This window comes from Pseudomonas sp. P8_241, assembly GCF_034008315.1.
GTDB lineage: Bacteria > Pseudomonadota > Gammaproteobacteria > Pseudomonadales > Pseudomonadaceae > Aquipseudomonas.
Genome location: NZ_CP125377.1, coordinates 1 through 461373, shown reverse-complemented (window position 1 = coordinate 461373; position 461373 = coordinate 1). Strand labels below are relative to the sequence as shown.

403 protein-coding genes, 4 tRNA genes, 4 rRNA genes and 6 pseudogenes (1 of these 417 only partly in view) are annotated in these 461373 nt (G+C 58.5%); 209 read left to right on the top strand and 208 right to left on the bottom strand.

Annotation, left to right across the window (positions count from 1 at the left end):
* Both gabP and QMK58_RS02080 read right to left on the bottom strand, forming a co-directional pair.
* Positions 1-138, bottom strand: partial view of a GABA permease gene (gabP, locus tag QMK58_RS02085; protein WP_053153109.1) — the 5' portion only. Its footprint begins 1254 nt before the window's first position; the window shows 138 of its 1392 coding nt (coding positions 1-138); the start codon lies at positions 136-138; its stop codon lies off the left edge, out of view.
* Positions 139-365: 227 nt separating this feature from the next.
* Positions 366-596, bottom strand: a complete 231-nt coding sequence (locus QMK58_RS02080; protein ID WP_156322293.1) for a hypothetical protein — start codon at positions 594-596, stop codon at positions 366-368.
* Between the two features lie 107 nt (positions 597-703).
* Between QMK58_RS02080 and QMK58_RS02075 the strand changes: the two genes are divergently transcribed.
* The 9 genes from QMK58_RS02075 to QMK58_RS02035 all read left to right on the top strand — a co-directional run bounded on the left by QMK58_RS02075 (position 704) and on the right by QMK58_RS02035 (position 9414).
* Positions 704-1477 carry an ABC transporter ATP-binding protein gene (locus QMK58_RS02075; protein ID WP_320395799.1) on the top strand — a complete coding sequence of 258 codons (774 nt, stop codon included), beginning with the start codon at positions 704-706 and terminating at the stop codon, positions 1475-1477.
* A gap of 13 nt (positions 1478-1490) precedes the next feature.
* Positions 1491-2240, top strand: a complete 750-nt coding sequence (locus QMK58_RS02070) for an ABC transporter substrate-binding protein (RefSeq protein ID WP_053153106.1) — start codon at positions 1491-1493, stop codon at positions 2238-2240.
* Between the two features lie 77 nt (positions 2241-2317).
* Complete coding sequence (locus QMK58_RS02065; RefSeq protein WP_053153103.1) at positions 2318-3013, top strand: ABC transporter permease; 696 nt, start codon at positions 2318-2320, stop codon at positions 3011-3013.
* Positions 3010-3699 (top strand): ABC transporter permease, encoded by a 690-nt coding sequence (locus QMK58_RS02060; RefSeq protein ID WP_053153100.1) that lies wholly within the window; start codon positions 3010-3012, stop codon positions 3697-3699. The genes QMK58_RS02065 and QMK58_RS02060 overlap by 4 nt, the downstream gene beginning before the upstream one ends.
* The gene (locus QMK58_RS02055) at positions 3680-4909 is read left to right on the top strand and encodes a methyltransferase (protein ID WP_320395798.1); all 1230 of its coding nucleotides are present in this window, start codon (positions 3680-3682) and stop codon (positions 4907-4909) included. Before QMK58_RS02060 ends, QMK58_RS02055 begins: the two co-directional genes overlap by 20 nt.
* A 431-nt stretch (positions 4910-5340) precedes the next feature.
* Positions 5341-5416, top strand: a tRNA-Thr gene (locus QMK58_RS02050).
* Between the two features lie 707 nt (positions 5417-6123).
* The gene (locus tag QMK58_RS02045) at positions 6124-6996 is read left to right on the top strand and encodes a TauD/TfdA dioxygenase family protein (RefSeq protein WP_218187245.1); all 873 of its coding nucleotides are present in this window, start codon (positions 6124-6126) and stop codon (positions 6994-6996) included.
* 106 nt (positions 6997-7102) lie between these two features.
* Positions 7103-7582 (top strand): 2,4'-dihydroxyacetophenone dioxygenase family protein, encoded by a 480-nt coding sequence (locus tag QMK58_RS02040; protein WP_053153094.1) that lies wholly within the window; start codon positions 7103-7105, stop codon positions 7580-7582.
* A gap of 182 nt (positions 7583-7764) precedes the next feature.
* A complete protein-coding gene (locus QMK58_RS02035) occupies positions 7765-9414 on the top strand; it encodes a 3-(methylthio)propionyl-CoA ligase (protein ID WP_320395797.1) in 1650 nt (549 codons plus the stop codon).
* A 106-nt stretch (positions 9415-9520) separates the two neighbouring features.
* Here QMK58_RS02035 and QMK58_RS02030 read toward each other — a convergent pair whose 3' ends face one another.
* On the bottom strand, positions 9521-10594 hold the full coding sequence (locus tag QMK58_RS02030) for an alpha/beta hydrolase (protein WP_082344396.1): 1074 nt from the start codon (positions 10592-10594) through the stop codon (positions 9521-9523).
* A gap of 360 nt (positions 10595-10954) precedes the next feature.
* Here QMK58_RS02030 and QMK58_RS02025 point away from each other — a divergent pair, with 360 nt between their 5' ends.
* The gene (locus QMK58_RS02025; RefSeq protein ID WP_053153088.1) at positions 10955-11998 is read left to right on the top strand and encodes an AraC family transcriptional regulator; all 1044 of its coding nucleotides are present in this window, start codon (positions 10955-10957) and stop codon (positions 11996-11998) included.
* A 302-nt stretch (positions 11999-12300) separates the two neighbouring features.
* Here the strand turns inward: QMK58_RS02025 and QMK58_RS02020 are convergent.
* The 3 genes and pseudogenes from QMK58_RS02020 to QMK58_RS02015 form a co-directional block, all read right to left on the bottom strand.
* Positions 12301-12510 (bottom strand): annotated as a pseudogene (locus QMK58_RS02020) (putative sulfate exporter family transporter); the annotation flags it as partial.
* Between the two features lie 234 nt (positions 12511-12744).
* A pseudogene (locus QMK58_RS28830) lies at positions 12745-12842 on the bottom strand (DsbA family oxidoreductase); the annotation flags it as partial.
* A complete protein-coding gene (locus QMK58_RS02015; protein ID WP_053153084.1) occupies positions 12839-14173 on the bottom strand; it encodes an MFS transporter in 1335 nt (444 codons plus the stop codon). The pseudogene QMK58_RS28830 and the gene QMK58_RS02015, both read right to left, overlap by 4 nt.
* A gap of 255 nt (positions 14174-14428) precedes the next feature.
* Between QMK58_RS02015 and QMK58_RS02010 the strand changes: the two genes are divergently transcribed.
* A complete protein-coding gene (locus QMK58_RS02010; protein WP_320395796.1) occupies positions 14429-15460 on the top strand; it encodes an AraC family transcriptional regulator in 1032 nt (343 codons plus the stop codon).
* A gap of 713 nt (positions 15461-16173) precedes the next feature.
* On the opposite strand, the gene QMK58_RS02005 is transcribed toward QMK58_RS02010, so the two are convergent.
* The 4 genes from QMK58_RS02005 to QMK58_RS01990 form a co-directional block, all read right to left on the bottom strand.
* Positions 16174-16884, bottom strand: coding sequence for an SDR family NAD(P)-dependent oxidoreductase (locus QMK58_RS02005; protein WP_053153079.1), 711 nt, complete (start codon positions 16882-16884; stop codon positions 16174-16176).
* Between the two features lie 90 nt (positions 16885-16974).
* Entirely contained in the window at positions 16975-17196 is a 222-nt protein-coding gene (locus tag QMK58_RS02000; protein ID WP_053153078.1) for a tautomerase family protein, read from the bottom strand.
* Between the two features lie 432 nt (positions 17197-17628).
* A protein-coding gene (locus tag QMK58_RS01995) for an IS3 family transposase (protein WP_172681848.1) occupies positions 17629-18851 on the bottom strand; the annotation gives its coding sequence in 2 pieces (ribosomal slippage) (positions 17629-18500 and positions 18500-18851; 1224 coding nt in all).
* Positions 18852-18984: 133 nt separating this feature from the next.
* Positions 18985-20271 carry an OprD family porin gene (locus QMK58_RS01990; protein WP_053153011.1) on the bottom strand — a complete coding sequence of 429 codons (1287 nt, stop codon included), beginning with the start codon at positions 20269-20271 and terminating at the stop codon, positions 18985-18987.
* Between the two features lie 448 nt (positions 20272-20719).
* On the opposite strand from QMK58_RS01990, the gene QMK58_RS01985 reads away from it, so the two are divergent.
* Positions 20720-22813, top strand: coding sequence for a TonB-dependent receptor (locus QMK58_RS01985; RefSeq protein ID WP_053153243.1), 2094 nt, complete (start codon positions 20720-20722; stop codon positions 22811-22813).
* A gap of 177 nt (positions 22814-22990) precedes the next feature.
* On the opposite strand, the gene QMK58_RS01980 is transcribed toward QMK58_RS01985, so the two are convergent.
* The 3 genes from QMK58_RS01980 to QMK58_RS01970 form a co-directional block, all read right to left on the bottom strand.
* The gene (locus QMK58_RS01980) at positions 22991-23203 is read right to left on the bottom strand and encodes a hypothetical protein (RefSeq protein ID WP_053153013.1); all 213 of its coding nucleotides are present in this window, start codon (positions 23201-23203) and stop codon (positions 22991-22993) included.
* 245 nt (positions 23204-23448) lie between these two features.
* Positions 23449-24555, bottom strand: a complete 1107-nt coding sequence (gene aguA / locus QMK58_RS01975; RefSeq protein ID WP_053153016.1) for an agmatine deiminase — start codon at positions 24553-24555, stop codon at positions 23449-23451.
* A gap of 278 nt (positions 24556-24833) precedes the next feature.
* On the bottom strand, positions 24834-27746 hold the full coding sequence (locus QMK58_RS01970; RefSeq protein WP_053153021.1) for an aminotransferase: 2913 nt from the start codon (positions 27744-27746) through the stop codon (positions 24834-24836).
* A gap of 174 nt (positions 27747-27920) precedes the next feature.
* Between QMK58_RS01970 and QMK58_RS01965 the strand changes: the two genes are divergently transcribed.
* The 3 genes from QMK58_RS01965 to QMK58_RS01955 are packed head-to-tail and all read left to right on the top strand — an operon-like array spanning position 27921 to position 31616.
* Positions 27921-29729 carry a sensor histidine kinase gene (locus tag QMK58_RS01965; protein WP_053153023.1) on the top strand — a complete coding sequence of 603 codons (1809 nt, stop codon included), beginning with the start codon at positions 27921-27923 and terminating at the stop codon, positions 29727-29729.
* On the top strand, positions 29726-31120 hold the full coding sequence (locus QMK58_RS01960) for a sigma-54-dependent transcriptional regulator (protein ID WP_053153025.1): 1395 nt from the start codon (positions 29726-29728) through the stop codon (positions 31118-31120). Before QMK58_RS01965 ends, QMK58_RS01960 begins: the two co-directional genes overlap by 4 nt.
* Positions 31121-31160: 40 nt before the next feature.
* Positions 31161-31616 carry a YiiD C-terminal domain-containing protein gene (locus QMK58_RS01955; protein ID WP_053153028.1) on the top strand — a complete coding sequence of 152 codons (456 nt, stop codon included), beginning with the start codon at positions 31161-31163 and terminating at the stop codon, positions 31614-31616.
* A gap of 67 nt (positions 31617-31683) precedes the next feature.
* Here QMK58_RS01955 and cysQ read toward each other — a convergent pair whose 3' ends face one another.
* On the bottom strand, positions 31684-32511 hold the full coding sequence (gene cysQ, locus QMK58_RS01950) for a 3'(2'),5'-bisphosphate nucleotidase CysQ (RefSeq protein ID WP_053153030.1): 828 nt from the start codon (positions 32509-32511) through the stop codon (positions 31684-31686).
* A complete protein-coding gene (gene nudE, locus QMK58_RS01945) occupies positions 32511-33074 on the bottom strand; it encodes an ADP compounds hydrolase NudE (protein ID WP_053153032.1) in 564 nt (187 codons plus the stop codon). The genes cysQ and nudE overlap by 1 nt, the downstream gene beginning before the upstream one ends.
* A gap of 88 nt (positions 33075-33162) precedes the next feature.
* Here nudE and yrfG point away from each other — a divergent pair, with 88 nt between their 5' ends.
* Positions 33163-33825, top strand: a complete 663-nt coding sequence (yrfG, locus tag QMK58_RS01940) for a GMP/IMP nucleotidase (RefSeq protein WP_053153035.1) — start codon at positions 33163-33165, stop codon at positions 33823-33825.
* A 126-nt stretch (positions 33826-33951) separates the two neighbouring features.
* Here the strand turns inward: yrfG and lysM are convergent, their stop codons facing one another.
* On the bottom strand, positions 33952-34401 hold the full coding sequence (gene lysM, locus QMK58_RS01935; protein WP_053153038.1) for a peptidoglycan-binding protein LysM: 450 nt from the start codon (positions 34399-34401) through the stop codon (positions 33952-33954).
* A gap of 138 nt (positions 34402-34539) precedes the next feature.
* On the opposite strand from lysM, the gene QMK58_RS01930 reads away from it, so the two are divergent.
* From QMK58_RS01930 to QMK58_RS01915, 4 genes are all read left to right on the top strand, one after another.
* Entirely contained in the window at positions 34540-35427 is an 888-nt protein-coding gene (locus QMK58_RS01930) for a LysR family transcriptional regulator (RefSeq protein WP_053153040.1), read from the top strand.
* A gap of 92 nt (positions 35428-35519) precedes the next feature.
* Positions 35520-36359 (top strand): formate dehydrogenase accessory sulfurtransferase FdhD, encoded by an 840-nt coding sequence (gene fdhD, locus QMK58_RS01925; RefSeq protein ID WP_053153043.1) that lies wholly within the window; start codon positions 35520-35522, stop codon positions 36357-36359.
* The gene (locus tag QMK58_RS01920; RefSeq protein ID WP_053153046.1) at positions 36356-38704 is read left to right on the top strand and encodes an FdhF/YdeP family oxidoreductase; all 2349 of its coding nucleotides are present in this window, start codon (positions 36356-36358) and stop codon (positions 38702-38704) included. The genes fdhD and QMK58_RS01920 overlap by 4 nt, the downstream gene beginning before the upstream one ends.
* Positions 38705-39007: 303 nt before the next feature.
* The gene (locus QMK58_RS01915) at positions 39008-39502 is read left to right on the top strand and encodes a glycine zipper domain-containing protein (protein ID WP_053153051.1); all 495 of its coding nucleotides are present in this window, start codon (positions 39008-39010) and stop codon (positions 39500-39502) included.
* Positions 39503-39568: 66 nt separating this feature from the next.
* Here the strand turns inward: QMK58_RS01915 and QMK58_RS01910 are convergent, their stop codons facing one another.
* The 3 genes from QMK58_RS01910 to QMK58_RS01900 all read right to left on the bottom strand — a co-directional run bounded on the left by QMK58_RS01910 (position 39569) and on the right by QMK58_RS01900 (position 43426).
* On the bottom strand, positions 39569-39988 hold the full coding sequence (locus QMK58_RS01910) for an acyl-CoA thioesterase (protein WP_053153053.1): 420 nt from the start codon (positions 39986-39988) through the stop codon (positions 39569-39571).
* A 171-nt stretch (positions 39989-40159) separates the two neighbouring features.
* Positions 40160-41386 (bottom strand): 3-hydroxyacyl-CoA dehydrogenase, encoded by a 1227-nt coding sequence (locus QMK58_RS01905; RefSeq protein WP_053153056.1) that lies wholly within the window; start codon positions 41384-41386, stop codon positions 40160-40162.
* Positions 41387-41476: 90 nt separating this feature from the next.
* The gene (locus QMK58_RS01900; protein WP_053153058.1) at positions 41477-43426 is read right to left on the bottom strand and encodes an ATP-dependent DNA helicase RecQ; all 1950 of its coding nucleotides are present in this window, start codon (positions 43424-43426) and stop codon (positions 41477-41479) included.
* Positions 43427-43816: 390 nt separating this feature from the next.
* On the opposite strand from QMK58_RS01900, the gene QMK58_RS01895 reads away from it, so the two are divergent.
* The 3 genes from QMK58_RS01895 (at position 43817) to QMK58_RS01885 (ending at position 46021) form a co-directional block, all read left to right on the top strand.
* Complete coding sequence (locus QMK58_RS01895) at positions 43817-44107, top strand: hypothetical protein (protein WP_053153062.1); 291 nt, start codon at positions 43817-43819, stop codon at positions 44105-44107.
* Positions 44108-44306: 199 nt separating this feature from the next.
* The gene (locus QMK58_RS01890) at positions 44307-44660 is read left to right on the top strand and encodes a DUF1493 family protein (RefSeq protein ID WP_053153065.1); all 354 of its coding nucleotides are present in this window, start codon (positions 44307-44309) and stop codon (positions 44658-44660) included.
* Positions 44661-44798: 138 nt separating this feature from the next.
* Positions 44799-46021 (top strand): IS3 family transposase gene (locus QMK58_RS01885; protein ID WP_172681848.1). Its coding sequence is split into 2 segments (ribosomal slippage): positions 44799-45150 and positions 45150-46021, totalling 1224 coding nucleotides; the frame shifts between segments, so codons are not numbered across the junction.
* 50 nt (positions 46022-46071) lie between these two features.
* On the opposite strand, the gene QMK58_RS01880 is transcribed toward QMK58_RS01885, so the two are convergent.
* The 3 genes from QMK58_RS01880 to QMK58_RS01870 all read right to left on the bottom strand — a co-directional run bounded on the left by QMK58_RS01880 (position 46072) and on the right by QMK58_RS01870 (position 49411).
* Positions 46072-47613, bottom strand: a complete 1542-nt coding sequence (locus tag QMK58_RS01880; protein ID WP_053160733.1) for a phosphoenolpyruvate carboxykinase — start codon at positions 47611-47613, stop codon at positions 46072-46074.
* Positions 47614-47793: 180 nt separating this feature from the next.
* Entirely contained in the window at positions 47794-48696 is a 903-nt protein-coding gene (gene hslO / locus QMK58_RS01875) for an Hsp33 family molecular chaperone HslO (protein WP_053160732.1), read from the bottom strand.
* 307 nt (positions 48697-49003) lie between these two features.
* A complete protein-coding gene (locus QMK58_RS01870) occupies positions 49004-49411 on the bottom strand; it encodes an RNA-binding S4 domain-containing protein (protein ID WP_053160731.1) in 408 nt (135 codons plus the stop codon).
* 235 nt (positions 49412-49646) lie between these two features.
* Here QMK58_RS01870 and QMK58_RS01865 point away from each other — a divergent pair, with 235 nt between their 5' ends.
* Together QMK58_RS01865 and rimK are read left to right on the top strand one after the other, a co-directional pair.
* On the top strand, positions 49647-50108 hold the full coding sequence (locus QMK58_RS01865; protein ID WP_172681841.1) for an ATP-dependent zinc protease: 462 nt from the start codon (positions 49647-49649) through the stop codon (positions 50106-50108).
* Positions 50105-51010: a 30S ribosomal protein S6--L-glutamate ligase gene (rimK, locus tag QMK58_RS01860; protein ID WP_053160729.1), complete on the top strand. Its 906-nt coding sequence runs from the start codon at positions 50105-50107 to the stop codon at positions 51008-51010. Before QMK58_RS01865 ends, rimK begins: the two co-directional genes overlap by 4 nt.
* A gap of 85 nt (positions 51011-51095) precedes the next feature.
* Here rimK and QMK58_RS01855 read toward each other — a convergent pair whose 3' ends face one another.
* Positions 51096-52409 carry an ATP-binding protein gene (locus tag QMK58_RS01855; protein WP_053160728.1) on the bottom strand — a complete coding sequence of 438 codons (1314 nt, stop codon included), beginning with the start codon at positions 52407-52409 and terminating at the stop codon, positions 51096-51098.
* 115 nt (positions 52410-52524) lie between these two features.
* Positions 52525-53265 carry a two-component system response regulator OmpR gene (gene ompR / locus QMK58_RS01850; protein WP_020795794.1) on the bottom strand — a complete coding sequence of 247 codons (741 nt, stop codon included), beginning with the start codon at positions 53263-53265 and terminating at the stop codon, positions 52525-52527.
* A 361-nt stretch (positions 53266-53626) separates the two neighbouring features.
* Here ompR and QMK58_RS01845 point away from each other — a divergent pair, with 361 nt between their 5' ends.
* The 8 genes from QMK58_RS01845 to QMK58_RS01810 all read left to right on the top strand — a co-directional run bounded on the left by QMK58_RS01845 (position 53627) and on the right by QMK58_RS01810 (position 62460).
* A complete protein-coding gene (locus QMK58_RS01845; RefSeq protein WP_053160727.1) occupies positions 53627-55951 on the top strand; it encodes a Tex family protein in 2325 nt (774 codons plus the stop codon).
* Positions 55951-56334 carry a PaaI family thioesterase gene (locus QMK58_RS01840; protein ID WP_053160726.1) on the top strand — a complete coding sequence of 128 codons (384 nt, stop codon included), beginning with the start codon at positions 55951-55953 and terminating at the stop codon, positions 56332-56334. Before QMK58_RS01845 ends, QMK58_RS01840 begins: the two co-directional genes overlap by 1 nt.
* Before the next feature lie 257 nt (positions 56335-56591).
* Positions 56592-58175 (top strand): glutamate--cysteine ligase, encoded by a 1584-nt coding sequence (gene gshA / locus QMK58_RS01835; RefSeq protein WP_053160724.1) that lies wholly within the window; start codon positions 56592-56594, stop codon positions 58173-58175.
* A 237-nt stretch (positions 58176-58412) separates the two neighbouring features.
* The gene (gene tauA, locus QMK58_RS01830) at positions 58413-59390 is read left to right on the top strand and encodes a taurine ABC transporter substrate-binding protein (RefSeq protein WP_053160723.1); all 978 of its coding nucleotides are present in this window, start codon (positions 58413-58415) and stop codon (positions 59388-59390) included.
* Positions 59391-59406: 16 nt separating this feature from the next.
* Positions 59407-60201, top strand: coding sequence for a taurine ABC transporter ATP-binding subunit (gene tauB / locus QMK58_RS01825; protein ID WP_053160722.1), 795 nt, complete (start codon positions 59407-59409; stop codon positions 60199-60201).
* Positions 60198-61034: a taurine ABC transporter permease TauC gene (gene tauC, locus QMK58_RS01820; RefSeq protein ID WP_053160721.1), complete on the top strand. Its 837-nt coding sequence runs from the start codon at positions 60198-60200 to the stop codon at positions 61032-61034. The genes tauB and tauC overlap by 4 nt, the downstream gene beginning before the upstream one ends.
* Before the next feature lie 133 nt (positions 61035-61167).
* Positions 61168-62004, top strand: coding sequence for a taurine dioxygenase (gene tauD / locus QMK58_RS01815; RefSeq protein WP_320395795.1), 837 nt, complete (start codon positions 61168-61170; stop codon positions 62002-62004).
* A 195-nt stretch (positions 62005-62199) separates the two neighbouring features.
* Positions 62200-62460 (top strand): hypothetical protein, encoded by a 261-nt coding sequence (locus QMK58_RS01810; protein ID WP_053160719.1) that lies wholly within the window; start codon positions 62200-62202, stop codon positions 62458-62460.
* Between the two features lie 24 nt (positions 62461-62484).
* On the opposite strand, the gene betT is transcribed toward QMK58_RS01810, so the two are convergent.
* Together betT and epsC are read right to left on the bottom strand one after the other, a co-directional pair.
* Entirely contained in the window at positions 62485-64446 is a 1962-nt protein-coding gene (betT, locus tag QMK58_RS01805) for a choline transporter BetT (protein ID WP_172681840.1), read from the bottom strand.
* Between the two features lie 321 nt (positions 64447-64767).
* Positions 64768-65694, bottom strand: coding sequence for a serine O-acetyltransferase EpsC (epsC, locus tag QMK58_RS01800; protein WP_053160717.1), 927 nt, complete (start codon positions 65692-65694; stop codon positions 64768-64770).
* A gap of 190 nt (positions 65695-65884) precedes the next feature.
* Between epsC and QMK58_RS01795 the strand changes: the two genes are divergently transcribed.
* From QMK58_RS01795 to QMK58_RS01740, 12 genes are all read left to right on the top strand, one after another.
* Positions 65885-66877: a D-cysteine desulfhydrase gene (locus QMK58_RS01795; protein WP_053160716.1), complete on the top strand. Its 993-nt coding sequence runs from the start codon at positions 65885-65887 to the stop codon at positions 66875-66877.
* 286 nt (positions 66878-67163) lie between these two features.
* A complete protein-coding gene (tcyJ, locus tag QMK58_RS01790; protein WP_053160715.1) occupies positions 67164-67964 on the top strand; it encodes a cystine ABC transporter substrate-binding protein in 801 nt (266 codons plus the stop codon).
* Positions 67964-68629, top strand: a complete 666-nt coding sequence (tcyL, locus tag QMK58_RS01785) for a cystine ABC transporter permease (RefSeq protein ID WP_053160714.1) — start codon at positions 67964-67966, stop codon at positions 68627-68629. Before tcyJ ends, tcyL begins: the two co-directional genes overlap by 1 nt.
* A gap of 4 nt (positions 68630-68633) precedes the next feature.
* Positions 68634-69389 (top strand): L-cystine ABC transporter ATP-binding protein TcyN, encoded by a 756-nt coding sequence (gene tcyN, locus QMK58_RS01780; RefSeq protein ID WP_053160713.1) that lies wholly within the window; start codon positions 68634-68636, stop codon positions 69387-69389.
* 483 nt (positions 69390-69872) lie between these two features.
* Positions 69873-70637, top strand: a complete 765-nt coding sequence (locus QMK58_RS01775) for a hypothetical protein (protein WP_053160712.1) — start codon at positions 69873-69875, stop codon at positions 70635-70637.
* Positions 70638-70932: 295 nt separating this feature from the next.
* A complete protein-coding gene (locus QMK58_RS01770) occupies positions 70933-72165 on the top strand; it encodes an SfnB family sulfur acquisition oxidoreductase (RefSeq protein WP_053160711.1) in 1233 nt (410 codons plus the stop codon).
* A 23-nt stretch (positions 72166-72188) separates the two neighbouring features.
* Positions 72189-73382 carry an SfnB family sulfur acquisition oxidoreductase gene (locus tag QMK58_RS01765; RefSeq protein WP_053160710.1) on the top strand — a complete coding sequence of 398 codons (1194 nt, stop codon included), beginning with the start codon at positions 72189-72191 and terminating at the stop codon, positions 73380-73382.
* Entirely contained in the window at positions 73382-74734 is a 1353-nt protein-coding gene (locus QMK58_RS01760) for an LLM class flavin-dependent oxidoreductase (protein ID WP_053160709.1), read from the top strand. The genes QMK58_RS01765 and QMK58_RS01760 overlap by 1 nt, the downstream gene beginning before the upstream one ends.
* A 128-nt stretch (positions 74735-74862) precedes the next feature.
* Positions 74863-75672 (top strand): MetQ/NlpA family ABC transporter substrate-binding protein, encoded by an 810-nt coding sequence (locus tag QMK58_RS01755; RefSeq protein ID WP_053160708.1) that lies wholly within the window; start codon positions 74863-74865, stop codon positions 75670-75672.
* A gap of 2 nt (positions 75673-75674) precedes the next feature.
* Positions 75675-76796: a methionine ABC transporter ATP-binding protein gene (locus QMK58_RS01750; RefSeq protein ID WP_320395794.1), complete on the top strand. Its 1122-nt coding sequence runs from the start codon at positions 75675-75677 to the stop codon at positions 76794-76796.
* On the top strand, positions 76786-77430 hold the full coding sequence (locus QMK58_RS01745; RefSeq protein ID WP_053160706.1) for a methionine ABC transporter permease: 645 nt from the start codon (positions 76786-76788) through the stop codon (positions 77428-77430). The genes QMK58_RS01750 and QMK58_RS01745 overlap by 11 nt, the downstream gene beginning before the upstream one ends.
* Positions 77431-77595: 165 nt before the next feature.
* A complete protein-coding gene (locus QMK58_RS01740) occupies positions 77596-78225 on the top strand; it encodes a class I SAM-dependent methyltransferase (RefSeq protein ID WP_053160705.1) in 630 nt (209 codons plus the stop codon).
* Between the two features lie 144 nt (positions 78226-78369).
* On the opposite strand, the gene QMK58_RS01735 is transcribed toward QMK58_RS01740, so the two are convergent.
* Genes QMK58_RS01735 through QMK58_RS01725 form a run of 3 tightly spaced genes read right to left on the bottom strand, consistent with a single transcriptional unit; the run spans position 78370 to position 83581 of the window.
* The gene (locus tag QMK58_RS01735; protein ID WP_053160704.1) at positions 78370-81420 is read right to left on the bottom strand and encodes an efflux RND transporter permease subunit; all 3051 of its coding nucleotides are present in this window, start codon (positions 81418-81420) and stop codon (positions 78370-78372) included.
* Complete coding sequence (locus tag QMK58_RS01730; protein WP_053160703.1) at positions 81417-82481, bottom strand: efflux RND transporter periplasmic adaptor subunit; 1065 nt, start codon at positions 82479-82481, stop codon at positions 81417-81419. The genes QMK58_RS01735 and QMK58_RS01730 overlap by 4 nt, the downstream gene beginning before the upstream one ends.
* Positions 82478-83581: an efflux RND transporter periplasmic adaptor subunit gene (locus tag QMK58_RS01725; RefSeq protein ID WP_320395793.1), complete on the bottom strand. Its 1104-nt coding sequence runs from the start codon at positions 83579-83581 to the stop codon at positions 82478-82480. Before QMK58_RS01725 ends, QMK58_RS01730 begins: the two co-directional genes overlap by 4 nt.
* Positions 83582-83760: 179 nt before the next feature.
* On the opposite strand from QMK58_RS01725, the gene QMK58_RS01720 reads away from it, so the two are divergent.
* Positions 83761-84957: an AAA family ATPase gene (locus QMK58_RS01720; protein WP_053160701.1), complete on the top strand. Its 1197-nt coding sequence runs from the start codon at positions 83761-83763 to the stop codon at positions 84955-84957.
* Between the two features lie 346 nt (positions 84958-85303).
* On the opposite strand, the gene QMK58_RS01715 is transcribed toward QMK58_RS01720, so the two are convergent.
* From QMK58_RS01715 to QMK58_RS01680, 8 genes are all read right to left on the bottom strand, one after another.
* Entirely contained in the window at positions 85304-86086 is a 783-nt protein-coding gene (locus QMK58_RS01715) for a MetQ/NlpA family ABC transporter substrate-binding protein (RefSeq protein ID WP_053160700.1), read from the bottom strand.
* A 254-nt stretch (positions 86087-86340) separates the two neighbouring features.
* Positions 86341-87270 carry a sigma 54-interacting transcriptional regulator gene (locus QMK58_RS01710; protein WP_053160699.1) on the bottom strand — a complete coding sequence of 310 codons (930 nt, stop codon included), beginning with the start codon at positions 87268-87270 and terminating at the stop codon, positions 86341-86343.
* A gap of 57 nt (positions 87271-87327) precedes the next feature.
* Positions 87328-87909 (bottom strand): alpha/beta hydrolase, encoded by a 582-nt coding sequence (locus QMK58_RS01705; RefSeq protein WP_095058195.1) that lies wholly within the window; start codon positions 87907-87909, stop codon positions 87328-87330.
* 273 nt (positions 87910-88182) lie between these two features.
* Positions 88183-88584, bottom strand: coding sequence for an ExbD/TolR family protein (locus QMK58_RS01700; protein WP_034148436.1), 402 nt, complete (start codon positions 88582-88584; stop codon positions 88183-88185).
* A gap of 1 nt (position 88585) precedes the next feature.
* Entirely contained in the window at positions 88586-89311 is a 726-nt protein-coding gene (locus QMK58_RS01695) for a MotA/TolQ/ExbB proton channel family protein (protein ID WP_053160697.1), read from the bottom strand.
* 44 nt (positions 89312-89355) lie between these two features.
* Entirely contained in the window at positions 89356-90165 is an 810-nt protein-coding gene (locus QMK58_RS01690) for an energy transducer TonB (protein WP_053160696.1), read from the bottom strand.
* 260 nt (positions 90166-90425) lie between these two features.
* Entirely contained in the window at positions 90426-92786 is a 2361-nt protein-coding gene (locus QMK58_RS01685; RefSeq protein WP_053160695.1) for a TonB-dependent receptor, read from the bottom strand.
* Positions 92787-92924: 138 nt separating this feature from the next.
* Positions 92925-93845, bottom strand: coding sequence for a TauD/TfdA dioxygenase family protein (locus QMK58_RS01680; RefSeq protein ID WP_053160694.1), 921 nt, complete (start codon positions 93843-93845; stop codon positions 92925-92927).
* 182 nt (positions 93846-94027) lie between these two features.
* Between QMK58_RS01680 and QMK58_RS01675 the strand changes: the two genes are divergently transcribed.
* Positions 94028-94948: a LysR family transcriptional regulator gene (locus QMK58_RS01675; protein ID WP_053160693.1), complete on the top strand. Its 921-nt coding sequence runs from the start codon at positions 94028-94030 to the stop codon at positions 94946-94948.
* A gap of 78 nt (positions 94949-95026) precedes the next feature.
* Here QMK58_RS01675 and QMK58_RS01670 read toward each other — a convergent pair whose 3' ends face one another.
* On the bottom strand, positions 95027-96040 hold the full coding sequence (locus QMK58_RS01670; protein WP_320395792.1) for an ABC transporter substrate-binding protein: 1014 nt from the start codon (positions 96038-96040) through the stop codon (positions 95027-95029).
* Positions 96041-96412: 372 nt separating this feature from the next.
* Between QMK58_RS01670 and QMK58_RS01665 the strand changes: the two genes are divergently transcribed.
* Genes QMK58_RS01665 through QMK58_RS01655 form a run of 3 tightly spaced genes read left to right on the top strand, consistent with a single transcriptional unit; the run spans position 96413 to position 100449 of the window.
* Positions 96413-98011, top strand: coding sequence for an ABC transporter permease (locus tag QMK58_RS01665; RefSeq protein ID WP_053160691.1), 1599 nt, complete (start codon positions 96413-96415; stop codon positions 98009-98011).
* Positions 98008-98823 carry an ABC transporter ATP-binding protein gene (locus tag QMK58_RS01660; RefSeq protein WP_053160690.1) on the top strand — a complete coding sequence of 272 codons (816 nt, stop codon included), beginning with the start codon at positions 98008-98010 and terminating at the stop codon, positions 98821-98823. The genes QMK58_RS01665 and QMK58_RS01660 overlap by 4 nt, the downstream gene beginning before the upstream one ends.
* A 15-nt stretch (positions 98824-98838) precedes the next feature.
* Positions 98839-100449, top strand: a complete 1611-nt coding sequence (locus QMK58_RS01655; RefSeq protein ID WP_053160689.1) for an arylsulfatase — start codon at positions 98839-98841, stop codon at positions 100447-100449.
* Positions 100450-100566: 117 nt separating this feature from the next.
* Here QMK58_RS01655 and QMK58_RS01650 read toward each other — a convergent pair whose 3' ends face one another.
* Complete coding sequence (locus QMK58_RS01650) at positions 100567-101640, bottom strand: fatty acid desaturase (RefSeq protein WP_053160688.1); 1074 nt, start codon at positions 101638-101640, stop codon at positions 100567-100569.
* Positions 101641-101740: 100 nt separating this feature from the next.
* Between QMK58_RS01650 and QMK58_RS01645 the strand changes: the two genes are divergently transcribed.
* The gene (locus tag QMK58_RS01645; RefSeq protein ID WP_053160687.1) at positions 101741-102745 is read left to right on the top strand and encodes an AraC family transcriptional regulator; all 1005 of its coding nucleotides are present in this window, start codon (positions 101741-101743) and stop codon (positions 102743-102745) included.
* 139 nt (positions 102746-102884) lie between these two features.
* Here the strand turns inward: QMK58_RS01645 and QMK58_RS01640 are convergent, their stop codons facing one another.
* Complete coding sequence (locus QMK58_RS01640; RefSeq protein WP_053160686.1) at positions 102885-103571, bottom strand: Crp/Fnr family transcriptional regulator; 687 nt, start codon at positions 103569-103571, stop codon at positions 102885-102887.
* Positions 103572-103654: 83 nt separating this feature from the next.
* Here QMK58_RS01640 and QMK58_RS01635 point away from each other — a divergent pair, with 83 nt between their 5' ends.
* Entirely contained in the window at positions 103655-104179 is a 525-nt protein-coding gene (locus QMK58_RS01635; RefSeq protein ID WP_053160685.1) for a DUF962 domain-containing protein, read from the top strand.
* 106 nt (positions 104180-104285) lie between these two features.
* On the opposite strand, the gene QMK58_RS01630 is transcribed toward QMK58_RS01635, so the two are convergent.
* The 6 genes from QMK58_RS01630 to dibA all read right to left on the bottom strand — a co-directional run bounded on the left by QMK58_RS01630 (position 104286) and on the right by dibA (position 110517).
* Complete coding sequence (locus tag QMK58_RS01630; protein ID WP_053160684.1) at positions 104286-105275, bottom strand: sulfate/molybdate ABC transporter ATP-binding protein; 990 nt, start codon at positions 105273-105275, stop codon at positions 104286-104288.
* Positions 105276-105278: 3 nt separating this feature from the next.
* Entirely contained in the window at positions 105279-106148 is an 870-nt protein-coding gene (gene cysW, locus QMK58_RS01625) for a sulfate ABC transporter permease subunit CysW (RefSeq protein WP_053160683.1), read from the bottom strand.
* Between the two features lie 13 nt (positions 106149-106161).
* A complete protein-coding gene (gene cysT, locus QMK58_RS01620; RefSeq protein WP_053160682.1) occupies positions 106162-106980 on the bottom strand; it encodes a sulfate ABC transporter permease subunit CysT in 819 nt (272 codons plus the stop codon).
* Positions 106981-107049: 69 nt separating this feature from the next.
* Positions 107050-108063, bottom strand: coding sequence for a sulfate ABC transporter substrate-binding protein (locus QMK58_RS01615; protein ID WP_053160681.1), 1014 nt, complete (start codon positions 108061-108063; stop codon positions 107050-107052).
* Positions 108064-108136: 73 nt separating this feature from the next.
* Positions 108137-108319 carry a sulfur starvation response protein OscA gene (gene oscA / locus QMK58_RS01610; protein ID WP_016965985.1) on the bottom strand — a complete coding sequence of 61 codons (183 nt, stop codon included), beginning with the start codon at positions 108317-108319 and terminating at the stop codon, positions 108137-108139.
* A 278-nt stretch (positions 108320-108597) separates the two neighbouring features.
* Positions 108598-110517, bottom strand: coding sequence for a phosphodiesterase DibA (gene dibA / locus QMK58_RS01605; RefSeq protein WP_320395791.1), 1920 nt, complete (start codon positions 110515-110517; stop codon positions 108598-108600).
* 147 nt (positions 110518-110664) lie between these two features.
* Between dibA and desA the strand changes: the two genes are divergently transcribed.
* Positions 110665-111849 (top strand): delta-9 fatty acid desaturase DesA, encoded by a 1185-nt coding sequence (gene desA, locus QMK58_RS01600; protein WP_053160679.1) that lies wholly within the window; start codon positions 110665-110667, stop codon positions 111847-111849.
* Between the two features lie 112 nt (positions 111850-111961).
* On the opposite strand, the gene QMK58_RS01595 is transcribed toward desA, so the two are convergent.
* The 3 genes from QMK58_RS01595 to gabD all read right to left on the bottom strand — a co-directional run bounded on the left by QMK58_RS01595 (position 111962) and on the right by gabD (position 116223).
* Positions 111962-113182 carry a response regulator gene (locus QMK58_RS01595; RefSeq protein WP_053160678.1) on the bottom strand — a complete coding sequence of 407 codons (1221 nt, stop codon included), beginning with the start codon at positions 113180-113182 and terminating at the stop codon, positions 111962-111964.
* Between the two features lie 136 nt (positions 113183-113318).
* Positions 113319-114596 carry a 4-aminobutyrate--2-oxoglutarate transaminase gene (gene gabT, locus QMK58_RS01590; protein ID WP_053160677.1) on the bottom strand — a complete coding sequence of 426 codons (1278 nt, stop codon included), beginning with the start codon at positions 114594-114596 and terminating at the stop codon, positions 113319-113321.
* Between the two features lie 184 nt (positions 114597-114780).
* Positions 114781-116223, bottom strand: a complete 1443-nt coding sequence (gene gabD, locus QMK58_RS01585; protein WP_053160676.1) for an NADP-dependent succinate-semialdehyde dehydrogenase — start codon at positions 116221-116223, stop codon at positions 114781-114783.
* Positions 116224-116572: 349 nt separating this feature from the next.
* On the opposite strand from gabD, the gene QMK58_RS01580 reads away from it, so the two are divergent.
* Positions 116573-116649: transfer RNA gene (locus tag QMK58_RS01580), tRNA-Arg, on the top strand.
* Between the two features lie 81 nt (positions 116650-116730).
* Here the strand turns inward: QMK58_RS01580 and QMK58_RS01575 are convergent.
* Both QMK58_RS01575 and QMK58_RS01570 read right to left on the bottom strand, forming a co-directional pair.
* A complete protein-coding gene (locus QMK58_RS01575) occupies positions 116731-117000 on the bottom strand; it encodes a hypothetical protein (RefSeq protein ID WP_256220697.1) in 270 nt (89 codons plus the stop codon).
* 35 nt (positions 117001-117035) lie between these two features.
* Positions 117036-117599 carry a YbhB/YbcL family Raf kinase inhibitor-like protein gene (locus QMK58_RS01570; RefSeq protein WP_320395790.1) on the bottom strand — a complete coding sequence of 188 codons (564 nt, stop codon included), beginning with the start codon at positions 117597-117599 and terminating at the stop codon, positions 117036-117038.
* A 139-nt stretch (positions 117600-117738) separates the two neighbouring features.
* Between QMK58_RS01570 and QMK58_RS01565 the strand changes: the two are divergent.
* Positions 117739-118070: pseudogene (locus QMK58_RS01565) on the top strand (Rieske 2Fe-2S domain-containing protein); the annotation flags it as partial.
* A gap of 177 nt (positions 118071-118247) precedes the next feature.
* On the opposite strand, the gene QMK58_RS01560 reads toward QMK58_RS01565, so the two are convergent.
* The 10 genes from QMK58_RS01560 to QMK58_RS01515 form a co-directional block, all read right to left on the bottom strand.
* The gene (locus tag QMK58_RS01560; RefSeq protein WP_320395789.1) at positions 118248-119753 is read right to left on the bottom strand and encodes a YdgA family protein; all 1506 of its coding nucleotides are present in this window, start codon (positions 119751-119753) and stop codon (positions 118248-118250) included.
* A 252-nt stretch (positions 119754-120005) separates the two neighbouring features.
* Positions 120006-120641, bottom strand: a complete 636-nt coding sequence (locus QMK58_RS01555) for a hypothetical protein (protein WP_053160672.1) — start codon at positions 120639-120641, stop codon at positions 120006-120008.
* Positions 120642-120734: 93 nt separating this feature from the next.
* Complete coding sequence (locus tag QMK58_RS01550) at positions 120735-122183, bottom strand: efflux transporter outer membrane subunit (protein WP_320395788.1); 1449 nt, start codon at positions 122181-122183, stop codon at positions 120735-120737.
* Positions 122180-123067 (bottom strand): HlyD family secretion protein, encoded by an 888-nt coding sequence (locus QMK58_RS01545; protein WP_053160670.1) that lies wholly within the window; start codon positions 123065-123067, stop codon positions 122180-122182. The genes QMK58_RS01550 and QMK58_RS01545 overlap by 4 nt, the downstream gene beginning before the upstream one ends.
* Positions 123064-123273 carry a DUF1656 domain-containing protein gene (locus QMK58_RS01540; RefSeq protein ID WP_053160669.1) on the bottom strand — a complete coding sequence of 70 codons (210 nt, stop codon included), beginning with the start codon at positions 123271-123273 and terminating at the stop codon, positions 123064-123066. Before QMK58_RS01540 ends, QMK58_RS01545 begins: the two co-directional genes overlap by 4 nt.
* Positions 123270-125342: an FUSC family protein gene (locus tag QMK58_RS01535; RefSeq protein WP_053160668.1), complete on the bottom strand. Its 2073-nt coding sequence runs from the start codon at positions 125340-125342 to the stop codon at positions 123270-123272. The genes QMK58_RS01540 and QMK58_RS01535 overlap by 4 nt, the downstream gene beginning before the upstream one ends.
* Positions 125339-125767 (bottom strand): MarR family winged helix-turn-helix transcriptional regulator, encoded by a 429-nt coding sequence (locus QMK58_RS01530; RefSeq protein ID WP_053160667.1) that lies wholly within the window; start codon positions 125765-125767, stop codon positions 125339-125341. Before QMK58_RS01530 ends, QMK58_RS01535 begins: the two co-directional genes overlap by 4 nt.
* A 127-nt stretch (positions 125768-125894) precedes the next feature.
* A complete protein-coding gene (locus QMK58_RS01525) occupies positions 125895-126140 on the bottom strand; it encodes a type II toxin-antitoxin system prevent-host-death family antitoxin (protein WP_053160666.1) in 246 nt (81 codons plus the stop codon).
* 74 nt (positions 126141-126214) lie between these two features.
* Positions 126215-126460: a DUF2789 domain-containing protein gene (locus QMK58_RS01520; RefSeq protein ID WP_053160665.1), complete on the bottom strand. Its 246-nt coding sequence runs from the start codon at positions 126458-126460 to the stop codon at positions 126215-126217.
* A gap of 130 nt (positions 126461-126590) precedes the next feature.
* Entirely contained in the window at positions 126591-127052 is a 462-nt protein-coding gene (locus tag QMK58_RS01515) for an aminoacyl-tRNA deacylase (RefSeq protein ID WP_053160664.1), read from the bottom strand.
* A 200-nt stretch (positions 127053-127252) separates the two neighbouring features.
* Between QMK58_RS01515 and QMK58_RS01510 the strand changes: the two genes are divergently transcribed.
* Together QMK58_RS01510 and QMK58_RS01505 are read left to right on the top strand one after the other, a co-directional pair.
* Complete coding sequence (locus QMK58_RS01510) at positions 127253-127798, top strand: NfeD family protein (protein WP_053160663.1); 546 nt, start codon at positions 127253-127255, stop codon at positions 127796-127798.
* 2 nt (positions 127799-127800) lie between these two features.
* Positions 127801-128559: a slipin family protein gene (locus QMK58_RS01505; protein ID WP_053160662.1), complete on the top strand. Its 759-nt coding sequence runs from the start codon at positions 127801-127803 to the stop codon at positions 128557-128559.
* 7 nt (positions 128560-128566) lie between these two features.
* On the opposite strand, the gene QMK58_RS01500 is transcribed toward QMK58_RS01505, so the two are convergent.
* The 17 genes from QMK58_RS01500 to bcsQ all read right to left on the bottom strand — a co-directional run bounded on the left by QMK58_RS01500 (position 128567) and on the right by bcsQ (position 152727).
* On the bottom strand, positions 128567-130105 hold the full coding sequence (locus QMK58_RS01500) for an efflux transporter outer membrane subunit (RefSeq protein WP_053160661.1): 1539 nt from the start codon (positions 130103-130105) through the stop codon (positions 128567-128569).
* Entirely contained in the window at positions 130102-131172 is a 1071-nt protein-coding gene (locus tag QMK58_RS01495) for an HlyD family secretion protein (protein WP_320395787.1), read from the bottom strand. The genes QMK58_RS01500 and QMK58_RS01495 overlap by 4 nt, the downstream gene beginning before the upstream one ends.
* A gap of 26 nt (positions 131173-131198) precedes the next feature.
* The gene (locus QMK58_RS01490; RefSeq protein ID WP_320395786.1) at positions 131199-132731 is read right to left on the bottom strand and encodes an MFS transporter; all 1533 of its coding nucleotides are present in this window, start codon (positions 132729-132731) and stop codon (positions 131199-131201) included.
* 217 nt (positions 132732-132948) lie between these two features.
* Positions 132949-133869, bottom strand: a complete 921-nt coding sequence (locus QMK58_RS01485) for a LysR family transcriptional regulator (protein ID WP_053160658.1) — start codon at positions 133867-133869, stop codon at positions 132949-132951.
* 153 nt (positions 133870-134022) lie between these two features.
* Complete coding sequence (locus QMK58_RS01480; RefSeq protein ID WP_053160657.1) at positions 134023-134889, bottom strand: ABC transporter permease; 867 nt, start codon at positions 134887-134889, stop codon at positions 134023-134025.
* A gap of 21 nt (positions 134890-134910) precedes the next feature.
* Positions 134911-135771, bottom strand: a complete 861-nt coding sequence (locus QMK58_RS01475; RefSeq protein WP_053160656.1) for an ABC transporter ATP-binding protein — start codon at positions 135769-135771, stop codon at positions 134911-134913.
* Positions 135772-135776: 5 nt separating this feature from the next.
* Entirely contained in the window at positions 135777-136802 is a 1026-nt protein-coding gene (locus tag QMK58_RS01470; RefSeq protein ID WP_053160655.1) for an ABC transporter substrate-binding protein, read from the bottom strand.
* An 18-nt stretch (positions 136803-136820) separates the two neighbouring features.
* Positions 136821-137708: a TauD/TfdA dioxygenase family protein gene (locus QMK58_RS01465; RefSeq protein ID WP_053160654.1), complete on the bottom strand. Its 888-nt coding sequence runs from the start codon at positions 137706-137708 to the stop codon at positions 136821-136823.
* Positions 137709-137926: 218 nt separating this feature from the next.
* Positions 137927-139069, bottom strand: coding sequence for an alginate O-acetyltransferase AlgX-related protein (locus tag QMK58_RS01460; RefSeq protein ID WP_320395785.1), 1143 nt, complete (start codon positions 139067-139069; stop codon positions 137927-137929).
* Between the two features lie 11 nt (positions 139070-139080).
* On the bottom strand, positions 139081-140496 hold the full coding sequence (locus QMK58_RS01455) for an MBOAT family O-acyltransferase (RefSeq protein WP_053160653.1): 1416 nt from the start codon (positions 140494-140496) through the stop codon (positions 139081-139083).
* 18 nt (positions 140497-140514) lie between these two features.
* Entirely contained in the window at positions 140515-141183 is a 669-nt protein-coding gene (locus QMK58_RS01450; RefSeq protein WP_320395784.1) for a cell division protein FtsQ, read from the bottom strand.
* Entirely contained in the window at positions 141180-141803 is a 624-nt protein-coding gene (locus tag QMK58_RS01445; protein WP_320396511.1) for an SGNH/GDSL hydrolase family protein, read from the bottom strand. Before QMK58_RS01445 ends, QMK58_RS01450 begins: the two co-directional genes overlap by 4 nt.
* Positions 141804-141857: 54 nt before the next feature.
* Positions 141858-145874 carry a cellulose biosynthesis protein BcsC gene (locus QMK58_RS01440; protein ID WP_053160651.1) on the bottom strand — a complete coding sequence of 1339 codons (4017 nt, stop codon included), beginning with the start codon at positions 145872-145874 and terminating at the stop codon, positions 141858-141860.
* A complete protein-coding gene (bcsZ, locus tag QMK58_RS01435) occupies positions 145850-147088 on the bottom strand; it encodes a cellulose synthase complex periplasmic endoglucanase BcsZ (RefSeq protein ID WP_320395783.1) in 1239 nt (412 codons plus the stop codon). Before bcsZ ends, QMK58_RS01440 begins: the two co-directional genes overlap by 25 nt.
* A gap of 13 nt (positions 147089-147101) precedes the next feature.
* A complete protein-coding gene (gene bcsB / locus QMK58_RS01430; RefSeq protein WP_053160650.1) occupies positions 147102-149369 on the bottom strand; it encodes a cellulose biosynthesis cyclic di-GMP-binding regulatory protein BcsB in 2268 nt (755 codons plus the stop codon).
* Positions 149369-151591 carry a UDP-forming cellulose synthase catalytic subunit gene (gene bcsA, locus QMK58_RS01425; protein ID WP_053160649.1) on the bottom strand — a complete coding sequence of 741 codons (2223 nt, stop codon included), beginning with the start codon at positions 151589-151591 and terminating at the stop codon, positions 149369-149371. Before bcsA ends, bcsB begins: the two co-directional genes overlap by 1 nt.
* On the bottom strand, positions 151588-152727 hold the full coding sequence (gene bcsQ / locus QMK58_RS01420) for a cellulose biosynthesis protein BcsQ (RefSeq protein ID WP_053160648.1): 1140 nt from the start codon (positions 152725-152727) through the stop codon (positions 151588-151590). The genes bcsA and bcsQ overlap by 4 nt, the downstream gene beginning before the upstream one ends.
* Positions 152728-153292: 565 nt before the next feature.
* On the opposite strand from bcsQ, the gene QMK58_RS01415 reads away from it, so the two are divergent.
* A complete protein-coding gene (locus tag QMK58_RS01415) occupies positions 153293-153631 on the top strand; it encodes a tryptophan synthase subunit beta (RefSeq protein WP_320395781.1) in 339 nt (112 codons plus the stop codon).
* A 121-nt stretch (positions 153632-153752) separates the two neighbouring features.
* Here QMK58_RS01415 and lapD read toward each other — a convergent pair whose 3' ends face one another.
* The gene (gene lapD / locus QMK58_RS01410; RefSeq protein WP_053160646.1) at positions 153753-155699 is read right to left on the bottom strand and encodes a cyclic di-GMP receptor LapD; all 1947 of its coding nucleotides are present in this window, start codon (positions 155697-155699) and stop codon (positions 153753-153755) included.
* 416 nt (positions 155700-156115) lie between these two features.
* Here lapD and QMK58_RS01405 point away from each other — a divergent pair, with 416 nt between their 5' ends.
* Positions 156116-156826 (top strand): GntR family transcriptional regulator, encoded by a 711-nt coding sequence (locus QMK58_RS01405; RefSeq protein ID WP_053160645.1) that lies wholly within the window; start codon positions 156116-156118, stop codon positions 156824-156826.
* Between the two features lie 298 nt (positions 156827-157124).
* Here QMK58_RS01405 and rrf (QMK58_RS01400) read toward each other — a convergent pair.
* The 8 genes from rrf (QMK58_RS01400) to QMK58_RS01365 all read right to left on the bottom strand — a co-directional run bounded on the left by rrf (QMK58_RS01400) (position 157125) and on the right by QMK58_RS01365 (position 165557).
* Positions 157125-157240: ribosomal RNA gene (gene rrf, locus QMK58_RS01400) — 5S ribosomal RNA — on the bottom strand.
* A 108-nt stretch (positions 157241-157348) separates the two neighbouring features.
* Positions 157349-157464: ribosomal RNA gene (gene rrf, locus QMK58_RS01395) — 5S ribosomal RNA — on the bottom strand.
* A 151-nt stretch (positions 157465-157615) separates the two neighbouring features.
* A 23S ribosomal RNA gene (locus tag QMK58_RS01390) occupies positions 157616-160507 on the bottom strand.
* Between the two features lie 248 nt (positions 160508-160755).
* Positions 160756-160831: transfer RNA gene (locus tag QMK58_RS01385), tRNA-Ala, on the bottom strand.
* A gap of 30 nt (positions 160832-160861) precedes the next feature.
* A tRNA-Ile gene (locus QMK58_RS01380) sits at positions 160862-160938 on the bottom strand.
* An 81-nt stretch (positions 160939-161019) separates the two neighbouring features.
* Positions 161020-162556 (bottom strand): 16S ribosomal RNA (locus tag QMK58_RS01375).
* Together the 16S, 23S and 5S rRNA genes with 2 tRNA genes alongside form the textbook arrangement of a ribosomal RNA operon.
* A gap of 585 nt (positions 162557-163141) precedes the next feature.
* Positions 163142-164362, bottom strand: coding sequence for a CaiB/BaiF CoA transferase family protein (locus tag QMK58_RS01370; RefSeq protein WP_053152997.1), 1221 nt, complete (start codon positions 164360-164362; stop codon positions 163142-163144).
* Between the two features lie 13 nt (positions 164363-164375).
* Entirely contained in the window at positions 164376-165557 is a 1182-nt protein-coding gene (locus tag QMK58_RS01365) for an acyl-CoA dehydrogenase (RefSeq protein WP_053152994.1), read from the bottom strand.
* Positions 165558-165714: 157 nt separating this feature from the next.
* On the opposite strand from QMK58_RS01365, the gene QMK58_RS01360 reads away from it, so the two are divergent.
* From QMK58_RS01360 to QMK58_RS01315, 10 genes are all read left to right on the top strand, one after another.
* Complete coding sequence (locus QMK58_RS01360) at positions 165715-166614, top strand: LysR family transcriptional regulator (protein WP_053152990.1); 900 nt, start codon at positions 165715-165717, stop codon at positions 166612-166614.
* A 435-nt stretch (positions 166615-167049) separates the two neighbouring features.
* Positions 167050-168171 carry a Re/Si-specific NAD(P)(+) transhydrogenase subunit alpha gene (locus QMK58_RS01355; RefSeq protein WP_053152988.1) on the top strand — a complete coding sequence of 374 codons (1122 nt, stop codon included), beginning with the start codon at positions 167050-167052 and terminating at the stop codon, positions 168169-168171.
* Between the two features lie 11 nt (positions 168172-168182).
* Positions 168183-168533, top strand: a complete 351-nt coding sequence (locus QMK58_RS01350) for an NAD(P) transhydrogenase subunit alpha (protein WP_053152987.1) — start codon at positions 168183-168185, stop codon at positions 168531-168533.
* The gene (locus QMK58_RS01345; protein ID WP_053152985.1) at positions 168530-169963 is read left to right on the top strand and encodes an NAD(P)(+) transhydrogenase (Re/Si-specific) subunit beta; all 1434 of its coding nucleotides are present in this window, start codon (positions 168530-168532) and stop codon (positions 169961-169963) included. Before QMK58_RS01350 ends, QMK58_RS01345 begins: the two co-directional genes overlap by 4 nt.
* A 214-nt stretch (positions 169964-170177) precedes the next feature.
* Positions 170178-171671: an acetyl-CoA hydrolase/transferase family protein gene (locus QMK58_RS01340; protein ID WP_053152980.1), complete on the top strand. Its 1494-nt coding sequence runs from the start codon at positions 170178-170180 to the stop codon at positions 171669-171671.
* A gap of 319 nt (positions 171672-171990) precedes the next feature.
* Positions 171991-172206, top strand: coding sequence for a DUF1127 domain-containing protein (locus QMK58_RS01335; RefSeq protein ID WP_007902752.1), 216 nt, complete (start codon positions 171991-171993; stop codon positions 172204-172206).
* A 326-nt stretch (positions 172207-172532) separates the two neighbouring features.
* On the top strand, positions 172533-172850 hold the full coding sequence (locus QMK58_RS01330) for a DUF2388 domain-containing protein (protein WP_053152968.1): 318 nt from the start codon (positions 172533-172535) through the stop codon (positions 172848-172850).
* A 106-nt stretch (positions 172851-172956) separates the two neighbouring features.
* Entirely contained in the window at positions 172957-173271 is a 315-nt protein-coding gene (locus QMK58_RS01325; protein ID WP_053152965.1) for a DUF2388 domain-containing protein, read from the top strand.
* Between the two features lie 28 nt (positions 173272-173299).
* A complete protein-coding gene (locus tag QMK58_RS01320; protein WP_053152961.1) occupies positions 173300-173620 on the top strand; it encodes a DUF2388 domain-containing protein in 321 nt (106 codons plus the stop codon).
* 20 nt (positions 173621-173640) lie between these two features.
* Complete coding sequence (locus QMK58_RS01315; RefSeq protein WP_371259743.1) at positions 173641-175578, top strand: DUF4105 domain-containing protein; 1938 nt, start codon at positions 173641-173643, stop codon at positions 175576-175578.
* 99 nt (positions 175579-175677) lie between these two features.
* On the opposite strand, the gene trpA is transcribed toward QMK58_RS01315, so the two are convergent.
* Complete coding sequence (gene trpA, locus QMK58_RS01310) at positions 175678-176490, bottom strand: tryptophan synthase subunit alpha (RefSeq protein ID WP_053152954.1); 813 nt, start codon at positions 176488-176490, stop codon at positions 175678-175680.
* A complete protein-coding gene (gene trpB, locus QMK58_RS01305; RefSeq protein ID WP_218431420.1) occupies positions 176490-177710 on the bottom strand; it encodes a tryptophan synthase subunit beta in 1221 nt (406 codons plus the stop codon). The genes trpA and trpB overlap by 1 nt, the downstream gene beginning before the upstream one ends.
* Positions 177711-177822: 112 nt before the next feature.
* Between trpB and QMK58_RS01300 the strand changes: the two genes are divergently transcribed.
* Positions 177823-178716 carry a LysR family transcriptional regulator gene (locus QMK58_RS01300; RefSeq protein WP_053152948.1) on the top strand — a complete coding sequence of 298 codons (894 nt, stop codon included), beginning with the start codon at positions 177823-177825 and terminating at the stop codon, positions 178714-178716.
* Here the strand turns inward: QMK58_RS01300 and QMK58_RS01295 are convergent.
* On the bottom strand, positions 178713-179036 hold the full coding sequence (locus QMK58_RS01295) for a DUF883 family protein (protein WP_053152946.1): 324 nt from the start codon (positions 179034-179036) through the stop codon (positions 178713-178715). The two genes, QMK58_RS01300 and QMK58_RS01295, sit on opposite strands and share 4 nt — an antisense overlap.
* A gap of 157 nt (positions 179037-179193) precedes the next feature.
* Between QMK58_RS01295 and QMK58_RS01290 the strand changes: the two genes are divergently transcribed.
* Together QMK58_RS01290 and QMK58_RS01285 are read left to right on the top strand one after the other, a co-directional pair.
* Entirely contained in the window at positions 179194-179409 is a 216-nt protein-coding gene (locus tag QMK58_RS01290) for a dodecin (RefSeq protein WP_053152943.1), read from the top strand.
* A gap of 123 nt (positions 179410-179532) precedes the next feature.
* Positions 179533-179754: a DUF1161 domain-containing protein gene (locus tag QMK58_RS01285; protein ID WP_053153009.1), complete on the top strand. Its 222-nt coding sequence runs from the start codon at positions 179533-179535 to the stop codon at positions 179752-179754.
* 61 nt (positions 179755-179815) lie between these two features.
* Here QMK58_RS01285 and QMK58_RS01280 read toward each other — a convergent pair whose 3' ends face one another.
* Complete coding sequence (locus QMK58_RS01280; protein ID WP_053152940.1) at positions 179816-180817, bottom strand: LLM class flavin-dependent oxidoreductase; 1002 nt, start codon at positions 180815-180817, stop codon at positions 179816-179818.
* Positions 180818-181055: 238 nt separating this feature from the next.
* Between QMK58_RS01280 and QMK58_RS01275 the strand changes: the two genes are divergently transcribed.
* The gene (locus QMK58_RS01275) at positions 181056-181487 is read left to right on the top strand and encodes an OsmC family protein (RefSeq protein ID WP_053152938.1); all 432 of its coding nucleotides are present in this window, start codon (positions 181056-181058) and stop codon (positions 181485-181487) included.
* A gap of 135 nt (positions 181488-181622) precedes the next feature.
* The gene (locus QMK58_RS01270) at positions 181623-181856 is read left to right on the top strand and encodes a DUF1161 domain-containing protein (RefSeq protein WP_053152935.1); all 234 of its coding nucleotides are present in this window, start codon (positions 181623-181625) and stop codon (positions 181854-181856) included.
* 4 nt (positions 181857-181860) lie between these two features.
* Here the strand turns inward: QMK58_RS01270 and QMK58_RS01265 are convergent, their stop codons facing one another.
* Together QMK58_RS01265 and QMK58_RS01260 are read right to left on the bottom strand one after the other, a co-directional pair.
* Positions 181861-182283, bottom strand: a complete 423-nt coding sequence (locus tag QMK58_RS01265) for a hypothetical protein (RefSeq protein WP_053152930.1) — start codon at positions 182281-182283, stop codon at positions 181861-181863.
* Positions 182284-182323: 40 nt separating this feature from the next.
* Positions 182324-182746: a hypothetical protein gene (locus tag QMK58_RS01260; protein WP_053152927.1), complete on the bottom strand. Its 423-nt coding sequence runs from the start codon at positions 182744-182746 to the stop codon at positions 182324-182326.
* Positions 182747-182805: 59 nt separating this feature from the next.
* Between QMK58_RS01260 and QMK58_RS01255 the strand changes: the two genes are divergently transcribed.
* Positions 182806-183909 (top strand): aminopeptidase, encoded by a 1104-nt coding sequence (locus QMK58_RS01255; RefSeq protein WP_053152924.1) that lies wholly within the window; start codon positions 182806-182808, stop codon positions 183907-183909.
* Here the strand turns inward: QMK58_RS01255 and QMK58_RS01250 are convergent.
* From QMK58_RS01250 to QMK58_RS01230, 5 genes are all read right to left on the bottom strand, one after another.
* The gene (locus tag QMK58_RS01250) at positions 183891-185120 is read right to left on the bottom strand and encodes a nucleoside recognition domain-containing protein (protein ID WP_053152921.1); all 1230 of its coding nucleotides are present in this window, start codon (positions 185118-185120) and stop codon (positions 183891-183893) included. The genes QMK58_RS01255 and QMK58_RS01250 overlap by 19 nt on opposite strands.
* A gap of 190 nt (positions 185121-185310) precedes the next feature.
* A complete protein-coding gene (gene gltP / locus QMK58_RS01245) occupies positions 185311-186642 on the bottom strand; it encodes a glutamate/aspartate:proton symporter GltP (protein WP_053152918.1) in 1332 nt (443 codons plus the stop codon).
* Between the two features lie 702 nt (positions 186643-187344).
* On the bottom strand, positions 187345-187809 hold the full coding sequence (locus QMK58_RS01240) for an inhibitor of vertebrate lysozyme family protein (protein ID WP_053152914.1): 465 nt from the start codon (positions 187807-187809) through the stop codon (positions 187345-187347).
* Position 187810: 1 nt separating this feature from the next.
* Entirely contained in the window at positions 187811-187975 is a 165-nt protein-coding gene (locus QMK58_RS01235; RefSeq protein ID WP_003170804.1) for a DUF1328 domain-containing protein, read from the bottom strand.
* 72 nt (positions 187976-188047) lie between these two features.
* On the bottom strand, positions 188048-188335 hold the full coding sequence (locus QMK58_RS01230; RefSeq protein ID WP_053152912.1) for a hypothetical protein: 288 nt from the start codon (positions 188333-188335) through the stop codon (positions 188048-188050).
* Positions 188336-188775: 440 nt separating this feature from the next.
* On the opposite strand from QMK58_RS01230, the gene algB reads away from it, so the two are divergent.
* On the top strand, positions 188776-190122 hold the full coding sequence (gene algB / locus QMK58_RS01225) for a sigma-54-dependent response regulator transcription factor AlgB (RefSeq protein WP_053152909.1): 1347 nt from the start codon (positions 188776-188778) through the stop codon (positions 190120-190122).
* A gap of 10 nt (positions 190123-190132) precedes the next feature.
* The gene (locus tag QMK58_RS01220; RefSeq protein ID WP_053152906.1) at positions 190133-191920 is read left to right on the top strand and encodes a KinB sensor domain-containing domain; all 1788 of its coding nucleotides are present in this window, start codon (positions 190133-190135) and stop codon (positions 191918-191920) included.
* A gap of 7 nt (positions 191921-191927) precedes the next feature.
* On the opposite strand, the gene QMK58_RS01215 is transcribed toward QMK58_RS01220, so the two are convergent.
* From QMK58_RS01215 to QMK58_RS01185, 7 genes are all read right to left on the bottom strand, one after another.
* On the bottom strand, positions 191928-193541 hold the full coding sequence (locus QMK58_RS01215) for an EAL domain-containing protein (protein WP_053152903.1): 1614 nt from the start codon (positions 193539-193541) through the stop codon (positions 191928-191930).
* A gap of 76 nt (positions 193542-193617) precedes the next feature.
* Complete coding sequence (locus QMK58_RS01210; RefSeq protein WP_053152900.1) at positions 193618-194397, bottom strand: N-acetylmuramoyl-L-alanine amidase; 780 nt, start codon at positions 194395-194397, stop codon at positions 193618-193620.
* A gap of 104 nt (positions 194398-194501) precedes the next feature.
* Entirely contained in the window at positions 194502-196421 is a 1920-nt protein-coding gene (locus QMK58_RS01205) for a GGDEF domain-containing protein (RefSeq protein WP_053152897.1), read from the bottom strand.
* Positions 196418-197296, bottom strand: coding sequence for an endonuclease/exonuclease/phosphatase family protein (locus QMK58_RS01200; RefSeq protein WP_053152894.1), 879 nt, complete (start codon positions 197294-197296; stop codon positions 196418-196420). Before QMK58_RS01200 ends, QMK58_RS01205 begins: the two co-directional genes overlap by 4 nt.
* Positions 197297-197310: 14 nt before the next feature.
* A complete protein-coding gene (locus tag QMK58_RS01195; RefSeq protein WP_053152891.1) occupies positions 197311-197952 on the bottom strand; it encodes a thiol:disulfide interchange protein DsbA/DsbL in 642 nt (213 codons plus the stop codon).
* A 199-nt stretch (positions 197953-198151) separates the two neighbouring features.
* A complete protein-coding gene (locus QMK58_RS01190) occupies positions 198152-198781 on the bottom strand; it encodes a c-type cytochrome (protein ID WP_053152889.1) in 630 nt (209 codons plus the stop codon).
* Between the two features lie 46 nt (positions 198782-198827).
* Entirely contained in the window at positions 198828-199118 is a 291-nt protein-coding gene (locus QMK58_RS01185) for a c-type cytochrome (protein ID WP_053152886.1), read from the bottom strand.
* Positions 199119-199309: 191 nt separating this feature from the next.
* On the opposite strand from QMK58_RS01185, the gene yihA reads away from it, so the two are divergent.
* A complete protein-coding gene (yihA, locus tag QMK58_RS01180; protein WP_053152883.1) occupies positions 199310-199954 on the top strand; it encodes a ribosome biogenesis GTP-binding protein YihA/YsxC in 645 nt (214 codons plus the stop codon).
* Positions 199955-200377: 423 nt separating this feature from the next.
* Here yihA and polA read toward each other — a convergent pair whose 3' ends face one another.
* Positions 200378-203185 (bottom strand): DNA polymerase I, encoded by a 2808-nt coding sequence (gene polA, locus QMK58_RS01175; RefSeq protein WP_053152880.1) that lies wholly within the window; start codon positions 203183-203185, stop codon positions 200378-200380.
* A gap of 74 nt (positions 203186-203259) precedes the next feature.
* Here polA and QMK58_RS01170 point away from each other — a divergent pair, with 74 nt between their 5' ends.
* Together QMK58_RS01170 and QMK58_RS01165 are read left to right on the top strand one after the other, a co-directional pair.
* Positions 203260-203550, top strand: coding sequence for a DUF2782 domain-containing protein (locus tag QMK58_RS01170; protein ID WP_053152877.1), 291 nt, complete (start codon positions 203260-203262; stop codon positions 203548-203550).
* 57 nt (positions 203551-203607) lie between these two features.
* The gene (locus tag QMK58_RS01165) at positions 203608-204558 is read left to right on the top strand and encodes a homoserine kinase (RefSeq protein ID WP_053152875.1); all 951 of its coding nucleotides are present in this window, start codon (positions 203608-203610) and stop codon (positions 204556-204558) included.
* 170 nt (positions 204559-204728) lie between these two features.
* Here the strand turns inward: QMK58_RS01165 and QMK58_RS01160 are convergent, their stop codons facing one another.
* Positions 204729-205649, bottom strand: a complete 921-nt coding sequence (locus tag QMK58_RS01160) for a zinc ABC transporter substrate-binding protein (RefSeq protein WP_053153006.1) — start codon at positions 205647-205649, stop codon at positions 204729-204731.
* A gap of 66 nt (positions 205650-205715) precedes the next feature.
* On the opposite strand from QMK58_RS01160, the gene zur reads away from it, so the two are divergent.
* The 4 genes from zur to QMK58_RS01140 are packed head-to-tail and all read left to right on the top strand — an operon-like array spanning position 205716 to position 208518.
* Positions 205716-206198, top strand: a complete 483-nt coding sequence (zur, locus tag QMK58_RS01155) for a zinc uptake transcriptional repressor Zur (protein WP_053152872.1) — start codon at positions 205716-205718, stop codon at positions 206196-206198.
* A complete protein-coding gene (znuC, locus tag QMK58_RS01150; protein WP_053152870.1) occupies positions 206198-206983 on the top strand; it encodes a zinc ABC transporter ATP-binding protein ZnuC in 786 nt (261 codons plus the stop codon). Before zur ends, znuC begins: the two co-directional genes overlap by 1 nt.
* Positions 206976-207764 carry a zinc ABC transporter permease subunit ZnuB gene (gene znuB, locus QMK58_RS01145; protein WP_053152867.1) on the top strand — a complete coding sequence of 263 codons (789 nt, stop codon included), beginning with the start codon at positions 206976-206978 and terminating at the stop codon, positions 207762-207764. Before znuC ends, znuB begins: the two co-directional genes overlap by 8 nt.
* Positions 207765-207801: 37 nt before the next feature.
* The gene (locus QMK58_RS01140; RefSeq protein WP_053152864.1) at positions 207802-208518 is read left to right on the top strand and encodes a PA5502 family lipoprotein; all 717 of its coding nucleotides are present in this window, start codon (positions 207802-207804) and stop codon (positions 208516-208518) included.
* A gap of 61 nt (positions 208519-208579) precedes the next feature.
* On the opposite strand, the gene katE is transcribed toward QMK58_RS01140, so the two are convergent.
* Complete coding sequence (gene katE / locus QMK58_RS01135) at positions 208580-210718, bottom strand: catalase HPII (protein WP_053152861.1); 2139 nt, start codon at positions 210716-210718, stop codon at positions 208580-208582.
* A 210-nt stretch (positions 210719-210928) separates the two neighbouring features.
* Between katE and QMK58_RS01130 the strand changes: the two genes are divergently transcribed.
* From QMK58_RS01130 to QMK58_RS01120, 3 genes are all read left to right on the top strand, one after another.
* Entirely contained in the window at positions 210929-211936 is a 1008-nt protein-coding gene (locus QMK58_RS01130; protein WP_320395780.1) for a methionine ABC transporter ATP-binding protein, read from the top strand.
* Positions 211936-212610, top strand: a complete 675-nt coding sequence (locus QMK58_RS01125; RefSeq protein ID WP_053152855.1) for a methionine ABC transporter permease — start codon at positions 211936-211938, stop codon at positions 212608-212610. The genes QMK58_RS01130 and QMK58_RS01125 overlap by 1 nt, the downstream gene beginning before the upstream one ends.
* Before the next feature lie 62 nt (positions 212611-212672).
* The gene (locus tag QMK58_RS01120; RefSeq protein WP_053152854.1) at positions 212673-213443 is read left to right on the top strand and encodes a MetQ/NlpA family ABC transporter substrate-binding protein; all 771 of its coding nucleotides are present in this window, start codon (positions 212673-212675) and stop codon (positions 213441-213443) included.
* Positions 213444-213584: 141 nt separating this feature from the next.
* Here the strand turns inward: QMK58_RS01120 and QMK58_RS01115 are convergent, their stop codons facing one another.
* Genes QMK58_RS01115 through QMK58_RS01095 form a run of 5 tightly spaced genes read right to left on the bottom strand, consistent with a single transcriptional unit; the run spans position 213585 to position 217487 of the window.
* Positions 213585-214220, bottom strand: coding sequence for an SCO family protein (locus QMK58_RS01115; RefSeq protein ID WP_053152851.1), 636 nt, complete (start codon positions 214218-214220; stop codon positions 213585-213587).
* On the bottom strand, positions 214217-215116 hold the full coding sequence (gene cyoE / locus QMK58_RS01110; RefSeq protein WP_320395779.1) for a heme o synthase: 900 nt from the start codon (positions 215114-215116) through the stop codon (positions 214217-214219). The genes QMK58_RS01115 and cyoE overlap by 4 nt, the downstream gene beginning before the upstream one ends.
* Positions 215104-216177, bottom strand: coding sequence for a COX15/CtaA family protein (locus tag QMK58_RS01105; protein ID WP_053152845.1), 1074 nt, complete (start codon positions 216175-216177; stop codon positions 215104-215106). The genes cyoE and QMK58_RS01105 overlap by 13 nt, the downstream gene beginning before the upstream one ends.
* Before the next feature lie 10 nt (positions 216178-216187).
* Positions 216188-216781 (bottom strand): hypothetical protein, encoded by a 594-nt coding sequence (locus tag QMK58_RS01100; RefSeq protein ID WP_053153003.1) that lies wholly within the window; start codon positions 216779-216781, stop codon positions 216188-216190.
* A complete protein-coding gene (locus QMK58_RS01095; RefSeq protein WP_053152842.1) occupies positions 216747-217487 on the bottom strand; it encodes an SURF1 family protein in 741 nt (246 codons plus the stop codon). Before QMK58_RS01095 ends, QMK58_RS01100 begins: the two co-directional genes overlap by 35 nt.
* Before the next feature lie 72 nt (positions 217488-217559).
* On the opposite strand from QMK58_RS01095, the gene QMK58_RS01090 reads away from it, so the two are divergent.
* The gene (locus QMK58_RS01090) at positions 217560-217763 is read left to right on the top strand and encodes a twin transmembrane helix small protein (protein WP_053152840.1); all 204 of its coding nucleotides are present in this window, start codon (positions 217560-217562) and stop codon (positions 217761-217763) included.
* A 5-nt stretch (positions 217764-217768) separates the two neighbouring features.
* Here QMK58_RS01090 and QMK58_RS01085 read toward each other — a convergent pair whose 3' ends face one another.
* From QMK58_RS01085 to coxB, 4 genes are all read right to left on the bottom strand, one after another.
* Positions 217769-218656, bottom strand: coding sequence for a cytochrome c oxidase subunit 3 (locus tag QMK58_RS01085; protein ID WP_053152837.1), 888 nt, complete (start codon positions 218654-218656; stop codon positions 217769-217771).
* Between the two features lie 25 nt (positions 218657-218681).
* Positions 218682-219233, bottom strand: a complete 552-nt coding sequence (locus QMK58_RS01080) for a cytochrome c oxidase assembly protein (RefSeq protein WP_053152834.1) — start codon at positions 219231-219233, stop codon at positions 218682-218684.
* A gap of 138 nt (positions 219234-219371) precedes the next feature.
* On the bottom strand, positions 219372-220958 hold the full coding sequence (gene ctaD / locus QMK58_RS01070; RefSeq protein WP_010465663.1) for a cytochrome c oxidase subunit I: 1587 nt from the start codon (positions 220956-220958) through the stop codon (positions 219372-219374).
* An 82-nt stretch (positions 220959-221040) separates the two neighbouring features.
* Entirely contained in the window at positions 221041-222168 is a 1128-nt protein-coding gene (gene coxB, locus QMK58_RS01065; protein WP_053152831.1) for a cytochrome c oxidase subunit II, read from the bottom strand.
* Between the two features lie 369 nt (positions 222169-222537).
* On the opposite strand from coxB, the gene QMK58_RS01060 reads away from it, so the two are divergent.
* Positions 222538-223188, top strand: coding sequence for a hypothetical protein (locus QMK58_RS01060; RefSeq protein ID WP_053152828.1), 651 nt, complete (start codon positions 222538-222540; stop codon positions 223186-223188).
* A 119-nt stretch (positions 223189-223307) separates the two neighbouring features.
* Here the strand turns inward: QMK58_RS01060 and QMK58_RS01055 are convergent, their stop codons facing one another.
* The 3 genes from QMK58_RS01055 to QMK58_RS01045 form a co-directional block, all read right to left on the bottom strand.
* The gene (locus QMK58_RS01055; RefSeq protein WP_053152825.1) at positions 223308-224834 is read right to left on the bottom strand and encodes a SulP family inorganic anion transporter; all 1527 of its coding nucleotides are present in this window, start codon (positions 224832-224834) and stop codon (positions 223308-223310) included.
* Between the two features lie 90 nt (positions 224835-224924).
* A complete protein-coding gene (locus QMK58_RS01050; protein WP_053152822.1) occupies positions 224925-225656 on the bottom strand; it encodes a carbonic anhydrase in 732 nt (243 codons plus the stop codon).
* A 244-nt stretch (positions 225657-225900) separates the two neighbouring features.
* Positions 225901-226959 (bottom strand): PA0069 family radical SAM protein, encoded by a 1059-nt coding sequence (locus tag QMK58_RS01045; protein WP_053152999.1) that lies wholly within the window; start codon positions 226957-226959, stop codon positions 225901-225903.
* Positions 226960-227160: 201 nt separating this feature from the next.
* On the opposite strand from QMK58_RS01045, the gene QMK58_RS01040 reads away from it, so the two are divergent.
* Positions 227161-227466, top strand: a complete 306-nt coding sequence (locus tag QMK58_RS01040; protein ID WP_320395778.1) for a hypothetical protein — start codon at positions 227161-227163, stop codon at positions 227464-227466.
* A 63-nt stretch (positions 227467-227529) separates the two neighbouring features.
* Here QMK58_RS01040 and QMK58_RS01035 read toward each other — a convergent pair whose 3' ends face one another.
* Positions 227530-227811, bottom strand: coding sequence for a YheV family putative zinc ribbon protein (locus QMK58_RS01035; protein ID WP_320395777.1), 282 nt, complete (start codon positions 227809-227811; stop codon positions 227530-227532).
* Complete coding sequence (prlC, locus tag QMK58_RS01030) at positions 227808-229859, bottom strand: oligopeptidase A (RefSeq protein WP_320395776.1); 2052 nt, start codon at positions 229857-229859, stop codon at positions 227808-227810. Before prlC ends, QMK58_RS01035 begins: the two co-directional genes overlap by 4 nt.
* A gap of 88 nt (positions 229860-229947) precedes the next feature.
* Here prlC and QMK58_RS01025 point away from each other — a divergent pair, with 88 nt between their 5' ends.
* Both QMK58_RS01025 and QMK58_RS01020 read left to right on the top strand, forming a co-directional pair.
* Complete coding sequence (locus tag QMK58_RS01025) at positions 229948-230493, top strand: gamma carbonic anhydrase family protein (RefSeq protein ID WP_053152809.1); 546 nt, start codon at positions 229948-229950, stop codon at positions 230491-230493.
* 28 nt (positions 230494-230521) lie between these two features.
* Complete coding sequence (locus tag QMK58_RS01020) at positions 230522-231172, top strand: HAD family hydrolase (protein WP_053152806.1); 651 nt, start codon at positions 230522-230524, stop codon at positions 231170-231172.
* Positions 231173-231278: 106 nt separating this feature from the next.
* Here the strand turns inward: QMK58_RS01020 and QMK58_RS01015 are convergent, their stop codons facing one another.
* The 9 genes from QMK58_RS01015 to QMK58_RS00975 form a co-directional block, all read right to left on the bottom strand.
* Positions 231279-231908: an ABC-type transport auxiliary lipoprotein family protein gene (locus QMK58_RS01015; protein ID WP_053152803.1), complete on the bottom strand. Its 630-nt coding sequence runs from the start codon at positions 231906-231908 to the stop codon at positions 231279-231281.
* Positions 231905-232843 (bottom strand): MlaD family protein, encoded by a 939-nt coding sequence (locus tag QMK58_RS01010; RefSeq protein WP_053152800.1) that lies wholly within the window; start codon positions 232841-232843, stop codon positions 231905-231907. Before QMK58_RS01010 ends, QMK58_RS01015 begins: the two co-directional genes overlap by 4 nt.
* Before the next feature lies 1 nt (position 232844).
* On the bottom strand, positions 232845-233648 hold the full coding sequence (locus QMK58_RS01005; protein ID WP_053152797.1) for an ABC transporter ATP-binding protein: 804 nt from the start codon (positions 233646-233648) through the stop codon (positions 232845-232847).
* Entirely contained in the window at positions 233645-234793 is a 1149-nt protein-coding gene (locus QMK58_RS01000) for an ABC transporter permease (RefSeq protein ID WP_053152794.1), read from the bottom strand. Before QMK58_RS01000 ends, QMK58_RS01005 begins: the two co-directional genes overlap by 4 nt.
* Positions 234794-234847: 54 nt before the next feature.
* Positions 234848-235876 carry a DUF5924 family protein gene (locus QMK58_RS00995; RefSeq protein ID WP_053152791.1) on the bottom strand — a complete coding sequence of 343 codons (1029 nt, stop codon included), beginning with the start codon at positions 235874-235876 and terminating at the stop codon, positions 234848-234850.
* 105 nt (positions 235877-235981) lie between these two features.
* On the bottom strand, positions 235982-237358 hold the full coding sequence (locus tag QMK58_RS00990) for a M16 family metallopeptidase (RefSeq protein ID WP_320395775.1): 1377 nt from the start codon (positions 237356-237358) through the stop codon (positions 235982-235984).
* Between the two features lie 56 nt (positions 237359-237414).
* On the bottom strand, positions 237415-239073 hold the full coding sequence (locus tag QMK58_RS00985) for a Na/Pi cotransporter family protein (protein ID WP_053152786.1): 1659 nt from the start codon (positions 239071-239073) through the stop codon (positions 237415-237417).
* 288 nt (positions 239074-239361) lie between these two features.
* Positions 239362-240129 carry a TerC family protein gene (locus tag QMK58_RS00980; protein WP_053164117.1) on the bottom strand — a complete coding sequence of 256 codons (768 nt, stop codon included), beginning with the start codon at positions 240127-240129 and terminating at the stop codon, positions 239362-239364.
* An 85-nt stretch (positions 240130-240214) separates the two neighbouring features.
* Positions 240215-241522 (bottom strand): CitMHS family transporter, encoded by a 1308-nt coding sequence (locus QMK58_RS00975; RefSeq protein WP_053164115.1) that lies wholly within the window; start codon positions 241520-241522, stop codon positions 240215-240217.
* Positions 241523-241848: 326 nt separating this feature from the next.
* Here QMK58_RS00975 and QMK58_RS00970 point away from each other — a divergent pair, with 326 nt between their 5' ends.
* Positions 241849-242250: a GFA family protein gene (locus tag QMK58_RS00970; protein WP_053164114.1), complete on the top strand. Its 402-nt coding sequence runs from the start codon at positions 241849-241851 to the stop codon at positions 242248-242250.
* On the opposite strand, the gene QMK58_RS00965 is transcribed toward QMK58_RS00970, so the two are convergent.
* Positions 242251-242577: a DOPA 4,5-dioxygenase family protein gene (locus tag QMK58_RS00965; RefSeq protein WP_320395774.1), complete on the bottom strand. Its 327-nt coding sequence runs from the start codon at positions 242575-242577 to the stop codon at positions 242251-242253.
* Positions 242578-242660: 83 nt separating this feature from the next.
* Here QMK58_RS00965 and QMK58_RS00960 point away from each other — a divergent pair, with 83 nt between their 5' ends.
* The gene (locus QMK58_RS00960; RefSeq protein WP_053164110.1) at positions 242661-243326 is read left to right on the top strand and encodes an NAD(P)-dependent oxidoreductase; all 666 of its coding nucleotides are present in this window, start codon (positions 242661-242663) and stop codon (positions 243324-243326) included.
* Positions 243327-243359: 33 nt separating this feature from the next.
* On the opposite strand, the gene QMK58_RS00955 is transcribed toward QMK58_RS00960, so the two are convergent.
* The gene (locus QMK58_RS00955; RefSeq protein ID WP_053164108.1) at positions 243360-244310 is read right to left on the bottom strand and encodes a choline sulfate utilization transcriptional regulator; all 951 of its coding nucleotides are present in this window, start codon (positions 244308-244310) and stop codon (positions 243360-243362) included.
* Between the two features lie 114 nt (positions 244311-244424).
* On the opposite strand from QMK58_RS00955, the gene betC reads away from it, so the two are divergent.
* The 3 genes from betC (at position 244425) to QMK58_RS00940 (ending at position 248595) form a co-directional block, all read left to right on the top strand.
* A complete protein-coding gene (gene betC / locus QMK58_RS00950; protein ID WP_320395773.1) occupies positions 244425-245939 on the top strand; it encodes a choline-sulfatase in 1515 nt (504 codons plus the stop codon).
* 16 nt (positions 245940-245955) lie between these two features.
* Positions 245956-246876: a choline ABC transporter substrate-binding protein gene (gene choX, locus QMK58_RS00945; protein ID WP_053164104.1), complete on the top strand. Its 921-nt coding sequence runs from the start codon at positions 245956-245958 to the stop codon at positions 246874-246876.
* Positions 246877-247026: 150 nt separating this feature from the next.
* On the top strand, positions 247027-248595 hold the full coding sequence (locus QMK58_RS00940; protein ID WP_053164102.1) for a SulP family inorganic anion transporter: 1569 nt from the start codon (positions 247027-247029) through the stop codon (positions 248593-248595).
* Positions 248596-248676: 81 nt separating this feature from the next.
* Here the strand turns inward: QMK58_RS00940 and aroE are convergent, their stop codons facing one another.
* Positions 248677-249498: a shikimate dehydrogenase gene (aroE, locus tag QMK58_RS00935; RefSeq protein WP_053164100.1), complete on the bottom strand. Its 822-nt coding sequence runs from the start codon at positions 249496-249498 to the stop codon at positions 248677-248679.
* An 80-nt stretch (positions 249499-249578) separates the two neighbouring features.
* Positions 249579-250493: an oxygen-dependent coproporphyrinogen oxidase gene (gene hemF / locus QMK58_RS00930; RefSeq protein WP_053164098.1), complete on the bottom strand. Its 915-nt coding sequence runs from the start codon at positions 250491-250493 to the stop codon at positions 249579-249581.
* Between the two features lie 163 nt (positions 250494-250656).
* On the opposite strand from hemF, the gene QMK58_RS00925 reads away from it, so the two are divergent.
* Positions 250657-251634, top strand: a complete 978-nt coding sequence (locus tag QMK58_RS00925) for an NADPH:quinone reductase (protein WP_053164097.1) — start codon at positions 250657-250659, stop codon at positions 251632-251634.
* Between the two features lie 97 nt (positions 251635-251731).
* On the opposite strand, the gene QMK58_RS00920 is transcribed toward QMK58_RS00925, so the two are convergent.
* The 3 genes and pseudogenes from QMK58_RS00920 to QMK58_RS00910 all read right to left on the bottom strand — a co-directional run.
* Positions 251732-252289: an L-threonylcarbamoyladenylate synthase gene (locus QMK58_RS00920; RefSeq protein ID WP_053164096.1), complete on the bottom strand. Its 558-nt coding sequence runs from the start codon at positions 252287-252289 to the stop codon at positions 251732-251734.
* Positions 252290-252343: 54 nt separating this feature from the next.
* Positions 252344-253450: a DNA-processing protein DprA gene (dprA, locus tag QMK58_RS00915; RefSeq protein WP_320395772.1), complete on the bottom strand. Its 1107-nt coding sequence runs from the start codon at positions 253448-253450 to the stop codon at positions 252344-252346.
* Positions 253451-253531: 81 nt separating this feature from the next.
* Positions 253532-254278 (bottom strand): annotated as a pseudogene (locus tag QMK58_RS00910) (peptidoglycan-binding protein); the annotation flags it as partial.
* A gap of 263 nt (positions 254279-254541) precedes the next feature.
* Between QMK58_RS00910 and def the strand changes: the two are divergent.
* The 5 genes from def to QMK58_RS00885 all read left to right on the top strand — a co-directional run bounded on the left by def (position 254542) and on the right by QMK58_RS00885 (position 259215).
* Complete coding sequence (def, locus tag QMK58_RS00905; protein WP_320395770.1) at positions 254542-255048, top strand: peptide deformylase; 507 nt, start codon at positions 254542-254544, stop codon at positions 255046-255048.
* Positions 255049-255117: 69 nt separating this feature from the next.
* The gene (gene fmt / locus QMK58_RS00900; protein WP_053164088.1) at positions 255118-256077 is read left to right on the top strand and encodes a methionyl-tRNA formyltransferase; all 960 of its coding nucleotides are present in this window, start codon (positions 255118-255120) and stop codon (positions 256075-256077) included.
* On the top strand, positions 256074-257384 hold the full coding sequence (gene rsmB / locus QMK58_RS00895; protein WP_320395769.1) for a 16S rRNA (cytosine(967)-C(5))-methyltransferase RsmB: 1311 nt from the start codon (positions 256074-256076) through the stop codon (positions 257382-257384). Before fmt ends, rsmB begins: the two co-directional genes overlap by 4 nt.
* 22 nt (positions 257385-257406) lie before the next feature.
* Positions 257407-258783: a Trk system potassium transporter TrkA gene (trkA, locus tag QMK58_RS00890; RefSeq protein WP_053164084.1), complete on the top strand. Its 1377-nt coding sequence runs from the start codon at positions 257407-257409 to the stop codon at positions 258781-258783.
* A 117-nt stretch (positions 258784-258900) separates the two neighbouring features.
* Positions 258901-259215 carry a tetratricopeptide repeat protein gene (locus tag QMK58_RS00885; RefSeq protein ID WP_053164082.1) on the top strand — a complete coding sequence of 105 codons (315 nt, stop codon included), beginning with the start codon at positions 258901-258903 and terminating at the stop codon, positions 259213-259215.
* Here the strand turns inward: QMK58_RS00885 and QMK58_RS00880 are convergent, their stop codons facing one another.
* The 3 genes from QMK58_RS00880 to tag form a co-directional block, all read right to left on the bottom strand.
* Positions 259216-259455 carry a PilZ domain-containing protein gene (locus QMK58_RS00880; protein ID WP_053164080.1) on the bottom strand — a complete coding sequence of 80 codons (240 nt, stop codon included), beginning with the start codon at positions 259453-259455 and terminating at the stop codon, positions 259216-259218.
* Positions 259456-259526: 71 nt separating this feature from the next.
* On the bottom strand, positions 259527-260414 hold the full coding sequence (locus tag QMK58_RS00875) for a lysophospholipid acyltransferase (RefSeq protein ID WP_053164079.1): 888 nt from the start codon (positions 260412-260414) through the stop codon (positions 259527-259529).
* 40 nt (positions 260415-260454) lie between these two features.
* A complete protein-coding gene (tag, locus tag QMK58_RS00870) occupies positions 260455-261012 on the bottom strand; it encodes a DNA-3-methyladenine glycosylase I (RefSeq protein WP_053164076.1) in 558 nt (185 codons plus the stop codon).
* A gap of 81 nt (positions 261013-261093) precedes the next feature.
* Here tag and glyQ point away from each other — a divergent pair, with 81 nt between their 5' ends.
* The 4 genes from glyQ (at position 261094) to QMK58_RS00850 (ending at position 265505) form a co-directional block, all read left to right on the top strand.
* Positions 261094-262047 (top strand): glycine--tRNA ligase subunit alpha, encoded by a 954-nt coding sequence (glyQ, locus tag QMK58_RS00865; RefSeq protein WP_008155694.1) that lies wholly within the window; start codon positions 261094-261096, stop codon positions 262045-262047.
* Entirely contained in the window at positions 262044-264098 is a 2055-nt protein-coding gene (gene glyS / locus QMK58_RS00860; RefSeq protein ID WP_053164074.1) for a glycine--tRNA ligase subunit beta, read from the top strand. Before glyQ ends, glyS begins: the two co-directional genes overlap by 4 nt.
* 4 nt (positions 264099-264102) lie before the next feature.
* Positions 264103-264642 carry a D-glycero-beta-D-manno-heptose 1,7-bisphosphate 7-phosphatase gene (gmhB, locus tag QMK58_RS00855; RefSeq protein WP_172681868.1) on the top strand — a complete coding sequence of 180 codons (540 nt, stop codon included), beginning with the start codon at positions 264103-264105 and terminating at the stop codon, positions 264640-264642.
* Positions 264643-264725: 83 nt separating this feature from the next.
* The gene (locus tag QMK58_RS00850) at positions 264726-265505 is read left to right on the top strand and encodes a lysophospholipid acyltransferase family protein (RefSeq protein WP_053164071.1); all 780 of its coding nucleotides are present in this window, start codon (positions 264726-264728) and stop codon (positions 265503-265505) included.
* Positions 265506-265796: 291 nt separating this feature from the next.
* On the opposite strand, the gene QMK58_RS00845 is transcribed toward QMK58_RS00850, so the two are convergent.
* The 5 genes from QMK58_RS00845 to dnaA all read right to left on the bottom strand — a co-directional run bounded on the left by QMK58_RS00845 (position 265797) and on the right by dnaA (position 273340).
* Positions 265797-267019 (bottom strand): IS3 family transposase gene (locus tag QMK58_RS00845; RefSeq protein ID WP_172681774.1). Its coding sequence is split into 2 segments (ribosomal slippage): positions 265797-266668 and positions 266668-267019, totalling 1224 coding nucleotides; the frame shifts between segments, so codons are not numbered across the junction.
* A 110-nt stretch (positions 267020-267129) separates the two neighbouring features.
* The gene (gyrB, locus tag QMK58_RS00840; RefSeq protein WP_007948108.1) at positions 267130-269547 is read right to left on the bottom strand and encodes a DNA topoisomerase (ATP-hydrolyzing) subunit B; all 2418 of its coding nucleotides are present in this window, start codon (positions 269545-269547) and stop codon (positions 267130-267132) included.
* Between the two features lie 5 nt (positions 269548-269552).
* Positions 269553-270656: a DNA replication/repair protein RecF gene (gene recF / locus QMK58_RS00835; RefSeq protein ID WP_053164069.1), complete on the bottom strand. Its 1104-nt coding sequence runs from the start codon at positions 270654-270656 to the stop codon at positions 269553-269555.
* Between the two features lie 20 nt (positions 270657-270676).
* A complete protein-coding gene (gene dnaN, locus QMK58_RS00830; RefSeq protein ID WP_053164067.1) occupies positions 270677-271780 on the bottom strand; it encodes a DNA polymerase III subunit beta in 1104 nt (367 codons plus the stop codon).
* Between the two features lie 36 nt (positions 271781-271816).
* Entirely contained in the window at positions 271817-273340 is a 1524-nt protein-coding gene (dnaA, locus tag QMK58_RS00825) for a chromosomal replication initiator protein DnaA (RefSeq protein WP_053164066.1), read from the bottom strand.
* A 566-nt stretch (positions 273341-273906) separates the two neighbouring features.
* Here dnaA and rpmH point away from each other — a divergent pair.
* The 23 genes from rpmH (at position 273907) to QMK58_RS00710 (ending at position 296586) form a co-directional block, all read left to right on the top strand.
* A complete protein-coding gene (gene rpmH / locus QMK58_RS00820) occupies positions 273907-274041 on the top strand; it encodes a 50S ribosomal protein L34 (protein ID WP_003213577.1) in 135 nt (44 codons plus the stop codon).
* Positions 274042-274057: 16 nt separating this feature from the next.
* Positions 274058-274459, top strand: a complete 402-nt coding sequence (rnpA, locus tag QMK58_RS00815; protein ID WP_053164129.1) for a ribonuclease P protein component — start codon at positions 274058-274060, stop codon at positions 274457-274459.
* Positions 274452-274697, top strand: coding sequence for a membrane protein insertion efficiency factor YidD (yidD, locus tag QMK58_RS00810; RefSeq protein ID WP_010207715.1), 246 nt, complete (start codon positions 274452-274454; stop codon positions 274695-274697). The genes rnpA and yidD overlap by 8 nt, the downstream gene beginning before the upstream one ends.
* 2 nt (positions 274698-274699) lie before the next feature.
* Complete coding sequence (yidC, locus tag QMK58_RS00805; RefSeq protein ID WP_053164063.1) at positions 274700-276379, top strand: membrane protein insertase YidC; 1680 nt, start codon at positions 274700-274702, stop codon at positions 276377-276379.
* 79 nt (positions 276380-276458) lie between these two features.
* Positions 276459-277829, top strand: coding sequence for a tRNA uridine-5-carboxymethylaminomethyl(34) synthesis GTPase MnmE (gene mnmE / locus QMK58_RS00800; protein WP_320395768.1), 1371 nt, complete (start codon positions 276459-276461; stop codon positions 277827-277829).
* 552 nt (positions 277830-278381) lie between these two features.
* Positions 278382-280280 carry a tRNA uridine-5-carboxymethylaminomethyl(34) synthesis enzyme MnmG gene (gene mnmG / locus QMK58_RS00795; protein ID WP_320395767.1) on the top strand — a complete coding sequence of 633 codons (1899 nt, stop codon included), beginning with the start codon at positions 278382-278384 and terminating at the stop codon, positions 280278-280280.
* Entirely contained in the window at positions 280277-280921 is a 645-nt protein-coding gene (rsmG, locus tag QMK58_RS00790) for a 16S rRNA (guanine(527)-N(7))-methyltransferase RsmG (RefSeq protein ID WP_053164058.1), read from the top strand. The genes mnmG and rsmG overlap by 4 nt, the downstream gene beginning before the upstream one ends.
* An 18-nt stretch (positions 280922-280939) precedes the next feature.
* Positions 280940-281737 carry a ParA family protein gene (locus QMK58_RS00785; protein ID WP_053164056.1) on the top strand — a complete coding sequence of 266 codons (798 nt, stop codon included), beginning with the start codon at positions 280940-280942 and terminating at the stop codon, positions 281735-281737.
* Positions 281738-281746: 9 nt separating this feature from the next.
* On the top strand, positions 281747-282619 hold the full coding sequence (locus QMK58_RS00780) for a ParB/RepB/Spo0J family partition protein (RefSeq protein ID WP_320395766.1): 873 nt from the start codon (positions 281747-281749) through the stop codon (positions 282617-282619).
* 148 nt (positions 282620-282767) lie between these two features.
* Positions 282768-283175 carry a F0F1 ATP synthase subunit I gene (locus QMK58_RS00775; RefSeq protein WP_008045685.1) on the top strand — a complete coding sequence of 136 codons (408 nt, stop codon included), beginning with the start codon at positions 282768-282770 and terminating at the stop codon, positions 283173-283175.
* A 16-nt stretch (positions 283176-283191) separates the two neighbouring features.
* Positions 283192-284061 (top strand): F0F1 ATP synthase subunit A, encoded by an 870-nt coding sequence (gene atpB, locus QMK58_RS00770; protein WP_053164051.1) that lies wholly within the window; start codon positions 283192-283194, stop codon positions 284059-284061.
* A gap of 124 nt (positions 284062-284185) precedes the next feature.
* Positions 284186-284443 (top strand): F0F1 ATP synthase subunit C, encoded by a 258-nt coding sequence (gene atpE, locus QMK58_RS00765; RefSeq protein WP_003097235.1) that lies wholly within the window; start codon positions 284186-284188, stop codon positions 284441-284443.
* 58 nt (positions 284444-284501) lie between these two features.
* Positions 284502-284972, top strand: coding sequence for a F0F1 ATP synthase subunit B (locus QMK58_RS00760; protein ID WP_008045681.1), 471 nt, complete (start codon positions 284502-284504; stop codon positions 284970-284972).
* Positions 284973-284984: 12 nt separating this feature from the next.
* Positions 284985-285521 (top strand): F0F1 ATP synthase subunit delta, encoded by a 537-nt coding sequence (locus QMK58_RS00755; RefSeq protein WP_008045680.1) that lies wholly within the window; start codon positions 284985-284987, stop codon positions 285519-285521.
* A 21-nt stretch (positions 285522-285542) separates the two neighbouring features.
* Positions 285543-287087 (top strand): F0F1 ATP synthase subunit alpha, encoded by a 1545-nt coding sequence (gene atpA / locus QMK58_RS00750; RefSeq protein WP_030132553.1) that lies wholly within the window; start codon positions 285543-285545, stop codon positions 287085-287087.
* A gap of 50 nt (positions 287088-287137) precedes the next feature.
* Positions 287138-287998, top strand: a complete 861-nt coding sequence (atpG, locus tag QMK58_RS00745; RefSeq protein ID WP_008045673.1) for a F0F1 ATP synthase subunit gamma — start codon at positions 287138-287140, stop codon at positions 287996-287998.
* 27 nt (positions 287999-288025) lie between these two features.
* Positions 288026-289405, top strand: coding sequence for a F0F1 ATP synthase subunit beta (gene atpD / locus QMK58_RS00740; RefSeq protein WP_008045671.1), 1380 nt, complete (start codon positions 288026-288028; stop codon positions 289403-289405).
* A gap of 45 nt (positions 289406-289450) precedes the next feature.
* A complete protein-coding gene (locus tag QMK58_RS00735; RefSeq protein ID WP_007969909.1) occupies positions 289451-289876 on the top strand; it encodes a F0F1 ATP synthase subunit epsilon in 426 nt (141 codons plus the stop codon).
* Positions 289877-289987: 111 nt separating this feature from the next.
* The gene (glmU, locus tag QMK58_RS00730) at positions 289988-291355 is read left to right on the top strand and encodes a bifunctional UDP-N-acetylglucosamine diphosphorylase/glucosamine-1-phosphate N-acetyltransferase GlmU (RefSeq protein ID WP_320395765.1); all 1368 of its coding nucleotides are present in this window, start codon (positions 289988-289990) and stop codon (positions 291353-291355) included.
* Between the two features lie 201 nt (positions 291356-291556).
* Positions 291557-292333 carry a DeoR/GlpR family DNA-binding transcription regulator gene (locus QMK58_RS00725; RefSeq protein ID WP_053164047.1) on the top strand — a complete coding sequence of 259 codons (777 nt, stop codon included), beginning with the start codon at positions 291557-291559 and terminating at the stop codon, positions 292331-292333.
* Between the two features lies 1 nt (position 292334).
* Positions 292335-294167, top strand: coding sequence for a glutamine--fructose-6-phosphate transaminase (isomerizing) (gene glmS, locus QMK58_RS00720; RefSeq protein ID WP_053164045.1), 1833 nt, complete (start codon positions 292335-292337; stop codon positions 294165-294167).
* Between the two features lie 293 nt (positions 294168-294460).
* On the top strand, positions 294461-295318 hold the full coding sequence (locus QMK58_RS00715) for a TnsA endonuclease N-terminal domain-containing protein (RefSeq protein WP_320395764.1): 858 nt from the start codon (positions 294461-294463) through the stop codon (positions 295316-295318).
* 117 nt (positions 295319-295435) lie between these two features.
* Positions 295436-296586 (top strand): IS3 family transposase gene (locus tag QMK58_RS00710; protein WP_320394926.1). Its coding sequence is split into 2 segments (ribosomal slippage): positions 295436-295670 and positions 295670-296586, totalling 1152 coding nucleotides; the frame shifts between segments, so codons are not numbered across the junction.
* A 15-nt stretch (positions 296587-296601) separates the two neighbouring features.
* Here QMK58_RS00710 and QMK58_RS00705 read toward each other — a convergent pair.
* Complete coding sequence (locus QMK58_RS00705; RefSeq protein ID WP_320395763.1) at positions 296602-297615, bottom strand: AAA family ATPase; 1014 nt, start codon at positions 297613-297615, stop codon at positions 296602-296604.
* 206 nt (positions 297616-297821) lie between these two features.
* On the opposite strand from QMK58_RS00705, the gene QMK58_RS00700 reads away from it, so the two are divergent.
* Positions 297822-300620, top strand: a complete 2799-nt coding sequence (locus QMK58_RS00700; protein WP_320395762.1) for a tetratricopeptide repeat protein — start codon at positions 297822-297824, stop codon at positions 300618-300620.
* 650 nt (positions 300621-301270) lie between these two features.
* On the opposite strand, the gene QMK58_RS00695 is transcribed toward QMK58_RS00700, so the two are convergent.
* Positions 301271-302404 (bottom strand): IS630 family transposase, encoded by a 1134-nt coding sequence (locus tag QMK58_RS00695; RefSeq protein ID WP_320395761.1) that lies wholly within the window; start codon positions 302402-302404, stop codon positions 301271-301273.
* A gap of 223 nt (positions 302405-302627) precedes the next feature.
* On the opposite strand from QMK58_RS00695, the gene QMK58_RS00690 reads away from it, so the two are divergent.
* Both QMK58_RS00690 and QMK58_RS00685 read left to right on the top strand, forming a co-directional pair.
* The gene (locus tag QMK58_RS00690; RefSeq protein ID WP_320395760.1) at positions 302628-303482 is read left to right on the top strand and encodes a hypothetical protein; all 855 of its coding nucleotides are present in this window, start codon (positions 302628-302630) and stop codon (positions 303480-303482) included.
* Between the two features lie 567 nt (positions 303483-304049).
* On the top strand, positions 304050-304937 hold the full coding sequence (locus QMK58_RS00685; RefSeq protein ID WP_320395759.1) for a reverse transcriptase family protein: 888 nt from the start codon (positions 304050-304052) through the stop codon (positions 304935-304937).
* Between the two features lie 772 nt (positions 304938-305709).
* On the opposite strand, the gene QMK58_RS00680 is transcribed toward QMK58_RS00685, so the two are convergent.
* The gene (locus QMK58_RS00680) at positions 305710-306627 is read right to left on the bottom strand and encodes a helix-turn-helix transcriptional regulator (RefSeq protein WP_320395758.1); all 918 of its coding nucleotides are present in this window, start codon (positions 306625-306627) and stop codon (positions 305710-305712) included.
* 561 nt (positions 306628-307188) lie between these two features.
* Between QMK58_RS00680 and QMK58_RS00675 the strand changes: the two genes are divergently transcribed.
* Positions 307189-307545 (top strand): 4-fold beta flower protein, encoded by a 357-nt coding sequence (locus QMK58_RS00675; RefSeq protein WP_320395757.1) that lies wholly within the window; start codon positions 307189-307191, stop codon positions 307543-307545.
* 400 nt (positions 307546-307945) lie between these two features.
* On the opposite strand, the gene QMK58_RS00670 is transcribed toward QMK58_RS00675, so the two are convergent.
* The 4 genes from QMK58_RS00670 to QMK58_RS00655 are packed head-to-tail and all read right to left on the bottom strand — an operon-like array spanning position 307946 to position 312759.
* Positions 307946-308983 carry a DUF2955 domain-containing protein gene (locus tag QMK58_RS00670; RefSeq protein WP_053164043.1) on the bottom strand — a complete coding sequence of 346 codons (1038 nt, stop codon included), beginning with the start codon at positions 308981-308983 and terminating at the stop codon, positions 307946-307948.
* Entirely contained in the window at positions 308973-310091 is a 1119-nt protein-coding gene (locus QMK58_RS00665) for an HlyD family secretion protein (protein WP_053164041.1), read from the bottom strand. The genes QMK58_RS00670 and QMK58_RS00665 overlap by 11 nt, the downstream gene beginning before the upstream one ends.
* The gene (locus QMK58_RS00660) at positions 310088-311596 is read right to left on the bottom strand and encodes an efflux transporter outer membrane subunit (protein ID WP_053164038.1); all 1509 of its coding nucleotides are present in this window, start codon (positions 311594-311596) and stop codon (positions 310088-310090) included. Before QMK58_RS00660 ends, QMK58_RS00665 begins: the two co-directional genes overlap by 4 nt.
* A gap of 14 nt (positions 311597-311610) precedes the next feature.
* On the bottom strand, positions 311611-312759 hold the full coding sequence (locus QMK58_RS00655; RefSeq protein ID WP_053164036.1) for an AI-2E family transporter: 1149 nt from the start codon (positions 312757-312759) through the stop codon (positions 311611-311613).
* A 552-nt stretch (positions 312760-313311) separates the two neighbouring features.
* Here QMK58_RS00655 and QMK58_RS00650 point away from each other — a divergent pair.
* The 5 genes from QMK58_RS00650 (at position 313312) to QMK58_RS00630 (ending at position 320488) form a co-directional block, all read left to right on the top strand.
* Entirely contained in the window at positions 313312-314214 is a 903-nt protein-coding gene (locus tag QMK58_RS00650; RefSeq protein WP_053164034.1) for a LysR family transcriptional regulator, read from the top strand.
* Positions 314215-314330: 116 nt separating this feature from the next.
* Positions 314331-314957, top strand: coding sequence for a glutathione S-transferase family protein (locus QMK58_RS00645; protein ID WP_053164032.1), 627 nt, complete (start codon positions 314331-314333; stop codon positions 314955-314957).
* 76 nt (positions 314958-315033) lie between these two features.
* Positions 315034-317064: a pyridoxamine 5'-phosphate oxidase family protein gene (locus QMK58_RS00640; protein ID WP_320395756.1), complete on the top strand. Its 2031-nt coding sequence runs from the start codon at positions 315034-315036 to the stop codon at positions 317062-317064.
* Positions 317065-317175: 111 nt separating this feature from the next.
* Positions 317176-318372, top strand: a complete 1197-nt coding sequence (locus QMK58_RS00635) for a DUF3142 domain-containing protein (RefSeq protein WP_053164027.1) — start codon at positions 317176-317178, stop codon at positions 318370-318372.
* Positions 318359-320488: a hypothetical protein gene (locus tag QMK58_RS00630; protein WP_320395755.1), complete on the top strand. Its 2130-nt coding sequence runs from the start codon at positions 318359-318361 to the stop codon at positions 320486-320488. The genes QMK58_RS00635 and QMK58_RS00630 overlap by 14 nt, the downstream gene beginning before the upstream one ends.
* Before the next feature lie 3 nt (positions 320489-320491).
* On the opposite strand, the gene QMK58_RS00625 is transcribed toward QMK58_RS00630, so the two are convergent.
* Complete coding sequence (locus QMK58_RS00625) at positions 320492-321118, bottom strand: LysE family translocator (RefSeq protein ID WP_053164022.1); 627 nt, start codon at positions 321116-321118, stop codon at positions 320492-320494.
* Between the two features lie 145 nt (positions 321119-321263).
* Between QMK58_RS00625 and QMK58_RS00620 the strand changes: the two genes are divergently transcribed.
* The gene (locus tag QMK58_RS00620) at positions 321264-321737 is read left to right on the top strand and encodes an Lrp/AsnC family transcriptional regulator (RefSeq protein ID WP_320395754.1); all 474 of its coding nucleotides are present in this window, start codon (positions 321264-321266) and stop codon (positions 321735-321737) included.
* A 57-nt stretch (positions 321738-321794) separates the two neighbouring features.
* On the opposite strand, the gene lpdA is transcribed toward QMK58_RS00620, so the two are convergent.
* Complete coding sequence (gene lpdA, locus QMK58_RS00615) at positions 321795-323195, bottom strand: dihydrolipoyl dehydrogenase (RefSeq protein ID WP_320395753.1); 1401 nt, start codon at positions 323193-323195, stop codon at positions 321795-321797.
* Between the two features lie 213 nt (positions 323196-323408).
* On the opposite strand from lpdA, the gene QMK58_RS00610 reads away from it, so the two are divergent.
* The 5 genes from QMK58_RS00610 to cfaB all read left to right on the top strand — a co-directional run bounded on the left by QMK58_RS00610 (position 323409) and on the right by cfaB (position 330765).
* Positions 323409-325364 carry a protease modulator HflK gene (locus QMK58_RS00610; protein ID WP_320396572.1) on the top strand — a complete coding sequence of 652 codons (1956 nt, stop codon included), beginning with the start codon at positions 323409-323411 and terminating at the stop codon, positions 325362-325364.
* Positions 325361-326395, top strand: coding sequence for a protease modulator HflC (gene hflC, locus QMK58_RS00605; protein ID WP_053164018.1), 1035 nt, complete (start codon positions 325361-325363; stop codon positions 326393-326395). The genes QMK58_RS00610 and hflC overlap by 4 nt, the downstream gene beginning before the upstream one ends.
* Positions 326392-327450, top strand: coding sequence for a protease modulator HflK (locus tag QMK58_RS00600; RefSeq protein WP_320395752.1), 1059 nt, complete (start codon positions 326392-326394; stop codon positions 327448-327450). Before hflC ends, QMK58_RS00600 begins: the two co-directional genes overlap by 4 nt.
* Complete coding sequence (locus QMK58_RS00595; protein WP_320395751.1) at positions 327447-329357, top strand: heavy metal translocating P-type ATPase; 1911 nt, start codon at positions 327447-327449, stop codon at positions 329355-329357. The genes QMK58_RS00600 and QMK58_RS00595 overlap by 4 nt, the downstream gene beginning before the upstream one ends.
* Positions 329358-329580: 223 nt before the next feature.
* Positions 329581-330765 carry a C17 cyclopropane fatty acid synthase CfaB gene (gene cfaB, locus QMK58_RS00590; protein ID WP_053164012.1) on the top strand — a complete coding sequence of 395 codons (1185 nt, stop codon included), beginning with the start codon at positions 329581-329583 and terminating at the stop codon, positions 330763-330765.
* On the opposite strand, the gene cls is transcribed toward cfaB, so the two are convergent.
* A complete protein-coding gene (cls, locus tag QMK58_RS00585) occupies positions 330762-332201 on the bottom strand; it encodes a cardiolipin synthase (RefSeq protein WP_053164011.1) in 1440 nt (479 codons plus the stop codon). The genes cfaB and cls overlap by 4 nt on opposite strands.
* A gap of 134 nt (positions 332202-332335) precedes the next feature.
* Here cls and QMK58_RS00580 point away from each other — a divergent pair, with 134 nt between their 5' ends.
* The gene (locus tag QMK58_RS00580; protein WP_053164009.1) at positions 332336-332857 is read left to right on the top strand and encodes a DUF3617 domain-containing protein; all 522 of its coding nucleotides are present in this window, start codon (positions 332336-332338) and stop codon (positions 332855-332857) included.
* Between the two features lie 3 nt (positions 332858-332860).
* Here the strand turns inward: QMK58_RS00580 and folE2 are convergent, their stop codons facing one another.
* Complete coding sequence (gene folE2, locus QMK58_RS00575; protein ID WP_320395750.1) at positions 332861-333763, bottom strand: GTP cyclohydrolase FolE2; 903 nt, start codon at positions 333761-333763, stop codon at positions 332861-332863.
* 90 nt (positions 333764-333853) lie between these two features.
* Here folE2 and zigA point away from each other — a divergent pair, with 90 nt between their 5' ends.
* Positions 333854-335059: a zinc metallochaperone GTPase ZigA gene (zigA, locus tag QMK58_RS00570; protein ID WP_053164006.1), complete on the top strand. Its 1206-nt coding sequence runs from the start codon at positions 333854-333856 to the stop codon at positions 335057-335059.
* On the opposite strand, the gene QMK58_RS00565 is transcribed toward zigA, so the two are convergent.
* Positions 335060-335428, bottom strand: coding sequence for a hypothetical protein (locus QMK58_RS00565; protein WP_053164005.1), 369 nt, complete (start codon positions 335426-335428; stop codon positions 335060-335062).
* Positions 335429-335455: 27 nt separating this feature from the next.
* Between QMK58_RS00565 and QMK58_RS00560 the strand changes: the two genes are divergently transcribed.
* Complete coding sequence (locus QMK58_RS00560; protein WP_053164002.1) at positions 335456-336427, top strand: CobW family GTP-binding protein; 972 nt, start codon at positions 335456-335458, stop codon at positions 336425-336427.
* 4 nt (positions 336428-336431) lie between these two features.
* Here QMK58_RS00560 and QMK58_RS00555 read toward each other — a convergent pair whose 3' ends face one another.
* On the bottom strand, positions 336432-336845 hold the full coding sequence (locus QMK58_RS00555; protein ID WP_053164000.1) for a DUF3301 domain-containing protein: 414 nt from the start codon (positions 336843-336845) through the stop codon (positions 336432-336434).
* A 119-nt stretch (positions 336846-336964) separates the two neighbouring features.
* Here QMK58_RS00555 and pdxY point away from each other — a divergent pair, with 119 nt between their 5' ends.
* Complete coding sequence (pdxY, locus tag QMK58_RS00550) at positions 336965-337837, top strand: pyridoxal kinase PdxY (RefSeq protein WP_320395749.1); 873 nt, start codon at positions 336965-336967, stop codon at positions 337835-337837.
* 69 nt (positions 337838-337906) lie between these two features.
* On the opposite strand, the gene QMK58_RS00545 is transcribed toward pdxY, so the two are convergent.
* Complete coding sequence (locus QMK58_RS00545; protein WP_007971685.1) at positions 337907-338389, bottom strand: acyl-CoA thioesterase; 483 nt, start codon at positions 338387-338389, stop codon at positions 337907-337909.
* A gap of 287 nt (positions 338390-338676) precedes the next feature.
* Between QMK58_RS00545 and QMK58_RS00540 the strand changes: the two genes are divergently transcribed.
* Entirely contained in the window at positions 338677-340440 is a 1764-nt protein-coding gene (locus tag QMK58_RS00540) for a cation:proton antiporter (RefSeq protein ID WP_053163995.1), read from the top strand.
* Positions 340441-340458: 18 nt separating this feature from the next.
* Here QMK58_RS00540 and QMK58_RS00535 read toward each other — a convergent pair whose 3' ends face one another.
* The 3 genes from QMK58_RS00535 to uvrD all read right to left on the bottom strand — a co-directional run bounded on the left by QMK58_RS00535 (position 340459) and on the right by uvrD (position 344359).
* Complete coding sequence (locus QMK58_RS00535; RefSeq protein ID WP_053163993.1) at positions 340459-340866, bottom strand: SMI1/KNR4 family protein; 408 nt, start codon at positions 340864-340866, stop codon at positions 340459-340461.
* A gap of 139 nt (positions 340867-341005) precedes the next feature.
* Positions 341006-341887, bottom strand: a complete 882-nt coding sequence (locus tag QMK58_RS00530) for a Tim44 domain-containing protein (RefSeq protein WP_053163991.1) — start codon at positions 341885-341887, stop codon at positions 341006-341008.
* Positions 341888-342175: 288 nt separating this feature from the next.
* Positions 342176-344359 carry a DNA helicase II gene (gene uvrD, locus QMK58_RS00525; protein ID WP_053163989.1) on the bottom strand — a complete coding sequence of 728 codons (2184 nt, stop codon included), beginning with the start codon at positions 344357-344359 and terminating at the stop codon, positions 342176-342178.
* A gap of 259 nt (positions 344360-344618) precedes the next feature.
* Between uvrD and QMK58_RS00520 the strand changes: the two genes are divergently transcribed.
* The 3 genes from QMK58_RS00520 to QMK58_RS00510 all read left to right on the top strand — a co-directional run bounded on the left by QMK58_RS00520 (position 344619) and on the right by QMK58_RS00510 (position 348876).
* Positions 344619-347492: an EAL domain-containing protein gene (locus QMK58_RS00520; RefSeq protein ID WP_320395748.1), complete on the top strand. Its 2874-nt coding sequence runs from the start codon at positions 344619-344621 to the stop codon at positions 347490-347492.
* Between the two features lie 134 nt (positions 347493-347626).
* Positions 347627-348493: a transcriptional regulator HexR gene (hexR, locus tag QMK58_RS00515; protein ID WP_007954250.1), complete on the top strand. Its 867-nt coding sequence runs from the start codon at positions 347627-347629 to the stop codon at positions 348491-348493.
* A gap of 176 nt (positions 348494-348669) precedes the next feature.
* Positions 348670-348876 carry a PA3496 family putative envelope integrity protein gene (locus tag QMK58_RS00510; RefSeq protein ID WP_082344574.1) on the top strand — a complete coding sequence of 69 codons (207 nt, stop codon included), beginning with the start codon at positions 348670-348672 and terminating at the stop codon, positions 348874-348876.
* Here the strand turns inward: QMK58_RS00510 and QMK58_RS00505 are convergent.
* A complete protein-coding gene (locus QMK58_RS00505; protein WP_053163985.1) occupies positions 348818-349780 on the bottom strand; it encodes a LysR family transcriptional regulator in 963 nt (320 codons plus the stop codon). The genes QMK58_RS00510 and QMK58_RS00505 overlap by 59 nt on opposite strands.
* A gap of 190 nt (positions 349781-349970) precedes the next feature.
* Here QMK58_RS00505 and QMK58_RS00500 point away from each other — a divergent pair, with 190 nt between their 5' ends.
* Positions 349971-351386, top strand: a complete 1416-nt coding sequence (locus QMK58_RS00500; protein ID WP_008045577.1) for an acetyl-CoA carboxylase biotin carboxylase subunit — start codon at positions 349971-349973, stop codon at positions 351384-351386.
* 11 nt (positions 351387-351397) lie between these two features.
* On the top strand, positions 351398-353206 hold the full coding sequence (oadA, locus tag QMK58_RS00495) for a sodium-extruding oxaloacetate decarboxylase subunit alpha (protein WP_053163983.1): 1809 nt from the start codon (positions 351398-351400) through the stop codon (positions 353204-353206).
* 84 nt (positions 353207-353290) lie between these two features.
* Here the strand turns inward: oadA and QMK58_RS00490 are convergent, their stop codons facing one another.
* The 4 genes from QMK58_RS00490 to QMK58_RS00475 all read right to left on the bottom strand — a co-directional run bounded on the left by QMK58_RS00490 (position 353291) and on the right by QMK58_RS00475 (position 357426).
* On the bottom strand, positions 353291-355447 hold the full coding sequence (locus QMK58_RS00490; RefSeq protein WP_320395747.1) for an autotransporter domain-containing protein: 2157 nt from the start codon (positions 355445-355447) through the stop codon (positions 353291-353293).
* A 211-nt stretch (positions 355448-355658) separates the two neighbouring features.
* The gene (locus QMK58_RS00485; protein WP_053163979.1) at positions 355659-356330 is read right to left on the bottom strand and encodes a GNAT family N-acetyltransferase; all 672 of its coding nucleotides are present in this window, start codon (positions 356328-356330) and stop codon (positions 355659-355661) included.
* Between the two features lie 17 nt (positions 356331-356347).
* Positions 356348-356794, bottom strand: a complete 447-nt coding sequence (locus QMK58_RS00480; RefSeq protein WP_320395746.1) for a GNAT family N-acetyltransferase — start codon at positions 356792-356794, stop codon at positions 356348-356350.
* A gap of 2 nt (positions 356795-356796) precedes the next feature.
* Complete coding sequence (locus QMK58_RS00475) at positions 356797-357426, bottom strand: FMN-binding negative transcriptional regulator (RefSeq protein WP_053163975.1); 630 nt, start codon at positions 357424-357426, stop codon at positions 356797-356799.
* A gap of 90 nt (positions 357427-357516) precedes the next feature.
* On the opposite strand from QMK58_RS00475, the gene QMK58_RS00470 reads away from it, so the two are divergent.
* Complete coding sequence (locus tag QMK58_RS00470; RefSeq protein ID WP_053163973.1) at positions 357517-359067, top strand: PLP-dependent aminotransferase family protein; 1551 nt, start codon at positions 357517-357519, stop codon at positions 359065-359067.
* Positions 359068-359087: 20 nt separating this feature from the next.
* Here the strand turns inward: QMK58_RS00470 and QMK58_RS00465 are convergent, their stop codons facing one another.
* From QMK58_RS00465 to QMK58_RS00455, 3 genes and pseudogenes are all read right to left on the bottom strand, one after another.
* Positions 359088-363566 (bottom strand): dermonecrotic toxin domain-containing protein, encoded by a 4479-nt coding sequence (locus QMK58_RS00465; protein WP_320395745.1) that lies wholly within the window; start codon positions 363564-363566, stop codon positions 359088-359090.
* Positions 363567-363735: 169 nt separating this feature from the next.
* Positions 363736-364767 (bottom strand): histone deacetylase family protein, encoded by a 1032-nt coding sequence (locus QMK58_RS00460; RefSeq protein WP_053163969.1) that lies wholly within the window; start codon positions 364765-364767, stop codon positions 363736-363738.
* Positions 364768-365168: 401 nt separating this feature from the next.
* Positions 365169-365401 (bottom strand): annotated as a pseudogene (locus tag QMK58_RS00455) (hypothetical protein); the annotation flags it as partial.
* 663 nt (positions 365402-366064) lie between these two features.
* On the opposite strand from QMK58_RS00455, the gene QMK58_RS00450 reads away from it, so the two are divergent.
* From QMK58_RS00450 to QMK58_RS00390, 13 genes are all read left to right on the top strand, one after another.
* On the top strand, positions 366065-367375 hold the full coding sequence (locus QMK58_RS00450) for a nucleotide sugar dehydrogenase (RefSeq protein ID WP_053163967.1): 1311 nt from the start codon (positions 366065-366067) through the stop codon (positions 367373-367375).
* 89 nt (positions 367376-367464) lie between these two features.
* The gene (locus tag QMK58_RS00445; RefSeq protein ID WP_053163964.1) at positions 367465-368946 is read left to right on the top strand and encodes a glycosyltransferase family 2 protein; all 1482 of its coding nucleotides are present in this window, start codon (positions 367465-367467) and stop codon (positions 368944-368946) included.
* A 63-nt stretch (positions 368947-369009) separates the two neighbouring features.
* Entirely contained in the window at positions 369010-370185 is a 1176-nt protein-coding gene (locus tag QMK58_RS00440) for a PilZ domain-containing protein (RefSeq protein WP_305729003.1), read from the top strand.
* A complete protein-coding gene (locus QMK58_RS00435; RefSeq protein ID WP_320395744.1) occupies positions 370182-371567 on the top strand; it encodes an alginate biosynthesis protein AlgK in 1386 nt (461 codons plus the stop codon). The genes QMK58_RS00440 and QMK58_RS00435 overlap by 4 nt, the downstream gene beginning before the upstream one ends.
* Entirely contained in the window at positions 371564-372997 is a 1434-nt protein-coding gene (locus QMK58_RS00430) for an alginate export family protein (protein WP_218274097.1), read from the top strand. Before QMK58_RS00435 ends, QMK58_RS00430 begins: the two co-directional genes overlap by 4 nt.
* Positions 372998-373033: 36 nt before the next feature.
* Entirely contained in the window at positions 373034-374593 is a 1560-nt protein-coding gene (gene algG, locus QMK58_RS00425; RefSeq protein ID WP_320395743.1) for a mannuronan 5-epimerase AlgG, read from the top strand.
* A gap of 11 nt (positions 374594-374604) precedes the next feature.
* A complete protein-coding gene (locus QMK58_RS00420) occupies positions 374605-376017 on the top strand; it encodes an alginate O-acetyltransferase (RefSeq protein ID WP_053163959.1) in 1413 nt (470 codons plus the stop codon).
* A gap of 72 nt (positions 376018-376089) precedes the next feature.
* Entirely contained in the window at positions 376090-377574 is a 1485-nt protein-coding gene (locus tag QMK58_RS00415; protein WP_053164121.1) for an MBOAT family O-acyltransferase, read from the top strand.
* 12 nt (positions 377575-377586) lie between these two features.
* Positions 377587-378762, top strand: coding sequence for an alginate O-acetyltransferase (locus QMK58_RS00410; protein WP_320395742.1), 1176 nt, complete (start codon positions 377587-377589; stop codon positions 378760-378762).
* 10 nt (positions 378763-378772) lie between these two features.
* Positions 378773-379420, top strand: a complete 648-nt coding sequence (locus QMK58_RS00405; RefSeq protein WP_053163955.1) for an alginate O-acetyltransferase AlgF — start codon at positions 378773-378775, stop codon at positions 379418-379420.
* Between the two features lie 9 nt (positions 379421-379429).
* A complete protein-coding gene (locus tag QMK58_RS00400) occupies positions 379430-380536 on the top strand; it encodes a mannuronate-specific alginate lyase (RefSeq protein ID WP_053163952.1) in 1107 nt (368 codons plus the stop codon).
* 94 nt (positions 380537-380630) lie between these two features.
* On the top strand, positions 380631-382088 hold the full coding sequence (locus tag QMK58_RS00395) for a mannose-1-phosphate guanylyltransferase/mannose-6-phosphate isomerase (RefSeq protein ID WP_053163951.1): 1458 nt from the start codon (positions 380631-380633) through the stop codon (positions 382086-382088).
* A 588-nt stretch (positions 382089-382676) separates the two neighbouring features.
* Positions 382677-383498 carry a MinD/ParA family protein gene (locus QMK58_RS00390; RefSeq protein WP_053163949.1) on the top strand — a complete coding sequence of 274 codons (822 nt, stop codon included), beginning with the start codon at positions 382677-382679 and terminating at the stop codon, positions 383496-383498.
* 167 nt (positions 383499-383665) lie between these two features.
* Here QMK58_RS00390 and QMK58_RS00385 read toward each other — a convergent pair whose 3' ends face one another.
* The 3 genes from QMK58_RS00385 to aspA form a co-directional block, all read right to left on the bottom strand.
* Positions 383666-384664 (bottom strand): AraC family transcriptional regulator, encoded by a 999-nt coding sequence (locus QMK58_RS00385; RefSeq protein WP_053163948.1) that lies wholly within the window; start codon positions 384662-384664, stop codon positions 383666-383668.
* Between the two features lie 182 nt (positions 384665-384846).
* Positions 384847-385851, bottom strand: a complete 1005-nt coding sequence (locus tag QMK58_RS00380) for an asparaginase (protein ID WP_053163945.1) — start codon at positions 385849-385851, stop codon at positions 384847-384849.
* 187 nt (positions 385852-386038) lie between these two features.
* Entirely contained in the window at positions 386039-387463 is a 1425-nt protein-coding gene (gene aspA, locus QMK58_RS00375) for an aspartate ammonia-lyase (RefSeq protein ID WP_053163943.1), read from the bottom strand.
* Positions 387464-387643: 180 nt separating this feature from the next.
* On the opposite strand from aspA, the gene QMK58_RS00370 reads away from it, so the two are divergent.
* Entirely contained in the window at positions 387644-388555 is a 912-nt protein-coding gene (locus tag QMK58_RS00370) for a LysR substrate-binding domain-containing protein (RefSeq protein ID WP_053163941.1), read from the top strand.
* 65 nt (positions 388556-388620) lie between these two features.
* Here the strand turns inward: QMK58_RS00370 and QMK58_RS00365 are convergent, their stop codons facing one another.
* Positions 388621-389073, bottom strand: coding sequence for a reprolysin-like metallopeptidase (locus QMK58_RS00365; protein WP_320395741.1), 453 nt, complete (start codon positions 389071-389073; stop codon positions 388621-388623).
* 521 nt (positions 389074-389594) lie between these two features.
* Here QMK58_RS00365 and purE point away from each other — a divergent pair.
* The 4 genes from purE (at position 389595) to QMK58_RS00345 (ending at position 392159) form a co-directional block, all read left to right on the top strand.
* Positions 389595-390086, top strand: a complete 492-nt coding sequence (gene purE / locus QMK58_RS00360) for a 5-(carboxyamino)imidazole ribonucleotide mutase (RefSeq protein WP_007971731.1) — start codon at positions 389595-389597, stop codon at positions 390084-390086.
* Between the two features lie 11 nt (positions 390087-390097).
* On the top strand, positions 390098-391180 hold the full coding sequence (locus QMK58_RS00355) for a 5-(carboxyamino)imidazole ribonucleotide synthase (protein WP_053163938.1): 1083 nt from the start codon (positions 390098-390100) through the stop codon (positions 391178-391180).
* A 113-nt stretch (positions 391181-391293) separates the two neighbouring features.
* A complete protein-coding gene (locus QMK58_RS00350) occupies positions 391294-391539 on the top strand; it encodes a GlsB/YeaQ/YmgE family stress response membrane protein (RefSeq protein ID WP_053163936.1) in 246 nt (81 codons plus the stop codon).
* 83 nt (positions 391540-391622) lie between these two features.
* Entirely contained in the window at positions 391623-392159 is a 537-nt protein-coding gene (locus QMK58_RS00345) for a DUF3299 domain-containing protein (protein WP_053163935.1), read from the top strand.
* A gap of 75 nt (positions 392160-392234) precedes the next feature.
* Here the strand turns inward: QMK58_RS00345 and QMK58_RS00340 are convergent, their stop codons facing one another.
* Together QMK58_RS00340 and QMK58_RS00335 are read right to left on the bottom strand one after the other, a co-directional pair.
* A complete protein-coding gene (locus QMK58_RS00340; RefSeq protein WP_053163933.1) occupies positions 392235-393134 on the bottom strand; it encodes a D-hexose-6-phosphate mutarotase in 900 nt (299 codons plus the stop codon).
* 70 nt (positions 393135-393204) lie between these two features.
* Positions 393205-393609 (bottom strand): acyl-CoA thioesterase, encoded by a 405-nt coding sequence (locus QMK58_RS00335; RefSeq protein ID WP_053164119.1) that lies wholly within the window; start codon positions 393607-393609, stop codon positions 393205-393207.
* A 373-nt stretch (positions 393610-393982) separates the two neighbouring features.
* Between QMK58_RS00335 and QMK58_RS00330 the strand changes: the two genes are divergently transcribed.
* From QMK58_RS00330 to QMK58_RS00295, 8 genes are all read left to right on the top strand, one after another.
* Positions 393983-395281: an MFS transporter gene (locus tag QMK58_RS00330; protein ID WP_053163931.1), complete on the top strand. Its 1299-nt coding sequence runs from the start codon at positions 393983-393985 to the stop codon at positions 395279-395281.
* A gap of 236 nt (positions 395282-395517) precedes the next feature.
* The gene (locus tag QMK58_RS00325) at positions 395518-396519 is read left to right on the top strand and encodes a phosphate ABC transporter substrate-binding protein PstS family protein (RefSeq protein ID WP_053163929.1); all 1002 of its coding nucleotides are present in this window, start codon (positions 395518-395520) and stop codon (positions 396517-396519) included.
* Positions 396520-396985: 466 nt separating this feature from the next.
* On the top strand, positions 396986-399019 hold the full coding sequence (locus QMK58_RS00320) for an ABC transporter permease subunit (RefSeq protein WP_172681869.1): 2034 nt from the start codon (positions 396986-396988) through the stop codon (positions 399017-399019).
* Positions 399020-399035: 16 nt separating this feature from the next.
* Positions 399036-400706 (top strand): phosphate ABC transporter permease PstA, encoded by a 1671-nt coding sequence (pstA, locus tag QMK58_RS00315; protein ID WP_053163925.1) that lies wholly within the window; start codon positions 399036-399038, stop codon positions 400704-400706.
* A gap of 164 nt (positions 400707-400870) precedes the next feature.
* Positions 400871-401704, top strand: a complete 834-nt coding sequence (gene pstB / locus QMK58_RS00310) for a phosphate ABC transporter ATP-binding protein PstB (protein ID WP_053163923.1) — start codon at positions 400871-400873, stop codon at positions 401702-401704.
* 110 nt (positions 401705-401814) lie between these two features.
* The gene (gene phoU, locus QMK58_RS00305; RefSeq protein ID WP_053163921.1) at positions 401815-402576 is read left to right on the top strand and encodes a phosphate signaling complex protein PhoU; all 762 of its coding nucleotides are present in this window, start codon (positions 401815-401817) and stop codon (positions 402574-402576) included.
* Between the two features lie 168 nt (positions 402577-402744).
* The gene (locus QMK58_RS00300; protein ID WP_320395740.1) at positions 402745-403647 is read left to right on the top strand and encodes a response regulator; all 903 of its coding nucleotides are present in this window, start codon (positions 402745-402747) and stop codon (positions 403645-403647) included.
* 176 nt (positions 403648-403823) lie between these two features.
* A complete protein-coding gene (locus tag QMK58_RS00295; RefSeq protein WP_320395739.1) occupies positions 403824-404744 on the top strand; it encodes a peptidoglycan DD-metalloendopeptidase family protein in 921 nt (306 codons plus the stop codon).
* Positions 404745-404813: 69 nt separating this feature from the next.
* Here QMK58_RS00295 and QMK58_RS00290 read toward each other — a convergent pair whose 3' ends face one another.
* The 3 genes from QMK58_RS00290 to phoB all read right to left on the bottom strand — a co-directional run bounded on the left by QMK58_RS00290 (position 404814) and on the right by phoB (position 408330).
* Entirely contained in the window at positions 404814-406154 is a 1341-nt protein-coding gene (locus QMK58_RS00290) for a hemolysin family protein (RefSeq protein ID WP_053163915.1), read from the bottom strand.
* A 124-nt stretch (positions 406155-406278) separates the two neighbouring features.
* Positions 406279-407565 (bottom strand): phosphate regulon sensor histidine kinase PhoR, encoded by a 1287-nt coding sequence (gene phoR / locus QMK58_RS00285; RefSeq protein ID WP_320396571.1) that lies wholly within the window; start codon positions 407563-407565, stop codon positions 406279-406281.
* 75 nt (positions 407566-407640) lie between these two features.
* Positions 407641-408330, bottom strand: coding sequence for a phosphate regulon transcriptional regulator PhoB (phoB, locus tag QMK58_RS00280; RefSeq protein ID WP_003229608.1), 690 nt, complete (start codon positions 408328-408330; stop codon positions 407641-407643).
* A gap of 152 nt (positions 408331-408482) precedes the next feature.
* On the opposite strand from phoB, the gene QMK58_RS00275 reads away from it, so the two are divergent.
* On the top strand, positions 408483-408866 hold the full coding sequence (locus QMK58_RS00275; protein WP_053163911.1) for a hypothetical protein: 384 nt from the start codon (positions 408483-408485) through the stop codon (positions 408864-408866).
* A 58-nt stretch (positions 408867-408924) separates the two neighbouring features.
* On the opposite strand, the gene ubiA is transcribed toward QMK58_RS00275, so the two are convergent.
* Together ubiA and QMK58_RS00265 are read right to left on the bottom strand one after the other, a co-directional pair.
* Positions 408925-409815, bottom strand: a complete 891-nt coding sequence (gene ubiA / locus QMK58_RS00270) for a 4-hydroxybenzoate octaprenyltransferase (protein WP_053163908.1) — start codon at positions 409813-409815, stop codon at positions 408925-408927.
* Positions 409815-410378, bottom strand: a complete 564-nt coding sequence (locus tag QMK58_RS00265; protein WP_320395738.1) for a chorismate--pyruvate lyase family protein — start codon at positions 410376-410378, stop codon at positions 409815-409817. Before QMK58_RS00265 ends, ubiA begins: the two co-directional genes overlap by 1 nt.
* Positions 410379-410578: 200 nt before the next feature.
* On the opposite strand from QMK58_RS00265, the gene QMK58_RS00260 reads away from it, so the two are divergent.
* The 5 genes from QMK58_RS00260 (at position 410579) to QMK58_RS00240 (ending at position 413558) form a co-directional block, all read left to right on the top strand.
* On the top strand, positions 410579-410746 hold the full coding sequence (locus QMK58_RS00260) for a rubredoxin (RefSeq protein WP_003437744.1): 168 nt from the start codon (positions 410579-410581) through the stop codon (positions 410744-410746).
* Positions 410747-410766: 20 nt separating this feature from the next.
* A complete protein-coding gene (locus QMK58_RS00255) occupies positions 410767-411915 on the top strand; it encodes an NAD(P)/FAD-dependent oxidoreductase (RefSeq protein ID WP_320395737.1) in 1149 nt (382 codons plus the stop codon).
* 194 nt (positions 411916-412109) lie between these two features.
* Positions 412110-412385, top strand: a complete 276-nt coding sequence (locus QMK58_RS00250) for an HU family DNA-binding protein (protein WP_003195589.1) — start codon at positions 412110-412112, stop codon at positions 412383-412385.
* Between the two features lie 247 nt (positions 412386-412632).
* Positions 412633-412995: a DUF6124 family protein gene (locus QMK58_RS00245; protein ID WP_320395736.1), complete on the top strand. Its 363-nt coding sequence runs from the start codon at positions 412633-412635 to the stop codon at positions 412993-412995.
* Between the two features lie 191 nt (positions 412996-413186).
* On the top strand, positions 413187-413558 hold the full coding sequence (locus tag QMK58_RS00240; protein ID WP_053163904.1) for a hypothetical protein: 372 nt from the start codon (positions 413187-413189) through the stop codon (positions 413556-413558).
* A 153-nt stretch (positions 413559-413711) separates the two neighbouring features.
* Here QMK58_RS00240 and QMK58_RS00235 read toward each other — a convergent pair whose 3' ends face one another.
* From QMK58_RS00235 to exbB, 6 genes are all read right to left on the bottom strand, one after another.
* Positions 413712-415112 carry an aminoacyl-tRNA deacylase and HDOD domain-containing protein gene (locus QMK58_RS00235; RefSeq protein WP_320395735.1) on the bottom strand — a complete coding sequence of 467 codons (1401 nt, stop codon included), beginning with the start codon at positions 415110-415112 and terminating at the stop codon, positions 413712-413714.
* A gap of 78 nt (positions 415113-415190) precedes the next feature.
* Positions 415191-417266, bottom strand: coding sequence for an ATP-dependent DNA helicase RecG (gene recG / locus QMK58_RS00230; protein ID WP_053163902.1), 2076 nt, complete (start codon positions 417264-417266; stop codon positions 415191-415193).
* Positions 417267-417275: 9 nt separating this feature from the next.
* A complete protein-coding gene (locus QMK58_RS00225; RefSeq protein ID WP_053163901.1) occupies positions 417276-418205 on the bottom strand; it encodes a hydrogen peroxide-inducible genes activator in 930 nt (309 codons plus the stop codon).
* A gap of 201 nt (positions 418206-418406) precedes the next feature.
* Positions 418407-419156 (bottom strand): energy transducer TonB, encoded by a 750-nt coding sequence (locus QMK58_RS00220; RefSeq protein ID WP_320395734.1) that lies wholly within the window; start codon positions 419154-419156, stop codon positions 418407-418409.
* On the bottom strand, positions 419153-419581 hold the full coding sequence (gene exbD, locus QMK58_RS00215; RefSeq protein WP_053163897.1) for a TonB system transport protein ExbD: 429 nt from the start codon (positions 419579-419581) through the stop codon (positions 419153-419155). The genes QMK58_RS00220 and exbD overlap by 4 nt, the downstream gene beginning before the upstream one ends.
* A 6-nt stretch (positions 419582-419587) precedes the next feature.
* Positions 419588-420553 carry a tonB-system energizer ExbB gene (gene exbB / locus QMK58_RS00210; protein ID WP_053163895.1) on the bottom strand — a complete coding sequence of 322 codons (966 nt, stop codon included), beginning with the start codon at positions 420551-420553 and terminating at the stop codon, positions 419588-419590.
* Positions 420554-420743: 190 nt separating this feature from the next.
* Here exbB and QMK58_RS00205 point away from each other — a divergent pair, with 190 nt between their 5' ends.
* A complete protein-coding gene (locus tag QMK58_RS00205; RefSeq protein ID WP_320395733.1) occupies positions 420744-421601 on the top strand; it encodes an SDR family oxidoreductase in 858 nt (285 codons plus the stop codon).
* Positions 421602-421732: 131 nt separating this feature from the next.
* Here the strand turns inward: QMK58_RS00205 and QMK58_RS00200 are convergent, their stop codons facing one another.
* From QMK58_RS00200 to QMK58_RS00175, 6 genes are all read right to left on the bottom strand, one after another.
* Positions 421733-422473 carry a hypothetical protein gene (locus tag QMK58_RS00200; protein WP_320395732.1) on the bottom strand — a complete coding sequence of 247 codons (741 nt, stop codon included), beginning with the start codon at positions 422471-422473 and terminating at the stop codon, positions 421733-421735.
* A gap of 67 nt (positions 422474-422540) precedes the next feature.
* The gene (locus tag QMK58_RS00195; RefSeq protein ID WP_003229509.1) at positions 422541-422921 is read right to left on the bottom strand and encodes a RidA family protein; all 381 of its coding nucleotides are present in this window, start codon (positions 422919-422921) and stop codon (positions 422541-422543) included.
* Positions 422922-422947: 26 nt separating this feature from the next.
* A complete protein-coding gene (gene spoT, locus QMK58_RS00190) occupies positions 422948-425053 on the bottom strand; it encodes a bifunctional GTP diphosphokinase/guanosine-3',5'-bis pyrophosphate 3'-pyrophosphohydrolase (protein WP_053163889.1) in 2106 nt (701 codons plus the stop codon).
* Positions 425054-425110: 57 nt separating this feature from the next.
* Positions 425111-425374 carry a DNA-directed RNA polymerase subunit omega gene (gene rpoZ, locus QMK58_RS00185; RefSeq protein ID WP_003177259.1) on the bottom strand — a complete coding sequence of 88 codons (264 nt, stop codon included), beginning with the start codon at positions 425372-425374 and terminating at the stop codon, positions 425111-425113.
* A 167-nt stretch (positions 425375-425541) separates the two neighbouring features.
* On the bottom strand, positions 425542-426162 hold the full coding sequence (gene gmk, locus QMK58_RS00180) for a guanylate kinase (RefSeq protein ID WP_053163887.1): 621 nt from the start codon (positions 426160-426162) through the stop codon (positions 425542-425544).
* A gap of 13 nt (positions 426163-426175) precedes the next feature.
* Positions 426176-427039 carry a YicC/YloC family endoribonuclease gene (locus tag QMK58_RS00175; RefSeq protein WP_053163885.1) on the bottom strand — a complete coding sequence of 288 codons (864 nt, stop codon included), beginning with the start codon at positions 427037-427039 and terminating at the stop codon, positions 426176-426178.
* A 267-nt stretch (positions 427040-427306) separates the two neighbouring features.
* Here QMK58_RS00175 and rph point away from each other — a divergent pair, with 267 nt between their 5' ends.
* Both rph and QMK58_RS00165 read left to right on the top strand, forming a co-directional pair.
* Complete coding sequence (gene rph / locus QMK58_RS00170) at positions 427307-428029, top strand: ribonuclease PH (RefSeq protein WP_047535109.1); 723 nt, start codon at positions 427307-427309, stop codon at positions 428027-428029.
* A 28-nt stretch (positions 428030-428057) separates the two neighbouring features.
* A complete protein-coding gene (locus QMK58_RS00165; protein ID WP_053163883.1) occupies positions 428058-428426 on the top strand; it encodes a DUF4870 domain-containing protein in 369 nt (122 codons plus the stop codon).
* 91 nt (positions 428427-428517) lie between these two features.
* Here QMK58_RS00165 and QMK58_RS00160 read toward each other — a convergent pair whose 3' ends face one another.
* Entirely contained in the window at positions 428518-429297 is a 780-nt protein-coding gene (locus QMK58_RS00160) for an exodeoxyribonuclease III (RefSeq protein ID WP_053163881.1), read from the bottom strand.
* An 82-nt stretch (positions 429298-429379) separates the two neighbouring features.
* Between QMK58_RS00160 and pyrE the strand changes: the two genes are divergently transcribed.
* Positions 429380-430024: an orotate phosphoribosyltransferase gene (gene pyrE / locus QMK58_RS00155; RefSeq protein WP_011336558.1), complete on the top strand. Its 645-nt coding sequence runs from the start codon at positions 429380-429382 to the stop codon at positions 430022-430024.
* A 72-nt stretch (positions 430025-430096) separates the two neighbouring features.
* On the opposite strand, the gene QMK58_RS00150 is transcribed toward pyrE, so the two are convergent.
* The 5 genes and pseudogenes from QMK58_RS00150 to coaBC form a co-directional block, all read right to left on the bottom strand.
* Positions 430097-430300, bottom strand: a complete 204-nt coding sequence (locus tag QMK58_RS00150) for a hypothetical protein (RefSeq protein ID WP_053163879.1) — start codon at positions 430298-430300, stop codon at positions 430097-430099.
* A 202-nt stretch (positions 430301-430502) separates the two neighbouring features.
* Positions 430503-431408 (bottom strand): acetylglutamate kinase, encoded by a 906-nt coding sequence (gene argB, locus QMK58_RS00145; protein ID WP_053163877.1) that lies wholly within the window; start codon positions 431406-431408, stop codon positions 430503-430505.
* Between the two features lie 17 nt (positions 431409-431425).
* A pseudogene (locus QMK58_RS00140) lies at positions 431426-432802 on the bottom strand (phosphomannomutase/phosphoglucomutase); the annotation flags it as partial.
* Between the two features lie 285 nt (positions 432803-433087).
* Positions 433088-433543 carry a dUTP diphosphatase gene (gene dut, locus QMK58_RS00135; RefSeq protein ID WP_053163874.1) on the bottom strand — a complete coding sequence of 152 codons (456 nt, stop codon included), beginning with the start codon at positions 433541-433543 and terminating at the stop codon, positions 433088-433090.
* A 5-nt stretch (positions 433544-433548) separates the two neighbouring features.
* Positions 433549-434757 (bottom strand): bifunctional phosphopantothenoylcysteine decarboxylase/phosphopantothenate--cysteine ligase CoaBC, encoded by a 1209-nt coding sequence (gene coaBC, locus QMK58_RS00130; protein ID WP_053163872.1) that lies wholly within the window; start codon positions 434755-434757, stop codon positions 433549-433551.
* 134 nt (positions 434758-434891) lie between these two features.
* Here coaBC and radC point away from each other — a divergent pair, with 134 nt between their 5' ends.
* Positions 434892-435566 (top strand): RadC family protein, encoded by a 675-nt coding sequence (radC, locus tag QMK58_RS00125; protein ID WP_320395731.1) that lies wholly within the window; start codon positions 434892-434894, stop codon positions 435564-435566.
* A 126-nt stretch (positions 435567-435692) separates the two neighbouring features.
* Here the strand turns inward: radC and QMK58_RS00120 are convergent, their stop codons facing one another.
* Positions 435693-437279 carry an ABC transporter substrate-binding protein gene (locus tag QMK58_RS00120; protein WP_053163868.1) on the bottom strand — a complete coding sequence of 529 codons (1587 nt, stop codon included), beginning with the start codon at positions 437277-437279 and terminating at the stop codon, positions 435693-435695.
* A gap of 445 nt (positions 437280-437724) precedes the next feature.
* Between QMK58_RS00120 and rpmB the strand changes: the two genes are divergently transcribed.
* Both rpmB and rpmG read left to right on the top strand, forming a co-directional pair.
* The gene (gene rpmB, locus QMK58_RS00115) at positions 437725-437958 is read left to right on the top strand and encodes a 50S ribosomal protein L28 (protein WP_007894701.1); all 234 of its coding nucleotides are present in this window, start codon (positions 437725-437727) and stop codon (positions 437956-437958) included.
* 11 nt (positions 437959-437969) lie between these two features.
* Positions 437970-438125, top strand: coding sequence for a 50S ribosomal protein L33 (rpmG, locus tag QMK58_RS00110; RefSeq protein ID WP_007894709.1), 156 nt, complete (start codon positions 437970-437972; stop codon positions 438123-438125).
* Between the two features lie 86 nt (positions 438126-438211).
* Here rpmG and QMK58_RS00105 read toward each other — a convergent pair whose 3' ends face one another.
* On the bottom strand, positions 438212-438574 hold the full coding sequence (locus tag QMK58_RS00105; protein WP_053163864.1) for a cupin domain-containing protein: 363 nt from the start codon (positions 438572-438574) through the stop codon (positions 438212-438214).
* 236 nt (positions 438575-438810) lie between these two features.
* On the opposite strand from QMK58_RS00105, the gene QMK58_RS00100 reads away from it, so the two are divergent.
* Together QMK58_RS00100 and QMK58_RS00095 are read left to right on the top strand one after the other, a co-directional pair.
* Positions 438811-440304, top strand: a complete 1494-nt coding sequence (locus tag QMK58_RS00100) for an aldehyde dehydrogenase (RefSeq protein WP_320395730.1) — start codon at positions 438811-438813, stop codon at positions 440302-440304.
* A 195-nt stretch (positions 440305-440499) separates the two neighbouring features.
* Positions 440500-441642: an MFS transporter gene (locus tag QMK58_RS00095; RefSeq protein ID WP_053163860.1), complete on the top strand. Its 1143-nt coding sequence runs from the start codon at positions 440500-440502 to the stop codon at positions 441640-441642.
* Between the two features lie 55 nt (positions 441643-441697).
* On the opposite strand, the gene QMK58_RS00090 is transcribed toward QMK58_RS00095, so the two are convergent.
* Entirely contained in the window at positions 441698-443266 is a 1569-nt protein-coding gene (locus QMK58_RS00090) for a phospholipase D family protein (RefSeq protein WP_156322398.1), read from the bottom strand.
* Positions 443267-443539: 273 nt separating this feature from the next.
* Here QMK58_RS00090 and QMK58_RS00085 point away from each other — a divergent pair, with 273 nt between their 5' ends.
* From QMK58_RS00085 to QMK58_RS00070, 4 genes are all read left to right on the top strand, one after another.
* Positions 443540-444190, top strand: a complete 651-nt coding sequence (locus QMK58_RS00085; protein ID WP_053163857.1) for a DUF1120 domain-containing protein — start codon at positions 443540-443542, stop codon at positions 444188-444190.
* A 76-nt stretch (positions 444191-444266) separates the two neighbouring features.
* Positions 444267-444974 carry a fimbria/pilus chaperone family protein gene (locus QMK58_RS00080; RefSeq protein WP_053163854.1) on the top strand — a complete coding sequence of 236 codons (708 nt, stop codon included), beginning with the start codon at positions 444267-444269 and terminating at the stop codon, positions 444972-444974.
* Between the two features lie 35 nt (positions 444975-445009).
* Positions 445010-447415 carry a fimbria/pilus outer membrane usher protein gene (locus QMK58_RS00075; RefSeq protein ID WP_320395729.1) on the top strand — a complete coding sequence of 802 codons (2406 nt, stop codon included), beginning with the start codon at positions 445010-445012 and terminating at the stop codon, positions 447413-447415.
* A 294-nt stretch (positions 447416-447709) separates the two neighbouring features.
* Entirely contained in the window at positions 447710-447958 is a 249-nt protein-coding gene (locus QMK58_RS00070) for a hypothetical protein (RefSeq protein WP_156322397.1), read from the top strand.
* Here QMK58_RS00070 and QMK58_RS00065 read toward each other — a convergent pair.
* Positions 447955-449376, bottom strand: a complete 1422-nt coding sequence (locus QMK58_RS00065) for a PLP-dependent aminotransferase family protein (RefSeq protein ID WP_320395728.1) — start codon at positions 449374-449376, stop codon at positions 447955-447957. The two genes, QMK58_RS00070 and QMK58_RS00065, sit on opposite strands and share 4 nt — an antisense overlap.
* Positions 449377-449555: 179 nt before the next feature.
* Between QMK58_RS00065 and QMK58_RS00060 the strand changes: the two genes are divergently transcribed.
* Positions 449556-449801, top strand: coding sequence for a DUF1127 domain-containing protein (locus QMK58_RS00060; RefSeq protein WP_053163846.1), 246 nt, complete (start codon positions 449556-449558; stop codon positions 449799-449801).
* A gap of 32 nt (positions 449802-449833) precedes the next feature.
* Here QMK58_RS00060 and QMK58_RS00055 read toward each other — a convergent pair whose 3' ends face one another.
* Positions 449834-451147: an NAD(P)/FAD-dependent oxidoreductase gene (locus tag QMK58_RS00055; protein WP_053163843.1), complete on the bottom strand. Its 1314-nt coding sequence runs from the start codon at positions 451145-451147 to the stop codon at positions 449834-449836.
* Positions 451148-451294: 147 nt separating this feature from the next.
* On the opposite strand from QMK58_RS00055, the gene QMK58_RS00050 reads away from it, so the two are divergent.
* Entirely contained in the window at positions 451295-451648 is a 354-nt protein-coding gene (locus QMK58_RS00050; RefSeq protein ID WP_053163813.1) for a YkgJ family cysteine cluster protein, read from the top strand.
* 79 nt (positions 451649-451727) lie between these two features.
* On the opposite strand, the gene QMK58_RS00045 is transcribed toward QMK58_RS00050, so the two are convergent.
* Complete coding sequence (locus QMK58_RS00045; protein WP_007975155.1) at positions 451728-452216, bottom strand: Lrp/AsnC ligand binding domain-containing protein; 489 nt, start codon at positions 452214-452216, stop codon at positions 451728-451730.
* 157 nt (positions 452217-452373) lie between these two features.
* Here QMK58_RS00045 and dadA point away from each other — a divergent pair, with 157 nt between their 5' ends.
* From dadA to QMK58_RS00015, 6 genes are all read left to right on the top strand, one after another.
* Positions 452374-453678: a D-amino acid dehydrogenase gene (dadA, locus tag QMK58_RS00040; protein ID WP_320395727.1), complete on the top strand. Its 1305-nt coding sequence runs from the start codon at positions 452374-452376 to the stop codon at positions 453676-453678.
* Positions 453650-454003 carry a RidA family protein gene (locus QMK58_RS00035; RefSeq protein ID WP_053163811.1) on the top strand — a complete coding sequence of 118 codons (354 nt, stop codon included), beginning with the start codon at positions 453650-453652 and terminating at the stop codon, positions 454001-454003. Before dadA ends, QMK58_RS00035 begins: the two co-directional genes overlap by 29 nt.
* A gap of 86 nt (positions 454004-454089) precedes the next feature.
* Positions 454090-455163, top strand: a complete 1074-nt coding sequence (gene alr, locus QMK58_RS00030; protein WP_320395726.1) for an alanine racemase — start codon at positions 454090-454092, stop codon at positions 455161-455163.
* A gap of 126 nt (positions 455164-455289) precedes the next feature.
* On the top strand, positions 455290-455838 hold the full coding sequence (locus QMK58_RS00025) for a cupin domain-containing protein (RefSeq protein WP_053163807.1): 549 nt from the start codon (positions 455290-455292) through the stop codon (positions 455836-455838).
* A 181-nt stretch (positions 455839-456019) separates the two neighbouring features.
* Entirely contained in the window at positions 456020-456433 is a 414-nt protein-coding gene (locus QMK58_RS00020; RefSeq protein WP_053163805.1) for a c-type cytochrome, read from the top strand.
* A 270-nt stretch (positions 456434-456703) separates the two neighbouring features.
* Positions 456704-458629: an acetyl-CoA hydrolase/transferase C-terminal domain-containing protein gene (locus QMK58_RS00015; RefSeq protein WP_320395725.1), complete on the top strand. Its 1926-nt coding sequence runs from the start codon at positions 456704-456706 to the stop codon at positions 458627-458629.
* A 104-nt stretch (positions 458630-458733) separates the two neighbouring features.
* Here QMK58_RS00015 and QMK58_RS00010 read toward each other — a convergent pair whose 3' ends face one another.
* Positions 458734-459306 (bottom strand): xanthine phosphoribosyltransferase, encoded by a 573-nt coding sequence (locus QMK58_RS00010; RefSeq protein WP_008022089.1) that lies wholly within the window; start codon positions 459304-459306, stop codon positions 458734-458736.
* Positions 459307-459363: 57 nt separating this feature from the next.
* On the bottom strand, positions 459364-461373 hold the full coding sequence (rep, locus tag QMK58_RS00005; RefSeq protein ID WP_053163799.1) for a DNA helicase Rep: 2010 nt from the start codon (positions 461371-461373) through the stop codon (positions 459364-459366).

The following is a 461373-nucleotide window of genomic DNA, read 5'->3' as shown; positions in this document are numbered from 1 at the left end:
AGCCGGACCGGCAGCAGCGATGGCGTGACCCGAGCCGACGAACAGGCCGGCGCCGATAACGCCGGCAATCGACAGCATGGTCACGTGGCGCGGTTTGAGCCCCTGTTCGAGGCCATTAGAGCTTTGGGTACTGCTCATTAAAACTACCTTTGTAAGGAGAAGCGAATGCATGCATCCCGTTTAGTGATCCTTCTCGTAAAAAGAAACCAACGGGGCGTTCCGGATTCTGCACGCAATAATTGCGCCAAAATATTTCAAATCCTTCTAACCCGGCGATTACAACCAGACCGGACAGTCATCGCAAGCCATTGAATTTAATGGCACTTCGCCAGAACGTTACCCTGCGACTCACTTTGTGTGGTGAATCAGCGCACCGGAAACACACCTGAAAATGGCTTCGCGCACATTAAAAGTGCACAAGCGGTGCATTTGGCCGGATAGCGCTTCCAACACCCTGTCAAAGCTGGCAACATCGCGCCTTTTTTTGCGGCAGCCACCGCGCTTTTTATCGACAGACAAGGTTCAAACGGCTGTTCGGTTGTTAATGGGGCGACAGTCTGCTGCGCCGATGCGACAACCTGCCACACACCAGCCATTTACCGTCCTTAGTGCTGTTGGCTGCCATTGAAACGCTATGCTAGGTTGGCCGCCTCGCCAGGAAGGCCGCCAAACAGCAGGAGCGCAACATATATGAGGAACGCACATGGCTGAGGCCACGCCCGCGCTTGAAATCCGCAACTTGCACAAACGCTACGGTTCGCTGGAGGTGCTCAAAGGCATCTCGCTGACCGCCCGCGACGGCGACGTGATCTCGATCCTGGGTTCTTCCGGTTCCGGCAAGTCCACGTTCCTGCGTTGCATCAACCTGCTGGAAAACCCGCATCAGGGCCAGATCCTGGTGGCCGGCGAAGAACTCAAGCTCAAAGCCGCGAAAAACGGCGAACTGGTTGCCGCTGACGGCAAGCAGATCAATCGCCTGCGCAGCGAAATCGGTTTTGTGTTTCAAAACTTTAACCTGTGGCCGCACATGAGCGTGCTCGACAACATCATCGAGGCGCCGCGCCGCGTGCTTGGCCAGAGCAAGGCCGAAGCCATCGAAGTCGCCGAAGCCCTGCTGGCCAAGGTCGGCATCGCCGACAAGCGCCACGCCTACCCGGCGCAATTGTCCGGTGGCCAGCAGCAACGCGCGGCCATCGCCCGCACGCTGGCCATGCAGCCCAAGGTCATCCTGTTCGACGAGCCCACCTCCGCGCTTGACCCGGAAATGGTCCAGGAAGTACTTAATGTCATCCGCGCACTGGCCGAGGAAGGCCGCACCATGTTGCTCGTGACCCACGAAATGGGCTTCGCCCGTCAGGTCTCCAGCGAAGTGGTGTTCCTTCACCAAGGCCTGGTAGAAGAGCAAGGACCGCCACAGCAGGTGTTTGAAAACCCGCTTTCGGCGCGCTGCAAACAATTCATGTCCAGCAACCGCTAACGGAGCTACCCGCATGCAGAACTACAAAAAGGTCTTCCTGGCTGCCGCCGTCACCCTGGCCTTCAGCGCCGGGGCCATGGCTGAAACGCTGAAGATGGGCATCGAAGCGGCCTACCCGCCGTTCAACAACAAGGATGCCAGCGGCAACGTCGTCGGCTTCGACAAGGAAATCGGCGACGCCCTGTGCGCCAAGATGAAAGTCGAGTGCACCGTCGTCACCTCCGACTGGGATGGCATCATCCCGGCCCTGAACGCCAAGAAGTTCGACTTCCTGATCTCCTCGATGTCGATCACCGACGAGCGCAAGCAAGCGGTGGACTTCACCGACCCGTACTACTCCAACAAGCTGCAATTCATCGCGCCGAAAAACGTCGACTTCAAAACCGATAAAGCAGCGCTCAAAGGCAAGATCATCGGTGCCCAGCGCGCGACCCTGGCCGGTACCTTCCTTGAAGACACCTATGGTAACGACATCACCATCAAGCTGTACGACACCCAGGAAAACGCCTACCTCGACCTGACTTCCGGTCGTCTGGACGGCATCCTGGCTGACAAGTACGTCAACTACGAGTGGCTGAAAAGCGACGCCGGCCGTTCCTACGAATTCAAGGGCGATCCCGTGGAAGAAAGCGACAAGATCGGTATTGCTGTACGTAAAGGCGACCCGATCCGCGCCAAACTCAACGATGCGCTGAAAGAAATCGTCGCTGACGGCACCTACAAGAAGATCAACGACAAGTACTTCCCGTTCAGCATCTATTGATCCTGACTGCCTGATCGGCGCCGTCCTTTGACGGCGCCGGTTCTCGGCATCGCCCGCCGCGATTTGAAAAGAAATCCATGATTATCGACCTCTACGGATTCGGCCCGGCGCTCGCCGCTGGCGCGCTGATGACTGTGAAACTGGCACTCTCGGCCCTGTGCCTGGGGCTGGTGCTCGGTCTGCTCGGCGCCTTGGCCAAGACTTCCCCGTACAAGCCGCTGCAATGGCTTGGCGGTACTTATTCGACCCTGGTGCGCGGCATCCCGGAATTGCTCTGGGTGCTGTTGATCTACTTCGGCACGGTCAACCTGATGCGTGCCCTGGGCGAGTTCTTCGGCAACCCCGACCTGGAACTCAATGCCTTCGCCGCCGGTGTGATTGCACTGGGCCTGTGCTTCGGCGCCTACGCCACGGAAGTGTTTCGCGGTGCGATCCTCGCCATTCCCAAAGGCCATCGTGAAGCCGGCGTAGCCCTGGGCCTGTCGAAATTTCGCATCTTCACCAAACTGATCATGCCGCAGATGTGGCGCATCGCCCTGCCCGGCCTGGGCAACCTGTTCATGATCCTGATGAAAGACACCGCACTGGTATCGGTGATCGGCCTGGAAGAAATCATGCGTCACGCACAAATCGGCGTGACCGTCTCCAAACAACCGTTCACCTTCTATATGGTGGCCGCGTTCATGTACCTGGGCCTGACGGTTCTCGCCATGACCGGCATGCACTTCCTGGAAAAACGTGCCGCTCGCGGCTTCGCGAGGAGCACCCAATGAACTGGGAAGTCATCATCAAGTGGCTGCCGAAGCTGGCCCAGGGCGCAACCCTGACCCTGGAGCTGGTGGCCATCGCCGTGATCGCCGGTTTGCTGCTGGCGATTCCACTGGGCATCGCCCGCTCGTCGCGTCTGTGGTGGGTGCGGGCATTTCCCTACGGCTACATCTTCTTTTTCCGTGGCACGCCGTTGCTGGTTCAGCTGTTCCTGGTCTACTACGGCCTGGCGCAGTTCGATGCGGTCCGTAACAGCTCGATGTGGCCGTACCTGCGTGATCCGTTCTGGTGCGCCACGGCGACCATGACGTTGCACACTGCGGCCTATATCGCCGAGATCCTGCGCGGCGCCATTCAGGCGATTCCACCGGGCGAGATCGAAGCAGCCCGAGCATTGGGTATGTCCAAACCCAAGGCGCTGTTCTACATCATCCTGCCACGCGCCGCGCGCATCGGCCTGCCGGCCTACAGCAACGAAGTGATCCTGATGCTCAAGGCCAGCGCCCTGGCCAGTACCGTGACGTTGCTGGAGCTGACCGGCATGGCTCGCACCATCATTGCCCGGACCTACCTGCCGGTGGAGATCTTCTTCGCCGCGGGCATGTTCTACCTGGTGATGGCTTATGTGCTGGTACGCGGCTTCAAGTTGCTGGAGCGCTGGTTGCGCGTCGATGCCTGCCAGGGGCGTTGATTCCCGCGTGTTGACGGGCGAGCACCTACTCGCCCGTTTCACCGCGCTGGATGCTTTTCTCACCGAGCATCAAGCGCTGTGGAAGCCACGACCGTTCACATATCTGAACCTTCCCTGGGAAGCCTCCTACCCGGAATTGGCCGCTTGGCTTCGCGGTCGTTCGCTGGACGAAGCGGAAAGCGCCCACAACCATCCAGACCTTCTGAACGCACCAGAACCTTTCGCTTCGCTGGCAGCGATGTCCGTTGCGTTGAGCGCTGTGGATAAATTGCCTGCCCATACGCTTGAAGCCGCAGGCCATCGATTGAACGTCGACGTACCGGGGCGTAAATGGCAGCAGATCGAGGCGTTTGCCAGTCGGTTGCAGTTTTCGAATACGCCCAGGCATTGGCTGGATTGGTGCTCAGGCAAAGGGTATCTGGGCCGACGCCTGCTGCAACCGGGCCAACAACTGACGTGCCTGGAATACGACCCGGCACTGGTCGCCAGCGGTCAGGCGCTGAGTCAACGCCATCACCTGCATGCGTTGCACGTCGAGCAAGATGTACTCGCCACCGACGCGGCTTCGCTTTTACAGGCCGAACACACGCCCGTCGCCCTGCACGCCTGCGGTGACTTGCACGTGCGCCTGATCCAGCTCGCCAGCGCCGCAGGCTGCAAACAACTCGCCATCGCCCCGTGCTGCTACAACCGGACCACCCTGCCGGAATATTCACCGGTTTCTCTTATCGCCCAAGGCTCCCACCTCCAGCTGTCGCTTGATGATCTGGCGTTGCCAATGAGTGAAACGGTCACCGCCGGTGCCCGAGTCAGACGTCAGCGCGACACCTCAATGGCCCGACGCCTGGGCTTCGACCTGCTACAACGGCAACTGCGCGGTATTGACGAGTACCTGCCAACCCCCTCCCTGCCGACAGCCTGGCTGGAAAAACCCCTCTCCGAGTACTGCCATCATCTGGCCGCACTCAAAGAGTTATCCACAATTGGTCCGCAGGATTGGACAGCGCTCGAAGCGGCAGGCTGGCAACGACTGGCGCAAGTGCGCAACCTCGAGTTGCTGCGCGGACTTTTCCGACGTCCGCTGGAGCTTTGGCTCGTCCTCGACCGGGCACTTTTCCTTGAAGAGAAGGGATACACCGTTCGCCTCGGCACCTTCTGCGAAACCCCGCTCACGCCGCGTAATTTCCTGCTTTTGGCTGAGCGCGCTTAACTGCACGGAGCCTGTGGATAACTCTGTTGATTAAATTATCGTGGATCCAATAATCAAGCGTGTTTCAAGAGTGAAACGAACCTGTTCAATATTCGTACACCTGCATAAAAAATCGAAAAAACAGGCATTTGCGGACCAATGAGAACAACTCCACAAATTTTCGAATCGGGCAGCGAAACATCACCTTGCATTGTGCATAAGCATTCAATGAAAAGGACATAAACGCCGAAATCTGGACATTTACGGCAGAGAATCCATCCGTGGATGTTGAGTGAATTTTCAACAAAAGTGTCCCGTTGCAAAAGACTCCGTCACGTCGCACGACCACCACAACGCACGACTGAAAAACCTCACCAAAGCTCCACGTAAAAATAGTCAGAATTCAGGGGTTTACATAACCTTCCCAATCGCTATAATCGTCGCCCAGACACGCCGGTATAGCTCAGATGGTAGAGCAACTGACTTGTAATCAGTAGGTCCCGGGTTCGATTCCTGGTGCCGGCACCATATACAGAAAGGCCCGCAGCGATGCGGGCCTTTTTTGTTTCTTCCTCGGGCTAGCACCGGGCTAGCATCAAATAAAAACACCCCATCTTTTTACCACTCAATCCACTGTCTCGGTGACTGAGCTAGCACGGGCAATTGCGTCTTTTTTTTGTCGGAACAGTGGCTCGACGGGCTTGAACGTTCACACCTTGAATCGCCCCGGATTCTCCAGACACCTTGCAAGCTCATTGCGTAATGCTTTTCAAACTCTACCGGCGACAGCTGATTGTTGAAACCATGCTTTAAGGCAAAGAGGTGTCTACGAAACCCGGGGCGATTCAGCCATCTTGCGTGGATTTTCAACGCCATCGATGCTCCTCACGATATGCACTCCTCCGCCCATCTCTAGAAATTCTGTCCCAGCAGGCAAAACTACGCCGGAGCGTGGACATTAATCAGCTGAGTCCGTGGCCCCGACGCGCCGTCCCAATATGCTAAAAAACTGTCCCGCCGCGCCCATAGTCTCGTGCCCGAGATCTCTACTATAGGACCAGTACCTCTGCCATCAGTAGGGGCCTGCTACCTATACCGGATGCACATCTTGCGCATCGCCGTACAAGCACGGATTGGAGACAACAATGACAAAAATCGCCGACATCCAAAACAGCCCTTCACCAGCATCGCCCTCCGCACCGGCCCTTATCCGGTCGTCGGTGCGACAGCATTCGATCAAGGTAGAGCTTTGCACACCCGCCATCGGCGCAGAGCTCAGCAACGTCAACCTTGTCGACGCTGCCCAGGACCCCGAACTGATCGCGGAAATCAGGGCCCTGTGGCTCAAGCACAAAGTGTTGTTCTTTCGCGACCAGAACATCACTCCAATGGAGCAACAGCACTTCGCCGCACAATTCAGCGAACTGGAAGCCCATCCCCTGGCGCCGAGCCATCCGGAGGCGGACAAGCTGCTGATGCTGTACCGCAATCTCGATCCGAGCAAACCCAAGAGCTATGTGGAAAAGGCTAGTCGCGAAAACCTCTGGCATGCCGATGTCACCTACAAGCAGGCGCCGCCCCGCGGCGCGGTATTGCGCTGCGAACTGGGTCCGGAGACCGGCGGCGATACGCTGTTTTCCAACATGGTGATGGCCTACGAAAAGCTGCCCGAAAGCATCAAGCAACGAATCGATGGCTTGTATGCCAAGCACGGTGCCGAGCAGACCTTTGGCGCCCAGTTGCCACGCGAAGAGCGTCACGCGATGGCTCTGAAGACCCCCGGCGCCGAGCATCCGGTAGTGCTTGTGCATCCCGAGACAGGCGAGAAGGTGCTGTTCGTCAATTCCGCATTCACCACCCATTTCTCGAACTTCTTCAACTTCGAGGACATCCGCTACGGCCAGGACTTTATGCCCCAGGCTCATCACCTGATGAATTACCTGATCTCCCAGGCCGCCATCCCGGAATACCAGGTTCGCCTGAAGTGGCGCACCAACACCGTTGCCATGTGGGACAACCTGCAAGTCCAGCACTACGCCGTGGCTGACTACGGCAACGCGCCACGGAAGATGCTGCGCGCAACTCTTGCGGGAACCCCGCTGACCTGACCCTGACTGCCACACAGACAGCCCGGGCACCCGACCATCCGTGATGGTCGGACGATCCCGGCCGCCGAAAAATTCCCGATCAAAACAACAATCAACGGAGATACCTATGCTCTACGAACACGTCGACACCGCAGTCATCGATGGCGAATCCCTGCCCTGGATTCCGTTTACCCCTTATGCCGATAACGTCCTGCTCAAGTACTTCAAGCTCGACCCGATCCGTGGCGAATGGATCGTCATGATGAAGGCGCCGCTGGACATGCAACTGCCCAAGCACCACCACACCGGCACGGTCATGGTCTACACGATCGAAGGTCAGTGGAAATACAAGGAGCATGACTGGATCGCCGGCCCCGGCAGCATCGTCTATGAGACGGCCGCGTCGACTCACACACCTGAAGTCGTCAGCACGGGAAGCGCGGACGGGTATTCGCTCATGCTGGTTCAAGTGACGGGCGATCTCGCGTTCCTGGACGGCAACGACAACATCGTCGCGCTGGAAAACTGGAAGACCGGGTTGCAACGCTATCTAGCTTATTGCGAGCAGCATAACATCGCGCCGAAAGACCTGACGGCATTCAACTGACCCGGATTTCACGGGAAAAACCGGCGCCTCTGGTTCAAGGGGCGACCGGGCCAGTTACCGGTTAGCAATCATTCAGGGGAGGGAAACAGGCTGTGTCGGGTCGCGGTCTTGACGCGAAATCTGACCCGGGCCTGGCCGCCTGCTCGCTCCCCCGATCACAGACAAGCGAACGGAGCGATGCCATGAAAGGCCTGATGATGCAAAAGCAGCTTTTGATTTCCTCACTCATTGAACATGCCGACCGCCATCACGGTGATACGCAGATCGTATCCCGTCGCGTGGAGGGCGATATCCATCGCTACACCTTCCGTGACTGCCACCATCGCGCGCGCCAGTTGGCCAGCGCACTCACCCGCCTGGGCGTCAAGCCTTCCGAGCGGATCGGCACACTGGCATGGAATGGCTATCGACACCTGGAGTTGTACTACGGCGTTGCCGGCATGGGTGCCATTGTGCATACCATCAACCCTCGCCTGCATGAAGACCAGGTCGCCTACATCGCCAATCACGCCGAAGACCAGTACATCTTCTTCGACTTGACCTTCTTGCCACTGATCAAGGCCATCGCCGGGCGCTGCAATGGGGTCAAGGCGTTCATCGCCATGACTGATCAGGCGCACATGCCCGAGGATGCCGGCATCGACAACTTGCTTTGCTATGAAGACCTCCTTCAACAGGGATCCCCTGACTTCGCCTGGCCGGTTTTCGACGAGGATGCCGCCAGTACGCTCTGCTACACCTCCGGCACCACGGGCAACCCTAAAGGGGTTTTGTACAGTCATCGCTCGTCGGTGCTGCACACCTATGCCGCCGCGCTCCCTGACGCCCTGAATTGTTCGGCACACGACGTGATCCTGCCCGTTGTGCCGATGTTCCATATCAACGCCTGGGGACTTCCCTACATCGCGTGCATGGTCGGGGCAAAACTTGTATTTCCCGGACCGGCCCTGGATGGAGCATCGCTGTTCGAACTGCTCGAAGCCGAGCAGGTGACACTGTCCGCGGGTGTCCCTACCGTGTGGCAAGGCCTGCTTGGTCATCTGGAAAAAACCGGGCGGCAATTCTCCAGCATGAAACGCAGCATCATCGGTGGCGCGACCTGCCCCCCGTCCATGCTGCACACCTTTCAGCAAACCTACGGCGTAGCGGTATTGCACGTCTGGGGGATGACGGAGCTTAGCCCTATTGGAACCGTCGGCGCCCTGAAGGCCAGGCACCTCGAAATGTCTCCGGCAGAGCGTTATGCCGTGCAATCCAAGCAAGGCCGGGCGGTGTTTGGCGTCGACATGAAGATCGTTGACGCGGACGGCCTGGAGCTGCCTTGGGACGGCGCGACCTCGGGTGACCTGATGGTGCGTGGCCCCTGGGTGGTACGCGACTATTTCAGAAATGAAAGCGACTGTTCGCCGCTGCTCGAACACGCCGGCCAGACCTGGTTCCCCACCGGCGATGTGGCGACCATCGATGGTGATGGCTTCATGCAGATCACCGATCGCAGCAAGGACGTGATCAAGTCGGGTGGGGAGTGGATCGGCTCGATCGATCTGGAGAATATTGCCCTGAGCCATCCCTCAGTCGCCCAGGCGGCCTGCATCGCCGCGAAACACGCGAAGTGGGATGAACGGCCCTTGCTGATCATCGTCAGGAAAGCGCAGGCAGCCCTGACCCGGGAAGATCTGCTGGCCTTTTATGACGGCAAGATTGCCAAGTGGTGGGCGCCGGATGATGTGGTCTTCGTCGACGCGATTCCACTGGGGGCTACGGGCAAGGTGTTGAAGAACCGCCTGCGCGAGCAGTTCGGCGATCATCTGCTGGTCAAGGCTGCCACCTGAGTAACAAGGAATAAATCCAGCCCTGTTCATGTGCAAAGGCAGGGCGGACGTTACGGCAGATACCGGTAGCGTTCGCCCTGCCTTTGCATTACCGCTATCAAGGGGTTTAGCCAGCCGGTGGCTTAGAGGCCGGGTCGCCGGACATCAACTGCTCGAGAAACTCCAGCAGTAATTCGTTGACCTGAGCCGGGCTTTCCTCGGCGGCGCTATGGCCTACACCGGGTAGCAGCACCTTTTTGCGCAGAGCGGGTAGGTAGGCGTCCATCTGGTCGTAGAGGCTGCGGATCTCCACCGGCTCCAGGGAAGGGTCGGCAGCACCACCGATGAACAGGCTTGGCTGGCTGACCTTCGCGCCGTCGAGAAACGCGGTAATTTCCCAGTTGCGGTCGCGACAGCGATAGTAGTTCAGGGCACCGGTAAACCCCGTGCGCGTGTACTCGGCGACGTAGTAGTCGAGCGACCGCGGGCTCAGCCAGCACGGGAACGCTCCCTTCGGCTCGGTAAAGGCGTTGAGAATCGGCTCACCGGCCTCGACAAACAGACGCCAGCGTTTGGCTCCCACGGCGCTGCCGGAGATCGAGTAGAAGACGCTGCTCAAGGTCTTGCGCGGATCAGCGGCCAGCTCGCGATCCGGCTTGGTGAGCTGCTGGAAATACAGGTGGTGGTAGACCCGGCCTTTCGCCATGGCCTGCAAGCCCACGGTTGGCTTGACCTTGCCCCGCGGTGGTACCGGGGTATTGAGCATCACCAGGCCACTGAACAGATCCGGGCGCAACATGGCGGCCGCCTGGGCCACCCAGGCGCCCAGGTCGTGGCCGATGATCACCGCAGAGGTTTCGCCCAGGGCCGCCATCAAACCCACCATGTCGCCGACGGACTGGCTCATGTCATAGGCTTCGATGGCATCGGGGCGGTCCGATTGCCCGAACCCGCGTTGATCGGGCACCACAACCCGATAGCCAGCCTCGGCCAATGCCACGATCTGGCGCCGCCACATGTACCAGAGGTAGGGGAAGCCGTGCAGCAGGATGACAAGCGGGCCATGGCCCTCGTCGATGTAGTGCATGCGGATGCCGTTGACGTCGGCAAAGCAGTGGTTGAATGCATCAGGATCGTCGGCATCCACCTGCTCCATTGCAGCGAGCGGCTGACCGATACACATTGAAGTTCGCGTATCCATTATCTACCTCCATCTTATTAGTTGTGGGCTTGAAGGTAGCTCTGAGAGGGCGCCCTGCACTGAGCTTAGCAGGACACAATATTGTGAAATTGGGCCAGAACGAAAGACTATAGAGCTGCTTCTGCCGCCGCCATTCTTGGCTCGCCAGTAGTGTCCCAATATGCAAAGAAATTATCCCGCCATGCCCATAACGCCGCGCTCGTGTTCTCTACAATGGGACCGCACTTCCTGCTCTGCAATACGCCAGACCAAGGTTGAAGATCGCTAGCGCCATCAGTAATTCCACAAGCGCCGTCTTCCCGCGCAATACACCTTCGATGAAAAAAGAAACGCCGCCATCGGCCGAGGGAGATCGTATACATGCCCAAGCTTGTTCGCGCTGCCGTCTTGACCAAATACCTGGAAGTTACCCAAGACCTGGGATTCAACCCGCGTAACGTGCTGGCAGTTGCCGGCCTGAACAAGGCTCAGCTGCAAGCCCCTGAATACCGCATTCCCATCGATGCCGCCGTACGTCTGCTGGAAGATTCGGCCGCCGCCAGCGATTGCCAGACCTTCGGCCTGCGCATGGCCGAGTCACGCCAGCTTTCGGACCTCGGTGTAGTCAGCCTGCTGCTCAGCCAACAGCGCACCCTGCGCGACGCCTTGCAGGTGATGGCGCGCTACCGTCATCTGATGAACGATTCCCTGGGAGTCTTCGTTGAAGAGGCCGGCAGGATGGTGATCATTCGTGCAGTGATGGTCACCGAGACACTGCTGCCCAATCGCCAAGCCACGGAGCTGGTCATTGGCGTGCTGTTCCGCTTGTGCTCGACACTGCTCGGCTCGAAGTGGCGCCCCTACAGCGTCAACTTCATGCACCAGCCGCCAGACAGCCTGCACGTGCATCAGCGCCTTTTCGGCTGCAATCTGGAATTCGGCAGCGAGTTCAACGGCATCGTTTGCTCCGAAGCCAGTCTCGATATGTTCAATCCCAATGCCGACCCGTCCATGGCCCGTTATGCCCAAGACTACGTCGATTCGTTGCAGGGCGATGAAAGCACCTCAATGCTGTTCGAGGTGCGCAAGGCCATTTACCTGTTGTTGCCCATGGGGCGCGCCACCCTGGAGCAGATCGCCCTGTCACAGGGCATGAACGTGCGCACCTTTCAACGCCGTCTGCAGGACGACGGCTGTGCGTTCAACGACCTGATCAATGACGTGCGCCGCGACCTGGCGCTGCGTTATCTGGAGAACCCGAACAACTCGATGAGCCGCATCGCCGACATGTTCGGCTTCTCCATGGCCAGCTCCTTTACCCGCTGGTTCATCAACCAGTTCGGCATGCCTCCGGCGGCGTGGCGCAGCGCGCAGAAACAGTCCGGTCTCTGCGCAGAGAGTGCCGCAGCCCCTAAATCCTTCTGAGTACAGGGCAAAAAAGGGGTTTCGCGCAATTGCGGGAAACTCAGAAACAACAGCGCCGATTTGACTGATGATGTTCGTGCGAGCAAACACAACTGACAAATCGGCGCTCTAGTGCGTGATATGAGTATTGCGAATTCTTTTTCAAGTAGATCAAGCGCGTCTTTCCCGACCTTCGTGATAAAAAATGGCGACTGCTGGTACAGTCGCCGCGAAAAACCGATGTTTGTGGCACTGGTGGTGAGCTTCACCGTAACGAGGAGCCAGCCCAGAGAGCCCTGCCATAAACCTGGTGAAGCCTGTTTTCAGAGGCCCCAGTGCAGCAACAGCAGTACCAGCACGACCAGAAACACCGTCTCTCCCACCATCAGCAGGATCGGCTTGATGCCAACCGCTGCGAGCTCTTTGAGCCGGGTCTTCATGCCCAGGGCACTGATGGAAATCACCAGGCACCAGCGCGACAGTTCGTTGACCGATCCCTGCACCACCGGAGCGATCCAGCCGGTGCTGTTGATGATCTCGACCGGGTGGTTATTGACTTTGAGTTGGGTGGAAATGAACAGATAGCCGCTCTTTGTATGTCCCCCCGGTCGGCGGGCTTTTGTCAGCAGGTGCAGGAATGAGCCGGGCATGCCAGTTACCGCTCGCGATCACTTTCGCGCAGTGCTTCGCTCATGGAAGCCAGCAGCGCATAGGGGGGTCGTGAACCCACCACCGTCCTCTGCCGGCCGAACTGCACACTCGGCACGTCGAATCTGTACCTGCGAGTATTCCAGTTGGCGCTCGCCGATCAGGTACCAGGGCAAAAGAAATCGAAAAACACATCAATACGTAAACGACGACTCACAACCTCACCTCTAACCCGGCTTCACTGACAGGGTCAGGCACGCTCTGGCCCTGAAGCCGGGCGATATCTCTGTGGTAATGACACTTGGCATAAAAGAACACCACCGCCGCCGCGAGGCTGACCAGCGGCACCAGTTGAAACGCGGCATGCAAACCGATGAGGTCGGACACCCGACCGGTGATGAACGGCCCCGGTGCCAACCCCAGCAGGTTGTTGGCCAGGGTCAGCGTGGCGAAGGCCGTGCCGTGCACCGAGTAATGGGTCAGGTTGGCAACCATCGCCCCGGCAGGACCGGTGGTACCCGTGGCAATCAACATGCCCAGGCAGATAAGCAACAGCTGCAATGGCCCCGCCTGCAACGCAAAAGCGGCCGACAACAACAGGCAGCTGCCCAGGCAAAAGCCGATGGCCAGACTGACCTTGCGCTCCGGTGAGTGGCGACACAGGCGATCGCTGAGCATGCCGCACAGAATCATCCCCACACCGCTGCACAACACGATGAGCGCCGCCATGCCGCCGGCCTTGTCTGTGGGCATGTCGTAGTAGCGGTTGAGGTAGCTGGGAATCCACACCATCACCGTACCGCCGACGAATAGCTGCAAACCGCTACCCACGTACGTGGCGATCACCGAATGGCTGGACCACAAAGTGCGCAGCGGACGCTTGACCGCGGCAGCCGTCTTGTTCGCAATCTGCGCGGCACGTTGGGGCGCAATGCGTGCTTCCTTGACGATCAACGGATAGAGCACCGCCAGCACCAGGCCAAACAGAGCCATGCCGGCGAACGACCAGCGCCAGCCCAGCTTGGCCGCGATAGCACCGCCCAACGCCATGCCCAGCACAGCGCCAAACAAACCACCGGCCATGAAAGCACTGGCCAAGGTGGCGCGCATATGTTTGGGGAACACCGAGATCACCACGGCGATGCCGACGCTGCCATAAGCCGCCTCACCGACACCAACCATAAAGCGCGCGATGAACATCTGCTGGTAGTCCTGCGCCACCGCGCAGCCCAGGGTCGCCAGGCTCCAGAGCAGCGCCATCAACGCCAGGCTCTTGACCCGGCCGAAGCGGTCGGCCATCAACGACAGAGGGAACGTCAGCAGGCCAACCATCAGGGCAACGACGCCGCTGAGCAGACCGAGCTGGCCGTCGCTCAACGCCCACTCGCTCTTGAGCAGCGGGAACACCGCGTTGAGCACTTGGCGTGACATGTAATCGGAAATCAACAGGCCGAACGTCAGCGCGAAGACAATCCAGGCATATTTCCGCGCAACGCCGACTCCACCGTAGTCGTCATCGTCGGCCGCGTCGATTGGGTGAAAGGCCATACAGCCTCCTCAATGTGGTTGTTTTATTATTGTTATCGAGCGTGTAGCCGCTACGGCTTACGAAAGAGACTTCAATGCCCACACGCGTGAGCATCCCCATGACCAAGGGCCGTGCTGTTGAACCGCAGTAGGTTCTAGCGCGTATCCATTACCTTCCGCTCTCTATTTTCGGAAGCCTGAAGGTAGCTCTGACAGGGCATCCTGCACTAAGCTTCGCAGGACTCAATCTTGCGAAATTGGGACACGAGGGAAATCATGTATACCCTGACGCGGAGTGCCAGCCTTACCAACTATGAACAGGTTTGCCGTTCAGAGGGGCTCGATCCTTTTCGTATGCTGCGGATGGCCAAGCTGCCGGCCAGTGCCCTCGACGATCCGAGTATCATGATCAGTAGCGATTCGGTCGGCTGGCTGCTGGAGGAGTCAGCCCGATTGTCCGGTCAGGAAGCCTTCGGTCTGCTGCTCGCCGAAAAGAGACACCTTTCCAACTTTGGCATGCTGGCGCTGCTTATCCGCGAAGAGCCAACACTGCGCGCCGCCTTGCAGTCTTGCTTTCGCTATACGCGTCTGCATAACGCCGGTGTGCAATTGTGGCTTGAGGACGTGGGCGATCTGACCCTGCTGCATGTGGGGGTGAACATGCAGGGCCATCATGGCGTCTGGCGCCAAGCGATAGAACAAGCAACCGGAATTATCCTGCGCACGTTGTGCATTCTGAGCGGCTATACCTTCCGACCGGTAAGGGTCAGTTTTACTCACGCCCCCCCCTCCAGCCTAGAAGTACACCACCGTGTGTTGGGAACCGCGATCGAGTTCTCTCAGGAGTTCAACGCCATCGTTTGCCGCGGGGTCGATTTAAATATGGCCATACCTGAGGCGGACCCCGCGCTGCATCGCGAAGTGAAGCGATCGCTGGACATGCAGTTGGCTAACCTGCGCGACGAGCCGACGCAGCGGGTGCGTCAGATCGTCAAGATGCTGCTGCCAAGCGGACTGTGTTCTGTCGATGCGGTTTCCCAACATCTTGGCATGCATCGACGCACCCTTAACCGCCACCTGGCAACTGAAGGTGAGAGTGTCACAACGATCATCAACGCTGTACGGGCTGAACTCGCCGAAGAGTATTTGGCCAACAGCAGACGCCGATTTTACGAGGTGGCCGAACTGCTTGGCTTTTCCACGGCCGGTGATTTTTCACGCTGGTTCCGCAGCCAGTTTGGCAAGACACCTTCGAATTGGGTTGCTTCCTATCGAGAGAGCAAGGCGCTCCCGAGCCCCGCAGCCTGAAAAAATAGAAGGAGAGATTCAAGGGCGACTGACAAGCCTGTTGGCCGACCAACCTGGCTGAAACTGTCATTTCTTCGACGCGGCCATTATCGGCGACAAGTCCTGCATAAGTGAAACGCCCCAGAACCCAGAGACGCTTCTGAGCATCTCCTTTAGGTCGGCAGTTGCCGTTCATGATGACCAAATATGTTAGGTGTCGCCACAGCGCATAGTTAGGACTTCAATCCCGTATCCAGTCTTTAGAGACGAAAAGAGCGACCATCTGCCCTACGCATGCAGAAAGCCAGCAGTAAGGTGAGCAGTCATGCAGTGCACTATCAGCGAGATCGTCCGCCGCGCTGGCATATCGAAGGCAGCGATCATTAAGGCGCGCAATGAGAGACGCCTTCCCGAGTCACTGTTCACCATGAACGAGCTCGGTATCACCTGTGCCGCGGTTGCTGATTTGGCGGAGCGGGTACTACGGCGAACCATTGGTTAGAGGATCAGTAGCACGATGGCGTATGCCTAGATGCTGCTGACCATACGTCACCTCGACGTACTTTCTTTTTTAGGGGTACGCGAAGGGGTATGTCGTTGCTTTCAACTTGGTACTTACCAGTGTTTATGCGGCCTGAAGGAACATGTTCGACTCCTGGTGCCGCACCATACAAAACAAAGCCCCTGCAGAAACGCCGGGGCTTTGTTGTTTCTATCGTTCGGAAAACCTTCTTTTAGTGCCCCGCGCTCTGCCCCCCATCGACATGCAGAATCTCGCCAGTGACAAACCTGGCGCCATCCAGATACACCACCGCCTGCGCAATATCGTCGACTTCGCCCATGCGCCCCATCGGGTGCAAATTACCCAATGCTTCATGCGTCTCTTCACCGTGCATCGGGGTCTTGATGATGCCTGGGGAAACCGCGTTCACCCGAATCCCGCGCTTGGCATATTCGATGGCCAGGGATCGGGTCGCCGCGTTCAAGCCACCCTTGGTCAATGATGCCAACACCGACGGCACTCCATCGATGGCGTGATCGACCAGACTGGTGGTGATGTTGACGATATGGCCGCTGCCCTGCTTTTCCATCTCGGCGATGGCGAGTTGAGTGATGTAGAAGAAGCCGTTGAGGTTCACCGACAGCACGTTGGCGTAGTCTTGCGCCGTGTACTCGGTAAACGGTTTGGCGATGAAAATTCCGGCGTTGTTGACCAGGGTATCAATGCGACCGAAACGGGAAATCGCTTCACGGATGACGCGCTGGGCGGTGGCCGGCTCGCCGATGTCCCCGGCCACGGTGAGAATGTCGGGATCGCTGGAGGGTTTGATGGAGCGTGAAGTGGCGACGATGCGGTAACCCAACTCACGGAATGCTTTGACCATACCGTCGCCTAAACCCTGGGATGCGCCGGTGATGACGATGACTTTTTTCGAAAAGCTCACGATGAATACCTCAGACGATAATTGTGAATAAAACGTGACGCATCAGGCTTCGGCCGGAGGCTCGCCCTGTACTTCAACTTCTGCTCGACGTCATGACTTCTCACCGGCCTCAGCCAACTGTTTTCGATAACGGGTAGTGGTCATCCCGGCGTAACCCCAGTTATCGGTGTCGACTTCCTCGATGACGATGTGGGTCAACTCAGGGCGTTTGTTGAGCACGCGTTCCAGGGTTTCAGTGATTTCGGCAATCACCTGAGCCTTCTGCTCAGGGGTAACGCCATCGCGGGTAATGCGTACGCTTACGAAAGGCATGAGGGCAACTCCAGTGACCTTCCCGTCAGGATGATAGGGAGGCGTTGGAGCTGAATGTATGAGGTAGGCTGGAGTGGATAAAGGTGGGAACGGGAACTTCATTCATTACGTGGCGTAATGAATGAAGAAGAAAGCAACAAGAGCCTCCATCGAGTGACCTGCCGACTTTCTCAATAGCGGCGATGTGTTGAAAAGGGAATTGCCGTCTTAGCTAAATAGCTTGAAGGTCACGTGTCTTGGGCATGCTGGAACAGCAAATCCGTGTGTAGACATGAGACGTTAACGTGTCGCAATTTTTCATTTTTTGCCACACGTCTTCCGAACATGTCGCCGCGGACGACACGTTCGAAAGACGTGTTACCAAAATCGGGTTTCGGCGACATAAGCAAATCAACTGTCTAGTCCTGAAATAGGTTTACACCTGTTTCAGTCTCAAAACGCCCGATGCACCGCATCGGGCGTTTTGTATTTCAAGGCCAGATGTGGCCGCTCCGCGTTGTAGATCAGCACCGATTCATCAACCATTCTCACCGCGTCGGCCAGGTTCTTGGGGCGATGCAGCAAAAACTCCGTCTTCAAAATCCCGTTTATTCGCTCCGCCATCGCGTTCTGATAGCAGTCATAGCCATCGGTCATCGAACAAATGACCCCGTGCTTGGTGTGAAAACGCTGATAAAGGTCGGAGCAATACTGCGCCCCACGGTCTGAGTGATGAACCAGCGGCTGCTTGGTTTTCCTTCCTCCTACAGCCTTCTTCAGCGCTTTGAGCACCGACTCTGTATGCAAGCTCTCATGCACATGATGTCCCACTATTTTACGCGAGTAGGCGTCGGTGATCAGGCTCAGATAAGCAACGCTCTCCTGGGTAGGCAGATAGGTTATATCCGCAACCCAAACTTGCTCAGGAGCACAGGCAATGATTTGCTGCGGGCCTGCCTTGAGTAGGTTTGGATGGCGGCGAAATCGATGATGGCTGTGGGTGGTCTTGTGGTATGCCCGCTTGCGAGGGACCAATTCTCGCGCTTCTCGCAGGATGCTGAACAGGCGATCGCGCCCCACCCGCAGACTCGTTTCTGCTTCGGCCTGCAGCATATAATGCAGCTTGCGTGTTCCCAGCCTTGGCTGGCGCCGCCGCTTTTCCAAGACGAAATCCACGACCTTTTGATCGTCGCTAGCCTTCGCATCAAACGCTCGGTTGCGCTTGTAGTAAGCCTGACGTGAAATGCCCATGAACAGGCAAGCCCTGCTGATACTCAGGTCTTTGACTTGCCCTTGCGCGAGGACTTGCCGGGTCGCTTTTTTACGATGGATACACCGTAGTCGTTCTTCAAGACGTTTACGACAGCCTCGAAAAACTGAGCCTTTTGATTGCTCAGTTCAAGCTGTTCTTCAAGCTCTTTGATCCGCTGCTCGGGTGACAGCGGTACCGTGGACTCGGCCATGGAACTCTTCCTCAGCACTCGAATAGACGCGCCTTGGCTCCAATCCTGCCGACCATGCTTGCGTAACCACACCAACACCGTTGACCGACCCTGGATGCCATAGCGCCGTTGAGCCTCTTTATAACTCAACTCGCCCTTTTCGACCTGATCGACCACCGACAATTTAAAAGCCAGCGTGTAATCGCGCTGACTGCGCCTTTTCCCCGAATCCATTGCTCCCTCCTGAAAATAGGTCAGAAGGTGTAAACCTTATTCAGGACGGGACAAACAGCACAAAAAAGCCCCGAACCAGTCGGGGCTTCTTCTTTCTCAGCCCTTTATCAGGCCGGGATACCGAACGGGATCATCAGAAAATGTTGATCGGGTAATCCACAAACACACGCACTTCATTGCCACTCACGTTGTACTCGCTCGACTTCTGCGACACGCGCAGAACCGAGCTGCGCAGTTTCACGCTGAGGTCTTTGGCCGGACCGCTTTGCACGACGTACTTGATCTGGTTGAAGATCTCGCGCTCGGTGCCGCCTTCGCTGGTGGAAGTGGTGATGTTGTCACCACGCACGTAGGCGAAGTTGTAGCTCAGGCCAGGGACACCGAAGGTGGTGAAGTCGAGGCCGTAGCCCAGCTGCCAGCTGCGTTCGTCTTCGGCGTTGAAGTCGGACCAGTAGGAGTTGGCCAGGTAAATGGTGTTGCCACCGTCGCCGATGCGTCCCTGGTCTTTCTGGTAGCCACCGTAGGCGTAGCCCAGGTTGCTGTCGCCCGTGCTGCGCTGGTGCGCGAGGGTGAAGGAGTGCGCGCCGGTAACGAAGGTGGCGGCCAGGCTCCAGATCTTGTTGTCGTCGCCGGTAATGCCGTTGTCGCGAACGTAGGAGTCTTCCAGCTTGGTGCGGTAGCCGTTGAAGTCCAGGTTCAAGGACTGATCCTTGTCGACCGGGATCACGTAGTTGGCGTTGATGTATTGCTTCTTCAGCACGTCTTCGACGTCGGAAGCGTACAGCGCGCCTTTGAATTGCTCAGTGAACTGATAGCTGCCGCCCAAGACGTTGATCGACTTCAACCCACCGCTGTCACGGCCTTCAGCGCTTTTGCGCGATTGGGCAGTGAAGCGACCGGCGTTCAGCTCAAGGCCTTTGATCTCCCTGGAGGTGATCAGGGTGCCGGTGTAGCTTTCCGGCAGCAGGCGCGAGTTGTCGTAATTCAACACCGGCAATGCCGGCATTTGGTCGCCGTAGGTCAGGGTGGTGCTGGACAGGCGGAATTTGACCGCTGCGCCACCCTTGGACAGGTCATCGGCCGGTTCTCCGCTGGCGCCCTTTTTGAAAAAATCGATGCCTTGGGCGCCGCTACGATCTTCGCTGCGCTCCAGGTTCAATGCATACAATCCAAAAGCATCCACACCGACACCGACGGTGCCTTGGGTGAAGCCGGAAGAGAAGGTGCCGATGGCCGCCTGGCCCCACTCGGACTTATCCGGATTGCCGTCTTTGTAGTCACGATTCATGTAGGCATTGCGCAGCAGCACTTTGAGGCTGCTGTCTTCAACGAAACCCTTGGACTCGACCTGGTCGTTAGCCATGGCCGGTGTTGCACTCAAAATCCCCAGAGCGATCAGGCTGATTCGCTTGTTCAACATGGTGTTCTTTTCCTTGTTTGCGGTTGAAACGCGCTGTGTCGAACGACGGAAACGGCGCTATCGCGCTCTTTTTTCGTGACGAAAACAAAAAGGCCCGCCCACGATTTCTCGCGGCGGGCCTTTTTATTGTTTTGAATCGTGGCGGTCGGCCACAGGCGTTGGGCGGGATCGTAGCCGCCCCTCTGACTATGTGTCAATTTCAGGAATCGTCGATAAACAGGCAAAAAACGTCCAGGAAAGACAGTTAGGCGGCAGGAATATTCAATTGACGTAGAACGAAAGGCACGAGTTTTCCTCTCGGTCAGGTGACTCAATACCCGAACGTATCAATCACGACATACTTTGCAACAATCAATCTCTCGAACCTTCAAGAACAATTAACGGAAGCAAATAACAAGCATTACCATTCGCACCCTTGAATTTCCAACCTTCTCGGATGCACTTCGCAATGCCTGCCCCCTTTCGTCTTACGCCCATGACCCTTGGGCTTTCTGCCTTCCTGTCTGCCGGTTTTTCCTACGCAACAACGACCACCTTGCCTGCTACCTCGATCAGCGCCGAAGCGGAAGCGGACGATCCGCGCGTCACCCAAACCAGTACGGCGACCCGCACCAATACGCCGGTGCGCTATGTGCCTCAAGCCATCGATTCGATCAAAACCTCGAACGTCTCGGACTACGGCACCAACGATCTGGGCACGGCACTCAGTGGCATCCCTAACGTCAGCAGCGGCGCCGACACGCGCTTCGACAGCTTGCGCATCCGCGGCTTCGATGCCAGCAACGACTTCTATCTCGATGGCATCCGCGACGACAGCCAATACGTGCGCGACTTGCACAACATTGAACGCATCGATGTTCTAAAAGGCCCCGCTGCTGTGTTGTATGGTCGTGGCAGCCAGGGTGGCATCGTCAACCGGGTCAGCAAGTTGCCGGAGTTCGGTCGCCGCTCGACGATCGAAGCCCAGGGCGGCAGCGAAGATCTGCGCAGCCTGTACGCCGACCTGAGTACCGATCCATCCGAGAACATCAGCCTGCGCCTGAACATGGGCAACATGGACGAAAACAGCTTCCGCGATGGCGTGAGTGGCAATCGCCAGTTGTTCGCACCATCGATGAGCTGGCAGCTGACACCCGACCTCAACTGGCTGGTGCAGTACGAATACAGCCGCTACAACCGAACGCCGGACCGTGGGATCCCCGGTGTAAACGGTCGCCCGGCAGACGTAGGACGCGATACGACCTACGGCGGCGAGCACGATTTCATCGATGACAAGGCACAATCCCTACGCTCAAAACTCACCTATGAGTTGAACGATAACTGGCAGCTGCGCCAGACCCTGGGTGTATTCAAGCTCAATAGCGATTTCGACAACACCTATCTGACCGGCTACATTCCGGCCACCCACCAGGTCACGCGCCAGCACTGGCAGCAGGACTTGTCCACCCGCAACGTCTACAACAACGTTGAACTGGAGGGTGGTTTCGATACCTTTGGCCTGGAACATCGCCTGCTCACCGGCATCGAAATCGGCAGCCAACGCCGCGATCCGCTTTTGTACACCGCTGCCACCACAGGCCCGGGGAGTTCACCGGTGCCGCCGCTGGATCTTTACAACCCCAATCGCGACTTGCGTCATACCGGGCGCATGCAGGTGTCGAGCAACTCCCACACTGAAGTCGAAAGCCGCGCCGTTTACGTGCAGGATCAGTTGCACCTGAGCGATCAATGGCAATTGCTCGCCGGCCTGCGCTACGACACCTTCGATATTGAGTCGACCAACAAGCTGCGCGACATATCCGAAGACCGCGACAGCCACAGCACCAGCCCACGTGTAGGACTGGTCTGGACGCCGTTACCGAATCATTCCTTTTACGCTTCCTGGTCCAAGACGTTCTCACCGGTTGGCGGTGGCTTGATCGGCATCACCCCAGGCGCCGCCGGCAATGCCAATGACCTGAGCCCCGAGCTGACCAAGCAGAAAGAAATCGGCGTGAAGAGTGACTGGCTCGATGATCGCTTGAGCACGACACTGGCGATCTACGAACTGGAGCTCTACAACCGCCGCACCAGCGACCCGAACAATCCAACCATTACCCTGCTCTCCGGCCTGCAACGCTCCCGCGGGATCGAGCTGACCGCCGCTGGCAAGATTAGCGGCAACTGGTACGTGCGCGGCGGTGTGGGTATCCAGGACGCAACCATCGAGGAAGATAACAACGGCCTGGAAGGCAAGCGCATCAACAATGTGGCCAAGCACAACGGCAGCCTGTTCCTGACCTGGAAACCGGAAATGGGTTGGTACGCCGAAACCGGTTTGACGCTGGTCGGCGATCGCTATGCCGACAACCTCAACACCACCGTGCTGCCGGGTTACGGTCGTTGGGATGCCTTGGCCGGTTTCCGTGAGAAAGATTGGGATTTGCGCGCGGCGCTGAACAACATCAGCGACAAAACGTACTACTCGTCGGCGACCAGTGCATTTCAGATCCAGCCGGGGGCACCGCGTAGCCTGGTGGTGACGGGCACCTACAGCTTCTGACCACAACACAAAACCTGTAGGAGCTGGCTTGCCAGCGAAAGCGGTGGGTCAATAACGTAGAAGTCGTTTGACACGACGCCTTCGCTGGCAAGCCAGCTCCTACGGGACTATTCAAGAAAAAAAAGCGCTGCCATCCGAGGCAGCGCTTTTTGTTTTTTCAATCCGTTGTTGTGCTTCTTATCCTTCCATCACATCCCACAACGCATCCAGTTCCGCCTCGCTGAAAAAATCTGCGGGGTAGCGCTCGATCATTGTCCGGCGCGGATCAGTTTCACTGATCGAACGCGTTCCATTGGACTTTAACCAGTGCGCCAGAACCTGGAGCGATTCGCTGTTTATCACCAGGGGATGCAACGACTTGTCGCTCATTGCATTTACTTCGGCGTTCATTTCAGCGCTCTCTCCCGATTTGTGAGCGGCTAACTTATCCAAGGTTTATGACAGAACATCGAAGTTCTCCCCCTCCCCAAGTTGCAACCGTACAGATACAAGAGCTGTGCCAAAGTTTCTGAGTTGTGGACAAGCGGATACAAAAAAACCCGCAGTCCATGGGGGCTGCGGGTTCTGGGCAACGGAACAAGGCGAAAGGCCAGCTTGAGCAATAAGGTAATCAACTCAGGCTGTTACGGCCTCACTCACTCCATGTGCGGAGCCGGTTGCTGCTGGGTAAGGCAGTGAATGTTGCCGCCACCCAGTAACAGTTCACGACCCGGCACCATCACCACTTCGTGTTGCGGGAACAGATTCTGCAAAATCTCTTTCGCCGGACCGTCCTGAGGGTCATCAAAACTCGGGGCGATGATGCCGCCGTTGACGATCAGGAAGTTCACGTAGGAACCCGCCAGACGAACAGTAGGATTGCGTTCCTGAGTGCCGTCGACCGGATCCACCCCGGCACACTCTTCTTCGGTCGCGAACAGCGGCCCCGGAATCGGCATTTTGTGCACGGTGAATGGGCGACCTTTAGCGTCCGTGCTGCTTTGCAGCACTTTCATTGCAGCCTGGCAGCGTGGATAGTTCGGATCCTGGGGGTCGTCAGTCCAGGCCAGCAACACTTCACCCGGACGCACGTAGCAGCAGAAGTTATCCACATGGCCGTCGGTTTCATCGTTGAACAAACCGTCCGGCAACCAGATGATTTTATCCACAGCCAGATTTGCGCTGAGTACCGCTTCGATTTCTGCGCGGCTCATGTGTGGATTGCGATTGCGGTTGAGCAGGCATTCTTCGGTGGTGATCAGCGTGCCTTCGCCATCGACGTGAATCGAGCCGCCTTCGAGTACAAAGCCTTCGGTGCGATAGCGCTGGCTGCGCTCGATTTCAAGAATTTTGCCGCCGACCTGCGAGTCCCGGTTCCACGGTGAATACAGACCGCCGTCGAAACCACCCCACGCGTTGAAATCCCAGTTCACACCACGGACTTCGCCACTGTTATTGATAACGAAGGTCGGGCCGGAGTCGCGGACCCAGGCGTCGTCACTGGACATTTCCACCACGCGGATATTCGGTACGTCGAGACGTGCACGAGCGTTTTCGTACTGGCCGGCGGAAACCGCGACAGTCACAGGCTCGAAACGGGCGATGGCCTTGGCCACTGCCGCGTGGGCGGCTTGCGCCGGCTTGCCGCCCAGGCGCCAGTTGTCCGGCCGCTCTGGCCAAATCATCCAGGCCTGGGTTTGCGGTGCCCACTCGGCGGGCATGTAGAAGCCGTCGGCGCGAGGGGAGCTGTTCAAAGTGGTCATGGCTCAGGACTCCAGAGTGACATTGATACCTGACAAAAAATGGAAGCGCATTGGGGCACGCCGTGGACTGTGGCGACTTTATATCCGATAAATATCGGCTTTTAAAGCGTTACCTATCAGAATTAGCTCATGGCATGCATTTAAAGCCGATAACAATCGGATTAACACCCCCCATCCCTGTAGGAGCGAGCTTGCTCGCGATGAGGCCATGTCAGTCACAGATTTGTCGACTGAAAAACCGCCATCGCGAGCAAGCTCGCTCCTAAAGAGAGGGGTGTTTACAACCCCTCTTCAAGCACCTTCGACAGCATGTCCACAAAGAAATCCACGCTCTGGCGTGAGGTGACCATCGGCGGTTTGATCTTCAACACGTTCAGGAAATCACCCGTCGGCTGCATGAAAATCCCGAGCTCACGCAGACGATCACACAGCGCCGTGGTTTCTTGAGTGGCCGGCTCCAGGGTTTCGCGGTTGCGGATCAACTCCACACCCAGATAAAAACCGGACCCGTGCACCGCACCAACCAACGGATGAATATCGATCAGCGCTTCAAGACGCTGCTTGAAATGCCCGCCGACAATTTGCGCGTTCTCCCAAAGCTTTTCCTCTTCCATCACATCCAGCACCGCCATGCCGATCTGGCAACTGACCGGACTGCCCCCTGCGGACGAGAAGAAATAACCTTCGGCCTCCAATGCTTCGGCGATTTCCCGGCGGGTGATCACCGCACCCAACGGTTGACCATTGCCCATGCCCTTGGCCATGGTGATGATGTCCGGCACCACGCCCTGCTCTTCGAAGCCCCAGAAGAAATGGCCCATGCGCCCGTAACCGACCTGGACTTCGTCGGCGATGCACACGCCACCTTGCGCGCGCACCATTGCATAAACCTGTTTCAGATAGCCCGATGGCAGCGAAATACCGCCAGCGTTGCCATACACCGGCTCGCAGATGAAGCCGGCCAGTTGGCGTTTCTGCTCCGCGATTTTCGTCAGGTTGTGTTCGACGCTGCGTACGTAGTCAGGTGCACTGTCCGGACCGCGGAACTCGCCGCGATAGGTGTTTGGTGCGATCACTGGATGCACCCAGTCCGGTCGGCTGCTCAAGGCCTTGGGGTTGTCGGCAATCGAGGTCGACACCGCGTCCGCACCCACCGTCCAGCCGTGATAGGCCTCCAGCACGCTGATCATGTCGCGGCCACCGCTGTAGGCCCACGCCAGACGAATCGCCAGATCGTTTGCCTCGCTGCCGCTGTTGACCAGGAACACTCGATCCATGCCGTCCGGTGACAGTTTCAGCAAACGCTCGGAGAACTCGGCAACCGCTGCGTAGTTGAAGCGCGAGTTGGTGTTGAGCAGCGACCACTGACGGCTGGCGACCGCCGCCATGCGCGGATGGCCATGACCCAACACAGCAACGTTGTTGAGCATGTCGAGGTAGGAGCGGCCCTGCATGTCGATCAAATGGTTGCGCCAGCCGCGCTCGATGCGCGGCGGGTCGACGTAGTAATGTTTTTGCGTGCGGGCGAAGCTGGCATCACGCCGCGCCAGCAAAGTCTGTGCGTCGAGTTCTGCTTCGGCATCACACGCCAGCCCCAGCAGCGTAGCCGGTGACGGGCACAAGGCCTGCCAGGCAGCCGCGCGCGATGGCGTACAGAACAGCGGCGCAGTGATCGACGAGCCTCGGCACAACTGCACAATCAACGGTCCGCTGACCGATCCCAGCACCTGGCCTTTGACCAGGGCTGCGCCGCTGTGCAGCGAAGGCGTGACGCCCCACAACCGCACGCTCAGTTGCGGGCCATCCAGTTGCAGCACGCCGGCCGAGGGTTGATGCACCACGCCAGCAAACGGCGACTCGACCACTGTGCCATGGGGGACGCGTAATTCGACGTGCAACGGGAAGGTATCTGGCTCTGTGGCGCTGTCCGCTTGGGTGCGGGACAAGCGGTACTGTCCATAGCGACTGGCCGCCAGACCATGAGCGGCAAGCGCTTCATCCAGCAAACGCTGATCGATGCCTTGCTGCTCCCAGTTGCCGGCCTCGAAATGCGGGCTCAATACGCCCAGGTCGATCAAGGCAAACGCACGCCCCACCAGGCTCGGCAACAGCGGCGCGAAATTTTCGCCGCCGATGGCTGGCAGTGTATGACCAACCGCCGAGAGGATTGCCGCTTCCATCAACGCCAGCGGAACCGACGTAGCCACGCGGAAAATTTCCCACTCGTGGATCAGATTGTCGCGACTATAGGTGTTGCCCGGATCGATGCTGACTTGCTGCTCACCACTGAGCACCAGCACCGCCGCGCGCGCAACGATCAGCGGCCAGAGCGCCAGCAGCTCTTCGTGTTGAAGCGGGTTGATTGCGTGATAGGCCTGGATCGCCGGCAAAATGCAGAAAGGATCGCCTTCACCGTGGTGCAGCAGGGCGGCACAGGTCACCGACAAATCGGTGATCCGCCAAGTGCGCACCAGATCGCCAAAGTCGATCACGCCTTGCAATTGCCAGTGGCGCTGCGCATCACGCTGCCACACCACGTTGTCATCGGTGATGTCCATGTGGATGGCTTGCACCGGCAGCTTGTCCTCCAGTGGCTGCAAATGACGCTCCGCTTGTTCGGAGGCCTCGACAATCAGCCGACGCTGGGTTTCATCCGTGATGACAGGCAGCAGATGCGCGATCAAGGCATGAGCATGACGAGCATCCCACTGCAGCGTTCGCACCAGGCCTGGGTGATCGAAGTCCGCCAGCGCCAGGTCCATTTCGCCACAAAGGCGACCGTAACCCGCCACCACGGCAGGGTTGAAACGCTTGAGGCTCGTCAGAGGCTGCCCTTCGATGTACTCCAGCAAGCGCACATGGACTGCCTGGCCGCCAACTTCCAGGGAAAGCAGGTCTGCGCCATTTTTTGCCGCGATCACGCCCGGTACATGCACATCGGGATGCGCTCCCAGGTGCCTGAGCCCGGCATGCTGGGCTTGAAGCTCCAGTACCGAATAGTCGCCACGGCAAATTTTCAGGACGAAACGCCCCCGGTCGCTGTCAACGCGGAAGTTCAGGTCCTGCTGGCTACCCAGAGCCTGCAACTTTGCGCTAAACCCGTAATGTTCCTCCAGCAGCTCAAGCGCCTGTTCCGCAGTTACTTGCGGGCTGGGCAAACTGGCGCGATGAATCAACGTGGCGAGCGGCATACAACGACCCCTGAAATTTTATTAGGCGCTTATATCGCCACTGCTCAGGGCGATACGCAACCCCCCACGGTCGGGTCTGAGCGTTTGCGAGGGCGCGAAAGTGCCTTTTTCTTGCGCAGACGGTGACCGCAAGCCTAGGCATAATGCGCCTGTACCCACAGGCGCTCGATGCTCATGACTCCGACCCTTCCCCCCAGACCTCGTTGGCGCAGCCTGGCCCTGCTGGCACTGTGCCTGGCACCGCTGCTCTGGCCGTTGCAGCATCTGGCGGAGCGCTACTACCGCAGCGAATTGGCCAGTCAGAACCGTCAGACCCTCGACCTCTACGTCGCCAACCTGCTGGGCACTCTGCATCGCTATGAAGTATTGCCGCAGATTCTCGGCGACCTGCCGGCCCTGCGCGCCGTGCTCGGTGCACCGGACGATGGCGTCACCCAAGGCAACGCCAACCGCCTGTTGAAGAACATCAGCGCCCAGACCGGTGCCGAAGTCATGTACCTGATGGACGCCACCGGCAAAACCCTGGCCGCTTCCAATTGGGACAAACACGACAGCTTCGTCGGGCGCAATTTTTCCTTTCGGCCCTATTTCAGCGAAGCCATGGCCGGGCGGCTCGGGCGGTTTTTCGGCTTGGGCACCACCTCCGCCAAGCGCGGTTATTTCTTCGCGGCGGGCGTGCGCGACGGCGAGAAAATCGTCGGTGTGCTGGTGGTCAAGGTTGATCTTGACCACACCGAGAGCCTGTGGGGTAAAACCCCTGAGCAATTGCTGCTGACAGACCATAACGGTGTGGTCATTCTGACGTCGCGACCGGAGTGGCGATTCCGCTCCACGCGCCCGTTGAACGAAGCAGAAAGCACCGCCATCACCGCGATCCAGCCTTATCCGACCCGCGATCCACAGCCATTGAAACTCAATCCCAACGCTTGGCTGACTCAGAGCCAACCCATTGCCGAAACCGGCTGGAACGTCAGCATCCTTGCCCCGCGCACCCTGATCGATCGGCCGGTACGCACCGTGGTGGCTGTCGGCGGTGCTGCACTGCTGGTGGTCATGCTGCTACTCGGCCTGATGATGCAGCGTCGTCGCCATTACCTCGAACGCATTGCCTTCGAAGCCAAGGCCCGTCGCGAACTGGAAGGCCGGGTCGCCGAGCGCACGAGTGATCTGGAAGGCCTCAACCGGCGCCTGAAACAGGAAGTGCTGGAGCGCGAACAGGCCCAGCAGGAATTGGTGCGCGCCCAGGATGATCTGGTGCAAGCCGGCAAGCTGTCGGCGCTGGGAACGATGTCGGCGAGCATCAGTCACGAACTCAATCAGCCACTGGCCGCCATCCGCAGTTACGCAGAAAACGCCGAAGTGCTGCTCGACCATCAGCGCACCGATGACGCTCGCGGCAACCTCAAGCTGATCAGCGAATTGACCGGCCGAATGGCCTCGATCATTGCCCATTTACGTGCCTTCGCCCGGCGCGATCGTCACGCCCCTGAAAGCGTCGCCCTGCAACCGGCGCTGGATGATGCACTGGCCTTGCTGGCCAAGCGTCGACGCAGCATGGACGTTGAATTGATCCGCGATTTACCCGCCGCCACCTTATGGGTCGAGGCCGGGGAAACCCGCCTGCGTCAGGTCCTGGGCAACCTGCTGGCCAACGCTCTGGATGCCCTGACCGAAAAAGGCCCGCCACGCAAACTCTGGTTGAGTGCCCAATCCACAGCCGATGGCGTCAACCTGTACATTCGCGACAACGGCCCCGGCTTTTGCATGGAAGCCCTTGGCCGCGCCAGCGAACCCTTCTACACCACCAAGACCCGCACCCAGGGGCTTGGATTGGGTCTGGCGATTTGCGAGACGCTAATGCGCGCCTTCGGCGGTGAACTGTCATTCGCCAACCACAAGGAAGGCGGCGCACTGATTACCCTGAAGCTACGCGCAGGCGCACCGGGTGTGAGCCTGCAACCTTCCGAGGACCGAAGTGCATGACCATCGACAATCGCTTCCAGGTCGTGTTGATCGACGACGATCCCCACCTGCGCCAAGCGTTGAGCCAGACACTCGATCTGGCCGGTTTGAAAATTCTGCCGCTGGCCGAAGCCAAGGGCCTGGCCGGGCAAATCGAACGCGATTGGCCGGGTGTAGTGGTCAGCGACATCCGCATGCCCGGCATGGACGGTCTCGAACTGCTGAGCGAACTTCATGCCCAGGACCCAGAACTGCCGGTATTGCTGATCACCGGTCACGGCGACGTGCCGCTGGCGGTGCAGGCCATGCGTGCCGGGGCCTATGACTTTCTGGAAAAACCCTTCGCCAGCGACGCCCTGCTCGACAGCGTGCGCCGCGCCCTGGCCCTGCGCCGTCTGGTGCTGGATAACCGGAGCCTGCGCTTGGCACTGAGCGACCGAAATGAGCTGAGCACGCGCCTGGTCGGACAATCGACCTCAATGTTGCGCCTGCGCGAGCAGATCGGCGCGTTGGCGGCGACCAGAGCAGATGTCCTGATTCTCGGCGAAACAGGGGCCGGAAAAGAAGTCGTCGCCCGAGCGTTGCACGATCTGTCGAACCGACGCAATGGCCCCTTCGTGGCGATCAACGCCGGAGCGCTGGCCGAGTCAGTGGTCGAAAGCGAGCTGTTCGGCCATGAACCGGGCGCTTTCACCGGCGCGCAAAAGCGCCGTATCGGCAAGTTCGAATTCGCCAACGGCGGCACGCTGTTTCTCGACGAAATCGAAAGCATGAGCCTGGATGTGCAGGTGAAATTGCTGCGTTTGCTGCAAGAACGCGTGGTCGAGCGACTGGGCGGCAATCAGCTGATCCCGCTCGACATCCGCATCATCGCCGCCACCAAGGAAGACCTGCGCCAGGCTGCCGACCAGGGTCGCTTTCGTGCCGACTTGTATTACCGCCTGAACGTGGCACCGTTGCGTATTCCACCGCTGCGTGAGCGTGGGGAAGATGCATTGGTGATGTTCCAGCATTTTGCCGATGAGGCCAGCGCCCGCCACGGCTTGCCGCCACACGAACTGCAACCGGGTCAGCGCGCCTTGCTGCTGCGACACACCTGGCCCGGCAATGTTCGCGAACTGCAAAACGCCGCCGAACGCTTTGCCTTGGGACTGGAACTGGCGCTGGACAACAATGAAGCGCAAACCGGCAACGGCACGACGGCAGAAGTCGTCAGCGGCGGATTGAGTGAGCAGGTGGAAAACTTTGAAAAAACCCTGATTGCCGCTGAACTGGCGCGCTCGCACAGCTCGGTACGCAGCGTCGCCGAAGCCCTCGGTATTCCACGCAAGACCTTGCACGACAAACTGCGCAAGCACGGGCTGAGTTTCGCCGACAGTGGCGCAAGCCCCCAACCTGACGATCTCGATTGAGTTTGCGTCCAGCCATCCACTTCAAACAAAAGGTCCCCGAATGAGCCGCGACATTCGTCAACTGGAATCGGTCCTTCACCACGATATTCCCCTCACCCGGGACATGGGACTTACGGTGCTCGACTGGCATGCACAGCAATTGCGCCTGCACTTGCCACTGGAAGCCAACGTCAATCACAAGAGCACCATGTTCGGCGGCAGTCTGTATTGCGGCGCGGTACTGGCCGGCTGGGGCTGGTTGCACCTGCGTCTGAAAGAAGAAGGTATCACCGACGGGCACATCGTGATTCAGGAAGGTCAGATCAGCTATCCGCTACCGGTGACGGGCGATGCCAACGCCATTTGCGAGGCCCCGGATCCGGTGATCTGGAAAAAGTTTTTGACCACGTTCCAGCGATATGGCCGGGCGCGGTTGACGCTCAATACACGGGTGGTGAATGAGGGCAGTGATGAGGTGGCGGTGAGGTTTGTCGGGCAGTACGTGTTGCACCGTTAAGCGCCACTACCTCTGTAGGAGCCGGCTTGCTGGCGAATGACACACCGCTTCGCCGGCAAGCCAGCTCCTACAGGATCGCGAGCGCCAGCAACTGCTCCCGCCAGGCCGCCTTCGCCGGCAGGGCCAGGAAGAATTCATTCAATAGCGACTCCCGCGCCGGATAGCAAAACGGCTTGCCGCTCAGATCCAGCACTTCCCCGCCCGCGCCTTCCAGCACACCTTGTGCGGCAGCGGTATCCCACTGCGAAGTCGGTGCCAGGCGTGGATAGCAATCCGCCGCGCCTTCGGCCAACAGGCAGAATTTCAGCGAGCTGCCGATATTCGCCAATTGCAATTCGCCAAGGCTGGCGCTCAACCCGGCCAGCAAACGCTCCTGCTCCGGGCTGGAATGTCGACGGCTGGCCACCACAGTGAACGCTTCACCAGGCGCTAAAACATCACGCACCTGAATCGCCACTGGCGTGCCACCCTTGTCGCCACGCCAGGCACCGAGCCCAGCGCCGCCGACATAAAATCGACCGTTGGTCGGCATCGATACCACACCAAAGACCACGCGACCGTTTTCAATCAGGGCAATGTTGACGGTGAACTCTTCGCTGCCGCTGATGAACTCCTTGGTGCCATCCAGCGGATCCACCAGCCACCAGCGCTGCCATCCGGAGCGAACGCTTTGGGGAATGTTGGCGTCCTCTTCGGACAACACCGGGATATTCGGGTCAAGGGCGGTCAGACCCGCCAGAATCAGATGATGCGCCGCCAGATCCGCAGCCGTGACCGGAGAATCATCCGACTTGGCGGTGACAGCTGTGTCTGTGCGCCAGAACGGCAGGATCGCATCGCCTGCCTGCAAGGCCAGTTCGATCACCGGCGCCATCAATGGATGAGGGAAATCCATCACAGAAATGCTCCGCGCTGAGTCAACAGATCACGGGCCAGGTACAGGGCCGCCAAGGCGCGGCCTTCAGTAAATTGTGGATTCTGCGCCAGCGCCGACAACTCGCGCAGGTTGACCTTGCTCACGCCCATTGGCTCGGGCTCATCACCCTCCAGGCGCTCTTCGTAGAGGTCGGTTGCCAATACCACTTGAATTTTTTGGCTCATGTACCCGGGGGACAGTGACAACTCGGTCAAATGTTCAAGTTGCCGCGCGCCAAAGCCTGCCTCTTCCTTGAGCTCACGCTCAGCCGCCGCCAATACGTCTTCGCCCGGCTCGATCAAGCCCTTGGGCAACGACATTTCATATTCATCCGTGCCGCCGCAATATTCCTCGACCAATACCGCATGCTCGGCGTCCAGCATCGCCACGATCATGACTGCGCCGTACCCGGCGCCCTTGCCGACCAATCGCTCATACGTGCGTTCCACGCCGTTGGAAAAGCGCAGCTTCAGCTCTTCCACACAGAACAATCGACTGGTGGCGACAATTTCGCGGGCGAGTATGGTGGGTTTCTGGCGCATGCAAAGCTCCTTGGCGTGAACGCGCTACTATAACGCGGCTTTCCCGATTGTTTACGCCAGAAATCTTTCTATCGCCCGAGACGTTGCCATGCCTTCACTACCCTGGTCCGACATCGACACCGTTCTGCTGGACATGGACGGCACCTTGCTGGACCTGCACTTCGACAACCATTTCTGGCTGGAACACCTGCCCCAGCGCTACGCCCAATTGCACGGCGTCAGCCGAGCCATGGCCGAGCTGGAATTGCAGCCGCTGTTCGAACGCAATGCCGGCCAGTTGCAGTGGTACTGCCTGGACTTCTGGAGCGCCGAGCTGAAACTGCCGGTGCGCGAACTGAAACAGGAAACCGCCCATCTGATCGCCCTGCGCCCGGATGCGGACACTTTTCTGGCAGCGATCAAACAAGCCGGCAAGCGTGTGGTGCTGATTACCAACGCCCACCGTGATTCGTTGTCGTTGAAGCTGGAAAGGGTCGAGCTGGCGCCGTACTTCGAACGCCTGATCAGTTCCCATGATTACGGTTTCCCCAAGGAAAACCCGCAGTTTTGGGATGCCTTGCAAGCCGACATCGATTTCGACCCGGCACGCAGCCTGTTTATCGATGACACCTTGCCTATTCTGCGCAGTGCGCGGGATTTTGGTGTGGTGCATTTGCTGGCTGTGCGTGAGCCGGATAGCCGTAAGGGGCCGAAGGATACCGCCGAGTTTGCGGCGGTTGAGGATTATCGGGATTTGATTGCAGGGCTGTAGATCGAGTTGACTGCATCGCGGGCAAGCCACGCTCCCACAGGATGAGCGTTGTTCGCAACTTCGTGAACGACTCGTAACCTGCAGGAGCGTGGCTTGCCCGCGAAGGCCATCACGTGGTTTTAAACTTTATTCGGGAATTCGCAACGACTGCCCCGGATAGATCTTGTTCACATCCTTGAGCATCGGCTTGTTGGCTTCAAAGATCTTGTTGTACAGGTTCGCATTGCCATACACGCGCAGGGAAATCGCGCTGAGGGTATCGCCCTTCTCGACCACCACAAACTTCGCGGCCACGACCACCGGGCCCGTAACGGTGATCTGATCGTCGACACCACTGACACCGGCTACGTTGCCCAGGGCCAGGAGGATTTTTTCCTTCTCTTCCTGCGTTGCCGCTTCGCCTGTGGCAATGACTTTGTCGCCCTCGACCTTCACCTGAACCTTGGAGGTGTCGATACCGGTCAAGGCACTCTGTACATGCTTGGTCAACGCCTCGCTATTGGCTTCGGCTTTATCCGGGGTCAGCGCATCGAGAATCTTTTCACCGGCTTCTTTTAGAAAACTGAATAGGCTCATTGTTTGCTCTCCATGGGATTAAGTTGTCCAGACGCAAAAGACTAGACCACGGTTATCCCTTGCGAATTCAACCCGACCAATGACGCCGCTTCCCGCCAGGCGATAGAATTCGCGCCTTCCCAGCGCCCTGGAGCGAAGATGGACATCAAACAGCTGAAATTCCTCATCGCGCTCGACGAAACCCGCCATTTCGGCCAGGCCGCCGCGCGTTGCCACATTACCCAGCCGACGCTGTCCATGCGCTTGCGCAGCCTGGAAGAAGAACTCGATCTGTCGCTGGTCAACCGCGGTCAACGCTTCGAAGGATTCACCGCACCGGGCGAGCGGGTGCTGGCTTGGGCTCGCACGGTACTGGCAGCCTATGACGGCTTGTACGCCGAGGCGGCGGCCTGTCGCGGCAATCTGGTTGGCACCTTGCGACTGGGCGTGGTGCCGTTGTCGAGCTTCGACCCGCTGCCGCTGTTGCAACGCTTGCACGCCGAGCACCCGAACCTGCGCTTCGAACTGTCCGCACTGAGTTCCGAGCAGATCCTCGAACAATTGGCGAACAATCGTCTGGACCTGGGTGTGTCTTACCTGGAACGCCTGAACGCCGAACATTTCGACTCACTGTCCTTCAGCGAAACCCGCATGGGGCTGCTGTACGACCAGCGTTTCTTCACCTTTGGCCCCGCACCGCTGAGTTGGGAATCGTTGATCGAGTTACCGCTGGGCATGCTCACCAGTGGCATGCACTTTCGTCAGTCCATTGATCACAACTTCCATAGCCGCGGACTCAGCCCACAGCCCTTGCTGCAGACCGATGCCGTGCATCAACTGTTACAAGCTGTGCACGGCGGCCTGTGTTGCGCCGTGATGCCGCTGGAGGGCGGCCTTGAGGGTCTGACCGAACATCTGCGATTGCAACCGATCGAAAACGCCCAGACTCTCGGCCGACTCGGACTGATCATGCGTCGCAGTGCGCCACGCTCGGCACTGGCGGAAGCCTGTTTTGCGATCTATCAGCAATCGCTGACAGGCTCTTGATCGAGCGCATCTATCGGCGGATCAGTAATAGCGATTAGACGCGACATGTTGTCACGCCTAGTCTTAAAGCTGATCAACCCGTCGGTGATGCCATGAATACCAAGCGCCCTGCCTGCGCGGCGCCTGACCTCGAAACGCCCGCGCCCGCCGCAAGCCAGACCTACAGTTACAGCGATCTTGAATACTCGGAATCGGCCAGCACCGCGCTGGCAGAGGAAGTGGCGCTGGCAATTGCCTATAACGGCATCAGCCAGGCAGTCATGCTGGTGACACCCACAGACCTGGAAGACTTCATCGTCGGCTTCAGCCTGGGCAGCGGCATCATCGAGCACGCCACAGACATTTATGACCTGCAACTGAGCGGCTCGGGGTCGGCGCAGTACGCGCAAGTGACCATTGCCAATCGTGCCTTCTGGAACCTCAAGCAACAGCGTCGGCAACTGGCCGGCACCAGCGGTTGCGGGTTGTGCGGCGTGGAGGCGGTCGAGCAGGCATTGCCGGATCTGAAAGTTTTGCCCGGTGCGCCGCTGCCACCCGCCGAATGGCTCGACGGCCTGCGCCAGCGCATTGGTGCGTTCCAGCCGTTGGGCCAGCATTGCGGTGCCGTGCATGCGGCGGTGTTCATGAATGATCAGGGTGAATTGCTGCTGGGCCGTGAAGACATCGGTCGACACAACGCCCTCGACAAATTGATCGGCGGTCTGATCAGGCAAAAAATCCCGACCGCTGGTGGACTGGCGATCGTCACCAGCCGTTGCAGTCTCGAACTGATCCAGAAGGTCCTGCGCGCCGGCATCCAGACCCTGGTCAGCCTGTCGGCACCCACTGGCCTTGCCGTGCAATGGGCTCGGCGCCACAACCTCAATCTCGTCCACCTGCCGCAAAAGAATGCGCCGCGGGTCTACAGCCCTGCGATGGAGAACCAAGCGTGAGTCAACACCGTCAAGCCGACCAGAAACCCGTCCCTCGTTACAAGCCCTACAGAGGTCCAGCCGGGGGTTGGGGCGCACTGATCAGCGTGGCCCAGGCCTGGTTGACCAGCGACAACGCGCTGAAAAATCTGCGCATTATGCTCAAGACCAACCAGAACGGTGGCTTCGACTGCCCAGGTTGCGCCTGGGGCGATTCGCCGGAAAAGGGCATGGTGATGTTCTGCGAGAACGGCGCCAAAGCGGTGAACTGGGAAGCGACCAAACGCCGTGTCGATGGCAAGTTCTTCGCTAAGCACAGCGTCACCTCGTTGCTGGAGCAGAGCGACTACTGGCTCGAATATCAAGGTCGCCTGACCGAGCCGATGCGCTACGACGCAGAAACCGACCGCTATAAGCCGATCAGTTGGGACGATGCGTTCGCCCTGATTGCCAAGCATCTGAAGGGTTTGTCGAGCCCGAATCAGGCCGAGTTCTATACCTCGGGCCGCGCCAGCAACGAAGCGGCTTTTTTGTACCAGCTGTTCGTGCGCGCCTACGGCACCAACAACTTCCCTGACTGCTCGAACATGTGTCATGAGGCCAGTGGCGTGGCGTTGGCGCAGAGCGTTGGCGTCGGCAAAGGCACCGTGACCTTCGACGACTTCGAACACGCCGATGCGATTTTCGTCTGGGGCCAGAACCCCGGCACCAACCACCCGCGAATGCTCGAACCGCTGCGTGAAGCAGTCAAGCGCGGTGCTCAAGTGGTGTGCATCAACCCGCTCAAGGAGCGTGGACTTGAGCGTTTCCAGCATCCGCAGCACCCGATCGAAATGCTCACCAACGGCGACAAACCGACCAACACCGCGTTCTTCCGCCCGGCGCTCGGTGGCGACATGGCGATCATGCGCGGCATGGCAAAATTCCTTCTACTGTGGGAGCGCGACGCGCAAAGGACTGGCGCCCCGGCAGTGTTCGATCACGACTTTCTCAATGAACACAGCGTTAACGTGCTGGACTATCTGGCGACCATCGACGATACCCCGTGGGACCAGATCATCGAGCAGTCCGGCCTGACCCTCGAGGAAATCGAGCAGGCGGCGCGGATGTATGCCAAGGGCAAGAACGTCATCATGTGCTGGGCCATGGGCATCACCCAGCATCGTCACTCGGTGGCGACCATCCAGGAAATCGCCAATCTGATGATGCTGCGCGGCAACATCGGACGACCGGGTGCCGGCCTGTGTCCGGTGCGAGGCCACAGCAACGTGCAGGGTGACCGGACCATGGGCATCAATGAGCGTCCGCCGGTCGCGTTTCTCGATGCACTGGAACGACGCTTCCAGTTCAAAGTGCCGCGCGATAACGGTCACAACGTGGTTGAGGCGATCCACGCCATGGCCGAAGGTCGGGCGAAAGTGTTCATTGCCCTGGGCGGCAACTTCGCCCAGGCCACACCGGATAGCCGGCGTACCTTCCGAGCCCTGCAGAACTGCGACCTGACCGTGCAGATCAGCACCAAGCTCAACCGCAGCCATTTGACCCATGGCAAGGATGCGCTGATCCTTCCGTGCCTGGGCCGCACTGATATCGACATCCAGACTGGAGGCCCGCAAGCGGTGACCGTTGAGGATTCGTTCAGCATGGTCCACGCCTCTAACGGCCAGTTGCAGCCGCTGTCGAATCAGATGCGCTCGGAACCGGCAATCCTGGCCGGCATCGCCGCTGCGACGCTGGGTAGCCACCCGGTGGACTGGAACTGGCTGGTGGCCGACTACCGCCGCATCCGCGACCTGATCGCCGACACCCTTCCCAACTTCAATGACTTCAATGAGAAGATCAAGAACCCGGGCGGTTTTTACCTCGGTAACAGTGCCGGTGAACGCAAGTGGAATACCGCATCGGGGCGGGCCAATTTCAAGCCAAACGTCCTGCCCCGGGATCTGGTCCACGAACGCACCCGCGCCACCGGTGTGTTGCCGGACCTGATCATGCAATCGATGCGCTCCCACGATCAGTACAACACCACGATCTATGGCCTCAACGATCGTTATCGCGGCGTAAAGGGTCAGCGTGACGTGCTGTTCGTCAACGAAGCCGACATCATTCGCCTGGGCTTTAAGCCAGGTCAAAAGGCCGACATTGTGTCGATCTGGGATGATGGCGAGGAGCGTCGGGTGAAAGGCTTCACACTGCTGGCGTTCGACATCCCGGCCGGGCAAGCGGCGGCGTACTATCCGGAAGTGAATCCACTGGTGCCGCTGGAGAGCACCGGGGATGGCAGCCATACGCCGACGTCGAAGTTTGTGGCGATCCGTTTGGAAGCAGCGAGCGAGACCGGGTTGATCATGGCCAGGTCTGCTTGATGCAATATCAAAAGATCGCAGCCTGCGGCAGCTCCTGCACCGATCTTTGTAGGAGCTGCCGCAGGCTGCGATCATTTGACTTCAATGACCCACTCAACAGCATTCCTTACGCCCACAAAAAAGGCCGTTTTCAATGAAAACGGCCTTTGCGAATAAGTAAAAGACCGACGAAAAATCGTTAAGTTCCGCCCAAAAAACAGTAACTTGCACAATTGTATACAAGTCGTGTTATTCGTCGGATTTCGATTGTCACACCCATTCCAGAGCCTCAGGATCGCGCCGTCATCCCCTTGAGGTTCCTCCATGAAGTTCTCCTCGATTCTCTTGTTGTCCCTTGGCTTGGTCAGTGGCATTGCCTCTGCTGGCGGCACCACCGAAGCAGGTGTGGGCGGCGCATTGGGCGGGGTTCTGGGCTCGGTCGTCGGTCAATCCATCGGCGGTAATACCGGTTCCACTATCGGCGCGGCCTTGGGCGGTGCGGGTGGTAGCGCAGTCGGCGCAGACAAACGCAGCCGTGGCGAAGCCGCCATTGGTGGTGCGTTGGGCGCAGCAGGCGGCAACGTGGTCGGCCGCAGCGTGGGCGGCACCACTGGCAGCCTGATCGGCTCCGCAGCAGGCGGTGGCGCCGGTGGCGCGCTGGGTAACTACATGGGCAACAAGAGCGATGACGACGACGATGATGATCGTCATTCCCATCGCGGCCATGATGATCGTCGCTACTACCGTGATGGTCACCCGGGTCGCGGCCATGCCTACGGCCATCGCAAGCATCACAAGTACTACCGCCATCGTCGCTGAGACCCGAAGGGTTTCGCTGACAGGTGAAAAAATCGCAGCCCAAGGGCTGCGATTTTTTTTCGGTGTTTAAACCACCAACCGCTCCAGCGCACTGCGCAACCCGATCGGAATCGTCACAGGCTGATTCGATGCCCGGTCGACAAACACATGTACGAAGCGCCCTGCCGCGCAGGCCTCGTCTGCCCCTTGCTTGAACACCGCCAGCTCATACTGCACCGAACTGTTACCCAATTTCGCGACCCGCAAACCGATCTCGATCCGATCCGGGAATGCGATGGAAGAAAAGTAATCGCAGGCCGAACTCACTACGAACCCCACCACCTCGCCATCGTGGATATCCAGGCCACCGACCTCGATCAGGTAGGTGTTCACCGCTGTGTCGAAGAAGCCGTAGTAGGTGACATTGTTGACGTGGCCATAGGCGTCGTTGTCATGCCAGCGCGTGGTGATGGGCTGAAAGTGCGGGTAGTCGGTGCGTTGTGGCATCAGCGTTGATTCCTGGAATTGGATAGCCAGTCTAAGTCGAAAAACCGATTTGAACTCATCGCGAGCAAGCTCGCACATTGAATCCTGGTCATACACAAATTCTGCGGGCAACCTGGATCAACCGTGGGAGCCAGCCTGCCGGCGAAGACGCCCGCACGGGCGCCACATCAATCACTTGTCAGCAAACCCCTTACCCTGCGCCGCCAACTCTCCAATCAACCGCGCCGGATTCCAGTGATCGCCCTGGCGAGTCTCCAGCGCCAGCAAGCGTTGATGAATATCCGCCAACCCTTGCTGATCCGCCCAGGCCATCGGCCCGCCCTTGTCTGCCGGGAAACCGTATCCGTTGAGGTAAACCAGGTCGATGTCGTGAGACGACTGCGCGATGCCTTCCTGAAGGATCTTCGCCCCTTCGTTGACCAGTGCCAGCAAGCAGCGCTCCAGAATCTCTTCCTGGCTGATCTCGCGACGCTGGAACCCCAGCCCCTCGCTGACTTCCAGCACCAACGCGTCGACCAGAGGATCATGTTCAGCCTGACGACTGCCCGGCTCATAGTGGTAATAGCCGTTGCCGCTCTTCTGGCCAAAACGCTCCAACTCACACAGCCGGTTATCCACCTGAACCTCAGGCGCATCCTGACCGATACCGGACAGCTGTCGGGCGCGCCATTGCAGATCAACACCGACCACGTCGAACATACGGAACGGGCCCATGGCGAAACCGAAACCCTGCAGCGCCGCATCGACCTGGTAAGGATAAGCCCCCTCCAGCAGCATTTTGCGCGCTTCCAGCACATAGGTATTGAGCATGCGGTTGCCGATGAAACCGTCGCAGTTGCCCGACACCACACTGACCTTGCCCATGCGTTTGCCCAGTGCCAACGCAGCGTCGATGACCGCCGGTGCAGTCTGGGCGCCACGGACGATTTCCAGCAGTTTCATGATGTGTGCCGGGCTGAAGAAGTGCAGACCCAGGACTTGCTGCGGCCGGCGAGTCACCGCCGCAATGGCATCGATGTCCAGCGCCGAGGTGTTGCTGGCCAGAATCGCTTCGGACTTGAGCAGGCCATCCAGTTCGCGGAAGATTTGTTGCTTGAGTTCAAGGTTTTCGTACACCGCCTCGATGACCAGGTCGACATCGCGAATGGCCGCGTAATCCGGCGCAGCACTGACCCTGGCGATACGAGCGTCTGCTTCAGCCTGATCGATACGCTCCTGCCGCACACTGTGGGCGTAGGTGTCTGCCACGGTAACCAACGCCTGCTCCAGCATCTGCGGATTGTTATCAACCCACTGCACCGCCACCCCGGCATTGGCCAGGCACATGACAATGCCTCGGCCCATGGTGCCCGCGCCAATCACGGCTGCGCGCTGAATATTCGTCGGAGTCTGGCTCATATTGTGTTCTCTTGTTGGCGATCCAAAGACAGCCCCCACCATAGTCAGCCACAACGTTTTTTTGAAATTTATTCCTGTGATGAGCAACATTCAGCGGATGGATGTGGCCTCCTGCAGATGCCGCTCGGCCCACGCCCGCACCTCGGCATACGGATAATCCTCCAACGCCGCAAACCCCGGAATCGCCCGCGCCTTGAGCTTGGTGAACAACGGCACGCTGATCCCGCACAAGAATCGCGTCGTGCGCTCAGCCGAGGGCGCGCTGCCCGTATGCTGCTCGTGCCTGTGGATAAAATTGCCACACAGCGCCTCGAAGTTTTTATCCACAAGCGCCGGCAACGCCGGTGGTGCCGGTAACCGCGCCACTTGCCCGTGACACACCGAACAATGCCCGCATTGCTGCGGTGCATTTTCGTCACCGAAGTATTCAGCCAGGCGATAACCCAGGCAGCGCTCGGTAGCGAACAGATCCAGCATCGCGTGAATCCGTGCGATCTCGGTGTGTTCGTGTCGTCTGAAGTAAGCGTGCAGCTCTTCGCTCAACGCGGCGCTGTCGAAATTGCTTTGCAGCAGGCTGTAGACCTCCGTCATCTGCTTGCTTTCCAGCTCGACCCAACCCTTCTCCTGAAAATAATCCAGCGCCTTGACCACTCGATTGCGCTCGGCTTGATGCTGCTCGTACAGGGCATCGAAATTCACCGTGGCCCAGGTTCGGGCACGGCTGGAGGTCTGGATAATGGCTGCGACGAAATCCCTGCGCTCACCCTCAAAACGCGCCAGCAAGGCATCGGGCTCCAGCAAGTACTTGAATCGGTATTCGGCATAGTAGGCGTAGCGCGGGGCGATGATTCCCCGCAGCTCCAGTTGAACCAGCAAGGTCTTGAGCGGGAGCTGACGGATGTTGCTCTGGTCCGCCAGCGGCCCCAGCAAAAACTCCCATTGCCCTTCCGGAGCGCAGGCTTGCAATTCGTCGAGCACATGACGGATGCCATCCAGCTCAGGCGTATCGCCGTAGACAAAGTTTTCCAGCACGTTGAGGCTGTCGCGGTTGGCCAGTACCAGGCACTCGGACGGCTGGCCATCACGCCCCGCACGGCCGATTTCCTGGCTGTAGTTTTCGATGGATTTGGGCAGGTCGAAATGCACCACATTGCGGATATCGCTTTTGTCGATGCCCATGCCGAATGCAATGGTGGCGACGATGCAATTGGACTGCCCGCCCATGAAGCGTTTCTGGATAACGTCGCGCTGATCGTGAGGTAAACCGGCGTGATAAGCCTGCGCTTCAATGCCATTACGGTTCAGGTGTTCGGCAATGTGCTCGGCGGTTTTCTGCAGGGTGACGTAGACGATACTGGGTTGGCCGTGGCGCTCACCCATCCACTCGACGAGACGCCGACGCTTGTCCTGACCACGCACGGGCTCCACCAGTAGATTCAGGTTGGGGCGATAGAAACCCGTGGTCACTACATCGGCGGCGGCGATGGCGAATTTCGACTGCATGTCTGCAATCACTTTGGGCGTCGCCGTGGCCGTCAACAGCAGCACCTGCGCAATGTTGAACTGCCGTTGATAGTCAGGAAGCTTGAGGTAGTCCGGGCGAAAGTTGTGGCCCCATTCCGAGATGCAATGCGCCTCGTCCACCACCAGCAGCGAGATCGGCACCTGCTGCAAAAAATTTCGGAAACGCTCGTTCTTCAGACGCTCGACCGAGATCATCAGAATCTTCAATTCACCGGACTTGGCGCGGGCCATCACATCGATTGCATCATCGCGACTCTGGGCCGAATCGATGCTGCCCGCGGCGATGCCGTGGCGTTGCAGGAACGCCAACTGATCCTGCATCAATGCCAGCAACGGCGAAACCACCAGCGTCAGGTGCGGCAGCAGCACGGCCGATAATTGATAGCAAAGGGACTTGCCGGAACCGGTGGGAAAAATAGCCGCCGCCGAGCGCCCCGCCAGTACCGCGCTGACCGCAGCCTCCTGCCCAGGCCGAAACTGTGGATAACCGAAAACCTGTTCCAGGGTGTTGTGCATAAGCTGTCACTCCGTTGACCGCTGCGATGAGCAAAGCCTAGCCGGCGATCGCAGCGAGTCGAGAAAAGGTCGGGGGCAAAACGATACGCGATGATACAGCGGATGGCTTGGAAGACTTGAGGGATGTAGTGACCGTCAGATAGCTATCGCTAGCAGGCTAGCGATGGGACCAGCACAGTCAACACAACACCCGAAATTGCCTACAACGTCTTAGGCACCTTCAACCACCCCGTAGTCTCTTTCCTCAAAACCCGATAAACCCCCTACAAAGCCTGTCGATCTCCGCCGTCTTGTCCCTCAACACCACGCCCTCCTATAGTTTCCGGCGCGGCTGAAACAGTGTCTCGGCCTGCCGGGCACACTTGCCGATTACGCACAGGACCCACCTCGATGAACAACCCCGATCCACTGACTGATCGATTCCGACCACTCAAATCCCGCTACAGCGAAACCCCGGTGCTGGTCATCGACACCGAGGCCGATCCCTACGAGATCCTCGACGCTGCCCGCCAACGCATCCGCGCCGCCAGCGATCTGCTCGAAACGCTTTACTGTCTGTGCTTCAAACAGGCCGACGCCAGCGACATCCCCAAGATCGTCAGCGCGCTCTACCTGCTGACCCAGGACGGCAACGACCTGCTCGACATCGCCCGGCAACGCCTGCCAAAACTCACCGTCTGAAGAAACACCATCCCCCTCCTTGTAGGAGCGAGCCTGATCGCGAAGAAGAAACGCGGTGCACTGTGGATAAGCCAATCAGCAACGCATGCTCAACTGGAAAAACATATGAACGAAGTTTCGCGGGATGAACGCCGGTTCCGCTCCTTCCCCTCTAGTGCGACGACCAATAAAATCCGCCCAAGCCCACAGGACATCCCGCATGAACCTCGACCCCAATCTCCCTGACGACCCCGCTCTCCATCAGCTCATCCAGCTACTGCACGAAGAACTCGGCTTCCCCGAACGCAAAGCCATCAGCCTCAGCACCTCAATCAACTTTGACCTCGGTTGCAACGGCGCCGATGCACAACATTTGATCGAAACCCTGGAGGACCACTTCGCCATCGACTTCGTGGATTTCGACAGTTATCGCTATTTCCAGCCTGAGGGCTTTGACGTGAATCTAAAGCGTCAAGCCAAGGGGCGCGGTGAGAAGGTGCCATTGACCCTCGGCATGCTCTACCAGGCCATCAAGGCCCAATGCTGGGAAACGGATGTGCTGGCAGGCCTGTAACACTGCGATGCAGTCACACTTGCCCGCGAAAACTGAATTTTGCGCACAAAAAAGCCGCCCCGAGGGGCGGCTTTTTCGTTAGCTCTGTCCCGTCCTGAATAAGGTTTACACCTTCTGACCTATTTTCAGGAGGGAGCAATGGATTCGGGGAAAAGGCGCAGTCAGCGCGATTACACGCTGGCTTTTAAATTGTCGGTGGTCGATCAGGTCGAAAAGGGCGAGTTGAGTTATAAAGAGGCTCAACGGCGCTATGGCATCCAGGGTCGGTCAACGGTGTTGGTGTGGTTACGCAAGCATGGTCGGCAGGATTGGAGCCAAGGCGCGTCTATTCGAGTGCTGAGGAAGAGTTCCATGGCCGAGTCCACGGTACCGCTGTCACCCGAGCAGCGGATCAAAGAGCTTGAAGAACAGCTTGAACTGAGCAATCAAAAGGCTCAGTTTTTCGAGGCTGTCGTAAACGTCTTGAAGAACGACTACGGTGTATCCATCGTAAAAAAGCGACCCGGCAAGTCCTCGCGCAAGGGCAAGTCAAAGACCTGAGTATCAGCAGGGCTTGCCTGTTCATGGGCATTTCACGTCAGGCTTACTACAAGCGCAACCGAGCGTTTGATGCGAAGGCTAGCGACGATCAAAAGGTCGTGGATTTCGTCTTGGAAAAGCGGCGGCGCCAGCCAAGGCTGGGAACACGCAAGCTGCATTATATGCTGCAGGCCGAAGCAGAAACGAGTCTGCGGGTGGGGCGCGATCGCCTGTTCAGCATCCTGCGAGAAGCGCGAGAATTGGTCCCTCGCAAGCGGGCATACCACAAGACCACCCACAGCCATCATCGATTTCGCCGCCATCCAAACCTACTCAAGGCAGGCCCGCAGCAAATCATTGCCTGTGCTCCTGAGCAAGTTTGGGTTGCGGATATAACCTATCTGCCTACCCAGGAGAGCGTTGCTTATCTGAGCCTGATCACCGACGCCTACTCGCGTAAAATAGTGGGACATCATGTGCATGAGAGCTTGCATACAGAGTCGGTGCTCAAAGCGCTGAAGAAGGCTGTAGGAGGAAGGAAAACCAAGCAGCCGCTGGTTCATCACTCAGACCGTGGGGCGCAGTATTGCTCCGACCTTTATCAGCGTTTTCACACCAAGCACGGGGTCATTTGTTCGATGACCGATGGCTATGACTGCTATCAGAACGCGATGGCGGAGCGAATAAACGGGATTTTGAAGACGGAGTTTTTGCTGCATCGCCCCAAGAACCTGGCCGACGCGGTGAGAATGGTTGATGAATCGGTGCTGATCTACAACGCGGAGCGGCCACATCTGGCCTTGAAATACAAAACGCCCGATGCGGTGCATCGGGCGTTTTGAGACTGAAACAGGTGTAAACCTATTTCAGGACTAGACACTCAAACCAACACTTACAAATTAGGACCCGCAGCCTTGATCGCGTCGCTCACTTCGAACTTCTTGAAGTTCTCGATGAACAGGCCGGCCAGTGCTTTGGCGGCTTCGTCGTAGGCGGCTTTGTCTTCCCAAGTGTTGCGTGGGTTCAGCAGGCCAGTCTCAACGCCCGGTACGGCCACTGGCACGTCGAGGTTGATGGTGTCCAGGTGCTCGGTCTCTGCACCGATCAGCGCGCCGCTCTGGATCGCTGCGATCACCGCACGGGTGGTCGGGATGTTGAAGCGCTTGCCGACGCCGTAGCCGCCACCGGTCCAGCCGGTGTTGACCAGGTAGACCTTGGAGCCGAAACCGCGGATGCGCTTGATCAGCAGCTCAGCGTATTCGCCAGCCGGACGCGGGAAGAACGGTGCGCCGAAGCAGGTGGAGAAAGTCGACTTGATGCCGCTGCCCGAACCCATTTCAGTCGAGCCCACCAGTGCGGTGTAGCCGGACAGGAAGTGGTAAGCCGCTTGCTCTTCGTTGAGGATCGACACTGGCGGCAGAACGCCGGTCAGGTCGCAGGTCAGGAAGATCACAGCGTTAGGCTCGCCACCGAGGTTCTTCTCGGAACGCTTGGCAACGTTTTCCAGCGGGTAGGCGGCACGGCTGTTCTGGGTCAGGCTGACATCAGCGTAGTCGGCGTGCTTGGCGTCATCGATAACGACGTTTTCCAGGACCGCGCCGTGCTTGATGGCTTTCCAGATAACCGGTTCGTTCTTCTCGGACAGGTCGATGCACTTGGCATAGCAACCGCCTTCGATGTTGAACACCACGCCTTCGCCCCAGCCGTGTTCGTCGTCACCGATCAGGTAACGGCTTTCGTCGGCGGACAGGGTGGTTTTGCCGGTGCCGGACAGACCGAAGAACAGGGTCACGTCGCCTTCTTCGCCAATGTTGGCGGCGCAGTGCATCGGCAGCACGTCAGCGGCAGGCAACAGGAAGTTCTGCACCGAGAACATGGCTTTCTTCATTTCACCGGCGTAACGCATGCCGGCAATCAGCACTTTCTTCTGTGCGAAGTTGAGGATCACGCAACCGTCGGAGTTGGTGCCGTCACGCTCAGGCACGCACTCGAAGTTGGCTACGTTGAGCACTTGCCATTCTTCGCGACCGGCCGGGTTGTACTGGGCCGGGTTGATGAACAGGCAACGACCGAACAGGTTCTGCCAGGCAGTCTGGGTGGTCATTTTAACGGCCAGGTAGTGATCTTCAGCCGCGCCTACATGCACGTGGGAAACAAAGTGCTCTTGCGCGTTGTTGAACGCCTCGACGCGAGCCCACAGGGCATCGAACTTGTCGGCCGGGAACTTGCGGTTGATCGGGCCCCAGGCGATGGCAGCCTGGGTGCTAGGCTCTTCAACGATGAAACGGTCGACTGGCGAACGGCCGGTACGGTGACCGGTACGAACAACCAGTGCGCCGGTATCGGCAAGCTCGCCTTCACCGCGGTTGAGAGCTTCTTTAACCAGATCATCAACACTCAGATCGGTGTACACGGCATTGTTGGCTTGCGTCATGAGGTTCCCCGTCGGCCAGTGGCCGAGTGCTCCAAACGTTTTTGTAGTAGAAAGTCGTGCACTACTACCGCGAAAAAAGTGGGCCGGATTATGCCAGAAAAGGCCAAAAAGAGTAGACCCCTCCTGTCGTTACGGCGCTAATCCGGCACTTGCCAGTGAATTTACCTGCGCTGAAACGTTTTAGTGACGGGTATCTGACGGCGTCTCGATGCCCGCGCCGGCGAACAATTGAGTGACATCGGCGGCATCAAACAAGTAGCGCTGGTTGCAAAACTGGCAATCGATCTCGATGTTGCCACCGTGTTCGACCACCAGTTGCTGCGCGTCTTCCATACCCAAACTGACCAGTGCATTGGCCGAACGTTCGCGCGAGCAGCTGCAGCGGAAACGTAATTTCTGCACGTCAAACATACGCACCTGCTCGTCATGGTAGAGACGATGAAGCACAGTTTCGTTATCCAGGCTCAGTAGCTCATCGGCGTTCAGCGTACCGGCAAGTGTGGTGATGTGCTGCCAGCTGGCAGCGCGCTCTTCTTCGTCTTTCAAGCGGTCGGCCGGCAGTTGTTGCAGCAACAAGCCACGGGCACGACGGCCATCGGCATAGAGCCAGAAACGCGTGCCGACTTGTTGCGACATGACGAAATAGTTGGTGAAGCATTCGGACAGTGTGGCGCCGTCAAGGTCGACGATGCCCTGGTAGCGCTGGCCCTGTTTCGGGTCGATGGTCAGCGCCAGAACGCCGTCGGGCATCAAGTCGGCCAGGGTCGCATCCGGTGCGATGCGATCCGCTTCATAACGGGCCAGGCCACGGATGTCGCGCTCGCTGGAGCACTCGATCATCAGCAGTGGAATCGGTCCCTCGGAGCGGGCCTGCAAAATCAGCAAGCCATCGAATTTCATCGCGCCGACCAGCAATGAAGCGGCCGCCATCAGCTCGCCGAGCAATTGCGCAACCGGCTGCGGGTAGGCGTGTTTGGCCAGGACTTCGGCGTAGCTGAGCTCCAACGAGACCAGCTCGCCACGGGTGTCGCTGTCATCGAAGATGAAGCGCTGGGTGAAGTCGTTATCCGCTTGGTCGGTCATAGGTCTGGGTATCTGAATTGATGAAAAAGGTTACGGGAAAAAGGAAATTTGCCTGCGCTACCGCTTGGGTGCGCGATGTTCAGCCATGAAAGGCATTTTATGAACAATCCGGGGCGGATCCAAGCAAGGCGGATCGCGCGCCGGATCTGGGCAACGTCCTGCGCTGACACTGCTGGCAATGTGGTTATGGCCTACAGGTCAGAGGCTGTGTGATTTTTTCGACGAGCGGCGACGGCTTAGTACAACGCGCCGCTGGCGACCTACCGGATATGGATGCGCAACCGACCAATTGCAAGTGCGGCGACATTTAGTCGTCGTTGCTATTACCGCGGAACTTGAACAAATCCCGCCGCTGCTTCTTGCTCGGCTTGCCATCGGTGCTCACGCCCAAAGCGCCGGCCTTGCGTTGAGCCGCCGCATTTTCGCGCTTGGCGATGCTGGCTTCAGTCTCCGCGTACAAGGTCTGCGCCTCTGGCGCGCCACGTCGCACGATCGACAGCGCCTGAACCACCACTGTGCGCTCCTCGAAACCAGTGCGAATCACAAACTCATCGCCGATACGCGGCTCTTTGCCCGGCTTGCAGCGCTCGCCCCGGCAATGCACCTTGCCGCTTTCAATCGCGGCCTTGGCCAAGGCTCGGGTTTTGTAGAAGCGCGCAGCCCACAGCCATTTATCGAGACGGACTTTGTCGTCCTCTTCGTTTTTTTGTGCCATGGAATTTCCTCACACTGAAATATTGGTGAACTGTACTACCGTTTCTCTCGTGCCAAGAATTTCGTCGTCGCGAACTACAATGCTGACATTTCATCACCTCCCCCGCGAGACTGGAAAAACGGGCCGTAGATATCTATCGCCTTTTACCCATTATTCTGCGTGAATACCGCGAATTCGGCCGTCTGCGGCCACCGTGGTTTCTACCGGTTGAGCAATATTGAAGACATTTGACCATTTGACCGTTGTCGGTCTGCGCGAGTGGGTGGCGCTCCCTGATTTGGGAGTCGCCGGCCTTCGGGCAAAAATCGACACCGGCGCCAGCACCTCCAGCCTGCACGCCACCGATATCGAGACGTTCGAGCGAGACGGTGAGCAATGGGTGCGCTTTACGGCGCATCTGGGCACAGTAGTGCAACTGCGTCACCGCCGCTGCGAAGCGCCGCTGGTGACGATGAAAACCATTAAAAGCTCGAACGGTCATGCGCAGGTGCGATACGTGATCAGCACTACTCTGGCCATGGGTGACCGGGTCTGGAGAGTCCAGTTCACACTGGCTTGCCGCAAGTCCATGCGTTATCGCCTGTTACTGGGTTCCAAAGCCTTGATCGACGGCCAGTTGGTAGTCAATCCGGGCATTAAGTATGTACAAGACAAGCCGGTGTTCCCGGTATCTACCTCCTCCACAGGTGTTGCATGAAGATCGCTGTGCTGTCGCGGAACCCGCGTCTGTATTCCACCCGCCGCCTGGTTGAAGCCGGTACCGAACGCGGCCATGAGATGGTGGTGGTCGATACCCTGCGCGCCTATATGAACATCGCCAGCCACAAGCCGCAGATCCACTACCGTGGCAAACCGCTTGAAGGTTTTGACGCGGTCATCCCGCGTATTGGCGCATCGGTCACGTTCTATGGCTGCGCGGTGTTGCGCCAGTTTGAGATGATGGGGGTGTTTCCGCTCAACGAATCAGTCGCCATCGCCCGTTCTCGGGACAAACTGCGCTCGCTGCAATTGTTGTCGCGTCGGGGCATCGGATTGCCGGTCACCGGGTTCGCCCACTCTCCCGACGACATTCCTGACCTGATTGAAATGGTCAACGGTGCGCCATTGGTGATCAAGGTGCTGGAAGGCACCCAGGGCATCGGCGTGGTGCTGTGCGAAACCGCTACGGCGGCGGAATCAGTGATCGAGGCGTTCATGGGCCTCAAGCAGAACATCATGGTTCAGGAATACATCAAGGAAGCGGGTGGTGCCGATATTCGCTGCTTTGTGGTCGGCGACAAGGTCATTGCGGCAATGAAGCGCCAGGCCAAGCCGGGCGAGTTCCGCTCCAACCTGCATCGTGGTGGCAGTGCGAGCCTGATCAAGATCACGCCGGAAGAACGCATGACCGCATTGCGCGCCGCAAAGGTCATGGGTTTGTCGGTAGCCGGTGTGGATATTCTTCGGTCCAACCACGGGCCACTGGTGATGGAGGTGAACTCGTCACCGGGACTGGAGGGGATCGAAACTACCACCGGGAAGAACGTGGCCGGCATTATCATCGAGCATCTGGAAAAGAATGGCGGGCCGAACATGACCCGGACCAAGGGTAAGGGATAAAGCAAAAGATCGCAGCCTGCGGCAGCTCCTACAGAGCAACGTGTACCCCTGTAGGAGCTGCCGCAGGCTGCGATCTTTTCAGTCGTTAAACCGCATCCCGCGGCAACATCAAACCCAACGGCAACCGCACCCTCGCTTCCAGCCCGCCGCCCGAACGATTGCGCAACTCAACATTGCCACCATGCATCGAAGCGATCCGCTTCACGATCGCCAGACCCAACCCGGTGCCTTTTCCACCCCGGGCACGGTCGCCTCGGGTGAAGGGGTTGAAGATCGCCTCCAGCTCCGACGGATCAATCCCGGCACCTCGGTCCATGACGCTCAGCACCACGTAAGGTGCGGCGGTATCACCTGAAACGTACGCCGCCACTTCGACACCGCTGCCTGCATGATGCAGCGCATTGCCGATCAGGTTGTTAAGCAGTCGCTTCATCGACACCCGACGCAGCGGAAACGGCTGGATCGGCTCCAGGCGCAAACGCACTTTTTCTTCGTTCTGGTTGTACGGCGCGGCGACTTCGCGGACCAGATCGCTCAAATCGACCTCTTCCACCGTCTCATCGCGCCCGTCACGAATGAACGCCAGGAACTGGTCGAGAATCGCATCCATGTCTTCGATGTCACGCACCATGTCATCCGTCAGGTCGGTGCGATCACCCATCAGTTCGAGAGACAGACGCAGACGAGTCAACGGCGTGCGCAAGTCGTGGGACACACCGGCCAGCATCAGTTCACGCTCCCGACCCGCTTGCTCGACGTCTTCGGCCATCTGGTTGAAGGCGCGATAGACCTCGGTCATTTCACTCGGTGTATCACTGATCGGCAGGCGCACGCTGCGACCCTGGCCGAGTTGCCGGGCGGCATACACCAGGCGTTTCAGGGGTTGATTGAGTTGACTGACGAAGATCCAGGCCGAAGCAGTGGAGAGCAGACCGATAGCAAGGAACCAGCCAAGCACGTTCCAGATTTTCTGGCCGCGCAACGGATGCGGGTACAACGGCACTTTCAACCAGCCTTCACCCAGGCTCGGAGCACGAACCCACAGCGCCGGGGGAGAATGCATGCGCAGTCGCACTTCGGTGTCCGGCCCCAACTCGGTCTGCATCTGCCGCTGGTAGATCTCACTATACGGCCAATGTTGCTCGCCTTCCGGGACGCCGGCACCCACTACCCGAATCAAGGGCGCGCTATCAGCAATCTTGGCGCGACTCTCTTCATCGGCCGCCCAGTAGGCGCGCAGCACCAGAGCGACGCCGTGGCTGTATTGACGGTCAACCAGCACGTCTTCGTTCATCAGCAGATAAACCAGCGTCAGAGCCTTGGAGAAAAGCACGACGATCAGCACCAGCCAGAGGGTGCGAGAGAAGAAACTTTGTGGAAACCAAACCGGGGTCTTCATGGGGAACCGTTACGCACTTGCAGGAGAGAGCGATGCTCGCACATTGCGGATCGCGAGTCTGCGGGCAAGGCCAACGCCCCGTCCCGCACGACTCGCTCCTACAACAAATTGCCAATCATTTGGTGGCGGCGCCATCCGGAACGAACACGTAGCCCACACCCCAGACAGTCTGAATGTAGCGAGGCTTGGAAGGATCGGGCTCGATCATCCGGCGCAGACGGGAAATCTGTACGTCGATGGAGCGCTCCAGGGCATCCCATTCGCGGCCACGGGCCAGGTTCATCAGCTTGTCGCGGGTCAGTGGCTGACGGGCGTTCATCACCAGTGCCTTGAGTACCGCAAACTCGCCAGTGGTAAGCATGTGTACTTCTTCACCGCGCTTGAGTTCGCGGGTGGCCAGGGACAGTTCATAGTCACCAAAGGTCACGCTTTCGTCTTCGCTGCCCGGCGCGCCTGGCACCGGAGCCGACTGTCGACGCAGGACGGCTTTTACGCGCGCCATCAATTCATCGGGGTTGAACGGCTTGGCCAGGTAGTCGTCGGCGCCCAGTTCGAGGCCCTTGATGCGGCTCAGCTCATCGCCCTTGGCAGTCAGCATGATGATCGGAATCTGATTGTTTGCGCCGCGCAGACGGCGGCAGGCGGTCAGGCCGTCTTCGCCGGGCAGCATCAGGTCGAGGACGACCAGGTTGAACACTTCGCGTGCCAGCAGGCGGTCCATTTGCTCGGTGTTCGGTACGGCGCGGGCGCGATAGCCCTTGCTGACGAAAAAACGTTCCAGCAGGCTGCTGAGGCCCGGATCGTCGTCAACAATAAGAATTTTTTCGCCTTCAGCAATGTTTGCAGTGCTGCTCATTGGATGCTCCTTTGATCTCGGCGCGCATTATGGCGTAGCTGCCGTTGTGCGCACCGTGTGCATTGTTAGCAGATTTTTCCTCGAGCGCCAGAAAACCGGCCTTTGCACCTGCACACCACGATGGCCCCGAATGCCTTAACGCTGGTTATAATGCGCGGCCTTTTGTGTCAGGCAACGTCTGATCGTTACGCCAGGTAGCCGCTTTTTATTTTCACGGTGCCGGCAGTAATTATTCGATTTCACGGGTCAACGGGATACCTTTTGATCCAGGTAGCGGCGCAGGCCAGGCCGCTCAACCAGACTCGCCGAGGCCCTATCTGTGCGCCTGCGAGCCTGCTTTCACAATTTTTCAGGTGGTTTTATGGACAGCATCAACAGCCGCATTGCCGAGGAACTCGGTGTACGCCCACAACAGGTCGAAGCGGCCGTCGCGCTACTCGATGAAGGCTCTACCGTCCCCTTCATCGCCCGTTACCGGAAAGAAGTGACCGGCAGCCTCGACGATACGCAATTGCGTCATCTGGAAGAGCGCCTGCGCTACCTGCGAGAACTCGACGAACGGCGCATCAGCATCCTTGCCAGCATCGAAGAGCAAGGCAAGCTGACCCCGCAACTCGAACGCGACATCAAGCTCGCCGACACCAAGACCCGCCTCGAAGACTTATACCTGCCTTACAAGCAAAAGCGCCGCACCAAGGGCCAGATCGCTCTGGAAGCCGGCCTTGGCGACTTGGCTGACGGCCTGTTCAACGACCCGACCCTGAGTCCGGAAACCGAAGCCACACGCTTCATCGACGCTGACAAAGGCGTAGCCGATGTGAAGGCAGCCCTCGAAGGCGCCAAATACATCCTGATGGAACGCTTTGCCGAAAACGCCAGCCTGCTGGAAAAGCTGCGCAGCTACCTCAAGCAGGAAGCCACCCTCAGCGCTCGCGTGATTGCCGGCAAGGAAGAGGAAGGCGCCAAGTTCCGCGACTACTTCGAACACGACGAACCACTCAAAAGCATGCCATCGCACCGCGCCCTGGCGATTTTCCGGGGCCGCAACGAGGGCATCCTCAGCTCCGCACTGAAAGTCGGCGATGAGCTGCCGGGCAGCATGCATCCGTGCGAAGGCATGATCGGCCAGCAATTCGGCATCCAGAACCAGAACCGCGCCGCCGACAAATGGCTGGGCGAAGTGGTGCGCTGGACCTGGAAGGTCAAGCTCTACACCCATCTGGAAACCGACCTGCTGGGCGAACTGCGCGACGGCGCGGAAACCGAAGCGATCAACGTGTTCGCCCACAACCTGCACGACCTGCTGCTGTCGGCCCCGGCCGGCCCGCGTGCCACGTTGGGTCTCGACCCTGGTCTGCGCACTGGCTGCAAGGTGGCAGTGGTCGATTCCACCGGCAAGCTGCTGGATCACGCCACGGTTTACCCGCACGTGCCGCACAACAAGTGGGACCAGACTCTCGCGATTCTCGCCGCCCTGTGCGCCAAGCACTCGGTAGACCTGATCGCCATCGGCAATGGTACCGCCAGCCGTGAGACCGACAAGCTCGCGGCCGAGCTGATCAAAAAATACCCAGCCATGAAGATGACCAAGGTCATGGTGTCCGAGGCTGGCGCATCGGTTTACTCGGCCTCGGAACTGGCGTCCAAGGAATTCCCGGACCTGGACGTGTCGATCCGTGGCGCCGTGTCGATTGCCCGTCGCCTGCAAGATCCATTGGCAGAACTGGTAAAAATCGATCCGAAATCCATCGGTGTCGGCCAGTACCAGCACGACGTGTCGCAGCTGAAACTGGCGCGCGGCCTGGATGCCGTGGTCGAGGACTGCGTGAACGCCGTCGGCGTCGACGTGAACACCGCTTCCGTAGCGCTGCTGGCTCGGATCTCCGGCCTCAACGCAACGCTGGCGCAGAACATCGTCAGCCACCGCGACGAGCACGGCGCCTTCAAAACCCGCGCGGCGCTGAAGAAAGTCGCACGTCTGGGCGAGAAAACCTTCGAACAGGCCGCAGGTTTCTTGCGCGTAATGAACGGCGAAAACCCGCTCGATTCCTCGGCAGTTCACCCGGAAGCCTATCCGCTGGTGCAGCGCATTGCCGCTGAAACCGACCGTGATATCCGCTCGTTGATCGGCGATGCCTCGTTCCTCAAGCGTCTGGATCCGAAGAAGTACACCGACGAAACCTTCGGTTTGCCAACGGTCACCGACATCCTGCAAGAACTGGAAAAACCAGGCCGCGACCCGCGCCCTGAGTTCAAGACTGCCGAGTTCCAGGAAGGCGTCGAAGACCTCAAGGACCTGCAACTGGGGATGATTCTCGAAGGTGTGGTGACCAACGTGACCAACTTCGGAGCCTTCGTCGATATCGGCGTACATCAGGACGGTTTGGTACACATCTCTGCGCTTTCGGAGAAGTTCATCAAGGATCCACGTGAAGCGGTGAAGGCCGGTGACGTGGTGAAGGTGAAGGTCATGGAAATCGACATTCCGCGTAAACGCGTGGGCCTGTCGATGCGTATGAGCGACACTCCTGGCGAAAAAATCGATGGCGCTCGAGGCGCACGTCCGGGATCGGCACCACGCCAATCCCAGAACACTGCTCCACGCAAAGAAACCGCGTCAGCGGCACCGAGCAACAATGCCATGGCTTCGCTGTTCGCCAACGCCAAGCAGTTGAAGAAACGTTGATGGACATCCCCGCCGGTTACACCGAAAGCGCTTTTTTCAAGCTGCTGGGCTGTCGCTTGCACAGCCTGGAAACCGGGGTGGCGCAAGTCGCCCTGGTGCTGGAACCGGAGCTGCGCAATCGCGCCGGCAAACTGCACGGCGGGGCCTTGTTCAGCCTGGTGGACATTGCCATGGGGCTGGCCTGTTCCAGCACCCACGGCTTTGACCAGCAGAGCGCGACCATCGAGTGCAAGATCAACTACATCCGCGCCATCTCAGACGGCGAGGTGATGTGCACGGCCCGGGTGATCCACCCGGGGCGCCGCACATTGGTGGTCGAGGCCGATGTGATGCAGGGCGACAAACTGGTCGCGAAAGCACAAGGCACGTTCGCTGCCCTGTAGCTAGATGTTGTCGATTTGAGTTAATTTCGGCGCTAAGAAACCTGTAGGAGCGAGCATGCTCGCGATGAAGGTCACCGATGACCAGGGCTGCCAGGATGTCAGCGGCGCCCCTGCCTTCTTCGCGAGCATGCTCGCTCCTACAGGGGTCACGGCTGTTCGATGCAAAAACCAGGCGAAAACGCCAGTTTTAACTTCACCCTTGTAGACCGTCTTGCCCACCCCCATATTGGGGCGACTGACGCGTGAAGGAATCCAACTTGAGCGAACTTCTCAACCGCCGCCTGGCCCTGCTTGGCGAGCGAGCTAACCTCTCTCTGCTCGAACAGTGCCTTCACGGCATCGAACGTGAATGCCTGCGCGTGACCGGCGAAGGTCGCCTGGCGCAAACGCCGCACCCGGAAGAATTGGGTTCCGCGCTGACCAATGAACAGATCACCACCGACTATTCCGAGTCGCTGCTGGAGTTCATTACCCCGGCCCTGCCTGATCCTGCCGATACCCTGGCGAGCCTGGACAGCATTCACCGTTTTGCCTACAGCAAGCTCGGCAACGAGTACCTGTGGAGCCCCTCGATGCCGTGCCCGTTGCCGGCCGAGGAAGACATCCCGATCGCCTATTACGGCACGTCCAATATCGGGCAGCTCAAGTACGTGTACCGCAAGGGTCTGGCCCTGCGTTACGGCAAAACCATGCAATGCATTGCCGGGATTCACTACAACTTTTCCCTGCCGGAAAAACTCTGGCCGCTGCTCAAGCAGGCCGAAGGTTTTGTTGGCACCGACCGCGACTTTCAGTCGTCGTCCTATATCGCGTTGATCCGCAACTTCCGCCGCTACAGCTGGCTGCTCATGTATCTGTTCGGTGCTTCACCCGCGCTGGACGCCGGCTTCCTGCGCGGTCGTTCGCACCAGCTGGAGCAGTTGGACCCACACACCTTGTACCTGCCGTACGCCACTAGCCTGCGCATGAGCGACCTGGGTTACCAAAGCAACGCCCAGGCCGGTCTGACACCGTGCTACAACGACCTGTCGAGCTACACCGACAGCCTGCGCAAAGCGGTCGCCACGCCCTATGCGCCCTATGTCGAGATCGGCACGCATCAGGACGGCGAGTGGGTTCAGCTCAACACCAACATCCTGCAGATCGAAAACGAGTACTACTCCAACATCCGCCCGAAACGCGTGACCTACACCGGTGAGCGACCGATTCAGGCACTGGTGGCCCGTGGCATCCAGTACGTCGAAGTACGCTGTCTGGACATCAACCCGTTCCTGCCGATGGGCATCGACCTTACCGAGTCGCGCTTCCTCGATGCGTTCCTGCTGTATTGCGCGCTGAACGACAGCCCGTTGCTGACCAACACCAGTTGCGGCAACGCGACGTCGAACTTCCTCAGCGTGGTCAAGGAAGGGCGTCGGCCGGGCCTGCAACTGCATCGTGACGGGCAACCGGTCGACCTGAAAGAGTGGGCTGGCCAGTTGTTGGAAAACATTGCACCACTGGCCGCCCTGCTTGATCAGAGCCATGGCGGCGATGCCCACAGCAAGGCGCTGGACGCTCAGATGGCCAAGGTCCAGGACCCGTCCCTGACACCGTCGGCCCAGGTATTGGCGTCGATGGCCGAACACAAGGAAAGTTTTGCCCAGTTCTCCCTGCGCCAGAGCCAGGCCCATGCGGAGTTCTTCCGCAGCGAGCCGCTGCCGACTGAAGAACAGGCGAAGTTTGAGGAGCGGGCGCGTTCGTCGCTGGCTGAGCAGGTTGAGCTGGAACAGAACGAAGTCGGCGATTTCGATGTGTTTGTCGGGGCGTACCAGGCGAGCATTCTGGCGATCAGTAACTAACCTCAAGCGCAACGCAAACTTGTAGGAGCTGGCTTGTCGGGTCGCCGCATCGCAGCGAAGGCGGTGTTTCTGTCACACCGCGTTGCCTGGTTCGCCAGCAAGCCGGCTCCTACAAAGAACCACCCTAAACATCTCTCACTCATAAGCTAATTCGAAAAAGTTATTTATTTTCGAATTCTTATATCATTTAGTCTCTTTCTCACGCCGACACTCGGTCGCCTGACAAGGAGCTTTCTGATGAAACTGACTTTCCCTCTTCGCTTACTGGCGGCCGCGTCTTTGGCTACCGCGAGTTTCTTTGCCCAGGCAGCCGACGTCACCGTCGCCTACCAGACCACCGTGGACCCAGCTAAAGTCGCCCAGGCAGACGGCAGCTACGAAAAAGCCACCAACGCCAACATCAACTGGCGCAAATTCGACAACGGTGCCGACATCATTGCCGCCATCGCCTCCGGTGATGTGCAGATCGGCTACCTCGGTTCCAGCCCCCTGACCGCCGCCATTACCCGCAAAGTGCCGGTGGAAACCTTCCTCATCGCCACCCAGATCGGCGCCGCAGAAGCCCTGGTCGCCCGGGACGGCTCCGGGATCAAGACCCCGCAAGACCTGATCGGCAAGAAAATCGCCGTGCCATTCGTTTCCACCGGCCACTACAGCCTGCTGGCCGCGCTGAAACACTGGAACATCGATCCATCGAAAGTGACCGTCCTCAACCTCGCCCCGCCCGCGATCATTGCTGCCTGGAAACGCGGCGACATCGACGCCACTTACGTGTGGGACCCAGCGCTGGGTGTCGCCAAGGAAAACGGCAAAGTGCTGATCACCTCCGGCGAACTGGCCAAGTTCGGCGCACCGACCTTCGATGCCTGGATCGTGCGCAAAGACTTCGCCGAGAAGCATCCGGAAATTGTCACCGCGTTCGCCAAAGTGACACTCGATGCCTACGCCAACTATCGCAAAGACCCACAAGCCTGGCTCGCCAATCAAAGCAACGTCGACAAGCTTGTAAAACTGTCCGGCGCCAAGGCCAGTGATATTCCACTGCTGCTGCAAGGCAACGTCTACCCGCTGGCGGCTGATCAGGTGATCACCCTCGGCGCACCGACCACCAAAGCCATCACCGACACCGCTGCGTTCCTCAAGGAGCAAGGCAAGGTCGAGGCGGTGCTACCGGACTACGCGCCGTACGTCAGCGCCAAGTTCATCACTAATTGATCGGGAGTTAACTGCGATGGCCTTGCTACAGCTGGAGCGTATCAGCGCACAGTACCCCGGCAGCCCGGAACCGGTGCTGGCGGATATTTCCCTGAGTCTGGGCCCCCAGCAATTGCTGGTCGCCCTCGGCCCGTCCGGCAGTGGCAAGACTTCGTTGTTGAACCTGATTGCCGGCTTCGTCGAGCCCAGCGCCGGGCGCATTACCCTCGATGGCGTGCCGGTCAAAGGCCCGAGCGCCGAACGCGGTGTGGTGTTCCAGGACGATGCGCTGCTGCCTTGGCAGGACGTGCTGGCCAACGTCGGCTTTGGTCTGGAACTGGCCGGCATCGCCCGGGACAAACGCGAAATCCGCGCCCGGGAAATGCTCGCGCTGGTGGACCTCTCCGGGTTTGAGAGCCGCCGGATCTGGCAACTCTCTGGGGGTCAGAAGCAACGCGTCGGCCTGGCCCGTGCCCTTGCCGCCGACCCGCGTGTGTTGCTGATGGATGAGCCCTTCGGCGCCCTCGACGCCTTCACCCGTGAACAGATGCAAGAGCTGTTATTGCAGGTCTGGCGGCGTACGGCCAAACCGGTGTTCCTGATTACCCACGACATTGAAGAAGCGGTATTCCTCGCCACCGACCTGATTCTGCTGGCGCCAAACCCCGGGCAAATCGTCGAGCGCCTGAGCCTGGATTTCGGTCACCGTTATGCCGCTGGCGAGTCGGCCCGCTCGATCAAATCTGATCCACGCTTTATCGAAACCCGCGAACACGTACTCGCCAAAGTGTTCTCCCAACGCAGTGCCGCCCAGCGGCAGGAGCGCGCATGAGCAGCTACGAAATTCCCGCCACGACGCAGATCAAACCCGGCGCGAACGTCAGTCCGATCCACCGCAGCCTGAGCACTCGCTGGATCAGCGTGCTGACGCTGGGCGTACTCGTTTTCATCTGGTGGGCTGTAACGGCGAGCGGTTTGATCGAACCGCTGTTCTTGCCGCCACCGTCCACCGTGCTGCAAAAAGGCTGGCTGCTCGCCACCTCGGGCTACATGGATTCAACCTTGTGGCAGCACCTCGGAGCGAGTCTGAGCCGTATCGGCCTGGGCCTCGGCTTTGCGATTCTCACTGCCGTGCCGGTGGGCATCGCCATCGGCGCCAACCGTATCGCCCGAGGTGTGCTCGATCCGCTGATCGAGTTCTACCGGCCGATTCCGCCACTGGCTTATCTGCCTCTGATCGTGATCTGGTGCGGCATCGGTGAGTTGTCGAAAGTGCTCTTGATCTATCTGGCGATCTTCGCCCCGATTGCTATCGCCACCGCCACCGGCGTGCGTACCGTCGACCCTGCCAAACTGCGGGCCGCGCAGTCGCTGGGAGCAACCCGGACGCAGTTGATTCGCCATGTGATTTTGCCGAGTGCCTTGCCGGACATTCTGACCGGGGTGCGCATCGGTCTGGGTGTGGGCTGGTCGACGCTGGTCGCTGCTGAACTGATTGCCGCCACCAGCGGCTTGGGTTTCATGGTGCAGTCAGCCGCGCAATTTCTGGTCACCGATGTGGTGGTGCTGGGGATTCTGGTGATCGCATTGATCGCCTTCGCGATGGAGATGGGCCTGCGCGCCCTGCAACGCAAACTGGTGCCGTGGCACGGCCAGGCCCACTGAATAATTGAACAACCCTGTAGGAGCAAGCCTGCTCGCGATTGCTGATTGCCAGACAACGGTGCTTTGACTGATGCAACGCTATCGCGAGCAGGCTCGCTCCTACCGTTGGTAAACCGGATTGAAGAGAATCATCATGAGCCAGTTGTCCATCACCCCTTTGAGTTCTGCCCTCGGCGCGCAAATCAGCGGCGTCGACATCAGCCAGCCACTGAACCTGGAGCAGCGCGACACCATAGAACAGGCACTGCTCAAGCATCAGGTGCTGTTCTTCCGCAACCAGCCGATTACACCGCAGCAACAGGCGCGATTCGCCACCAATTTCGGCGACCTGCACATTCACCCGATCTACCCGAACGTACCCGAGCAACCCGAAGTGCTGATCCTCGACACTGCCGTCACCGACGTGCGCGATAACGCGATCTGGCACACCGACGTCACCTTCCTGCCGACCCCGGCCATGGGTGCAGTACTCAGCGCCAAGCTGCTGCCAGAGTATGGTGGCGACACATTGTGGGCCAGCGGTATTGCAGCCTATGAAGCCTTGTCGGCACCCTTGAAAAACTTGCTCGAAGGCCTGACCGCCACCCACGATTTCACCCGCTCCTTCCCGCTGGAGCGCTATGGCAACACGCCCGAAGCGCTGGCCCAGTGGGAAGAAGCTCGGCGCAAGAATCCGCCGCTGTCGCATCCGGTGATCCGTACGCATCCGGTCAGCGGACGCCGCTCGTTGTTCATCAATGAAGGCTTTACCTCGAAAATCAACGAGCTGTCGGAAACCGAGAGCGAAGCAGTTCTGAAATTCCTGTTCGCCCATTCAACGCGGCCTGAATTCACCATTCGCTGGCGCTGGCAGCAGGACGACATTGCGTTCTGGGACAACCGCGTGACCCAACATTACGCAGTGGACGACTACCGCCCGGCACGACGGGTGATGCAGCGGGCGACGGTATTGGGGGATGTACCGTTTTAAGATCAAAAGATCGCAGCCTGCGGCAGCTCCTACACGGAACTGATGTACACCCGTAGGAGCTGCCGCAGGCTGCGATTTTTTTTCAGCGACTGACTTTCGCTTCAGTCCGACTTCACACTTGCACAACCACACTCGACAGGAACAAAGTCGCTAAAGCATCAAAGCGGCGATTCCTATCGCAAGGTTGGAGCAAGCATGCACACGACAATCATCATCACCTTCGGCCTGGTTCTGCTCGCGATGATGCTGTTCATCGGCGAGAAACTCGGCTTCAGCCGTCAGACCCTGACCTACGGTTTTGTCGTGCTGTGGTTGGCGATGACGGTTATCAATGGCGCTATCGGCGTGGTGACGACCGGCCAGTCGCTAAGCACGGAACTGGGGATCGGCACGATGGTGTTCAGCATCCCGGTGGCGGCCTTGGTGTTGTTCATGGTGCTGAGCGCCGAGACCTGACCGGCCTCGGCGCCTTGCCCTCAGTCAACGCACCAGATGCAGAAATTGCATGTGCCGCTCGTACTGATCGAGGATGTCGTTGATGATCTGCTCCTTGGTGTAGCCGACCAGATCGTAGTCCTGACTGCCCTCGCTCAAATGCACTTCGGCGCGGTAATAGCGACGGTTGTTGAGCTGCTTGGAACCCATGCCACCCCGAGCGAAAGACGGTGTGAAGTAACCACGCATCTGAACCTGATACACGAAGGGATGCTGGTCGCCATGGCCGATTTCCAGGCTGACGCTGTCATTGGCCGGGTCCGGGTGCGTAACCACGTGCAGGCCCTTTTCCCTGAACACGGCGGACACCTCTTCAATCGCCGGTCGCACGGTCGTGTCGAGGAAGCGATAAACCTCATCGCGCGACGGAAAATGCACCGCCTGACTCAAGCGCTGACGCCAGCCACCCTTGCCACGCCGAGAACCCGAGACCGGCGCCAGCGAGTGCATCTGCGCAATCTGCTTCTGCGACTCCAGATAAAACGCCTTGTGCAGCCCCCACATCATCAGCAGCAAGATCAGCGAGAACGGCAACGACGTCAGGACCACCGCCGACTTCAGCGCATCGATGCTGCCGGAGAACAACAGCGCACTGGTGACCAGCGCGGTCATCGCGCCCCAGAACACCCGCAGCCATTTCGGCCCGTCTTCATCGGGATTGCCGCCCTTGGCGGAAAGTGTCGATAACACCACGGTGCCGGAATCAGCGGAGGTGACGAAGAACACAAAGCTGATGAACACCGTGACCGCGATCACGGTTTTACTCCACGGGTAGGTTTCCAACAGCAAGTACAGCGTCATCGACGGGTTGTCGATGGCCGACATGCCCAATGCGCTCATGCCGTGATTGAGTACCTGGTCGATGGCGCTGTTGCCGAAGATCGACATCCACGCCAGGGTGAAACCAAGCGGGATCAGCAGCACGCCGAAGACGAATTCGCGGATGGTCCGGCCACGGGAAATCCGTGCGATGAACAGGCCCACGAACGGAGACCATGCGATCCACCAGGCCCAATAAAACACCGTCCAGCCACCCAGCCAGTCGCTGGGTTTGTCGTAGGCGTAGAGGTCGAAGCTCTTCATCGGCAAAGCGCCGAGGTAGTCGCCAACGTTCTGGATCAGTGTGTTGAGCAAATGCTGCGTGGGGCCTGCGAACAGCACGAACAGCAGCAGCGCACAGGCCAGCAGCATGTTGATGTCGGACATCACCCGCACGCCTTTGTCGACGCCGGACACGGCAACAATGATCGCCGCGCCCATCATCAGCGTGATCAGGCCGACCTGAATCCACTGGGTGTGAGCGATGCCGAACAGGTAGTCCAGCCCGGAATTGAGGTGCAGCACGCCAAACCCCATATCGGCCCCGAGGCCGAACACCGTGGCGATGATGCCGAAGCCGTCCACCGCATAACCGATAGGGCCGTTGATGCGTTTGCCGATCAGCGGATACAGCGCCGAACGCAGGGCCAGCGGCAGGTTGTGCCGGTAAGCGAAGTACGCGAGCGCCATGCCAACGAAGGCGAACACGCCCCAGCCATGCAGACCCCAATGCAGAAACAGAATCTGCATCGCCTGGCGCGCTGCATCCGCGGTGCCCGCCTCACCCTGAGGCGGCTGGAGCATGTGGGTCAGGGGTTCGGACACGCAAAAGAAGAACAGCGTGATACTGATCCCGGCGGCGAACAACATGCCTGCCCAAGACAGGTAACTGAACTCGGGCTCGTCGTGGTCGGCACCGAGTTTTATCTTGCCGTAGCCCGATAACGCGGTGACCACCACGAAGACCAGATACAGGGTCATCGCCAACATGTAGTACCAGCCGACCGTATTGGCCGCCCAGTTTTGCGCCGCCAGTAACCACGCTCCGGCCTGCTCGGGCATGGCGATGACAACGATACCAAACAACAGAATGAAGCTGGCCGAGAAGTAGAAAACCGGCGGATTCATGCGGACCAGGCCGCTGGCGGGAGTGGACGATGCACTCATGAACGGTGCACCTCGCAGGGGTAAAACGTGGCTGTAGAAATCGGACTCAGCAAAGGCAAGCCTCCTGTTGTGAGCGGGCGGCGAACCACCGGTTTAACTTGAATGAACGTTCAAGTTAAACATACATAGGGGGCTAAGGACTAATCGCAGGGCTCGGCGGTTCTGGTTTTAGGTGTTCTGTAGGAGCTGCCGCAGGCTGCGATCTTCTGATTTTGGTTGGTGGCGCGCCTGGAAAAGATCGCAGCCTCGTTGCACTCGACAGCTCCTACAGCTGTTACATCCTTACTTCTGCGCCCCATCATCATGCTGCAGATTAGCCTGGGTCAGGTTGCTGCCCGCCGGCACGCTGCGGGTCAGCCAGACGTTGCCGCCGATGGTAGAACCCTGGCCGATAGTGATCCGTCCCAAAATCGTCGCCCCGGCATAAATCACCACGTCATCCTCCACGATCGGATGCCGCGCCTGCCCCTTCTGCAACTGACCGTCTTCGTCCGCCGGAAAGCGCTTGGCGCCCAAAGTCACCGCCTGATAAATCCGCACGCGCTCGCCGATGATCGCGGTTTCGCCGATCACTACACCTGTGCCGTGGTCAATGAAGAAACTGCGGCCGATCTGCGCGCCGGGGTGAATGTCGATACCGGTGGCAGAGTGGGCGATTTCCGCGCTGATCCGCGCCAGCAGCGGCAACCCGGCCCGATACAAATGGTGAGCCAGTCGATGATGAATCACCGCCAGAATGCCCGGGTAACACAACAACACTTCATCGACGCTGCGTGCTGCCGGGTCACCGTGATAGGCCGCGAGTACGTCGGTGTCCAGCAGACTGCGCAACCCAGGCAACGCGAGGGCGAAGTCCTGAATGATCTGGATGGTTTTGGCTTCGACTTCAGTCTCGGCCTGGGCACTGTGGCGAGCGGCGTAGCGCAGTTCGAGCCGCGCCTGAGCCAGCAATGCATTTAATGCGACATCCAGCGTATGGCCGACATAGAAATCTTCACTTTCCTCACGCAAGTCCACCGGACCCAGACGCATCGGGAACAACGCACCACACAAGGCTTCGAGAATCTCCGCCATGGCCGCCCGAGAGGGCAACTCACGGCCACCCTGTTCGCCGCTGGCCCGGCCGTTTTGTGTACGCCACTGTTCACGTGCCGTGCGCAACTCGCTGACGATGGTCTGCAATTGCCAATGGCTTGATCGCTCACTCACGGTAAAGACTCCTTACGGGCGGCCGGACTGTCGGGCCGCACTGACGGCGCCTACTTTACGGCAAGGGTCGTGAGGCAAATTAAGAACCAATTGTGCTGTGGTCAGTTCGTTTGGCTATAAGAGATTGACGGTTGCCCCAGCAAAACACCGTGCCTATAGTCCTGAGATCTTTCACCGCCAGTACGGACCCATGATCAAACAACAGCTCGCTCGTTTTAATCGCCTCGACCTGCTCGGTCAGCCCACGGCCCTGGAAAAACTCGAACGCCTGTCGACGTGGCTGGACCGCGACGTATATGTCAAACGCGATGACCTGACGCCACTGGCACTGGGTGGCAACAAGCTGCGCAAACTCGAATACCTGGCCGCCGATGCGCTCGCTCAAGGTGCCGATACGTTGATCACCGCGGGCGCGCTGCAATCCAATCACGTACGCCAGACTGCTGCGATCGCGGCCAAGCTGGGTCTCGGCTGCGTGGCCTTGCTGGAAAACCCGCTGGGCACCGATGACAGTAACTACACCGGCAATGGCAACCGACTGCTGCTCGACCTGTTCGATGCCAAGGTCGAGCTGGTGGAAAACCTCGACAACGCTGACGAGCAACTTCAGGCGCTCGCCGGGCGCCTGCACAGCAACGGCAAAAAACCCTATCTGGTGCCGATCGGCGGTTCCAATGCCTTGGGTGCGCTGGGATATGTCCGCGCAGGGCTGGAATTGGCTGAGCAGATCAAAGACACCGGCCTGACTTTCTCCGCAGTAGTCCTGGCCTCAGGTAGCGCTGGAACCCACAGCGGTCTGGCATTGGCCTTGAGCGAAGCTCTGCCGGATTTGCCAGTAATCGGTGTGACGGTTTCGCGCAGCGAGGAAGACCAGCTGCCGAAGGTACAAGGCCTGGCCGAGCGCACCGCCGAACTGCTGGGCGTGAACCTGCCGGCGGCTTTTAAAGTCGAGTTATGGGACGAATACTTCGGCCCGCGCTATGGCGAGCCGAACGCCGGGACACTGGCAGCAGTGAAGCTGCTGGCAAGCCAGGAAGGCTTGCTGCTCGACCCGGTCTACACTGGCAAGGCCATGGCCGGGTTGCTTGATGGGATCGGGCGTCAGCGTTTCGACAAAGGCCCGATTATTTTCCTGCACACCGGCGGGGCGCCGGCGTTGTTTGCCTATAAGGATTTTCTGTAACCACTTCAAAAGGTCGCAGCCTTCGGCAGCTTCCACAGGTGCACGCCGATCCATGTAGGAGCTGCCGCAGGCTGCGATCTTTTTTATAAAACGTATATTCAATTAAAGAATAATAAAAATAATATCCATTATTTTCAATTCTAAAGGCGTCATCTTATAGTCACGCCGCAGGCGAATTTGCAGCGAGACGCATAAGCTGCTTTAAGGCAGGATATCGCAGTCGTCCAAATCCCGAATTTGCCAACTTTCCTAAAGCGTCTTCCATAAGAAAACACAGGGGCTTGTCATGAATTTTTCCGCACTACGTCGAAATCTGCTGGTGGGTTCGCTGGGCCTGGCACTGAGCGCCGGCCTGATTGGCCAGGCGGTTGCCGGTGAGCAACTGCAACAAATCAAGGACAAAGGCGTGATCAACGTCGGCCTTGAAGGCACTTATCCACCGTTCAGTTTCGTTGATGCCGACGGCAAACTGACCGGCTTCGAAGTCGAGTTCTCCGAAGCACTGGCTAAAGAATTGGGCGTGAAAGTCAAACTGCAACCAACCAAATGGGACGGCATCCTCGCGGCGCTGGAATCCAAGCGTCTGGACGCAGTGATCAATCAGGTAACCATCTCCGAAGAGCGCAAGAAGAAGTACGACTTCTCCGAGCCTTACACCGTATCCGGGATTCAGGCACTGGTGCTGACCAAGAAAGCCACCGAGCTGAACATCAAGAGTGCCGCGGATCTGGCTGGCAAAAAAGTCGGCGTAGGCCTGGGCACCAACTACGAGCAGTGGGTGAAAGAGAATGTTCCGACTGCTGACATCCGCACCTACGAAGACGATCCAACCAAGTTCCAGGACCTGCGTGTCGGCCGCATCGACGCCATCCTGATCGACCGCCTGGCCGCGCTGGAATACGCCAAGAAAGCCAAGGACACCACCGCCGCCGGTGAAGCGTTCTCCCGCCAGGAAGCCGGCATTGCCCTGCGCAAAGGCGAGCCTGAATTGTTGGCTGCGGTGAACAAGGCGATCGACAAGCTGCGCGCCGATGGCACTCTGAAAAAGCTTTCGGAAAAATACTTCAACGCTGACGTCACTCAATAATGGAAGAAGCTTTTCAACTCGCACTGGACTCCGCGCCCTTTTTGCTCAAGGGCGCGTACTACACGGTGATTCTGAGCCTGGGCGGGATGTTCTTCGGCCTGGTGATGGGGTTCGGCCTGGCGCTGATGCGTCTGTCGCGTTTCAAGCTGGTGAGCTGGATTGCCCGCATCTACGTGTCGTTCTTTCGCGGCACGCCGTTGCTGGTGCAATTGTTCGTGATCTATTACGGCTTGCCGCAGTTAGGCCTGGAACTCGATCCGCTGCCGGCGGCACTGATCGGCTTCTCGCTGAACATGGCCGCGTACGCCTGTGAAATCCTGCGTGCCGCGATCAGCTCCATCGAGCGCGGCCAATGGGAAGCGGCTGCCAGTATCGGCATGACCCGCGCGCAGACCTTACGCCGGGCCATCCTGCCGCAAGCCATGCGCACTGCATTGCCACCGCTGGGCAACAGCTTCATTTCGCTGGTCAAAGACACCGCGCTGGCCGCCACCATCCAGGTGCCGGAACTGTTCCGCCAGGCGCAACTGATCACCGCTCGTACCTTCGAAATCTTCACCATGTATCTTGCCGCCGCCCTGATCTACTGGGTTCTCGCAACCGCGCTGTCGCACCTGCAGAACCAGTTGGAAGCGCGGGTCAATCGGCACGACCAGGAGTCCTGACCCAATGATTGTCGTGGAAAAACTGACAAAGCAGTTCAAGGGTCAAGTCGTGCTCAACGGCATCGATCTTGAGGTAAAGGCAGGTGAGGTAGTAGCGATCATCGGCCCTAGCGGTTCGGGCAAAACCACTTTCCTGCGCTGCCTGAATTTTCTGGAGGAACCTACCAGCGGCCGGATCAAGGTCGGCGATATCGAGATCGATACCAGCCGCCCCCTGAACCAGCAGCAGAGCCTGGTGCGACGTTTGCGCCAGCATGTGGGTTTCGTGTTTCAGAACTTCAACCTGTTCCCCCATCGCACCGCCCTGGAAAACGTTATCGAAGGTCCGATCATCGTCAAGAAGATCGCGCGCGTCGATGCCATTGCCTTGGGTAAAAAGCTGCTGGCCAAAGTTGGCCTCGCGGGCAAGGAGGACGCTTACCCGCGTCGTCTCTCCGGCGGTCAGCAACAGCGCGTGGCGATTGCCCGAGCGCTGGCGATGGAGCCGGAAGTGATCCTGTTTGATGAACCGACCTCCGCGCTCGATCCTGAGCTGGTGGGCGAAGTGTTGGCGACCATCCGCGGCCTGGCCGAAGAGAATCGCACTATGGTGATCGTCACCCACGAAATGGGCTTCGCTCGGGATGTGGCCAATCGCGTGGTGTTTTTCGATAAAGGCGTGATCGTTGAGCAAGGCGAAGCGAAGGCGCTGTTTGCCAATCCGAAAGAAGAACGGACAAAACAGTTCCTCAGCAAGTTCCTAAATAACGCTCACAACTAACACCCTGCGCAACACCGGACAACTTCCACGGATGGAAGTTACATCCACACCCCGCGACCCTCTTCAAACCCAAAATAAATACAGGCGAACGCTAGACAACTTTTTGTCAGCGCAAGCGGTACATATTTATATTTAAACAACAATTTGATTATGCTATTGGCCGCTGCGTGGCTATTTCCTACAGGGGCGGGGCGTTGCGATGAAAAACCCGAATCCTACTGGTTTTAGCGGGCATATTCGACACAGACCCAAGGTTTATTAACCTTTCAGCGTAGGAACTTTCTGAATAACCACCCTCTCCCGCCTTAACTAATAATTCCCATTGACACTTATTCCAGCACGCTCTTATCTAGACTCCTGCCGCGACACTCACAACGCTTAATCATTATTCCAACTCAAAGTAATGACATGTTTTGCTGTTCGACATTTGCGTTTTTTGTTTTTCCAGAAACGGACTTCGTTGCAAGACTTCAAGGAGACTCCATGAAAAGCACCTCGAACAAACCCGGGCCCGTGGCCCCGACCCTGGCGCAATCTCACAAGACCGGTATCAACATCACCGGCGCGGCGCATCTGCTGATCGACGTGGCGCCCTACCCCGGCATGGACGAAGGGGATCTGATCGAACTGTTCTGGGACAACTGCTACGTAGCCTCCAAAGCCCTGACACCCGGCGATATCGGGCAATCGGTGCAGCTACGGGTTCCGGAAAGCTTCGTCACCAACGGTACTTCGCGCATTCACTACCGGATCATGCGGGTCGGCCAAGCGCCCACGGTATCTGCCAGCAGGCAAGTGCAGATCAAACTCGACTGCCCTGGCGGCCAACCCTCCCTGCTATGCGGCGATGAAAATCAAGGCCTCGCACCGATCAGCATTCCCGAGGCGATTCGCCGTCAGGGGATCAACGCCAATCAGATCAACCGCGGTGTTCCACTGACCATTGAGCCGTACCTGAACATGGCCATCGATGACGAAATCACCTTGCGCTGGGGTGATGCGCGCATGGACCTGCCAAGGCTCAAGGCGAGTGATGTGGGCCAGCCCATTCAGGTCTGGGTGCCGCCGGCCATCATTCTCGAAGCTGGCGAAGACCTGCGCCTGGAAGTGACGTATTGCATCCTCGACCGGGTGGGCAACAACTCTCGCTGGGCGCCGGCCCGTTTGTTGAAGATTGGTTGTGCCAATCCTTGTCTGAAAGTCTTTCCGAAAAAAGTGCTCAAGGCTGCCGAACTCCGCAAGCGATGAGTCTTGGCCTGGAATCAAAGGATCGCAGCCTGCGGCAGCTCCCGCGCGCATCGTCGTCAACCCTGTAGGAGCTGCCGCAGGCTGCGATCTTTTGACCTTCTATACATATTCCTAAAAGTTAGTTTCTAAATTTTTTATACAAGTTTAGGGTATATACACCGGACCACCGGACATCCTTGTTTTCATGCGCGGCCACAAGCGGCGCTTTCATAAGATGTGAGGTAGGTATGGTCCAGAACACAATCACCCCAGTGCAGAACGCCAGGGCATTGCGTGCAGCCAAGGAGCAGCACTGATGTCCAGTCTGGCAGATGCAATCGTCCAGAGTGACCTGGACATCGCCCCGTTGTTGTTGCCCGCGCAAGTGCTGCGCAACGATGCCCAAGCCATCAAGGCTGCCCACGAACTGGCGCAAGTCGCCCGCCTGCAAGCCGCCAAACGTGACCAACAGCGCAAGCTGCCATGGTCTGAAATCGAACAGTTCACCCGCAGCGGCCTGGGCAGCATTTCCATTCCCCGTGAGTACGGCGGCCCGCAGGTTTCGTTCGTCACCCTGGCCGAGGTGTTCGCGATCATTTCCGCAGCAGACCCGGCGCTTGGGCAGATCCCGCAAAATCAGTTCGGGATTCTTAATCTGGTGCTCGGTAGCGCCACCGAAGCGCAGAAACAACTGCTGTTCAAAAGTGTGCTCGACGGCTGGCGCATCGGCAATGCCGGGCCTGAGCGCAGCACCAAAAACACTCTGGACCTGAAAGCGCGTATCACCGCTGACGACGTCCTCAATGGCCAGAAGTTCTATTCCACCGGCGCACTGTTCGCCCATTGGGTCGCGGTCAAAGCATTGAACGAGGACGGCAGACAAGTGCTGGCGTTCATCCAACGCGGTACACCGGGTTTGCGCATCGTTGATGACTGGTCGGGCTTCGGTCAACGCACCACCGCCAGCGGTACGATTTTGCTCAACAACGTAAAGGTCGATCCTGAGCTGGTGGTGGATAACTGGCGGATCAACGAAACACCCAATATCCAGGGTGCAGTCTCGCAGTTGATCCAGGCCGCCATCGATGCCGGCATCGCCCGGGGTGCTATCGACGATGCCATCGACTTTGTGAAAAAACGCGCCCGGCCGTGGATCGACGCCAAGGTCGAACGAGCCAGCGATGACCTCTACGTGATCGCCGACATCGGCAAACTGAAAATCGAACTGCACGCCGCCGAAGCGCTGTTGCGCAAGGCCGGGCAGGTGCTCGATCAGGTTAGCGCCGCGCCCTTCACCGCCGAGTCCGCCGCCCGCGCCTCGATTGCCGTGGCCGAAGCCAAAGTGCTGACCACCGAAATCTCGTTGCAGGCCAGCGAAAAACTCTTCGAACTGGCCGGCAGCCACGCAACCCTCGCCGAATTCAACCTCGACCGTCACTGGCGCAATGCCCGGGTGCACACGCTGCACGACCCGGTGCGCTGGAAGTATTACGCCGTCGGCGCGTACCGCCTGAACGGCACCTTGCCGGCCCGTCATTCCTGGATCTGACGACCAGACATCTGGAGAAGCACATGACAAGTTCTCACCACGTCGCGGTCATCACCAGCGATGAGCAAGCCCTGATTGTCGCCAGCGATCTGGCCGAAGACTTCAAACGCGACAGCGCCCTGCGCGACCGTGAACGCCGTTTGCCCCACGCGGAGCTGGAGGTATTTTCCCGCTCGGGCCTGTGGGGTATCAGCGTGCCGAAAGAATACGGCGGCGCAGGTGTTTCCAACGTTACGCTGGCCAAAGTAATCGCCCTGATCGCACAGGCCGACGGCTCGCTTGGACAGATACCGCAAAACCACTTTTACGCACTGGAAGTGCTGCGCGTGAACGGTAACCACGAGCAGAAACAACGTTTGTACTCGCAGGTTCTGGCCGGCCAGCGCTTCGGCAATGCCTTGGCCGAACTCGGCACCAAAACCGCCCACGACCGCACAACCAGCCTGACCCCCGACGGCATCGGCTATCGCATCAGCGGTCGCAAGTTCTACGCCACGGGCGCGATTTACGCCCAGCGAATTCCGACATCCGTGGTAGATGAAAACGGCGTGCAGCAACTGGCGTTCGTGCCGCGTAACAGCAAAGGCCTTACCGTGATTGATGACTGGAGCGGCTTCGGCCAGCGCACCACCGGCAGCGGTTCGGTGGTGTTCGAAGACGTCTATGTCGCTGCCGAAGACGTCATTCCCTTTCAAAGCGCTTTCGAGCGTCCGACGCCGGTCGGACCGTTGGCGCAGATTCTCCACGCCGCCATCGACACCGGCATCGCCCGCGCCGCTTACGAAGATGCGTTGCATTTCGTGCGCACCAAGACCCGTCCATGGATCGACGCCACCCATGAAAAAGCCTCCGACGATCCGCTGACCCTAAAGAGCTTCGGCCACTTGAGCATCCGCCTGCACGCCGCCGAAGCACTACTGGAACGCGCGGGTGAGTTCCTCGACAAAGCCCAACTCGAGACCACCGCCGACACGGTCGCAGCCGCCTCGATTGCCGTCGCAGAAGTTCGCGCCATCAGCACCGAAATATCTCTCGCCGCCGCCAGTACATTGTTTGAACTTGCAGGCAGTCAGGCGACGCTACGCGAGCACGGACTGGACCGGCACTGGCGCAACGCTCGGGTGCATACCCTGCACGACCCGGTGCGCTGGAAGTATCACGCCGTCGGCAACTACTACCTCAACGATGAAAACCCGCCACTGCGGGGGACCATCTGATGACCCGCAAGAAGATCCTGCTCAACGCGTTCAACATGAACTGCATCGGGCACATCAACCACGGTTTGTGGACGCACCCAAGAGACACATCGACCCGGTATAAAACCATCGAGTACTGGACCGAACTGGCGCAATTGCTCGAGCGCGGCCTGTTCGACGGCTTGTTCATTGCCGACATCGTCGGCGTCTACGACGTTTACCAGAACTCGGTGGATGTACCGCTCAAAGAATCGATCCAGTTGCCCGTCAATGACCCGCTGCTGCTGGTTTCGGCGATGGCGGCGGTGACCAGAAACCTCGGTTTCGGCCTGACCGCCAACCTCACCTACGAACCGCCCTATCTGTTCGCTCGGCGCATGTCGACGCTGGACCATTTGAGTCGCGGCCGTGTGGGCTGGAACATCGTCACCGGCTACCTCGACAGCGCCGCCAAGGCCATGGGCCTGAGCGAACAGGTCGAGCACGACCGTCGATATGACCAGGCGGACGAATACCTGCAAGTGCTCTACAAACTCTGGGAAGGCAGTTGGGAAAACGGCGCGGTGCTCAACGACCCGCAGCAGCGGATCTACGCGCAGCCAGAAAAGGTGCACAAGGTCGAGCACAAAGGCGAGTTCTATCAGGTCGAGGGTTATCACCTCTGCGAACCGTCACCGCAACGCACCCCGGTGTTGTTTCAAGCGGGCAGTTCGGATCGCGGACTGCAGTTCGCCGGGCGACATGCCGAGTGCGTGTTCATCAGCGGCCAGACCAAAGCATCGACCAAGGTTCAAGTGGACAACGTCCGCGCCAGCGCCATCGAAGCGGGGCGCAACCCAGAAGACATCAAGGTGTTCATGGGCCTGAACGTGATCGTTGACGAAACCGAAGAGCGGGCCTGGGCCAAGCACGCCGAATACTTGAGCTACGCCAGTGCCGAAGCCGGCGTGGCGCATTTTTCGGCCTCCACCGGGATCGATTTCTCCGAGTACGCCATCGACGAACCGATCCAGTACGTGAAGAGCAACGCCATTCAGTCCGCTACCAAACACCTGCAAAACAACGACTGGACCCGACGAAAACTGCTGGAGCAACACGCCCTCGGTGGTCGCTACATCACCGTGGTGGGTTCGCCCGGGCAGGTGGCAGATGAACTGGAATCCTGGATCGCCGAGACGGGGTTGGATGGCTTCAACCTGACGCGGATTGTCACGCCGGAAAGCTATGTGGATTTCATTGAGCTGGTGATTCCTGAGCTGCAACGGCGCGGGTCGTACAAGACCGCTTATGACGATGGCAGCTTGCGGCAAAAGCTGTTTCACGAAGGGGCGCATTTGCCTGAGCAACACACCGGTTCGGCGTTTCGCCGTTAAAAGAATCGCCGGCAAGCCAGCGCCTACAGGGTTTTGTGAACGCCATAAATCCACTGTAGGAGCTGGCTTGCCAGCGATGAGGCCCGACCAAGCACCACAAACCTTATGCACTGACTGGATATATCATCATGAAAAAGAACTACTTCTCTCACCCAGTCAAAGCACTGGCCCTGGCCCTCGGCCTCTTCAGCTCGGTGACCTTCGCCGCCGACGCGCCATTGAAAATCGGCACCACCGCGGCTTTCGCCATTCCTCTGGAAGCCGCCGTCGAGGAAGCCAACAAACAAGGCCTGAAAGTCGAACTGGTGGAGTTCAGCGACTGGATCGCACCGAACGTCAGCCTGGCCTCAGGCGATATCGACGTGAACTACTTCCAGCACATCCCCTTCCTGGAAAACGCCAAGGCTGCCGCAGGTTTTGACCTGGTGCCGTTCGCGCCCGGGATCATCAACAACGTCGGCCTCTACTCGAAGAAATACAAAAGCTTCGACGAGCTGCCAGAAGGCGCCAGCGTCGCCATCGCCAACGACCCGATCAACAGCGGTCGCGGTTTGCAGTTGCTGGCCAAGGCGGGGCTGATCACGCTTAAACCCGGCGTCGGATACAAAGCCACCGAAGAAGACATCATCGCCAACCCGAAGAAAATCAAAATCCTCCAGGTCGAAGCCGTGCAACTGGTGCGTGCTTACGACGACGCCGATCTGGTCCAGGGTTACCCGGCCTACATTCGCCTATCGAAGACCTTCGATGCCGGTTCCGCGCTGCTGTTCGACGGTCTTGATCACAAGGAATACGTGATCCAGTTCGTGATCCAGCCCAAAAGCAAAACCGATCCGCGCCTGATCAAGTTCGTCGACATCTACCAGCACTCGCCGGCCGTACGCGCAGCACTGGATAAGGCTCACGGCAAACTGTATCAAGCCGGCTGGGAAAGCTGAGCATGACCGCCGCGATCCAACGGCGACTGGAGATTCCAGAGCCTGCAAGCGCTGCACAAACGGAGCTGCATCCCGAACTCAATCGTGCCCATGTGCGCTTCATCAATCTGGGTAAAACCTACAGCGGCCAGCAAGGTCCGGTGGCCGCGTTGCACGGTATCGACCTGGCGATTCAGCGCGGTGAAGTGTTCGGCATCATCGGCCGCAGCGGTGCTGGCAAATCGTCGCTGATTCGCACCATCAATCGTCTGGAACAACCGAGCAGCGGTCGGGTACTGATCGATCAGGTCGACATCGGCGAGTTCGACGAAAACCGCTTGGTGGCCCTGCGTCGGCGTATCGGCATGATCTTTCAGCACTTCAATTTGATGTCCGCCAAGACGGTTTGGCAGAACGTCGAGTTGCCGCTCAAAGTCGCAGGAGTACCCAAGGAACAGCGCGAGAAAAAGGTTCGTGAGTTGCTGGAACTGGTGGGCCTGCAATCCAGGCACAAGGCTTACCCGGCGCAGCTGTCCGGTGGGCAGAAACAGCGTGTCGGTATCGCCCGTGCACTGGTGCATGATCCGGATATTTTGCTGTGCGACGAAGCAACCTCTGCACTGGACCCTGAGACCACTCAATCGATCCTCGGCCTGCTGCGCGAGATCAACCAGCGCCTTGGCCTGACCATCGTTTTGATCACCCACGAGATGGCGGTGATCCGCGATATCTGTGATCGCGTCGTGGTGCTGGAACACGGGCGAATCGTCGAGCAAGGGCCGGTGTGGGAGGTGTTCGGCAATCCGCAACATGAGGTCAGTAAGACGCTACTCGCGCCGTTACAACACACCCTGCCTGAAGAGCTGCAAAACCGTTTGCACTCGCAGCCGAAAACCTGCGATGCCGCCGTGGTCCTTCGCTTGCAATTCACCGGCAACCAACGCGACGAGCCAGACCTGGCCGCGCTGTTCAGTGCACTCGGTGGTCGCGTGCGTTTGCTGCAAGGGGGTGTGGAACGGATTCAGGGGCATGCGATTGGACAACTGTTATTAGCGGTGACCGGCTCGCCACTCGACGCCGAAGAATTGCGTCAGCGCGCCAGTGATTGGGCGCAAAACGTGGAGGTATTGGGTTATGTGGTTTGATCGTTTGTTGCAAGGTTTCATCGACACCTTCCTGATGGTCGGCGTGTCGTCGTTGATTGCGCTGTTGGCGGGCATTCCGCTGGCGGTGATCCTCGTCACCAGCGCCAAGGGTGGTATTTACGAAGCGCCAGCGCTGAACCGGGCCTTGGGTGCATTCGTGAACCTGTTTCGCTCGATTCCGTTTCTGATTTTGATGGTGGCGCTGATTCCGTTCACACGGTTGATCGTCGGCACCACTTACGGCGTATGGGCGGCTGTGGTCCCACTGACCATTGCGGCCACACCCTTCTTTGCGCGCATTGCTGAAGTGAGTTTACGAGAGGTCGATCACGGGTTGGTCGAAGCGGCGCAGGCGATGGGTTGCCGGCGTTGGCACATCGTTTGGCACGTGTTGCTGCCCGAGGCACTGCCGGGGATTGTTGGTGGGTTCACCATCACGCTGGTGACAATGATCAATTCGTCGGCCATGGCCGGGGCGATTGGTGCCGGTGGACTGGGGGATATTGCCTATCGGTACGGCTATCAGCGGTTTGATAGCCAGATCATGTTGACGGTGATTGTATTGCTGGTGGTGTTGGTGGCGGCGATTCAGTTGGGTGGGGATCGGTTGGCGCGGGGGTTGAACAAGCGGTAGGTGAAGAGCAAAAGATCGCAGCCTTCGGCAGCTCCTACAGGGATTGGCAGTGATCCGACGTTAGGGCTGCGATCATGGCTTGTGTAGGAGCTGCCGCAGGCTGCGATCTTTCAAAGCGCGAAAGCGCTTATAGTCAACACATCTCCTTTTCCTGCGCAGCCGACCATGAAGCAAACACCCGACGACCTCGAACAGATCACCTCCACCACTCTGGGTCATTACAACGCGGTCGCCGAAGATTTCCGTGAAGGCACCCGCGATCACGACGTCAGCCAGAACATCGCTGCCCTGTTGCGACACCTTCAGGGCGAGGCGCCTTTCGACATTCTCGATTTTGGCTGCGGACCCGGGCGCGATTTGCAAACCTTTACGCGCATGGGTCACCGCGCAGTCGGCCTCGACGGTTCGGAAAAGCTCGCGCAGATGGCCCGTGAGGACAGTGGTTGCGAGGTCTGGCAACAGGATTTTCTGAAGCTCGATCTGCCGGCCGAGCGTTTCGACGGGATTTTTGCCAATGCGGTGTTGTTTCACATTCCGCGTCAGGAGTTACCTCGGGTGTTGAAGCAATTGCGCGGGGCGTTGAAACCGGGTGGGGTGTTGTTCAGTTCCAATCCCCGGGGCGAAAACCAGGAAGGCTGGAACGGGCCGCGTTATGGGTCGTATCACGACCTGACGGCCTGGCAGCAGTTGCTGACCGAGGCGGGGTTTGTGGAGTTGGAGCATTACTACCGGCCAGCGGGGCTGCCGCGAGCGCAGCAGCCTTGGTTGGCGAGTGTCTGGCGGCGCGCTGACTAATGCACAAATCAAAAGATCGCAACCTTCGGCAGCTCCTACAGTAGGTGGGTGTAGGAGCTGCCGAAGGCTGCGATCTTTTGTTTTTATTGCCAGAACAATCTCGCTCCCACAGGGTTCAGCAAAATTCCTGTGGGAGCGCACTTTTTACTGCACCTCTTTCTGCGGTTCGCGAATCTTGTACCAGGCCACATACAGCGCCGGCAAAAACAACAGCGTCAGCAAGGTGGCGATGACGATCCCGCCGATCATCGCGTAGGCCATCGGCCCCCAGAACACTTCCCGGGCAATCGGGATCATCCCCAGGCTCGCTGCCGCAGCGGTCAGCAGGATCGGCCGACGCCGGTGCTCGGTGGCCTGTACCACCGCATCCCACGGCGTATACCCATTCTTCTCGTACTCGTCGATCTGGGTCACCAGGATCACCGAGTTGCGGATGATGATACCGATCAGCGCCAGAATCCCGAGGATCGCCACGAAGCCCATCGGCGTGCCGGTCGGCACCAGCGCGATCACCACGCCGATCAACCCCAGCGGCGCGACACTCGCCACCAGGAACAGCTTCTGCACGCTGTGCAACTGGATCATCAGGAACGTTGCCATCATGAACAACATCAGCGGCACGACCTTGGCAATCGGCCCTTGGGCCTTGCCGCTTTCCTCCACCGTACCACCCGTGGCGACCTTGTAGCCCGCCGGCAATTTTTCGGCGAACGCATCTATCGACGGCTTGAGGATTTTCACCAGGTCGGTCGGCTGGATCTCGTCGCGTATCGCCGCCTTGATGGTGATGGTCGGCAAGCGATCACGTCGCCATACCAGCGGCTGCTCCAGTTCGTAGCGCACTGTGGCAAACGCCAGCAACGGAATCGACGTGCCGCTTGGCGTGACGATCTGCAGGTTCTGCAGGGTTTGCGGAGTGCCGCGTTCGGAATCCACCGCACGACCGACCACGTTGATCAGGTAGATGTCGTCATCGACCTGGGTCACCGGCTGACCACTGACGATGCCGTTCATCAAGTTGGCCACGTCCTCGGAGGACAACCCCAACTGCCGCGCCTTGTCTTGTGCGATGTCGATGCGCAGGACTTTGCCCGGTTCATTCCAGTCGTAGATGATTTCGCCAATGTGCGGGTTCTTGTCGAGCTCGGTGGCCAGGTCTATGGCATGTCGGCGCACCTGATCGATGTCCTTGCCGCTGACCCGGTACTGGATCGGACGCCCAACCGGCGGGCCCATTTCCAGTGCCTGAACGTAGCTGCCGATGCCGACGAAGTCTTTGCGCAGGCGATCACGCAGCTTCTGCATCATGGCCTCGCGGGACTCGCCTTTGCTGACGATCACCAACTGCGCGTAGAAAGGGTTTTGCAGTTGTTGGTCCAGAGGCAGATAGAAACGAATGGCGCCCTGGCCGATGTAGGTGCTCCAGCGCACGATGTCCGGATCGCCTTTGAGGGTCGCTTCCAGCAGATCGACGGCGCGCCGGGTTTCGTCCATGGAGGCGTTTTGCGGCAGGTTCAGGTCCACCAGGATTTCCGGACGGTCCGAGGACGGGAAGAACTGGTTCTGTACAAAACGCATGCTGAACAGCGCCAACGCGAACAACAGCACGGTAATGCCGATGGCCCACCAGCGATTGCGCATGCACCACAGCAGCCCGCCATTGAAGGCCTTGCCGATGCGCCCGGGTTCACCGTCGTGGGCTTTGACCTTGGTGCTGAGGATGTGCACGCCGATGACCGGCGCAAACAACACCGCCACCACCCACGACACCAGCATCGCACAGGCGATTACCGCAAACAGTGTGTAGGTGTACTCACCCGCCGAGCTGGCGTTCAGGCCAATCGGCACGAAACCCGCCACCGTCACCAGCGTACCGGTAAGCATCGGGAATGCCGTGGAGGTGTAGGCAAACGTAGCCGCCTGCTCTTTGGTCTCGCCCAGTTCCAGACGCGTGACCATCATTTCCACGGTGATCATTGCATCGTCCACCAGCAAGCCGAGGGCGATGATCAATGCACCGAGGGAGATCCGCTGCATGGTGATGCCGCTGTATTCCATGAATACAAACACCATCGCCAGCACCAACGGAATCGAACATGCCACCACCAGCCCGGCGCGCACGCCAAGGCTGACGAAGCTGACCAGCAGCACGATCACCACCGCTTCGAACAGTGCACTGGTAAAGCCGCCAACGGCTTCCTCCACCACCACGGCCTGATCGGAGACGTTGTAAATGCCCACGCCCACTGGCAGGTCGGCAGTCAACTGTTCGATACGGGCGTGCAGTGCCTTGCCGAATGCCTGGACGTTGCCGCCCTTCTGCATGGCAATCGCCAGACCGATGGCCGGTTTGCCATTGAAACGGAATTCCGGCGAAGCGGGATCGACGTAACCGCGACTGATTTCGGCGATGTCGGCCAGACGATAGTAGCGGTCGTTGAGCTTGAGGTTGACCTCCGCCAGGTCTTTCTCCGAAGCGAACTTCCCTGTAGTGCGCACCGAAATCCGCTCAGGCCCGGCCTCGATAACCCCCGCCGGGGTCACGGCGTTCTGCGTTTGCAGGCTCTGCACGACCTGAAGCTGATCGATGCCCAGCGCCGCGAGTTTGCGTGTGGAGAAGTTCAGGTACAGCACTTCGTCCTGCTGGCCGACCATCTCGATCTTGCCCAGCCCCGGCACGCCGCGAATCTCCATGCGCGCCTGTTCAACATAGTCGCGCAACTGACGCAGGGTCAGACCGTCGGCGGTGAAAGCATAGATCGAACCGAACACGTCACCGAACTCGTCGTTGAACCCGGGGCCTTGCATGCCTTGGGGAAACTGGCCACGAATGTCGTTGATCTTCTTGCGCACCTGATACCAGATTTCCGGGATGTCCTTGGCACTGGTGGTGTCGCGCAGGTACACATACACCGTCGATTCGCCGGGGCGCGTGTAGCTTTTTACGTAATCGAGCGAGTCGAGCTCTTCGAGCTTTTTCTCGATACGGTCGGTGATCTGCTTGAGGGTTTCCTCCTGTGTCGCCCCCGGCCATTTACTCTGGATCACCATGGTCTTGATGGTGAACGAAGGATCTTCCTCACGCCCCAGGTTGAAATACGAGAACACACCCATCAGCAACGCGACGAACATCAGATACCAGATGAACGACTGATGCTTGAGAGCCCATTCGGAGAGGTTGAAAGGCCCTTTCATTGACTGTCCTCGTCGATTTTAACTGCCTGCCCTGGTTTGAGGCTGTTTACACCGGCACTGACCACCCGCTCGCCATTCTTCACACCACCCGCCAGCACCACGGTGCTGGCGGTACGGCTGATCACGGTGACATCCCGGGGGGAAACGGTTTTGTTCTGTGCATCGATCACCCAGATGCGCGGTTTGCCATCGACCTCCTGCAACGCGGTCAAGGGAAGCTCAATGCGCGGCTTGATCGCCGAGCTCAAGGTGACGCTGATCGCAGTACCCAGGCGGAAACCTTCTGGCGTTTCAGCCAAAGTCAGGCGCGCACGCCGGGTGCGTGTGGCGCTTTGCGCCTGGGGTTCGATTTCGCGAATGGTCGCGGTGGTGTTGATGCTCGGGTTGAGTTGCGTAGCGACCAGAAACACCACATCGCTGGGCAGTTGATCAACCAGCGTATCGGGCAGATCGATCACCGCTTCCTTGATGTCCGGTTGTGCCAGGGTCACCACTTGCTGCCCGGCCGACACGACTTGCCCGGCTTCAGCGCTCCAGGCCGTGACTACGGCTTTATGGTCGGCACGCAGCTCGGTGTAGCTCAGTTGGTCCTTGCTCTGGTCGACGGCTGCACGGGCCTGGTCGAGGGACGCCTGGGTGGTTTTAAGGTTAGTCAGCGCATCATCCAGCTGCGCCTGTGCGCCCACCCCACGATCAAACAGGGTTTGCTGGCGCATGGCGCTGGCCTTGGCATTGATCAGTTGCGCCTGGATTTTCGCCAGATCGCCCTGGGCCGAACGCAGTTGGTTCTGCTGATCGGATGGATCGAGCGTGGCGAGCAATGTGCCCTTCTCGACCTCGGTGCCGACATCGACGTTACGGCTGGCGATTCGCCCGCCTACGCGAAACCCGGTATTACTTTCGTAGCGCGCCTGAATGCTGCCGGCGAAGCGCCCCAGATCCTCTTCGTTCAAAGCCTTGATCTTGATCGACAGCACCGGCCGCACAGGCTCCGGCGGTGGCGTACTTTCGGAACAGGCGCTCAGCAGCAGCCCGATGGACAACGCCCATATCGGCTTCATGGCTTGGCCTCCCAACTCAGATCCTTGTAAGTATTTTCGGCAATCTCGACTTCCATGCCTGGGTGCAACAGCTGCCCGCCGGCGACGATGACTTTTTCCCCACCCTTCAATCCGCCGCTGATGATGACCTTGCCGGTCAGGTAACGGCCGACCGTGACCGAGTGCAACTGCGCCTGGCCCTTGTCGTCGATAATCCAGACGGCAGGTTCACTGATGTTCTTGGTCAGCGCCGACCACGGCAACTCGACAACAGACTTGCCCGAGCCCCTGGCCGTGGCGCTGACCACCGAGCCCAATTGCATGCCTTCGGGCAATTTATCGAGGCCGACCTTGACCTGCACAGTACCGGACTGCGCCGACACGGCGGGGGTGACTTCACGCACGGTGCCAGTGGTTTTGATGGCCGGGTTATCGAGCAGACTGATGACAATGGTCTGATCTTTCGGCTTTTCGGCCAGCAGTGATTCATAGACGTTGAACACCGCATCCCGGTCGCCGTCCGTGGCCAGGCTGAAGATCGGCATGGTCGCCTGCACCACCTGACCTACTTCGGCCTGACGTTCGGTAATGACACCCGGTGCATCGGCAATCAGCGCCGTGTAGCTCAGCTGGTCCTTGGCGTTGGCCAACTGCGCTTGGGCCGCGCTCAACGCGCTCTGACTGCTGCGCAAGGCGGCCTGGGCCGAGTCGTATTCGCTCTGGCTGGTGTAGCCCTTGGGCAGGAGTTTCTGCTGACGCACGAACGCCGCCGCATTCTGTTTGACCCGCGCCTGCTCGGCGACGACTTGCGCCTGCGCCGAATCGACACTGGTCTGCAAATCCTTGGGGTCAAGCCGGGCCAGCACTTGTTTGGCCGTTACCCGATCGCCGACATCGACCGAACGCTGGATGATCTTGCCGCCCACGCGAAACGACAGTTCAGTCTGGACACGCGCCTGCACGTCACCGGTGAGGGTGACCGAGGCGGCAAAATCCTCCTGCTTGACGACTTGCACGAACACCCGTGGGAGGTATTCCTGAACCGGTTTTTTCTCTTCGCAAGCCGTCAGCAGGGTGACGACACTCAAGGCCATTACTACTTTTAATCCGGGAACCACCATGCAAACTCCTTGGCCTTTTTCAAATACAACACGACAGAGAGCTTAGAACAGAGTTGGAACCTTGCACGATGGTCTTATGAAGAAAAAATTCGAAGCGGGTTCGGTCGAAAAGGCTTGCAATAGACGCGTTGGCGTACCCGACAATGGCGCACTTGTTTGATATCGCTTCAGGAATCCTCATGCTCCAGACGCTCGCCGTGGCCAACTATCGCTCGATCAACAAACTGGTGATCCCGTTGGGCCGGCTGAACCTGATCACCGGCCCCAACGGCAGCGGCAAGTCCAACCTTTACCGCGCCCTGCGACTGTTGGCGGAAACCGCCCAGGGCGGAGTGGTCAACGCCCTGGCTCGCGAAGGCGGTCTGGATTCGACGTTCTGGGCGGGGCCGGAAACTCTCACTCGGCGCATGCGTAATGGCGAAGTGCCGATCGAGGCCACGGTGCGCCACGGGGTCAAACGCCTGCGCCTGGGGTTTGCCGGCGACGACTTCGGCTACTCGATCAGCCTGGGCCTGCCCGATTCCAATGGGCATTTCATGCTGCCCGGCAATCACGCTCCCATACCCTCACGCTTCAGCCTCGACCCGCAGATCAAGCGCGAATGTCTGTGGGCCGGGCCGTTCTATCGCCCGGCCAGTCTGCTGGTGGATCGCGAGGGCCCGATGATCCGCGCCCGCGCCAGTCGCAGTTGGGATGTGCTGGCGCAGCACACGCCGACTTTCGACAGTCTGTTCGATCAGATCGGCAGCCTGCGGACTTCGCCGCAGGTGTTGGAAATTCGCGAATTCATCCGCCGCTGGCGTTTTTACGATCACTTTCGCAGCGATGCCGATGCGCCCGCTCGGCAACCTCAATTAGGCACGCGCACACCGGTGTTGCATCACGACGGGCGCGATCTGGCGGCGGCCTTGCAGACGATCATCGAAATCGGCGATCCCGAGGCGTTGTGGGCGGCAATCAGTGACGCGTTTCCTGGCGCCAGGCTGAACATCGAACCGCTGCGCGGCGGACGCTTCGCCATCGAGTTTTTTCAGGAGGGGTTATTGCGCCCGTTGTCGGCGGCAGAGTTGTCGGACGGGACGTTGCGCTATCTGCTGTTGGTCGCGGCATTACTGACGCCGCGTCCGCCAACACTGATGGTGCTGAACGAACCGGAAACCAGTCTGCATCCAGATCTGCTGCCGGCGTTGGCGCGCTTGATCATCCGCGCATCGCAGCACTGCCAGGTGTGGGTGGTCTCACATGCCCGACGATTGATTTCAGCGTTGCAGGAGGATCCGCAATGCAATTGCATCGTGCTGGAGAAAAATCTCGGGCAGACCGGGATCGTCGGCCAGCGGATGCTGGATGAACCCGCCTGGCATTGGCCAGACTGAACGGCCAGTGATTTGCCGGGACGACGCAAGACGACTATTTTCCCCTACACCGCAGGAAGGATCTTTTTTTCGAAATACCCCTCCAAGGACGGCCCCCCTTTGGGCAGCCTCCCCAGGCCAGGCAATCACAAGGATGAGAAAATGGCAGACGCAAAAGTGCCGCAACGGCTGGATCCGCAGGACGTTGTGAAATTACTGATGGCGTTGCGCAGGGCGTTGGAGGCCAGGGTGGCTTGAAGGCTTTTGATGTCGCCCCAGTTCACAACCAAATCAAACGCCCATAAAAAAACGCCGACGCTGGATCAGCCGTCGGCGTTTGAAACCTTGAAGGGTTTTGCTTCGCGAATCAGAACGCCGGCAGTACCGCGCCGCTGTACTTCTTCTCGATGAAGGCTTTCACTTCTGGACTGGTCAAAGCCTTGGCCAGTTTCTGAATGGCAACGCTGTCCTTGTTGTCCGGACGGGCCACCAGGTAGTTCACGTAAGGCGAATCGGCACCTTCAATGATCAGCGCATCTTTGGCCGGGTTCAGGCCCGCTTCCAGCGCGTAGTTGGTGTTGATCATGTCCAGGTCGACCTGATCCAGCACACGCGGGAGCATGGCCGATTCGAGTTCCTTGAACTTGAAGTTATGTGGGTTCTTGGCAATGTCTTTGGGCGTCGACACAGCGTTTTTCGGGTCTTTCAACTCGATCAGGCCAGCCTTCTGCAACAGGATCAGGGCACGGCCGCTGTTGCTGCCTTCGTTAGGGATGGCGATGGTTGCGCCGTCTTTCAGCTCCGCCAGGGATTTGACTTTCTTCGAGTAGCCACCGAACGGTTCGACGTGAACACCGATGACGGTTTCAAGATGGGTGCCTTTGCCTTCGTTGAAGCTTTTCAGGTACGGCAGGGTCTGGAAGTAGTTGGCGTCCAGACGCTTCTGATCGACCTGCACGTTCGGCTGAACGTAGTCGGTGAATACTTTGATTTCCAGGTCCACGCCTTCTTTGGCGAGGGTTGGCTTGATCAGTTCGAGAATCTCGGCGTGTGGTACCGGGGTTGCGGCAACCACCAGTTTCTCGCCCGCCAGGGCCAGGCCCGAGGTCAGGGCAGCCGCCAGTGCGGTGAACAACAGAACCTTTTTCATGCAGTGTCCTTATCGGAAATCACAGTCGCTTGTGGCGACGGCTTGAAGATGAGAGTGCCAGTGAAGTGCTATCGCTGGCGTGAGGCGGACAATACCGGGATTTTTTATTCCCGAACAATAACGTTTATTAAGCTTCATATTCCATTTTGTTCATAAAACTCTAACTCGCACATCTTCCTTTGTAGGAGCCGGCTTGCTGGCGATGGCGTCCGTTCAGAAAAACCGCGTCGCCGCGATCGCGAGCAAGCTTGCTCCTACGAAAGCCCGGTGTTTTTGAGTAACTGTTTCAAGGCTGCCTGGTCAGCGACAGAGCCATTGTCGAGAATCTGCCGGATCTGACTCTCGATCTGCTCCAGAGAAATCGAGAGCTCCGGCAAATTCAAATGCTCCGGCAAAATCTCATCCCCGGTGCTTACCAGCAGCGCAAAGTGAATGATGTTTTCCAGCTCTCGGGTATTACCCGGCCAGCTATGGCGTTCCAGCACGATCTGCGCCGCCTCACTGATCAGCGGCACCGGCAAGTCCAGGCGCTGGCTGTAGATGCCGAGGAAATATTCGGCCAGGGACAGGATGTCGCCCGTACGTTCGCGCAGCGCCGGCAGTTCGAGTTGGCCTTCGCTGAGGTAATGAAAAAGCCGCTCGTGGAATTTTCCAGCCGCAACAGCCTTGGCCAGATCGATGCTGGTGGCCGCAACCAGACGCACGTCCACCGGGCTCGGCTGAGGGGCACCGACGCGCATGACTTCATGATTTTCCAGGGCGGCGAGCAATTTGATCTGGATCGGCAGCGGCAGGTCGCCGATTTCGTCCAGGTACAGCGTGCCGCCATTGGCCGAGCCGAACCAGCCGGCGCGGCTGCTCGCTGATCCGCTAAAGCTGCCCGCGGCGTAGCCAAACAATTCGGCGTCGGCGTAAGTCGGACTGATGGCGCCGCAATTGACCGACACAAACAAGCCGCCACGATCGCTGGCGCGATGGATATGCCGCGCCAGCAACTCCTTGCCCGAACCGGTCTCACCACGGATGAGCACCGAGATTGAACGCGGCGCCAGTTGCTCCAGGTCTTCGCGCAGCTGCCGGGAACGCGGATCGACGAACACCAGCGCCTTGGCGCGAATGCTCAGGGGACTTTTTTCTGCATCGGGAAAGGTCAGCAAGGGCTGACCGAAGGTTTCAAAACTCATGGCAGACTCCCGCCCAAAACCGCCGGGAGACGGGGGCGATTTAATGAAAAATAAGACTCAAGCGCGGCGCAGAGCGTGATGTTCCATGCGGTTTTGCAGGCGGTACAGATAGGCAAACCCCTGCTCCCAACGCTGGTGACCGGACTTGACGTTGATGTGCCCCGCTCCGGCCAGAATCCCCGCCTCGGCGCCCCAGTTGCGTGCCAGTTCCAGCGCTCGAGGCGCACTGACGGCGCTGTCGTTGTCGGAGCTGACGACCTGGCTAGGGAAAGGTAAAAGATCCGTCGGAATCGGCGCAAAATTGCGCAAGGCCGGCGCACAGGCCGGACGCTCGACATCCGCGGGCGCGACCAGCAGAGCACCGCGCACCTGACGCAGAAATTGCACCGGTGCCGTTGCAGCCCAATGGGCGACAGTGATGCAACCCAGGCTGTGGGCGATCAGGATCACCGGCGTGCTGTCGGCGGCAATCGCCTCGGCCAGTGCCGCGACCCAGTCTTCGCGTCGCGGCGTCAACCAGTCGGCCTGCTCCACCCGTGCACTGTTCGGCAGGCTGTTCTGCCAATGGCTTTGCCAATGATCGTCTGGCGATCCTTGCCAGCCCGGCACAATCAGGTAGCGAATTGATTCGTTGCGCATGGGGGAGCTCTCCGGCTGCGTGTCTGTTCCCGATCGAGTATAGGGAGGAGAGTTATATTCGTTAAGGAATAAGAAGCTATTTATTAAGATCTTAAAGGAATATTAGATTGATGATTTGTAGGAGCTGGCTTGCTAGCGAATGCGGTAGGTCAGGCAGCAATTTACCCGCTGGAAGGACGCCAACGCCGGCAAGCCAGCGCCTACAGAGTTTGCCGGACATAAAAAAAGGGCCGCACCCTGCCAAGGAGACGGCCCCGCAAAAGCAAAAATCTGTTAACGCGCGGTAATCACCGACAGCTTGGTAATCCCTGCCCGCTCGATCGACGCCATGGCCCGTGCCACTTCGCCGTAGTTCACCCCGTCATCGGCCTGCAATTGCACCCGCACTTCCGGGTCCTTGGCCTTGGCCGCCTGCAGGTTAAATTCCAGCAAATCCGGCTGGATTTCATCCTTGTTGATAAACAGCTTGCCGGCGCCATCAATGCTCACCACCAGCGGGTCTTTCTGTTCCACCGGCGCCACGGCCTCGGTCTTGGGCAGGTTGATCGGTATCGCGTTGGTCAGCAGCGGCGCGGTGACGATGAACACCACCAGCAGCACCAGCATCACATCCACCAGTGGCGTCACGTTGATCTCGCTCAGAACCTCATCACTGTCTTGCGTGGAGAAGGCCATATCAGGACGCCTCCTTCACTTTCTGCGCGCCGCCCTGGGCCGAAACCCTGTGCGCCGTCGGATGAATCAACACGCGGAACGAACTCTTCTGCGCCAGGCTGTAGAAGTCATGGGCGAAGTCATCGAGGTCCGCCGCCGTCAGTTTCAAACGACGTAAAAAGTAGTTGTAAACCAGCACTGCCGGCACGGCGACGGCGATCCCTACGCCCGTGGCAACCAGCGCCGCTCCGATAGGTCCGGCCACGGTTTCCAGGCTTGCAGAGCCAGCTGCACTGATGCCTTTCAACGCTTCCATGATTCCCCACACCGTGCCGAACAAACCAATGAACGGTGAGGTGCTGCCAATACTCGCGACCACCGCCAGCCCGGTCTCCAGAGACCGACGTTCACGCACGATCTGCTGACGCAAGGCCCGCTCCAGACGGTCCTGATGATTGATCGCCTGGCTTAAATCCGCTGCCTGTGGCGTCTCACCGACCTGGATCGCCGCATAACCGGCCTGTGCCACACGCGCCGCAGCGCCGGGTTGGGTTTCGCTCAACTCGGCGGCCGAATCGAGACTCGATGCCGCCCAGAACTGTTTATGAAACTTGCGATCCTGCGCCTTGAGGCGGCCGAACTGCACACCCTTGAGCAAGGCCAGGCCCCAGGTCGCGACGGAAAAAACCACCAGCAGCCAGATCACCGCGCTTTCGATGGATTCAAGTGGAGATGCCAATAACGTCATGGTGTAGTCCTCGTGTAAACGTTTCGCGCGAATTTGGTTTCGGTTTAATGAATCTTGAAGTCGATGGGCACGCTGACCCATCCATCCTGTGCGACATCACCCTGCTTGGCTGGCACGAAACTCCAGCGTTTCACCGCGCTCAAGGCGGCTTCGTCGAGGGCTTCGCGGCCGCTGCTTTTCTGAATCTGGATCTCGCCTGGCTTACCGCTGGCCAGTACATGCACCCGCAGCAACACCGTACCTTCCCAACCGCGACGCTGGGCCAGCGACGGATACTCCGGCGCTGGATTTTTCAAGTAACCCGCGCTCGCTGACGCCGGTGTCACGGGTGCCGGTGCAGGTGGAGCCGGTGGTGCCGGGGCCGCAACGGGTGCTGCCGGTTGCGGCGGCGCCGGTGGTTGTTCTGCGACTTTCGGGACCGGTTTTGCGACCGGTTTGGCAACAGGTTTCGGCTTGGGCACGGGTTTGGGTGGTGGCGGTTTTACAGCCAGTTCGTCCTCCACGGGAGGGGGTGGCTCCACAACTGGCTGGACCGGTTGCGGCGGCGGTGGCTCGACCACGGGCGGCGCCGGACGCGAGAACTCGATGGTCATCGGCGGGATTTCCGGCGGCACGATCGGCAACGCCGGGGTCGGCTGCTGGTTGACCCAATAGATCACCGCGCCATGCACCAGCAGCGCCAGCACCCCCAGCAGGATCGTTTCCCGACGGTTCAAGATTCCTTGGGGCGTGCGTTGCAAACGCAACTGACCCAAGGGCACACGGTGCGGCCGGCCGAGGTCGACCAAATCGCCACCGTGCGCCGGGCGCCACAACACGTCATGTGCGCTGGCGGCGGTCTGAACATTGCCCATTGCTTAAACTCCCTGCGGTCTCTTGGCGAATAACCGAAACGTCGTACTGAACATCCCCCGACGACGTCTGGGTGGAAGAAATCATTGACTGGAACACTTAGCTCATAAAGTAATGTTTGTTGTTATGCTTAGATCGATAACGAATATGCAAAACATCACCTCACCGCCAGAGCCCGCCGTTCAAGGGCTGTGGCCCGAAGGCGAAATACCGATGCCTTACAGGCATGAAAAGTATTCATCCAAGGCATCGTTTTTCGCCGTCAGAAGTCGTAACGACCGGTCACACCTAACGTCCGTGGTGTGCCGAGCAGGCCTTCGTAACCTCCATTGGCAGCCGTCCACAGCGTCGTGTAGTAGGTTTTGTCGAAGGCGTTTTTCAACCACAGCGACACGTCCCACTGCCCCTGCTTGAAGTCACCGCGAAGACCCGTGGACAGGTTGACCACGGCATAACTCGGTATCTGCCCATAGTCGGAATCCTCCACCGTGCCAACCGCTTTGGAACGGAAGGCGTAACTGCCGGTGACGTACTCCTCGAAGCCGTTGCTCAGGTTCCATTTGTATTCGCCGTTGGCGTTGCCGATCCATTTCGACGCGCCCACCACTTGATGTCCGGTGAGGTCACAAGACGCTGGAGCGCCCGGTGCCAGGCTGACTTCCGGCGGGCATGGCGCGTCCTTGTAGGAGAGGTAGCTGACATCGTTGTACGAACCGTTGATGTTCAACGTCAGGCCACGCAACGGAATCAGGGTGCTTTCGAACTCCACACCGCGAGAACGCACGGAGCCGGCGTTGGTCAGGTATTGCACGCGGTTGGCTTCGTCGTAGGCGTTGGTCTGGTAGCCGTTGACCTGGGTCCAGAACACGTTGGCGTTGAGTTGCAGGCGACGGTCCCAGAGCGTGCTCTTGAAACCGAGCTCGGCGTTGTTCGCCCGCTCAGTGCCGATCAGCAACGAGTCAGCACCCGCCACCGGCGCCGTGCCCACGGCCAGGTTGACCCCACCGGATTTCTCGCCGTGGGACAACGTGGCGTAGGTCAGCAGGTCGTCGGTAAGGCGATAGCTGAGGTTCAACAAACCCGAAGGGCTGGAACTGTATTGATTCAGATCGCCGGAATCGTAAGCGCCGGCACGACCGCGCCTGGCTGTGGCCGCCGCACCGGTGACTGCCGTGCCACCGACCGGCGCATCGCGCGTGACCCAGGCATTTTTCTCTTCATAAGTGCCGCGTATCCCAGCGGTGAAATCAAGACGTTCGGTCAGGTGCCAGGTACCTTGGGCGAACAGCGCAAAGCTATCGGTTTTGATATGTCCGTCGCCGACACTGTTGATATTGTTGAGCGCACCGTTGGGTGTGCCGCTCCAGATGTCCGCTTGCGGTCCGTAATAGGTGAAGGATTTGTTGTCCAGGTCGGAGCCGAAGTAATAGGCGCCCACCACATAATCGAAGAATCCGCCCGTGGGCGATGCCAGGCGAAACTCCTGGGAATACTGCTTATCCTCCACCGAAACACCGGCGTTGTAGAAGGCGGAAACGTCCAGGCCATCATCGTTGCGCGGGGTGAAATTCCACCAGCGATAGGAGCTGACGGATGTCAGGGTGAAGTCGCTCGGCAGTGCCCAGTTGGCCTCGACCGACGTGCCGCCCTGATGCACGGTGACGTGCTGTTCGTTGTTCAGGTTGACCTTGCGGTGCGTACCGTCGACCAGCGTCGCACCCGCCGCATTTGCCCGGGCCTGATACAGGTTGGTGCCATTGATGGTCGGGCCGGTGTTGTACAACACCCGAGTACCGGCGCTGGAATCTTCCTCGTTGTAGTCACCGATCCAGCGCAGGTTGAACGACTCGTTGGGTTTGAACAACAACTGTCCACGAAAGCCTTCGCGCGAGCCTCCGTTCAAATCATGGCCGTCGAATTCGTTCTTGATGTCGCCGTCGCTGCGGGTGCGATAAGCAGAAAAACGCCCCGCCAGTTCGTCATTCAGCGGCCCGGAAATCGTGCCCTTGGTCTGGAAATAGCCATCCTCACCCACCGAGGTTTCGATGCTGCGTTCAGGGGTGAACGTCGGCGCGCGGGTGCTGATGTTGATCACGCCGGCTGTGGTGTTCTTGCCGAACAGCGTGCCTTGCGGACCGCGCAGCACTTCGAGCTGTTCGATGTCCATCAGATCGAACACCGCCATGCCCGGCCGGCCGAGGTATACGTTGTCGATGTACAGGCCGACACTGCCTTCCAGGCCATCGCTGGCCGGGTTGTTGCCCAGCCCGCGGATCGAGACGCTGGACTGACGCGCATGCATGTAGGCGACGTTGACGCTGGGCACCAGTTGCTGCAAATCCTGGATGCGATAGACCCGCTGGGCTTCCAGGTTCTGGCCGCTGACCACGCTCATTGGCGTTGGTACATCCTGCGAGCTTTCCTCACGGCGGCGAGTGGTGACCGTCACGGTTTCCAGTTGTGCGCTGTCAGCCGTGGCGGATTTTTTCGGGGTGGTTTCAGGGGTGGTGCTGTCGGCTGCGTAGCCTTGGGTCCAACTGGCGCTGCCAGCCAGCAACAGTGCGAGTGGCAGGCGTTTGAGCCGTTGGGGTGACGAGGTTGAAGCGAAGTGCAACGGACTCATAAGGCGCGGTTCCCGATCAAAAGAAATTCTGTATTGCTTGCCAGGCCGCCATCGCCAGCAGGCTGGGTGGCTCCCACATTGTTTTTGTGTACGCCACAAATCCCCTGTGGGAGCCAGCCTGCTGGCGATAGCGTCAGCTCAGACGCCGCCGATATCCGGCCCTTTCACGGTCTGGCTGATCTGCCCATTCACACCCACCGGCACCTCGCCCTTGAGCGTCACGCGGCGCACGATGCGATCCTGGGTTGCGTAGTCATCCACCGCGTAATGCTGGGTGGAGCGGTTGTCCCAGATCGCCACATCACCGGCCTGCCAGCGCCAGCGCACGATGTTTTCCTGGCGGATCACATGGCTTTGCAGCAAGCCAAACAGGTGCGCCGAATCAGCCTGGGAATAACCCTTGATGCGTTTGACGAAATGCCCGAGCAACAGGCTCTTCTCACCACTGATCGGGTGCACGCGGACCACCGGATGCTCGGTCTCGTAGACGGTCGAGGTGAAGATCTTGCGATAGCGCTCCAGCTTCTCGGCCGAGACGTCTGGCTTGCCGCCCGCGTAGTCGTATTCGTTGCTGTGTACGGCGACCAGTTTGTCGGCCAACTCACGCAGCTCCGCCGACAACCCGTCATAGGCGGTAGCGGTGTTGGCCCACAGGGTGTCGCCGCCGAAAGCAGGGGCGACCACCGAGCGCAGGATCGACGCTTTCGGGTAGGCCTCGACGAAGGTCACGTCGGTGTGCCAGGAGCTGGCGCGCTGGCCCTCAGCGCCGTCCAGCTCGAGCAGAAAACGCGTGCCTTCGCGAACCGGTACGGTCGGGTGCGCCACCGGTTCGCCGAGCAGGTGGGCGAACGCCTCCTGGCGCTGATCGTCGAGCTGGGTCTGCTCACGGAAGAAGATCACTTTGTATTGCAGCAGCGCCTGTTGAATGGCTTCGACAGTCGCGGCATCCAGTTCGCCCGAAAGGTGTACGCCACGAATCTCGGCGCCGATCCGGCCGGCCACCGGATGGATTTCAAGCGCTTGAACGGCGGGTTTTACAGCGAAAGCGGCATTGCTCATGGGTAGACCCTCATCGGACTGCTTGCGGTTGACCGACCGCGAAACACTGCTCTATCCATATTCTATTTAGATCTAATAGATATCTGAATGCTTCGTTGACGGAATAAGAGGTTGCATTTAAAACCTCAGTCATCGCTCGTCGCAAATGCCTTCGAACTATTTTTAGGATGCCGGAAAAGCATATGGATCTTCGCCAGTTGCGTTACTTCATCGCCCTCGACGAACACCGCAGTTTTGTTCGTGCTGCTGAGGCCATGGGCATTACTCAGCCCGCTTTCAGCCGCAGTATCCAGGGACTTGAGCACGAGTTCGGCTGCGTCCTGGTGGATCGCGGCAACAAGGATTTGAGACCGACACCCGAAGGCTTGATGGTGCTGCAACACGCCCGCAGCCTGGTGCAAGGCGCAGCGTTGCTCAGTGCTGAAGTGACACAAATGACCAAGCTCGATGCCGGCGAATTGCGCTTCGGCTGCGGCCCGGCGCCGGCAGTGAAACTGGTACCGGATGCCGTGGCGCAGTTCATCAATGCGCACCCCAAAGTGCGCACGTGTTTCGAGGTGGATAACTGGGAAAAACTCAGCCGTGCACTGAGCCGCGAGGAGATCGAGTTCTTCATCGCCGACATCCGCCATTTCGAGTCCGATCCGAACTTCCAGACCCAGGCACTGACGCCCAAACGCGGGGTGTTTTTCTGCCGACCCGGACATCCACTGCTGGCCAAGGAAAGCCTGTCGACCAACGACATGTTCGACTATCCGCTGGCGACTACGATGATTCCTCCGGGCATTCGCAAACTGCTGGCGAACCTCAGCGGACGGGTGGATTTCTCCCCGAGCATTCAGACCGAACATTTTCCGGCGCTGGTGAAAATCGTGCTGCAATCGAACGCGATTGGCGTGGGTACGCAGGAGGCGTTTGTCGAAGACAGCGCTCAGGGTTCGCTGGTGTTGCTGCACTGGCGCAATCTGCCGCAGAACATCGAGAGCATGAATGCGCGCTGCGGGATTGTCAGTCGCTCCGGGTTCCGGCTATCGCCGGCGGCGCGGGCGATGATCGAGACGTTGGTGGCGGTGGACAGGCAACAGATGGCTGTTGCTGTTTGAAGATCAAGAGATCGCAGCCTTCGGCAGCTCCTACACTAATCGATGTAGGAGCTGCCGATGGCTGCGATCTTTTAAGATTCAGAGCTTGGCAGCAGCCAACTCCGGCGCCACCCAATCGCTCACCTTGAACGGCTTGCGAATCAACTTCTGCTGCGAAGCCATGTCCACCGCATCCTGCAACTTGCCAAGGAACACCGGATCAAGCGTCGACTGGAACACCTCGCTCAGTTTCTGATCCTTCAAGTCCTGGGAAAGAATGATCGGTGGATAACTCGCCAATCCCGACACCAGTTGAATGTAGGCATCCTTGTTGCCGTCCTGGGTCAACCACTCCACGGCTTGCTGTTGGGCCTTGAGCAATTTTGCCACCACTTGCGGATGCGCATCGACAAATGCCCCGGTGCCGACCAGCACTGCCTGCACGCTACCGGCGCCACCAAGATCCTTGGTGTTCAATGGCAGTTCCGCCAGGCCTTTGGCTTGCAGCGCCGTCAGGCCCGAACCACTCCAGGATGCGTCGATCTGTTTCGCTGCAAGCGCCGCGACGGCCGCGTTGAAATCCAGGTTAATGACTTTTACATCCCTCTCGCTCAAGCCCTGGCTGGCCAGCGCCGCATCAAACGACAACTGGCTGGCGGTGCCGCGAAAAATCGCCACACGTTTGCCCTTGAGGTCCTGCAAGGTCTTGATCCCTGATCCCGGCACCACGCCCAGATAGTGCTTCACGTCCCGCGCAGTCGCACTGAGCAAACGCGTGTCCAGACCATTGGACTTGCCGATGATGGCCGCCAGATCACCGAGGTACGCCAGATCGACCTGATCGTTGGCAAACGCCTCGTTGATCACCGGTCCCGCACCCTTGAAGAAGCTCCACTGAATCTTGATGCCCTGTTCGGCGAAGGCTTTTTCGAAGATCTGTTGATCACGCAAAACGTCCACTACCCCGCCGCCACTGTGCTGGGTGCCGGCGCTGAGGTCCGGCACGGCGATGCGGATTTCCTTGAGCTCTTCGGCGCTGGCGGTGAAGGCCAGTAAACCCGCCAGGGCCGGTGCGGCGAAGACGCTGATGACGCGCTTGAAAGGAAAGTTCATGGGTGTAGCTCCTTGGGGCAACGGGCGTTGAGGAGCTGAAACTAGGCTGATTCTTCATCAGCACTTAAATACTATAAATTCACATTTTTATATCTTTTCGATCTAAATCAACCGCTGCGGGGCTCTGACGCTCGCATGCAAAAACAGCATCGAAAATATTCATCGAAGGCATTGGATGCGAGTGTAACGGCAGGCTTTAAATGGATTCGCTTATCTCCAAATAGCATTGATTTTATTTTTTATATAACCACCGAGCAATTCGAAATCTCCAAGATCGCAGCCTTCGGCAGCTCCCACAGAGGGGTGTCGATAGCTGTAGGAGCTGCCGAAGGCTGCGATCTTTTGATCTTCACCCGACAACGGAGGTCACCCATGGCCCGTGTTTCCCTTCTCAGCCTGCCGCTGGCCGCGCCGTCACTTGCGAACAGGCAACGCTGGCCAAGCCTGGGCCAACGTTTGCTGCCGTGGTTGTTGCCCACTGCCCTTTTCGCCCTCTGGTGGCTCGCCAGCCGCAATCATTGGATGAGCGAGCAGATCCTGCCCGCGCCGTCACTGGTCTGGAGCAGCGCGGTCGAGTTATCGCAAGGTGAGTTATTGAGCCATTTGGGGATCAGCCTGCAACGCCTGTTCTTGGGGCTCCTGGCCGGAATCAGCGCAGGTGCTGCATTGGGTGCGGCGCTGGGTTTCAGCCCTCGATTGGAGCGCTTGGTGTTCCCGACTTTCGCCGGGTTGGCGCAAGTCCCGACCCTGGCGTGGATTCCATTGTTCATGGTGTTTTTCGGCATCGGCGAAGTACTGAAACTGGTGGTGCTGATCAAGGCCATCGTGGTGCCGGTGACCTTGCACACGCTGGTCGGTGTGCGGGATGCGCAACCGAAACTGCGCGAAGCCGCCGCCGTGTTGCGCTTGCCGTCGCGACTGCTGATCCGGCGACTGGTACTGCCTGCGGCCCTGCCGGCATTCATGGCCGGTGTGCGACTTGCGTTGGCGGCGGGCTGGACGTCGTTGCTCGCCGTGGAACTGCTCGCCTCCAGTGAAGGCATCGGCTACCTGATGGTCTGGGCGCGACAGCTATTCATGCTCGACATCGTCTTCGTGTGCATCGTAGTGATCGGTGTGATCGGCGTGGCGATGGACCGCGGCATCGGTCTGCTGGACAGGAAACTGGTGCACTGGCCGCACCCAGCCACTGCCGAGATCCGTCGCGGTCCGCGTTATCAAGGCTGGCAACGCTTGCAACCGTGGCTGCTGCCGCTGGTGCTGTTGGCATTGTGGCAATTGACCTCGGATCGGCAGTGGGTTGATGCAAATATTCTGGTCAGCCCGCTGGCGGTCCTGCAAACCACCTGGAACGGTCTACTCGACGGCACGCTGATAGGTGGCATGGCCCTCAGTCTGGGTCGGACTCTTGGCGGGTTGCTGCTCGGTGGCGGGCTCGGCTTTGCCTTTGGACTGCTGCTGGGACTGTCGCGCACCAGTGAGCGTGTGCTTGGCCCGACCCTCGCCGCCATTCGCCAGATTGCGATTTTCGCCTGGGTGCCGTTACTCACCGCGTGGTTCGGTCTTGGCGAATTGGCCAAGTGGGTGTTCGTCGCCCTCGCCGCTTTTTTCCCGCTGTTTATCGCCACTCAACGCAGCGTCGCCAACCTCTCACCCCAACTCAACGAAGCCGCTCAGGTGCTGCGCCTGAACCTGCGCCAACGCCTGCGCCGACTGGTATTGCCAGGCGCCGCGCCGGGGATTTTCGCAGGGCTCAGGCTGAGCCTGATCTACGCCTGGCTCGGCACGATCGGCGCCGAATATTTCATGCCGTCCAACGGCGGCATCGGCAGCCAGATGATCGGCGCCCAACAACTGCTGCGCATGGACCTGATCATGGCCGGCATGTTGCTGGTAGGCCTTACCGGCGCCCTGCTCAACCTCATTGGCCAACGCCTGGAAATCCGCGTCACCCGCTGGAGACACGCATGAACGCACCGATTGTCAGCTTCAATCACGTGGGCAAAACCTTCGACGTCGACGGCTTCACACTTGAGGCCATTCGCGAATTCAACCTGGACATTGCCGAGGGCGAGTTTGTCGCCATCGTCGGCTCCAGCGGTTGCGGCAAATCCACTTTGCTGCGGCTGTTGGTGGGCCTCGATACGCAGTTTCGCGGGCAGATCACCGTGGACGGAAAAGCCGTCAGCGGCATCGGCGGCGAACGCGGCATCGTCTTTCAGGAGCACCGGTTGTTTCCGTGGCTGAGCGTGGCCGACAACATCGGCCTGGGCCTGGTCAACGAACCGTTGAGCGCCGCGCAAAAGAAAAAGCGCATCGATGACTTCATCGAACTGGTGGGCCTGAGCGACTTCACCCGCGCCTATCCGCACCAGCTCTCCGGCGGCATGGCGCAACGCGTGGCGATTGCTCGCGGCCTGGTGGCCAGCCCCCGGATTCTGCTGCTCGATGAGCCATTCGGCGCTCTCGACGCCCTCACTCGCCAGCAGATGCAGGACGAACTGCTGGCGATCCGCACACGGGCAAAAATCACCACCATCCTGGTGACCCACGATGTCGAGGAAGCGATTTTCCTGGCCGACCGCGTGGTGGTGATGGAGCCGCGTCCGGGCCGGATCAAGCAAGTGGTCGACATCGCCCTGCCCCATCCGCGTCAGCGCAGCAGTTTCGACTTCCATCAACTGCGCGAAGAACTGCTGCACGAACTCACCAGCGACGATCACTACCAACCGCCCATCCCGGTGCAGATCCGCGATCTGCCGCTGTCTTTCATTGCCTACTGAAAAAGGAAATTTTTGATGCCACAACGTCCCAACTTTCTGGTGATTCTGGCCGATGACCTGGGCTTTTCCGATCTCGGTGCATTCGGCGGTGAGATCAACACACCGAACCTCGATGCCCTGGCCAATAACGGCCTGCGTTTGACAGATTTTCACACCGCGCCAACCTGCTCGCCGACCCGTTCGATGCTGCTGACCGGCACCGATCATCACATCGCTGGCATCGGCACCATGGCCGAAGCGCTGACCCCGGACCTGATCGGCAAACCGGGCTACGAAGGGCACCTGAACGACCGCGTCGTTGCCCTGCCCGAGCTGTTGCGCGAGGCCGGTTACCAGACCCTGATGAGCGGTAAATGGCACTTGGGCCTGACCGCAGAACTGGCACCCCACGCCCGGGGTTTCGAGCGCTCTTTTTCACTGCTGCCCGGCGCCGCCAACCATTACGGCTTCGAGCCGACCTACGATGAAACGACGCCGAGACTACTCAAATCCACCCCGGCGCTGTACATCGAAGACGACCAATTCATCGATGAACTGCCAAAGGATTTCTATTCCTCCGACGCCTTCGGCGACAAGCTGCTGCAATACCTCAAGGAGCGCGATCAGACTCGGCCGTTCTTCGCCTACCTGCCATTTTCCGCACCGCACTGGCCATTGCAGGCGCCGGCTGATGTGGTGGAAAAATACCGCGGGCGTTATGACGCTGGCCCTGAAGTACTGCGACTGGAGCGCTTGGAAAAGCTCAAGCAACTAGGGCTGATCGAGGCCGATGTCGAGCCGCATCCGTTGATCCAGTTGACTGCACAATGGGATGCCCTGAGCGATGAGCAACGGCAGATTTCTGCGCGGGCCATGGAGGTTTACGCCGCAATGGTCGAGCGCATGGACTGGAATATCGGGCGCGTCGTCGATTACTTGCGCCAGCAAGGACAACTGGACAACACCTTCATTCTGTTCATGTCCGATAACGGTGCTGAAGGGGCATTGCTGGAGGCTTTCCCGAAATTCGGCCCGCAATTACTGACCTATCTCAACCAGCATTACGACAACAGCCTGGACAACATCGGCCGCGCCAATTCCTACGTCTGGTATGGCCCGAACTGGGCGCAGGTGGCAACCGCACCATCGCGGCTGTTCAAGGCGTTCACCACCGAAGGCGGGATTCGCGTACCGGCGCTGGTGCACTATCCGCAGTTGCCGCTCAAAGGCCAGATCAGCCATGGGTTTGGCACGGTAATGGACATCACGCCGACCATTCTGGATCTTGCCGGCGTGCGCCATCCGGGCAAGCAATGGCATGGCAAACCCGTGGCGGAGGTTCGCGGTAAATCGTGGCTGGGGTTCCTGTCGGGCGAGACCGCGCAAGTGCATGACGAGCACACCGTGACGGGATGGGAGTTGTTCGGACGGAGGGCGATTCGCCAGGGGCAGTGGAAGGCAGTTTACATTCCAGGGCCAGTAGGACCGGCGACCTGGCAGTTGTATGACCTGGGCAGTGATCCGGGGGAAATTCATGACCTGGCATCGAGTCAGCCGGAAAAGCTCAATGCCTTGATCGGGCATTGGCAGCAGTACGTGGATGAGACCGGAGTGATCCTGAGCGAGTCGCCGTTTCAGCCGGATTGATTCAGCCTGATCTACCGCCATCGCCGGCAAGCCAACTCCTACAGTGATTGATGTGATACGACGATCGCATTCACACCGATAAACCCTGTAGGAGCTGGCTTGCCAGCGATGAGGCCATCAAGCGCGCGCACTCTCCACAGTCTGCCCCTGTACTTCTTCCTTGCGCTCAAACCGGTTGGCCCGCGCAAACGTCCCGAAATCATTAAATCGCACACCCATTTCGCGCATCACCTTGTGCGCCACCGGCACCGTCATCTGGCGGATGTAGAACGGCTCCTTCACCACAAAGTGATGGATACCATGGCTGCTGCCGAAGTTGAAGCAGAACGCCTGCAACGGCCACAGCCATGGGGCATTAAGCACTTGGCACTGCTGCATCACGTTGCCCGACTCGATATCACCGTAGTAGTGCATGTTCGAGCTGATGAAGTGCAGGCAGAACGTGCGCAACACGTTCGGGCCGATGATCACCACTGCCGCGATGTCGATCACCTGCATGACTGACAGCGTGGTCGCCGACCATTCGATTGGCGCGCCCATCAGATGCGCGATGCCGTTCGCGGCGTGGAAGCCGAGAAAAACGTACCACGCGCCCCAATGCACCAGCGCCAGCGGCGCGTAGACCTTCAACGTGCGGTAGATGATGCTGTACTTTTGCGCCCATGTTTTTGCGCGAAGCATGCGGATGAACGACGACATCATGTTGTCGCCGACCATCAACAAACGGGCGATTCCCCAAGGCTCGCCGTTGGTGATCGCCCGCTCTTCCATGTCGGTTTCCGTGCCGGAAACCTTGTGGTGATTAAGGTGCAGATGACGGCGAACCCAAGGATTGATCGTGCTCGGGCGCGCCAGCCACACCAGCCCCATCATCAGGTTGTGCGGCACTTTCTGTTTGCGAAAGTACATACTGTGAATCAGGTCGTGCTCCAGTTCATGGGTCAACGACGCAAAAAACGCGTTCAGCAACAGGCACGCCCACCAGGCCATGTGCCCGGTGATGTAGAGCGCCGCCGAACCGATCATGCCGGTCAGCGCGAAGGCCAGAATGCCCGCGCCGAGCGCGTCCTGATGCTTGAGAATCGGGTAACGCTGGCGCAGTTCGACGCCTCTGGCCAGCACCACTTCGCGAATATGTGCTGATCGTTGGGCTGCATTCAGTCGCTGGGGACTTGCAGAAGTACCGTCCATGCTTCCATCCTCTGGTTATTGATGGTTGCATCCTGCCTTGCGAAGCCTCGCAACGCGGTAGCCGAGAACGCCAACCTGTTGACCGGAAGCGCCAATCAGCATGACTGAACCGACCTCCCTCGCCAGCTGGACCCGTGCCTTGCGCAAGCAACTCGACGCGCTTGGCCTCGACAGCACCAGCCTGTGCCGGCAATCAGGGCTCGACCCGCAGTTGATGGACGACCCGAACGCACGTTACCCGTTGTCCGGTACCACGCGCCTGTGGGAGTTGGCAGTGCAGGTCAGCGGCGATCCGGCGATTGGATTGCGCGTTTCCCGCTTTGTCAGCCCCACCACCTTTCATGCGTTGGGTTATGCGCTGGTAGCCAGCGGCAGCCTGCGGGAGGTGTTCGAGCGGATCGTGCGCTATCACCAGGTGGTCAGCGATGCCCTGGAGCTGGAGCTGACCCGTGCCGAGGATTGCTACCATTTCAGCTTGAAAATACCGGTCGGCAATCCGCCTCCGGCCTTCGAAGCCATCGATGCGTTCATGGCGATTTACGTGCGCACTTGCCGCAATCGCCTCGGGCGTGACTACGCGCCACTGGCGACGTATCTGCGCCGCCCGGAGCCGCCAGACGCCCAACAATGGCACAAGGTTTTCCGATCTCCGGTGCATTTCGGCGCCGACGAAGATCGACTGGAATTCGCCTTCGCCGACTTCGAAAGCCACCTCGATGACGCAAATCCCGAACTGGCCGAGCACAACGAAACCGTACTCAAGCGCACTCTGGCGCAACTCAAGCCGCTGACGTGGGAACGCAAGGTCCGCGACGCCATTGAAGAACAACTGCCCGAAGGCGAGCCCAGCGCCGAACACATCGCCAAAGCCCTGCACCTGAGCCTGCGCAGCCTGCAACGGCACCTCGCCGACGAAGGATGCCGATTCGATACGTTGCTCAACGAAAGCCGCGAAAACCTCGCGCTGCTGCACCTGCGCGACCCGCAGGTATCGCTGAGCGAGATCAGTTATCTGCTCGGGTTTGCCGACACCAGCAGTTTCAGCCGCGCATTCAAGCGTTGGACGGGGATGACACCGGGTCAGTTTCGGGATGGGTTGCGCTGATTGATCCGGATGATGATTCACCCAGATCAACTGTAAGAGCGAGCCTGCTCGCGATAGCGGACTGTCAGTCTATATACCTGGAGACTGACACACCGTCATCGCGAGCAGGCTCGCTCCTTCAAGGGATATGTGTCGAATTTCAGATTGTGGCCAACACCCGCAATCGCTCGGCATCGAGGATTTCGATTTCACCGTAACTCAGCCCGATGATCCCCTGGCCCTGCAACTCCTTGAGGATCTGATTGGTGGTCTGGCGTGACAGCGACAACATGGCGGCAAGCTGCTCCTGGGGCAGTTGCAGGACGCGGCGCGGTGGGGCGGTCTCGCCATAGCCTTCGGCGATCATCAGCAAGCGGTGCGCCAGCCGTGCCGGGGCCGGCAACAGGCTCAGTTGTTCGAGGTTGATGAAGGTCATGCGCAATTTCTGGCTCATCAGCAACGCCAGTTGGCGCCAGTGCTGCGGATGCTCATCAAGCAGCGCCAGCAACGTGTTTTGGGGGATGTGCAGCAGCGTGCACTGGCCCACGCCGTACGCATCGTGGGTGCGGGGCTGACCGTCGAACAGGCAGATTTCGCCGAACCAGTGCGGCGGCTCCACCAGGCTCAGCAACGCCTCTTTGCCCTGCTCGCTCACGGCACCCACGCGCACTGCGCCTTCCAGCACCGCGTACAGGCCGCAGGGTGGATCGCCGCGTTTGAACAGCCGCTGGCCCGGTGACAAGCGCCGAAGCCTGGCCACCGACAGCAGACTATCCTGTAGGGAGTCAGGCAAATGGCTGAACCACTGACCGCTCATCAGGCGTGGACGCCAGACCTGCATATCCATGAAAACTCCTAGAGATTGTCGCCTGGCTGACAGAGCGGGAAGTGGCCACGGGGCATGATCAGTCACCCTACAGGAGAACAATAATGAAAAACCTCGTCGACCACCTCAGTCAATACGCCGCCTACCACCGTGACCCGCGCAACATCGCCTCGCACTTTATCGGCATCCCGCTGATCGTGGTGGCTGTCGCGGTGTTGTTGTCCCGGCCGGAGTGGTCACTGGGTGGCGTGTGGATTTCGCCAGCCGTGCTCGTGTCGTTGGCGTCAGCGTGGTTTTACCTGCGTCTGGAGTTGCGTCTTGGGGTGCTGATGACGGTGTTGCTCGGGCTGTCCGTGTGGGCAGGTCATTTGCTGGCACAGCAAAGCACGCTGGTCTGGTTGAGCAGCGGCGTGGCGATGTTCGTCATCGGTTGGGCGATCCAGTTTGTCGGCCATCACTACGAAGGGCGCAAACCGGCATTTGTCGATGACGTGACCGGGTTGATTGTCGGGCCGTTGTTCGTGGTGGCGGAGCTGGCGTTCATGCTGGGGATGCGGCATGAGCTCAAAGAGCAGATCGAGGCGCGGGCAGGCGGTGTTCGGGTCAATCGCAAAAAAACGGCGGCCTGAACGGATCTGTAGGAGCCGGCTTGCCGGCGATAGCGGTGCATCTAACACACCGCGTTGTCATTGATCGCTGGCAAGCCAGCTCCTACAGGGTTTCCTTCGACCAGAGTCAGATGTTGGCGACTTTCTGCCAGACCTTCGGCTTGAAGAACAATGTCTCGCCCTTCGCCAAACCCACCAGGCTGTCGTGATCCTTGACCACTTCGGCTTCGATCAGGTCATTCTGCCCTTCGACCTTCAGCGTCACCCGCGTCGTCGCGCCCAGCGGACGAATATCGCGCACTTCGGCCGCGTGGTGATCCTCTAGTTCATGCCGTGACAACGACACTTCATGCGGACGGAACAGCACGTGATTATCGCCCCCCAGGTGCAGGCGATTGGAGTCGCCGAGGAAGTGGTAAACGAAATCGCTCGCCGGATTTTCGTAGACGTCGCCCGGTGAACCGATCTGCTCGATCACACCCTTGTTCATCACCACGATGCGGTCGGCCACTTCCATGGCTTCTTCCTGGTCGTGGGTCACAAACACCGACGTCAGGTTGATGTCCTCGTGCAAGCGCGCCAACCAGCGGCGCAGCTCTTTGCGGACCTTGGCGTCGAGGGCGCCAAACGGCTCGTCGAGCAACAGCACTTTTGGCTCTACGGCCAAAGCACGGGCCAGGGCAATCCGCTGACGCTGACCACCGGAGAGTTGTTCCGGGTAGCGGTCCGACAGCCAGTCCAACTGCACCATGTTCAACAGCTCGTGGACTTTGGTGGCGATCTGGCTTTCGCTCGGGCGCTGGTTTTTCGGTTTCATGCGCAGGCCGAACGCGACGTTGTCGAACACCGTCATGTGGCGGAACAGGGCGTAGTGCTGGAACACGAAACCGACGTTGCGATCACGCACGTCGTGGCCGGAGACGTCTTCGCCGTGGAACACGATGTTGCCCTGGTCTGGAGTCTCCAGGCCGGCGATGATCCGCAGCAGCGTGGTTTTGCCGCAGCCCGACGGACCGAGCAACGCGACAAGCTCGCCGCTCTGAATGTCCAGACTGATGTTGTCCAGCGCCTTGAACGCGTTGAAATTCTTGCTGACGTTACGCACTTCGATCGACATGAATTATTCCTCCGCGGCGCTGGCGCGCAGGCGGTTAATACGGTTTTCGCTCCACTGCTTGAGCAGCAGGATGAAGAGCGCCAGGATCAGCAACAGGCTCGCCACGGCGAACGCGGCCACGTGGTTGTATTCGTTGTAGAGGATCTCGACGTGCAGCGGCAAGGTGTTGGTCACCCCGCGAATGTGCCCGGAAACCACCGACACTGCACCGAACTCACCCATCGCCCGCGCGGTACACAGCACCACGCCGTAGATCAGGCCCCATTTGATGTTGGGGACGGTGACGTGCCAGAACATCTGCCAGCCATTGGCGCCGAGCAAGCGTGCGGCCTCCTCTTCCTGGGTGCCTTGTTCCTGCATCAGCGGGATCAGCTCCCGCGCCACGAACGGTACGGTGACGAAGATCGTCGCCAACACGATGCCCGGCAAAGCGAAGACGATCTGGATGTCGTGGTCCTGCAACCAGGGGCCGAATAAACCCTGTGCGCCGAACATCAGCACGTAGACCAGACCGGCAATCACCGGTGACACCGAGAACGGCAAGTCGATCAGTGTTACCAGCATGCTCTTGCCGCGGAACGAGTACTTGCTCACGCACCACGCAGCGCTGACACCGAACACCAGGTTCAGCGGCACCGAAATCAGCACGGCAATCACCGTGAGTTTCAGTGCCGACAGCGCGTCCGGCTCAAAAATCGCGGAGAAGAACGCACCGAGGCCGAGCTTCAAGCCTTGGGACACCACGATGAACAGGGGCAGCAACAGGAAAAGCGCAAAAATCAGCCAGCCAAGACCGATCAGGATTCGCCGCGACGTCGCACTGCCACGACGGGCAGCGTTCGAGGAAGCGGCAGCAATAGACGATTGGGACATGGGTGCCGCCTCCTTATGGGGTTTCGATGCGACGCTGCAGCAAGTTGATCAGCAGCAGCAGAATGAAGGAAACCACCAGCATCAGTACACCAATGGAGGTAGCGCCGGTGTAATCGTATTGGTCGAGTTTGACCATGATCAGCAGCGGCAGGATCTCGGTTTTCATCGGCATATTGCCGGCGATGAAAATCACCGAACCGTACTCGCCGACCCCGCGGGCAAAGGCCAGGGCGAACCCTGTCAGCCACGCCGGAAGCAGCGCCGGAACCAGGATATGGCGGAAAACCTGCAACGGCTTCGCACCCAGGCACGCCGCCGCTTCTTCCACTTCACGAGGAATATCGGCCAATACTGGCTGTACGGTACGTACCACGAATGGAAGTGTCACGAAAGTGAGGGCAAGGGTGATGCCCAGAGGGGTGTAGGCGATCTTGAAACCCAGATCCGCTGCAAACTGACCGACCAGGCCGGTAGGGGTATACAACGCCGTCAGTGCAATACCGGCCACCGCCGTGGGCAATGCGAACGGCAAGTCGATCATTGCATCGATAACTTTTCGTCCAGGGAAGGTATAGCGCACTAATACCCAGGCCAGCAGTGTTCCGATGATGCCGTTGATGATCGCGGCATAGAGCGCGGTGCCGAAGCTCAGTTTCAATGCTGCCAGCACCCGTGGTGCCGAAATGATTGCCCAGAACTGATCCCAGGTGAGTTGAGCGGCATGCACGAACATCGCCGCCAGTGGTATGAGCACAATCAGGCTGAGGTACACCAAGGTGTAGCCCAGCGTCAGCCCGAAGCCGGGTATGACGGGGGAGATACGACGCGACATAAAAGTCCTTGGTTGAGAACGCACAAAGCCTCGAATCGAAATTCGAGGCTCGTTGATGGCTATTTAAGATTACTGTGCCTGATAGATCTGGTCGAATACGCCACCGTCATTAAAGAATTTCGGCTGCGCGGTTTTCCACCCGCCGAAGTCTTTGTCGATGCTCACCAGCTCCAGTTTCGGGAACTGCTGGGCGTACTTGGCAGCGACATCCTTGTCGCGTGGACGATAGAAGTTTTTCGCCGCGATTTCCTGGCCGGCCGGGCTGTACAGGTGTTTGAGGTACGCCTCGGCGATCTCGGTGTTGCCTTTTTTCTCGGCGTTTTTGTCCACCAATGCCACTGGCGGCTCGGCGAGGATCGACAGCGAAGGCACGACGATGTCGAATTTGTCGGCACCGCCATCCTCTTTCAAAGCCAGGAACGCTTCGTTTTCCCAGGCCAGCAACACGTCACCCTGACCGTTGTTGACGAAGGTGATGGTCGAACCGCGCGCGCCGGTGTCCAGCACTGGCACGTGTTTGAACAGAGTTTGCACATACGCCTTGGCCTTGGCTTCGTCACCACCATTGGCTTTCAGGCCGTAGGCCCATGCCGCGAGGAAGTTCCAGCGAGCACCGCCGGAGGTTTTCGGGTTTGGCGTGATCACCGACACATCATTCTTGACCAGATCCCCCCAGTCCTTGATGCCTTTAGGATTGCCCTTGCGCACCAGGAAGACGATGGTCGAGGTGTACGGCGTGCTCGCTTCGGGCAAGCGTTTCTGCCAATCCGCCGGCAACGTTTTACCGAGTTTGGCGATTTCGTCGATGTCACCCGCCAAGGCCAGGGTCACCACGTCGGCGCGCAGGCCGTCGATCACCGCCCGACCCTGCTTGCCCGAACCGCCGTGCGATTGCTGGATCTTCACGGTGTCACCAGCGTGATCCTTCTGCCAGGACTTGATGAACTCGGCGTTGTACTCCTGATACAGCTCACGGGTCGGGTCATACGACACGTTGAGCAGTTCGTAGTCCTTGGCAACTGCGGAACCGGCAAAAAGGGCGCTGGCCAGGGCGGCCAAGGCGAAATGGCGAATCGACGACATGGTGAAAGCTCCTGGAATTCTGTTGGTGATGGCTTTTTTTATGGATATCTGGAACCGCGATGCCTGATCTGCCTCACCCCGGTTTGTGGCCCGGCTGCTGCAAACGGAATTTTTCTTTGCGCTCGATCTGCACCACCTGGGCGTTGTGCACGGTGATTTCCACGGCGCCAAAGCGCAGGTCGCGCAGGGCACTCTGGATTTCACGCAGGATGGTGGCTTCGTCTTGACCGTCGACACTACGCAGGGATGCGCTCATGGGGCTGCTCCTTCAACTGAGAGGTTGCCTGGCAGTGGCGGCACTGCTTGCGGCGTGAAACCAATAGTAGAGAGGCGCGGATATTCTTAAAAAGACTATTTAAGAATGTTTATATAACCAGAAGAGATTAACTGAAGGGACAAGGGCTTGAGGCCAATCGCCCGCTTTCAGCCATACCCAAAACCTGTAGAAGGCGGCTTGCCGGCGATGCGGCCATCAAACCTTGCATTCGCATTCAAGGCCGCTATCGCTGGCAAGCCAGCCCCTACAGGGATTGCTCAGCGAATCTCGGGAGACCGAGCCCAATCCAGCTGCACGGCTGGCACTGGCCGCCCAAACCAGTAACCCTGCCCCAGATCGCAATCGTGTTCGAGCAAGAAAGCTGCCTGCTCGACCTGCTCGATCCCCTCCGCATGCACCTGCATGCCCATACTCTGGGCGAGGGCGATGATGATCCGCGCAATGGCCGCGTCATCCTCATCCCATGGCAATCCGGCCACGAAGCCTTGGTCGATTTTCAGCTTTTGCACCGGTAAGCGCTTGAGCCGCAACAGCGACGAATAACCAGTACCGAAATCGTCGATGGCCAGGCGCACACCCAATTCGCGCAGTCGATGCATCTGCTCCAGCGCGACCTCCGGGTCCTCCATCACGGCGCTTTCAGTGACTTCCAGTTCCAGATATGAGGGTTCCAGCCCGGTTTCGCGCAACACCTGCGCCACCTGCTGATACAGCTCACGACGAGCGAACAAGCGCGAAGAAACGTTGACCGCCACAAACGACAACGCCACCCCGTCCAGCTGCCACAGACACATCTGACGACACGCCTGCCCCATGACCCAGGCATCGATTTCGGCGATCAATCCGGTTCGCTCGGCAACCGGGATGAATTCAGCTGGAGACACCAGCCCCCGCTGCGGGTGCTGCCAGCGCACCAGCGCCTCGACCCCGACAAGGCGACTGGTCTTGAGGTCGTGAACCGGCTGGTAGTACACCCGCAACTCTTGCTGGTCGAGCGCACGGCGCAGCTCGAAGGCAATCTCGACACGATGCTGGGCGTGAGCCGTCAGCTCTTCGGTGTACAGGGCGTAGCCGTTGCGACCGGCGTTCTTGGCCTTGAACAAGGCCGAATCGGCGTTGCGCAGCAATTGTTCGGCACCCTGCGCATCGCTGGGGAACAGACTGATGCCAATGCTGGTGTTGATAAACAGCTGATGACCGTCGATAGAGAACGGCTCCTTGAGGCCATCGATGATCCGCTGAGCCAATGCGGCGGCCTGCACCAATTGCGGACAACTTTCGGCCAGCACGGCGAACTCATCACCTCCCAGCCGCGCCAGGGTGACCCCTGGCCCAAACATGGCGCTCAGCCGCTCGGCGACCGCCTTGAGCAACTGATCGCCGATGGTGTGCCCCAGGCTGTCGTTGATCATCTTGAAATGATCCAGATCGACCATCAGCAATGCGCAGCCGCGCTTGTTGATCTGCGCCGAGGCCAGGGCCTGTTCGGCACGATCGGTGAACAGCAGGCGGTTCGGCAAGTCGGTCAGTGGGTCGTGGTGCGCCAGGTGCATCAATTCGTGTTCGGACTTCTTGATCGCACTGATGTCGGAAAAAACCGCCACATAATGGCTGGGGCGACCGTCGTCGTCGTGAATCAAACGAATCGTCTGCCATTGCGGGTAAATCTCTCCGCTTTTGCGCCGGTTCCAGATTTCCCCGCTCCACTCCCCGAGGCTGTCGAGTGTGGAAAACATTGCCTGATAGAAATCGGGCGGATGCCGCCCCGATTTGAACAGACTGGGCCTTTTATTGAGTACGTCCTCGCGCTGATAACCGGTGATGTCCATGAATGCGCGATTCACGTGGACGATCAGGCCCTCGGTGTTGGTAACCAGCACCCCTTCACAGGTGCAATCGAACACCGCAGCGGCCTGGCGCAGACGCTCACGATCGGCTTTACGCTCACGCAACCTCGCGCCGATCCCCAGACAGTGAAACAGTCGAGCTCGAGCGATAAAGATCAACCCGGCACTCAACAGCACCAAAACATAACCGTTGATCAGTTGCCAGCGCAGTCGCTCGTCGGAACTATCGAAGAAACTGCTCAATAACCAGTCGCCAATCACCAGCCAGACAACCGAAAACAAGAGGTAAAGCAGCGCTGCCCGCAAGGCATCGCGATAGGTAGCAGACATCAGGCGATCCATGTCCCTGCAAAAAGGTGGGCATTGTAGTTTAAAGACACATCCAGGCACTCTTATCTGAAAGGCCGACTGGTTTTCTGTGTGAGCTTAGTGATAATGCAACGGCTGTTTTTTTATTTATCGAGGGCCCTATAGCCTATGTGGTACGAAGGTTTTCTTGGCTTGTCGCCCTGGTCGCTGGTGGCAGTCACCTTGCTGATGACCCACGTCACGATCATTGCCGTCACGGTTTATCTGCATCGTTACTCAGCCCATCGCTCGCTTGAGTTGAATGCCGGCCTGAAGCACTTTTTCCGTTTCTGGCTGTGGCTGACCACGGCGCAGAACACCCGCGAGTGGACGGCCATCCACCGCAAGCATCACGCCAAATGCGAAACCGTCGATGATCCGCACAGCCCGGTCATCAAGGGCTTGTCCACGGTACTGCGCAAAGGCGCCGAGCTGTACCGCGCCGAAGCGGAAAACCCCGAGACCCTGCGCATCTACGGCAAGAACTGCCCCGAGGACTGGATCGAGCGCAACCTCTACAGTCGCTTCCCGCTGCTGGGCATTGCCATTATGGGCGCTATCGACCTGCTGCTGTTCGGCACCATCGGCATCACCATCTGGGCCATCCAGATGATGTGGATTCCGGTCTGGGCCGCTGGCGTGGTCAATGGCCTGGGCCATGCCATCGGCTATCGCAACTTCGAATGCCGCGATGCGGCGACCAACCTAGTGCCGTGGGGCATCCTGATCGGCGGTGAAGAACTGCATAACAACCATCACACCTACCCTAACTCGGCAAAACTGTCGGTGAAAAAGTGGGAATTCGATCTGGGCTGGGCCTGGATTCAAGTGTTCAGCTTCCTGCGCCTGGCCAAGGTTCAGCGGGTTGCGCCGATCGCCCACCGTGTCGAAGGCAAGGGCAATCTGGACATGGACACCGCGATGGCGATCCTCAACAACCGCTTTCAGATCATGGCCCAGTACCGCAAATTGGTGATCGGCCCGCTGGTCAAGCAAGAACTGGAGAAGGTCGATCACTCGGTCCGCCACCAGTTCCACCGCGCCAAACGCCTGCTTTCGCGAGAAACCAGCTTGCTGGATGACAAACACCACGTGCGCATTCAGAACATGCTCGAGCACAGCCAGGCATTAAAGGTAATTTACGAGAAACGCTTGGCCTTGCAGCAGATCTGGGTCAAGACCAGCTCAAATGGTCACGACATGCTGGCCGCCATCAAGGACTGGATCCATGAGGCAGAAGCCAGCGGGATTCAATCCCTGCGCGACTTCGCCGATCAGTTGAAGACCTACTCCCTGCGCCCTGCTGCGGCCTGAGCCAAAAAACCTGTAGGAGCGAGCCTGCTCGCGAAACGGGCGTGTCAGTCGAAATCAGTATCGACTGACACGCCTGTTTCGCTGGCAAGCCCGCTCCTACAGGAGGTTTGCTTCAGGACTGTCTTTTGCGCAGGCGCATCAGTTCCGGCAAACCGATCTTGAGCAACCGCGCCGTCCGGCTCTTCGCCAGTTCCTCAATGCCCTCATGCTCTGTCAGACGCGCCATCTGCGCCGCCATGTTCATCACCAGCGCTTCTCGAGAATAAACCCCGCCACCGAGCTGATAGGCCGCTGCAATCAGCTCGCGCAACTCCAGCGGCAACCGCCAGCGCGTGCGCAGCGCCGAGCCATAGGCCGCGCCGAATCTGGTCAGCGACTCGCCCACTTCCTCCAGCTCATCCAACTCACCACCGGCCTGTTTCCATTCCTGCAAACAACGAAGCAACGCCAGATCGCCAAGACGGTGCAGCATGCCGGCGCAGTAGCAGCGCTCCTGATCCAGATCGAGCAAGCGCGCCAGGGTCCGCGCAAATTCGGCCGTGTGTAACGACAGCTCCCAGTAACGCTCGGCGTAGTCCGCCAGACAGGGATCGCTAAGCCGTGCGCTTCGCTTGAGCGCCAGCCCGAGGATCAGGTTCATGCTTTGCCCGGTGCCCAAGCGATGTAGCGCCTGGGACAAGGTTTGCACCGCTGCGCCATGATGCTGGGCCGCACTATTGGCAGCAGCAATCAACACAGCCGTGACCTGCGGATCGGTACGAATTTCGTCTTCCAGCACTTTCAGATCGAGGCCGCCGGGGTGGAGGCTGCGCTTCACCGCTACCTGCACGTCCGTCATCAGAGGCGCACCTTCAGCCAGCTCACGGCGTCGCTCTAGAAACACAGGCAAGGTCATCCCCGGTGCGAGAGCCGGCACTTCACAGGAGACTTCTTCGCCAGCATTGAGCAGTAACCCCTGCAACCGATGGGTCAGGCTTTCCATATTCAGGGGTTTGGTCAGGTACGCGGCCGGCGCCAGCGGCAGGGCTTCACGCACACTGGCGCTATCGTTGCGACTACTCATCAGCATGAACGGCAACGGAGGATTGCGTTTGCGCTGACGAACACTGCGCAGGACATTCAGGCCATCGACACCCGGCAGCTCCCAGTCGGCGATCACCAGGTCATACGGATTGGCCGCCAACAGTGCCAAGGCTTGCTGACCGTCACCGCACAAATCCAGCCGTGCATCGCAACGAACGCTCAACAGCACTTCCTTGAGCAGATCCCGGGACCAAGGGTCAGCCTCGGCAATCAATACGCGTGGAACGGCGGGTAAAATAACCGTTGTCATACAGCTCTCCCTGGCAATGCAGGAACCTTAGCCAATGCAGGCCCTTCGATACAGTGTTAATGCGCATGAGGGGTTTCAAGGAGCGTAAAAAAACCCGCCGAAGCGGGTTTTTTGTGAACCGGGTCACACTTGGTGATCAGAGCTCAGAGAAGCACTCTTCAATGATCGCCAGACCTTTATCCAGCTGCTCGTCCGGCGAAGTCAGCGGTACCAGCACACGCAGAACGTTGCCGTAGGTGCCGCAGGACAGCAGGATCAGACCCTTGTCGCGCGCCTTGGCCACAACCGATGCCACAGCGGCAGCGTTCGGCTTGTGGCTGTCGCCGTTTTCGAACAGTTCGACTGCGATCATCGCGCCCAGGGCACGGACTTCACCGATCACCGGGTATTTAGCCTGGATGGCCTTCAGGCCAGTCACCAGACGCTCGCCGACAGCCTTGCAGCGGTCCAGCAGGTGCTCTTCTTCGAACACTTCCATCACGGCCAGGGCCGCGGCGCAAGCGATTGGGCTACCGGCATAAGTGCCGCCCAGGCCGCCTGGAGCGATGGCGTCCATGTATTCGGCCTTACCGCACACACCGGCCAGCGGGAAGCCGCCAGCGATGGATTTGGCGAAGGTGGTCAGGTCGGCAGCAACGCCCATCTGTTCCATGGCGAAGAAAGTACCGGTACGGCCAGCGCCCGTCTGTACTTCGTCGGCGATCAGCAGGATGCCGTGCTGGTCGCACAGTGCACGCAGACGCTTCATGAATTCTTTAGGCGCGACGTAGAAACCACCTTCGCCCTGAACTGGCTCGATGATGATTGCAGCGATGTCACGTGGCTCTGCATCGTTCTTGAAGACGCGCTCGATGGACGCGATCGAATCGTCGATGCTCACACCGTGCAGTTCGTTCGGGTACAGCGCCCGGAACACGCCGCCTGGCATCAGACCCATGCCGGCCGAGTAAGGCACGACTTTACCGGTCAGACCCAGAGTCATCATGGTGCGACCGTGGTAAGCGCCGGTGAACGCGATCACGCCGGCACGGCCAGTGGCGGCACGGGCGATTTTCACGGCGTTTTCTACGGCTTCGGAACCGGTGGTGACCAGCAGGGTTTTCTTCTCGAAATCACCTGGGACCTTGGCGTTGATTTTTTCGCACACTTCAACGTACGGCTCGTAAGCCAGCACCTGGAAGCAGGTGTGGGTCAGCTTGTTCAGCTGCTCGGTCACGGCGGCGATGATTTTCGGGTGCACGTGGCCAGTGTTCAGCACAGCGATACCGCCGGCGAAGTCGATGAACTCACGACCTTCAACGTCGGTCACGGTCGCGTTCTTGGCGGACTCGGCGAAGATCGGGTGAATCTGGCCAACACCACGTGGAACAGCAGCGGTACGGCGGGCCATCAAAGAAGCGTTAGTCTTGCTCATAAAGTCCTCATTCGCCGCTCATCGGGCGGCGTGGTTCAAGGAAAATGCGGCGGGGAGTCAACGGCGGCAGCATGCGATGATCGACTGCCACAGCGTTCCCGGCCGCAGATAAAATTCCGTTTGAAGCGGCGCAAAGGGTCAGCGCTCTCGTGCCCTTTGCGCTTGAAGCAATGCCTTGCCGAGCTTAGATGCCCAGGCAGAGGTATTTGATTTCCAGGTAATCTTCGATGCCGTACTTGGAGCCTTCACGGCCCAGGCCCGAAGCCTTGATGCCGCCGAACGGCGCGACTTCGTTGGAGATCAGCCCGGTGTTGACGCCAACCATGCCGTATTCCAGGGCTTCAGCCACACGGAACACACGACCCAGGTCGCGGGCATAGAAGTACGAGGCCAGACCGAATTCGGTGTCGTTGGACATCGCGATCACATCGGCTTCGTCTTTGAAGCGGAACAGTGGAGCCAGCGGACCGAAAGTTTCTTCCTTGGCCACCGCCGCATTGTTCGGCACGTTGGTCAGGATGGTCGGCTCGAAGAAGTTGCCTTCGATGGACTTGCCGCCGGACAGCACGGTGGCGCCTTTGGAGACGGCGTCAGCGATATGCTCTTGCACCTTGGCCACAGCTTTTTCATCGATCAGCGGACCGGTGGTGGTGCCGTCTTCCAGACCGTTGCCGATCTTGAGTTTGGCCACAGCCACTTTCAGCTTCTCGGCGAATGCGTCGTAGACCGAATCCTGAATATACAGGCGGTTGGCGCAGACGCAGGTCTGACCGTTGTTGCGATATTTGGAAATGATCGCGCCTTCGACGGCCTTATCCAGATCCGCATCGTCGAACACGATGAACGGCGCGTTGCCACCCAGTTCCAGGGACACTTTCTTGATGTCCTTGGCGCATTCCGACATCAGCTGACGACCGATTTCGGTCGAACCGGTAAAGGACAGCTTGCGCACGATCGGATTGCTGGTCAGCTCGCTGCCGATGTCGCCGGCGCTGCCGGAAACCACGCTGAACACGCCAGCCGGGATGCCGGCACGCTGGGCCAGTTCGGCCAGGGCGAAGGCGGAGAAAGGAGTTTGCGAAGCAGGCTTGAGCACCATGGTGCAACCGGCGGCCAGGGCCGGACCGGCTTTACGGGTGATCATTGCAGCCGGGAAGTTCCACGGGGTGATGGCAGCGGTCACGCCGATTGGCTGCTTGATCACGATCAGGCGCTTGTCTGGCTGGTGGCCCGGAATCACGTCACCGTAGATGCGCTTGGCTTCTTCGGCGAACCATTCAATGAAGGAAGCGGCATAGACGATTTCGCCCTTGGCTTCGGCCAATGGCTTGCCTTGTTCCATGGTCATCAGGCGAGCCAGGTCGTCCTGATTCTCGATGATCAGTTCGAACCAGCGACGCAGCTTGTTCGCGCGATCCTTGGCGGTCAGTGCACGCCAGGCCGGCAGCGCTTTGTCAGCGGCTTCGATTGCACGGCGGGTTTCGGCAGCGCCCATTTTCGGTACGGTGCCCAGAATTTCGCCCGTTGCAGGGTTGTTGACCTTGATCGTCTGACCGTTGTCCGCATCGACCCACGCGCCATCGATGAAGGCTTGCTGGCGGAACAACTGGGTGTCTTTAAGCTGCATGTCGGCTTTCCTTAACAGCACCGTAACAATACGGAGCGAATTATGATTGTAGAAAGGCGCCTCAATAGGCTGCCGTCAGGGAAATCATTCACCGGGCTGAAGCACATAAATAGCGCACTGATTCAACTCGTGCGGTTCAGCACCCAGACAAGAGCGTTTGAAATCTCAAACGAATCCTAGGATCAAAGGGGGTAAAGGACAATAGGCTGTTCGAAAAAAAGAACGAAAACGTCGTTTTAGCCTCATTTTTCTGATCAGCGTAGCAAACGCCTGCGACAGCATCGAAAAACGCAGGCGATTCAGCAGCATGGACGCCCGCAGCGCATATGAGTATCATGGCGCCCGCATCGCACCAGTAGCTCAGCTGGATAGAGTACTGCCCTCCGAAGGCAGGGGTCGTGGGTTCGAATCCCGCCTGGTGCACCATACGCTGCAACGAGAAAGCCTCAGGCCTGATGGGTCTGGGGCTTTTTTGTGGCCCACAAAAAAACCGCCGAAGCGGTTTTTTCATTCTGTCGTCCAGTCAAACTCGTCGTAATCACCATCGTCTTCGTCGTCCTCAAAGACTTCCTCTTCCAGGTCGTCGTCTTCAACAACATCTTCTTCCGGCTGATTCAGCAGAAAATCCTTGCGACTCTCGGTAATGGCTCGCCGCAGTTCTTCGCCCTTTTGCGGGCAGTTGAGCATTTGGGCGATGCGGTCGATTTTTTTTGCCACGGCATCCTCCAACGCATCGGCTATGGCCCGATAGTGCGCGTTTTCGGGCTGCAATGCCAAATCGCCGAGCGGGGTCAGATCGTTCTGAATATTCTTCAGCGGTGGTAACGGCGCACCACGCTGCTGTTTTTCAGCACGTGGCCTTTGATTTTTTCCAGAAATTGCGCGCGGGTCAGGCCGGCAGGCAAGGCGTCCGGGGCCAGGTCCAGGGCGTAGAGCTGGATAATGTAGTGGTGGGCGCTGTCGCCGACTGGCGGGCAAGGGCCGATGTAACCGGTGGTGCCTTTGCTGTTGGTGCCGCCCACGCCTTCAAGCGCTGATTTGGCACCGACGCCGGAGGCAATCTGGTGAGTGCCTGCCTTGATGCCGTAATGCACCCAGTGATCGACGCCCTGGCCTTTCTGACCGTCAGGGTCGTGCATGACGATGGCATAGCTAAGGGTGCCTGCGGGGCCGGGGTTCCAGCTCAGCGCCGGGGAAACGTTATGCCCGCCGCAGCCCGGCGCATCGCTGGCGGCGGCCGAGGTGAACAAACGGTCATCCGAGACACCCGGTATGTTCAGGGTGAATCGCTCTTGAGCGGCATTGGCCGGAAATTGCACGCAAAAGGCGACTGCCACGGCCGCGAGCCAAGGGTTCAAAGAGGTCAATCGGGTCATACCGGAGCACCTTGTGCGTGTGGGGCCGTGGTCGGCGTGCAAACTATAGCCGGACCGTTCGCGCCGTGGCAGTGGCTTTTGGATGAACCTCGCAATCTGCGCCAAACTCATAATGGAAAGGTTTGTTTGGAGAGCGATCATGACTCTGTATCGCGTTGCAGACTTCGCCGATGTGCCCGAAAACCGTGGCCTGGAAGTACAGGTGGGAGACAGGAAAATCCTTCTGCTACGGGCAGGTGACCAATTGCGTGCCTATCAGGGTGAATGTCCGCATGCCGGGCGCCGTTGGCCGAAGGCGCAGTTTGCGATGGGCGCTTGGCCTGTCCGTGGCACAAGGCCCGGTTTCGGATCGAGGATGGGGGACTCTGTGAGCCACCCGCGGGCGCCGCTGCGTTGCGGGAGAAAGGCTTCGCAGGCCGGATTTTCCTGATCGATCGGGAAGCGCGCGCTGGTTACGACCGTACGGTGTTGCGACCCCTTCAACCCGCCCTTCATTGGCCTGCCTGGAAAGGATGGCGTGGTGACCGCGGCGATTGCCTGTGAGCAGGACCAGGCGCTGGCGATGCTCGCCGAAAGGATGAAACAGCCGCTATCGCTGGATGAGGCGTGGCGGCTGATTCGAGACCTTCCCTAGAGCAGGTGCGGTTTTTACTGGATTTGCCCAGCACCCGCGAACTTGCTCATCAGGAAGCTGGCGAACTCTTCAACGGTCATTTTCTGGCCGTTGAAATCCACCTGGTTGTTGGCGTAATGCAGCTTGGTGACGATGTCATTACCGTCCAGTTTCGCCAATTGCGAACCCACCGCCATGCCGCTGAACATGTCCGCCGTGGCAGTCGCCTGATCGGCAATCAGCTTTGCGTCGGTCTGGCCGTCGATTTGCGATTGCACAGTGAGCACATCTACCAGCATCGGCTTGGATACTTTCAGATTGAAATCCAGCAGCGCGATCAACTGCCTGACCAACTGCTCTGTCGGCAGATCAATGGCTTGAGGTTTGGTCAAATCAAGCACGAGGCTGGCGCGGCTTTCACCGTTGGCGGTATTGATCGACAGGTTTTCCAGGGCAACCTGTGGACCGGCCGCGAGGAGTTTTTCCAGGCTGGATTTGAGCAGCGCCTCTTCAGCCTCGCTCAGCTTCAGTTCCGGTGCCGGCAACCCGGCCGCTGTCGCTTCCGCAGCCGCTCGTTCGTACGGCTGCAGCCTGGTCTGGTAAACCTGCATCAACGACATGGTTGCCGGGATGTCGAGGTTCTTCAGGCTCATCGCCAATGCCGCAGAACCGATGGTCTTACCGTTCAGGGAGACTTCGGCCACCTTGTAATCGGCCCGCCCGGAAGCGCTGGTCCCCGATTCTTCGGTGAGGTTTTTCATTTCGAATTTCTTGAAGTCCAGCACTGACTGTTTTACGCCAAACGTCGACTTGCCGCTGGCCAGTTCCAGGACGTTCTCGCCGCTGTAGAACCCGTAGGTGCTTTTGGTCAGGTTGCTGGCCAAAGTCAGGCCGTTCAACTCGACCTGCACCGGCGCCTGATCTTCGGAAACGGTGATCACTTTCAGGCTGTCCATGTAGCCGTCAGCCTTGACCTTCTTTGCTTGGGCACTGGCTGAGACATCCATATTCAGGCCGGAGAACTTCATGCTCGATTTGTCATCCAGCGCCATTTCCAGCGGCTGCAATTCGAGAGTGCCGTTGGTGGAATTGTCGTAACCGATATTGACCACACCGGTCAGCGGCGATTTGTCTTTGGCGGCGGCGAACCACTTCTCGGTCAGCGGGGTTTTTTCCAGTTCGTAGTGACTGGTCGCCATGACTGGCAGCCATTTCAGCGATATCAATCGCGAGAACGGCAGCGGGCCGTGCTCGATATGATCGACGAACAGCAACTCGATCGGCGCTTCGCCGAACATTTCACCTTCGCCCTTCACTCGGTAGTGCGCGGTACTGCTGAATACATGACGTTCCAGCGAGACCAGCTCCAGCGACGCAGTGCCGTTGGACCCAACCATGGCCGCTTGCAGTTCCTTGTTGGCATCGCCAATGGAGGTGTTCAACACACCTTCGATTTTGGTGCCGGTGAACCAGGCTCCGCCTGCGCTGATGGCGCCAATGGCAACAACAATTCCCAGAAGCACGCCTGCTGATTTATTCATGTATGACCCGTTCAATGTCCGTTGTTGAAAATGTCGTCTTCCCTGAACCCTAGACGGGTTGCGGCTCGACTGCGCAAAAAGTGGAATGCAGATTAGCACCAGGCGCGCTGGGCGACCCAATGATTAAAGGTTAAAGAGTGTCTTGGAATTTGGGGGGAACGTAGGGTCAGGAAAGATCGCAGCCTTCGGCAGCTCCTACGGAATTTTCGTCATTTCATGTAGGAGCTGCCGAAGGCTGCGATCTTGATGCGATCAGGAGTATTGGACTTCGATCTCATCGAGTTGATGATCGAAAGATTTCAGCCGCGCGGTCCAAGTATAAACCAGCACCTCGAAATCGCGATTGATCACCGCCCCACCCGTCACTTCGCCGCGCGGGTCGCAGAAATCCAGTTGATAGCGCTCACGAGCCATGGCCGTGGCGACATCGGCCAGTTCCCGGGCGTTACTGAGCCAGTGTCGGCCGTCGTCGTCGATTTGTTTGTCCAGTTCAAGGCACTGCTTTTTCAGGGTTTCGAGGCTTTTTTCCAGCGGTGTGCCAGTCAGTTCACCCATGACTTCCTGAAACGTGCGCCCCGGCTGCCAGTAGCTGCCCCAGAAATAGCGATCGAATACCGTTTCGACACGGCGCAGCGCAACCTTGGTGTCCCAGATCAACACCAGAGTCTTGCCTTGTTCGAGTTGTCTTTTTTTAATGCGTTGCGTCTGGACGGATGCCCAGGCCACCACTGCGACGGACATTACGGCAATCAGTGCGACGGCGCTGTCGAGGAACGCCAGCGCCTTGTCAATCTGCTGGGCCAGCATGATGCCGTAGAAATACGTGGCCGAGAGCAGCACCAGCGCCACGACGGCGCACCAGAAGCCGAGAGCATAAGGGTTTTTCATTATTGGTTTCCCCATGACCTGCGCGAGCCTTGTGTGAAGCAAGGGCGCTTTGCACGGGGCGCCCTTCCAACATTTCAAAGCATAGCAACGGCCTCAGGGTTTGCTGGCGTTAGATGCTTGCGTTCGTCCGCTTTCCCATCCGCCACCCAAGGCGAGGAACAAATCGATCTGACTCATGGCGACCTGGGTGTTCGCAGTGGCCAACTGCGCTCGCACATCAGTGTAGGTGCGGGTGGCCTGCAGGTCGGCCAAAAACGATGCGCGGCCAGCCTGGAAGAAGCGGTGCGTCTGATCGGCGGCCAATTTTGCCGATTGTTCGGCGTCTGCCAGCGCATCGCGCCGCTGAAGTAACGCGGAGTACTGAGCCAGACCGGTTTGAGTCTCGCGAATGGCGTTAAGCACCACGCCGTCGAAATGCGCCAGCGTTGCCTGGGTCACCGCCTCGGCTTCGCGGATTTTTGCCCGGGCGCCGTTCGTCGGCACAGTCCAGGTCAGCGACGGTCCAAAACCCCAGCGGTTGGTGGACGGCTCGCCCAGATTATCCAGGATACCGACGGTACCGATGGTCGCGCCGATGCTGATGTCCGGATACAACTGGCCGGTGGCGACGCCGATGGTGGCGGTTGCCGCAGCCAATCGCCGCTCGGCTTGCCGTACGTCAGGACGACGCTTGAGCAACGCGGCGCCATCGCCCACTGGCACCAATTGGGCGATTTTCGGCAGTTCGGCGCAATTCGCGGTGCCGGCTGGCAGTTGATCCAGCGGTTTGGCCAGCAACATCGACAAACGGAACAGACCCGCCTGGCGCGCCGCTTCATAGCGCGGCATGTCAGCGCGCAAGGATTTGAATTGGGTTTGCGAACGGGTGACCTGGGTTTCGTCCCCTCGCCCGGCATCGCGCAGTCGCTGGATCAGCGTAGTGCTTTGCGATTGCAGATCAAGAGAGTGCTGAGCAATTTCCCGCTCTTCATTGGCCGCACACACTTGGGTGTAGGCGCGGACCACGTCGGCCACCAAGGTGATGCGTGCCGTATCAGCGGCGGCCTGGGTCGCATCGGCATTGGCCTTGGCCGCCTCGATGCCACGCTGCAGCGTACCGAACAGATCAAACTGATACGAGGCACTGATGCCGATGTCACCGATGTTGGCCACCGGCACTTTTTCCGGCAGCAGGAACGCTTCGCCAGATTCCTGCAAACGCTGGGCGCCCATCTTCACGCCGCCACTCCAGCCACCCGCAGCCTCAGCCTGATCGACCTGAGCGCGAGCCCGCAACAGACTGGCCGCCGCCACGCGCAAATCGGTGTTGGAGGCCATGGCCTGCTGCACTAACTGGTCGAGTCGCGGGTCCTGATACAAGCGCCACCAATCGCTGGGGACGGGTGCCGACACCACCGTTTTAGCGTCGTGCGCCAGGTTGCCCTGCAAGTCTTCGCGGTGGACGGCGGCCGCTTCGGGCAAGTGATAATCCGGCCCGACCACCTGGCACGCCGACAGCAGCAGGCCTAAGCCTGCAACCGCTAAACCCGAGGCCTTGCTCATTGCTCAGGCTCCCGATTTTTGTCGTCGATAATCGAGACCGTCGCGGTGCGTCCGGCGATCATGCGAAAATCCGCCGGCACGTCATCGAAGGCGATCCGCACGGGAATTCGCTGCGCGAGGCGCACCCAGCTGAACGCCGGGTTGACGTTGGGCAGCAGGTTGTTGCCACTGGTGCGGTCGCGGTCTTCGATACCAGCGACGATACTTTCCACATGGCCGCGCAGGCGTGCGTTGTCGCCGATCACCCGAATGTCGACGCTCTGGCCGACATGGATGCCGTTCAGTTTGGTTTCTTCGAAATAGCCGTCGATGTGAAACGAGTTGCTGTCGACGACCGACAACACCGGCCGCCCGGCGCTGACAAACTCCTGGGCACGCGGGGCGCGGTCGTTGACGTAGCCGTCCACCGGGCTGCGGATTACCGAGCGATCAAGGTTGAGCTGCGCGCTGTCCACCGCCACCTGGGCTTCCATCAGCGCAACCTGTGCACGAGCCACGCGAGACTGGCTCTCCTCAAGCTGTTCGCCCGGCACCAGGTTGCCCAGACCCTTGTTACGCTTGGCTTCGCGCTGAGCTTGGGCCAGGGTTTCTTCACGGTCAGCGACCGCCGCTTTCGCCTGGCGCAGGGCCAGTTTGAAACGGTCCGGATCGATGCTGAACAGCACCTGGCCACGTTTGACCATCTGGTTGTCACGCACATCCACTTGCTGGATCAGCCCGGAGACATCCGGCGCGATCTGCACGATGTCGGCACGGATGTGCCCGTCACGGGTCCATGGCGCGAACATGTAATACATGACCATGCGCCAGACCACGACAACGGCGAAGCTTACGATCAACAGGGTCAACACCACACGACCCAAGGTTAAAAACGGTTTTTTCATGTCATCAGGTATCGACTGAGTGAATCCACGGCGCCCAGCAGCACGGCGTAGAGAGCCACGTTGAACAATGCCCGGTGCCAGACCAGACGGTAAAAGTGCAGGCGCGTCAGCACCCCGTGCACCAACAGGTAAATCACGTACGTAATGCCCATCAGCACCAGCAGCGTGGGCAGGAACACCCCGCTGATATCCAGATCACCGATCATAAAGGCGCTCCATCGATGCCATGGGGAAGCGGTTCTTCGACTTCGGCGGCGCCGACAAACTCAACGCCCGGCAGCAATGCCAGACGCAGGCCGCTCAAGGCGTGCAGCAAGTGCCTACGGGTTTCATCATCACCGGCACCGTTGAGGGCGCGGCGAGTGCGATCGAGGGTCATGAGCAACGGGCTCGGTGCCTGCAACCGTTCGCCAGCCTTGAGGCACGCCTTGAAATACTCGCCGACCTCGGCCACCACCTGACGCAACAACATTTGTGGCGTGCCGCAAACGCGTGGCAAATAGGCCAGCAAGTCCAGCAGGTTCAGCGCCACCCGTACTTCGCGCAGGGCGATGCCGGTGTCCTGGCCCGTCATGGCCAGACGCGGCAGATGCTGCATCAACCGGTCGAGCATCTGCACACCCAACTGGCGGTGTTCGGCCAGCGTGGCCGGCTCCGCAAGGCTGACGATGTCGCGCCAGCTGAAACGGGTCAGGCGCTTGGCGGCATATTCGGCACCAAACGGCCGGGCGATCAGAGTCCAGATGAACGCGAACAACAAGCCCATGGGGCCGGCGAGGTTGGAGTTGGCGAAGCTGAGGAAGTCCGCGTCGTAGGCGCCCTGAATACTGATGAAGGACGAGGTGTTGACCAACGTCAGCAGCATCCCCAGGTAAAACTGCGGCTTGACCGTCAGCGTGCCCACACAGATGAAGGGTACGGCGAAGGCCAGCACCAGCATCGGAAAATCATGCAAGTTGGGCAGGACCAGAAACAGATAAAGGCTGGCGAACACCACCGACATCGCCGTCCAGAAAAAAAACCGGTAGATCTGCGGAGCCGGGTCGTCCATCGAGGCGAAGAAGCTGCACGCCACCGCGGCCAGAATCACCGCGCTGCCACCATCGGTCCAGCCGAGCAGAATCCACAACACCGAAGCGACAATGATCGCGGTGACGGTGGAAGCGGCGGAGTAGAACATCAGGCCGCGATCCAGAAACGGTGTCAGCCGACCCAGGCGCCAGTGCCGATAGACCGCGCGCCAGTTGTCCTGGCTCTCGCACTGAATGGCGTATTGCAGGCTTCGGCAGTCCTGCCACAAATCGATCCATTCGCCGAGGCGGTAGATGGCGTTGGAAAACAGCAGTTGCTTGCGATCATCCAGCGCTTGCGGCTCGGGCTGCAGGGCATCGAGCTGGTCTTTCAGCGCACGCCAGCGGTCGAGATCCGCATCTTTATGGTCGAGCCATTCAGTGGCCGCCGCCAGCAACGGCGAGAACTTATCCACAAGCTCGGGAGTGCGTCGTTCCAGCGCATACAATGCGTCGTCGAGGGCATCGATCACCGGCAGCAAGTGAATCATTCGTCCGCGCAACTCCTTGGTGTTGCGCACGGTTTGCGGAAGCGAGCCCTCGTGGGACAACTGTCCGATCATCAGTTCCAGGCTGTTGAAGTTCGCGACCATCGACATGCGCAGCGCACTGACTTCATCAGGCTTCACGTCGCGGTTGAGAAATCGCAGGCTGTAGTTCGATGCATCGGCGAACCATTTGCTCACCGAATCATTGAACACCGGCGCCAGACGACGGGGCCAGAACATTGCGCCCATCACGGCTGCCACGGCGATGCCGAGGAAAATTTCTTCAGTCCGCGCTTCCGCCACATCCCACACCGCCAAGGGGTTATTCACCACCGGCAAGGCAATCAGCGGCAAGGTGTAACCGGCCAGCATCAAGGCGTAGTTGTTGGCGGTACGCAAATGCAGCGACAGAAACAGCAATGTCCCTGTCCATAGCGCAATCACCACCACCAGAATGTAAGGACTCTGGACGAACATCGGCACGAACAAAACCGCCGCTGCAGCGCCGACAAAGGTACCAATTGCACGGTACAACGCCTTTGACGTGGTGGGGCCGAGGAACGGGTTGGAAACGATGTACACCGTGGCCATCGCCCAATAAGGACGCGGCATTTGCATGAGCAGCGCGATGTACAGCGCAATCATCGAGGCGGCGAAGGTGCGTACACCATAGAACCAGTCCCGCGCCGGGGGCATGCCAGAGAAAAATCCGTTCAAGGGTTGCCCACCGATGGCGGCGTGGCCGCTTCAAATGCTCTCAATACCCGCAGCGTAGCTTCCAGATCACTTGGGTCAATGCCGTCCAGGACCACATGGCGCAAGCGCACCAGCTCGATTTCAACCGTTTGAACCAGCTCGCGACCGGTTTCAGTCAGGCTCAGGCATTTGGCACGCCGATCCTGCGCATCTTCGGTGCGGCAAACGTAGCCGCCATGGCACAGTTGATCGAGCAGGCGCACCAGTGACGGACTCTCCATTCCCGCCGCGTGAGCCACCGTCACCTGACGCACGCCCTCGCCCAGCCGACCGATCATCAGCAACGGTACGGCGCAAGCTTCGGAGATTCCATGGTTGGCCAGCGTGGTCTGGCAGATTTTGCGCCAATGCCTGGCGGCCACCACCATGGAACTGCTGATGTTCATCTGGAGAATGTCGAGGGGATCGGACACGAGGGAAAACACACACTGTTAGTTTGCTAACTATCAATATGGCATTGGAGGGGATTTATCGTCAAGTTTTGAAACAAATTTGAGCGCCGCATCTGGATGCCTATAGGTCATCCAGTGACACTGGAATCGGTGTCTCGTCACGACGAGAACGAACGATCTCCGCCAACTCCAAATCATCAAGGCGCTCCATCATGGCCTCAAAAACATCGGCTGGAACCATGTAACCCATGACGCGATTGTGATTGAGCACCGCAACCGGTCCCCCATGGGCACCATTCAAAACAGCCGATGGGTTTTTCTTCAACTCCGAGACGCTAACGGCCATATCGGCCAATACACTCTGCATAATTAAGACCTCAAATAAGGTCTTAATTCCGGTCTATTACCAGTGATCGAGCAAACCGCCATCCATCAGAAAAATTAAACCCCGCGCCCCTTCCTCAACAGCACATCCAACTGATCCACCACCTCCGCCCAATCCGCATCATCCAGAATCTCGGCTCGCAGCAAATCCGCCTGGCTCTTGTTCCAGAAGAACGCATCCGCAAGATGCAAATCAGGCTTGAGCGGTGAATGGGTGGCGATGAATTTGTCGATGCTCTCGGCGTCGTCGGCCAGGCCGAGTTGTTTGAACAGGGATGGGAGGCTGTGTGTTGGGTTTTCCATGTTGGACTCCTGTGGTCAATTTTGCGAGCGCTGCGCGGTCATCGCGAGCAGGCTCGCTCCTACAGGGAAAATGTGACTCTCTGTAGGCGCGAGCCTGCTCGCGGACGCAATGCCATGAACATCGCCAAACTCAATGACTCAACTCCCGCACTTCAGCATGCGGCACCATTTTCAAAAAGTCCGGCATGTTCATGTGCAGCAGATTGGTGTGATTACCCGCCTCCAGATAGATGTCTTTTTGCCGGGTCAGCAACGGATCGATCACCACATCCAGCCCATAGGCCTCACCCAGCGCCGGCACGGCGCCGCGTTCGCAATCGTCGAACAGGTGCGGCAGATTGCTTTCCCGGGAGACCTGCCATTCGCCGCTGCTGCGGACCTTGCTCAGGTCCAGGTGACGGCTGGCGGGCAGCACCGCCATCAGGTAATGACCATGGTGGTCATCGAGGATGACCGACTTGGCCACCCGTTCCGCCGGAATACCCGCGACCCGCGCCGTTTCCAGGCTGCTGGCCGAATGCGGGTGAGTGACGATGTCATATTCGCATTGCGCCTTTTCCAGGCTGCGTTGCACGGTTCTTGCCATACGCATGATGCACCTCGGTGCCCGCCACAGTTTCTGGCGGACGATGGTTTAACACTTTTTACCGTACTGAAAGTCTAGGCCCGCTGGCCGGTGGCAGCGGGAAATCCGCTCATCGGACGCCGCTATCATTTGAGCAAAATTCATACAAGCCCCGGCTCAACTAAACTGTATTCATAGTCACCTCCACGACTCTCCCGGAGGGTCAAGTGAACACGCGTTGTTGTACCGTTGCGCTGCTGTTGGCGTTGGCGTTGGCGTTGAGCGGATCGACGTTCGCCGCAGACACGGTTGTCTTGCTGGCTCCCAACCCGGTCGGGATCTGGCTGATCACCTTCGGCATCGCTTTTCTGATTGCCGAAGCCGCCCTGCCCAATTACGGCGTGATCGGCTTGGGCGGGATCGTGATGTTCGTGATCGGCGCGGTGATTCTGACCAACACCGACGTGCCTGTGCCGTTGATGATCGGCTTGGCATTGCTCAGCGCTTTGCTGCTTGTTTTTCTGGTGATACACGCCCTGAAAACCCGACCGCGGCACACGGTCAGCGGTGATGCCGGGCTGGTCGGCAGCGAAACGCCGGTCACATCAGTGCAAGTCGGCAACGCCTGTGGCGGCTGGGTGCACCTGCAAGGAGAACAATGGCAAGTGCTCAGCACAACACCGCTGCAACCCGGTCAACGGGTGCGGGTGGTGGCGCGCCAGGGCCTGCTGCTGCAAGTGGCCGCGGCTGACGCGGCGCCGGGCGGAGAATAGACATGGGTGTGCAACTGGGTATGGTCGCGCTGCTGTTATTGCTGATCGCATTGGCGGGATCGACGTTCCGTATCCTGCGCGAGTATGAGCGCGGGGTGGTGTTCCAGCTTGGGCGTTTCTGGCAGGTCAAGGGACCCGGCCTGATCCTGCTGATTCCAGTGGTCCAGCAAATGGTCCGGGTCGATTTGCGCACCGTGGTGCTGGACGTGCCGTCGCAAGACGTGATCACCCGCGACAACGTGTCGGTCAAGGTCAATGCAGTGCTGTACTTTCGCGTGCTCGATCCGCAGAAAGCGATCATTCAGGTCGAGGATTTCTTCGCCGCCACCAGCCAACTGGCGCAGACCACGTTGCGAGCGGTGCTCGGCAAGCACGAACTCGACGAACTGCTCGCCGAGCGCGAGCGCTTGAACCTGGATATCCAGCAAGTGCTCGACGCTCAGACCGATGCGTGGGGCATCAAGGTCGCCAACGTCGAAATCAAGCACGTCGACCTCAACGAATCGATGATCCGCGCCATCGCCAAACAGGCCGAAGCCGAACGGGAACGACGGGCCAAGGTGATCCACGCCGAGGGCGAACTGCAAGCCTCGGAAAAACTCATGCAGGCGGCAGAAATGCTCGGGCGCCAGCCGGGGGCCATGCAGTTGCGCTACATGCAGACCCTCAATTCGATTGCCGGCGACAAGAGTTCGACCATCGTCTTTCCCCTGCCGATTGAATTGCTCAAGGGCATGGCGGATTTGTCGTCGAAACCTTGAATGGTTTTCAGCGTTGCGCCGTCAGCGGATAGACCGATTGCCACCCGCCGCCCAACGCCTTGTACAACCCGACCGCGGCCAACGACACGCCGGTCGAACTCTCAACCCACTGCTCCTGCGTGGCCAGCAAGGCGCCTTGCACGGTCAGTACAGTGACGAAATCCACCACACCCTCAACGTATTGCTGTTGTGCGGTTTGCAAGGCGATACGGTTCTGGCGCACCGCTTCAGCGAGGCTGTCGCGACGCAGCTGACTGGCGTTGTAGCTCGTCAGTTGATCGTCGATTTCATGCCAGGCGCGCAATACGGTTTGCTGGTATGCGATGGCCGCTTCTTGCTGCTGCGCTTCGCGCAAATCAAGCACACCGCGCAAGCGTCCGCCGTCGAACAGCGGCAGGCTGAATTGCGGGCCGATGCCGAATGAGCGCGAACCCCAGGAGCCGAAATCGCTCAGCTGCATGGCTTGTGAGCCGATGTTCCCCGACAAGGTGATGCGCGGGTAAAAATCACCTTTGGCCACGCCGATGCTCGCAGTGGCGGCATGCAGACGCGCTTGGGCCTGACGAATGTCCGGACGACGTTCGGCCAGTTGCGACGGCAGGCCAATGGCGACCTGACGCGGCGTTTGCGGCACCGGCGCGTCTGTGGATAACTCTGCCGCCAGCGCTTGGGGCGGCTCACCCATCAACAGGCTCAAGGCGTTGATCAGTTGCGATTGGCGTTGCTCCAGCGCCGGCAGGCGCGCTTCGATGGCTGCGACTTGTGCAGCGGCTTCGGCGACGTCCAGATCGGTGGCGACACCATCGGCCAGGCGCAGCTGCGAAAGCTTCAGGCTGTGGCGAGCGACGTCGAGGTTCTGTTCGGTCACGAGCCGGGTGTTTTGCACGCCGCGCAGCTGAATGTAGTCCTGGGCGGTCTCGGCCAGCACCGACAACAGCACCCCGCGCCGGTCGTTCTCCGCGACTTCCAGGGTGGCGTCGGCGGCTTCGGTTTCGCGGCGTACCCGACCCCAGAAATCCAGCTCCCAGGAAGCTGAAAAACCGCCATCCCACAGGTTGAACGCGGAATCGCCGTTATGGCCGGACGGATCGTTCAGCCCTTCGCCACTGTTGCGTTTGCGTGCGTAACTGCCGCTGGCGGCGGTATTGGGATAACGGTTGGCGGTGTTCACCTGGCGCACGGCGCGGCTTTGCTGCAAGCGGCTGCTGGCCAGCTTCAGGTCGAGGTTGTCGGTCAATGCGCGCTGGCTAAGGTCCGAGAGTTTGGGATCGTTGAACACCTCCCACCAGCGCTCGCCCAAGGACTCGGCGATGGCTTGGCTGGGTCCGCTTCTGGCGGGCTTGGACCATTCGGAAATTTTCGGCGCATCAGGTTTCTGGAAATCCGGGCCGACGGTGCAGGCGCTGAGACTGATGGCGAGCAAGGCACCCAGGACTGGTCGCGCCTGATGACCCCTTCGCGAGCAAGCCCGCTCCCACAGGTGAATGCGGTCAACGGTAGGAGCGAGCCTGCTCGCGATGACGTCAGCACGATCAACGTAGCTCATCGCTGCGTCACCTCGCGCGCAGACGTCACCGAGCTGACGGTATCGATACTCGCCTCAACCGACATCCCCACCCGCAAGCGTTCAGCCAATGGCTGCCCCGGTTCCAGCACGATCTTCACCGGAATCCGCTGCACCACCTTGGTGAAGTTGCCGGTGGCGTTATCCGGTTTAACCGCAGCGAAGGTAACCCCGGTGGCCGGCGCAATGCTCTCGACCCGACCACTGAGCGCCGCGCCCCCGAGACTGTCGACGCGCACTTGCACCTGCTGCCCTGGCTGCACGTCGGTCAGTTGAGTCTCCTGAAAGTTGGCCATCACATAAGCCTGAGCCAACGGCACCACTGCGAGGATCTTGCTCCCCGGCACGACATAAGCGCCGACCCGCACCGCACGCTCACCGACCATGCCATCCTGAGGCGCAACGATCCGTGTGTAAGACAATTCATAGCTGGCCATTTCCAGTGCTGCTTGCGCCCGCTTCAATCCGCCTTCGGCAGCATCGCGTTGAGCGGCGAGGATCTCCACCTGTTTGCGCTCCGCCGCGAGCACGGCCGTGGCATTCGCCAGCCGAGCGCTGGCCTGGTCGATGCGCGTGCGCGCTTGCTGAGCGTTTTGCACCGTACCGGCACCCACGCCGGCCAAGTGGTTGTAGCGGTTCAGTTCATGCTCGGCGAATGCCATCTCGGCCTTGGCCGAAACCACCGACGATTGCGCTTGAGCAATCACCGAAGACTGCCGCTCAAGGGTCGCCTTGGCGTTTTGCAGTTGCGCCCGAGCGACCAGGGTTTCAGCGTCGGCAGCCTGGGCAGCGGCGCGCAGATCCCGGTCATCGATCAACGCCAGCAACTGCCCGGCCTTGACCTGCTGGTTGTCTTCGACCAGCACCTGCCTGATGAACCCGGCCACCCGCGGCACCACCAGGGTGTAGTCAGCCGAAACAAAGGCGTCATTGGTACTCTGCTGCGTGCGTTTACCGAACAGGTCAGGCACTGCCAGATAAAACAGCACACCGACGGCCAACGCGGCAGCCACTGCCACGGCGATTTTTTGCTTTGCTTGAGTCTTCATAAAAACCTTCAGTTTCCGTGGAGCAATCAGGTCGGCGCGCGTGGCGGATAAGTCCGCGTCGGCAGCCAGAAAATCAGCAGGATCAGCGTCACCGCAATGCCGGCCATGCACAGATAAAGATCCGAAGCCGTCAGCACCACCGCTTGTTCATGTATGCGATGGGCGAGGCCAGGGGCGTTGTCGTCGTTCAGGGGAGAATTGCCGAGACGGTCAACGAGCATCGTCGAATGGAAGTGCAGCCTCGACGTGGTCAGCACCTCAATCACGCCTGTGGCGATCACCGCCGACAGGCCTTTGACGGTATTGAACCAGGCCGAGGCGAACGGTCCCTCCATCGGGTTGATGCTGCCGGTGGACAACATCAGCAGCGGTAGCACTGCCATCGGTTGACCGAAGATTTGCAACCATTGCAGCACATAGAAATCGTCGCGAATCCACGCCGATGTCAACTGCGAACCACCGATGCAGGACAGCGCCAGCATGCTCAAGCCGATACCCAGCACCCAGCGACAATCGACCCAGCGAAAATTGCACAACGCCGCCACCAACGGCAGCGCAATCAATTGCGGCAGCGCCGCCAGTAGCATGATCGGCGCGGTCTGCACCGGGCGATAACCCTGGACCTGCGCCAGGTAACTGGACGGAATAATGATCACCGCCAGCAGCACTACCAGTACGCCGGCCAGGGTCAGCAAGGCGAACGACAGGTTACGGATGCCGAGCATCTGCATCTTGAAAAACGGAATCGGCTGCGACCATTCATTGATCAAGAACAGCACCAGCAACAACAGTCCGCCACTGAGCAACACGCAGATCAAATCGGACTCGAACCAGTCCAGTCGATTGCCCTGCAAAATGCCGATCACCAGCATGCAAATCGCTGGAAACCCCAGCAGCAGTCCGCGCCAGTTGAATTGCTTGAAACGCTCCAGCCGCAAAGGGTCCTGCGGCAGCCCATACGCCACGGCAACCATTGCAATCAGGCACGGTGCGATGATTTGCCAGAAGGTCCACTGCCACCCGACATACTCGGTCCACAACCCGGCCAATGGCGTTCCAAGGCCCGGACCGAACGTGGCGGTCAGGGCATAACCGGCCAGGCCATACAACTTCACGTTGGCCGGTAGAAAGCGCAGGGCGACGGTCATCAACATCGGCGGCAAAGCGCCGCCAGCCAGGCCTTGCAAGGTGCGCATCAGTAGCAGGCTTTCGTAATTCGGCGCAAACGGACACAGCACGCCCAAGAGGGTGAACAGGCTGATGGCGCACAAGGTGAACCGACGCAGCGAGAACGTCACCGCGCACCACGGCGCGAAGGCCATGGCGGCCACCGAAGTCGCGGTGTAACTGGCAACCAGCCAGGTGCCTTCGTCGTAGCCAATGGCCAACGCGCCGCGAATATCGGCCAGGGCGACTTTGGTCACCATCTCGTTCAGACCCGACACCAGCACCGCCAGCAACACGCCCACCAGGCCAATGATGATGCGCGGGCCGAAGACTTGCGCCGAGGGCGCCGAGCGGGTCGCGATGACTGGCGTCGGGACCGTGAGGGAAGTCATTACTGCGAGCTCCGGAAGGAAAGTACCGGAAGCATTTTAGGAAGGGTGATGCCTGACGAAAATCAACTTCTCGGCAGCTTATAAATGCACCAGACGCAACAATACAAACCCTGTAGGAGCAAGCTTGCTCGCGATGGCGCCAAGCCAGTCGATGAAGATGTGCCTGCGCAGCCCTCATCGCGAGCAGGCTCGCTCCTACAGGGATTTGGGCAGGATTTCAAACGGGTTGCGCGGCGAGCCACGTCTCATCGCAACACGCCTTGACCGTTTCGCGCATCCACCGATGGGCCGGGTCCTTGTCGAAACGTGGGTGCCAGGCCTGGGTCAGCATCAAGGTCGGCAACGGGATCGGCAGGTCAAAGGAGCGCAGCTTCAATCCCAGCCGTCGCACGCTCAACAATGCTTCCTTGGGTACCGGCAGAATCAGGTCCGAATCGGGCAACGCGAACATTGCCGCATGGAAACTCGGCGCAATCACTGCCACCCGACGCTCCAACCCCAGTGCATTGAGTGCGGTATCGATCGGCCCTCGCGCGATACCGCGTCGGGACATGCTGATATGAGAAAATCCGGCATACCGTTCTGCAGTGATTTCTTCATCAAACAGCGGATGATCCTCACGCACCAGGCCAACAAAGTGCGTGGAAAACAAATTCTGCACTTTCACTTCCGGCGTCAGCGGCCGGGTGTTGCTGATGCTCAAATCGATGCGCCCCTCACGCAGCGCCTCATCGTCGCCATCACCCTCAGGCACAAAACGCAACTCACAGTGCGGCGCCTGCCGGTCGAGGGTATCGAACAACTTACCGCCGTAAACGCCGACAAAAAAGTCGTTGGCCCGAATACTGAACCGCCGCCGCAATGAGCCCAACTCCACCGCATCGGCCGAACGAAACAGCAACGCCGCCTGCTCCACCACACTGCGCACCTGCTCGCGCAACTCCAGCGCCTTGGGCGTCGGCACCAGGCCTCGCCCGGCACGTACCAGGATCGGGTCGCCGATGGCTTCGCGAATGCGTGTCAATGTCCGGCTCATCGCCGCCGGGCTGAGGTTCATCCGCCGCGCAGCGCCCACGACACTGCCCTCGTCGAGCAAGGCGTCGAGGGCGATTAGCAGGTTCATGTCTGGCAACTGCATCGCGAGCACTCATGACTGATCAGGGTTGATTCACACGCAATGCTAGCAGATCAAAAGATCGCAGCCTTCGGCAGCTCCTACAGATGTACGCAGATCCATGTAGGAGCTGCCGACGGTTGCGATCTTTTCCCAACCCGACACAAAATCAACGGATCACCGCACCATCCCCCACCGCTTCACCGTTACCCGCTCCAACGAATCAAACACCAGGTTCTCCACCAGCAACCCGATCAGGATCACTACCGCCAACCCGGCAAACACCTTGTCGGTGTACAGCTCATTGCGATTCTGAAAGATGTACCACCCCAACCCGCCCTTGCCGCTCGTCGCACCAAACACCAGCTCGGCCGCGATCAAGGTACGCCAGGCAAACGCCCAACCGATTTTCAGGCCGGCGAGGATCGACGGCAGTGCTGCCGGAATCAGGATGAACAGCACAAAACGCATGCCCTTGAGACCGTAGTTACGCCCGGCCATACGCAGGGTTTCCGAGACGCCGAGGAAGCCGGCGTAGGTGTTCAGCGCCAAGGCCCAAAGCACCGAATGCACCAGCACGAAAATCAGGCTGTTCTGCCCCAGCCCAAACCACAGCAGCGCCAGCGGCAGCAGCGCAATGGCCGGCAACGGGTTGAACATCGAGGTCAGGGTACTGAGCAGGTCTCGTCCGAATTGAGTCGACACCGCCAGCGTGGTCAGGCCAAACGCCAGAACGATGCCGATCAGGTAACCCTTGAGCAACACCACTAATGAAATCCAGACTTTGCCGAGCAATTCACCGCTGAGCATACCCTCGTATAAAGCGTGAGAAGTCTGCAAAAAACTTGGCAACAGCAGGTCATTGTTCTGATAGCGGGCAACGGCTTCCCAAAGCACCGCCAGCAAAATCAGGATCAGGCTTTTACGCAGCCAGCCTTGTTGCCACAGGCGCTGGCCAAGCGGCAGTTCGCGCTCCAGCGGCACGCTGGTCAGCGGCTGCAACAGCGTTTCGAATTCTTCACGCGGGGATGATAAATGGCTCATCGGGCCCTCCTCTCAACTGGCTCAATAAGCGATACGGATGTCGGCAAAATCCAGCTCGTGCTCGGTTTGCGGCGACTGGTTTTCATCGAACAGCAACCGATGGATGCGCCGCGCCGACTCCTGAAACGCCACACCGCCCAGGCTGTGCAAATCGTATTGATGGCTGTGGACCTCCGCCCTCACCCGGCCCGGATGCGGCGACAGCAACAGGATGCGGTTGCCCACCACCAACGCCTCCTCGATGGAGTGCGTGACGAACAACAGCGTGAAGCGCACCTCCTCCCAGAGCAGCAGCAACTCTTCCTGCATCTTGCGTCGGGTCAGGGCATCCAGGGCCGCGAAGGGCTCGTCCATCAACAGGATTTTCGGCTGCATCGCCAGCGCCCGGGCAATGGCGACCCGGGCCTTCATGCCACCGGACAAGGTGTGCGGATAGGCATCGGCAAACGCCGCCAGTCCGACCTTTTCCAGATAGTGCAGCGCCCGTTCTTCGGCGTCCTTGCGTTTGAGGGTTTTCGATGCCAGCAGCGGGAACATCACGTTCTGCTTTACGGTTTTCCACGGCGGCAGTTGGTCGAACTCCTGGAACACCACGATCCGGTCCGGTCCCGGCGCATCGACGCGCTGGCCTTGCAGACGGATCTCGCCTTCCACTGGCTGAATGAAGCCTGCGGCGGCCTTGAGCAACGTCGACTTGCCACAACCGGACGGGCCCAGAAGGACAAAGCGGTCCGCCGGATCGATCTCGAAACTGACTTGATGCGTCGCCCGCACCACGCGCTGCGGCGTGCGGTATTCCAGGCTGACATTATCGACCGACAGCAGCGCTTGGGCTGCCGCGATCGGTTTGCTGACCGTGTGGCCTTGCAAAGGGGCGTTCATTTCAGTCAGCTCCCTTGCAGCGGTTTGGCGTCCTGGAAGAAGTAATCCTTCCATGAGTCCGGCTTGTTTTTGATCGCGCCGACGCGGTACAGGAACTCGGCCAAAGGGTAAGTATTTTTCGGCGTGACGCTGAATTCGAACTGCGGGTTGTCGATGATTTTCAGCAGCTCGGCGCGATCGATTTTGGCCTTGGTGACGCGAATGTAAGTGTCGGCCGCGGCGCCTTTGTCGTTCTGCGCAAATTGCGCCGCTTCTGTCAGCGCATCGATAAACGCCTTGTAGGTTTTCGGGTTCTCATCACGGAATTTTTCGGTGGCGAACAGTACCGTCGGCGAGTTCGGGCCGAGCAGGTCATAGGTGTTCAGCACCACATGTACGTTGGAATTGGCCAGCTCCTGATCCTGGAACGGCGGGTTGGAGAAATGCCCGCTCAGCTCTGTGCCGCCGGCCACCAGCGCGGCTGTCGCGTCGGGGTGCGGAACCGCGATGGTGTACTTGTCGAGACGGTTGAACTCCTTGTCGCCCCACTGCTTGGCAGCCGCGTACTGCAGGAAGCGCGACTGCACCGAAACGCCGACCGCCGGTACCGCGATGCGGTCCTTCTCGGTGAAGTCGGCGATGGTTTTGACCTTGGGATTATTGCTCACCAGGTAGTACGGGAAGTTGCCGAGGGAAGCCACGGCTTTGACGTTCTGTTTGCCGTGGGTACGATCCCAGATAGTCAGCAACGGGCCGACACCGGCGCCGGCAATATCGATCGAGCCCGACAGCAACGCATCGTTGACCGCTGCACCGCCCGAGAGCTGGGTCCAGTCGACCTTGATGTCGATACCTTCCTGCTTGCCGTACTTCTCGATCAGGTTTTGATCGCGTACCACATTGAGGAGCAAGTAAACGATGCCGAACTGTTCGGCAATGCGGATTTCACCCTCGGCGTGGGCCACGGTCGGCGCCACCAGGCTGCCGGCGATCAGGCTGAACCCCAGGCCGATTGCGGCGGCCAGCGGTGCGAATGGAAGACGTTTGGACATGATCAGATCTCCGACAAATCAGAAAGGCGCGTCGCCCTGGATGGTGGTGCGATACAGCTTGCGGCGCAGATGGCTGGGGCATCCGGCGGCGAGGTGGATCAGCGAACGGTTGTCCCAGAACACTAGGTCGTGGGGCTGCCACTGATGTCGGTAGATGTTTTGCGGCAACACGCTGTGGGCATAGAGCTCGGTCAGCAGTTGCTGACTCTCGTCTTCCGGCAAGCCAACGATGCGGGTGGTGAACCCTTCGCTGACGAACAATGCCTTGCGGCCGTTTTCCGGGTGGGTGCGCACGACCGGATGGACGACTTCAGCGACCTGGGCGAGTTGCTCCGGCGTCAGGGTCGGGCGCCAGTTGCCTTCGAATTTGGTCTCGCTGTAACGCGCCGTGTAGGAGTGCGCCGCCGAGCGCCCTTGCACCGCTTTGCGCAACGCGAGCGGCAGGCTGTCCCAGGCTTTGTGCATGTCGGCGAACAATGTGTCGCCGCCTTCTGACGGCAGCTCCTGGGCATGCAGCATCGAGCCCAGGCTTGGCAGTTCTTTATAGGAGAGATCGGAGTGCCAGAACTTCCCGGCATCGCCGAGGCCGATGTTTTGGCCGTTTTCGACGATGTTGGAAACGATGAGGATTTGCGGGTGGTTGACCAACAAAAACTGCTTGAGCACATGGATCTGCAACACGCCAAACCGGCGGCTGAAATCAATGTGTTGCTCAGGAGTGATGCGCTGGTCGCGGAACACCACCACGTGATGATCCAGGTGCGCGCGGTGAATGCTGGCGAAATCCTGATCATTGATCGGACGGGACAAATCGAGACCGATGATCTCGGCGCCTACCGCTCCGTCAAACGGGCGGATGTCGAAAAACTGTGGCGCGATACTTGGCGAAGCTGAAGCTGAAGACATAAATCACTCCCACGCACGGCACGCTCAAAGGCGCGCGCGTCGATCAGAAACTCACGGATGTCCCGTGTTGGTTCGTGTCGTGCGGCGCGCCGATTGGTCGGCAGGTACGCAGGGGATTAACTTTATAGGTATAAGAAACTTAATTTAAATACCGTTAACGAATAACGATATTGCATTTTCACTGCGTCCTTGACGACTGCCATTGCCCAGGTAATCCGCTATCCGGCCCAGTCAATTGCTTCGCTGTAAGGCGTCTGCAAATCCCGCTCCGGGATTTCCCAGATAATCAGCTTGGGTGGCGTTTGTTTGAATGCCGGGTTGTTGAAATAACCATTGGCACCACCAGAGAATTCGCCACCGTCCTTTGCAAAATTGCCGATCGGTGCACCCAGGGCCTGTTGCACAAAGCCGACGAAGTTGGAGTTGCGCGAGAATGAAGTGCCGATCAGCGCCACGTTCGGCAAGTTGTCGTCACCGAACAGGTCATCAAGGTTATCGTCGCCACCTTGGACTTGGGCAGTCTTTTCGCTTGTCTGGGTGGCGACCACGATTTCCGGCGTCGGTTGCCAGCTCACTGGCAGCCATTCGAGGCCAGCCAGGCGAACCAGATCGCCAGGGCGGCGCGCCGGCGCCTGCACCTTCACTTCAAATTCTTTATGCGGCGTGGCGCTGATGCCCATCAGTTGAACCTGCTTAGCGACAGCGTTGGCAGCCGCCGCCGATCCGGTTTCGCTCCAGTGAGTATCGGTGCGCAGGTAGGCCTCGGCACCCAAAGGCTGCAACGTCGGCGCCAGGTCTATGGCGGCGATACCCGCCTGGTTCAAGCCTTCTACCCATGCCTGGGCACGCGCCTGTAACTGCGTCGGGCGACGCAGATCACACAGTTGCGCGCTGGCGATTCGACTCTTGTCCGGTACCACCGCCACCAGCAGCGCAATACCGCGTTTGGCCAATCGTTGCTGGACATCACGTACGACATCGGCCTTGGTCACTGCATTGGCCTGGGCGTGGCGGTTGATGCGCATCTCGTCAGTCAGGAACAACCAGTGCTCACAACCGGAGCGTACCCGCGGACCGGTATCGTGCAGCAACAGCCAGCTGCCGCCACGCTCAAGGTTCGCAGCCAGCTCCGGCACCACGGCCTTCGACAGTTGCTTGGCGATCTTGTGGGTCACCTCGCCGTGCAGCACGTCGTCCATCGTCAGCTTTGGCGGCAGCATCTCGACCTTGCCACTGAGCAACAGCCACGCGCAGGAAGCAAAGCCAACCGCCAGGAACGTGACAAATGCAACGCCCGCCATCTTGCTGATGCGGGCATTGAATTCGCTTGGAGGAACCGGGACGTGGGATGAAGAGGACATGTGCGCGGCCATCAGAACTGGAAGTACAGGAAGGGTACGGCTTCACGACTCGCGATCAACGCGAACGAGAGCAGAAAACCCGCCACCGGCCACAAGGCCGCCATTGGTGCATAGAACCCATAGCCGCCAAACCGCTGCTCATAACGGCCGTGCAACAGCGGCGCAACGATGCACACCACTGCGAGCAAGGCCGCAAGACCATGCACCGGACGCAGGGTCACCGCCAGCGCATCGCCCAGGGCGAAGCCGTGCAGACCGAACTGGCCGGCGTACATGGACAACGCCGTATGGAAGTCAGGGGCACGGAACAAGGTCCAGGCAAGGAACACAAACAATAGCGTCAGAGTGTGCGACAACAAGGGCGGAATGCCTGGCAGGTTGGAGCGCGACCATAAGCGATCGAGGCACAACGCGATGCCATGGGCCGAGCCCCACAACAGGTAGTTCCAGCTATCGCCGCCATGCCACAAACCGGCAATGGCCATGGTCAGGAACAAGTTGCGATAGGTCTTCCAGGCGCCGTTGCGATTACCGCCCAGAGCGATGTACAGGTAATCGCGCAGCCAACTCGACAGCGACAGATGCCAGCGCCGCCAGAAGTCCTGAATGCTGCTGGCCAGGTACGGGCGGTTGAAGTTTTCCGGGAAGTGAAAACCCAGCATCAGGCCCAGGCCGATCGCCATCGCGCTGTAGCCGGCAAAGTCGAAAAACAGCTGCAGCGAATAGGCCAGACAGCCGATCCACGCATCGACAAAGGACGGATTTTCCAGATGAAAAGCGACGTCCACCAGTGGCGACAGAGTGTCCGCCACCAGCACCTTCATGCACATGCCGATCATGAAGCGCCGGGCACCCAGTGAAAAGTTCTGCCAACTGAAATAGCGTTGCGTCAGTTCACGGCGCACCCAGTCATAACGAATGATCGGACCTGCAATCGAGTGCCCGAACATCGAAATGTACGTCGCATAATTGATGAAGTTGCGCTCCACCGGCACCGTATGCCGGTGGACATCCACCAGGTATGAGATCGCCTGCAACACGATGAACGAAAGCCCTGCCGGTAGCGCCACCCGCTGCCACTCCAGCGGCATGGCGCCGTAGTAGGTGATCAGCTCGCTCCAGGTTCCGGCCAGGATGTTGGCGTACTTGTACCAACACAGCACAGCCGTGTTGAAGACGATCAATGCGATCAACAGCCGCACCCGGCCCTTTGAACCGTCCCGGGCACGGTCCACCAGCAGACCACCGACCCAAGCGACGATGGTCAACACCACGTGCAGAGTCAGGAACAGCGGACTCAGCCAGCCATAGAACAGCCAACTGCCGATCAGCAGGATGACGTTACGCCAGGCGGGTTTGCCCAGGGCATACACCAACAGGAACGCAGGCAGAAACAGCGTCAGGAACTCGAGTGAGGCGAAGACCATGGCGGCGGCAGAATCCGATCAGTGAGACAAAGTGTCCGTGGCGTTCAAAAGACGCGGCCCGGTGGACGAAGGCACCAGCAGCACGCTGTAACGCTCGCCCGCCTTGAGCTCGCCCAAATCCAGCGGATTACCGACGTTGGCGTTTGCACACACCAGTTGCACCGACAGGGTTACCGGGTTGATCGACCGACGCTGCAGACTGTCGACAGGCACCGCCTTGAACAGGTCGGCAGTACGCCCGGCAGGGCGCAGGCTGGCATCGGGGCACCCGGCGTCGACGTTGAAGAACGCCAGCGACGCCTTCAGGCCGTTGAAGTCGTCCGGCTGCTCGCGCACCGCGACTTGCCGGATGCCATTACCGTCTGGAATCGCGACCACCGTGGCGAATTCCCCGGGTTCGATTTTCAGGTCCATGGCCAGTTTTTGTGCACCACTGACCAAAGTACCCTTGACCGGACTGCTCGCCTGCACCGGGAAAAACAGCGACACCGGTTGCGCCGCTTCCAGGCGCATCGGCGGCTGACCCGCCTGAGCAATCACGTCCAATGGCGCGGTGCTGGCGTTGACGAAGCGAATGAACGCTGCGTCTTCGCTGGGACCGGTGGGATACAACGCAACTTCTGCACTGGCAAGGGTGCTGATCACCAACACCGGGAGGGCGATTAGCGCTGCGGACAACTTGGTCATTTTTTGGCGTCCTTGACGGCAGGTGCTTCGAGCAATGCCTTGCTGATGTCCTGGCTCCAGGTTTTGTAACCGGGCGCGGTCAAATGCTGTCCGTCGACCGTGGCCCATTGGCCTGGCTTGGAGAACTGCAACGAGTCGATATAGCTGCAGGGTGCAACGTTGCTGGCGAGAAACTTGGACGTCATTTCGACGCGGGCAAACGTCTTGCCGTATTTGCCGCCTTCGGTTCCCCAGTTCGGTCCGACCCAGACACAGCGGGTCCCGTTGGCCGAAATCTCCTTGGTCAGCGCGGTGGTCTGCTGCCATAGCCAGGCTTTGGGAAACGCGGGTTTGGTGTAGCTGGCCATGGTGTCGCCCATGACAATCAGAACCAGGTCCGGCTTGTCGCTGGCCAGCAACTGGCTGATCGGCAAGGTTGCGGCTTTGCCTCCCAGCACAATGGTCTTTTCGCTGTCGCGGCGCTCGGCACCACCACAGGTGCCCGGCGTGGCTTTGAGCCAGTCGCCAGCATTGGCGCCACAAATCCCCAGGGTATGCACTTTCGCGCCCTGTGCTACCAGGTTGTCATGCAGGCTGGAAATCAGATAGTCAGGCGTCGCCAGGTGGCTGTCGCCAATCATCAGGATAGTCATGCCCGCTAAAATCGATGCTGCCACGATAGAAACTCCTGCTACTCAATTCGAATAAGGGGAACGGTATGGACTGACCGGCATCGCCATGCGGCCGGTGAAGTCTTCGAACATGTACCGCAGGTACAAGCCGCCGGTCCACTGCTTGTAATCCTGGGCGTTATCCAGCCCCAGGCTGCCACCGAAAAAGACATTGTCGCCAAAACGGTATTCTGCGGCTGCATTGAGGTTGTAGCCGATGCCGGTTTTGTTCTGCGACGAAAAGTGGGTCGGCACACTGGTACCCGCCGCGGCATAAATCTGCGAGGCCTGCTCAAGTACCGCCTGCATGTCGCTGTCGTTCGGGAAATACGGTGAGGAGTCCTGCTCGATATGTTGCAGGCCTACCGCACCTTTTATCGAGTAGCTCAGGCGATCGGTCCGTTGCGACCAGCCGACAGGCACGCCGATGGAGAAGAAGTTCTGCGGGCTGAAGTAGCCGCCATTGCCATAGGTGAAATTGTTCTGGTTCTTGTCGTAGCTGATGCCTGTGAGGTTCAGCCCCAGCGTCAGTTGATGGCTATCGTCGTTAAGCAAGTACCAGTACACCCCGCTACCGGCTTCCACTCGGCTGTTGGATTCGACGTTGTTGCCCACCAGCTTGTGCGCACCACCATAACCGTATGCGCCGTAGTCGCCATTGTCGAAACTCAGCTGCAGGCGACCGCCATTGGCCGTGACGCCGCCCCACTTCAAGCCACTGCGGTCATCGCGGGTACCGGCAAAGGAGGTCAGGCTATCGTTGACCGGACGACGGGAAAGACTCAGGCCATAGCGAAAATCACTGTCTTCGCTGAAGGAGCGATCGATACTGATGCCGCCAATCGCGGTGCTGTACAGAAAGCCCACGGGGCTGGTGCCCAGGTCGGCCTTGAGGCCCAGTGAAGGGTTCTCGTAGGCAACCGCGAAGCCAACGCCACTGTCTTTCTGGCTTCCAACGGATCCGTCGATGCTGGCGTCGAACGCGTCCAATTGATCGGCCGTCGGACCGGTTGCGAGCAAACCTTGAAGTTCGCCAACCTTCGAATCACTGAAACCGCCAAACCGCGTCTGGGCAGAATCGCTCATTCCACCCGCATTCAACCACACCGGCGTGATACGCAAGGCAACGCGGTCATCACCCACCGGCAGGCTTATTTCCAACGGCGTTTCGACGTCAGTGATCTTGCTCAGTCCAGACTCACTGTCGTTGCTGCGGATGGTCGCACCCTGCGTGATTTGCGGGCTGCGTTCCTGGTTGATCTGATTGAGGGCGCTCTGCATCGACTGTCGCGCCTCGGCTTGAGGGTCCAGGGTTTTGGTTGAGGCCATACGAGGGGTTGCGTCGACACTGCCACGAGTCGGTTGTGGCATATAGGCTTCAGCGTCATCGTTCATCGCCAGCGTATTGGCAGCAGGCAGTCGCGTGGAAGGGACAGGTTCTTCGCTCGCGGTCGCAATCTGCACCTGAGCCGGTGCAGGAATCTGCGACAGTGTAGCCTCAGACAGTCGCGACTGGCTGCGTTGACCGCTTTTGCCCACGAATGGGTTGGCGGCAACGGTGCCGGCAAAAGGATTGGCATCTTCCTTGGCCGGTCCCTGCAATGCCAGCGCGCGCGCGTAAAGTTCAGCCGCTTTGGCGCTCTTGCCCTGGGTGCGATAAATGCCTGCGGCGGTCGCAAGAATCTGTGCATCGTTCGGCGCCAGCTCCAGTGCCTTTTCCGTGGCTTTCTCGGCCCCTCGAGCGTCACCGGACTTGCTCAAGGCCTGGGCCATGCCTATCTGCAATTGAGGATCATCCGGCGCTTTGTCGAGCAACGGTCGATAAAGCTCGATGGCTTTTTGGGCGTTGTTGTTGGCCAGGTACATACGCGCCAGCGAGCTGACTGCCAACGGGTCATTTGGACGCTGGGCCAAGGCAGGTGCAAGGGTATCGTAGGCGGCGACAAGGTCGCCCTTCTCACGCAGCAAATCGGCCTGGCGTATGGCGTACAAATACAGCAATTCGTCGTAGCTACGCTGATCGGCGGGCGACAATGGCTGGCTCTGCAACTCATGGAGCAACTGGTTGACCTGCATATCGTCACCGGTTTTGAGCAGCACACCGGCATAGGCCAAACGCAGTGCCGGCGAAGGAGTACTGCTCTGCGCGATAGCATTGCGCAGCATCGACAGCGCATGCTCGGTTTCGCCAGCATCCACATACGCTGATGCCAGCAGGCCCATGGACTCAGGTTTGCCATTGGCCGCCAGTTCGGCGCGGCGCAGCAAGGTGATGGCTTGAGTACGATTTCCCTGTTTGGCCAAGGTCGAAGCCTGGCTTGTCAGCGATTGCACCTGAACCTGCGCAGCCAGTTGCTGCATCGCTGTAGTGCGCTGGCTCAGCGGAATACGATCCAGGGTACTTTGTGCCGCCGTCCAATCACCCAACTGGCTCGACAACAGGGCGCTGGCGTACAAGGCGTCGATACGTTGCGGATCGGCCTTGAGCAGTTCTGCCATAGTTTGCCGGGCCTTGTCCGGGGTCTTGGCTTGGGCGTAATAACGCGCCAGATCGTAACGGATCCATACATTTTTCGGGTCATTGCGAACAGCTTCTTGCTGGGCGGCAATCGCGCCTTTCAAATCACCGCTGCTTTCGGCATTTTTTGCCTGACCCACGGCGACAGCTGCACGCATCGGACGCAAATCACCAAGCCGTTGCTGCTGGGCCGGGTCCAACCCCTCAATCATCTTCAAGCCCTGGCTGGCCTGACCGTTTTGGGCCATCACTGTGATCAGTCCCAGCAGTGCGCCCGGGTTGTCATTGTCCAGTGTCAGTGCCCGGCGATAGCTCGCCTCGGCATTGTCCAGCTGGCTCAGTTCTGCCTGGACATCGCCCAGGGCAACGTAGCCCTCAACCTGACGCGGTTTGCTGGCGATCGCTTGCTGCAGGAAGCTGCGAGCCTTTTGCAAATCATGATTGGCCTTGGCCCTCTCGGCCTGCCCAAGCAGATCCCAGTAGCGATTGCTCTCCAGCGCCGACTGCCAGCGCGGATTGCCGCCACGGGCAGCAGCGCGGGTGAACAACTCATTGGCATCACCGAAACGGCCCTGACGCTGGCGCACGACGCCAAGGCCACCCAAGGCATCTGCGTCCTGGGACTGCTCTTTAAGGCGTGCGAGAAATGCCTGTTCGGCGATCGCGAGCTGATTGTCCTGCAAGGCTTTGAAACCACGCACCAAGAACGGACTCTGTTGTGCCGCCACGGCAGCAGCGCCACGGCTGTTCATTTGTGTACGGACTTCATCATCGTCCGGATTTGCCTTGAGATAGGCCTCGAACAATGGAATTTCAGCAGGCCGTGGCGAGCCCAGCCATGTCAGGCCTTCACGCCAGCTTTCGGTGGCCTCGCCTCCCAGTTCCGGCAGGGTCGACAATTGCCCGAGGCGCCGAATACCTTCGACCCGCGTGGTTTCATTGCGAATCAACAATTTGGCCAATGCCAATTTGACCTTGGCGTTGTCCGGGTTCTGTTGCAGCAAACGCTCCAGGCCCTGGCGCGCTTCACTCCAGCCGCCTGACGTGTAACCAAGGTAGCTGTAGAACTCCAGTCCAAGCTCACCTTGCGGTGGTTTGTCAGCAAAAATTTGTCGATAAATTGGTATTGCCTTATCCAGGTCACCCGCAGTGGCCAGCAACCGCGCCTGTTCCAGTTCATCGCCTTTTTCGCCGGCCTGCATGGCGATGGCTTGCTCGAGCAGCAAGGTCTGTGGCTCACCCGGATGGGACTGCCTGAGCTTGTCCAGATACTGATTCGCCCCTTCGATACGCTTGGCTTTGAGCTCAAGCAGACCCAGACCATAGAGCGCATCGGCTTGCTGTGGATCGATCAACAGCAGCTTTTTCCAGACTTCGGTCGCCCGGGCCTGGTTGTCTTGTGCCTGCCAGAACTGCCCCTGCTGCAGCAGCGCCTTGCCTGCGTCGTTGAGCGCGGCATGACTGCTGCTGTGAATCAGGGCGGCAAGTATCCCGAAGGCTACGGCGTGACGGCGCGCTGGCATTTCATCTCCCAGATCGGTTGCAACTTCCCGTGTTCGAGGAAGTGATAGCGATTGTCCATAAAGCCCAGCGAAAACAGGCTGAGTACAAAAAAGTAATAGGGTGGTTGAGCGGCCTTTACCGCTTCAGGCGTCAGGCTCTGTGCCATGAGTTGTTGCACGCGCAGAGCCTGCTGTTGTTGCAAAGATGCGTTCCCCAAGGCTTTGAAATACGGCAGCAGCGCGGCCGAAAATCCGAAAGGCCCGACACCGCTTCGCACCCCGCTTTGCGCTTGGACTTTCTCCGGCGGAACGCCATCGACTGCCGTGGCTTGCGCCATGCCACCGAGACTGTCGAGCAAGGGTTTGCGGAACCTGTCGCCAACGGGCATCAGGCCCACCCACAGGTAAGTGCGAATTGCATCATAACTGCCCAACTCACCTTTCACCGGGTCGACGATAAACTCGCCACTTTTAACACCGGTGGCGCGATAGCTTACCCAGTCGGCAACGTATCCCTTCGCGCTCACCGCTTTGATCAGGGTCACGGTGTTTTTGGTGATTTGCGCCCAGGGACCTTTGGGGTCAAATTCGGCAAAGCGGCGCAGAATCGGCACAGGCATGTAGCTGGGGTTAAGTTGCCACTGGTTGGGCGCTTCCAGGTTTGGCTTGATGAAACCGACCTTGCCCGGCATCAGCATTTTGCCCAACCACGGCAAATCGGCAACCTCTTGGGTCGCGACGTTGTGCAAGATCTGCCGCGCAGCCAGGGTGTAGGCGTCGACGTGCCACAAGCGTCCGGCTTCAAGCAAAGCGTAAGCAAACCACAGATCGGCGTCAGAGGCCGAGTTACTGTCCAGCAAACGCCAGCTTCCATTCTCGTCCAGTCCCCAGAACCACCCTGGCAGGTTCGTCTTGATATCCCCGCCGGCAAGGTTGTCCTGGCTCCAGCGCCACAATTTGTCGAACGTCACACGGTCATTGGCCACCAGCGCAAAGAACATCGCGTAAGACTGGCCTTCCGATGAGCTATGCCGTTGCGGTGTGCTGGCATCCAATACCCGACCATCGGGCTGCACGAAATGTTCGACGAAAGTTTGCCACAGCGGCCATGTCTCCTGACTGCAATTGCTCTCGGCACGCGCTGTTACAGGCAACAGCCAGGCCATCAGCAATGCCGACAGACTGAGCCATCGCGCACAACGCTCCAGAGTTTGCATGGCAGAGAATGGCTTCATCAACTGCACGGCCTCAAGACCCATTAAGACGACGTTTGGCGCGCGAACGCAGCGACAGATAAGCCAGGCAACTGAGCAGCAATACACCAACCCCTGTTAGCAACATCGTCAAAAGCACATGACGCGACAGCATCCACTGCAGATATTTGATCGGGCTCAGGCTGCCAACGTAATACTGCTCGTCCGCCACCAATGGTTCGATGGTTTTGCCGCGAACCACCACCAGGCTGCCCTGGATCGACTGGGAGTAATCCTCGCCACCGATCAAGGCGTTGGTCGCGTCCGCCAGCCCTGCGGGCTTGCCACTGGCAATCACTACCACGCTGCGGCCACTTTTGAGTGGCGATTCGAAGCCGGTCAGGTAGGTGCTGGGCTGACCACCGGAAAATGCCAGGGCCAAACGCGCCTTGCGTTGATTGGCTTCTGGATCGGGACTGAACCAGTCACGCACGCGCATCGGCAGGTCAGATAGATGGAAACTTTGCTGGCCGTCATTACCGGCAGCAGGCAACTGATCGGCCCACTGGGTCAGCAACGGTTGGTTGGCGCCAGACGCAAGTACCAGCAAATCCTTGTCAGCGGCAGCCTGGATTTGCGCCGCCTGAATTACCAGCACCGCAGTGGCCGGGTAACCGGTGGACTGGCCGAAACGGCCGAGCACGGTCAGGTAGGCATCCAGCTCGGGAGCACCCGCGTTATCCGGGAGCACCACGGCAGTTTCCGACAGATCCGCCAGGCGCGTGAACGGAAAGCCCGCATCCTTGAAGACGCCAAGGTTCGGCATGGCCATGAAGTGATCATAGCCACTCAGGTCGAGTGTCGACTCCGGATCGACGCTGCCGCGCATGTTGTCGATAATGATGTCGCCGCACTCGCCCTGTTTGATGTAATCGAACATGTAGCGCAGTTGCAGACGCGATTGCAGGGCGACCGAATTCAATGGCAGGCGCACGCGGATTTCGCGATCCAGTGTGTCGTTGAGTTTCAGGGCGGAGAGCACACCGCTGTCGAGCTTGTCCTGGGACAACAGGTTCTGCGACTGGATCAAACCATCGTTGAAGCTGACGATAAATGACGAGTTGGTCGATTTCTCTTGCGGCGTATAACGGTATTTGAGGTGCAGCGGTGCACCTTCATCACGCCAGGTAAACAGGTCTGGCGCAAAGTTCAGCGGTACCGTGATGTCGCCCGGGTTGTAGCCCGATACGTTGAATTGTTTGGCCGGCAGCAGCTCGCCAAGTTTGACCGGACGATCGCCAGGCAACCAGTTCGGAGCATCATAAGGCTTGCGCGGTTGCACCTGGTCGAGACGATCGATCACGACGCTACTGCCCGACAGTGCCTGGCTACCGAGCACCAGCGCCGTGGCCGCCTGCTTGAGTTCGGCACCATCACGTCCGATGATCACCAACAACTTGCCATTGGCGTCATTGGGGTTGGTCATCACGGTCAGCGTGGGGCCCTTGGCTTCAGGCAGGCTCAAGCCACCAACCTGCAGCGCGCCAGGACCGCTGAGCAGCACCACCGCATTGCCATGGGCCGGTATCTGGTTAAAGCGCGAGGAAAATGTCGCTCCGCGATAACTGGCCTGGGCGCCGAACCAGGATGACAACGCGCCGGCCGCCTCCAGGGTGGTGTTATCCGGTGTGCCGGCAAACACGAACGGCAGGTTCAGTGCCCGGGCATCGCGGCGGTCGAAGAACGGCAGCGGCATGATTGACAAGTCGTTCGGCAAAGCCAGCGGCGACACCTCGATACTCAGCTCGGTTGCGTTGCTGATCTTCGCCCACAGGCTGGAATGCTGCGGGTCTTCACAGCCCATGGTGTAATGACCGACGAATTGCAGACTCAGGCGGTTGAACTCGGTGATCAGGTGCGCCGGGATATCGACCACCTGCTTCTGCAATTGCCCGGCATTTTCCTTGGGCAACGGCAGGCTTGCGGCCACTTCATCGTTGACCATGACGTTGATCTGCGACAGATCCGCCAGCAGCGACGGCGAATAGGTGTACTGCAACGTCAGCTTGGCGCCCGTGACAATCGAATCGGCGCGCACATCGAAGTTGACGCTGTCGGTAGACTCCACCCCGCGCAGGCTCATTGGATAGTTCCGACCCAATTGCTTGAGCGTCATGCTGTAACCGGTGGCACCCGGTGCCACGTCCGCCGGCTCCGTTTCGGCGTAGACCGCAGTGCCACCACCCAAAGCCAGCAAGGCGCACGCCAGGCGTGCCAGTGCGCGGTCGCGCAGATTAGCGAAAGCGAAAGACTTCGAGTTCATCACTTGTCCAAAACGTTTTCTAGGGAAGGTGGGGTGGCGCGGCGGCGACGTAACAGACGCCGTGTTTCCATGACCGTGGCTTTGAAGAGTTCGTAGATGCCACGCAGGCCAATGCCGCTGACATCACGCAAGGCAGCCAGTGGCGTATCGACTTGACCGCCGCCCCAGGTCGCGGCCCAGGTGTCGGCGCGGGAAAAGGTCAGGCGTATCAACTCACTTTGCTGACGCAGGGTCAGCCCGTCGAATTGCGCTCCCAGAAGGCCATCGCGACTGAAAACGACGACCGCCGGGAACACACTCAATTGTTGATTGCGGAACAGCGAGATTTTCACCCGTTCGCCCTGAGGTACAAGGTCGCCCCCCTGCAATCGGAAGCCCAGGCCTTTTTGCGAGAAGTCCTGGGTCACGCCTTCGACCGTGGTGCCATCGGCACGGGTCAGACGCATCGGCAGAGCCGCTGCCACGCGCGGCTCGGAGCGCACCTGACGTGTTTCACTGGCCACCGCCACGGAGGCGCTGGTGATGATGAGGTTGTAGACGGTCCACGCCAGGTTGATCAGGATGGTGGTGGTGGCGCCCTCGGCGCCTTCCATCAGCCGGACCACTCCGTAGATCAGACCCGCAGCATTCAGGATCAGCAGCACGATGTAAGGACGAGCCAGCTTCCACTCGAAATACTTTTCTTCGATGACTCCCCCCTTGTCGGTGACATTGAAGCCACCAAACTTGGGATTGACCAGCGCCATCAGTACCGGCCCCATGATGTACCAGGCCAGAACCGTCTCGTAGACCTCGTTCCAGAACGAATGCCGGAAACGTCCTTGAATGCTGGAGTTGGTCAAACTCGCGTGGAGAATGTGCGGCAGTACATAGGCCGTGATCATCAACGCCGAGGCATGAAATATCTGCGCATCGAAAAACAGAAAGGCCAGGGGCGCCGTGAGAAACGCAAGGCGCGGCAAACCGTAGAAAAAGTGCAGCATCGCGTTCAGGTAACACAGACGCTGACCGAGATTCAGGCCTTTGCCGAACAGTGGATTGTCGGTGCGGAAAATCTGCGCCATGCCTCGTGCCCAGCGAATCCGCTGGCTGATGTGCCGCGACAGGCTTTCCGTCGCCAGCCCGGCCGCCTGAGGAATGGCAAGATAGGCGGTGTTGTAACCGGCGCGGTTGAGCTTGAGCGCAGTGTGAGCATCTTCGGTCACGGTTTCGACGGCCACACCACCGATTTCCAGCAACGGCGCTCGTCGAATGACCGCGCAGGAGCCGCAGAAGAACGTGGCGTTCCACAAGTCATTGCCATCTTGCACCAACCCGTAGAACAACTCGCCCTCGTTCGGTACGGAGCGGAAGGTATTGAGGTTCTTCTCGAAAGGGTCCGGGGAGAAGAAAAAGTGCGGCGTTTGCAGCATCGCCAGCTTCGGGTCCTTGATGAACCAGCCGACACAAACTTGCAGGAAAGAGCGTGTCGGTACGTGATCGGCATCGAAAATGGTCACGAACTCGCCACTGGTAACTTTTAGCGCTTCGTTCAGGTTGCCCGCCTTGGCGTGACGGTTGTTGTCACGAACGATGTAGCCCACGCCGATCTGCTCGCAGAAGTCGCGGAAATCTTCGCGGCGTCCGTCATCGAGCACATGCACACGCAGCTTGTCCCTAGGCCAGTCGATGGCTTGGGCGGCGAAGATCGTGACTTTCACGATATCGAGGGTTTCATTGTAGGAAGGGATGAACACATCGACCGTTGGCCACTCGCTCGGCGGAGCGCTCATCAACACCGGTTTGCGGCGCAAGGGCCACGCGGTTTGCAGGTACCCGAACACCAGCACGATCATCGCGTACAGCTCGGCCAGAACCAGCCCGTAACCGAACAGCATGTCGACCCATCCCTCAAATCCGAGGGTGGAGGTGAGCCGCCAGTACAGATAACGCAGTGAAGCGGTCAGAGACAGCCCGATGAGTATCAGCACCGTCAGGCGGCCTGGAACTTTGCGCAGCAGCAGAGCAGCAATAAAGCAGCCAAGGGCGAAAATGCACTGCGAGTACAAGTCGAACGGGACTGTGATGATAAACAACGCCAGCAGGCCGCACAGCAATGTGACGCCGATGGTCATCACCCGACGCAACGACCCGGGCATTTTGTCCAGGCGATCGGAAACCGCCTGAGCGAAGCGCTGAGACGGGGTCAGGGGTGACGTTTCTGGTGTCGAAGGGTTGATCACGAGGCGTATGACTCTGCAACATCCATGGATTTCAACTGCGCCTTGAGTGTGTCAATCAACATCATCATGTCCTGGCAGGCCTTGGACGATTCGGCCTCCAGCAGAGGATTGTGACCGTATGCCAGCGCTTCGCCAACGGCATGATCCAGTGCAACTACACCTAGCAGATTCGAACCCAGCCGACGCTTGAGCACTTCATGCATATCGCGGCAGAACATGCGAGAGCCGTCGAACTGGTTAATCACGTAATTGCACTTCGGCGCCTGCCCAACGGACATGTGCTCGGTCAGAATCCGCTCCACCTGCTCAAGCGTGACGAAACACGCCGCATCGGCAGTCGCGACAACGAGTACCTGGTCGGCCACCATCAGGGCTTGATCCAGGTAGGCAGTGCGACCAGGGGGAGTGTCGAGAATCACCACATCGTTTTCGCCCAGGTCCATCTTCGCCAATTGACCGGCCAGCCAGTAACGATCGTTTGCCAGATAGCGCTCCAGCGTCCTACGCTCCGCTTCAGTCACCACGCCATAAGGCAATACCAGCGCACCTGCAGAACCGGTCAATAGCAGTGAATTCCAGTTTTCACCATTAAGGCTTGCGCTGCCCAGGCCCGCTACATCCGGCTGAGCCCCCAAGTGATGTTGCAAAGCGTTTTGTGGATCAAGATCAATGGCCAGTGTCTTTGCGCCTTCCAGCCGCAAAGCGGTGGCCAATGCCGAAGACAGCGTTGTCTTGCCGACACCTCCTTTGGCCGATATCACCGCAATGACATGGGCCGGTGACTTGGCTGGACGAACTTGAGGTAAAACCTGGCGCAGCGCCTCTTCGTTACGCGCCTGCGCCTCAGCCTGACGCGCCAATGCCACTTCAGCCAACAAGTGGCGAAGTGGGGTCTCAGACGGCGAAACATCCCGAGCCGGCATACGGGTCTCGTTAGCGAGCTTTGATTTGATCAACGGAGCTTCATTGATGTTTTTCTGCGGTTGAACGCTTTCAACGACGACGGCCGCCTGCGGCATCGGTGCCAGCGCGAGAGGCTTTTCCTTGTAATCGAATTGACTTCCGAACTCGAGATAACTGTCCGCACTTGCTCCGAACCTGTTGAATAGATTCGATATATCGTCTGTTCGATTCATAATGGATTACCCGAGTCGCTGGCACATAAAGAGCATGTAGCTCGTGAATTCAATAATGCGAGCCATCAAAATGATATCGCCAATATTTTGATGGCCGCAAGTGTAATATCGGATCGCGATTAAAAAAAATCTTTTTATCGCCATGTTTTTGACGGAAAAACAGCATTATTTATTTGGCGCGCTATCTGAACGTCGAACCCTGATCGCACCACAAGCGCCGGTCTACGCGGCCTGAACGACGGCGCGGTATTATCCTGCATACCATTCAGAGGCGCACATGATTTTCGGCGAATGGCGCCCATCTAGATGGATGGTCTCGATAGAATGCATAAAATGTTAAAGCAATTAACGGACCAGTTGAACTAATTTATATAGGGCATTAATGACAAGCTGAATATAAATCTTTCAAATCAAGATCTTAGTTACAAGCATGAAGTTACTTCAACGGCAAAGAGCAAAGAGCGAATTCAGTTAAGAATTTGACACTGCTCGGGCATCCCTTTACTGGCGCGGCATTGTCTATGCTGCTGTCACATGGTGCCGGCTTACTTATGAGGGATTCGCAATGTTTTACGTGCAACGCGATGCAGAAGGACAACTGGTCCGTGTGGAAGCACAAGCCTACCCCGAGGCCACGGAAACACTGCCTGCGGAACATCCGGAGCTCAAGGATTGGTTAGTCAACAAAAAACTGGCTTCCAACCTCAAACGACTCAGACAAAGCGATCCGGAAATGATCCGGGTGCTCGACGACTTGATTCAGGCGCTGACAGACAAAGGCGTGATCCGTGTCACCGACCTGCCGATTGCCGCGCAAGCCAAGCTCATGGACCGTACTCAGGCCCGTGAAGCACTGGGTGGTTTGAGCCATTTGATTGATGAGGATGAAAGCGGATTGATCTGATCACTTTTCAGTGACTGTTCCAGCCACATCGCGAGCTGGACCGCCTCGAGATAACCATTCAAATCCCGAGTGGGAGCTAGCCTGCTGGCGATAGCTGCTCTGACAACCCGGTTCGGAAACCTTACTGCCAAGGCTTGGGCTCACCGAACAACTGCCCCTGTGCCCCATACATGCCCATCTCGCGAATGACCGACAACTCACCTTGTGTCTCAACCCGTTCGGCAATCAGCGGCAAATCGATGCTGTGTGCCGCCCGCTGGATTGCCTCGATGAACAGGCGCTTGTCAGTCTCCAGATCAATCGCCCGTATGTAACTGCCGTCGATCTTCAGATAGGCCAGCCCCAGCCGCGCCAGATTACCGATCATGCTGAAGCGGCCACCAAAATGTTGCAGACTCAATGAGAAGCCTAGTTCGCGCAGGCGTCGAGTCAGTTGCTCCAGCACTGCTTGTTCGGGCAATTGCTCTTCGCCGATTTCCAGGGTCAGGCGCGGACCGAGATTGGAATGCGCGCGCAAAAGTTCGAAGACTTTGTTTTGCGCCTGGGGGTCGGTCAGGGTCGCCGAAGACAGGTTCAGCGCCAGCGACTGGTCATGCTCATCCATTTGCTCCAGCACCCGCTCGAGCATCATTTGATCGAGCCGTACGGTCCAGCCGAAGCGCTCCAGCCATGGCAGGAAACGCCCGGCGGGAATGGTCTGGCCCTGATCGTCGAGCAGCCGCGACAACACTTTATAATGCAGCACCAGTTGAGTGTCCTGGGCGGCCACCACCGGTTGGAAATAAAGCTGGAAACGCCGCTGAGTCAGCGCCTGATCGAGCAGCCGGTGCCAGGCATGGTGATCATCACCGACGCTGGCCGAAAGGTTGTGCTCCAGGCATGCCCAGTTCTGTTCTCCCTGGCTTTCTGCCTGGGCCAGAGCCTGATCACCGAGGTTGAGCACGGCCTGCGGTGAATCACCATGAGCAAACGGCGCCAGGCCAATCGACGCAACAGCCGGCACATCCGTCGCACCCGTGGAGTGAAGGCTGGCCAGGGCACTGTCGAGCTGTTGTGCCAGATGCAACGCCTCCTCGCGCACCAACCCCGGCGCCAGCACGGCAAATTCGCCACCCCGAATACGCGTCACCAGGTTCTGGGTTTCCGGGTATTTGGCGCACTCGCGAGACAGTTGCTCGCCCACCGCCTTGAGCACTTCATCGGTGCGCTGGCCACCGAGGCGCTGATTGAGACCTGCCAGATCCTTGACTCGCAACAGCAGCAGATAACCCGAGCTGGCCTGTTCCGGATTACTCACCCTCGCATTCAACTGCATCTCGAAGTAACGTCGGTTGGCCAACCCGGTCAATGTGTCCTGATAGGACTCGGCCCGCAGCTTTTCACTGCGCTCGGCCTGCTCCTGAAACAGCGCCTTGAGCTTCTCGACCATTTGGTTCATGGCCTGCACCACCCGACGCAGTTCGGGGGTTCGCGGCAGTTCCGGCAGGCTGAGAAACTCCCGTCGGGCGATGGCGTGGGATTGCTTGACCATGTAATCGAGCGGCCTCAACTGCCGGCGCAGCAAGAGCGCGCCAAGCCCGGCGCTGACTGCTCCGCAGAGCAACAACCACCCCAGGCTGCCCAATGCGCTTTGCCACAATTTGCCGACGGCGAACATCGGGTGACTGACCACCTCGACACGCGCCGCCTGCTCCCAACCACGACTGACGATTGCATCGCCACCGGCAGGCTCCAGGCCGATCAGCTCGACGAACCAGTCCGGCACATGAGTGACCGCTGGAATGCCACTGCGCTCGACTAAAGGCTGATCGGTTTTCAAATCGACGACGCGAATGCTCGCGTAGTAACCGCTGTCGAAGATCGAACTCACCAGCAACTCGACCATCGCCGGATCGTCGATATTCGGAGTCAGCGATAGCGCCAATGCCGTTGCCGCATCCTGAGCGTGGGAGCGCAACTGGTTGACGTACTGAGTGCGCGAGCTCTCCAGGCTGACCATGAAGCTGCCGGTGAAAGCGACAACCAGGAACAGACAGATAGCAATCAACAGCTGTTTGAACAAAGACATCTGAGCACATGCTCCTAGTGAGTCGTCTCGACCGGGAAATCTTCGGCCGGCGTTTTTCAACACATCCTGTCAGCGCGACAAGCGCTTGGTACCACCGACCTTCTTGTTGCCTTACCAAGCCGAGAAGACGCAGGCTGAGGTACTTGGCTATAGCGTAGTCTTCACAATCGCCGGCGCCCTTCGGCTGATCAGGGAAAAATCCGGGGATCGCTAAACGCGCCGCCAATACGAGGCATTCAGGATAGGTAGGAGGGTGCTCTTGAAGAGTGAAGATAAACCCAAGAGACAATGGCACGATGAGATCATCGGGGCACGCTAAACTGTAAATAAGGCATTCGATTGCCCGATTGACAAGGTGCCAGGCAGTCACTAATGTCTTTTGGATCCAAAATATCTGCCAATCAGAGTGCGTTGTAGTGACAAAAAAGCCCAATCCTCTCAGCAGTATCCAGGTCAATGGGCCGATTCCCTCGCATCTGGCACGCGCAGTGATCGAACAAACCCTGCGCTCGGCCATACTCGACGGACGCATTCCCTGTGGTACCGCCCTTCGCCAGCAGGATCTGGCCGACCTGTTCGGCGTCAGCCGCATGCCTGTTCGCGAAGCCTTGCGCCAACTCGAAGCACAAGCTCTGCTCAACGTGATCGCTCATAAAGGTGCTGTTGTCGCGCCATTGGTCCAGGGCGACGCCGTGGAGACGTACGCGTTGCGAATTCTGCTGGAATCGCAAGCCTTGCGCCTCTCAGTGCCGCTGCTTGAGGAAGAGGATGTTGAACAGGCTCGTCGATACATCGAAGCCCTGGAGTCCGAGCACGACTTCACGGAGATCGGGCGACTCAACCGGCTCTTTCACATGACGCTTTACTGCCGGACACCCAATCGCCGACTGTTGAAACTGGTCGAAGACGGTCTGAATGAAGAGGAGCGTTTCTTGCGGTTCAATCTGGAGTCCATGGGGTTGGGCAAACTGTCAGAGGACGATCACCGAGCGCTGTTGCAGGCCGCGCAAGACCGGGATGTCGACCGCTCGGTGAATTTGCTTGAGCATCACCTGAATCGGGCGGTGGAGGTCATCACACGCTACCTCAACAGCCCGGAAGTTGTGGCCAGAAACACTCCAAAGTGATCCTCAGTACAGTGGAACAAACTTTGTTCTCATAATGCCTATCGGCGTAACGGCGCCTTGCCAAACCTGGGCAGTAGGGTCGCCTAACAATTCGATGCGCGCCACTTGTTGGCTTGCGTGTGGGATGGTGGCATTTGCCGCTGCGACAATTAGCAATTCGTTCTCATTGGTACTCGCCCATACGCAAAAGCCAGCCCCTGGACTCAGGCGCTGGCTTTTTTACATCTGCCGCTTTTTTCTAGTCCCGGAAATGACAAAACCCCTGTCTGCGTTAGCAGACAGGGGTTTTGGAAATCAATCTTGACGATGACCTACTCTCACATGGGGAAACCCCACACTACCATCGGCGATGCATCGTTTCACTGCTGAGTTCGGGATGGGATCAGGTGGTTCCAATGCTCTATGGTCGTCAAGAAATTCTGTGTGCGAGTCCGTCGTTGACGACGTGCCAGCGAATTCTTGATGTTTCTACTTTAAAGACAAAACCCCAACTGCTTTCGCAATTGGGGTTTCGGAATTTAATCTTGACGATGACCTACTCTCACATGGGGAAACCCCACACTACCATCGGCGATGCATCGTTTCACTGCTGAGTTCGGGATGGGATCAGGTGGTTCCAATGCTCTATGGTCGTCAAGAAATTCGGGTACCGAATCGTGGCCAGTCGGCCGCGCTTCAGCAAATTGGGGATGTGATAGCTTGGTGTTTTGTGAGTATTTCGAACTTTCGGTTCATTGCGTCTTCACACACCGCAATCTGGCCTTTCGACTCAAATTGCTTGGGTGTTATATGGTCAAGCCTCACGGGCAATTAGTATTGGTTAGCTCAACGCCTCACAGCGCTTACACACCCAACCTATCAACGTCGTAGTCTTCGACGGCCCTTCAGGGGACTCAAGGTCCCAGTGAGATCTCATCTTGAGGCTAGTTTCCCGCTTAGATGCTTTCAGCGGTTATCTATTCCGAACATAGCTACCCGGCAATGCCACTGGCGTGACAACCGGAACACCAGAGGTTCGTCCACTCCGGTCCTCTCGTACTAGGAGCAGCCCCTCTCAAATCTCAAACGTCCACGGCAGATAGGGACCGAACTGTCTCACGACGTTCTAAACCCAGCTCGCGTACCACTTTAAATGGCGAACAGCCATACCCTTGGGACCGGCTTCAGCCCCAGGATGTGATGAGCCGACATCGAGGTGCCAAACACCGCCGTCGATATGAACTCTTGGGCGGTATCAGCCTGTTATCCCCGGAGTACCTTTTATCCGTTGAGCGATGGCCCTTCCATACAGAACCACCGGATCACTAAGACCTACTTTCGTACCTGCTCGACGTGTCTGTCTCGCAGTCAAGCGCGCTTTTGCCTTTATACTCTACGACCGATTTCCGACCGGTCTGAGCGCACCTTCGTACTCCTCCGTTACTCTTTAGGAGGAGACCGCCCCAGTCAAACTACCCACCATACACTGTCCTCGATCCGGATAACGGACCTGAGTTAGAACCTCAAAGTTGCCAGGGTGGTATTTCAAGGTTGGCTCCACGCGAACTGGCGTCCACGCTTCAAAGCCTCCCACCTATCCTACACAAGCAAATTCAAAGTCCAGTGCAAAGCTATAGTAAAGGTTCACGGGGTCTTTCCGTCTAGCCGCGGATACACTGCATCTTCACAGCGATTTCAATTTCACTGAGTCTCGGGTGGAGACAGCGCCGCCATCGTTACGCCATTCGTGCAGGTCGGAACTTACCCGACAAGGAATTTCGCTACCTTAGGACCGTTATAGTTACGGCCGCCGTTTACCGGGGCTTCGATCAAGAGCTTCGCGTTAGCTAACCCCATCAATTAACCTTCCGGCACCGGGCAGGCGTCACACCCTATACGTCCACTTTCGTGTTTGCAGAGTGCTGTGTTTTTAATAAACAGTCGCAGCGGCCTGGTATCTTCGACCGGCGTGGGCTTACGCAGTAAATGCTTCACCCTCACCGGCGCACCTTCTCCCGAAGTTACGGTGCCATTTTGCCTAGTTCCTTCACCCGAGTTCTCTCAAGCGCCTTGGTATTCTCTACCCAACCACCTGTGTCGGTTTGGGGTACGGTTCCTGGTTACCTGAAGCTTAGAAGCTTTTCTTGGAAGCATGGCATCAACCACTTCGTGTTCTAAAAGAACACTCGTCATCAGCTCTCGGCCTTAGAATCCCGGATTTACCTAAGATTCCAGCCTACCACCTTAAACTTGGACAACCAACGCCAAGCTGGCCTAGCCTTCTCCGTCCCTCCATCGCAATAACCAGAAGTACAGGAATATTAACCTGTTTTCCATCGACTACGCTTTTCAGCCTCGCCTTAGGGACCGACTAACCCTGCGTCGATTAACGTTGCGCAGGAAACCTTGGTCTTTCGGCGTGGGTGTTTTTCACACCCATTGTCGTTACTCATGTCAGCATTCGCACTTCTGATACCTCCAGCAAGCTTCTCAACTCACCTTCACAGGCTTACAGAACGCTCCTCTACCGCATCACCTAAGTGATACCCGTAGCTTCGGTGTATGGTTTGAGCCCCGTTACATCTTCCGCGCAGGCCGACTCGACTAGTGAGCTATTACGCTTTCTTTAAAGGGTGGCTGCTTCTAAGCCAACCTCCTAGCTGTCTAAGCCTTCCCACATCGTTTCCCACTTAACCATAACTTTGGGACCTTAGCTGACGGTCTGGGTTGTTTCCCTTTTCACGACGGACGTTAGCACCCGCCGTGTGTCTCCCATGCTCGGCACTTGTAGGTATTCGGAGTTTGCATCGGTTTGGTAAGTCGGGATGACCCCCTAGCCGAAACAGTGCTCTACCCCCTACAGTGATACATGAGGCGCTACCTAAATAGCTTTCGAGGAGAACCAGCTATCTCCGAGCTTGATTAGCCTTTCACTCCGATCCACAGGTCATCCGCTAACTTTTCAACGGTAGTCGGTTCGGTCCTCCAGTTAGTGTTACCCAACCTTCAACCTGCCCATGGATAGATCGCCCGGTTTCGGGTCTATTCCCAGCGACTAGACGCCCTATTAAGACTCGCTTTCGCTACGCCTCCCCTATTCGGTTAAGCTCGCCACTGAAAATAAGTCGCTGACCCATTATACAAAAGGTACGCAGTCACCCAACAAAGTGGGCTCCCACTGCTTGTACGCATACGGTTTCAGGATCTATTTCACTCCCCTCTCCGGGGTTCTTTTCGCCTTTCCCTCACGGTACTAGTTCACTATCGGTCAGTCAGTAGTATTTAGCCTTGGAGGATGGTCCCCCCATATTCAGACAAAGTTTCTCGTGCTCCGTCCTACTCGATTTCATGACCAAGAGATTTTCGCGTACAGGGCTATCACCCACTATGGCCGCACTTTCCAGAGCGTTCCGCTAATCTCAAAGCCACTTAAGGGCTGGTCCCCGTTCGCTCGCCACTACTAAGGGAATCTCGGTTGATTTCTTTTCCTCAGGGTACTTAGATGTTTCAGTTCCCCTGGTTCGCCTCTTGCACCTATGTATTCAGTACAAGATAACCATCTTATGATGGCTGGGTTCCCCCATTCAGACATCTCCGGATCAAAGTCTGTTTGCCGACTCCCCGAAGCTTTTCGCAGGCTACCACGTCTTTCATCGCCTCTGACTGCCAAGGCATCCACCGTATGCGCTTCTTCACTTGACCATATAACCCCAAGCAATCTGGTTATACTGTGAAGACGACATTCGCCGAAAATTCGAATTTCTCAACTAAGAGAACTCACAAATTTTACCTTAGCCTGATCCGTTACCAGTGAAAGTAACGTTCAGTCTATCTTTCTATCACATACCCAAATTTTTAAAGAACGAACTAGTCAAAGACTAGAAATCAACATTCACCATCGAACCGATGGAATGCTCATTTCTAAGCTTTACACAATCAGAAGCAGTTAGTGGTGGAGCCAAACGGGATCGAACCGTTGACCTCCTGCGTGCAAGGCAGGCGCTCTCCCAGCTGAGCTATGGCCCCGTATTTCTACAGGCGTTTCCCACACAAAATTGGTGGGTCTGGGCAGATTCGAACTGCCGACCTCACCCTTATCAGGGGTGCGCTCTAACCAACTGAGCTACAGACCCAATTTCGGGCTGCTTCTTTTCGTCTTCTTCAATGAATCAAGCAATTCGTGTGGGAGCTTATGGAGCAGCTGAGTCGTCGATTAAGGAGGTGATCCAGCCGCAGGTTCCCCTACGGCTACCTTGTTACGACTTCACCCCAGTCATGAATCACACCGTGGTAACCGTCCTCCCGAAGGTTAGACTAGCTACTTCTGGTGCAACCCACTCCCATGGTGTGACGGGCGGTGTGTACAAGGCCCGGGAACGTATTCACCGCGACATTCTGATTCGCGATTACTAGCGATTCCGACTTCACGCAGTCGAGTTGCAGACTGCGATCCGGACTACGATCGGTTTTGTGGGATTAGCTCCACCTCGCGGCTTGGCAACCCTCTGTACCGACCATTGTAGCACGTGTGTAGCCCAGGCCGTAAGGGCCATGATGACTTGACGTCATCCCCACCTTCCTCCGGTTTGTCACCGGCAGTCTCCTTAGAGTGCCCACCATAACGTGCTGGTAACTAAGGACAAGGGTTGCGCTCGTTACGGGACTTAACCCAACATCTCACGACACGAGCTGACGACAGCCATGCAGCACCTGTCTCAATGTTCCCGAAGGCACCAATCCATCTCTGGAAAGTTCATTGGATGTCAAGGCCTGGTAAGGTTCTTCGCGTTGCTTCGAATTAAACCACATGCTCCACCGCTTGTGCGGGCCCCCGTCAATTCATTTGAGTTTTAACCTTGCGGCCGTACTCCCCAGGCGGTCAACTTAATGCGTTAGCTGCGCCACTAAGAGCTCAAGGCTCCCAACGGCTAGTTGACATCGTTTACGGCGTGGACTACCAGGGTATCTAATCCTGTTTGCTCCCCACGCTTTCGCACCTCAGTGTCAGTATCAGTCCAGGTGGTCGCCTTCGCCACTGGTGTTCCTTCCTATATCTACGCATTTCACCGCTACACAGGAAATTCCACCACCCTCTACCATACTCTAGCTTGTCAGTTTTGAATGCAGTTCCCAGGTTGAGCCCGGGGCTTTCACATCCAACTTAACAAACCACCTACGCGCGCTTTACGCCCAGTAATTCCGATTAACGCTTGCACCCTCTGTATTACCGCGGCTGCTGGCACAGAGTTAGCCGGTGCTTATTCTGTCGGTAACGTCAAAACACTAACGTATTAGGTTAATGCCCTTCCTCCCAACTTAAAGTGCTTTACAATCCGAAGACCTTCTTCACACACGCGGCATGGCTGGATCAGGCTTTCGCCCATTGTCCAATATTCCCCACTGCTGCCTCCCGTAGGAGTCTGGACCGTGTCTCAGTTCCAGTGTGACTGATCATCCTCTCAGACCAGTTACGGATCGTCGCCTTGGTGAGCCATTACCTCACCAACTAGCTAATCCGACCTAGGCTCATCTGATAGCGCAAGGCCCGAAGGTCCCCTGCTTTCTCCCGTAGGACGTATGCGGTATTAGCGTTCCTTTCGAAACGTTGTCCCCCACTACCAGGCAGATTCCTAGGCATTACTCACCCGTCCGCCGCTGAATTCAGGAGCAAGCTCCTGTCATCCGCTCGACTTGCATGTGTTAGGCCTGCCGCCAGCGTTCAATCTGAGCCATGATCAAACTCTTCAGTTCAAACATCTTTGGGTTTTGAGAAAACCCTAAACTTGGCTCAGCAATCGTTGGTTACATCTTTGATTTCTCGCGGAGTAACTTGTGATGCTGATAATCTGTTGACTAGCAGTCTGACTCCACAAGCACCCACACGAATTGCTTGATTCAGTTGTTAAAGAGCGGTTGGTTAAGATCTTTCGTCTCAACCGAGGCGCGCATTCTACAGCAGCCTCATTTGCTGTCAAGTGGTATTTTTCAGAAGTTTTCAAGGATTTCCTTAACAACTTCAACCACTTGCGCTTCAGATCTCTCGTCAGCGGGAGGCGAATTCTACAGCGTTACACGCTGCTGTCAACACCTCTTTTTCAACTTCTTTCTGGCTTCGATGACCTGAAGCAACCCGCTGCCGAAAACTGCGTAACTCTTTGTTTTCCAAGGAGTTTTCCGTTTCGACTGCGCCGGAAGTGGGGCGAATTATAGACATCTGAAATCTGCCGTCAAGCACTGATTGTGCTTTTCTATCAATAACTTGCAGAAAGGGCTGAAACCGCCTGATTCCCCCCCTATATAGAGGTGCAAACACACGCCTCTATATAGAAGGCGCAATCAAAGTACGCCGGACGCCTTGAAAGCAGACACTGCCGAAGCGTCCATACCCAGCACCCGCTGTAAAACCTCCAGCGTATGCTCACCCAGTAAAGGCGGAGCATTGCGGTACTCCACCGGCGTCTCGGACAGACGAATCGGACTCGCTACCTGGGGCACCATTCCGGCCAGCGTATGCGGCAGTTCGATTGCCAAGCCACGCGCCTTGACCTGAGGATCGGCAAACATCTGTGCCAGATCGTTGATAGGCCCGCACGGAACACCAGCCTGCTCCAGCTGCGCCACCCATTGCGCGGTGGTCTTGAACACTGTCGCCTGACGTATCAGCGGAATCAGCACCGCCCGGTTCGCCACCCGCAATTTATTGGTAGCAAAGCGCGGGTCATCTGCCCACTGCGGCTGCCCAGCCACTTCCGCAAACTTGCGGAACTGTCCGTCATTACCCACGGTAAGAATGAAATTGCCGTCCGCGGTAGGAAAATCCTGATACGGCACGATGTTCGGATGAGCATTACCCAAACGTTTTGGAGCATTACCTGTGGTCAGATAGTTCATCGCCTGGTTGGCCAGGCATGCCACCTGGACGTCGAGCAATGCCATATCAATATGCTGACCACCACCGTCGTGATCCCGATGCGCAAGCGCTGCCAGGATCGCGACTGTCGAGTAGAGCCCAGTCAGAATGTCCGTCAACGCGACGCCCACCTTCACCGGCCCCTCACCCTCTTCGCCTTCAGGTCGCCCAGTCAGACTCATGAGCCCGCCCAGCCCTTGGATCATGAAGTCATAGCCAGCGCGCTTGGCATACGGCCCTGTCTGACCAAACCCGGTAATCGAGCAATAGATGAGATCCGGATTGATTGCCTTCAGCGTCTCATAGTCCAGACCATAAGCCGCCAGACCTCCGACTTTGAAGTTCTCGATCAGGATGTCCGACTTCGCAGCCAGCTCACGAACCAGCTTCTGCCCTTCCGGACGCGTGAAGTCGATGGTGACCGATTGCTTGTTGCGATTGGCCGACAGGTAGTAGGCGGCCTCGCTGGTGTTCTCGCCATAGGCATCTTTAAGAAACGGAGGCCCCCAGGCACGCGTGTCGTCACCGTTGCCCGGGCGCTCGACCTTGATCACTTCAGCGCCAAGGTCGGCCAGGATCTGCCCGGCCCAAGGCCCTGCCAGCACCCGCGATAAATCCAGAACCCGTAGATGCGATAGCGCGCCCATGGACGTTCTCCTCTTAATAGAACGCCTGGATGCCGGTTTGTGCACGACCGAGGATCAGCGCATGGACGTCGTGCGTACCTTCATAGGTGTTCACCACTTCCAGGTTGACCAGATGGCGAGCGACGCCGAACTCATCGGAAATACCGTTGCCACCCAGCATGTCGCGAGCCATGCGGGCGATGTCCAGGGACTTGCCGCAAGAGTTGCGTTTCATCATAGAAGTGATTTCGACCGCCGCCGTGCCTTCATCCTTCATACGCCCCAGACGCAGGCAACCTTGCAGTGCCATGGTGATCTCAGTCTGCATGTCGGCCAGTTTTTTCTGAATCAACTGAGTGGCGGCCAGTGGGCGACCGAACTGTTGACGATCCAGGGTGTACTGACGAGCGGTGTGCCAGCAGAACTCGGCGGCGCCCAATGCACCCCAGGAGATGCCGTAGCGCGCAGAATTGAGGCAGGTAAAAGGACCTTTCAGGCCACGGACATCCGGGAAGATGTTCTCTTCTGGAACAAACACGTTATCCATGACGATCTCACCGGTGATCGACGCCCGCAGCCCGACCTTGCCGTGAATCGCCGGAGCGCTCAGGCCTTTCCAGCCCTTTTCCAGTACGAAGCCACGAATATCACCAGCATCGTCCTTGCCCCAGACCACGAACACATCGGCGATCGGGCTGTTGGTGATCCACATTTTGCTGCCGGTCAGGCTGTAGCCGCCTTCGACTTTGCGTGCACGAGTAATCATCGCGCCCGGGTCGGAGCCGTGGTTAGGCTCGGTCAGACCGAAGCAACCGATCCATTCGCCCGATGCCAGTTTTGGCAAGTATTTCTGCTTCTGCGCTTCGGTACCGAATTCATTGATCGGGACCATCACCAGCGAGGACTGCACGCTCATCATCGAGCGATAACCGGAGTCGATGCGCTCGACTTCCCGGGCGATCAGCCCGTAGCTGACATAGTTCAGGCCGCTGCCGCCATACTGCTCAGGGATGGTTGCGCCCAAAAGGCCGACTTCGCCCATCTCGCGGAAGATCGCCGGATCGGTCTTCTCATGGCGGAAAGCTTCAAGAACGCGTGGCGCGAGACTCTGCTGAGCGAATTGCGCAGCGGTGTCGCGAATCATGCGCTCTTCTTCGGTGAGCTGTTGATCCAGCAGCAGGGGATCGATCCAGTTGAAGCTAGCTTTACCGGCCATGAGTGTGTCCTCTCGAAACAGGTCAAATAACGTGGACTGATCCTAGGCCGGGTTCGCCGTCTCGGCAAACGAGGAATTCGCATACTGTTGTGCTAATTTCTCACTCCGAAACGTCGCAAAAGAGCCTTCATGCGATGTATTAGTGAGGTCTAAGTACATGCGCAGGAAGATACCTAGTACCACCGCCCTTATAAGCTTCGAAGCAGCCGCGCGCCATGAAAGCTTTACCAAGGCAGCCCAGGAGCTTTCGCTCACACAAGGGGCGATTTGCCGACAAATCGCTAGTCTTGAGGAGTTCCTCAGTGTGGAACTATTCCGACGTTCCCGGCGCGGAGTAAAGCTGACGGAGGCGGGTCTTTCCTACAGCCGTCGGGTTGCCACCCAACTGGATGCCGTTGAACGAGATACGTTGTCCGTTATGGGTCAGCAAGGTGCCAACGTGATTGAGCTGGCCGTGGTTCCGACTTTCGGCACTCAATGGTTGCTGCCGCGTCTCAAGGACTTCCAGCAAAAACATCCTGAAGTGACAGTCAACCTGACCAACCGCACGCGCCCATTTCTGTTTGCTGACACCGACTTCGACGCGGCGATCTACTTCGGTGACGCAGACTGGTCGGGTACCGAATCCCACAGACTGATGGGTGAAAATCCCATGCCCGTGTGCAGCCCAAACTTACTGGGGGCACAGACCGTTCTGACGCCCAGCGAAATCGCCGAGATGGCGCTCCTGCAACAAACCACGCGCCCTTACGCCTGGCGCCAATGGTTCGACTCCCAGCACCTGAACGTTCCTCGCGACATGACAGGTCCGCGCTATGAACTATTCTCCATGCTCGCTCAAGCGGCTATGCACGACATGGGTATAGCCTTGATCCCGCCTTTCCTGATTCAACGCGAACTGGCCGAGAAACGCCTGGTGATTGCCAATCCCCAAGCCCTCTCCAGCATCAAGGCTTACTACCTGATGATTCCGGAGCGAAAAGTCGAATCCGCGTCCTTAAGGGCTTTTCGTGACTGGCTTGTAAATCAGGCGCACAGCTACAGCCTAGAAGGATAAAGGCTTACAACCAATAGCTGACCCCGTAGTCAGATATTAAAAAGCCCTACAGATATACGTAATTGTCGCGTATCGGCAAACTGTACTGAACAGTCGAACAATCGCCCCGCAAGCACCAGTTCACGCGGCTTTGCGCCACTATTTCGCGACGATGCCGCATCATTCATATGGCCGATGTGCAAATTATTGATTTTCCCTCAAAATCCTTACAAAGCACGGCACACAAGGGATTGAGCTGGTTGGTTGCGACATTCGGTCACGGGGTGACTTGTAGTTAATTTTCCGTCACCCGTCATAATCCCTTGAAGGGCACAAAGTTCGCCTGCAAAATGCCGCGCCCCGCCCTGATTTGGTGGGATCGTGCTGATCGGCCGCCCCAGCCGCACCATCCGTAGTGCATGGGTTTACTCAATAAGATCACGCAGGAGATTTGACGTGCACATTGGTGTTCCTCTCGAGACCCAGACCGGTGAAACACGGGTTGCTGCAACCCCCGAAACCATCAAGAAGCTGATCGGCCAGGGCCATAAGGTCACTGTACAAAGCGGCGCCGGCATTAATGCCAGCGTTGTCGACAGTGCCTATGAAGCGGCAGGCGCAAGCATTGGCAGCGCCAATGATGCGTTTGGTGCAGAGCTGATTTTGAAGGTGGTCGCTCCCAGCGACAGCGAGCTGGCGCTGATAAAAAGCGGCACCATTGTGGTGGGTATGCTCAATCCGTTCAGCAATGAAACCATCGCCAAGATGGCCGAATGCGGTATCACCGCGTTTGCCCTGGAGGCCGCGCCGCGTACCTCCCGTGCCCAGAGCCTGGACGTGCTGTCCTCGCAAGCCAACATCGCCGGTTATAAAGCCGTGTTGCTGGCTGCTCACCACTATCCGCGCTTCATGCCAATGCTGATGACCGCTGCGGGCACCGTGAAAGCGGCGCGCGTGCTGATTCTCGGTGCCGGTGTTGCCGGCTTGCAGGCGATCGCCACGGCGAAACGCCTGGGCGCAGTGATCGAAGCGTCTGACGTGCGTCCTGCGGTTAAAGAGCAGATCGAATCCCTCGGCGCCAAGTTTGTCGACGTGCCGTACGAGACCGATGAAGAGCGTGAATGCGCGGTCGGTGTCGGCGGTTACGCACGCCCTATGCCAGCCAGCTGGATGCAGCGCCAGGCCGCCGCCGTGCACGAGCGCGCCAAGCAGGCCGACATCGTCATCACCACCGCCCTGATTCCGGGTCGCAAGGCACCTACGCTGTTGAGCGCGGAAACCGTGGCGCAGATGAAGCCCGGCTCGGTGGTCATTGACCTCGCGGCAGCCCAGGGCGGCAATTGCCCACTCACCGTGGCCGATCAGGTGGTCGTCGAAAATGGCGTGACCATTGTCGGCCCGACCAACCTGGCCGGCTCGGTGGCGGCTGACGCTTCGGCGCTGTATGCCCGCAACCTGCTGGACTTCATGAAACTGTTGTTCGATAAAGACGGACAACTGGTGATCAACCTCGAAGACGACATCGTCGCCGCGTGCCTGATGTGCCGCGACGGCCAGATCGTGCGCAAGAACGGCTGAGGATAAAAACAATGGAAGACATGCTGATCTCTCACGGTATCTACAACCTGATCATCTTCGTGCTGGCCATCTATGTCGGCTACCACGTGGTCTGGAACGTGACACCTGCACTGCACACCCCGCTGATGGCCGTCACCAACGCCATTTCGGCCATCGTCATCGTCGGCGCCATGCTGGCCGCCGCACTCACGGTGACACCACTGGGCAAGACCATGGGCACCCTGGCTGTAGCCCTGGCCGCCGTCAACGTGTTCGGTGGCTTCCTGGTGACCCGGCGCATGCTGGAAATGTTCAAGAAGAAAGCGGCCAAAGCTCCGGCTGCCAAGGCCGAAGCAGTCAAGGCTGAGGTGCAGCAAGCATGAGCATGAACCTGGTTACTTCGCTGTATTTGATCGCCTCGGTCTGCTTCATCCAGGCGCTCAAGGGCCTTTCGCATCCCACCACGTCGCGACGTGGCAATCTGTTCGGCATGCTCGGCATGGGCCTGGCGATCCTCACCACGGTCGGCTTGATCTATAAGCTAGGTGCCGAGCTGGCCCAGGACGGTATCGTCTACGTGATCGTCGGCCTGCTGATCGGCGGCACTGCTGGTTCGATCATGGCCAAACGCGTTGAAATGACCAAGATGCCGGAACTGGTCGCCTTCATGCACAGCATGATCGGCCTGGCGGCGGTGTTCATCGCCATTGCCGCAGTGGTTGAACCGCAGTCCCTGGGCATTGTCCAGCAACTGGGTGACGCGATTCCGGCGGGCAACCGTCTGGAGCTGTTCCTTGGCGCCGCCATCGGTGCAATCACCTTCTCCGGTTCGGTGATCGCCTTCGGCAAACTGTCGGGCAAGTACAAGTTCCGCCTCTTCCAGGGCGCACCGGTACAGTTCGTTGGCCAACACAAACTGAACTTGCTGCTGGGCGTGGCCACACTGGCGCTGGGCATCACCTTCATGCTGACCGGCGACCTCAACGCCTTTGCCCTGATGCTGGCCCTGGCCTTCGTCATGGGCGTGCTGATCATCATCCCGATCGGTGGCGCCGACATGCCAGTGGTGGTGTCGATGCTCAACAGCTACTCCGGCTGGGCCGCCGCGGGCATCGGCTTCTCGCTGAACAACTCGATGCTGATCATCGCCGGCTCCCTGGTGGGCTCAAGCGGTGCGATCCTCTCGTACATCATGTGCAAGGCGATGAACCGCTCCTTCTTCAACGTACTGCTCGGCGGTTTCGGCAATACAGCTGATGCCGGTCCTGCAGGCGCCCAGGAAGCCCGTCCGGTGAAATCCGGCTCGGCTGACGACGCGACCTTCCTGCTGACCAACGCCGACACCGTGATCATCGTTCCAGGCTACGGCCTGGCGGTAGCACGGGCGCAGCACGCACTGAAGGAACTGACCGAGAAGCTGACCCATCGCGGCGTGACCGTGAAGTACGCGATCCACCCGGTGGCCGGCCGTATGCCGGGCCACATGAACGTGTTGCTGGCCGAGGCCGAAGTGCCTTACGACCAGGTGTTCGAGATGGAAGACATCAACTCCGAGTTCGGTCAGGCTGACGTGGTGCTGGTATTGGGCGCCAACGACGTGGTCAACCCGGCCGCCAAGAACGATCCGAAGTCGCCAATTGCCGGCATGCCGATTCTCGAAGCGTTCAAGGCCAAGACCATCATCGTCAACAAACGCTCGATGGCCAGCGGTTATGCCGGTCTGGACAACGAACTGTTCTACCTGGACAAGACCATGATGGTCTTTGGTGATGCCAAGAAAGTCATCGAAGATATGGTCAAAGCCGTCGAGTAATCCTTTGCGGCATACAAAACGCCCCGACCTGTCGGGGCGTTTTTGTTTGCGCAAATCGTCGGACAAAACTACGCTTTTGTTACCAATCCGGTAATGGTGTTTTGCTCAAAAGGCCCGGAATAGACGCCTCTTTTGCGACCTTGGTAGCGGGACAGTGGCTAGCGAAATTCACTAGACTGCGCATCCTGCTACCCGTTGCCCGAGATAATAATCCATGTACCGTGATCGTATTCGCCTGCCTTCGTTGTTGGACAAAGTGATGGGCGCTGCCGAAGCCGCCGCTTTGATTGAAGACGGCATGACCGTCGGCATGAGCGGTTTCACCCGCGCCGGAGAAGCCAAGGCCGTGCCGCAGGCACTGGCCGAACGCGCCAAGGTCACACCGCTCAAGATCAGCCTGATGACCGGCGCGAGCCTGGGCAACGACCTCGACAAGCAACTCACCGAAGCCGGTGTGCTGTCGCGGCGCATGCCGTTCCAGGTCGACAGCACCCTGCGCAAGGCGATCAATGCTGGCGAGGTCATGTTCATCGATCAGCATCTGTCGGAAACCGTGGAGCAACTGCGCAACCAGCAATTGAAACGGCCGGACATCGCCGTGATCGAAGCGGTGGCGATCACCGAACTAGGGCACATTGTGCCGACGACTTCGGTGGGCAACTCGGCCAGCTTCGCGATTTTCGCCAAGCACGTCATCGTCGAAATCAACATGGCGCACAACCCGAATCTTGAAGGCCTGCACGACATCTATATCCCGACCTATCGCCCGACCCGCACGCCTATCCCGCTGGTCAAGGTCGACGATCGTATCGGCAGCAGCGCCATCCCGATCCCACCGGAAAAGATCGTCGCCATTGTCATCACCAATCAACCGGACTCGTCGTCCACCGTGTTGCCACCCGACGCCGAGACCCAGGCTATTGCCGACCATTTGATCGACTTCTTCAAACAGGAAGTAGCAGCCGGGCGCATGACCAACAAACTCGGCCCGCTGCAAGCAGGTATCGGTACGATCGCCAACTCGGTGATGTGTGGCCTGATCGATTCGCCGTTCGAAGACCTGACGATGTATTCCGAAGTGCTTCAGGACTCGACCTTCGACCTCATCGACGCAGGCAAGCTGAGCTTTGCTTCAGGCAGTTCAATCACTTTGTCGAGCCGCCGCAATGCTGACGTGTTCGGCAATCTGGAGCGCTACAAGGACAAACTGGTCTTGCGCCCGCAGGAGATTTCCAACCACCCGGAAGTGGTGCGCCGCCTCGGAATTATCGGCGTGAACACGGCACTGGAGTTCGACATCTACGGCAACGTCAACTCCACGCATGTTTGCGGTACGCGAATGATGAACGGCATCGGCGGTTCGGGCGATTTCGCGCGCAATGCGCACTTGTCCGTATTCGTGACAAAGTCGATCGCCAAGGGCGGTGCGATCTCAAGCGTAGTGCCGATGGTCAGCCACGTCGACCACACCGAACATGATGTGGACATCCTCGTCACCGAAATTGGCCTGGCGGATTTGCGGGGGTTGGCACCTCGGGAACGGGCACGCATCATCATCGATAAATGTGTACATCCAGACTATCGCCAGGCGCTGAATGACTACTACACAGCCGCTTGCGCGCTCGGCGGGCACACCCCGCACATCCTTCGAGATGCATTGAGCTGGCATATTAATCTGGAAGAAACCGGGCAAATGCTGAAGAAGTAATTGATACAGATTACGGCTGACGCAAACACAGTTTCGTCAGCCTGCTACTGCCAGCTTAATTTCTTGGAAAAACTGTACTGCTGTACTGGTCGTTTCCTACCGAAAACACCTACACCTTTCGACTAAAAAGCTAAATATGCACCGAATTAGAGCATATAGGTACAGTTGCCTCAATTTTGACCAGTACACCCCCTATAAACAGTTAACTGAGCTCTCACAATACAGATGAACTGTATCTACAGCGTCTTGGCAAAGAAGAGGAACATGGGCACCAGTCAAACCACTACCTGATCCCGCCACAAGCGGAAGGATGTCAACCATGGAACGTACACTCAGTTCCGAACTGTTCTTCGAAGACACTGCTGCAAAAACCCAGGCTTCCATGCCTCTGCGCGTTATCGCCAACCTGATGCTGTGGCAGCGCCGCATCTCCAGCCGCCATCAACTGGCCCGTCTGGATTCGCGTCTGCTGGCTGACGCCGGGATTAGCGAAGCACAACGCTACGAAGAGCTGAGCAAGCCGTTCTGGCGCTAAGTTAGCGTCGCTGGCTATGACTTGAAGAGTCCAGCGCCAGCAACCCGAATTGAACACACAAGACCCGTCGTGGGAAACCACGACGGGTCTTGTCGTTTAAAGACTTAAAAAAACAAGACTGGTACAGTTTCAATATATCCTCAGAGACACCGATACAGTACAACTGTAAACTTCTGCGGTCATGGCGTATTGCAGTGTTTTTGCAAGCAGGCTATTCGAACCGTCAAATACAGGCCTAATATCCAACCAGAACGTGGTAATCAAAGTCAGGCGCCAAATCGCCAGGCGTTACCACCTCTCAATCGAGCTTCCAAAGGAGTAACACCATGTCCCGTCTACGTCTGCTCAGCGCTGCAGCCCTGCTTGCCGTGGCTGCCAATTCCCACGCCACCAGTTTTATCGTTACCACCGACGCAGTCGTTGGGGCACTTAAGTCCAGTTCCGATGCGACGTCGAATGTCTCGTCTTCGTTCAAGGATGACAAGATTGTGCTCGCCGCTCGCGATGATGCTGCCAGTTTCGTCGCCAGCGAAGGCTCTATCCGTGGGGTAAAGCTCGAAAGCGCGCTCGACCACATCCGCCACCAGGCACCTGACCTGAACGCGACTGACGCACAGCTTGCGCAAGCCATCCTGACGATCTAAGCAAAGTTTGAAACGGGGGCACGCAAGTCGTGTCCCATTGTTTCGACGCTGGCTCTAAAATGGGCCTTGCGCTAGGCTTTTGGCTCATTTGCAACTGTCGAGCCTCATGCGCTTTCTTTCAAAACTGCTGTTCGTTCCTGCGTTTCTGCCCCTTGGCTATAGCGGTGCGACCCAAGCCTACGACGCTTTCAACCTGTCTACCCAAGGCACGGTCGCCAGCGGTTACGCCACGAGCCTGGTGACCTCCGCCCCCTTCGACCATAAACTGCTCGCCGCCCGGGTTGATGCTGCGGCATTCGTCGCCAGTGACGGTCGATTCAGAGGCGCACAACTGGAATCGGCCCTGCTTTATCTTCGCCGGACCCAGCCAAAACTTCATGCTGGCGACCTTGAACTGGCACAGGCAATACTCGTCCAATAGTTATTCTTGTTTTATCTGGAGTCGTTCCATGCGTAACCCGCTCATTGCTGCCGCCTTAGGCCTGTTCCTGTTGACCGACGTGGCCCAGGCACAAACCCTGGTCGCCACCAGCAACATTCTCATTCGCGCTACCCAGCGCACACTTGATTTCACTTCCGATACCACCACGTCCATTCGCGATTCAAAGATCGTCCGCGAAGCCCAGGACGATGCCGCCAGCTTCGTCGCCAGCAATGGCGATATTCGTGGCGCACACCTGGAATCCGCATTTGATTTGTTGCGCACCCGTGTACCAGAAGCGCGCGACGCCAGTGATCAGGATCTCGCCGAAGCCATCCTCGCACTGTGAAGGGCCCAGTCGCCTGGCTGATGGCCGGGGCCCTGTTGCTGCTCGGCAACACGGCCCACGCAGGCCTTCAACTACAGCTCAAGACCGAAGGTCTGACACCCGCGCAACAGCAGGCCAGCCAAGCCTTGCTCGATGAAGCCATGCAGGCGCTACCGCCGCGCTTCATCGAGCAATTGGACCGGCGCATAGACGTGGGCTGGACAGATAAAATGCCCAACAACGCCTACGGTCAGGCGTCGCTGGTGTCAGAGCTGGATCTGAATCGCAACCTGCTGGCCAGCCTCACGGACGGCAGCGCTGCTATCAAAAAAACCTACCGCCCCCACGGCACCGTGCGCCGCGAAATGCTGGCCACCGTCCTGCATGAGCTGACCCATATTTACGATCGCTCGCGCCTGTGGCCGGATGCGGAGCGAAAACTGATTCAACGCTGCACCCAACGCAGTAACAGCTCAGGGCTGATCGGTATTCCGGATCAATGCCGAGGCCAGTCTGATCGGCGCTTTACTCTCAGTGACGATCCGCGCCTGCTCGATCTCGCCGGGTGGCAACAATACGTTGGTCGTCGTGGCGAACGCGAACAGCACAACCGGCAGATTGCCCGCAGCCCGGACATTTACGAGACGAGCAGTGCGAAGGAGTTCGTCGCGGTCAACATGGAGTATTTCCTCCTCGACCCGAGCTATGCCTGCCGCCGCCCCGCGCTGTATCGCTACTACAAAGAGCATTTCGGCTGGGCACCCGCCGCCAGGAACGCTTGTGGGGATAGCTTCGCCTTTCTCAATGCGGGTAATGACTTCGCCAAAACGCCGCTGGGTCACGTCGATCCAGAACGGGTCTACGCCGTCGACTATCTGTTGGCCGAAGCCAATCAGAACTGGGTCAGCCGCTGGGGCCACAGCATGTTGCGCCTGGTGATCTGCGCACCGGGTCGTCCACGCGGCCCGGATTGTCGCCTGGATCTGGATCAGCATCTGGTGCTGTCTTACCGCGCTTTCGTCGGTGACGTTCAACTGTCGAGTTGGGACGGACTTGTGGGCAAATACCCATCGCGCCTGTTTGTCTTGCCCCTGGCCCAGGTCATCGACGAATACACCAAGACCGAACTGCGCAGCCTCGCCTCGGTGCCGCTGAACCTGTCCCGTCGCGAGATCGACGGCGTGGTGGAACGTGCCGCCGAAATGCACTGGAGCTACGACGGCAACTACTTCTTCCTGTCAAACAACTGCGCGGTTGAAGAGCTTAAATTACTGCGTGGCGGAACCAACAATGCGCAATTGGTCGCCCTCGACAACATCATGCCCAACGGCCTGCTGGAAGTGCTGAAAGGCCGAGGACTGGCGGACACCAGCGTGCTGGACGATCCCCGGGAAGCCTTGCGCCTGGGCTACCGTTTCGACTCCTTCCGTGATCGTTATCAAGCCATGTTCGACGTACTGAAGAAACATTTGCCGATCAAGCAGGATACCGTCGAAGAATGGCTGGATTTGAAAGCTCAAGAACGCCGGCAATGGTTCGACCAGGCTGACTTGCGCACCAGCGCAGCCTTGCTGCTACTGGAGCAGGCGAGCTTTCGGCGCCAGTTGCTGCTGGCCCAGGACGAAGTGAAACAGCGTTACCTGGGTGCTCGTGAACTCAAGAACGGCGGAATGGATAAGGCCAACGAGACGCTCAGGCAGATTCTCGACAGCAGTGGTTTCCTCAGTCGCCCAGCGGAGCTGCTGGGCACGGGGGGTTATGGATTGCCGCAGCCAACCGAGTCACAGCACCTGGAAGCGGAAACCAGCCTGCGCCAGAAAAAACTCCAGGCGCTGTCCGGCGATCTCGACAAAGAGGTGAGGGCGCTGCTCGAACCGAGCCGAGCCGCCGAGATGGCCGCCAACGAAGCCAACGTGAAACAGATCGGCGAGCATCTGCGCAAGTTGCATAAGGCTTCAGGCGGTTTGGAGTTGCCTTGAAGGCTTAAAAGCAAAGATCGCAGCCTGCGGCAGCTCCTACAGATGAATTGTGGTCTGTAGGAGCTGCCGCAGGCTGCGATCTTTTGATGCACGTTACTTTCAGCTGATGCGGGCCTTGCGCACGCCTTCGGCCAACGCCGAGCACAGGCTCAGCACGCCATCCACCGCTTGTTCCGGCGATGTGGCATTGGCGATGTGATCGATCAACGCCGAACCCACCACAACACCGTCGGCCAGACGCGCAATGGCCGCGGCCTGTTCAGGAGTGCGGATACCGAAACCGATACTGATCGGCAGATCGGTATGACGGCGCAGGCGAGCGACGGCCTCTTCGACATGCTCCAACGTGGCGGCACCAGCACCGGTCACACCGGCCACCGATACGTAATAGACAAACCCGGAGCTGCCGTTGAGAACGGTCGGCAGACGCACATCATCAGTCGTCGGTGTGGTCAGTCGGATGAAGTCCAGGCCCGCAGCTTGCGCCGGGTCACACAGCTCGCCGTTATGCTCTGGCGGCAGATCGACCACGATCAGGCCGTCCACACCGGCTTCTTTGGCTTCGGCGATGAAACGCGGCACGCCGTACATGTGGATCGGGTTGAAGTAGCCCATCAGTACCAGCGGCGTCTCGGCATTGCCTTCACGGAACTCGCGTACCATTTGCAGGGTTTTGGCCAGGTTCTGCTTGGCGCCCAGCGCACGGATGTTGGCCAACTGGATGGCCGGGCCATCCGCCATCGGATCGGTAAAGGGCATGCCCAGCTCGATCACGTCGGCACCAGCCGCCGGCAAGCCTTTGAGGATCGCCAGGGACGTGTCGTAGCTCGGGTCGCCAGCAGTGACGAAGGTCACCAAGGCGGCGCGGTTCTGTTCCTTGAGTTCGGCAAAACGCGTTTGCAGGCGGCTCATCAGTGTTTCTCCTGCTTGGATTGTTCCATATGGTGCATCACGGTTTGCATGTCTTTGTCGCCACGGCCGGACAGGTTGACCACCATCAGGTGATCCTTTGGCAGGGAAGGCGCGCGCTTGAACACTTCAGCCAGGGCATGAGCACTTTCCAGGGCAGGAATGATCCCTTCCAGGCGGCAGCACTGGTGGAACGCAGCTAGAGCTTCATCGTCGGTCACCGAGGTGTACTGAACGCGGCCAATGTCATGCAACCAGGCGTGTTCCGGGCCGATGCCTGGGTAGTCCAGGCCAGCAGAAATCGAGTGGGCGTCGATGATCTGTCCGTCATCGTCTTGCAGCAGGAAGGTACGGTTACCGTGCAGCACGCCCGGTACGCCGCCGTTCAGACTGGCCGCATGTTTGCCGGTTTCGATACCGTAGCCGGCCGCTTCAACGCCGATGATTTCGACGCTCTTGTCGTCAAGGAACGGGTGAAACAGGCCCATGGCGTTGGAACCACCGCCGATGCACGCCACCAGACTGTCTGGCAGACGACCTTCCTGGGCTTGCAGCTGCTCGCGGGTTTCCTTGCCGATCACGGCCTGGAAGTCGCGAACCATCGCTGGATAAGGGTGCGGTCCGGCCACAGTACCGATCAGGTAGAACGTGCTATCGACGTTGGTTACCCAGTCACGCAACGCTTCGTTCATCGCATCTTTCAAGGTACCGGTGCCCGCCACGACCGGGATCACTTCCGCGCCCAGCAGCTTCATGCGGAATACGTTGGCCTGCTGACGCTCAATGTCAGTGGTGCCCATGTAGATCACGCAATCCAGACCGAAACGCGCAGCGACGGTGGCAGTGGCCACACCGTGCATGCCGGCGCCGGTCTCGGCGATGATGCGTTTTTTACCCATGCGCCGTGCCAGCAGGATCTGGCCGATGCAGTTGTTGATCTTGTGCGCGCCGGTGTGGTTCAGCTCTTCACGCTTGAGGTAGATCTTCGCGCCGCCGCAGAACTCGGTCAGGCGCTCAGCGAAATAGAGCGGGCTTGGACGACCCACGTAGTCGCGCTGGAAGTAGGCCAGTTCTTCCTTGAAGGCAGGATCTTCCTTGGCCAACTCGTATTCGCGGGCCAGGTCGAGGATCAGCGGCATCAGGGTTTCAGCGACGTAACGGCCGCCGAACGCGCCAAACAGGCCGTTGGCGTCGGGGCCGTTGCGCAGATTAGTCTGGGTCATGGGGCGCTCCAGTTGAATGCGTGAAGTGATAATGGGCTTCACTCTACCCCTGACGTCTCCGACTGAAAACCGATAAGATCGCTGCAACCTGTCAGGAAAACTCACAGATAGCATGAGCCATGATCTCCCACCGTTGAACGCCCTGCGCGCCTTCGAAGCCACTGCCCGCTTGAACAGTGTCAGTCAGGCTGCTGAACAGCTGCACGTGACCCATGGTGCAGTCAGCCGTCAGCTGAAAGTGCTCGAAGAGCACTTGGGGGTGAGTCTCTTCGTCAAGGAAGGTCGCGGCCTGAAACTCACAGATGCCGGTATGCGCCTTCGCGACGCAAGCGCCGAAGCGTTCGAACGCTTGCGCACCGTCTGCGCTGAGCTCACGCAAAGTACTGCCGATGCACCTTTCGTGCTCGGCTGTTCAGGCAGCCTGCTGGCGCGCTGGTTTATTCCGCGACTGGGACGGCTCAATGCGGATTTGCCGGACCTTCGCTTACACCTGTCTGCCGGAGAGGGCGATCTTGACCCGAGACGGCCGGGGCTGGATGCACTGCTTGTATTCGCCGAGCCGCCGTGGCCAGCCGACATGCAGGTTTTTGAACTGGCCAGCGAACGCATCGGCCCGGTCATGAGCCCGCGCTTTGCCGGTTTTGAGCGACTCAAAAACTCGCCGACAGAAGCGCTGCTTGGCGAACCATTGTTGCACACCACATCACGCCCACAAGCCTGGCCTAGCTGGGCGCAGCAGCGTGACCTGGATGCCAGGACGTTGACCTATGGTCAGGGTTTCGAGCATTTGTATTATTTGCTGGAGGCCGCTGTCGCCGGGCTGGGTGTGGCGATTGCGCCCGAACCCTTAGTGGCCGAGGACTTGAAGGCGGGTCGCCTGGTTGCACCCTGGGGTTTCAGCGAAACCTGCGCGCAACTGGCGTTGTGGTTGCCCAAGCGCGCCGCAGACGGACGCGCCCGGCAACTGGCGCAGTGGCTCAAGCATGAGCTGAGCCGAGCGGATTAGTCACGCTTGCACAACAGATAAGCGGCCAAAAGGCCTAATGCCCCCACTGCGACACCTGCGGTGGTCCAGGGATGTTCCTGGGCGTAATCGCGGGTGGCGATTCCGGTTTCACGGGTTTTCACCTTGACCTCTTCGTAGGCATCGGAGAGCAGATGACGCGAATGTTTCAACGCATTTTCGGCGTTGCTTTTAAGGGTTTTCAGGGTTCTACGCGACTCGTCCGAGGTGTCGTCCTTAAGGCTTTCCAAAGACTTGAGCAGACTCTCGATCTCCGCTTCCATGCTTTGCAATGAGGCTTTACGTAAAGAAGTGTTGGCCATGGTGGCTCTCCTGCATTGGTGATGAGTGGCGTGTGTTGGTTGGGACTTCAGGTTAGTGAGAAAGTGCAGTAAATCTGAACTTTCACTGCGAATGCGCCGACAGAAGTAATAGGAAAAATCACTGCTAGGCTGTAATTCACACCCCAAGGAGAAAGCCATGACTGATCATCACACCTACAAGAAAGTCGAGCTGGTCGGCTCGTCCACCACCAGCATTGAAGATGCGATCAACAATGCGCTGGCTGAAGCCAGTAAAAGCATCAAGTACCTGGAATGGTTTGAAGTGACCGAAACCCGAGGGCACATCAAGGACGGCAAAGCCGCGCACTTTCAGGTAACCCTCAAGGTTGGGTTCCGAATTGCCAGCAGCTGACTTTCGTCTAGTCTTCTGAACTTGCGCGCTGGCCGAATGCCACAAGGAATGGCAAAGCGCTATATAAGCGCGTCTGGCTGACCGCTGGATAACCCTTTTGATTTGACCAGGGGAATGCAACCGATGAAGAAGTTCATGTTGGCGGTAGGTTTATTGAGCCTTGCGGGTTCAGCGTTTGCGGACGGCAAGCCGTGCGAAGAACTGAAAGCCGAAATTGCAGCGAAACTCGATGCCAAAGGCGTTTCCGGCTATTCACTGGAAATCGTCGACAAAGGTACCCGTGCCGATGGAAAAGTTGTCGGCACCTGCGAGAAGGGTGCCAAAGTCATCGTTTACAAGAAGTAGTCTGAATCCTTCCTAAAAGCCGACGTGATGACGTCGGCTTTTTTGTAACCATGTCTTCGGATCAACCCTTCATGACTTGCGCCAGCAGTTCGTAGGAATGCACGCGATCGGCATGTTCATACAAGTCGCAAGTAAAAATCAGCTCATCTGCCTGGGTCTGCTCAATGAGCACGTCCAGTTTGGCGCGAATTTTCTGCGGGCTGCCAACCATGGCCAAACCGAGGAAATCGCGCACGGCTTCCCGTTCATGGGGTAGCCACAGGCCATCCATGGTTTCTACGGGTGGACGTTGAACCAGGCTCTGGCCACGCATGAGCGCGAGAATACGCTGATACACAGTAGTCGCCAGGTAGTCGGCCTGCTCATCGGTGTCGGCTGCTACCAGAGGCACACCGAGCATCACGTAGGGTTTATCCAATACGGCCGAAGGTTTGAAGTGATTGCGATAGACGCGAATCGCTTCGTGCATGTAGCGGGGCGCGAAATGGGAGGCGAACGCATAGGGCAATCCTCGCTCACCCGCCAGTTGTGCACTGAACAGGCTTGAGCCCAACAGCCAGATCGGCACATTAGTCCCGGTTCCCGGCATCGCGATGATTCGTTGGTCCGCAGTTCGCGGACCGAGGTAGCGGACCAGTTCTGCTACGTCTTCGGGGAAGTCGTCGGCGCTGCCGGAGCGTTCACGGCGCAAGGCGCGCGCGGTCAGCTGATCGGAGCCTGGAGCACGACCAAGGCCCAGATCGATGCGGCCAGGGTAAAGGCTTTCCAGGGTGCCGAATTGTTCGGCAATGACCAACGGAGCATGGTTGGGCAGCATCACGCCACCCGAACCGACGCGAATGGTCGACGTGCCGCCAGCCAGGTAGCCGAGCAGCACCGACGTAGCGGAACTGGCGATGCCATCCATGTTGTGGTGCTCGGCTACCCAGAAGCGGTTGTAGCCGAACTTCTCGACATGTTGCGCCAGGTCCAGCGAGTTGCGCAGTGACTGGGCAGGGCTGCCGTTCTCGCGCACCGGCACCAGATCGAGGGTCGAAAACTTGATATCGGACAGTCGTTTCATAAACCTGCTTCTCCAATTGAGGGCGCAGGTTTTTATGCGAGCAAAAACCTGCCGAATCCAAAGGCGTGTTTCATGCAATGTGGGCATATACCCGAGATTCAATAGCCGGGTAACAAATCCTGTAAAAAAAGCGTCCCGATCGGACAGGGTGAACTTTGCGCCTCGGTCTATCCTCACAACCCTGGCAATCGAAAACCACAACGGCGCGACGCTTCGCGCCGATCTTGAGGAGACAGGCATGGCTATCACAAAGAAAGCATCGGCTCATTGGGAAGGTGATCTGAAAACCGGCATCGGTTCGATTTCCACTGAAACCGGAGTGCTCAGAGATGCACCTTATGGCTTCAAGGCGCGTTTCGAAGGCGGCAAAGGCACCAATCCGGAAGAGTTGATCGGCGCGGCCCACGCGGGCTGTTTCTCCATGGCGTTTTCAATGATTCTGGGCGAGGCCGGCCTGAAAGCCGACAGCATCGACACCCACGCTGAAGTCACTCTGGATCAGGTAGAGGGCGGTTTTGCGATCACGGCTGTAAAACTCATCCTCAAAGCGAAAATTCCCGGCGCTACCCAGGCGCAGTTCGAAGAACTGAGCAACAAGGCGAAGGAAGGCTGTCCGGTGTCCAAAGTGCTGAATGCGAAAATCAGCCTGGATGCCACGCTGGTCGGCTAATACGCTTTTGAATCGCAGCCTCCGGGCTGCGATCTTTTTGCCCTGAAACAAAACCTCACTGGCAAAACTGTGGTCGAATAAATGACAGCAGCCAAAACGCATGACCGTGCGTGCTGCCTCAAAGGAGCTTCAACCATGAAACGTTTTGCCTTGGCGGTTATCTGTTGTGCGCTGGCCACATCGGCTCTCGCAGCACCGAAACCCTGTGAAGAACTCAAGGCCGAGATCGAAGCCAAGATCCAGGCCCGTGGGGTAACGTCTTACACACTCGAAATCGTCGCCAACGACGAAGTACACGATCAAAACATGGTCGTGGGGTCGTGTGAAAACGGCACCAAGAAAATCATCTACCAGAAGAACGACCGCTGACATTTCACATCAGGCAGTAGGATTCCCGATCTTCAGCGACGATCTCCCGCTTGGCGTTATACAGCCGGGCGCCAGGAGTGAAGGCGATTGAGCGGCCTTCAAGCACGTAACGCTGACCGGCTTCGAAATGATCGTATCTGATGGTCAGGTAGCACAGCCGTTCCGAAGGGCCGCTCATCGTGCTCATGCCCCCGCCGCCGGGCACTTCAAAGTCGAAGCGCACGACCAGTTCATGGCTACCAGGCAGGACTTCGAAATAACGCCCGTCGCGCAGTCTCTGTTTATCCAGGCGTTCAGCCATCAGTAACTTGTCGTTAGGGAAGGGCGTAGAGAACTCCACCCAAGCCATCTGCGGATTGGGTGTCGGCATTGGGCTTTGGCAGCCGGCGACCATACTGGCGGCGAGTAACAGCATCAACCTGCGCATGATGGTTGTCTCAAGGGATATGCATCCAGCATAACCCTGATCAGGTGCGTTGGCAGCCGGCTGGCGTACCGTGACCAATCACTTTTCGCTGTTGATCATAGAGCTTTGCCCAAGGCCTGAAACCGATATTTCCCGCTTGTAGTTGATAGCGCTCACCAGCGTTGAATTCCTTGAACTTCACGTTCAGCTGGCAATCACGCCACAGCGGCTCGGCGTCAGGGCCGATGTTGGTGGGCTGCACGGCGAACTGGTAACGAACGGTCAACTCATGGCTGCCGGGTTGAACCTCGAAGTAGCGCTTGTCCTCAGTGGCTTTGTCATCGACCTCCAGTGCCTGCAAAGCTGTATCTTCTTGTTGTGATTCCAGATCGACCCACGCTTGCGAGGGATCGTGGTGCGGTAGTCCGAATCCAGCACAGCCTGCCAGCATCAGCAGGCTTCCCGTCAGCATCAACATGCGCATAGCGGAGCTCCAGTCAGGCGGGATAGTCTTGCGGGCAGACTCTCCATGGAAATTTTATTTTGATCAGGCCGCTTCGAAGCCTTGGGTTACTTGATCGCGTTTTTCGCGTTTTGTTTCCGGCTGTGATGTTTTTGTTACTCAACGGTTGCGCCAGCGTTAGCTATTACAGCCAGTTGGTCAGTGGTCAATTGCAATTGCTGCGGGCCAGGGAACCCGTTTCCGAAGTGATTGCCGATCCGGCTCAAGATCAAAAACTGCGCGCTCACCTGGCCCAATCGCAAAAGGCCCGGACGTTCGCCAGCCAGCAGCTGCATCTGCCGGATAACCAGAGCTATCGCCTGTACGCCGACATTGGCCGGCCGTTCGTGGTCTGGAATGTATTCGTCACGCCGGAGTTCTCCCTGACCCCGCAAAACCATTGTTTTCCCATCGCGGGGTGCGTGGCTTATCGCGGTTATTACAGCCAGAGTGCGGCTCGCGGCGAAGCAGCCCTGCAACGACTTCAAGGTATGGATGTGTGGATTGGCGGCGTCGAGGCCTATTCGACGCTCGGTTGGTTCAACGATCCGATCATGAATTCGATGATGAGTTGGGGCGACGAGCGGCTGGCAACGCTGATTTTTCACGAGCTGGCGCATCAGCGTATTTATGTGAAGGACGACACCGAGTTCAACGAGTCATTTGCCACTTTTGTCGAGCAAGAGGGCACTCGCCAGTGGCGCGCCTCTCGCAACCTGCCACCGGACAACGATGCACAGGCCCGCCAGCGCGACCAGTTCATTCAACTGGTCCTGGATACCCGTACACGACTGGAGAAACTGTACGCACTGCCGTTGCCCGCCGAACAAATGCGTCAGCGCAAGGCGACGGAGTTTGAGCGGTTGCGCGGTGAGTATCGACAAATGCGCGACCGTCAGTGGGCAGGAGACAAACGTTACGACGCCTGGATCAATGCCCCAATGAACAACGCCAGGCTACTGCCGTTTGGTCTTTATGACCAATGGGTGCCTGCGTTCGGCGCGCTGTTCCGTCAGGCCGACGGTGATTGGCAGAACTTCTACGCCGCCGTGGAAAAGCTTGGCGCGGTGCCGCTCAACGAGCGCAAAGCAGCACTCAAGGCGCTGTCGGGATCAGCAGGCGCCAATCAACCGAAGAACCAGTAGCAAACACCAATTGCACCCAGTACCCCTGCCAACTCCGCCAGCAACGCACAACCGACGGCATGACGCGCCCGCTGGATGCCCACGGCGCCGAAATACACGGCCAGGACATAGAACGTGGTTTCGGTGCTGCCCTGTACGGTTGCCGCCACCAACGCCGGAAAACTGTCCACGCCCGAGGTCTTCATGGTTTCAATCAGCATCGCCCGGGCGGCGCTGCCGGAGAAGGGTTTGACCATGGCGGTTGGTAGCGCATCGACGAATCTCGTATCCCAACCTGCCCATTCCACCAGATGACGAATTCCGTCCAGGCCAAAATCCAGTGCCCCGGACGCACGCAGCACGCCCACCGCACACAACATCGCCACCAGGTACGGCAGCAGATTCTTCGCAACGTCGAAGCCTTCTTTGGCGCCTTCGACGAAGGCCTCGTAGACCTTGACCTTGCGCAGCGCACCAATCAGCAAAAACAGCATGATCAGACCGAACAGCGTCAGGTTGCCGAGGATCGATGACAGACCGGCCAGCGCAGTGGCAGACATCGTGCCCAGAAGTGCCATGAACCCACCGAGGATGAGGGCACCGGGAATCATATAGGCCAGCACTACCGGGTCCCAGATTCGCAGACGCTGCATGAAGGCCACGGACAAAAAGCCGACGATGGTCGAGCAACTGGTGGCCAGCAAAATAGGCAGGAACACCAGCGTCGGGTCCGGCGCGCCTTGTTGCGCGCGGTACATGAAGATGGTCACCGGCAATAGCGTCAGAGAGGACGCGTTAAGCACAAGAAACAGGATTTGCGCGTTACTGGCGATGGTGGCGCTGGGATTGAGTTCCTGCAGCGCCTTCATGGCCTTGAGGCCAATCGGCGTGGCCGCATTGTCCAGGCCCAGGCCATTGGCGGCGAAGTTCAGGGTAATCAGGCCGATGGCCGGGTGACCGGGCGGGACTTCTGGCATCAGGCGCAAAAACAGCGGGCCGAGTGCCTTGGCCAGCCACTCGACGATCCCGGCTTTCTCGGCGATCCGTAGAAAACCGAGCCAGAGGGTGAGGGTGCCGAACAGCAGCACCATCACTTCGACCGACAGCTTGGCCATGGCAAAAATGCTCTCCACCATTGCCGCAAAGATCCCGGCGTTTCCACCGATCAGCCACTGAACCAGCGCCGATATTGCGGCTACAACGAAGAAACCAAGCCACAGGCCATTAAGCATCAGTCAAATCCCCCAAAAGATGCGCGAATGATAGCGGGGTGGCCAGAAACGACAAACCCCGGATTTCTCCGGGGTTTGTCTATGCGCTACACATCTGTAGGAGCCGGCTCGCTGGCGATTGCTGCACCGCGGTGTATCTGTCACACCGCGTTATCGTTCATCGCCAGCAAGCCGGCTCCAACGGAGGGTGTCAGCTCTTGGAAACTTCACCAACCGGCAGTTTTTCCTTGCTGCGCCAGTGCGGCAGGGAGTTCCAGTAGCGCTGGCCCTTTGCATCGTCATACATGCCTTCCCAGCGCGAGATAACCAGTACTGCCAGAGCATTGCCGATCACGTTCAGTGCGGTACGCGCCATGTCCATGATGCGGTCGACACCGGCGATGAATGCCAGGCCTTCCAGCGGGATACCGACACTGCCCAGCGTTGCCAGCAGCACTACGAAGGATACGCCCGGTACACCGGCGATGCCTTTGGAGGTGACCATCAGAGTCAGGACCAGCAACAGTTGCTGGCCGATCGACAGGTCGATGCCGTACAACTGAGCGATAAAGATCGCCGCGATGCTCTGGTACAGGGTCGAACCGTCGAGGTTGAACGAGTAACCGGTCGGGACCACAAAGCTGCAGATGGCTTTCGGTGCGCCATAGGCTTCCATTTTCTCGATCACACGTGGCAGCACGGTCTCGGAGGAGGCGGTGGAGTAGGCCAGTACCAGCTCATCCTTGAAGATGCGCATCAGCTTGAGCACCGAGAAGCCGAACAGGCGTGCGATCAGGCCCAACACCACGAAGGCGAAGAAGGCGATGGCGACGTAAACCAGGATTACCAGTTTGGCCAGCGGCAGCAGGGAAGCGAAACCGAAGTTGGCCACGGTCACCGCGATCAGTGCGAATACGCCGATCGGCGCGTAGTTCATGATCATGTGAGTGACCTTGAACATGCTTTCCGAAACGCCCTGGAACATGGTGACCAGCGGATCGCGCAGCTCTGGCTTGAGGCTCGACAAACCGAGGCCAAACAGCACGGAGAAGAAGATGATCGGCAGCATCTCGCCGCGTGCCATGGCCGCGATGATATTGGACGGGATCAGGTTGAGGATGGTTTCGATGAACGCGTGTTCATGCTGGACCTCCGCCGCCGTCGCCTGGTACTTGGAGATATCCACAGTACCCAGGGTGCTCATGTCGATACCGGCACCTGGATGGAACAGGTTGGCCAGCAGCAGGCCGACGACGATGGCAATGGTGGTGACGACTTCAAAGTAGATGATGGTTTTCAGACCGATGCTACCGAGCTTCTTCGCATCACCCACACCGGCAATACCGACGATCAGCGACGAGATCACGATCGGGATCACAATCATCTTGATCAGACGGATAAAGATATCGCCTGCCGGTTGCAGGATGTTGCTGATCCACCAGGCTTTTTCGGCACTGAAATGGTTGAGCAGCGCACCGATTGCAATCCCCAATACCAGACCGATGAGGATCTGCCAGGCGAGGCTAAGCTTTGCCTTCTTCATATCTTTACCCTTACTTCAGTTTGACTCGGACAGACGCATGGACCTCGAACGCTTGTGGCGAATCGGCCAGTGCATCTGCCCCCGTATAAGGAGCCCCGGAGCGCTTGTTAATGGCTCTCTGGCAGGCGAAAAAAGGCGCAACTATTCCGATGCAAGGAAGCGACGTCTAATGCCGTAAACGCCTACCCCATGCCGAATCGGCATGAGGTTTTTTTACTGAAAGCGACGTCGCAATCGGTTCGAATACGACATTTCGGCAGGCATAAGTGCCGTGAACCGGTCATCACAGAGCAGATAGGTTGTTTTTTGAGCAGTGTATGTGCGTGGTTTTTTCGGCAAAATCCCACGTGAAGACAAGAAAAATCACGGCAAAATAACGCTTATTTTTCTCGATATACGGTCACAGAAATCACTTCGCAAAACACGAAAGCGTTCGCAGTTGACCGGAGGAGAGGAAAAACGAGGGGAAGAATGTCTCAGGTGGATGTTCAAGCAAGCCCTTCGCAAGTCCGTCGATCCTTGATTGACCGGCGAACTTGCGACGCAGCTTTTCCTGACCCGGCCCTCACGCAGGTACTCCCTGTACCCGTAGGTCACTCCGCCCCTGACGCAGGCAGAACGTCCCGACCCCTTGGTCATGCGTCCACCTTCCTCAGGTGGCGCAATAAGAAAGCGGCGGCATGGCCCCTTTCGTGATCAATTTCAGTACCACTTTGGATCTTTTTTCAGCTGTTCCATCAACAAGTCCTGCATGCCTTGGTCCGGCTCGCCGAGAAAGCGGTAGCTGGCGTGCCGTGTCGGCGACTTGTCAGCCGGCAATCCAGCCGGCACCTCAACCAACATCGCATAGGCGTCCTTTTTGTCGAAGTCGACAGCGACAATCAAGCGTTGGTTAAGGCACGTCGTTTGCGACTCGCACAGCGGCCCTACTAGGTACTTTTTGCCATCCTCTTCAACAGCATTCATCTGGTCGGCATCGCCGGACAGGTTCATCACCCATTCCGGCAGGCGTTCTTCCTTCTTCACAACGCCTTGCCAGGTTTCACGGTATTGCGGGTCTGCATTCAACAGCTCATTAACCCGTATCTGGCCGTCGTTGGCCGCTATCGCCATGGCACTACCGCCCAACAGCAGGGCGGCTGCCAGTGTTTTGAACAAGCCGCTCATATCAGCCTCGACCGCGGCGGCCAAAGAAGAAGGAAGCAATGAACATCACCAGGAACACGACAAACAGAATCTTGGCGATACCCGTGGCGGTGCCCGCGATACCACCGAAGCCCAATACGGCAGCGACAATGGCAATGATCAGGAATGTGATTGCCCAGCTCAACATGGTGATTCTCCTTACGCTTCTATTTAAAGGTGTTGCGTTTCCCCGGCGCAGCGAACGCGACAGGTATGTTGCCTAGAACACCCAACGCTCTTGAGGGCGCATTTCATCCACAGGCTGGGCCTGGTCGACGTCCATCATTCGCATTGGGCTACTGTCGGCCTGACTGCTGCTGACAGCGCTGAAATGGGTTTGGGTCGGGTGTTGAAACGTTGTCAGCGCCGCATCCTGCTGCTGGCTCTGCTCCCAGCGCACAAACTGTTGACCGGCGATCAACGTGATCAATAGCGCCAAAACAGCAAACAAGCCTTGCTGGACATACAGCGGCGAAAGGCGCAAGACGGCGGCACGTTGACGGTTCATCCTGAAGCTCCTCCCAATCAAGTCGGGATTCTATGGCGGGCGTTTGTTCTTGAATGCCCTGGTTAATCAGACAGTTGCAGCCTGCATGCCAGCTTCTTTCTTCAAATAAATACCTTATAAATCAACATGTTATGAAATTATCAAAAACGATTTCAGGCGCATCCTGCACGATGGCGCCCGTAGGGTCGTGCGAATTGCACGATCAATCACAACGAAGTCGTAATTTTTTTGGAATTGCGGGAGGGGCGCAGATGTCAGAAATTCACGCAGGGCGTTGTCTGAAACCGGGCTTCTATTAAAAGACCCGAAAAATCAGCTCACAAACTGATCAGTAAGATGAGCGCTACCCTGCCATGGCAGGAATAGCTCAGAATCAACCATGCAACTTGCCCGATTTTTCCGGGACTAAATTCAGATCATTCATTAAGGAGCGTAGGAAAATGGAATCTGCCACTGAGCATCAAGGCCGCATTCTGCTGGTGGACGACGAATCCGCCATCCTGCGAACGTTCCGATATTGCCTTGAAGACGAAGGCTACAGCGTCGCCACCGCCACCAGCGCTGCGCAGGCGGAAACGCTGTTGCAGCGTCAGGTTTTCGATTTGTGTTTTCTCGATTTACGCCTTGGCGAAGACAATGGCCTCGACGTGCTGGCGCAAATGCGCATTCAAGCACCCTGGATGCGAGTCGTGATTGTCACGGCTCACTCGGCCGTCGACACGGCAGTGGACGCCATCCAGGCCGGCGCCGCCGACTATCTGGTCAAGCCGTGCAGCCCGGATCAGTTGCGGCTCGCCACCGCCAAACAACTGGAAGTGCGGCAACTGTCAGCGCGCCTGGAAGCGCTGGAAGGCGAAATACGCAAACCCAAGGACGGACTGGACTCCCACAGTCCGGCAATGAAAGTCGTCCTCGAAACCGCCCGGCAGGTCGCCACCACTGACGCCAATATCTTGATTCTGGGTGAATCCGGTACCGGTAAAGGCGAGCTGTCCCAAGCCATTCACGGCTGGAGCAAGCGGGCGAAAAAATCCTGTGTCACCATCAACTGCCCGTCCCTGACGGCCGAACTCATGGAAAGCGAGCTGTTCGGCCATAGTCGTGGTGCATTCACCGGGGCCAGCGAAAGTACCTTGGGTCGAGTCAATCAAGCTGACGGCGGAACGCTGTTTCTTGATGAGATCGGCGATTTTCCCCTGACATTGCAGCCAAAGTTGCTGCGTTTCATCCAGGACAAGGAATATGAACGCGTCGGTGACCCGGTGACCCGGCGGGCCGATGTGCGCATTCTTGCGGCCACCAACCTCAACCTTGAGGACATGGTACGTGACGGCCGTTTTCGCGAAGACCTCCTGTATCGCCTGAACGTCATCACCCTGCACCTGCCGCCGCTGCGCGAACGCCGCGAAGACATTCTCAACCTGGCGGACCGATTCCTGGCGCGGTTCGTCAAAGAGTATGCACGTCCGGCCCGGGCCTTCAGTGAGGAGGCGCGGGAAGCGCTGCTGAGTTACCGCTGGCCCGGCAATATCCGCGAGCTGCGCAACGTCATCGAACGGGCAAGCATCATCTGCCCGCAAGAACGTGTCGAGATCAGCCACCTGGGCATGGCCGAAACCCCGGTCAACAACGCGCCACGCATCGGTGCGGCGCTCAGCCTGGACGAGTTGGAAAAAGCTCACATCGGCGCAGTCCTTGCCACCGCCGATACACTGGATCAAGCCGCCAAGACCCTGGGAATCGATGCTTCGACGCTGTACCGCAAACGCAAACAGTACAATTTGTGAGCCGTAGCCAATGAAGCTGGCGATGAAATTGAGGACTCGGCTCTTCCTGAGTATTTCCGCACTGATTACCGTAGCGCTACTTGGCCTGTTACTGGGGCTGGTCAGCGTGATGCAGATGGCTGGCAGTCAGGAAGCCGTGATCCGCAATAATTTCGCCACCCTGGATCTGGGCCTCAAACTACGTCAGACACTTGGCGACCAACTGATCATCATGCTCAGCGAGAAACCTGACTCCCTCGCCTTTGAGACCTCAAAGCAGCAATATTTCCGATTGCTTGAACAAGGCATTGCCCAAGAGCCACAAGAGGGTAATGAATATGGGTTCAGAAAAGCCAAAGCGGATTACCTGAACTTCATTCAGGCGTATGAACAGTCGCCGGACACCACGAACATCCTCAGTAGTCACGATGATCTCACCAACAAATTCAATGCGCTGCGCAATGGCCTGATCACCGAACATAAACGCGCCCTGGACAACATCAACAACACTGAACGCCAAGCGCGTGAACGTGCGCTTCTGATTGCCGGGTTGCTCGGGCTGGTGGGGCTGGCGGTGTTGATCATCGGTTTCGTGACAGCCCATGCCATCGCTCGGCGTTTTGGTGAGCCGATCGAAGCCTTGGCCCAGGCGGCGGATAACATTGGTCAGGGGAATTTCGATGTCACGTTGCCGATCTCTTCGGCGGTGGAACTGAATCAACTGACCCGACGTTTCGGGATCATGGCCGAAGCGTTGCGCGACCATCAGGCCACCAACGTAGACGAACTGCTGGCGGGCCAGCAGCGTTTGCAAGCGGTACTCGACAGCATCGACGACGGATTGTTGATGATCGACCGCCAAGGCCGCCTGGAACACCTCAACCCGGTAGCCCAGCGTCAGCTCGGCAGAGATTCCGACCGATTGGGGCAGGGATTGGGTGCGGCGCTGGAACGCCCTGAGCTTGATGAGCAACTGCAACTGGTCTTGCGGGGCGGCACACTGGAGCGGGCGCCTGAAGATTTGAACATCGAGGTCGACGGTGAGACGCGCGTGCTGACCTACAGCCTGACCCCCGTCAGCCATACCCAGGGCCATATTCTCGGTGCGGTGATGGTGCTGCACGACGTGACTGAGCAGCGTGCATTTGAACGGGTGCGGAGCGAATTCGTATTGCGGGCATCCCATGAGTTGCGAACACCCGTCACCGGTATGCACATGGCTTTCGGTCTGTTTCGCGAGCGTGCGCGCTTTGATCCGGATTCCCGGGAGGCCGATCTGTTGGACACGGTCAACGAAGAGATGCAGCGATTGATGCAGCTGATCAATGACCTGCTGAACTTCTCCCGCTACCAGAACGGTTTGCAGAAACTCAGCCTCGCACCCTGCTCCATTGAGGATCTGCTGGAGCAGGCTCAAACACGCTTTGCCGAATCGGCCAGCGAAAAGGAAATCGACCTGCTGGTGGAGGTACAGGGACCTTTGCCTCGATTGCAGGCCGACGAGCCGCAGTTGAATAGGGTACTCGATAACCTGATCGATAACGCACTGCGCCATACAGGATCAGGTGGGCGCATTCGTCTACAGGCCCGGCGTCATGGAGATCGCGTGATCATCAGCGTCGAAGACAATGGCGAAGGTATCGCCTATGGCCAGCAAGGACGGATCTTCGAACCGTTCGTACAGGTCGGGCGCAAGAAGGGCGGTGCCGGGCTCGGTCTGGCCCTTTGCAAGGAGATCGTGCAACTGCATGGCGGGCGGATGGGCGTTTACTCACGGCCGGGGCAGGGAACGCAGTTTTATTTGGCGCTGACCGTCTAGAGCGTCGCTACGCTTCATCATCTAGCCGCCGCCCGTTGCGTCGGCGCCCTCGGGTGATCAACTCAATGAACTGTACCGCGCTCAGGGCATGGGCAAATAGCCAACCCTGACCGAACTTCACGCCCTCGCTGCTGAGCAATGCGGCTTGGGATTCATGCTCGATGCCCTCGGCAATCACCTTCAGGTGCAGTGACTGGGCCATGTGAATGATGTGCGGAGCCACGCCGCTGCTGGCGGCGTCATGGCCCAGGGCATCGATAAAGGCCTTATCGATTTTCAGACAATCCACCGGCAGCGTTTGCAGGTAGGCGAGGCTGCAATAGCCGGTGCCAAAATCATCGATCAACACCTGATGTCCGACATCTCGCAAGGCTTGCAGGTTTTCTCGGGCCACCACCACATCGATCAAACCACGCTCGGTGACTTCAAAGGCAATCTGCCGGGCCGCCACCCGATGCAACGTCAGCAAACGCTCCATGACCTGGCCGATCCGCGGGACCATCACGTCACACGCCGCAAGATTGACCGAGATATACAGCTGCGGATTGGCGCGCAGCAACTGCCCAAGCTGCTCAAGCAAGCGTTGCAGGACGAAGTCGGTCATCTGTCGAATCTGCCCGGTGTTCTCGGCCATTGGAATGAACAGATCGGGACTGGTCAGCGTACCGTCCGGCCTGCGCCAACGCAGCAGGGCTTCAGCGCCGACACAGTTACGGCTGTCGAGGTCGAAAATCGGTTGATACAGCACTTGCAACTCGCCTCGCCGAATCGCACCTGTGAGCTCCGCATCCAGCGACTGGCGCTGACGCACCAGCAGAAATACCAGACATCCCACACATATGCCCAAGGCCAGGCTGGCCGGCAGTAGCCACAACCAGACCGCGGGCACGTGCATGCCTGTACGTGGAGTGATCAGTACCAACTGGTATTCCGGGTTATCGGTCGGCATGCGGTAGATCAGGCGCGTTTGGGTAATTTGCAAGGCATCGCGATTTTTCGGCGGCCAGGCTTCGGTCGGCGGCCAGGCCTGAGAAACACCCAGCACTGGAATTGCCCGTGTGCCATGGTCGAGCACCACCAGCAGACTGCTATCCGGCGACAGATCGACCATATCGGTCAAATGCCCACGCGAGGTCGCAACGCGGAAATTGCCGCGCCCGAGCATTAGCGCGGCACGGTTTTCATCAGGTTCGGTGGTGGTGTTGAGCCAATAACTGTAGGTGGGGCCTTTGATGTCTGGCGGTCGAATCAGCGACAACCCTTCCTGGCGCGGTCGATTGGAGCAAACACGCGAAGCGTCCATGTAAACCGCTTCGTACACGAAACGATAATTGAAACTGACCGCCTGCAAGGTCGCGATCATTTCATCATCGCAACCTCGTAACGGCTGGGCTTCAAGGTCGTCGAGGCTTTCACGCAGTTGCCCGAAAAGCTGTTCCAGGCGAGCGAGAAAGCGTTCGCCCTGAGCGTTCATTTCCTGGCTTTCATTTTGCTCGACCTGATGCAGGGCAACCAACAGGCTGCCCGTCATCAGAAGCGTTGAACTCAAGACAGCCGCCAGCAACCCCAGAAACCAGGGGCGATAGAACCAACTTCGAAAGGTTTCTCGAGCAGCAGGCATTGGGAAATATCCGACGAATTACCAATGAGTTATAGCTGCTGATTGGGAAAGCGCCCGCACCGTCGGGCGGTCGTCATTATTTTGTCTGGTTTAACACCATCAAAAGCGCTGCCGTTTGCGCATCCGGTGTGCCGTCGAAACGGGTAGGGCGAAAACGCATCTGGAACGCTGCAATCACGTGGCGAGTGGCGACGTCCAGCTCACCGGTTTGTGGTGTGGAATAGCCAAATCGGGCCAATTGAGACTGATACCAGCTGATGCTCGGCAACTGTGCGGCGAACTGCAGTTGTTGACGCGCCACTGCCTGTTCGTTGGGCCAGATGCCGATGCCCTCGGCAGCCAGACGTTTCCAGGGAAACAGCGGCCCGGGGTCCAGTTTACGCAGCGGTGCGATGTCACTGTGGCCAATGATGTAGCGAGGGTTGATGGTGTAGCGTTGGCTGATGTCCTTGAGCAGTACGATCAAGGACTGAATCTGATCTTCGCTATACGGATACCAGAGGCGCCCGGTTGGAGTGTCCTTGAAGCCCGGGTTGACGATCTCGATGCCAATGGAACTAGAGTTCAGCCAGGTTCGACCGTCCCACTCACTTTCCCCGGCATGCCAGGCACGCTGGCTCTCGTCTATCAATTTATAAATTGTGGCGCCCTTGTCATCACCGATCAGGTAATGACTGCTGACCTCGCCATGGGTCAACAATTGCAGCGAACGTTCCATTGAGGCATTGGTGTAGTGCACCACCACGAACTGGATCCGGCTGTCGTAGTTGGAAGAAGCGTGACCGGTGTCGAACCGTGGCCCGCTGGCACAGCCGGCCAGCAGGATCAGAGACACAATGAGGGCAAGATATTTCATGGCAAGAGGTAATACGCACGGGACTATAATGCAACAGTGTAACGTACTGCCTCGAGACGCGTTCGCCATTGGTGGCGAATTAAATAAAATGGAACAAATGAACATCAGCCCGCTTCAACGCGATTGCGGCCCGCATTTTTTGCTCGGTATAACGCCTTGTCAGCCCGTTTCAGCACCTGATCGCTATGCTCGCCGACGCGGAATGCTGTCATGCCGATAGAAACCGTGACGGTCACCGGCTCACCCTTGAAGTGAAACGGACAGGCCTCGATGGAAGCACGTAGGCTTTCCAGCCGCGTCAGACCGGCTGCGGGTACCGTGGACGGCATCAACAGGACAAACTCTTCACCGCCGAACCGGGCGATGAAATCCGTACCCCGCAGACGCTTGCGCAATACGCTGGCAATAATTTTCAAAACCTTGTCGCCAGCCAGGTGCCCATAGTTGTCGTTGATGTGCTTGAAATGGTCGAGGTCAAGCATGGCCAGCAACAGCGTATTGCCATGTTGCTGCCACTCTTTGACTTCGTGGTCCAGCCGCTCGCTCCAGGCCGCTCGATTGGGCAGGCCGGTCAACGGGTCAATCAAGGCTTTCTGACGCTGCTCTTCAAGGTGCTCGCGATAGCCCAGGGCTTCCTGCTCCATATGGGCGACACGTTCCGCCAGGCTGTGCAGGCGCGCAGCGACTTCCTGCTCTCGTTCATCACGTTTTTTCTGGTGCTCGTCCATGGTGCCGAGCAGGCCTTCGAGATGGTTTTCCAGCACGTGCTTGAGATCGTCCAGATCTGCCGCTTCTTGCATGCTGCTCTGCAAACCGTCGACCTGTTCGCGAATTTGCGTGTCCATCGCGCGCGCTGCCGAACGGTTGTCGGCGTGGCCGGCGCTGGCCGCTTGCAGATTGCTCTGGAAAGACTCAAGGCGCTCGTTGAGTCGCTGTAAATACGCCTCGAACTCATGCTGACCACTGTCGTTAATGGCCAACATCAACGTAGCGAAATCGTCGAGAATGGGTAGCAACTCGTACCAGTTCAAACCATTTTTCAGACGATTGCGCATGGACTCGGCTTGGGGCCGATGGCGTTCCGGTAACGTCAGGTCATCAAGCAGACCAAGGAGCGTGTCTTCAATATGCCTGGCTACCGAACTGTATGAAGGCTCGGGGGAGTCTGGCAGCGCATAAAGAATGTCGTGCCGGGATGAATCCGCTTCGACAGCAGAGATCTGCGCCGTAGCAGTCGCTGACAGGGGCAAGTCCTGCGAGATCAGTTCATCAGGATTGATCATCGATTCTGCCGCTGGTGAAACAATCTCGGTTATCGGTAGCTCTGAAGGCTCAAAATCTTCGCGGTTCTCAACGTCTGGAACGTCTACAGGCTGGAGCGCACCCTCGACCAAAGGTATTTGCGAAGCCGGCGAGTCAATCGTCTCTACCGTAGCCACCTTGGCATCGGCGATGACCGCAGCAGGTATTCCAGGGTCCTGCGCAGCCGCCTCTTCCGCATCTCGATGGCCAAAGAGTCGTTGCAACAAACCCGGCCGCTCAGGCTCTGTCGGCGCCTCAAGCTGGCTCAGTGCCTTGCCCTGCAACCCGCTCAACTCACTGAGCAGTAATGGGATCTCTCGCGCTTGGCTAACCCGGGCATCCAGTTGTTTGGCGAAATTCTTGAGCGGTCGACTCACTTCCCGTGGCAACGGCAATGTTTGTAACTGAGTGACCAGTGCGGTCAGGGCCGCGCTGGTCTGGTTGATCCGGGTTTCGCGTCGCTGCTCAGAGTCGAGCACGGCCTTCTCCAGACGCGGAATCAGAGCAGCCAGGCCCGCATCCATGTCATCGGTGCGCACCACTTCGCGCATTTCCTTCATGCACTGGTCCACAGCGCGATCGGTACCCTCCGCCGCCAAGGTGCTGCGCACCAGCCCGCGACGCAGCAAGTCGAGTCGCGCGTCCCAGCGATGTTCGAGTTTTTCCTGTTGTTCGATGCTTTTGAGGTATTTCTCTTTCCAGCGCTGTACGTCGTCGCTCATTCAGGGCTTCCGCGAAGGGCAGGACTCAACGCGGGCAATGCATCGGCCGTGAGCGAACCCGGCAGACGAATCTCTACCGCGACCGGCAGGTGATCGGAAATGGGCTGGGCCAGTACCTCGACCTTTTCAAGGGTCAGGGTCGGACTCAGGAGGATATGGTCCAGGCAGCGCTGGGGGCGCCAGCTGGGGAACGTCGCTTCCAGTTGCGGGGCGAGCAGGCCGAGATCGCGCAATGGAGAGCTTTGCAACAGATCACTGGCATGTGTATTCATGTCCCCCATCAGCACCTGGTGCTTATAGCCACCAATGAGCTCGCGGATATAAGCCAACTGCAAACTGCGTGTGCGTGCACCGAGCGCGAGGTGCATCATGACCACCACGAGCGCTTCCGGACCTTCACCGAAGCGCACCAGGATCGCTCCACGGCCTTTTGGCCCCGGTAACGGATGGTCTTCGATGGCCCACGGGCGCAAGCGACTGAGCACGCCATTGCTGTGCTGGCCTAGACGACCGAGATTTCGATTGAGTTGCTGATACCAGTAGGGAAAAGCGCCGAGCTGGGCCAGGTGTTCGACCTGATTGACGTAGCCTGAACGCAGGCTGCCGCCATCGGCTTCCTGCAAGGCCACCAGATCGAAGTCACCGAGCAGATTGCCGATCTTTTGCAGATTGCCGGCCCGACCGGTATGGGGCAGCAGATGTTGCCAGCCCCGCGTCAGGTAATGCCGGTAGCGCTCGGTACTGATGCCGACCTGAATATTGAAACTGAGCAGGCGCAAACGACTGTCTGCGGGCAGGCCCGTCGACTCCAGATGGTGCTCGTTGACCTGCGGATCATGCAGGCCAACGATGCGTTCAGTGCCCCAGCGGCGCATGGGAAGTGATGCCCTTAGTTGGCGGCAGCCTTGTTAGCCGCTCGCTCTTTGTCGACCAGTTTATCGGCCAGTTGCAAGGCTTGTTCGGCACCGCCGGCAGAGCCTACGTCGAAGCGATACTTACCGTTGACGATAATGGTAGGCACGCCGGAAATTTCATATTTCTTGGCAAGTTCCTTGGCTTTGTTGACCTGGCCCTTGATGGCGAAGGAGTCAAAGGTGGCCAGAAACTTTTCCTTGTCTACGCCCTGAGTGGCCAGGAAGTCCGCCATGTCATTCTTGTCAGTCAGTTTTTTGTGTTCTTTCTGAATGGCTTCGAAGACAGCCGCGTGCACCTTGTGCTCGACGCCCATGGCTTCAAGGGTCAGAAACATTTGGCCGTGGGCGTCCCATGGGCCGCCGAACATGGCTGGAATGCGAACGAAGTTCACATCAGAAGGCAGTTTTTCGACCCAGGGATTGATCACCGGCTCGAACGCGTAGCAGTGCGGGCAACCGTACCAGAACAATTCCACCACTTCGATCTTGCCAGGCACGGCAACCGGAACCGGATTGCTCAGTTCGACATAAGGCGCAGCGGGGGCTTCGGCGGCCTGGGCAGTCATGCCGAACAGGCTGGCAGCGGCAAAAACGGCGCTGATGATCAGATTACGCATGCTTCACTCCTGGACAATTTTATCGCCTCGCGCGACCTGTTTTCAGACAGGTCATGGCGGGCTTGAGTTCTGTAGTGTAACGGCAGCGGCCACAAAAAAGGGCGGCCAAAGCCACCCTTTTTATACTTGCCGCAACGGATTAATCGAGCGTTAACGTTGCAAGAGATAATGCAACCGCGTCACGCCCGATTCGCCGGTCTTAGTGCAAGCCCTGGATATAGCTGGACACTGCAGCGATATCTTCGTCGCTCAGGCGCTTGGCGATGGTCTGCATGGTTTTTGCGTCGCCATCGTTGGTACGCCCGCCTTCTTCCTTGCGGAAATCGGTCAGTTGCTTGGCGACGTATTGAGCGTGCTGGCCACCCAGGTGCGGGAAGCCGGCCGCAGCGTTACCTGTGCCGTTTGGCGAGTGGCAGCCGGTGCAGGACGGGAGGCCCTTGGCCATGTCACCACCACGGAACAATGCTTCGCCTCGTGCCACAATTTTCGGGTCCGCGGCACCGACGCTGCCTTTCTGGCTGGCGAAGTAAGCGGCGATGTCCGCCAGATCCTGATCGCTCAGGTTGGTCAGCAGACCGGTCATTTCCAGAACGGTGCGCTTGCCCGACTTGATGTCGTGCAGCTGCTTGGTCAGGTAACGCTCACCCTGGCCCGCCAGTTTTGGAAAGTTTGGCGCCATGCTGTTGCCATCCGGTCCGTGGCAAGCGCCACATACGGCGGCTTTTGCCTGGCCTGCGGTGGCGTCACCGGGTTTTACTGGCTCACCTGCAGCATTGGCAATGCCGGAGATCCCCACGGTCAACAGCAGACTCACGATCAATTTGTTCATCAGCTAATCCAACTACGGCTAAGGGTTAAAGAGTTATGGACCGGGCTTACTCGCTCATCCAGTGGATGATGGCTTGGTAATCCTCGGCACTGCAGTCCATGCACAAACCACGCGGCGGCATCGCCTTGAAACCCTGGGTCACGTGTTGCACCAGCGTCTCCATACCTTTCGCCAACCTCGGCGTCCAAGCTTCCTGATCGCCTTTTTGCGGCGCCATGGGGAGTTGGCCGGAATGACAGGCACCACAAACACGGTTGTACACAGCTTCCGGATCCTGTGTAGCCTGAGCGCCGTAAAGCGGCATCAAGACACCGGCAGCTAGCAGCCATTTCGTCATAAAACGACCTTTTCAGGGTTGAGAGCGTGCTGCGTTCTAATGCGCAATCAAGGTCTGTCGCTCTCGTGAACTTCATCCTACGCTGGGACAAAGCGCACACAAAATCTGCGGCATTATATACTGGCGTCACTGAAACGGAAGCGACACTGCTTGCCGCACCCATTCCTGGCGCCGCCCACATCGGAAATCTCATGCAACTCAAGAATCCCATCCTCGGTCTGTGCCAACAGTCCACCTTCATGCTCAGCGCCGCCAAAGTCGACCAATGTCCGGATGACGAGGGCTTCGAAGTCGCCTTCGCCGGGCGTTCCAACGCCGGCAAGTCGAGTGCACTGAACACCCTGACCCATGCCAGCCTGGCGCGGACCTCGAAAACCCCAGGTCGCACGCAACTGTTGAACTTCTTCAAGCTAGACGATGAACGCCGTCTGGTCGACCTGCCGGGCTACGGTTATGCAAAAGTACCGATCCCGCTCAAGCAACACTGGCAGCGTCACCTGGAAGCCTACCTCGGTGGCCGCGAGAGTTTGAAGGGGTTGATCCTGATGATGGACATCCGCCATCCGATGACCGATTTCGACTTGCTGATGCTCGACTGGGCCGTTGCTGCGGGCATGCCAATGCATATTTTGCTGACCAAAGCGGACAAGCTGACTTATGGCGCCGCCAAGAACACACTGCTCAAAGTCCAGGCTGAAATTCGCAAGGGCTGGGGCGATCTCGTGACCATTCAGCTTTTTTCGGCCCCGAAACGCATGGGCCTGGAAGACGCCTACACTGTATTGGCAGGGTGGATGGAATTGGCGGACAAGGGCGCCGAAACACAAGCCCAGTAAACGTAGGAAACTGCCTGAACCGCGCTCAGGCAGTTTCCTGCGGGCAAAAAAAACCCCGGGCTTCTTATGGGGAGGGGGAAGTTCCGGGGTTCAAGTTCTAGACCGCTAGGGCGGGGTCCAGATATCTGCCAACACTTAACACAACATAGGAGCATCGAAGGGCTTCACCAGCCATTCAGTAACTCTGAGTGCCTGAATCGACAATTAGTTCAGATTATTTTTAATTCGCTTTGGAATAATCCCAAGAACGTTTCGAACTAAACAGCCCTCGCCCCCTCTGCCGCGGCATTTCGCCGCACACAAACGATGATCTCTCTGTAGGAGCGAGCTTGCTCGCGATGGAGTGTCATCCAAGTCAATGTGGCTGATACACCTTCACGAGCAGGCTCGCTCCTACAGGGGGTCGTGGCCTTTTCAGACGGGTTAGTGAGCCTCATCCCAGTTATTTCCGACACCGACTTCCACCAAAAGCGGAACATCCAGCTTCGCCGCTTCACTCATGTGCACGCGAATTTCTTCGCGGACCTGATCGACTAGATCCTCACGCACTTCCAGCACAAGTTCATCGTGCACCTGCAGGATGACTTTGGCGTCCAGGCCCGAGACCGTCAGCCAGTTATCCACCGCAACCATGGCTTTCTTGATGATGTCTGCGGCGGTACCTTGCATTGGCGCGTTGATAGCGGTGCGCTCGGCAGCGGCGCGTTCCTGCGGCTTGTTGGAGTTGATGTCCGGCAGGTACAGCCGGCGCCCAAAGAAGGTTTCCACGAAACCCTGCTCAGCTGCCTGCGCGCGGGTGCGATCCATGTACTGGCGCACGCCGGGATAACGGGCGAAATACGTATCGATGTAAGCCTTGGCGGTTTTGGTATCAACGCCAATGTCCTTGCCGAGCTTTTGCGCACCCATGCCGTAGATCAGGCCGAAGTTGATCGCCTTGGCGCTACGACGCTGGTCGGACGTCACGTTCGCCAGGTCTTCGACCTTGAAGACTTCGGCGGCGGTGGCGGTGTGCACGTCCAGATTGTGGCGGAAGGCGTTCATCAACCCTTCATCCCTGGACAGGTGCGCCATGATCCGCAATTCGATCTGCGAATAGTCCGCTGCCAGCAATTTGTAACCGGTCGGTGCCACGAAAGCTTGACGAATACGACGCCCTTCCGCGGTGCGCACCGGAATGTTTTGCAGGTTCGGATCGCTGGAAGACAACCGCCCGGTAGACGCCACCGCCTGATGGTACGACGTGTGAATCCGCCCGGTACGCGGGTTGATCTGCTCCGGCAAACGGTCGGTGTAAGTGCTCTTCAGCTTGCTCATGGAACGGTATTCCATCAGCACCTTGGGCAGCCGATAGTCGTCCTCGGCCAGTTTGGCCAACACCTCTTCGGCGGTGGACGGCTGGCCCTTGGCGGTTTTCTTCAGCACCGGCAGACCCAGTTTTTCGTAGAGAATCACGCCCAATTGCTTGGGTGATCCAAGGTTGAACTCTTCACCGGCAATCTCGAAGGCTTCACGCTCCAGCGCGACCATCTTGTCCCCCAGCTCGATGCTCTGAATGCCAAGCAGCGCGGCATCAACGAAAGCGCCCTGGCGCTCGATGCGCGCCAGTACCGGCACCAATGGGATTTCGATGTCGGTCAGCACCCTGGCGAGGCTCGGGATCGCAGTGAGTTTTTCGAACAGCGTCTGATGCAGACGCAAGGTGATGTCCGCGTCCTCGGCGGCATAAGGGCCTGCCTGCTCCAGGGCAATCTGATCGAACGTCAGCTGTTTTGCGCCTTTGCCGGCGATGTCCTGAAAACTCACGGTAGTGTGGTCCAGGTATTTCAGCGCCAGGCTGTCCATGTCATGGCGCGTGGCCGTTGAGTTGAGCACGTACGATTCGAGCATGGTGTCGAAAGCGATGCCGCGCACGGTGATGCCGTTGGCTTGATCACCGCCGATGGCGCAGTTGGCCAGGATGTTCATGTCGAACTTGGCGTGCTGGCCGACCTTGAGCTTGTTCGGGTCTTCCAGAATCGGCTTGAGGGCGCGCAGCACGGTGTCGCGATCCAGCTGCTGGGGCACGCCGATGTAGGAGTGGGTCAGCGGGATGTAGGCCGCTTCGTTGGCCTGCACGGCGAAAGACAATCCCACCAGTTGCGCCTGCTGCGCGTCGATGCCGGTGGTTTCGGTGTCAAAGGCGAACAGCTTGGCGTTGTTCAGCTTTTCCAGCCAGACATCGAAACGCGCTTGATCGATAATGGTTTCATAAGCGGCTTCAGCAGCGGCGGCCGATGCCTGGACCTCGGGCTCGCTGAACAGATCGGCGGCCGGCGCAGGCTCGGCAGCTGCACTCAGCTCCAGGCGTTTGGCGTCACGATCAAGGTCGTTCAGCCAGCTCTTGAACTCCAGCAGGGTGTACAACTCGTAGAGTTTCACCGGATCTTCAGGACCCATTTTCAGGTCATCGAGACCAACGTCCAACGGCACGTCGACCTTGATGGTCGCCAGCCGATAGGAAAGGAAAGCCATTTCCTTGTGCTCTTCGAGCTTGGCCGGCAGGGTCTTGGCGCCGCGAATCGGCAGGGTCGGCACGATGTCGAGCTGTGCATAGAGCTCGGTGAGGCCGCCATTCACACCAACCAAAAGGCCCGAAGCGGTCTTCGGGCCGATACCTGGAACACCCGGAATGTTGTCGGAAGAATCGCCCATGAGCGCCAGATAATCGATAATCTGCTCCGGAGCGACGCCGAATTTCTCCTTCACGCCCTCCACGTCCATGCTGCTACCGGTCATGGTATTGACCAAGGTAATGTGGCCGTCGACCAGTTGCGCCATGTCCTTGTCGCCGGTGGAGATGATTACCGGGCGATCGGCGGCCGCGCTGCTGCGGGCCAGGGTACCGATCACGTCATCGGCCTCGACGCCTTCGACGCACAGCAACGGGAACCCGAGGGCGGTCACGCTCTGGTGCAGCGGCTCGATCTGCACGCGCATGTCGTCGGGCATACTCGGACGGTTGGCCTTGTATTCGGCGTACATGTCATCGCGAAAAGTCCCACCCTTGGCGTCGAACACCACGGCGAACGGACTATCCGGATATTGCTTGCGCAGGCTCTTGAGCATGTTCAACACGCCCTTGACCGCGCCGGTCGGCAGGCCTTTGGAAGTGGTCAGCGGTGGCAGCGCGTGAAAAGCGCGGTACAGGTAAGAAGAACCGTCCACCAGGACGAGGGGGGCTTGGCTCATGAGCAGGATCAACCTTTTCGGCGGGTCCGGCGCTAGAATAGCGGGACCGTTGACGACAAAGGGACAAGGTTATCATGCGCACACTAAATCGCCTGTTGCTGGCTGGCTTGTTTGCAATCACACCACTGGCCGTCATGGCGGCGGACGATGCGCCATCGGCGGAACCGGAAGTCACGATCCGCACGGAAGGGGACAAGGTCATTCAGGAGTATCGCCAAAATGGTTTTCTGTATGCGATCAAGGTCACTCCGAAGGGCGCACCACCGTATTTCCTGGTGCGCTCCGACGGGACGGATGCAAACTTTATCCGCTCGGATCAGCCAGATATGCTGATTCCCGCGTGGAAAATCTTTGAGTGGAAGTAGTTTCTTAATTTCAATCGGCGCTGGCCCAACAGCGGCGCCCGTACTGGCAGTTTAAACATGTCTGTGTTCACCCCCCTGGCTCGGCCCGAGCTGGAAGCTTTTCTCGCCCCTTATGGCCTCGGCCGCCTGCTTGATTTCCAGGGGATTGCCGCGGGTAGCGAAAACACCAATTTCTTTATCAGCCTGGAGCAGGGCGAATTTGTCCTGACCCTGGTCGAGCGCGGCCCGGTCCAGGAGATGCCATTCTTCATCGAACTGCTCGACGTCCTGCATGAAGCCGATCTGCCGGTGCCTTACGCCATCCGCACCACCGACGGCGTGGCCTTGCGCGAACTGGCCGGCAAGCCTGCACTGTTGCAACCGCGCCTGGCCGGCAAGCACATCAAACAAGCCAACGCGCAACATTGTGCACAAGTGGGCGAGTTGCTCGGCCACCTGCACCTGGCGACCCAGAAGAACATGATCAAGCGCAAAACCGATCGTGGCCTGGACTGGATGCTCGAGGAGGGCACAGAGTTTCTGTCGCACGTTAATGCCGAGCAAAAAGATCTGCTGCAAAGGGCGCTGGATGAGATCGCGCACCAGAAAGAGAAAATTCTGGCACTGCCACGCGCCAACATCCATGCCGACCTGTTCCGCGACAACGCGATGTTCGAAGGCACGCACCTGACCGGGTTGATCGATTTCTACAACGCCTGTTCGGGCCCGATGCTCTACGACGTGGCGATTGCCTTGAACGACTGGTGTTCGGACGACGACGGTTTGATCGACGGACCGCGAGCGCGGGCCTTGTTGGGCGCTTATGCTGCGCTGCGTCCGTTCACTGCTGCCGAAGCCGAACTGTGGCCGACCATGTTGCGGGTAGCGTGTGTGCGATTCTGGTTGTCGCGCTTGATCGCGGCGGAGTCGTTTGCCGGGCAGGACGTGCTGATTCACGATCCGATGGAGTTCCAGCTGCGGCTGGCGCAGCGGCAGATGGTCAATACCCCGTTGCCTTTCGCACTCTAAAAGCAAAAGATCGAAGCGTTCGGCAGCTCCAGAGATATGCGTAACTCTGTAGCTGCCGGCTTGCTGGCGATGGTCGTTAACGATAACGCGCTTGGCATGGTTAAACACGGTGCCCTTGAGTCCATCGCCAGCAAGCCGGCTCCTACAAGGGGCTGCAATCTTTTTATGGGTTACAACGACTCCAGGCACCCCGCCAAATCATTCCCCAACTTCTCCAGCACCTGCTCATACCCCTGAGCGGTCGCTGGCGTGTACCCGCCCAATGCATCCAGCTCCGCCAGTTTCACTGGGAGTCCTGCCACCAGGGTTTCCGCCAAACGTGGGCGCAACGGTGGCTCGCTGAATACGCAAGTTTTGCCGACGTCCTGCAGTCGTGTGCGCATCGCCGCCACGTGCTGCGCACCGGGTTGTACTTCCGCAGCGACACTGAATACACCAGCGTGCTTGAGGCCATAGGCGTCTTCGAAGTAGTCGAAGGCTTCGTGGAACACGAAGTAGGGTTTGCCCTCAATGCCGGCCAGACGCGTCTTCAGCCGAAGGTCGAGCGCATCGAGACGCTCATCGAACGCCTTGAGGTTGCTCTGATAGCGCGTGGCATTGGCTGGATCGGCAACGCTGAGGTCGGCAGCCATTTTACCGGCGATAACCCGGGCGTTGACCGGAGACAGCCACAAGTGCGCGTCCAGGCTGCCTGGACGATGATCGTGGTCATGTTCGTCGGCTTCTTCGGCGTGGGAGTGATTATCTTCGGCGAAATGTCGAAGTTTCAGCCCCGGAAGGTCCTGTACGGCAACGCTCGGCAGCGTACGGCCATTGAGTACGCGAGGCAGGAAACCTTCCATGTCCGGGCCAATCCAGTACAACAGATCCACCGATTGCACCTTCCGTACGTCGGAAGGGCGCAAGGCATAGTTATGCGGGGAAGCGCCCGGGGGCAGTAGGACTTCAGGAATGGCCACGCCATCCTGTACGGCAGCGGCGATCAGCTGGAGCGGCTTGATGCTGGTGAGGACCTTGACCTCGGCTTGCGCCGGACCGATCAGCAGAAAACTTGCGATAAATGCGACAAAGATAGAAAAAAGTCGGGACACGATGACCACTCGAAGAGGCGAGAACGGGTAACATAATAACGTCTCTCACAAACCTCGTCGCCGCTCATGCCTAAAACACCGATTGCCAGCCGCCCCCACGACCACTCTCATTGCGTTCACAGCGCTTTGTCCGAGGCCGATGCCCTGTGCGCGCGCCAAGGCCTGCGCCTGACCGCGCTGCGTCGGCGGGTGCTGGAACTGGTGTGGCAAAGCCATAAGCCATTGGGCGCGTACGACATACTCGCGGTACTCAGCGAACAGGACGGCCGCCGCGCCGCGCCGCCAACCGTGTACCGCGCGCTGGATTTCCTGCTGGAAAACGGCCTGGTCCACCGTATCGCTTCGCTCAACGCCTTTATCGGTTGCAATCACCCGGGGCATGCTCACCAGGGCCAGTTCCTGATTTGCCGTGAATGCCACGCCGCCATCGAGCTCGAACAGCTATCCATCAGCGACGCGATCATCACCAGCGCCAAAGATGTCGGGTTTGTCGTCGAAGGCCAGACCGTCGAAGTGGTCGGTCTCTGCTCGGGTTGCCAGGGGGCTTGATGAGCAACGCGCTGATTCGCCTGGAGCAGGTTACCGTCAGGTTCGCCGGACAGCCCGTGCTGGATAACATCGAACTGAGCGTCGAACCAGGGCAAATCGTCACCCTGATCGGCCCGAACGGCGCCGGCAAGACCACGCTGGTGCGCGCGGTGCTCGGGTTGTTGAAACCCGACAGCGGCAGCGTTTGGCGCAAGCCGAAATTGCGCGTTGGCTACATGCCGCAGAAACTTCACGTCGACCCCACGTTGCCGCTGTCGGTGCTGCGCTTTTTGCGTCTGGTGCCGGGCGTGGACCGTGCGATGGCGTTGGCAGCGCTCAAGGAAGTCGGCGCTGAGCAAGTCATCGACAGCCCGGTGCAAAGCGTTTCCGGTGGTGAGATGCAGCGCGTGCTACTGGCCCGCGCCTTGTTGCGTGAACCGGAATTGCTGGTGCTCGATGAACCGGTGCAAGGCGTCGACGTGGCTGGCCAGGCCGAACTCTATAGCTTGATCACCCGTCTGCGTGACCGTCACGGTTGCGGCGTGCTGATGGTTTCTCACGATCTGCACCTGGTGATGAGCACCACCGACCAAGTGGTCTGCCTGAATCGCCACGTCTGCTGCTCCGGCCATCCCGAGCAAGTCTCAGGCGATCCGGCTTTCGTCGAGCTTTTCGGAAAAAACGCACAAAGCCTGGCGATTTATCACCACCATCACGACCACGCCCACGATCTGCACGGCTCTGTGGTCAAGGCGCCCGCATCGGGCCAACCCCATGTTCACGGAGATAGCTGCAAGCATGGCTGATTTTCTGCTCTACGCCCTGCTTGCAGGCCTGGCCCTGGCCGTCGTTGCAGGCCCGCTGGGGTCTTTCGTGGTCTGGCGGCGCATGGCCTATTTCGGCGACACCCTGTCCCATGCGGCATTGCTGGGTGTGGCGCTGGGCTTTCTGCTGGATGTCAGCCCGACCGTTGCCGTGACCGTAGGCTGCCTGCTGTTGGCGGTGCTGCTGGTAACCTTGCAACAGCGCCAGCCACTGGCGTCCGACACGCTTTTAGGAATTCTCGCACCCAGCACGCTCTCTCTGGGGCTGGTGGTACTAAGCTTCATGCACGAAGTGCGGATCGACCTGATGGCCTATCTGTTCGGCGACCTGCTGGCGATCAGCCCGACCGACCTGGCCTGGATCCTCGGCGGCAGCGCGGCGGTGCTGGCGTTACTGGTAACGTTGTGGCGACCGTTGCTGGCGATCACCGTGCATGAGGAGCTGGCCAGGGTTGAAGGGTTGCCGGTAGCGGGGCTGCGCATGGCGCTGATGTTGCTGATCGCCGTAGTGATTGCCGTGGCGATGAAAATCGTCGGCGTGTTACTGATCACTTCGTTGCTGATCATCCCGGCGGCGGCGGCACAACGTCACGCCCGCTCACCGGAACAGATGGCACTGGGCGCGAGTCTGCTGGGCATACTCGCTGTGTGTGGCGGGCTGGCGCTATCCTGGTTCAAGGACACACCGGCCGGACCGTCGATTGTGGTGGCGGCCGCCGCGCTATTTCTGCTGAGTTTTGTTCTGCCCCGCCGAGGGGTGTAGACTTGCTCGTTTTTTGCGCAAATAGAGAGTCGCAGGAATGAAGTCGTTCGCCTCCCGTTATCTGCTCCTTGTCGCATTTTCTGTGCTGCTGGGAGCCTGTCAAAGCACGCCCCCGGCAGCCACCCAGGCCTCCGATGCGCGGGCCACGGCCATCGCGCAACTCGAACAAAGCCTGGCCAGCAACGAGTTGGCCACCGCCGAAGATCAATTGGCTGCCTTGCAGGCCGAATCGCCAAACGATCAATCCCTTGAGCAGTACCAGCGGCAACTGGCTGAAGCCTATCTGTTGCGCAGCCAGATCGTGCTGCAAAAGGGTGATGTCAATGCAGCCGCCACCGCGCTGGCTCGTGCTCGCGCCTTGATGCCCAAAGCGCCGGCGCTGACCGGTGGGGTAAACGGCCCTATTGCTGAAGCTCGCAAGGCTGAACTGGAAAAAGCCGAAGCCGCCCTGAAAGCCGCTGAAGCAATGCCAAAAGCCAAAGTCATCGATCCAACCGCTGAAAGCACCACGGTTGCACTGAACATCAACGATATTGCCAAACTGCGTCGCCAAATGGATGCGATCGCCGCCGATGTGGTGAATTATCAGTGTGATGTGAGCATTCAGGCGCCGCGTACTGACGACTATCCATGGCTGTCGACCTTGCTGACCAAGCGCGTGACGAAGCTCGATCCGGAATTTGATCTGAAGCTTGAGCGGCAGATTTTGCGTAGCGTGCCGGCGCAGATGGTTTTGAGTCCGCGCAAACCGTAAAAGAAAAGATCGCCTGCGGCAGCTCCTGCGTAGGAGCTGCCGCAGGCTGCGATCTTTTGCCTCAGGCCGGAATCGCTTTGGCCTTCGCCTCCCGATCCCATACCCGATGCTGCCCGATTGCGGCAAAAAACGCCTGGGCCAACTTCGCATCGGTGCCGACGATCAATCCCGCATCAGCCTCCAGTTTCAACACGTCCAGTAACTGCTTCGCTTCGCCGTGCAAGGCAATGGCCTTGAGGTGTTTGTAGGCTTCGAGCACGTAGTGCAGCGCCACGCCATCCGTACTCAACGCCTTGATCGACGCCGCGCCTCCAGGCACGAACACCGCATCGAACGCTACCGAAGGCAAACCTTCCATGGACGCATCCACGGGCAACGCTTTGCCATCGACTGTCGTCACCGGTGCAGACGTTGGCCCAAGCAGTTTGGAATGAGCGCCCTCGGCTTCCAGCGCTTTCTTCATCGCATCAATGGCCGCGCCATCGACACCATTGGCCGCCAAAATCGCGACCTTGCGGGTCTTGATGTTCTCCGGCAGCAGGTTTACCTGACTCAGGGCGGGAGAGTGATCCAGTGAGATTTTTGGTACCTCGACCGTTCCCGCCGTCGGCGCTGGCAATCCCAGGTTCTGCGCCACACGTTTGGCCAGTTCCAGATCAATGTTGGCCAGAATCTCATTCACTTCCCGTGCACGAATGGTTTCCCGCTCGACTTTCCCTAATTCAAAGCTGTAGGCCGAGATGATGTGCTCCTGCTCATGCTTGCTCATGCTGTGGAAAAACAGGCGAGCCTGGGAGAAATGATCACTGAACGACTCGCTGCGCTGGCGAATCTTGTTCGCGTCGATGCGCTCCGGATAGCTCTCGAAACCGCCGTCCTGAGCTGCTGGCGGGGCTTCCTTCGGCCAGCCGCCGTCGATGGAGTTCGGCTCATAGGAAGCGCGCCCCTTGTCGATGGTGGTGCGGTGTTGCGCGTCCCGCTGTCCGTTGTGGAATGGCGCAACCGGACGATTGATCGGGATTTCGTGAAAATTCGGCCCACCGAGTCGGCTGATTTGCGTATCGGTGTAGGAAAACAACCGGCCTTGCAGTAAGGGGTCGTTGGAGAAATCAATCCCCGGCACAATATGCCCAGGGCAGAAGGCGACCTGTTCGGTTTCGGCGAAGAAGTTGTCCGGGTTGCGGTTTAGAACCATTTTGCCCAGGGGGGTAATCGGTACGATTTCTTCAGGAATGAGTTTGGTCGGGTCGAGAATGTCGAAATCGAAGGCGTGCTCGTTTTCCTCCTCCACCACCTGAACGCCCAATTCCCACTCAGGATAATCACCGGTCTCAATCGATTCCCAGAGATCACGACGATGATAGTCGGTGTCCTTGCCCGCAAGCTTTTGCGCTTCGTCCCACACCAATGAACAAGTGCCAGCCGTAGGGCGCCAATGGAATTTGACGAAGCGTGATTTGCCTTCGGCATTGATCAGGCGAAAGGTGTGTACACCGAAGCCCTGCATGCTACGCAGGCTTTTCGGGATCGCCCGGTCAGACATTGCCCACATCACCATGTGTGCCGACTCCGGCACCAGGGAAACAAAGTCCCAGAAGGTGTCGTGGGCCGAGCCACCGGTGGGCATTTCGTTGTGAGGCTCAGGTTTTACCGCGTGCACGAAGTCGGGAAACTTGATCGCATCCTGGATAAAGAACACCGGCATGTTGTTGCCGACCAGATCGAAATTGCCTTCATCGGTGAAGAATTTAACGGCGAACCCTCTTACGTCCCGAACAGTATCGCCGGAGCCTCGAGGACCTTGCACTGTGGAAAAGCGCACGAACACCGGTGTTTTCTTCGACGGATCCTGTAGGAAACCGGCTTTGGTCAGCACCGAATGGTTTTCGTAACTCTGGAAAAAACCATGGGCACCCGTACCGCGAGCGTGAACGATGCGCTCGGGAATGCGTTCATGGTCAAAATGCGTGATCTTTTCACGCATGATGAAATCTTCCAGCAGTGACGGCCCGCGCGCTCCGGCCTTCAGGGTGTTCTGGTTGTCCGCCACTTTCACGCCCTGGTTGGTGCGCAAGGCTTGCGCGGTGGCGTCGGAGCGGAAACTTTCCAGGCTATCCAACTTGGTGTTGGTGTTATTGCGGTCCGGGGTATCGGTCCCGGCCATTGCGCTCTTGGTGACGGCAGGCTTCTTGGTACTCATCAGGCTTGAACTCCTCGGGCGGATTGCAGTGACCTAAGTAGTGACTGACGGGTGTCTTTAGCCGTTCCTTTTTTCTGACCTTTGATCGCGTTATTGCCAAATGACAGGACAAATGCGAAATAAATGCTAAGAACCTCTATACGGACAGGCTAAAATGCGCGCCCGGCTATCCGCTGATCCTTTTCTAACGCGCCCCACAAGGTTCGCTACGTGATCGAGTTTCAAAACGTCCACAAAACCTACCGCGTCGCCGGTAAGGAAATTCCCGCCCTGCATCCGACCAGTCTGACGATTGAGAACGGGCAGGTTTACGGCTTGATCGGTCATTCCGGCGCAGGAAAAAGTACCCTGCTGCGTCTGATCAATCGCCTGGAAAACGCCAGCGGCGGCAAGATCATCGTCGACGGTGAAGAAGTCACCGCCCTCGACGCCAACGGCCTGCGCCGCTTCCGTCAGCAGGTCGGGATGATTTTCCAGCACTTCAACCTGCTGGCTTCCAAGACTGTTGCCGACAACGTGGCGCTGCCGCTGACCCTGGCCGGCGAACTGTCGCGCAGCGAGATCGACTTGCGCGTGGCCGAATTGCTGGCGCGGGTCGGTTTGTCCGATCACGCCAAAAAATACCCGGCGCAACTGTCCGGTGGGCAAAAACAGCGTGTGGGCATTGCCCGTGCCTTGGCGACCAAGCCGAAAATCCTGCTGTGCGATGAAGCCACCAGCGCCCTCGACCCGCAAACAACGGCATCGGTCCTGCAATTGCTGGCCGAGATCAACCGCGAGCTGAAGCTGACCATCGTCCTGATCACCCACGAAATGGACGTGATCCGTCGCGTTTGCGATCAAGTGGCGGTGATGGATGCCGGCGTGATCGTCGAGCAAGGTTCGGTGGCCGAAGTGTTCCTGCATCCCAAGCATCCGACGACCAAGCGCTTCGTGCAGGAAGACGAGCAGATCGACGAAAGCGAACAGCGTGACGACTTCGCTCATGTGCCGGGCCGCATCGTGCGTCTGACGTTCCAGGGCGAAGCGACCTACGCGCCGCTGCTGGGTACCGTCGCTCGCGAAACGGGTGTGGACTACAGCATCCTCGCCGGTCGCATCGACCGCATCAAAGACATCCCTTACGGGCAACTGACCCTGGCCGTGACCGGTGGTGACATGGAAGCGGCCTTCGCCCGTTTCACCGCAGCCGACGTCCACATGGAGGTGCTGCGCTAATGGAAGCCCTGACGAGTTTCTTCGCCAATATCGACTGGTTCGAAATCTGGCTGGCCACCGGCGACACGATGCTGATGCTCGGCGGTTCGCTACTGTTCACCGTGTTGCTCGGCTTGCCGCTGGGCGTTCTGCTGTTCCTGTGCAGCCCGCGCCAGTTGCTGGAAGCCAGAGGTGTCTACGCGATGTTGTCGCTGGTGGTGAACATCCTGCGGTCGCTGCCTTTTATCATCCTGTTGATCGTGATGATTCCGTTCACCGTGTTGATCACCGGCACCTCCCTGGGTGTTGCCGGTGCGATCCCGCCACTGGTGGTCGGTGCCACGCCGTTCTTTGCACGTCTGGTGGAAACCGCCCTGCGTGAAGTGGACCGCGGCATTATCGAAGCGACCCAGGCCATGGGCGCGACCACGCGGCAGATCATCACCAATGCGTTGCTGCCGGAAGCTCGCCCGGGGATTTTCGCAGCGATTACGGTGACAGCAATTACACTGGTTTCCTACACGGCGATGGCCGGTGTCGTGGGTGCCGGTGGTTTGGGTGACCTGGCGATCCGCTTCGGATACCAGCGTTTCCAGACCGATGTGATGGTCGTGACAGTGGTGTTGCTGCTGGTACTGGTCCAGGTCCTGCAAACCGTTGGCGACAAACTGGTTGTGCATTTCTCCCGTAAATAAGACATGAGCCGGCCATTCGCTGGCAGGTGCCGGAAACCGGCGCCGCACAAGGAGTTAGCTGAATGAAAAAACTACTCGTGGCCTTCGCGGCCGTTGCCGCGTTCTCTGCTCACGCTGAAACCCTGACCGTCGCGGCCACGCCAGTGCCGCACGCCGAGATCCTCGAATTCGTGAAGCCGACCCTGGCCAAAGAAGGCGTGGACCTGAAGGTCAAAGTCTTCACCGACTACATCCAGCCGAACGTACAGGTTGCGGAAAAGCGTCTGGACGCCAACTTCTTCCAGCACCAGCCGTACCTGGATGAGTTCAACAAGGCCAAGGGCACCAGCCTGGTTTCCGTGGCTGGTGTACACCTTGAACCCCTGGGCGCTTACTCCAGCAAATACAAAACACTGGAAGAGCTGCCAAGCACCGCCACCGTAGTGATCCCGAACGACGCTACCAACGGCGGCCGTGCGCTGTTGCTGCTGCAAAAGGCCGGTGTGATCCAGTTGAAGGATGCGAACAACATCCTGTCGACCGTCAAGGACATCACCGCGAATCCTAAAAACCTCAAGTTCCGCGAACTGGAAGCCGCGACCATCCCGCGCGTGCTGACTCAGGTCGACCTGGCGCTGATCAACACCAACTACGCGCTGGAAGCCAAGCTTGATCCAGCCAAGGACGCACTGTTCATCGAAGGCAGCGATTCGCCGTACGTGAACATCCTCGTGGCCCGTCCGGACGACAAGGACAGCGACGCGATGAAGAAGCTGGTGGCTGCCCTGCACAGCCCGGAAGTGAAAGCCTTCATTCTCGAGAAGTACAAAGGCGCGGTCGTGCCGGCGTTCTGATCTGTTGCTGAAATGAAAAAAGGAGCTCCTCGGAGCTCCTTTTTTTACGCCTGGAATTCGGGCTCCGTAGGAGCCGGCTTGCTGGCGATTGCGATTCACGGGCGCCATCGCCAGCAAGCCGGCTCCTACAAGGGTCGTGTGCTAGTTACGTTTGAGCATCACCGGCAACTGCGCCACCAGTTTCACATTATTCAACGGCGCCCGAATAAACCCGCGCTGCGTGCCGTCCGGTCCGATCACGGCGAGGTTGCCGCTGTGGTCGACGGTGTAGTTCGGTTTGCTGGTATCGGCCGGGATGAACGGAATGCTCAGCGAATTGGCGACTTTTTGCAGCTCCTCGATCGAGGTAGGAGTCAGGCCGATGAATTGCGGGTCGAAGTAGCCCAGGTACTGCTTGAGCTGCTTGGGCGTATCTCGGTTGGGGTCGACACTGACCAGAACGATTTGCAACTTATCCACAGCTTCGGGCGGCAACTCGCTCTTGATCTGCCGCAACTGCGCCAGGGTTGTCGGGCAGATGTCCGGACAGAAGGTGTAGCCGAAGAACACCAGGGTCCACTTACCTTTCAACTCGTTGATCGTGACCGGTTGCCCATCCTGGTTGGTCATCGTCACGTCCGGAAGGCTACGGCTTTGCGGCAGCAGAATGATGCCGGCGTCGATCAGTGCCGTCGGGTCGCCCTGGCCCTTGCCGGAGAGCACTTTGTTGATGGTCAGGCCCAGGACCAGTGCGATCAGGGCCACAAGGATGAAGACGGTTTTCTGGGTTCGAGTCATAGGTTCAACATTAAGTAGTGATCTACGAGCAGGGCGATGAACAGCAGGAACAAGTAATAAATAGAGTACTTGAACGTGTTGATCGCCGCGTGCGGCCGAGTGCCACGGTACAACACCACGGCCCATTGCAGAAATCGCGCACCCAACCCGAGCGCACACACGAGATAGAGCGTGCCGCTCATGTGGATCACATACGGCATCAGGCTGACGGCGAGCAAGGCAAAGGTGTAAAGCAGGATATGGACCTTGGTGTAGTGCTCGCCATGGGTGACCGGCAGCATCGGGATGTCGGCCTTGGCGTATTCCTCTTTGCGATGAATCGCCAGCGCCCAGAAATGCGGGGGCGTCCAGGCGAAGATGATCAGCACCAGCAGCAGCGGTTCGGCACTGACATGACCGGTGGCCGCAGTCCAGCCAAGCAGCGGTGGCGCGGCACCGGCGAGGCCGCCGATGACGATGTTCTGCGGGGTCGCACGTTTCAGGAACCCGGTGTAGATCACCGCGTAGCCGAGCAGCGAAGCAAGGGTCAACCACGCGGTCAGCGGGTTGGTGAAGGCCAGCAGCATGGCTTGCCCGAGGGCGGCCAGCACCAGCGCGAAGGTCAGCGCCGCCCTCGGCGAGACCCGGCCTTCGGCCAAAGGCCGTTTATGGGTGCGCGCCATGATCGCGTCGATGCGTCTGTCCACCACGTGATTGACCGCCGCCGCGCCGCCAGCGCACAGGGCGATACCCAGGTTGCCGAAAATCAGCACCGTCCACGGCACCCCGGCGCGGGTCGCGAGGAACATCCCCACCAGCGAAGTGATGAGCATCAGCACCACAACCTTGGGTTTGGTCAGCTCCAGGTAGTCGCGCCAAATCGCCTGACTGGGACGTTCGCCGATCAGAGTCGCCATGGCATCTCTCCTTTTATTGTTATAGGTCCGGCCGTGTGTTTACGCGGGCTGAAGCGCCAGCGTGCCTGCTGCTTGACCCGGACCAGGCTGGTCCGGGCGTGATAATTGACCAGCACCATGGTCAGCAACAACGCCGCACCACCCGCGTTGTGCGCAACGGCCACCGGCAATGGCAAATGGAACAGCACGTTGCTGATGCCCAGGGTGATTTGGCTGGCGAGGGCGATCAGTACCAGGCCTGCCAAACGCGTCATACCGACCGCTTTGAGTTGCCACGCAAGGCCGAGCAATACCAAAGTCACCAGCAGAGCGCCGATGCGGTGAGTCAGGTGGATCGCGGTACGGGCATCGCTGTCCAGTTGCCCGCCAAGGTAATTCGGACCGATGTGCTGGGTCAGGTGAAAGCCGTTAGCGAAGTCCGCCGCCGGCATCCACTGGCCGTGGCACGTCGGGAAGTCGATGCAGGCCACGGCGGCGTAGTTGGAACTGACCCAGCCACCGAGGGCAATTTGCCCGATCACCAGCACCAGCCCCGCCGTCGCCCAGTGCTGCAAGCGACGCGGCACTGTCAGCGCCGGCAATACACCGGACAGGCGCAAGGTCAGAAGAAACAACAGGCTCAAGGTCGCAAAACCGCCGAGCAAATGCCCGGTGACCACTTGCGGCCAGAGCTTGAGCGTCACCGTCCACATACCGAACGCGGCTTGGGCGATCACCACCCCCAGCAGGAACAATGGTAACTTCACCGGTTGCCCCGGATGGCGGCGATGCACCCAGGCGCGACCGGCCAGCACCGCGATCAACATCCCCAGGGTGCCGGCGAAGTAGCGGTGAATCATCTCGTTCCAGCCCTTGTGGGCTTCGACCGGTGCGTCCGGAAAGTGCAGTTCGGCATGGGCCAGCTGGGCTTCGCTTTTCGGCACGCTGATAAAGCCGTAGCAGCCTGGCCAGTCCGGGCAGCCGAGGCCGGCGTGGGTCAGGCGAGTGTAGGCGCCGAGCAACACCACAATCAGTGCCAGCAAGGTGGCAAACAGCGCGAGGCGAAATCCAGGTTTGGCCATGACGATGCCCTTATCCGATGTTCGACAGTTTCAGCAGGTGGCGCAGGTCGTTGAGCAGATCTTTGCCCTTCACCGACGGGTCGTAGCGCAGCACCAGATTGCCGTGGGGGTCGATGATCCACAGTTGCGGTACGGTCTGGTCGCCGGTGGTGCGACTGAAGGTGGTCAGGTCCAGTGGATAACGTTGCAACTGTGGATATTCGCGTTGCAGCTTGGCGTCGTATTCGGCGCTCAGCGGTTGCGCGGCGGCCAGGGCATGGCTGGCGCGAGACGCGTCGCGACTGAGGCCGATCTGAACCTGCCGCGCCAGATATACCAATTGTTGGCAGTCCACCGCGCAATCCTTGGGCGCCGTCACCAGCATCTGCCAACGATCCTCCGCCGCCGGTACGCCAATGTCGGCACGGGTCTGGCCGTTGCCAATCAGTTCGCCGTGGTAACTACGGCCCTCGGGCACCCAGAACTGCAATTTGTACATGCCGGTGGCGAGGATCATCGGCCCGATCACTCCGAGCAGTATCAACAACAACTGCCAGCGGCCCTTGCGTCGGTTCACCGACGGTTTTGACTCAGACATGCTGGGTGGATTCATGGCCGCTCCCATGGTGTTTCTCCTTTGCGTTGTGCCAGCCGAGATAAAGATAGAGACCGAACAGGGCGATCGACATGGCGAACCACTGCACGGCATAGGCGATGTGTTTTTCCGGCCCCATGGCCACTACCGGCCAATCGACCTGATAGGTCGCGGGGCCGGTTTCGGCGCGTAACTCGTAGGCAAACCCTTCGCGATTGAGCGCATCCCAGAGCCTGGCCGGACCCACCGCTGTCACCAGTTGCGGCCAGGTGTCGCTATCGGGGTCGGCATGTAGCTGGAAGGTGGCACCCGGGGAAACGTAGACCCAGACGTCGAGGTTCAGGGCTTGTGTGGGTGTAGTGAATTGCGGCGGGGTGCGCCGGTCCGGCCAGGGCAGCCAGCCACGATTGATCAGCAGCCAGAGCCCGGTCGCGTGATCCTGGAACGGTTGCAGTAACTCGACCCCGACCTTGCCGTCGCGCTGGCGATTGTCCAGCAGCACGCTGTGCGCAGCGTCGAATTCGCCCTGCAGATGAAACCGGCGGAACGCCGGATCCTGAGTGTGTTGCAATTCGGTGCTGGCCACCGGTTCGGCAGCCCGGCGCTCGGCGTAGTTTTGCAGCAGTGCGCTTTTCTCCGCGCCCCGGCTCAACTGCCAGAACCCCAGGGACACCAACAGCGGCAGCAACAGCGCCACGACCACTGTCGGCACGACGCCCGGCCGGAAACGCTTCATGGCGTCGCCCGCAAATCGGTCGGTGCGATAGCTATACTCAAGTGCATCGCTTGTCCCCCCCGGAGTCTCACCATGCTCAAAGCAGCCATCGTCCTGATGCTGATTGCCACGGTTGTCAGCCTGTTCAGCGGCCTGTTTTTTCTGGTCAAGGACGACAGCAGCTCAAACCGCCTCGTCATTGCCTTGAGTGTGCGAGTGACGCTGGCCGCCCTGACCCTCGGTCTGATCACTTGGGGTTTTTTCAGCGGCCAACTGGTCTCTCACGTGCCTTGGTAAAAGGTTTAGAGCACGTAGACAAAAACAAACAGCCCGATCCACACCACGTCCACAAAGTGCCAATACCAACTCGCCGCCTCGAAAGCGAACTGGTGCTCGTTGTCAAAGTGCCCGCGCATGATCCGCATCAGCATCACGAACAGGATGATGGTGCCGATGGTCACGTGTGCACCGTGGAACCCGGTGAGCATAAAGAAGGTCGCGCCGTAGATGCCGGAGCCCAGAGTCAGGCCCAGCTCGTGGTAGGCGTGGATATATTCTTCAGCCTGAAAGCCGAGGAACGCGCAGCCGAGCAGCACCGTGATCGCCAGCCAGATTTTCAGCGCGCCGCGATGGCCTTTCTTCAAGGCATGGTGGGCGATGGTCACCGTAACGCTGGAACTCACCAGCAGCACCGTGTTGAGCAACGGCAGGCCCCAAGGGCTGATGACGTCCTTGGGTGGTGGAAACAGTTTCGAGTCGGGGTTGTTCAGCAGCGGCCAGGTGAACTGGAAGTTCGGCCACAGCATATGGGCCATGCCTTTGGCGCCTTCACCACCGAGCGCCGGCCCGGAAATGTGACGCACATAAAACAGCGCCCCGAAGAAGGCGATGAAGAACATCACCTCCGAGAAGATGAACCAGCTCATGCCCCAGCGGAACGAGCGATCCATCTGCGCACTGTACAAGCCGCCGCGACTTTCCTTGATCACCGTGCCGAACCAGCCGAACAACATGTAAGCCACCAACAGCCCGCCAATGAAAAAGATCAGCGGGCCGTGCGATTCCGGACGTGCTGCCTTCAGATCATTGAACCAGGTGGCCAGACCAAACACCGTGACGAACATCCCGACCGTGGCGATGATCGGCCATTTGCTCTGGGCCGGGACGTAATAATGTTCATGAGTTGCCATTTATTGTTCTCCTTATCGGGCACGCTCAGCCGCCAGTGTTTACAGCTACCGGTGGATGTCGGGCGGTGATATCGAACAGCGTGTAGGACAGCGTCAGGTGCTTCACATCCTTGGGCATGTCACGGTCAACGATGAAACGTACCGGCATCTCGATCCGTTGGCCGGGCTGCAGCACTTGCTGGGTAAAGCAGAAACATTCGGTCTTGTGGAAATACGCCGCCGCGTTGCTGGGCGCTATGCTCGGCACAGCCTGGGCGCTCATCGGTTTATCGGTGGGGTTGTGGGCGATGAAGATCATCTCGTTCACTGCCCCCGGGTTCGCGGTCAATTCGTCATGTTTTGGGTAAAAGTCCCATGGCATGTCGGCGGTGTTGGTCGACAGAAACTGCACACGCACCTGGCGCGAGGTGTCGACCGTTTGCTCACCCTCATACTGCCCCGCGGTCTTGCCGTTAATGCCGAATGCCCTGCACATCACGTCGTAGATCGGCACCAGGGCGAATCCGAATACAAACATCGCCACCACCACCAGCAACAGGCGCGAGACCAGCTTCTTCATCGAAATCGAATCAGCCATGATTTTTTGACTCCACCGGAGCCCCTGTAGGAGCGAGCCTGCTCGCGAAGAACCTGAAACCACCGCGGGGTGTCAGGCTTCCAGCGTGCGTTCTGACAACCATCGCGAGCAGGCTCGCTCCTACAGGGAAGACCGTGTTCATTTCACTTCCGGCGGCGTGGTGAAGGTGTGATACGGCGCTGGTGACGGGATGCTCCACTCCAGGCCCTCAGCCCCATCCCATGGTTTGGCCGGTGCAGGCGGGCCGCCGCGAATGGTCTTGATCACGATGAACAGGAAGAAGATCTGCGTGGCACCGAACATGAATGCGCCGATCGACGACACCATGTTGAAATCGGCGAATTGCAGGTTGTAGTCCGGAATCCGCCGAGGCATGCCCGCCAACCCCACAAAGTGCATCGGGAAGAAAGCCATGTTCATGCCGATGAACGACAGCCAGAAATGCAGCTTGCCGAGGGTTTCGTCGTACATGTGGCCGGTCCACTTCGGCAACCAGTAGTAGGCCGAGGCGAAAATCCCGAAGATCGCTCCCGGCACCAATACATAGTGGAAGTGCGCAACCACGAAGTAGGTGTCCTGGTACTGGAAGTCCGCCGGGGCGATGGCCAGCATCAACCCGGAGAACCCGCCGATGGAAAACAGGATCACGAACGCCACCGCAAACAGCATCGGCGTCTCGAAGGTCAGCGAGCCTTGCCACATGGTGCTGGCCCAGTTGAACACCTTCACACCCGTGGGCACCGCGATCAGCAGCGTGGCGTACATGAAGAACAGTTCGCCCACTAGCGGTATGCCGACCACGAACATATGGTGCGCCCAGACAATGAACGACAGGAACGCGATGCTCGCGGTGGCGTAGACCATCGAGGTGTAGCCGAACAGCGGTTTGCGCGAGAAGGTCGGGATGATCGAGCTGACGGCGCCGAAGGCCGGCAGAATCATGATGTACACCTCCGGGTGACCGAAGAACCAGAACACATGCTGGAACAACACCGGATCACCGCCACCGGCGGCACTGAAGAAGCTGGTGCCGAAGTGGATGTCCATCAGCATCATCGTCACGCACCCGGCCAGCACCGGCATTACCGCGATCAGCAAGAACGCAGTGATCAGCCAAGTCCAGACGAACAGCGGCATTTTCATCAGCGTCATGCCGGGGGCGCGCAAGTTGAGGATGGTGGCGATCACGTTGATCGCGCCCATGATCGAACTGATCCCCATCAAGTGGATGGCGAAGATGAAGAAGGTCACGCTTTCCGGCGCATACGTCGTCGACAACGGTGCGTAGAACGTCCAGCCGAAGTTCGGTCCGCCACCGGGGGTGAACAGGGTCGAGACCAGCAGGATGAACGCCGCCGGCAATAGCCAGAAACTGAAGTTGTTCATGCGCGGCAGCGCCATGTCCGGCGCACCGATCATCAGCGGGATCATCCAGTTGGCGAGGCCGACGAAGGCCGGCATCACCGCACCGAAGACCATCACCAGACCGTGCATGGTGGTCATCTGGTTGAAGAATTCAGGCTGGACGATTTGCAGCCCTGGCTGGAACAGCTCGGCGCGAATCACCATCGCGAACGACCCACCCAGCAGGAACATGGAGAACGCAAACCACAGGTACAGCGTACCGATGTCCTTGTGGTTGGTGGTCAGCACCCAACGCATCAGGCCTTTGGCGGGGCCGTGGGCGTGGTCGGCATGACCATGGTCATCGATGACGGCGCTCATGGTTTGTCTCCTGCAAAGAGAGGGGCGGGGCAGGCCGGGGCGCTCTGCCCCGACCGGTTCCTTATATGCGCAATAGACTGGGTCATTTGCTTTCCGCCTGTTTCAGCTCCAGCACTTCTTTAGGCGTGACCATGTCGCCCTTGTTGTTGCCCCAGGCGTTGCGTTCATAGGTCACGACCGCTGCGATATCGACTTCCGAGAGCTGTTTGCCGAATGCCGCCATCGCTGTGCCAGGCTTGCCATGGAAGACAATGCCCAGGTGAGCGTCTTTCGGTCCTGTGGCGATTTTCGAGCCCTTGAGTGCCGGGAACATTGGCGGCAGGCCCTGACCTTCGGCCTGGTGACAGGCCACGCAGGTGGTGTGGTAGACCTTGTCGCCGCGTTCTTTGAGCTCGTCGAGGGTCCATTCCTTGCTGGTCAGCTCTTTGAGTTGCGCGGCTTCAGCCTTGCGTTCGGCCAGCCATTTTTCGTAATCGGCCTTTTCCTTGACCTCGACCACAGTCGGCATGAAGCCGTGATCCTTGCCGCACAACTCAGCACACTGGCCACGGTAGATGCCGGGCTTGTCGATGCGAGTCCAGGCTTCGTTGACGAACCCAGGGATCGCGTCGCGCTTGACGGCAAAGGCCGGCACCCACCAGGAGTGGATCACATCGGCAGAGGTCACCAGGAAGCGCACCTTGGCGCCGACCGGCAACACCAGGGGTTTGTCGACCTCAAGCAAGTAATGCTCGCCCTTGGCTTCCTTGTTGTGAATCTGATCGGCGGGAGTGGCCAGGTTGCTGAAGAACTCGACGTCCTGGCCCAGATATTTGTAGTGCCACTTCCACTGGTAACCGGTGACCTGGATATCAATCTCCGGCTCACTGGCGTCGTACATCTTGATCAGGGTCGCGGTAGCAGGAATTGCCATCGCCACCAGGATCAGGAAGGGCACGATGGTCCAGAGGATTTCGACGGTGGTGCTTTCATGAAATTTGGCGGCCACCTGCCCGGTTGAGCGGCGGTGGAGGATCATCGACCAGAACATGGCACCAAAGACGATGATGCCGATCACCACACAGATCCAGAAAATGGTCATGTGCAGGTCAAACACAGCGTGACTGATTTCAGTCGCTCCAGGCGCCATATTCACAGTCCAGGCCGCTTGCGCCTGACTGAAAATCGACCACAACAGGAGGCCCATCCAGACATGTGGATGTCGCATCATTGCGGGTTCCCCTTATCGTTCTTGTTATCCCGCCGGCTTTCACCTGCGGCAAGGGAGCGGCTGCATCAGACTACGAACTTGAGCACCGGGCCTTGCTGCATATGCAGTCGGGCGTCATCAGCTAACTCCATTCCAACCCGAGTATAGCCAGCACCTTCGACCTCGCAACGTGAAGGCGTAAATGATCTGAAACAGCATTAACTTGCTTTGCAGGCCACGAATGGAGAAGGATGCAGACGAGTGGTGGCAAACCGATATAACGGGGCCGTCTCAAGGATGAAATAATTATGACAAATGCGTCTTAGCATTTTTCGTAAGCCAGCTAAGTTATGTCTTCCCTATTTCATTGCCTTGTTCCCTGGAGTTTTCATGAACACCGCCGCATTGCGCGAGCAGATCCAAAAAGCCCAACAACACGAAGCCGAGACCGGCCTGCTGACACGTCAGCTGGAAAGCAAACTGCCTCATCTGCACCCGGCAATCCAACTGCCGCAAACCGATACCAACGGCGTGCTGACCCGATTTGTCGCCGCCTACATTGAAGAAGTGCCTGATCTGCTGGATGCAGCCAATGAAGTCGCCAGGGAAGCGGGCATTGAGTCACAGATCAAACCGGTGCTGAAAATCGCCGAACAGTACTTCGTTCAACCGCCCGACATCATGATCGGCCACGTCGGGCTGGACAGTTTGCTGGACGAAGCCTATCTGGCGCACCGTTTTGTCGAAGAGGTCAACGACCTGTACATCAAGCATCTCGGCCAGCCACTGATCCCCCTGGACATGACTGTCGCCAACCTGATTGCTCACCAATTGATCGGTGAGTCGTTCGCCAACCAACTGGATGAAGTGGTGCACCACGCCATCGACGAGATGCTCGACGACGAAAGCTTCGCGCTGGAATCGGTGGAAACCTATCGCGAGAAACTCGCCAGCCCGGACACCGGCGCCGCGTGGAAACGCTGGCCGTGCATGGGCCGTCGTCTGGGTGTAGGCCTGGAACTGGATCAGCCGGCGGCTTGATCAACCGGTAACCACAACCCCCTGCAGGAGCGAACTTGCTCGCGATGAGGCCATGTCATTCAACATCAACGTTGAGTGATCCGCCACCATCGCGAACAAGCTCGCTCCTGCATTGTTTTTTAGCCAGCAGCGCCGATGCCGGTGGTGGTACGAACCCTGCCTTCAAGCCTGCGCTTCAATCCCCGCGACTCAATCAACAGTTTCGACCCCTTTGCCGAGTTCGCCCGTCCCCATTCCTCCAGCAACTCCAGACACGAGTGATCGATGTAGCTCAGGTTATTGAGCGGCACATGCACCGTCGTACCCGCAGGGATGCTGCCCAGCACCTGGGTCAGCGCCGGCACTTTGAGAAAGGTTGCCGCGCCCACCAGACGCAGTTCCATTTCCCCTTGCTTAGGCAGGTCGATCAAGCTGATTTTCAAGCGCGAAGCCTTTAATGCCAACTTCACCAGCGTCAGGCCGAAGCCAATCAAAACACCCGTGAGCAAGTCCGTAAGTACGATGGCGAGGGCGGTAGCCGCATAGGTGAACATCGGCGCCCGCCCATAGCGGCCCAACCCCCGAAAGACCTTGAGGTCTACCAGCTTGAAACCGGTGTACACCAACACGCCCGCCAGGCTCGCCACCGGAATGCTCTGCAGCACGCTGGACAGCAACAGCACGAACGCCAGTAACCACAACCCGTGGAATATGGTCGAGAAGCGGGTTGTGGCGCCCGCCTGCACGTTGGCCGAACTGCGCACGATAACGCCGGTCATCGGCAACGCCCCGAGCAAGCCGCACAGCATGTTGCCGATTCCCTGAGCAGACAACTCCCGGTCGAAGTCAGAGCGCTGACCGCTGTGCATGCGATCAACCGCTGCAGCCGAGAGCAGCGTCTCGGCGCTGGCGATGAAGGCCACGGCAATCGCGGCGACCAACAAGGTCGGATCAGCCAGGTTGAGCAAGTCCGCCGGCTTCAACCAGTCGATGGCTTCCGTCAGATTGGCCGGCACCTCGACCCGTTTGACCTGCAATGCCAACACCAGACTGGCAAGGGTTGCCAGGCCGACACCCAGTAGCGCACCCGGAACAAAACGCAGGGATTGCGGGCGGAATTTTTCCCACAGCCACATCACGGCAATCGTCGACAACCCGAGTAATCCGGCTTGCCAGCCCAGTGTCGGCAATGCCTGTGCCAGCGCTTGCGGGAAACCGGCCAGATTCTCCAGGCCCGAGGGTTTGGGCACGGCATCCAGCATCACGTGTACCTGAGACAGAACGATTAACACACCAATCCCGGCCAGCATGCCGTACACCACCGCAGGCGCCGTTACGCGGAACCAGCAGCCCAGCTTTAAACGACCGGCCACCAATTGAAGAAAACCGGCGAGCAACAGAATCGGCCCGAGCATGGCGATACCGTGCTGGCGCACCAGCTCGAACACCAGAACCGCCAGACCCGCCGCCGGACCGCTGACTTGCAGCGGCGAACCCGCCAGCCAGCCGACCACCAATCCGCCGATGATGCCAGTGATCAGGCCTTTGGCTGGCGGCAATCCCGAGGCAATCGCGATGCCCATGCACAAGGGCAGGGCGACCAGAAACACAACCACCGAAGCCAGCAGCTCCCGTGGCAGAACAGCTTTGAGTTGAGCAGCACGCATGGTGACTCTCCCGAAGTTTTCTTCAGGCATGGCAAAGCCGGGCTGCCTGATCGGCAGCCTCGGCTAAACCACACAAGGATTTAGGAGGATTTAGAAGCGCGCTTTGGGCGTCGCCACGGGAATCGGCAGGCTGCCATTGAGCGGCAGGAAACAACCTTGATCGGCATCGTAGGCTTTGATTTCGCTGGTTTCGATGTTGTAGACCCAACCGTGGATAAACAACTGACCATTGGCCATGCGCGAGGCCACCGACGGATGCGTGCGCAGGTGCTGTAATTGGGCGATGACATTCTCTTCGGTGAGGATGTGCATACTTTCGCTTTCGTTAGCGCAGTGGCAGTTGTCCTGGACCATGGTCTTCGCCACTTCGGCATGCCGCAGCCAGGCTTTGACCGTGGGCATTTTTTCCAGGCTCTGGGGGTTGAGGACCGCGCGCATCGCGCCGCAATCGGAATGCCCACAAATGATGATGTGATGCACGCCAAGCGCCAGCACCGCGTACTCGATAGCGGTGGAAACACCACCGTTCATTTGCCCGTAGGGCGGCACAACATTGCCCACATTACGGGTCACGAACAGGTCGCCGGGGGCACTTTGGGTGATCAATTCCGGAACGATGCGCGAGTCGGCGCAAGCAATGAACATCGCGCGCGGCCGCTGAGCCGTGGCGAGTTTCTTGAAGAGTTCTTCCTGCTGGGGAAAGATCTCATGATGAAAATGCAAAAAGCCTTCAACGATATGCTGCAGCGCTGCATCGGCGGTTTCCGCCTCAGGTTCGGCGGACGCCGACGCAGCCAACGGCTGTTTATCCTTGTCACTCATGATTCATCCTCTTTATCGGAGTCATGGAATCTTCCCGTGTTGTCCGGTCTGAAGCCAGTGCCTGTGTAAAAAACATCCAGGTCGAAACACCTCGACCCGTCAGTCACTCGATGAACAAGGTAGCGGCCGAATCTTAACTCAAACTGAATAAACCGCTCTGGAATGCGTGTTCCAGGTCACAAAAAACGTGACCAGCTTAATGGCAAAATGAAATTGCCCGTACTCAACGATAGGCCAATTGTCCTCAAATCAACGACATCTGGCGACCGGGCGGACAAAAGGCATCGCAGTCCAGATTGAAGCCTTCGCGATGATTGAGTCCCAGGCGCTTGATCGCTTTGGCGAAGCGCTGCGCCAGCAGGTCGGCAAAAGGACCTTCGCCACGCATTCGTGAACCAAAGCGACTGTCGTAAAGCTCGCCACCCCGGCTCTGGCGAATCAGGCTCAGCACGTGCGCGGCCCGTTGCGGGTAGTGGGCAGCCAGCCACTCTTCAAACAACGGTGCCACTTCCAACGGCAGGCGCAACATCATATAAGCAGCGCTTTGCGCCCCGGCCGCCTGAGCCTCGGTGAGCAGGCTTTCGAGTTCGCTGTCGTTGATCATCGGAATCATCGGTGAACACAACACACCGACAGGAATGCCTGCGTCGCGCATCACCCGGATCGCGCGCAGCCTGGCCTTTGGCGCCGCAGCGCGGGGTTCAAGGATGCGTTTGAGTTCGTCGTCCAGGCTGGTCAGGCTGATCATCACCGCCACCAGCCTGTGCCGGGCCAGCTCGGTCAACAGGTCGAGATCGCGCAGAATCAGCGAGCCCTTGGTGACGATGGTCACCGGATGCCGATAGCGCAACAACACTTCGAGGGTTTGCCGGGTGATCTTGTATTCGCGCTCGATCGGCTGATAAGGATCGGTGTTGGACCCGAGGTTGATCGGCGCGCATTGGTAGCCGCGCTTGGACAGCTGTTGCTCCAGCACATCGACAGCGTTGGTCTTGGCGATCAGTTTGGTTTCGAAATCCAGCCCCGGCGACATATCCCAATAAGCATGGCTCGGCCTCGCGTAGCAATAAATGCAGCCGTGTTCACAGCCCCGGTAGGGATTGATCGAACGATCGAAGGGCAAGTCCGGCGAGGTATTGCGGGTGATGATGGTTTTCGCCGCCTCGATGCTTACCACGGTGCCTTGTGTGGTCGGCACCTCTTGGTACCAGCCGTCGTCCTCGGCCACCGACCGATTGGGGGCGAAACGATTATGGGGATTGGTCGCGGTGCCGCGGCCACGTAGGGGCAATGGCGTGTGCATGGAAGAAAACCCTTTGCGCTGTATGTGCATACAGTATATCGATGACATCCATCGCACCAGTACCGCTCAGCATCTTCTTGATTCGGGATAGTGCAAAGCAATTAAGTGATACATATGACGACTGGCTAAAAAATTTGCAATTCCGGTATCGTTACTTCCGTTGCACACAGGGACATTTATATTAATTAAAAGGATTTGATTATGTCGTTTTTCAACCGCCGCGGTATCTTTCTACAAAAGCTTGGCCCAACAATTGTCGACCAAAACGAAGTACTCGTTTCCCTGCAATTCGCATTGAAAGAGAACGGTCGGAATGCTGAAAACTCGCTGGAGACCACGGCCTTACTGGACTCCACAGTCCTCATCGCATCGTCTAATGATGGCGGCAGAACCTTCAGTCTCGGCAATATCAACAAAGACATTGATGGTGATGGCGATATCGACGCCGATGACAAGGCCAAACTTCTGGCACTGGCCAAAGCCTATGCCAATATTTCCACGCCTTGATTAAAAACATATAAAAAAAGCCCCCACTGCATAACGCAACGGGGGCCTTTTTTGACTTGTTTATTACTCGTCCGAGTTTTTCTTTAGCTTCGGATTCGGGAAGAACTGAACAGCCTGAACCTTGGTGTCTGCAGCCTTGGGCGTGGTGATGTTGACCCGCGTTCCCAGTTCCTTGGGCACCGATAACCCTTGTTCATTGAGCGTGTCGGAGTAACCACAGGCCACGCACTCGCGATGCGGCACGTCGTTTTCACTCCACATCATCAGCTTGTCCGGCTCGCTGCATGCCGGGCAGACCGCTCCGGCGATAAAGCGTCTTTTGGTAATCACAGGTCCCTCACTCATGCTGCCGCGTCCTCACTCAGGCCGCTATGGCGCAAGAGTGCGTCAATCGAAGGCTCACGGCCACGGAAGTCGACGAACAGCACCATCGGCTCCTGAGAACCACCCCGCGCCAGGATCGCCTCGCGGAAGGCGCGACCGGTGTCGGCGTTGAGCACGCCTTCTTCCTCAAACCTGGAGAAAGCATCCGCCGACAACACTTCCGCCCATTTGTAGCTGTAGTAGCCCGCCGCGTAACCGCCGGCGAAAATATGCGCAAAACTGTTGGGGAATCGGTTGTAGGCCGGTGGACGCATCACCGAAACCTCGTCACGCACGCCTTCGAGCACTTGCAGCACGCTGCGGCCATCGCCGTGGGTGGCGTGCAGTTCGAAGTCGAACAGCGAAAATTCCAGTTGGCGAACCATCATCAGGCCGGACTGAAAGTTTTTCGCCGCGAGCATTTTTTGCAACAGATCTTGCGGCAGTGGTTCGCCAGATTCGTAATGACCGGAAATCAGCGCCAGACCTTCCGGCTCCCAGCACCAGTTTTCCATAAACTGGCTCGGCAACTCGACCGCATCCCAAGCCACGCCGTTGATGCCGGATACGCCGGCGTGCTCGACGCGGGTCAGCAAGTGATGCAAACCATGACCGAACTCGTGGAACAGGGTGGTGACTTCATCGTGGGTCAACAGCGCAGGCTTGCCGCTGTCGGCCGGGGTGAAGTTGCACACCAGGTTGGCCACAGGGCTTTGCAAAACGCCCTCGGCGGTACGGCGACGGTCGCGGGCCCCATCCATCCAGGCACCGCCGCGCTTGTTTGCGCGGGCGTAGAGGTCGAAGAAGAAGCGACCGACATGCTGGCCATTTTCCTTGATTTCGAACAGGCGGACATCAGGGTGCCAGGTGTCGAAGCCTTTTTGCTCAGCAATCTCGATGCCGTACAAACGCTGAACAATGGCGAACAGACCGCTCAATACCTTATCGATCGGGAAGTAGGCGCGCAGGGCTTCCTGGGCCACGCTGTAGCGTTGTTCACGGAGTTTTTCACCGTAGAAACCGCTGTCCCAGCTTTGCAGATCCGGGCAACCCTGCTCAGCAGCGTAAGCCTTGAGCTGCTCCAGATCCTGCGCGGCGAACGGCTTGCTGCGCTTGGCCAGGTCACGCAGGAAACTCAGCACCTGATCGCTGGATTCTGCCATTTTGGTTGCCAGGCTCAGCTCCGAGAAACTGGCGAAGCCCAAGAGCTTGGCCAGTTCCTGACGCAGGTCGAGTATTTCTTCCATCACCGGGCCGTTGTCGTTCTGGCCGGCATTCGGGCCTTGGTCCGACGCACGGGTACAGTACGCGGCGTAGACTTCTTCACGCAGCGCACGGTCGCGAGCGTAGGTCATCACCGCGTAGTAACTCGGGAACTCCAGGGTGATCAACCAGCCATCCAGGCCCTTGGCTTGCGCGGCGGCCGCCATTTGCGCCTTGGCCGAATCAGTCAGGCCGGCGAGGGTGGCTTCATCGGTGAGGTGCTTGGTCCACGCCTGGGTAGCGTCGAGCAGCTGATTGGAAAAGCGGCTGCCCAACTCGGACAACTTGCTTTGCACTTCGGCGTAGCGCTTCTGCTCGGCTTCCGGCAGGTCGATACCCGACAGACGGAAGTCACGCAGGGAGTGTTCCAGGATAGTTTTCTGCGCCACGTCAAAACCGGCGGCTTCAGGACTATTGGCCAAGGCTTCGAAGGCCTGGAACAATTCGCGGTTCTGGCCCATCTCGGTGGAGTAGGCGCTCAACGCCGGCAGGCACGACTCGTAAGCTTCACGCAGTTCGGCGCTGTTGCACACAGCATTGAGGTGGCTGACCGGGCTCCAGGCAGCGCCGAGACGATCATTGAGCTCGTCCATCGCCAGCACCAGCCCGGCCCAGGTCGGCTGCTTGCCCTGGGTCTTGAGGATCTCGATGATGGCGGCGCGGTTGTCCGCCAAAATCTGGTCAATGGCCGGTTGCACGTGTTCGGCACGGATCGCAGAGAACGGCGGCAGGTCGTAGGACTGCAAAAGAGGGTTGTTCACGCTCACAGTGGGCACCTTGGCTGGAGAAACATGCGGCCATCTTAATTACAATCGACGCTCACCGCAGCTATCAGCAACAGAGAGAAACCCTATCGTGAACCTGCGCAAGTATCAGAACCACACGCCGCTGCTGGGCCCAAGGGCTTTTGTCGACCGTTCAGCGGTGGTAATCGGCGACGTCGAGATCGGCGAAGACAGTTCGGTATGGCCATTGACGGTAATCCGCGGCGATATGCACCGCATCCGCATCGGCGCGCGCACCAGCGTGCAGGACGGCTGCGTGTTGCACATCACCCACGCCGGGCCGTTCAACCCGGACGGTTTCCCGCTGTTGATCGGTGATGATGTGACCATTGCCCATAAAGTCATGCTTCACGGTTGCTCGGTGGGCAGCCGGGTGCTGATCGGCATGGGCAGCATTGTCATGGACGGTGCCGTGGTCGAAGACGACGTGATCATCGGTGCCGGCAGCCTGGTGCCACCGGGTAAACGCCTGGAAAGCGGTTTCCTGTACGTGGGTAGCCCGGTGAAACAGATCCGGCCGCTGACGGACAAGGAACGCGCCTTTTTCACCTACAGCGCGGCGAACTACGTGAAGCTCAAGGATCTGCATCTGGCCGAAGGCTACGACCAGCTCTGAACCGGCGCACCAACATCCAGGAATTTTCATGCATTACCAAACCGTTTTGTTCGACCTCGATGGCACCCTGACCGACCCGCGCGAAGGCATCACCCGTTCGATCCAGTTTGCCCTGAGCAATCTGGGGATCGATGAGCCGGACCTGACCAAACTCGAACACTTCATCGGCCCGCCACTGTTGCAGGCGTTCATGCAGTTCTACGACTTCGACGAAACGAAGGCGTGGGAGGCGGTGAATTTCTACCGCGAGCGCTTCAAGGTGACCGGCCTGTACGAAAACCGCGTGTTCGACGGCGTCACCCCGCTGCTCGAAACCCTGGGCGGGCAAGGTCGACAGCTGTATATCGCAACTTCGAAACCGTGGATTTTCGCTCGAGAAATCGCCCGGCACTTCGACTTCGCCAAACACTTCAAAGTGATTTACGGCAGCGAACTGGACGGCACCCGGACCAACAAGGTCGAGCTGATCGCCCATTTGATCGCTGAAGAAGGCCTCGATCCGGCCAATACCCTGATGATCGGTGACCGCAAACATGATCTGATCGGCGCACGCAGTAATGGCCTGGACGCGGCAGCGGTGGGTTACGGCTTCGGCAGCCATGAAGAGTTGAGCGCGGAAGCTCCGGCGTATCACTTTGAAACACTGGAAGCGCTGCATCAAGCGTTTTTGCGCCGCTGAAAGCACCTGTAGGAGCAAGCTTGCTCACGACGACGGTCGCACATTCAAAATCAATGTGTCTGACACACCGCCATCGCGAGCAGGCTCGCTCCTACAGGGGACCGCATCAAGGTCTGGGTGGCGGGGCGAGTCTCTGCCCTTGTTCAACCGCCCAGTTCACCACCTGCACCGTCAGTTGGTCATTCGCCTGACCAAACCCTGCGACCACCGCGGGCACCTGCACATCACTCAGCGGCTGGCGCACTTCAAAGCGGCGACTGGCGAGGATGCGCTGGTCGTAACCGCGCACCAACAAGGCGTCCAGGCGCACGACCACGTTCGCCGAGCTGCCCTGGTACTCCGTCTGGAAGGCCTGCAAATTGCCACCCAGCTCCAGATCGCCATGAAAAAGACTGTCATCGGTGCTCAACAGCGCGACCCGTCCATCACGCTGAAAGCCGTCCAGCAGGCGATTGCGCAACAGCACCGGCGCCGGATCGCTCCAGCGCGAGCCTTTGTAATGGCTGATCACGTCGCCTTGAGGAATCACCGCGATGTTCGGACTGTTCAACGCTTCGCTGCTCTGCAACTTGGTCAGGCGTAGAGACCATTGTTGCGGCCTGCCATGACTGGCTGAACCGCTGTTCTGTGTCGCAGCAGGCAATCGATAGACATCGAACGGCTCAGGCTTGGGCAGGATCGAGCACGAACTGATCAGAGTAACGCTCGCGAGCAAGGCAATTCGGGAAAGCTTCATGGCGTGAATTCCTTGGTCTTGTCGCTGCCCAGCAGGTAACCGCTGGGGTTGGCTTCCAGGCGTTGGGAGATGGTGCGTAACGACGTCAGGGTTTCGCGCAGTTCGCGCACCGCCGGGGCCAGGCCGTTGAGACCCTGCATGCCGTTGTTCAGCGATTGCTGATTGGCGGTGAGTAGTGTGTTGATGGTGGCGCTGCTCTGCTCCAGGGATTTCATCGCCTGCTCGGCGCTGCTGAACATCTGCTTGCCGTTGTCATTGAGCAGGCCGTTGGCATTGCGCATCAACGCCGTGGTCTGCTCGAGCATGCTGTTGGCTTGCTTGCCGACCGACGCCAGTTGCTTCATGGCCTGACGAATATCGTCACGCTGATCGGCAATGGCCCCGGTGGTTTGCTCCAGATGCTCCAGGGTCTCGCTGATGCGCTCAATGTTTTCCGTGGAGAACATCAGGTTAGCGTTACGCATCAGCGAGCTTACCCCGGCCATCAGGTCTTCGCTGTCATTGAGCAGGCGGGCGATGGGCGAGGGCGAAGCGACGATGGTCGGCAGGTGGCCATCCTTTCCCTTAAGCGTCGGGCTCTGTGGCGTACCGCCGCTGAGCTGGATGATCGAGGTTCCGGTGACGCCGGTCAGCGCCAGTTTGGCCTGGGTGTCTTCCTTGATCGGGGTATCGCCAGCCAGACGAATCCGGGCAAGCACCCGGCGCGGGTCTTTCGGGTCCAGGCGCAGCGTCACCACGTCGCCGACCTTGATTCCGCTGTACTGCACCGAACTGCCCTTGGACAGGCCGCTGACCGCCTCGTTGAACACGACCTCGTAATCCTTGAATTCGGTATCGACGCTGGACTTGGCCAGAAAGAGTCCGAAGAGCAGGGCGCCTGCCACCACGATCACAGTGAACAGGCCGATCAACACATGATGTGCTCGGGTTTCCATGTCAGACCTCGTGAAGCTGTTGGGCGGCTGTCAGCGCCGCGCGGCCGCGAGGGCCATGGAAATATTCGTGAATCCACGCGTCGTCGGTTTCCGAGACCTTGTCGATGGCGTCCGCCACCAGCACCTTTTTCTGCGCCAGCACGGCCACCCGGTCGGTGATGGTGTAGAGCGTGTCGAGGTCGTGGGTCACCAGAAATACACTCAGGCCCAGCGCATCGCGCAGGGTCAGGATCAATTGATCGAACGCCGCGGCGCCAATCGGATCGAGGCCGGCAGTGGGCTCGTCGAGAAACAGGATGTCCGGGTCCAGCGCCAGCGCCCGGGCGAGTGCAGCACGCTTGATCATGCCGCCGGACAGGGACGCCGGGTATTTGTCCGCCGCTGACAACGGCAACCCGGCCAAGGCCATCTTTACCGCCGCCAGGTGCTCGGCGTCGTTGCGGCTCAAGCCGGCGTGCTCGATCAAAGGCAGTGCGACGTTCTCGGTCACCGTCAACGACGAGAACAATGCGCCTTTCTGGAACAGCACGCCAAAGCGCCGTTCCACCAATGAACGCTCGTGCTCAGACAGGGTTGGCAGGTTCTTGCCGAAGACTTTCACTACGCCTTCGCTGGGCTGACGCAAACCGACGATGCTACGCAGTAGCACCGATTTACCGCTGCCGGAACCGCCGACCACAGCGAGGATTTCGCCCTTGTACAAATCCAGGTCAAGGTTCTCGTGCACGCTCTGGCGGCCAAAGCGATTGCACAGGCCACGCACTTCAATCACCGCCTCGCAGGGCGCTCGGGGTACACGGTTCACCAGCCCATCTCCATGAAAAACAGCGCAGCCACCGCGTCGAGCACGATCACCACGAAAATCGACTGCACCACACTCGATGTGGTGTGGGCACCCACGGACTCGGCGCTGCCGCTGACCTTGAAGCCTTCGAGGCAACCGATGGCGGCGATCAGGAAGGCGAAAATCGGCGCTTTGACGATGCCCACCAGAAAGTGCTGAACGCCGATGTCCGATTGCAGCAGCGACAGGAACATCGCCGGTGAAATATCCAGCGATACTGCGCAGACCACCGCGCCGCCGATGATTCCTGAAATCATTGCCAGAAACGTCAGCATCGGCAGGGCGATCAGCAAGGCCAGCACGCGTGGCACTACCAGCAACTCCATCGGGTCGAGGCCCAAGGTGCGGATGGCGTCTATTTCTTCGTTGGCCTTCATCGAACCGATCTGCGCCGTGAACGCACTGGCGGTGCGCCCGGCCATCAGGATCGCGGTGAGCAACACACCAAATTCGCGCAGGAAGGCAAACCCCACCAGATCCACGGTAAACACACTGGCACCGAACGTCGCCAGTACCGTCGCCCCGAGAAACGCCACCACGGCGCCGACCAGAAAGGTCAGCAGGGCTACGATGGGCGCAGCGTCGAGCCCTGTTTGTTCGATGTGCGAGACCATCGGCGTGATGCGCCAGCGCTTGGGTCGAAACAGGCCGCGGGCGATGGTTTCGATGATCAGCCCTACGAAACCGAGCAGTTGCAGGGTGTCCTGCCAGACGGTGTCCACGGCGCGACCGATGCGAGTCAGCAATTGAATGCTAACGCTGATTTCCGGCTCCTTGATCGGCACGCAGAAATCGGTCAGCGAGCAGTACACCGTTTGCAGTAACGCGCGGTCGGCGGAGGAAAGAGTGCAATCGGGATGCTGGGCGGTGCGGCCAATGCGCTCGGAACCCAACAGTTCCACCAACAACGAGGCGCCAGCGGTGTCAAGGGCGCCGAGACCGTTGAGATCGACCTGGGTGTCGGCGTCGTACTGGCCGTAAAGGCTTTCGCTCAGCAGCTTGAGGCCGGCGTAATGGGCAAGCGTCCAGTCGCCCGTCACCCGCAACCGCGCAGGGGTGAGCGAAGTGTCCAGTCGGGCATCGCCGGCCATTGTGCTGCTGATCATAAGCTCCTTGCTTGTTCGGCTATTAGGCAGACCTACGTAATAGCACGAACCCGGTTAGTTTTCTTTGATCGCTGTGCTGTCCTTGACCACGAAGCGCAGCACGCCGATGACCTGGCCGTCTTCGGTCAACACCCTAACTTGCCATTTGCCGGCGGGGTTGCCGGGGAAATTCTGTTTGTGGGTCCACGCCCGGTAACCTTCCTTGCGCCCGCCATGGATATCCAGCGCAATACGGTCGACCTCTTTGCCGTTGAATTTCCAGACATGGTAAATCCGCTCGTCCAGGCCACGCGGGGCGTTGATTGCGGTGTAGGCGTAAAGGCCGCCACCGCGGATCTGCTCGACGCTCACTTCGTCGAGGCTGGCGCCCGGGGTGCGGTCCTGCATCTGCGTGCTGATGGCCACGTCGGTCATCCACAAAGTCGCCGGCGGCACCCATGAACGCAGCGCCCAACCGACGCCGCCGATGCCGACGGTGATACTCAGGATCGCCAGGGCGTTGCGAATTGTACGGATCGGGAAGATCGACGCCAGGCTCGGGAACGACAGCAGCACGGCGATGCCCAGCGCCCATTTGAAACTCTGCGAGGTGGTCAGGTGCATGATCACCGGCAATGCCGTGAGCAAAGCGGCGAACAGGGTCAGGGTGTGCAGCGCCAGGAACGCCCAGCGTCGTGGCGCCAGCCACTTGTAGTAGAGCGGATCGATGATCGAGATCAGTGCCGCGATGCTCAACAGGCCGGTGAAAAACAGTTGGCCGCTGTTCCAGGTCGTGGTGATGAAAAAGAACGGCAGAACGAAGAACAGACTTTCCTGGTGGATCATCTGCGTTGCATAACGCAACAGCGGTTGTGGGATTTCGCGCTTGAAAATACGCGCGAACAGCTTGGTCAGGCTGTTTTCCAGCATCAACCAGATCCAGCTGATCAGCATGATGGTGGTGATCCAGCTCGCCAGACCTTGCTGACGGTCGACCAGGATGAAGCTGCCGACCCCGGAGACAAAACCACCGAGCGCAATGACCCCCGGATAGCGCTTCATCAGTTCGAGGATGCGCTGTATGAAAAGGGTCAGTTTCGACATTGGGCGTTTCACAGTAGTCGTGGGAAAAATCCTCGACAGGGTACCTCTGGCGCGACCCCGTGGCGAGGGGGCTCGCCTCAGCGAGTAACCCGCCACAAGGAATGTTTATTTTCTGCGGTGCAAACGCCATCCCACCAGCATCAAGACGATCAACCCCAACCCCCCGGCAATCGCCCAAACCAACTGATCATCACTGAGCAAAGGCTTCTCGATTCGCAGATATCCCGGCTGCAAGAGCAACTCACGCATCGCCTTGTTCGCCTCTTGCAGCGACACCGCCTGCAGTTCTCTGGCCGGATTGGCGAACCGGTCATCCTCGTAGTCGCCAATGGCGCTCCAGTAATAATCAGCCAGCGCGCTGTTTCCCTGCACAGCCCAGGCCTGCCGGGCAATGGCGGCCTGCTTGAGGCGATTGAAGGTTTCTGCGTTGAGGCCGTCCTTGAGCAACTGGGCCTTCAATTCTTCCAGTACCTGTTCCGCCTCGGCCACATCGTCGCGCTCAAGGTCGGCATTGAGGCTCAGGAAGCCCACACCACCGAACACCTCGCGCTCGGCCCACGGGCCATAGGACAAGCTGTGCGCCAGGCGTAACTGGCGATAGAGCGCCCAGTCCAGGTAATCCTTGAGCAAATCGAAGGTCTGGTCGTGCTGATCCTCCAGCACCGGCTCCGGCACCAGCCAGTGCAACTTGGCACCGTCTCCAACAAACCCACGCGTCAGGGTGCGCTCATGAGCAGCGCTGGCCTGGATCTGCGGCAGCGGTGGATGTTCGCTGGGGTTGATCGCTTCCAGTTCGCCATAGGTGCGGTCCAGATAGGCAGGTAGCAATTTGTCGAGGTCGCCGACCACGATCAGGGTCATATTGTTCGGCGCATACCAAGCCTTGCGCACACTTTCCAGTTGCTCGCGGGTCAGGTGATCGACCTGCGCCCGCTCTGGGCATTTGAGGCCCAGCTCCACGGCCAGTTGACTGCTGGCGGTATGGCCCAGGTCCTGTCGATCGAGCCAGCGTTGCAGGTGCGTGTAGTGACCGCCATCCTCGCGCTCGACCACTTGCTTGGCGGCGTTGATGGCGTTGTCGTCGAAGCGGGTCTGGGTCAGCAGCGCCAACAACAGGTCGAGTACCTTGCGCTGGTTTTTGGCTGGGGCTTCGATCACGAACGTGGTATCGGCGTTGCTGGTGAAGGCGTTCCACTCACCGCCCAGCGACTGCATGCGCTCTTCCAGCCCTCCTTCGCCACTGGCATCGATGCCGCTGAAAAGCAAATGTTCGAGCAGGTGCGGCAGCTCTTTTTCTCCACAGCTGAAATCATCCAGGCCCACGCCTACCACCAGGCGAATCGCCACATGCCCGCGCTCGGTGCCGGGTTTGAGCAACAATTGCAAACCGTTGCGCAGCGTATAGCCCTCGACCTGGAAGCGATCCAGGGCAAACGAAGAAAAAGATCCCAGCAACAGGCAGGCGAACAACAGACAACGCATAACGAGCTTCCATACGGCTAGCGTGAGTTCAACAGACTTCAGGCCACTGTGGACGTTCAGGGAGAATGCGTGATGTCAGCAAATTCGTCGACCACCAGCGCGCCGGTGTCGTGCGTTTCCAACACCACATACGCACTGCTGCAAAACAGCGAATTCAGGCGCTTCATGTCGGCAATCAACTCCAGGTGCAAGGAACTGGTTTCGATACTTTGCACGATCTTACGTTGCAAACGGCTGACATGAGCGTGAGCCAGGCGGCGTTCCTGCGCGCGAAAACGACGTTTCTCACGCACTAACTGGCGGGCGCTTTCCGGGTCGGCGCTGAGAAACACCGACATGCCCAGCCGCAGGTTGGAAATCAGCTGAGTTTGCAGACCGGTCAATTCGTCCAGCCCGACTTCGGAAAACGACCGACGTTGCGAGGTTTTCTGTTGCTGGACCTTGCGCAGCATGCGCTCGATCAGGTCGCTGGCGAGTTTCAGGTTGATCGCCAGTTCGATGATTTCCGCCCAGCGCCGGCTGTCCTGGTCGCTGAGGTCTTCTCGGGGCATTTGCGCCAGATACAATTTGATCGCGCTGTAGAGCGCTTCGACATCGTCGGTCAGGCGGCGCATTTCCTGGGTGACGGCGGTTTGCTTGCCCTGCAAAACGTCGAGCATGGCTTCGAGCATGCTGTCGATCAAGTCGCCCATGCGCAGGGTTTCCCGGGCCGCGTTGGCGAGTGCCAGACCAGGCGTGACCAGCGCAGTCAGGTCAAGGTGCCGGGGTTTGGCCGTGCCGTTGGCCAGTGGGTGCTCCGGCAGCGCCCAGGCACAAAACCTGGCCATCGGCGCGGCAGTGGGCAACAGAATCAGGCAGCGCACGGTGTTGTAGAGCAAATGGAAGCCAATCACCAGCTCCTGCGGGCTGAAGTCGAGGCCATCGAGCCAGCGCACCAGCGGACCGAGTACCGGGATGATCAATAAAAGACCAATGAGTTTGTACAACAGGCTGCCCAGTGCCACTTGGCGCCCGGCAGCGTTCTGCATGCTGGTGCTGAGAAAGGCGAGCACACCGCTGCCGATATTGGCGCCGATCACCAGCCCGATGGCCACCGGCAGGCTGATCACGTTGGCCCCGGCCAGGGTCGCGGTCAGCAGCACGGCAGCCAGGCTAGAGTAAGAAATCATCGCGAACAGTGCGCCAACCAGGGCGTCGAGCAGGATATCGCCGGTGAGCGAGGCGAAAATCACCTTCATACCTTTGGCATGGGTAATCGGGTGCGCCGCTTCGACAATCAGTTGCAGCGCCAGAATGATCAGCCCCAACCCAATGGCGACACGGCCCATCTGCCCCAGGCGGGTCTGCTTGCGCGACAGAAAGAAAATCACCCCGACAAAAATCAGCAGCGGCGACAACCACGACAGATCGAACGTCAGCACCCGCGCCATCAGGGCCGTACCGACATCGGCACCGAGCATGGTGACCAGCGCCGGGGTCAGCGCCATCAGGCCCTGGCCGACAAACGAGGTGACCAGCATGGCGGTAGCGTTGCTGCTCTGGACCATCGCCGTCACGGCGATCCCGGAGAGGAAAGCCAGCCAGCGGTTGGTCATGTTATGGCTGATGACGTGGCGCAAATTGGTGCCGTAGACCCGCAGGATGCCGGTTCGGACGATATGCGTGCCCCAGATCAACAGGGCCACGGCGGAAAGCAAATTGAGCAGGGTGAGCATACAGACCCCCTGTGATGTAGCGCCCCAAAGGAGCAAGTTGACAGTGCCGCGCGACGTTCTACGTTCTGATACTTAAGCTGTAGTTGGCTAACGGTCTGAGCGCCAGCATCGCATAGCTAAAGAAGGGTTTGAAACAAAAGTGTCATGAAAAACCGTTCATGGAACACACCCAAAACAAAGTGGGAGCGAGCCTGCTCGCAATGAGGTCATCAGCTTCAACATTGATGTTGACTGACAGACCGCCATCGCGAGCAGGCTCGCTCCCACAGGGTGTTGCGTATTACCGGGTTATTGCCCCGGAATATCCTTGCGCAGCTTGACCGGCCCCTTCTGTTTGCGCTTTTTCGCGATGGACGAGCGCATCTTGATGTTGATCGCCTCAACCGCCAGCGAGAACGCCATGGCGAAGTAGACGTAGCCTTTTGGTACGTGCACGTCCAGGGACTCGGCAATCAGCACGGTACCGACGATCAACAGGAACGACAGCGCCAGCATTTTCAGCGACGGGTGCTTTTCAATGAATTCGCTGATTTTGCCCGAGGCGAGCATCATCACCAGCACCGCCACGATGATCGCCGCGACCATGACCGGAACATGGGAGACCATGCCGACAGCGGTAATCACCGAGTCCAGCGAGAACACGATGTCGATGATCGCGATCTGCACGATGGTGTAGAGGAAATTGCCACCTTTGCCGCCAGGCGTTTCGTTGGTTTCGTCTTCACCTTCCAGCGCGTGATACATCTCTTGCGAGCTCTTCCACAACAGGAACAGACCACCGAAGAACAGGATCAGGTCACGCCCGGAAATGCCCTGGCCGAACACTTCGAACAGGTCGGTCGTCAGGCGCATGACCCAGGTGATCGACAGCAGTAGCAGGATTCGCGTGATCATGGCCAGCGCCAGACCGAAAATCCGGGTACGCGCCTGCAGGTGCTTGGGCATGCGGCTGACCAGGATCGAAATCATGATGATGTTATCGATACCCAGGACGATTTCCAGGGCAGTCAGGGTGAAGAAGGCAACCCAGAGTTCAGGGTTGTTCAGCCATTCCATGTGTATTCCTTTGAGCGATTGTTTAAACCACAACGGGCCCGGCTTCTTATCACGAAGCCTGGACCCGAAGTGGCGAGTCTTGGGCTTATAGAGTGCTGAACATCGGGAAAGTCCCCAACAGCAGTGCAGCAACCAGTATGCAGATACAAACCAGCACTGCCCACTTCAGGGTGAAGCGCTGGTGGTCACCGAAGTCGATGCCGGCCAAAGCCACCAACAGGTAAGTCGATGGTACCAGCGGGCTCAACAGGTGGACGGGCTGACCGACGATCGAGGCACGCGCCATTTCCACCGCGGTTATACCGTAATGGCTGGCGGCTTCGGCAAGTACCGGTAACACGCCGTAATAAAATGCATCGTTCGACATGAAGAACGTGAACGGCATGCTCACCAGCGCGGTAATCACCGCCAGGTACGGGCCGAGGAAGTCAGGAATCACCGCCAGCAGGCTTTTCGACATCGCATCGACCATGCCGGTGCCCGACAGGATACCGGTGAAGATGCCCGCAGCAAAGATCAGACCGACCACCGCCAGCACGCTGCCGGCGTGGGCCGCGACGCGCTCTTTCTGCATTTGCAGGCAAGGGTAGTTGACGATCATCGCGATACTGAACGCCACCATGAACAGTACCGGCAACGGCAACAGGCCGGCGATCAGGGTGCACATCAGACCCAGAGTCAAGGCGCCATTGAACCAGATCAGCTTCGGACGACGGGCATCCGGGAACTGCGACACGCTGATTTCGCTGTGGTCGACTTCATCGCCCACCAGGTGCAGTTCACCCAGGCGCGCACGCTCACGTTTGCCGTAGAAGTAGGCAATGGCCAGGATCGCCACCACACCAGCGGCCATGGCCGGGATCATCGGCACGAAGATGTCGGACGGGTCCACGTGCAGTGCACTGGCCGCACGGGCGGTCGGGCCACCCCATGGGGTCATGTTCATCACGCCACCGGCGAGGATGATCAGGCCGGCCATGATCCGCGGGCTCATGCCGATACGGCTGTAGAGCGGCAGCATGGCGGCCACGCAGATCATGTACGTGGTCGCGCCGTCACCATCAAGGGAAACGACGAGCGCCAGCACGGCGGTACCGACCGAAACCTTCAACGGGTCGCCCTTGACCATTTTGAGAATCTTGCGCACGGCCGGGTCAAACAGGCCGGAGTCGATCATCAGGGCGAAGTACAAGATGGCGAACATCAGCATCACACCGGTCGGTGCAAGCTTGGTGATACCTTCGAGCATCATCGGGCCGATTTTCGGACCGAAGCCGCCGAACAGGGCGAAGATGATTGGAATCAGGATCAGGGCGATCAGCGCGGACAGGCGCTTGGTCATGATCAGGAACATGAACGTGATGACCATGGCGAAGCCAAGGAAAGTCAGCATGGGAATACTCCAGGCGTAGCGCGGCTAGGGAATGGGCGGACCGGGCGAGATCAGCGCAGAACGGGAAGCACGAGACGTACGGGCGGAGTTGCAGCGAAGTGGCGGATAGAAGAGGACATCAGAATCACCATTGTTGTTGTTAAATGGGCTGTGCGAGCGATAAACGCTGGCATTGGCCGACCGGTCTGTTGCCGGTAGTGAGGGCGATCCTAATCTGGGAAGCTTTCAGCCAGCTTTCGGCGATGAAAGTGTTGGCTGCAAGTACGACCGGTCGTCGGGTCGGGACAGGAGGCGTTACGGCACTGATCACATCTGGAGGAATCAGCATGGTCGACACTCACACCGGCGGCTGCCACTGCGGACAGGTCCGCTATCAGTTCAGCGGGCCACTGCACGACATCGCCCATTGCCATTGCTCGATCTGCCGTCGGGTCAGCGGTGGCATCGTGACGACCTGGATCACCGTGCCCGCGTCGGCCTTTCAGTGGTTGGCCGGTACACCGTCGCAGTACGACTCTTCAGCCACCTGCGCACGATACTTCTGCGGCAATTGTGGGGCGCAATTGGCCTTGATCACTCACCTGAGCCCGGAGAGCATCGACGTCACCATCGCCACCCTCGATCATCCGGAACAGGGGCCGGCCGAGCGGCACATCTGGACCGACAGCCGCTTGCCGTGGCTGCATCTCGACGAACACTTGCCCGGCGAATCCGAAGAAACACTCTGATCAAAAAACAGACAGTTTCAGCGGTCGCGTCGCACCCATCCAGATCGCGTGCTCGGTGTGGTCCAGCAGATCGTCGCCCGTGTCCGGGTGCAGGAACACCACCAACCCCTTGCGATTGAGCGCCAGCCACGGCAGCACCTCACCGATCAGTTGCGGACCGAACGCCAGTTGGCAGCTCCAGTCCGGGTGCGGGCCGACCGGGCGCTCGTGTACACGCCCCATCTTCAGCGGGAACAACTGCGCCGCCTGCTCACACAAGGTGCGCGCCTGAACGATCGTATTGGCGTCGAAATATACGTGAGCGTGATAACCCTTGATCTGCTGCATGGAAATCCCTCTGAAGCGAGTCGAACCCTCATCGTTTTCTGCGAGTCACACACCATATACGCAGTAAAGAATGGAGCTCAGCCATGAAAAATGCCGAAACCCCCGTCGTGAAAGTGGTGCTCTATGGTGCCATGAGTAGCCTGGGCAGTGCGCTGATGGCTGAAATGCTGCGCCGCCAGCATGAAGTGATCGCCATCCTCGATAACCTGACCGCGCTCGCACCGCGCCCCGGTTTGCGTACCAAGACCGGCGACCTGTTCGATGCACAACGGGTCAAGCAAAGTGTGGCGGGCAGTTCTGCCGTCGTCTGTCTGCTGGACGCACCAGGTTTGCCGTTCAACAGCGAATCCGTGGAAAAAACCATCGTACCCGGCCCCGTCGAGCAGGTACTCGCGGTGGACGCTTTGATTGACGGCATGCAGGCCGCGGGCATTTCACGGTTATTTCTCGTGGGCGATTTCGGCGTGCTGGACGATCCGGAATTCGAAGACCAACTGCAATTGCACGCCGCCGAAGAAATTCGCGAGGCACTGCAAAGCAGCCCTTTGCATTGGACCTTGGTGAACGCGCCGTGGGCGGTAGCAGGGCTCGGCATCGAACATTTCACCCACGTCAGCAGCAGCCTGGAACCTGGCCTGGCAGAAACCCTGGAGCGTCTGAACCGGGTAGCCGTGGGGATCGCCGATGAATTGCGGCTGAATCTGCACATTGGTGAACATGTGAATTTTGTGGCGGTTACGCAACGTTAAAGATCGTCCGCGCGCTCGGGCGATCTTTAACGTTCAAACAGCAATCGATGGAAATGACAACCCCGCCAACGACTCGGCACTACTGGCCTGCTCTGCCATCAACCAGTCCACGAACTGCTGAATCAATGCCCTGCGCCGTTTGCGCTGGGGCAGTACTACGTAATATCCAAGCCGAGACATCGCCGACTCTGCAATCGGTCGACACAACAACCCTTGCGCCAGCAAGTTATCCACAAGATGCCGCCAGCCGATGGCCACGCCTTGGCCACCGATCGCAGCCTGAATCAGCAAGGTGTAGTTATCGAAGCGCAATTGGCCAGGCGCTGGCGGCGATGTAATGCCCAGCTCGCGGAACACGCCGCTCCAGTCGAACCAGTTGCTGCTGTTCTCACCGCGCAGGTGCAGCAGTGGAAGCTCCAACAAGCACTGGGCAGGCAGGGGCGCTGGGCGATCAATCAACAACTGCGGGCTGCACACCGGAAATACTTCTTCACTGAACAGCCAATGACTTTCGCCTTGCTTGAAACGGCCATCGCCGAACAAGACCGCGACGTCGATATCCGTGCGCAGCATGTTGTGGCTGCGTTCACTGGTCACAAGACTCACGTCCACTTGAGGGTTGGCGGCATGAAAACGGTGCAGGCGCGGCATCAACCAGTAGGCCGCGAAGGCAAAATCGGTCGCGACTTGCAACACCTCATGCTGTTGTTGTGAGCTGATCGCACTCAATCCTGCTTCGATATTCTGCAAACCCAACTGAACTTGTTCGAACAGGATCATTCCGGCCTCCGTCAATTCGATGCCGCGATAAATGCGGTCGAACAACCGAGTTGCCAATTGCTCTTCCAGGCGCTTGATCTGCTGGCTGATGGCGGGCTGGGTAGTCCCAAGCTCATTGGCCGCAGCCGTGAAGCTGCGCTGACGGGCGGCCGCTTCAAAGGCGCGGAGCAAATCCAGAGACAGGTCACCGAGAGCCTCAAACATAAGCTGTGCTTATCCTAGTCATTGCCGCGCATGGGCTTTACCGCAAAAGGCATGGGTTACATCCTCGATCCCAGCACCTTCGCATAAACATCCACTATGGAATGCCGCGATCACATGAAGCGCAAGAACATTCTTTTCATCATGGCCGATCAAATGGCCTCGCCAATGTTGCCGTTTTACGGCCCTTCGCCCATCAAACTGCCTAATTTGAGTCGCCTCGCTGCCGAAGGCGTGGTGTTTGATTCTGCCTATTGCAACAGCCCGTTGTGCGCGCCATCGCGCTTCACCCTGGTCAGCGGCCAGTTGCCGAGCAAAATCGGCGCCTACGACAATGCAGCCGATTTCCCTGCCGATGTACCGACGTATGCCCACTACCTGCGTCGCCTCGGTTACCGCACTGCATTGTCTGGAAAGATGCACTTCTGCGGTCCCGACCAGTTGCACGGCTACGAAGAACGCCTGACCAGCGATATTTACCCGGCCGATTACGGGTGGGCGGTGAACTGGGATGCGCCGGATGTACGTCCGAGCTGGTACCACAACATGTCGTCGGTGCTGCAAGCGGGACCATGCGTGCGCACCAATCAACTGGATTTCGATGAAGAGGTAGTGTTCAAGGCGCAGCAGTATTTGTTCGATCACATTCGCGAGGAGGGCGATCAGCCGTTCTGCCTGACCGTATCGATGACCCACCCACACGACCCGTACACGATTCCCAAGGCCTTTTGGGATCTGTACGACGATGCTGATATCCCGCTGCCTTCAACGCCGGACCCGCATGACCTCGACCCGCATTCCCAGCGTTTGCTCAAGGTCTACGACCTGTGGGAGAAGCCGCTGCCTGTGGATAAGATCCGCGATGCTCGCCGAGCGTATTTCGGCGCGTGCAGCTATATCGACAGCAACGTCGGCAAACTTCTGCAAACCCTCGAAGAAACAGGGTTGATCAAGGACACTATCATCGTCTTTTCGGGCGATCACGGAGACATGCTCGGCGAACGCGGGCTTTGGTACAAAATGCACTGGTTCGAAATGGCCGCCCGGGTGCCCCTGTTGATCAGTGCGCCGGGACAGTTCGGTGCGGGTCGAGTCAGCGCCTCGGTATCCACTGCCGACTTGCTGCCAACCTTCGTCGAACTGGCGGGCGGCTCGCTGGAGCCTGACTTGCCACTCGATGGACGCTCACTCGTTGCGCACCTGCAAGGGCAGGGCGGTCACGACGAAGTGTTCGGCGAATACATGGCCGAAGGCACGATCAGCCCGCTGATGATGATCCGCCGTGGCGCCTACAAGTTCATCTACAGCGAAGACGACCCTTGCCTGCTTTTCGATGTACAAAATGACCCGCGTGAAATTGAAGAACTCAGCCAATCGCCACAACATCGCCAACTTTTCGAAGATTTTCTCACCGAAGCGCGGGCCAAGTGGGACATCCCGACGATCCACCAACAAGTACTCGCGAGCCAGCGGCGCCGGCGTTTCGTGGCCGACGCCCTGACCATCGGCAAGCTGAAGAGCTGGGATCACCAGCCCCAGGTGGACGCCAGTCAGCAATACATGCGCAACCATATCGACCTCGACGATCTGGAACGCAAAGCCCGTTATCCACAACCCTGCCAAAACCAATAACGTTAAGGGGAAGTCCATGCAAAGGTTATCCACAGTACTGACGGTAGGGCTCCTGGCCTTGGGCAGTGCATCGGCATTCGCCGATCAGGGTTGCGAGACGGTGAAGATGGCCGATCCGGGCTGGAGCGACATCGCCGCGACCAACGCCATCACCGGGTTTCTGCTGGACGGCATGGGCTACAAGGCCAAGGTTGACACTCTTGCGGTGCCGATCACCTTTGGCGGGTTGAAGGACGGCCAGGTTGATGTGTTCCTCGGTAACTGGATGCCGGCACAGCAGGGTTTCTACGACAAGTTCGTGGCGAGCGGCGACGTCACGCAACTGGCGAAAAACCTCGATGGCACAGAATTCACCCTCGCCGTCCCGGATTACGTGTGGGATGCGGGTGTGCATAGCTTTGCCGACCTGAACAAGTACGCGGATAAATTCGACAAGAAAATCTACGGCATCGGCTCCGGCGCGCCGGCGAACCTCTCTCTGCAAGAGATCATCAAGAACAACGATTTCGACATGGGCCAGTGGAAACTGGTCGAATCCAGCGAGCAGGCGATGCTGGCGGAAGTGTCCCGAGCGGTGAAAAAACAGAAGTTCGTGACCTTCCTCGGCTGGACTCCGCACCCGATGAACGTGCAGCTGAAAATGCATTATCTGAAGGGTGGCGAGAAATACTTCGGCGACACCGGCAGCGTCTACACCCTGACCCGCAAGGGTTACGCACAGGCCTGCCCGAATGTCGGCAAGTTGCTGACCAACCTGAGTTTCACTCAGGAAATGGAGAACAGCATCATGGCCGAGGTGGTGAACAAGAAAGTCAGCAACGCAGCTGCCGCAAAGGCATGGATCAAGGCCAATCCGGCGGTGCTGGATAAGTGGCTCGACGGGGTGAAAACCGCAGATGGCAAGGATGCGTTGCCAGCGGTCAAAGCCAAACTTTAGGGGTCAAGGACGCCATCACTAGCAGGCTCGCTTCTACAGGTCGGCGTGCTCCCTGTGGGAGCGAGCCTGCGCGCGATTCGATTTCACCCTTGCGCCATTGCGCCCGACATACCACCCTGACGCATTTGCAGTCATTCACCGAGAGGCTCCATGGCCCTGCCCAGCCGCCATTCACTCTTTCCCTTCCTCACTTGGTTGCCCCGGCAAACCCGCACCAGCGTTGGGCGTGACCTGATCGTCGGCCTCAGCGGTGCGATTCTCGCGTTACCACAATCCATTGCCTACGCCTTGATCGCCGGCCTCCCACCGGAATACGGCTTGTACGCCGCAATCATCCCGGTATTGATCGCCTGTCTGTGGGGCTCGTCGTGGCATTTAATCTGCGGTCCTACGGCGGCGATCTCCATTGTCCTGTACGCCAGCGTCAGTCCTCTGGCAGTTCCGACCTCACAGGACTACGTCACGCTGATCCTGCTACTGACATTCCTGGCCGGCGTTTTCCAATGGTTGCTGGGGCTGCTGCGCTTTGGCGCACTGGTCAATTTCGTTTCGCATTCGGTGGTGCTCGGTTTCACCCTGGGTGCAGCAGTGGTGATTGCCATCGGCCAATTGCCCAACCTCCTGGGGCTGGACTTGCCCAACCAGGCCACCGCGCTGGACAGCCTTATCCTGCTGTGCAAACACCTCGGCGAAGTCGACAAACCCTCGCTGGCTCTGGGGTTGGCGACGGTGATCGTGGGAGTGCTCCTGAAACTGTGGTTGCCGCGCTGGCCGACGCTGCTGATTACTTTGGTGCTGGGTGGATTGCTGGTCTGGCTCTGGCCGTCGAAACTGGGTCATGTGCAACTGGTCAGCGCCTTCACCGGCAAGCTACCGCCCTTCAGCCCGTTGCCACTGGACCTCGACCTGATCCTGCGCCTGCTGCCAAGTGCCGTGGCGGTGGGCATGCTGGGGTTGGTGACCAGCCTGTCGATTGCCCGTTCGATCTCCGCACGTTCTCAGCAGATACTCGACGCCAACCAGGAAGTCCGCGCCCAAGGCTTATCCAACATCGTCGGTGCGTTTTTTTCCGGATCGCTGTCAGCCGGCTCTTTCACCCGCTCGGGCTTGAGCTACGAAGCAGGAGCCTGCTCACCATTGGCGGGGATTTTTTCGGCGCTGTGGGTGGCGTTGTTTGCGATCTTTGGCGCCCAATTGATCGCGCATATCCCGATCCCGGCCATGGCCGGCAGCATTCTGTTGATCGCTTGGGGCCTGGTCGATCATCGCGGCATCCGCGCGTTATTGCGGGTCAGCCGCGCCGAGTTCATGGTGATGGTGCTCACCTGTCTCGCCACGTTGCTTTTGGAGTTGCAGACAGCCATTTACGCCGGCGTACTGGCGTCGCTGTTCGTCTACCTCAAGCGCACCTCACAACCGCGGGTGCAGCATTGGCGCGATGGCGAGGAAGACATCCTGCGGGTTGGCGGCTCGATCTTTTTCGGTGCCAGCCACTACCTGCAAGTTCGCCTGCAACGCATGCACGGCACGCGGGTGGTGATCGAGGCGCAGCAGATCAACTTCATCGATTATTCCGGCGTGGAAATGCTGCATCAGGAAGCGCGGCGATTGCTGCGCCAGGATCGCAGCCTGACCTTGCGCCGGGCGCGGCCGCAAGTGGTGGAAGAACTGAGAAAGCTGGAGGGCGCAGAGAAATGCCCGATCCGGTTTGAGGATTGAAAAGATCGCAGCCTGCGGCAGCTCCTACAGGATGGATGCAAATCCTGTGTAGGAGCTGCCGAAGGCTGCGATCTTTTGACGTTAAAGGGCCAACTGCCGGCGAAGTTCAGCCAACACCGGTGCCGTGTCCGGACGCATGCCGCGCCACAGGAAAAATGCTTCCGCCGCTTGCTCGGCGAGCATCCCCAGCCCATCCATCGCCACCGCAGCGCCATGTTCGCTGGCCCAACGGCAGAACGAGGTCGGGTCTTTTCCGTACATCATGTCGTAGCAAACGGTCTTGCCCGGTTCGATGAGGCTGCTGGCAATCGGCGGCACGTCGCCGGACAGGCTCGCGGACGTCGCGTTGATGATCACGTCCACCGACTCGCGCAACCAGTCAAAACCACTGGCCGATACCGGCCCCAGATCGGCGAACAGCTCGGCCAGCAACTCGGCTTTTTCCACCGTGCGGTTAGCGATGATCACCGATGCCGGCTGTTCGGCCAGCAACGGCTCCAATGCACCGCGCACCGCCCCACCAGCACCCAGCAACAGGATACGTTTGCCCTTGAGGCTCAGACCCAGGTTGACCGTCAGGTCCCGAACCAGCCCGGCACCATCGGTGTTGTCGCCCAGCAGGCTGCCGTCCGCCAGTTTGCTCAGGGTATTCACCGCGCCGGCCCGCTGCGCCCGGGCGGTCAGGGCGTTGGCCAATCGATAGGCCTCTTCCTTGAACGGTACGGTCACATTCGCCCCGCGACCTTCGAGGAAAAAGGTGCGGGCGCAGGTGGAAAAGTCATCCAGTGGCGCCAGCAACGTGTTGTAGTCGAGTTTTTGCGCGGTTTGTTCGGCGAACAGGCGATGGATCAGCGGCGACTTGCTGTGGCCAATCGGGTTACCGAATACGACATAACGGTCCATCTACACACCCTCACCCGTAGGAGCTGCCGAAGGCTGCGATCTTGTTGGCAGCCCCGACGACGTAAGCCAAAACCTAAAAATCAGCCCTTGGCCAACCAATCGCGGTCTTGCAGGAAGTACTCGGTCAGGCGCGCTTCTTCGCTGCCAGGCTCGGCCTTCCAGTCATAACCCCAACGCACTTGCGGTGGCAGGGACATCAGGATCGACTCGGTACGCCCGCCCGATTGCAGGCCGAACAGCGTGCCGCGGTCGTAAACCAGGTTGAACTCGACATAGCGCCCACGACGGAATTCCTGAAACTCGCGCTGTTTTGCAGTGAACGCATCATTTTTACGGCGTTGCACGATCGGCAGGTAGGCGTCGATGTACGCATCGCCGATGGCACGCATGAAGGCGAAACTGGTGTCGAAGTCCCACTCGTTCAGGTCATCGAAAAACAGCCCGCCGATGCCGCGCGGTTCGTGGCGATGCTTGATGTGGAAGTAGCTGTCGCACCAGGCCTTGTAACGCGGATAGACATCCACACCGAATGGTGCGCAAGCCTGCTCGGCGATACGGTGCCAATGGATGCAGTCTTCTTCATTGCCATAGTACGGCGTCAGGTCGAAACCACCCCCGAACCACCAGACGGGCTCTTCACCTTCTTTTTCTGCAATGAAAAAACGCACGTTAGCGTGGGACGTCGGGACATGCGGGTTATGCGGATGAATCACCAGCGACACGCCCAGGGCCTCAAAGCCACGCCCAGCCAGTTCCGGGCGGTGGGCGCTGGCGGACGGTGGGAGACCGCTGCCGAAGACGTGGGAAAAGTTGACGCCGCCCTTTTCAATCACCGCGCCGTTTTCTATCACACGAGTGCGACCGCCACCGCCAGCAGGCCGGGTCCAGGCATCTTCAACGAAGCGCGTGCCACCGTCTTCGGCTTCCAGGGCAGCACAAATACGGTCTTGCAGGTCGAGCAGATAGGCCTTTACGGCCTCGGTGCGGGTCGTCATGTCATCACCTTGAATCGGGCAAAGCTACGCGGCGCTCCACTGGAGCTCGGCCTGCGCAAATGGGCGCGTAGCATAACACCGCAAGTTCCCCCTTCGCAGTTGACGAAGATCAAGCTTAGGAGTCCGATAGGGAGCTTGGTAAAACGACCTCAGGAGAGAGCAGATGGCAAAGCGTATCCAGTTCCGTGCCCATGGCGGTCCCGAAGTGCTCGAGTATGTGGATTACCAGCCTGCCGAGCCAGGTCCGAAGGAAGTGCGCGTGGCCAACAAGGCCATCGGTCTGAACTTCATCGACACCTATTACCGCAGCGGACTCTACCCGCCGCCATCCCTGCCATCGGGTTTGGGCTCGGAAGGCGCGGGTGTGGTCGATGCGATAGGCAGCGACGTGACCCGGTTCAAGGTCGGTGACCGCGTGGCCTACGGCAGCGGCCCGTTGGGCGCCTACAGCGAAGTTCACGTGTTGCCCGAGGCGAATCTGGTGAAACTGCCGGAGGCCATCAGTTTCGAACAAGCGGCGGGTGTGATGCTCAAGGGCCTGACGGTGCAATACCTGCTGCGTCAGACTTATGAACTCAAGGGTGGCGACACCATCCTGTTCCACGCGGCGGCCGGTGGTGTCGGCTCCCTGGCCTGCCAGTGGGCCAAGGCGTTGGGCGTGAAGCTGATCGGCACGGTGAGCTCGGCGCAGAAGGCCGCATTGGCCAAGGCTAACGGTGCTTGGGCGACCATCGACTACAGCCACGAAAACGTTGCACAACGTGTACTGGAATTGACCGACGGAAAGAAAGTCCCGGTGGTGTACGACGGTGTTGGCAAGGACACGTGGCTGACGTCGCTCGACAGCGTCGCGCCGCGAGGGCTGGTGGTGAGCTTCGGTAATGCTTCCGGCGCGGTAGACGGGGTGAACCTGGGGATTCTGGCGGGGAAGGGTTCGCTGTATGTAACCCGGCCTACCTTGGCCACTTATGCGAACAACGCCGAGAATCTGCAGCGCATGGCGGATGAATTGTTCGAGATGATCATCAGCGGCAAGTTGAAGGTGGATATCAGCCAGACGTATTCACTGGCGGATGCGGCGAAGGCGCAGACCGAGTTGTCAGCGCGACGTACGACCGGTTCGGTTGTTTTGCTGCCCTGACGGACGCCATCGCTAGCACGCTAGCCCCACATTGGATCTGTGGTGTTCACAAAACCAGCGTGGGAGCTAGCCTGCTAGCGATGGGCGCACCTCGGTCTTAATCCGGGCGCACAACGTGCCCGGTCGCCAGATCGCGAATCACACTCGGGTTCTTGCGCCCGCCCAGCATTCCGCCAAGCACCAGATCCACCTGACCACGAAAATACTGCTCGACGCGAATCCTCGTACGCGCCGCCGGACGCCCCTGCGGGTTGGCCGATGTCGACACCAACGGCCCGACCAGCGCACACAAATCCCGGATTTGAGGGTGATCGCTGACCCGCAGCGCCACCGTTTCATGCACGCCGGTGATCCAAGGCGGCAGCAGGTTCTGGTGCGGCACCAGCCAGGTGTTTGGCCCTGGCCAAGTGCTGGCCATGCGATCCATCCACAGCTCGGGGAAGTCTTCGAACAGGAAGTCGAACTGACGGATATTATCGGCGACCAGAATCAGCCCCTTGTCCACGGAGCGACCCTTAATCTCCAGCAATCGCTCCACCGCATCGAGGTCCCAGGGGTCGCAACCCAGACCCCAGACTGCTTCGGTTGGGTAGGCAATCACCGCCCCAGCGCGAACTGCTTGCGCGGCTTGTTGCACACGCCAACTGTTGACCATGAAAAACTCTCCAGAATAAGGCTCTGCGCAGTTTACCGATCTTGTTTATAAAACCTAGCTCACCCGTGCAAACCAGCGCCCGTTTTCACACACCGCACGCCCGTCCATTTCCAGCTCCGTCAACGCCGCCAGCACTTTCGGCAAGGCCCAACCACTGGCGTCGACCAGCGCTTCACTGGTCAGGGGCGCCGCATGCAATAACAGTAACAGCGGATCAGTCGTCGTAACCTCGCTTGTCTCTGTGAACAATGGTTGTTGCTGCCAGCCACGCAATGCTTCAAGGATGTGTTCGATGGTTTCAACCAAGACCGCGCCATCGCGGATCAACTGATGACAGCCACGGGCGCCGGGATGATGGATGGACCCGGGAATCGCAAACACCTCGCGTCCTTGTTCCGCCGCCAGCCTCGCAGTAATCAGCGAACCGCTGGCGACACTGGCCTCAACCACCAGAACACCGAGGGACAAACCGCTGATGATCCGGTTGCGTCGAGGGAAGTTACCGGCGCTTGGGCCGGTATCCAGCGCAAACTCTGAAAGCACTGCGCTGCCCGAGGCGATCATGGCGTCTGCCAGGCGCCGATTGCGCTGTGGATAAAACTTCTCAAGACCCGTGCCAAGCACACCGACCGTTTGCCCGCCGATATCGATCGCGGCCTGGTGTGCAGCGGCATCGATGCCCAGTGCCAGACCGCTGGTGATAACAAAGCCGGCGCCGGCGAGGCTGCGGGAAAACGCGCTGGCGGTGTCCATGCCCGGTCGCGATGCTCGTCGGCTACCGACCATGGCCAGCTGCGGTTTTTCCAGAATGCCCGGATCGCCTGCGACGAATAACAGTGGTGGCGCATCGCTGATCTGCGCCAGCATCGCCGGGTAGTCCGGCTGGTCCCACATCAGCAAATGCTGGCCCGGACGCTCCAGCCAAGCCAATGCATGGCTGGCGCCATCACGAATTTCAGCACTACGCCTGGCCTCGGAACAAGCCATCGGCAAACCCAACGCACGCCAGGCACTGGCGGGCGCGCTGATGGCTTTGGATGCCGAACCGAAGGCCTCAAGCAACTTCTTGAAGCGCGCCGGACCGAGCTCCGGTAAACGGTGCAAACGCAAACGAGCTTCCAGTTCCGCAGGGGAAACCGGTGTGACAGGAGACAGCGACATGGATCATCCTTGATCGATTTGAGTTCCCGTCGATGCGGGAACAAGCTGTGGATAACTCTGTTGGTAACTTGTGAACCAAGCTTACGGATTTCGCACTTTGTCCATCACCGCCAGCGAGCGCGAAGCGTCAAGCACCAGCCCGTAACTGAGCTTGTCGTAGGTACGGAAAACCATCAGCAGACCAGCGCGTTCATCAGGAATTTTCAGCGGTTGACCCGTGATCCGGTCGCGCACGGTTTCACCGGTTTTCATGACTTCCAACACGTTGCCCTCGACCAAGCCATCGCGCTGCCCCTTGTTCAGCGTGACCACGTCCATCGCGCCGATTTGCGTCACACCGCGAGGCACATCAATGATCAAGCCATCAATCGGGGTACCGGGTGAACTGGGCTTGAACGCCGAATGGATCGAACGCTCCTCGCCGCTGAACAATCGATCGCCCACACGCACTTCCTGGGTGGTGCGTTGCAGGTCGAGCGTAGCCACCTCGCCTTCGATAGCTATCACCTCGCCACCACCGATGTCATCGGCATTGATGCCCAGAACCTCTTGGCTCTGCGGGTCGGCGTAAACCTTGCCCTGGCGGAAGATACCGTATACCGGTTGCGCGGGGTCGAAGTGGCCCCGAGCAAAGATTCGGTCGCCACTGCCGCTGAGCACGCGCTCGGCATCGCCGGCGACAATGTAGGGTGCCTTGTCGAAATCCTCGGCCTTGTCGACGATGCGGTTGCTTAACAAAAAGCTGTTGATCGATTTCAGCGCAACGCTCGGGAGGGCCTCGGTCTGCGGGCTGACACGCACCTGGGGCGACAACTTTATGGTGGGAATGTCTTGCCCGGGCAGCGCTTGCCCATGCGCGAAACCGGCCGAGACCAGAAGCAGCAGGGCGAGTAGTGATTTCCTCATGCGGTGAATCCCTTTATTATGTGCGTTCACGTGAAACGCCTGAGCCCAGCGGCTCGCTCCCGGCTTGCTTGTCAAAACTTGCTTGTCATCAGAAGGGAGCTACGTTTTACAACGGTAGCCTGCATTTCTTCGGACCCGCCAGGCCATCGACCCGACCTTACTTCACACGTGCAGTCATCAAGATTATGGCCATTTTAAACATCCTCGAATTTCCTGATCCGCGTCTGCGCACTATCGCCAAACCTGTGGCCGTAGTGGACGACGAAGTGCGTCAGTTGGTCGACGATATGTTTGAAACAATGTATGAAGCGCCAGGCATCGGCCTCGCCGCGACCCAGGTCAACGTGCACAAACGCATCGTCGTCATGGACCTCTCCGAAGACCGCACCGAACCTCGGGTGTTCATCAACCCTGAGTTCGAGTCCCTGACCGAGGAGATGGAGCAATACCAGGAAGGCTGTCTTTCGGTACCGGGCTTCTATGAAAACGTCGATCGCCCGCAAAGGATCAAGGTCAAGGCTCTGGACCGTGACGGCCAACCTTACGAACTGATCGCCGAAGGCCTGCTCGCCGTGTGCATCCAGCACGAATGCGACCACCTCAACGGCAAATTGTTCGTCGACTATCTGTCCACGCTCAAACGCGACCGCATCAAGAAGAAGCTGGAAAAACAGCATCGCCAAAACGCTTGATGCCCTCCTTCAAAGGCTTGCTGCGGCAAGCCTTTTTCTTTTCAAGATGCTTTGCAATAGAGAACACCCATGACTGAGCCACTGCGCATCGTCTTTGCCGGCACCCCGGAATTCGCCGCCGAACACCTCAAGGCCCTGCTCGACAGCCCTTACGAGATCGTCGCGGTCTACACCCAACCGGATCGCCCGGCTGGTCGTGGGCAAAAATTGATGCCGAGCCCGGTCAAGCAGTTGGCCCTGGAAAACAACATCCCGGTGTTGCAGCCCCCGACCTTGCGCAATGAAGATGCTCAGGCTGAACTGGCCGCATTGAAGCCGGACTTGATGGTGGTGGTCGCCTACGGCCTGATCCTGCCGCAAGTGGTGCTGGATATTCCGCGCTTGGGTTGCATCAACAGTCACGCCTCGCTGCTGCCACGCTGGCGCGGTGCGGCGCCGATCCAGCGCGCCGTGCAAGCAGGTGACGCCGAAAGCGGCGTGACCGTGATGCGCATGGAAGCCGGTCTCGACACCGGGCCGATGTTGCTCAAAGTCACCACGCCAATCAGCGCCGAAGACACGGGCGGCAGCCTCCACGATCGCCTGGCGGAAATGGGCCCACCGGCCGTGATCCAGGCCATTGCCGGTCTCGCCGCAGGCTCGCTGGAAGGGGAAGTGCAGGACGACAGCCTCGCCACCTACGCGCACAAATTGAACAAGGACGAAGCGCGTATCGACTGGACTCGCCCGGCAGTTGAGCTGGAACGTCTGGTCCGGGCCTTCAATCCATGGCCGATCACTCACAGCACCTTGAACGGCGAAGCCCTGAAAGTGCTGGCCGCGACCCTCGCCGAAGGCAAAGGCACGCCGGGTGAAATCATCAGCGCCAGCAAGGACGGCCTGATCGTCGCGTGCGGCGAGCAGGCCTTGTGCCTGACCCGACTGCAATTGCCCGGCGGCAAGGCGCTGAACTTCAGCGACCTGTTCAACAGCCGTCGCGAGAAATTCGCTACAGGTATCGTCCTCGGCCAAGCGGCGGACGCTCAATGAATCCGCGTCTGGCCGCCGCCAAGGCACTCGCCGCTGTCCTGAACGGAAAAGCCTCGCTCAACAGTTCGCTACCGACACAAATGGACAAGGTCGAGGACCGTGATCGCGGCTTCACCCAGGACCTGGCGTTCGGCACCGCACGCTGGCAGCCGCGCTTGTCGGCCCTGGCGGCCAAGCTGCTGCAGAAGCCGTTCAAGGCAGCCGATGCAGATGTCGAAGCGTTGCTGTTGGTCGGTCTCTATCAATTGCTCTACACCCGCGTCCCGGCGCACGCCGCCATCGGTGAAACCGTCGGTTGCGCCGACAAGCTGAAAAAGCCTTGGGCCAAGGCTTTGCTCAACGCTGTGCTGCGTAATGCTCAACGCGAAAGCGAAACAATTTTCGCCGAGCTGGAACGTGATCCAGTGGTGCGCACTGCTCATCCACGCTGGTTGCAGAAATCCTTGAAGGCGTTCTGGCCAGAGCAATGGGAAGCCATTTGCGCAGCCAACAACGCGCATCCGCCGATGATTTTGCGGGTCAACCGTCGCCATCACAGCCGTGATGCCTACCTCGGTTTACTGACCGAAGCCGGTATTGCCGCGACGCCGTGCGTTTATAGCCGCGACGGCATCGTGCTCGAAGCCGCCACCGATGTGCGCGGCCTGCCGGGTTTCGCCGACGGCTGGATCAGCGTGCAGGACGAAGCCGCGCAACTGGCTGCCGATCTGCTCGACCTGGCCCCAAGTCAACGGGTGCTCGATGCCTGCTGCGCTCCGGGCGGCAAGACCTGCCACATCCTCGAGGCCGAGCCAAAGCTGGCTGGCGTCGTCGCGGTGGACCTGGAAGCCAAACGTCTGGTGCGAGTGCGGGAAAACCTCGAACGCTTGAAGCTCAGCGCCGAACTGATCGCCGCCGACGGTCGCGACACTCAGGCGTGGTGGGATGGCAAGCCGTTCCAGCGCATCCTGCTGGACGCGCCGTGTTCGGCGACCGGCGTGATTCGTCGTCACCCGGACATCAAACTGACCCGCCAACCCGACGACATCGCCGCGCTGGCGGTACTGCAAGGCGAATTGCTGGACGCCATGTGGATAACATTGGAGGTGGGCGGCATTCTGCTTTACGCCACCTGTTCCACATTGCCGACCGAGAACACCGAAGTCATCGAAGCGTTCCTTGCCCGCACACCGGGCGCCCGTGAACTGGATCTCGCCACCACGGCCGGGATCAAGCAACCTCATGGTCGCCAGTTGCTGGCCCAGGAAGGCGGGCACGACGGGTTCTACTACGCCAAGCTGATCAAGATCGCCGCCGCGCGCGGCTAAATGGATTCAATGGAGTGACTGGATGAAAATCATCATCCTCGGAGCAGGGCAGGTCGGCGGTTCGCTGGCGGAACACCTGGCGAGCGAAGCGAATGACATCACCGTGGTCGACACCGATGGCGAACGCCTGCGCGACCTCGGCGATCGCCTGGACATCCGCACGGTTCAGGGCCGCGGATCGTTCCCGACCGTGCTGCGTCAGGCCGGTGCCGACGACGCGGACATGCTGGTCGCCGTGACCAGCAGCGACGAAACCAACATGGTCGCCTGCCAGGTCGCCCATACCCTGTTCCACACCCCGACCAAAATCGCTCGGGTGCGCGAAGCCGCGTACCTGACCCGCGAAGAGCAACTGTTCCAGAACGAAGCGATTCCGGTCGACGTGCTGATCAGCCCGGAACAAGTGGTTACCAACTACATCAAGCGCCTGATCCAGCACCCTGGTGCCTTGCAGGTGATCGACTTCGCCGAAGGCAAGGCGCAACTGGTGGCGGTACGGGCTTACTACGGCGGGCCGCTGGTGGGCCAGCAACTGCGGCAGTTGCGCGAGCACATGCCGAACGTCGAAACCCGCGTCGCTGCGATTTTCCGTCGCGACCGGCCGATCCTGCCCCAGGGCGACACGGTCATCGAAGCGGACGACGAGGTTTTTTTCATCGCCGCCAAAGCGAACATTCGTGCCGTGATGAGTGAAATGCGCCGTCTCGACGAGACCTACAAACGCATCGTTATCGCCGGTGGCGGGCAGATTGGTGAACGCCTGGCCGAGGCCATCGAGAGCCGCTATCAGGTGAAAATCATCGAGATGAACCCGGCGCGTTGCCGACATCTTTCGGATCATCTCGACAGTACCGTGGTGTTACAGGGCAGTGCCTCGGACCGCGACCTGCTGATGGAAGAGAACATCGCCGACGCGGATCTGTTCCTGGCCCTGACCAACGACGACGAAGCCAACATCATGTCATCGCTGCTGGCCAAGCGCCTGGGGGCGAAGAAGGTGATGACCATCATCAACAACCCGGCCTACGTCGACCTGATCCAGGGCGGCGACATCGACATCGCCATCAGCCCGCAACTGGCGACCATTGGCACCTTGCTGGCCCACGTTCGCCGTGGAGACATCGTCAGCGTGCACTCACTGCGCCGGGGGGCGGCAGAAGCCATCGAGGCGATCGCCCATGGCGATGTGAAATCGAGCAAGGTGATCGGCAAGGCCATCGAAAATATCGGTTTACCGCCAGGTACCACGATCGGCGCGATCATCCGCGACGAAGAAGTGATCATCGCCCACGATGACACCGTGATCGAGGCGGGTGACCATGTGATTCTGTTCCTTGTGGATAAAAAGCATATTCGCGATGTGGAGAAGCTGTTCCATGTGGGGTTGAGTTTCTTCTGATCCCTTAGACCGCCTTCGCTGGCAAGCCAGCTCCTACATAGAATCGCGCATAACCTGTAGGAGCTGGCTTGCCAGCGAAGGCGATTTCGAAAACGACAACCATTCGGAAACTCCTCCATGATCGAATCCCTGGAAAAAATGCTCGCCAAGGGTGTGGATAACGCATTGCTGCGCTTCGGCCTGGGCAAGGGTTATCTGGATCTAGGGGAGAACGCCAAGGCTGCTGAACATTTCCAGCGCTGCGTCGAGCTCGACCCGAAGTATTCAGCGGCCTGGAAACTACTGGGTAAAGCCCATCTGGCGCTGGCGGACCATGCAGCAGCGCGCCGAGCCTGGGAGCAAGGCCTTGAGGCCGCTCGCGCCCATGGCGACAAGCAGGCAGAAAAGGAAATGATGGTGTTCCTGAAGAAGCTCGAGCGTCAGGCGCACTGATCAGAGATAACGCAAACCGATGCCTTCGGCATCCACTTGCACCACTTCCATGCGCACCCGCGGCGCACCTGTGGGCAAGTCCTGCACCTGACCGTAAACCACCGCCCCCCGGGGCAGGGCCGACAGTTGCGGATGCTTGACGTAAACGCCGGTGGTCGACAGGTTGCGCGTCTGCCCCAGGCAATCGCCAAAGCTTTCGTGACTGATCTTGATTCGGAACGACTTGCGGTGTTCGGACATCTTCTGCGCCCTTGAATGAACGGTTGTGGATAACCCCGACGCCAGGCTATCCACAGATCATGCCAATCGACTCAATACCAACGCTCTTCGCCCGGCGGACGTTTCTTGAAGCGCTTCATGCTCCACATGTACTGGCTCGGATACGCCCCGACATAACGCTCGACCACTTTACTCATGGCCGCGCAGGATTCCTTCGTATCGGTGCTGTACATGGCCTCGGGCGCGGCTTCCAGGATCACTTTGTAGCCAGAACCGTCCGGCAGGCGCAATGCATGCAGGAACACACCGACCGCTTTGCCGCCGGCAAGCATGTTGGGCACAAATTTGCTGGTCAGCGCCTGGGTCGCGAAGAACGGTACAAAGATCCCGGCGGATTCGGACGGTTCCGGGTCAGCGGGAATCCCCACTGCACCACCTTTGCGCACTTCCTTGATGACGCTGAGGATGCCTTCCTTGGTGGAAGCAGCGACCTTGTTGCCCAGCTGTACCCGCTGCTTTTGCAGCAATTCATCCACCGCCTTCAACTTCGGTGGACGATAGAAAATGATCGGTTTGCACTGGCTGCAATAGAAGTGGTTCAGCACTTCCCAATTGCCCAGGTGGCTGGTGATGCCGACCACACCTTTGCCGGAGGCGAGGGCGTCCTTCAATATGTCGAGGCCTTCGACCTCGCGCACCAGGTCGATGGAGCGCTGGGCCGGCCAGATCCAGGCGCATGCACTTTCGGTCAGTGACTTGCCGATATCTTTGAGGCTCTGACCGACGAGGCGCTCACGCTCTGCCGGGTCCATGTCCGGAAAACACTTGGACAGGTTGATCCGCACCACGTCACGGGAACGGTTCGGGATTTTCCACATCATCCAGCCAATCGCCGAGCCGACGGCCTGCACCGCTCGCCACGGAAGCAGGGCAAAGAGCCGCAGAGCGCCTACCAGCAAGGCGCCTTTAAACTTATCCACAGGTCACTCCTGATCTTGTGCTGTGTACGAGGCGGCCATTCTAACCGCCGTTCGCCAACAGCGCGTAGCGGTCACAATCGCGCGTGTGGTCCATGACCATGCCTGAGGCCTGCATCAGCGCGTAGCAGATGGTCGGCCCGACGAACGTGAAACCGGCTTTTTTCAGGCCCTTGCTCATCTCCACGGCGGATGGCGTAACGGCCGGAACTTCGCTGCGATCCTTGAAATGATTGATCACCGGCACACCACCGACGAACGACCAGAGAAACGCTACAGGGTCCTCCAGCGCCAGCCAGGCTTGGGCATTGCGCCGGGCCGCATTGAGTTTGAGGCGGTTGCGGATGATGCCCCGATCGAGCATCAGTTCGTCGATTTCCGCGTCGCTCATCTGCGCCACGCGCTGGACATCAAAACCGAACATGACCTGGCGATAATGCTCGCGTTTACGCAGCACAGTGATCCAGGAAAGGCCGGCCTGGAACCCTTCGAGCAAAAGCAACTCGAACAAACCCTGCGCATCGCGTAGCGGCGTGCCCCACTCCTGATCGTGATAAGCCATGTACAGCGGATCTTCGGAACACCAAAAGCAGCGTGGCATAAGGCTCCAGGGGGCGTGCGCAGCAACGAATCGGGTATACTCCCGCTCTTTAAATCGCAGCCCAAGAAACAGGTGAATTTCGTGAGCCAGCCTACGCCAGCCGTGCGTACCTTCCAAGACTTGATCCTCGCCCTCCAGCAATACTGGGCCGAGCAAGGTTGCGTGGTACTTCAGCCCTACGATATGGAAGTAGGCGCCGGCACTTTCCACACAGCAACATTTCTGCGCGCCATTGGCCCGGAAACCTGGAACGCCGCCTATGTGCAGCCTAGCCGTCGCCCGACCGACGGGCGCTACGGCGAAAACCCGAACCGTCTTCAACACTACTACCAGTTCCAGGTCGTTCTGAAGCCGAACCCGGACAACTTCCAGGAACTGTATCTGGGCTCGCTCAAGCACGTCGGCCTGGACCCGCTGGTCCACGACATCCGCTTCGTCGAAGACAACTGGGAATCGCCGACCCTCGGCGCCTGGGGTCTGGGCTGGGAAGTCTGGCTCAACGGCATGGAAGTAACCCAGTTCACCTACTTCCAGCAAGCGGGCGGCATCGAGTGCTACCCGGTGACCGGCGAGATCACCTACGGTCTTGAGCGTCTGGCCATGTACCTGCAAGGCGTGGACTCGGTCTACGACCTGGTCTGGGCTGACGGCCCAATGGGCAAAGTGACCTACGGCGATGTGTTCCACCAGAACGAAGTGGAGCAGTCGACCTACAACTTCGAACACGCCAACGTCGAGAAGCTGTTCGAACTGTTCGATTTCTACGAAAGCGAAGCCAAGCGCCTGATCGAACTCGACCAGCCGCTGCCGTTGCCGAGCTACGAAATGGTGTTGAAGGCTTCCCATACCTTCAACCTGCTGGATGCACGCCGGGCGATTTCCGTGACCGCGCGTCAGCAATACATACTGCGTGTACGCACCCTGGCGCGTTCCGTTGCGCAAGCCTACCTGCTGGCTCGCGCCAAGCTGGGCTTCCCGATGGCGACCCCGGACCTGCGTGACGAAGTACTGGCCAAGCTGGAGGCTGCACAATGAGTGCTCTGGATTTTCTGGTTGAACTGGGCACTGAAGAACTGCCACCCAAAGCCTTGAACACCTTGGCCGAGGCGTTCCTCGCCGGTATCGACAAGGGCCTGCAAGCTGCCGGCCTGAACTACGAGACCAAAACCGTTTATGCCGCGCCGCGCCGTCTGGCCGTGCTGATCACCGCACTGGCCACCCAGCAGCCGGATCGCAGCATCAACCTCGATGGCCCGCCACGTCAGGCCGCGTTCGATGCTGAAGGCAACCCGACCCAAGCGGCACTGGGCTTTGCCAAGAAGTGCGGCGTCGACCTGAGCGAAATCGATCAGAGCGGCCCGAAACTGCGCTACAGCCAAAGCATCGCCGGCAAGCCGACCGCGAGCCTGCTGCCGACCATCGTCGAAGATTCGCTGAACGACTTGCCGATCCCGAAACGCATGCGTTGGGGTGCGCGCAAAGAAGAATTCGTGCGTCCGACCCAATGGCTGGTGATGCTGCTCGGCGACCAGGTCATCGACTGCACCATCCTGGCCCAGAAGGCTGGCCGTGATTCCCGTGGTCACCGCTTCCATCATCCACAAAACGTGCGCATCGGTTCGCCGTCCAGCTACCTGGCCGACCTGCGTGCCGCCTACGTGCTGGCCGACGCCAACGAGCGTCGCGAGATCATCAGCAAGCGCACCGAAGAGCTGGCCACCCGTCAGGAAGGCACGGCAATCGTTCCGCCAGCCCTGCTCGACGAAGTGACCGCACTGGTTGAATGGCCGGTGCCGCTGGTGTGCTCGTTCGAGGAACGTTTCCTCGACGTGCCACAAGAAGCACTGATCACCACCATGCAGGACAACCAGAAGTATTTCTGCCTGCTGGATGCCGAAGGCAAGTTGCTGCCACGTTTCATTACCGTGGCCAACATCGAGAGCAAAGACCCGCAGCAGATCATCGCCGGTAACGAGAAAGTGGTTCGCCCACGCCTGACCGACGCCGAGTTCTTCTTCAAGCAAGACAAGAAGCAGAAACTCGAAGACTTCAACCTGCGCCTGCAGAACGTGGTGTTCCAGGAAAAACTCGGTAGCGTCTATGACAAGGCCGAGCGCGTTTCCAGGCTCGCTGCGTTCATCGCTCAGCGCATTGGTGGCAACGCTGCATGGGCTGCCCGCGCAGGCCTGCTGTCCAAGTGCGACCTGTCGACCGAGATGGTCGGCGAGTTCCCGGAGATGCAAGGTGTCGCCGGTTACTACTACGCCCTCAACGATGGCGAGCCGGAAGATGTCGCGCTGGCGCTGAACGAGCAGTACATGCCCCGCGGTGCCGGCGCTGAACTGCCTGCCACGCTGACAGGTGCGGCCGTGGCCATTGCCGACAAGCTCGACACCCTGGTCGGCATCTTCGGCATCGGCATGCTGCCAACCGGCAGCAAAGACCCGTACGCACTGCGCCGTGCTGCGTTGGGCGTACTGCGTATCCTGATCGAGAAGCAACTGGACCTGGATCTGAACGACGCCGTGGCTTTCGCCGTGAACGCGTTCGGTACCAAGGTCAAGGCTGCCGGCCTTAACGACTCGGTACTGGAGTTCATCTTCGACCGTCTGCGTGCCCGTTACGAAGACGAAGGCGTGGATGTCGCGACCTACCTGTCGGTTCGCGCCCTGAAGCCGGGTTCGGCCCTGGACTTCGACCAGCGCGTACAAGCGGTGCAGGCCTTCCGCAAATTGCCGGAAGCCGCTGCATTGGCCGCCGTGAACAAGCGTGTATCGAACTTGCTGAGCAAGGTTGAAGGCTCCGTCCCGACCGTCGTGGAAGCCAAGTACTTCGATAACGCCAACGAGTTCTCCCTGTATTCGGCGATCCAGCAGGCCGACCAGGCGGTTCAGCCGATGGCTGCGGCACGCCAGTACAGCGAATCGCTGGCACGCCTGGCCGCCTTGCGCGAGCCGGTGGATGCTTTCTTCGAAGCAGTGATGGTCAACGCCGAAGACGCCAACGTCCGCGCCAACCGTTATGCGTTGCTGGCGCGTCTGCGTGGGCTGTTCCTTGGCGTCGCCGACATTTCGCTGCTGGGTTGAGGGATTGCTGTTGAAACTGCTGATTCTCGATCGGGACGGAGTGATCAATTACGACTCCGACGCTTACATCAAGTCGGTAGAGGAGTGGATTCCACTCCCCGGTTCGATCGAAGCCATCGCGCAGTTGAGCAAGGCCGGCTGGACGGTAGCGGTCGCTACCAACCAGTCGGGCATTGCTCGAGGCTATTACGACCTTGCCACCCTCGATGCCATGCACGAGCGCTTGCGCGCTCTGGTGGCAGAGCAGGGTGGTGAAGTCGGGCTGATCGTCTATTGCCCCCACGGGCCGGATGAAGGCTGCGATTGCCGCAAGCCGAAACCCGGGATGCTGAAAACCATCGCCGGGCATTACAACGTGTCGCTGACCAATCTTTGGTTCGTCGGCGACAGCCTTGGTGACCTGGAAGCCGCCAAAGCCGTCGATTCACAGCCAGTTTTGGTAAAGACCGGAAAAGGCGTAAAGACTCAGGGCTTGACCCTACCGGTTGGCACATTGATTTTTGACGATCTGGCGGCGATTGCCGCAGAACTTATCCACAATTAGAGTGCTTCTGAAATGCCTGATAAAGGATTGATCAGGAGTGCGCTTTATACAGGCGGGCAATTCCCGCAACGGTAACCGTCACCATGTCGATATTGCAGGCGATCAGAACCTTCCTCTTTTACCTGCTGCTGGGCACCAGCTCTTTGCTGTGGTGCAGCCTGAGTTTCTTTATTGCGCCTTTTCTGCCTTTCAAGGCGCGTTATCGCTTCATCAACGTGTATTGGTGCCGGTGCGCACTGTGGCTGAGCAAAGTCTTTCTGGGCATCCGCTACGAAATCAAAGGCGCCGAGAATGTCCCTGAACAGCCCTGCGTAATTCAGTCGAACCACCAGAGCACGTGGGAAACGTTTTTTCTTTCCGCCTACTTCTCACCGTTAAGCCAAGTGCTCAAGCGTGAATTGCTCTACGTGCCCTTCTTTGGATGGGCCATGGCGATGCTACGGCCGATCGCCATCGACCGCGACAACCCGAAAGCCGCACTCAAACATGTGGCGAAGAAGGGCGATGAACTGCTCAAAGACAACGTCTGGGTACTGATTTTCCCTGAAGGCACACGCGTTCCTTTCGGCACTATCGGTAAATTCTCCCGGGGTGGCACCGCATTGGCGGTCAATGCCAATCTTCCCGTACTGCCGATAGCACACAATGCCGGAAAATTCTGGCCGAAAACCGGTTGGGCCAAGAAGCCGGGGGTGATCACCGTAATCATCGGCGTTCCGATGTACGCCGAAGGTAGCGGCCCGCGAGCGATTGCCGAATTGAACGACCGTGTTCAAGCCTGGAACGAGCAAATGCAGCGGGAAATGGGATCGCTTCCGCCGGTCTCACAAGCGCCGTCCCCTAACGACTCGTTGGCTGTCTGAGATTTGTGGATAACCTGTGCACCGTTTCTTTGAAAATGGTTACTTATTAGTTTTAACTGCATGTTTTCATTACATATTTTATAAAACTAAAAAAACGATGAATCCGTGCATAAGTTTTTTTCGGACGCAAAAAAAACCGGCTGATATAGCCGGTTTTTTTATGCCCGAACGACGGTAACAATTCGGTCTTACACAGGGCTCGTAAATCAACGCTGCCACGAAACTATTCAAGGCCCATTGGCGAAAAAATGCAGTGTCTAGTCCTGAAATAGGTTTACACCTGTTTCAGTCTCAAAACGCCCGATGCACCGCATCGGGCGTTTTGTATTTCAAGGCCAGATGTGGCCGCTCCGCGTTGTAGATCAGCACCGATTCATCAACCATTCTCACCGCGTCGGCCAGGTTCTTGGGGCGATGCAGCAAAAACTCCGTCTTCAAAATCCCGTTTATTCGCTCCGCCATCGCGTTCTGATAGCAGTCATAGCCATCGGTCATCGAACAAATGACCCCGTGCTTGGTGTGAAAACGCTGATAAAGGTCGGAGCAATACTGCGCCCCACGGTCTGAGTGATGAACCAGCGGCTGCTTGGTTTTCCTTCCTCCTACAGCCTTCTTCAGCGCTTTGAGCACCGACTCTGTATGCAAGCTCTCATGCACATGATGTCCCACTATTTTGCGCGAGTAGGCGTCGGTGATCAGGCTCAGATAAGCAACGCTCTCCTGGGTAGGCAGATAGGTTATATCCGCAACCCAAACTTGCTCAGGAGCACAGGCAATGATTTGCTGCGGGCCTGCCTTGAGTAGGTTTGGATGGCGGCGAAATCGATGATGGCTGTGGGTGGTCTTGTGGTATGCCCGCTTGCGAGGGACCAATTCTCGCGCTTCTCGCAGGATGCTGAACAGGCGATCGCGCCCCACCCGCAGACTCGTTTCTGCTTCGGCATGCAGCATATAATGCAGCTTGCGTGTTCCCAGCCTTGGCTGGCGCCGCCGCTTTTCCAAGACGAAATCCACGACCTTTTGATCGTCGCCAGCCTTCGCATCAAACGCTCGGTTGCGCTTGTAATAAGCCTGACGTGAAATGCCCATGAACAGGCAAGCCCTGCTGATACTCAGGTCTTTGACTTGCCCTTGCGCGAGGACTTGCCGGGTCGCTTTTTTACGATGGATACACCGTAGTCGTTCTTCAAGACGTTTACGACAGCCTCGAAAAACTGAGCCTTTTGATTGCTCAGTTCAAGCTGTTCTTCAAGCTCTTTGATCCGCTGCTCGGGTGACAGCGGTACCGTGGACTCGGCCATGGAACTCTTCCTCAGCACTCGAATAGACGCGCCTTGGCTCCAATCCTGCCGACCATGCTTGCGTAACCACACCAACACCGTTGACCGACCCTGGATGCCATAGCGCCGTTGAGCCTCTTTATAACTCAACTCGCCCTTTTCGACCTGATCGACCACCGACAATTTAAAAGCCAGCGTGTAATCGCGCTGACTGCGCCTTTTCCCCGAATCCATTGCTCCCTCCTGAAAATAGGTCAGAAGGTGTAACCTTATTCAGGACGGGACACAGGCATAAAAAAAGGCCAACGCAAATGCATTGGCCTTTTCGTTGGTGCCGACCCGGATCAGAAGTCCAGGTTGGAAACCGCCAGGGCGTTGCTTTCGATGAAGTCACGGCGAGGTTCGACCGCATCACCCATCAGAGTGTTGAAGATCTGGTCCGCGCCAATGGCGTCTTCGATGGTCACTTTGAGCATCCGGCGCTGTGCTGGGTCCATGGTGGTTTCCCACAGCTGATCCGGGTTCATCTCGCCCAGACCTTTGTATCGCTGGATGGTGTGACGCTTGGTGCTTTCAGCCATCAGCCATTCAAGGGCTTCCTTGAACTCGGTGACCGGCTTCTTGCGCTCGCCACGCTGGATGTACGCGCCATCGTCGAGCAGGGTGCTCAGCTGAGCACCCAGGGAAACGACCGTTTTATAGTCGTTGCTGCCAAAGAAGTCGCGGTTGAAGGTGACGTAGTTCGACAGGCCGTGGGAGATCAGTTCGACCTCAGGCAGCCAGACGTTACGTTCACGGTCTTCACGAAGGCTGGCTTTGTACACCAGACCGGACTTCTCGACAGTGCGCAAGCGAACTTCGTATTGAGCCAGCCAATCCTGCATCGCTGCATGATCAGACAGCTGATCCATGCTCACCGCTGGCAGGTAGATGAAGTGCTCGGTCAACTCCTGAGGGTACAGGCGCGAGAGTCGCTTGAGGGTCTTCATCACCAGACGGAAGTCATTCACCAGGCGCTCAAGCGCTTCACCGGAGATGCCAGGGGCTTCTTCGTTCAGGTGCAGGCTTGCATCTTCCAGAGCCGACTGCGTCATGTACTCTTCCATGGCGTCGTCGTCTTTGATGTATTGCTCTTGCTTGCCTTTCTTCACTTTGTACAACGGCGGCTGAGCGATGTAGATGTAGCCACGCTCAATCAGCTCCGGCAACTGACGGAAGAAGAAGGTCAGCAGCAGGGTACGGATGTGCGAACCGTCGACGTCAGCATCGGTCATGATGATGATGTTGTGATAGCGCAACTTGTCGATGTTGTACTCGTCACGGCCGATGCCACAACCCAGCGCGGTGATCAAAGTGCCCACTTCCTGCGAAGAGATCATCTTGTCGAAGCGCGCCTTCTCGACGTTGAGAATCTTGCCCTTGAGCGGCAGGATGGCCTGGGTGCGACGGTTACGTCCCTGCTTGGCGGAACCGCCAGCAGAGTCACCTTCCACGAGGTACAGTTCGGACAGGGCAGGGTCTTTTTCCTGGCAGTCAGCCAGTTTGCCCGGCAGGCCAGCGATATCCAGTGCGCCTTTACGACGTGTCATCTCACGGGCTTTGCGCGCGGCTTCACGCGCACGAGCCGCATCGATCATCTTGCCAACGACCAGTTTGGCTTCGTTCGGGTTTTCCAGCAGGAAGTCGGAGAAGTACTTACCCATTTCCTGTTCAACCGCGGTCTTCACTTCGGAAGACACAAGCTTGTCTTTGGTCTGGGAGCTGAACTTCGGATCCGGTACTTTCACCGAAATGATCGCCGTCAAGCCTTCGCGGGCATCGTCACCGGTGGTCGCGACTTTGTGTTTCTTCGCCAGACCTTCGGCTTCGATGTAGGTGTTCAGGTTACGCGTCAGAGCGGAACGGAAACCCACCAGGTGAGTACCGCCATCGCGCTGCGGAATGTTGTTGGTGAAGCACAACAGGTTCTCGTTGAAGCTGTCGTTCCACTGCAAGGCGATTTCCACGCCGATGCCGTCTTCACGCTGAATGTTGAAGTGGAACACCTGGTTGACCGCTGTCTTGTTGGTGTTCAGGTATTCAACAAACGCACGGAGGCCGCCTTCATACTTGAACAGCTCTTCCTTGCCGCTGCGTTCATCCTTCAGGACGATGCCGACACCGGAGTTAAGGAAGGACAATTCACGAATCCGCTTGGCCAGGATGTCCCAGCTGAAGTGGATGTTCTTGAAGGTTTCAGCCGAAGGCTTGAAGTGAATCTGAGTGCCTGTGGTTTCGCTCTCGCCAACGATTTTCATCGGCTCTTGCGGAACACCGTGGACGTATGTTTGTTCCCAGATCTTGCCGCTACGGCGAACAGTCAGGATCAGTTCTTTGGACAGTGCGTTCACTACCGACACACCTACACCGTGCAGGCCGCCGGAGACTTTATAGGAGTTGTCGTCGAACTTACCGCCGGCGTGCAGCACAGTCATGATGACCTCGGCTGCCGAAACGCCTTCTTCTTTATGAACGTCTACCGGGATGCCACGGCCGTTGTCACGAACGGTGATGGACTCATCCGGGTGGATGATGATGCTGATGTCGTCGCAATGGCCGGCGAGCGCTTCGTCGATCGAGTTATCGACCACCTCGAACACCATGTGGTGCAGACCGCTGCCATCATCGGTGTCGCCAATATACATACCGGGACGTTTGCGTACGGCATCCAGGCCTTTCAGCACTTTAATGCTCGTTGAGTCGTACGTATTTTCTTCGCTCAATGCCTTCACTCCCGATGGTCGTGGGTCTGGGTGATACGGCCCTGTTCCACGTGGAACAGGGCGACTGGCGTTTCCGTCTGCCAGCCTTCCCTCAATAATTCGTGATCTACACAGGTGATAAATACCTGGCAGCGTAAGTCTTCCAGCAAGCGGCAAAGGGCGCGACGGTGGTGCTCGTCCAATTCGGACGGCAAGTCATCCACCAGATAAATACACTGCCCGCGACGGGCTTGGCTAACCAAGTGCCCTTGAGCAATCCGCAATGCACAGACCACCAACTTCTGCTGGCCTCGAGACAAGATGTCCGCGGCATTGTGTGCGCCTAATCTAAGGCGCAAATCAGCACGTTGTGGACCGGCTTGGGTATGACCCATTTGCTGATCCCGTTGCAGGGAACCGGCGAGCACAGCGCTCAGCTCTCGGTCCTTGTCCCAACCCCGGTAATAGCTGAGCGTTAGGCCCTCAAGCTCAACCAACTCGCTCAGGGTTTGTTCAAAGACTGGTTTCAAGGCTTTGATATAAGCGCGACGGTATTCATCGATTTCAGCGCTGGCCTGACACAGTTCCCTATCCCAAACCGCTTGCGAAACGGCGTCAAGTGTACCATGCCGCAGCCAAGAGTTTCTCTGGCGCAGGGCCTTCTGCAAGCGCTGCCATGTGGACATGAAGCGGGGTTCCACGTGGAACACACCCCAATCGAGAAACTGGCGGCGAATCTTCGGCGCACCTTCGAGCAAGCGGAAGCTGTCAGGGTTGATCAGTTGTAGAGGCAGGATCTCGGCCAGTTGTGCGGCGCTCCGAGCATTCTGCCCGTCGATGCGGATTTGAAACTCGCCCTGACGGTCCCGCGAGATCCCCAAGGCACTCTGTCCACCCTCGGCGAGTTCGACCTGCCCAAATACCGTGCACGCCAACTGTTCGTACTGAATGACCGGCAATAAACGAGTGCTACGAAACGAACGGGCAAGCCCCAGCAGGTGTATGGCTTCCAGGACACTGGTTTTGCCGCTGCCGTTGGCGCCGTAAAGAATATTGATTCGGGGGGAGGGGGAGATGGTCACCGGGTGCAGATTGCGCACCGCGGTGACCGAGACGCGACTTAATGACATCTAGCTTTCGCTGAACATGGTTACAGACGCATCGGCATGACGACGTAGGCCGAATCGTCATTGTCGGACTCTTGCACCAGCGCACTGCTGTTGGAGTCGGACAGGATCAGACGAACCTGCTCAGTGGTCATCACGCCCAATACGTCGAGCAGATAGCTCACGTTGAAACCGATCTCAAGGGAACCGCCGTTGTATTCAACGCCCACTTCTTCTTCGGCCTCTTCCTGTTCCGGGTTGTTCGCCTGGATTTTCAACTGACCCGCCGCCAGTTGCAGACGGATACCGCGGTACTTCTCGTTGGACAGAATCGCGGTCCGGCTGAAGGCTTCACGCAGTGCTTGTCTATCGCCGAGAACCAGCTTGTCACCGCCCTTCGGCAGAACGCGCTCATAGTCTGGGAATTTACCGTCAACCAGTTTCGAGGTGAAGGTGAATTCGCCAGTGGTGGCGCGGATATGATGCTGGCCCAGCACGATGCTGACGTTGCCATCCGGCTCGGTGAGCAGACGCGCCAGTTCGAGGATACCCTTGCGCGGCACGATGACCTGGTGACGATCCGGCTGACCGATATCCGCCTGCATCGAGCACATGGCCAGACGGTGACCGTCGGTGGCCACCGCGCGGATCACGCCAGCGGAAACTTCCAGCAGCATGCCATTGAGGTAGTAACGCACATCCTGCTGGGCCATGGCGAAGCTGGTGCGTTCGATCAGACGGCGCAGTTTGCTTTGCTCAAGACTGCACGTCAGCGAACCAGGGCCTTCTTCTACCGTTGGGAAATCATTTGCCGGCAGGGTCGACAGGGTGAAACGGCTACGGCCGGCTTTCACCACAAGCTTTTGCTCATCGACCTTGATGTCGATCAGCGCATCGTTAGGCAGGCTCTTGCAGATGTCCATCAGCTTGCGCGCAGGCACGGTGATGGAGCCAGGATCTGCGGGTTCTTCGAGTTGAACACGACCGACCAGCTCGACTTCCAGGTCGGTACCGGTCAGCGACAATTGCTGGCCTTCGACAACCAGCAGCACGTTTGAGAGCACCGGCAAGGTCTGTCGGCGTTCGACGACGCCTGCGACCAGTTGCAGGGGTTTCAACAGGGCTTCGCGTTGAATGGTGAAATGCATGGTCTAGTCCCTTGCCTTAATAAGCTGCGCTGGTCATCAAGTGGTCAGCGTGCGCAGCAGGTTCTTGTAGTCCTCGCGGATGTCCGCGTCGGATTCCTTAAGTTCGTTGATCTTGCGGCAGGCGTGCAAAACCGTCGTGTGGTCTCGTCCGCCAAACACATCGCCAATTTCCGGCAGGCTGTGGTTGGTGAGTTCCTTGGACAACGCCATGGCGACCTGACGCGGACGGGCGACCGAACGCGAACGGCGCTTGGACAGCAAGTCGGAGATCTTGATCTTGTAGTACTCGGCGACGGTGCGCTGAATGTTATCCACAGAGACCAGTTTATCTTGTAGGGCCAAGAGGTCCTTCAGAGATTCGCGGATCAACTCGATGGTGATGTCGCGACCCATGAAGTGCGAGTGGGCGATCACCCGTTTCAGCGCGCCTTCCAGTTCACGTACGTTGGAACGAATGCGCTGGGCAATGAAGAACGCGGCGTCGTGAGGCAGTTCGACTTTGGCCTGGTCGGCCTTCTTCATCAGAATTGCTACGCGGGTTTCCAGCTCCGGCGGCTCGACAGCGACCGTCAGCCCCCAGCCGAAGCGGGATTTCAGGCGCTCTTCAAGGCCTTCGATTTCTTTCGGGTAGCGGTCACTGGTGAGAATGACCTGCTGACCACCTTCAAGCAGGGCGTTGAAGGTGTGGAAAAACTCTTCCTGGGAACGCTCCTTACGAGCGAAAAACTGAATGTCATCGATGAGCAAGGCATCCACCGAACGGTAGAAGCGCTTGAACTCGTTGATTGCGTTCAGTTGCAGGGCCTTGACCATGTCCGCGACGAAACGCTCGGAGTGCAGGTAAACAACCTTCGCGTTCGGGTTCTTCTTTAACAGGTGGTTACCCACAGCATGCATCAAGTGGGTTTTACCCAAGCCGACGCCGCCATAAAGGAAGAGCGGGTTGTAGCCATGCTTAGGGTTGTCTGCCACCTGCCAGGCTGCTGCCCGGGCCAGTTGGTTGGACTTGCCTTCAACGAAGTTTTCAAAGGTAAAGGTGCGGTTCAGATAGCTGGTGTGCTTGAGCGCTCCTTCCACCTGCACAGTTCGCTGTTCCGAACGGACCGGGGCCTGTTGCGAGCTGGCACCAGCCATCGGGTCAAAGCTGTCACGGGAAGGTTCTTCCTCGGTGACCTCAACGACTTTCTGAGCGGGCGCACGCTTCGTCGCAGCAGTAGGTGCAGGTGTCGGCGAATTGGCGGATACCTGGGCAGCCTGCGCCTGTGAAGCAGCAGCAGCCAGTGGAGCATTGGGCGCTGCGCGAGGTGCAGAACTGCGTTTACTGCCTATTAATAAGGAAAGCACTGGCGCCATGCCGTTGCCGTGCTCATCAAGCAGTTCAAGGACACGACCCAGGTACTTTTCGTTGACCCAGTCCAGCACGAAGCGATTCGGTGCGTAGACACGCAACTCGTCGCCTTCGGCTTCGACCTGTAGTGGACGGATCCAAGTGTTGAATTGTTGGGCAGGCAGCTCTTCGCGCAAAAGCTCCACGCACTGCTGCCAAAGTTCCACTGACACGGATATCCCCTAAGTTGAAAGCCGGTGAGGCAAAAACAAGCGGCCATTGTAGCGACCAGACGCCGACTTATCCACATGAAGGTGGCTCCTCATAAAGGAAGAGTCAGTGCTCCCTGCTCAAAAAAGACGACCAATGGTCTGTGCATAAGCCCTGTGGATAACCAGGCTTAAGATCTTTGCACAAGTGGGGGCGAAACTCGGTGGATAACCAGCCTGTGGATAACAGCCCGTTTCACACACAGGTTATCCGACAGCGCAGCACAGGCTGAACACTGTTTTCCACTGTAGTTGTCATTCTCTGTACATCATGGATAACAAGGCTTTGAATGAGTTATCCACAGCAGATGGGGTACCTAGCTTTTATAAGCTTTACAGAAAAGCTTTAAATACTTTCCTTTCTTATTTTTATATCTACGTCACGGGCAAACGCTGAAAAACCGCTGGAGATCTATTTATAGGGAAACGTTGGTTGGAAATTGACCTAGAGGCTTGCTTTCTCTAGAATCCCCGGTCTCTTAAAACGGGGGCCATTCCGGCCCGTTGTGGACGAACCAGGTAACACGACAATGAAACGTACTTTCCAACCAAGCACTATCAAACGCGCTCGTACCCACGGTTTCCGTGCTCGCATGGCTACCAAGAACGGTCGTGCCGTTCTGTCGCGTCGTCGCGCCAAAGGTCGTGCGCGTCTGGCAGTTTGATAAGCCGGCACTGGAGGTGAGTCAGGACTTCAGTCGGGAAAAGCGCCTGCTTACCCCCCGGCATTTCAAGGCAGTCTTTGACTCCCCTACCGGCAAGGTTCCGGGGAAAAATCTCCTGCTCCTTGCGCGCAACAACGATCTTGATCACCCCCGTCTCGGGCTGGTTATCGGGAAAAAGAGCGTAAAGCTCTCCGTCGAGCGCAATCGCCTCAAACGTCTGATGCGCGAATCGTTTCGCCTGAACCAGGACTCACTGGTCGGATGGGACATAGTTATCGTCGCGCGCAAAGGTTTGGGTGACGTAGAAAACCCCGAATTGATTCAGCATTTCGGCAAACTCTGGAAGCGTCTGGCTCGCACCACGCCGGTACCAGCAGTCAAAACCGAAACTGTAGGGGTAGACAGTCCAGATGCGTAAACTGGCACTCGTTCCGATCCAGTTTTATCGCTATGCCATTAGTCCCCTGATGGCCAGTCACTGTCGCTTCTACCCCAGTTGTTCCTGCTACGCGTTGGAAGCCATTGAAAATCATGGCCTTCTGCGCGGTGGCTGGCTGACCTTTCGTCGTTTAGGTCGCTGTCATCCGTGGAATCCCGGTGGTTATGACCCGGTTCCACCTATCCCTACCTCCCGTTCTTCTTCGATGGCCGAGTAATCATGGATATCAAACGCACGATCCTGATCGTCGCCCTGGCAATCGTGTCCTACGTTATGGTTCTTAAATGGAACCAGGACTATGGCCAGGCTGCCCTGCCGACTCAGAATGTTGCTTCCAGTACGACTACATCCGGTTTGCCGGACACCGCCACTGGCAATAACGCTTCCGCCAGTGACGACATTCCGCGTGCCGCAAGTGATACCAGCGCACCTGCCGAAACGCCGGTGGCCGCCAGCAAGGACCTCATCCAGATCAAAACGGATGTACTGGAACTCGCTATCGACCCACAGGGTGGTGATGTTGCCCAGCTGATGCTGCCGCTTTACCCGCGTCGCCAGGATCATCCGGAAATTCCGTTCCAGCTGTTCGATAATGGCAGCGAACGTACTTATCTGGCACAAAGCGGTCTGATCGGCACCAATGGTCCGGATGCAAACCCGGCCGGTCGTCCGGTTTATTCCTCGGAGAAGAAGGTTTATCAACTGGCTGACGGTCAAGACCAATTGGTCGTGGACCTGAAGTTCAGCAAGGACGGCGTCAACTACATCAAACGTTTCACCCTGAAACGTGGCCTGTATGACGTAACCGTCTCCTATCTGGTCGACAACCAGAGCGCTCAGCCCTGGTCCGGTGCAATGTTCGCGCAACTCAAGCGTGATGCCAGCGCCGATCCATCTTCGACCACCGCCACTGGCACCGCCACTTACCTGGGCGCTGCCCTGTGGACAAGTTCGGAGCCGTACAAGAAAGTGTCCATGAAGGACATGGACAAGGCCCCGTTGAAAGAAACCGTTACTGGCGGGTGGGTTGCCTGGTTGCAACACTACTTCGTCACCGCGTGGATTCCGGCCAAAGGCGATAACAACGTCGTCCAGACCCGTAAAGACAGCAAAGGCAACTACATCATCGGTTACACCGGTCCTTCTTTGACCGTTGCACCGGGTGCCAAGGCTGAAACCAGCGCTGTTCTTTATGCCGGTCCAAAAAGCCAGGCTGTGCTAAAAGAGTTGTCCCCAGGCCTTGAGCTGACTGTCGACTACGGCATTCTCTGGTTCATCGCTCAACCGATCTTCTGGTTGCTGCAACATATCCACGCCATTGTGGGTAACTGGGGCTGGTCGATCATCTTCCTGACCATGCTGATCAAAGGGATTTTCTTCCCGCTGTCGGCTGCCAGCTACAAATCCATGGCGCGCATGCGTGCAGTAGCACCGAAACTGGCCGCGCTGAAAGAGCAACATGGCGATGACCGGCAGAAAATGTCGCAGGCCATGATGGAGCTGTACAAAAAAGAGAAGATCAATCCGCTGGGTGGCTGCTTGCCAATCCTCGTGCAGATGCCGGTTTTCCTCTCGCTGTACTGGGTTCTGCTGGAAAGCGTTGAAATGCGCCAAGCGCCGTTCATGCTGTGGATTACTGACCTGTCGATCAAGGATCCGTTCTTCATTCTGCCGATCATCATGGGTGCAACCATGTTCATCCAGCAGCAGCTGAACCCGACTCCACCGGATCCGATGCAGGCCAAGGTGATGAAGCTGATGCCAATCATCTTCACCTTCTTCTTCCTGTGGTTCCCGGCTGGTCTGGTGCTGTACTGGGTAGTGAACAACTGCCTGTCGATTGCCCAACAGTGGTACATCACACGTAAAATCGAAGCAGCCGCTAAAGCAGCTGCCTGATTTACACTGTGGATAACCACTCAAAACGCCCCCTAGTGGGGCGTTTTGCTATCTGTCACTTTTGTCTGGATACCGGTTTATGAGCGTTCCTCGTGAAACCATCGCCGCTGTCGCGACTGCCCAAGGTCGTGGTGGTGTCGGCATCGTCCGAATTTCCGGGCCGTTGGCCAGCGTAGCGGCCAAGGCCTTCAGTGGTCGCGAACTCAAGCCGCGATACGCCCATTACGGGCCTTTTCTCAGTGAACACGACGAGGTGCTCGACCAGGGCATCGCGCTGTATTTCCCCGGGCCCAACTCTTTCACCGGCGAAGATGTGCTTGAACTCCAGGGGCACGGCGGCCCGATTGTTCTCGATATGTTGCTCAAACGTTGTTTGGAATTGGGCTGTCGGCTCGCCCGACCAGGCGAATTCAGCGAGCGAGCCTTTCTGAACGACAAGCTGGACCTCGCCCAGGCGGAAGCCATCGCCGACCTGATCGAAGCCAGTTCTGCGCAGGCTGCACGAAATGCACTGCGCTCCTTGCAAGGGGCATTTTCGGCACGTGTGCATAACCTCACCGAGCAACTGATTGGCCTGCGTATCTACGTTGAAGCCGCAATCGATTTCCCGGAAGAAGAAATCGACTTCCTCGCCGATGGCCATGTCCTGAGCATGCTCGATAAAGTACGCGACGAGTTATCCACCGTTATGCGTGAAGCCGGGCAGGGCGCCTTGCTGCGTGACGGTATGACGGTGGTGATTGCCGGTCGTCCGAATGCGGGTAAATCGAGTTTGCTCAATGCGTTGGCCGGTCGCGAAGCGGCGATCGTGACAGAAATTGCCGGTACTACCCGGGATGTACTTCGAGAACATATCCACATCGATGGCATGCCGTTGCACGTCGTCGATACCGCCGGTCTGCGCGATACCGATGATCATGTAGAAAAAATCGGCGTAGAACGGGCATTGAAAGCGATCAGTGAGGCGGACCGAGTGCTGCTGGTCGTCGATGCCACCGCTCCAGAGGCACTTGATCCTTTTGCATTGTGGCCGGAGTTTCTAGAAGTCCGTCCAGATCCCGCGAAAGTCACCCTGATCCGCAACAAGGCAGACCTTACGGGCGAAGCCATCGCCCTGGAAGTCAGCGAGGACGGGCACGTGACGATCAGCCTCAGCGCAAAGGCGGGCGGTGATGGCCTTGATCTATTGCGTGATCACCTCAAGGCCTGCATGGGTTACGAACAGACGTCGGAAAGCAGCTTCAGCGCACGCAGGCGTCACCTGGACGCATTGCGTCATGCCAGTGCCGCCCTCGAGCATGGTCGCGCTCAGCTGACTCTGGCCGGTGCCGGCGAGTTGCTGGCAGAGGATTTGCGACAGGCTCAGCATGCCCTGGGGGAAATTACCGGCGCATTCAGCTCCGATGATCTGTTGGGAAGGATTTTTTCCAGCTTCTGCATCGGTAAATAACGCCCTTCGTTGTCCACAGACAGGCCATTCGAGCCTGTCTGCTTTCTCCTTTTCTTGATCAAACACCGAGTGCCGAGCGGATTCTTTTTGCTTGAGCGGCATTTATGTGCCCGGATTTTGATCATTCCGGCGCTTTTCTGTGGATTAAGCCCTGTGAATAACTGCAGTTAAGGTCGGTTGATAACAGGGCTCGAAAACTGAACATAACCCGCTCTGTGGATAACCAACCCTTTCATCCACAGGCTTACACCGGTTATCCAAGGGCCTCATTGGCACATGAACACAGGGTTTTGAACCTCTGTACACATTGAAAATAAAGGCCTGTATCAATCTATCCACAGAAAGTAGGCCGCATAGAAATAAACATAAAAACAAAGATTTAATAAATTTCTTTCTTTTTAATTTCTATAACCGCGACTTTTCCACAGCTGGTTAAATTTTGTGCAAAGGGTTCTTTAGGAAGTGCGAAGTCCCTATACTTGTCGACCAGGTCCAAAAACCTGAGCTCAAACTATTCCTGAATTACCTACTTAAGCAGGCACGAGGTGCGTGGTGGATTTCCCTTCCCGTTTTGAAGTGATCGTCATCGGCGGCGGTCATGCCGGTACCGAGGCAGCACTGGCCTCAGCACGTATGGGGGTCAAAACCCTGTTGCTGACGCATAACGTGGAAACCCTCGGTGCCATGAGTTGCAATCCGGCCATCGGGGGGATCGGCAAAAGCCACCTGGTCAAGGAAATCGACGCCCTCGGCGGCGCGATGGCCATGGCTACCGATCAAGGCGGTATCCAGTTTCGCGTGTTGAACAGCCGCAAAGGTCCGGCTGTGCGAGCAACCCGCGCACAGGCAGACCGTATTCTGTACAAGGCCGCTGTCCGCGAGATCCTGGAAAATCAGCCGAACCTGTGGATATTTCAACAGGCCGCAGACGACCTGATCGTCGAGCAGGAGCAAGTCCGGGGCGTTGTCACGCAAATGGGTCTGCGTTTCTTCGCTGATTCCGTGGTGTTGACCACCGGCACGTTCCTCGGTGGACTTATCCACATCGGTTTGCAGAATTTTTCCGGCGGTCGCGCCGGTGATCCGCCATCGATCGCGCTGGCTCACCGTCTGCGTGAACTGCCATTGCGTGTGGGCCGTTTGAAAACCGGTACTCCGCCGCGTATCGACGGGCGGTCTGTGGATTTCTCGGTGATGTCCGAACAACCGGGTGATACGCCGATCCCGGTGATGTCGTTCATGGGGTCCAAAGAGCAGCATCCGAAGCAAGTCAGCTGCTGGATTACACACACCAACGCTCGCACTCACGAAATCATTGCCGCGAACCTCGATCGTTCGCCGATGTATTCCGCTGCCGGTGAGATCGAAGGGATCGGTCCGCGTTATTGCCCGTCGATCGAAGACAAGATCCATCGCTTCGCTGACAAGGAAAGCCATCAGGTGTTTATCGAACCGGAAGGTTTGACCACCCATGAGCTGTACCCGAACGGAATATCCACAAGCTTGCCGTTTGACGTGCAATTGCAGATCGTGCAATCGATCCGCGGGATGGAAAACGCACACATCGTGCGTCCGGGCTACGCCATCGAGTACGACTACTTCGATCCGCGAGACCTGAAGTACAGCCTGGAAACCAAAGTCATCGGCGGTTTGTTCTTCGCCGGGCAAATCAACGGTACGACCGGTTACGAAGAAGCCGGTGCCCAGGGTTTGCTTGCCGGGACCAACGCTGCACTGCGTGCCCAAGGCAAAGACGCCTGGTGCCCGCGTCGCGATGAAGCGTACATCGGCGTATTGGTCGACGACCTGATCACCCTTGGTACTCAAGAGCCGTACCGGATGTTCACCTCCCGGGCCGAGTACCGTCTGATCCTGCGGGAAGACAACGCCGACCTGCGCTTGACTGAAAAAGGTCGCGAACTGGGTCTGGTGGATGACGTGCGCTGGGCCGCGTTCTGCAAAAAACGCGAGAGCATCGAGTTGGAAGAGCAGCGCCTGAAAAGCACCTGGGTCCGCCCGGGCACCGAACAGGGCGATGCCATTGCCGAAAAATTCGGCACGCCTCTGACCCACGAATACAACCTGCTCAATCTCTTGAGTCGCCCGGAAATCGACTACGCTGGTTTGATCGCCGTGACCGGTGGGGGCGCAGAAGATCCACAGGTTGCCGAGCAGGTCGAAATCAAGACCAAGTACGCCGGCTACATCGATCGTCAACAGGATGAAATCGCCCGCCTGCGCGCCAGCGAGGACACCAGACTGCCTGTGGATATCGATTACACGAATATTTCCGGTCTCTCCAAAGAGATCCAGAGCAAACTCGGTGCGACACGTCCGGAGACTTTGGGCCAGGCCTCGCGTATCCCGGGCGTAACGCCGGCAGCCATTTCGCTGTTGATGATTCATTTGAAAAAACGCGGCGCGGGCCGTCAGTTGGAGCAAAGCGCTTGAGTTCGTTGGTCACTTCGCAACACGCAGAAGAGTTATCCACAGGTGCTCGCCAGCTTGGTGTCACGCTGACAGAAACCCAGCATGCGCAATTGCTGGCTTATCTGGCCCTGTTGATCAAATGGAACAAGGCCTACAACCTCACCGCCGTGCGTGATCCGGACGAAATGGTGTCCCGTCATTTGCTCGATAGTCTGAGTGTGATGTCGTTCATCGAAAACGGCCGCTGGCTCGACGTTGGCAGTGGCGGTGGCATGCCAGGCATTCCGCTGGCGATCCTGTTTCCCGAGTCCCAGGTGACCTGCCTGGACAGCAACGGCAAGAAAACCCGCTTCCTGACCCAGGTCAAACTCGAACTGAAACTCGATAACCTGCAAGTTATCCACAGTCGCGTCGAAGCCTTCCAGCCTGAATTGCCATTCAACGGGATTATTTCCCGGGCCTTCAGCAGCATGGAAAACTTCAGCAACTGGACTCGCCACCTTGGCGACACCGAAACACGTTGGCTGGCAATGAAGGGCGTTCATCCCGCCGATGAGCTGGTAGCATTGCCGGCAGACTTCCACCTCGATAGCGAACACGCCCTGGCCGTACCCGGTTGCCAAGGCCAACGCCATTTGCTGATACTGCGCCGCACGGCATGATTGGGAACACAAGCAAGAATGGCTAAGGTATTCGCGATAGCGAACCAGAAGGGTGGTGTGGGCAAGACCACCACCTGTATCAACCTCGCAGCATCCCTGGTCGCGACCAAGCGCCGGGTGCTGTTGATCGATCTCGATCCACAAGGCAACGCCACCATGGGTAGCGGTGTGGATAAACATGGTCTCGAAAACTCGGTCTACGACCTTCTGATCGGCGAATGTGATCTGGCTCAGGCCATGCACTACTCCGAGCACGGTGGTTACCAGCTGTTGCCGGCCAACCGAGACCTGACAGCGGCCGAAGTGGTTCTGCTGGAAATGCAGATGAAGGAAAGTCGCCTGCGCAGTGCGCTGGCGCCGATCCGGGAAAACTACGATTACATTTTGATCGACTGCCCTCCGTCGCTGTCGATGCTGACGCTGAACGCGTTGGTCGCCGCCGACGGGGTCATCATCCCCATGCAGTGCGAGTACTTCGCGCTCGAAGGCTTGAGCGACCTTGTGGATAACATCAAGCGTATTGCCGAGCTGCTGAACCCGAACCTCAAGGTCGAAGGTTTGCTGCGCACGATGTACGACCCACGCCTGAGCCTGATGAACGACGTCTCCGCTCAGCTCAAGGAACACTTCGGCGAGCAGCTCTACGACACGGTCATTCCGCGAAACATTCGTCTGGCCGAAGCCCCGAGCTACGGCATGCCTGCGCTGGCTTACGACAAGGCATCGCGCGGCGCCATTGCCTATCTGGCTTTGGCAGGCGAGATGGTTCGCCGCCAACGCAAAAACTCACGCATCGCCGCCGCTCAGGCAACTTAAGGAATCCCCATGGCCGTCAAGAAACGAGGTCTCGGACGTGGACTGGATGCACTGCTGAGTGGTCCGACAGTCAGCTCGCTGGAAGAACAGGCGGCGCAAGCCGATCACCGTGAGCTGCAACACCTGCCACTGGACTTGCTCCAGCGCGGCAAGTATCAACCGCGTCGTGATATGGATCCCCAGGCACTTGAAGAGCTGGCTCAGTCGATCAAGGCGCAAGGCGTTATGCAACCGATCGTGGTTCGCCCGATCGGTGGCGGTCGTTTCGAGATCATCGCCGGTGAGCGCCGCTGGCGTGCCAGCCAGCAGGCCGGGCAGGAAACTATTCCGGCGATGGTGCGCGATGTGCCGGACGAAACTGCTATCGCCATCGCGCTGATTGAAAACATCCAGCGTGAAGATCTCAATCCGATCGAGGAAGCGGTGGCGTTGCAGCGTCTGCAACAGGAATTCCAGCTGACACAGCAGCAGGTGGCCGAAGCAGTGGGCAAGTCGCGGGTTACCGTCGCGAACCTGTTGCGCCTGATTTCGTTACCGGAAGTCATCAAGACCATGTTGTCCCACGGTGATCTGGAAATGGGTCATGCCCGTGCTTTGCTCGGGTTGCCGGAAAATCAACAGGTTGAAGGGGCGCGACACGTTGTCGCACGCGGCCTCACCGTGCGCCAGACTGAAGCACTGGTTCGCCAGTGGTTGAGCGGCAAACCGGAGCCAGTCGAAGCCACAAAACCAGACCCGGATATCGCCCGTCTCGAACAGCGTCTGGCCGAGCGCCTAGGCTCTGCGGTGCAGATTCGCCACGGAAAGAAGGGTAAAGGGCAGCTGGTGATTGGCTACAACTCCCTGGATGAACTCCAGGGCGTACTCGCACATATTCGCTGAAACATTTACTCATGTAGCGCGCAGTCGGAAATCACTACCTGACAGTTGAATAGGGGCTGAACCGCCCCTATACTCTGCGCGCATTTTGTCGGCACAAATTATGCCAAGTTATTGCATTTCGGCAGCCGACCATTGGAGAGTAAAAGTGATGGAAACCCGCACGCCAAACCGCTTGCCCTTCCATCGTCTGGCAGTTTTTCCGGTGTTAATGGCTCAATTTGTCGTGTTGCTGATCGCCGCTTTGGCGCTCTGGTACCGATATGGAGTCGTTGCCGGGTACTCGGGACTCTGCGGAGGCCTGATAGCCTTGCTACCCAATGTTTATTTCGCTCACAGGGCATTTCGGTTTTCCGGCGCCCGAGCAGCCCAGTCCATCGTCCGGTCATTTTATGCCGGCGAGGCAGGCAAACTGATTTTGACGGCAGTGCTGTTTGCACTGGTGTTTGCAGGTGTGAAGCCACTGGCGCCGATTGCAGTATTCGGTGCCTTCGTGCTGACTCAGTCGGTCAGCTGGTTCGCTCCCCTGCTGATGAGAACAAGACTTTCGAGACCTTAGGGCGTTTGAGGCAACCATGGCAGAAACAACCGCTTCGGGCTATATCCAGCACCACTTGCAGAACCTGACCTTCGGTCAGCACCCTACCGGCGGCTGGGGCTTTGCCCACACCGCAGCAGAAGCCAAGGAAATGGGCTTCTGGGCTTTCCACGTCGATACCCTCGGCTGGTCGGTCGCATTGGGTCTGATCTTCGTTCTTCTTTTCCGCATGGCGGCGAAGAAAGCGACCTCCGGTCAGCCAGGTGCTTTGCAGAACTTCGTTGAAGTATTGGTCGAATTCGTCGATGGCAGCGTGAAAGACAGCTTCCATGGCCGTAGCCCGGTGATTGCACCGCTGGCACTGACCATCTTCGTCTGGGTGTTCCTGATGAACGCCGTCGACCTGGTACCGGTCGACTGGATTCCTCAGCTGGCCATCCTGATCTCCGGCGATGCACACATCCCGTTCCGCGCCGTGTCGACCACCGATCCGAACGCGACTCTGGGCATGGCCATCTCGGTTTTCGCACTGATCATTTTCTATAGCATCAAGGTCAAGGGCATCGGCGGCTTCATCGGCGAACTGACCCTGCACCCGTTCGGCAGCAAGAACATCTTCGTTCAGGCCCTGCTGATCCCGGTGAACTTCCTGCTGGAATTCGTGACCCTGATCGCCAAGCCGATCTCCCTGGCTCTGCGTCTGTTCGGCAACATGTATGCCGGCGAGCTGGTCTTCATTCTGATTGCTGTGATGTTCGGCAGCGGTCTGCTCTGGCTTAGTGGCCTGGGCGTTGTTCTGCAGTGGGCGTGGGCTGTGTTCCACATCCTGATCATCACCCTGCAGGCGTTCATCTTCATGATGTTGACCATCGTTTACCTGTCGATGGCACACGAAGAAAACCATTAAGACCAGTCTCGACTAGTCTGATGTCCTTCCCGGTAAAACGGGAAGGGGCTCTATCTGAAACGATTTGTTTTACCGCTTTAATCTAAAAAACCTAAACCATACGACGTAAAAGTCGGGAGGAAAGATGGAAACTGTAGTTGGTCTAACCGCTATCGCTGTTGCACTGTTGATCGGCCTGGGCGCACTGGGTACCGCAATTGGTTTCGGCCTGCTGGGCGGCAAGTTCCTGGAAGGCGCAGCGCGTCAGCCAGAAATGGTCCCAATGCTGCAAGTTAAAATGTTCATCGTTGCCGGTCTGCTCGACGCCGTAACCATGATCGGTGTTGGTATCGCTCTGTTCTTCACCTTTGCGAACCCGTTCGTTGGTCAAATCGCTGGCTAATTACTCGGATCTTCCGGGTAATTTGGTGTGATGGACAACGTAACTGCGAGGTGTTGGCGTGAACATTAATGCGACCCTGATTGGCCAGTCCGTTGCGTTCCTGATTTTTGTACTGTTCTGCATGAAGTTCGTATGGCCTCCGGTCATTGCGGCACTGCACGAACGTCAAAAGAAGATCGCTGATGGTCTGGACGCTGCCAGCCGTGCAGCTCGCGACCTGGAGTTGGCCCAAGAGAAAGCGGGTCACCAACTGCGCGAAGCGAAAGCTCAGGCAGCTGAAATCATCGAGCAAGCCAAGAAACGCGGTAACCAGATTGTCGAAGAGGCTGTTGAAAAAGCCCGTGTCGACGCTGACCGTGTGAAGGTTCAGGCTCAAGCCGAGATCGAACAGGAACTGAACAGTGTCAAAGACGCGCTGCGTGCCCAAGTGGGCTTGCTGGCAGTCGGCGGCGCCGAGAAGATCCTGGGTGCCACAATCGATCAAAACGCGCACGCAGAGCTGGTTAACCAACTGGCTGCTGAAATCTAAGCGAGGGCGATCATGGCAGAACTGACCACGTTGGCCCGACCTTACGCTAAGGCGGCCTTCGAGCACGCTCAGGCCCACCAGCAACTGGCCAATTGGTCAGCCATGCTCGGCCTGGCTGCAGCGGTGTCGGAAGACGACACCATGCAGCGCGTGCTCAAGGCCCCGCGACTGACGAGCGCAGAAAAGGCCGCCACGTTTATTGACGTGTGCGGCGACAAGTTTGATGCCAAGGCACAGAACTTCATCCACGTCGTTGCCGAAAACGACCGTCTCCCGCTATTGCCGGAGATTGCCGCTCTTTTCGACCTGTACAAGGCCGAGCAAGAGAAGTCGGTAGACGTTGAAGTCACCAGTGCTTTTGCATTGAACCAAGAACAGCAAGACAAACTCGCCAAGGTTCTCAGTGCACGACTCAACCGGGAAGTGCGCCTGCAAGTTGCGGAGGACGCTGCCCTTATTGGTGGTGTCGTCATCCGCGCCGGCGACCTGGTTATCGATGGCTCGATTCGCGGCAAAATCGCGAAACTTGCCGAAGCATTGAAATCTTGAGTTTGAAGGGGCAGCAGAGCAATGCAGCAACTCAATCCTTCCGAAATAAGTGAAATTATCAAGGGCCGCATCGACAAGCTCGATGTGACCTCCCAAGCCCGTAACGAAGGCACTGTCGTCAGCGTATCTGACGGTATCGTGCGGATTCACGGTCTGGCCGACGTAATGTACGGCGAGATGATCGAGTTTCCGGGCGGCGTCTTCGGTATGGCACTCAACCTGGAGCAAGACTCCGTAGGTGCCGTTGTATTGGGCGCATACCAGTCTTTGGCTGAAGGCATGAGCGCCAAGTGCACCGGCCGCATCCTGGAAGTTCCGGTTGGTAAGGAACTGCTGGGTCGCGTAGTCGACGCACTGGGTAACCCTGTTGACGGCAAAGGTCCACTGGGCAACACCGAGACCGACGCGGTCGAGAAAGTTGCTCCAGGCGTGATCTGGCGTAAGTCGGTAGACCAGCCTGTACAGACTGGCTACAAGGCTGTCGATGCCATGATCCCTGTCGGCCGTGGCCAGCGTGAGCTGATCATCGGTGACCGTCAGATCGGTAAAACCGCTCTGGCGATCGACGCGATCATCAACCAGAAGAACAGCGGCATTTTCTGCGTCTACGTAGCCATCGGTCAGAAACAATCGACCATCGCCAACGTGGTTCGCAAGCTGGAAGAAAACGGCGCCCTGGCCAACACGATCATCGTGGCTGCCAGTGCTTCGGAATCTCCTGCGCTGCAATTCCTGGCACCGTACTCCGGTTGCACCATGGGTGAATTCTTCCGCGACCGCGGTGAAGACGCGCTGATCGTTTATGACGATCTGTCCAAGCAAGCAGTGGCTTACCGCCAGATTTCCCTGCTGCTGCGCCGTCCACCAGGCCGTGAAGCTTACCCAGGCGACGTGTTCTATCTCCACTCCCGTCTGCTGGAGCGCGCATCCCGCGTTTCGGAAGAATACGTAGAGAAGTTCACCAACGGCGCAGTGACCGGCAAAACCGGTTCCCTGACCGCACTGCCGATCATCGAAACCCAGGCTGGCGACGTTTCCGCGTTCGTTCCGACCAACGTGATTTCCATCACCGACGGTCAGATCTTCCTGGAATCGGCCATGTTCAACTCGGGCATCCGCCCTGCAGTGAACGCCGGTGTTTCGGTATCCCGTGTGGGTGGTGCCGCTCAGACCAAGATCATCAAGAAGCTCTCCGGTGGTATCCGTACCGCTCTGGCTCAGTACCGTGAACTGGCGGCATTCGCCCAGTTCGCTTCTGACCTGGACGAAGCGACCCGTAAGCAACTTGAGCATGGTCAGCGCGTTACCGAGCTGATGAAGCAGAAGCAATACGCACCAATGTCGATCGCTGACATGGCGCTGTCGCTGTATGCCGCTGAGCGTGGGTTCCTGACTGACGTTGAAATCGCCAAGATCGGCAGCTTCGAGCAAGCGCTGATTGCTTTCTTCAACCGCGATCACGCCGATTTGATGGCGAAGATCAACGTGAAAGGTGACTTCAATGACGAAATCGACGCTGGCATGAAAGCCGGTATCGAGAAGTTCAAGGCCACCCAAACCTGGTAAGCCGCAGCGGGAGCCGCAAGGCTCCCGCTTGCTAACCTGATAGGTGTTACATGGCAGGCGCAAAAGAGATTCGCAGTAAGATTGCGAGCATCAAAAGCACGCAAAAGATTACCAGCGCCATGGAAAAAGTGGCGGTCAGCAAAATGCGCAAGGCACAAATGCGCATGGCTGCTAGCCGTCCTTATGCGGAGCGTATCCGCCAGGTAATTGGGCATCTGGCCAACGCCAACCCGGAATACCGCCACCCGTTCATGATCGACCGCGAAATCAAGCGTGTTGGTTATGTCGTAGTGAGCAGTGACCGTGGTTTGTGCGGCGGCTTGAACACCAACCTGTTCAAGGCCCTGGTCAAGGACATGGCGGTAAACCGCGAAAACGGCGTCGAGATCGATCTGTGTGTCGTTGGTAGCAAGGGTGCGGCCTTTTTCCGCAACTTCGGCGGTAACGTCGTTGCAGCTATCAGCCACCTGGGTGAAGAGCCGTCGATCAATGATCTGATCGGCAGCGTCAAGGTGATGCTGGATGCCTACCTGGACGGCCGTATTGACCGCCTGTCCGTGGTGTCCAACAAGTTCATCAACACCATGACGCAACAGCCTACCGTGGAGCAATTGATTCCACTGGTGGCAACCCCGGATCAAGACCTCAAGCACCACTGGGACTATCTCTACGAACCGGATGCCAAGGAGCTGCTGGACGGCTTGATGGTCCGTTACGTGGAGTCGCAGGTCTACCAGGCGGTGGTCGAGAACAACGCGGCTGAACAAGCTGCGCGGATGATCGCGATGAAGAACGCTACCGACAACGCCGGTGATTTGATCAGCGATTTGCAGCTGGTCTACAACAAGGCGCGTCAGGCTGCGATCACCCAAGAGATCTCGGAAATCGTCGGCGGCGCTGCCGCGGTTTAACGGTTCAAATATTCAGAGGATCCAGCTATGAGTAGCGGACGTATCGTTCAAATCATCGGCGCCGTTATCGACGTGGAATTTCCACGCGACAGCGTACCGAGCATCTACAACGCGCTGACAGTTCAAAGCGCGGCCGGGACCACTCTGGAAGTTCAGCAGCAGCTGGGCGACGGCGTGGTTCGTACCATTGCGATGGGTTCCACCGAAGGCTTGAAGCGCGGTCTGGACGTTGTCGACTCCGGCGCAGCCATTTCCGTACCGGTCGGTAAAGCGACTCTGGGCCGGATCATGGACGTTCTGGGCAACCCGATCGACGAAGCAGGTCCTATCGCTACTGAAGAGCGTTGGGGCATTCACCGTCCAGCGCCTTCGTTCGCTGAACAGGCAGGCGGCAACGACCTGCTGGAAACCGGCATCAAGGTTATCGACCTGGTTTGCCCGTTTGCCAAAGGCGGTAAAGTCGGTCTGTTTGGTGGTGCCGGTGTAGGCAAAACCGTAAACATGATGGAACTGATCCGTAACATCGCCATCGAGCACAGCGGTTATTCCGTGTTCGCCGGTGTGGGTGAGCGTACTCGTGAGGGTAACGACTTCTACCACGAGATGAAGGATTCCAACGTTCTGGACAAAGTGGCACTGGTTTACGGTCAGATGAACGAGCCGCCGGGTAACCGTCTGCGCGTAGCACTGACCGGCCTGACCATGGCCGAGAAGTTCCGTGACGAAGGTAACGACGTTCTGCTGTTCGTCGACAACATCTACCGTTACACCTTGGCCGGTACTGAAGTATCCGCACTGCTGGGCCGTATGCCTTCCGCAGTAGGCTACCAGCCGACCCTGGCTGAAGAGATGGGCGTTCTGCAAGAACGTATCACTTCGACCAAGGAAGGTTCGATCACTTCGATCCAAGCGGTATACGTACCTGCGGATGACTTGACCGACCCGTCGCCAGCGACCACCTTCGCCCACTTGGACGCTACCGTCGTTCTGTCCCGTGACATCGCTTCCCTGGGTATCTACCCAGCGGTCGATCCACTCGACTCGACTTCGCGCCAGCTGGACCCGAACGTAATCGGCCAGGACCACTACGACACCGCTCGCGGCGTTCAGTACGTTCTGCAGCGTTACAAAGAACTGAAGGACATCATTGCGATCCTGGGTATGGACGAGCTGTCGGAAGCCGACAAGCAGTTGGTAAACCGTGCTCGTAAGATCCAGCGCTTCTTGTCGCAGCCGTTCTTCGTGGCTGAAGTCTTCACCGGTGCATCGGGTAAATACGTTTCCCTGAAAGACACCATTGCTGGCTTCAAAGGCATCCTCAACGGTGACTACGACCACCTGCCAGAACAAGCGTTCTACATGGTTGGCGGCATCGAAGAAGCGATCGAAAAAGCCAAGAAACTGTAATCCCGGCGCCCGGCAACGGGCGCTAATTTAGGTTGAGGCAATCAGATGGCTATGACAGTCCATTGCGATATCGTCAGCGCGGAAGGGGAAATCTTTTCCGGTCTGGTCGAGATGGTGATTGCGCACGGTGCACTGGGTGATCTTGGTATCGCTCTGGGTCACGCGCCGCTGATCACTAATCTGAAGCCAGGGCCGATCCGCCTGGTCAAGCAGGGCGGGGAAGAGGAGGTGTATTACATCTCCGGTGGTTTCCTCGAGGTTCAGCCGAACATGGTCAAGGTTCTTGCCGACACCGTGCAACGTGCTGCCGACCTGGATGAAGCCTCCGCTCAGGAAGCCGTCAAGGCAGCCGAGAAGGCCTTGCATGAACGTGGCGCAGAGTTCGATTACGGTTCTGCTGCCGCACGTCTGGCCGAGGCCGCAGCTCAGCTGCGCACCGTCCAGCAGATCCGCAAGAAGTTCGGCCACTAAGGCGGCGCTTGTTGTGTGATTGATTAAAAAGGGTAGCCTCGGCTACCCTTTTTTCTTTTCCGATTTTTAACCCGGTCGCAGTCGCTGACCACCCAGGATTGGTAGCCAGTCATGTCTCTCGAAATCGTTATCCTCGCTGCGGGCCAAGGCACGCGCATGCGCTCGGCTTTGCCGAAAGTGTTGCACCCGATTGCCGGTAACTCGATGCTTGGCCATGTTATCCACAGCGCTCGGCAACTTGATCCACAGCGCATTCATGTAGTGATCGGTCATGGCGCCGATGCAGTTCGTGAGCGACTGGCGGCAGATGACTTGAACTTCGTTCTGCAGGACAAGCAATTGGGCACCGGACATGCCGTGGCCCAGGCTGTTCCTTTTATCAAAGCGGATACCGTTCTGGTTCTTTACGGTGACGTGCCGTTGATTGAAGTGGAAACCCTGCAACGTCTGCTCAAACATGTCGTACCGGGCCAGATGGGTCTACTGACCGTTGAACTGGATGACGCGACCGGTTATGGCCGCATTGTTCGCGACGCTGACGGCAAGGTCGCTGCCATCGTCGAGCATAAGGACGCAACCGAAGCTCAACGCGCCATCAATGAAGGCAACACGGGTATCCTCGCGGTACCTGCCGATCGCCTCGCTGACTGGACGGGCCGTCTGTCGAACAACAACGTCCAGGGCGAGTATTACCTGACCGACGTGATCGAAATGGCGGTCAAGGATGGTCTGGCGGTGGCTACCGAACAACCCCACGACGCGATGGAAGTGCAGGGCGCCAACGACCGAAAGCAGCTGTCCGAACTGGAACGGCATTATCAACTGCGCGCCGGCCGCCGTTTGATGGCTCAAGGTGTAACGCTGCGTGACCCTGCACGTTTCGATGTTCGTGGTGACGTGACCGTTGGTCGTGATGTGTTGATCGACATCAACGTGATCCTCGAAGGCAAAGTGATTATCGAAGACGACGTGGTCATCGGCCCGAACTGTGTGATCAAGGACAGCACCCTGCGCAAAGGCGTGGTCATCAAGGCCAACAGCCATATCGATGGTGCGATTCTGGGCGAAGGCAGCGATGCCGGCCCGTTTGCACGGCTGCGTCCAGGCACCGTACTCGACGCACGGGCCCATGTGGGTAACTTCGTTGAACTGAAGAACGCACACTTGGGCGAAGGCGCCAAGGCCGGCCATTTGTCCTATCTGGGCGATGCCGAGGTGGGCGCGCGCACCAACATCGGCGCCGGCACCATTACCTGCAACTACGATGGCGTGAACAAGTGGAAAACCGTGTTGGGCGAAGATGTATTCATCGGCTCCAACAACTCGTTGGTGGCTCCTGTGGATATCCTTGACGGTGCGACCACAGCGGCTGGTTCAACCATTACGTCGACTGTGGATAAATCCCAGTTGGCGGTAGGACGTGCGCGGCAGAAGAACATTGACGGCTGGAAGCGGCCAGAGAAGATCAAGAAACCATAAGTTATCCACAGAGCTTGTGTAGGAACGAGCTACTCGCGATGAGTTGGGAGGCGATGCATTTTCCAGAACAATGCGGTCCCTCGCGAGCAAGCTCACTCCCACAAGTTATCCACAGATCTTTTTGTCGCCTCGACCTTGACGAAGTTTCATCAATAGGCTTTTATTACTTTCGTTATCTTTCGAATCGAAACTTATCAAGCCATGTCGAAGCGCAACACACCCCAGCGTCGCCATAATATCCTCGCCTTGCTCAATGAGCAGGGTGAAGTCAGTGTGGACGAGTTGGCCAAGCGTTTCGAAACGTCAGAAGTTACGATTCGCAAGGATCTGGCGGCACTTGAAACCAACGGCCTGTTGCTTCGTCGGTATGGCGGTGCGATCCCCATGCCTCAGGAACTGGTCGCGGACCTTGGTCAGCCGGTTTCAAAATACAAACAAGCCATTGCCCGCGCTGCCGTTGAGCGCATCCGCGAACATGCGCGCATCATCATCGACAGTGGCAGTACCACCGCCTCAATGATCCCCGAACTCGGCCAACAGCCAGGCCTCGTGGTGATGACCAACTCCCTGCACGTCGCCAACGCCTTGAGCGAACTTGAGCACGAACCCGTGCTGTTGATGACCGGTGGCACTTGGGACCCGCATTCCGAGTCCTTTCAGGGGCAGGTGGCCGAGCAGGTACTACGCTCTTACGACTTTGACCAGTTGTTCATTGGTGCTGATGGCATTGATCTGGTCCGCGGTACAACGACCTTCAATGAATTACTTGGGCTCAGTCGGGTTATGGCTGAAGTTGCCCGCGAAGTGGTCGTGATGGTCGAGGCCGACAAGATCGGTCGCAAGATTCCCAATCTGGAACTGCCCTGGAGCAGCGTCCATACCCTAATTACCGATGATCGCCTGCCAATCGAGGCACGGGATCAGATTCAGGCCCGTGGCATCACGTTGATTTGCGCGTCTGTCAGTCAGGAGAAATAGCATGTGTGGAATTGTTGGTGCTGTCGCAGAACGTAATATCACCGCCATCCTGGTCGAAGGCCTGAAGCGCCTGGAATACCGTGGGTATGACAGCGCCGGCGTGGCGGTCTACACCAACGACGGAAAACTCGAGCGCTTGCGCCGTCCGGGCAAGGTAAGCGAACTCGATCAGGCGTTGGCCGAAGAAGCGCTCGTTGGTCGCCTTGGTATTGCTCATACGCGCTGGGCCACCCACGGTGCGCCGTGCGAGCGCAATGCGCACCCGCATTTCTCGGGTGATCTGGCTGTGGTGCACAACGGCATCATCGAAAACCATGAAGCCTTGCGCGAACAACTCAAGGCTTTGGGTTATGTCTTTACATCGGAAACCGACACCGAAGTTATCGCTCACCTGTTGAATCACAAGCTCAAAGACCTGCGCGACCTGACCGTAGCCCTCAAGGCAACCGTCAAGGAACTGCATGGCGCGTACGGCCTGGCGGTCATCAGCGCACAACAACCGGATCGCCTGGTTGCAGCGCGTAGCGGTAGCCCGCTGGTGATCGGTTTGGGCATGGGCGAGAACTTCCTAGCGTCCGACCAGTTGGCCCTGCGTCAGGTTACTGACCGCTTCATGTACCTGGAAGAAGGCGATATCGCCGAAATCCATCGCGACAGCGTGCAGATCTGGGACGTAACCGGCCAAGCGGTCGAGCGCCAGACTGTGCAATACAGCGACGGCGCCGAAGCTGCCGATAAAGGCGAGTTCCGTCACTACATGCTCAAGGAAATTCACGAGCAACCGGCCGTGGTGCAGCGCACCCTGGAAGGTCGCCTGAGCCAGAATCAAGTCTTGGTGCAGGCGTTCGGTCCACAGGCGGCCGAGTTGTTCGCCAAAGTGCGCAATGTACAGATCGTGGCCTGCGGCACCAGCTATCACGCCGGTATGGTTGCCCGTTACTGGCTTGAAGAGCTGGCTGGCATCCCGTGCCAGGTCGAAGTGGCCAGCGAGTTCCGCTATCGCAAAGTGGTGGTGCAGGCGGACACCCTGTTCGTGACCATTTCCCAGTCCGGCGAAACCGCCGACACCCTCGCAGCGCTGCGTAACGCCAAGGAACTGGGCTACCTCGCCAGCCTGGCCATCTGCAACGTGGGTATCAGTTCGCTGGTGCGTGAGTCCGACCTGACCTTACTGACCCAGGCCGGTCGTGAAATTGGCGTGGCGTCGACCAAAGCCTTCACCACTCAACTGGTTGGCCTGCTGTTGCTGACGCTGTCCCTGGGCCAGGTTCGCGGCACACTGGCCAAAGGTGTCGAAGCTACATTGGTCGAAGAGCTGCGTCGCTTGCCGACTCGCCTTGGCGAGGCATTGGCGATGGACAGCATCGTGGAAAAAGTTGCCGAACTGTTCGCCGAGAAGAACCACACGCTGTTCCTCGGTCGTGGCGCGCAGTTCCCGGTCGCGATGGAAGGGGCGCTCAAGCTCAAGGAGATTTCCTACATCCACGCTGAAGCCTATCCGGCCGGTGAGCTGAAACACGGCCCGTTGGCGCTTGTGGATAACGACATGCCGGTAGTAACCGTAGCGCCAAACAACGAGCTGCTGGAGAAGCTGAAGTCCAACCTCCAGGAAGTCCGCGCCCGTGGTGGCCAGCTTGTCGTCTTCGCTGACGAGAAGGCCGGGATGACCAATGGTGACGGCACTCACGTGGTACAGATGCCGCACATCCACGACATCCTGTCGCCGATCCTCTACACCATCCCGCTGCAGTTGCTGTCGTACTACGTGGCCGTGCTCAAAGGCACCGACGTTGACCAGCCGCGCAACCTGGCGAAGTCGGTGACTGTGGAATAAGTTATCCACAGGCGAAAACCCCCGTTGGTTTTTGACAAAATATTTTGACACCAGACAAAATATTCTGACACCAGACAAGATATTTTGACACAATGCCTAAAGCCCCTGATTTCAGGGGCTTTTCTTTATTATGTCCTCCACCATATGTCCGATTTTGGGTTGTGATCTTGCTAGAAGCGTAGTCTGGTACAGGTACTCAGACTTATTCACAGCGCTGATATTTTCCTAGCACTTTTTGTGCACATTCCATTTTTGAGGATATGTGGAGGCCGCAGAAGGCATGGGAGGTTGGCTTGCGTGGTCGTAGCTTCAAGACGCAGTCCGATATTGATCGGCATATCGAAAAAGGCTTTGGGCAAGGAAGTCACGAGCTGTATTTGCCGTGGTTGCGTGTGCAAGACGTTCCATCGCATGGTCGGTCGCGCAAGGTTCATGGAGTAAAAGTTGATCGGCTTCATCACCTACTGTCTGATCTTGAATACGGGTATTTGCTCGTAGCCGAGTTTTCCTCTGATGTGGTGGATATTCGGGAGCAATTTCCCATCCTTCCGCAATCGGCGGTTCAGTCGATTGCCCTTGCTTTGAATATTCGCTATCCCGTTTATCCAGGTACCAAAGTGCCTTTCGTGATGACGACGGACTTTCTGCTGACCATCAAACAGCCAGATGGAAGCACGCGCTTAGCGGCTCGTACGCTCAAATACACCGAGTCGCTTAAGGCAGACAAAGGACTTGAACGTACCCTGGAAAAGTTTGAGATCGAACGAGCCTATTGGTCCGGTCAAGGGGTGGACTGGAACATCGTTACCGAGAAAGACCTCCCTGCCACTCTGATCCAGAACCTTGACTGGTTACGTAAATCAGCGACCCTCCAACGACATCTTCAGCAACGTCCACTGATCGAGTCGTTTCTAGAGGAGATCACTCGTGTGCGTGAGTATCCATGGCCACTTGACCGTGTGTTGCGCCATATAGCGGGCGCATTGTTCATCCCCTACACCGACACCAAGGCCATGTTCATGCATCTGGTTTGGCACAAAAACATCCTCTTGGAGCTGGCAGCGGAACGGCTTTCAATGAAGAGCTCGTTGCCTCAAATCGAAGTCGTATGGCCCTCCAGCGATAATGGCCACGAACTGAAGGTCGGTTGATATGGCATATCTTGGTAAGAATGATGTCCTTGAGGCAGTAACCGAACCCAAGCTATGAATCGCCCCGGGTTTCGTAGACACCTCTTTGCCTTAAACTGAGGCCAATTAGGAGGTGCCATGAGCAACCCGCGTTACCCCGAAGAATTCAAAATCCAAGCGGTCAATCAAGTGACCGAAAAGAAGCTGCCTGTCGCTGATGTAGCGGCCCGTCTTGGCGTGTCGACGCATAGCCTCTACGCCTGGATAAAGCGCTACAGCAAACCTCAAGAAGAACGGCAGCAGGACGATGATCAGCACGCTGAACTGCGTCGTCTGCGAGCAGAACTCAAGCGGGTTACTGAAGAGCGAGACATCTTAAAAAAGGCCGCCGCGTACTTTGCCAAGGAGTGCGGTTGAAGTACGCCTTTATCAAGCAGCGAGCAGATGACTATTCCATACGACGGCTTTGCCTGACGCTGAAAGTCCACCCCAGTGGGTATTACGCCTGGTTGTCTGAGCCGCAATCTGCACGCGCCAAAGACGACCAACGACTGCTGGGTTTGATCAAGCATTCATGGCTGGAAAGTGGCGGCGTTTATGGCTATCGCAAAATCCATGACGATCTGCGCGAGGTCGGTGAAGACTGTGGTCGCCATCGTGTAGCGAGGCTGATGCGTCTTGAAGGTCTGCGCTCTCAGACAGGGTATCGACGTCGCCCTGGAAAGTACGGCGGTAAGCCAGCGGTCGCCTCACCCAATTTGCTGAAGCGCCAGTTCGATGTCGTGGAACCCAACAAGGTTTGGGTCACCGACATCACCTACATTCGTACATATGAAGGCTGGTTGTACTTGGCTGTGGTGCTGGATCTGTTTTCTCGTCAGGTTGTAGGCTGGTCAATGAAGTCTCAGATGACCAGTGATTTGGCTATTGATGCGTTATTGATGGCGGTTTGGAGGCGTAAACCGAAACAAGAGGTAATGGTTCATAGCGACCAAGGTAGCCAGTACAGCAGCTCCGATTGGCGCAGCTTTTTGAAGGCGAACAATTTGGTTGCCAGCATGAGTCGCCGAGGCAACTGTCATGATAATGCCGTGGCCGAGAGCTTTTTCCAGCTTCTGAAACGGGAACGGATCAAGCGGAAAATTTACACCACGCGGGAAGATGCTCGTAGTGATGTGTTCGATTACATCGAGATGTTCTACAACGCAAAACGTCGTCATGGTTTCAACAATCAGCTGTCGCCGGTAGAGTTTGAAAAGCGTTACGCAATGAGCTTGCAAGGTGTCTAGAGAATCCGGGGCGATTCAGGTTTGGGTCGAAAGTGCTTGCACTCGTTGTACCAGCTGTTGCTGACCTGCTGGGGGCAGGTGAAGCTCGGGCTCCTCTAAGGCCATTAGAAATCCTTCACCTGCGGCTGCACGTCCTCGACCTAGTTCCAGTAGTAGTAACAAACCTTGCAGTGAAACCAAGCCGCTGCCCTGTCTGGCGGCGGGTACGCCCAGTCCTCCGACTACAGCGAAATGTGCTGCGACAGAGTCGAGGAGTGATCGACTATCAGTACTCGTCACCCGCAGTTGAACATGGGGTGCGTTCGGTATGCATCTCGCTAACTCAGCGTTGACGTTCTGGATCAGCGGTGAAATTCGATCATCGTTCTCGATTGGGGCCTCCGGACGCCTGAGCCGATCGCGCTCAGCTAAAATGGCTTCGGACGGTTGGGCTGCGGCTGCTTGCAGCGTACGCCGGAAAAGCTCACTCCCCCATGTAAAAACCTTGTCCCAGGTACGGCTCGCTCGCACGAGATAAAACCCAATTTCTTTTATCAAGCGTGGAGGAACGCCCACGGGCGAGTCGTCGGCGAAGGGATCCATCGGACTATCGTGATCGTGGAAGTAACGAACCATCTCGACCGAGAGCGAGTCGCGGTCGAAATAAGCTTGAGCGCCAATTTGGCAGCATAGCTTCGATGCCTCCTCGGTTCGAACCGCGCTGATCGTACCGTTGGCTTCGTCCAACCATTTAGGCACGCCTCTGCCGTCTCTAAACCAATCGGTATTCTGATAAGGGTCTTCGGAAGGAAAATCTGTGATTGTGGCTACAAGCTTTATTCGGTCGGCAGGCTGGGGATCTGAACCGTAAAAGTCATGTTCCGTGAGTTCCCTGATCATCCGCTCCCTTCCTAGAAGAAGCGTCAGTGCCTCTATCACCGTAGTTTTGCCGGTGTTGTTAGCCCCGATCAGCACAGGATGGTCTTTAAAGTGAACGCTTCCTGCACGGATACCGCGGAAATTTTGGATATCCAAGATCGCTACTCTCATCACATTTCCTTTGGACTGAACGAGCTAACAGAGAAAATTTCCTTTCCAGCAGTCGAGCCATGCCGACCCCCGAAGTAGTCAATATAGGAGAGATTCGGAGTAGCCCTTCCCGCAATTGGTGGCCATTTTGGGGGCGCGTGTCTGAATCGGCTTTGCATGCGTCACGTTTGGCCGATATGTTAATGAGCTGACAATGGAGGGGAAGCATGGAATTTGGTCAACAGTTACTTCGAGTAATGCTAGGGAACCTGCCTAAGATTGCCGGGCTTCTGCCTGAAAAGTTTAAAAAAAATGTGAAGGCGAGGTTTAACGATTTTAATATCTTTGCCACGCTGGGAGCCAATGACGACCTGAAACGTGCGCTGCGTTTGGCATGGATTGAGGCTGCCCTAAAGGTTGATAAATCAGCAAAGGATGCTTGTGCATCACCCGATTGGATGTCCAAAGCTTTAGACGTCGAAAATTTCTCACCTGTACTGCGTAAGCGGCTGAAAGCACTCCGTTACGCCGCCTTCGATCGAACTATTCCTCTTTCTGATTCACCGATCGATCAGCATTTGCAAAAGGTTATTAGTAAAACCCCTGCTACTTTGACAGGTGAGCAAGTGGATACCGGCTTAGCGATATCCAAAGCATTTCAAAAGATCACTGCAGACATACTGGGTTGCGAGTTAAGCGACATACCAGGCCCGTATCAGCACATAGCTGAGCGAGGTTTGATTGCTCCTGGCGGCGGGTCTATGTATAGCTTTGGAGATATGGTTCTTATCGTCTTCACGGAGTTGATTCAGGATCCCAAACGTTACCCACAAGCGGGAAGCGCTTTTGAGCTTGCGTTTAGTAACCTTGGCATTGAGCTGGGCCAGCAGTGTTTGAAGTTGTTGGAGGGGCAGGAGAGGCAGTTTGATCAACTGCTTGAGTCTTTAGATGTCACGCCAGATGGGAGTGGACTTGGGGAGTGGCTAGGTCGTGTCGATACAGCTTTGGCGTCAGGTTTCGAAAAACTGATTCTCGAACTGAACGGCTTAAACGCAAAAATCGATCAGAATACGGGGGCGGTAAAACAAGTTGATACAAAGGTGGCTCGGCTTGAGTTGCTCTTGGCAGAGGTTTACAAAAAACTTGGAGGCAACCAGGATCCGAGAGCACATCAAATTATTATTGATCAGGCACAGCTTCTGCTTCCTGACGAGCTAATAGATTTTCCACGTGCAGTACAAGAAATTGAATACGCCGTGTGTGCTGCTCTAGACATAATTAGTAAGGGTGGTACCGACCTTTATAAAGATCGATTTCTAGATGATGCCCATGCCAGCGTAATCCGATCAATTGAAACAGGCCAGATTGATCAAGGATCGCGAACTATTGATCAAGCCCTTGCAGAACTTGACCGGCGCGAGGAGTGTGAGCGTGAGATTGCAAAGCGTCAACGAAAGCAGCTACTCGAGCTATCGATTAAGCATGGAGCTGTAGCCCACGCCCCCGAGCGAGTTGCAGACGCTGAGGAAAAATTACTGGGAATTGAGCACCCAGATTGCCCCGTCATGAGCGAAGAATACCGATTACGATTTGTGCACTACTTTCAGGAAGGTGAGATGCATGACGTTAACTTCCTCCTGGATGTGGCGGTAGCTCTGGCGCGTAAGAGAGTCGAGCAAGCGGGTGACAGTCGCGAAAGTGGTGAGGCCCTGTGTTGGCTGGGTAAGTCCTTTGCGCGACTTGGCGAGCGAGCACCATCCAAAGATTTACTTCTGCGAGCGGAGGAAGTTTTTCGAGAGGCGTTAGACGACAGCTTCCAAACCGCTATGCCCATTGATTGGGCTATGGCCCAGAACGGTTTGGCCAACGTATTGCAGATCTTGGGGCGTCGTGAAAATAGCAGCGATAGATTTGTTGAGGCGGTAAGGATTTATCAAGCAGTGCTGTCAGTTTTTGTACAGGAGAATCTTCCTCTAGAGATTGCTGAGGTGCGTGCCAATCTAGGCGCTGTGCTGTTGGCTATTGGTGAGCGTGAAGCTAATCCTGGTCAGCTTCACGAAGCGGCCCAATCTCTCAGAGTCGCACTTGAGGAGCCAGCGCTTGAAGGCTCTTCTCTTGTGTGGGCAATGGCAAAGAATAATTTGGGTACTGTTTTACGGATAACCGGTGAACGAGAGGGGAACGACGAACTCCTTCGAGCGGCAGTCAACGCTCACCGAGCCGCATTGCAAAAGCGCACGCTTGAGGTCACGCCATTTCTTTGGGCTACATCGCAGAGCGATTTGGGCGCTGCGCTCCTGACTTTAGGTGAGCGTGTAGGAAATACAGATTTGATAAGGGAAGCGATTGACGCCTTTCAAGCTTCATTATCGGGACGTGCGCGTAATTCAGCACCTTTGGAGTGGGCCACAACACAGCATAATTTAGGCGTAGCATGCTGGAAAATCGGAGAGCTGGAAGGCGATATCGCGATGTTGACTCAAGCGAACAAGGCCTTCGAGCTCGCGCTGCAGGAGCGGACACCGCTGCGCGGGTTGAACCGCTGGGCAAGCACCATGAGCTCTTTGGGTAACGTTCTCCTCGAAATCGGTGAGCGTGAGAATAGCCCTGAAAAGATATTGAAGGCCAAGCAAACTTATGAAAAAGCATTAGATAAGCTCTCGCACGAGCTAGCACCTTGGGATTGGGCCTTGATAAAGCACAACCTTGGTAACGCCTTTCTAAGCCTCGCTGAACACGAAGATGGTTCTGTGAGCCTTCAGGCAGCTATTAGAGCATATCAAGATGCCTTACTAGTTAGAACCCTCGATCGCGGGAGAGCAGCTTGGGGAAGGACTAAGCTTTCACTAGGCAATGCATTTCTTTTCCTTGGGGAGCGCGAAGCAGATACTCAGTATCTAGATCGAGCGATTCAAGAGTATCAATGCGCGTTACCCCAACTGAGTCTGCAACATCGACATAGAGCGGAGCGCAGCATTGCGATCGCACAAGAAATTATTTACGAACTCCGTGGCTCAGAAGCGTGAATTACTGGTTTCGTTGGTGCCCTAGCGTCTTTGGCTTTCTACATTTTTTGTACACGCTTGCTTGAACAGTGCTTTTGCAGATTGCTGAGGGCTTTCGTTGCGACCTCTCAGTACACTCGATGTACATAGAGGGCGGTGTCAAAACATATGTCGAAAATTAGTACCGGCTTGGTGAGATTGCTTCTTCGGTGTCAAAATACTCACGTCAGCCGACGTATTCTGTTGGTTGGTTTCGCCCAGAATTTGCTGAACCGCTAGTGTCAGAATATTTTGTTTGGCACCAACTTGATTTAAAGAATCTAAACTGTCGCTAGCTAATTAAAACTGTCGCAGCACAGGGGAGCGCTCGCTGGCTCCATTGATGTCGCGACAGGCTTCTCCCGCCCGGTTCCTAAATTGGCACCAATGCACCGGCGTTTCCGATGCTCTTGCAAATACGATCTGATGAGTCACTTACTTCCTTTGTAATGCGAAACCTCCTTATCACCAGGTATGCATCCGATATGGAGGTCTTTATAGAGCTGGCAAAGCGTGCCTCATTCAGTAGAGCCGAGGTAAAGAAATTGGCGTCGGCTATAGGATGGGGGTATGCGCCAGGCATAATGTCTTGCGTGATTAAACCAACTGCCACTTATGCGGAAGAAGATGCTCTATCTCTCTCGCCCGGTGCGTCGGAAGGCGCTTGAGGATCCTGCCGTGTTAGCAAAAGAATCGATCCATGTGAGCTTTGCCATATGTACCGAGCTGATGATGGCCGCTGCGGTCTTTGTCCACTTGAACGGCTTGGCTGAATGCTCGTTATGAGCAGTAATGAACTGGCGGATCGCGACTTTCAGATCAGTAACACTGGTGAAGACACCTCGATACAGTGCGCGTCTCTCCAGCTGTGAAAACCAGCCTTCCACCGCTTTTAGCCAGGACGCACTGGTCGGCGTGAAGTGCAGCTTGAAGCGCGGATGTTTTTCCAGCCAGGCCTTGATCGCTGGGGTTTTGTGGGTCGAACTGTTATCCAGGATCACATGGAGGTCCAACTCGGCAGGCGTGTTCTTATCAATCTGCCGGAGGAAATCCAGGAACTCCTTGGCCCGGTGCCGCTGGGTAATCCGGCCCATTACTTCACCGGTCATGATGTCGAACGCGGAGTACAAGCTCGCCGTGCCATGGCGCTTGTAATCATGGGTTCGCCGCTCGATCTGCCCAGGCCGAAGTTGCAGCATTGGCTGATTACGATCCAGCGCCTGGATCTGAGTTTTCTCGTCAAGCGACAGCACCATGGCGTTGTCCGGAGGGCTCAGGTACAGCCCGACCACATCGATGACCTTCTCAGCGAAGTGCGGATCGTTGCTGACCTTGAATGTTTTCAGTCGGTGCGGCTTGAGATCCGACGCAGCCCATATCTGCCGGACTTGCCAGGTGGTAACGCGAGCGTACTTGGCCATCAACCGGACGCTCCAGTGCGTTGCTTCCTTGGGAACCCGGTGCGTTGTCAGGGTCAGGATTTCTTTGACTTTCTCAGCACCCAGCTTCAAAGGCTGACCGCTACGCGGCAGGTGGTTCAGGCCATCGATGCCCGACTCCAGATAACGCTTTCGCCACTTGAACACGGTCGGTGTCGTGATCAGTAACTGCCCACAGATGGCAATGGGCGTCACCCCTTCATTGAGCAAAAGCAGTATCCGCGCCCGCTGAGCAAGGCTCTGCTCCAGCGTACTCATGCGCAGCCAACCTTGAAGCGTAAGAACGTCGGCGGGCTGCAGTGCAAAGGGAGCAATTGGACGAGGCATGCCTGGAACCATCTCGGGGCGAGGGGGGCACGGTATATCGTTGTACGTTAGAAAATAAACTAACCGCTCACGACACCAGTATAAAACTTTCAAAGGTGGTTCATTGTTGTTGATATCAAATTATCTTTGAATTATGCTTGACGTGAAAGGCGGTAGTAGATTTTTTTAGTGTGATTTTAGCGCTTCATCCTCAGGCAAATATTTATTTTGCAAGGAGCTTTCTTTGAGCTTGGTCGCAACAAAAGTCTCAGCGGATGTATTATATGACATGTTTGAAATAGTTGAGGCTCAGACTTGGGTCAGAGCGTATTTAGATGAATTTACAGATCTGTGGAATATCTGTGATCATCGAAGCGAACAAGTATTTTTGAAAGAGCTGATAAAAGAATTTGTGATCCTGGACTCGGAAAAAGAGCGAAAGGCATACAGAGATCTCAGTGCTAAAATCACAGCTTGGGGGTTGAGTCCAGAAACCACGTGGATAGTTGCAGCCTGTAACGATAAGGAAATTGATGGCTCTGTAGCAGCCATGCAAAAGCTTAAGAATAAGTTAGATCCTTGTGATGATTGGCACCTTCGGATGTTACCTAGCATTCCTAGTGGGGTGAAGCATATACAGAACGGTGACCTCGTCGTGCTTTTTGATGACTTCATTGGTAGCGGTGGAAAGCTAATCGCAAAGGCAAAATGGCTGGCCAAAAACCTTTCGGCAATTGGAGTTGAAGATTTTACTCTTTATTATATGTCTGTAGCAGGTATGCGGTTTGGATGCGATCGGATTGCGGATGAAACCGGACTCGAAGTATTTACAGCAATATCTCTAGATCGAGCTATTTCAGACAAGTATGAGGCTAAAGTGGCTGATGAATATAAGCTACTTATGCTTGGGCTGGAGCAGAAACTGCACGAAAACTATAAAAATAAAAAATTAAAAGACTTCAGCTTAGGGTTTTCCCAAAGTGAAGCGCTGTACTGCGTAGCAAATGATAATTGCCCTAACAATGTCTTCCCTGTGTTTTGGTGGGCAAAGTTGAAAAGTGGGGATAGCTTTAAAACCCTCTTGAGTCGAGCGGGCTGATCAATGAGCTCAAAAAGAACAGCGCTTAAAGAGTTTATTGAATTTATTTCTGATCGGAAGTGGCACGAAATTTATGATTTTCACTTTCAGTATGGCGTCTCCCCTCTGCTAATTATAGAAGTCATGGATTTTATGATCCGTAATGATTTAATTGTTAGGGAGGGTCGAAGCGTTAGACTTTCACCAGATCTATCTAATGCTAAGATCGCGTTGCTAAACAGGCTCCGTAAAACTCAACGGCCTAGTGTGTTGGATGAGTACACTCCTAGAACCTTGACCGGAGCACATCGTTATGTATAATGCCCGCGTTGGGGTCGGCTCTAGTAATCGAAGGTGTATCCGCCTTTATCATTCAGGCTGATTTTAGCCACGAATGAATTCAACTCTATCGCTCCACTCGCTTCGCTCGCTCCTCGATAGAGTTAAATCCATTCACTACGTGAATGAATTTAAGTGAAAAGAGCAAGCTGGTAGGGTCGGCCTTCAACACTACTTAGGTTTTCTATGCAGATAGATTCGCACGTACATATGCTCCTTGGTATTTCCACCGAGGAGGAGCTTTCTGTATTGTCACGTATTATAGCAAGCCCATCGAACTTCTATAGAGAATTCAAAATTCCAAAAAAAAGTGGTGGAACTAGGACAATAAGTTCTCCATACCCTTCCTTAGCGATTATACAGAGCAATATTCTGAATAATTTGTTTTTTCCTTTTGAGGCTAATTCCTCTGCCTATGCATATGTGAAGGGTAAGAGCGCGATTGATCATGCTCGTATTCATGTTAATGGTAGTGAGTTATTGAAGCTTGATATAAAGAACTTTTTTCCTAGTATTTCTAGGCAAATGGTCTTCGAAGCTCTTCAGAGAAATGGGGCTAAAGCTGATGTGTGTTTTTATACTTCTCTTATTTGTATCTTGGATAATGGCCTTCCACAGGGCGCATGTACAAGTCCCGCACTTAGTAATTTAGTGTTCAGCCCGATAGATGTCAGACTTACCGGACTGGCAAATTTTTTTGGTTTAAAATATTCTCGTTATGCAGACGATCTGGCATTTTCAGGGGAGTTTATACCTAGGGATTTGGCGTCATTGGTAGGTGAGATTTTATTGGAGTATGATTTTCATCTAAATCATAAAAAAACGCAGTTAAAGTTGGCTGGTAGGAAAAAGATTGTAACGGGCGTCTCAATATCTTCTGGCCAAGTTAGGGCTCCGAAATCATTTAAGAGAAAGCTCAGGGCTCAGATTTATGAGTTGGAGAAAAATATTGGTAGTCTAGCGCGGCTGCCAGATTTTGATCCATTAATTTATGAGCGTTTAATAGGCCGAATTAATTATCTTCTCCAAATCGAACCTGAAAACAATTATGCGAAGGTGAAGAAAGCTTACCTGAGTAAATGCCATCAAGATTTTCTCGGACTTGTTGATGAGCAGATTATCAGTGCATTTGTGTAGTTTCGCTTGAGCTATAAAAATAGTATTCGACTGTTATCTGTTATATCGCGCAATTGAAATTATGCTTTAGATCGCTTTGCTAATACTTTCAAGCTTTTAGATTCCATACCTTTTACACCTTATTTATAAGTTCTTTTTTCACCCGATAAACTGTTGCGACGCCACAACCTGCCAATGTTGATATTTGATCTGCTGATGCACCTGGAAACTTTTTTTAGAAGCACTTAGTGCAATTTCTCCGGCCAGATATGTCGTCGCGAGCAGCACCTCGCTTGCACATAAACTCGGCAACCCCCTACCTTCGCCGGCAGGGCTACTAGTTGGCCCTAGAGAAGAAATCGCTCCCGACTCGGGTAGGCTTTGTTCTCAAGTTTACACCGATGGTACGCATCCGCGTACAGGGGTGGTTAAGTGGGGAGTAGGCGATTGGAATAAATCGTTAATTGGCACAGACGGGACTCTGGCTCGTAAGTGAGAATGATGGAGTCAGATTGGGAGCTCCTCAGCCCCCGTCCAGCGGAAACCTATGCCTCAATTACGCGAGATATGCGCTGTGCTTAATACTCAGCAAACCCGGCCAACGCGCCAAGCAAAGGACGCCAGCCATGACGAGTTTATGGTACTTCAGCTTGTCAGAAAGCCAAGCGCACAAGAGATTGAGTTCTCAGGTTACTGATAAAAAAACCGCGCTAGGCGCGGTTTTTTTTGCGTGGAATTTGACGAGGTTTGCGAGTCAAAACTCCAACGAACAGCGGCACTTACAAGACTATCTCTAGGTACTCTGGGTTCCACGCAATGGAGACGCACTGCTATTTGAAGGCTTCGTATATCCAGGTGCAAAGATTGCGCTCTCGACACCATAGAGAGCCAGCGGGTCGCTTAACCATAACCGATAAGCTAGACCCTTGATGCTGTGATCAGGTGAGCAATCAACGTGGTATTGCTGCAGGACATAGCCCGCCATCGCTGCACGCACACGAAGCCGCATGACTCCATCTTCCATCCCGAAATCGCGAATAACTAGCTCGGCTGAATCTTTGTCAGGATGGGGGACTATAGGGAGGTCCAGCATTCGATTCCACTGATCATCATTCGACCAACTCTCTGCAGCTAGAGGCTTTTCCCCAATAACAACCTCAGCGCTGCTCATCCTAGTGAATACGAAATCTGCAAATTTTCCGCTCTTGCGATCAAATGCGCGAGCATGCCAACGGAGCCCATCACAACCGATAGCAAACGGAACAATCTCTCGCGTTGAAGGCCCCGATTTCGACGTGTACTCGATTCTTACCACTTGCCCAAGGCGAATTGCACGCGTGATAGGCGCGAGGATTTCGATCTTAGGGCGACTCAGCAACGACACTGATTCGTGTCGAATCAGTGAGCCTTCCCCTGAATCTACGCCATCCCCGAATCCTTGCGACAGAGTCACTAATACGCGTTCGGAAGCATGTATTACCTGAGGCACGAACTGCTCACGAATAACATAGTGCTTACTAACCGGATCAAGCTCAGTGTTTTCCGGGGCGAGTTCACGGTAGAGCGCAAAGTCGCGTGTGGCTGCTGCTGAAGCCACTCCAAAGCGTTCCATTAGATCCGAGCGCGATACGACTCCCAAAAAATAGAGGCGGAAGTCTATGAAGGCTAAGCGCTCCTGCTGTGCCTTGCTGTAATCGCTGAGGTCAATCATGTTTTCTCCGTTCGGTCGTCAACGGGTGCAACCAATCATTCATGTGTCGAGGATAACACATGATGGGTTGACGTGATCAAAATGATGATGATAGTATTAAATTATGGATTGGCCTCATGCTCTTTATGAGCATGCTAGCAAATCTCTAATGGAGATTTGTAGTGGAAGTTTGAGACCAGGAAATAGAAAAGCCGACCAAGGTACGAACTTGATCGGCTTTTGGGAAAAGACGTCTGAACAGGCTCCAGATGTCTCTCGCGCTTCAGGAAAAGCGTTGTGATGGTAGCCTCAATGGGTACCGTTCGCAAGGGAGCGAGTTTGTGTTCGAGCCTATCTCTGTGAGAGACGACTATGTCCCAGCAAGAGATGTTCGAAAAGCCGGACGAGGAAGGGGAGGTCATTTACCGTATGACCATCCGCACTAAGTCTGGAAAGGTGATACGACGTGCGAACGGCCAGCCGTTCCGCATTGTTCTTCGCCCAAAAGCGGCTTAATAGGCCGTCCACTCGACTCAGGGCATCAATTGATGCCCTGTATTCCCATTAGAATGGATCACTCCCATGAGCCAGGATTTTTACGATCGAAACGGCACTCCGACCATCTATACCGATGACAATGTCCATCTTTTTAGTTTTGATGGGCGACCAGTTGGGTATTTTCATGGTGACGCCCTGTATTCATACGTGGGACAGCATCTAGGCCGTATTGCTAATGGATTGATACGCGACAATCACGGTCAAGTAGTATTTTTTTCCAGCAATGCTAATGGCGGCCCAATGAGGCCTATGCGTCAGTTGAAGCCTCTAAAAGGCCTTAAGCAGCTTAAACCCCTCAAAGGGCTACGGCAGCTCCAGCCCCTACGGCCACTACTTAACAACAGTTGGTCGCAGCTCTCCGGGCAACAATTCTTCCTTTGAGCAGCCGCCTCAGCCTGATAGCGCCCGAATGGTAGCAGTAAGGTATAGGTCATGCTTTTGTAGTAAGAGTTAGTCCCTTGCCACTATTGTCAAAATATATTGTTGAAAATCAGGGTCGGTTTGGTGGGATAGGCTGGGAGGTGTCAAAATTTCCGCCGAGCTGGGGCCTCCCTGTTGAGCCGTTTGTCCCAGTATTTGCTGAACTATCGGTGTCAAAATATTTTGTTCTGCACCACCCGTTTCCGGGAGTGGTGTTCATATTCTTGTAGGAGCGAGCTTGCTCGCGATGAACTTGAGAGCGACACAAGTTATCCAGAAGGATAGCGTCATCGTTCACGACCATCGCGAGCAAGCTCGCTCCTACAGGGGATCGGACAGCATTATTGGGAGCGGGGGTTTTTCACTTCTCAGCAAGCCCGCCAGCCTGACGCCGCATCCGCCGCGTATCAAGCAAATAGACCATCGCGCAGGCATACAGGGTAACCAGAATGAACAAGCCCATGCGGATGGCGAAGGCGGTATAGACATCCTTGCCCGCTGCACTGTCCTGCACCGATTGGCCCAGCAGAATGATCAGCGTCGCCAGACTGTTGAGCCAGAAACTCGGCGGTTGCCGCGTGACGGCCAGTCCATAGAGCTTGCGAGCCACCACTAAACCGAACAGCAGCATCCACAGAAAATACATCCACAAGTTGACGAACAGGCTCAGCGCGCACCAGAACAGGATCGCCATCAGGCCACCCAGCAGGGTTGAGCCGAGCAGTTCCTGGCCGGCGTTGCGGGCGTTGGTCGCGCAGCTTTGCTGGCCGAGACCGACGGCCTTCATGATGATCGGCATAAAGCTGGCCGGGTCGACCATGGCCAACAGAAAGGCCGGGAGCACCACTAATGTGGCGCGCAGTGCCAGCCAACCGCTTTCGGTGGGTGTGAGGGTCGGTTCAGGTTTGGCGGCGGGGGCACTGGCGGGGTCTGGAAAGAGCCAATGGCAGATCGTCAGCGTCGTGACGGCCAGGAATAGTCCCTTGACCAAGGCGACGATCACTTCCAACGCCAGGTTGAATTCAGCAGTCCCTGACGAACTGATCAACGTCAGACCCACTACCAGAAAAGTCGCCACCAGCGGGTTTCCGCCACGCAAGCCATAACCGAACGCCATGAACAGGCAGAGCCCGACCAGCAACACTCCACCGACCGGGTAATACCGCAGCAGGGGTATGAGGAGCAGGCCGCTCCCGGTGGTCAACATGAGTATCAGGATCAGGCCCAGGCTGGCCTTGAACGGCAATGGCCGGTTCATTGCTGCCAGCATCATCATCGCCAGCATCGGGGCGAGGAATGGGATGGGCAGGGCCAGTCCATAACTCGCCGCCAGGCACAGCGCCGTGCCGAAACCAAGGCGCAGGGCGCGCTGTGCACGGGGCGAGCGTTCAATAGGCATAGGACAGCCAGCTCATGAATCGCAGGAACAGGCGGCCCAGCCAATTCAACGGACCGTTGTCGCTCGGGAATGCCATGACTTCTGCCTGGCCACCGGCGCGGATGCCCTGCGGGCCGGTCAACTCACCGGGGTCGAATTCAATGATGACCGGAAACCGCTGGGCCGGGCGCAGCCAATCGCGGCTGTTCTCCACTGTCGGCAGGCTACCGGGCGGAGTGGTCGAGCCGGTATCGACGCCATAGCCGACGCTGCGGACATGGCCTTTGAAAATTTGCCCTGGCAGGGAGTCGAGGACGATCGACACCGGTGTGCCCGGCTTGACGTCGCCCAGGTTGTTTTCGGTCATGTCGGCGCTGACCCAGACATCGTGGATCGCGATCAGGGTCATCACCGGGGCGCCAGCGGCGGCGAATTGGCCGACATCAGTACGCAGATCTGTGATCAAGCCGGCCGAGCGGGCGTGGATCCTGGTATTGCTCAGGTCCAGTTCGGCTTTCTCCAGGTTGCTGGCGGCGCTGAGCAACTGGGCGTTTTCGTCTTCGCTACCACCCTGTGTTTCTCGCGCGCGTTGCACTTCGGCCTTGGCGGCGGCGACCTGGCTAGTGGATTCTGTCAATGTGGCGCGGGAAATTTCCAGACGACGAAGGGAAATGGTGCCAGGATCTTCGCTGTACAGGCGTTCGAGCCGCTGGATGTCCTGGCGAGCCTTGAGCTCGTTGGCTTGGGCTGCGCGCAAGGAGGCTTGCTTGGAGTCAACGCCTGCGGTGTTGGCGCCTACCTGCCGCCGAGTCGTCTCGAGGTCGGAGCGGGCGCGATCAACCGCGATCTGGTACTGCTGCGGATTGACTTCAAACAGCAATTCGCCGGCCTTGACGTCCTTATTGTTGCGAACGTGCACCTTGGTCACCCGGCCGGACACTTCCGCCGCCACCGGCACCACAAAAGCCTGCACCCGGGCCTGCTGCGTATAGGGCGTGTAGCGATCGGCCAACAGATACCAGATCAGGCTCAGGAGGATCAGCAGCACCACCCAGTTGACCGCTTTTTTGGCCGGGTCTGCAGCGGGCGCCGTGGTGTTCACGTCGGCCGATTGTGAGCTGTCAGTCATGGGGTAGCTTCCTTCGGTTCGTCGAGCAGATCGCCCCAATCGGTTCGTTGCTGCATCTGTTGGCGGGTCGCTGAATCAATCATTGGCTGGTCGCTGTACCAGCCACCGCCCAATGCCTTGTAGAGGGCAATCAAGTTGTTCACGGCGGTGCCACGGTTGACCAGATAGATATCTTGCTGGGCGAACAAGGCGCGCTGGGCATCGAGCACGCGTTGGAAATCCGAGTAGCCTTCGCGGTATTGGGCATTGGCCAGAGTCACCGAACGGTCGGCGGCGATCGATGCTTCGGCGAGGATACGGTCGCGCTCCAGCGCCTTGATCAGACCAGTCGCGGCATCGTCAGCCTCGCGCGCGGCCTGGCGTACGCTGTCCTGATAAACGACGATCAACTGCTGCAGGCGTGCGTCCTGCACGCGAACATTGTTGGTGATTCGGCCATGGTCGAAGATATCCCAGCGAAAGCTCGGCCCCCCCACCAGGTCGAGGGTATCGGAAGCGCCCTTGAGTGAACTGGTGGACCAGACGATGCTGCCCAGCAGGCTGATCGAGGGGTACAGGTCGGCTTCGGCAACACCGATCAGCGCCGACTGTGCCGCCACTTGTAACTCGGCTGCGCGAACGTCCGGGCGTCGTACCAGCAAGTTGGCGGGGACATCCTGCAAGATGGCCGTGCCAAGCAGCGGCACCAGTCCGGTGTTGTTGTTCAGTTCAGGGAATGCGCCGGGTGGACGGCCGACCAGGGTGGACAAGGCATTGCGAAAACTTGCCACTTGGCTCTCGAAATCGGGAATGGTACTCAGAGTGCCCAGGTACTGCGTCTTGGCCTGTTGCAGGTCGAGCTCGGCTTCGGCCCCGCTTTTGAACAAGCGCTCGGTGATCTCATAGCTGCGTTTTTGCAGTTTGGCGTTGCTGCGGGCGATGTTCAGGCGCGCTTCGGCGGTGCGCAAGGCGTAGTAGGTTTGCGCCAATTGCGCGTGCAACAGCACCAGGACGTTTTCATAGTTGGCCTGCGCGGCAAACCAGGACGCGTCGGCTGACTCGATGGCACGACTGAAACGGCCCCAGAAATCCAGCTCCCAGCCGATATCAAAACCGGCGCTGTGTTGCCAGAAATTCGTGTCCTGAGGGTTCGTTCCCCCTGATTGATTGCGATCCAGATACAGGCTGTCGGCGCTGGCCTGTTGCAGTTGCGGAAAGCGACCGCTCTGGGCGATACCCAGTTGTGCGCGGGATTCCATCACCCGCAGACCCGCAACCCGCAGGTCGGCGTTGTGGGCATCCGCTTCGGCAATCAACTGGTTCAGCACCGGGTCGGCAAACACCTGCCACCATTGACGGCTGTCAGGTTGCGCGTGCTTTTGGTTGGCGAGCTCCAGGGCCGGGGTGTTCCAGTGTTCCACCCACGGCTGGGCCGGCGACTGAAAGTCCGGGCCCAGCTGTACGCAGCCACCGAGGACGGCGGTGCCACACAGGAGCAACCGATTGATGCGAGCAAGGCAAGGCATCAAAGGCAAACTCCTCAGACCGGATGTTGATCTTTCATTGCCTCGATTTGCGGTGTCTCGGTCTCGGTCTCGGTCACAGCCTCGACCTCGACCTGGGGTTTGTCATCGACCCATTGCCAGAACAGTTGGTAGCCCACCGCCAGTGCAACCGGCCCGATGAACAAACCGATAAAGCCACCACTGACCATACCGCCCAGTGCGCCAATCAGAATCACCGGCATGGGCACATCGACGCCACGTCCCAGCATCAACGGCTTGAGAACGTTGTCGGCCATCCCGGCGATCAGGCTATAGATACAAAATATGATCGTGCCCAGGGTCGTACCTTCGACGGCGAAGACATAAGCGATCACCGGAATGGTCACCAGCAGCACCGGCAATTGCATGATCCCCATCAACAGGGCAACCATGGCCAGCAACCCGGCCCCGGGTACACCCATGAGCACGAAGCCCACACCCACTGCCAGCATCTGGATGAATGCGATACCTACTACACCCTGAGCGACCGCACGGATGGTAGCGGTGCACAGTTCGGTGATGCGCGGGCCACGTTCCGGTCCGGAAAGACGCGAGGTGATGGCCAGGGCGCTACGTTCACCGTTTTCGCCGTAGGCCATCAGTACACCGGCAATGATCAGGGCGGCGATGAACAACAGAAAACCTACGCCCACATCCGCCAATTTGCCCAGCAGGCCCAGGCCGATGGATTTGATGTAAGGCATCAGCTTCATCAGTACGCTGCCCATGTCCGTGGCAGCCTGCATCCAGTAGGTATACAGCGGCTTGCCAATGAGCGGCAGGGACGCGATTTTCTCGCTTGGCAGGGGGATTTGTAAGGTATCGGACTTCAGGATCACCAGCGCACCTTCGACCGACTCACTGATTGAAGTGCCCAGCAAGTAGATCGGCACCATCAGCAAGCCCACGGCGACCACCACGATCAGTGTGGCAGCGCGGCCATCCTTGTTGCCCAGCTTGCCCTTGACCATGTTATGCAGGGGATACAGGGTAATCGCCAGGATCAGTGCCCAGAGCATGAGGTTGAGGAAGGGGTTGAAGATCTGGAAGCAGAACAGCACCAGTACGGCGATTAACCCGGCGCGAATCAGTACATCCAGCAAGCCACCGGACAGTGCCCTAGCGGAAATGTTTGTGCGCAACATTGTCGAACTCCTCGCGGTGTCACAGGCTTAGCCATCTAGTTGAACTTTCGACACATCCCTGACCAATCAACCGGAAAGCAAAAGGATGTACATCCGTCCAGACATTAACGACCAAGAGGGTTGGATTTCATGTAAGGAAACTAAAAAATGGCACCTACTGAAGTTCAATAGGTCTAAGGCTGTTTTTTAGTATAGGACCAGTCTTGTTTTCTGCCTGTCGACAAGCAGAAATCATGATTCCCGTGTCTGCGATGCTGACCTGGCTGGTTTTTCTTCCGGGCCGAAGGCCAGCCAACGGGCAATTTCGGATGATTGCGAAAGGCATACCCGCCTGCAAGAAAATCACCCTCAATAATTATCAAAAATCCCCTGTTAGTTTTTCCCTGGTACTTTTTGGCCCTTGGAAATCCCGGTTGTCGTTGTCGACTGGCTGGGAGCTCAGGTAGCTCGTTGATTTATTTAATGGTTGTATGGCCAACTGTGTCGTTGAGCACTGTCTGAAAAAATCCAACTGCGGTTGCACTTTTTTATCCGGAACCAGGACACACATCCATGGACCGTTTCCAGGAAATGCAGATATTCGCGACCGTCGCCCAGATGCAGGGTTTTTCGGCGGCAGCGCGGCATCTTGGCCTGTCGGCTGCCAGCGTTACACGGGCGGTGGCGGCTCTGGAGAAACGCATCGGCACCCAATTGCTCACGCGCACCACGCGCAGTGTGTATCTGAGCGAGGCAGGTCAGCGCTACCTAGAGGACTGTAGGAGAATTCTCAGCGAAGTACAGGAAGCGGAAGATTCGGCAGCAGGCAGCCATGCTCAGCCCCGTGGGCAATTGACGATTACCGCGCCGGTATTATTTGGCGAGTTGTTTGTAACACCGCTGATGGTGAATTTCCTGACGCAGTTCCCTGAAGTTTTAATCAACGCCGTGCTGGTTGACCGCGTGGTGAGTATGGTCGACGAGGGCATCGACGTCGCTGTGCGCATAGGTGAACTACCCGATAGCAGCCAGCACGCGATCCGGGTGGGTGAAGTGCGGCGGGTGATCTGTGCTTCGCCACGGTTTCTGAACCGCCATGGGCGGCCCGAACACCCGCAAGCGCTGGCACAAATTCCAATGATTGCGACATCGGCTATCGGCCAACTCAGGAGTTGGCCGTTTCTTGACCAGGGTGAGCTGGTGAGTGTCCGGTCGGAACCGCGACTGATCGTCACGGCGAATCAGGCAGCCATTACGGCGGCATGCCTGGGGCTTGGATGCACGCGAGTATTGTCTTATCAGGTCGCAGGCAAAGTGGCAGCCGGTGAGCTGGAAATTATCCTGGCCGAGTTCGAGCTTCCACCATTACCCATTCATGTGATCTATCAGGGCGGGCGCAAAGCCTCGGCCCGGGTGCGCAGCTTTGTCGACTTTGCGGTGAAGGCGCTACGAGAACATCCCGCCTTGCAGCGTTGAGTTATTTCACTGAGCGAAATAATGGATTGCGTTTGATGGTGATTCTGTTGATTCGGTTGTGGGTAGAAGATACGGCTCATCTTCCCTGAACCGCACCACTCAACCGAGGTGTCGCCATGCAAGCCATCAAACTCTACAACTTCCCACGTTCGGGTCACGCCCACCGTGTCGAGCTGATGCTCTCCTTATTAAAGTTGCCGACCGATCTGATCTTTGTCGACCTGGCCAAGGGTGAACACAAGCAACCGGAGTTCCTGGCGCTCAATGCGTTTGGCCAGGTGCCGGTGATTGATGACCAAGGCGTGGTGCTGGCCGATTCCAACGCAATTCTGGTTTACCTGGCGCAAAAGTACGGCAACGGCCGCTGGTTGCCAGCCGACCCGGTCGGTGCCGCCAAGGTGCAGCGCTGGTTATCGACGGCAGCCGGCCCGATTGCCTTCGGCCCTGCCCGGGCCAGGCTGATCACGGTCTTCGGTGCGCCGTACAATGCTGAGGAAGTGATCGCTTACGCCCACTCCGTGCTCAAAGTCATCGATCAAGAACTGGCCGATTCAACTTATCTGGCCGGCAGTGAACCGACCATTGCCGATGTTGCGGCCTACAGCTACATCGCCCATGCCCCTGAGGGCAATGTCTCCCTCGACAACTACGCCGACATCCGGGCCTGGCTGGCCCGCATTGAAGCGCTGCCGGGGTTTGTCGGTATGCCGCGCACAGTCGCCGGTCTGCAAAAAACCGCCTGATACTGCTAACACTGAACATGTGGCGAGGGAACAAGCTCCCTCGCCACAACCTCCACGCTGCAGGGGAGAAACCGTTATGGACCGTTCACCATGGCATGCCGGCGAGAAACAATTGCAGGCGCACGTGGGTGTAGCTGAACGAATGGAGACGTTCGGGCGTAAGGTGATTCGCAACGAAATGCCGGATCAGCACCGCACCTTCTATCAGCAATTGCCGTTCATGTTGTACGGCGCGGTCGATGCACAGGGTGATCCGTGGGCCAGCGTGCTTGAAGGTGTACCCGGTTTCGCCCAATCACCTGAGCCCGGTCTACTGCAGTTCAGCACCCTGCCGGCGGCGGATGACCCGGCGCAACTCAACGAGGGCGCGGCAATCGGTTTGCTGGGCATCGAGCTGCACACCCGGCGCCGTAACCGTATCAACGGTCACGTTCGTTTGATGAAGGCGGGCGGCTTTGGGGTGACGGTGGATCAGTCGTTCGGCAATTGCCCCCAGTACATTCAGTTGCGGCAGTTTCGATCAGTGCCGTTGGCGGACCCTTCGACGCGAGTCCCACAACATTTCAACGCGCTGGATGACGCCGCCAAAGCCATGATCGCCGAGGCCGACACCTTCTTTGTCGCCAGTTACGTCGAGGTTGACGGCGAACGTTCGGTAGACGTTTCTCACCGGGGTGGTCAGGGCGGGTTCGTACAAGTGGAGGGCAATCGCCTGACCATTCCCGACTTCGCTGGCAACCTGCATTTCAATACCTTGGGCAATCTGCTGCTCAATCCCCGAGCCGGCCTGCTGTTTATTGATTTCAATACCGGTGACTTGCTGCACCTCATCGGACGAACAGAGATCATCCTCGAAGGTCCGCAGATCGAGGCGTTTCAAGGGGCCGAGCGGCTGTGGACGTTCGAGGTCGAGCAAGTGGTGCGGCGCCCTGGCGCCCTGGCGCTGCGTTGGCGCTTCGACGGCATGTCGCCCACCAGTTTGCTGACCGGGACATGGGAACAAGCCACGGCACGATTGCAGGCCAAGGCTTTGGGCGATCAATGGCGACCCTTGCGTGTGGCGCGTATCGAAGTGGAAAGCCATAACATCCGTTCAATTTATCTGGAGCCTGCTGACGGTGCCGGGTTGCCGTTGTTCCAGGCTGGGCAGCATTTGCCATTGCGCTTCAACATTGACGGTGATGTACATATCCGTACCTACAGCCTGTCGAGCGCTCCGTCCGATGACTTTTTCCGTATCAGCGTGAAACGTGACGGGCGAGTGTCCACGCATTTGCATGAACACCTTCGTGTCGGCGATGTGCTGGAGGCGCGGGCGCCACAAGGGCATTTCACCGTGGCGCCCCACGAGCGACGGCCATTGGTCTTGCTGGCGGCCGGCGTGGGCATTACGCCGCTGCTGTCGATGCTGCGTGAGGTGGTTTATCAGGGGTTGCGCACTCGCCGTATCCGGCCGACGTGGTTTATCCAGAGCTCGCGAACGCTGGCCGATCAGCCTTTTCGCAGGGAGCTGGACCGCTTGCTCGACGATGCGGGTGAGGCGGTGCGAGTCTCGCGTCTGATCAGCCAGCCAGAACCGCAAGCATTGGAGGGGGCCGATTTCGATCTGACCGGGCGTATCGACATCACGCTCCTCAAGGACTTGCTTGAAGTCGAGGATTACGACCAGGTGGATTTTGTCCTCTGCGGCCCCGGAAGTTTTACCCAGGCGTTGTACGACGGTTTGCGTGAGATGGACATCCGCGACGCGCGGATCCACGCCGAAACCTTCGGTCCTTCGACGTTGCGCCGCCAGCCAGACTCCGATGCAGTGGTCATCGAACAACCTCCGGCCGCCACCACCTCGGTGCCGGTGGTGTTCCAGCGTTCGGCCAAGGAAGCACGTTGGCAACCCGATGGTGGCAGCCTGCTGGAGTTGGCGGAAAGTCGAGGCTTGCGCCCGGAATTCAGCTGCCGAGGCGGTTCCTGCGGGACCTGCAAAACGCGCTTGATCAGCGGCCATGTGAATTATCCACAGCCACCCGCGGACGTGCCTGATGAAGGACATGTGCTGATTTGCTGTGCGATTCCGGCGCAGGGAACGCAGCCGCTGGTGCTCGATATCTAAAGGATCATGGCAGGCGAACATTGCCCCCACAGCATTGAATAAGTAGGGTAGTGCGCAATACGAAAAGGGCCGTGGCAGGCCCTTTCTGCTTTTCAGGGACAGGCGTTTTTCATGGTTCTTCTCACTCGCGCGATCGTCCTGTTAACGACGCTGGCGCTGCTCACCGGTTGCGAACGACAGGACACACCACCGCTGGATCAGCAACTTTACGTTTGGCAACGGCAATGGACACCGGCCCATGGTGCAGCCCTTAGCGACAGCCGTGCAGACTTTTCGACCTTGCGGGTGCTGGCGTTGCAAGCCTTCCCCAAGGTTGGCTGGAACCGGGCGCGAATTGATCCGGTATTGCTCAAGCAGGATGGTAGGCCGCTGATTGCGGTGATTCGTCTCGACGGGCAACTGCCCTCGTTGAATCAAGATGAAGTCACCGCACAAGTTCAGCAGCTGTTAGTCGATTGGCAGGCACAAGGGCTGACAGTCTCTGGTGTCGAAATCGACCACGATGCAGGTAACTCTCGGCTACGGAGCTATCGTCAGTTTCTTACGCGATTGCGCGCCGCTCTGCCGGCATCTTTGCCGCTGAGCATCACGGCTTTACCCGCCTGGCTCGACAGCCCCGAACTGCCTGCGCTGTTATCCGCAGTCGACAGCAGCGTGCTGCAAGTCCATGCGGTCAGTGATCCGCGCCTTGGCTTGTTCGACGCCGATCAGGCTCGAAAATGGGCGAATGCCTGGAGTCGTGTCTCGACAAAGCCCTTTTATCTGGCGCTGCCGGCCTATGGCGTTGCGTTGCTGTCGGGAGCCAGCGGCGCGCCTATTGTCGAAAGTGAAGTCACCCTTGATCGTGAGGGACAGCGCCGTGAATTGCTCGCCGATCCGCAGCAGCTGAGTGCACTCGGGGCCACGTTGCGCGCTGATCCACCCAAACATCTGGCAGGCCTGATTTGGTTTCGTCTGCCGTTGGCCAACGACCGTCGTGCGTGGAGTCTCACGACGTTGCGGGCGGTCGCCAGAGGCGATGTCCTGAATAGTCAGCTGACGTTGAAACTCTCGGCCGACAAAGGTCTCTATGACATCGCGATCACCAATCTGGGCAACCTCGACAGCCCTTGGCCAGAGCGCTTGACGCTGGCGGTGCAAGGTTGCGATGGCGCCGATGCGCTGGCCGGTTATGCATTGCAACAGAGTCCGGATCTGCTTACCTTCACCCGCCTGCGCGACGGTCGAATCCCGGCCGGCGGGCAGCGCGCCATTGGTTGGGCTCGCTGCGCACACATTGATCAAGGAGGTTCGAATGTTTCCCCGTAACTGGCCGCGTCATTTGCTTTGCCTGAGCCTCAGCTTGCCGCTGGGTTCGGCGCTGGCCTGCGGCCCTGATTTTCCCATGCGCTTGCTGGACAACCGCGAGCAGTCGCTGGCGGAGTTGCCGGAAGGCAATTTCAGTTTCGAGGTGAGCCGCCTCGGGCAGGCGATCGCTGGGCTCAAGCACGCGACGGCCGCCACATTGGGCCCCGGCGATGGCTATGGCGAAACCTCCGGTTATTCCGAGCAGCGGGATCTGGCCGAGCAAACGGGTTTGACGGCTGAACAGCAGATTTTGGTCAAACAGTTGCGTGGATTGACCGATGCTCGCCAAGTTGAAGTGCAAGGCGCGAGCCTGCCCGCCGAGTTCAAGCTCTATCTGGCCGGCGCTGTGGCATTCGGCGCGGGTGACCATGTCATGGCGGCCGAGTACTTCCAAAAAGTGCTGGCACTGCCTGCCGATCAACGCGCATTGCGCAGCACCTGGGCGGCCTATTCCCTGGGGCGGGCACTGTTTGCCATGAGTACCGAAGCCGGCGCGAGCCCTGATCGGCTGGAACAATCGCGCAAGGCGTTCGAGCAAACACGTCAGCTGAGCATCGACGGCTTCAGCGATCCTTTGGAACTGGGCATCGCCAGCCTCGGCGAAGAAGCCCGGGTGGTGCGCGCCGCTGGCGACTGGAACCGCGCCATCGAACTGTATACCGCGCAAAACCTGCATGGATCGGCGGTGGGCTACACCTCCCTGAAGCTGTTGATGGCCGATTTGGCGGCCATGCCTGAAGATCAATTGACTGAATTGCTCAAGGGCAAACCGGTGCAGCAATTGGTGACGGCGTCGCTGATCAGCCGGTTGGGCTGGTCATTCGGTGATCAAGCGCCAAACGAACAGAAAATGATCAAACTGCTGCAAAACAGCACCCGTGGCAGCCTCGATAATGCCGATCGATTGGCGGCGATGAATTATCAACAGGGCGACTACGTCAGCGCCAAAGCTTTCCTCGAACACGCCGGGGACGGCGGTTTGGCGTGGTGGCTACGGGCAAAACTGGCGCTGCGCGAGGGCGATAAATCTTCCGCCGCCGCGGCCTACGCCAAGGCTGCCCAGGCCTTCCCGCAGAATGAATCCTGGGGCGAACGACGCACGCCAGACTTCGATTACGAAACGCTGCAGCCTAAATGTCGGGTCGAGGGCGAGAGCGCGATTCTGGCGCTGCAACGCGGCGATTACCTGCAAGCCTTCGATCAGCTCTATCGCAGTCAAAGTAACTATTGGTTCGACGCGGCCACGGTGGCCGAGCGTGTGTTGACCCTTGAAGAACTCAAACACTACGTCGACACCCAAGTCCCGGCACCACCACCGCTTACTCAGCAGGAGCGCGATAACTATGTGCCCTTGCCGGTTGCAGCGAGCCTGCGCAATTTGCTTGGGCGGCGATTGTTGCGCGAGGGGCATTACGACGAAGCGCCGGCGTACTTCGATAACGTCGATTTACAGAACAAGGCCAAGTCCTACGCCATGTTGCGCAAGGAAGCGGACGCTGCCTGGTGGCCAACGACTCGAGCCGCCGCGCTGTTTAACTCGGCCGGTGTCGCGCGTGCGTTTGGAATGGAAATCCTCGGCTATGAAATGGCCCCGGATTACGCCACATTCGACGGCAACTTCAGCCTGGCAAGCTCTGAACTCAAGGTCGGGCCATTGATCGCTGAGGGCGAAGTCAAGCGTCAGCAGGCCAGCGTTGCTGAGCCCAATGAGCGTTACCACTATCGATTTGTGGCCACGGCATTGGCCGGTCGAGCGGCTGACAATTTGCCTCACACCAGCCAAGCCTTTGCGGCCGTGCTGTGCGCGGCAGCCGGTTGGAACACTAGCGTTGAAGAGGAGCGTGCTTTCTACCAGCGCTACGTCAAAGAAGGGCCGTACGTGGATTGGGCGTTCCATTTCGGTCATCAGTGCCCGTATCCCGACTTTCAAAATGCCGACAAGCGCTACGTGACCCAAGTTACCGATGCCGTGCGATCAACTCTGCGGCCTTACAAAAAACCGCTGCAGTATGGTGGAGTGGTTGTGGTGACGGCGGCGGCATTATTTTTGATCAATCGCCGCCGCAAGGCGCAATAAGGCTCATGCCTGTTGAACAAAGGTCAGCCGCACAGCGAAACCGATCAACAGGCTGCCGAACAACCACTGCTGCAAACGTTGGGCTGAAGGACTGCGTTGCAGCCAACGGCCCAGCGCGGTACCAACGAGTGCGTAGGCACTGTCGAACAGCAAACCGACGCCGACCAGCACCACACCCAGGGTCGCAAATTGCTCAAGCACCGGCCCGGCCTGTGGATAAATAAACTGCGGCAGCAACACTGAGCAAAACAGCAAAGCCTTGGGGTTGAGCAGATTGGTCAGCAAACCGCGACGAATCGCTGTGCTCCAGCGTGATTGTTCGCTCGTGAGCTGATCGGTCAGGCTCGGCAACATCGTGGTCCTCAAACACTGAATGCCGAGCCACAGCAGATACGCGGCCCCCGCCAGACGCACCACATCGAAGGTCCACGGCGCGGCTTTGAACAATGCCGCCAGGCCCAGGGCCGCCAACGCCACGTGACAACCCCTGGCGATGGCCAGACCGACAGCCGTGGCCAGCGCTGCGCCCTTGCCCTGGCGAGCTCCGGTTTGCAACAGCAGGATCATGTCAGGTCCCGGCAATAGGTAGACCACCGCCAGCGCCATGAAAAACAGCCCAATTCCTGCCATGTCGTACCCCATTCGTTGTCGATTCGGTAGGGCCAGTCTAGGACGCAGAGGCGGGGCAGGTGCTTGCGTAGTTCGCTTCTATTGGGTTCTTGATTGGCATAATCTGCTGGTTAATTCAGCTGTAACCATCAGGATCTGCCAAATCATGAAACTGGACGCCTACGACCGTAAAATTCTCGCCGCACTGCAACGGGACGGGCGCTTGAGCAATGTGCAATTGGCCGACGAGATCGGATTGTCCGCGTCACCCTGTTTACGTCGGTTGCGAATGCTCGAGGAGGCCGGGGTGATTCGCGGTTACCAGGCCAATCTCGATCGCGACGAAGTGGGCCTTGGGCTGACAGTGTTTGTCGGGGTCAAGGTCGAGCGTCATAACGACGAACAGGCAGAAGCGTTTCGCCTGGCGGTAACGGCGTTGCCGGAAGTGGTCTCGGCGTTTCTGGTGTCGGGGGAGTCGGATTTCCTGCTGCAAGTGGTGGTGCCGGACCTGCGTGCGTATGACCGTTTTCTCACTGGAAGTTTGCTGAAGCTGCCGGGTGTGAGCGACATTCGCAGCAACTTTGCGATCCACACGGTGAAATCGCCGGGGGCGTTGCCGTTGGAGCATTTGCCAACCTGAAAGCAAAAAAATCGCAGCCATCGTAGGCACTGCCGAAGGCTGCGATCGTTTGATCTTTTACATCTGCGTCGCCATCCCCTCGACATTCATCGCCGCCTGACGCAACGCCTCCGAGCGCGTTGGATGAGGATGGCAAGTCAGGGCAATGTCCTCGGCCGAGGCGCTGAATTCCATGGCAACGCAATACTCGCCAATCATTTCACTGACGCTCGGGCCTACCAGATGCACGCCGAGAATTTCGTCGGTGCGCTCGTCGGCCAGCACTTTGGCGAAGCCTTCGGTCTCGTGGTTGATCTTCGCCCGGCTGTTGGCGGTGAAGGGAAACTTGCCGACCTTGTAGGCGCGACCTTCAGCCTTGAGCTGCTCTTCGGTCTTGCCGACGCTGGCCAGTTCCGGCCTGGTGTAGATCACGTTGGGGATCAGGTCGTAGTTGACCTCGCCAGCCTTGCCAACGATCTGCTCGACGCAGGCCATGGCTTCGTCCTCAGCCTTGTGCGCGAGCATCGGCCCGGACGTCACATCGCCAATTACCCACACTCCCGCTGCTTCGGTTCGGTGGCCCTTGTTGGCGAGCATGCCGCGTTTGTCCGTGACGAGACCGACGTTTTCCAGGCCCAGCCCCTGTGTGTAAGGTCGGCGACCGATGGCGACCAGCACGTAATCCGCCTCCAGCAGCTCGGCAGTGCCGCCAGCGGCGGGTTCGACGCTGAGCTGGACACCGGTGGCGGATGAAGTGGCGCTGGTCACTTTCGAACTCAGCTTGAATTTGATGCCTTGCTTGCTCAGTGAACGTTGCAGCGTTTTGCCCGCTTCGCCGTCAACACCGGGGCAGATTCGGTCGAGGAATTCGACCACCGTCACTTCTGCGCCAAGGCGTCGCCACACTGAACCCAGCTCCAGGCCGATTACCCCGGCGCCGATCACCACCAGATGTTTGGGGACTTCGCTGAGCGAGAGCGCGCCGGTTGAATCGAGGATGCGCTGGTTGTCGATGTCTACGCCGGGCAGGGGAGTGGGTTCGGAACCGGTCGCGATGATGATGTCTTTGGCGCTCAGTTCGGTTTTGCCACCCGCACTGTCGGTCACGGTGACTTTGCCTGGACCGTCGATATGGCCCCAACCCTTGATCCAGTCGACCTTGTTTTTGCGAAACAGAAACTCGATGCCCTTGGTCAGCCCGGTCACGCTTTCATCTTTTTGCTTCATCATCTGGGCGAGGTTCAGGCTGGGTTTTACCTCGATTCCAAGATTGGCGAACTCAGAACCCATAGCCGCATCGTAAAGTTCAGAGGCATGCAGTAACGCCTTGGAAGGCATGCAACCGACGTTCAGGCACGTGCCGCCGAGGGTGTCACGTCCTTCCACGCAGGCCGCTTTCAAACCCAGTTGCCCGGCGCGGATCGCCGCGTTGTAACCGCCGGGACCACCGCCGAGTATCACGATGTCATAAGTGCTCATGGATATTCTCCTGGTTTGAAAGTCGGGATGGGTAAAAGTAGTTCGCGAGTAAAATTACGAGCGTAATATGTGCGTTCCTCGGCATTTCGGTCAAGGCTTCAGGCAATCGACAGCTTGAGCGATTTTAGATAGCGCATTTGAATACAGAAATTTCACGCGTTTCGTTATACCGTAACGAATTGCCATGTGAGCAAAGACCAACGCTGGGGTGATATGCAAGTCGATCTCGATGTGGATGAGGCACCGCTCGCCGGATTGCCGCGCTTTCAACAGGCTCTCTTTCAGGGACGACGTTTGCGCCAGTTTGCAATGGGCGCCGGGGTGCTTGCAGCGACAGGCTTGTTGCTGGCGTTTTTTGCAGGACTGTTTGCACCGCAATCGCTTTGGCCTGCGTTGCTGGTCAACCAGAGTGCCGCTTTCCTGGTGTTGATTGCGGGATTGCAATCGGCCAGGTGGGTGACGCAATGGCGCGGACGGGCGATTAATCCGGAGGTTGCGGTGATCGTCGTCAACGAAGCCACCGCAACGTCAGATTGGTATGAGCACTTGCTCGATCGGATCAGTCAGCGATGGCTGCATGTTGTCAGGCAAATCGGTGCACCCACGTTGTGGCTGGGCGGGTGGGCACTGCTGACGCTAGTGGCGATCAATCAAGTGTGGAGCCTCGCTTTGCCGCCCGCCGCTTTAGGAATGGCGGCGACCGTTGGCGCAGCGATTTCGTTGCTGTTGGCCTTCGGGTTACTGGTGCTGGAGCGCCACCTTGCACAGGAAAACACCGCGCAATGGCCTGAAGCTGATTCTTTGGCGCAGCTGACACGCGTCGCGATTATCAGCCTGGTGCTCGGCGCCGTCTGCTTGTTGTTCGCCAACGAGACTGCGGTTTGGCCTGCTCGCCTGGCGGTATTGATCGGTCTTTTACCGGGGCTGGTGGCCGCCGAGTTGCTGTTACGTGCGGTGTTGTCCTTGTTCAGCCCGCGTCGCGAGCGTCTTGAGCCCGAGCTGCTGGCGCGCAGTTTTATCGCTGACATGCTCTGCTGGCCGCCACAACCCTTGCTGGCGTTGCAGCACGAACTGCATAACCGTTTCGGCATCGATCTACGCCAGATCTGGGCCTTCACCTACATACGTCGGGCGTTCGTGCCGATACTGGCGGTGGTGGCAATCATCGGTTGGGCTCTGACCGGCATTCACGAAATTCCGTTGCAGGCACGCGGTATCTACGAGCGATTCGGTAAGCCGGTTGAAGTTTTCGGCCCAGGCTTACACGCGGGTTTACCGTGGCCATTGGGGCGGGTTTTGAGTGTCGAAAACGGAGTTGTTCATGAGCTGGCCACCAGCGTCGGTGAAGCGTCGGCCACTCAACTTTACCCGGCTGAAGGTCCGGCACCTGCCATCGCCAATCGTTTGTGGGATGCCAGCCATGTGAACGATAAGTCACAGGTGATTGCCAGCAGCCGTGGCGACAGGCAGAGCTTCCAGGTCGTCAACATGGATGTGCGCTTCGTGTATCGCATCGGGCTAACCGATCAAGCGGCGTTGGCGGCAACTTACAACAGTGCTGACGTGCCGACGCTGATTCGCAGTACCGCCAGCCGAATTCTGGTTCACGATTTTGCTTCGCGCACCCTTGATGGATTGCTCGGCGAGGACAGGGTAGGGCTCGCCGAAGAGATCGGCCGCGCCGTGCAGGCTGACTTGCAAACACTCGACAGTGGCGTAGAGATTCTCGCCACCGTGGTCGAGGCCATTCATCCACCGGCCGGCGCGGCCAACGCGTATCACGGTGTACAAGCGGCGCAGATCGGCGCACAGGCTTTGATTGCCCGTGAGCACGGCGCGGCGGCAGAAGCGACCCATCAGGCACAACTGCAAGCCAGCATCGTTCGCGATCAGGCGACAGCCAGCGCGGGTGAGATCAACGCTAACGCCCAAGCGGCAGACCTGAAGTTCAGGGCCGAACAGAAGGCCTATGCAAGCGCTGGCCAGGCCTTCGTTCTGGAGCAATATCTGAGTCAATTGTCCCAAGGCCTGGCCAATGCCAGGTTGCTGATTCTCGATCATCGTCTGGGTGGTAGCAGCAATGCACCGACCATCGATCTCCGTACGTTTATACCGCCGGTTGACCCTGCGTCGTCGCGCAAAACCGCTCAGCCAGGAGCTGCCAATTGAGCCAGTCCCACACTCACGATCACGATGAGCACACCGGTCACGGCCATGCTGGTCATCACCACCACGGTCATCACCATCATCATGGTGATCCCCAGGAAGCGGGGCCGTTCCCCTGGCGGCGCATGGGTTGGGCTGCGTTGCTGGTGGCATTTGCTGTCGCGGCTGCGAGCCTGGTGCAAGTGCGATCGGGCGAAGCCACGGTGATCACGCGTTTCGGCAATCCATCGCGGGTACTGCTGGAACCGGGGCTCGGCTGGCGTTGGCCTGCACCATTCGAAGCAGCGATTCCGGTGGACCTGCGACTGCGCACCACCTCTAGCGGTTTGCAGGATGTCGGCACGCGAGACGGTTTGCGCATCATCGTTCAGGCCTATGTGGCCTGGCAGGTGCAGGGTGATCCGGACAATGTGCAACGCTTCATGCGTGCGGTGCAAAACCAGCCGGATGAAGCGGCTCGGCAGATTCGTACGTTTGTTGGTTCGGCACTGGAAACGACCGCGAGCAGTTTTGATCTGGCGAATCTGGTGAATACCGATGCGAATCAAGTGCACATTGCCGAGTTCGAGGCGCAGTTGCGTCAGCAGATCGATCAGCAGTTGCTCACCACTTATGGGGTGCGTGTGCTGCAAGTTGGCATTGAGCGATTGACCTTGCCGTCGGTGACACTCACGGCGACAGTCGACCGAATGCGCGCCGAGCGTGAAACCATCGCCACGGAACGGACTGCAATCGGTAAACGTGAAGCTGCACAAATTCGTTCCGCTGCCGAGCGTGATGCGCGAATTGTGCAAGCTGATGCCACGGTGAAAGCCGCCGACATCGAAGCGCAATCTCGAGTTGAGGCCGCGCAAATCTATGGTCGTGCCTACGCCGGATCGCCGCAGCTCTACAACTTACTGCGTTCGCTCGACACCTTGGGCACCGTCGTGACGCCGGGAACAAAATTGATTTTGCGCACCGATGCTGCACCGTTTCGAGTGTTGGTTGACGGTCCGCCGAGCCTTGAAACCAAACCCGGATCGCAGCCATGAGTTTGGTTCCACGTGGAACAAATGAGCTGAGTAGCCCATGGATTCAGGCCGGTCGGTTGGCGTTTCTTGCCCTGTACGCGGTGACCGTTCTAGCTGCATTGGCATGGGTGTTTTCCAATGTGCGGCAAATCGACCCGCAGAATCGCGCGGTGGTTTTGCACTTCGGTGCGCTGGATCGAATCCAGAATGCAGGGTTGTTATTGGCTTGGCCGAGGCCGTTTGAACAAGTGATTTTGCTGCCGGCCGCGGATCGCGTGATCGAGCGTCGAGTGGAAAACCTGCTGCGAAGTGACGCCGCTTCACAAGCTGATCGCGTGGCGAGTTTCGCTACACCGATCAGCGATGCATTGGCCGGTTCCGGTTACCTGCTGACGGGTGATGCCGGCGTGGTGCAACTTGATGTGCGGGTGTTCTACAAAGTCACCGAGCCTTATGCCTTCGTGCTTCAGAGCGAACATGTGTTGCCGGCGCTGGATCGACTGGTCACTCGAAGCGCCGTAGCGCTCACCGCTGCGCGTGATCTGGACACCATCCTCGTCGCTCGTCCGGAGTTGATCGGCGCTGACAGCCAAGCGGCTGAACGGCGCGAACGCTTGCGGGGTGATCTGGTGCAAGGGATCAATCGGCGTTTGGCGGAACTCACTGCGACGGGGCAGGGGTTGGGAATCGAAGTGGCGCGAGTCGATGTACAGTCGAGCCTTCCCGGTCCCGCGGTCAACGCGTTCAACGCGGTTTTGACGGCCAGCCAGCAAGCCGACAAAGCCGTGGCCAATGCGCGCACCGAAGCGGAGAAGCTCACTCAGTCAGCGAACGAGCAAGCGGACCGCACGCTGCAAGTCGCCCATGCGCAGGCGAGCGAACGGCTGGCGAAAGCGTCTGCCGACACGGCCACGGTGTTGAGTCTGGCCAAGGCGCAACAGCAACGCATCGACCCACAAATGCTCCTGCGCATTTACCGGGAGCGTATGCCGAAAATTCTCGGCCAAGCCGGATCGGTAACGACGATCGACCCTAAAGACGATTCCCGCCTGATCATTCAGGGAGCTGCACAATGACCGTTAAAACCGCTGCCGCACCGAGCCTGTTGTCGTCGGCAGAACAACGCAGCGCTGCGCGCCAGTTAACCCTGGCCATGCTCGCAATGGGCTTTTTGGCGCTCGGTTTGATCTGGCGCTGGCTGTCCCCGGAGCAGACCGGCGTCAGTCAGTTACTGTTGGGTTTTGCTTCGCTGTTGGTCGCCGTTCCGGTCATGCGCTCGGCTTGGTACAGCTTGCGGTATCCGAGCCTGCACGGCATCACCGATCAATTGATCGCCCTGGCGATGCTTGGGGCATGGGCCACCGGCGATCTGCTGACCGCGGCTTTGCTGCCGATCATCATGATCTTCGGGCACGTCCTGGAAGAACGCAGTGTCATCGGTTCCCAGGAAGCGATTCACGCCTTGGGTAAATTGACCCGCAGTCATGCGCGCAAGGTTCGGGCGGATGGCTCCGTTATCGAAGTCGACAACGGTACGCTCAAGCCTGGGGATCTGGTTGAAGTTCGTGCCGGAGATCGGGTGCCTGCAGATGGTCGAGTGTTGTCCGGACAGGCGAGTCTGGACACTGCATCCATCACCGGCGAGTCGGTGCCGATGGAGGCGGGTGTCGGCATGTCGGTGTTCGGCGGTGCTATCAACCTGGATGGTTTGCTGCGCATCGAAGTGACCCGCACCGGCCACGAGTCGACCCTCGGGAAAGTCATCGCCTTGATGCAAAACGCCGAGCGTTCCAAGCCGCCGATTACGCGTTTGCTCGAACGTTACGCCGGCAGCTACATGGTGTTGGTTTTGTTGCTGGCGGCAGTGACCTGGTTCGTCACCAACAATGCCCAGGCGATGCTGGCGGTGTTGGTGGCGGCGTGTCCTTGTGCGTTGGTGTTGTCGGCACCCGCCACCGCGATTGCCGGGGTGGCAGTGGCGGCGCGACACGGGATTCTGATCCGCAGCTCGGCGTTTCTTGAGGAGTTGGCAGACCTTACGTCGTTGGTTGTCGACAAGACCGGCACCCTGACCTTTGGCACGTTGCGACTGCAATCCATCGATAGCCCTCTGCAGGATCACGGTCATCTGTTGAAGCTCGCGGCGAGCCTCGGCTCGGCCAGCAGCCACCCGGTCAGTCGTGCCTTGGCAGGGTTGGTTTCCCAGGAGCATTTCCTGTTGCTTTCGGACATTCATGAGCGCCAAGGCCTGGGGGTCGTGGCGATGACCGGGCAAGGCGAAGCCGCACTCGGCCGTCCGGAATTGTTCAGTCAGTTGGGCATCATCACTTCTGCCGTTCCGGACCACGATGGCCCGATAGCCGGACTGGCGCTCAACGGTGAGTTTCTCGCCTGGCTGTTGCTCGCCGACAGCGTCAAGCCCGAAGCCCGGTTTGCGCTGAGTGAATTGCGTGGCCTTGGGTTGGGTCGACAGCTGTTGCTGACTGGGGACCGTCAAAGCGTCGCGCAAACGCTTGCCCGCGATGTCGGTATCAGTGATGTCGAAGCGCAGGCGTTGCCCGAAGACAAACTGAACCGCGTGCTCAAGGAAATCGACAGCGGTTTCCGGCCGATGGTGGTCGGTGATGGCATCAACGATTCGCTCGCTCTCAAGGCTGGCGTGGTCGGTGTGGCAATGGGCGCTGGTGGTGCAGACATTGCGTTGGCCTCGGCGGACATCGTCTTGATCGGCAGCGATTTGCGCCGTCTTGGCACCTGTGTACGGTTGAGCCGTCAATGTCGCCGGACGTTGCAAGTCAACGTCATCATTGGCCTGGGCTGGACACTGGCGATTGTAGCCTTTGCTGCCTTTGGCTGGCTCGGCGCTGCCGGGGCAATGGTGGCGGCATTGCTGCATAACCTCAGTACGTTGCTGGTGTTGGGGAATGCCGGGCGTTTGCTCAGGTTTCAGGAGCCCTTGCTCAAGCTAAAGGAAGAAGTCTGAGTTTCCTCTGGGATTGGCCTGAACCCCCACGCTAAAGGCTTATACGTTTTTTAGAACTGTGGCGCCGGTTCGTAGTCATTTGTAATAAGGGCGCACCATTTCGTGTTCACGGCGGCGGAATTGGCGTCGTGAATCCATGGAAAACGGCTATGGATTCGATAGGCCGCTATTTTTCCAACATGGTCTACCCTCTGATCAGACGTCTGAAACAAGGGGAATATCCATGCTCGCGCATCTTCCACCGGCCTTACAGAATCTGCAGTTACCGCTTCGTCTGCGACTCTGGGATGGCCATGAATTTAATCTGGGGCCGGCGCCCAGCGTGACGATTGTGGTCAAGGACCCACAAATGGTTACCCAGTTCACCCATCCCAGCCTGGACTCGTTAGGCGCAGCGTTTGTCGAAGGAAAGCTGGAACTGGAAGGTTCCATCAGCGATGTGATCCGCGTCTGTGATGAATGGAGCCAGGCGCTGCTTGACGAGGCTGATGACAACCAGCCTGTGCGCACCCTCCACGACAAGGAAACCGACGCCAAGGCAATTTCTTACCACTACGACCTGTCCAATGCGTTTTATCAGCTGTGGCTCGACAGCGACATGGCCTATTCGTGCGCCTATTTCGAGACCGGCAGCGAAACCCTTGAGCAAGCCCAGCAAGCCAAATTCCGTCACCTGTGCCGCAAACTGCGTTTGCAGCCTGGCGAGTATTTGCTGGATGTCGGTTGTGGTTGGGGAGGATTGGCACGTTTTGCGGCCCGAGAGTTCGGCGCGAAAGTGTTCGGCATAACCCTCAGTAAAGAGCAATTAGCCTTGGCCCGTGAACGCGTAAAAGAGGAAGGGCTGGAGGACTTGATCGAGTTGCAGTTGCTGGACTATCGCGATCTGCCGCAGGACGGTCGTTTCGACAAAGTGGTCAGCGTCGGCATGTTTGAACACGTGGGTCATGCCAATCTGGCCGAGTACTGCAAGACGCTGTTCGGTGCGGTAAAAGAGGGCGGTCTGGTAATGAACCATGGCATCACCGCCAAACACATTGATGGCCGCCCCGTCGGACGCGGTGCCGGTGAGTTCATCGAGAAGTATGTGTTCCCCAACGGTGAGCTCCCGCATCTGGCGATGATCTCTGCCGAGATCAGCGATGTCGGGCTGGAAATCGTCGATGTCGAGAGCCTGCGCCTGCACTATGCGCGAACGCTGGATCATTGGAGCGAGCGCCTCGAAGACAACCTTGAAGCGGCGTCGAGGCTGGTGCCTGGCCAAGTGTTGCGGATCTGGCGCCTGTATCTGGCGGGATGTGCTTACGCCTTTGCCAGAGGCTGGATCAACCTGCACCAGATTCTCGCGGTGAAAGCCCACGCCGATGGCAGTCATGAACTGCCATGGACCCGGGACGACATCTACATTTAGAGGATCGGTGAAATAAGCCGGGCGACCCGCATGCCGAGGTGTTGCAGTCGACGGGTCTCCCGGCTTTCTTCTTTGGCGATTTCGTGGGCATTGGCGAAATCATCGCTGAGCATCTGATCCACCTCGGCGGCAAACGCGCGGTCAACCGTCAGCAGCATCACTTCGAAGTTCAACCGGAACGAGCGGTTATCCATGTTGGCACTGCCAATGGCGCTGATTTCACTGTCGATCAATACCACTTTCTGATGCAAGAACCCGGGCTCGTAGCGGAACACCCGCACACCCGCACTCACCGCTTCAAAGGCATAGAGACTGGAAGCGGCGTAGACCACGTGATGGTCGGCTCGGGAAGGCAGCAGAATCCGCACATCCACACCGCGCAGCACTGCCAATCGCAGTGCCGCGAACACGGCTTCATCGGGGATGAAGTAGGGGGTGGTGATCCACACTCGTTCCGTCGCCGCGTGGATGGCGTCGACGAAGAATAAGGAACAGGTCTCGTAAGCGTCCGCCGGGCCGCTGGCGAGCAATTGGCACAGCACGCCGTCTTCTGGATAAACCTGCGGCAGAATCAGCGGCGGTAACGCACGTGCGGCCCAGAACCAATCTTCGGCAAAGGATTCCTGCATGCAGGCCACAACGGGTCCACGGACCCGCACGTGGGTATCGCGCCAGGGCGCCAAGGGTGGTTTTTCTCCCATGTATTCATCGCCAACGTTGTGCCCGCCGACGAATCCGAGGAAGCCGTCCACAACGACGATCTTGCGATGGTTGCGGAAGTTCACTTGAAAGCGATTGAGCCAGCCGCTGCGGGTAGCGAAGGCTTTGACCTGGACACCGCCATCGCGCAACGCCTGTACATAACTGCGAGGCAGAGAGTGGCTACCGATTCGGTCGTACAGCAGGTAAACCGCAACGCCTTCGGCCGCTTTCTTTAGCAGCAACTTTTGCAGGCGTTGGCCGAGGCGGTCATCGTGGATGATGAAGAACTGTACCAGTACGGCCTGTTTCGCTTGATCGATGGCTTTGAAAATGGCGTCGAAGGTTGCCTGCCCGTTGATCAGCAGGCGCACCTCGTTGTTGGCCAGGCACGGCATATGGCCCAGCTTCGGCATCGCTCTTAATGAGTCGTATGCGGTGGACGCACGGGCGGTGAGCGCCTCCTCTACCCAAGGGCGCCAGTTGAGCTCAGAGATGGCCTTGCGCATTTCCTCGTTGGCTTGGCGCCTTGCCTTGATATATGCGTCGAAAGAACTGCGACCGAATATCAGATACGGAATGAGCATCAGGTAGGGCATGAAAAAAAGTGACAGCGCCCACGCAATCGAGCCTTGCGCGGTTCGAACGGTCAACACGGCGTGTATCGCGGCGATCATGCCCAGCGTATGCAGCAGGGCGATGGTATAGCCGAAAATATGCGGTCCGAAGTAATCCATAGTGGGGCAGCCTTGCTCCTGAAGATTCAGTGCTTAACAGACCATGTTCTGTGCAGAATGTCGCTATTTAATTGGCCTATGAACCGACGCCTTTGGTTGACGTCTAACGGCCACTACTGATCAGGAGTTACTTGATGAACGTTCGTCTACTGGGTTTGGCCATGGCGCTTGGTTTGGCACTTCCTGTGGCCGCTCAGGCACAGATGCTGCAACCGGGTTTATGGGAATTGACTACAAGCAACATGAAGGTCGATGAGCAGAACATGCCTGATCTGCAACTGCTCCTCGGTCAGATTCAAAATCAGATCACCCCTGAGCAACGCGCACAGTTGGAGAAACAGGGCATCACTATGGGTGGCAAAGGTATTCGGGCGTGCCTGACTCCCGAGCAGGTCAAGACCGACAACATTCCACTGACGGATCCGCAATCGGGATGCAAACAGGAGATTACCGAGCGTACGGGTAACCAGTGGAAGTTCCGCTTCAGCTGCCCGAGGGCGCAGGGAGCAGGCGTCGCCACGTTCTTGAGTGATCGTGAGTTCACCACCAAGGTCAATGGCACTTTCAATGCCACCGGTCTTCAGCAGAAGGGCAGTCTTGAGTCTCGCGCCGTATGGTTAGGGCAAGATTGCGGGACGGTCAAACCGCGCGCTTAAAAGCTATGTCGTTCCCCAGTTGAAAAGACTCTCGGCAACGGCGTCGTGAGCATGAAGACTTTCAGCGTGAATAACACGAATATGAAAAGCCTTGATGCCTGGGGAACGTTTCAATGCCTGATTCAAGCGCCGTGCAGCATCTTCGCAGAACATCAAATTCTGACCATTGGCCAAGGCAAATGCTTGCTCGTCGGCGCGTTTTACCGCGGTTTGAACGGCAGTGCCCAAGGCTGTTTCTGCGTTGTTGATGAGCGCAACCAATGGCAGGTCTTTCAGGCGCTCGTCCAATCTCAAGCGCAATTGCGCCGTGCTTCGTTGACTGTGGGGCGTTGCAACGATGCCCTTGGTCGAGCCCAGCCACGCCAGAATCTCCGTGTGTTGCAAGGAGCGGTTGGCGAAGTCCCGGGCGAATTGTTGCTGAATCAACTGACGTGAAAGGGCCGCTGAACAGGGGCAAGTTGCGGAATAAAGCAGCTCGGTTTTTAGTTCCACGTGGAACATATCGTTCTTTAAGCGAGCTTCGATGCTGACCGGGTAGCTTTTCCAGCCTTCCAAAGGGCTAAGCATCGCGGTTCTTTTCAACAGTAGATCCGTGCGTATTTTCAAGTAAGCGCGATTGGCCAATCCCTTATGGCTGTCTAGAAAATGGCGCAGAACCTGAAGTATTAAATCTGGAGAAAGGGTTTCTCGTTCGAGCAACTCAAGCGCCAGATATAGCCGGGACATGTGTATGCCCCGCGCATTTCCATCATCCAGGCTCACGCCTGCATCGGCTTTTGCACTCAGCCGTTGGCCATCAAAAATAACAGGAAGAGCAATGCCACACATCCCGACCCATTCCAGTGGGATGGGGTGATGGGAGGGGGACGCCTGCGCGGCAATATCCGGCAAAGTCAGCGCATTCATGAGCAAGGTCCATCGCAGAGGTTGTTTTTACTATGTTATAGTATAACAATGCAGTTCGACGATACCTTTTCTTAAGCGAGGACAACGCTGATGTCAAACCGCCTGCCCGTAACCGTCCTCTCCGGCTTTTTAGGTGCCGGAAAAAGTACACTTCTTAATTACATACTACGTAATCGCGAAAATTTGCGGGTCGCTGTGATTGTTAATGACATGAGTGAAATCAACATCGATGGCAGTGAAGTCCAACGGGACGTCAGCCTCAATCGTGCTGAAGAAAAACTCGTCGAAATGAGCAATGGCTGCATTTGCTGCACGCTGCGCGAAGACTTGCTGGAGGAAGTCAGCAAGCTCGCCAGGGACGGCCGCTTTGATTACCTGTTGATCGAATCCACAGGCATTTCCGAACCGCTGCCGGTGGCGGAAACCTTCACGTTTCGCGATGAAACCGGGCAGAGCCTCGCCGATATCGCCCGGCTCGATACGATGGTCACGGTCGTCGACGGCATGAACTTTTTGCGCGACTACCAGGCAGCAGAAAGCCTGGCCTCCCGTGGCGAAACACTTGGCGAAGCGGACGAGCGCTCAATTACCGACCTGCTGATCGAACAAATTGAATTCGCCGATGTGATCCTCGTGAGCAAGATCGATCTGATCAGTCGCTGCGAGCGCGAGGAACTGATCGCCATACTTGAGCGACTCAACGCTCAGGCGGCCATCATTCCGATGGTGATGGGTGAGATTCCCTTGGAGAAAATCCTCAACACCGGCCGCTTCGACTTCGAAAAAGCGGCCCAGGCGCCGGGCTGGTTGCAGGAAATGCGTGGCGAACATGTACCGGAAACCGAAGAGTACGGCATTGCCTCCAGTGTTTACCGTGCGCGCCGACCGTTCCATCCCCAGCGTTTTTTCAGCTTCATTGACGGGGAATGGATTAACGGCAAATTGCTGCGCTCCAAAGGGTTTTTCTGGTTGGCGAGCAAACACATGGACGCGGGTAGCTGGTCCCAGGCCGGAGGAATGATGCGTTACGGTTTCGCCGGGCGCTGGTGGCGTTTCGTACCGAAGAACCAATGGCCACAAGACGCGGAAAGTACGGCCGCAATCATGGAGAACTGGAGCGCTGCTGCCGGAGATTGCCGGCAGGAACTGGTCTTCATCGGTCAAAACATCGACTTCGTACAACTGAATGCCGAGCTTGATGATTGCCTGCTGACGGATGATGAAATGGCGCTGGGCGTCGAGGGCTGGAGTGTGTTTGCGGACCCGTTTGGCCCTTGGTATGAAGAGGCCGCCTGATTATCGGTCTGCACGTTGAGGCGTGAGCCAGGTGCCCTGGCTCTGAGCCTCGCAATAAGGCTTCAAATACGCCGCGTCGCTGGCAACGCCGTAATAGTGAATATCCTGCCGGTAAGGCATATTGGCGACTTGAGCGTTGCTGCAAACACCGAAGGCGCCACCCGGGCATTGATCGACGTATTCCACTGAGACCTTCTGCCCGGGCAGGGTCGGCTGGCAGAAGCCATCGGCGAACAGTTTTTCCGGGATATTGCGATTCTGCTGGCAGACTTTCACATCAAGGCGTTCAGCCTGACTGTGAATCACGCAGGCCTGGGCCAGTGCTTCACCGCAGGCAAGCGCCCACAGCAACGAAAAAATCCACCGCATCCATTACCTCCTTAGAAAACACCGACCATGTTGCAGAACATTCCCACGCACGTCATTGCTGGCCCGTTGGGCGCCGGCAAGACCAGCCTGATCAAGCACCTGCTGGCTCAACGGCCGATCGATGAGCGGTGGGCGGTGTTGATCAACGAGTTCGGCCAGATCGGCCTCGACGCGGCGCTGCTGACCTCGCAGAGCGATGGTATCGCTCTGGGAGAAGTGGCCGGCGGTTGCGTGTGTTGCGTCAACGGCGCGCCGTTTCAGATCGGCCTTGGGCGCCTTTTGCGCAAGGCGCAACCGGATCGCCTGTTCATCGAGCCCTCCGGGCTGGGGCATCCGGCGCAATTGCTCAGGCAACTGAGCGAGGCACCGTGGCAAGGGGTGTTGGCTGTTCAGCCCAGCGTGTTGGTGCTGGATGCCCAAGCGCTCGCGGATGGTAAGCCACTGCCTGTGACACAACAGGAGGCGCTGAACGGCGCCGGATTGTTGTTGCTGAACAAGTCTGAGCATCTCGACGAAGAACACCGCACGCAGATTGCCGCTCGACTGCCTTCGCGTCCGATGTATTGGACGCAAAATGCCGTTTTACCCTTGGTCGAGTTGCCGGGTTTGGCAGCTCAGGCCGTGGCAGGTGTGGATAACTTCGTTGCGCCCAAGGGGTTGGCGCAGATGCCTGCGGTTTGGCCTGATCCCGCGTTGCCCATCTGCTTGAGTCAGCAGCAGGACAGCGGCTGGAGCATCGGTTGGCGTTGGCACCCGAGCCAGATATTCGATGCGACGCTGATCGAGCGGTGGCTGTCAGGGCAGGTCTGGCGTCGTGCGAAGCTGGTTATCCACAGTGACGCGGGATGGGTTTCAGCTAATGCAGTGGATAACTCGGCGCTGGATTGGCAGCCCATCGAGTGGCGGCAGGATTCGCGCCTGGAGCTGATTTTCAGTGAGCCGCAGGATGTCGACGTCCTGCAAAGCCAGTTGAAAGGTTGCCGTACGACACCGCGTTAACGGTTCAAGGCCGCCACTTGGTGTGTTCTTGGCGCCACTGGCTCAACTCAATCACTTCGGCACGAGGTTTCACCACATCAACGACAGTTTCTGTCTCTGCATGCGGCATAGGGTAGGGCGCCAATTCGATGTGTGCGCTGTGCGCGCCAAACTGGGTGATGGTGCCGTTATGGCGGGTTTCGCCCGTCACGGTGAATTCGAAGTTATATACACGGCCCAGACGTCGACGACCGTTGGCGTCTTTGATGAAGGCGATTTTTTTCAGTGCAACGTTGCCATCCAGCAACTCGACGCCAAGTTTGCTGCAATGCTGCTTGACCCGTTCCAGCGCCCGCTCGCGCAAGCCGTGGTTGTGCCATAGCCATGCGCCCGCGGTGGCGAACAGCATCAGCACGAAAATATTTCCTAGGGTCAGCATCAACAGATTGCTCCAACAAGAGAGTGTCAGCTTAACTGCGTCGCCGGTCTGTCGTACAGACTGCGTTTAGTCGCATACTGCGCGGCTAGAATTTCAATCGTTTTACGGAAACTCACCGCATGAAACGTACGCCTCATTTGCTCGCTATCCGGTCCCACGTGGTGTTCGGTCACGCCGGCAACAGTGCCGCGGTATTCCCGATGCAGCGGGTCGGGGTGAATGTCTGGCCGCTCAACACCGTACAGTTCTCCAACCACACCCAGTACGGCCAGTGGACCGGGGATGTGTTATCGCCCCATCAGATTCCTGACCTGGTCGAAGGCATTGCGGCGATTGGCGAGCTGGGCAACTGCGATGCCATCCTCTCCGGTTACCTTGGCAGTGCGGCCCAGGGTCGGGCGATTCTGACCGGTGTGGCACGAATCAAGTCGATGAATCCCAAAGCGCTGTATTTGTGCGATCCGGTCATGGGCCATCCCGAGAAGGGCTGCAGCGTGCCGGCTGAAGTCAGTGACTTCCTGTTGGAAGAAGCCGCTGCCGTGGCGGACTTCATGTGCCCGAATCAATTGGAGCTGGACAGCTTCTCAGGGCGCAAGCCGAAATCGCTGTTTGATTGCCTGGCGATGGCCCGCGCGCTGCTGGCGCGTGGCCCGAAGGCGGTGCTGGTCAAACATCTGGATTATCCCGGAAAATCCTCGGATGTCTTTGAAATGTTATTGGTGACGACAGAAGGCAGCTGGCATCTGCAGCGTCCATTGTTGGCGTTTCCGCGTCAGCCGGTGGGTGTCGGCGACCTGACTTCCGGGCTTTTTCTGGCCCGCGTGCTGTTGGGTGACAGCCTGGTGGCGGCGTTCGAATTTGCTGCATCGGCGGTGCATGAGGTGCTGCTGGAAACCCAGGCTTGTGCCAGTTACGAGCTGGAGCTGGTGCGGGCTCAGGACCGGATTGCCCATCCGCGGGTGAGGTTCGAGGCGACTTCGATCAGTTTGTAATCAGATCACGGCAAAAAGATCGCAGCCTGCGGCAGCTCCTACAAGCTGCCGCAGGCTGCGATTTTTTGCTTAAGCGTCGCCCTTGATTTCCTGATAACGCTTTTCCAGTTCCTGACGAATCTGGCGGCGTTGCTGAGCCTGGATGAAGCGCCGTTTGCTCTCGCTGTTGTCCGGTTGCAGTGGCGGTACCTGGGCAGGTTTGCGCTGATCATCGACCGCGACCATGGTGAAGAAGCAGCTGTTGGTGTGACGGACCGAGCGTTCGCGGATGTTCTCGGTCACGACCTTGATGCCCACTTCCATGGAGGTGTTGCCGGTGTAGTTCACCGATGCAAGAAAGGTCACCAATTCGCCGACATGGATCGGCTCGCGAAAAATCACCTGGTCTACCGACAAGGTCACTACATAGCGTCCGGCGTAACGACTGGCGCACGCGTAAGCCACTTCGTCCAGGTATTTGAGCAGGGTGCCACCGTGAACATTGCCAGAGAAGTTGGCCATGTCGGGGGTCATCAATACCGTCATCGACAGTTGGGCATTTCCGGGTTCCATAGCATTCTCACGGGTTAAGGCAACGTTTGAGGGATGCACCTCTGCGGGTGCCTCAGCGGTTTTTTTCAAACCAGCAGTTATCGGGACGCCGTGCGCCTGTGCGCCGTCACGCCTAATCGATCTGTTTCCATATATTGCACCGCCTTTCTGCTGCAAGTCGCGGTGTTACCCTGCAAAAGCCCCAGCCTCGAGGGCAATTCCTACAAGTAACTCAGATTTTTCCTCAGCTCAATCTGACCGTTCTTACGGCTGGATTTTGGGCAATGACATCCAGGGAGCGCCACGCCATGCATGCCATCAGTTTCATTCAAGATCTGGCAGTGATCATGTTGATCGCAGGCGTGGTGACCGTGGTGTTTCATCGCCTCAAGCAACCGGTGGTGCTGGGGTATATCGTTGCCGGTTTCATCATCGGCCCGCACACCCCCCCGTTCGGACTGATTCACGACGAAGAGACCATCAAGACCCTGGCGGAGCTCGGGGTGATTTTCCTGATGTTTTGCCTGGGCCTGGAGTTCAGTCTGCGCAAGCTGTTCAAGGTCGGTGCCACAGCCTTCATCGCAGCGTTCCTGGAAATCGTGCTGATGATCTGGATCGGCTACGAGATCGGCCGCTGGTTCGACTGGAACACGATGGACTCGCTGTTCCTGGGCGCGATCCTGGCGATTTCTTCGACCACCATCATCGTCAAGGCGCTCAATGATCTGAAACTGAAGAATGAGCGGTTTGCTCAGCTGATTTTCGGTGTGCTGATCGTCGAAGACATTCTGGGCATCGGCATCATCGCGTTGCTGTCGAGTATCGCTGTCAGTGGTACGGTCAGCTCCGGCGAGGTGTTTTCCACCGTCGGCAAGCTCTCGCTGTTCATGATCGTTGCGTTGGTCCTCGGCATTTTGATGGTGCCGCGGTTGCTGGCTTACGTGGCCAAGTTCGAAAGCAACGAAATGCTCCTGATCACGGTGCTGGGCCTGTGTTTCGGCTTCTGCCTGCTGGTGGTCAAGCTCGAATACAGCATGGTGCTGGGTGCGTTCCTGATTGGCGCGATCATGGCCGAATCGCGGCAATTGCTGAAGATCGAGCGCCTGATCGAACCGGTTCGCGACTTGTTCAGTGCAATCTTTTTCGTGGCGATCGGGCTGATGCTCGACCCGACGATCCTGCTGCAGTACGCCTGGCCGATTGCGGTGATCACGGTAGCCGTTGTGCTCGGCAAGATGTTGTCCTGCGGCCTGGGTGCCTTTATCGCCGGAAACGATGGACGAACCTCTTTGCGCGTCGGGATGGGTCTTTCACAGATCGGCGAATTTTCTTTCATCATCGCCGCGCTGGGCATGACCTTGCAGGTCACCAGCAACTTTCTATACCCGGTGGCGGTGGCTGTTTCGGTGATCACGACCTTGCTCACGCCTTATCTGATTCGCGCAGCCGATCCATTGTCGATCAAACTTGCGCAGGTCATGCCCGAGCGTCTGGGAAGGGTGTTGGGGATGTACGGCGAGTGGTTGCGCAGTATCCAGCCGCAGGGAGAGGGCGCCTTGCTGGCATCGATGATTCGACGGATATTGCTGCAGGTGGGGGTCAATCTGGCGCTGGTGGTTGCGATTTTCTTCTCGGGTGCGTTTTTTGCCGAGCGGATGGCTGCTTACTTTGAAGAATGGATCAGCGACCCGAGTTGGCAGAAAGCGTTGATCTGGGGCGGAGCGCTGTTGTTATCGCTGCCATTCCTGATCGCGGCGTACCGCAAGTTAAAGGCATTGTCGATGTTGCTGGCGGAAATGGGCGTGAAACCGGAGATGGCCGGGCGGCACACGCAGCGAGTGCGACGGGTGATCGCCGAAGTGATCCCGATCCTGTCTCTGCTGGTGATCTTCCTGCTATTGGCAGCCTTGTCGGCCAGTATTCTGCCGACCAACAAGTTGCTGCTGCTGATCGCCATCGTCGCAGCCGCCGTGGCGGCGCTGCTGTGGCGTTGGTTCATTCGCGTGCACACGCGGATGCAGGTGGCTTTGCTGGAAACTCTCGACAACCACAAGGAGTCGTCCGGGCATTGACCACCGGCATCGGCTGAATCAGCTTTCCAGCCAGACATCCCGTGCCCAGTGCCACACCGACTCCCAGGTTTCTTCGGCGATCAGCTCTTCTTCGGCCTGCCAAAGCACCACGGTGCCGTCTTCTTCGACGCAGTAGTAATCGTCACCGTCCTGGCAGATCGGGATCAGGCTGCGATCAACGCCGGCATCCCAGGCGTTGGCAGCAACGTCCGGCAGGTAAGTGTGGGATTGCGGGTCGGTGACGGTCACCGGCTCCAGGCTGCCGTAGACCACGTCGCTGACGGTCAGCAGAAATTCTCTGAAGACAAACGGAATGTCGATGAACAGTTGTTCCTCGATTTCCACCAGCTGGTCTTCGTCGGGCAGCTCCAAGGGGACCGGTACCGGTTCGTTGGCTTCACGCAGTTGTTCGATGATTTCTTCCACGTCCGGGATCCTCTTGCTTGTATGGCGCGGTTTATATGGGGCGGTTTATACAGTAGCTTGCTATAGATGCAACCGCGAAATAGAAAACCCCAGCCAAAGCTGGGGTTTTCATTACAGCACGTGAAACGCGGAGTCGGGATCAGCCGTTCTGGCGGATACCGGCCACGAGCCAAGGCTGGTTCTCGCCCTGAGCGCGTTCCATGTTCCAGCTTTCGCTGAAGACTTCGCCCTGGTCGAAACGCGAGGTTTTCGACACGCCGTTGAAGGTCAGGGTAGCGATGGTCTTGTCGGCACGATCATCCACACCGTCCAGCTGCACATTGAGGTTATCTATGTAGGTGGACTGGAAACCGTCGCCCAGGTCGGCACGTTCGCGCTTGAGGAACTCCAGCATTTGCGGGGTCACGAACTCGGCAATCTTGTCCATTTCGTTTGCGTCCCAGTGCTGTTGCAGGGACTGGAAGTGATTGCGCGCTGCTTCGATGAAGTTCTGTTCGTTGAACCAGGCTGGAGCGTTGATGACCGGACGAGCGGCGACTGGTGCTGCCGCGCCGCCGAAGATCGAACCGCCAGCAGGTTTCTGTTCAAATGCTTCACGCTGCATCGGCGGGGCGTAGCCTGCCGGAGCCATGTGCGGCTGCTGCTTGCGGCGGCGGGCGGCGATGAAACGGAAGACCAGGAAAGCGATGACCGCCATGATCAGGATGTCGAAGATCTGCATGCCCTGGAAGCCGTCGCCCATGAACATGGACGCCAACAGGCCACCTGCGGCGATGCCGGCCAGAGGGCCGAGCCAGCGCGAAGCGCCACCGGCCTTGGCAGCGGCGCCTGCGGCACCGGCAGCACCAGCGGTCGCCGCAGCGCCGCCCATGCCTGGAGAAGAAGGAGCCATCTGGCTGGTTTGGTGTGTCGGCGCAGCGCCGGCGCTTTTGCCACCACCGAAGCGCTTGGCGGCATTGACGTCGAGACTCATCGTCAGGCCGATGCACAACGCCATGGCGATGCTAAGAAAACGTTTCATAAAGGGAATTCCCATTTGTGGAAGGCACGCGCGCCATGTTGCACAGGTGAAGTGTTACTGGCTAGCGGCAGAGTGTTTCGGGCTTTTGCCTGACAGGTTGGGTTCAGCTCTGTCGGCGCTAGAGGACCCGTATACTTTGGTCTGTAGGATTTGTGATTTAGTTCGGAAGGAATGATTCCTGTAGGAGCGAGCTCGTTCGCGAAAAAACCAAGGGCAGCGCGTTCATCTAGAAAAACGCGCCATCGTTGACGACCTTCGCGAGCAAGCTCGCGCCTACAGAAAGTCTTGTTATATGGCTTCCAGCTTGGCGTAACCCAGCATTAGCCACTTGCTGCCTTCGCTGAAATTCACCTGCACCCGCGCCTGAGCGCCGGCACCCTCAAAATTGAGGATCACGCCGTCACCAAAGATTGAGTGGCGCACTGTCTGACCCAGACTGAATCCGGTTTCCGGAATCTCGCTGCCGCTGAACAGGTTGCTGCCATTCATCGACTGATTACCGCCGAACGGACGACTCACGCTATTGGAGAGTCGCACTTCCTGAATCAGGCCTTTCGGCACCTCGCGTACGAAGCGCGACACTTTGTTGTAGGTTTCGCTGCCGTACAGTCGTCGGGTTTCAGCATAGGTCATCACCAGATTCTGCATGGCGCGAGTAATGCCGACATAAGCCAGGCGCCGTTCTTCTTCAAGACGACCGGGCTCTTCCAGGCTCATCTTGTGCGGGAACAGGCCTTCTTCCATGCCAACGAGGAACACGTACGGGAACTCCAGACCCTTGGCGCTGTGCAGGGTCATCAACTGAATGCTGTCTTCGTGTTCGTCGGCCTGAGTGTCACCGGCTTCCAGCGATGCATGACCGAGGAACGCCGCCAGTGGCGTCAGATCCTCGTCCTCTTCGCTGTTTTCAAAGTTACGCGCGGCGCTGACCAATTCCTCGAGGTTTTCTACCCGTGCCTGGCCTTTCTCACCTTTTTCCGCTTCGTGGTAGGCGATCAAGCCTGATTGCTCGATGACGGTCTGGGTCATCAAGTGCAACGGCATCTCCATGCACTTGGCGGCGAGGTTTTCGATCAGTTCGATGAAGGCCCCCAGAGCACCCGCCGCACGGCCGGTCAGGCCCTTGTTGGCCACCAGCTGGCGCATCGCTTCCCACATCGACACATCGCTGTGGCGCGCATGGTCTCGAATGGCTTCTACGGTTTTTTCGCCGATGCCACGGGCCGGTACATTGATCACTCGCTCAAGCGCCGCATCATTACCGCGGCCTTCGAGCAGGCGCATATAGGCCATGGCGTTCTTGATTTCCGCCCGTTCGAAGAAGCGCTGGCCGCCATAGATGCGGTACGGGATGCGCTCGCGCAACAAGGCTTCTTCCAGAACGCGCGATTGGGCGTTGGAGCGGTACAGAATCGCAATATCGCTGCGGGAAAGGCCTGTTTTCAGCGCGCTTTCGATGGTTTCGACAACGTAGCGCGCTTCGTCGTGTTCGTTGAACGCGGCGTACAGGTTGATCGCTTCGCCGTCGCCGCCATCGGTCCACAGCTCTTTGCCAAGACGCCCGGTGTTGTTGGCGATCAAGGCGTTGGCTGCCTTGAGAATCCCGGCGGTGGAGCGGTAGTTTTGCTCCAGACGAATGGTCTCGGCGTCGGGGAAGTCTTCGGAGTACTGGTAGATGTTCTCGATTTTCGCGCCGCGCCAGCCATAAATCGACTGATCGTCGTCGCCGACGACCATCAGGCTGTCGCCACCCTTGGCCAACAGACGCAACCAGGCGTACTGCACGGCGTTGGTGTCCTGGAATTCGTCCACCAGGATGTGTCGGAAGCGTTTTTGATAGTGCGCCAGCAGGCCTGGATGATCGCGCCACAGGTCGAGGGCGCGCAGCAGCAATTCGGAGAAGTCGATGACGCCCGCGCGCAGGCACGCCGCCTCGTAGGCTTCATAAATGCTGCGCATGGTGGCCAGGAACAGGTCGCCGCTGGCTTGAATGTGTTGCGGGCGCAGGCCTTCGTCTTTCTGCCCGTTGATGAACCATTGGGCCTGCCGGGCCGGCCAGCGTTGCTCGTCCAGACCCAGCTCACGGATCACCCGTTTGACCAGACGTTGCTGGTCATCGCTATCAAGAATCTGGAAGGTCTGGCTCAGGCCGGCTTCCTGCCAGTGCGCCCGCAGCAACCGGTGTGCCAGACCGTGGAAGGTGCCGACCCACATGCCGGCCGGGTTGATACCCATCAACTGCTCGATGCGATGTCGCATCTCGGCAGCGGCCTTATTGGTGAAGGTCACCGACAGTATGGAGTGGGGCGAGGCGTTTTCGACCTGGATCAACCAGGCGATACGGTGCACCAGCACTCGGGTTTTACCGGAACCAGCACCGGCCAGGACCAACTGACGACCCACGGCGGCGGCTACGGCCTGGCGTTGGGCATCGTTGAGAGAATTCAGCAGAAGGGAGAGATCATCGCGCATCGGGGCATTCTAGGGGGCGGCGGCACACCGGGCAAACCCCGGTTTGCTTTTGCCGATGAAAGATCGTTCGGGACGACTGGTCGGTCATCGGTCGCAGACGTTGGCGGGGCGCCCTCATGGCCTTTTCATGACCATTGGGAGGGATCGCAGCTTTGGCGATTTATTGATCAACAGCAGTTTGGTACAGGCTCCCGCTTGTGTATGCTCCGTCGACGTTTCGGGCTACATGCTCGTCATTATAAGAACAAGAATATCGCCTATGACCCTCAGCTCCGACCTGTCGGGCCCCACTGTGGAGCCCCGGGTGATCCGCAAACAGTACGCCATGGAAATGGCGGTCGAACGCACGCGCCTGCTGTATCAGGGTTCGTTGCTGCCCACATTATTCATGCTGATCAATGGTCTGGTGTGCGCCGGTTTACTCTGGATCCCGCAGCGCCATTTTCTACTCAGCGTTTGGTTGATCTGGTTGTTGTCGCTGGTGGCATTGCGTGTCATTCAGGTGGCAGCCTTTGACTCGGCAATCCCTCACCGCCAGGCCAATCCGATCTGGCGTCGCATGTTTTTGCTCGGCTCTGGCCTGACCGGGTTGACTCTGGCAGGCGCCGGTATCGCCCTGGTACCTGCCGATAACTTCATCCAGCAAGCGTGGGTTTTCGGTCTGATCGGTGCGGCAGCACTCTCGGCCAGTGTGGCCTATGCGGTCAGCTTGCCGGCCTTCCTGTCGTTTACCTTGCCCTGCCTGTTGCCGGCCATTGCCTATATGTTTTGGAGCGGTGACGAACAACAGCACGGCTGGGGATGGTTTGGGTTGATCCTGCTCGGCGCGCTGAGCGTCGTTGCCTGGCAAGTCAATCGAGTGATCGATCGTGGATTGGTGCGGCGCTTTCAGAATCAGGCGCTGATCGAGCATTTGCAGCAAGCTCAAAACGACAGCGATCAGCTCAACCAGAAACTTGCTCGGGAAGTCGACCAGCGTCGACGGGCCGAGGACGAACTGCGTCAGGTTCAGACCGGGCTGGAAAGCCGCGTTGCCCTGCGCAGTCTGGAACTGGACGCCGCCAACCAGGCCTTGAGCAAAAGCGAGGCGCGTCTGGCACTGGCGTTGAAAGCCAGCGAACTTGGGTTGTGGGACTGGAATCTGCAAACCGACGAAGTACATCACACGCAGATTCAAGAGTTGTTCGGGCTCGAACCGGATCAGGTGACAGCGATATTGCGCCACCTCAAGCCACGCTTGCACCCTGATGACCTTCCGACACTGCGTCGGGCATTGGTCGAGCATTTGAAGGGCCGCAGCGAGGATTACCAGGTCGAGTACCGTGTGCGTCATGGTGCAGGTCATTGGGTCTGGATCGAGGACCGGGGGCGTGCGGTCGAGCGCAGTGCAAACGGCCGAGTGATCCGCATGGTCGGGACCCGTCGTGACATCAGCGTCAGCAAGGCGCTGGAAGAACAACAACAATTGGCAGCAACGGTGTTTGAGGCGGCCAGCGAAGGCATCGTGATTTTCGACCCCGATTACGCGTTGCTTTCGGTCAACCAGGCCTTTAGCCAAGTGACGGGCTATGGCATTGAAGAGGTTCTTGGACGCAACGTGGTCGAGTTGCCTTGCAGTCGCGATGCACGCCGTCATTACGCAACCATCCATCAGGCGTTGGAGCAGCATGGCCGTTGGCAAGGCGAACTGGTGGAAACCCGCAAGAACGGCGAAATGTATCCCCAATGGCTGCAGCTCAATACGGTTCGCGATCGGCGAGGACGTGTCAGTCACATCGTCGGCTTCTTTGCTGATCTTTCCGCAAGGCGCGAATCCGAAGAACGCATGCGTTACCTGACGCACTATGACGAACTGACGGGGCTGGCAAATCGTTCGCTGTTTCGCGAGCGGCTCAATGAAGCGCATCAACGAGTACGCCAGGGTGGTCATCGCAGTCTGGCATTGCTGCACATCAATCTGGACCGCTTCAAGTTGCTCAATGACAGCCTTGGTCATGAAATCGCCGATCAGTTGCTGAAGACAATGACCCGTCGCCTGGTCAGCGCGCTGCCGGAGGCCGATACCATCGCTCGGCTGTCCGGCGACGAGTTCGCCGTGTTGTTCAACGCTTACGGCAACCTGTCCAGCCTGGCGCGTGTGGCAACACGACTGGCAACCAAATTGCGCGTACCGGTTGCGGTTGAAGGGCACGAATTGGTGATCAGTGCCTCCATGGGCATCAGTCTGCTGCCAGACAATGCCCGGGAAATTTCCGCGTTGGTCAGCCAGTCGAACATGGCCATGCAACATGCCAAGCATTTGGGCGGTAACAATTTCCAGTTTTATACCGACAGCTTGCAAGCCAGCACGCTGGAGCGTTTGCATCTGGAAAACCAGTTGCGCAAAGCCGTTGAAGAAAAGCAACTCAAGGTGTTTTACCAACCGAAACTGTGTCTCGCCACGGGGCGGCTGAATGCCGCCGAAGCACTGGTGCGCTGGGATCATCCGACCATGGGGCGCGTGCCGCCCGGGGACTTTATCGGGTTGGCCGAGGAGACCGGGCTGATCGGTCCGATCGGTGAATTCGTGTTGCGCCAAGCCTGCTGGCAAGCCTGCGAGTGGCAGCGTCTGGGGCTTGAACCGATCCGTGTGTCGGTCAATTTATCGGTGCATCAGTTGCGTCAGGGCAAACTGGTCAGCCTTGTGCGACAGGTGCTGGAGGAAACCGGGCTGGCGCCCCACCTGTTGGAGTTGGAGCTGACCGAAAGCCAGTTGTTGGACAGTGTCGAGCACATCATCGCGACGTTTGAGCAGTTGCGCGATCTTGGGGTGAAACTGGCAATCGATGATTTCGGCACCGGTTACTCGTCTCTGAGCTACCTCAAGCGCATCCCGGTGGATTACGTAAAGATCGACCAGGCGTTTATTCGGGGACTGGGGGAGGGCACCGCCGATACGGCGATCACTCGAGCGATCATCGCCATGGCGCACGGCTTGTCGCTGAAGGTGGTCGCCGAAGGCGTGGAGCGGCAGGAGCAGCTGGAGTTTCTGAAAGTCGAGCGCTGCGATGAAGTGCAGGGGTATCTGATCAGTCGGCCGGTCGAAGCGTTGGATCTGGCTGAGCTACTAGGTCGGAGTGAAAAGGCCTTGTAGGGCTACATGGAGTGAACGACGCGTGAAATGGGGACATTGAGTTACGCATTGAGCGGGCAAAAAGCCGATTCATGTAGTATAACTACAAGCGTGCTACATCTCCGGCTCCTGCCAACAATAAAGAGTCCAGCCCTTTGAATCTGCTGCAACACATCGCCCAGTCTCGCCACCTGTTACGCAAGTCGGAGCTCAAGGTCGCCGACCACGTGCTGCTCGATCCTGCGGCCGTGATGCACAGTTCCATGGCCGATCTGGCCCACAGCGTGGGCATTAGCGAGCCGACCATCGTGCGTTTTTGCCGTGCCATCGGTTGTTCCGGGTTTCAGGACCTGAAGCTGAAGCTGGCCCAAAGCCTGGCGGCAGGTGCGAGTTTCGGCCAGTTTGCGATCCATGAGGATGATTCGGTCGCCGACTACAGCCTGAAAATCTTCGACACGACGTTGCATACCCTGATGGAAGTTCGCGAGAAGCTCGATCCGCTGGAGTTGCAGCGGGCCGTGACTTTGATGTCCCAGGCTCAGCGTGTCGAGTTCTACGGTTTCGGCGCTTCCGGTGCGGTCGCGGCGGACGCCCAGCACAAATTTTTCCGTCTGCTGCTGACGGCGGCGGCGTATTCCGACCCGCATATGCAAGCGATGTCCGCGGTAACGCTCAAGCCTACCGACGTGGCGATCTGCATTTCCCAGTCCGGACGTTCCAAGGATTTGTTGATCACCGCAAACCTGGTGCGCGAAAGCGGCGCTTCGTTGATCACCTTGTGCCCAAGCCAGACACCGTTGGCTGAGCTGTCGACCGTCAACCTGGCAATCGATGTGCATGAGGACACGGAAATCTACACGCCGCTGACTTCGCGTATCGCTCACCTGGTGGTGATCGACGTGCTGGCGATGGGCGTGGCCATGGCGCGCGGCCCGAGCCTGGTCAATCACCTCAAGAGCGTGAAGCGCAGCCTGCGCAGCTTGCGGTTGTCGCCCAAGTCGGTCAAAGCGCTGGACGACTAACATCAAAAGATCGCAGCCTGCGGCAGCTCCTACAGGTTTTCACATTCCTGCGTAGGCGCTGCCGAAGGCTGCGATCTTTGCTTATGAATGTTCATCTCCCTGTAACGCCCAAGCCGCCAAACCGTCATCCCCCACGCCTATCTTGAAACTCCCGTACTCGCCTTGGGAGACTCGAAATGGCCCCTTACGAAGAACGCAACAGCGCTGTCAAAACCCGTCGCCAGCAAGAAGATCAGCGTCGCATGGAATTTCGCCGCGCCATCGAAGATCGCTGCGAACGCCGTCAGCTTCTGGCCGAAATCGGCGACTTCCCCGAGCTGGAGCTCAACTTCTGGCAGGCATCCCCCTCGACTTCCCGTCGAAACGCTCAACCAGTGCGCTGATTTGAATACGTTCACTGCGAATAAATGCAAGGAAGGCGTGAGCCACCGGTGACAGGCGTTTCGCCTTGGCCTGCACCAGGCACCAGCTGCGCAATAGCGGCAGTTCTTCGACCGGCAACTCGATCAACCCGCCGGTCGCCAACTCAAGGTTCAGGGCGTGGCGCGTCAACAGCGCAACGCCCAGGCCTGCCAGCACGCATTCACGCTGGGCTTCGGCCGACGAGACTTCCTGAGTCTGGTTGAAGTGCACGCGCTTCTCTTTGAAATACTCCTCGCATGCCAGCCTCGTACCCGAACCGGTTTCGCGCAGTAATAATGTATAGGGCTCAAGATCCTGCAAGCGCAGCGGCCCCATATGACACAGTGGATGATCCGGAGGCGCGACGGCGACGATCGGGTTGTTGAGGAACGGCAAGAATTCCAGGCCCATGTCCTGGGGCACCATGGACATGATTACCAGATCGTCGCGGTTATCCGACAAGCGCCGAATCACTTGTCCGCGATTGACTACAGTCAGCTGCAGATTCACTTCCGGGTGCTGGCGTTTAAATGCGGCGAACAGGTGCGGCACGAAATACTTGGCGCTGGATTCCACTGCCAGTTTCAGCTGACCCTGCAACGAGCCCTGCATGTCCGACAGCTGCATATCGAGGTTTTCCAGGCGCCCGAAAATGTCCCGACTGGCTCGCTGTAACGCTTCAGCGGCTTCGGTCATGTAGAGCTTTTTGCCGACGTAATCGAACAATGGCTGGCCGACGAGCTCCTCAAGTTGACGAATCTGTAGGCTGACGGCAGGTTGTGTGAGTGACATTTCGTCGGCTGCGCGGCTGTAGGATCGTAAATCGCAGACCTCGTTGAAAATCTGCAGTTGACGCAATGTCATACGCATCAATGACTTACGCATTGGTTAACGCTCCAGCCGAGGGGTGATGTTTCAACTATAAGTCTTTACTTATGCATGACCCAATAATTATTCATTTTTGTTAATCCCTTGTGAGCGCTAGTGTGGCCCTGCGACTAAATTGAAACATTTGGTCACGCGTCGACCTGGGTCTAGCAGGTCGTGGGTACCACCGGCTCAAGGGAAACTCCAAGTGATAACAAAGATCCTGATCGCCAACCGTGGTGAGATTGCCGTACGAATCGTACGTGCCTGTGCCGAAATGGGCATTCGCTCGGTCGCGATCTATTCCGACGCCGACCGTCATGCTTTGCACGTCAAGCGTGCAGACGAGGCCCACAGCATTGGTGCCGAGCCACTGGCCGGTTACCTGAACCCGCGCAAGCTGGTGAACCTGGCTGTGGAAACCGGATGCGACGCACTGCACCCAGGTTACGGATTCCTGTCGGAAAATGCCGAACTGGCGGAAATTTGCGCCGAACGCGGGATCAAATTCATCGGTCCATCGGCTGAAGTCATTCGCCGCATGGGTGACAAGACTGAAGCTCGCCGCAGCATGATCAAGGCCGGCGTGCCAGTCACGCCAGGTACTGAAGGCAACGTGTCGGGCATCGAAGAAGCCCTGACCGAAGGCGATCGCATCGGTTACCCGGTGATGCTCAAGGCCACTTCCGGTGGTGGCGGTCGCGGCATTCGTCGCTGCAACAGCCGTGAAGAACTCGAACAAGCATTCCCGCGTGTCATTTCCGAAGCCACCAAGGCCTTCGGTTCGGCGGAAGTGTTCCTGGAAAAGTGCATCGTCAATCCGAAGCACATCGAAGCGCAGATCCTCGGCGACAGCTTTGGCAACGTGGTTCACCTGTTCGAGCGTGACTGTTCGATCCAGCGCCGCAACCAGAAGCTGATCGAAATCGCCCCGAGCCCGCAACTGACCCCGGAACAGCGCGCGTACATCGGTGACCTGTCGGTGCGTGCAGCCAAGGCCGTGGGTTACGAGAACGCCGGCACCGTGGAGTTCCTGCTCGCCGAGGGCGAGGTGTACTTCATGGAGATGAACACTCGGGTGCAGGTGGAACACACCATCACCGAAGAAATCACCGGCATCGACATTGTCCGTGAGCAGATTCGCATTGCCTCCGGCCTGCCGCTTTCGGTGAAACAGGAAGATATCCACCACCGTGGTTTCGCCCTGCAATTCCGGATCAACGCCGAAGATCCGAAGAACAACTTCCTGCCGAGCTTCGGCAAGATCACGCGCTATTACGCCCCCGGCGGTCCTGGCGTGCGCACCGACACGGCGATCTACACCGGCTACACCATTCCGCCGTACTACGACTCCATGTGCTTGAAACTGGTCGTTTGGGCGCTGACCTGGGAAGAGGCGATGGACCGTGGCCTGCGCGCCCTCGACGACATGCGTCTGCAAGGGGTCAAGACCACCGCCGCTTACTACCAGGAAATCCTGCGTAACCCGGAATTCCGTAGCGGCCAGTTCAACACCAGCTTCGTTGAAAGCCACCCTGAACTGACCAACTACTCGATCAAGCGCAAACCCGAAGAGCTGGCCCTGGCCATCGCCGCCGCCATCGCCGCCCACGCAGGCCTGTGAGGAATAGAACAATGAGCAAGCAAATCCACGTTACCGACACGATCCTGCGCGACGCCCACCAATCGCTGCTCGCGACCCGCATGCGCACCGAAGACATGCTGCCGATCTGCGACAAGCTCGACAAAGTCGGCTACTGGTCGCTGGAATGCTGGGGCGGCGCGACCTTCGACGCCTGCGTACGTTTTCTGAAAGAAGACCCGTGGGAGCGTCTGCGCCAGCTGCGCGCGGCGCTGCCTAACACCCGCCTGCAAATGCTGCTGCGCGGCCAGAACCTGCTGGGCTACCGCCACTACAGCGACGACGTGGTCAAGGCTTTCGTCGCCAAGGCCGCAGTCAATGGCATCGACGTGTTCCGTATCTTCGACGCCATGAACGACGTGCGTAACCTGCGTGTTGCCATCGAAGCCGTGAAAGCCTCCGGCAAACACGCCCAGGGCACCATCGCCTACACCACCAGTCCGGTGCACACCATCGAGGCCTTCGTAAACCAGGCCAAGCAAATGGAAGCCATGGGTTGCGACTCGGTGGCGATCAAGGACATGGCCGGCCTGCTGACCCCGTACGCCACCGGCGAGTTGGTCAAGGCTCTTAAAAGCGAGCAATCGCTGCCCGTATTCATCCACTCCCACGACACCGCTGGCCTGGCCGCAATGTGCCAGATGAAAGCGATCGAAAACGGTGCCGATCACATCGATACCGCGATCTCCAGCTTCGCCTGGGGCACCAGCCACCCGGGCACCGAGTCGATGGTCGCCGCACTCAAAGGCAGCGAGTTCGACACCGGCCTGAACCTGGAGCTGCTGCAGGAGATCGGCCTGTACTTCTACGCCGTGCGCAAGAAGTACCACCAGTTCGAAAGCGAATTCACCGCGGTTGATACCCGCGTTCAGGTCAACCAGGTTCCGGGCGGGATGATTTCCAACCTGGCCAACCAGTTGAAAGAGCAGGGCGCTCTGAATCGCATGAGCGAAGTGCTCGCGGAAATCCCTCGCGTTCGGGAAGACCTCGGTTTCCCGCCGCTGGTGACCCCGACTTCGCAGATCGTTGGCACCCAGGCGTTCTTCAACGTATTGGCCGGCGAGCGCTACAAGACCATCACCAACGAAGTGAAGCTCTACCTGCAAGGCGGCTACGGTAAAGCGCCGGGCACCGTGAACGAACAACTGCGTCGCCAAGCCATCGGCAGCGAAGAAGTGATCGACGTTCGTCCGGCAGACCTGCTCAAGCCAGAAATGGCCAAGCTGCGTGCCGACATCGGCGCTCTGGCCAAGTCCGAAGAAGACGTGTTGACCTTCGCCATGTTCCCGGACATCGGTCGCAAGTTCCTCGAAGAGCGCGCTGCTGGAACCTTGACACCTGAAGTGCTGCTGCCGATTCCGGAAGCAGGCAAGGTGGCTTCGGCGGGCGGCGAAGGTGTACCGACCGAGTTCGTCATCGACGTTCACGGCGAAACCTACCGCGTCGACATCACCGGTGTGGGCGTCAAGGCCGAAGGCAAGCGTCACTTCTACCTGTCCATCGACGGCATGCCGGAAGAAGTGGTGTTCGAGCCGCTCAACGAATTCGTCGGTGGTGGTGGCAGCAAGCGCAAGCAAGCAACTACGCCGGGCCACGTCAGCACCACCATGCCGGGCAACATCGTTGATGTGCTGGTCAAGGAAGGCGATACCGTCAAGGCTGGCCAGGCCGTGCTGATCACTGAAGCGATGAAGATGGAAACTGAAGTCCAGGCCGCCATCGCCGGTAAAGTTACCGCCATTCATGTGGCCAAGGGCGACCGGGTGAATCCGGGCGAGATCCTGATCGAGATCGAAGGCTGAGTTAACAGCCTCGATATAACGCTTTAAACCTCGGGGGGGCATGTGCTCCCCTTTTTTTTCGCCCGGGATTTGTGGCCAAGACGTTTAAAAAGTCATCCGCCACTGAGCCGTTGCGCCATGGTTTCGGCTGTCGGAAGCCATCTCGCCGGTTACCCCAACGCCTAGCGTATGTCGCGCCGAAAGTCCCAGCTCCAGACCTGCTTCCACCATCAGACTGTCTCGATCCAGCGGTGCGCCGGAAACGGTAAATTTGCGGCCAGCGGTGATCAGACGTTGGCGGTTTTGCGTGGCGATCTCTCCAAACGTGTGTTTCCAGCTGGCACTGAAACGTGGCGTCAGTTGCATGCCGTTATCCAGGCTGTTGATCTTCGCCAGCCGCAAACCGAACGTGCTGTTGAGATTGTTCTGTTCCTGAGCATCGACCTTCAACGCAGCTGAGCCGCCTTTTTCCGTGTAGGCATCGCGGTGATAGCGTTGGTAACCAAGACCTGCGAAGGGCTCGATGCTGACATTCTCCCGGCCGAGGTTGTAGCCCACTTCTGCAAACGCCTGCTGAGTACTGGAATCGTATTGGCCTTCGAGGCGGTCACTGAAGCCCTTGAAGGCTACCCGGCGTTTTGTGCTGCCGTCGTGGTTGCTGTGGGTCGCGCCGAGGCGCAGAGACATCGGGCCACTTTGGCGCAATGCATAGGCGCCCACATGCCAGCTATCGAGATCACCGTCGAGCTCGCGACTGTCCATGCGTGTTTGGGATTTGCCACCGATCAGGCCAATGCGCCACTCCTCGTCCACCGCCCAATCCGTACCCATGACCAGGCCGCGGGTGGAGTGTTTCAAGTTATCGACGTCGCGATCCAGTTTCCCGCCATGGCCCAATGCCTGGAACCAGACTCGACCACCGGTTTCGCTGCCAGCGGCCAGTCGTGGTGCTTTTTTTCGACTGCCAAAACTGGCGGCACCATCGAGTTGGCGCATGGCCGCGAGCATTGTCGCGCTGACTGGCGCATCGCTGTTCAACGTCAGTTTTGCGAGGTTTGGGATGCTGCCTCCGGCGAGTTGTTCGATGGCGGAAGACGCAGTTTTTTTATCGGCATCGAGCAGGGCCACGACTGCGGCGCTCGTCGCAACGGTAGCCCTGGGGACGGCACGACTTGTCGTGGCGGGTGAGGTCGAAGGTGCCGAGACGGGGTCGACAGTGGTGGGCGTCGAAGCGGCATCCGCAGTTTGCGGCGCAGACGTAGATAGATCCGTGGGCTCTTCAATGCTGCGGCCGAGCTCACGCCCGTTATCTGTGAGTGCGACGCTCTCGATAGAAACATCATTGCGTGCGTAAGTCAGCTCGACCGTTTTTTTCTCGTATTTCACCTCTGGTGTCATGAAGGCAAGACTGTTTTCGATGGTGCCGAATCGACCGACTATCTCGTTGGCTTCAATCACGGTGTACTGCCTGTTTTGCGAGTACTCCCCCGGCACCGCGACGATCTTCAGGGTTGAATCGCCAAGATTGGCAGTGCCTGCGACTTTGATCGTTTCGCCATGGCCGTCGGGAGTTACCTCGTAGGCAAGCACGGCGGTTTCTCCCAGGATCAGTTCGCGTTCAATCCTTGGCGCGCCATGCAAACGATCGACGTTCAGGCGACCAGCGACATACAGCTCGCCAACACTGCCTGCACCCGCAAAGGTGCCGGTCTTCGTGACATGGACATCGCCCTTTATGCTGCCTTTGTTTAAGAGGTTTGCGGTCGTAACGGCGCCACCTTCGATTGCTCCCTCATTGGTCAGATCTCCTCCTTCCACCAGGATGCCTTCTTTGAAATCTCCCTTACCTGTCAGCGTCCAGGCGCCTTCGGTTACATATAAACCGTTGAAGTTACGAGTTTCTCCCAGCACACCTCCCGCAGGGGAACGAAGCTGGATGAGGTTATTGCCACCACCACCATCAATCAGGCCCTTCACACTACCTCCTTCTATCAGGCCAACGAGCTCGTTGTCAGCGGTACCCGTAAAGCTGTCCTCTGGCTCGTGGATCAAGCGGGCAAAGGTGGTGTCAGCGTTGAGAAAAGCGGCAAGTCGTGCGAAGGGCTCTGCATCCGGCTGGGGCTCGGACAGCACCGGTGCTTCCAGAGTGGGAAAGGCCTCCGTAAGGGAAGGTGGTTGGGCGTTCGAGAACTCTGCATGACCAAGGGCCAGGGCAATCGCCAAGGCAATCTGTTTGGCTTTGTAGGGGTGTTGAGCGGGCATCAAGTTTGGCCTCTTTTGACAGGAGGCCAAACTTTAAAGATGGGCTAAAGCTACGGATGTCAGCTACTTCCGGTGCTTTTGCGGGGCGGGTCAGATAGTCATGTAAAAAAAGGATGACGGCTCAAAGCTGGTAGTCGTTTTCCCTTTGAGTTTGCGCTTTTTCCTACGGCAAACCAGGAGGTCGCTGTCTATGACCAAGTTCGGGAGTGCATTACCCCCGACACTCAACCAACCCTTTCACCTGTCCAGTCGCTGTCTGATTTTCATCGCTCAACCACATTTCGAACCCAGCGCCAATCGCAGGCCATTCCGAATCCAGAATCGAATACCACGCGGTATCGCGGTTCTGTCCCTTGACTACCATGTGCTGACGAAACACCCCTTCAAAACTGAAACCCAAACGTTCGGCTGCGTATTTGGAACGGGCGTTGCCGTTGTTGCATTTCCACTCCAGACGACGATAGCCCAGTGCGAAGGATTCCTTTGCCAGCAGGTAAACCGCTTCAGTGCTTTTCGGCGAGCGCTGCATCGGCGCGCCGAAGGTGACGTGGCCAATTTCGATGCGGCCCTGAGCCGGGACGATCGACATCAGGCTGAGGATCCCTTGTACGTCGCCGCTCGCACGGTCAATCACGGCAAAGAAATACGGATCGCTTTGGGCTGCATGGTTGTTCAACCAATCGTTGAACACGCTGCGCTCCGGGAAAGGGCCGTAGGGTAAATAATCCCACAGCTTGGGGTCAGCGCCCGGGCCTTGCAGGGCCTTGAACAAACCCTCGCTGTGGCGCGCCGGGTCGAGTCTTTCGAGGCGGATGAAACGTCCCTCGATCAGTTGAACCGTGGGTGCCGGGACGCCTTTCCAGTCGGCGAGTGAGGTCGACATATTGCTCTCCTTGAACCTTAAATGGCTTTGCGAAACTGAATAAAACCGGGGCGTTCGGCGATGCGCTCGTAGAGTTGGATCGCGGTCGCGTTGCTTTCGTGGGTCAACCAATGGACCTTGTTACAGCCGTCGGCCCTGGCTGTGGTATAGACGAATTCGATCAGCTGGCGGCCGACACCGGTGCCGCGGGTTTCTGGAGCTACCAGCAAGTCTTGCAGGTAACAGGAGTTTTCGATGGCCCAGTTCGAACGATGGTAGATGAAATGCACTATGCCCACCGCTTTGCCATCGGCCCAGGCGAGGGCGGCGTGGGTGGGTTCGTTCGGATCGAGCATGCGCTGCCAGGTGTTTTGGGTGACGGTCTGCGGCAATTCGGTTTTATAGAAGCGCAGGTAGGCTTGCCACAGCGGCAGCCAGGCAGCCTGGTCGTCGGCGCTGACCTGACGGATTTCGATCTGACTCATGTTCATTCCTTGGGCATTAAATGGGCGAGGGTCTGGTCATGCACGTCGCGGCTGGCGCTCAGCCCTTCGCGCACGCCTGCGATGTCGGCGGCATTGCGGTTCTGGCTGAGCTTGCGCTTGCCTTCCAGGCGTTGGACGGGCAGGGCAAAGCCGACGATGGCTCTGAGCATTCCTTCGATGTAGTCGACGGGTGCGTCAGCGACTTTCCAGGGTTGGGCGCGGCCCGCTTCATGGCGGTCTGTCAGAGCGCTGACCAGCTTGAGCAGGCGCTCGGCGTCGGTGAACACTTCAGCACTGCCGTAAGCGTGGACGGCGACATAATTCCAGGTCGGCACGACTTTGCCGTTTTCAGCTTTGCCTGGGTAAAACCCGGGGCTGACGTAGGCGTCGGCGCCGGCAAAAATGACCAATGCTTCAGCGCCGCTTTGCAGCTCCTTCCATTGCGGATTGGCTTTGGCGAAATGACCGTACAGCGTTCCGTTTGGCCCTTGCTCGGCATCAAGCAGTAGCGGTAGATGGCTAGCCTGCAGGCCTTGCTCACCGTGGGTGACCAGCAGCGCGAGGCGGGTGTCGAGTATCTGTTGCTGCATTTCCTGCAGGTCGTCGATGGCGAAGGCTTTTGGCGTGTACATGGAAATTTCCCTTGGCGAATGCTTGCATCCTAGGCAGGCTATTGGTCTGTTGTAAGAGCCATTTATGTGCAATTTCATAGGTCCATTGAAATGACCAACGAGCCACTGTCCTTGTCATTCAACCCTGCGGGTATTGAGCTTGATCGCCGTCAGGGGTTGAGCCGTCAGCTCTATCAAGCGTTGCGGATGCGGGTGCTGGACGGACGTCTGGCCAGTGGCACACGCTTGCCGGCGAGCCGCGATCTGGCGGTGGCGTTGGCGATTTCCCGTAACAGCGTAGTGCGTGCCTACGATCAGCTCTATGCCGAAGGATTTATTGAGGGTCGGGTCGGAGACGGGACTTATGTCGCACAACTGCCTCAGAGTGCGTTGGCGCCAAAAAAACTATCCACAAAAGTATCCACAGGCTTTTCAACAGGGTTACCCACAGCCTTATCCACAAATCGGGGTGATTTGCCTGTTGATCCATCCAGTAAAGTTATCCACAGCAGTGCACTGGGGCGTGTAGAAAAACACCATTTGCCCACGCCGCCGAGTGGTCCGCCTCGGGCGTTTCGGGTCGGTGTTCCGGCGTTTGATCTGTTTCCTTTCGAGGTCTGGGCCAAGCTGAATGCGGCTTTCTGGCGTAAGCCGGATTTGCAGCAGCTGTGTTACGGCGACCCGGCGGGTGATGCGCGATTGCGTGGAATGATCGCCGCGTATTTGCGCAGTTCCCGTGGCATGCAATGCACGGCTGAACAAATTGTGATCACCAGTGGCGCACAGCAGGGAATTAGCCTTTGTGCACAGCTGCTGGTGGAGCCGGGAGATGGGGTCGCCATAGAAAATCCGGGGTATCGAGCGGCCGGGCATGCGTTCGCGGTGGCGGGGGCTCGATTGCACGGCGTAACGGTGGACAGCGAAGGCATCGACTGTACTGAGTTGGCCGCGCTTGGCGATTGTCGTTTGGCCTATGTCACGCCCTCGCACCAGTACCCGACCGGGGTGGTCATGAGCCTGGCGCGTCGCCTGGAGTTGCTGGCCTGGGCCGAGCGCACCCAAGGCTGGATCGTCGAGGACGACTACGACGGCGAATACCGTTACAGCGGCGCACCTTTGGCACCGCTGGCGGCACTCGATCGTAATGGGCGGGTGTTGTACGTCGGCACCTTCGGCAAGGTGGCCTTCCCGGCCTTGCGCCTGGGGTATCTGGTGTTGCCGCCGGGGTTGGTGGATGCCTTCGCGCAACGCCGCGCGGTGGATGTGCGCCATTCTGAAGTCAGTACGCAGGTCGTGATGGCCGAATTCATGGCTACCGGGCACTTCCAGCGGCATATCCGACGTATGCGCCGCGCCGCCTTGAGTCGACGCAACGCGTTGATGAGCGGTTGGCCTGTGGATATTCCCGGTGTGGGCAGCCTGCCCGGTGTGGCGGCGGGTCTGCACATGACCGTGCCGGTAAAGAGTCTGGAGCGCGAACGTGAACTGGTTGAAAAGGCCTCCAGTGTCGGCGTGGAAATCAATCGCCTGAGCAGCTATTGGCTGCCCGACTCACCAACCCCGCAAGATCAGCGTGCAGGCCTGGTCCTGGGGTTTGCCGCTGTGCCTGAAGCAGCGATAGCGACAGCCCTTGAACAGCTCAATAAAGCCTGGCGCGACTAATAGGTGTCGGCCATCCGGCGTCAGGCTTTGGGTTGCAGATTAAAAAACACGGCGGGATCTGTGATTGCGCGCAATACGTAATCAATGGGGGCCAGATCGGTCAGTTCCTTCTGGCGTTCAGCACTTAACGTCGCCAAATGCTGATCGGCGATTTTCAGGTGTGCGGCGGTGAATTTTTCTTGCGCAGCTTCAGGTGTGGCGTAGTGAAAGTGCGCCAGCCACAGCGGCTGATCCTTGTTGGTGAGGTCGAGAATCCGGTACTCCTGGAAGTAATCCTTGCGTTGTTTGGTCCTGATCCGGCCTTGCTCATTCTTGACGATCCGCACCTGTTCGTTACTCAACATCCATTGCAGATACGCCTGTCTGGGTTTGCGCGCCTTGAGCATCATGGCGCGGGTCTTGATGCCCTCCTCACGTAGCCGGTTGGCATTGCCCCTGAGCATGGCAGGAAGGTTTGCGACACCGAGTTTGTTTGCGGGCTTGGCGAGGATGTGTTCGACCTCCCTGGCCATTTGCTCCATCCGGTTGGCTTGTATATCGAAGAGGTCCTGCATGTCCGCAGGAATTCGATGAGGTTTTTGCGCGTCTTTATGGGTTTTTTTGATGAAAGCACCAGCGTTCGCGTCCAGGTCCAACGCTTCGCTGACAATGTCTCTGTCGTCACGCTCCGACAATGGCGTGGGACGAGCCTTGATGGGCATGATCTCCTCAAACGCTTGATCTTCGGCGTTTGGCTCCTTTGGCTTGATGGATGCTCGAGACCGGCTTTTACTGATTTTTCCGGCCTGCCTTGAGGGGCCTGCAACGGCGGGCTTCGGGGTAGCAGGTTCGGGGAGTGTCAGGGTGCTGGGTAGCAGCCTGTCCAATTGAGTCTGGGCTAATGTCTTGAACTCGAGGATCAAGTTGCGCACCTGCTCCAACCCGGACGATTGAAGGTGTTCGGGGAAGTCGCCGGGTAGATCCTGCAAGCGTTGATCAGCATCGGCAAGGGTGTCGATCTGAGCACTCAAGCTATCAACGCGATTGTCGGTGGTTGTATCGACTTGAGTTGATTTCTGCAGCTTTGCCACGGTGCGGCTCGCGGTTGTCGCATCCACAATGACCTTCGCGATGGCATCGCGCGCCGGCTCCAGATCGACCTCAGCCGATTGCTTCAGACAAAGTTCGAACGAAATCGCAATTTCGTTAGCCTTCAAGTCCCACTCGGTAAATCCCGGAAGCAATTTCCTGAGCTTTGATACCTCAGAAAGGCCGAATTCGCCAACATCGAGGAGTCGATCCAGTGACGTGTGTGAGAGCTGAAGTCGAAGGACCATCTTGTTGCTCAACTCAATCGCCTTGGTGGCACTGTCGACGTAGGTTTGCGGCGTTGCGTTGACTTCGGGTTCCTGCGTCAGGACGTGAGTGATATCTGCATAAGTCTTTCGCTTGGCCACAAGCCACATGCAAATGTATTTGTGCAGTTCAGCCGTCAGGCGCACCAAGTCATAGACATAACCGCTGCTGCTCCCTCCTGCGTCGCGCCATTGTTGCAGTTGCTTGAGAACCTGTTCGTAATCGGTGATCTGTTGTTCAAGCAACGTGACGAATGAACCGTCTTTTTCCTCGTCGACTTTTTCAGGAACGCTGGTCAATTCCTCTTGGGCGGCGTCGAATGCGGTGCGTTTGTTCACCTCCAGCTCTTTGAACGCATGTATCGCGGCTTCCAGTTCCTTTTTTTGTTTTTCCTTTTCCTGGCGTCTGGCTTTCAACTTGCTTTTGAGGCTCTCCCCGCCAGCACCGCCGCGCAGCCGCAGGCGCAAGTCCAGATACCAGTTTCCCCCGAAATCATTAATCAACAGGGGGCCAGTGCGTTCCGGGTTGTCCGGGTAGGAAATTTTCACATCCCCGTCGTCATCTTCAACGACCTTGAACCAGCGCTCGCCGACTTGTGCGCACATGTTCTCACCCATTTGATAGAGGGGAGCGTTGCCGCGCTTGAGAACGACCCATTGTTTGCTTTCCAGATCCGGAGGAGTGGTTTTGATGCTGTCCAGGTAAATGCCCAATGCAGTGGGTGAACGACGTGGGACCGATCCGCCAACTTCAAGCGAGGAGTAGTGGTCGATTGGCAGTTCGCCAGCGAGGGGCGTATCGATAAGCTTCACATCAGGCAGGGCGGCTGGCTTAAGCACGGGCACGGTCTCGACCCAATCGCCGTGCTTTGATGCCGGCCTGACCTCTGTTTTACGTCTTGAGATCGCTCGATGAGCCAGCACCATTCCCACCATCAACAGCAGGTCACCCATCGCCGACCATTGGGCGGGCTTGTCGCCCCGCTCGTGTGCGTCCAGCGCTTGCTGAATATCGGCGAACGCCTGCCAGACCCAAACGGCAACACCCGCTGCACCGCTGAAGAAATTCGACGTGACGTTGAACACCGCCCAGCCGCTGTCGCGCAGCAGCGCCCAACGTCGTTGGGCGTTGGATTGTGATTGTCGATCAGCGAGTTCGGCCATTGCCTGGGCATTGCTTTTGAACAGGAAGGAAAACACGTCGCCAGTCAGTTCCCGTGGAGAAAGCCCTACCGGGCCAGCCCACGTGATCGATGTCCAGGGTTCGGCGAGCTCTTGGGTCGCCAACCAGGGTGAAGGCAGGCCGACGGGAAATGCGTACTGGGCGTATTTGAAACTCAAGGCGGTGTCGGATAGCCAGGCCAAAACTGAATCGCGAAGCTCTCCCGGCTGATGCAGGGCATAAATCAGGTTTTGCTCTGAAGGGAATTGCAGCAAAGGTTTTTCGAATAGCGGACGGTAAAGCAGGCACGGTGCGGCGCCAGGATCGCGTGCAGCGATGATGAACATATTGGTAACCGTATCACCGGTGTCACTGCCGCCATGCGTGAGGGTGAGGGGACGAATGACCACCGGCTTCTGATTGTCTGGTGTGGGTTCCAGCCACTCGCGAAGGGTGCGATAGCCTTGTTCATTGACGCCGCCAAGTTGACGAAGTTTGTGCTCAAGCGCCATGAGTGCAAGTGTTGCGCGCAGTTGCTGGATGAAGGCGCTTTCTTGCAGCGACGCTTGTGCTTTGTCCTCAATCAGCTTGCTCTTGATCAGCGTCGGGTATGCCTCACCGATATTGACTTGAGCTGCCTTGGCCGTCAGGTATTCGATAGTTAACCAGTCGGGAACCGGGTGTGCGTCCTGGAAACGCAGCGAGGCGAGGTAGGGCGCCTCATTTTCGAGCGCAAATTCGCCGAGGGTCTCGGTGTGCCTGTCGAGCAGGTTCGGGAGTGTCAAACCGCTTGCTTCGAAGCTGTTGGTGATGGTGATTTCGAGCTTGTCGAGGCGGAGCTCGGTTGACCTGTCCTTTTTGTCGGCCAGGATTGCTTCACACATTTTTTGCAGCGCAAAGTCAGCGATGGGCGGGATCTGGTAGAGCGCGCTGTCGGACAGCCTGAGCAGTTTACCCAGGGCTTTTATGGATTGGCTGTAGACATCCAGATCGGCAGCCGAGGCTTGGGATAACCAGTCAGGTATCGCCTTGTCGAGTTGGCTGTGCCCGGACGCTTCAGGTGTGCTTGCGTGCAGGTTTTTTTTCGATGGATTTCCCCCGGTGCTCGCGCTGAAGGTGTCAATTTGCGTACTGATCAGCGCCCAGGCCATATGGTCGAAAAAATCGCCATCAGGCTCGAACAAGCGCCATTGCATGTCGCGCCCCGCCAGTTCGTCTTCTATCCGTACCGGCAGCGAAGCGCCGAGTTTCTCCAGAGAATCGAACGATTCATAACCGCCTTCCACGGTGTACATCATCACCAGGTCGCGATCTTTGTATCGGCCTGTGATGACGGCCGCGCCGGCAATCATCAGATGCCGGGTGCCCTCGGTGTCTACAGTATCGATGTCGATCAGGCAGGCCCGGATATCTGCTGCGGTCCGATCATTGTGCTTTCTCTCCTGTTTATCGGGATCCAGGGACACGGCGCGGGCCACGTGGCATTGATCGCTGTCCCAGCCCTCGACGTCCTGCACGTTGAGCATCTTGCGCAGCGCGTCGGACAGTTCATGCCAGCGAGGTGCACTGCGCCCTTTGCCGTTCCAGAACGCCAGCTGGCGCTCGCCGAACAGAACGAACAACAGCGGAGCGTAGTCGTTGAGCAATGCGCCGATCTCTTCGATGCTGATGCTCAGGTGCACGACGGGCGAAATCAGTGGCAGGCGGGTCAGGAAGTGCTCGCCTTCGAGATAGTTGGCGGTGGATGAAGTAAAGAACTGCCGCACCAGTGCCTGGGTCAGCGTTTCGTACAGAATCGGCCCGGCACTCAATTCACCTTCCATGTACTGCCACTGCGGGGTGCCTATGAGTGTCTGGTCGGGGTCGAGGTCGCGGGTTGGAAAGCGTTCTTTCAGGGCCTGATGCAGCATTTGCGCCGCCACGTCGTTGACCGTAAGGACTTGGCTGGTTTCGTGGAGCGCCGTGCTTTTCTTCGGCAGTGGCGTGTTGACCGTCTCTTTCATTGTCATTTCCCTATGACGATGTGGGCGATGGGATCATCGCCTCGGGTCATCCACAGTAGGGGGACGCGCACCTGTCAGGGCGGTAACTATTTATCGGTCGTCTCGCCATTCACCCAGTAACTGTGGCGAGGGAGCAAGCGCCCTCGCCACGGGTTCGAGACCGCTTTGCTCATTGAGCGCTTTCAAATCCCTGCAGGACGTTCACGGCGTTGATGCCGATTTCTTCTACCGCGTAACCGCCCTCCATCACGAACAGCGTCGGTTTGCCGAGACCGGCGATGCGCTTGCCCATGGTCAGGTAATCCGGACTGTCGAGCTTGAACTGCGAGATCGGGTCGTCCTTGAAGGTGTCCACACCCAGGGAGACGACAATGATGTCGGCACCGTAGCTGTCGATCTCGTTGCAGGCTTGTTCCAACGCAGCGCTCCAGGTTTCCCAGCCTGAGCCGGCCGGCAATGGATAGTTGAAGTTGAAGCCTTCTCCCGGGCCTTCTCCCGGCTCGTCTTCATAGCCAAGGAAGAAAGGAAACTCGGCTTCCGGGTGGCCGTGGATCGAGGTAAACAGCACGTCGCTGCGCTCGTAGAAAATCGACTGCGTGCCGTTGCCGTGGTGGTAATCGACGTCGAGGATCGCGACTTTCTTGTGGCCCTGATCGAGGAACGCCTGGGCGGCGATGGCGGCGTTGTTGAGGTAGCAATAACCGCCCATCAAATCGCCGGCTGCGTGATGTCCCGGTGGACGGCACAGGGCGAATGCACTGCGTGCGCCGCCCTGGATCTCTGCCTGGGCGGTGAGGGCGACTTGTGCCGCGCTGTACGCCGCTTGCCAGGTTCCGGCCGTAATTGGTGCGCCGCCGTCGAAGCTGTAATAGCCGAGTTGGCCGTGCAGGCTGGTCGGTTTGACCTGTCGCAAACTACGGGCCGGCCAGGTGTACGGCAACAGGTCGCCGTCGGTGTTGAATTTGGTCCAGCGGGCCCAGGCACCCTTGAAGAAATCGAGGTAGTCGCGGCTATGAATGCGTTCGATAGGTCCGAGACCGAAATCCCTGGGCGCTTGCACCGGGCCCAGATGCTGGTTTTGCACCCTGGCCAATACATGGTCTGCGCGCGAAGGCATCTCGAAGCAGGGCTTGAGTTGCCCGTCTATCAATTCGCAACGGCCGTGGTGCAGGTGGTGATCGTCCGAGTAGATCGTCAGCATTTCTTGTTCTCCGCAGGCGGGTTCGATTGAACACAGTTTTGCGGCAAGGACAGTTTAGGAGAACGTCAGGAAAGGCCAAAAGGGGATCGATACGGCCAAAAAAACTGACCGAAATTCGCCCCCCTTACTTCTTGGGGCGCCACGAATTGGCGCATGTGAATTTAGGCAATAAAAACCGTCTGGGAACAATGAAATCTGCCTCAGAGGTTCGTAGCTTGCTCGAGCCTATATTTTGATAAAGTGCTTAATCAGCATCCTGGTCTGCATCGGAAAGCGTTCATTGCCCTGTCTGAAACGCACCGCGTTACCAATACAGCTATTTACCCGTATTGGCTGCAAGTATCAAAATCGTTTCCGATTAGTATGTCGCAAGCAGTAGAGCATTCCAGCACCGATACAGGAGCCTTCGCGCGGAAAATGAGCCTCAAGTGCGCCTCCTTGGCATAGCCTGTAAGCCTCTCCTCACCATCATGAAAAGTTTGGCACATTCTGAATGCTGCCTGGGAGTCAGCCTCGTTTGCGGCTTGTCTCAACCTTCAGCGATGCGCATCAACTCGACAGCTGACCATTTCACATCGCAGGCGAGCCCCTGAAGGTCGCGGCGCGGTTCTTGGTTTGGCTGAGTCATTGCGATTGCGCTATTTACCTTGCTGGCACTAATGGATCATTTTTCGGTCAGCGGCAACACGCTACTTCAGACCACTTTTTCCAAAGAAGTCGCGCAACTGGCAAGAATCCCTGGCCTTGAAGCGTTGACGAAAGCGCAGCGCCATAAAAATAGCATCAAGTGTCATATTTTAGTCGTCATTAATATGGCGAAAAGCTTGGCGCGCTAATGTGGCTCGGCTTCAGTAAATATATTGTCGCCATAAAGCTGACAACTAATTTCGCCTTACTATTGAATGACTGTGCTGCCGTTGTTTTGGCGCCATTAAGTCAAAATCATTATTTGTGGTTAATTTGTAATTGCTCTATTGCTTTGCTTTGTCTAAGTGCTCACCATGTGCCCCGACTTGGAGCTGCCGAAGAAGGGTTGCGTAGTTTCTGGAGTGCTGCACTTACTTCTCTATCGTCTGTCTTGTGCTTGCTAGTACCGTCGTTTGTTATGGCGGTCATTGGCTTTCGTGTGGGTTTCACAGAGATATTGAAGTTACTGAAGTTGATTTAATTTATATAGGGCGGCGTAAATGGCGCAGTCCTACTTGGTTACAGGTCGTGGATTAAAGTTGCCTGTAAATGGATATGGGAATGTTATAGGGACATTCCATGACCTTAAGTTGCAAGGAGCGTTCGTAGCATGCGAATCAGCATATTTGGTCTGGGTTACGTCGGCGCGGTATGTGCCGGATGCTTGTCGGCAAGAGGGCATGAGATCATCGGAGTCGATGTTCAGGCTCTCAAGATCGATATGATCAACAGTGGTAAATCGCCCATTGTCGAGCCGGGGCTGGGCGAGCTGCTGCAGCGAGGGGTCGCCAGCGGCAAGCTGCGCGGCACCCTGGATGTTCGCGAGGCCGTCCTCGAAACCGATATTTCCTTCCTCGCACCGCCGACGCCGAGCAAGCGCAACGGCGACCTCGATCTGTCCTACATCGAAGAAGTGTGCCGGCAGATCGGCCAGGTTCTACCGTTCAAGACCACCCGTCACACGGTGGTGGTACGCAGCACGGTGCTACCGGGCACTCTGCGCAATGTGGTGATTCCGACCCTGGAACAGTATTCCGGGCTCAAGGCCGGTGTGGACTTCGGTGTGGCGGTGAACCCCGAGTTCCTCCGCGAGAGCACCGCGATCAAGGACTACGACTTTCCGGCGATGACGGTGATCGGCGAGCTGGACAGCACCTCTGGCGACCTGCTGGAAGAGATCTACCGCGAGCTGGATGCGCCGGTCATCCGCAAGACGATCGAAGTCGCGGAGATGATCAAGTACACCTGCAACGTCTGGCACGCGGCCAAGGTCACCTTCGCCAACGAGATTGGCAACATCGCCAAGGCGGTCGGCGTCGACGGCCGTGAGGTGATGGAGGTGATCTGCCAGGATCGCAAGCTCAACCTGTCCAGTTACTACATGCGCCCGGGCTTCGCCTTCGGCGGCTCCTGCCTGCCCAAAGATGTGCGCGCTCTGAGCTACCGCGCCGGCCAGTTGGACGTCGAGTCGCCGCTGATCGATTCGCTGATGCGCAGCAACGCCGCGCAGGTGCGCAAAGCTTTCGACATCATCGCCAGTTACGACAAGCGCAAGGTTGCGCTGCTGGGGCTGTCATTCAAGGCCGGTACCGACGACCTGCGTGAAAGCCCGCTGGTGGAGCTGGCCGAGATGCTCATCGGCAAGGGCTTCGACCTCAGCATCTACGACAGCAACGTCGAGTATGCCCGTGTTCACGGCGCCAACCGCGACTATATCGAGTCGAAGATTCCCCATGTTTCGTCGTTGCTGCGCTCCAATTTCGACGAAGTGATCGCCAATGCCGACGTGATCGTCCTGGGTAACGGCGATGAAGCCTTCGCGCCCCTGGTAGAACGGGCTTTCGCCGACAAGCAGGTCTTCGACCTGGTGGGGTTTATGCGGCAGTCCAGCGGTGGCGGGTTAGAGGGTATCTGCTGGTAGAACCGTTGCAGTGATGCTCTTGGGGCGCCCTGGCAACAGGCACGGCGCTCCTGTTGCCATATTGTTGATAAGTCATACAGGTCCGAAACATGGATGTTTTTCAGAGTCGCCTGCGCACCGCCGCAGGGTGGTTACTGCTGGTAACCACGCTCATGGGGATGGCATTGCTGCTGCCGCGAAGCACATTCAACCCGGAGTCCGTCGATTTCATTCTTCTGCTGGGTGTTATTGGCATCTGGCGATATTCCATGGGCGCCGTGCATTTCGTGCGGGGGATGATTTTCCTCTATCTGGTGTTCCCCTGGTATCGGCGCAAAGTGCGGCAGCTTGGTGCGCAAGCGGCCCCATCCCACGTGTTCCTGCTGGTCACCAGCTTCCGCATCGAGGCGCTAACCACCGCTCAGGTCTACCAATCGGTGATCCGCGAGGCCATCGCCTGCGGCTACCCGACCACCGTGGTGTGTTCCATCGTTGAGCGCTCGGACGAGCTGTTGATCGAGAGCCTGTGGCGGCAGATGAACCCACCGGAGCGGGTCAGTCTGGACTTCGTGCGCATCGCCGGAACCGGCAAACGCGATGGCCTGGCCCACGGCTTTCGCGCCATTTCCCGGCACCTGCCCGACGACGATGCGGTGGTGGCGGTGATCGATGGCGATACCGTACTGGAGCAGGGCGTAGTGAAGAAAACCGTGCCTTGGTTCAAGCTTTTCCCCAATGTCGGTGGTCTGACCACCAACGAGTTCTGCGAGGTGCGCGGCAGCTACATCATGAGCGAGTGGCACAAGCTGCGCTTCGCCCAGCGCCACCTCAACATGTGCTCCATGGCGCTCTCCAAGCGTGTGCTGACCATGACCGGGCGCATGTCGGTATTCCGCACCAGCGTGGTGACCAATCCCGGCTTCATCGCTGACGTCGAGACCGACCATCTGGAACACTGGCGCCTCGGACGCTTCCGCTTCCTCACTGGCGACGACAAGTCCAGTTGGTACAGCCTGATGCGCCTGGGCTACGACACTTTCTATGTGCCGGACGCGTCCATCAACACAGTTGAGCACCCGCCGGAAAAGAGCTTCATCAAGGCCAGTCGCAAGCTGATGTTCCGCTGGTACGGCAACAACCTGCGGCAGAACTCCCGCGCCCTGGGCCTTGGCCCGAATCGTTTGGGTTGGTTCACCTGCCTGGTGCTGGCCGACCAGCGCGTATCCATGTGGACCAGCCTGCTGGGGCCCACCGTGGCGATCATTGCCAGCCTCAAGTACGGCTTCGCCTTCCTGATGGTGTACCTGCTGTGGATCGGCCTCACTCGCCTGGCGCTGACTCTGCTGCTGCTGGCCTCCGGGCACAAGGTGGGGCCGGCCTATCCGCTGATCCTCTATTACAACCAGATCATGGGCGCGCTGGTGAAGGTGTACGTCTTCTTCCGCCTCGACCGGCAATCCTGGACCCGCCAGAACACCAAGCTTAATCGCGACCTGGCCAGCTTTTCGCGCTGGTTCAACACCTGGTCTTCGCGCGCTATGACCTTCTCCGCGGGCAGCGTCTTTCTTGCCCTGCTGATGTTCGTGGTGTGATCGGCGAAAGGACCCAAATCCCTTGAAGCCAGGTTCAACTTACTAATTTGAAAGGAAAAAATTATGAGTGCAGTGATCAGCCCGGTGGGCAACGCCAATATGGTGCATGAGTCCGAGGCGCAGCGTCAGCATGCGCGCCTGAAGCTGCCGGCGAAGCTCCGGTTCCAAGGCCAACAGGGCGGCGTCCAGGAAGTCGAACTGGTAGACCTGTCCGCTGGCGGTTTCAGCTTCGAGCAGGGCAGCCAGTCGGTGGTCGAGGGCAAGCTCTATCGCGGCAAGCTGATGTTCAAAGTGGAGGGCATCGGCTTCGCCATGGATGTCGAATTCCAGGTGCGTTCCATTATCGGCGGCAAGCGCGTTGGCTGTGAATTTCACAACCTGCGTCCGCGCGAAATGTCGGCGCTGCGCTACATCATCAGTTCCTTGATCAGCGGCGAGCTGGTGAATGTCGGTGGCCTGATCAGCATTCTCCAGCGCGAGAACTTCACCAAGGCCCGTGGCGGCAAGGGGAATGAAAAGCTCAGCCTGCTCGGCCGCCTGCGCGCCATGGGTTTAACCCTGGTGATCCTGCTCGTTGGCCTGGGTGCCTTCGCCTACGTGCTGTACCAGTTCTATGACATCTACTTCGTCACCCACGCTGACTCGGCCCAGGTCAGCGTGCCCGGCGCGCAGGTCGCGATGCCGCGCGAAGGCACTGTGCAAAGCCTGGTCACCGTGGGTAGCACTGTCAGCAAGGGCGCACCGGTGGCCACCTTCACGGCGAACATGCTGGATGCCCTGAAGGGTGCCCTGCCGGAATCGGAGATGACCCCGGACAACCTTGAGCGCCTGTTCAACAAACGCTTCCAGGGCACCCTGACCAGCCCCTGTGACTGCAAAGTGGTCAGCCAACTGGTGGGTGATGGTCAGGTGGCGCCCAAGGGCACCCCGGTGTTCCTGCTGGCGCCGGTGGACAGCGTCGCCACCGTCGAAGCACGCTTCCCGTACCGCGCTTTCAACAAGCTGCAACCAGGCACCCCTCTGACCTTCCTGGTGGGTGGCGAAACCACCGAACGCGGCGGCCGGATCGACAGCATCGCCCTGCAGGACGGCGGCCTGGCTTCGGACATCCGCGTGCACATCCAGCCAGACGAGCCGCTTGCCAGCGATCTGGCCAAGCGTCCGGTGGACGTGCGCATTCGCCCGTTGAATGGCGTCTTCGCCAATAACAGCCTGAGCAGCCTGGTGTTCGGAAAATGAAGAGCACCGGACTAGCATGCGGGCTGCTGAGCTCGCTCAGCCTCGGTCTGCTGGCCGGTTGCGTGGCGTTGCCCGACCTGCAGCTGGCCAAGGCGTCCAAGGGCGGTGGTGACCTCGCGACCGCGGAACAGAATTACCGCGTCCTCGCCAGCCAGGGTTACGTCGAGGCCCAGATCGGCCTCGCCGACCTGCTGGTACGCAGTCCTTTGATTGAGCAACGGATGCAGGGCGAGACGCTGTACCGCCAGGCCTTCGATCGCTCTCCGTTGGCGCCAGCACGGCTGGGTAAATGGCTGGCGAGCAAGCCGCAGGCGAGTCCTGCCGAGCGCCTGGAGGCCGAGCAACTGCTGCGCCAGAGCCTGGCGGCCGGCGACAACAGCGCACTGCTGCCGCTGGTGCAGCTACAGCTGCAAGATCCGCAAAAGCTTGCCGACGGCAAGCTGGAACGCGAGCTGGAGCAATGGCAGGCGCAAGGCATCGGCGAAGCCCGGCTCGGCAAAGTGCTCCTGTACCGTGTGCGCGGCAACTACGAACAGAAGCTGGACGAGATCGAAGCCATCTGTGAGGGCTGGCTGGACCAGGCCAGTGAATGCTATGTCGAACTGGCCGAGGTCTTCCAGCGGCGTGGCAATAAAGACAGCCAGCAGCAGTTGCTGGCGCGGCTGGACTCGGCCTACCAGGCCGGCCTGGTGTCGCCTGAACGTGTGATGGGCGTTGCCAAGGTCCTGGCCGACAGCAGCCTGGGCGAAGCTGATCCAAAGGCTGCCCAGGTGCTCTACACGCGTATTGCGCCAGCCTACCCGGATGCCTGGTGCGGTTTGGCCGAGCTGGTCCTGCGCTTCCCCGACCAGGGGGATGCTGCCGTACTCACTGGATACCTGAACAAGGGCATCGAAGCTGGTTCCAGCCGCGCCGCGCTGATGCTCGGGCAGTTGTACCTCAAGGGCCAAGTCGTACCGGGCGATCCGCGGGCGGCGGAGCAGTACCTGCTACAGGCCGCGCCCGCCCACCTCAAGGCGCACCTGCTGCTGGGCCGGCTGTACCGGGATGGTGCGCTGGGCGACATCGAGCCGGAAAAGGCGCTGGAGCATCTGCTGATTGCCGCGCGTGCGGGCGACCCGAGCGCCAACATCGCGCTGGCCCAGCTGTTTGGCGAGGGCAAGGGCGTGCGGATCAACGCCGTCTACAGCTACACCTTCGCCACGCTCGCGTCGCGTCAGGGCGTGGCCCAGGGGCAGATCCTGATGGAGCGCCTGGCGCCGAGGCTGCAGGCGCAGGACTACCAGCAGGTGGAGAGCCTGCTGGCCCGTGAAATCGAGGCTCGCGGTGGCCAGCAGGTCACCGCCAGGAATCAAGCTGATCAAGCGCAGGAAGTGCTATGACTTCGAAATACCGTCCAGTCACCACGCTGGCCTGCATGGCCGGATTGCTGGCCAGCTCCGTCGTCCTGGGGGCGCAGCCGCAACCCGGCTTGTCTTATGGCGCCAATCTCAAACTCACCGCGCAGTCGATCGATGACCTCGATCTGGGTACCCGCGACGGTGGCGACTTCAATGGCGTCGGTCTCAGCGTGCGGCCCTGGGTCTACAACCGTCAGGGCGACTGGAGCGCCTTCGCGCTCGGCGAGGCGTTCCTCGCCACCGACACCATCGAGTCGGACACCAGCGAATCCGACACCTTCGACCCCAACGACGCCCGCGAGCGAGAGGACCAGTTCCTCGCCATGCACGAGTTCTGGGTCGACTATGGCGGTCTGAGCGCTTATCCGGGAGAGTCCTTGCGACTCGGTCGGCAGAAGATCCGCAGTGCCGACGGCCTGTGGTGGGACAGCAATATCGAAGCCTTGCGCTGGAATTTCGAGACAACCCTGCTCAGTGCCCACGTCGGCATTGCCGAACGTTTCAGTGACTACCGCACGGACCTGGATGAACTGGCGCCCGAGGACGAGGATCGCCTGCACCTGCTCGCCGACCTGTCCTGGCAGTGGCAGCCGGGTCACTGGGCCGGAGTGAAGCTCCATCACAGCGATGATGGCGGCAACCTGCCGGGGGTGGGTGAGTCGGTGGACCAGATGAGCAAGACCACGACCGGCGACCTCACCTGGTTGGGGGCTGAACTCAATGGCGATTTCTACAACGAGCGCAGCAACCTGCCGCTCAATTACTGGGTCGCCGCCACGTGGCTGACCGGTAATGTCGACACCTTGCGCACCAACACCGTCAACGGCCGGCGCCAGGCCAACGGCCAGGTCAGCCAGGATGTCGATGCCTGGGCGGTCGACCTTGGCCTGCGCTGGAACATCGACCAGAACTGGCGCGTCGGTACCACCTACATGCGTGCCAGCGGCGGCTCTGACGGCGACGACTCCGAGCAGTTCCAACAGACCGGGCTGGAGAGCAACCGCTCCAAATTCACCGGCACCGGGAGTGCCATCAACCGCTTCGGCGAAGCCTATCGCGGTGAGATGAACAACCTGCAGGCGGCCAGCGTGTTCAGCGGCTGGCAGTTGGCCGAGGACTACGACGCCAGCCTTGTCTACCACCGCTTCTGGCGGGTGGATGACCAGGCCGACAGCAGCAGCGGCCTGAAGGCCCAGTTGGTGCCTGGCGAGAAGGATATCGGGCAAGAAGTCGACCTGGTGGTGACGCGCTACCTGAACCGCGGGCAGATCCCGGCCGGGATGGAGTGGTTGAAGGCATCCTCCGCGCTGGTCCGCTTCCGGGGCGGGCTGTTCTTTCCGGGCGATGCCTTCGGCAAAGGCACGGATTCGAGTATGCACCGCGCATTCGTTGATTTTGTCTGGCGCTACTGAATGCCGCCTGCCGAGCTGACCATGGAGTTGGACGCTATGTATTTACACACAAGAAACAGGCACCGCTGGGTCGCCGGCGTGGTCCTCGCGGGTAGCCTCGCGTGGGCGGCCGTGGCACCGGCCGGGGAAGGCGCCGCAGCCGCTTACAAGGTGTCGAGCATCCCCGCAGAGTCGCTGCTGATCGAGCCGCCGAAGCTGCCCGATCTGTCGCCCTATACTGCCGAGGCGGCCAATGCCCGGATCGTACGCAAACCCACTGGCAACGTGGTGCTCAAGCGCATGATCGGCCCGAACCAATTGGTGGAGTTCACCGGTGGCGACGAGCGTCTGCGTGAGTGGGTGAAGCGCCAGGGTGAAATGCCCCAGGCGATTTTCATCGAGGGTGGCTATGTCACGTTGAAAGATCTCGCCCGCAGCCTGCCGAAGAAGTATTTCGAGGAGACCGAGCCGGGTATCTACATCGCTCGCCTGCCGATCGTCGTCAGTCAAGGCGCGACCCTGCACGTCGGCGCCGAAACCCGCGACTTGCGCCTATCCAGCGAGCGCGGCGCGTTCCTGATCAACGACGGCAAGCTGTTCATCATGTACACCCGCCTTACTGCCTGGAGCGAGACGGAAAACCAGCAGGACTGGTTCAAGAAGAAGGGCAAGTTCCGCCCCTTCCTCAACGCTTGGGGCGGTACCGAGACCTATATCGTCAACTCGGTGGTATCGAGTCTTGGCTACACCGCGAGCAAGTCCTATGGCGTATCCATCTCCCAGTACAGCCCGGCGATGCATCCGACCATGCAGCGCGACCATCCCAGCGGCTGGCTGATTGACTCGATGTTCGACGACATGTGGTACGGCTTCTACTGCTACGAAGCCTATGACGTGGTACTCAAGGGCAATACCTACCGCAACAACCTCGTCTACGGTATCGATCCGCACGACCGCTCGCGGCGCTTGATCATCGCCGAGAACACCGCCTATGGCACCCGCGAGAAGCACGGCATCATCGTCTCCCGCGAGGTGAATGACAGCTGGATCTTCAACAACCGCTCCTACGAGAACACCCTCTCCGGGATCGTGGTCGACCGCTCAAGCGTCAATAACGTGCTGGCCAACAACGAGGTTTATCGCAACGGCTCCGATGGCATCACCATCTACGAGAGCGGCGACAACCTGTTGTGGGGCAACCGGGCGTTCAACAACGCGCGCCACGGTATTCGTGTGCGCAACAGCGCCAATATCGGGCTCTATGAAAACCTCGCGGTGGCCAACGGCCTGCTCGGCATCTACGGGCACGTCAAGGACCTCGTCGGCACGCCCCGCGACCTGATACTCGACCCCTTCGACATGAACCTCTCCCTGACCGTGGTTGGCGGTCGCCTGATCGGTAACGAATCGGGCGCCATCTCCGTCGTGTCGCCGCAAAGCGTGAAGCTCTACGGTGTGGAAATGCTGATGCCGACCCAGCCCAGCGGCATCGGCATATTCGGTGCACTTGCCAAGGAGCAGAGCCGAATCATCGACCTGATGGTGCGACAGAAGCAGGCCGTGCTGGTCCTGCCGCTCGATAAGTTGGCGCAACTTCAAGTGAGTGACAAACAATGAAACGGAGTTCAATGGGCCGCTTTGTCCAAGGGTGGCTGGCGTGCGCCTCTATTGCGACGCTTTTCACCAGTTCCCTGAGCCTGGCTGCCGATGCGCCCGAATACGAGATCGAGCGCTGCTGCCAGATCTGCCCGCAGGCGCTGCAGGACAGCAGCTACACCGGTGATCTGGGCGATTTCAGCCAACTGGTGCAGGGGCACGAGGATTGGCTTTTCCGCAGCAAGATCGACTTCATGACCAACATCGGCACCACGCCCGAGGGTTTCAAACTGCTCCAGGATCTGCGTGATGCGCTGAAAGCCAAGGGCGTGGAACTGGTGATGGTCTACCTGCCGCCGCGTGGCCTGCTCGTCACTGAGATGCTCAACCCGCAGGAGCGCAGCAGCTTCAATGCCGAACTGTCGCGCAGTAATTACCTGGCTACCATCGAGCGCCTGCGCAGCCTGGGTATACGCGTGCCGGACCTCTCCGCACTGCTGGACCTGCCGGCCGAAGTGCGCAGCAAATTCTTCTTCAAGCGCGATAACCACTGGACGCCGCAAGGCGCTGAGCTGACCGCGCAGTTGCTGGCCGCCGAGATTGGTAAGTCGGGGGTCTTCAAGGGGATTGCGCGCAAGGAATTTGCCACGCGCACGGAAGGCAACCTGTACAAGGCCGGCTCACTCAACCAGGCATTCGGCAAGATCTGTGGCAATGGTTACGCCAATGAGTATTTCACGCGCGCAGTGACGGAGCCTAAAGAAGAGAGCAATGAGCTGTTTGGCGATACCGAACGGCCCGATGTGGTGCTGGTCGGCACCAGTTTCAGTTCCGCACAGTACAACTTCGACGGCTTTCTCAAACAGTACGCCAACGTCGACGTGGATAACCGCTCGGTGACAGGCGGTGGCTTCCACAGTGCCATGCTGCAGTACCTCGGCACCCAGGACTTCCAGGACAAACCGCCGAAGGTACTGATCTGGGAGGTCAACAGCTATTACGACCTGGCCATGGCGACTTTCTATCGCCAGGCCATGCCCCTGCTAAATAACGGTTGCCGGGACGTAACGGCGGACATAGACCAGAAGCTGACCCTGCGGCCAGGCAAGAACGAGGTGCTGGTCAACACTGGGGTCAAACCGATCCACAGCGAGGACGCCGTCGTCGAGATTCAGTTCAGCAAGCCCGCGATCAGCGATTTGCGCAGTACCGTCTGGTACATGAGCGGCTCGAGGGAAAACCTGTTGATCAGTCGGTCGCGGGAAGTCGAGTCGAACGGCCGCTTTGTTTTCCGCTTGCGTGAGGACGCCGAGTGGGCTGGGCAGACGCTGCTGTCCCTGGAGATCGATATGCCAGCAGACATGCCCCCGGGACTGCAGGTCGAGGCGAAGATCTGCCGCAGGGCGGACAAACCCGCCAGCGTGATGCAAGCCAAGGCCGATTGACCGGATGGAGCCATGCGCCTGGCGCATGGGCTCCTTAGGGCAACGATGATCATTCAAAAGGAGATTGAGAGCGTGGTTTTTTCTTCCAACGTGTTCCTGTTCCTGTTCCTGCCGATTTTCCTCGGCTTGTACTACCTGGTCGGAACGCGCTATCGAAACCTGCTGTTGCTGGTCGCTAGCTACATCTTCTATGCCTGGTGGCGCATCGACTTTCTGGTGCTGTTCGCTGTCGTGACAGTGTTCAACTACTGGATTGGACTGCGCATCGGCGCGGCTGGAGTGCGCACGAAAACTGCGCAGAAATGGTTGCTCCTCGGTGTGGTGGTCGACCTCGGCGTACTCGGCTATTTCAAGTACGCCAATTTCGGCGTCGACAGCCTCAACGCCATCATCACCTCGTTCGGCATGGAGCCCTTCGTGCTCACGCACATCCTGCTGCCGATCGGGATCTCTTTCTACATCTTCGAGTCCATCAGCTACATCATCGACGTCTACCGCGGCGACACCCCAGCCACCCATAACCTGGTGGACTTCGCCGCTTTTGTGGCGATCTTCCCGCATCTGATTGCCGGCCCGGTACTGCGTTTCCGCGACCTGGTGGACCAGTTCAACCACCGTACCCACACTGTGGACAAGTTCGCCGAGGGCTGTACGCGCTTCATGCAAGGCTTCATCAAGAAGGTCTTCATCGCAGACAGCATCGCGCCCATCGCCGACCATTGCTTCGCACTTTCCGACCCCACCACGGGCGACGCCTGGCTTGGTGCGCTGGCCTATACCGCGCAACTGTATTTCGACTTTTCCGGCTACAGCGACATGGCCATCGGCCTGGGCCTGATGATGGGCTTCCGCTTCATGGAAAACTTCAAGCAGCCGTACATCAGCCAGTCCATTACCGAGTTCTGGCGACGCTGGCACATCAGCCTCTCCACCTGGCTGCGCGACTACCTGTACATCAGCCTGGGCGGCAACCGCGGAACCTCCTTCCAGACCTACCGTAACCTGTTCCTGACCATGCTGTTGGGTGGTCTGTGGCATGGCGCCAACTTCACTTACATTCTCTGGGGCGCCTGGCACGGCGCCTGGTTGGCCATTGAGCGTTCCTTGGGCGTGAACGCCGCGCCACGCGTGCTCAACCCGCTGAGGTGGGTCTTCACCTTCATGCTGGTGGTGATCGGCTGGGTGATTTTTCGCGCCGAGAACCTCGACGTCGCCTGGCGCATGTACGCTGCCATGTTCAGCTTCGCCGACTTCCGGCTCTCGGAGCTCTACCGCGCTCAGCTCACCAGCCTGCAGATCGCCACCCTGGTGCTGGCCTATGTCGTGCTGGCCATCTTCGGCATCCGTCAGTTCTACAGCCAGCCGCTGGCCGCAGGACCCAAGGCCAGCGCCCGTGAAGACGACGGCATCATGATCAACGCCAACGGCCGAGCCGCCGTGGCGCGCCTGCGGATAGGCGCCGTGGCCTTCCACGCTGCCGTGCTCCTGCTGTTCACCGTCTCGGTGCTGAAGCTCTCGGCGCAAAGCTTCTCGCCCTTCCTTTACTTCCAGTTCTGAGGGGAATCGACTATGAACAGAACCCTGAACCTGCTCTACAGCCTGATCTTCTGCAGCCTGTTGCTGGTGCTCTGCCTATGGTCCCTACGCGCGGTATTCGGCTTCTCCACAGCCAGTGAAACCAGCGTGCTGGACGGCAAACTGGCGCTGGCCTTCGAGAAGCACTACGACGCCGAGTTCCCGGTCAAGCAACTGGGCACCAATCTCTGGGCGCTGGCGGGCTACAGGCTTTTCGGCGAAGGCCGCCAGGGCGTGATCATCGGCCAGGACGGCTGGCTGTTCTCGGACGAGGAGTTCAAGCCGGCGAGCAAACCTGATCAGTTGCAGGACAACTGGCGGTTGGTGAATGCCGTACGGGCGGAACTCGAGCGTCGAGGAGTGACGCTGGTGCTGGCGCTCCTGCCAGCCAAGGCTCGACTCTATCCGGAGCATCTGGATGACGAGCTACCCGCGCTGGCTCAGCAGCGCCTGTACCCGAAGGTCCTGGACATGATGCGCCAAGCCGGGTTGGACGGGCCGAATCTGTTGCCTGCCCTGCAGCAGGCGAAGGCGCAGGGGCCGGTGTTTCTGCGTACCGACAGCCACTGGACCCCCTTCGGCGCAGAGGTCGCGGCCAGGAGTCTGGCCGAGCATCTGGCGCGGCAGGGTATTTGGCAGCATGGCGACCAGACCTTCGTCACCGAGGCTGTCGCCAGCAGGGAGCACAAAGGCGACCTGCTGAGCTTCCTGCCCCTTGAACCGTACTTCGCCGACCTGCAACCACCGGCCGAGCGCCTGCGCCCGCGCCTGACCCGGGCCGCCGAGGGACAGGAGGCGAGCGCCGAGGATGAGCTGTTCGTCGACGCCCTGCCATCGATCGCGCTGGTCGGGACCAGCTACAGCGCCAACCCGGACTGGAACTTCGCCGGTGCTCTGAAACAGGCCCTGGGCAGCGACCTGGTCAATTACGCCGAGGAGGGCAAGGGCCCACTGGTGCCCATGCTGAACCTGCTGCAGCAGGGGGATAAAGAGCTCGCCGGGCTGCGCCTGGTGATCTGGGAGTTCCCCGAGCGCTATCTGATGCTACCAAGCGACCTGTCCGGATTCGACGCGGCCTGGCTCGCCCGGCTGCACAACGGCGAGGAACCGGTCAGCCGCGCGCTGCGCACCGCCACCTCCACCTCCACTGAGCCCATCCTGCAATTCTAGGAGCACCTGTATGTCCCTTTTTTCCTCGATGTCCTACACCCTGCGCTTGGGCAGCCTGCTGCTTGGCCTGTCCGCCCCGTGGGTGATGGCTGACGAAGCGGCGCTCTACGGTCCGGCGGCACCGTACGGCTCGGCCTTCGTGCGCGGCTTCAACGCTGCAAACAGCAGTTTTGACGCCAACCTCGGCCCTGTCCGCATCAATGACCTGGGCGCCAAAAGCAGCAGCGATTTCGCCTTCCTGCCGGCCGGTAGTTACACCGTCGGTGCAGATGGCAAGAGCCTGGCGGTGAAGCTCGACGCCGAGCGCTACTACACACTGGTGCAGATGCCGGATGGGGCGCTGGAGCTGGTGGATGAGCCGCCGTTCAAGAATCGCCAGAAGTCCCTGCTGCGCCTGCAGAATCTATCCGACACCGCCCTGTCGATTAAAACCGCCGACGGCCGTACCGAGGTCATCCACCCGGTCTCGGCTAATGCCCGTGGCGAGCGCGAGATCAACCCGGTCAAGGTGCGCCTGACGCTGTTCGCTGGCGACCGCAAGATTCGTGACCTCGACCCGCTGGTGCTGGAGCGTGGCGAAGTGGTCAGCCTGTTCGTCACCGGTTCCGCCGACAAGCTGTCTCCGGCCTGGGTCAAGCGTCCGGTTGCGACCAACTGAGGAATGGCTATGAAACCCTGGCAGATTTGTTCGCGGATGGCGCTCACCGGCCTGGCCCTGTTGCTGGCCGGCGGCTGCAGCAAGCCCCTGGAACGCAACGCCGGCGCCAGCCTGGTGCCGCCCAGCGGCTTCTACCTGGCCGCTCCGTCCCCCAAGGACAAGGTGGCGGATTGTCCCGAGGCACCCGCGCCCTATTCGGGCGACCTGCTGTTCCCGAGCAAATACGAAGGTTCGGACTCGGCCAGGGACAAGCTCAACCCGCAGGCCGCAGCGCGCTACAAGCGGCTGACCGGTGATGTGCGTACGCTGGAAAGCGGCGTGAGCAAACTGGTCGGCAAGTATCTCGAGGATGGTCGTCAGGAATACGCCGACTGCGCCTTGACCTGGTTGAACACATGGGCCGAAGCCGACGCGCTGCTCAGCCGAACCTACAACCACACCGGCAAGTCGGTGCGCAAATGGGCGCTGGGCAGCCTGTCTTCCGCCTATTTGCGGCTGCAGTTCTCCGGCTCCGAACCCTTGCGTGGGCATGAGGCCGAAACTCGCGCCATCGAGCAGTGGTTCGCCCGGCTCGCCGACCAGGTGGTGCACGACTGGAACGAGCAACCGCGCGAGCGGCGCAACAACCACCAGTACTGGGCTGCCTGGGCGGTGATGGCAAGCGCCGTGGTGCTCGACCGCCAGGACCTGTTCGACTGGGCGGTCGAGCAGTACCGTCATGGCATGGAGCAGGTCGACGCCGAGGGCTACCTGCCGCTGGAGCTGTCCCGGCACACCCGGGCGCTTGCCTACCACAACTACAGCCTGGGGCCGCTGGTGATGATCGCGGCATTCGCCGAGGCCAACGGGCTGGATCTGCGTGGCGACAACGGTGGTGCCCTGCAGCGGCTCGCCCAGCGGGTCGAAAAGGGCGTGCACAACCCGCGCCTTTTCGAGGCCCGGTCCGGCTACCCGCAGGAGCTGGAGGACTTGCAGGAGGACGGCAAGTTCGCCTGGCTGGAACCCTACTGTGCACTTTATCGCTGCTCGGCCGAGACCGACGCCTGGCGACGCTCCCTGGAGCCCCTGGAGACCTATCGGTTAGGAGGGGATGTCACCCAGTTGTTCAATCCTTGATCGCATCGATGCATTCACTCTCCCGGTAGTCCGAGGCAGGGCCTCGGCGGGGACAAGTATTTTTTTGAAATGGAACTTTAATGAGGCTTCTCCCATGATTCCGGTAATTCTTTCTGGTGGTAGTGGTTCGCGCTTGTGGCCCCTTTCGCGCAAGCAGTATCCAAAGCAGTTCCTCGCCCTGACCAGCGAGCTTTCGCTATTCCAGCAGACCCTGCAGCGCCTGGACTTCGAAGGCATGCAGAGCCCGCTGATCGTGTGCAACCATGAGCACCGCTTTATCGTCAACGAGCAACTGGAGCGGATCGGCGTCGAGGGGCACTCGACACTGCTCGAACCCTTCGGTCGCAATACCGCGCCGGCCGTGGCTATGGCCGCCTTGCAACTGCTGGCCGACGGCCGCGACGAACTGATGCTGGTGCTGCCGGCTGACCATGTGATCGAGGACCAACTGGCGCTGCGCGAGGCACTGGAAGTGGCGCGCGCGGTGGCCGAGGAAGGGGAGATGGTGTTGTTCGGCATCCCGGTCAAACGTCCCGAGACCGGCTTCGGCTACATCAAGGCGACCCGCGCAGGTGACGGCGACGGCATGCATCCCGGCGTCTACCGGGTCAGCCAATTCGTCGAGAAGCCCAATGCAGAACTGGCCCGCGAGCTCGTCCGCACGGGCGGCTATTACTGGAACAGCGGCATGTTCCTGTTCCGTGCCAGCCGTTATCTGGACGAGTTGCTCAAGCATGCGCCGGGCATCTACGACGCTTGTGCGCTGGCCCTGGAGCGTAGCCACCGCTGCGGCAATGTCATGACCATCGATACCAACACCTTCGAGTGTTGCCCGGACAACTCCATCGACTACGCGGTGATGGAGAAGACCTCCCGGGCCTGCGTGGTGCCGCTCGCCGCTGGCTGGAGTGACGTGGGCAACTGGTCCTCTCTGTGGGACGTGCATGAGAAGGACCAGGCCGGCAACGTGCTCAAGGGCGATGTGCTGACCCACGACAGCCGCAACAGCTTCGTACACAGCAGCAGCAAGCTGGTGGCCTTGGTCGGTGTGGACGATCTGGTGGTAGTAGAAACCAAGGATGCGGTGATGATCGCCCACAAGAATTCGGTTCAGGACGTCAAAGCACTGGTCAACCGCCTGGATCTGAAGGGCCGCTCGGAAACCCAGAGCCATTGTGCGGTCAATCGACCTTGGGGCTGCTACGACTCGGTGGACAACGGTATTCGCCATCAGGTCAAGCGCATCACCGTGAAGCCCGGCGCGCAGCTGTCGCTGCAGATGCACCACCACCGCGCAGAGCACTGGATCGTTGTGTCCGGCATCGCCCAGGTGACGTGTGACGATAAGGTGTTCCTGCTGGCCGAAAACCAGTCCACCTACATCCCGATCGCCTCGGTGCACCGCCTGGCCAACCCTGGAAAAATCCCCCTGGAGATCATCGAGGTGCAGTCCGGCAGCTACCTGGGTGAGGACGACATCGAGCGCCTGGAGGATATCTATGGTCGGACCGGCGAGGCGCTGCTGGCACCCCAACTGGTCGTCGGCGTTTGAGCCAAAGTACCCGCATCAGCCGGTGGGTCCACGCACGCCGCCTCCTTGGCTGATTACCGATGCACGTCAGGTGCTGCTCAATGCAGCGCTTGAACGTTGCATTGCCACTGGCGCAGGTGCTGGGCTGGTTGTGGCAGCACAGTGGGCGCGCTTCAAGTCGTTGCGCTGCCATTCGCAGCCAGCCTTGCAAGATGTCGGCATCGGCCAACTGGAACGGGTCGGGATGCTGGCGCCTCTTGGCACAGTGCTATCACCCTGCGCATACTCAGGACGTGTCCGGGTGTGCTGTCCCCGTTTCAGTTTTATACATCGATGACAAGGAAGTTTACCGTTGTTAAAAAAGAAAATATTGTCCGCTTTGATCTTGGCCGGTGCGTCAGTCTTTACAGTGTTCAACTTTTTCATCCTGTTTTTTTCTGGATGTAAGTCATCCATTCGGCGATCAGGTCGCCTGATCGGCGAGCGCGAACTTATGTGCGACGGTTGTGGCTGAGCAGTCGTTAAGGGCTAATCCTGGAAGACTTGGAACTTGATGATTTAAGGAATTCGATTGCTTGTCAGCGTTAAATATGGAGTTGAAAAGTCAGTATGGATACCGAGCACTTTGTACAAGTTATTGCTATCGCTAGCGGTAAGGGCGGCGTAGGCAAAACTACTGTGGCTGTGAATCTGGCATTGGCGCTAGCGGAGCTTGGGCGCCGAGTCGTTTTGCTGGATTCAAATCTTGAGTTCCCGAATGTCGACGTCCAATTGGGGCTTGTGCCACGGTATACGCTTGTCGATCTAATCGAAGGCCGCTGTGAATTGTCCGATACCCTGATGGAAGGACCGGGAGGCGTGCGCGTAGTCGCATCTGGTTCAGGTGTCCCGAGTATGGTGCGCCTGTCGCCGGCTCAGCATTCAGGCCTGATACAGGCATTCAGCGAGATAGCGGACAGCCTGGACGTGCTGGTGATCGACACCGCCACGGGTATTGGCGAATCGGTAGTCAGCTTCATTCGAGCTGCCCATGAAGTCTTGGTGATTGTATGCGATGAGCCGACTTCCATCTCCGGTGCTTACGCTTTGATCAAAGTACTTAATCATGAGCACGGGATGAAACGCTTCAGGGTTTTGGTCAACATGGAAATTAACCCTCTGGAAGGGCTGAGTTTGTTTGCCAAGCTTATTAAACTCACGGACCACTTCCTGGATGTTTTCCTGGAGTATGCGGGAGCAATTCCTTACGACGAATATGTACGTAATGCCGCGCAGACACGGCGGGCGGTTTACGAGAGACATCCGCGATGCAAATGCAGTAAAGCCTTTCAGGAGGTTGCGCTCAAGGCTGACGCTTGGCCATTGCTGGGCGCTCCAAGAGGGCATGTAGAGTTTTTTGTCGAGCGACTTGTCAGCAACTCAAAAAGGTAATAACTCTCTGGTGCTTCGTGTGATCACTCGGGCGTCATCATCACCGCGAGCGTCATCTTGATAATCCTCATTGCGGTCGATTGTGTCCAGGGCGTGATACGGGAGCTCCGCAGAAAAGTTTTTATTATCTAAATTCAAATGGGAGCGGCAAGCCTGCTTCCAGAGAGTTACCCGTGCGGCCTGAACTGGCTCGGCGCGACACCACTCCAGCGCACAAACGCATGGCGAAAACTCGCGGTCTCGCTAAAGCCCAACGCCTCGGCGATTTGATAAATCGGCAGTTGATCCTCGCACAGCATTTGCTTGGCCTGCTCGAAGCGCAACTCGTCGAGCAGTTCCTGATAGCTGCAACCCAGATCCTTGAGGTGTCGGCGCAACGTGCGCGCTGAACAGTTCATCTGCTCGGCCAGCCCTTCGAGTCCTGGTGCTGCGTTGAGCTGTGCACTGAGCAATTGCCGGATCCGCCCCAGCCAGGCCTGGCGTCCTGTGAATTCTATGTTTTGCTTGCGGCAACGTTCGGCCATGGCTTGATGGGTGATGATATCGGCCAGTGGCAAGGGTTGATCGAGCCAATGCTTATCGAAGGCGAACGCATTGTTTCGGCCCCCGAAGTGCAGCGGGCAGTTGAAGTGTTCGGCGTAGGTGGCTTCGTAGTCTGGGGCGGTATGTTCCAAGCGTGCGGCGAGCAAGGGCAATGGATGACCGAGCAAATCGTCGCAGATGACTTTCAGGGAGACCAGGCAGAACTCGGCATTGAACACGGCCATGGAGGGACTTTCGCGGTAATCGGCGGCAACGAACCATACTCGTTCGCCTTCCTCCTCCACGCTCAGCTCGAAAACTGTTCCCAACAGCGCCGGATAGCGAATCGCCAGACGCAAAGCGTCACCAAAGGTGGCACTGGTGAGCAGGGCGTAACCGAGCATGCCGTAGCAGGAGACGTGCATCCGCCGGCCCAGTTCCAGGCCGATATCGCGCTTGAGCGCGACGGCGTTGGCGCAGACCTGCATCTCTTGATTGGTGGTGATGTGTGTGTCGGCTCGGCTCAGGTCCGCCGCACTGATGCCGCTGCCGGCCAGCAGCGCCTCGCTGGACAAACCTTCGGCCTTGAAGGTGTTGAGGATCAGCGAAACGGCGTTGAGTGTGGTGAGGTGGGAGTGGAGCATGGGAGTGTTCCAGCCTTGAGATGACAGGACCGCAGCAAGTTGTATGCCGAGACAGGCAGGGCAGGCTTCAATCCTGTAGGAGCGGGCTTGCCCGCGATTGCGGTATGTCATTCACGAGAATGCCGGATGTGCCGCCGTCATCGCGGGCAAGCCCGCTCCTACAGGTTTTGCATTGTGTCAGGTCAAATCAGTTCGCCGCACAGGTCCAGTTCGACAAGTCGCCGTACTTCCTCTGTATCAAGCCCCGCACCCAACAGTGCATGCAACTTGCCGAACGCCGCCTCGCGGGTCATGCCGCCACCCGACAACACGCCCACATCGCGCAAACGGCTGCCGGCCTCATACACATCCAGCTCGACGCCGCCTTCATGGCACTGCGTCACCGCGACCACCACCACACCCTTGTCCCGCGCGCGGCCCAGGCTGGCGAGAAACTCGGGGTTGTCGCCCGGCCCGGTGCCGCTGCCGTAGCACTCCAGCACCAGACCCTGGATGCCGCTGTCGACCAGGCCATTGAGTATCCCGGCGCTGATGCCGGGAAACAGCGGCAATACCGCAACGTTCGCCATCTGTTTGGGTGGCTGGTAGTTCAGCTGTTGCGGCATCGAAGACACTTTCACGCCACCGCCCTGACGCTTCAGGCGCTTGAACGGATGGCGACCAAAACTGCGGACCTTCGCGCAATGGGTCGGGTCGAGCAGTTCGCCGTGAAAGTACAAGTGAACGCCCGGTGCCAGGCCTTGGCCAAGGGCAACCAAAGCGCCGCCGAGATTTTCCCAGGCATCGCTGTCGGTCACGCCGGCCGGTAGCATGGAGCCGGTGAAACACACGCGAGCGTGCAGGCCGAGCAACTGGAAACTCATGGCGGCGGCGCTGTAGGCCAGAGTGTCGGTGCCATGCAGGATCAGCACGCTGTCGCAGCCTTGCACATCCACCGCATCGACCACCGCTTCACGCAATTGCTGCCAATACGCCGGCGTCATGTTGGCGCTGTCGATCAGCAGCGACATCTCGCGAAAGCGCCACTGCGGCACCACCAGTTCAGGCTGACTGTGCAGGTAATCGCGCATCCGCGCTTCGAAACCGGATGCGGGGGCCAAGCCGTGCGCGCTGGCTTGCATGCCGATGGTGCCGCCGGTGTAGAGCACCATGACGTGCTGGGCGGCAGGGTAGGTCGAGGCATTCATGGAGGATCTCCGAAAAAACTGAAACGGCTTGAAGCGGAGCATGACGCTGAGCGTCAGCCGTGTCACGTCGTACGGCGCTGAAAAAAAAGCAAAAAAAAGGGCCTGGAGAATGATCTCCAGGCCCTCAAAAGGTGAGAGGTGTCTAGTCCCTCGACCTGGTGAGCGGTGCTACAAGTGGTGCGTCGGTTCAGGCTTTGAGCGGAACCAGACGCGGAGCAATCATGTTTTCCGGGCGCAGGATGTCGGCGAGCATGGCTTCGTCGAGCAGACCTTCTTCGCGCACCAGTTCCAGCACGCCGCGGCCGCTTTCAAGGGCGAGGCCGGCGATACGGGTGGCGTTTTTGTAGCCGATGTACGGGTTCAGCGCGGTGACCAGGCCAATCGAGTGCTCGACCAGTTCACGGCAGCGGGCTTCGTTGGCGGTGATGCCGACGATGCAGTGCTCACGCAGCATGTCCATGGCGCGTTGCAGCAGGCGGATCGAGTCGAAGATCTTGAACGCGATCAGCGGCTCCATCACGTTCAATTGCAGTTGGCCGCCTTCGGCTGCCATGGTCAGCGCCAGATCGTTACCGATGACCTGGAAGGCCACCTGGTTAACGGCTTCCGGGATAACCGGGTTGACCTTGCCTGGCATGATCGAACTGCCTGGCTGACGCGCCGGCAAGTTGATTTCGTTGATGCCGGTGCGTGGGCCGCTGGACAGCAGACGCAGGTCGTTGCAGATCTTCGACAGCTTGACCGCGGTGCGCTTGAGCATGCCGGAGAACAGTACGAAGGCGCCCATGTCGGACGTGGCTTCGATCAGGTCGGCCGCCGGAACCAGCGGTTGACCGCTGATCAGTGCCAGACGTTGTACCGCCAGGGCCTGATAGCGCGGGTCGGCGTTGATGCCGGTGCCGATCGCGGTGCCGCCCAGGTTCACTTCAGTCAGCAGTTCCGGGGCCAGCGTCTTCAGACGGGCCAGGTCTTCGCCCATGGTGGTGGCGAAGGCGCGGAATTCTTGACCCAAGGTCATCGGCACAGCGTCTTGCAGCTGGGTACGACCCATCTTCAGGACGTGGTTGAATTCCTGGCCCTTGGCCGCGAACGCCTGAATCAGGCTGTCGAGGCTGGCCAGCAGCGCGTCGTGACCCAGCAACAGACCCAGGCGGATCGCCGTCGGGTAAGCGTCGTTGGTCGACTGCGCCATGTTCACGTCGTCGTTCGGGTGCAGGTACTGGTATTCGCCTTTCTGGTGACCCATTGCTTCGAGCGCAATGTTGGCGATCACTTCGTTGGCGTTCATGTTGGTGGACGTACCGGCGCCACCTTGAATCATGTCGACCACGAATTCTTCGTGGTAATCACCACGGATCAATCGTGCACAGGCTTCGCTGATGGCTGCGTGTTTGGCTTCGCTCAGATGACCCAACTCGCGGTTAGCGTCGGCAGCGGCCTGTTTGACCATTGCCAGACCCACAACCAGTTTCGGGTAATGCGAAATCGGAACGCCCGAGAGGCGGAAGTTGTTCACCGCTCGCAGGGTCTGGATGCCGTAATACGCTTGAGCCGGTACTTCGAGGGCGCCAAGCAGGTCGTTTTCTGTGCGGAAAGATGCAGCGGAGGACATGATAGAAATCATCTCGATATGAACCCGGTCAATGCCGGAACGCTGCGAATGCTAGGCTCGTGTAGATTTTTGGGCCAATGCTGTTAAACACTGGGCTATGCATATTCGGCATAATGCCCGTGTGACGCCGGGTTGCCGGCGAACGTGTGACCTAAATTGGTGCGTGTCCGGGAGGGCGTGATGAATCTGGAAAGCAAATGGCTGGAGGACTTTAGTGCTCTGGCCGCCACCCGCAGTTTCTCCCAGGCGGCTGAACGGCGTTTCGTGACACAGCCGGCGTTCAGTCGGCGCATCCGCAGCCTGGAGGCGGCGTTGGGGCTGCAGTTGGTCAATCGCTCGCGCACGCCGATCGAGCTGACGGCGGCGGGGCAATTGTTTCTGGTCACCGCGCGAACCGTGGTTGAACAGCTTGGCGAAGTGCTGCGCCATCTCCATCACCTGGAAGGCGGGCAGGGCGAGGTGATGCAGGTCGCGGCCGCTCACTCGCTGGCACTGGGTTTCTTTCCGCGCTGGATCGCGCAGCTGCGCAACGAAGGTCTGAACATCGCCACGCGCCTGGTGGCAACCAACGTCGGTGACGCTGTGCATGCGCTGCGTGAAGGTGGTTGCGATCTGATGCTCGCCTTCTATGACCCGGACGCGGCGATGCAAATGGACCCGGAAATTTTCCCGTCGCTGCACCTGGGCCATACCGAAATGTTGCCGGTGTGTGCTGCCGATGCCGAAGGCAAGCCGCTGTTCGATCTGGAAGGCGAGGGCAGCGTGCCGTTGTTGGCCTACAGCGCTGGTGCGTTTCTGGGTCGATCAGTGAATATGCTGCTGCGTCAACGGGCACTGCGCTTCACCACCATCTACGAAACCGCCATGGCCGATAGCCTGAAAAGCATGGCCCTTGAAGGTCTGGGCATCGCCTGGGTGCCGCAGCTGAGTGTGCGCGCCGAACTGGCGCGCGGTGAGTTGGTGATCTGCGGCGGCCCGCAATGGCATGTGCCGCTGGAGATCCGTTTGTACCGCTGCGCGCTCGTGCGCAAAGCGAATGTGCGATTGTTGTGGCGCAAGTTGGAAGGTGGAGCGGCAAGTCCTGCAGTCTGATCGGACACGAGGGTGCAAGTCGCAGTGACGGCTTGCTCCCGTGTGCCGACTGGCATTGGGATGTTTCATTCGAATCGATCAAGATAGTTGCGAATGTTTTCCCTGTTCTTGTCACTGTAGCGATGGGCGTTTCCCCGCATACTGGAAAACTCGTCCGTTAGCATGATTGTGTCGTGCCACCAGCCGTCATAGATCACTTCGCTGTCCTCATGTTTTGCGCCAAGCATATGGCCAATTTCATGTGCGGGAACATGAGTGGATGTGATCGCTGCAATTGCACAATGACCTTTGTACCAGCTAATGCCTCTTGTTCCTCCGAGGAGTCCACTGGCTGTCACGTTGATATTGTTTCTGGTCAATAGAAGGACTTTAGTCAGGCTCGGCGTATGTTCACCGGATTTTTTTAGAGTGATGAACCAGTCGTTTATCAGGTCCGTCCAGCCTTGCAGCGCAGCGTTGCTATCTTCGTTTCTGTAGTTGTACCCTGACAGCTCCGCTACTTCATCATGACGATACATTAACAACCTGATATCTCGCCCAGAGAGGGACTCAAGTTCTGACTTGAGCCAGGAAAAATAATCCGCATATAGATCGTTTTTTTTGATAATTGTAAAGATCTCTATGAATGACGATCATTATTGAGATAGGTTTTTTCATGTTTTGAACTCCCTGTTCAATTGAATATATGAGTCATCGATAATTGTGTTAGTTCGGGGGTTTTGACAAGTTTCAAATTGTTTTAAGTTGTTTAGCCTTTTTTGAATATTGATTTTTTTTGATGGAAATCACTGATCTCGACAACCAGAGAAGTTCACGATCTCCAGGCATTCAAGTGACTGACTTTATAGTCAAGAAAAGCGTGTTTTCGCCCGCATGACAGATGGTCGCCACAGGGGCTGTTTATCTGCTTCTTTGAGGTATACTGCGCGGCCTTCGGCCGGTTACGACCGGCCATAATTCGTACAATCAAGCCACGCATCCTGCGTGGCTTGTTGTTTTTTGATGCGCCTGCGGGCGCCCAGAGAGAAGAGGCACGACGATGAGTGCATTGGTTGGCGTGATCATGGGCTCAAAGTCCGATTGGTCCACCCTTAGCCACACCGCCGATATGCTGGAAAAGCTCGGCATCCCTTACGAGGTGAAAGTGGTTTCTGCCCACCGCACCCCGGACCTGCTGTTCCAGTACGCTGAAGAAGCCGAGGCGCGTGGCATCGAGGTGATCATTGCCGGGGCCGGTGGTGCGGCCCACCTGCCAGGCATGTGTGCGGCCAAGACCCACCTGCCTGTGCTTGGCGTGCCAGTCCAGTCGGCGATGCTATCGGGCGTCGATTCGCTGCTCTCTATTGTGCAGATGCCTGCGGGTATCCCGGTCGCCACCCTGGCCATCGGCAAGGCGGGTGCGATCAACGCTGCGTTGCTGTCGGCGAGTATCCTGGGCGCCAAGCACCCGCAGTTCCACGCGGTGCTGAAAACCTTCCGTGCTGAACAGACAGACAGCGTCCTGGAAAATCCAGACCCACGCATCGCCTGAGGTTGTTGACGATGAAAATCGGTGTAATCGGTGGCGGCCAGTTGGGTCGCATGTTGGCACTGGCGGGCACTCCGCTGGGCATGAACTTCGCTTTCCTCGACCCGGCACCGGACGCTTGTGCGGCGGCGTTGGGCGAACATCTGCGGGCCGATTACGGCGATCAGGATCACCTGCGTCAATTGGCTGATGAAGTCGATCTGGTGACGTTCGAGTTCGAAAGCGTTCCAGCCGAAACCGTAGCGTTCCTGTCGCAATTCGTGCCGGTATACCCGAGCGCCGAAGCCCTGCGCATCGCCCGTGATCGCTGGTTCGAAAAAAGCATGTTCAAGGACCTGGGGATTCCAACCCCGGCGTTCGCCGACATCCAGTCCCAGACTGACCTCGACGCTGCCGTGGCTTCCATCGGCCTACCGGCGGTTCTCAAAACCCGCACCTTGGGTTACGACGGCAAGGGCCAGAAAGTTCTGCGCACGCCTGAAGACGTCGTCGGGACGTTCGCCGAGTTGGGCAGCGTGGCGTGCCTGCTGGAAGGCTTCGTGCCGTTCACCGGCGAAGTCTCGCTGATCGCCGTGCGCGCTCGCGATGGCGAAACGAAGTTCTATCCGCTGGTGCACAACACCCACGACAGCGGCATTCTCAAGTTGTCCGTGGCCAGCACCGATCACCCGCTGCAAGCCCTGGCCGAAGACTACTCCAGTCGTGTGCTTAAACAGCTGGATTATGTCGGTGTGATGGCGTTCGAGTTCTTTGAAGTCGACGGTGGCCTCAAAGCCAACGAAATCGCCCCGCGTGTGCACAACTCCGGGCACTGGACCACCGAGGGCGCCGAGTGCAGCCAGTTCGAAAACCACTTGCGGGCTGTTGCCGGTCTGCCGCTGGGTTCGACGGCCAAGGTCGGCGAGAGCGCAATGCTCAACTTCATCGGTAAAGTGCCGGACACCGAGAAAGTGATCGCTATCGCCGATTGCCATCTGCATCACTACGGCAAGGCGTTCAAGGTCGGTCGCAAGGTCGGTCACGCCAACCTGCGTTGCGCAGACCGCGAGACGCTGGCCGCACAGATCCTCAAGGTCGAAGCGCTCATCGCCGAATAGTTTCATGTGGCAGCGGTGGAACCATTGAGGTCGCACCGCTCTCTGATGGCAGGATGCCAAAGTCTGACTAGGCTTTGGCTAGGACCCAGCCAATTCAATCAGAGGGAAATGCCATGGGTATTATCGGAACCATCTTTATCGGCTTGATCGTCGGGCTGCTCGCACGGTTCCTCAAACCGGGCGATGACAACATGGGCTGGATCATGACCATCCTGCTCGGTATCGGCGGTTCGCTGGCAGCCACCTACGGCGGCCAGGCCCTGGGTATTTATCAGGCAGGTGAAGGTGCCGGCTTCATTGGTGCACTGGTAGGCGCTGTTGTATTGCTGGTGATCTACGGCCTGGTCAAAAAGAACTGATTCAAGCGACAAACCCCTCTCGGCCGCGCAAGCCGGGAGGGCTAGAATGCTCGGCGATTTCCTTATCCTTACCGAGCACCTTCATGCGCCGTCTTCTGCTGACATTTCTATTACTGGGTGCGGGCCTTGCCCATGCCGGCGAGCTGCCGGAAACCGACTGGCTCGAACTGATGCCCAAGTCGGACCAGAAAGCCCTCGAGGCCATGCCCGAAATCGACCACGACTCGCCCGAAGCCACTGGCACCTTTACCGAGAAGGGTGGGATGAAGCAGGCCAAAGGTTTGCCGGCGGTGATGTATTCGTCCAAAACCGTGGCGTCGATGAACGACAAGAACATCCGTATTGGCGGTTATCCGGTGCCGTTGGAAACCGATGGCAAGGGCCACAGCACGTTGTTCTTCCTCGTGCCGTATCCGGGCGCCTGCATTCATGTGCCGCCTCCACCGCCGAATCAACTGGTGCTGGTGCGATATCCGAAAGGCTTGAAGCTGAACGATATCTACACACCGCTGTGGGTGACCGGCACGTTGAAGGTCGAGAAGGTCAGTAATGATCTGGCGGATGCGGCGTATGCGCTGGATGCGGCGAAAGTGAGAGTCGTGGAAGAGTCGGATTTGTAAAAGTACTGTAGGAGCCGGCTTGCTGGCGATAGCGATCTTGAGGGCGCCATCGCCGGCAAGCCGGCTCCTACAGGTTTACAGTGGTTTGCTGCCGATACTCACGCCAAGGGTATGACTGGAACCCGGCGCCAGGTTCACCACATCACCCATCACATTCGCCGTTTCGATGCACAGCATGCGTTGCCAGCCATCGTCAGCCATGTCGCTGAACGCGGCGGCGCGGTCGATCCATGGATTCCAGATCACTGCCGATCGCGAACCGCTGCTGGTGAGTTCGATGCGACGCTCCCAATGCGGATCAACGATGTTCAATTGCGCTGGTGTGTCGAGGTAGATGCGGTCGGTCTCGCCGGTAAAATGCAGATCACCGTTTTGAGTGACGGTTTTCCAGTCGTCCAGTGTCTCGATGTAGTTCAAGCCATCGAGGCCTTCGACATGCACCTGGCGCACATCGCTGACGGCGAAGTAACTGTGCAGCGCCTGGCTGATGCTCACGGTCTCGTTGCCCTGGTTGAGGCTGGTCAGGCTGATGTGCAGTTGCTCATCCAGACGAATGCTCAGCTTCAAATCCACCTGATGCGGCCAGCCCGGCAAGCCGCCTTCGGGGTAGGGCAGGAGGAATTCGATCTTCAGGCTTTCGCCATCGGCTTCGATGCCGCCCAGCTCCCAGTCCATCGCTCGCACCAAACCGTGAGCCGTCGGCGCTTCATCGCTGACGCGCATCGCCTGGACGCTTTGCGGATTGCGCGCCAGATTGCCAAACCACGGCCAGCAAACCGGCACGCCGGCACGGATGCTCTTGCCGGTCTTGAATACGGCCTCATCATTAAGCCAGATCAGCGGCGGCTCGCCCGCCAGTTGATAACTGAGGATGTGCGCGCCTTGCTGGGCCACCAGTAATTCGGCCTGACCGTGGCGGATGCGCCAGCAGTTCAGTTCATCCAGTTTTACCGCTTCAACGTCGGGCGTGCTCATGGGGACAGCTCTCGATCAGGAACAATGACGACTACAGACCGCAAAACAAACGCCAGGTTTAGAACCGCCTTCAGCGAGCCCTTGCTGGAACCGAGCGAGTGCGGCCGCTGCCATCGATGGCGACGAACACAAACACCGCTTCGGTTACTTTACGCCACTCGCTGGACAACGGATCGTCGCTCCAGACTTCAACCATCATCTTGATCGAGCTGCGACCGATTTCCAGCGCCTGGGTATAAAAGGAGAGCTGAGCACCCACCGCTACCGGTACCAGGAACGCCATGCGGTCAATCGCCACGGTGGCGACGCGCCCGCCAGCAACCTTGCTGGCCATCGCGGTGCCCGCCAAATCCATTTGCGCCACCAGCCAACCGCCGAAAATATCGCCGAAGCCGTTGGTTTCGCGAGGAAGCGCGGTGATTTGCAGGGCCAGATCGCCTTGCGGGATTGGATCTTCTTGTTCGAGCTCTATCATGCCGGGGGTGCCTCTGACCCGTGACTCTTCGTTGGTACTGCTGGTGGTAGCCGTCTTCGGGAAAAACGATTCAGCACCGAACATACTACGTTCGTCACGTTTTCCTAAGGCGCCTAAAGGGAAACTCTGCGAAATCGGCTGGTACCGTTGAGTAGGGCCAACGACGTCTTCGCACAGCAACCCCTCAAAAACCGGAGCAATGGTGTAAGTATATCGGTCGGTAGACTCCGAGACGACCGTCGGGTTCTCATTTTGACCGTCAAAAACGCACCTCTATGTGCTTTTTCGAACAATTTGCTATCGTGCCGGTCCTGCCCAAGCCTCCACCAGCGTTGTTGAGGTTGCAGATCCGACTATAAGAGAAGCCCTTGCCATGACCCCAGCGCCCTCGAGCATCGCGCAACCCGAGCAACCCGCACGTCCATTGACCGGTAATGACTACAAGACGCTGTCGTTGTCCGCCCTGGGCGGTGCGCTCGAGTTCTACGACTTCATCATTTTCGTATTTTTCGCAACGGTGGTGGGCAAGCTGTTCTTCCCGCCGGACATGCCTGAATGGCTGCGGCTGATGCAGACCTTCGGCATCTTCGCCGCCGGCTACCTGGCACGGCCGTTGGGCGGCATTGTGATGGCGCATTTTGGCGACCTGCTGGGCCGCAAGAAAATGTTCACCTTGAGCATTTTCATGATGGCCGTGCCGACCCTGATCATGGGTCTGTTGCCGACTTATGCGCAGATTGGCCTGTGGGCACCCATCCTGTTGCTGTTGATGCGGGTGATTCAGGGCGCGGCCATTGGCGGTGAAGTGCCGGGAGCGTGGGTCTTTGTTTCCGAACACGTCCCGCAGCGTCACATTGGCTACGCCTGCGGCACCCTGACCAGCGGCCTGACGGCGGGCATCTTGCTGGGTTCTCTGGTCGCCACTGCGATCAATAGCATTTATACCCCGGTGGAAGTGGCGGATTACGCCTGGCGGATTCCGTTCTTGCTGGGCGGCGTGTTCGGCCTGTTCTCGGTGTATCTGCGTCGCTGGTTGCACGAAACGCCAGTGTTTGCCGAGCTGCAACTGCGCAAGGCGCTGGCCGAAGAGGTTCCGCTGCGCGCGGTGCTGCGTGATCATCGTGGTGCCATTGCCATTTCGATGCTGCTGACCTGGCTGCTCTCTGCCGGGATCGTTGTATTGATTTTGATGACTCCGACTGTTCTGCAAACGGTCTATCACTTCTCGCCGACCACGTCCCTGCAAGCGAACAGCCTGGCGATCGTGTTCCTGAGTTTTGGTTGCGTCATTGCCGGCGCGCTGGCCGATCGCTTCGGTGCGGGACGCGTCTTGGTGTTTGGCTGTGCGGCGTTGCTGGCCAGTTCGTGGACCTTCTATCACAGCCTGGCCGACCATCCCGACTGGCTGTTCCCGATGTACGCCCTGACCGGTTTGCTGGTCGGCACGATTGGTGCGGTGCCGTACGTGATGGTCAAGGCGTTCCCTCCGGTGGTGCGCTTCAGCGGTCTGTCGTTTTCGTACAACGTCGCCTACGCGATTTTCGGTGGCCTGACGCCGATGGTTGTCAGTCTGCTGCTCAAGGAGAGTGCGATGGGGCCCGCTTATTATGTGGCGGTGCTGTGCGGGGTCGGGATTGTGGTGGGTGCGTATCTCTGGAAGAAGGGACGCTGATCTCGACTTTTTTCATCCTCTGTACTAGCCCAATCGCCAGCAGGCTGGCTCCCACATTTGGAATGCATTTCAACTGTGGGGGCCAGCCTGCTGGCGATTGAGGGCGGCGCGAATCACCCTGAAAAGAACGGAATGCTGGCCTTTCATCCAATTGTCATATTTCAGCCATAGAGTGTTCACACGGCCTGCTGATACTTGGCCCCGACTTAACACACCCTATCTGCTAGGAGTAAGGCATGAAACTGAAGCGTTTGATGGCGGCAATGACTTTTGTCGCTGCTGGCGTTGCGACTGCCAACGCGGTTGCCGCTGTTGACCCTGCTATCCCGAGCTACACCAAGACCACTGGTGTGTCGGGCAACCTGTCCAGCGTTGGTTCCGACACCCTGGCCAACCTCATGACTCTCTGGGCTGAGAACTACAAAAAAGAATACCCGAACGTAAACATTCAGATTCAGGCCGCTGGCTCCGCCACTGCACCTCCTGCGTTGACTGAAGGCACCTCCAACCTGGGCCCGATGAGCCGCAAAATGAAGGACACCGAACTGGCTGCCTTCGAGCAGAAGTACGGCTACAAGCCAACCGCTATCCCGGTTGCCGTGGATGCCCTGGCGGTATTCGTACACAAGGACAACCCGATCCAGCACCTGACCATGGAACAGGTCGACGCGGTCTTCTCGTCCACTCGTCTGTGCGGCGCTAAAACCGACGTGAAAACCTGGGGTGACCTGGGTGTGACCGGCGACCTGGCCAACAAGCCGGTGCAACTGTTCGGTCGTAATTCGGTATCCGGCACTTACGGCTACTTCAAAGAAGAAGCCCTGTGCAAAGGCGACTACAAGCCAAACGTCAACGAGCAACCAGGCTCGGCTTCGGTCGTGCAGTCGATCAGCTCCTCGCTGAACGGCATCGGTTACTCGGGCATCGGCTACAAGACCGCTAGCGTGAAGACCGTGGCACTGGCCAAGAAAGGCAGCCAGGACTTCGTCGAAGACACCGAAGAAAACGCCCTGAACGGCAAGTACCCGCTGTCGCGCTTCCTGTACGTGTACGTCAACAAAGCTCCGAACAAGCCTCTGGCCCCGCTGGAAGCCGAATTCGTGAAACTGATCCTGTCCAAACAGGGTCAGGAAGTTGTCGTGAAAGACGGGTACATCCCACTGCCAGCCAAGGTTGCTGCCAAAGCGCTGGCTGACCTGGGTTTGAAGGAAGGCGGCGCTGAAGTCGCAAAAAAGTAAAACCCTGAGTCCGGGTTTACCTCGGACTCTGTAGGAGCCGGCTTGCTGGCGATGGTCATCCATCCGCAGAAAATGTATCGGATGTACCATTTTCGCCAGCAAGCCGGCTCCTACACCGCCCAAATTTCCCGATCCGCTGCTGGTTAACCCCAACGGCGGATTTGCTGCGTCACTGCACTGTCATCTTTCTGTCATACAGGATCGCTAGGGTGTGCGAATGAATGATCTGGCCAATTCCAACATGACTACTAATCCCCCCAAGCGAATTGATTTCAATACGCCTGAGCTGCAACGCAAGCGCCGCATTCGCGCGCTCAAAGATCGCCTGACTCGCTGGTACGTCCTCGTGGGCGGCCTCGCTGTTCTCGGCGCGATCACCCTGATTTTCTTCTTCCTTGCCTACGTCGTTGCGCCCCTGTTCCAGGGTGCCAGCCTGACGTCCAGGGACGCCATCACGCCAGCCTGGATGCAAGACGCCGGCAAGCCGCTGATGATCTCCCTTGAAGAGCAGAACCAGGTGGCCATGCGGGTATCCGACAAAGGCCAGGCATTGTTCTTCGATATCGACAGTGGCGCCGAACTCAAGCGCGTCGATCTGCCTGTTCCAGCCGGTACCACCGTGACCTCCATCGGTGAAGACCAGCCAGGTCAACCGCTGGTGGCCGTGGGCCTGTCCAACGGTCAGGCACTGGTGTTCCGCCACACTTACAAAGTCAGCTACCCGGACGGCAAGAAAACCATCTCGCCGGCCATCGAGTATCCGTATGGCGAAGCGCCAATCGCGCTGAACGAAGCCGGCGGTGCCCTTGAGCACGTCAGCCTCAACGCCAACGATTCGACCCTGATGCTGGTCGGCTCCACCGGTTCGCAACTCAATGTTCTGTCGCTGACCAGCGAAGAAAACATGATGACCGGCGAAATCACCAACGAACAGAAGCGCATCGACCTGCCGCAAATGACCGAGCCGGTGAAGAACATCTTCGTCGACCCGCGTCAGCAGTGGCTGTATGTGATTAACGGGCGCGCCCAGGCCGACGTATTCAGTCTGCGCGACAAGAGCCTCAACGGTCGCTACAAACTGCTGGAAAACGGCGACGCTGAAATCACTGCCAGTACTCAACTGGTGGGCGGTATCTCGCTGATCCTGGGTGACTCCAAAGGTGGCCTGGCCCAGTGGTTCATGGCCCGCGACCCGGATGGCGAACAGCGCCTGAAGCAGATCCGTACCTTCCAGATGGGCACCACGCCTATCGTTGAAATTACCGCCGAAGAGCGCCGCAAGGGCTTCATTGCACTCGACGCCTCCGGCAAGCTCGGCGTGTTCCACAGCACCGCCCACCGCACTTTGCTGGTGGAACCGGTTGTTGAAGGCGAGGGTGTTTTCGGTCTGTCGCCACGGGCCAACCGCGTGATCGTGGAAGCTGGCGGCAAGTTGCAACCGCTGCTGCTCGACAACCCGCACCCGGAAGTGTCGTGGAGCGCGTTGTGGAGCAAGGTCTGGTACGAGAACTACGACGAGCCTAAATACGTCTGGCAATCGACCGCCGCCAACACCGACTTCGAACCCAAGCTGAGCCTGTCGCCCCTGACCTTCGGCACCCTGAAAGCTGCGTTCTACGCCATGCTTCTGGCTGCTCCGCTGGCCGTTGCCGCGGCGATCTACACTGCGTACTTCATGGCGCCGGGCATGCGCCGCAAGGTCAAGCCGGTGATCGAGCTGATGGAAGCGATGCCGACGGTGATCCTCGGTTTCTTCGCTGGTCTGTTCCTCGCACCTTATGTGGAAGGACATTTGCCAGGCATCTTCAGTCTGCTGATGTTGCTGCCGATCGGCATCCTGGTCGCCGGTTTCACCTTCAGTCGCCTGCCTGAGTCGATTCGCCTGAAAGTCCCTGACGGCTGGGAAAGCGCCTTGCTGATTCCAGTGATCCTGTTCGTGGGCTGGCTCTCGCTGTACATGAGCCCGTTCATGGAGAACTGGTTCTTCGGCGGTGACATGCGCATGTGGATCTCTCACGACCTGGGCATCACCTACGACCAGCGCAACGCACTGGTGGTGGGTCTGGCCATGGGCTTCGCGGTGATCCCGAACATCTATTCCATTGCCGAAGACGCCGTGTTCAGCGTGCCGCGTGGCTTGACCCTGGGCTCTCTGGCCCTCGGTGCGACGCCATGGCAGACCATGACGCGCGTGGTGATCCTCACCGCCAGCCCGGGCATCTTCTCGGCGCTGATGATCGGCATGGGTCGTGCGGTCGGTGAAACCATGATCGTGTTGATGGCCACCGGCAACACACCGGTCATGGAAATGAACCTGTTCGAAGGCCTGCGCACTCTGGCTGCCAACGTTGCGGTGGAAATGCCCGAATCGGAAGTCGGCGGCAGCCACTACCGCGTGCTGTTCCTCTCGGCGCTGGTGCTGCTGTTGTTCACCTTCGTCATGAACACCCTCGCAGAACTGATTCGTCAGCGTCTGCGCAAGAAATACTCGTCGCTTTAAGCAAAGGTAGAAGTCTGTGAAACAGAACTCCCTGAAAGGATGGTTCAAGAGCGGCGCCCCTGGCGTCTGGATCAGCGGTGGGGCGGTGTCCATTGCGGTCATCATGACCATTGGCCTGCTGGCAGTGATTGCCGTGCGCGGTCTGGGCCACTTCTGGCCGGCGGACCTGATCCACGCCAGCTATGACGTACCGGGCCAGGCTAATCATCTGGTCATCGGTGAAGTGGTCCAGAAAGAAGAAGTGCCACGTGCACGACTCAAGAGCGCGGGTCTTCCGGTGCCGGATCAAGGCCCTGAGTTCATGACTCGTGAGCTGATCAAGGTCGGTAACCGAGACCTGAACGGCAGCGATTTCACCTGGATCGTCGGCGAGTGGCTGACCAATCAGCAGACGCCACCTGAGCTGATGGCCATCGAGCGTCGCGAGTGGGGCAACTTCTACGGCTACCTGGTCAACGTCAAGCAGGACGGCAAGGTCATTGCTGAAGGCGAAGCCGCATGGCCGGAGTTGCAGGCCCGTGTCGAGCGCGTGAACAAGCTGGCCGCCCAGCTCAAGAGCCTGGAAAAAACCGATATCGGCGCGATCAACGCCGGTCTTGAACGCATCCGTTTGCACGGCCGCAAGCTGGAGCTGGAAGGCAAGCTCGATGCCACCGCACAAGCGGACATGGAATCGGAGCGTGCCGAACTCAATGCTCGCTATCAGGATATCGAAGCACGTCTGGCTGACCTGCATGCGCAGTTCAACCGCGACAGCCTTACCGCTCGCGACGCGAACGGTAAGGAAATCGTTATCGACATCGGCAAAGTGGTTCACGCCTATCAGCCGAACGCCATGGGGACCTTTACCAAGATCGGTTTCTACTTCAGCAAGGTCTGGGAGTTCCTGAGCGACGACCCGCGTGAAGCAAACACCGAAGGCGGGATTTTCCCGGCGATCTTCGGCACCGTGATGATGACCTTGATCATGGCGATGATCGTGACTCCGTTTGGAGTGCTGGCAGCGGTGTACTTGCGTGAATACGCCAAGCAGAACGCGTTGACCCGGGTGATCCGCATCGCAGTGAACAACCTGGCGGGTGTTCCGGCCATCGTGTACGGCGTGTTCGGCCTGGGCTTTTTCGTCTATGTGCTGGGTGGATCGCTGGACCGTCTGTTCTTCCCCGAAGCCTTGCCGGCACCGACCTTCGGTACACCGGGTTTGATGTGGGCTTCGTTGACCCTGGCGCTGCTGGCGGTGCCGGTGGTGATCGTGGCTACTGAAGAAGGTCTGGCGCGGATTCCTCGCACCGTGCGTGAAGGCTCGTTGGCCCTCGGTGCGACCAAGGCTGAAACCTTGTGGAAGATCGTGTTGCCGATGGCCAGCCCGGCGATGATGACCGGCATGATCCTCGCGGTGGCCCGTGCCGCCGGTGAGGTGGCACCGCTGATGCTGGTTGGCGTGGTGAAATTGGCGCCGTCGCTGCCGGTGGACGGTAACTACCCGTACCTGCACCTGGACCAGAAGATCATGCATCTGGGCTTCCACATTTATGACGTCGGCTTCCAGAGCCCGAACGTTGAAGCAGCCAGACCGCTGGTGTATGCCACGGCGCTGCTGTTGGTGCTGGTGATCGCCACGTTGAACCTGTCGGCGGTCTACATCCGGAACCACCTGCGCGAGAAATACAAAGCGCTGGATAGCTGATCAACCCTGTAGGAGCCGGCTTGCTGGCGAAGGCATCACCATGGTGAGCCTGCTGCACCGAGTTGCCAGCATCGCCAGCAAGCCGGCTCCTACAAAGAATTGTGTAACCCGCGGGCACGGCCCGCGGTCTACTGAACCGAATTTGTTAGCACAGGGAGCCTCCCATGCAGCACGAAACACATACCCACGGCATCAACATGTCGGCCCTGGGTCGCGACAAGCAGAGCCTGAATCTCGATCAGGAAACCGTAGCCATCGAAGTGCCGGGCCTGAGCCTGTTCTACGGCGACAAACAAGCGCTGTATGACGTCAGCATGAACATCCCGAAACAGCGCGTGACCGCCTTCATCGGCCCGTCCGGCTGCGGCAAGTCCACGCTGCTGCGGACCTTCAACCGCATGAACGACCTGGTCGATGGTTGCCGCGTAGAAGGCGCCATCAACCTGTACGGCAACAACATCTATCGCAAGGGCGAAGACGTGGCCGAGTTGCGTCGCCGCGTCGGGATGGTGTTCCAGAAGCCGAACCCGTTCCCGAAAACCATTTACGAAAACGTGGTCTACGGCCTGCGTATTCAAGGCATCAACAAGAAGCGCGTGCTCGACGAAGCTGTCGAGTGGGCATTGAAAGGCGCGGCACTGTGGGATGAAGTCAAAGACCGCCTGCATGAATCGGCACTCGGCCTGTCCGGTGGTCAACAGCAACGTCTGGTCATTGCCCGCACCATCGCCGTAGAGCCGGAAGTGCTGCTGCTCGACGAACCGTGCTCGGCACTCGACCCGATCTCCACGCTGAAAGTCGAAGAGTTGATCTACGAACTGAAATCGAAGTTCACCATCGTCATCGTGACCCACAACATGCAACAGGCCGCGCGGGTTTCCGACTACACGGCGTTCATGTACATGGGCAAGCTGGTGGAGTTCGGTGACACCGACACCCTGTTCACCAATCCGGCGAAAAAGCAGACCGAAGACTACATCACCGGTCGCTATGGCTAGCAGCAGCTTCAAGCCGCACGCTTCAAGCGGCAAGTAGAGCGGTTCGGGTACGACACACAGCAGCTTGCAGCTAGTAGCTTGCAGCTCACAGCTTTTGCGGAGCAAACAACATGATTTCTAAGGAAGGCCTGACACACCACATCTCCCAGCAGTTCAACGCCGAGCTTGAGGAGGTGCGCAGCCATCTCCTGGCAATGGGCGGGCTGGTCGAGAAGCAGGTCAACGACGCGGTGACCGCGCTGATCGAGGCCGATTCCGGTCTGGCCCAGCAGGTGCGCGAGATCGACGACCAGATCAACCAGATGGAACGCAACATCGACGAAGAATGCCTGCGCATTCTGGCCCGTCGTCAGCCGGCCGCGTCCGACTTGCGTCTGATCATCAGCATCTCCAAGTCGGTGATCGACCTGGAGCGCATCGGTGACGAAGCGACCAAGATTGCCCGTCGCGCCATTCAGTTGTGCGAAGAAGGCGAAGCACCACGCGGTTACGTCGAGGTTCGCCACATTGGCGACCAAGTGCGAAACATGGTCCGTGATGCACTGGACGCTTTTGCCCGTTTCGATGCCGACCTGGCTTTGTCGGTGGCGCAGTACGACAAGATCATCGACCGCGAATACAAGACCGCCCTGCGCGAGTTGGCAACCTACATGATGGAAGACCCGCGTTCTATTTCGCGGGTCTTGAGCATTATCTGGGTTCTGCGCTCACTGGAACGCATCGGCGACCACGCGCGCAACATTTCGGAGCTGGTGATTTACCTGGTGCGCGGTACCGACGTGCGACACCTGGGCCTCAAGCGCATGAAGGAAGAAGTTGAAGGGACCAGCGGCGAAACCGCTAATGTTCCGGGCAAATCTGACGATAAGTAAGGTTGCCCAAGTAAAGCGCCCAGCCTTTTGGCTGGGCGTTTTTGTTTGCGGCTCACGAATCCGAAAAGCAGCACCCCGCGAACGAAACGTCCGGCGTGACTGAGGGTTTTGGCAAAGTGCCATTAGCAAAGCGTTGTGCTGGCCGGGATTTTTTAAAGGGGTTTTTGGATGAGTAAGGTCAGTGTGTTGGTCGTGGACGATGCGTCGTTCATTCGTGACCTGGTGAAGAAGTGTCTGCGCAACTACTTCCCCGGCATGCGAATCGAAGACGCAGTCAACGGCAGAAAGGCGCAAGCCATGCTGGCCAAGGAAGCGTTCGACCTGGTCCTGTGCGATTGGGAGATGCCGGAAATGTCCGGCCTGGAGCTGCTGACCTGGTGCCGCGAGCAAGACAACCTGAAAACCATGCCCTTTGTGATGGTGACCAGCCGTGGCGACAAAGATAACGTCGTCCAGGCGATTCAGGCCGGGGTATCCGGTTATGTCAGTAAGCCATTCACTAACGAGCAGCTGCTGACCAAGGTCAAACAGGCGCTGCACAAGGTTGGCAAACTCGATGCTTTGATCAATATCGCTGCCACCAAGACGAGCCCCGCCTTCGCCAACGATTCCCTGAGCGCTTTGACTGGCGGCAAGCCTGCCGGGGTTGCACCCACGGCACCTGCCGCCGCGCCTGCCCGTGGCCTGCTCAACAGCCAGCCGGTCAAGGCGACAGTGGTCGCAGGCGCCGGCGGAGGGCGTGGCCAGGGTCAACTGCGCTTGCCCAGTGGCATCACCCAATGCGTGATCAAGGCCTTGAGCCTCAAGGAAGCGCTGTTGGTGGTCAAACGCACCGAGTCCCTGCCGCAGGTTCTCGACAGCGCCGTACTGGATCTGGAGCAGGGCGAGAGTGCTGAAATCGCTCGCCTGAACGGCTACCTGCATGCTGTCGCAGCCCATGAGCCAAAGCCTGACAGCGACTGGTTGCAACTGACCTTCCGCTTTGTCGATCAGGATGCGCAGAAACTCGACTACATCTCCCGCCTAATTGCCCGAGGCACGGCGCAGAAGCACTTCATTCCAGGCGCTTGAGGTGTGTCGCCTGATAGGCCGCCATTGTCGGATCGCCGCGTGGAGCGAGCTCGCGACGGGGCCATCACGGCTACCGCACATCTGCTGAACACGCGTTCTGAAACATCTGCCGACTAGCCGGGTCCATTGCAGCTGCTAGGCTGAGTTCCAGGCCTAACTCGACAGAGCCTTTGCCCATGTTCACGCGCCTGCTGTTTTTATGTGGCCTATTCATGGTCGCCACCTCGGCCGTGGCGATGACCATCTACAAATCCAAAGACGTCTATGGCGTGGTCACCTACAGTGACCGCCCCAGCAAAGGCGCCCACGTGTTCGTTTTTCGCGATCGCATGGAGGAGCACCTTGAGCGCCAGGTACGCCTGATCGTCATGAAGAAAAACGGCGTGCACAGTGTGTACGTGCGCAATGACCTGTATGCGCCGGTAGAGGTTGAATTGAGTTTCGCCGGGGTGAAGAACGCCAGCGGGGTGCCGAAGCGGACAATTCGGCGGGTGATACCGCAACGTTCCAGCGTTCGTCTGGCGCAGCTCACGGCGACCAATGCTGGAAAGCCCCTCGCGTATGTCCCGACGTTCAAATACTCCCTGGGCGACCCCTCAGGTTCCATGGTGGGCTATCGGTATCCATTGCCCTGGCGTGGCGGGCCGTTCCGGATAAGCCAGGGCGCCAATGGCCCCTACAGCCACTTCGGCCCCAAGAGCCGTTATGCGATAGACATTGCGATGCCTGAGGGCACGCCGATCATTGCCGCCCGAGGCGGGGTGGTGGTGAAAACCGAGAACAGACAGCGCGCGCGCGGCAGCGATGCATCCGGCAATTTCGTGCGGGTGTTGCACGAAGACGGGACCATGGGGGTTTACCTGCACTTGAAGAAAGGCTCGGTAAAGGTTCGAGAAGGGCAACAGGTGGCGGTGGGCAGTGCCTTGGCGCTGTCGGGAAACACCGGCAACAGCACCGGGCCGCATTTGCACTTCGTGGTGCAGCGCAATACCGGGCTGGGGCTGGTATCGATTCCGTACCAGTTCAACCAGCCGGTGAGCGCACTGCCCAACTTTGCGTTGGGCAGTAGGAGCCGGCTTGCTGGCGATGAACGATAACGCGGTATCACATGACACCGCGGCGCACCCATCGCCAGCAAGCCGGCTCCTACAGGTTCGCGATAGACGTCAATCCAGCATCAACACCTTGGCCAGCACAATCTTCGGCCCTTTCATTTTCTTGATGATGATGCGCAGACCTTCGACTTCCAGCACTTCTTCCTCTTCCGGCACCCGCTTGAGGCTCTCATAGACCAGCCCGGCAAGCGTTTCTGCTTCCACGTGGTCGAGGTCGATGCCCAACAGGCGCTCAACCTTGAACAGCGGCGTATCGCCCCGGACCAGCAGCTTGCCTGGTTGATACGCAAGAATGCCGCGTTCGGCCTTGCGGTGCTCGTCCTGGATGTCGCCGACCAGCACTTCAAGCACATCTTCCATGGTCAGGTAGCCGATGATGTTGCCGTCGGCCTCTTCGACCACGGCGAAGTGCGAACCGCCCTTGCGGAATTGCTCTAGCAACTGTGACAGCGGCATGTGCCGCGACACGCGCTCCAGCGGGCGGGTCAGTTCGGCGAGGTTGAACGACTCCGGGATGTGGTCCAGGGCCGCTAACTCAAGCAGCAGGTCCTTGATGTGCAGCAGGCCGACAAACTCCTGGCGCTCGCTGTCGTACACCGGATAACGGCTGAACTTGTGGCGACGGAACATCGCCAGGATTTCCTTGAGCGGTGCGTTGAATTCCAGGGTCACCAGGTCTTCGCGGGAGTTGGCCCAGTCGACCACTTCCAGTTCGCCCATTTCCACTGCCGAAGCCAGCACACGCATGCCTTGGTCGCTGGGGTCCTGGCCACGGCTGGAGTGCAGGATCAGTTTCAGTTCTTCACGGCTGTAGTGATGCTCGTGATGCGGGCCGGGTTCACCCTGGCCGGCGATGCGCAAAATGGTGTTGGCGCTGGCATTGAGCAGGTAAATCGCTGGGTACATGGCCCAGTAAAACAGGTACAGCGGCACGGCGGTCCACAGCGACAGCAATTCGGGTTTGCGGATGGCCCAGGATTTCGGAGCCAGTTCGCCGACCACGATGTGCAGGTACGAAATGATGAAGAACGCGGTGAAGAACGACACGCCCTTGACAATCTCGGCCGACTCGACGCCGACGGCGCTCAGCAACGGCTCAAGAATGTGCGCGAAGGCCGGCTCACCGACCCAGCCAAGACCCAGGGACGCCAGGGTAATACCCAGCTGACAGGCCGACAGGTAGGCATCGAGCTGGTTGTGCACGGTGCGCAGGATGTGCCCGCGCCAGCCGTTCTGTTCAGCGATGGCTTCGACCCGGGTCGAGCGCAGTTTGACCATGGCAAATTCCGCCGCAACGAAGAATCCGTTGAGCAAAACCAGGATCAAAGCAAAAAGAATCATGCCGAAGTCGGCGAAAATTGTAGCGAGGGTAAAGCCAGGGGAAGGGTCCATGATGGAGTTTTGCGGGTTCCGTGTAATTCGAAAGGAAAGGAAAAGTCGTGCCTGAAAGGCAGGCACAAGTCAGCCAATGTAGCGGCTGACTTGGCAATTGCCTAGTGGCGCGTGCTGGCCGGTATCAATCCGTGGCGCTGATGGCCCGTGTTTGAGTGACCTGGGCCGGTGCAAAATGGCAGGTAAAGGTGCTGCCGTGGCCGGGTACGCTGCTGATTTCCATCCGCGCCCGGTGTCGTAACAAAACGTGTTTCACGATCGCCAACCCCAGGCCGGTGCCGCCGGTATTGGAGTTACGGCTGGAATCAACGCGATAGAAGCGTTCGGTCAGGCGCGGCAAGTGTTTAATGTCGATGCCGATTCCTGAGTCTTGCACGCTCAGATGTGCGCCCTGGTCATCGCCCCACCAGCGAATGCGGATACTGCCTTCGGCCGGGGTGTACTTCACCGCGTTGAACACCAGGTTGGAAAACGCGCTGCGCAATTCGGCTTCGCTGCCCTTGAGCAGTATTGTCGGATCGGCTTCCAGGGTGATGCGCTGGTTTTTGTGCCCCGAGAGCTGCTGGGCATCGCCCTTGATCGATTGCAGCAAACTGTCGATGGGCACCGGTTGGTTGTCCGACGGGTAATCGGTGGCTTCCAGTTTGGCCAGCAGCAACAAGTCGTTGAGCAGCGTTTGCATGCGCCCGCCCTGTTGCTGCATTTGCTGCAAGGCACGGCTCCAGCGCGGGTTCACGTCCTCGACGTTGTCGAGCAGGGTTTCCAGATAGCCGCAGATCACCGTCAACGGTGTGCGCAGTTCATGGGAAACGTTGGCAATGAAGTCTTTGCGCATCTGTTCCAGCTGATGGATGCGCGTGACGTCGCGCACCAGCATCAGGTGCTCGTTGTTGCCGTAGCGGGTGATGTACAGCTGAATGCGCACGCGATCGTTGGTCGGTGAAGGAATCTCCAGCGGTTCGGCGTAATTGTCCTGCTCGAAATACTCCTTGAAGCGCGGGTGGCGCACCAGGTTGGTCACTGGCTGACCGCTGTCTTGCGGGGTCTTGAGGCCCAGCAACGTTTCAGCGGCGCGGTTCCACCATTCCAGATTGCCGTCGGTATCGAGCATGATCACCGCATCTTTCAGCGCGGCGGTGGACTCCTGAACGCGCTCGATCACCGCTTGCAGACGCCCCCGTACGCGTTGGTCGCGGCGCTGCAGGTGATAGATGCTGTCGAACACTTCGCCCCACAAACCGTAGCCGTCAGGTGGCGCTTCATCGGGTTTATGCAGGCGCAGCCATTCGTGCAGGCGCAGCAATTGTTTGAGGGTCCAGGCCAGGTAAAGACCCAGGCCTGCGGCGAGGCTCCAGCCGTAATAGCCGGTGATCAGGCCGATCACCAGGCAGGCGGTGACCAGCAGCAGCATGTGGCGAATCAGGGTGCCATGCCAGTTTTGGTTCACGGAAAATTTGCGTCCTTGTCAGCGAGTCTGGCGGTTGGATCAGGCCTTGGTCGAGAACCGATAGCCAGTGCCGCGCACGGTTTGTACCAGATTTTCGTAAGCATCGCCGAGGGCTTTGCGAAGACGGCGGATGTGCACGTCGACGGTTCGCTCTTCAACGTAGACGTTGCCGCCCCAGACCTGATCAAGCAACTGGCCACGGGTGTAAGCGCGCTCCTGATGGGTCATGAAGAATTGCAGCAGGCGGTATTCGGTCGGGCCCATTTCCGCAGGACGGCCATCGATGGTCACGCGGTGGCTGATCGGGTCCAGCAGCAGGCCGCCGACTTCGATCGGGGCTTCGCCATCGGTCGGACCGGCGCGGCGCAGCACGGCCTTGAGGCGCGCCACCAGTTCTCGCGGAGAAAACGGCTTGGTGATGTAGTCGTCGGCGCCGACTTCCAGGCCCTGGATCTTGTTGTCCTCTTCGCCCTTGGCGGTGAGCATGATGATCGGAATATCCCCGGTCAGCTCATCGCGCTTGAGACGACGGGCCAGCTCGATGCCGGAGGTGCCGGGCAGCATCCAGTCTAGCAGGATCAGGTCCGGTTTACGGTCGACGATAATGGCGTGGGCTTGCTGAGAGTTTTCAGCCTCCAGGCAGTCATAGCCGGCCATTTCCAACGCAACGGCGATCATTTCGCGAATGGGCGCTTCGTCGTCGACGATCAGAATGCTCCTGCCAACCATGCCTTAATCCTCTTGTCATTTAACTGTCTTGTGCCGCATTAGATAACGGAATTATTGCAGTCGTGTGACAGTATTTTAGACACCCGGCGATTGGCTGGATCCTGGACTAAGCTCTAAGTCCGAATCCTGACAACCACAAAAGGAAGGTTTCCATGACACAACACTCGCATTCCTTCAAAGCGTTGCTACTGGCGGCCGCGCTGCTCTTGCCTTCGATGGCCTTTGCTGCCGAACCGGCGATGATGAAAGACGGCATGATGACCGACCATAAAGGCATGACCTTGTACACCTTCGACAAGGACACGGGTGGCAAGTCGGTGTGCACCGGGCAATGCGCAGAAAACTGGCCACCGCTGAAAGCCGAAGCGGGCGCCAAGCCTGAAGGTAAATGGACAGTCATCACCCGTGACGACGGGACGATGCAGTGGGCTTACGGTGGCAAACCGCTGTACTACTTCGTCAAGGACAAAGCGCCCGGGGACATGACGGGCGACAAGATGAAAGACGTCTGGCACGTCGTCCGCGAGCATATGTAAATCCAACAATGATCGCAGCTTTCGTAGGAGCTGCCGCAGGCTGCGATCTTTTCAACGGTCACCGCAAGGCATAATCCAGCACAATCCCGACAAAAATCGCCAACCCCGCCCAATGGTTGTGCAAAAACGCCTTGAAGCAACGCATCCGGTCCTTGTCGCGGGTGTACCAGAACTCCCACGCAAAGCAGCCCGCCGCCGTCAGCAAGCCGAGGTGGAACCAGCCGCCAAGGTCGAACTTCGACCCCGCCAGCAACAGGCAGCCCAGCGCCAAACCTTGCAAGGTCAGGATGATCGCCCGGTCCGCGTCGCCAAACAGAATCGCGGTGGATTTCACCCCGATCTTCAGGTCGTCATCGCGGTCGGTCATCGCGTAGTACGTGTCGTAACCCACCGTCCACATCAGGTTGGCGATCCACAGCAACCAAGCGACAGCCGGCAATTCACCGGTTTCTGCGGTGAACGCCATCGGCATGCCCCAGGAAAACGCCGCGCCCAGCACCACTTGCGGGTAATAGGTGTAGCGCTTCATGAACGGGTAACTGAACGCCAGCGCCAGCCCGCCCAGCGACAGCCAGATCGTGGCAGCGTTGGTGCACAGCACCAGCAGGAAACTCACGCCCATCAGCAGCGCAAAGAACACCAGCGCTTCTTTGGAGCTGATCTTGCCGCTCACCAGCGGGCGCTGCTCGGTGCGTTTCACGTGGCCATCGACCTTGCGGTCGGCCCAGTCGTTGATCACGCAACCGCCTGCGCGGGTCAGCACCACGCCGAGGACGAAAATCACGATGTTCGCCAATGAAGGCGAGCCCTTGCCCGCAATCCACAACGCCCACAGCGTCGGCCACAGCAGCAGGTAAATGCCGATCGGCTTGTCCATGCGGGTCAACTGAATGAAATCCCAGGCCCGTGGATTCAAGCGGTTCAGGGACTTGAGCAGGCTCTGGTACATCAACGGTTCTCCGGTTGGACGCCGGCGGCGTTCCACAGGGTCGGCAGGAATATTTCAGCCACCAGGATGCTCAACGCACCCCGATCGAAACGCGAACGGCGGCCCCATAATTCAGGTGCCCGCACGTCGCTCGGCAACCACGCTTGCGGGTAATGGCAAACCTCAATGGCCTGGCGCTGGAACGCCCGGTCGCAAAACAGCAACTCACCCAGCGAACGGCTGCCCAGTTCGTCCATGTGCAAGCCGTCGCCTTGCAAGGCACTGCGTGATGCCACGCTGCGGGCGAACACCCACGTTTCGCCATGACCACGCAAATACACCTCGCGCACCCAGCCTTCACTGCCTTCGGCCAGGTCCAGCGCAGCGCATTCATCGGTGCGCAGCGGCTGCCAGCCTTCGAACAACGGCGTGACGCTGAAGGCATCATTCGACAGGTGAATAAGGCGTCGGGTCAGCGAGCCTTTGTCAAAAAGCCAGTCCAGAATGGGGGCGTCGGGCAGGGGCGCCAATCGGCTGCGGGAGAGCCAGAGCGGGGCCGGGGAGGGGGAGTCTGTGTGATGCACAATGAGTCATTGTTGGCAGCAAATGAGGCGGCGAGCTTACCATGTCAGCCACCGATATTGATTCAACGGCCCGCCGTTGCGCCGAACAGGCTTGCATCTACCGGGCTCGATCAGTACAAAACGCGCTGAGCCGGACGGCAGCGCTTCAACCATCGACCGTCCGCGCCGGCAAAACGCCTGAAACCTGAGGAAGTACCTGAATGAAAAAGTGGCAATGTATCGTCTGCGGCCTGATCTACAACGAAGCCGACGGCTGGCCGGATGACGGCATTGCGCCTGGCACTTTGTGGCAGGACGTGCCCGAAGACTGGCTGTGCCCGGACTGCGGCGTGGGCAAAATGGATTTCGAAATGATCGAAATCAACTAATCAAACATTGGGAGTTGGGAATGAACGCACCTGTCGTAATCGTTGGCACCGGGCTCGCTGGCTACAACGTGGCCCGCGAGTTTCGCAAACTCGATAGCGAAACCCCGCTGCTGCTGATTACCGCCGATGACGGCCGCTCTTACTCCAAGCCGATGCTCTCCACCGGTTTTGGCAAAAACAAAGACGCCGATGGCCTGAGCATGGCCGAACCCGGCGCCATGGCCGAGCAACTGAAGGCCGAAGTGCGCACCCACACGCGCATCAGCGGCATCGACCCGGGCCACAAGCGCCTGTGGATCGGCGAAGAAGCGGTGATCTACCGCGACCTGATCCTGGCTTGGGGCGCCGAAACCGTGCGCGTTCCGATTGAAGGCGACGCTGCCGATTGCGTGTTCCCGATCAACGACCTCGAGGACTACGCCCGTTTTCGCGCCGCAGCGGCCGGCAAACGCCGTGTCTTGCTGCTCGGTGCCGGCCTGATCGGCTGCGAATTCGCCAACGACCTGACCTTGGGTGGCTACGAAGTGCAACTGGTCGCCCCGTGCGAACAAGTCATGCCGACCCTGCTGCACCCGGCCGCCGCCGCCGCCGTGCAGGCTGGCCTCGAAAGCCTTGGCGCACGTTTCCACCTCGGCCCGGTGCTCAATCGCCTGCAAAAAGTGGCGGACGGCCTGGAAGCGCACCTGTCCGACGGCCAGGTGATCCCCTGCGACGTGGTGGTCTCGGCCATTGGCCTGCGCCCACGCATCGACCTGGCTGCAGCGGCGGGCTTGCAGGTCAATCGCGGGGTGGTGGTCGACCGCCACCTGCAATCCTCCCACGCCAACATTTACGCATTGGGGGACTGCGCCGAAGTCGACGGCCTGAACCTGCTGTACGTCATGCCCCTGATGAGCTGTGCCCGGGCGCTGGCCCAGACCCTCGCCGGCAGCCCGACCGCTGTGACCTATGGCCCGATGCCAATCACCGTGAAAACCCCGGTGTGCCCGTTGGTGGTTTCCCCGCCACCACGGGGCGCAGAAGGTATTTGGACCGTCGAAGGGCAGGGTACCGACATCAAGGTTTTATGCCGCGATGCCTCGGGCAAACTGCTCGGTTATGCCCTGACGGGCGCGGCCGTGATGGAAAAACTGGCCCTGAACAAAGAGCTTCCGGCTCTGTTGGCGTAAATACTGGTCGTTCTGTCGGAATCACCCCCCTTTTGCCCCAACAATGGCCGCGCCGATACTGGCGCGGGGCCTCACTGCGTGCCATCCTCACTCCCGTCTGCCGCAGAGTAGAGCACCTGCGGCGCTTTGGGCGCTGCTCCGCAGAGAGCAGCACGGACATAACAACAACAAACCGTCAAAGGGGCTTCACTCACATGCGTAAACCAGATCTCGCCGCCGCCATTGCTGAAAAAGCAGACCTCACCAAAGAACAAGCCAACCGCGTTCTCAACGCCGTGCTGGAAGAAATCACCGGCGCCCTGCACCGCAAAGACAGCGTAACGCTGGTGGGCTTCGGCACCTTCCTGCAACGCCACCGCGGTGCCCGCACCGGCAAAAACCCGCAAACCGGTGAACCCGTCAAAATCAAGGCCAGCAACACCGTAGCGTTCAAGCCAGGCAAATCGTTGAAGGACAGCGTCAATCCGTAAATGATATCTACCTCTCGCGTCTTGCGAGACGGCATTAAAAATGGGCACGCCAACCAGGTTGGGTGCCCATTTTTGTTTCTGGCTTTAAACAACGGCCTGTTGATTTTTGTGTGTTCGGTGTGGGAAGTGCGTATTCACGTGATGAAAACATCAGAAAATTTGAGGAAGCATCTGACAACTTTTTAGGGTTGGCCGTCGGAAGCGCGGAGGTTAGCGTGATAACTCCAACTTCTCACGGAGATACACCATGCCCTATGTCACCCACTCAGGCGCTGGATCAGAGTCCGAAAGCGGCATTGCATACGCATCCACTTCTTCAAAGAAACCGCAGGACGCGGTCGACCGTGCGTTGGACTACTACTTGAAGCCGACAACTGTCATGGCCACCGTGCATGCGCCGAGCTCAATTTTTGTTGTTGCACCTGACGTCGACAATGAAACGCTACTAGCCCATGCCTGCGAGTCATTAGCGTCAGCAAGTGTGATGGCGAGTGAATTTGCCGGGGTATTGGAGGGCGTGCATCGAAATACCATGTTAGCCCTTCAGCAGGTACTCATGCTGGGTGAGCTCGCGGTAAATCGAGTGTTGGACAATGTTCATAAACCGTAAGGTTCATAGGGGGGGGCGTCCCATCAATGTTCTTCAGACTTCGCTTGAAAAGTGAAATGAAAAAATCATGACTTGGTAGTCATCATGGGGTAATTGTCGGACATCTTCCGCTAACGCAACGCGATACTGGAGTTATTGTCCGAAGTCGATACACTGCCCGGGCCGTTCATTTTACTTTTGAGGCTGTACAGATGAAATTTCGTTTTCTGCTGTGGATGCTGGGTTTGTTGATGGGGAGGGCAAGCCGGTCCAATCCGGCGTTTCAGCAGCAGTTGGGGGACAAAGACCTGGTGTTTCAACTGCAGACCCTGGACGGCAAGGTGGCGCGGCACTTTCGTGTGAAGGGTCAACGCATCACCAGTCAGTCCGGTGTACATGCCGAGCCTGCGTTCGCGATTGCCTTCAAAGACGCCGCGTACGGCTTTGCCACGATGCAGGCGAAAAACAAGCAGCTGGCGTTCATGACGGGGATTCAGGACAAGTCGATTCAGATCAAGGGCAATCCGGCGCTGGTGATCTGGTTCCAGGGCTTGACCAAGTATTTGAAACCGAAGAAGGCGTAGGCCCGAGCTTGCTTTGGGCGGCGTTCCGACGAAGAGATCAAGCGCGCCACGTTTATCCAGGATATGCGCGTCATCGTTGACGATTTCGCGGGCAAGCCTGCTCCTAAAAGGATTACCTGAATCCTGTATGAGCGGGCTTGCCCGCGATGCTTTTCAGCCCTGGCTGAATTGCGAAGCGAGTTCACGCAGCAGCACTTCGGCTTCCAGCACTTTGCTGACGACGTCTTCGGCTTTGCTGCGGGTCAGGCCCAGGCGTTCGAGCAGGGCGTCGGGTATGTCTTCGTCCGGGCCGGAGCCGATGCCTCGGCTTCGCAGCAGTCGCAACGACAGGCACACCAGATTCGGGTACTCGGCATAGTCACCGTCGTAGTTGGCATCGTGCTGGAAGCGCAGGGCGGTGGCCAATTCCTCGGGCATGTCCCAATGGCGCATCAGCCACGAGCCGATCTGCTCACGGCTGATGCCCAGCAGGTGTTGCTCGATAAAGCTGTGGCACAGGTGCGGGTTGACCTCCAGGTGGCGGCAGATCAGCGAGAAGTGCGGCGGGAACACGTGGGCCAGCAGCAAGTAGCCGAAGTTGTGCAGCAGGCCTGCCAGGTAGGTCAGGCCGGCTTCCGGGCGCTGGGCGCGTGGCATGGCGCGGGTCAGGCCTTCGATGACGGCGGCGGTGTAGATCGATTGCTGCCAGTACGGTGTGGAGTGTTGCGGCTGGTCCTTGGGCAGGCTCAGGGTTTTGCCCAGGGCCAGGCCCAGCGCGAGGTTAATCACCAGATCGAAACCGAGCACACGCACAATGGCATCTTCTACCGAACGAATCTTGCCCGGCGAGGCGTAGTACGGCGACGCCGCCCAGCTCACTACTTGTGCCGCCAAAGCCGGGTCGGTTTCGACCACGCCGGTGATGTCGTCGATGGTGGCGTTGGGGTCAACACGCAGTTTGATGATTTTTTGCGCGGTTTCGGCCAGCGGAGGGATTTCGATGGTCGCTTCCAGACGCTGCTGGATGCGTCGCGCGGTGAACGCTTGAACAGCCTGGGTGATTTCCTGGCGATCGTCACCCGGACGGTCGAGGTTCGGTCGAATGCAGGTCAGGTTTTCGCCGAAGTTGGCGGCGCTGGCCTTGGTCAGCATGGTCTTGAAGTCTTCGCTGGCGATTTCCAGCAACACGCCCGGCTCACCCGAGTTGACCAGTAACTTCGGTTCGCGCAGCAGGCTTTCGTCGTACAGGCATGGCGCACTGGTCAGTGCCGGCAGGCCCGGCAGCAGGCTGAGGTTGTGCTTGCCCAGCATCTTCACCAGGCGCTCGTTGGAAACGGCAGTGAGGCGGCGCCCGGTGAGTTCGGTCAGACGATTGAGGTCCAGCAGCTGGTTTTGCGCAAACAACACCATCAGCGTGCCAACGCTGTCATCGAGCAGCACGGACTGGATCTTGCGCGCGGCGTTGAGGCCGTGGTGATCCAGCACTTCTTCGTAAGCGATGCCTAGCTTGTCCAGCATCAGCCGAATGACCGACGGAGCGTGCGGGGAAGCGGGTGCGAGGGCAACTTCGGTCATGGTCTGTATCCGGACTAAAACAATGGCGGGAGTATAACCAGCTTGATTAGCGCGATGCTTCAGAAACTGAGACGGTGCTCACACTTGGCCGTATTGCTGCCCATGCCGTAACCAGCGGTCGAGTAGCGGGCTGACGTGGTCCGGCCAGCGCTCCAGCAAGGCTTGTGCGGCGTCGCGCACGGCGGGCAGCAAGTCGGCGTCGCGCATCAGGTCGGCGACTTTGAATTGCAGCAAACCGGTTTGCCGAGTGCCGAGCATTTCGCCGGGGCCGCGCAGTTCGAGGTCTTTTTCGGCGATGACAAATCCGTCGTTGGTTTCGCGCATGATGCCCAGCCGCTGACGGCCGATCTGCGACAGCGGAGGATGGTAGAGCAGCACGCAATGGCTGGCCGCGCTGCCCCGGCCGACGCGGCCGCGCAACTGGTGCAGCTGCGCCAGGCCCAGACGTTCCGGATTTTCAATGATCATCAGGCTGGCGTTGGGCACATCCACGCCGACTTCGATCACGGTGGTAGCGACCAGCAGTTGCAGGTTACCGGCCTTGAATTCGGCCATCACCGCAGCTTTTTCGACGGGCTTCATGCGGCCATGGATCAACCCGACCTTCAGCTCGCCGAGTGCGGCAGTGAGGTCTTCGTAAGTGGTTTCTGCTGCTTGGCAGGTCAGCTCTTCGGACTCTTCAATCAGTGTGCACACCCAGTACGCCTGACGTCCTTCGGCACACGCACCGCGGACCCGTTCGATAACTTCGACGCGTCGGGTGTCGGTGATCAGTACGGTATTGACCGGGGTTCGGCCGGGCGGTAATTCGTCGAGGATCGAAGTGTCGAGATCGGCGTAGGCGCTCATCGCCAACGTGCGCGGGATCGGGGTGGCGGTCATGATCAACTGGTGCGGACACATGCGTCCTCCAACGCCTTTTTGCCGCAACGCCAACCGCTGTTGCACACCGAAACGGTGTTGCTCATCGATGATCGCCAATGCCAGATTCTTGAACTGCACTTCGTCCTGGAACAGTGCGTGGGTGCCGACCACCATCGGCGTGCCGCTGGCAATTTGCTCCAGCGCGGCAATGCGGTTCTTGCCCTTGAGCTTGCCGGCCAGCCATGCGACTTCGATGCCCAGCGGTTCGAGCCAGCGTTTGAAGGTGATGTAGTGCTGCTCGGCGAGGATCTCGGTGGGCGCCATCAGCGCGACTTGATAACCGGCCTCCAGAGCCTGGAGCGCGGCAAGGGCGGCGACCACGGTTTTACCCGCGCCGACGTCGCCTTGAATCAGCCGCAGCATTGGCTCGTGCTGGCTCAGGTCGTAGGCAATTTCGTTGCCCACCCTTTGCTGGGCACCGGTTGGTTCAAAGCCGAGATTCGCCAGGTATTTGGCTGGCAGTCGGGTGGCTTTGGGCATGGCGGGTGCCCGCAGGGAGCGCATGCTTTCGCGCAGGCGCTGCTGTGACAGTTGATGGGTCAGCAGTTCCTCGAAAGCCAGGCGGTGTTGCGCCCAATGATGACCGAGCGCCAGTTCATCCACGTCGGCATCGGCGGGTGGGTTGTGCAGGTAGCGGATCGCGTCGGCCAGCGGCGCCAATTGATAGTCCCGGGCCAGCTCTTTGGGCAGCCAGTCGGGCAGGCTGCTGGGGCCGAGCAGGGTGAGGGTCTGCATGCACAACTGGCGCAGGCGTTGTTGGGTCAGGCCTTCGGTCAGTGGGTAGACCGGGGTCAGGGTTTCATCCACGGGCGGTGGCTCGTCGCCGGTGATGGCGCGGTATTCCGGGTGGTAGATTTCAAGCCCCGAAGCGCCGGGCCGGGCCTCGCCGTAGCAGCGAACCCGCGTACCGCGTTTGAGGCCTTCTTTCTGCGCGTTGCTGAAATGGTAGAAGCGCAGGCTGAGCCCGCCGGTGCCGTCCTGCAAGCGCACGACAAGACTGCGGCGCCGACCCATGACCACATCGGCACCGCTGACGGTGCCTTCGACGACGGCGTCTTGCCCCGGTCGCAAGTGGCCGATCGGCACCACGCGGGTGCGATCCTGATAGCGCAGCGGCAGGTGAAACAGTACGTCCTGAAGATTCTCCAGGCCGACTTTGGCCAACTTCTCGGCCATGGCCTCGCCGACACCCTTGAGTGCCGTCACCGACACTTGCGACAACTCCGTCATAACAACGGCTTAACCGGCAGCGACCGGTGCCGCTGGCTTGGCCACCGAACACAGGCGAATGGAGTCAGCGAGGATTTCAATCGCCTTCGGGCGCGGGAAGCTTGCGCGCCATGCAATCGCTACGGTTCGGAACGGCACCGGTGCCGAGAGCGGGCGCACTTCGATCACGCCGGGGGCGTAGTGATGGCTGTCGACCGCCGACAACGGCAGGATCGAGATGCCAAGACCGGAGGCCACCATGTGACGGATGGTCTCCAGGGAGCTGGATTCCACGGTAGTGTGTTTGGCGCCGTCGCTGCCTTTGGCAAGGGTCGGGCAGGCTTCGAGCACCTGATCGCGGAAGCAGTGGCCTTCGCCGAGCAGCAGCAGGCTCTTGTCGTTGAGCAGACTGGCGTCGATGGATTCTTTTTGTGTCCACGGGTGTTGGGCCGGCATGAGGACATAGAACGGCTCGTCGTAGAGCTGCAAGGTCAACACGTCAGCTTCGTTGAACGGCAGGGCGATGATAATTGCATCGAGCTCGCCGTTGCGCAGTTTGTCGCGCAGCACGTGGGTGAAGTTTTCTTCGATGTACAACGGCATCTGCGGGGCGACCCGGTGCAGTTGTGGAATCAGGTGTGGGAACAGATAGGGGCCAACCGTGTAGATCGCGCCGACTTTCAGCGGAGCGGTCAGCTGGTTCTTGCCGGCTTGGGCCAGTTCGCGGATGCCTTGGGCCTGCTCCAGCACTTTTTGCGCCTGGGCCACGATGCCTTCGCCGACCGGGGTCAGGCGCACAGCGCTTTTGCTGCGCTCGAAAATCAGCACACCGAGTTCGTCTTCAAGCTTTTTCACGCCCACCGACAGAGTCGGCTGGCTGACGTGGCAACGCTCGGCCGCATGGCCGAAATGCTGCTCTTGGGCGAGGGTAACGATGTAGCGTAATTCTGTGAGGGTCATAGCAAGCGTCCATGAAGTTGCACGCCAAGCATAACGGCTGCAATCGATAGACGCACGTTATCAGACTGAATGCGTCAAGTGACACCGGGCAATGCCGGTTTGCCGCTGGCAGATAGGCAAAAAGGCACCTTTCGGTGCCTTTTCTTGTGCAAATGAATCCCCTGTAGGAACTGGCAAGTCAGCTCCTTCAGGATTCGATGTTTACCGCCGGCGTTTTTCCAGCGAGTACACAAACGGTGCAACGATTTCGATCGAGCCGTTGGTCAACATGTCGGCCGGCGGCTTGGGCAGCGGTTGGGCACGACGGATCATTTCCAGGGTCGCTCGGTCCAGATCCGCAGTACCTGAGGCGCCGACCAATTCAAACGACAACACATTCCCTTCCCCGTCGACCACGAAACGCAGACGGTTCATGCCTTCCTTGCCCCGCGCCTGTGCACTGGCAGGGTACTTTTTGTACTTCTGCAAGTGTGCCAGCAGCGTGCCTTGCCAGCTGGCTTTGGCCGCCAGTTGAGCGGGCGAAGGGCCTGGAGCAGGCTGAGCGGACTTCTCCGTCGGAGCTTGAGTCTGCTGGGTTTCGGCAGGTTTTTCTTCAGACGGTTTTTCCTTCGGCGGCTCGGGTTTTTTTTCTACCGGCTTGGGTGGCTGCGGCTTGGGCTTGGGCTTGACCGGCTTGGGCACGGCAATTTCGGCTTTCGGCGCTTCGGCAAGCTTGGGTATCGGCAGTTCTTCAACCGGAGCCGGTGGCTGCGGAGGCGTGACGACTTTGGGCGGTGCCGGCGGTGGCGGGGCGGGAACGGGTGCCAGTTCGACCATCATTGCCTGGGGGGGCAGCTCGATGGGCGGGCGGGCAGACCAATTCAGCGCCAGCGCGATGGCCAGTGCGTGAACGCCCAGCACCACGGCCAGGCTACCGCTGTAACGCGTCAGCTTATGGCGCGTCGTGATCATTTCTTGGCTGCCGTCTCGAGTCCAACCAGACCCACTTTCAGGTAACCGGCCGAGCGCAGGTTATCCATCACGCTCATCAGGTCGCCGTAATCCACACCTTTATCGGCCTGGAAGAAGATCGTTGTGTCTTTCTTGCCTTGGGTCCTGGCGTCGAGGGTGGCGCCGAGTGCTTCGGCCTTCACTTCCTCTTCACCGAGGAACAGGCGCTGGTCAGCCTTGACGCTGAGGAACACCGGTTTTTCTGGCCGCGGCGCCGGTTTGGCGGTGGACGCGGGCAGGTCGACCTTGATGTCCACGGTGGCCAGCGGGGCCGCCACCATGAAGATGATCAACAGCACCAGCATCACGTCGATGAACGGCGTGACGTTGATTTCGTGGTTTTCGGACAGATCGTCGTCTGCCCCTTCTTTCAAATGCAGGCCCATGGCCGATTACCCCACTTTCACCATGTGCGGTTGCGAGCTGCTGCGCTCAGGCTGGTGGTCGAGGTCACGGCTGACCAGCAGCAGGACCTGCGCCGATGCGTCGGACACCTGGGCTTTGTAACCGGCGATGGAGCGGGCGAAAACGTTGTAGATCACAACGGCGGGAATCGCTGCAACCAGGCCCAACGCTGTGGCCAGCAGGGCTTCGGCGATGCCGGGGGCCACGACGGCGAGGTTGGTGGTCTGGGTTTTGGCGATGCCGATGAAGCTGTTCATGATGCCCCATACCGTACCGAACAGGCCGACAAACGGCGCGGTGGAGCCGATGGTGGCGAGTACGCCGGTACCGCTGCTCATGTTGCGACCACAAGCCGCGACCAGGCGCTCAAGACGGAAGCTGACGCGTTCCTTGATGCCTTCTTTTTCGCGGCTGCTGGCCGAGAGGCGCATTTCTTCAAGGGCGTCGTGGACCAACAGGTTGGCAAGCGTGCCTTCCTTGGCCGCGGTAGCGCTGGCCTCTTTCAAGGTGGCGGCTTTTTTCAGGTGGGCGATTTCACCGCGCAGACGACGTTTGGCGCCAATCAGCTCGAAGCCCTTGGCGATCCAGATGGTCCAGGTGATGATCGAGGCGATGGCCAGACCGATCATCACGATTTTTACGATGATGTCGGCGTTCTGGTACATGCCCCAAGGCGACAGGTCATGGGCCATGCCCAGTGTGTTGTCTGCTTCGAGGACTTCCGGCACGTCTTCACCCAGGGCGTCTGCCGGTACGGCTTGTGCTGGATCGGTCGCAACGGGAGCAGCGTGATCGGCTGCAGCAGGTGCGGTAGCGGCTGGCGCAGTGGCAGGTGCCTGGGCATCAGCGAAAGCGGCGACCGGCGCCAGCATCAGACTGAGGAACAGGGCGGCCACCGCGCTCCAGGCGCGAGGTCGATTGGTTGGCGAAGCGGAGAAATGATTGCGTGTCATGCTGGGCCGGACCTGAGTGAAAAAAACGGATGATGTTCTTCCAGGCCTCGAAAGGCCGAGAACAAAAGTGGGGCGTATTATTGCAAGTAATTCTTGTTAACAAAAGTAATAGAGTATCTTTTTTTCCTGCATTGCTAGCCGCTCGTCTATTGCCAGCGCTAGTCTGTCCGTTTCCTAGGGGAGTTTTTTGATGTCCGCGCCTTCTGTTTTGATCGCCGGTTGCGGTGATGTCGGCAGCCGTCTGGCCACCCAATTGCTGAACGCCGGGTGGGAAGTTCATGGCCTGCGGCGCGACGTTTCACGCTTGCCTGAGCGGGTCATCGGCGTTGCCGGTGACTTGTTCAACAAGGATTGCCCGGCCACTTGGCCGATTGGCGCGGTGGACTATCTGGTGTATTGCGCGGCGGCCACCGATCACGATGAGGCTGGTTACCGCGCGGCTTATGTCCAGGGTCTGGAGCATGTGCTGGAGTGGCTTAACGACTACGGGCAAATGCCCAATCGCCTGTTGTTCGTATCCAGCAGCAGTGTTTATGGTCAGCAGGAAGGTGAGTGGGTCGACGAGACTTCACCGGCTGTGGCCAGCAGTTATTCAGGGCGTGTGATGCTCGAAGCCGAGCAGGTCGCCCTTAAAAGCGGTATCCCGGCCAGCGTCGTGCGTTTGACCGGTATTTATGGTCCGGGCCGCGAATGGCTGCTGACACAGGTGCGTCGGGGGTATCGCGTGGTAACCGATCCGCCGTTGTATGCCAACCGTATCCACGCCGACGACGCCGCAGGATTGATGGCGTGCTTGCTGGAGGCGGATCGTCGTGGCGTGGCGCTGGACGATTTCTATATAGGTGTCGACGACGCGCCAGTCGCACTGGCGGATGTGGTGGGCTGGTTGCGGGAGTATCTGGGTGTGACGGAATGGGCCGATGACGCCAGCGTGCGTCGAACTGGAAGCAAGCGGTGCACCAATGCGCGGTCAAAAGCGTTGGGCTGGACGCCGACGTATCCGAGTTTTCGCGAGGGGTATGCGGCGATTCTTGAGGGGCGTTGCTGATTTCCTGACAACCCGCACATTGTAGGAGCCGGCTTGCTGGCGAAAGCGGCGCACAACCAACATTGATGTTGAATGTAACGACCCTTTCGCCAGCAAGCCGGCTCCTACAGTGGGCTCAATTCAAGCTCGGATCACTGCTTTTCCAGTAACCATTTGCGATCACCCGGCGTGTACGAAGGCATTTCGTCTGCCTGCGCGGTGTTCACGGTCTGGAAAATCTCCAGCTCCTTACCCTTGCGCGCAAAGATCCAGGCGTTACCTTGGCCGTTGAGTTGCAGCCACATGTTGTCGTTGCCGCCGCTCATGGACGCACAATCGCCGGCCAGGCACAGGGCGTAGCGATCACTGCCCGGCAGGCCGGTTACCTGGCCGTCAGCCTGGAATTTCACCTTGCCGCCTTCACCGGGGCCGCTGACAATAGCCCAGCTGCCACCCATGTAAGCGGAATACAGCGCTCGTTCAAAGCTGGCACCCATCGGTGCGCCTTCGGGTACCTGGATCTGTACGCGGTCGAAAATTTGCTCAGGCTCATTGTCGCTGGCGGCCTGGCTCAGTTGTTTGCCGTCCCGCTTCAGCTCACTGGCCGAGCTGCCATAAAAATCGACTTTCCAGGCGCCGGACTGTTCGCCCAGCAGCTTGCCTTCGACATTCTCAAAACCATTGGTGTAGCGGGCCTGGCCGGCCTTGGTGTTGACGTCCCATTCCAGGTTAGGGCCATAGGCCTGGAGCGCTTCGCGCAAGGGAACACCTTTGGCTGCTGCGTCGATCGCGACCTGGTTGATCCAGGTACCGCTGATATCGCGGTCGGCAGGGTCGCTGGCACATCCGCCCAGAAACAGGGCGAGCAGCGAGAGAGCAAGCGCATTGCGCATTGTGGAATCCTTTCAGACTTTCTTTACAGCCGAGCAGTCGGCGCAGCCCTGGGCTGCGCCGTACGCATTACTCGATGACCAGGATGGCATCCATCTCAACCTGCGAACCCTTTGGCAGGGCTGCAACGCCGATGGCGGCGCGGGCTGGGTATGGCTGGTCGAAGTATTTGCCCATGATCTCGTTGACCTTGGCGAAGTGGCTCAGGTCGGTGAGGAAGATGTTCAGCTTGACGATGTCCTTGAACGAACCGCCGGCAGCTTCAGCCACGGCCTTGAGGTTCTCGAACACCTGGACGGTCTGGGCTTCGAAGCCTTCAACCAGTTCCATGGTTTTTGGATCCAGCGGGATCTGACCGGACATGTAAACGGTGTTGCCAGCCTTGATCGCCTGGGAGTAAGTACCGATGGCGGCCGGGGCCTTGTCGCTGGTGATAACAGTCTTGGTCATGTAGGACTCCTTGTAATGAGGGGGGCTTAGGCGCGCATGCGGGTGATTCGAATCACCCCGGTCAAGGCGCGCAGTTTCTTGATCACGCGGGCCAGGTGCACGCGGTCGTGCACGCTGACCACCAGTTGGACCACGCTGATGCGACCATCGCGTTCATCCATGCTGATTTTCTCGATATTGCCGTCGGCCGCGTTGACGCTGCTGGCCAGCAAGGCGATCAGCCCGCGCTGGTGTTCCAGTTCGACGCGCAGCTCGACGTTGAATTCGCCGGTGACATCCTTGGCCCATGAGAGCTGGATGCATTTTTCCGGATTGTGGCGGATTTCGGTGATGTTGCGGCAGTTGTCCAGGTGCACAACCATGCCTTTACCCGCAGACAGGTGCCCTACAATCGGGTCGCCTGGAATCGGCGTGCAACACTTGGCGTAGCTGAGCACCAGGCCTTCGGTGCCGCGAATCGCCAGCGGACCTTCCGGGCTTGGCAACTGTTCGCCTTCGCCCAGCAGCCTGCGGGCCACCACATAGGCCATGCGGTTGCCCAGGCCGATGTCTTCGAGCAGGTCTTCGATCAATTCCAGGCGGTACTCGGCGAGCATCGCCTTGACGCGCTCGGCCGGGATTTTTTCCAGCGAGCTGTCGAAACCGTTGAGGACCTTGTTCAGCAGGCGTTCGCCGAGGCTGACCGACTCGGAGCGACGTTGCAGTTTAAGCGCATGACGGATGTGCGTGCGCGCCTTGCCGGTAACCACAAAGTTGAGCCAGGCCGGGTTCGGCCGCGCGCCTGGGGCGCTGACGATCTCGACCGTGGAACCACTTTGCAGCGGTTCGGACAGCGGCGCGAGACGACGGTTGATCCGGCAGGCGATGCAGCTGTTACCCACGTCGGTGTGCACCGCGTAGGCGAAGTCGACCGCAGTGGAGCCTTTGGGTAGCTCCATGATCCGGCCTTTGGGCGTGAATACGTAGACCTCGTCCGGGAACAGGTCAATCTTCACGCTTTCGATGAATTCCAGCGAGTTACCGGCGCGTTGCTGCATCTCCAGCACGCCTTTGACCCACTGGCGGGCGCGGGCGTGAGTGCCTTTCGGCTGCTCGTCGCCACTGGATTTGTACAGCCAATGGGCCGCGATGCCATTGTTGGCCATCTCTTCCATTTCGCGGGTGCGGATCTGGATCTCGATCGGAACACCGTGCATGCCGAACAGCGTGGTGTGCAGCGACTGATAGCCGTTGGCTTTGGGGATCGCGATGTAATCCTTGAAACGCCCCGGCAACGGTTTGTACAAATTATGAACAGCGCCTAATACGCGGTAGCAGGTGTCGACCTTGTCGACGATGATCCGGAACGCGTACACGTCCATGATCTCGTTGAAGGCCCGACGCTTGCCGCGCATTTTCTTGTAGATGCCGTAGAGGTGTTTCTGACGACCGCTGACCTCACCCTGGATGCCATCGATGGCCAGGCAGTGGCTGAGGGACTCTTCGATCTTGTTGACGATTTCCTTGCGGTTGCCCCGGGCGCGTTTCACGGCCTGGTAGATCCGCGCGGAACGCATCGGGTGCATGGCCTTGAAGCCGAGGTCTTCGAATTCTATGCGAATGGCGTGCATGCCCAGCCGGTTGGCGATGGGCGCATAGATTTCCAGGGTTTCCTTGGCGATGCGCCGGCGTTTTTCGCCGGACAGCACTTCCAGCGTGCGCATGTTGTGCAGGCGGTCGGCCAGCTTGACCAGGATCACGCGAATATCGCGGGCCATGGCCATGGCCATTTTCTGGAAGTTTTCGGCTTGTGCCTCGGCCTTGGTCTCGAAGTTCATCTGGGTCAGTTTGCTGACCCCGTCGACCAGTTCGGCCACGGTTTCGCCGAACTGCGCTTGCAGCGCTTCCTTGGCAATGCCGGTGTCTTCGATCACGTCATGCAGCATCGCAGCCATCAGGCTTTGATGGTCCATGTGCATGTCGGCAAGAATATTCGCCACCGCGAGTGGGTGCGTCACGTACGCCTCACCGCTACGGCGGCGTTGACCGTCGTGGGCTTGTTCGGCGTAAAAATACGCTCGGCGGACCAGGTTGACCTGGTCGTTGCCGAGGTAGGTCGATAAGCGATCGGCGAGGGCGTCTATGCTCGGCATGATGTCTCCTGCCGCAAGCTGTAATCCCGCGCCGTGCTACGTCGACCAGGCATAGGCTTAGACGGCCTCGTTGGACTCGTCCTCGAACGCTGCGAACAGCGGTTCGTCTTCGACGATTTCGGCGTTGGCGATGAACTCGTAGCTCATCAGGCCTTCCGCGATTTCACGCAGGGCTACAACGGTAGGCTTGTCGTTTTCCCACTGGACCAGTGGCTCTTTGCCGCCGGTGGCCAGTTGACGGGCACGCTTGGTAGAGAGCATGACCAGCTCAAAGCGGTTTTCCACGTGTTCTAGGCAGTCTTCAACGGTTACGCGGGCCATGGTATTCCTCGGAGCGAATGCAATATGCGCGCTGCCCGGTTGGGCGAGCGGACTCGACAGTTTAAAAAATCACCAGCGTTTAGGGAAGCGCTGATTTTTTGACCAAGCCCTCCAACGCGCTACAAGTGCCAATGTAAAGCCCCTGCAGCGGTTTTGGGAAGAGCTGTTTAGCCGAGTAATTCAGCCAGCAATTTGCCGAAACGTTGCTGCTGGCGTTTCTGAATCAGCTGATTGGCGCGGAAAATCGCCTTCAGATCGTGCAGCGCATGGGCGAAATCGTCGTTGATGATCAGGTAGTCATAGTCGACATAGTGGCTCATTTCGCTGACGGCTTCGCGCATCCGGCCGTCGATGATCTCGTCGCTGTCTTGGCCGCGGTTCGTCAGGCGCTGGTGCAGCGCCTCGAGTGATGGCGGCAGAATGAAGATCGAGCGGGCCTGAGGCATCAACTTGCGCACCTGCTCGGCACCTTGCCAGTCGATTTCCAGAATCAGGTCGTGACCTTCATCCAGCGTCTGCTGCAGGTGACTTTGCGACGTGCCGTAGAGGTTGCCGAACACTTCAGCGCGCTCCAGGAAATCCCCGTGCTCGATCATTTTCACGAACTGTTCGCGCGAAACGAAGTTGTAGTTCACGCCGTCCACTTCGCCCGGACGCATGGCGCGGGTGGTGTGGGAGACCGAAACGCGGATCTCCGGATTGGCGTCGGTCAAAGCCTTGACCAGGCTGCTCTTGCCCGCGCCAGAAGGGGCGGAGATGATGTACAGGGTGCCGGTGCTGTGGGTCATGTCGGGGGTTGCCTTACTCAATATTCTGCACTTGTTCGCGCATTTGCTCGATCAACACCTTGAGGTTGACCGCAGCCAGGGTGCTGCGCGGGTCGAAGGCTTTGGAGCCCAGTGTGTTGGCTTCGCGGTTGAGTTCCTGCATCAGGAAGTCCAGGCGTCGGCCGGCCGCGCCGCCGGACTTGAGCACCCGTCTAACTTCGATGATGTGAGTGCTCAGGCGATCCAGTTCTTCGGCGACGTCGCTTTTTTGCGCGAGCATGACCATTTCCTGCTCCAGGCGCTGCGGATCCATCTCGGCCTTCATGTCGGCGAAACGGTCGAGCACTTTCTGGCGCTGGGTGGCGAGCATTTGTGGAACCAGCTCACGCAGGGTTACCACGTCTTCTTCAATGGACGTCAGGCGCTCGTTGATCAATCGGGCCAGCTCCGCACCTTCGCGCTCGCGGCCGGCCTTGAGTTCTTTCAGGCCGAGGTTGAACAGCGCCAGTGCTTCGGCATTCAGGGCTTGCGGGTCGGTCGCATCACCCACCAGCACCCCAGGCCAGGCCAGGACTTCGAGCGGGTTCAGCGCTGCGGGATTTTTGATCAGACCGGCAATGGTTTCGGCGGCTGCGACCAGTTGAGCGGCGCGTGCCTGATCTACTTGCAACGCTTTGGCGGTGTTTTCTTCGGTGAAGCGCAGGGTGCATTCAAGCTTGCCCCGGGACACGCCTTGGCGCAGGGCTTCACGCACCGCGCCTTCGAGGTCGCGAAAGGACTCCGGCAGGCGCAAGTGCGGTTCCAGGTAGCGGCTGTTGACCGAGCGCAGCTCCCAGCTCAGGGTGCCCTGAACGCCGGCTTTCTCGACGCGGGCGAAGGCGGTCATGCTGTGCACCATGGAGGTACCTCGCAATGCGGATCGGCGCAAAACTGACGTTCCGGCAATCCGCTATCAATGAATTAAAGCCGACTGGCAGCAAAGGCGCAGGATTGTAGCGCAGTGGCGCCAATGCGCCCAAACACACGATGTGACAAACGGCTGCAGGTCGTCGGGTACGGGATGTTCAGAGCCCTCGCTCGTCAGAGGATTTTTTTAGACGTGCCCAGGCGTGGCTGGCGGCTCTATAATGCTCCGCAGTTTTCCGTCCCCGTACAGGTATCCCTTATGAAACGTCCAAGTGGTCGCGCTGCCGATCAGCTCCGCTCGATCCGCATCACCCGCAACTACACCAAACACGCCGAGGGTTCTGTACTGGTCGAGTTCGGTGACACCAAAGTCATCTGCACCGTCAGCGTCGAAAACGGCGTACCACGTTTTCTCAAAGGTCAGGGCCAAGGCTGGTTGACTGCTGAGTACGGCATGCTGCCGCGCGCCACCGGCGAGCGTAACCAGCGTGAAGCGAGCCGCGGCAAGCAAGGCGGCCGCACCCTGGAAATCCAGCGCCTGATCGGCCGTTCCCTGCGCGCCGCGCTGGACATGTCAAAGCTGGGCGACGTGACCCTGTATGTCGACTGCGACGTGATCCAGGCGGACGGTGGTACCCGCACTGCGTCCATCACCGGCGCCATGGTTGCACTGGTCGACGCCTTGAAAGTGATCAAGAAGCGCGGCGGCCTGAAAGGCGGCGACCCGCTCAAGCAAATGATCGGTGCCGTATCGGTCGGTATGTATCAGGGTGAGCCAGTGCTCGACCTCGACTACCTGGAAGATTCGGCTGCCGAAACCGACCTGAACGTCGTGATGACCAGCACCGGCGGTTTCATCGAAGTCCAGGGTACCGCCGAAGGTGCACCGTTCCAGCCTGAAGAGCTGAACGCCATGCTGGAGCTGGCGAAGAAAGGCATGAACGAAATTTTCGATCTGCAAAAGGCTGCACTGGCTGACTGACTGGATGGTTCCACGCAAGGAGGATGTTATGAGTGATGAACAATTGCCGCTTCCCACGCCGAGCCGTGAGGTTCGCCAATGGGCCATGTTTTGTCACTTGTCCGCCTTGCTGGGGATCTGGATTCCGTTCGGTACTTTGATCGGCCCGCTGATTCTCTGGCAGATGAAGCGCGAGATGGATCCGTTCGTCGATGCGCAAGGCAAGGAGGCGCTGAACTTCCAGATTACCGTCGCGATTGCTTCGGCCATCTGCTTCTTGCTGATGGTGGTGATTGTCGGGTTTTTCCTGTTCGGTCTGGTGGCGATTGGTGCGTTGGTGCTGACGATCATTGCCGGGGTTAAGGCCAATGAAGGGTTTCCTTACCGGTATCCTTTTACCTGGCGATTGATCAAATAACGATCAGTGAAGGTCCCCTTGCAGAAAGCGGATCATTGCCCACAAAAAAGCCGACATCGCTGTCGGCTTTTTTGTGTCTGCGAAACGGCGCTTAGATCGTAAGCGTCCAGTCGTAGTCCACGATCAGCGGTGCATGTTGCGAGAACCGCGGCTGTCGTGGCAGGCGCGCACTGCGTACAAAGCGGCGCAGGCCCGGGGTCAGCAACTGATAGTCGAAGCGCCAACCGAGGTTGAGCATTTCCGCCTGTTCGTTGTCCGGCCACCAGCTGTACTGGTCGCCTTCACGACTGACTTCCCGCAAGGCATCGACATAGCCCATGTTGCCCACAATCTCGTCCATCCAGGCGCGCTCAGGCGCCAGGAAACCCGGTGATTGCTGGCTGTCGCGCCAGTTCTTGATGTCCAGCTTCTGTTGCGCCACATACAGCGAGCCACAATAAATGTACTCGCGGCGTTTGCGCCGTTGCTTGTCCAGGTACTTGGCGAAGTCGTCCATGAGCTTGAATTTCTGGTTCAAGTCTTCATCGCCGTTCATGCCGGACGGAAGCAACAAGGTTGCAATACTGACTTTGTCGAAATCGGCTTGCAGGTAGCGCCCGTAGCGGTCGGCCGTCTCGAAACCGAGACCGCTGATGACAGCCTTCGGTTGCAACCGCGAGTACAAAGCCACACCACCTTGGGCGGGAACTTCGGCATCGCAGGCATAAAGGAAGTATCCATCCAGTTGGAAGGCTGGATCGTCCAGTTCAAAGGCGGAGGCACGGGTGTCCTGCAGGCAGATGACGTCGGCATTCTGTGCCTGCAGCCAACTGAGCAAACCTCGCTCGACTGCAGCCTGAATACCATTGACGTTCACACTGATGATCCGCATAAATGGCCCCAAAAATCGCGTGCGTGTATGATACACGGCGTCAAGCTAATTAGCTAAATCCGTGGTATTTGGGGTTTTTTACATGCAAGCGTATCAGCGCGATTTCATTCGTTTTGCCATCGATCGCGGCGTTTTGCGCTTCGGTGAGTTCACCCTGAAGTCCGGGCGCACCAGTCCTTACTTCTTCAACGCGGGCCTGTTCAACTCGGGTTCGGCGCTGGCACAGCTGGGGCGTTTCTACGCCGCAGCCATTGCTGAAAGCGGTATCCCCTTCGACGTTCTGTTCGGTCCGGCCTACAAAGGCATCCCGTTGGCAGCTACCACTGCCGTGGCGTTGGCCGAGCATCACAACCGTGACCTGCCTTGGTGCTTCAACCGCAAGGAAGCCAAGGCCCACGGCGAAGGCGGCAGCCTGGTTGGCGCGCCGCTGACCGGTGATGTGCTGATCATCGACGACGTGATCACCGCCGGCACTGCTATTCGCGAGGTGATGCAGATCATTGCCTCCCAGGACGGCGCCAAGGCCGCTGGTGTGCTGATCGCCCTGAACCGTCAGGAGCGTGGCAACGGTGAATTGTCGGCGATCCAGGAAGTGGAGCGTGACTTCGGCATTCCGGTGATCAGCATCGTTTCGCTGAACCAGGTGCTGGAATTCCTGGCTGACGACCCGCAGCTCAAACAGCACTTGCCTGCCGTTGAAGCGTACCGCGCGCAGTTTGGCGTTTAGCTGTAAGCGGCGTAAAAAAAGACCCCCGTTCAGCTCGGCTGAACGGGGTCTTTTTTATTGCCTCGGTTTTTTTTACCCATTCGGATACGGATCTTTTACCGCGTCACCCTGGCCCGTCAGAATTTTCCAGCCATGGCGCAAATGTGGGGTTTTACGCATTTGCGGGCATGGCGGCATCGAGGTTTTTGCCTGATTCGAGTACTGATGGCCGCAGTCCACGCACGTATAAGTGCCCGCCGAAACATCGCTGCCGTAAGGAACGTAGTCTTTTTGCATGGATAGATCTCCTGTGTGTAGAGAGAAGATCCTAGGCGGAGTATTTCTTTTCCGATGTCAGACGTTTCGCTGTAACAGGTCGGACATTTCCTGAGCGCATAAAAAAGATCGCAGACTTCGTCAGCTCCTACAGATTTTTCGTACATCCGAAAATTCTTTGTCGTAGAAACCGCCGAAGGCTGCGATTTTTTCTGGATATGAATCAGTGACGCTTGCGATTGCTGATCAGCGTGCCCACACCGGTGTCGGTGAAGATTTCCAGCAGGATCGCGTTCGGTACGCGACCGTCGATGATCAACGAACTGCCCACGCCGCCCTGGACCGCTTCCAGCGCACAACGGATCTTTGGCAGCATGCCGCCGTAGATGGTGCCGTCGGCGATCAGATCGTCGACCTGTTGGGTGGTCAGGCCGGTCAGGACCGTCCCCGACTTGTCCATCAGGCCCGCGATGTTGGTCAGCAGCATCAGTTTCTCGGCCTTCAGCGCTTCGGCTACTTTTCCGGCTACCAGGTCCGCGTTGATGTTGTACGACTCACCGTTGGCGCCGACGCCGATGGGGGCGATCACCGGGATGAAATCACCTTTGACCAGCAGGTTCAGCAGGTCGGTGTTGATCCCGACCACTTCGCCGACGTGGCCGATGTCGATGATTTCCGGGGTCGTCATTTCTGGCGTCTGGCGGGTGACAGTGAGCTTCTTCGCGCGAATCAGTTCGGCGTCTTTACCGGTCAGGCCAATGGCGCTGCCGCCATGACGGTTGATCAGGTTGACGATGTCCTTGTTGACCTGGCCGCCCAGGACCATTTCCACAACGTCCATCGTCGCGGCGTCAGTGACGCGCATGCCGTCGACGAAATGGCTCTCGATCGACAGACGCTTGAGCAGGTCGCCGATTTGCGGGCCACCACCGTGAACCACTACCGGGTTGATGCCTACGGCCTTCATCAGCACGATGTCGCGGGCGAAGCCGGTTTTCAGCTCCTCGCTTTCCATCGCGTTGCCGCCGTATTTGATCACCAGTGTCTTGCCGACATAACGGCGGATATAAGGCAGCGCTTCGGACAGGACCTTGGCGGTGTTGGCGGCGGCTTCGCGTTCGAGGGTCATTCAGGGCTCCGGGTGAATCAGAACGGTAGTTGGAGATCAGGTGCAACACGCTTCAGCTGGACTTTGAAAACGTCCTTGATGCGCTGCAATTCAGCCTCGTCATCGGCCTCGAAGCGCAGCACCAGCACCGGTGTGGTGTTGGAGGCGCGCACCAGGCCCCAGCCTTTGGCATAGTCGACTCGCACGCCGTCAATGGTGGTCAGGTCGGCGCCTGCGCCCCACTGCGCGTCGTGCAATGCATCAATGATGCTGAATTTGCTCTCTTCGGTCACATGGATATTGATTTCCGGCGTAGAAATATCGTTCGGGAAGGTTGCGAACAACTCTTCGGCCGAGGATTTTTCCTTGCTGAGGATCTCCAGCAACCGCGCGGCGCTGTAAATGCCGTCGTCGAAACCGAACCAGCGCTCCTTGAAAAAGATGTGCCCGCTCATTTCGCCGGCCAACAGGGCGCCGGATTGTTTCATTTTCTTTTTGATCAACGAGTGACCAGTCTTCCACATTAGCGAGCGGCCACCATATTCCTTGATCAGAGGAATCAGGCGACGGGTGCATTTGACGTCGAAGATGATTTCCGCGCCTGGGTTGCGCGCAACCACGTCGCGGGCGAACAGCATCAGCAGGCGGTCCGGGTAGACGATGCTGCCGGTGTTGGTGACCACGCCGACGCGATCACCATCGCCGTCGAAGGCCAGGCCGATATCGGCGTTGGTTTCCTTGACCTTGTTGATCAGGTCCACCAGGTTTTCAGGCTTGCCTGGGTCCGGGTGGTGGTTCGGGAAGTTGCCATCGACTTCGCAAAACAATGGGATGACTTCGCAGTTCAACGCTTCGATCAGTTGCGGAGCGATCACACCTGCCGCGCCGTTGCCGCAGTCGACGACCACTTTCAGGCGACGGGCCAGCTTGATGTCCTGGACGATTTCAGTGGTGTAGCGGTCGAGGATCTCGACCTGGGTGATGCTGCCCTGACCGCTGCTCAGGTTGTGGGTCTTGAGGCGGTCGTGGAGGGCCTGGATCTGTTCGTTGGCCAGGGTGTCGCCGGCAATGACGATTTTGAAACCGTTGTAGTTCGACGGGTTGTGGCTGCCGGTCAGCATCACACCGGATTTTCCGGCCAGCACGTTCGCGGCGTAGTACAGCGCCGGGGTCGGCACGAGGCCGACATCACTGACGTGGCAGCCACTGTCGGCGATGCCTTTGATCAGTTGCGCGACCAATTCCGGCCCGGACAAGCGCCCGTCGCGACCGACGGACACGTTCGGTTCGCCTTGGGCCAGGCTTTGGGAGCCGACAGCACGGCCGATCCAGTAAGCAGTTTCAGCGTTCAGGAATTCCGGGACGGTACCGCGAATATCGTAAGCGCGGAAAATGCTGTCAGGGAACTTGGGTGCGACGTTTGCCGGGGTGTTCATCTGTGGAAATGCTCCATCTCGAAAGTGGTTGGACAGGTTGTCGAAATATTTGGCGACACGTTCAAACTGAAGAGTATGACGGCGCTTTCCACAGAGAGTTCGTCGTGCGAAAGGGCCATGACAGCGGAATTGACGGATATCAGGCCATGCAATGCCTTGATTTTCAGTAGCTAACCTTGCAGAGACAGTATGAAATTCCTGGAGCGCAAGCTCGCTCTTTTGTAGGAGCTGCCGAAGGCTGCTCCTACAAGGCAGCGTGCCGGATCAATGGCTGCCGGTATGGCCGAAGCCGCCCGTGCCGCGGTCAGTCTCGACGAACTCTTGAACCATCTCGAAGTGCGCTTGAACAACAGGCACCAGCACCAGTTGCGCCAAACGCTCGCCAACCGGCATGGTGAATTCGGTCTGGCCACGGTTCCAGCAGGAAACCTGCAGTTGGCCCTGATAATCGGAGTCGATCAGACCAACGAGGTTGCCCAGCACGATGCCGTGCTTATGGCCCATTCCCGAGCGCGGCAGAATGAGCGCCGCGAGGTTCGGATCGCCTATGTAAATCGACAGGCCGGTAGGAATCAGCACCGTTTCCCCCGGTTTGATCACGATGTCCTTTTCCAGCATGGCCCGCAGGTCGAGGCCGGCGGAGCCAGACGTAGCGTATTGCGGCAGCGGGAATTCGGTACCGAGGCGGGGGTCGAGGATTTTGGCTTGCAAAGCGTGCATGTAAATTAAACCTGGTTCAGACGTTCGGCGATAAAAGTGATCAGCTGGCGAGCAATCTTGCTCTTGCTGGTCTGGGCGAAAAGTGTGGCATGAAGCTCACGGTCGATCACGCTGCAGGCGTTTTCTTCGCTGTTGAAGCCAATGGTCGGGTTGGCGACATCGTTGGCGACGATCAAGTCGAGGTTCTTGTCTTTCAACTTGCGCGCAGCGTAATCGAGCAGGTGTTCGGTTTCGGCGGCGAAACCGACACTGAACGGGCGATCGGGGCGTGTGGCGATGCTGGCCAGGATGTCCGGGTTGCGCACCATTTGTAGTAGCAAGCCGTCGCCGCTCGTAGGATCTTTCTTGAGTTTTTGCGGGGCGACGACTTCCGGGCGGTAATCCGCGACGGCAGCCGAGGCAATGAAAATGTCGCAGGGGATCGCGGATTCGCACGCGGCCAGCATGTCGCGGGCACTGACCACGTCGATACGCGTAACGCGATCCGGGGTCGGCAGGTGTACGGGGCCAGTGATCAGGGTCACGCGGGCGCCGGCTTCCACCGCGGCTTCGGCCAGGGCAAAGCCCATTTTTCCGGAGCTGTGGTTGGTGATGTAGCGCACCGGGTCAATGTTTTCCTGGGTCGGACCCGCTGTGATCAGCACGTGTTTGCCGGTCAGCGCCTGACGCTGGAAACAGTCGGCAGCGAGTTGGGCGAGGTCGGTGGCTTCGAGCATGCGCCCAAGGCCTACATCGCCGCAGGCCTGGCTGCCTGACGCTGGACCGAAGACCTTGATGTCGCGGCTTTCGAGGGTTTGCAGATTGGCTTGAGTCGCCGGGTCGCGCCACATGGCCTGGTTCATGGCCGGGGCAACAGCCACGACCGCGTCCGTGGCCAGCACCAGCGTGGTGAGCAGATCGTCGGCAATGCCTTGGGCCAATCGGGCGATCAGGTCCGCGGTAGCGGGAGCGATCAGCACCAGATCAGCCCACTTGGCCAGCTCGATGTGGCCCATCGCAGCTTCTGCCGCCGGGTCCAACAGGTCCAGATGGACCGGATGCCCAGACAGGGCCTGCATGGTCAGCGGGGTGATGAATTCGGCCCCACCACGGGTCATGACCACGCGCACTTCAGCGCCCTGGTCGATCAGGCGGCGAACCAGGTCGGCGCTCTTGTAGGCAGCAATACCGCCGCCGACACCCAGAACAATGCGTTTCCGATACAGCCGCTGCATAGGCCTGCCTTTCATTTCGTTGATGACTGCATGGCGATACCCCCTCCCCAGGAGTGAAATCGCCCGCAAAAAGATGGGCTACGATATCACAGCGACCGCTACGGAACAGCGGCGCCCACAGACAGGGAGGTGCTATGAGTATTCGCGATTGGCCGGTGGCGGAGCGGCCGCGGGAGAGGTTGCTGGAACGGGGCGCGGGAAGTCTTTCGGACGCTGAGTTACTGGCTATTTTTCTACGAACGGGCGTGGTGGGTAAAAGCGCAGTCGATCTGGCGCGACACCTGCTGAATCAGTTCGGCAGCCTGCGCACGCTGCTCGAAGCGGATCAGGAAACGTTCAGCAAACAACTTGGGCTGGGGCCGGCCAAGTTTGCTCAATTGCAGGCTGCTCAAGAAATGAGCAGGCGCCATCTGGCCGAGCGGGCGCGGCAAAAATCGGCCCTCGAGAATCCGCAGGCCGTTCGCGATTATCTGAAATCGATGCTGCGCCACGAGCCCCATGAGGTGTTTGGCTGCCTGTTTCTGGACTCCAGGCATCAGGTGTTGACCTTTGAAGTGTTGTTTCGCGGTTCCATCGACAACACCAGCGTCCATCCGCGAGAGGTGGTCAAGCGCGCCTTGGCCAACAATGCTGCGGCGTTGATCCTCTGCCACAATCATCCGTCGGGCAACAGCGATCCGAGTCAGGCCGACCGGGTTCTGACCAAGCGCCTGCAAAAAGCGCTGGAGTTGATCGACGTGCGGATACTCGACCATTTCATCATCGGCGACGGTGATCCGCTGTCGATGGCGGAGTATGGGTGGATGTAACGGAATACACGCAGACATTTGTAGGAGCCGGCTTGCTGGCGATGAGGCCAGCAGATCCGGCGTAGGTGCTGAGCGTGACGACGATATCGCCAGCAAGCCGGCTCCTGCAAGCTGTGGGTGTAGCGGTTACTTCAGGTCAACCTTCGAATAATCCTGGCGGCCGAACGGGCTCACCGAATACCCCTCGACATCCTTGCGCGTCAACGCGAAGGCAGTCGGATGCGCCAGCGGCAGCCACAACGCCTGCTGCTGAATCTGGGTCTGCGCCTGTTCGTAAAGTTTGGTACGAACACCTTGCTCTCCGGTGGTCTTGCCAGCGCTGATCAGCTTGTCCAGGTCCTGGTTGCAGTAACGGGCAAAGTTGGTACCGGACTTGACCGCAGCGCAGGAAAACTGCGGTGTGAGGAAGTTGTCCGGGTCGCCGTTATCGCCGGCCCAGCCCATGAACAGGATGTCGTGCTCGCCCGCCTTGGCGCGACGAATCAGCTCGCCCCATTCGATCACGCGAATTTCGGCCTGAATGCCGATTTCCGCGAGATCGGATTGCAGCATTTGGGCGCCGAGGCTTGGATTGGGATTGAGCAGGCTGCCCGACGGACGGGTCCATATCGTGGTCTGGAAGCCCTCCTTGAGTCCGGCCTTGGCCATCAATGCCTTGGCTTTTGCCACGTCATGGGGATAGCCGGGCAAGCTCTTGGCGTAGCTCCAGGTGTTGGGCGGGTACGGCCCGCTGGCAGGCTCGGCGGTGTCTTCGAACACGGCTTTGACGTAGTTGGCTTTGTCGAAGGCGAGGTTGATCGCCTGACGCACTTCAGGTTTATCCAGCGGTGGGTGCTGGCTGTTGAGGGCGACGAACGCGGTCATGAAGGCGTCAGTCTTTTCCACTTTCAACGTCGGTTCTTTCAGCGCGGCTTGTACGTCCAGCGGTTTGGGTGACAGAGCGATCTGGCACTCGTTACGGCGCAATTTCTGCAACCGCACGTTGGCGTCCGGCGTGATCGCGAAGATCAGCGGATCGACCGCAGGTTTGCCACGGAAATAGTCGGCGTTGGCCTTGTAGCGAATCGAGGCGTCTTTCTGGAATCGGGTGAAGACAAACGGACCTGTGCCGATCGGCTGACTGTTGAGTTTCTCCGGCGTTCCGGCCTTGAGCAGTTTGTCGGCATATTCGGCCGAATAGATCGAGGCGAAACCCATGCTCAGGGTTGGCAGGAATGTCGAGTCCGGATGATCGAGCGTGAAGCGCACAGTCAACGGGTCAAGGGCATCGATCTTCTTGATCAGCGCAGGCAATTGCATCGATTGCGCATGCGGGAAGCCGCTTTGGGCAATTTTGTGCCATGGATTGGCGGGGTCGAGCATGCGGTCGAAGCTGAAAATAACGTCTTCGGCGGTTACATCGTGGGTAGGGGAGAAGTATTCGGTGCGGTGGAACTTCACTTGCGGGTGCAATTTGAAGATGTAGACCAGACCATCGGGACTGACCTCCCAGCTGTCGGCGAGGCCGGCGACTACCTTGCCGCTGGCGGTGTCAAAGTCCACCAGGCGGTTCATCAGCACGTCGGCCGAGGCGTTGGTTGTCGTCAACGAGTTATATTGCACCACGTCGAACCCTTCCGGGCTGGCCTCGGTGCAGACGCTCAGGGCGGCGGCCTGGGCCAGCGGGCTCAGCATCAAAGGGGCAAGCAACAGCGATAGGGCAGCGAGGCGCATGGTCGGATTCCTTTACAGATCGAAGGCCCATCTGCAAGTGCAGTCTGGAAAAGGCTTACCCTAGTGGGCTCCATTGCAAATGACTATCCCCTTTTTCATTTTCGGGGGAGTATGGCGCCTGATTTTTCTGTGCGGCGGTTTTGAAATGCCCCCGGTTGGCAAGCTGGCCAATTCTCTGCGACGAGTGGTCGGCATCGGCGATAGCCTTTGTCCAAAGCCCTTGGCGCCCGAAAAATGGGGTTTTTGCGAATTCAATGCACACTGAATGTTGTTGCTCTCTAGTCTTTCTGGTATAAAGCAGCGCTCTTTTCTAGGGGCCCGGTTCCTTCGTTTGTAGGTGTAGCCGGTAAGACCCTTAAAGAAACGCGGCGCCTGGCGCCAAATGACTGAGAGATTAAGCGGCCAACCCATGCCGGGTTGGGCATGTGGTTTAGAGGGCTGAGGCATGTCTAGAGTCTGTCAAGTTACCGGTAAGGGTCCGGTGACTGGGAATAACATTTCCCACGCAAACAACAAAACCCGTCGTCGTTTCCTGCCGAACCTGCAGCATCACCGCTTCTGGGTTGAAGAAGAGAAACGTTTCGTGCGTCTGCGCGTATCTGCCAAAGGCATGCGTATCATCGACAAGCGTGGCATTACTGTCGTGCTGGCCGAAATCCGCAAAGCTGGCAAGATCTAAGGGAGCTAATCATGCGTGAATTGATTCGTTTGATTTCGAGCGCCGGTACTGGTCACTTCTACACTACCGACAAGAACAAGCGCACTACTCCGGACAAAATCGAGATCAAGAAATTTGATCCGGTTGTTCGCAAGCACGTGATCTACAAAGAAGGCAAAATCAAGTAATTGATTTTTCCTTCTTACGAAAAAGGCCCGTATCGCGAGATACGGGCCTTTTTTGTTGCCTGGATTTTGTGGTGCCTGTCAGGGCCTCAAGCCTTCTGTTCAAACGCCACATAAATCTTGCGGCACGGTTCCAGCACTTCCCACGTTCCTTTGAAGCCGGCCGGGATCACAAAGCGATCACCCACGCGCAGGGTCTTGGCGTTGCCCTCGTTGTCGCGTAGCACTGAAACACCTTGAACGATTTCGCAGTATTCGTGTTCGGTGAAGTTGACGGCCCATTGGCCGACCTCCGCTTCCCACACGCCAGCGTTCAATTGCCCGCACGGGCTGTTGTAGTGGTTGTAGAGCGTTTGTTCAGGGTCGCCCTTGAGCACTTTTGCCGGGTCAGGGTGGTAGCGCTCGGGTTCCGTAGTGGCCTGGCTGAAGTCGACGACGTTATTGATGCTCATTGTTGTATGCCCCCGTGATTGCGACGCGAGTGGTTGATTTGGCCAAAGTCTATGTTTATTAAAATGAACATCGCAAGGCCATTTGCCAGCGTTATGTCAAATATATTGAAACTTCATGTGCGGCTGGTTTAGGGTGGCGGTTGCCTTGGGCCGAAAAAGCAGGCTGGCCGGGCAGAATTCCTGACAGCACCCGCGAAGAACGCGGGTGTCGTATTCAATAAGAGGAGGACACTCGTATGACCACCCTGACCCGTGCCGACTGGGAGCAACGCGCCCGCGACCTGAAAATCGAAGGCCGCGCCTACATCAATGGCGAATACACCGACGCTGTGTCCGCCGAGACGTTCGAGTGCATCAGCCCGGTCGATGGCCGTCTGCTGGGCAAGATCGCCAGCTGTGACGCCGCCGATGCCCAGCGCGCCGTGGAAAACGCCCGCGCCACCTTCAACTCCGGTGCCTGGTCGCGTCTGGCACCAGCCAAGCGCAAATCCACCATGATCCGTTTCGCCGGTCTGCTCAAGCAGCATGCCGAAGAGCTGGCCCTGCTTGAAACCCTCGACATGGGCAAGCCGATCAGCGACTCCCTGTACATCGACGTTCCCGGCGCGGCGCAAGCGCTGAGCTGGAGCGGTGAAGCCATCGACAAGATCTACGACGAAGTCGCTGCCACCCCGCACGATCAGCTGGGTCTGGTGACCCGCGAGCCGGTTGGAGTGGTTGGCGCCATCGTGCCGTGGAACTTCCCGCTGATGATGGCTTGCTGGAAACTCGGCCCGGCGCTGTCCACCGGTAACTCGGTGATCCTCAAACCGTCGGAAAAATCCCCGCTGACCGCCATCCGCATCGCGGCGCTGGCCGTTGAAGCCGGTATTCCGAAAGGTGTGCTGAACGTGCTGCCAGGCTATGGTCACACCGTCGGCAAGGCCTTGGCCTTGCATAACGACGTCGACACCCTGGTGTTCACCGGTTCGACCAAAATCGCCAAGCAACTGCTGATCTACTCCGGCGAGTCGAACATGAAGCGCGTCTGGCTCGAAGCCGGCGGCAAGAGCCCGAATATTGTATTCGCCGATGCCCCGAACCTGCAGGACGCTGCCGAAGCCGCTGCCGGTGCCATCGCCTTCAACCAGGGCGAAGTTTGCACCGCTGGTTCGCGCCTGCTGGTGGAGCGTTCGATCAAGGACAAATTCCTGCCGCTGGTGATCGAGGCCCTGAAAACCTGGAAGCCGGGTAACCCGCTGGACCCGGCGACCAACGTCGGCGCACTGGTGGACACTCAGCAGATGAACACCGTGCTGTCCTACATCGAATCGGGCCACACCGACGGCGCCAAACTGGTGGCTGGCGGCAAGCGCATTCTGGAAGAAACCGGCGGCACTTACGTCGAGCCGACGATTTTCGACGGCGTGAGCAACGCGATGAAAATCGCCCAGGAAGAAATCTTCGGCCCGGTTCTGTCGGTCATCACCTTCGACAGTGCTGAAGAAGCCATCGCGATTGCCAACGACACGCCTTACGGCCTGGCCGCTGCGGTCTGGACTGCCGACATCTCCAAGGCTCATCTCACCGCCCGCGCCCTGTGTGCCGGTAGCGTGTGGGTCAACCAATACGATGGCGGCGACATGACCGCGCCGTTCGGTGGCTTCAAGCAGTCCGGCAACGGTCGCGACAAGTCATTGCACGCGTTCGACAAGTACACCGAGCTGAAGGCGACCTGGATCAAGTTGTAAGGCGTTAAGGGGCGGCCTGTTCCGGTAGCAGGCCCCCCGAACGACGCAGATCCCTTGTGGGAGCGAGCCTGCTCGCGATAGAGGTGTGACAGTCGACGAAAGTGTTGAATGTTGCTCCGTCTTCGTGAGCAGGCTCGCTCCCACAGTGTTTTGTGCCGTCCGTAAAAACAATAATTTTCCACAGGAGCGTGGAACATGCGTTGGGCGACGTATTTTGCCGTGTTGGCGTCTGTCTTGAGTGTTGGCCTGGCCCTTGGGGTCAGCATGCCACTGGTGTCGTTTCGCCTGGAAGGCTGGGGATACGGATCGTTTGCCATCGGTGTAATGGCGGCGATGCCGGCCATTGGCGTGTTGCTGGGGGCGAAAATCTCCAGCCATCTGGCGGCACGTTTCGGCACGGCGAATCTGATGCGCCTGTGCCTGTGGGCCGGGGCGGTTTCCATCGGATTGCTGGCACTGCTTCCGAGCTATCCGATATGGCTGGTGCTGCGGTTGATGATCGGGGTGATCCTGACCCTCGTCTTCATCATCGGTGAAAGCTGGATCAATCAATTGGTAATCGAGCAATGGCGCGGACGCTTGGTGGCGCTGTATGGCAGCTGCTATGCGCTGAGCCAGTTGGCCGGGCCGGTGTTGCTGGGGTTCATGGGTACCGATCACGATTATGGTTTTTGGGTGGGCGTCGGATTGTTGATGGGCGCGCCATTTCTGTTGCTCGGCCGTAGCGGTGCGCCGAGTAGCGAGGCCAGCAGCGTGACCCTTTCTGATTTGTTGGCTTTCTGTCGTGGTTTGCCAGCGATTGCCTGGGCGGTTTCGTTGTTTGCGGCGTTCGAAGCGATGATCCTGACGTTGTTGCCGGTCTACTGCCTGCGCCAGGGCTTTACCACGGAGATCGCTTTAGCAATGGTCAGCACCGTGGTCGTCGGCGATGCGATTCTGCAATTGCCGATTGGTGCCCTGGCTGATCGCTTGTCACGGCGTGCATTGTTCACCGGTTGTGCGGTGGTCCTGTTGGTGGCGAGTCTGGCGATCCCCATGCTGATCGATACGCTGCTGATCTGGCCGTTGTGGGTACTGTTCGGCGCCAGTGCTGGCGGGCTGTTCACTTTGTCGCTGATCCTGATCGGCGAGCGTTATCGCGATGATGCGCTGGTGCGGGCCAATGCGCATATCGCCCAGCTGTGGGGGATTGGTTGTCTGATCGGGCCACTGTTGGCGGGTGCCGGCAGTCAATGGGTCAGCGGGCATGCGTTGCCGTTGTTGATGGCGGTTGGGGCCCTGGGCGTGTTGATAGTGGTGTCGCGGCAAGGGGCGTTTGGTACGGTGCAAGCGGCTTAGAATCAAAGATCAAAAGATCGCAGCCTTCAGCAGCTCCTGCGTCGGTTGCGATCTTTTACAACATCCTCTCCAGCCCGACCGTATTGCTCAGCCACGCATTGAACCGCCGCCACCAACTCCCCGGTTCTTTGGTCAGGGTGTGCATCTTGCCGTCGTCTTCAGTGGTCCAGACGATCTGGTCGTTTTCCAGCTTCACCTGATAACTCAGGGCGGGTGCCATGCCTTGCAATGCCAGTTCGCGGACCCGAGCGGCCAGTTCGGGGCTGTCGACCAGAACGCCGACTTCGGTGTTCCACAAGACCGAGCGCGGGTCGAAATTGAACGAGCCGATGAAGGATTTCCGCTGGTCGAAGATGATCGCCTTGCTGTGCAGGCTCGAATCGGATTCGCCATAGGACCGGCTGGAAAACAGGCGAGGCCCACTACCGCTTTCATCGCCGGGCTGGCGGCGCAGCTCAAACAGCTGCACACCGTGCTCCAGCAGGGCTCTGCGATAAGGCGCGTAGCCGCCATGCACCGCCGGTACGTCCGTAGCCTCCAGCGCGTTGGTCAGCAGGCGCACCGATACGCCGGCGTCGGCGCGTCCGGTCAGGTAAACCAGCCCTTGCGGGCCCGGCACGAAGTAGGCCGAGACCATGATCAGTTCTTTGCTGACGCCATCGAGTTCCGGTGCCAACTGAGTGGTCAGCAGCAAGTGCGGATCGGGCTCGCCATCGGCCAGTACCTTGCTCGGCGCATCCCACAACACCTGGTTGTTCGCCCAGATCAGCTCTTTACGCCAGTTATCAAGGCGCGGTTCGGTGCGGTAGACCATCAGGCGTTGATAGAGGGCGTGATTTTGTCTGCGTGATTGCTCCAGGGACTCTTCCAGTCGGGTGCGCGTGTTTTGCAAATCCTCTGCCGTTGGCTTGGTCGACATGAACTCGTCGATCGGCTTGCTCAGCGCGCTGTTCCAGTACTGGTCGAAACTCTGCCCCAACTGCTCGGCGACCGGGCCGACACCGAGCAAGTCGATGTCGGTGAAGTTCATGTTGGGCTCGGCATCGAAATACTCGTCACCCAGGTTACGCCCGCCAACAATGGCCATGCTGTTGTCCGCCAGCCACAGCTTGTTGTGCATGCGCCGGTGTTGCAGTGACAGGTTGAAAAACCGCCCCAAAGTGCGCGTAACGCCGGTGCTGCGACCGAGATGCAGGGGGTTGAACACGCGGATCTGAATCTTGGGATGGGCTGCCAGGGTCGCAATGGTGCGATCCTGGCCGTCGCTGGTTGTGTCGTCGAGCAAAATGCGAACGCGTACGCCACGGTCGGCAGCCTTGAGCATTTCCTCCACCAGCATGCGTGTGCTGATGCCGTCATGCACGATGTAGTACTGCAGATCGAGGCTGCTTTGGGCTTTGCGAATCAGCTCGGCCCGGGCGGTGAAGGCATCAGTGCCGTCAGACAGCAAGCGAAAACCCGATTGTCCCTGATAAGGCGCAGCCTGCGCCTTGACCGAGCGGCCGAACGCGGACTCTGTCGCCGGCAGTGCCTGGCTGGGGTCAACTTGAATGTCGAAGTTGGCGCAACCGCCCAGAAACGAGGCAAGTAGCACAAGAGCAAGCAGGGGCTGTCGGAGTCGCACGTCAATCGTCTCGAATCGAGGCATAGCGCGAAGTATGGCATGTCCGTTGGCTGCGTGAATGGGCGACGGATTTTTACCTTGGTCATTACCTCTGAGTGATCACCAACAGGCGAACTACAGAAACAGTGGTGATTTCTATCGGGCTTCGACGTTTACTCCTACAGATCAATCCTACGTAACCCGAGACTATAAATTCGCTTGATTGGACTGCAGGTCGTTAAGCTGATTAATGATTTGCATAGTTGTTACTACATTTATCAACAGGATGTTGTGATGAAAAAGGCAAACATTGTTGTAACTTTTGTTTTTAGCGCCTTTCCTCTGATGGCCATGGCTGAAAGCGCTGATTTAAATGTGATTGGAACTATCATTCCGACCTCATGCGTGCCGGCATTCCAGGGCGGGGATACCGTGGATTTGCGCAAGATTTCCGCAGCGACGCTTAACAAGACAACGCAAACCATACTGCCCGAGCGCGATATCTCTCTGTATATAAACTGCGATGCGCCGGCGTCAGTCGAGGTCTCAGTCAGGGATAACCGTGAGGCAACAAAGTTGCCGGGAATACATGACGGTGCCGGGCAAAGTAATCCGGCACTTTTCTACGGTATTGGCGAGATTAATGGCACGCGAATCGGTGGATTTGGTTTGCGCTATCGGATCCCTGATGCCGATGGAAGAGCTCAAGTACTGCTGACCCGGACAGTGGCCAATCCGTTGTGGCAATCGCCTACGACCGGCTTGGTGGGTAACGCACCGGCGTTTTATTCCTGGGGCGCAAACGTTGCCAGCGGCCCGATCGCGGCAAGGCATCACAATTTCCCGATGAGCCTGGTACCCATCATCGGGCCCAGCGATGCGTTGCCGATCGCTAACGAAATTCCGCTCGATGGCTCCGTGACGTTCGACATGTTCTATATCTGACGGCACCAGCCCCGGGTGTCGTTCGGCACCCGGTTTTTGCCTGCCGCCCTTGTCTTGATGAATTCTGGAAATCCATATGTCTAGGTTGTTTAACGACCCGGTCCTGCATGGTTTGTTTCTGTTTCTGTTGTTGTCCACTCCCGTTGCTCAGGGAGCAGGGATGGTGCCGCAGACACCCGTGCTGGTCATCGAAGAGCGCATTGGTGAGTCCACCATGAATGTCAGAAATACCGATGCACGACCTGCGCTTCTGTTCACCAGCGTAGAAAACGTAGCTGAAGATGATGAGCTATTGCTGGTATTCACCCCGCCGGTGGCGCGCGTCGAGCCAGGAGCTGTACAGCAAGTGCGATTTATCCTGCAGGCCGTTCAGCCGTTGCAGGTCGAGCGGCTCAAACGAGTGATTTTCGAAGGCGTCAGCCCTGTTGCAGGCGCGGATGGCTCGCGTGTCAGTCTGGGTGTTCGACAGAACTTGCCGGTTATTATTCGTCCCTCTGGTCTTCCGATAGAACGGGAGCCGTGGAAGTTGCTGCGATGGTCACAGGCAGGCAATCAATTACGTGTGAGCAACCCCAGCCCTTATGTCGTCAGGTTGGCCAAGGCTGTTGTGCCATTGCCTGGCGGTATATCGGTGGACCTGCCGCGGCCATACCTTTTACCCGGTGAGCGTCTGAACGTTGCAATGCAACCGGGGGGTGCGTTAAACACAACGACTGTACGGATTTTTCCGGCAACAACTTATGGATTTTCTGTTCAGCATCATGATTCGCCGGTTGGTCGTTGATGTCCTCGGCGGTAACGCGATGGCTTGGCGGTCTGATGTTGGTTTTGTACGGGTTGCCGACAATGGCTGCCGAGTCTGTAGTGTTTGATCCCCTGGTGCTCAAGGCTCGTGGGATTGATCCGGCACTGGCTGAGCTTTTTCGGGATGCACCGCGATTTCTGCAGGGCCCGCGCTCTGTTGGGTTGGCGGTCAATGGCCAGCCTAAAGGGCGCATCAAGGCCACGTTCGACGAGCAAGGTCGCCTCTGTTTCGATCCGCAGTTGCTGAAAGCAGCTGGGGTGCGTGCTCCTGCTCATGCTCCTGCATCGGCGCTTGATTCGACGCAATGCCCGACATTTGCCGATAGCTTCCCCGCCGCAGTGGTCAGCCTTTATCCCGGTGTGGAGCAGGTCGATATTTTAGTGCCGACCAATACCTTGCTGCCGATCGAAAGGGCGTCGCGCAAGTTTGCCCGTGGTGGCATGGCGGGCTTGGTCAACTATGACGTATTGGTGCAAAGCAGCGAGTCCGCTGGGCAGCGAAGGGATTATCGAAGTGTCGCCTCGGAAATAGGAATGAATGCCGGGGATTGGGTGTTGCGCAGTCGACATTCCTATACCGAATCTTCCGATCACGCAGGTTTTGAGCACCTTTATGCCTACGGTGCGAGAACGCTGGAATCATTCGACGCTACCCTGCAGATTGGCCAATTGAACATGACCTCCCCCTTGTTTGCCGGTGAGTCGTTCACCGGCATACAACTGCAGCCAGATCGCGCTTTCGCCCGTTTGAGCGACAGGGGTCGGGGAGCTCGTAGCCGGGTCGAAGGTGTGGCGTATTCGGCGGCGCGTATTGAGGTTCGCCAAAACGGTGTGATGATCTACACGACAATGGTGCCCAGTGGGCCGTTCGTATTCACAGAGTTGCCATTGTTGAGCAGTCAGTTGGATCTGGAGGTGACGGTGCACGAGGAGGATGGGCGTCAACGGCAATTTCGGGTGCCGGCCGAGGGACTGTATGACGCGGATTTCGGTACCCCGTCGGGTTTCAATTTCGCACTGGGTCAGGTGCGACGTTCGCAGCAGGATGGGCGTCAGACGCCAGCATTCGCGGCGTTCAGCACAGACCTCGACTGGAGCAGGGGCACGCGTATGTCGGGTGGCGTAATGGGCGCAACCGGCTACTTGTCATCGGGCTGGGGTCTGCAGCAACAATGGTCAGTTGGTGTGACCTCGGGTATTCGGCAGGTATTGTCCAATGAGCTGTCGCAGGGGCAGCGTGGCCATCAGTTACAAATGACAACCAGTGTGGCGCTATCGGCAAATCTGTCGGCGAGTATTTTTGCCGCACGCGCGAGCGAAGGATTTCGCACGCTTTCAGATACTGGCTGGAACCGTCACCAGCAAAGACCCGAGTACCGCGGGCGGGATCAATGGGTCTTCTCTCTCAATGGCTCGACCGAGCGTTGGGGGGCACTGGGCGCGAATCTGTCGCGGTACACCAGCGCCTATGAGCCAGCGCAAACAAGGTTAGGACTCTCCTGGTCAAGAATGTTGCCGCAGAGGACGACCTTGTCGCTGACGCTGGAACGAGATGTCGGAGCAACGGAAGAGCGTCGCGGAGGCAGTTCGGCTTATCTGACACTTGCCGCTCCCTTGGGCGGGCAGCGCCGGATACGCAGCTACTTGCGTGACGATGAGCGATCAGGGGTACGTAGTGGGGTGGTCATCAGTGATTCCGTGAGCGAAACACTGGCCTACAGCGTCAGCGGTGAGCGTCGCGAAGATGGCCAGTCGAGCATGGGGGCGCGGCTTGGCGTACTGGCACATTACTCAAGCCTCGATTTCGGCTACAGCCGGCGGCCTGGCTCGACCAGCTTCGATACAGGGGCACGGGGCGCAGCAGTGTTCCATCCTGATGGCGTGACACTTTCGCCATATGCTGTGAGTGACACTTTTGCCGTGCTCAAGGCAGGCGATTCGGCCGGACTGAAGTTGCACACGCCACAAGGTCCGGTCTGGACCGACGGCAAGGGGCGGGCGGTAGCGGCAACCTTGCCGGCATACAACACTGGGAGGGTGGAGATCGATTCCCTCAGCCTGCCGCGTAACGTCGATGTACTCAACGGTTTTCAGGAAGTCGAAGCCAGTCGAGGCTCGGTGCAGTATCTGGATTTTTCTATGGTGAATGTAAGGCGTTTGCTCTTGCAGGCCAGGACAGCGGATCGACAGTGGTTAGCGCAGGGAGGGGCGGTCCATGATGCGCAGGGCCGGTTCCTCACGACGGTACTGGACGCCGGCACCATCTTTCTGAGCGATTCAAAGCCTGGCCAGGTTTTGCATGTGCGCCGAGGGGGCGTAACTCACTGCGTTCTAACGTTACCGCTGACCGAACCAGCGGCTACCGGGGACGAGCTGTATGAGCGTGCCGACGCCCTATGTCATGAACCGACCCTGTCCTGATCGAGTGCTGCCTTGAAACCCATTGTTATCTTGCTCTTGGTTCAATTGTTTTTTGCCCCGTCATCGGTATCGGCTCGTGAGGCGTGCGACCTGCGCCTGACTCCGAATCAACTGGATTACGGATCAGTAACCCGAGGCGCGCTGTTGAAGATGCCTGCTGCAGATGACGCTGACTTGAGTTTCGGCAGCCGCCGGATTCATATGTTGATTCAATGCCCTGAGCCTCAACCGATGGTATGGCGATTCATCGCGCCACGGGCCGACCCGCAGCGTTTTCGCTGGGGAGCAGGGACCATGCAATTACGTATTGTGGCGGTGCAGCTGGATGGACTTGCCGTGCATTGGAGGCGTGAATCTGGCGAGCCCTTGGAGGCAGACCTGCTGCGTCCGGGAGATCGGGTCATACCGTGGCGCGCCGGCATGGCCGGTGAGGGATTGCGTCTGGATGTCGAGCTGGAAGTCGATGCCCGGTTGAGCGACCCCACCAGTCGGGTCAACGACCTGACACGGTTTGAAGGCGGCGGCAGGTTCCAGCTGAACTAGAAGTCCTGTGCCAACAGCATGCTCGCCATCGAACCGACCTTACGCACCGCTTCTTCAATCTGCGGAGTTGGTTTGGCCGCGTAGTTCATGCGCAGGCAATTGCGGTACTTGCCCGAAGCGGAAAAAATGCTGCCGACCGCAATCTGTACGCCTTGATCGTGCAAGGCTCGATTCAGTTTCAACGTATCGAAGCCTTCCGGCAGTTCGACCCACAACATAAAGCTGCCTTGGGGGCGACTGGCTCGGGTCCCGGCGGGAAAATAGCGGGTCACCCAATCGATCATCATGTCGCGATTACGCTGGTATTGCGTGCGCATCCGCCGTAAATGGGGTTCGAAGTGCCCGCTCTTGAGAAATTCGGCGATTGCAATCTGCGGTTGCGGCGCTGTGGAGCCGGTGCTGATGTATTTCATGTGCAGCACCCGTTCCAGATAGCGGCCGGGCGCAACCCAACCGATGCGCAGTCCTGGCGCCAGCGTCTTGGAAAACGAACTGCAGAGCAACACTCGACCGTCCTCGTCGAAAGACTTGATCGTGCGCGGACGCGGGTAGGTGTAGGCCAGTTCGCCATATACATCGTCTTCGATGATCGCGACATCAAACCGCTGGGCGAGCGTCAACAACGTGCGCTTGCGTGACTCGGGCATGATGTAGCCCAACGGGTTGTTGCAGTTGGGGGTCAACTGTATGACCTTGATCGGCCATTGCTCCAGCGCCAGTTCCAGTGCTTCGAGGCTGATCCCGGTCAGCGGGTCGGTGGGGATTTCCAAGGCTTTCATGCCCAGGCCCTTGAGGGTCTGCATGGCGCCGTGAAAGCTTGGCGAGTCCACCGCCACGATGTCACCCGGTTCGCAGATCGCCCGAACGCTGGTGGACAGCGCTTCGTGGCAACCGGTGGTGACCACCAGATCGCCGACGCCCAGCTGGCAGCCGGAATCAAGCATGAGGCGGGCGATCTGTTCGCGCAGTTCGAGGTTGCCGTGAATGTTGTCGTAATACAGGCCGGGCATGTCCTGGCGCCGACTGATGCGTGCCAGGTCGCGCAACAGCGGTTTCATGGTCGGCGAGGCGATGTCCGGCATTCCGCGACCCAGTTGCACCACGTCCTTGCGCGGCACCGCGCGGATCAGCTCCAGCACTTGATCCCATTGGGAAATATCCACCGGACGCTGGGCTGGACGACCTACTGCGGGCAGGTCGGGCAGCTCACGGCTGGCCGGAACGAAATACCCGGACTTGGGCTTGGGCATAGCCAATCCGCTGTCTTCCAGTACTCGATAGGCCTGCTGCACCGTGCTCAGGCTGACCCCATGCTCGACGCTCAATGCCCGCACCGACGGCAGCCGGTCACCGGGGCGATAGAAGCCCTGTTCGATACGTGTGCCGAGCAATTCGGCGAGGTTGACGTAAAGGGTCATGGCGCAGCCTCGGTATGGGTGATTCGGTAGACCGGTACAGATGACGCAGAAATACGCCATTCAGCCGGAAAAACGGCAAATCTGTATTGAGTTAATACAGGTTGTTTGAATCTGTAATGCTTTTTCTCGCCCACGCATCATGGAACCTCTGGCTACCCAAGTAAACAGGAGCAAACAACATGAACGGCTTGAGCGATGTGCGGCTGACGTTACACAGTCAGGAACTGGAGACAGGGCAGAAGGACAACGCACGCCATGCGCTGATGCGCAATGCGCCGTCCGGCCTGAGTCGCTGGGATCTGTTCTGGCGGCGCCTGCACACGCGCAAGGCATTGCTGGCGCTGACGCAGGATCAGCTTAAGGATATCGGCCTGACACGGGAGCAGGCGCGGGAGGAGGGGTTGAAGCCATTCTGGCGCCTGTGAGATGAACCGCGTTCCCTACAGGTGAAGGGCGTTCAGCGAAGCTCTTTCAGCCGATGCCACAACATCCCCAGCGCCAAAAGCGGCGAGCGCAGATGCTTGCCGCCGGGGAAGGTGATATGCGGCACCTTGGCGAACAAATCAAAACCACCGCCGTGCTGGCCGCTGATGGCTTCGGCCAGCAACTTGCCCGCCAGGTGCGTGGCATTCACGCCATGACCGGAATAGGCCTGGGCGTAATACACATTCGGCTGATCCTTTAACCGGCCAATCTGCGGCAGGCGATTGGCGCCGATGCCGATCATGCCGCCCCATCGATACTCGATCTTCACGTCAGCCAACTGCGGGAAAACCTCGAGCATTTTCGGGCGCATGTACGCGGCGATGTCTTTCGGGTCGCGGCCTGAGTAATGACAAGCGCCACCGAACAGCAGGCGCCGGTCCGCCGAGAGACGGTAATAATCCAGTGCCACCCGTTGATCGCACACAGCCATATTTTGCGGCAGCAAAGCGTGGGCGACTTCTTCGCTCAATGGCTCGGTCGCAATGATGTAGCTACCGGCTGGCAGGACTTTGCCGCTGAGTTCGGGGTTGAGCCCACTCAGGTAAGCGTTGCAGCCCAGCACCAGTGTCTTGGCGCGGACCGTGCCCTGGGCGGTGTGGACCTTGACCTCGGGTCCGTAGTCGATGCGCGTGACGGTCGATTGCTCAAATAGTTTTACGCCCAATTGCTGCGCAGCGGCAGCTTCGCCCAAGGCCAGGTTCAGCGGATGCAGATGCCCGGAACCCATGTCAACCAAGCCGCCGACATAGCGCCTGGAGCCAACCACGGTGTGCATTTCATTGGCTTGCAGCAAACGGGTCTCGTAGCGGTAGCCGAGGCCGCGCAGTTCTTCGGCATCTTCGGCGAAGCCCTCAAGGTCCCGGGGCTTGTTGGCCAGATCGCAGTAGCCCCACGTCAGGTCGCAGGGAATCTGAAAACGCTCGACGCGCTGGCGGACGATTTCTACGGCTTCCAGCCCCATGAGTTTCATCTGCCGAACACCTTCGTCCCCGACGATGTTGGCGAACTGATCGAGACCGTGGCCGACGCCGCGTATCAGCTGCCCGCCGTTGCGCCCGCTGGCACCCCAGCCGATTTTATGGGCTTCGAGCAGCACCACACTCAGACCGCGTTCGGCCAGTTCGAGTGCCGTGTTCAACCCGGAAAATCCTCCGCCGACCACACAGACATCGGCCAGGACTTCGCCATTGAGCGCCGGATATTCCGGCTGCGGCAGACTGCTGGCAGCGTAGTAAGAAGCGGTGTGCTGATGGCTTGGGACAGGCTGTTGCGCACGGGCGGTCATGTGCATGTTCCTGGTTTTTGCGTTTAGAAAATTTGCCGGAGCATAAGCCGGACTTTCCCAGGCGGGCAACATTGGTCGGGTGGCGCTGTCTGGAACGCGGGTTTTACGTCAGAATCCCGGTCTATTCCACATTCGGTCACCGCTTCAATGAGCTGCAACAGTCAGACAATTCGCACTCTGCGCCAGCAAATTCCTTCGTTTGAATGCGTCCCCGGCTGCCATGACTGCTGCGGACCGGTGACCACTTCGCCGGAAGAAATGTCGCGCCTGCCGCGCAAGACTCGCGCCGAGCAGGATGCGGCGATGGATGAACTCAATTGCGTTCATCTGGGGCCGAACGGTTGCACGGTGTATGAAGAGCGGCCGCTGATCTGCCGATTGTTTGGTACGACCAAGACCTTGCCATGCCCGAATGGGCGCGGGCCGGTGGAACTGATTCACCCGCGGGCGGAGAAGCAAGTGTTTGAGTACATGGCCTCGAACCGACAGGTGTTGGTTTAAAAGATCGCAGCCTGCGACAGCTCCTACATGGGATCGCATTTCTCGGTAGGAGCTGCCGCAGGCTGCGATCTTTTGATCTTCAGTCCGGAATCGGCAGCGTCAGGCTCTCCTTCACCTCTTCCATCACGATATAGCTCTTGGATTCGCGCACATGCGGCAGCTTGAGCAGAATGTCGCCCAGTAGCTTGCGGTAGGACGCCATCTCGGAAATCCGCGCCTTCACCAGATAATCGAAATCCCCAGACACCAAGTGGCATTCCAGTACGTGGGGCAGTTTCAGCACCGCGCGGCGAAATTCTTCGAAAGTATCGCCGGACTTGTAGTCCAGGCTGATCTCGACGAACACCAGCAAACTACCCTTCAGGTGCTGCGGATTGAGCCGGGCGTTGTAGCCCATGATGATTCCTTCGCGCTCCAGGCGCCGGACCCGCTCGGTACAGGGCGTGGTCGAGAGCCCGACCTTTTCCCCCAGCTCCGTAAATGAGATACGCCCGTCCGCTTGCAGGATCCGCAGGATGTTGCGGTCGATCTTGTCCAGCTCACGTTTGGTCTGAGTGTTGGTACGCATAGGGGATGCGCCTCCGTGAAAAGGGTTTTTGCCGAGAATTGTCGCCAAATATAGGCGCTTATATAGTGAAAAGCACTGGCAAATCTTTTTTACACTGCGCGCATCTAAAGCTCTGAATAACAAACGTCAGCGGTCAGCCGCGATGAGGGATATGAAAATGCGCGTCATGGTCTTGGGTAGCGGCGTCATCGGTACCACCAGTGCTTACTATCTGGCCCGTGCCGGGTTTGAAGTGGTGGTTGTGGACCGGCAGCCAGCTGCTGCCATGGAGACCAGTTTCGCCAACGCCGGCCAGGTGTCGCCGGGCTATGCCTCGCCGTGGGCCGCGCCGGGCGTCCCGCTCAAGGCCATCAAGTGGCTGTTGCAGCGCCACGCCCCGCTGGCGATCAAGGCAACTGCCGACATCGACCAATACCTGTGGATGGCACAGATGCTGCGCAACTGCACCGCCAGCCGTTACGCGGTGAACAAGGAGCGCATGGTCCGTCTGTCCGAGTACAGCCGTGACTGCCTCGACGAACTGCGTGCCGAAACCGGCATTGCCTACGAAGGCCGTAGCCTGGGCACCACCCAACTGTTCCGCACCCAGGCTCAACTGGACGGCGCCGCAAAAGACATCGCCGTACTGAAAGAGTCCGGCGTGCCGTTCGAGCTGCTCGACCGCGACGGTATTGCCCGTGTTGAGCCGGCGCTGGCCAGCGTCACCGACATCCTCGCCGGTGCCCTGCGCCTGCCGAACGATCAGACTGGCGACTGCCAGATGTTCACCACCAAGCTCGCCGGGATGGCTGCGAACCTGGGCGTGCAATTCCGTTTCGGTCAGGACATTCAGCGCCTCGACTTCGCCGGTGATCGCATCAACGGCGTGTGGATCGACGGCAAGCTGGAAACCGCCGACCGCTACGTGCTGGCCCTCGGCAGCTACTCGCCGCAACTGCTCAAGCCACTGGGGATCCAGGCTCCGGTGTACCCGCTCAAGGGCTACTCACTGACCGTGCCGATCACCAACCCGGCGATGGCCCCGACTTCGACCATTCTCGACGAGACCTACAAGGTCGCGATCACCCGTTTCGACAATCGCATTCGCGTTGGCGGCATGGCCGAGATTGCCGGTTTTGACCTGTCGCTGAACCCGCGTCGCCGCGAAACCCTGGAGATGATCGTCAACGATCTTTATCCTCAGGGCGGCGATCTGGCTCAGGCCGATTTCTGGACCGGCCTGCGCCCGACCACTCCGGACGGCACCCCGATTGTTGGCGCCACCCCGTTCAAGAACCTGTTCCTGAACACCGGTCACGGCACACTCGGCTGGACCATGGCGTGCGGCTCCGGTCGCTTGCTGGCTGACCTGATGGCGAAGAAAAAGCCGCAGATCAGCGCCGAAGGCCTCGATATTTCCCGTTATGGCAAAAAAATCCAGGAGTCTGCGAAACATGTCAGTCCAGCGCCAGCTCACCAATGAGCGTATGAGTCAGATCGTCACCCATAACGGCACGGTGTACCTGGCCGGGCAGGTCGGCGACGACATGAACGCCGGGATTGAGCAGCAGACCCGAGAAACGCTGGCCAACATCGAGCGCTTGCTCGATCTGGCCGGTACCGACAAAACCAATCTGTTGTCGGTAACGATTTACCTGAAAGACATCGACGCGCATTTCGAAGGCATGAACGCGGTGTGGGACAAGTGGCTGCCAAAAGGCGTCGCCCCGGCCCGTGCCACTGTCGAATCGAAACTGTGCGAGCCGGAAATCCTGGTTGAGCTGTCGGTTGTAGCCGCTCTGCCATAAGCTTTCATACAGATCCCTCTCCCGATGCTGCGCTACCAGCCAGCACCGGTTTTTCTTCCCGATAACCCGACCAGAAGTCTGCCGCCATGCGTCCTGCCCGTGCCCTGATCGACCTTCAAGCCCTGCGCCACAACTACCAGGTTGCCCGTGAACTCACGGGGGCCAAAGCCCTCGCCGTGATCAAGGCCGATGCCTATGGCCATGGCGCGGTGCGCTGTGCCCAGGCGCTGGAAGCCGAGGCAGATGGTTTTGCTGTGGCCTGTATCGAAGAGGCATTGGAGCTGCGGGCGGCGGGCATTCGTGCACCGATCCTGCTGCTGGAAGGTTTTTTCGAAGCCGACGAGCTGGCGCTGATCGTCGAGCATGATTTCTGGTGCGTGGTGCACTCGCTGTGGCAACTCGAAGCCATCGAGAAAGCGGTGTTGAGCAAACCGATCACCGTGTGGCTGAAGCTTGATTCGGGCATGCACCGTGTCGGGCTGCACCCTGCGGACTATCAGGCGGCCTATCAACGACTGCAGGCCAGCGACAATGTCGCGAAAGTAGTGTTGATGAGTCACTTCGCCCGTGCCGATGAGCTGCACGAACAGGCCAGCACTGATCAAGTGGCGGTGTTCGAAACGGCGCGCAAGGGCTTGTCCGCCGAGGTCAGCCTGCGTAACTCGCCGGCGGTGCTGGGTTGGCCACAGATTCACAGCGATTGGGTGCGTCCCGGCATCATGCTCTACGGTGCCACGCCATTCGAAGAAGCCAACGAAGTGGCTGCGCGTCTGCAACCGGTGATGACGCTGGAATCGAAGGTAATCAGCGTGCGTGAACTGCCGGCCGGCGAGCCTGTGGGTTACGGCGCCAAATTCATCACTCCAAAACCGATGCGTATTGGCGTCGTGGCCATGGGGTACGCCGACGGCTACCCGCGTCTGGCACCGACCGGCACGCCAGTGCTGGTGGCGGGGCAGCGTAGCCAGCTGATTGGTCGGGTGTCGATGGACATGCTCTGCATCGACCTGACCGATGTGCCGCAAGCCGGTCTGGGTTCGACCGTCGAGTTATGGGGTAAAAACATTCTCGCCAGTGACGTGGCCATTGCTGCCGGCACCATTCCTTACCAGATTTTCTGCAACCTGCGCCGGGTGCCACTGCTCTATTCCGGGGCTTAGTGAAAAACGCGACGGACCGAAAGTCGCCTCGCTGAACAGGATTCAGGTCCAAGTGTTGTAAATACTGAACGCTGTCGCCATGATAACGCTCACTATTCCAACAATTGAATCCTGGAGGCGCAAGCTTTGGACGTCGGTGAACGACTGCAATCCATCCGTAGGCTCAAAGGCCTTTCCCAGCGTGAACTCGCCAAACGGGCGGGGGTCACCAACAGCACGATTTCGATGATCGAGAAGAACAGCGTCAGCCCTTCCATCAGTTCGTTGCGCAAAGTGCTGGGCGGAATTCCCATGTCCATGGTCGAGTTCTTTTCCGAAGAAATCCTGCAGGAAAAACCGACTCAGATTGTCTACAAGGCTAACGAGCTGATCGATATTTCCGACGGCGCGGTGACCATGAAACTGGTCGGTCGGGCGCACCCGAGCCGGGCTATCGCGTTCCTCAATGAAATCTACCCGCCAGGCGCCGACACCGGTGACGAGATGCTCACCCACGAGGGCGAGGAAACCGGAATTTTGGTCGAAGGCAAGCTGGAGTTGGTGGTCGGGCAGGAAACTTTTGTGCTCGAAGCCGGCGATAGCTACTACTTTGAAAGTACCAAGCCACACCGTTTCCGGAATCCGTTCGATGCGCCTGCGCGACTAATCAGCGCAGCCACACCGGCGAATTTCTAAGAAAAGAGGCGCCCTGCCAGCATTGCAGAGGTGCCCGCGCTGTTTTTCCGCCGCAGCTAAGACCCCTTCGACTTTGGGGTTGTTTCAGTGCGGCGGGCTTACCGCTATACTTGCGCCCGCCTGCGAACCGTGGCCGTAGGCGTGACTAGCCACCATTGAGGGTGAACGCGTGAATCTAATTATGAAAATGCTGGCTGTACCAGCAACCGTATTGGCCCTATGGGCTGCCAGCGCTCAAGCTGCGACCAACGACGAAATTGCCAAACGCCTTGAGCCAGTCGGCCAGGTCTGTGTGACGGGCAAAGAGTGCAAGGGCATGGAAGTCGCCGCTTCGGCGGGCGGCGGTGGCGGTGCCAAGGCGCCTAAAGATGTTATTGCCAAACATTGCAACGCTTGCCACGGCACCGGCCTGCTGGGCGCACCGAAAATCGGCGACAAGGCAGCCTGGAAAGAACGTGCTGATCACCAGGGCGGCCTCGACGGCATCCTCGCCAAAGCCATTACCGGCATCAACGCGATGCCGCCTAAAGGCACCTGCGCTGACTGCTCCGATGACGAGCTGAAGGGCGCTATCAAAGAGATGTCCGGTCTGTAAGCAGCCGCCTCTTTCGCAAAAAAGCCGCTTTCGAGCGGCTTTTTTGTGCCTGCGATTTTTGTTGCTTACTGTAGGAGCGAGCCTGCTCGCGATGGTCGTTAACGATAACTTGGCGAACCTGAAACCCCGCGGCGTCTGAGAATCCTTCGCGAGCATGCTCGCTCCTACACGGTTTTTGTGTGGGGCGATGGTTTTTACAGGCTGGTCATTGCAGCAAAGACCCGGCAAGCTCGGTCCAACCCCAAACCATGGAATGCAAGGGAGGATCAAATGGTTCAGCTGGTTGCTATCGAACAGGCAGTGGACGACGTCCTGGCACGGTTGCCGGCGCATATTCACTTGGGCCTGCCGTTGGGGCTGGGCAAGCCCAATCATTTCGTCAACGCGCTGTATCGACGTATCGTGCAGCTGCCCGAGCGGCGGCTGACGATCTATACCGCGCTGTGCCTGGGTCGCCCGTCCTTGGGCGATGGTTTGCAAAAACGCTTCCTCGAACCCTTCTCCGAACGGGTTTTTGGCGATTATCCGGAGCTGGATTTCCTCGCCGATCTGCGCCGCGATAACCTGCCGGGCAACATCCACATCCAGCAATTCTTCATGCAACCCGGCAGTTTGCTCAACAGTTCGGCAGCCCAGCAGTATTACGTCAGCAGCAACTACAGCCACGCTGCCCGGGACATCAACGCGGCCGGGCTGAACCTGGTGGCGCAGTTGGTGGCCAGCGATGCCGAGCATCCTGATCGCCTGAGCCTGAGCTGCAACCCGGACATTACCCTCGACCTGCTGCCGATGATCACCAAGCGCCGTGTCGCAGGGGAAACCATCCTGCTGGTCGGCCAGGTCCACAAAGATCTGCCTTACATGCCGGGTGATGCAGAGGTCGGTATCGATACCTTCGACCTGCTGATCGACGAAAAAGACAGCACCACGTTGTTTTCCACGCCGAACATGCCGGTAGGGTTTCAGGACCACTTTATCGGGCTTCACGCCAGTGCCCTGGTGCGCGATGGCGGCACGTTGCAAATTGGCATCGGCTCGATGGGCGATGCGCTGACCGCGGCGCTGCTCGTCAGGCAAGCGGAAAACGACGGTTACACGGCTTTGCTGTCGGACATAAATCTCAGCCCTTGGGCGCAGCTGATCGAGCGCGAAGGAGGCCTCAAAACTTTCGCCAAGGGCTTGTATGGTTGCAGCGAAATGTTCGTCAACGGCCTGTTGGTGCTGGCCGACGCCGGGATCGTTCGGCGCAAGGTCTATCCGGATATTGACACGCAACAGCAGGCGAATGCCGGCACCCTCGACGAAGCGGCGCAAACCGATGGCATCTCGGTGCACGGAGGCTTTTTCCTCGGGCCGCGCAGCTTCTACGAACGCTTGCGTGAGTTGCCGCACAGTAAGCGGCTCGAATTCAACATGACCCGTATCAGCTACATCAACGAGCTCTACGGTCAGGAAGCGCTCAAGCGTTTGCAGCGGCTCGATGCGCGGTTCATCAACACGGCGTTTACCGTCACCTTGCTCGGCGCCGCCGTGGCGGATCAGCTGGAAGACGGCCGTGTGCTCAGCGGCGTGGGAGGGCAGTACAACTTCGTGGTGCAGGGGCATGCGCTGGAAGGCGCACGCTCGATACTGCTGTTACGAAGCTGGCGTGAATCGGGCGGCGACGTGAGCTCGAACATCGTCTGGGAATACGGCCACTGCACGATCCCCCGGCACCTGCGCGATATCGTGGTGACCGAGTACGGCATCGCCGACCTGCGCGGCAAGACCGATGCGGCGGTGATCGAGGCGTTGCTCAATATCAGTGACTCGCGCTTTCAGCCGGGGTTGATCGAGCAGGCGCAGAAAGTCGGCAAATTGCCGAAGGACTTCCAGCTAGATCCACGTTTCAGCGATAACCGTCCGGAGCGTTTGCAGGCGATACAGGCCCGGCATCCGCAGCTGTTTGCGGAATACCCACTGGGGTGTGATTTCACCGAGGTGGAACGGGATGTATTGCGGGCGCTGAGCTGGCTCAAGAGCAAGTTCAGGCTTAGTGAGGTGCTGGAGTTGGGCAAGGCAGCGCTGGATGCGCCAGAACCTGGGGCGTTTTCTGAACATCTGGATCGCATGCAGTTGGCCAAACCGCAAGGGCTGAAGGAAGACTTGTATCAGCGGTTGCTGCTCTCGGGCCTGAAAGCCACCGAGTCCTTGTAGGAGCTGGCTTGCCAGCGAAGGCGGCGTGACAAACAACAAAGATGTTGGATGTCAGGGCCTCTTCGCTGGCAAGCCAGCTCCTACAGGGGGATTGCGGTGTGGCCTTACTCGATGAAGGTCACAACGCCACCGGCCAGCGACTTCACCCGGGCCAGTGACTCAACGCGATAACCCTGTGAATCCAGTTCCGCACGGCCACCCTGGAACGACTTCTCGATCACGATCCCCAAGCCTGCGACGGTCGCGCCAGCCTGTTTGATAATCGAAATCAGCGCCTGGGACGCCTTGCCGTTGGCCAAAAAGTCATCAATGATCAGCACGCGGTCGCTGCTGGTCAGGTGGCGCGGGGAGATCGCCACGGTGCTTTCGGTCTGCTTGGTGAACGAGTAAACGGTCGCCGACAGCAGGTTTTCGGTCAGGGTCAGGGACTGGTGTTTACGGGCGAAAATCACCGGCACGCCAAGGTTCAGGCCAGTCATGATCGCCGGCGCGATACCCGAGGCTTCGATGGTGACGATCTTGGTGATGCCCGAATCCTTGAACAGCGTGGCGAATTCGTCGCCGATCAGCTTCATCAGGGCCGGGTCGATCTGGTGGTTCAAAAAGGCGTCGACCTTCAGGACCTGGTCGGAAAGCACGATGCCTTGTTCGCGGATTTTCTGGTGCAGGGCTTCCATGAAGCTGTCCTCTGTTGGCGCCTTGTGCGCCCTAAGGTTTTAAAAAAGTGGTCAATTCTAGCGCTTTAACATCGCGCGTATATCCGCCAATGCGTTGTTTCCGCGTACGGCTTTGACTTCGGTCGGTGTGTCGTCGTTGCCTTCCCACGCCAGGTCGTCTGGCGGCAGTTCATCAAGGAAGCGGCTAGGCGCGCAATCGATGATCTCGCCATACTGTTTACGCTTGGCGGCGAAGGTGAACGCCAGCGTCTGACGTGCGCGAGTAATGCCCACGTAGGCCAAGCGGCGCTCTTCTTCGATGGTGTCGGCTTCGATGCTGGAGCGGTGTGGGAGGATTTCCTCTTCCATGCCCATGATGAACACATAGGGGAATTCCAGTCCCTTGGACGCATGCAAGGTCATCATCTGCACGCCTTCGGCGCCGTCTTCTTCTTCCTGCTGACGTTCGAGCATGTCGCGCAGGACGAGTTTTCCGATGGCATCTTCGACGGTCATTTCGCCGTCTTCGTCTTTTTCCAGGGTGTTCTTCAGCGCCTCGATCAGGAACCAGACGTTACCCATGCGGTAATCGGCGGCTTTGTCGCTGGAGCTGTTGGTGCGCAGCCAGTTCTCGTAGTCGATGTCCATGACCATGCTGCGCAGGGCCGAGATCGGGTCTTCGCCAGCGCACTGCTCGCGCACCCGGTCCATGAAGCGCTTGAAGCGCGACAGGCGATCGGTGAAGCGCGAATCCAGATGCTCGCCCAGGCCGATTTCATCGGTGGCGGCGTACATCGAAATCTTGCGCTCGGTGGCGTAGTTGCCGAGCTTCTCAAGCGTGGTCGAACCGATTTCACGGCGCGGCACGTTGATCACCCGCAGGAAGGCGTTGTCGTCGTCCGGGTTCACAATCAGGCGGAAGTAGGCCATCAGGTCTTTCACTTCCTGACGTCCGAAAAAGCTGTTGCCACCGGACAGGCGATACGGCACCTGGTGATGCTGCAACTTCAGCTCGATCAGCTTGGCCTGGTAGTTACCGCGATAGAGGATCGCAAAATCGCTGTACGGGCGGTCGGTGCGCAAGTGCAGGCTGAGGATTTCCACCGCCACGCGCTCGGCTTCGGCGTCTTCGTTGCGGCAACGGATCACGCGGATCTCGTCGCCGTGCCCCATCTCGCTCCATAGCTGCTTTTCGAATTCGTGCGGGTTGTTCGAAATCAGCACGTTGGCGCAACGCAGGATGCGGCTGGTGGAGCGGTAGTTCTGCTCCAGCATCACCACTTTCAGGGACGGATAGTCGTCCTTGAGCAACATCAGGTTCTCCGGCCGCGCTCCACGCCAGGCGTAAATCGACTGATCGTCATCGCCAACCACGGTGAACTGATTGCGTTTGCCGATGAGCATTTTCACCAGCAAATACTGGCTGGCGTTGGTGTCCTGATATTCGTCGACCAGCAGATAACGCACCTTGTTCTGCCACTTTTCGAGGATGTCGGCGTGTTCTTCGAACAGCTTCACTGGCAGCAGGATCAGGTCGTCAAAGTCCACCGCATTGAACGCCTTGAGCGTGCGCTGGTAGTGGGTGTAGACGATGGCAGCGGTCTGTTCCTTGGGGTTGCGTGCGTTTTCCAGGGCCTGGGGCGGCAGGATCAGGTCGTTTTTCCAGGCGCCGATCATGTTCTTGATCTCGTCGACGCCGTCGTCGCCCGAGTATTCCTTCTGCATGATGTCGGTCATCAGGGCTTTGACGTCGGTCTCGTCGAAGATCGAGAAGCCCGGTTTGTAGCCCAGCCGCACGTGTTCCTTGCGGATGATGTTCAGGCCCAGGTTGTGGAAGGTGCAGACGGTCAGCCCACGGCCTTCGCCGGCGCGCAGCAGGGTACCGACCCGTTCCTTCATCTCGCGCGCGGCCTTGTTGGTGAAGGTCATGGCGACGATGTACTGGGCGCGGATGCCGCAGTTCTGGATCAAGTGCGCGATTTTGCGCGTGATCACGCTGGTCTTGCCGGAACCTGCACCGGCGAGCACCAATAGAGGGCCGCCGACGTAGTTCACGGCTTCTTGCTGCCGGGGATTGAGTCGGGACAT

Excerpts from the sequence above, each read along its gene's own strand:
- QMK58_RS01810 (WP_053160719.1), top strand. The coding sequence starts at position 62,200 with ATGCACACGACAATCATCATCACCTTCGGCCTGGTTCTGCTCGCGATG.
- QMK58_RS00355 (WP_053163938.1), top strand. The coding sequence starts at position 390,098 with ATGAAAATCGGTGTAATCGGTGGCGGCCAGTTGGGTCGCATGTTGGCA.
- yihA (WP_053152883.1), top strand. The coding sequence starts at position 199,310 with ATGCAACTCAAGAATCCCATCCTCGGTCTGTGCCAACAGTCCACCTTC.
- QMK58_RS01715 (WP_053160700.1), bottom strand. The coding sequence starts at position 86,086 with ATGAAAAAGGTTCTGTTGTTCACCGCACTGGCGGCTGCCCTGACCTCG.
- QMK58_RS01060 (WP_053152828.1), top strand. The coding sequence starts at position 222,538 with ATGAACACCGCCGCATTGCGCGAGCAGATCCAAAAAGCCCAACAACAC.
- QMK58_RS00520 (WP_320395748.1), top strand. The coding sequence starts at position 344,619 with ATGACCCTCAGCTCCGACCTGTCGGGCCCCACTGTGGAGCCCCGGGTG.
- aguA (WP_053153016.1), bottom strand. The coding sequence starts at position 24,555 with ATGACCACTTTGAACAGCTCCCCTCGCGCCGACGGCTTCTACATGCCC.
- QMK58_RS01335 (WP_007902752.1), top strand. The coding sequence starts at position 171,991 with ATGGAACGTACACTCAGTTCCGAACTGTTCTTCGAAGACACTGCTGCA.
- QMK58_RS01475 (WP_053160656.1), bottom strand. The coding sequence starts at position 135,771 with ATGAACGCCCCTTTGCAAGGCCACACGGTCAGCAAACCGATCGCGGCA.
- QMK58_RS00390 (WP_053163949.1), top strand. The coding sequence starts at position 382,677 with ATGGATACCGAGCACTTTGTACAAGTTATTGCTATCGCTAGCGGTAAG.
- QMK58_RS00505 (WP_053163985.1), bottom strand. The coding sequence starts at position 349,780 with ATGCGTAAGTCATTGATGCGTATGACATTGCGTCAACTGCAGATTTTC.
- QMK58_RS01045 (WP_053152999.1), bottom strand. The coding sequence starts at position 226,959 with ATGCACACGCCATTGCCCCTACGTGGCCGCGGCACCGCGACCAATCCC.
- QMK58_RS00300 (WP_320395740.1), top strand. The coding sequence starts at position 402,745 with ATGAGTAAGGTCAGTGTGTTGGTCGTGGACGATGCGTCGTTCATTCGT.
- QMK58_RS01190 (WP_053152889.1), bottom strand. The coding sequence starts at position 198,781 with ATGAACAAATTGATCGTGAGTCTGCTGTTGACCGTGGGGATCTCCGGC.
- QMK58_RS00100 (WP_320395730.1), top strand. The coding sequence starts at position 438,811 with ATGACCACCCTGACCCGTGCCGACTGGGAGCAACGCGCCCGCGACCTG.
- QMK58_RS01205 (WP_053152897.1), bottom strand. The coding sequence starts at position 196,421 with ATGAGCGACGACGTACAGCGCTGGAAAGAGAAATACCTCAAAAGCATC.
- QMK58_RS01280 (WP_053152940.1), bottom strand. The coding sequence starts at position 180,817 with ATGAAACGACTGTCCGATATCAAGTTTTCGACCCTCGATCTGGTGCCG.
- algB (WP_053152909.1), top strand. The coding sequence starts at position 188,776 with ATGGAATCTGCCACTGAGCATCAAGGCCGCATTCTGCTGGTGGACGAC.
- cysW (WP_053160683.1), bottom strand. The coding sequence starts at position 106,148 with ATGTCCCAATCGTCTATTGCTGCCGCTTCCTCGAACGCTGCCCGTCGT.
- QMK58_RS00065 (WP_320395728.1), bottom strand. The coding sequence starts at position 449,376 with ATGACCCTTTACGTCAACCTCGCCGAATTGCTCGGCACACGTATCGAA.
- QMK58_RS01185 (WP_053152886.1), bottom strand. The coding sequence starts at position 199,118 with ATGACGAAATGGCTGCTAGCTGCCGGTGTCTTGATGCCGCTTTACGGC.
- QMK58_RS01695 (WP_053160697.1), bottom strand. The coding sequence starts at position 89,311 with ATGACGTTATTGGCATCTCCACTTGAATCCATCGAAAGCGCGGTGATC.
- bcsZ (WP_320395783.1), bottom strand. The coding sequence starts at position 147,088 with ATGAAGCCATTCTCTGCCATGCAAACTCTGGAGCGTTGTGCGCGATGG.
- QMK58_RS02035 (WP_320395797.1), top strand. The coding sequence starts at position 7,765 with ATGAAAGGCCTGATGATGCAAAAGCAGCTTTTGATTTCCTCACTCATT.
- QMK58_RS01760 (WP_053160709.1), top strand. The coding sequence starts at position 73,382 with ATGACCCGCAAGAAGATCCTGCTCAACGCGTTCAACATGAACTGCATC.
- QMK58_RS02060 (WP_053153100.1), top strand. The coding sequence starts at position 3,010 with ATGAACTGGGAAGTCATCATCAAGTGGCTGCCGAAGCTGGCCCAGGGC.
- gabD (WP_053160676.1), bottom strand. The coding sequence starts at position 116,223 with ATGCAGCTTAAAGACACCCAGTTGTTCCGCCAGCAAGCCTTCATCGAT.
- katE (WP_053152861.1), bottom strand. The coding sequence starts at position 210,718 with ATGAGTACCAAGAAGCCTGCCGTCACCAAGAGCGCAATGGCCGGGACC.
- QMK58_RS00975 (WP_053164115.1), bottom strand. The coding sequence starts at position 241,522 with ATGCTGACTTTCCTTGGCTTCGCCATGGTCATCACGTTCATGTTCCTG.
- QMK58_RS01125 (WP_053152855.1), top strand. The coding sequence starts at position 211,936 with ATGGAAGCCCTGACGAGTTTCTTCGCCAATATCGACTGGTTCGAAATC.
- dadA (WP_320395727.1), top strand. The coding sequence starts at position 452,374 with ATGCGCGTCATGGTCTTGGGTAGCGGCGTCATCGGTACCACCAGTGCT.
- folE2 (WP_320395750.1), bottom strand. The coding sequence starts at position 333,763 with ATGAATGCGCTGACTTTGCCGGATATTGCCGCGCAGGCGTCCCCCTCC.
- glmS (WP_053164045.1), top strand. The coding sequence starts at position 292,335 with ATGTGTGGAATTGTTGGTGCTGTCGCAGAACGTAATATCACCGCCATC.
- gabT (WP_053160677.1), bottom strand. The coding sequence starts at position 114,596 with ATGAGCAAGACTAACGCTTCTTTGATGGCCCGCCGTACCGCTGCTGTT.
- QMK58_RS01985 (WP_053153243.1), top strand. The coding sequence starts at position 20,720 with ATGCCTGCCCCCTTTCGTCTTACGCCCATGACCCTTGGGCTTTCTGCC.
- pdxY (WP_320395749.1), top strand. The coding sequence starts at position 336,965 with ATGAAACGTACGCCTCATTTGCTCGCTATCCGGTCCCACGTGGTGTTC.
- QMK58_RS01260 (WP_053152927.1), bottom strand. The coding sequence starts at position 182,746 with ATGCGCATGTTGATGCTGACGGGAAGCCTGCTGATGCTGGCAGGCTGT.
- QMK58_RS00440 (WP_305729003.1), top strand. The coding sequence starts at position 369,010 with ATGAGTGCAGTGATCAGCCCGGTGGGCAACGCCAATATGGTGCATGAG.
- QMK58_RS00475 (WP_053163975.1), bottom strand. The coding sequence starts at position 357,426 with ATGTACACGCCAAAAGCCTTCGCCATCGACGACCTGCAGGAAATGCAG.
- mnmE (WP_320395768.1), top strand. The coding sequence starts at position 276,459 with ATGAGCGTTCCTCGTGAAACCATCGCCGCTGTCGCGACTGCCCAAGGT.
- pyrE (WP_011336558.1), top strand. The coding sequence starts at position 429,380 with ATGCAAGCGTATCAGCGCGATTTCATTCGTTTTGCCATCGATCGCGGC.
- QMK58_RS01705 (WP_095058195.1), bottom strand. The coding sequence starts at position 87,909 with ATGCGCAACGAATCAATTCGCTACCTGATTGTGCCGGGCTGGCAAGGA.
- argB (WP_053163877.1), bottom strand. The coding sequence starts at position 431,408 with ATGACCCTCGAACGCGAAGCCGCCGCCAACACCGCCAAGGTCCTGTCC.
- QMK58_RS00680 (WP_320395758.1), bottom strand. The coding sequence starts at position 306,627 with ATGATTGACCTCAGCGATTACAGCAAGGCACAGCAGGAGCGCTTAGCC.
- QMK58_RS00015 (WP_320395725.1), top strand. The coding sequence starts at position 456,704 with ATGGTTCAGCTGGTTGCTATCGAACAGGCAGTGGACGACGTCCTGGCA.
- QMK58_RS01555 (WP_053160672.1), bottom strand. The coding sequence starts at position 120,641 with ATGAAAAACCCTTATGCTCTCGGCTTCTGGTGCGCCGTCGTGGCGCTG.
- QMK58_RS01615 (WP_053160681.1), bottom strand. The coding sequence starts at position 108,063 with ATGTCGTCGATTCGCCATTTCGCCTTGGCCGCCCTGGCCAGCGCCCTT.
- QMK58_RS01630 (WP_053160684.1), bottom strand. The coding sequence starts at position 105,275 with ATGTCGATCGAAGTGCGTAACGTCAGCAAGAATTTCAACGCGTTCAAG.
- QMK58_RS01665 (WP_053160691.1), top strand. The coding sequence starts at position 96,413 with ATGGCCCGTGTTTCCCTTCTCAGCCTGCCGCTGGCCGCGCCGTCACTT.
- aspA (WP_053163943.1), bottom strand. The coding sequence starts at position 387,463 with ATGTCCTCCGCTGCATCTTTCCGCACAGAAAACGACCTGCTTGGCGCC.
- QMK58_RS00595 (WP_320395751.1), top strand. The coding sequence starts at position 327,447 with ATGACCGTTAAAACCGCTGCCGCACCGAGCCTGTTGTCGTCGGCAGAA.
- tcyJ (WP_053160715.1), top strand. The coding sequence starts at position 67,164 with ATGAATTTTTCCGCACTACGTCGAAATCTGCTGGTGGGTTCGCTGGGC.
- QMK58_RS01880 (WP_053160733.1), bottom strand. The coding sequence starts at position 47,613 with ATGACGCAAGCCAACAATGCCGTGTACACCGATCTGAGTGTTGATGAT.
- QMK58_RS01895 (WP_053153062.1), top strand. The coding sequence starts at position 43,817 with ATGAACAACCCCGATCCACTGACTGATCGATTCCGACCACTCAAATCC.
- rsmB (WP_320395769.1), top strand. The coding sequence starts at position 256,074 with ATGAATCCGCGTCTGGCCGCCGCCAAGGCACTCGCCGCTGTCCTGAAC.
- QMK58_RS01460 (WP_320395785.1), bottom strand. The coding sequence starts at position 139,069 with ATGTCCTCTTCATCCCACGTCCCGGTTCCTCCAAGCGAATTCAATGCC.
- tag (WP_053164076.1), bottom strand. The coding sequence starts at position 261,012 with ATGCCACGCTGCTTTTGGTGTTCCGAAGATCCGCTGTACATGGCTTAT.
- atpB (WP_053164051.1), top strand. The coding sequence starts at position 283,192 with ATGGCAGAAACAACCGCTTCGGGCTATATCCAGCACCACTTGCAGAAC.
- QMK58_RS01685 (WP_053160695.1), bottom strand. The coding sequence starts at position 92,786 with ATGAGTCCGTTGCACTTCGCTTCAACCTCGTCACCCCAACGGCTCAAA.
- QMK58_RS01370 (WP_053152997.1), bottom strand. The coding sequence starts at position 164,362 with ATGGGCGCGCTATCGCATCTACGGGTTCTGGATTTATCGCGGGTGCTG.
- QMK58_RS01105 (WP_053152845.1), bottom strand. The coding sequence starts at position 216,177 with ATGGCCAAACCTGGATTTCGCCTCGCGCTGTTTGCCACCTTGCTGGCA.
- QMK58_RS01545 (WP_053160670.1), bottom strand. The coding sequence starts at position 123,067 with ATGAAAAAACCGTTTTTAACCTTGGGTCGTGTGGTGTTGACCCTGTTG.
- lysM (WP_053153038.1), bottom strand. The coding sequence starts at position 34,401 with ATGAGCCTATTCAGTTTTCTAAAAGAAGCCGGTGAAAAGATTCTCGAT.
- QMK58_RS01845 (WP_053160727.1), top strand. The coding sequence starts at position 53,627 with ATGGACAGCATCAACAGCCGCATTGCCGAGGAACTCGGTGTACGCCCA.
- tauD (WP_320395795.1), top strand. The coding sequence starts at position 61,168 with ATGAGCCAGTTGTCCATCACCCCTTTGAGTTCTGCCCTCGGCGCGCAA.
- atpD (WP_008045671.1), top strand. The coding sequence starts at position 288,026 with ATGAGTAGCGGACGTATCGTTCAAATCATCGGCGCCGTTATCGACGTG.
- QMK58_RS00080 (WP_053163854.1), top strand. The coding sequence starts at position 444,267 with ATGTCTAGGTTGTTTAACGACCCGGTCCTGCATGGTTTGTTTCTGTTT.
- QMK58_RS01295 (WP_053152946.1), bottom strand. The coding sequence starts at position 179,036 with ATGGCCAACACTTCTTTACGTAAAGCCTCATTGCAAAGCATGGAAGCG.
- QMK58_RS01740 (WP_053160705.1), top strand. The coding sequence starts at position 77,596 with ATGAAGCAAACACCCGACGACCTCGAACAGATCACCTCCACCACTCTG.
- QMK58_RS00940 (WP_053164102.1), top strand. The coding sequence starts at position 247,027 with ATGGCCCTGCCCAGCCGCCATTCACTCTTTCCCTTCCTCACTTGGTTG.
- atpA (WP_030132553.1), top strand. The coding sequence starts at position 285,543 with ATGCAGCAACTCAATCCTTCCGAAATAAGTGAAATTATCAAGGGCCGC.
- QMK58_RS00400 (WP_053163952.1), top strand. The coding sequence starts at position 379,430 with ATGAAACCCTGGCAGATTTGTTCGCGGATGGCGCTCACCGGCCTGGCC.
- QMK58_RS00460 (WP_053163969.1), bottom strand. The coding sequence starts at position 364,767 with ATGCTGACGATCTACTCGGACGATCACCACCTGCACCACGGCCGTTGC.
- QMK58_RS00665 (WP_053164041.1), bottom strand. The coding sequence starts at position 310,091 with ATGACTGACAGCTCACAATCGGCCGACGTGAACACCACGGCGCCCGCT.
- spoT (WP_053163889.1), bottom strand. The coding sequence starts at position 425,053 with ATGCCGAGCATAGACGCCCTCGCCGATCGCTTATCGACCTACCTCGGC.
- znuB (WP_053152867.1), top strand. The coding sequence starts at position 206,976 with ATGGCTGATTTTCTGCTCTACGCCCTGCTTGCAGGCCTGGCCCTGGCC.
- nudE (WP_053153032.1), bottom strand. The coding sequence starts at position 33,074 with ATGCGCCAGAAACCCACCATACTCGCCCGCGAAATTGTCGCCACCAGT.
- QMK58_RS00480 (WP_320395746.1), bottom strand. The coding sequence starts at position 356,794 with ATGAGTCAGATCGAAATCCGTCAGGTCAGCGCCGACGACCAGGCTGCC.
- QMK58_RS01000 (WP_053152794.1), bottom strand. The coding sequence starts at position 234,793 with ATGATCAGCAGCACAATGGCCGGCGATGCCCGACTGGACACTTCGCTC.
- QMK58_RS00670 (WP_053164043.1), bottom strand. The coding sequence starts at position 308,983 with ATGCCTATTGAACGCTCGCCCCGTGCACAGCGCGCCCTGCGCCTTGGT.
- QMK58_RS01275 (WP_053152938.1), top strand. The coding sequence starts at position 181,056 with ATGGCTATCACAAAGAAAGCATCGGCTCATTGGGAAGGTGATCTGAAA.
- QMK58_RS00980 (WP_053164117.1), bottom strand. The coding sequence starts at position 240,129 with ATGGAATGGCTGAACAACCCTGAACTCTGGGTTGCCTTCTTCACCCTG.
- QMK58_RS01330 (WP_053152968.1), top strand. The coding sequence starts at position 172,533 with ATGTCCCGTCTACGTCTGCTCAGCGCTGCAGCCCTGCTTGCCGTGGCT.
- QMK58_RS01285 (WP_053153009.1), top strand. The coding sequence starts at position 179,533 with ATGAAGAAGTTCATGTTGGCGGTAGGTTTATTGAGCCTTGCGGGTTCA.
- QMK58_RS01220 (WP_053152906.1), top strand. The coding sequence starts at position 190,133 with ATGAAGCTGGCGATGAAATTGAGGACTCGGCTCTTCCTGAGTATTTCC.
- QMK58_RS00705 (WP_320395763.1), bottom strand. The coding sequence starts at position 297,615 with ATGAGAGTAGCGATCTTGGATATCCAAAATTTCCGCGGTATCCGTGCA.
- tcyN (WP_053160713.1), top strand. The coding sequence starts at position 68,634 with ATGATTGTCGTGGAAAAACTGACAAAGCAGTTCAAGGGTCAAGTCGTG.
- QMK58_RS01570 (WP_320395790.1), bottom strand. The coding sequence starts at position 117,599 with ATGACCCGATTGACCTCTTTGAACCCTTGGCTCGCGGCCGTGGCAGTC.
- QMK58_RS00235 (WP_320395735.1), bottom strand. The coding sequence starts at position 415,112 with ATGACCGAAGTTGCCCTCGCACCCGCTTCCCCGCACGCTCCGTCGGTC.
- QMK58_RS01550 (WP_320395788.1), bottom strand. The coding sequence starts at position 122,183 with ATGAGCAAGGCCTCGGGTTTAGCGGTTGCAGGCTTAGGCCTGCTGCTG.
- QMK58_RS00255 (WP_320395737.1), top strand. The coding sequence starts at position 410,767 with ATGAACGCACCTGTCGTAATCGTTGGCACCGGGCTCGCTGGCTACAAC.
- QMK58_RS00490 (WP_320395747.1), bottom strand. The coding sequence starts at position 355,447 with ATGCCCGCTCAACACCCCTACAAAGCCAAACAGATTGCCTTGGCGATT.
- uvrD (WP_053163989.1), bottom strand. The coding sequence starts at position 344,359 with ATGCGCGATGATCTCTCCCTTCTGCTGAATTCTCTCAACGATGCCCAA.
- QMK58_RS02040 (WP_053153094.1), top strand. The coding sequence starts at position 7,103 with ATGCTCTACGAACACGTCGACACCGCAGTCATCGATGGCGAATCCCTG.
- QMK58_RS01490 (WP_320395786.1), bottom strand. The coding sequence starts at position 132,731 with ATGACTTCCCTCACGGTCCCGACGCCAGTCATCGCGACCCGCTCGGCG.
- QMK58_RS00990 (WP_320395775.1), bottom strand. The coding sequence starts at position 237,358 with ATGCGTTGTCTGTTGTTCGCCTGCCTGTTGCTGGGATCTTTTTCTTCG.
- QMK58_RS00225 (WP_053163901.1), bottom strand. The coding sequence starts at position 418,205 with ATGACCCTCACAGAATTACGCTACATCGTTACCCTCGCCCAAGAGCAG.
- QMK58_RS00035 (WP_053163811.1), top strand. The coding sequence starts at position 453,650 with ATGTCAGTCCAGCGCCAGCTCACCAATGAGCGTATGAGTCAGATCGTC.
- QMK58_RS00545 (WP_007971685.1), bottom strand. The coding sequence starts at position 338,389 with ATGGAACCCGGAAATGCCCAACTGTCGATGACGGTATTGATGACCCCC.
- QMK58_RS01905 (WP_053153056.1), bottom strand. The coding sequence starts at position 41,386 with ATGAGCCAGACTCCGACGAATATTCAGCGCGCAGCCGTGATTGGCGCG.
- QMK58_RS00250 (WP_003195589.1), top strand. The coding sequence starts at position 412,110 with ATGCGTAAACCAGATCTCGCCGCCGCCATTGCTGAAAAAGCAGACCTC.
- QMK58_RS00970 (WP_053164114.1), top strand. The coding sequence starts at position 241,849 with ATGGTCGACACTCACACCGGCGGCTGCCACTGCGGACAGGTCCGCTAT.
- QMK58_RS02000 (WP_053153078.1), bottom strand. The coding sequence starts at position 17,196 with ATGCCTTTCGTAAGCGTACGCATTACCCGCGATGGCGTTACCCCTGAG.
- cysT (WP_053160682.1), bottom strand. The coding sequence starts at position 106,980 with ATGTCGCGTCGTATCTCCCCCGTCATACCCGGCTTCGGGCTGACGCTG.
- oscA (WP_016965985.1), bottom strand. The coding sequence starts at position 108,319 with ATGAGCGCATCCCTGCGTAGTGTCGACGGTCAAGACGAAGCCACCATC.
- QMK58_RS01095 (WP_053152842.1), bottom strand. The coding sequence starts at position 217,487 with ATGAAGCGTTTCCGGCCGGGCGTCGTGCCGACAGTGGTCGTGGCGCTG.
- QMK58_RS00920 (WP_053164096.1), bottom strand. The coding sequence starts at position 252,289 with ATGGTCAACAGTTGGCGTGTGCAACAAGCCGCGCAAGCAGTTCGCGCT.
- QMK58_RS00410 (WP_320395742.1), top strand. The coding sequence starts at position 377,587 with ATGAACAGAACCCTGAACCTGCTCTACAGCCTGATCTTCTGCAGCCTG.
- QMK58_RS00650 (WP_053164034.1), top strand. The coding sequence starts at position 313,312 with ATGGACCGTTTCCAGGAAATGCAGATATTCGCGACCGTCGCCCAGATG.
- QMK58_RS01795 (WP_053160716.1), top strand. The coding sequence starts at position 65,885 with ATGATCAAACAACAGCTCGCTCGTTTTAATCGCCTCGACCTGCTCGGT.
- QMK58_RS00510 (WP_082344574.1), top strand. The coding sequence starts at position 348,670 with ATGGCCCCTTACGAAGAACGCAACAGCGCTGTCAAAACCCGTCGCCAG.
- QMK58_RS01470 (WP_053160655.1), bottom strand. The coding sequence starts at position 136,802 with ATGTCCAAACGTCTTCCATTCGCACCGCTGGCCGCCGCAATCGGCCTG.
- QMK58_RS00260 (WP_003437744.1), top strand. The coding sequence starts at position 410,579 with ATGAAAAAGTGGCAATGTATCGTCTGCGGCCTGATCTACAACGAAGCC.
- QMK58_RS01640 (WP_053160686.1), bottom strand. The coding sequence starts at position 103,571 with ATGGATATGCAGGTCTGGCGTCCACGCCTGATGAGCGGTCAGTGGTTC.
- QMK58_RS01270 (WP_053152935.1), top strand. The coding sequence starts at position 181,623 with ATGAAACGTTTTGCCTTGGCGGTTATCTGTTGTGCGCTGGCCACATCG.
- ompR (WP_020795794.1), bottom strand. The coding sequence starts at position 53,265 with ATGAGCAGCACTGCAAACATTGCTGAAGGCGAAAAAATTCTTATTGTT.
- QMK58_RS01730 (WP_053160703.1), bottom strand. The coding sequence starts at position 82,481 with ATGAAGCCGATATGGGCGTTGTCCATCGGGCTGCTGCTGAGCGCCTGT.
- QMK58_RS00205 (WP_320395733.1), top strand. The coding sequence starts at position 420,744 with ATGTCCGCGCCTTCTGTTTTGATCGCCGGTTGCGGTGATGTCGGCAGC.
- QMK58_RS01365 (WP_053152994.1), bottom strand. The coding sequence starts at position 165,557 with ATGGCCGGTAAAGCTAGCTTCAACTGGATCGATCCCCTGCTGCTGGAT.
- dnaN (WP_053164067.1), bottom strand. The coding sequence starts at position 271,780 with ATGCATTTCACCATTCAACGCGAAGCCCTGTTGAAACCCCTGCAACTG.
- QMK58_RS01500 (WP_053160661.1), bottom strand. The coding sequence starts at position 130,105 with ATGAGCTACGTTGATCGTGCTGACGTCATCGCGAGCAGGCTCGCTCCT.
- QMK58_RS01560 (WP_320395789.1), bottom strand. The coding sequence starts at position 119,753 with ATGAATAAATCAGCAGGCGTGCTTCTGGGAATTGTTGTTGCCATTGGC.
- QMK58_RS01210 (WP_053152900.1), bottom strand. The coding sequence starts at position 194,397 with ATGAAATATCTTGCCCTCATTGTGTCTCTGATCCTGCTGGCCGGCTGT.
- QMK58_RS00340 (WP_053163933.1), bottom strand. The coding sequence starts at position 393,134 with ATGAGCACGCCCGACGTTGAAGCGGTAAAACTGGATGAACTGAACTGC.
- rpmH (WP_003213577.1), top strand. The coding sequence starts at position 273,907 with ATGAAACGTACTTTCCAACCAAGCACTATCAAACGCGCTCGTACCCAC.
- QMK58_RS00195 (WP_003229509.1), bottom strand. The coding sequence starts at position 422,921 with ATGACCAAGACTGTTATCACCAGCGACAAGGCCCCGGCCGCCATCGGT.
- QMK58_RS00370 (WP_053163941.1), top strand. The coding sequence starts at position 387,644 with ATGAATCTGGAAAGCAAATGGCTGGAGGACTTTAGTGCTCTGGCCGCC.
- gmk (WP_053163887.1), bottom strand. The coding sequence starts at position 426,162 with ATGACCCACAGCACCGGCACCCTGTACATCATCTCCGCCCCTTCTGGC.
- algG (WP_320395743.1), top strand. The coding sequence starts at position 373,034 with ATGTATTTACACACAAGAAACAGGCACCGCTGGGTCGCCGGCGTGGTC.
- QMK58_RS01015 (WP_053152803.1), bottom strand. The coding sequence starts at position 231,908 with ATGAAGCTTTCCCGAATTGCCTTGCTCGCGAGCGTTACTCTGATCAGT.
- QMK58_RS02080 (WP_156322293.1), bottom strand. The coding sequence starts at position 596 with ATGGCTGGTGTGTGGCAGGTTGTCGCATCGGCGCAGCAGACTGTCGCC.
- radC (WP_320395731.1), top strand. The coding sequence starts at position 434,892 with ATGAGTATTCGCGATTGGCCGGTGGCGGAGCGGCCGCGGGAGAGGTTG.
- QMK58_RS02070 (WP_053153106.1), top strand. The coding sequence starts at position 1,491 with ATGCAGAACTACAAAAAGGTCTTCCTGGCTGCCGCCGTCACCCTGGCC.
- QMK58_RS01115 (WP_053152851.1), bottom strand. The coding sequence starts at position 214,220 with ATGACTCGAACCCAGAAAACCGTCTTCATCCTTGTGGCCCTGATCGCA.
- QMK58_RS01670 (WP_320395792.1), bottom strand. The coding sequence starts at position 96,040 with ATGAACTTTCCTTTCAAGCGCGTCATCAGCGTCTTCGCCGCACCGGCC.
- QMK58_RS01240 (WP_053152914.1), bottom strand. The coding sequence starts at position 187,809 with ATGAGCGGCTTGTTCAAAACACTGGCAGCCGCCCTGCTGTTGGGCGGT.
- glyS (WP_053164074.1), top strand. The coding sequence starts at position 262,044 with ATGAGTGCTCTGGATTTTCTGGTTGAACTGGGCACTGAAGAACTGCCA.
- choX (WP_053164104.1), top strand. The coding sequence starts at position 245,956 with ATGCAAAGGTTATCCACAGTACTGACGGTAGGGCTCCTGGCCTTGGGC.
- QMK58_RS01265 (WP_053152930.1), bottom strand. The coding sequence starts at position 182,283 with ATGCGCAGGTTGATGCTGTTACTCGCCGCCAGTATGGTCGCCGGCTGC.
- QMK58_RS00700 (WP_320395762.1), top strand. The coding sequence starts at position 297,822 with ATGGAATTTGGTCAACAGTTACTTCGAGTAATGCTAGGGAACCTGCCT.
- phoB (WP_003229608.1), bottom strand. The coding sequence starts at position 408,330 with ATGGTTGGCAGGAGCATTCTGATCGTCGACGACGAAGCGCCCATTCGC.
- QMK58_RS02025 (WP_053153088.1), top strand. The coding sequence starts at position 10,955 with ATGCCCAAGCTTGTTCGCGCTGCCGTCTTGACCAAATACCTGGAAGTT.
- QMK58_RS01710 (WP_053160699.1), bottom strand. The coding sequence starts at position 87,270 with ATGAGTTTTGAAACCTTCGGTCAGCCCTTGCTGACCTTTCCCGATGCA.
- bcsQ (WP_053160648.1), bottom strand. The coding sequence starts at position 152,727 with ATGAATCGAACAGACGATATATCGAATCTATTCAACAGGTTCGGAGCA.
- QMK58_RS01980 (WP_053153013.1), bottom strand. The coding sequence starts at position 23,203 with ATGAACGCCGAAGTAAATGCAATGAGCGACAAGTCGTTGCATCCCCTG.
- QMK58_RS00385 (WP_053163948.1), bottom strand. The coding sequence starts at position 384,664 with ATGCTCCACTCCCACCTCACCACACTCAACGCCGTTTCGCTGATCCTC.
- QMK58_RS01480 (WP_053160657.1), bottom strand. The coding sequence starts at position 134,889 with ATGAGCCATTTATCATCCCCGCGTGAAGAATTCGAAACGCTGTTGCAG.
- QMK58_RS01020 (WP_053152806.1), top strand. The coding sequence starts at position 230,522 with ATGCATTACCAAACCGTTTTGTTCGACCTCGATGGCACCCTGACCGAC.
- tcyL (WP_053160714.1), top strand. The coding sequence starts at position 67,964 with ATGGAAGAAGCTTTTCAACTCGCACTGGACTCCGCGCCCTTTTTGCTC.
- QMK58_RS00530 (WP_053163991.1), bottom strand. The coding sequence starts at position 341,887 with ATGAAACGTTTTCTTAGCATCGCCATGGCGTTGTGCATCGGCCTGACG.
- QMK58_RS00775 (WP_008045685.1), top strand. The coding sequence starts at position 282,768 with ATGGAAACCCGCACGCCAAACCGCTTGCCCTTCCATCGTCTGGCAGTT.
- QMK58_RS01340 (WP_053152980.1), top strand. The coding sequence starts at position 170,178 with ATGTACCGTGATCGTATTCGCCTGCCTTCGTTGTTGGACAAAGTGATG.
- QMK58_RS01990 (WP_053153011.1), bottom strand. The coding sequence starts at position 20,271 with ATGTTGAACAAGCGAATCAGCCTGATCGCTCTGGGGATTTTGAGTGCA.
- recF (WP_053164069.1), bottom strand. The coding sequence starts at position 270,656 with ATGTCATTAAGTCGCGTCTCGGTCACCGCGGTGCGCAATCTGCACCCG.
- QMK58_RS01855 (WP_053160728.1), bottom strand. The coding sequence starts at position 52,409 with ATGAAGACCCCGGTTTGGTTTCCACAAAGTTTCTTCTCTCGCACCCTC.
- yidC (WP_053164063.1), top strand. The coding sequence starts at position 274,700 with ATGGATATCAAACGCACGATCCTGATCGTCGCCCTGGCAATCGTGTCC.
- def (WP_320395770.1), top strand. The coding sequence starts at position 254,542 with ATGGCCATTTTAAACATCCTCGAATTTCCTGATCCGCGTCTGCGCACT.
- QMK58_RS01700 (WP_034148436.1), bottom strand. The coding sequence starts at position 88,584 with ATGGCCTTCTCCACGCAAGACAGTGATGAGGTTCTGAGCGAGATCAAC.
- QMK58_RS00625 (WP_053164022.1), bottom strand. The coding sequence starts at position 321,118 with ATGGCAGGAATTGGGCTGTTTTTCATGGCGCTGGCGGTGGTCTACCTA.
- QMK58_RS00955 (WP_053164108.1), bottom strand. The coding sequence starts at position 244,310 with ATGTTTGAGGCTCTCGGTGACCTGTCTCTGGATTTGCTCCGCGCCTTT.
- purE (WP_007971731.1), top strand. The coding sequence starts at position 389,595 with ATGAGTGCATTGGTTGGCGTGATCATGGGCTCAAAGTCCGATTGGTCC.
- QMK58_RS01035 (WP_320395777.1), bottom strand. The coding sequence starts at position 227,811 with ATGAGTGAGGGACCTGTGATTACCAAAAGACGCTTTATCGCCGGAGCG.
- QMK58_RS01345 (WP_053152985.1), top strand. The coding sequence starts at position 168,530 with ATGAGCATGAACCTGGTTACTTCGCTGTATTTGATCGCCTCGGTCTGC.
- QMK58_RS00965 (WP_320395774.1), bottom strand. The coding sequence starts at position 242,577 with ATGCAGCAGATCAAGGGTTATCACGCTCACGTATATTTCGACGCCAAT.
- QMK58_RS00470 (WP_053163973.1), top strand. The coding sequence starts at position 357,517 with ATGACCAACGAGCCACTGTCCTTGTCATTCAACCCTGCGGGTATTGAG.
- QMK58_RS01120 (WP_053152854.1), top strand. The coding sequence starts at position 212,673 with ATGAAAAAACTACTCGTGGCCTTCGCGGCCGTTGCCGCGTTCTCTGCT.
- QMK58_RS00200 (WP_320395732.1), bottom strand. The coding sequence starts at position 422,473 with ATGCGCAATGCGCTTGCTCTCTCGCTGCTCGCCCTGTTTCTGGGCGGA.
- QMK58_RS01540 (WP_053160669.1), bottom strand. The coding sequence starts at position 123,273 with ATGATCGGTGATCTGGATATCAGCGGGGTGTTCCTGCCCACGCTGCTG.
- QMK58_RS00220 (WP_320395734.1), bottom strand. The coding sequence starts at position 419,156 with ATGATCACGACGCGCCATAAGCTGACGCGTTACAGCGGTAGCCTGGCC.
- QMK58_RS01010 (WP_053152800.1), bottom strand. The coding sequence starts at position 232,843 with ATGGAAACCCGAGCACATCATGTGTTGATCGGCCTGTTCACTGTGATC.
- QMK58_RS00735 (WP_007969909.1), top strand. The coding sequence starts at position 289,451 with ATGGCTATGACAGTCCATTGCGATATCGTCAGCGCGGAAGGGGAAATC.
- ctaD (WP_010465663.1), bottom strand. The coding sequence starts at position 220,958 with ATGAGCGCCGTCATCGATGACCATGGTCATGCCGACCACGCCCACGGC.
- QMK58_RS00725 (WP_053164047.1), top strand. The coding sequence starts at position 291,557 with ATGTCGAAGCGCAACACACCCCAGCGTCGCCATAATATCCTCGCCTTG.
- betT (WP_172681840.1), bottom strand. The coding sequence starts at position 64,446 with ATGAATCCGCCGGTTTTCTACTTCTCGGCCAGCTTCATTCTGTTGTTT.
- QMK58_RS01170 (WP_053152877.1), top strand. The coding sequence starts at position 203,260 with ATGCGCACACTAAATCGCCTGTTGCTGGCTGGCTTGTTTGCAATCACA.
- QMK58_RS01100 (WP_053153003.1), bottom strand. The coding sequence starts at position 216,781 with ATGGGAGCGGCCATGAATCCACCCAGCATGTCTGAGTCAAAACCGTCG.
- fmt (WP_053164088.1), top strand. The coding sequence starts at position 255,118 with ATGACTGAGCCACTGCGCATCGTCTTTGCCGGCACCCCGGAATTCGCC.
- QMK58_RS01515 (WP_053160664.1), bottom strand. The coding sequence starts at position 127,052 with ATGCGTATGGCAAGAACCGTGCAACGCAGCCTGGAAAAGGCGCAATGC.
- trkA (WP_053164084.1), top strand. The coding sequence starts at position 257,407 with ATGAAAATCATCATCCTCGGAGCAGGGCAGGTCGGCGGTTCGCTGGCG.
- rpmB (WP_007894701.1), top strand. The coding sequence starts at position 437,725 with ATGTCTAGAGTCTGTCAAGTTACCGGTAAGGGTCCGGTGACTGGGAAT.
- betC (WP_320395773.1), top strand. The coding sequence starts at position 244,425 with ATGAAGCGCAAGAACATTCTTTTCATCATGGCCGATCAAATGGCCTCG.
- QMK58_RS01290 (WP_053152943.1), top strand. The coding sequence starts at position 179,194 with ATGACTGATCATCACACCTACAAGAAAGTCGAGCTGGTCGGCTCGTCC.
- QMK58_RS01690 (WP_053160696.1), bottom strand. The coding sequence starts at position 90,165 with ATGGGCAATGTTCAGACCGCCGCCAGCGCACATGACGTGTTGTGGCGC.
- QMK58_RS00540 (WP_053163995.1), top strand. The coding sequence starts at position 338,677 with ATGCATGCCATCAGTTTCATTCAAGATCTGGCAGTGATCATGTTGATC.
- QMK58_RS02030 (WP_082344396.1), bottom strand. The coding sequence starts at position 10,594 with ATGGATACGCGAACTTCAATGTGTATCGGTCAGCCGCTCGCTGCAATG.
- QMK58_RS01675 (WP_053160693.1), top strand. The coding sequence starts at position 94,028 with ATGGATCTTCGCCAGTTGCGTTACTTCATCGCCCTCGACGAACACCGC.
- lapD (WP_053160646.1), bottom strand. The coding sequence starts at position 155,699 with ATGTCTTTGTTCAAACAGCTGTTGATTGCTATCTGTCTGTTCCTGGTT.
- QMK58_RS01525 (WP_053160666.1), bottom strand. The coding sequence starts at position 126,140 with ATGCAGAGTGTATTGGCCGATATGGCCGTTAGCGTCTCGGAGTTGAAG.
- QMK58_RS00055 (WP_053163843.1), bottom strand. The coding sequence starts at position 451,147 with ATGACCGCCCGTGCGCAACAGCCTGTCCCAAGCCATCAGCACACCGCT.
- trpB (WP_218431420.1), bottom strand. The coding sequence starts at position 177,710 with ATGACCCAGACTAATCTGCGCAACGGCCCCGACGCCAACGGCCTGTTT.
- QMK58_RS00380 (WP_053163945.1), bottom strand. The coding sequence starts at position 385,851 with ATGAATGCCTCGACCTACCCTGCCGCCCAGCACGTCATGGTGCTCTAC.
- QMK58_RS00485 (WP_053163979.1), bottom strand. The coding sequence starts at position 356,330 with ATGTCGACCTCACTCGCCGACTGGAAAGGCGTCCCGGCACCCACGGTT.
- bcsB (WP_053160650.1), bottom strand. The coding sequence starts at position 149,369 with ATGAACTCGAAGTCTTTCGCTTTCGCTAATCTGCGCGACCGCGCACTG.
- recG (WP_053163902.1), bottom strand. The coding sequence starts at position 417,266 with ATGACGGAGTTGTCGCAAGTGTCGGTGACGGCACTCAAGGGTGTCGGC.
- QMK58_RS01085 (WP_053152837.1), bottom strand. The coding sequence starts at position 218,656 with ATGGCAACTCATGAACATTATTACGTCCCGGCCCAGAGCAAATGGCCG.
- QMK58_RS00175 (WP_053163885.1), bottom strand. The coding sequence starts at position 427,039 with ATGGTGCACAGCATGACCGCCTTCGCCCGCGTCGAGAAAGCCGGCGTT.
- yrfG (WP_053153035.1), top strand. The coding sequence starts at position 33,163 with ATGCCTTCACTACCCTGGTCCGACATCGACACCGTTCTGCTGGACATG.
- QMK58_RS01315 (WP_371259743.1), top strand. The coding sequence starts at position 173,641 with ATGGCCGGGGCCCTGTTGCTGCTCGGCAACACGGCCCACGCAGGCCTT.
- trpA (WP_053152954.1), bottom strand. The coding sequence starts at position 176,490 with ATGAGCCGCCTGCAAACGCGTTTTGCCGAACTCAAGGAACAGAACCGC.
- QMK58_RS00635 (WP_053164027.1), top strand. The coding sequence starts at position 317,176 with ATGGTTCTTCTCACTCGCGCGATCGTCCTGTTAACGACGCTGGCGCTG.
- znuC (WP_053152870.1), top strand. The coding sequence starts at position 206,198 with ATGAGCAACGCGCTGATTCGCCTGGAGCAGGTTACCGTCAGGTTCGCC.
- QMK58_RS01235 (WP_003170804.1), bottom strand. The coding sequence starts at position 187,975 with ATGTTGAGCTGGGCAATCACATTCCTGATCATTGCCATTGTCGCTGCC.
- QMK58_RS00395 (WP_053163951.1), top strand. The coding sequence starts at position 380,631 with ATGATTCCGGTAATTCTTTCTGGTGGTAGTGGTTCGCGCTTGTGGCCC.
- QMK58_RS00755 (WP_008045680.1), top strand. The coding sequence starts at position 284,985 with ATGGCAGAACTGACCACGTTGGCCCGACCTTACGCTAAGGCGGCCTTC.
- QMK58_RS00070 (WP_156322397.1), top strand. The coding sequence starts at position 447,710 with ATGCAATTACGTATTGTGGCGGTGCAGCTGGATGGACTTGCCGTGCAT.
- rph (WP_047535109.1), top strand. The coding sequence starts at position 427,307 with ATGAAACGTCCAAGTGGTCGCGCTGCCGATCAGCTCCGCTCGATCCGC.
- dibA (WP_320395791.1), bottom strand. The coding sequence starts at position 110,517 with ATGTCTGCTACCTATCGCGATGCCTTGCGGGCAGCGCTGCTTTACCTC.
- QMK58_RS01960 (WP_053153025.1), top strand. The coding sequence starts at position 29,726 with ATGACCATCGACAATCGCTTCCAGGTCGTGTTGATCGACGACGATCCC.
- QMK58_RS01195 (WP_053152891.1), bottom strand. The coding sequence starts at position 197,952 with ATGCGTAATCTGATCATCAGCGCCGTTTTTGCCGCTGCCAGCCTGTTC.
- exbB (WP_053163895.1), bottom strand. The coding sequence starts at position 420,553 with ATGACACGCAATCATTTCTCCGCTTCGCCAACCAATCGACCTCGCGCC.
- QMK58_RS01750 (WP_320395794.1), top strand. The coding sequence starts at position 75,675 with ATGACCGCCGCGATCCAACGGCGACTGGAGATTCCAGAGCCTGCAAGC.
- cysQ (WP_053153030.1), bottom strand. The coding sequence starts at position 32,511 with ATGGATTTCCCTCATCCATTGATGGCGCCGGTGATCGAACTGGCCTTG.
- phoU (WP_053163921.1), top strand. The coding sequence starts at position 401,815 with ATGATTTCTAAGGAAGGCCTGACACACCACATCTCCCAGCAGTTCAAC.
- QMK58_RS00435 (WP_320395744.1), top strand. The coding sequence starts at position 370,182 with ATGAAGAGCACCGGACTAGCATGCGGGCTGCTGAGCTCGCTCAGCCTC.
- QMK58_RS01445 (WP_320396511.1), bottom strand. The coding sequence starts at position 141,803 with ATGATTGGCGACAGCCACCTGGCGACGCCTGACTATCTGATTTCCAGC.
- QMK58_RS00960 (WP_053164110.1), top strand. The coding sequence starts at position 242,661 with ATGAAAAATGCCGAAACCCCCGTCGTGAAAGTGGTGCTCTATGGTGCC.
- polA (WP_053152880.1), bottom strand. The coding sequence starts at position 203,185 with ATGAGCCAAGCCCCCCTCGTCCTGGTGGACGGTTCTTCTTACCTGTAC.
- rpmG (WP_007894709.1), top strand. The coding sequence starts at position 437,970 with ATGCGTGAATTGATTCGTTTGATTTCGAGCGCCGGTACTGGTCACTTC.
- QMK58_RS00295 (WP_320395739.1), top strand. The coding sequence starts at position 403,824 with ATGTTCACGCGCCTGCTGTTTTTATGTGGCCTATTCATGGTCGCCACC.
- QMK58_RS00655 (WP_053164036.1), bottom strand. The coding sequence starts at position 312,759 with ATGTTGCGCACAAACATTTCCGCTAGGGCACTGTCCGGTGGCTTGCTG.
- QMK58_RS01660 (WP_053160690.1), top strand. The coding sequence starts at position 98,008 with ATGAACGCACCGATTGTCAGCTTCAATCACGTGGGCAAAACCTTCGAC.
- QMK58_RS01930 (WP_053153040.1), top strand. The coding sequence starts at position 34,540 with ATGGACATCAAACAGCTGAAATTCCTCATCGCGCTCGACGAAACCCGC.
- QMK58_RS00160 (WP_053163881.1), bottom strand. The coding sequence starts at position 429,297 with ATGCGGATCATCAGTGTGAACGTCAATGGTATTCAGGCTGCAGTCGAG.
- ubiA (WP_053163908.1), bottom strand. The coding sequence starts at position 409,815 with ATGTACCAGAGCCTGCTCAAGTCCCTGAACCGCTTGAATCCACGGGCC.
- QMK58_RS00565 (WP_053164005.1), bottom strand. The coding sequence starts at position 335,428 with ATGCGGTGGATTTTTTCGTTGCTGTGGGCGCTTGCCTGCGGTGAAGCA.
- QMK58_RS00165 (WP_053163883.1), top strand. The coding sequence starts at position 428,058 with ATGAGTGATGAACAATTGCCGCTTCCCACGCCGAGCCGTGAGGTTCGC.
- QMK58_RS01485 (WP_053160658.1), bottom strand. The coding sequence starts at position 133,869 with ATGCAGTTGCCAGACATGAACCTGCTAATCGCCCTCGACGCCTTGCTC.
- QMK58_RS00405 (WP_053163955.1), top strand. The coding sequence starts at position 378,773 with ATGTCCCTTTTTTCCTCGATGTCCTACACCCTGCGCTTGGGCAGCCTG.
- QMK58_RS01530 (WP_053160667.1), bottom strand. The coding sequence starts at position 125,767 with ATGAACATCAGCAGTTCCATGGTGGTGGCCGCCAGGCATTGGCGCAAA.
- QMK58_RS00245 (WP_320395736.1), top strand. The coding sequence starts at position 412,633 with ATGCCCTATGTCACCCACTCAGGCGCTGGATCAGAGTCCGAAAGCGGC.
- QMK58_RS00150 (WP_053163879.1), bottom strand. The coding sequence starts at position 430,300 with ATGCAAAAAGACTACGTTCCTTACGGCAGCGATGTTTCGGCGGGCACT.
- QMK58_RS00020 (WP_053163805.1), top strand. The coding sequence starts at position 456,020 with ATGAAAATGCTGGCTGTACCAGCAACCGTATTGGCCCTATGGGCTGCC.
- QMK58_RS02065 (WP_053153103.1), top strand. The coding sequence starts at position 2,318 with ATGATTATCGACCTCTACGGATTCGGCCCGGCGCTCGCCGCTGGCGCG.
- desA (WP_053160679.1), top strand. The coding sequence starts at position 110,665 with ATGTGGTACGAAGGTTTTCTTGGCTTGTCGCCCTGGTCGCTGGTGGCA.
- QMK58_RS01965 (WP_053153023.1), top strand. The coding sequence starts at position 27,921 with ATGACTCCGACCCTTCCCCCCAGACCTCGTTGGCGCAGCCTGGCCCTG.
- pstB (WP_053163923.1), top strand. The coding sequence starts at position 400,871 with ATGCAGCACGAAACACATACCCACGGCATCAACATGTCGGCCCTGGGT.
- gltP (WP_053152918.1), bottom strand. The coding sequence starts at position 186,642 with ATGAAGAAGGCAAAGCTTAGCCTCGCCTGGCAGATCCTCATCGGTCTG.
- QMK58_RS02015 (WP_053153084.1), bottom strand. The coding sequence starts at position 14,173 with ATGGCCTTTCACCCAATCGACGCGGCCGACGATGACGACTACGGTGGA.
- QMK58_RS00335 (WP_053164119.1), bottom strand. The coding sequence starts at position 393,609 with ATGATAGAGCTCGAACAAGAAGATCCAATCCCGCAAGGCGATCTGGCC.
- QMK58_RS01755 (WP_053160708.1), top strand. The coding sequence starts at position 74,863 with ATGAAAAAGAACTACTTCTCTCACCCAGTCAAAGCACTGGCCCTGGCC.
- QMK58_RS01450 (WP_320395784.1), bottom strand. The coding sequence starts at position 141,183 with ATGACCAAGTTGTCCGCAGCGCTAATCGCCCTCCCGGTGTTGGTGATC.
- QMK58_RS01720 (WP_053160701.1), top strand. The coding sequence starts at position 83,761 with ATGCTCCAGACGCTCGCCGTGGCCAACTATCGCTCGATCAACAAACTG.
- QMK58_RS02010 (WP_320395796.1), top strand. The coding sequence starts at position 14,429 with ATGTATACCCTGACGCGGAGTGCCAGCCTTACCAACTATGAACAGGTT.
- QMK58_RS01840 (WP_053160726.1), top strand. The coding sequence starts at position 55,951 with ATGGACATCCCCGCCGGTTACACCGAAAGCGCTTTTTTCAAGCTGCTG.
- QMK58_RS00465 (WP_320395745.1), bottom strand. The coding sequence starts at position 363,566 with ATGAAAGAGACGGTCAACACGCCACTGCCGAAGAAAAGCACGGCGCTC.
- QMK58_RS00320 (WP_172681869.1), top strand. The coding sequence starts at position 396,986 with ATGCAAGACGCCGGCAAGCCGCTGATGATCTCCCTTGAAGAGCAGAAC.
- QMK58_RS01745 (WP_053160706.1), top strand. The coding sequence starts at position 76,786 with ATGTGGTTTGATCGTTTGTTGCAAGGTTTCATCGACACCTTCCTGATG.
- QMK58_RS00925 (WP_053164097.1), top strand. The coding sequence starts at position 250,657 with ATGGCAAAGCGTATCCAGTTCCGTGCCCATGGCGGTCCCGAAGTGCTC.
- QMK58_RS00600 (WP_320395752.1), top strand. The coding sequence starts at position 326,392 with ATGAGTTTGGTTCCACGTGGAACAAATGAGCTGAGTAGCCCATGGATT.
- QMK58_RS01955 (WP_053153028.1), top strand. The coding sequence starts at position 31,161 with ATGAGCCGCGACATTCGTCAACTGGAATCGGTCCTTCACCACGATATT.
- aroE (WP_053164100.1), bottom strand. The coding sequence starts at position 249,498 with ATGGACCGTTATGTCGTATTCGGTAACCCGATTGGCCACAGCAAGTCG.
- rep (WP_053163799.1), bottom strand. The coding sequence starts at position 461,373 with ATGTCCCGACTCAATCCCCGGCAGCAAGAAGCCGTGAACTACGTCGGC.
- tauA (WP_053160723.1), top strand. The coding sequence starts at position 58,413 with ATGAAACTGACTTTCCCTCTTCGCTTACTGGCGGCCGCGTCTTTGGCT.
- QMK58_RS00045 (WP_007975155.1), bottom strand. The coding sequence starts at position 452,216 with ATGCGTACCAACACTCAGACCAAACGTGAGCTGGACAAGATCGACCGC.
- QMK58_RS01765 (WP_053160710.1), top strand. The coding sequence starts at position 72,189 with ATGACAAGTTCTCACCACGTCGCGGTCATCACCAGCGATGAGCAAGCC.
- QMK58_RS01725 (WP_320395793.1), bottom strand. The coding sequence starts at position 83,581 with ATGGTGGTTCCCGGATTAAAAGTAGTAATGGCCTTGAGTGTCGTCACC.
- QMK58_RS00780 (WP_320395766.1), top strand. The coding sequence starts at position 281,747 with ATGGCCGTCAAGAAACGAGGTCTCGGACGTGGACTGGATGCACTGCTG.
- QMK58_RS01300 (WP_053152948.1), top strand. The coding sequence starts at position 177,823 with ATGAGCCATGATCTCCCACCGTTGAACGCCCTGCGCGCCTTCGAAGCC.
- oadA (WP_053163983.1), top strand. The coding sequence starts at position 351,398 with ATGAGCAAGCAAATCCACGTTACCGACACGATCCTGCGCGACGCCCAC.
- QMK58_RS01910 (WP_053153053.1), bottom strand. The coding sequence starts at position 39,988 with ATGCCACAACGCACCGACTACCCGCACTTTCAGCCCATCACCACGCGC.
- QMK58_RS01350 (WP_053152987.1), top strand. The coding sequence starts at position 168,183 with ATGGAAGACATGCTGATCTCTCACGGTATCTACAACCTGATCATCTTC.
- QMK58_RS00850 (WP_053164071.1), top strand. The coding sequence starts at position 264,726 with ATGTCGATATTGCAGGCGATCAGAACCTTCCTCTTTTACCTGCTGCTG.
- QMK58_RS00060 (WP_053163846.1), top strand. The coding sequence starts at position 449,556 with ATGAACGGCTTGAGCGATGTGCGGCTGACGTTACACAGTCAGGAACTG.
- coaBC (WP_053163872.1), bottom strand. The coding sequence starts at position 434,757 with ATGCAGCGGCTGTATCGGAAACGCATTGTTCTGGGTGTCGGCGGCGGT.
- tauC (WP_053160721.1), top strand. The coding sequence starts at position 60,198 with ATGAGCAGCTACGAAATTCCCGCCACGACGCAGATCAAACCCGGCGCG.
- QMK58_RS00880 (WP_053164080.1), bottom strand. The coding sequence starts at position 259,455 with ATGTCCGAACACCGCAAGTCGTTCCGAATCAAGATCAGTCACGAAAGC.
- QMK58_RS00630 (WP_320395755.1), top strand. The coding sequence starts at position 318,359 with ATGTTTCCCCGTAACTGGCCGCGTCATTTGCTTTGCCTGAGCCTCAGC.
- QMK58_RS01595 (WP_053160678.1), bottom strand. The coding sequence starts at position 113,182 with ATGACAACGGTTATTTTACCCGCCGTTCCACGCGTATTGATTGCCGAG.
- dprA (WP_320395772.1), bottom strand. The coding sequence starts at position 253,450 with ATGTCGCTGTCTCCTGTCACACCGGTTTCCCCTGCGGAACTGGAAGCT.
- QMK58_RS01230 (WP_053152912.1), bottom strand. The coding sequence starts at position 188,335 with ATGAACCGTCAACGTGCCGCCGTCTTGCGCCTTTCGCCGCTGTATGTC.
- QMK58_RS01455 (WP_053160653.1), bottom strand. The coding sequence starts at position 140,496 with ATGGTCTTCGCCTCACTCGAGTTCCTGACGCTGTTTCTGCCTGCGTTC.
- QMK58_RS00330 (WP_053163931.1), top strand. The coding sequence starts at position 393,983 with ATGACCCCAGCGCCCTCGAGCATCGCGCAACCCGAGCAACCCGCACGT.
- QMK58_RS00450 (WP_053163967.1), top strand. The coding sequence starts at position 366,065 with ATGCGAATCAGCATATTTGGTCTGGGTTACGTCGGCGCGGTATGTGCC.
- cls (WP_053164011.1), bottom strand. The coding sequence starts at position 332,201 with ATGGATTACTTCGGACCGCATATTTTCGGCTATACCATCGCCCTGCTG.
- QMK58_RS00555 (WP_053164000.1), bottom strand. The coding sequence starts at position 336,845 with ATGCTGACCCTAGGAAATATTTTCGTGCTGATGCTGTTCGCCACCGCG.
- QMK58_RS00085 (WP_053163857.1), top strand. The coding sequence starts at position 443,540 with ATGAAAAAGGCAAACATTGTTGTAACTTTTGTTTTTAGCGCCTTTCCT.
- QMK58_RS01505 (WP_053160662.1), top strand. The coding sequence starts at position 127,801 with ATGGGTGTGCAACTGGGTATGGTCGCGCTGCTGTTATTGCTGATCGCA.
- cfaB (WP_053164012.1), top strand. The coding sequence starts at position 329,581 with ATGCTCGCGCATCTTCCACCGGCCTTACAGAATCTGCAGTTACCGCTT.
- fdhD (WP_053153043.1), top strand. The coding sequence starts at position 35,520 with ATGAATACCAAGCGCCCTGCCTGCGCGGCGCCTGACCTCGAAACGCCC.
- QMK58_RS00445 (WP_053163964.1), top strand. The coding sequence starts at position 367,465 with ATGGATGTTTTTCAGAGTCGCCTGCGCACCGCCGCAGGGTGGTTACTG.
- QMK58_RS01090 (WP_053152840.1), top strand. The coding sequence starts at position 217,560 with ATGCTCAAAGCAGCCATCGTCCTGATGCTGATTGCCACGGTTGTCAGC.
- QMK58_RS01890 (WP_053153065.1), top strand. The coding sequence starts at position 44,307 with ATGAACCTCGACCCCAATCTCCCTGACGACCCCGCTCTCCATCAGCTC.
- QMK58_RS01200 (WP_053152894.1), bottom strand. The coding sequence starts at position 197,296 with ATGCGCCGCTGGGGCACTGAACGCATCGTTGGCCTGCATGATCCGCAG.
- atpG (WP_008045673.1), top strand. The coding sequence starts at position 287,138 with ATGGCAGGCGCAAAAGAGATTCGCAGTAAGATTGCGAGCATCAAAAGC.
- QMK58_RS00885 (WP_053164082.1), top strand. The coding sequence starts at position 258,901 with ATGATCGAATCCCTGGAAAAAATGCTCGCCAAGGGTGTGGATAACGCA.
- QMK58_RS01320 (WP_053152961.1), top strand. The coding sequence starts at position 173,300 with ATGCGTAACCCGCTCATTGCTGCCGCCTTAGGCCTGTTCCTGTTGACC.
- QMK58_RS00345 (WP_053163935.1), top strand. The coding sequence starts at position 391,623 with ATGCGCCGTCTTCTGCTGACATTTCTATTACTGGGTGCGGGCCTTGCC.
- hslO (WP_053160732.1), bottom strand. The coding sequence starts at position 48,696 with ATGACCGACCAAGCGGATAACGACTTCACCCAGCGCTTCATCTTCGAT.
- QMK58_RS02055 (WP_320395798.1), top strand. The coding sequence starts at position 3,680 with ATGCCTGCCAGGGGCGTTGATTCCCGCGTGTTGACGGGCGAGCACCTA.
- rimK (WP_053160729.1), top strand. The coding sequence starts at position 50,105 with ATGAAGATCGCTGTGCTGTCGCGGAACCCGCGTCTGTATTCCACCCGC.
- dut (WP_053163874.1), bottom strand. The coding sequence starts at position 433,543 with ATGCACGCTTTGCAAGCCAAAATCCTCGACCCCCGCCTCGGTACCGAA.
- QMK58_RS00050 (WP_053163813.1), top strand. The coding sequence starts at position 451,295 with ATGAGCTGCAACAGTCAGACAATTCGCACTCTGCGCCAGCAAATTCCT.
- QMK58_RS01735 (WP_053160704.1), bottom strand. The coding sequence starts at position 81,420 with ATGAAAGGGCCTTTCAACCTCTCCGAATGGGCTCTCAAGCATCAGTCG.
- QMK58_RS01495 (WP_320395787.1), bottom strand. The coding sequence starts at position 131,172 with ATGAAGACTCAAGCAAAGCAAAAAATCGCCGTGGCAGTGGCTGCCGCG.
- QMK58_RS01165 (WP_053152875.1), top strand. The coding sequence starts at position 203,608 with ATGTCTGTGTTCACCCCCCTGGCTCGGCCCGAGCTGGAAGCTTTTCTC.
- QMK58_RS01140 (WP_053152864.1), top strand. The coding sequence starts at position 207,802 with ATGAAGTCGTTCGCCTCCCGTTATCTGCTCCTTGTCGCATTTTCTGTG.
- QMK58_RS01650 (WP_053160688.1), bottom strand. The coding sequence starts at position 101,640 with ATGGACGGTACTTCTGCAAGTCCCCAGCGACTGAATGCAGCCCAACGA.
- QMK58_RS00120 (WP_053163868.1), bottom strand. The coding sequence starts at position 437,279 with ATGCGCCTCGCTGCCCTATCGCTGTTGCTTGCCCCTTTGATGCTGAGC.
- QMK58_RS01440 (WP_053160651.1), bottom strand. The coding sequence starts at position 145,874 with ATGCCAGCGCGCCGTCACGCCGTAGCCTTCGGGATACTTGCCGCCCTG.
- QMK58_RS00560 (WP_053164002.1), top strand. The coding sequence starts at position 335,456 with ATGTTGCAGAACATTCCCACGCACGTCATTGCTGGCCCGTTGGGCGCC.
- QMK58_RS00620 (WP_320395754.1), top strand. The coding sequence starts at position 321,264 with ATGAAACTGGACGCCTACGACCGTAAAATTCTCGCCGCACTGCAACGG.
- atpE (WP_003097235.1), top strand. The coding sequence starts at position 284,186 with ATGGAAACTGTAGTTGGTCTAACCGCTATCGCTGTTGCACTGTTGATC.
- QMK58_RS01040 (WP_320395778.1), top strand. The coding sequence starts at position 227,161 with ATGTCGTTTTTCAACCGCCGCGGTATCTTTCTACAAAAGCTTGGCCCA.
- QMK58_RS00290 (WP_053163915.1), bottom strand. The coding sequence starts at position 406,154 with ATGGACCCTTCCCCTGGCTTTACCCTCGCTACAATTTTCGCCGACTTC.
- QMK58_RS01080 (WP_053152834.1), bottom strand. The coding sequence starts at position 219,233 with ATGGCTGATTCGATTTCGATGAAGAAGCTGGTCTCGCGCCTGTTGCTG.
- QMK58_RS00580 (WP_053164009.1), top strand. The coding sequence starts at position 332,336 with ATGAACGTTCGTCTACTGGGTTTGGCCATGGCGCTTGGTTTGGCACTT.
- QMK58_RS01360 (WP_053152990.1), top strand. The coding sequence starts at position 165,715 with ATGCGCAGGAAGATACCTAGTACCACCGCCCTTATAAGCTTCGAAGCA.
- yidD (WP_010207715.1), top strand. The coding sequence starts at position 274,452 with ATGCGTAAACTGGCACTCGTTCCGATCCAGTTTTATCGCTATGCCATT.
- tauB (WP_053160722.1), top strand. The coding sequence starts at position 59,407 with ATGGCCTTGCTACAGCTGGAGCGTATCAGCGCACAGTACCCCGGCAGC.
- QMK58_RS00275 (WP_053163911.1), top strand. The coding sequence starts at position 408,483 with ATGACACAACACTCGCATTCCTTCAAAGCGTTGCTACTGGCGGCCGCG.
- hemF (WP_053164098.1), bottom strand. The coding sequence starts at position 250,493 with ATGACGACCCGCACCGAGGCCGTAAAGGCCTATCTGCTCGACCTGCAA.
- QMK58_RS01680 (WP_053160694.1), bottom strand. The coding sequence starts at position 93,845 with ATGAGCAATGCCGCTTTCGCTGTAAAACCCGCCGTTCAAGCGCTTGAA.
- QMK58_RS01900 (WP_053153058.1), bottom strand. The coding sequence starts at position 43,426 with ATGCACAACACCCTGGAACAGGTTTTCGGTTATCCACAGTTTCGGCCT.
- QMK58_RS01465 (WP_053160654.1), bottom strand. The coding sequence starts at position 137,708 with ATGTCTTCAGCTTCAGCTTCGCCAAGTATCGCGCCACAGTTTTTCGAC.
- QMK58_RS01870 (WP_053160731.1), bottom strand. The coding sequence starts at position 49,411 with ATGGCACAAAAAAACGAAGAGGACGACAAAGTCCGTCTCGATAAATGG.
- QMK58_RS01050 (WP_053152822.1), bottom strand. The coding sequence starts at position 225,656 with ATGAGTGACAAGGATAAACAGCCGTTGGCTGCGTCGGCGTCCGCCGAA.
- QMK58_RS00660 (WP_053164038.1), bottom strand. The coding sequence starts at position 311,596 with ATGCCTTGCCTTGCTCGCATCAATCGGTTGCTCCTGTGTGGCACCGCC.
- QMK58_RS00695 (WP_320395761.1), bottom strand. The coding sequence starts at position 302,404 with ATGCCTCGTCCAATTGCTCCCTTTGCACTGCAGCCCGCCGACGTTCTT.
- QMK58_RS00365 (WP_320395741.1), bottom strand. The coding sequence starts at position 389,073 with ATGTATCGTCATGATGAAGTAGCGGAGCTGTCAGGGTACAACTACAGA.
- alr (WP_320395726.1), top strand. The coding sequence starts at position 454,090 with ATGCGTCCTGCCCGTGCCCTGATCGACCTTCAAGCCCTGCGCCACAAC.
- QMK58_RS00985 (WP_053152786.1), bottom strand. The coding sequence starts at position 239,073 with ATGCTCACCCTGCTCAATTTGCTTTCCGCCGTGGCCCTGTTGATCTGG.
- QMK58_RS00430 (WP_218274097.1), top strand. The coding sequence starts at position 371,564 with ATGACTTCGAAATACCGTCCAGTCACCACGCTGGCCTGCATGGCCGGA.
- QMK58_RS01325 (WP_053152965.1), top strand. The coding sequence starts at position 172,957 with ATGCGCTTTCTTTCAAAACTGCTGTTCGTTCCTGCGTTTCTGCCCCTT.
- QMK58_RS00785 (WP_053164056.1), top strand. The coding sequence starts at position 280,940 with ATGGCTAAGGTATTCGCGATAGCGAACCAGAAGGGTGGTGTGGGCAAG.
- exbD (WP_053163897.1), bottom strand. The coding sequence starts at position 419,581 with ATGGGCCTGCATTTGAAAGAAGGGGCAGACGACGATCTGTCCGAAAAC.
- QMK58_RS00095 (WP_053163860.1), top strand. The coding sequence starts at position 440,500 with ATGCGTTGGGCGACGTATTTTGCCGTGTTGGCGTCTGTCTTGAGTGTT.
- QMK58_RS01645 (WP_053160687.1), top strand. The coding sequence starts at position 101,741 with ATGACTGAACCGACCTCCCTCGCCAGCTGGACCCGTGCCTTGCGCAAG.
- cyoE (WP_320395779.1), bottom strand. The coding sequence starts at position 215,116 with ATGGCGACTCTGATCGGCGAACGTCCCAGTCAGGCGATTTGGCGCGAC.
- QMK58_RS01970 (WP_053153021.1), bottom strand. The coding sequence starts at position 27,746 with ATGCCGCTCGCCACGTTGATTCATCGCGCCAGTTTGCCCAGCCCGCAA.
- zur (WP_053152872.1), top strand. The coding sequence starts at position 205,716 with ATGCCTAAAACACCGATTGCCAGCCGCCCCCACGACCACTCTCATTGC.
- zigA (WP_053164006.1), top strand. The coding sequence starts at position 333,854 with ATGTCAAACCGCCTGCCCGTAACCGTCCTCTCCGGCTTTTTAGGTGCC.
- QMK58_RS01055 (WP_053152825.1), bottom strand. The coding sequence starts at position 224,834 with ATGCGTGCTGCTCAACTCAAAGCTGTTCTGCCACGGGAGCTGCTGGCT.
- QMK58_RS00675 (WP_320395757.1), top strand. The coding sequence starts at position 307,189 with ATGAGCCAGGATTTTTACGATCGAAACGGCACTCCGACCATCTATACC.
- glmU (WP_320395765.1), top strand. The coding sequence starts at position 289,988 with ATGTCTCTCGAAATCGTTATCCTCGCTGCGGGCCAAGGCACGCGCATG.
- QMK58_RS01775 (WP_053160712.1), top strand. The coding sequence starts at position 69,873 with ATGAAAAGCACCTCGAACAAACCCGGGCCCGTGGCCCCGACCCTGGCG.
- QMK58_RS01770 (WP_053160711.1), top strand. The coding sequence starts at position 70,933 with ATGTCCAGTCTGGCAGATGCAATCGTCCAGAGTGACCTGGACATCGCC.
- QMK58_RS00105 (WP_053163864.1), bottom strand. The coding sequence starts at position 438,574 with ATGAGCATCAATAACGTCGTCGACTTCAGCCAGGCCACTACGGAACCC.
- QMK58_RS01215 (WP_053152903.1), bottom strand. The coding sequence starts at position 193,541 with ATGCCTGCTGCTCGAGAAACCTTTCGAAGTTGGTTCTATCGCCCCTGG.
- QMK58_RS00325 (WP_053163929.1), top strand. The coding sequence starts at position 395,518 with ATGAAACTGAAGCGTTTGATGGCGGCAATGACTTTTGTCGCTGCTGGC.
- QMK58_RS01635 (WP_053160685.1), top strand. The coding sequence starts at position 103,655 with ATGAAAAACCTCGTCGACCACCTCAGTCAATACGCCGCCTACCACCGT.
- QMK58_RS00640 (WP_320395756.1), top strand. The coding sequence starts at position 315,034 with ATGGACCGTTCACCATGGCATGCCGGCGAGAAACAATTGCAGGCGCAC.
- QMK58_RS00420 (WP_053163959.1), top strand. The coding sequence starts at position 374,605 with ATGGGCCGCTTTGTCCAAGGGTGGCTGGCGTGCGCCTCTATTGCGACG.
- QMK58_RS00610 (WP_320396572.1), top strand. The coding sequence starts at position 323,409 with ATGCAAGTCGATCTCGATGTGGATGAGGCACCGCTCGCCGGATTGCCG.
- QMK58_RS01250 (WP_053152921.1), bottom strand. The coding sequence starts at position 185,120 with ATGCTTAATGGCCTGTGGCTTGGTTTCTTCGTTGTAGCCGCAATATCG.
- QMK58_RS01655 (WP_053160689.1), top strand. The coding sequence starts at position 98,839 with ATGCCACAACGTCCCAACTTTCTGGTGATTCTGGCCGATGACCTGGGC.
- QMK58_RS00010 (WP_008022089.1), bottom strand. The coding sequence starts at position 459,306 with ATGGAAGCCCTGCACCAGAAAATCCGCGAACAAGGCATCGTGCTTTCC.
- QMK58_RS00645 (WP_053164032.1), top strand. The coding sequence starts at position 314,331 with ATGCAAGCCATCAAACTCTACAACTTCCCACGTTCGGGTCACGCCCAC.
- lpdA (WP_320395753.1), bottom strand. The coding sequence starts at position 323,195 with ATGAGCACTTATGACATCGTGATACTCGGCGGTGGTCCCGGCGGTTAC.
- QMK58_RS01415 (WP_320395781.1), top strand. The coding sequence starts at position 153,293 with ATGTTTTACGTGCAACGCGATGCAGAAGGACAACTGGTCCGTGTGGAA.
- QMK58_RS00350 (WP_053163936.1), top strand. The coding sequence starts at position 391,294 with ATGGGTATTATCGGAACCATCTTTATCGGCTTGATCGTCGGGCTGCTC.
- QMK58_RS00075 (WP_320395729.1), top strand. The coding sequence starts at position 445,010 with ATGTTGGTTTTGTACGGGTTGCCGACAATGGCTGCCGAGTCTGTAGTG.
- QMK58_RS02075 (WP_320395799.1), top strand. The coding sequence starts at position 704 with ATGGCTGAGGCCACGCCCGCGCTTGAAATCCGCAACTTGCACAAACGC.
- phoR (WP_320396571.1), bottom strand. The coding sequence starts at position 407,565 with ATGCTGCTGCTGGTCACCGCCTGCCTGGTGATCGGCCTGATCACCGGC.
- rpoZ (WP_003177259.1), bottom strand. The coding sequence starts at position 425,374 with ATGGCCCGCGTAACCGTTGAAGACTGCCTAGAACACGTGGAAAACCGC.
- QMK58_RS00240 (WP_053163904.1), top strand. The coding sequence starts at position 413,187 with ATGAAATTTCGTTTTCTGCTGTGGATGCTGGGTTTGTTGATGGGGAGG.
- coxB (WP_053152831.1), bottom strand. The coding sequence starts at position 222,168 with ATGATGCGACATCCACATGTCTGGATGGGCCTCCTGTTGTGGTCGATT.
- QMK58_RS00995 (WP_053152791.1), bottom strand. The coding sequence starts at position 235,876 with ATGTCGAAACTGACCCTTTTCATACAGCGCATCCTCGAACTGATGAAG.
- QMK58_RS01520 (WP_053160665.1), bottom strand. The coding sequence starts at position 126,460 with ATGGAAAACCCAACACACAGCCTCCCATCCCTGTTCAAACAACTCGGC.
- QMK58_RS01915 (WP_053153051.1), top strand. The coding sequence starts at position 39,008 with ATGAAGTTCTCCTCGATTCTCTTGTTGTCCCTTGGCTTGGTCAGTGGC.